The organism is Streptosporangium saharense (assembly GCF_014203715.1).
In the GTDB taxonomy this organism is placed as follows: domain Bacteria; phylum Actinomycetota; class Actinomycetes; order Streptosporangiales; family Streptosporangiaceae; genus Streptosporangium; species Streptosporangium saharense.
Genome location: NZ_JACHJP010000002.1, coordinates 56,560 through 509,122 on the forward strand (window position 1 = coordinate 56,560; position 452,563 = coordinate 509,122).

A 452,563-nucleotide genomic window follows, 5' to 3' on the forward strand; every position below is an offset into this window, starting at 1 on the left:
ATGTCGTCGGGCAGGATCACGCTGCGGCGAGGGTCGATGAGGGTGCGATCGGCGAACGTCCCCAGAGCCGTGTCGTCCAGGGCCACGTAGCGGACGTTGCCCTCCTTGTCGCGCACCACGCCGTCGACGCCGGGGACCAGCGGGTACATGCCGCCGCTGGAGTAGTGCGAGCCGTTCGCCCTGGACCTGGTCAGATGGTGCAGGCCGGCCGCGAGGACCTCAACGACCAGCTCGCCGCCGTGGCGTGACACGGGGTCGGGGTGGTCGCGGTAGACCGGCGGGCAATCGGATGCCTGGATGACAGCGGCATGCATGGCGCACTCCTCAGAGATGGTTTGTTTTACCAACTACTTCCATAATGGTTGGTAATGCAAACCATGTCAACGTGTTCGTCGATCGTCTGGCGCAGAGCCCGGGTCGCGCGGCACTCCCGGAGAGCGTCGGCCTCTTCTCACTCCGACATGGTTGGCATTGCCAACCATGTCGGACTAGCATGACGGCATGACCAGCGCCGACGACGTCATGGACGCCCTCGTCCGGACCACCTTCGAGGTGGCGGGCGTGCTGACCCGTATCGGCGGCGAGCACGATCTGTCGCTCACCCAACTCCGGGTGCTCGGCATCCTCCGCGACCGCCGCGCTCGCGTCACCGAACTGGCCGCCTACCTCGGCCTGGACAAGTCCACGATGTCCGGCCTCATCGACCGCGCCCAGCGCCGGGGGCTGCTGACGCGTGGCAAGAACCCCGAAGACGGACGGGTCGTCGAGGTGTACATGACCCCGGCCGGACTCGAACTCGCCAAACGAGTGGAGGATGACATCCGGCGTGCCCTGACGCCCGCGACCGGCCGCCTGGACCCGGAGCAGTTCGGCCCGATTGTCAACCTGCTCAACATCGTCTCGACCCGTTCGTCGCGTACGGACACCTGACCAGGGCCGTCGAGGTTCCCGGGCGGTGTGCCTCAGGTCACCGGGCTCCTGTGGCAGGAAGGCCTGACAGGACTTCACCGCGCCGGGCTCGTTCCGCCCGCCGCGCGGCGACGGCCTCGGCGGGTGAGCCGGGACCGAACCCGTGAGCCGCTGACGGCACCACCGGAGCCGCACCACAGGATGCTGAGTACCTGGGTTCGTGTCAGCAGCCGCGAAGTAACCGTTCAAGGGAATGTCGGATTCTCCTGCCATACTCCCCGTGATCATGAAGGGGAAGTCTCGGAGGAAGCCGATGCGCAAGATCATGCCTGCGGACTACGCGTGGGAGAACGACTGGCAGGAGGAGATCTACACCGTCACCTTCGTCCGTGGCCTGGACGAACGCGAGACGCTCCGGCGGTTCGGCGTGGTCGACGACGACATCCATCCGGCGGACGGCGAGGAGGCCATGGAGCGCGTCGAGGAGACCGACGGTTGCTGCGACATGGTGCTGGTGACCCGGGCCGGTGACTGGACTATCGCTTTCGAATACAGCGGCTGGGAAGGGACCCGGCCCGAGACCCTGCGCGAACTGACCCGCGACGGCGGTGAGGCCGTCTCCGTCATGCGCCACGACTACGCGGCCTCGCATGACTTCGAACACGCCGTGGACGGCCGGATTCGGACGGCCTTTCGCCCGCAGACGCCCCAGGAGCGCTGGGGCACCCACCCCGACGCGCTGAATGAGGACATGCGCGAGCTGGGGCTGGAGCCCGAACCGGACGAGGAGTACGTGTCCGGTTCCGTTCCCGCGGCCCTCGCCCTGGCCAGCCGTGTCTCCGGAGTTCTGTTCACCCCCGCACTGCTGGACGGGCCGCTGCTGGGCGGGATCATCACCGACGCGGTTCCCGACGATCCCCGAGAAGGTGACCCGCTGCCCCTGTGAGCCTTCGACCGGGATTCCACTCCCGGGCCATCTTCTCCATGGACGAGGCCCTGAACGGTCGGGGTATGGCTGTCACGGCAGAAAAAACGTGGAATTCGTGGCCGACGGATGTCGAGAACGCTCCGGCGGCTCCGTCCCAGGGGCGGATCACGACAACATCCCCGGAGGGACGGCCATGCGAGCGAACGAGATCACCGAGATTCTGGACCGGCCGATCAGCCGGGAGCTGTTGGCGCGCGACGTGACCCGGCTGGCCTATGTGGCCAGGGACGGCACGCCCAGGAACGTCCCGATCGCGTTCACCTGGAACGGTTCGGAGATCGTCGTGTGCACCACGAAGAACGCCCCGAAGCTTCCGGCCCTGCGCGAGAACCCGATGGTCGCCCTGACGATCGACACCGAGGTGCACCCGCCCAAGATCCTGCTGATCCGTGGCCGGGCCGAACTGGACGCCGTCGACGGCATCCCGGACGAGTACCTCCAGATCAACGGCTCGTACGAGATGACGCCCGAACAGCGGGTCGAGTGGGAGGCTGAGGTCCGCTCGCTCTACGACGGCATGGTCAGGATCGTGGTGACCCCGACGTGGGCGAAGCTGATCGACTTCGAGACGACCCTGCCGAGCGCGGTCGAGGAACTGGTCCGGCGGCGGGCCGAGCGCGTCTGAACACGAGTCCCGACAACACCGAGGAGAACATGATGGCCAAATATCTGCTGCTCAAGCACTACCGGGGCGCTCCCGCGTCGGTCAACGACGTGCCGATGGACCGGTGGACGCCGGAGGAGGTCACGGCCCACATGCGGTACATGTGGGACTTCATCGCCCGGCTGGAGAACACGGGCGAGTTCGTCGACAGCCAGGGGCTCTCCCCTGAGGGCACGTTCGTCCGCTACGACGGTGAGGGGCGGCCACCGGTCACCGACGGCCCGTTCGCGGAGACCAAGGACCTGATCGCCGGCTGGGTGGTGATCGACGTCGACAGTTACGAGCGGGCGCTTGAGCTGGCGGGCGAGCTGTCGGCGGCTCCGGGCGCGGACGGGAAGCCGATCCACGAGTGGCTTGAGGTGCGCCCGTTCCTGGCCGAGCACTCGGCCGTCACGGACTGACGCGCGTGGACGAGTCCCTGCTGCGGACCCTCACCCCCACGGTGATCGGCGTCCTCGTCCGTCGCGGAGCAGACTTCGCCTCGGCCGAGGACGCCGTACAGGACGCCCTGGTCGAGGCCGTGCGCGTGTGGCAGGACGGTCTGCCTCATGACCCCAAGGGCTGGCTGGTCACCGTGGCCTGGCGCAAGTTCCTCGACGCCGCCCGCGCCGACACCTCCCGGCGGCACCGTGAGGCACGTGTCGAGGCCGAGCCCGAGCCAGGCCCCGGCGAGACGGTGGACGACACGCTCCGGCTGTACTTCCTGTGCGCCCACCCGTCCCTCACCCCGGCCTCGGCCGTCGCGCTCACGCTGCGCGCGGTCGGCGGCCTGACCACCCGCCAGATCGCGCAGGCCTACCTCGTGCCGGAGGCGACCATGGCCCAGCGCATCAGCAGGGCCAAACGGACGGTCTCGTCGGTCAGGTTCGACCAGCCCGGAGACGTGGCCACCGTACTGCGCGTGCTCTATCTCGTGTTCAACGAAGGGCACGGCGGGGACGTCGACCTGGTGGCGGAGGCGATCCGCCTCACCCGCCAGCTCTTCGCCCTGACCGACGAGCCCGAGATCGCGGGGCTGCTCGCGCTCATGCTGCTGCACCACGCGCGCCGCGCGTCCCGCACCGGCCCCGGAGGCCGTCTGGTGCCGCTCGCCGAGCAGGACCGGTCACGCTGGGACACCCGCCTGATCGCCGAGGGAGTGACGATCCTGCAGACGGCGCTGGCCCGCGACCGGCTGGGCGAGTATCAGGCGCAGGCCGCGATCGCCGCCCTGCACGCGGACGCCCCCAGCACCGCCGAGACCGACTGGGTGCAGATCGTGGAGTGGTACGACGAGCTGCTGCTCCTCACCGGCAGTCCGGTGGTCCGGCTCAACCGCGCGGTGGCGGTCGGCGAGGCCGACGGACCGCAGGCGGGCCTGGCGGCACTGGCCGAGGTGAGCCCCGACCTGCCCCGTTACGCCGCGGTCCGCGCCTACCTGCTCGAACGCGCCGGTGACCTCGAACAGGCCGCCGCACTGTACGGCGAAGCCGCCCGCGCGGCGACCAGCCTGCCGGAGCGCGACCACCTCACCCGCGAGGCCGCCCGAGTACGGCAACGACTCCAGCCGTGAGTACGGCCTGGCGAGCCTGATCGTCCGTTGCCGTCAAAGGTCATGACGAGGCCCCGGTGAGCTGGGTGTGCAGGCGCCTGCACTCGCGAACGAGGCGGATCGTCCGGTGGCTGCGCGCGAACTCGGCGACGACCGGGATCTCCTCGCGGGCACCCGTCCAGCGGGCCACGTTGGTGGCGAAGGCGACGAGTTCCGCGTGGATCACGGTGATGCGCTTCCCCTCACCCGGCAGCATCCCGGGCAGCAGAGTGCGCAGGATGCCCCACACCTCGTGCTGGCCACCGGCGTCGGCCAGCTCGGTCAGGGCCGCGATGGCGGGGCGGGTCTCCAGCCAGGTGCGGCGCAGCACCAGCGCGAGCTGACGGCCGATCGCCTCGGCGGGCAACTCGCCCCTGGCGGCCAGGCTCAGGAGCAGCGGAATCGCGCCGGGCGCGCCGTCGGCCAGGAGGAAGGCGAGGATCACCGCCGTGGACTCGCCCATCGGGCCCTGGGCGATCTCCAGGCCGGTGATCTCCGTGGGCGTCACCCGCGTGTCCCAGCGGCTGCGCAGCAGGAAGGGCAGGAGGTTGACGGCCACGACCTCGCGGTGCGAGGGCATCATGGCGGCCCACGCCCGGAGGGTGCTGCCGGACCCGTCGATCACCCAGTCGAACGGCTCACGCAGCAGCACCTCGTCGATCAGCCGATAGCCGGTCGGAGCCGTCACCCGCAGCACCGGCTGCAATCTGACCTCGGTGAAGTGCTCCGGTTCGCCGTCGCCGAAGTCGACCATGGACGCGCCCACCATGTGGCGCCACACGTGGCCGCACTCGGGGTCGGCCAAGCCGTCACCGGCGAGCCAGCGGGCGGCCGAACGCGCCGCCGCCGAGTCGATCTTGGCGGCCCGGTCGGCGGCGGTCCGATGGCCGCCCCGGGGCAACCGCAGCAGCGCCTGCGCCAGGTCGGCGGGGGGCGGCTCGATCCCGGCGACGGCGCAGGTCTCCAGCCGCTCGACCAGCACGTCGGGATCGAGGTGGCCGCTCGTCCAGGTCGGCGTGGCCAGCAGCACGGGCGGCAGGGTGTCCTTCCTGAGGGCTTCGAGGAGTTCCACGTAGCGGTGCAGCAGGAAGTCGTGGGGCGGAGAGACGCGGTTCGGGTAGGGCAGCTGGTTGCGCCGCCGCCACTCGTCGTGTTCGGGCAGCTCCTCGGGCATGAAGGAACGCAGCCGGGCTGGGACGAAGACGACGGTCACCTCCACGAACGGCTCGTCCGGGCCTGGCGGGGGCACCCGCTCTCCCGCCCGCATCGCCGCGATCCGGGCGGGGTCCACGCCGAGCTCGGCCATGCGCTCGTACGCGGGTTCGAGGATGAAGGACGGCATGGCCTCGGCGGAGTCGTCGTACAGGGCATCGGGCCTCGTCCGCTCGTTGTCGGTGGGGGAGTCGTACAGGTGGATCCGGCCCCCGGCGAAGGGAACCCGCTCGTCGCCCTCGCGGGCGGTCGCCCCGTCCGGGCCGTCGTCGCTGTTCCAGGTGATGAAGAAGGCACGCAGCGGGGTGTCGTCGTCGAGGTAGCGGCCAGGCCGGTGGAAGCCGCCAAACATGACCCGCCGAAGCCTCGGCTCCGGATCGGGCTCCTCGCCACGGGTGAGGACACGCACCCGGACGGAGTGGTTCGCGTCGTCCCAGAACTTCTCCGGCCCGATCGGCGGCAGTTCCGGCACGCTCCCGGGAGTGACGAACTCGGCGGACAGCGCGGACTGCCAATCACCGGGGTCGAGGCGCGCTTCCCTGGACCGCCAGTGACCCACGTCCTGCTCGACATGGGGCTTGAGCGTGCGGCGCAGCTCTGCCGGGTCACCCGTGGCCCCGGTGACGAAGGCCGCGAGCCAGCGTTCATTGCCGATCCAGCCCTCGTAGTAGTTGAAGGAGATCGACGGCTCGGGAAACCGCCGCGCCTCCTGCGGCTCGGGCAGCGGCGGGAACTCCTTCCGCTCCAGCGGTTCCCCGGCCGGGACCTCCCCGCCGAACCGCTTGGCCAGCTTCGCGCCCAGGTCGGCGGGGAGGTGGTGGACGCCGTCGAGGATCGCCCCGGTGTGGTCGGCGAACAGGTCGGCGTGCTTCAGGGTCAGCTCGACCGCGCGGTTGTGCACGCCGAATGATTTGTGCGCGTACGCCGTGGTCAGCGCGGTCACGAAGTCGGCGGCCGCCTCGGGTGTCGCCCGGATCGCCTGGTCGAGCCAGCGCAGGCCCGTGGCGGCGAGCTTGGCCTCGTCCCGGAAGGTGAGCGCGTCGACCGCCTCGACCAGGTCGGCGTGGTCGAGCGGCATCGCCCCATGCACCTGCTCGGCGGCCAGTTCGGCGACCGTTCCGGGAGCCGTCGGCAACAACCGCAGGTAGTCGCGCAGGCGGGAGGCGGACTCCACCGGCGTGGGGTCGAGGAGCGTGTGCAGCCGGACGAAGAACCGCAGGTCCTGGGCGTCGCCGCCGCGCAGGAAACGGCTCACGCAACCGTCGAGCGCCTGCTCCCTGGGCAACCCGCGTGCGGCGGCCAGCCAGCGGGTTGGCCGGGGCTCCAGCCGTTCGTCACGGAGCGCGCGGCCCGCGCCGTCGGCGTCGAAGACACGGGGCAGCAGCGCGGCGGTCAGCGGGTCGCCGGTCACGCTCGGCGCGGTCAGCCAGGCGGCCACCAGTGGGTCGTGGTCGGGTGGCACCGTACCCGACTCACGCAGCAGCGCCACGGCCAGCGGCGCGATGCGGTCGGCGGGACGACGTATCCGCTGGACCAGCCGGACCGCGACGTCACGACGCCACTCCCGGGGGCGGGTGGCCGCCACCCGGCACACCTGGGCGACGTCAAGGGTCTCGGCCCAGCGGCGGTTGACGTCACGGCTGGTCATCCACGTCACCGCCGCCGCCGGGCCGGTGATGACGCCGACACCGGTCAGCAGCAGCGCACCGGCCAGCCTGTCGAGCAGGTCGCCGACCTCCCAGAAGACCGTCTCCTCGAAGTCGTCGGGGTGATCGGCGCGCACCTGCTCGGTGAGGGCACGACGCAGCTCCTTGACGAGGCCGGGTAACCGCCCGCCCAGTTCGGCGCGCTCCTCCTCGGTGAGCGTGACCAGCCGGTCGGCCAGGTGGGTGACCCGGTTACGGATGACCAGATCGCGGATCTCCGCCCAGAGGGTCATCGGGAGACCTCCACTGCGGCACGGGCGACGATCCGGGCGGCCAGCACGTGTTTGCACGGCCCACGGGAGCCGCGATGGTCCCACCACCACTCGCAGGTGCAGGACCCGTCGGTCAGCGAGACCCGGCGCGCGCCACCCGAGGTCAGGACGGTGGCCAGCTCACCTTCGAGATGTACGGCTCCCGCCTCGGCGAGCTTGCGCGCCTTGGCCAGCCGTGGGTTGAGCAGGATCACGTTGTCCTTGTCGTAGGGCAGCTCACGGTGGAAGTGGGCGGCCTCCGACAGGTCGTAGCCGACCCGCCCGGCGACGCCGAGCTGCGTCAGCGCGGCCCGCACCCGGTCGGCGGGCATGCCCGCGCGGTCGGCCAGCAGGCCGATCTCGATCTCGGGCTCGAAGTTGAGCAGCATGCCCACCACGTCGGCGTCGTTCTCGACCTCGTCGGTGGCCAGGTCGTCGAGCACCGCTCCCTCACCGGAGAAGCCGCGCCAGCGCTCGGGGGAGAGGGTGAGCGTGTAGCGCATACCGGGGAGTTCCAGCTCCCAGGCGCTGGAGGCGGCGTCGGCCGGGCCGTACATCCGGAGGGACTTCGCGAAGCGCAGCAGCGGCAGGAGGGTGCCGAGCCGGTTGGGGGCGGCCAGCCGTACCGAGCCGGGAACCTGGCGGTCGAAGACCTTCAGGTCCCTGCCCGCCTGCGCCACCCACACCATTCCCTTCCTGGGCAGTCCGCGCAGGAACCGCACCGCCGCCATACCGGCCAGCTCACCGCGCTGGTCCATGCCGGAGGCGATGACCTGCACCTCGGCGAAGCCGCGCAACCAGCGCTCGGGCAGCGGCACCTTCTTCTCCACGACCGCGCCGTCCATCGTGGTCACGACCAGCTCGTCGAGCCCGACCCCCAGGTGCAGTGGGTCACGCGTGCCGATGCGCGCCAGCGCCTCCCGGAGCGGCGCGTTCACGTCGACGTTGGTGGTGCCCCGGTCGAACACCTCGCCGTCGAGCGCGCCGTTCAGCAGGTCAAGCCGGGCGTACACCCCGCCACAGGCCGAGAACGACTCGAACCGCAACCGGTCCCCGTTGCACGTCACCACCGGGTCGCGCACCCAGCCGGGCCGCGCCTGCGGCTGGTGGTAGCGGGCCAGCGCCACGTCGGCGACGCCGAGCAGGGCCGCGGCGGCGGGGGCGGCCTGGGTCACCACGCCGCTGAAGAACCGGGGCGCCACGGCTGGACCGGACAGGGCCCGGCCGCCGGAGGTCGCCAGTCCGAGGCGACCGTCGACGAGGGAGGAGGGCGCGGCGTACGTGTACGCCTGCGTCGCTGAAGTCATGGCCGGGACACTAGATCACCCCACCGACAACCCAGCGCCGACAGAACGCGCACGCCACCGGAACTCGTCCGATGACCGTTATGGAGACTTCCTGACATCCGGCTGTGCCGCTCGCCGTACGACGACCACTTCACGCGGAACTTCCGGCACGGGCGGCGAGCCCCCTGATCAGCGTGGGGTGAGGACGCAGAACTCGTTGCCCTCCGGGTCGGCGAGGACCGTCCACGGGGCGTCGCCCTGGCCGAGGTCGATATCGGTGGCGCCGAGGGTTCGCAGCCGGTCCGCCTCCGCCGCCTGGTCGTCACCGGCGTACGGCCGGAGGTCGAGATGGACGCGGTTCTTCACGGTCTTCACACCGGGGGTGCGGAGGAACTCGAGATACGGGCCGACCCCCTTGGCGGAGCGCAGCACCGCGTGGTCGTCGGTGACCTCGTGCGAGGTCCAGTCCATCGCCTCGCCCCAGAACCGCGCCATGACCCGCGGATTCACGCAGTCGACCACCACCGCGGCGATCGGCCCGGTGTCCCGGTAGACGGGCCGAGGCTCCAGCACGCAGAACTCGTTACCTTCCGGGTCGGCGAGAACCGTCCAGGGAACGTCGCCCTGGCCCACGTCGACGGGCGTCGCGCCAAGCTCCTGGAGCCGCGCGACCAGGTCCGCCTGGTGGGCCGCGGAGGTGGTGGCGAGGTCGATGTGCACGCGGTTCTTCACAGTCTTGGGCTCCGGAACGGCGACGACGTCGATGTAGAGGACGGTGGGGTCGGGATAGGTGAGGCCCACGGGCACGACATTGGTCACGCCGGGCCCCTCGCTTTCCACACTCCAACCGAGTGCCTCCGCCCAGAACCCACCGACCACGGAGTCATCCCGGGCGTCCATCGCAATCTGCACAAGCCGTATCGCCATGCCGCCGATCCTACGTTCGCGCGGACGAGGGACCGCCGGTCTCGCTTTTCCTTGGTTACGGCCCCGCGGAAACAAACAGGCCGCGGAAACGGACAAACCATTTCCCGGGATGCGGATATTTCGCCATTTTTGCCAATAAAGTGCTTATATTTCTCATTGTTCACTTAACAATAAGCAAGGGTGATCTAAGGATATAAACTGGCGCTGTTCCTGGTCTGAGGGTCTTCGCCGTGTACGGCGGGCCCGAAAGCCCCGGTCGCCTGCACGACGCGCGCGTACATCCGAGCTCACGGACGGCGAGAGGCAGGTGGGAATGGCCACGGGTGTCGAGCCGTACCGGATCACCACGGGTGGGGCGGCGCGATGGTATCGCCGGGATCCGCTGGGGTTCGTCGAGTGGGCGGCCCGCGAGCGGGGTCCGGTGTTCCGGCTCCCCGACGACGGGTCGCTGTGCGTGGCCGACCCGGTGGAGGCCCAGCGGGTGCTGCACGACGCCGAGGGCAACTACGATGAGGTGTCCGACTTCTTCCATGTTCGCGGTGGCCTGCTGGGGCCGAGGGCGACGCAGGTCGCGATCGGTAGGGCGGCGCGTACGACGTTGCGCGCCCACCTGGCCGCACGTCGCGAGCGGCTGCCCGCCATCGTTGCGAAGCTGGGAGAGGTCAGTGAGTGGCCTTCGGCCGGGCGCGCCGCCGCCTACCGCTTCCTCGCCGAGGCGCTGCTGCGCCCGGACACCCCGCCGGCGCTGCGGGAGCTGATGACGCTGGTGGTACGGCGCGGCGTCCTGATCCGTTCCGGTGGCCCGCTGGCCCGCACGGGGCAACGGGCGCTGTGGGCGCGCGTGGTCCGGGCGGTCGCCGGTGAGGTGCGCGCCCGGCGAGCCGACCCACGGCCCGGCCAACCCGGCGACCTGCTGGACGCCGTCCTCGGCGCAACCCCGCCCGATACGCCCGCCGCGCAGGTCGCCCAGGTGTACCTGCTGCTGTTCCGTACCTCGGTGGCGCCGGTCGGCCACGTCGTCGCCTGGGCGCTGCTCGCCGCCACGGCCGACGGCGTCGATCTCACGACGGTGCCCGCGGAGTCGGCCGTACGGGAGTCGCTGCGGCTGTGGCCGGTGGCGTGGCTGATGGGCCGTCCGGTGCTGCGCGCCCATCAGATCGGTGACGTACGGCTGGAGCCGGGGGAGAGCGTGTCGGTCTGCGCCTACCTGCTGCACCGTGAGGAGCGGCACTGGCCGCGAGCCACCCGGTTCCGGCCAGATCGGTGGGACAGCCCCGGCCCCCGCGGCCCCTACCTGCCCTTCGGCGGCGGTCCGTTTGCCTGCGCCGGTGCCTCCGTCGCCCAGAGCCTGGCCACCGACCTGCTCGCCGCCGTGACCGACGGCGCCCGGCTGGAGGTGGACGGTGGCCAGGGACGCCCACATGTCGCGGGCATCATCACCCCTCCCGCCTTCCGGCTGCGCCGTACCCCCACGAGCCAGAAGAGGAGGTGAACTCCATGAGGAAGCTGATGCGCCGGGTTACCGGCCGCCGGGTCAACCGGCAGGCGTGGCGAATCTGGTAGGTTCTTCCGCCGGTCGCGCCGGTCGCGCCGGTCGCGCCGGTCGCGCCGGGCCCGACGGCCCGGCGCGGCCCCCGACGGTATGGCAGACGGCTGAACAGGCCGGGCCGCGCGTCGCCGCCGTGTGGACCCCTGAGACGATGCGGCCATGGTGAGGCGGTCGCGTTGAGTCCATCGTCAGAGGCGGGTTCGCTCCCCGCCGACAGTCACGTGCACAGTGAATGGTCGTGGGACGCGCTGGCCGGGTCCATGGAGGAGACCTGCGCGCGGGCCGTCGAGATCGGGCTGCCGTCGCTGGCCTTCACCGAGCACGCCGACTTCGCGGCCTGGGTCCTCCGGGAGGGCGACGAGATTCCCGACGGGTGGCAACACCTGCTGGACGGCCGGGTGCTGACCCCGCCCGAACTGGATCTCGACGGCTACCAGGAGTGCCTGCGGCGCTGCCGCGACCGGTTTCCCGAGCTGCGGATCCTGTCGGGCGTCGAGCTGAGCGAGCCGCACCGGCACGACCGCCGGGCCGGTGAGCTGCTGGTTTCGGGGGAGTTCGACCGGGTGCTCGCCTCCGTGCACTCCCTGCCGACCGAGAGCGGGGGCGTCGACACCTCCGCCCTCTACCGGGACCGACCGGCCGCGGCGGTGGTGCGCGGCTACCTGGCCGAGGCGTTGCTCATGATCGAGCGGTTCGACGACTTCGAGATCCTCGCCCACATCGACTATCCGGTCCGGTACTGGCCCGCCGACGCCGAACCCTACGATCCCACGGCGTTCGAGGACGACTACCGCGTGGTCCTGCGGGCTCTCGCGGGCGCCGGGAAGGCGTTGGAGATCAACACCAGGGTGCCCCTGCATCCGCTGGTCGTGCGCTGGTGGCGTCAGGAAGGCGGCCAGGCCATCACCTTCGCCAGCGACGCGCACGACCCCGTTTCGCTGGCCCACGGTTTCTCCGAGGCGAGGGAGATGGCCGAAGCCTACGGATTCCGGTCGGGAAAGCATCCGGCCGACCTGTGGAGACGACGCTGATCACCCGGGTACACGGTCGTACCGCGTCACCACCACCTGCGAATCACAGGTACGTGACTCGACCAGCCGCAGGCCGAGCCGCTCGTCGCGCGGGACGAACAGCGGACGGCCACCGCCCAGCACGACCGGGTGCACCGCGATGTGGTACTCGTCGACCAGACCGAGGCCGGTGAGCGCGGCGGCCAGGCCGGAGCCGCCGGTGAGCAGCAGGTCCCTGCCGTCCTGCCGCTTGAGCTCGGTGACCTGCTCGGCGAGGTCGTCGCCGATGACCCGGGTGGCCCAGTCGGTCTCCTTCAGCGTCCTCGAGAAGACGATCTTCGGCGTGTTCCGCCAGCGGGGGGCGAACTTCAGGACGTGCGGGTGGTCCGACATCGACTCGGCGTTCGGCCAGAAGGCCACCATGCCCTCCCATACGCCGCGGCCGTACAGGAAGGTGTCAGAACGGTCGCTCAGCTCCTCGGAGTACGCCGACAGCTCCTCGCCCATCAAGGGCCAGTCGAACTCACCGTTCGGACCGTCGATATGGCCGTCGATCGAGGTGTGCACCCAGAAGATGATCCTGCGCATTTCCGGTTCCTGTCCTTCTCGCTTTCACACGGATCGTTCATGGGCCAGCATGCCGGACGGTGGAGTCCGCCTCTGCTGACGGACGACCCGAACCTGACAACTTCGGACGCCTCCCATGGCGACTTTGGTTGCTTACGCGAGGTTCCTGAGCAGGCTACGATCGCCGGTCGCGGTTACGGCCAAGCAGGACCGAAGGGAGACCGATGACGGACAAGGTCGTCAGGGAGAAGGTGCTGTGTTACGTCGTCCGTGACGGGCGACTGCTGGTCTTCCGGCACACCGACCACGGCGACGAGGAGGTCGGAATCCAGGTCCCCGCGGGAAGCGTCAAACCGGGGGAGAGGCCGGAGGAGGCCGCCCTTCGCGAGGCCCGCGAGGAGACGGGGTTCACCCGGTTCGGGATCGTCAGGAAGCTGGGCGAGGTCACCTACGACATCAGCCCCTACCGGTTCGAGATCCAGCACCGCCACGTCTTCCACCTGGAGCTCACCGAGCCCACCCCGGAGCGATGGGCCAGCCAGGAGCTCCATGACGGCGAACAGGAACCCACCAATTTCGAGTGTTTCTGGATCCCGCTGGAAACCGCCCACGTCCTCCAGTCCGGCCAGGGCGCCCTGCTCGGGGCGCTCTTCGACTGACCGCACGACCACCGCCCGGTTCGTGTGGGGGAGATCGGCGTTCGCGCCGGGTGGGTCAAACCGCGGAAGAGCCGCTTGCCCCGGTCCGTCACGCCGTACACCCACCGGCCAATTGCCGTGGACCGACCTGACCCGCGTTGCCGGTATTGTGCACTTTTGTGCCTTTTACCCTTATTCATCCTGTCGTTGCGGTGCCGCTGCGCCGTTTCCTGCCGCCGACGGCGCTGGCTGCGGGGGCGATGATTCCTGACTTTCCCTACTTCGTTCCCTACGGGCTCGGTGGTGTGATCGCTCCGGTGGGCGTGCCCTGGTGGCAACTGCTCGACGCCGGATACACCCACCGGGTACAGGCGAGTTCGCTGGCCGTCGATGTGGTGTTCGCGCTGGTGCTCGCGGGGGTGATCACGGTGTGCGCCGCTCCGGCCCGCGCCCTGCTGCCCCAGGCGCTGGCCCGCAGGATGGGGCGTCGTGGCCGGGCACGGGCGGCACACTGGGCGTGGTGGCCGGTGGCCGCCGCCGTCGGGGTCGCCACCCACCTGGCGTGGGATCGCCTGGTGGACGAGTGGCTGGTCGCCGCCGGTGACCTGACGCTGATGGAGGAGGAGGGGGTGTACCTGGTGGGATCGCTGATCACGCTGGCGGCACTTGGCTCGGCCTGCTGGTGGCTGTGGCGCAGGCCGCTGAGCGAGCCGGTGCCCCAACCGGCCCTGGGCGTACGGCTGGGCCTGCTGGCGGCGATGGGCGTGGTGGCGGTCACGCTGATCGCGACGCTGGGCGCCGGGCTGGTGGTGCGCTCGCTGGTGACACTGACGATCGACGCGGCCGTGCTGGTCCTGCTGGCCTACGCCGTCTGGTTCCATCACAGGCGGCGTGAAATACGTTGAACAGGCCATATGTGGGCAATCATGATGAGCCCCATGGACCTCCTCTCCGTTCTGCCCACCTTCGTCCTCGCCGTCGTGCTGATCTCCGCCTCCCCGGGCCCGGCGATGGCGTTGATCCTGCGCCGCGCGGCCCTGCGTGGTTTCTCCGGCGCGGTGCCCACGGTTCTGGGCCTGGAGGCTGGCCTGTACGTGTGGGCGCTGCTCGCCGCGACCGGGATCACCGCCCTGGTCGCCGCCTCGGAGATGGCCTTCCTGGTCCTGCGCGTGGTGGGCGCGGGCTTCCTGCTCTACCTCGGCTTCAAGGCGTGGCGTACGGCATGGCGCGGCGTGGTGATCGAGGATGCTGAGAAGCCCGAGCCGGGCTCCTCGTCCTGGTGGAGGGCGTTCGGTGAGGGGGCGGTGGTGATGCTGGCCAATCCGAAGATCGCCGCCTTCATGATCGCGTTCTATCCCCAGTTCGTCCCCGCCGACCGGCCCCTGTTCGCCACGACCGCGCTGCTCGCCGCGGTCCAGGTGGCCATCGAGATCATCCTGTATCTGGCGCTGGCGGCCGTGGTCGGACGGGCCGGTGCGTGGTTCCGCCGCCCGGCGATCCGCCGCCGCCTGGAAGCGATCAGCGGCACGGTCCTCATCACCCTGGGCCTGAGAATGGCCGTCGAGAGCCGCTGACACCCGTCTGCGCCTCCTCGGCGAGCTGAGGATATGCCGTACGGCAGATGCCCCGACGCGGCTCTTCGGGTGAGATTTCTTCCGTGAGAACCTTCAGGAGGGTGCTGGCCGCTCTCGCACTGGGCACGACGATGGTCGCCGCACCCCAGACTTCGGGTCAGACCCTGAGATGGGCCGAGTGCGGGGACGGCATGCAGTGCGCCGACCTCACCGTCCCTATCGACTGGAAGCGGCCAGACGGCCAGAAGACCCGGGTGAACCTCGCCAGGATGCCCGCGCGTGATCCCTCACGGAGCCTGGGCCCGCTCGTGGTCAACACGGGTGGCGGCGGGGCGACCATCCAGGACGTGCGGTCCATGCCCGCGGTGGTGTCGGAGCTGACCACCTGGTTCGACGTGATCCTGGTCAATGCGAGGAGCGCGGTCAGCCGGAGCGACAACGCGATCGTGGAGTGCGCGAGGCGACCTCCCGACCTCACCGGCCTGATCCTGCGTCCCGGCGAGAAGAGTTGGCGCGCGCACGCGCGGGCGAACGCCGCCTACGACGCCTCCTGCCGTACGGCCATGGGCACCGCCTACGCGGGCCTGACCTCCTGGCAGGTGGCCCACGACCTGGAGGCGGTGCGCTCCGCGCTCGGTGAGCGGAGGCTGCGCTACCTCGGCAACTCCTACGGCACCGTGCACGGCCAGGCCTACCTGGAGCTGTTCCCCGACAGGGTCGGCCGGATGGTGCTGGACGGGGTCGCCGACCACACCTGGACGTCGCTGGAACGCTGGCTGCTGGACAACGCGCTCACCGAGGAGCGGCAGTTCAGCCGCTTCCGCGACTGGTGCGCGGCCGGGTGCGCGCTGGGCGGCGACGACGCGATCGAGGTGTTCGACGATCTCCTCGCCCGCGCCAGGCGGACGCCTCTGCCCGCCGGGAACCGTACGGTGAACGAGCGGGAGTTCCTCGTCGCCGTGCGAGAGGGGCTCACCCCGCCCGCCTGGCCGAGACTGGCCTCGGCGCTGCGCGAGGCGGCCGACGGCGACGCCACGGCCCTGGCGCGGTTGCTGCCCCCGGCCGCCGAGGGCCCCGGATACCCCCACCGGGCACTGATGTGCCACGACTTCATGCCGCAGGTGCCCGACTACCTCGACTTCCTGGCCGTCGAGTCGCGTCTGCGCGCTGCCGCGCCACGGATCGGCTGGATCCAGGGCCGCTACCAGGTCGCCCGCTGCCTGGGCGTGAGGGCGGACCCCTCCTACCCGCCGCATCCGCCGCGGGTGCGGAACGTGCCGCCCGTGCTGGTCTCCATCGGCGACACCGACGACAACACGCCCAACCTCGCCGCCGAGCACATGGCCGCGCAACTGCCCGGGGCACGCGTGGTCAGGCACGGTGACGGGCACGCCGCCTACCTCATGCAGGGAGCCTCCGGGCTCGACACCACCTGCCTGCGCCGGTACGTCCACGACTATCTGACCACCGGGACGCTCCCGCCTTCCGAGGCACGCTGCCCCGGCGACCTGATAGCCAGGATCCCCCGATCATGACCGGATCATGGCGGGCGCTGCCGGTGATCGTCCGGGATGCCGCACTGGCGGCGACGACGGCGCTGGTAACGCTGGGAGTGCCGCTGCTGACCAGCGTGCTCGCCGACTCCGATAGCGGGTTCACGCCGGTGTGGGGCCTGCTGGTCTGCGCGGTGTGCGCGCCGCTGGCCGTACGCCGCCGCCTGCCGCTGACGGCGGCCCTGGCCTCGGGTGCCGTCGTCCTGCTCGCGATCATGCTCGGTCAGCCGCCGGTCGGCGCCTGGGTCACGGTGGCCGCCTTCGGTTCGGCCGCCTACCACCGTGACCGGGGACGCCCGATGACCGCGGTGACCGTGACCTGCTGGCTGGTCGCGCTCGACCTCATGCTCGACGGGACGCCGCCGTATCTGTCCCGGCTGGCCATGTCGGTGTCCGCGGGGCTCGCCCCGGTCGCGCTCGGCCATGCCCTGCGCCTGCGTCACGACAGGGCCCGGCACCTCGCCCTTGTCGAGCGGGCTGAGGAACGCGCCCGGATCGCCCGCGATGTGCACGACGTGGTGGGCCACCACCTCAGCGCGATCCGATTACAGGCCGTGGGGGCGCGGCGAGGCACCGCCGAGGACGCCGACCGCGCGCTGGAGACGATCGCCGAGATCTCCGCGACCGCGCTCGGGGAGACCCGGCGGCTGCTCGGCCTGCTCCGCGACGAGGACGGCGGCACCGATCTCGGCGCGCTGGCCGCCCGCCTGTCGCGGCAGGGGCTGCGGGTGCGGCTGGACGGCGATCTTCTGCTGAGGGGTGTTTCCCCGCAGGTCAGAAATGGGGTCTATCGGATCGTGCAGGAGTCGCTGACCAACGTGATGCGGCACTCCGGGGTCTCGCACGCCACGGTGCGGGTTGGCAGGAGCTCCGGGGCCGTATCGGTCGTCGTGGAGGACGACGGCCGGGCGCTTCCCGCCGATCCTGACGTGGCGTGGGGGAGTGGCGTGCGCGGGATGCGCGAGCGAGCCGTACTGCTCGGTGGCACGCTCAGCGCCGGGCCGTACGATCCGCACGGTTGGCGGGTGGCCGCGAGCCTGCCGCTGGACGGAACCCGTGAGGCAGCGACCGTGGGACGTCGTGACGTGGAAGGAGCGCGCCGGTGAGCATCCGGGTGATCGTTGCCGATGACCAGGTGTCGACCAGGGAGGGCCTGCGGATGCTCCTGTCGTCCGAGCCAGGTCTGGAGGTCGTGGCGATGGCGTCGGACGGATTCGAGGTGGTCGAGATGGCCAGGCGGCACCGGCCCGACGTGGTGCTCACCGACATCTGCATGCCGCGTATGGACGGCTTGGCCGCGATCCGTGGTCTGCTCGCCCTCGATTCCGCACCGGCCGTGGTGGCGTTGACCACGTTCGACCTGGACGACTACCTGTTCGGTGCCCTGCAGGCGGGGGCCGTGGGGTTTCTCCTGAAGGAGAGCGATCCCGGGCTGATTCTCGACGCGGTACGGGTCGCCCACGAGGGGCAGGGATTGGTGGATCCGCAGGTGACCCCGCGTCTGCTGCATCGCTTCGCGGCCACCTCGCCGCGTCCGGTGACGGAGGAGCTTGCCACCCTGACGCCGCGTGAGACCGACGTGCTGCGTCATCTGGCCGGTGGGGACAGCAACGCCGAGATCGCCCGGAGGCTGGTCATCTCACCCGGCACGGTCAAGATCCATATCGAGCGGATCCTGGCCAAGCTCGGGTTGCGGACGCGGGTGCAGGCCGCCGTCTACGCCCACCGGCACGGGGTGGTCACCTGGGAGGATCCCCGGTGAGCTGGGAGCGGGTGACGGCCTTGGTGAGGGAGGTGACGTGTTCGGCGAGGGCGGTGATCAGGGCGGGTGGGGTTCTGACGGTGAAGGGCCAGGGGAGGCCGGTGAGGACGCGGGCCATGGCCGGTAGGTCCTCCACTCCGCTGACCAGGAGCACCCCGCCCTCGGGGCACGGATACAGGTCGCCGAAGGTGGTGGGCAGGCGGTCGCGGGCGGTCTCCAGGTCGGTGTCGAGCCACACCTCAGTGCGGTGGGTCCAGGCGCCGAGGGTCAACGTGCGCAGGACGTGATCGACGGGGTCGAACCCCTCGGGAGGGGTGAACCGGCCGGGTAGTTCCGCGGCGCCGCCGACCCGGTCCAGGCGGTAGACGCGGACGGTGTCGCGCAGGTGGTCGTGGCCGACCAGATACCAGCGGCGCGCGTGCACGACGAGTCCGTAGGGGTCTACCTCGCGTGCGCCACGGGTGTGCTCGATCCGTACGGTGTGACGCGCGTGGACGGCCGCCGCCAGCGTCAGCACCAGTTGCGGTTCCGGCGTCAGCGGGCCCGTCGTCGCGGAGGTCGCGGCGACCAGTACGGCGACGCGCCTGCGGAGCGGCGGGGACATGACGCGGTTGAGCTTGACCAGCACCCGGTCGGACGGGCCCGGCTCGCCGACCGGTTCGTGCCCGCCGGTTGCCAGTGCCGTGGCGACGGCGACCGCCTCGTCGTCGGTGAGCATCAGGGGCGGCAGGCGCACGCCGTGCGCGAGCCGGTAGCCGCCGTAGCGCCCACGGACCGACTCGACGGGAATGTCCATGTCGCGCAGGGCCGTGACGTACCGGCGGACGGCGCGGGTGTCGGTCTCCAGGCGCCGGGCCAGTTCGTCGGCGGAGACCAGGCCGCGGTCCTGGAGGATCTCCAGCAGCGCCAGGACACGGGTCGCCGGACGGGACATGGTCCCGATTCTAATAAGGGCAGAAAACGTCCACAATCCGGCCTAGCGTTGCGGTCAGTAGGAGATCGACCGAAAGGAGTCGGCCAGGTGTCGACCATCGTTCTTGTCGGCGGTATGTTCCTTGGCGCGTGGGCCTGGGAGCGGGTCACGCCGTCACTGACCGCTCACGGCCACCGGGTTCATCCACTGACACTCACCGGACTCGGTGACCGCGCGCATCTGGGCTCACCCGCCACGACGCTCACCACGCACGCCCGCGACATCACGGCGGCGATCGAGTACGGCGGGCTGAACGAGGTGGTGCTCGTGGCGCACTCCTACGCCGGAGCCCCGGCCACGGTCGCCGCCAACGCGATTCCCGAGCGGATCGCCCAGGTCGTCTACGTCGCCGCGTCCCTGCCGGAGCCGGGCAGGAGCCTGTTCGACATCACCCCCGCGTTTATCGTCGAGGCCATCATGGCGACCGTGCGGGACGGGCTGATCCCGGTGATGAGTGATGAGATCATCGACGCCAACCTCGGCGAGCACGGGCTCACCCCCGAGGACCGCGCGTGGTTGCGCGCCCGTGGCGTCGGCCACCCGATCGGCACCTACCAGGATCCGGCGCCGGACGACCTCGACGCGGTGCGGAAACTACCGCGCACCTACATCACCTGCACGGGAGACCCCGGAGACCAGCCCGACCTGCCCGGACACGACATGGTCGCCCTGGACTCCGGACACTGGCCGATGATCACCAGGCCGGTCGAGCTTGCCCGGGTGCTGGACGAGGCGGACCGGTCGTGACGCGTCCTTTCTGACCGCCCAGCCAGGACCCGGTTCACCCGTCCCCTGCCCGGGGCCGGGCGCGGCGGCATGGGGTCCTCGTAGGCGTGGACGGTCTGGTCAGGGTCGGAGTGGGCGACGACGGCGCCGGTACGGTTTCGACCTGCGGGAACACGGCTGGGGAACCACCGCGATGGGCCGATGAGCGGAATGCGTTTGCCCACTGCTGCGGCGTCGCCGTACCGTGCGGATGTGGATCTTTTCTCACAGACCTGGACGGCGTTGCGTACGGCGGTCGCCGGGCTGGCGGATGAGGACTTCGCGCGGCCGTCGGGTTGTGCGGGATGGCTTGTGCGGGATCTGGTGTGTCACCTGGTCATCGACGCCCAGGATGTCCTGATCACCCTCGTGACGCCCGCCGAGTCGGAGCCGACCCGTGACGCGGTGACCTACTGGAACGTCGCCACGGAGCCGCCGACCGGTGACGATCCGCTCGACGCGCTCATTGTCCGCCTGGCCGCCGCCTACGAGGAGCCGCGGCTGCTGACGTTCCACCTCGACGACGTCGGTTCGGCGGCCGGTCGCGCCGCCGTACTGGCCGATCCCGATCTGCGGGTCGAGACCCAGGGGCAGGTTCTCACCGCGGGGGACTACCTGTCCGCATACGTCCTGGAGTGGACGTTGCACCACCTCGACCTGGTCGCGCACCTCCCGCACGTGGCGGGGCCACCCGCGGAGGGGCTCGCCAGAACCCGCGAGATGCTGGAGAAGATCGCCGGGACCGCGTTCCCCACGTCCTTCTCCGATGCGGACGCGCTGCTGGTCGGCACCGGGCGCCGCGCTCCGACCAGCGCGGAACGGGCCGAGCTGGGGGAGTTGGCGGCGAGAATCCCGTTCGTCCTCGGCTGACCTGGCCGTCAGACCGGTCGGCTTCAGGTCCGGGTTCGCCTGCCGTACCCCGGGGAGTTGGGGAGGCGCACAGCGGCGTCAACGCAACCGCCGCAGGACCGCGACCGGTCACGGCTCACCGCCCTGAGTGCGGCGCGAGCAACGCCCGCTTCAAACCAGCCGGGCGGTGAGCCCCGGGTTCCGCAGGCTCAGGGTGAGTCCGCGGAACCCGGGGCGGGTGTCACACGCCGCTGATCGCCTTGTCGGAGCTCAGTGCCTCGGCCCTGGTCCGCAGGAACGTGCGCAGCGTCTGCGCCTCGGTCTCGACCTTGGCGGCGTCGGCCCCGGCGTTCAGCTTGTAGGAGGCGACGAGGTCGTCGAGCAGGCCGGTGGCGGCGCCGTTCTTGAGCAGTTTGGTGTAGAGGGCGCGGTACTGCTCCTCGTAGACCTTCTTGAACGTGGCGTTCTTGAGGAACTTCTCCTTCAGCGGGTGACCCATGCGCGGCATACCGCCGCCACCGGGAGGCCCCTGCCCCATGTCGCCGGGTGGGGGAAAGCCCTGCGGCATCTGGGGTGCCTGACCCTGCTGCCCGGGTTGTGCCTGCGGGTTCTGCTGGGGAGGTCCCTGACCGAAGCTCATCCTGATCGTGTCGTGGATGCCGCTCTTGGCGTCGCCGTTGAAGGCGAGGTTGAGGTCCCAGGTGATGACCGTGAACTTCTTGGTGCCCAGGTCGTACCACAGGTAGTAGTTGCGCCCGGGTCCCGCCATGTCGTCGAAGTTGACCATGAAGTTCTGCAGGACCGCGTAGCGGGCGAACGACTCCACGTCCAGCCGGTCGCCGAGGCCCGCGGCGAACTCGGCGTCCGAGGCCTTGCTCACCCAACTGATCAGGTCGATGACCGGCTGCATGTCCCTTCCACCGACCTTGTTGATCTGCTTGAAGTCGGTGGTGTACCCGGTCTGGTCCTCGCCCTTGTACTCGAAGGAGCTCGTGGCCAGCGACTTGTACAGTACGCCGTCGCCGAGCTCCTCCGCGTAGCCCTCGTCGAGGTACTGCACCAGCAGGCGCGGTTTCGAGGGGCGGCCGTTGACCGAGAAGGAGCTGTAGGCCGCGCGCTGGGTCGGCTCACCCGAGGCGCCGACCACCGAGATGCCCAGCGCCTCGTTCAGCATCGTCGTCGAGCCCATCGCGGCAGGCCGTACCGCCACCTGGCTGTGGCCCTGGTAGCGGCGGCCCTCGACGAACTCGTCGAAGCTGATCAGCCACGGCAGGTTCTCCGGCTCCTCACCCTTGAGGGACGCGCCGAACAGGCCTCCCGGAGGGCCACCGAACATGCCACCTCCAGGCGGTCCGCCGTCGCCCCGGGGCTGCCCGTTGCCGGGCGGTTTGAACCCGTCAGGGAACCCGCCGGGGAAGCCCCCGGGCCGTCGGCCGCCACCGGGGAAGTTCCGCTGCTTGGTCTGGCCCTTCCAGGTCAGCCCCATCAGGGTGGAGTTGCCCTTGAGCCGGATGCCCACGCTGGGAATCGTGGTGCCGTCGACGACCAGGTCGGCCTCGACGTACTTCTTCTCGTCGTCCTTGAAGTACTCGCCCAGCATGTCCGCGTAGGCGGCGTCGGTGAAGGTGAGCTTCACCTCGTGCGCCACGGAGGTGTCGAACAGGTCCTTGGTGCCGGTCAGGTTCGTGATGACGGTCTTGGCTTCTGCGGCCTGGACGGTCGTGACGTACGGACGGATCGTCCCGCTGCCGAACACGCCCCAGCAGGCGACCAGGAACGCCACGCACAGCACGACCAGTTTCCAGTTGTGCCGGAGGCTGACCGGGATGCGGTGCCTGAGCTGTGTCATACCGGGCCTACAGATCCGTCTGGTCGTACCCGGTCAGGACCGTGACCGACTGGCCGTGGTTGCGCTCGCGCAGCCCGGCGATGAGGTCCGCGGGCTCACTGCCCTTCTTGATCTTGACGGTGTACATCAGCTCGGTGAGAGCGCCGCCGCGGATCGACTCCATGCTGACCAGCTCGAACTCGTCGGTGTGCCGGACCAGCACGTCCTGGATCACGGCGGTGAGGTCCTCGTCCGCGGGCACCTGCACCTTGACCACCTGGCGGCGCACGTTCAGCTGGAACCAGTTGAACCTGCTCATGACCATGATGATCAGTGAGATCGCGACCCCGGCCACGATGGCCAGCAGGTAGAAGCGGGTGCCGACGGCCATGCCGACGCCCATCACCAGGAAGATGAACCCGACGTCGCGCGTCTCCTTGATGGCGTTGCGGAACCGTACCACCGAAAGGGCGCCGACCAGCGCGAACGCGCGGGCGATGTTCGATCCGACGACCAGCATGATCAACGAGATCAGCATGCCGAGGATGACCAGCGTCTGGACGTAGGACTGGCTGTAGGACACGTTGCGGTGCGTGGCCCGGTACACCCAGCCGATCATCGCGCTGAGCACGAACGACAGCGCCATCGCGATCGCGATGTCGGCCACGCTGAACGTGCCGGAAAGATCCTGGAAGGGGAGATCCATGGGGGGTCAGGCCTCCGAGAGGACGGTCGACCGGTGGTGGTCGAGGTCGTGGTCGGGAACGTGGAAAACCGAGCGCGGGGCCAGCCCGTAGGCCTCCACGCTCTGGCAGTACTTGGAGACGCGCGCCACCTGCAGGTTCCGCTTGGCGGTCAGGTCGGTCAGCCAGTACGGCACGCGCTCGTTGGCCTTGACCTCCACGATCGACATGCTCGCCGGGACGATGAGGCGGTTCTCCGCGTCGGCGCCGAGGTGGAAGTCGCGGTCACGGCCGCGGATGCGCTGGTCGAAGGTGACGCGCAGGCCCACGTCGGCGTCGCGGCCCACGTAGGCGTGGCGCTGGTAGCCGGTCATCGCGGTGGTCCTCAGGTCGAGGCGCAGGACCAGGTCGAGCACCTCTTCGAGGAAGGCCCGCTGGGAGGGGTCGTGCTCGACCATCCGCCGCCCGTCGCACAGCAGCAGCGCGTCCCGGTACGGCAGGCGCACCCGGCGTTTCTGGGTGACCCGGTTGACCCGCTGCTTGATCTCGACGAAGACCGGGGTGTCGTCGTTCACGGTCGAGCGGTCGCCGTAGTGGCGGATCCGCAGCTTCCTGCGGAACTTCAGCCCCTCGATCTTCTCCCAGTAGAACCGGAGCTGCCGGGTGTCGTAGTAGGAGCTCCAGATGCCGTAGCCCTTTTCGCCGCTGTGGCGGTCGCGGTCGAGCCGCTGTTCGATCTCCTGCCTGAGCTCGGCGGCGACGGCCGTGCTCACGAGGTATTTGATCTCGTACCGGTTGAAGGCGTGAAACCTGCTCGGTGCCCGCAGCCGGTGGCCTTCCTCACCGTTCACCTCCGCCTCAGAAAGCGGCTGGTCACTGTCGTGAGCTGCGGAGACGGTCTTCTTGCGGAACCTTTGCAGCATGTTCCTCCTTTCGTCAGCACACATCTGACAGTACGAAGCTGGGAATAATGTGTGAACTGCGGCTGACGTGAAGGTGAACAGATGGCGCGCTCAGCCGTCCCGGGGCTGGTGGAACGGCAGGAGCACGCGGAAGACGGTTCCGCTGCCGGGGGCGCTCGTCACCTCGATCCGGCCGCCGTGCGCCCCCACGAGTGCCGCCGCGATGGCCAGTCCGAGCCCGGTCCCGCCGCTGCCGCGGGAGCGGCCGGCGTCAGCGCGGTAGAACCGGTCGAACACGTGCGGCAGGTGCCTAGGATCGATGCCCTGCCCCTCGTCACGCACCTCGACCAGCGCGGCCCTGGTGTGCGGGACGGGTCCGGAACCGGCGTGCACGGTTCCCGGGACGGGAAGCCCGGCGACCGCCCGTGAGCCGACCCGGACGTGCACCTCCGCGCCCTGGTTCGTGTGCGTCACGGCGTTGCCGACCAGGTTGGCGATGACCTGGTGCAGCCGGTGTTCGTCGCCCAGCACGAACACCGGTTCCTCGGAGACGACCAGCCGGATCGACCGTCCACGGTCGCGGGCCCTGGCGGCGTGGACCACGTCCCCGGCCAGCACGTGCAGGTCCACGATGCTGGGTTCGAGCGCGGGTTCCCGGTCCAGGCGGGCCAGCAGCAGCATGTCCTCGACGAGGACGCTCATGCGTTCGGCCTCGCCCTCGATCCTGCGCAGCAGCCGCTCGGCCACCGGGTCCCTGTCGCCCTGGCCGTGGTGGTAGAGCTCGGCGAAGCCCCGGATGGAGGTGAGCGGGGTGCGCAGTTCGTGGGAGGCGTCGGCCACGAAGTGACGCAGCCGCCGCTCCGAGCGCTCGTACTCGCGCAGCGCGGTCGCCAGGCGCTCCAGCATGGTGTTGAGCGCGAGGCCGAGCCGTCCCGTCTCGGTGCCCGGATCGACGTCGCCCACCCTGCGGTCGATGTCCCCGCCCGAGATGGCCTGCGCCGTACGCTCCATCCGGGTCAGCGGGCGCAGGCCGAGCCGTACCACCGCGAGGGCCAGGGCACCGAGCAGCAGCAACACCAGGACGCCGACGGCCGCCTCGATTCCCAGGAGCTGGCGGACGGTCGCCCGGTTGGGTTCGAGCGACATCGAGACCGCCATCCTGGTGCCGCTGGGCAGGACCCTCAGCAGCACGCGCCACTGCCCCGACCCCGTCCTGGCGGGCACGGTGACGGGTCCCGGCGGGATCGTGGAGATCGTCTCGACGGGGATGGCCGGTCCGTCGGAGATGTCGGCCGGCAGGCTGAGCAGCAGGGACCCGGAGGGGTCGTAAAGGGCGATCCTGAACTGCGTCGGAAGCTGCACGGCCCCCTCCGCCGGTGGGGGAGGGGGGAGCGGGTGCCTGCTGAAGGTGGTCACCACCTCGGTCAGCTGGGTGTCCATCCTGGACTGCAGCGAGTGTTCCAGGAGCAGCACGCTCGCGGTGGCGAAGGCCCCGAGGCCGAGCGCGCACAGGCCGAGCAGCGCGGCCAGCAGCCGGTGCCGCAGGGACCGGACCGCTCTCACGAGGGTCTCTGCAGCCGGTAGCCGACGCCGCGCAGCGTGTGGATCAGCGGTGTTCCCTCGGCGTCGATCTTCCTGCGCAGGTAGCTGATGTACGACTCGACGATCCTGCTCTCGCCCTCGAAGCCGAAGTCCCACACGCGGTCGAGGATCTGCGCCTTGCTGACCACCCGATCCGCGTTGATCATCAGGTAGCGCAGCAGGCTGAACTCGGTCGGCGACAGGTGGATGGGCCGTCCCGCCCGCCGTACGGTATGGGCCTGCTCGTCGAGTTCCAGGTCGGCGTAGCGCAGCACGCCGTCGTCGGCCTGCTCCCCGGGCGGGCGCATCCTGCGCATGATCGCCCGCAGCCGCAGCACCACCTCCTCCAGGCTGAAGGGCTTGGTCACGTAGTCGTCGCCGCCCGCGGTCAGCCCCGCGATCCGGTCGGACACCGCGTCCCTGGCGGTCAGGAAGAGCACCATGGGGCTGTCGCCGGTCTCACGCAACCTCCGCGCGACCGTGAATCCATCCAGACCGGGCATCATCACGTCCAGCACGATGATGTCCGGCCGCTCCCTGGCCACCGCCTCCAGTGCGCGCCGCCCGTCAGGAGCGGTCCGTACGGCGAAGCCGTTCAGCTCAAGGGCCTCGGACAGCAGTTCGCGGATGTTGGGCTCGTCATCGACGACCAACACCTTCGCGGCGACTCGGGGGTCCACGACATCGTTGTACGCGTCCACGATGAGAAAACCGTGAGCGGGGGTGTCAGGTGCCGATGAGGACCGCGTCGATGAGGCCGCCGCACAGGTTTCCCTGCCGGGCGGCGGTGCCGATCGCGCGTACCACGGTCATCAGGTCCCGGTCCGAGCTCCGGCCGATTCCCAGCAGCCCGGCGTAGAGCCGGATCGCGCCGGAGGCGGACACGATCCGCAGCCAGCCCTGGTCGACGACGATCGGGGCGTCGGCCGCGACGATCAACGGTCCCCTGCCGGGTTCCGCGCTGTCGCAGGTGATCGTCGCCCGCAGCAGGCGCGGGCGCTCTCCCGGGGTGATGACCGCCCGCCAGCCCCGGACCGGGGTGAGGTCGTCGATGTCGTGGAGGCTCAGCAGCGGCAGGCCGTGACGCAGGAACGCCGCCAGGTAGGCGTTGGCCGGGGCCTCGGCCTTCTCCACGTCGGGGAACATCGGCTCCATCAGCAGCCCGGCGGCCACCGGTCCCTCGTCGTCGGCGGACACAGTGGGGATCAGGCGCATGCGTTCCATCATCGCGGCGAGGTCGAAGACCACCTCGCTGTCGGTGACGGTCGAGGGGGCGCAGGCGGCGTGGGCGAAGAGGACGTTGAAGATCGTGCCGTCGCCCGGGGTGGGATGCCGTACGACCAGGACGCTGACCGGCTCGGCGTCGGCGTCGGCCTGCCCCTCGCAGGTCACGCACTGGGTGACCCCGGGGTCGGGGCCGGTCCGCAACGCGTTGACCTTCTCCGCCGTCAGGACCAACGCGACCTCGTCACTGATCCGGATGTCCCGCATGCTTGAACGGTACGATGCCAGGCGATCACCTGCCACCCCCCGTCAGCCGAAGGCGGTGCGGGCCCAGGTGGCGAAGCCGGTCATGGTCAGGCCGAACGCGTGCGCGTGCTCCGGGCGGGCCGCCTGGCCGATCACGTTGATCCGTTCCTGCGTGTTGACCATCATGGGCGGAAGCCCCCGCGCGACGGCCTGCTCACCGGACAGGACAGGAGCCTCCACCGTACGGCCGAGCACGCCGGACAGGACCTCGGCGATCTCGGTCATCGTCAGGAGGTCACCGGCCAGTTCGATGTCGGCGCCGGTGAACCTCACCGGGTCGGCGAAGGCGGCGGCTGCCGTCGCGCCGATGTCCCGCACCGCCACCAGCGACAGCTTCGTGTCCCTCGCGAACGCCGTGACGAACCCGTGCTCCGGCCAGTCGCCGAACATGTGGGACCAGCCGAGCAGGTTCTCCATGAAGGTGGCGGGCTTGAGGACCGTCCAGTGGGGGAATCCCGCGGTGCGCACGAGGTCGTCGAGGCGGGCCTTGCTCGCCCAGTAGTGACGGCTCCACTCGTCGGGCGTCCAGCCGGGCACGGCCTGGTCGGGGTCTCCGGCGCCGGAGACCGAGGTGTGCACGAACTGCGTCACCCCGGCGGCCTTCGCGGCCTCGACGAGGTTGCGGCCACGGGTCACCTCGCCGTCGGTCATGAGGGCTGTGAGGTCCGGGGTCTGCACCGAGAACACCCCCCGGACCCCGGCCGTCGCGGGCTCCAGGGACGCGGGGTCGTCGAGGTCGCCGCGGACCGGTTCGGCGCCGAGTGCCCGGACGGCCCTTGCGGCCTCCGACTCCGGGTCGCGGACGAGGATCCGTACGGGCGTCCCGGCGGCGAGGAGGGCCCGCGCCACGGCGCCGCCCTGCTTGCCGGTCGCGCCGGTGACGAGTATGGGTTCGGGCACGTCAGGCCTCCACGGATAAGTGGGGTGGCACCCCATTTTGGTCTCTCAAGGTACGATATGGGGGACCACCCCACTTGGCAAGCGGGAGATACGGTGTTGGAACGGCCGAAACGCGCGGACGCGCGGCGCAACCACGACCGGATCCTGGCCGCGGCCCAGGTCGCCGTCGCCAGAGACGGCGCCGACGCCTCGCTTGAGGAGATCGCCCGGCAGGCCGGGGTCGGCTCCGCGACGCTGCACCGGCACTTCCCCTCCCGCCTGGCGCTGCTGGAAGCGGTGTTCCTCGACCGCGTCGAGACACTGTGCTCCCAGGCCCGCGAGCTGGCCGCGGACCCCGACCCCGGGGCCGCGCTCGTCACCTGGCTCAGGGCCATCGGCGCCTACGCCGCCAACGTGCGCGGCCTCGCCGCGTCACTGCTGCGGAGCGCCTGCGAGCTCGACCACGCGGAGCGGAGCGTGACCTGCCACGGGAAGGTCAGCGACGCCGGTGAGGAACTGCTGTCCCGTGCCCGGCAGGCGGGCGCCGTACGGCCTGACGTGTCGGTCGGTGACCTGCTCACCCTGGTCAACGCCCTCTCGCTGGCGACCGAACGGCATCCCGACCCGTGCGCCGAGACCGACCGCCTGCTCCTGCTCGCCCTTGAGGGGATCGGCCCCTGAGACTTGGCCGGTCCCACGAACCGCCACGCCGTCCACGGTGGAAGCCGACGAACGCCGTCCCCTCCGCCGTGCCTATGCTCGTCCGGGACGAGGCCGATGACCAGAGGGGATGCCGGTGTCGAAACTGGACGGGATCAACGCGTGGCTGCGGCACCGGCTGCCGGACCTGCTCGCCGAGAGCGGGGTTCCCGGGGCGGCGGTGGCGGTGTCCGCGGGGGACGAGGCGATCGACGTCGCGGCCGGGACGCTGAACACGGTCACCGGCGTCGAGGCCACGGCCGACTCCCTCTTCCAGATCGGCTCGATCACCAAGGTGCTGACCGCGACGCTGGCCATGCGGCTGGTCGACGAGGGCAGGCTGGATCTCGACGCTCCGGTGCGGACCTACCTTCCCGAGTTCCGGGTCGCCGACGAGCGGGCGGCGGAGCGGATCACCGTACGGCAGTTGCTGTGTCATGTCTCGGGGTTCGAGGGGGACATCTTCACCGACACCGGCAAGGGTGACGACTGCGTCGAGAAGTACGTGGACGTCCTGCGTGAGGTGCCTCAGCTGTTCGAGCCGGGGGAGATGTTCTCCTACAACAACGCCGGATACTGCGTGCTGGGGCGGATCGTCGAGGTGCTTCGGGGGGAGCCGTTCGACGTCTGCATGAGGACGCGCCTGTTCACACCGCTCGGGATGACCCACGCCGCCAACGACCCCTACGAGGCGATCGTCCACCGTACGGCGGTCGGGCACATCGAGCGGACGCCGGGCGGCCCGCTCGAACCGAGCCCCGTGTGGGCGATGACGCGCTCGAACGCCCCCGCGGGGTCGATGCTCGCGATGCGCGCCCGCGACCTGCTGGCCTTCGCCCGGATGCACCTGGCCGACGGTCTCGGCCCGGACGGCGCCCGCGTGCTGAGCCGGGAGAGCGTCAGGGCCATGCGGCGGCCCCAGGTCACCCAGCCCGACATCGCCCAGGGCGTGGCCTGGGGTCTGGGGTGGGAGCTCTTCGACCTGTCCGGTGACACGGTCTTCGGCCACGACGGCAACACCATCGGTCAGTCGGCGTTCCTGCGCGTGGTGCCGGGCCGTGACGTGGCGGTGGCGGTCCTCACCAACGGCGGCCTCTCGCGCCGGGTGTACGCCGAGGTGGCGGGCCGGGTGCTCAACGACCTCGCGGGCGTCGAGCTGCCCGCGCGGCCGGTGCCCGACCCGGCCGCGACCCCCCGGGACGCCTCCCGCTACGTCGGCACCTACGTGTCGAGCACCTCGGAGACCACGGTGAGCCAGGACGCGCGGGGACGGCTGTGGCTGGAACGCGTCCCCGTCGGCGTCTTCGCCGACCTGGACGAGGCACCGTACCGGACGGAACTGGTCGCCTGGCGCGGAGACTCGCTGATCCCGGTCGAGCCCGAGCGCGGTGTCCACGCCCCGCTCGCCTTCCTCGGCGACGACGGGCGGGGGCACACCCTCTACCTGCACACCGGCCGGGCCGACCGGCGCCGGTCACCGTGACATCGGTCGCGGGTTCCTCCACAGCAGCGCGACCGCCAGGAGAGCCGCCAGCCAGGGAGCCATCCCGGCCCAGCCCAGCACCGGTGGCAGCCCGGTGTCGCCGGAGGTGTCCCTGGTGAGCAGCCCCACCAGCCCGACACTCACCCCCAGCACGGACATCACGGTCACCGCGGGACGGGCCCACCGCCTGCCCGTCCTGACGGCCCAGGTCGTCCAGAGCCAGGCGGCGACGCCGAGCGCGCCGACGACCGACAGCAGCACCAGGTAGGTGGTGACGGCCGCGTCGATCCGCTCTTGGGTGTAGGCGGGATAACCGGCCCGCACGTGGTCGGCCAGCAACTGGGTGGTGTACGGCACGGCCGCCGCGACGAGGGTGAGTCCGAGGCCCACGTACATCGCCGCGACGGCCCGTCGCTCGTTCGGTTTCACAGGGCCTCTCCAAGGAAGGTGAGGATCTCCGCTCGCGCGGCCTCGGCCTGCGGCGCCATCCCCGGCACGCTGAGGAACGCGTGCCCGGCGCCCGGGTATTCGGCGAGCCGTACGGACGTCCCGGCAGCGCGCAGCCGTTCGGCGTAGCGACGGCCGTGGTCGGCGATCGGGTCGTGGGTCGGCACGATCACGAGCGCCGGGGCCAGCCCGCCCAGGTCGTCGGCCTGCAGCGGAGACAGCGCGCGCGGGTCGCTCCCGGGTGGTACGGCGAGCCGCTGGAACAGCCGCAGTTGCGGCAGGGCGAGGGCCGGGGTGTGGGCGTGCTCGGTGATCGAGGTGTGGTCGAACATCGTCCCGGTCACGTCCACGGCGGGGTTGACCAGCACCTGAGCCCGCAGCCGCAGGCCGGTCTCCCTGGCCCTGATCGCCGCCAGCGCGCTGACCAGCCCGCCGCAGCTCTCGCCGAACACGGCCACCCGCGCCGGATCGACGCCCCAGCGCGCGGCGTGCCGTACCACGTGGTCGAGCACGTCCCAGCCGTCCTCGACGGCCGCGGACAGCGGGGTCTTCTGGCTGAGGAGGCGGTGTTCGACCGAGACGACGAGCGCGGGCAGGTGGGCGGCGAGGCGGCTGTTGACCCAGTCGCTCTGCGCCGCCGTACCGACGAAGCCGCCGCCGTGCACATGGAGCACGAGCGGCAGGTCGCCTCCTGCCGAGGGGCGGTGGACCCGGACCGGGAGCTCGCGGCCGGGCAGCGCCACCTTCTCCCAGCCGATCTCGGCGCCGGGGTCCGGCTCTCCGGTGATGGGCCGCAGCGCCTCCGAGGCCCGGAAGCGGTTCTCCGCCTCCTGGTAGGCGGCCAGCTCCTCGGCCGTCATCGTCTCCCAGTCCGGCTCCGGCGGACGTCCCGTGAGGATGGACTCGCTCATGACTTCTCCTTGGTTTCGCTACTTCAGGTTTCGATACCTAAGGTAGCGCAAAACGGTATCGTGTGCGCATGACTTCCAGACCGCCCGGCCGTCCGCGTACCGGCCTCAACGACGTGGTCTTCGCCGCCACGCTCAGCACCGTCCACGAGCTGGGCTACGCGCGCGCCACCGTCGATCGCATCGCCGCCGCGGCCGGGATCGCCAAGACGACGATCTACCGCCGCTGGCCGTCGAAGGGCGCGCTGATCGTGGACTGCCTGCTCGACGCCTTCGGGCCGGTGCCGCTGGAGGGCGCGGGGCGGGCCGAGCTGATGTCGTCGGCCATCCACTGGATCGTGGCGAAGATCGGTGAACCCGGGGTCGGCGACGCCTTCGCCGGTGTGTTCAGCGACGCCGTCAGCGACCCGGCCCTGCGCGAGATCCTGTCCACCCGGCTGCAGGACCCCTACCGGATCGCGCTCCAGGAGGCGCTCGGCGAGCCGGAGGCGCGGGTCCTGTTCTTCATCGACGTCGTCGTCGGAACCCTGCTCCACCGGATGGGCATGACCGGCGAGCCGATGGCCGCCGCCGACGTCACCGCCCTGACCGGGATGGTCCTGTCGCACTTCGCCGACGACACGGCCTGACCGTTTTCACTGTGCTAAGTTGGCCGTATGACCAACTTGGCCGATCGACCAAACTCGGCGCGAGGCGACCGGCGCCGCGAACAGCTGGTGGAGACCGGCATCGCGCTCCTGGACGAGCAGGGCTGGCCCGGCGTCACCACGCGCGCCGTGGCCGAGCGCGCGGGAACCAATCCCGGCCTGATCCACTACCACTTCGGTGGCCTGCCCGGCCTGCACGCGGCGATCTTCCGGCGGGCCACCGACCTCGTCGTCAACCCGCTCGTCGAGGAGTTTCTCGGCGCCGACGACGAGCGGGCCGCGCTCGCCGCGCTCGCGGACCTGCTGCCCCGTACGGCGGGCGAGGGGCCGACCCGGCTGGCCGCGGAGCTGATCGTCGGAGCGACCCGCGACCCGGCCCTGGGCGCGGTGCTGCGCGACGAACTGCGCCAGGCCCGCGAGCGGATCGCCGACCGCCTGGGCCGGTCGCACCCCGACTGGCCGCCCGCCCGGTCGATCGGGATCACCACCCTGGTCGTCGCCGCGATCGACGGACTGATGCTGCACTACATGATCGACGGCGAGCTTCCCGTTGCCGAGGTGCTGGCCGTGGCCGAGCAACTACTGCCGGGGGAGGACGGATGAGGGTCCTCATCAGCGGGGCCGGGATCGCCGGGCTCACGCTGGCGTACTGGCTGCGGCACCGTGGCATCGAGTCCGTCGTGGTGGAACGCGCGCCACACGGTCGCCTTGGCGGGTACGGGGTCGACTTCTTCGGCACCGGATACGACGTGGCCACCCGCATGGGCATCCTCGACCGGCTGACCCCGCACCGGCTGCCGGTCGACGCCGTCGAGTTCGTGGACGCCTCAGGGAGTTCCCAGGCCAGTCTGACGCCGGAGCTGCTGGAGCGGGTCATCCGGGGACCGCACCTGCCGCTGATGCACACCACGCTGGAAGGCGCCCTGCTCGACGCCGTCGCCACCGAGGTGGAGATCCGCTTCGGGGAGAGCATCGCCGAGGTCCGCGACACCGGCACGGCCGTCGAGGTCGGCTTCACGGGCGGAGGCAGGGAGCGGTTCGACCTGCTGGTGGGGGCCGACGGCATCCACTCGCGGACCCGGGAGCTCGTCTTCGGCCACGAGAGGCGGTTCGTCCGTCACCTCGGCTGCCGCCTGGCCTCCTACCCGGTGACCGACCGCTACGGCTGGGGCCGGGTGCGCGCCCACTACACCGAGCCGGGACGCCAGGTCGTCGTCTATCCCGGTGGGGAACCCGGCCGCCTGGTCACCCTGCTGCTGTTCCGCTCGCCGTACGGCGAGAGTGTCCCGCGTGAGCGGCGCCCGGACCTGCTGCGGGCGCGCTTCGACGGCGCGGGCTGGATCACGCCGTCGTTGCTGGACGACGCCCCCGAGGGGAAGTCCATCTTCATGGACGCGATGGCCCAGGTCGTGATGCCCACCTGGCATCGGGGCCGGGTCGCCCTGGTCGGCGACGCGTGCGGCTGCATGACCATGCTCTCGGCCCAGGGCGTGTCCATGGCGATGGCCGGGGCGTACGTGCTGGCCGAGGCGCTGGCCTCCGAGCCCGGCCACGAGAGCGCCTTCGCCCGCTACCAGGAACGGATGCGACCCCAGGTACGGCGTCGCCAGCGCAACGCGCTGCTGTTCGCCCGGATGCTGCTGCCCGTCACCCGAGCCGGGCTGACGACCCAGAGCCTGACCAACCGGCTCATCACCCGTCGCCCGTTCGCGCCCGTCCTGCGCCGGCAGTTCGGCGCGGACAGCTTTCTGCCCCCGGCCACCGCCGGACCCGAAAGAGGTTGAACCATGGAGATCGTCAACAGGCCCGCCCCGCCGACCGGGCTGCGCCGCAGGCTGTGGCGGCTGCCCATCCTGCTGTACCGGGCGGGCCTGGGGCCGCTGATGGGCCACCGCGTCATGCTGCTCACCCACACCGGACGGGTCTCGGGCCGTCGCCGCCAGGCCGTCATCGAGGTCGTCCATCACGACGAGCACGGCTACGTCGCGGCATCGGGGTTCGGCGTCAAGGCCGACTGGTACCGCAACGTCATGGCCACTCCCGAGGTGACGATCCAGGTCGGCGGCCGTGTCCTTCGGGTGACGGCCACCCCCGTCGAGACCGAGGCGGGTGCCGAGATCATGGCGAGGTACGCGCCCCGCCATCCCGCCGCGGCCCGTCGGCTCTGCAAGATCATGGGCTTCGTCGTCGACGGCGGCCAGGATGACTACCGCGAGGTGGGCAGACACATCCCCTTCGTCCGCTTCACCGGCGCCCGGTCGTGAGCCGGTCCTTCTCAGAGTGCCGGGTCCAGGGAGCCGAGGTAGGTGTCCAGGGCGGCGGCGCCCGTGAGCATGGCGCGACCCCGGGCGGACAGGCGGTCCTGCCACTCGCGCAGCGTCGACTCCAGCGGGGCGACGCCTCCCGCGGAGCGGACCTGGGCGATCAGCGGGGCGATCCGCTCCAGCGGGTAGCCGCCCCGCCTGAGCTGGTGGGCAAGCCGTACGTCCCGCACGTCGGCGGCGTCGTAGACCCGGTAGCCCGTCCGCGGGTCGCGACGTGGCTGGACCAGCCCGGCGTCCTCCCATTTGCGCAGGGTCGCGGGGCGGACGCCAAGCCTTCCGGCCAGAGGACCGATGAACGTGTGGCCGCGCTCCTGCGGCACGGGCGCCAGGTCGCCGAGCGCGACCTCGACGGCCTGGAGGGTGCGGCGGTCGTCGAGAAGCTGGGCGTGGCTCTCGTCGATGAGCCGTAGCGCGTCCTCGACGGCACCCCGGTTGACCGCCTGCATGATCGACGTCGCCGTCTGGTGACCGTACCCGCGCACGAGTGCGAGGAAGGCGCGCAGGGCCCACGCGTGCAGCGGCGTGTAGACGCGGTAGCCGTGGACGGTCCGTTCCGCGACGGGCAGGATGCCGTCGTCCTCGTAGTTCCTGATCGCCTGGGTGGACAGCCCGTGCTCACGCGCCAGATCCACAGGTCTCATAGGTTTGAAAGTCCATCGCGTCAGACATGGGAATTTCCGTGAAAAGTTTACACCGAATGTTCAACGATACCGTTGAATCCATGAACATCAAGGACATGGCCCGGCCGCTCGACGGCGTGGGCGTCTCGGCGTTCCTCGGCTCACTTCCCGCCAGGCCCCTGCTGCTCGCCCTGGGCGAGGCCAGGCACTTCGTGGGGGAGCTGGGCGAGCTGCGCAACGAGATCTTCCGGCACCTGGTCGAGCACGAGGGCTACCGGTCGTTCGCCATCGAGAGCGACTGCCTCATGGGCCTGGTGGTGGACGAGTACGTCACGACGGGCGCGGGCACGCTCGACGACGTCATGGAACGCGGCTTCAGCCACAATTTCGGCGCGTCTCCCGCCAACCGTGAGCTGGTGCGCTGGATGCGCGCCCACAACGAGAAGCACGAGGACAAGCTCCGGTTCTTCGGGTTCGACGGCCCGCTGGAGTACTGGGCGGCGAGTCCCCGCCAGGCCCTCACCGCCCTGCACGCCCTGCTCGACGGCCCGCTTCCCTGCACCCTGGAGACCCTCGACGCGCTGCTCGGCCTGGACGAACGGTGGTCGAACGAGGCCGCGGCCATGGATCCGTCCCGGTCGATCGGCCGTTCCGAGGAGGCCAGGCGGCTGCGGCTGCTCACCGACGACCTGGTGACGCTGCTCGACACCCAACTGCCGGGGCTGGGCGCGGAGGACAGGACGCGGGCCGCGTTGTACGGTCGCACCGCCGTCGGCCTGCTGCGCTACCACCACGGGATGGCCGACACCTCCCCTGACCGGTGGGCCCGCCTGTCGGCCCTGCGGGACGCGATGATGGCCGCCAACCTGCGTGCCATCGCCGAGTACGGCCCGGCCCTGGTCTTCGGGCACAACCTCCACCTGCAGCGGAACCGGAGCCTCATGGCGTTCGGCCCGGACGGCGACCAGACGCTGGAGTGGTGGAGCGCGGGGGCTCTCGTCGCGACGCGGCTGGGCGACCGGTACGCCTTCCTGGCCTCGGCCCTCGGCACGGTCGGCGACGACGTCCCGCCCCCGGACACCGTAGAGGGCGCCCTGTCCACGCTGCCGTGGAAGAACTCCCTCATCGACGCCCGCCACCTGGCCGAGGCCGTCCCGGCCCCCACCCCGCGTGTCTCCGGCGACTTCCGCTACTTCCCCCTGGACCCGGCCCGGCTCACCACGATCGACGGCGTCGCCTTCCTCGGGGAGGCCACCGACCTGGGCTGACTCAGGGGAGAAGCACCTGGTCGAGGACGTGGTCGCCGACGGCCGCCATGCCGGGGTTGTCGGCGGAGTGGACGGCCAGGGCGGTGCCCACGGCGAGGGCCCAGCCCCGGGCGCGTCCCCAGGTCACCTCGTCGGCGTCCACCCGTGACCGGAAGACCTCGCGCGCGTCCTCGTCGAACACCAACCACGCGGCGGCGAGATCGGTGGCGGGATCGCCGCCGGTGAGATCGCCGAAGTCCAGGACGGCCGCCAGGTCCTCCCCGTCGAGCAGGAGGTTTCCCGGGTGCGGATCGCCGTGGAGCCAGAGCGCGGGCCCCCGCCAGTCCGGGAGGGCGACCAGTTCCTCCCAGAGGGGGAGAAGCTCGGCCGATCGGGAAACGGACGGCAGGCGTCGCCGTACCGCCTCGTCGCGGGCGGCGAGCGGGACGCCCCGGACGGGGTTGCGCGGCGCGTCAGGCGGTGCGGGCCGGTGGAGGTCCGTCATGAAGTCGGCAAGCGGGACGGCGATTCCGGAACGGTCGGACGGCGGCACCTCGGCGGCCGTGCGACCTTCGAACCAGGGCGCGATCGTCCACGGCCACGGGTAACCCTCGCCGGGCACGCCGGTCCTGACGGGCACGGGCAGCGCGACCCCGACGTAACCGGCCAGGACCGGCAGCCAGCGTTGCTCGTTGACGATGAGATCCACGGCCACCCGACGGCGCGGCAGCCGTACGGACAGATCCGTCCCCAGGCGGTAGATGACGTTGTCCCACCCGTTGGCGACGAGGGTGAGCGGCCCCGCCAACTCCGGATGCTGCCGACGAACCAGCCGGTCAACCAGGTCGCCGTCGATGCCGACCTCCATCGCGGGGGTGTTCATGGCGCGACGATACGGGAAAACCGGTTGATCCTTCCTTCGGTGTTCGCCTAGGTTGCCCGGGACCCGTCGTAGTGAGGACAGAGGACAAAGACCGCGTGACGCCGCCTGCTCTTCAGATCTGACACGTTCTTCCGCTCACCCGTAGCCGACGTTCCCGTCGGTTCCGCCGGGCTGCCCTCGCGCGCCCGGTCGTACGGCGTCTGAGGTCGCGCGTAATCGGCCTCGTGTCAGATCCAGAGAGATCATGTCTTCACAACCTCATATCGTGCTGCCCTGGGTCGTTCGCCGGACCAGGTTGCCGCTGCTGTCGCTGCGGTGCGTGGGCTGCCCCTCGGAGTCGGCAACCACCGGCGAGGGCAGGTTCCGCGTCAACGCCAACGGCAAGCTGCTGGACGTGTGGCTGCTGGTCCGCTGCGTGTCCTGCGACCGGACGAGCAAGCTCACCGTGCACGAGCGGGCGCCGGTCAGGTCCTTCGATCCGGCCGAGCTCCACGGCTACGGCGTCAACGATCCGGGGCTGGTGGCGTCCAGGCTGCTGGATCCGTTGTTCGCCCGGCGTAACCGGTTCGCCCTGGACTGGACGGGGGCCTGGCGGCTGGACACCCCGTCGCCATGGCTCGACGAGCCGTGGCCGGTCCGGGTGGAGGTCGTCTTCGAGGACCCGGTGCCGGTGCGTCCGGAACGGCTCATCGCACGGGGGCTCGGCCTCAGCAGGAACGAGGTGCTGCGCCGGGTCAAGTGCGACGTTCCGCTGCGCCGTACGACGAACACCGGGTTCACCTTCACCGTGATGGCCACGGACCCCGGCTCTCAGCCCCGTTGATGGTGGGCGAGAAGTTGGGTGAGCAGGTGGGTCAGGGTCTGTCTGTCCTCGGACGTGAGCGGTGCGAGCAGGTCCTCCTGGACCCTGTCGAGGGTCTGCTCAAGGCGGCGCAGGTGCCGTTCGCCCGCCGTGGTGATGGTCACCAGGTTGCGCCTTCTGTCGTCCGGGTCCGGGGTCCGTTCGACGAGACCCTGCCCCGCCAGCTCGTTGATCGTTGCCACGATGTCGCTGCGGTCCATGTTGCACCGGCGGCCGAGTTCGGCCTGGCTGGCCACGCCGAACTGCTCCAGCGCGACCAGGACGCGGTAGTGGTATCCGCGCGCGCCCATCTCGCCGAAGCCGTCGGACGCCAGCCGGTGGGCGTGCACCGCGAGCTGGGTGATCAGCCAGCTCGGCTTCGCGGTGAGGCGTGCGGGTGTCTTCTCCACGACAGCACCATACATCGTTGGCGTTGCCAATGAATCTGTATATAGTTGGCGCAACCAATGTTGGAGTCACCAACGAAAGGAACGCCATGTCCACGGACACCCTGGTCGCCGACCGCATCGAGATCGCCGACCTGTTCACCCGCCTCGCGCGTCTGCTCGACGAGGGGAGCTGGGAGGACGCGGGCACCGTCTACACCGACGATGTGGCGGTGCACTCGCCACGCGGGGGCGAACTCCGCGGCCTCGACGAGGTCGTCGGCTTCATGCGGCGGGGAGAGGTCGAGGGGCAGCGCAGCCAGCACACGACCACCGACCTGCTGGTGAACGTCGACGGTGACCAGGCGACCGCCTCGGCGAACTCGCTCGTGTACTACTACCGCGACGGCCAGGCCCCCCACTTCACCGGCGGCCTGCGAATGACCTCCACCGTGGTGCGGACGTCGGCGGGCTGGCGGTTCCGCGAGGTGCGGATCACGCCCGCCTGGACACGCGAGAACTGACGTCGTCGAACGAATCCCTCCGGAGCGAAGACCATGATCAAGCCATTCCGCATCGACATTCCCCAGGCTGACCTCGACGACCTGGCCGACCGGCTTCGCCGTACTCGATGGCCCAACGAGGTCGCCGACGCCGGGTGGGACTACGGCTTCCCGCTGGCGCGGCTCAGGGAACTGGCCGAACACTGGCGCACCGGCTACGACTGGCGCGAGCACGAGGCCGAGCTCAACGAGCTTCCGCACTTCACCACCGAGATCGACGGGCAGAACATCCACTTCGTCCATGTCCGCTGCGCGAAGCCGGACGCGCTCGCGCTGGTCCTCACCCACGGCTGGCCCGGCTCGTTCCTGGAGTTCCTCGACGTGATCGAGCCGCTGTCGCGTGACTTCCACCTGGTGATCCCGTCCATCCCGGGGTACGGCTTCTCCGGGCCGACCCACGAACGCGGCTGGGACATCGTCCGGATCGCCCGGGCCTGGGCCGAGCTGATGCGCCGCCTCGGATACGAGCGCTACGGCGCGCAGGGGGGTGACTTCGGCTCGGGCATCTCGATGGCGCTCGGTTCGGTGGCTCCCGAGCACATCGTCGGGGTGCACGTCAACTACCTGCCGACCCGGCCGGTCCCGGACGAGGGCATCGAACTGACCGAGGTGGAGGAGGCCCGGCTGGACAAGGTCCGGCACCTGATGGCGAACCGCCCGCCGTACCAGGCCCTGCAGGCTCTCACCCCGCAGACCATCGGCTACGCGCTGACGGATTCGCCGGTCGGTCAGCTCGTCTGGATCGCCGAGCGCTTCGCGCAGTGGACGGACCCCCGCTCGCGGATCAGCGACGACCGGCTGCTCACCAACGTCTCGCTCTACTGGCTGACCGCCACCGCGGCCTCCTCGGCGCGGTTGCACCACGACGCTCCACGGCGGGTCGAGCCGTGCCCGGTGCCGGTCGGGGTCGCGGTGTTCGCGCACGACATCACCCAGTCGGTACGGCCACTGGCCGAGCGGCTGTACGACATCGGGCACTGGTCGGAGTTCGAGCGGGGCGGTCACTTCGCCGCGATGGAGGTGCCGGACCTGCTCGCGGAGGACATCCGGACCTTCTTCCTCAAACACGACAATTCGGTCGCTGATCACTGATCGGCGTTATCGGCACGGGCCGGGTGAAGAGGAGGCGTCTCAGACCGGGCTCAGGTGGAACGCCTGGGCGAGGGCCTGTCCGGTGAAGGAGTCGCGGTCGACGGCCAGGTCGGCCGGGGTGCCCTGGAAGACCACCCGGCCGCCCGCGTCACCGGCGCCGGGGCCGATGTCGATCACATGGTCGGCGTGCGCGACGACCCGCAGGTCGTGCTCGACAACGACGAGTGTGGCGCCGTCGTCGACCAGCTCGTCGAAGAGGGTGAGCAGCCGGTCCACGTCGGTGCCGTGCAGTCCGGTCGTCGGCTCGTCCAGGATGATGCGCTGGTCACGTCCCCCGCCGACCTCCCCGAGGTGCTTGGCGAGCAGCAACCGCTGTTTCTCCCCGCCGGACATGGTGTCCATGGGCTGTCCTACGGTGAGGTAGCCAAGGCCGACGCGCTCCATCCACCCGAGGCGGGCGACGATGTCGGCGTGGTCGGCGAACAGCTCGACGAGCGTGGCCGGGGGAGAGTCCAGGACGTCGGCGATGGTCGCCCCGTTGACACGCGTGGCCAGGGCCTGGGGGTTGAACCGCGATCCCTCGCAGACGTCGCAGGGGGTGAAGACGTCGTCGAGGAAGGCCAGCTCGGTGGTGATGAACCCTCGGCCCCGGCACACCGGGCACGCGCCCTTGGAGTTGAAGCTGTACCACGCGGGGGCGAGCCCGGACTCGGCGGCGAAGATCCTGCGGACCTGTTCCGCGAGGCCGAGCTGGCTCAGCGGCGTGGAGCGTCCGCCGCCCTGCAGCGGGTCCTGGCCGACCACGACGAAGTCCCGGTGCTGTTCGGGCAGTTCACAGGTGACCAGGGAACTCTTGCCCGATCCGGCCACGCCGGTGACGACGGTGAGCCGCCGCAGGGGAACGGCGACGTCGAAGCCCCGGAGGTTGTGGGCACGCGCGTTCCGGATCATGACGTGGCCGTGGTCGGGGCGGATCGTGGCGCGCGGCGCCAGCGGCTCGCGCAGGGCCCGCGCGGTCGGCGTGTCGGTGCGCAGCAGCTCGGCGGACGTCCCCTCGAACAGGATCTGGCCGCCCTGGCGTCCGGCGGCCGGTCCCAGGTCGATGATGTGGTCGGCGAGCGCGATGACCTGCGGGTGGTGCTCGACCACCAGCACCGTGTTCGCGGCGTCGCGCAGCCGCAGGAGCAGCTCGGTCAGCCGCCTGACGTCGTGCGGGTGCAGGCCGCTGCTCGGCTCGTCGAAGACGTAGGTCACCGAGCTGAGCGGGCTGCCGAGATAACGGATGATCTTCACCCGCTGCGCCTCCCCGCCCGACAGCGTCGAGGAGACCCGGTCCAGGGTGAGGTAGCCGAGCCCGACGGAACGCAGCGCCTCAAGCCGTCTGCGGGCCTCCGACAGGGCGGGGGCGACCCGGGGATCACGCAGGTCGGCGAGCAGGTCATGGAGCCGGTCGACCGAAAGCGCCATCCAGTCGGCGATGGAGCGTCCGCCGATCAGGCTCGCCAGGGCGGCCTGGCTCAGCCGCGCTCCCTTGCACAGGGGGCACGTCTGGGTGGTGATCACCCGGTGCATCGCCTCCTCGGTCTCCCTGGACTTCGACCGGGGCGGGTTGCGGATGTAGACGTCGCGCAGGCGGGTCACGACGCCGTCGAACTTCGCCGTCTTGGGGAAGCGCGGATCGGGGTCGGGCAGCTTCATCTGGTCGGCGAACAGGAAGTCCCGCATCTCCTGCTCCGTGTAGTCGCGCAGCGGCTTGGACCTGTCGAACAGGCCGCTGTAGGCGAAGCGCTTCCACCGGTAGGTGCCGGGCCGGAAGGCGGGGAACCGTACCGGACCCTCGTCGATGGTTCTGTCCAGGTCGAGCAGGGCGTCGAGATCGACGTCCTGGACCACGCCGAGCCCCTCGCAGTCCGGGCACATCCCGCTCGGGTCGTTGAAGGAGTAGGCGGGGGAGTATCCGGCGGACGGCTCGCCGACGCGCGAGAAGACCAGCCGCAGCAGCGGGGCGATGTCGGTCGCCGTCGCCACCGTGGAGCGCGCGTTCCCGGTGAAGCGGCGCTGGTCGATCAGGACGGTGAACGTCAGGCCGTCGATCCGCTGCACGTCGGGCTGGGCGGTGTGCGGCAGCCGGTTGCGGACGAACGACGGATAGGAGTCGTTGACCAGCCGCTGCGCCTCGGCCGCGACCGTGTCCAGGGCCAGCGACGACTTGCCGGAACCGGACACGCCGGTGAAGACCGTCAGCGCCTCCTTGGGGATCTCCACGCACACGTCACGCAGGTTGTGCGTCGCGGCCTTCTCGACGACGATCCACCGGCCACGCCCACCGTTTCGCATGTCTTCTCCCACACCCCGCCCATGCCCCGGCCGGACGCCCGTCACCCCCTCGGGCATCCCATGGTCGGTCATTTCCCTGGTAGTCGTGCCACGTCGGACACCGGACCGAGATGGTGAAGCTTGTCGGGATTGACCACCGAGTGAATCGCCAGGACCCGGCCTTCGGCGATGTCGAGCCCCAGCACACCGGCCACCCGTCCTTCGGCGTCGTGCATCACGACCCCCGGCCCGCCGTTGATCCAGGCGGGGCGGAGGGAGAGGCCGAACATCCGGAGCCTGCGGAGTCCGGTGACGAGCATCCGCGCGACGCGCCGTGGCTCGGTGGCCGGTCTTCCGATCGAACGCGCCCTGCCGCCGCCGTCCCCGTGGAGCACCACGTCGGGCGCGAGCATGTCGAGCAGCGCGTCCATGTCGCCGCCCTCCGCGGCCTCGAAGAACCTGCGGGCGAGCTCCTCGCCCCGCGCCCGCCGCGCCGCAGGGGCCTCGCCTCTCCGGGTTCGCCCTCCCTCGGCGACACGCCGCCTGGCGCGCGTGAGGATCTGACGGCAGTTCGCCTCGGACTTGCCGGTGATCCTCGCCACGTCCGCGTGGCCGTACCCGAACACCTCGCGCAGCATGAACACCGCCCGCTCGACGGGGGAGAGGGACTCAAGCAGCACGAGGAAGGCCATCGACAGCGCGTCGGCCAGCTCGGCGTGCTCGGCGGGTCCCGGCCTCTCCGCCGACACGACGACCGGCTCGGGCAGCCAGTCTCCCACGTACGTCTCCCGCCGCACCCGGGCCGAACGCAGGTGGTCGATGCCCAGGCGCGTCACCGCCGTCGCCATGTACGCCTTCGGATCGGCGATCACGGTTCCCGCCAGCCGTGCCCTGGTCAGGCCGAGGAAGGCGTCCTGCACGATGTCCTCGGCGTCGCCCACGGACCCGGTCATCCCGTAGGCGATGGAGAACAGCAGCGGCCGGTAACCGTCCGCGCCCGTCTCGTCCTGCTTCCCGGACACGGCGCCCCTCCCGTTTCATGCCGGTTCGTGTACGGCGCGCGGCGGCGCCCCCTGTCACACTCTCAGACGGCTTACCTCCTTCGGTTGTGACATGGTGTGACCTGTCTCACCGGGATCCCCGGCGTTCTCGCGCGGGGATCCCGTGGACGGCTCATCCGGGGTCGCGTCAGGGCTCGACGAGACCGACCGCGAAGGAGTAGTCGTCCAGCGTGAACTGGCTGATGCCGCTTATGCGCAGGGCCTGCACCCGGACGGTGTAGGTCCCGGGGCCGAGGGGGAGGGAGAAACGCTCAAGGGCGTGCGCCTCCTCAAGGCCGCCGGGGGTGTCGAACCTGTAGTCCGTGCTCGTGACCGGCTGCAGGTCGATGGTCGTCCCGGCGGAGTTGACCGCGATGATCTTTACGGAGCACCACGCGCTGGGGTCGCCGACGCAGATGGACTCGGCGGTGAACCGGGCGTTGAGGAACCGCGTCGTCCCCGCGGGCACGGTGACGTTGACGGCGGCCGTGGGGACGTTCCCCCAGGCCCCGACCGTCGAGACGGTCCAGGGGCTGCTCTCCCCGGTGAAGAACTGGGTGCTGGTCTGGGTGCCGTTCTGGGAGCTGGGTACGGCGTTGGCGGCCGTGACCGTCAACGCGAGAACGCCGGACAGCGCCGCCGCGACGAACGCGGTCCTGGTGAATCTGGCCAACGGGGGTCCTCTCTGCTCGCTGCTTTCTGCCCGTGCCGAGCCGTACGGCCCGCGACAGGTCGTTGCGGGAACCACGCTGACGAGGACGAAGCGGCTGGTGAAGCCCCGGCCGAATTATCCGTACAAGTCCGGACAAGGGGCTCAGGGGATGAAGGCGCGGATCCGCTCGGCGATCACCTTCGGCGCGTTCAGGTCGGGGGCGTTGTGGTCGAGCCCGGGCAGGATCACTTGCTGGGCGCCGGGGATCACCTCCGCCAGCAGCGGCAGCACACCGGTGAGGTAGCCGGGCGTCCTCTCGCCTCCCAGCAGCAGCGTCGGGGAGGCGATGCCCGCGTATCTGGAGCCGTCTGAGTCGAGCCGGGCGATCTCCCCGATCTCGGCGGGAGTCGTCGCCATCATCGCTCGCGCGTCGCGTCCCTCGGCCCCGCTCAGCAGCATGAACGCCAGCGCGTGGAACACCGGCATCGGCGCGTTCCCCACGGGAGCGAGGCGGGTGTGCTTGAGGAAGGTCGCCATCGCCGCGACCTTCCTGCCCCCGCGCAGCAGGTGGGTGAAGGACGGCAGCCAGTGGGCGTCGAACGACCCTCCGATGCTCACGCCCGGCTCGTAGACCATCAGTGCGGCCACCTTCCTCCGCAGCCCGAGATGGAGGGCGGCCAGGCCGCCGTAGCTGTGCCCGAAGACCAGGCTCGAGCCGGTGTGCTCCATGACGGCGATCACGTCGTCCACCTCGGACTCGATGCCGTAGCCCGGTCCCTGCGGCCCGCTCCGGCCGCGTCCCCGCCGCTCGACGACATGCACCGGGTAGGTGTCCGAAAGCTCCCGGGCCAGGGCTCCGTAGTGGCGGGCGCGCCGGTTGTTGCCGGGGACCACCACCAGCCCGGGGCCGTTCCCCTGACTGAGGAACTCGATCGCCGTCCCGTCCTTCGAGGTCACCATGTCATCCGCCCCGTCCCGCGCGCGTTGCCGCCCGTGAACCGGGGCGACTAGGATACGAAGTGTACGGTACAGTCTCGTTCGGTTGGATAGACATGGTCAGAGGCATTGCGCGCGAACAGGCGATCCTGACGGCGACGATCGAGTTGCTCGGGGAGATCGGCTACCAGGCGCTGACGATGGACGCGGTGGCCCAGCGGGCGCGCGCCAGCAAGCAGACCATCTACCGCCGCTGGCGGGGCAAGCCGGAGCTCGTCAAGGCCGCGCTCGACGCCCGCGACGCCGAGCACGTCACCGCGATCCCCTCGACCGGCACCCTGCGGGGCGACCTGCTGGCCGCGCTGGACACGCTGTGCGCCCAGGCCGACGACCGATACCTGACCATGATGACCGGGCTGATCCACGCCATGCGGACCGACGCCGACCTGGCCGAAATCCTGCGCTCGCACGTGGCGGACGAGGACCAGGGGCCGTTCCCGACGATCGTGGAACGTGCCGTCGCCCGGGGCGAGGTGCCCGTGCGCACATCGACCACACTGGCCCACCAGGTGGCCGAGGGTCAGGTCATCCGCCGGATGGTCCTGGGCCAGCCGCTCGACCACGACTTCCTGACCGGCCTGGTGGACGACCTGCTCGTGCCCCTGCTGACCCGGTCCTTCCCCGAGGACGAGCCGTAAGCCGGAGCTTCACCAAGATCACTTATGGTGTTCACCCCGCGTTCCCGCCCAGGTTGGCCGGTATGAAGATCATGTCTGGGTTTTGGTCAGACCGTAATGATCGACGAGGGGAATGACGGATCATGCGAACGCGTTCGGTGGCGGCCAGGGCCGCCGTTGTGGTGTCGGCGGCGAGTGCCCTGCTCACCCTGGCACAACCGGCCCAGGCCGCCACCAATCCGTACACGCCGGAAGGGGTGTGCGGCTCCGGCTACCGGGTCGTCGACTCACGGCCGTTGGAGCACCGGACACTGTCCAACACCGGTGGCCGGGTCTACCTCCTCTACAACAGCTCGAACGGCTACAACTGCGCGGTCACGATCAAGGGGGTCGCGGTCGGGAAGCAGACGGGCACCGAGGTGACACTGCTGGTGCGGACCAGTGGCGACAACTCCACCCGGTACTCCAACGGGGGCGACTTCAAGTACTACGCGGGGCCGGTGCGGGCGCGCGCCGCCGGTAAGTGCGTCGAGGTCTTCGGCCACACCTTCTCGACCACCTCAAGCAACAGCTACTACGCGATCATCCCGTGGGGACACTGCGGCTAGCGATCTCGCGGCGGCGGGGCGCATGCCGCCTCGCCGCCTGTCACTCCCGTTGCTCCCGTTACTCCCGGGCCGGACGGAGCACCTGGCGTACGGCGCCACGCAGCCACCGGTGGGCTCCGTCAGCATTGTGACGTGGGTGCCATGCCATGCCGATCGTCACCGGGGGCAGCGGCAGCGGGATCTCCAGCAGCCGCAGTCCCAGCGCGTGCGCCGCGTCACTGAGGGGTGAGGGGGGCTCGCCCGGCAGGGCGGTCGGCACCAGGCAGACCACGTCTCCGGCCGCGGCCAGCACCATCGTCGCCAGATGACCGGGCAGGACGGCGCTGACTCGTCTGCTGAGCCCTCGCTCGGCCAGGGCCACGTCCAGCGGGCCGGTGAAGCGTCCCCGGCGGCTGACCGCCACGTGCTCGGCCGCGGCCAGCCTGGCGGGCGTCAGGGTTCCCTCGGTGAGCGGGTGCCCAGCTCTGACGCCGATCGCCATCCGCAGCGTGACCAGTTCCTCGACCCGTGTCTCCGGATCGACGTGGTCGATGGCCCCGATCTCCAGGTCGATCCGGCCCTCGCGCAACGCGGGGCCCGCCTCCCACTCCTCGGCCAGCACGCGCAGCGAGACACCCGGCGCCCTCCGTCTGGCCAAGCCAAGCAGACCCGGGGCCAGTGCCGTACCGACCAGATCCGAGGCCTGGACGGTGAAGGTGCGCCGCAGCACCGCCGGGTCGATCCCGCCGCTCGGGGTGAGCAACGCCTCCAGCCGACGCACCACCGCGGCTGCCTCGTCCCGCAGCGCCTCGGCGCGGGGGGTGGGCACCATCGCCTGCCCCGCCCGCACCAGCAGCGGATCCTGGAGCACCCGGCGCAACCTGGCGAGGGTACGGCTCATCGCCGCGGGGGAGGTGTGCAGCCGCGCGGCGGCACGGGTGACGCTCTGCTCGGTCAGCAGGGCGTCGAGGGCGACGGCGAGGTTGGCGTCGAGGGTCGGGAATGGGCTGCTCACCAGCGTAATTCCGTTTCGGGCAATGATTGGATGCTGAAGTTCCCATTGTGGCAATGCGGCGTGGGTCCGCACCATCGGGAGGCCGTACCGATTCGACACAGACCGCGAGGTTCTCATGATTGTCATCACCGCCCCCACCGGGAACATCGGCAGGCGGCTGCTGTCGCTGCTCGTCGAACAGGGGGAGGAACTGCGCGTCGTGGTCCGCGACCCCGCCCGGCTCCCCGAGGCCGTGCGTGAACGGGTCGAGGTGATCACCGGCTCGCACGGCGACGCCGCGACCGTCGAGCGCGCCTTCACCGGGGCCGACGCCGTTTTCTGGCTGGTGCCACCGGACGCCTCGACCACGCCGGAGGAGACGTTCAGCGGCTTCACCCGCCCGGCCGCGCGGGCGTTCGCCGCTCACAGTGTCGGCCATGTCGTCGGCGTCTCCGCGCTCGGCCGCGGCACCCCGCAGGCCGCCCAGGCCGGGCTGGTCACCGCCTCCCTGGCCATGGACGACCTGATCGCCGGTTCCGGTGTCGCCTACCGTGCTCTGACCTGCCCGTCCTTCTTCGAGAACCTGCTGGAGGAGGCCGACTCGATCCGCGAGAACGGCGTCTTCACCGACACCGTCGCCGCGGACCGTCCGGCCCCGCTGGTGGCCGTCGCCGACATCGCCGCGGCGGCGGCCAAGCTGCTGCTGGACCGCTCCTGGACCGGCGTCGGCGGTGTTCCGGTGCTCGGCCCGCAGGACCTGTCGCCCAACGACCTGGCCCGCATCATGAGCGAGGAGCTGGGCCGTCCGGTCCGCTACCGGCGTCAGTCGCTCGACGAGCTGCGGTCCACCCTGCTGGGGTACGGCCTCAACGCGGCGTTCGTCGAGGGCGTCGTGGACATGAAGCGTGCCAAGGACCAGGGCCTGGACGCGGGCGTCGACCGTTCGCCGCAGCCGGGAGCCACCGGATTCGCGCGGTGGTACGCCGAAACCCTCAGGCCCGCCGTCCTCGCCACACCGGAGGCTGCCGATGCCCGCTGACGGAACCAGGGTCACCGCGTTCATGCTGGTCAAGACGACGCCCGAGTGGCTCGCGATGACCGTGGCCGAACGCGTCCTGGCCTTCACCACCCAGGTCGTCCCGGTCATCGAGGCCCGCGCCCACGGCGTCCGCTCCCGCTTCTACGACACGGAGTTCTACTCGGCGCGGGTCACCGACGTCTGGGTCTGGGAGGCGGATGACCACGACGCCTACCGGCTGCTGATCGACGCGCTGCGCGAAACCCCCTTCTGGGACCGCTACTTCCACGTCGTGGACCTGCTCGTGGGGATCGAGAACGGCTACGCCCGCACCTACGACCTGGAGCCAGTGGCCACCCTCACCACCTGACGGCGGTCCACCTGTACATGCGCTTGAGTATATATATGCTGTCGTGTATGTTCGGGGTGTGGTCAACAGCGTGCAACTGCGAATGACGGCGATCTCGGAGCCGAACCGGTTCCGGATCGTCGAGTTGCTCAGGGACGGCCCGCGCTCTGTGGGTGACATCGTCGAGGCGCTGAGCCTGGGCCAACCGCAGGTGTCCCGGCATCTGCGACTGCTGTCCGAGGCGGGCGTGGTCGAGGTCACCAAGCGGGCACAGCAGCGGATCTACCGGCTGCACCCGGACGCGATGCGTGAGCTGAGCGACTGGGCGCAGGGGTTCGCCGTCCTGTGGTCGGAGCGGATGGATCGCCTCGGCGCCTTTCTCGACGACACGGCCGATCAATGAGGAGCGTGAACATGTCCCCGGACACCGAGGACGGGATCGTGGTCGACAGGTCGACCAACACCCTCCACATCAGCCGCACCTACACCGCCCAGGTCGAGCGTGTGTGGTGGGCCTGGACGGACGCCGAGGCGATCACCCGCTGGTGGGGGCCGCGGGGGTGGGCCGCGACCGTGCACGAGATGGACGTGCGGCCGGGAGGACGCTGGCGCTTCGAGATCGCACCGGCGGACGGCTCGGCCGCGCCGGTGCGCAGCATCGCCACCTACACCACCGTCGTCGATCGTCGCGAGCTCGCCTACGACGACGTGTTCGCCGACGCGGCGTGGCGGCCCGACGGCACGGACACCTTCCCGACCTCGGTCACCTTCACCTCCACCGGCACCGGCTGCGTCGTCTCCGTCGCCGCGAGCTTCCCCGACGGCCAGGCACTGCGACGGGCCGTCGAACTCCAGATGGCCGACGGCTACGCCGAAGCCCTCGACCGGCTCGGCGGCCTGCTGGACGGGCCATCAACCAACGAAGGAGAAACGAGCGTGTCCGAGCTTTCCACCGTCACCTCCGCGGACGGCACCACGATCGCGTACAGGAAGACCGGGTCCGGCCCGGCCATCATCGTGATCAGCAACGTCGCCGAGGACCACACCGGCGTCGCGGGCGTGGCCGAGGCGTTGTCCAGGGACTTCACCGTGATCAGCTTCGACCGGCGCGGCCGCGGGGCCAGCAGCGATCCGCAGCCCTACGATCCGGCGCGCGAGATCGAGGACATCGCGGCGCTCATCGAGGTCGCGGGCGGCTCCGCGGCCCTGACCAGCGGTTCCGGCGGGTGTGGGCTGACCCTGGACGCGGCGAGCGCGCTGGGTGACAGGGTCACGGGACTCTACCTGTACGAGCCGCCGTTCATCGTCGACGGCTCCAGGTCCCCGGCGCCCGCCGACTACGTCGAACACCAGAAGGCCCTGGTCGCGGCGGGGAAGCGTAGCGAAGCCGTCGAATACTTCATGACCGAGATGATCGGTGTCCCGGCCGAGTACATCCCGGCGATGAAGCAGGACCCCTCCTGGGAGGCCATGGTCAAGTACGCCCACACCTACGCCTACGACGGCCAGATCATGCGTGGGCTCCAGGACGGCAGGCCACTGCCCACCGACCGCTGGTCGATCAAGGCGCCGATCGCGGTGGCCGTCGGTGAGAACGGCGAGGCCTTCATCCGCGTCGGCGCCCAGGCGCTGGCCGCGATCCTGCCGAACGTGACCGTGCTGACGCTCGCCGACCAGGATCACTCCGCCTTCTGGATGGCCCCCGAGCCGGTCGCGGACCAGGCCCGCACGTTCCTGCTCGGCTGACGGTTTTCGGGACGGTACGGCGTGCGGTGCGTCGACCGGGCAGACGGCCCCTGTCATGCCGTCTGCCCGCGCCCCCGCTACTCCACGGCCGGCGGCCTGTCGACGACGCCGACCTTCAACTGCGCGCTCGACGACACCACGCTCCCCACCGGCGCACCGGCCAGCTCCGCGTCCACGACCACCCCCCGGCGGCCGAGATAGTCGTAGGTCTTCCGGTCGAAGACGTACTCCTCCCTGACCCCGTTGGGTGAGACCATCGCCGCGGCTATGCCCTCGCGTCCCGCGGCGTCCTGCGCCTCCTTCACCGTCACCACCCCGGGAATCGTGGCCGCCGCGCGGAAGAGCGCGGCCCGCTGCGCGGCGGGCAGATAGGACTCGTCGAGCAACCCACCGACCCGGTTCCACGCCTCGTAGTCCTGCAGCCCGTCGTTGGGCACCCGCGTGTAGAGGTGCCTGCGCATGCCTTCGGTGTCGGTCGGCAGCTTGCTGACATAGGCGTAGTCGTTGCGCAGGAATTCGGCGCGGTCATCGAAGTCGGCCGCACGTTCCGGACGGCCGGGCCTGCCCACCAGCGCCTGCTCCGCTCGTGCGGCCGACGGGAGCGGGTGCCCCGGATACGGCAACGGCGCCAGAAGCTCCTCCCGCAGGACCCCCTTGACCGCGCTGCCTTCGACCGGCAGCCAGATCGTGCGCCTGGAGCGCGACAGCCAGATCTCCCCGTCCTCTTCGGAGGTGTCCATGCTCTGTGACTCATAGACGAGGAACTGGCCGGGCCTGGGACGCAGCTCCGGACGGCTGCCGGCATGCTCGGCCGCCCGCGACAGCACCTCCACGGCCGCGACCGTGCGGATCAGCGGCGGGGGCGGCGCCGGGGCGGGCCGGCTCTGGACGAGGAAGACCGCCGCTCCCACCGCGGCGGCGAGACCTCCCGCCAGGGCGGCGCGCAGTCCGAGGCGGCGGAGGTCGGGGCGGGCCGGCGCCGACATGCCGGCCATCAGGCGTTCCGCCTCGGCCCGCAGGTCCTCCTGCGCGGGGACCTCGGAACGGAAGTCGTTGAGCTGGACCAGCTCATCCATGGCGAACCTCCTCGTTGACGAGTGCTGTGGGGTCGGCCCCGCCCAGTTCCTCGCGGATTTTGGCGCGGGCCCGGTTGACGCGCGAGCGAACCGTTCCGACGCGGATGCCGAGCGCCTCGGCGGTTTCGGTGTAGGTGAGGCCGCCCCAGGTCACCAGGAGCAGCACGTCGCGATGTCCGGCAGGCAGCGCGACAAGTGCGGCGGCCAGGTTTCGCTGTACGGCCTGCGCGCTCAGCCGTTCGTCGCTGCGCGAGGTGAAGGGTTCGGTGACCGGGTCCACACCGGTGCGAGCCAGCAGGTTCAACTGTCTGGCCTCGGTGCGCTTGTGGCGGCCGACGAGGTTGGTGGCGATGCCGTACAACCAGGGCAGGGCGCTGTGTCTGGCCAGGTCGTAGCGGCCGCGCTGGCGGAAGGCGGTGAGAAAGGTCTCCGCCACCACGTCCTCGGCGTCGTCGAGCCCGAGGCGACGGATGACGAATCTCTTGATCTCAGGCGCGTGTCTGCGGAAGATCTCCGCGAACACCTCGGGCTCCTGCCGGGACCGCGCGATGACGGCGGAATCGGCGGGGCTCGTTTCTGACATGCTCTGGCCTCTCGGCTCACGGATGGAACGCCCCTACTTGCCCGCCCGCGGCCGATCGGTTCCCGCCACCGGGTCCGGGACTGGGAAGCCGTCCGTGGTCAGTCTTGGCCGGGGCCCGGTACGACCAGGCGGCCCTCGTAGGCCGCGATCACGGCCTGTACCCGGTCCCGCAGGCCGAGTTTGGTGAGGATGTTGCTGACGTGGGTCTTCACGGTGTGCTCGCTGAGGACCATCGAGGCGGCGATCTCGGCGTTGGACTGACCCAGGGCGATCATCCGCAGGGTCTCCCGCTCCCGGGCGGTCAGCACGCCGAGCTCTCTGGCCGGGGGCTTCGCGGCCGGGACCCGGGAGGTGAACTCGGCGATCAGCTTGCGGGTGACCGAGGGGGCCAGCAGCGACTCACCGGCCGCCACCACCCGTACGGCGTGCACGAGGTCGTCCCGCCGTACGTCCTTGAGCAGGAACCCGCTCGCACCCGCCCGCAGCGCCTCGAACACGTAGTCGTCGAGGTCGAACGTGGTCAGCATGAGCACCCGGCACGCCGTCTCGGCCGAGACGATCCCGGCCGCCTCGATGCCGTCCATCCTGGGCATCCGGATGTCGAGCAGCAGCACGTCCGGCTGGTGCGCGCGGGCCGCCTCGACGGCCTCGATCCCGTCCCCGGCCTCGGCGACGACCTCGATGTCGGGCTGGGCTTCGAGGATCATGCCGAATCCGGCCCGGACGAGTTCCTGGTCGTCGGCGATGACGACGCGCAGCCCGCTCATGCCGCCGCCCCGAGGGGCAGCCGGACGAGGACCTCGAAGCCGGGTCCGTCGGAGCGCGGTCCCGCGGAGGCGGTGCCGTGGCAGGCGGCGGCGCGCTCGCGGATGCCGATCAGGCCGTTGCCGCCGTGGGGAAGCGCGTGCGGGGCCCTCCCGCCGTCGTCGGTGATGCGGATCATGAGTTCGTCGTCCTGCCAGTCGAATCGGATGTCGGCGCGGGTGGCGCCGGAGTGCTTGACGATGTTGGTGAGTGCCTCCTGGGTCACCCGGTAGGCTGCGACGTCGACGTCGCCGGGGAGCGGGACGGGGGTGCCGGTGACGGTGTAGTTCACGGCCAGCCCGGGACCCGCGACCTGGTCGGCCAGACCGGGCAGGTCGGCGAGCGTGGGCTGCGGCGCGCGCAGGCCCTCGCCCTCCTTGAGCACTCCGAGCAGCCTACGGAGCTGCGTCATCGCGTCGCGCCCCGAGGCGGCGATCGCGTCGAACGTGGCCTCGGCACGGTCGGGATCGCTGCGCACCACGACCGGCCCGGCCTCGGCCTGGACGACCATGAGACTGACCGCGTGGGCCAGGATGTCGTGCATGTCCCTGGCGATGCGCGCCCGCTCGCGTTCCGCGGCCCGCTCCGCCTCGATCTGCCGTTCGCGCTGGAGCTGGGCGGCCCGCTCCTCCAGCGCGGCGGCGTGGCTGCGGGAGACGGCCGCGGCCCGGCCGACGGCGTAGGCGGCGACGAACAGCACGACGCCGCGCACAGCCGTGTCGGACGATCCGGTGAACGCGAGCCCGCCCACGGTGGCCACGGCCAGCGCGAGGACACGTGTCCACCGGGAGGCGTAGGCGGCGGCGGAGTACATCGCCACCAGCGCGCCGTACCAGATGGGCTGTGAGGCGACCCGGTCGGACAGGTCGTAGAGGGCGATGGCGCCGAGGGTGGCCATGAGCGCGACCACCGGTGCGCGCCGCCGCCACAGCAGGGGTACGGCCGCCGCGACCACGACGGCGTATCCCCACCAACTCCATGATCTCGTGCTGGACAGGAGTGGCCAGAGCTGGGCCGTCAGGACGAGCGCGACGAGCGCCAGGTCCAGCCAACGTGCCGGGATGGCACGCAGCCGATCAAAAAGGGGCATGAACCGGCATTCTCCACCCATTACACGGAGACCGGTACGGCGGGCTCGACCACGCGGTGCCGGCCGTCGGCCAGCCGGGAGGCGCGGGACACCCGGGCCAGCGTCAGGAAGGAGATCAGCAGGAAGGCGGCGCCCAGCGGCATGAGGTCCTTCTCCACGAACGGCACCAGGACGTCGGCGATCACCAGGACGGGCGTCCACGCCTTGACGCGACGCTGGATCGCGAGATGGAGGACGAGGCCGATCTGGGCGACGAAGAACAGCAGCGGCCCGAAGTCGTAGATCACCTGCTGCACTCCGGGAACTGCCTGGACCTCGTCGAACAACACGCCCATCGCGGCGTGGTCGGCTGACTGGAACCCCACGATGATGTCGATGGCGAACTGGGCGATCAGCGTGGCGATACCGATATATCCGGCGGAGGCCAGCCCGGTGGCCAGGCGTCCGCGACCGGCCAGCCTCCGCATCTCATGAAATGTCATGGCGAAGAACACCAAGGCACTAATGAAGGCCAGGTGCCCGGTGGTCCAGGCGAGCCCGGGGCCACGGCTGCCGTCCAGGCCGTCCAGGATGCGGATCACGCCGTAGGTGAAGGTGAGGACCGGGGCGGCGACGAAGGCGATACGGAAGTTCATCTCGTTGACTCCTTGGTGGTGATGACCTCCCCAATCCTGCTTTTTCACGACCGCGCGGACATCGCCGACGCGAGCGAACTCCCACCTCCCTCTTGAGAGGGAGCCGTCAAGCAACATCCGGCACCGCACGGAGCGGATCGAGGCGGTCAGGCCGTTTCCGCGCTGAGGGTCCGTGCCACGGGACGGCGAGCCGCCAGGCGGGCGGGCAGGGCGGTGAGCGCCGCCGTCACCAGGAGAGTCGCGAGGAGGACGCCGAGCAGCCAGAGGGAGGGAGGTCCCACCGAGTTCCTGGCGGCGAAGAGCGAGAGCAGGCCGACGCCCAGCGGGACGCCGATGACGGCGCCGGGCAGCGCGGGCAGGAGCTGGGCGGCGGACAACCCCATGGTGATCTGTCCCGGGGTGGCGCCGAGGGTGCGCGCGATGGCCATGTTCGCCCGGGCCTCCATGGCGGTGGTCCAGGTGAACGTGAGGGTGTTCACGACGGCGACCGCGATCAGCAGGACGGTGACCGCCACCATCAGCCGACGGTCGTGAACGCCCCGCAGGTTGGGCAGGACGGAGGAGCCGTCCAGGCCATAGCCCCTCTCCGGCTGGGCGTGGAGAGTGAGCAGGGCGACGATCGCGATCACCGTGGTGGCGGTCGAGCACGCCTGCAGTACGGCACGGCCCGGCCTGCGGGCGGTCAGCCGCAGCCCGAGCAGGAGCGGCGTGGGCAGCGGCGCGGACAGCGCGGTGAGCCAGGGGCGGTGCCGGGGCTGACGCGCGGTGGCGGTCAGCGCCGTGACGGTCGCCGTACGCATGGCCCGCAGCGTGGGGCTCAGGGTGGACAGCACCGCCACCGCCACGGCGAGGACGGTCGCCGCGACAACGGTGGCGCCGCCCAGTCCGGTGGCACCGATCCGGCTGGCGGTCGGGCTGGCCACGGCGGGTACGGCCAGGCGGGCGATCACCAGTCCCAGCGCGTCACCGGCCAGCGCCAGCGCCAGGTATTCGGTGAGCAGGACGGTGACGATCAGACCCGGGGTGGCGCCGACGGCCTTGAGCAGCCCGGCCCGGCGTGTCTGCTCGACGGCGCGTCCCGCGGCCAGCGCCGCCACCCCGGTGATGGCCAGGAAGCTGAGCAGCCAGCTGCCGACGACCAGGATCGGCTGGCTGTTCCTGAGGATGACCATGTCCTGCCTGGCCGTGAACCGCCAGGTGTGGAAGTTCACCCTGAGGGCGGCGATGCGGTGGGTGGTTGGGAAGGTCTCGATCCTGGCGGGGTCGTGAAGCTTGAGATCCAGTGCCAGGGTCACCGGGAGGTTGTGGGACGACGCCAGGGCCCGGGCGTCTGACGGGGTCATCCACGCCAGGCCGCTGTAGTCGCTGGGGCCACCGTACGGGCCGATCTGCGCCGCCCAGGGGTAGATGGGGGTGGCCGCGGTCACGGCGATCCCGACGACGGGATATGACCGGCCGGCGATGGTGACGTGGTCGCCGACGCCGACGTTCAGTGCGGTGGCGAAGCCGCGTTCGAGGACCGTGCCGCCTGGGCGCACCCACCGCCCCGAGGTCACCAGCGGCCGGTTGACCGCGCCGGGCGTCTCGGCGAAGCCCTGCACCACCACGGGGGACGACGCGGAGCCGCGCGTGGTGAGGTCGGCGTATACGACGCGGTAGGGGCCGTGGTGGGCGACCACTTCGGGATCGTCCGCCAGCGACGCCAGGGCCGCGGTCACGTCGGGGCCCGTCTCGCCGGAGAGCGCCACCACGTCCGGCCCGGCGGTGGCCGCGCGGGTCTGCTCGTACAGCGCGTCGCTCGCGCCGCGCAGGGACAGGCCCAGCGCCATCGTGGCCGTGGCCACGGTGACCGCGAGCAGGAGCATCGCGGCCTGGATCCTGTGCCGCCGCACGTCGGCCAGCACCAGGCGCACGACGAGCACGAGGGAGCCCATGACGTTCACTCCTCCAGCCCGATCAGCCCACCGAGCCCGCGGGTGGGGGAGCCGGTCAGCCAGGTGTCGTCGACGAACATTCCGTCGCGCATCGAGACCAGCCGATCCGCCGTGGCCGCGACCCGCTCGTCATGCGTGACGATCACGAGGGTCTGTCCCGCGGAACGCAGGTCCTCGAAGATTCTCAGCACGTCGAGGGTCGCGGCGGTGTCGAGGTTGCCGGTCGGCTCGTCGGCCAGGACGACCAGCGGGTCGTTGGCCAGCGCGCGTGCGACGGCGACCCGCTGACGCTGCCCGCCCGACAGTTGCGACGGCAGATGCCGGGCGCGCCCTGAGAGCCCGACCTGTTCCAGCAGCAGGCTCGCGCGCCTCCTGGCCTGGCGGCGCGAGCACCCGGCCAGCAGCGCGGGCAGCTCCACATTCTCGGCCGCCGACAGCTCCTCCACCAGGTGGAAGGCCTGGAAGACGAACCCCACCGACCTGCGCCGCATGCGCGCCAGAGCTCGCTCGCTCAGCGTGTCGATGCGCCGCCCGGCCATCCACACCTCTCCGCCGGTAGGCCGCTCCAGGCCACCCAGCAGATGCAGCAGGGTGGATTTCCCGCAGCCGCTGGGCCCCATCACCGCCAGCGTCTGCCCCTGCGGCACTTCCAGGCCGACCTCGTCCACCGCGCGGACCCGGCTCTGCCCCTGACCGTGCGTCTTCACCAGACCTCGGGCCCGGACCACCGCACCTGACACGTTCATCCACCCTCGACTTCGTCGGCCTTCTCGTCGTCGGCCCTGGACCAGGCCCGCTCACAGGCGTCCAGCCAGCGCAGGTCCGCCCGCAGCCGCAGCACGACCCCTTCCAGCAGCGGCCCGGCGCCCGACCCCTCCGGCTCGGCCAGCATCGCCTGTTGCACCTCACGCAGGCGGCGCAGCAACTCACGGCGCTGCGCCGCCACCAGCTCGACCGGGTCGGCCAGCCGGGCCGCCGCGGCGGCGGCGAGCTTGAGGTGGAACTCCGCCAGGTCGGGTTTGGGCCAGCCCACCTCGGCCAGCCAGGCGGCCACCCGCTGCTGCCCGGCCGGTGTCAGCGCGTAGACCTTGCGCTCCGGCCGTTCGGGAAGTCCGTCCGCCCGCTCGCAGACGACGAGACCCGCTTTCTCCAACCGGGTCAGGGTCACATAGATCTGACCGGGATTCATCGACTCACCCAGCGGGCCGAGGCTCTGCCGCAGCCGGGCACGCAGGTGGTACCCGTGTGATGGTTCCTTGGCGAGCATCGCCAGCACCGCGTCCTGCACGTCACCCCCTAACGGTTAGCCAATAGATAGCGGTTAGCCGTGAGAAGTGTCAAAACGCTACACCGGCCCGTACGGCGCGTCAGCAGGTGGAGGTGGCTTCGACGCGCTCCTCGGCGGGGCTCGCCGTCGGCGACTGCTCTCTTCCGGTACGGCTGAGCTCGGGCAGGAGGGACGCGACGCCGAGTACGGCCAGCCCGGCGCCCAGCCAGAGGGGAGCCCGTAGACCGAAGGCGTCGATGGCCAGTCCGCCGACCGAGGAGCCGATGATCACCCCGAGGGTGATGAAGGAGGCGTGGACGGTGTTGACCAGCGGCCCCGGGTTGCCGGCGCGCTGGACGCGTACGGCCATCGCCGGGTTCATGGTCACTCCGACCAGCCCGACGCCCAGCATGGCGATCACCGCGGGAACGCCGAGGTGGGCGAACAGCGCGAAACCGGCCAGGAAGACGGTGTTGAGGATCAGCCCGGCCAGCAGGACGCCGATGGTGTGTCTGTCGGCCAGGCGTCCGACGACGTGGTTCCCGATCACGGTGGCCGCGCCGTACGCGACGAGTAGGAGGGGAACGGCCCCCGAGGAGAATCCGGTGACCCGGGTGAGGATTGGGCTGAGGTAGCTGAAGGCGGCGAAGGTGGCGCCGATGATGAGGGTGCTGGTCAGCAACGCCAGCCACAGCCTGCCGTTCCTGAAGACCGTCATCTCCCGCCGGAAGTCGTCGCCGCCGTCCGCGCGCCCGAGCCGGGGAACGCCCGCCATCGTGGCGAGCGCGGCGATGACGGTCAGGGCGCCGACGGCCCAGAAGGCGGCGCGCCAGCCGAACTGCCCACCGATCAGCGTGGACAGCGGCAGTCCGAGCAGGGTGCCGAGCATCAGTCCGTTCAGGACGACGGCGAGGGCGCGGCCGCGTATCTCCGGGCGGCTCAGCTGGACCGCCACCGAGATGGCGACTCCGAAGAACGCCTGGGAGGCGACCCCGGTGATGACGCGCGCCACCACCATGATCGAGTAGGAGGGCGCGACCGCCGCGAGCACGTTGCCCACCAGGAAGATCGCGAACAGCAGCATGAGCGCGGGTTTGGGGCGTATCCGCATCAGGGCGATGGTCATCAGCGGCCCGCCCGCCGACATGGCCACGGCGAAGGCGGTGATCAGATAGCCGATCTGGGAGATGGTCACGCCGAGTCCGCCCGCCATCTCGGGCATGAGACCACCGACCGCGAACTCGCTGGTGACCATGGCGAAGATGCCAATGGCCAGGACGTAGACGGCTCTGGGCAAGGGAGTTCCTTTTTACATCAATCGGTGCAGAATTTGGGCATGAAAAAGCAGGGGTCAGGTCAGGGCGTCCATGGCGGTGGCCGCGATGGCCGCGATGGTGGCGTCGTCGGCACCGCCCTGGGCGGCCACCCGTATCCCGGCGATCACGGCGTTGACGAACCTGGCGAGTTCGGCGGGGTCGCGGGTGGAGCCGATGTCGCCATCGCGCTGCCCATCCCTGATGGTGACGCTCAGGCTGACGACCCGGCGCTCGGTGTCGCGGGCGAGCATCAGGGCGATCTCCGGATCGCGGCCGGCGAGCTCCATCGTGGTGTTGACGGTCAGGCAGCCGAGACCGTGACCGTCGCGCCTGTTCACCGCCTCCGACCGGAGGATCTTGGCGAACAGCGCGCGGATCCGCTCGATCGCGGGCAGATCGTGATCGTCGAGGATGCGGAGCTGGTCGGCGGTTGTGGTGTCCATGTAGCGGGTCAGCGCGCGCTTGAACAGCTCGCGCTTGTTGGTGAAGGCGTTGTACACGCTGCTGCGGTCCAGGCCGAGCGCCTCGCACAGGTCTCTGGTCGAGGTTGACTCATACCCGTTCGCCCAGAAGGTGCGCATCGCGGTGTCCAGGACCCGGTCCTCGTCGAACGATCTCGGCCTCGCCATACGAGCACGCTACCCGTTTTACACCATCCGGTGCAATACGGACTGGCTCGGATGGGATCCGGGGGCGAACCGCACGGTGACGGACAGGCCGCCTTCGGGGCGTGCGATGGCGGTGAGGGTGGCGCGGTGAGCTTGGGTGACGGCGTCGACGATGGCGAGGCCGAGGCCGTAGCCGCCATGGCCGTGACGGTCTGGCGCCAGTCTCTGGAAGGGCTGGAAGAGACGCTGGATCTGGTCGCCGGGAATCACCGGCCCGCCGTTGGTGACCGTGACGCCGGAGTCCTGGGTGGTGATCTCCACGTGCCCGCCCGGGTGGTTGTGGCGGATGGCATTGTCGACGAGGTTGGCGACGAGGCTTTCGATCAGCCTCGGGTCCCCGGCCGTCACCGCGGGCGTCAGGTGTTCGGCGAGATCGATGCCTTTCTCCGCGGCTTGGCGGCGGCGGGAGGCGAGCACGCCTTCGGCGATCTGGGCGAGGTCGAGGGTGTCCCAGCGGGTGACACCGCGCTCGCCGGTGGCCAGGGCGAGCAGCGCCTGGACGAGCCGCTCCTGGTGTTCACCGAGGGCGAGGGCCTCCTGGCAGGCCGCGCGCAGGGTGTCGACGTCGGCGTCGGGATCGGCGAGGGCGACCTCAAGGAGAGTGCGCAGACCGGCGAGAGGGGTGCGCAGCTCGTGGGAGGCGTTGGCGACGAAGTGGCGTTGGGCGTCGAAGGAGCCTTGAAGGCGGGCGAACAGGTCGTCGAGGGTGTGGCCGAGTTCGGTCAACTCGTCCATGGGCTCGCCGAGGTCAAGGCGCCGGTGGAGGTTTCCCGCGGAGATGATCCTGGCGGTGGCGGTGATGTCGCGCAGCGGGCGTAGGAACCTGCCGGAGACGAACCAGCCGAGGGCCAGGGCGACGGGAACCAGCAGGATCAGGGCGACGGCGGATCCCGTGAGGAGCTGGGGCAGGCTGATCCCGGACCCGGTCTCGGCGGTCGCGCCCGACGAGGGGCGACCCACGGGGGTGGCCGCGTTGATACCGGCGAGCGGGACGGCGACGAACAGGAGCACGAGGACCCCGGCGGCGTAGATGCCCGCCGCGTAGGCGAGCGCGAGCCGCGTCTGCAGGGACCTCCCGGTGAGCCGCCGACGGGTCATGACGGTCCGATGCGGTAGCCGCCTTCGCGGACGGTCTCGATCACGGGCGGGTCCCCGAGCTTGGCCCGCAGCCGGTGCATGGTGTGCTTGACGGCGCTGCTGAAGGGGTCGGCCGCCTCGTCCCAGACGCGTTCGAGCAGTTCCTCGGCGGAGATGACCAGGCCGGGTACGGCGAGCAGGCATTCGAGCAGGGCGAACTCCCTGGGACTCAGCTCAAGGCGCCGTCCGGCCCGGAACGCGGTACGGCGGGCCGGATCGAGGGTGATGTCCCCACATGTCAGGGTCGGTGGCAGCGGCGGGGTGGCGCGGCGGGCCAGGGCACGGACGCGGGCGACCAGTTCGGCGAACGCGAACGGCTTGGGCAGGTAGTCGTCGGCGCCGAGGCTCAGCCCGTCGACACGGTCCTCGATCGTGCCGGAGGCGGTGAGCATCAGGACGCGGGTCGCACAGCGGCCGTGGGCGAGCCGTCGGCAGATCTCGTCCCCGTGCACCCCGGGCAGGTCACGGTCGAGGATCACCACGTCGTAGCGGGTGACGGCCAGACGATCGAGGGCGGCGGTTCCATCCAGGACGACGTCGACGGCCATACCCTCGCGGCGCAGCCCGGTTCCGATGGAGCGGGCGAGGACCTCGAAGTCCTCGACGACGAGGACCCTCACCGCCCCTCACCACCGCTCGTCGTGCGGGCGGGGCGGTCGAACCGGCCGCCGGGTCGAGAAGCCATGGGTCAACGATGCCAGACCCCCGGTCGCAGCAGAGTCGCAGCCGGGTCGCAGCCGCCGCGACCCGGCTGGAACCTGGTGCCGCGTACAACCGTCGGCATGAGTTCATTCACGCCTCACCGATCCGGCCCGCGGGACGGCTTCTCCCGGACGCTGCGCGCGGAGTGGACCACGTTCCGCTCCGCGCGGGGCTGGGTGCTCGCCGTGGCGGCCTCCGTGCTGGTCACCGTGTCGCTCGGGCTGCTGATCGCCGGGGGCGTCCACAGCGCCTGCGTGACCGGGAAGGGCGAGGGCCCCTGCCCCGCGCCCCTGGTGGGACCCGACGGCACAGCGGTATCGGACAAGTACTACTTCGTGCACCAGACGCTCAAGGGGAACGGCGGCATCACCGCCCGGGTGTCGGACATGACCGGGCAGATCCGGCTGCCGGACGCCGTACCCGGGGTGCGCAACATCAAGGAGGGAGTGGTGCCGTGGGCGAAGGCCGGTCTCCTGGTCAGGCAGAGCCTCGAACAGGGCACACCGTATGCCGCCGTCATGCTCACCGGAGATCACGGCGTGCGGATGCAGTACAACTACGTCCACGACGTGCCCGGCGGTCCTCACAACGGCCCGCAGTGGCTCCGGCTGACCAGGTCGGGCGACACCGTCACCGGCTACGAGTCGGACGACGGCAAAAAGTGGACCGTGGTCGGTACGGCCAGGCTGGCCGGGCTGCCGGAGACGGTGGAGATCGGGATGTTCGCCACCTCGCCGGGCGCCCTGTGGGACATGGCGCAGGCCTTCGCCCAGGCCACCGCCACCTTCGACCAGATCGAGCCGCAGGGCGCGAACGGCCCGTGGCGCCGCGACGACGTCGGCGCCGTCATGGAGTCCGACGGCAGAACCCCCCATCACCCGGGCGGCGTCGTCGAGTCCGGCGACAAGCTCATCGTGACCGGGAGCGGTGACATCGGGCCCGCCACGGTGGAGGGCGGCCTGCGCGCCGACCTCATGCTGATCGGCGGGGCCGTGGGGCTGATCCCGATGCTCGTGGCGGCGGTCACGTTCCTCACGACGGGACACCGGCGCGGGCTGGTCGGCCCGTCGGCCGAGCCGCGTCCGGCGCGGGTGCTGGCGGCCAAGGCCGCGGTGGTCGGCGCGGTCGCGTTCGTGGCGGGGCTGGTGACCTCGGGGGTCGTGGTCCCCGCCGGGCTGGCGATGTTGCGTGCCAACCAGAACCCGATCCAGCCGATCACCCCGGGCACCGAACTGCGGGTGATCGTCGGCTACGCGGCGCTGACCTCGGCCGCCGCCGTACTGGCTCTGGGCCTGGCAGCGCTGGTCAGGCGGGCCGTCGTCGCCGTCGGGCTGGCCGTCGCGCTGGTCGTCGTGCCCTACCTGCTGGCGACCGCGGGGCTGGCGCCGTGGCTGCTGATGATCACTCCCGCCGCCGGGTTCGCGATCACGCAGAGCGTCCCCACGTTCGCGCACGTGGACGTGGGGCCGTCACTGCTGGGGGGCTACTACCCGCTCCCGCCGTGGGCGGGTCTGGCGGTGACCTGTGGGTATGCCGCCCTCGCCCTCGGGGCGGCGACTGCCATGTATCGCAGGGGAGCGCCACGTTAGGTTCTGCTCGGCGCCGAAGGTCGCCGCTCCGCCGTACCCACTGACCGGCTTTCCTGGTCTGCCCCGGGCTGGAGCGGGGCCGTTGGCCGGTTAGCTGAGCAGGCCTCGTCGGTAACCCTCGCCGACGGCGGCGGCGCGGTCGCGGACGCCGAGTTTGTCGTAGATGTGCAGCAGGTGTGTCTTGATGCTGGCCTCGCTGATGAAGAGCTTGGCGGCTGCCTGGCGGTTGGAGGCGCCGTCGGCGACGAGGGCGAGGACCTGGAGTTCGCGGTCGGTGAGAGCGGCCCTGACCGGTCGGCGGACCTGGCCCATCAGGCGGCCGGCGACGGAGGGGGACAGGACCGGCTCACCGGCGGCCGCGGCGCGTACGGCGCGCAGGAGTTCGTCGGTGGGGGCGTCCTTGAGGAGGTAGCCGGTCGCACCGGCCTCGATGGCGGGCAGCACGTCGGAGTCGCCGTCGAAGGTGGTCAGGACGAGGGTCTTGATGCCGGGGTGGGAGTGGCGCAGGGCTCTGATGGCGGTGACGCCGTCCATTTCTGGCATGCGCAGGTCCATGAGGACGATGTCGACCTCGAGTACGGCGGCGCGCTCGATGCCTTCGCGACCGTTCGCGGCTTCGCCGACGACGTGGATGTCGGGTTCGGCCTCGAAGGCGGCACGCAGGCCGTCACGGACGATGGGGTGGTCATCGACGATGAGGAGGCGGATCACCGGGGGTTTCCTTGGAGCGCGGGGACGGTGGCGCTGACGGCGGTGCCCTCGCCGGGCGTGCTCTCGATCTCAAGGGAGCCGCCGACGCCACGTAGGCGTTGTCTCATGCTGCTGAGGCCGAACCCTCTGCCGCCGGGGTCGAGGATGCCGGTGCCGTCGTCGCGGATGTCGAGCAGGACGACGGGGCCGGTGTAGGAGAGGGTCAGACCGGCGCGGGTGGCGCCCGCGTGCTTGGCGACGTTGGTGAGGGCCTCCTGGGCGACGCGGAAGAGGGTGACCTCGATGGCGGGGCTGAGCGGGACGCGGTCGCCGGTGACCTCGACGTGCAGGTCGACGCCGGTGGAGCGGGCCCAGCCGCGCGCCAGGGTGGTCATCGCCTCGGGCAGGTGGGCGTCGTCGAGCTGGTGGGGCTGGAGGGCGGCGACGGAACGGCGGGCCTCGGTGAGGCTGTCGCGGGCCAGGTCGAGGGCGAGCGCGACGTGGGTGTCGGAGTCCTCAACGTCCTCGACGCGCTGGGCGGCGCGTAGCTGGGTGATGATGCCGGTCAGGCCCTGGGCGAGGGTGTCGTGGATCTCGCGGGCCATGCGCTGGCGTTCGTCGAGGATGCCCGCCTCGTGGGCCTGGGTGAGGAGCTGGGCGTGCAGGTCGGCGTTCTCCTCCAGGGCGGTCTGCAGGTCGCTGACCGCCTTCTGGTATCTGCGCTGGCGGTCCTCGATCTTGATTCCGGCGATGGAGCCGCCGCCGATGGCGACGGTCTGCACGGCGATGATCGCCAGGTGGAAGGCGATGAGCTGGAGGGTGGCCCGCGACCAGTCGAGTGTCGAGCCGTACAGGACGAAGGAGGTGGCGGCGACGGCGGCGAAGGTCCACCTGGAGGGGGCGAAGTGGGTGGCCAGGAAGAAGCCGGAGATGCAGTAGATGACGAAGATGGGGTCGTGGAAGGCCAGTAGCGCCGCGGTGGCCAGGACGCCGAGGAAGTGCGCGGTGACCGCCGCCCGTCGCCCGCGCACGGCGGTGGGCAGGAGGATGCGGGCGCCGAGGATCCAGGTCAGGGCCAGGGCGGTGAGCGCGAGAGTGCGGGGGATCCCGCCCGGGGGTTGCTCGGGGGAGGTCAGGCTGATGACCAGGGAGGTGGCGAGGGTGAGGAAGGGGACGATCTCGACGACGCGCTCGAAACGCCGTTCCCAGACGGAAGGGGGAAAGGGGTCGTTCATCGTGGACTTTCCCCTTCATTTCACCTGGTAGCCGACGAGGACGAGCTTAGGCGCATCGGAGTCAGGATGGCGTAGCCGTACATCAGCAGCCCGATCGCGATCATGAAGATGATGGTCGGCCACTGCCAGACCGGCGGGAGGTAGAGGGCCAGGAACCAGACGCGCTCCTCGACGCCCAGGACCTTCATGACCAGGGGGGCCAGGCCCTGCGGGAACAGGGGGAGCCAGGCGATGAGGTAGCTGATCGTGACGCCGATGCGGTGGTGGGTGGGGAGATCGGCGGTGGTGGGCTCGCCGGGTTCGGGGGCCGGGCCGTACTTCATGAGGTTGAGCAGTTCGACCCCGTGGCTCTCCAGCCTGCGGTAGGCGATCCTGCCCAGGCCCCAGGCGCTGAGGACACCGGTCAGCACGCCGGTGACGACGCCTGCCCAGGGGTTGAGGAGGATGGCGCCTGCCGCGGGCAGGGCGGTGGCGGGGACCGCGAGGAGCACCAGCCAGGCGAGGCTGGTTTCGGCGGTCTCGTCGGCGCCGGTGCTGAGCGGGTTGCCGCCCCGCCTGTGCGGGTCGGTGCCGGGGACGAGAGAGGTGACGGCGAGCAGGACGACGACCCCGGCGCCGCCGCCGAGCAGGGCGGGCAGCAGGCCGAGAACCCACGGCCAGGCCCAGGTCAGGCCGCTGGCGAGGGTACCCGCCAGAGAGAGGGCGAGCGCGGCGGGGCCGACGACGACCAGCCAGGCGAGCTGACGGCCGCGGACGTCGGCGCGTTCGGCGCCGGGGGTCATGAGGGTGAGCCACAGGGCGGTGCCGTCGGAGCCGTACAGGTTGGCCGAGGTGGCGGCTCCCATCACGATCGCGATGAGGCCCGTGAACGGAACCATGATCCAAGCGCCGATGGTCACGAGCAGGAGGGGCATGACGACGGCGAAGGACAGGGCGGTGGCCAGGAGCTGGACGCGGACCAGGTCACGCCCCCAGACGCGCAGTTCCTTCGCGGCCGCGATCCGGGCTCCACCCGCTGCGGGAAGCGGGCGCGGGGTACCCCGGCGGGGCGGCACTCCGCCCCGCGCGGCCGAGACGACACGGCGCGCGAGCAGACCGGACCACGCGGCCAGGAGGAGGGCGATCACGGCGGCGTTGGCCGCGAGGATGGCCAGGGCGAGGAACCAGGGGGCTTCGATGGCGGCCACGCCCCATCCCGACGGCAGGACGCGGACGAACAGCGGCGACCACGAGGCACCGCCCAGCGCCGCCACCGGGGCCCAGCCGTTGCCGCACAGGGCGATGACGGTTCCGGTCACCACGCCGACCGCCGCCGCGGTGGCGCGGGACCTGACGAACAGCCCGATCAGGGCCACGACCACCCGGGAGATCATCACCATTGTGACGAGCGTGAGGACCGCCGCCGCCAGGCCGACGAGCACACCTGCCGGGCCGAAGCGCCAGCCGTACACCGGCAGCGACAGCAGGGCGACGAGGTTGACCGCCGGTGCGGGACCGGCGAAGGCTCCGGCGAGCAGCGCCGCCGCGATCCGGCCTGGCGTGGCCGGGAGCATGGAGAAGTACTCGGGGCGCAGGGCCTCGCTGCCGCCTCCGACGAAGATGGGGCCGAAGATCCAGCCGGACAGCCAGACCGCCAGCGTGACCGGCAGGTGGACGGGCCACAGGACGGCGACGGCGATCGTCGCGAGGGCCAGGACCAGTCCGAGCGAGACGCCGGTGTAGAGGTTGGAGGCGTTGTCACCGCGCAGGGAGTTGCGCATGACCGCGAGGCGCATGCGGATCATGTTCCGTGCCAGTACGGCCTGGCCGGGGGTCAGGAGGTGAGCCATGCCAGCCCCTCCATCCCACCGGTGCGGGCGCCGACGAGGTCGACAAAGGCGTCCTCCAGGGTTCCGGAGCCGCGCACGTCGGCCAGCGGCCCGGCGGCCACGACGCGGCCGTCGGAGATGACGCCCACGTGGTCGCAGAGCCGCTCGACGAGGGCCATGACATGGCTGGAGACGATCACGGAGCCGCCGCTGTCCACGAACCCGCGCAGGATGGTCCTGATCATGGCCGAGGAGACGGGGTCGACGGCCTCGAAGGGCTCGTCCAGGACGAGCAGGCGGGGCGCGTGCAGGAGAGCGACGGCCAGGCCGATCTTCTTGCGCATGCCGGTGGAGTACTCGATGACCAGGGTCCGCTCGGCGGAGTCGAGTTCGAGGACCCGGAGGAGTTCGTCGGTGCGCTCGGCGACGACGGCGGGCGGCAGGCCGCGCAACTGGCCGAGGTAGGTGAGGACCTCGCGGCCGGTGAGCCGTTCCGGCATGGCGTTGCCGTCGGGCAGGACGCCGATCAGCGCCTTGGCCTGGACGGGGTCGCGCCAGACGTCGACGCCGAAGATCTCGGCGCTGCCGGCGTCGGGGCGGAGCAGACCCACGGCCATGGCCAGGGTGGTGGTCTTGCCTGCGCCGTTGGGGCCGACCAGGCCGTAGAAGGAGCCGGCGGGGACCGTGAGGTGGATGTCGTCGACGGCCACGTGGTCGCCGAAGGCTTTGCGGAGTCCGATGACGCGGAGGGCGGGCTCCCGGTTTTTCGACATGCCCCGAGCCTCCCTCGGGAGCGGGAGGTGGCGGATCGTCCGGGCGGGGAACGGGACGGTGGATTCGGGCATCAACCGATCGGTTGACGCGGGCGGGCAACCGCCGGCGCGGTGCCGTGGGCTTGTGCCCCGGGCGGTGAGCACATGCAGGCGTACGGCCTGGCCGCCGTTCGGACAGGCGCAGGAGCCGGGACAGCAGGTGGGCGGTGCTCTTGGCCACCGAGCAGGGCGGTGATCTTCGGCGCGGCGCTCATGTCGGCCGCCGTGCGACCCCGGCTGCGATGTACCGGACAACGTGCCGGAGTCGCGCACCGCCCCGGCGGACGGTTCTCCTGGTCGCCGCGCCACCATGATCGCTCATGTACGTGATAACGGACCTTTATCACGTACACGCCTTGCCATCGTGGAGCCGTTCGGGCTCAGATCACCGGCTCGTGTCGGTGTGGATGATGTTGGTGTGGATGATTTCGCGTGGAATGAGACGTAGGGCGGTCGCGGCTGCGATCAGGCACATGCCGATGGCGATGGCGATGGCTGCGAGGGTGCCCCTGTCGGGGTCTGTCGCGACGACCGCTCCGAGTAGTGCGACCCCGATTACGCCGCCTGTCTGCCGGGCCGTGTTCAGGGCACTCGATCCCATGTTCTGGTGCCGGTCGGGGGCGAACGTCATGACGGCGAGCGTCTGGGAGGGTGCGGAGAGCCCCATACCGATGGAGAAGACGCAGAAGCCGGCTGCGATGAGTGGATACGGTGCGAAGGCGACGGTGAGAGGCGCGAGTCCGATGGCCGAGAGGGTCATTCCGGTGGCCAAGCCGGTACGCGGGCCGAACGCGGTGATGAAACGGGCACCGAGAAAGGTCGAGGCGAGGGTGGCGGCCACGGTCAAGGGGAGGAAGGCCAACCCGGTCTGCAAGGCCGAGTAGCCACGTAGCTGCTGGAAGTTGAACGTGTAGACGATCAGCATCCCGTAGAGCGTGAAGTTGTACGTCGCACCGCCGAGCAGGCCGGCGAGCACGGGACGCGCGGCGATGATGGCGGGGGGCAGGAGGACCTGTCGTCCATCTCGCGCCCAGGAATACTGCGCTGTGACGAACACGACGAGGGCCGCGGTGCCGCCCGCGAGAGCCGTGAGCACGGCGGGGTTGAGCCAGCCTGCGACACTCGACTCGACCAGCGCCCACACCATGGCGGCGAGACCGGCGATCGCGAGGGCCTGCCCGCGGATGTCGAACGGCACGCGTTGCAGCGGAACCTCCGCCACATGTCGGGCGACAAGCCAGCCGGTGGCGGCGGCGACCGGGACGTTGAGCAGGAAGATGCTCCGCCAGCCGAGAGTATCGACCAGCAGTCCACCGATGAACGGGCCGATCACGAAGCCGATACCGCCTACGCTCACCCAGACCGAGACCGCTCTGGTGCGTTCGGCCGGCACGGTGAAGATGCGGGTGATCAGGGTCAGCGGTGCCGGGGCGAGGAGCGCTGCTCCCAGACCTTGGCAGGCGCGGCCAAGAACGAGCAGGCCCGTGGTGGGGGCGACAGTGCAGGCGATCGAGGCAACGGCGAACAACCCCAGTCCGGTCAGGTAGCCGCGTCGGGCACCGATCCGATCTCCGAGCCGGCCTGCGGACAGCAGCAGGGCGGCGAACATGAGCGTGTAGGCGTCGATGACCCACAGTCCGCCGGCCAGGCTTGCGTGCAGGTCGGCACGTATCACGGGGATCGCGACGTTGATGACGTTCGCTTCCATGATGATCAGAGCGGTGCCGAGACACAGGCCGGTGAGGCCCAGCGTCCGGCTGGTGGCAGAAGCAGGTGGTGGTGGCCGATTTTGGGCAGCGTCAGGTGACACGGTCACTCCGATGGAGGTATGGGAGAACACGCCTTCGTCGGGAGACGACGGCTGTGGCAGGTTCCCGGTGCCTGTGGTGTCGCTACCCGCCGGGGCTATGGCCGAGCGAGTAGCGACTGAGGCCCCGAGTGCCTACGGCGGGCATGGGAGGAGAAGGTCCTGGTCGATAGGTGGTGGTGCTTGGGTTCAGTTCGCGCGCGGAGCGCTCGCCCGCAGAAGTGAGAGCACCCCTCTGATCGCGCGGTCGAAGGGCTCTACAGCCTGTGCCGCGCGGGCCAGGGCGTAGCCGCCCTGGATGACGGCGGCGATGGTGGAAGCGGTCTCGTCGATGTCCAGGTCGCCGGCGAATTCACCGGCCGCCACACCTTCGGCGATCGTGCGCCGGAGGTGTTCGTGCTGCACCTCGAAAGCCTCCCGGATCGGTGCGCGCAAGGTGTCGTCGGCCATGACCTCCGGATCGGCGGTGAGCCGTCCCACGCTGCACCCGCGCAACACATCGCGTTCGCGCCCTAGATATCCCGTGATGCGTTCGAGCGCAGTCCCTTCCGCGGCGAACGCTTCGGCGATCTGTTGTTGCATCAGTTCCGCACTGCGCTTCTCGGCCGCCAACACCAGATCCGGCTTGCCATCGAAGTGGTGGTACATGCTGCCCTGGCCGACGCCGGAGCGCGCCAGGATCGCGGTCGGACTGGTGCCGACGTATCCACGCTCCCACAGCAGTTGCCGCGTGCCCTCGATCAAGCGCTCCCGAGCGTTCGGTTTCATGGTGCCTCCCAGCAATGCGGTGCGGTGCCTGTCGCGGCCCGTATTACAGGGCCGGATGCCGCAGGTGCCAGTCCGTCTCACGCTGGTAGGCGTGGCCGAGCTGAATCAGTAGTTGTTCCTCGAACGGCCGGCCGACGAACTGGAACCCCAGCGGCATGTCATCCTCGCCGAAACCGCCCGGCAGGGTGATGGTCGGGGCGCCGGCCATGTTGAACGGAGTGACGAAGCGAAGGAAGTCCGTCAGGGCTTCGGGGTCGGAATACACCGCCTCCTTCTGCGCAAGCGTGAGGCTCGTGGTCGGCTGCACCGGAGCCAGCAGGACATCCACGTCGCACAGAGTACGCGCCAGTCCGCCGGTGAACGCGAGCCGCTGATGGTGCGCGTGCATCAGCTCGACCGCGGAGACGGTGTGACCGTGCGTGATGAGCCCGGCGATCGAGCCGGGTGTGTCGGCCGGGCCGTATTCCGAGGCGCGCGAGGGATAGGTCGCCTGGTGGGCGATCGCGGCCTCCACACCGGCGTACCGGGACCACATGGCATTGATGGTGCTGGTATCAGGAAGGGTGACCTCGACGATCGTCGCGCCGAGGCGGCGCAGTACGGCGATGACGTCATCGAGCATGCCGATGGTCGCCTGGTCGACACGGGTCTCGTTGTAGGCGCGGTCCACTCCGATGCGTACCGGCCCGATCGGGGCGCCGAGGCCGGCCAGGTAGTCGGGCACCGGTATGGCGGCCGCGGTCGGGTCATGCGGGTCCGCTCCGGCGATCGCTCCCAGGATCGCTGCCGCGTCCTGCGCCGAGCGTGCCATCGGGCCGACGTGGTCGAGGCTCGCGGCGAGCGCGAAGACGCCGTGCCTGCTTACCCGTCCCCATGTGGGTTTGATGCCGGTGATGCCGTTGGCCGCGGAGGGGTACCGGATCGACCCGCCGGTGTCGGTGCCCAGGGAACCGAAGGCGAGGCCGGCCGCCACCGCGACGCCGGAACCGCTTGAGGAGGCGCCGGACCAGTACTCCGGGTTCCACGGGTTGCGGGGTGGTGTGACGGACGGGTGGTGCTCGGCGAATGCGCTTTCGGTGAGCTGCAGCTTACCGATCAGAACGGCCCCGGCCTGCGAAAGACGCTGGACCACTGTCGCATCGTAGGTGGGCACGTGGCGGGAGCGGATCGTGGTGCCGGCCGCGGTGACGATGCCGGCGGTGAAGCAGAGGTCTTTCACAGCGATCGGCACGCCGTGCAGAGGGCCTCGGTACCGGCCTGCTGCCAGCTCGGCCTCGGCGTTCCTGGCCTGAGCAAGGGCGACGTCCGCCGTCACCGTGGCGTAGCTGCGCAGCACCGGATCGACCTGGTCGATCCGTGCCAGCAGTGTCTCGGTCAACTCCACTGGCGTGAGTTCGCGTGCGCGTAGCTTCGCGGCGACTTCCAGCAGGCTTGCATAGTGCACACGGGTCTCGTGTGCGGCGCAGGTAAAGGTCATGAGAGACACCATACATACTAGTATGTATGGTGTCGAGCGCCGGTAGCGCTGGACAGGGAAAGGCCGGAATCAAGGCAGCGTCTCCGGCCGGGAGCGTCGGAGGGCTGCCGGGGATGGCGCGGAAGGTCATGATCCGCTGCCGGCTGCCGTCACCCGTTTGAGGGTGGCGGAACCGTTTACGGCCGGAGAAGCAGGTGCGGACAGGTCGGGGTCGCGGCAGACCATGGGGTGGGCCTTGTCCCATGCCTCGCTCGTGAGGAGGTCGTTGGTGGGGTCGCCCCATTTGGGGAGGCCGGGCACGAACACCTCGTGGCGGCGCAGGCAGTCCCGCAGCCGCTCGACCGCGACCCCGGCGTCGGCTGCATCGTCGTCACCGGCTCCGAGCGGGCCTTCGCCGCCCGGGGCCGAGATCAAGGAGATGAGGCGGAAAGTGCGTGTGCACCGGTTCTCACCGAATCGGAAACCGATCGGCGCACGGCGGTCCACAGGCGACGGCCCTACAGCGGCCCCGCGGAAGGTATGTACGGCAAGGGCGTGGAGCGGGCGGCGGCGTCGGCCGGTGACGGAGCCGGGCAGAAGCGGTCCCGCCCGGGCAGTGCCCCGGTGGCGAGGAAGGAGTTCATCACCTCGTCGGCGCAGCTGCCCAGCCCGACGGCGCCGTGACCGCCCTGGTCGACCGTGATCATGACGGCCTGCCGCCCGAGCGCGGCGCGCAGGCCGAGCGCGCTCGCCAGGGACGTGGAGGGATCGCGGGTGTTCTGCAGGATCAGCACGTTGCGCGGCCCATGACCGGTGACCGTCACCGGCGGCTCCACGGGCCGGCTGGGCCAGGCCGCACACGGCCAGAGGTTCGAGGGCATGCCCGCCGTCGCCGGCCACGCCCGCCGGTCGGCCGCGACCTGCCGGGCGTACAACGCCACGCCGCGCGGCCAGGCCGCGTCATCGCAGAGCACCGCGTAGAGCGCGGCGACGCGGTTGTCCGCCGGCGTCTGCGCCGTCCCGCCACCGGCGGCCCCAGTGGCGGAGATCAGCCGATTCAGCCGAGCCAGGACGGCGGGGTCCGCGGTGTTCGCGGTGGGTCCTGAGACGGCGGCCGCGATCTCCTGCCAGAGCTCGGCCATGAGCGGGAAGAAGCCGTCGAAGTAAAGCCCCACTCGGGTGCTCTCGCGCAGGGCGTTGCCGTCGAACCCGGAGCCACCCGGGATCGGCAGGGGCTGCCGGTCGAGGGCCGCGATCAGCCGGTCGTAGGTGCGCCGCACCTCCTCCGGTGTCACGCCGAGGTGGTAGACGGCGTCCCGCTCGGCTGCGAAGGTGAGCAGGTCGGGCAGGCGCGTCGCGACCGCCTGGTTCCAGCCCCGCAACATGTCCCGCCACACCAGGCCCGGGTCGACGGCGCTGTCCAGCACGATCCGGTCACCGCGTCCCGGGAACAGCGACAGGTAGACGGCTCCCAGGTAGGTGCCGTAGGAGAGGCCGAAGTAGGACAGTTTCGGCTCGCCGAGCGCGGCCCGGATGCGGTCCATGTCCCGGGCCGTGTTGGCCGTGGTGACGAACGGAAGCAGATCGCCGGAGTGCTCGGCGCAGGCGGCCGCGGTGTCCCGCGCGAAGGCGATGTTACGTTCGATGCCGCCGTCCGGCGCCGGGTAGGGCAGCCGCAGTGTGAACAACCTCATGGGATCGAGGCCGCAGGTGACCGGGGTGCTGTGGCCGACCCCTCGCGGATCGAAGCCGATCAGGTCGTAGCGGTCCAGGACCTCCGACGACAGAACGACGGCCAGCCGGCTGGGCAGGTCCAGGCCGCTGTCGCCCGGGCCGCCCGGGTTGGACAGTAGGATCCCGCGGCGCGATCCGGGGCGCGCCGTGCCGATCCGGGAGATCGCGATCTCGATGCTCCGCCCGCGCGGGGCGCGGTAGTCCAGCGGTACCCGCAACGTCGCGCACCGCTGGCGCGGGTCACGCGGGGGACCGTCGGGCGCCACCGGCGGGCATTCGCCCCAGACCGGAGCCGTCTGCCCGGCTTGGGCCACCGCCGGCTCCGGGGTGCCGATCCGGGCCCCGGCCGACGTGGGCGCGCCCGCCGTCACGGTGGCCGCTGTCGCCGTGGCGATGAACAATGTCAGGATTGATCGCGGACTCAATCGCACTGATACCCCTTTGCGAGAGGAACAGATGTTTCTCGATCGTCATGAAAGGGGCGCCGCCGGGTACGCGAGCCTCTTCGTTTGATCGCGCGGAGAAACAGGGGCCGCGGTTCACGGTGGGGAGTCGGGCAGGCGGGCGCCGCCGGTGACGCCCTCCGTCCGGCGATGCAGGCCGACGGGCCTGATCGGCCGCTACGCCGGCGTCGTGCGCCCGGCGACGTGACCCCGCGGCCGGGTCGTGGTCATGACGAGGCCGGTGCTGCCGCGCCGGACGTCAGTGCCGCCTGTACGATGCGGATCGCCTCGCCCGCGTCGATGCCGACGCTGGCGATCACGGCGGCGTAGTCGGCGGCGGCCCGGCGGGCCCGCTCCCGGCCCTCCTCACCGGCGGCCGACACGAACGAGCCCGCGCGCCCGCGCGTCTCGATCAGCCCCGCCTCCTCCAGCTCCCGGTAGGCCCGGCCGACCGTGTTGACGGCCAGGCCGAGGTCGGCCGCGAGGTGGCGGATGGTCGGCAGCCGGGCGCCCACGGCCAGCGTGCGCTCCTGGATCTGCCGGGCGAGCTGGGCCCGCAGCTGTTCGAACGGCGGTACCGGCGAGGCCGCGTCGATGACGATCATCGCAGGCTCATGACCCGCCGGGCCACCGTCGCGCACGACGGCGTCTTGACACGGAGCGCGACGTACGCGCCCACGCCCAGGATCAGGTAGGCGACCGCGGCGGCGCTCAACCAGCCGGGCACGGCGCCGAACAGCACCACCATGGGCAGCGACCACTGCACGCTCGGCGTGGTGAGCTCGCGGGCGTCCTCGACGCGCATAATGACGTCGGCGGTCAGCGACTCCTCGTCCTCCGCCACGACCGGGTGCCTGAGCAGGTGGCGCAGTTGCAGGGCGGTGATGGCCATCACGCCGAGCAGGCCGATCAGCAGGACGACGGCCCGCTGCCGCACGGTGGGGTCGGGAATGGCCAGGGCGCTGCCGGCCAGTACCATCGCTCCGGCGAACGTGGCGGCCGCGAAGGCGGCGTACGGCCTGCCGAGCACGGCCCGCCAGCCGGGCTGGATCAGGTGGGCGGCCCTGCGGGACAGCGTCGCGCCCGCCCGCTGGTCGACGCGTCGCACCCACCGGTCGAGCAGCCACTGGGCCAGCAGCAGCCCGGCCACCAGCGCGGCCAAGGCCAGCAGCGGCAGCGGGTGATGCGGCGGGAGGCCGCCGAAAGCGGCGGCGAGGCTGCTCACGATGATCAGCGCGGCCAGGAGGACCTGAGCGGCGAGGCGGGCGTATGCCCGGACCGTCAGCCGGCTGGCCAGCAGCGGGGTCGGGCGGGCGTCGGCCAGGTCGTGCAGGGCCAGCCACTCGCCCGCTACGCGCAGATCGGCCGCACGCGCCGTCGGGCCGGCGTCCGGTGACGGTTCACTGGTCATAGCACCTCCTTTGTCGCAAGCTTTGTATCAACATGGTGCGTCATAACTTGCGACAAAGTCAACGCCCCGATCATTGCGAGATCCCTGCTGGCCGGGCGTCCGCCGACATCGGAACGGTGGACGGCGGCAGCTCCACCCATGCCGTCAGATCCCCCCGTCTGGGACTGATAGCACGGACCCAGGCGGGGGCCTGGAAATCCCAGGGTTCGCGACGAACTGAGGGCGGCTTTGGTCCGTGGTGGGCGCATCCGGTCCTTGGGTTCGGAAACAAGGGACGACGTACGGCTCGGCAGGCAGACCGTCGACGAGCAGCGGCGGACGCCGCGCTTGCGTTCGAGCGCGCTCGAACTCCTGGCGTCGCCGGCATGACATCTCAACCAGGGACCCAGTGGCATGGATCATCGTGCCAAGCACGCGGCGTCCTGCGCGTCCCGTCAGGCCCGCTGTCGAACTTCCACGACCTCGCCGCCAACGACGCCACCACCGACCTGCTGATCAACGTCATCACGGCTGTCGGCCAGTTCCAGCGCGACATCGGGGTCTGACCGGTATTCCTGCGAGATTGTCGGTTCCTACGAGCCCATGACCGTGTTCGAGGGGGAAGCCGCGGCTGATCGAGTCGCCGCCTGGTTCATCGAGCGGTGGGGTTCGGCCTCGGCAGCCACGGTCAACGCGCGGCTCAACGCGCTGTCCTCGGCCGTCGGCTGATGGCGGGATCAGGACTGGATCGCCGAGGACCCGTTGCGCCGGTTCAAGCATCGGCCGGTCGAGGCCGACCGTCCCCGTTCCCTGGATCGTGGCGAGGTCGCCGAGTTGCTCGGCCGGGAGGGAATCGCGCTCCGCGAGCGAACGTTGTGGCGGCTGCTGTACGAGTCAGCGGCGCGGTCTTCGGAAGTTCTGGGCCTGGATGTCGATGAGCTGATTTGCGCAACCGGTGGGCCCGGGTACGGCGTAAGGGTGGGGCGGTCGACGTCATCGTCTGGCGCACCGGCACCGCCCGGCTGCTACCCCGTCTGCTGGACGGGCGCCGGACGGGGCCGGTGTTCCTCACCGCCCGGCGGGCCCGGGTGGAGCTGCCGCCGGCCGATGTCGACGCGGGCAGCGGGAAGGCGCGGTTGTCCTACCGGCGGGCGGCCGAGCTGTTCGAGGCCGCCACCGGCGGCTGGACACTGCACCAACTCCGGCACTCGGCGCTGACCCACGCGGCCGAGGACGGCGCCAACACCTCCACCCTGCTGGCCTACTCCGGGCACACCTCGGTCGCCTCACTGGCCCGCTACGCCCGAGTTTCCGGCCAAGCACTCGCACGCTGGCAATCGGGACGTGATCCCGCCGCCCGCAGGCGCTGAGGAACGGCGCAGAAAACGATGGGGGCCAGAGAGTGTTCGTCCCCCTCGTATCCTCCTCGGATAATGATCGACCTGCCGGCCGGTGAGCGCGGGCTCAGGGGCATTTCATCAGCTTCAGGGACTTGGACCAGGCCGGAAGTACGTCGGTGATCTGCGGGCGGGTGATGGACCAGACTTCACGCCCTCGTCCTGGCACGAGTTCCTGGCCGCCCAGGAAGACGTAGGAGGTCTTGTCGAAGATGAAGGATTCGCGGCTCCGGTTGTCCACCCGGGTCACGGCGATGCCCGTTTTGCCGGTGGCGTCCTTGAGCTCCTCCACCTCGATGCCCGGCAGGGTCGCGGCGATCTTGAAGATGGCCGCCTGCAGCTTGGGCGGCATCGGGCTGCTGAGGATGCTGGTGCCGGCGCGCCAGATGTCCTTCTTGAAGAACGTCTCCTTACCGTATTCGGCCAGTTTGTGCCGGAGTTGCTCCTGATCGGTCGGCCACCCACGCAGATCGGCGTAGGCGGGGCCGCCTTGGCCGGGGCACAGGGTCTGGAGTTGCTTGTACTCGCCGCGGCCGCGATGGGGGCTGGACTTCTCCGGCTTGGCCCAGCTGAGTCTTGGGCGGGAGCCGTCGACGGACTCCCAGAACTCGCCCGTGATGCGGCGCGTACCGGGGTCGGGAATCCCCTTCTCGGGGCGTGACTCCGCGATCTGCTCGTAGTGGAGGTACTGGTCGTCGCGGGGTTCCGGCCACGGGGTGGCGATCGCGGCCTCGGCCGCCAGTCTCAGCACCTCGGCGGCACTCGCGGGCGCGGCGGGCTTGAACGTCTGGACGGCGATCGCTCCCGCGGTCATCGCCGCGACCAGGCCACCCGCCAGCATCACACGCCGCAGGCCGACCTTTCGGGCCCGGGGTCGGCGCTCCGTGCGGGCCTCGGCCAGGAGGGCGGCACGGGCGGGCGCCAGGCGGTCCGCCGTGGGGTGCGCCTTGCCGGCGAACAGGTCGCGCAGTTCGGTCAGATCGGTCAGGTCGTTCATGAGGTCTGCTCCATCGTGGGGTCGGTGCTGCCAAGGGCGCCGCGGACGATGGCCCGCGCGCGGTTGAGGCGGGAACGGACTGTGCCGATCGGGATGGACAGGGCGCCTGCGACCTCCTCATAGGTGAGGTCGGCCCAGGCCACGAGCAGGAGAACGTCGCGGTCGCGTGCCTTCAGTGAGGCGAGCGCCTGGGCGAGAGGGCGGCGTACGGCATGCGCGCTCGCCCGCTCAAGAGCCTGTTGCGCGGCGTCGTCGGCGTCGGGAAGCACGCCCACTTTCGAGTACGCCTTGTAGCGGTGTGTCTCGGCGCGCCGATGCCGGCGGATGAAGTTGGTCGCGAAGCCGTACAACCAGGGCAGGGCCTCCGGACGGGCGGTGTCGTAGTCGCGGCGCTGCCTGAACGCGGCGAGGAACGTCTCGGAGACGACGTCGTCGGCCGTGTCGTCGCCGAGTCGGCGGGCCACATAACGGTGGATGTGTCCTGCATGCCTGTCGAACAGCAGGGCGAAATCCTCGGGATCTCGCCACGACCGTTCGATCAGATCGGCGTCAGACAGGCTCGTACTGAGCGGCATGGGGGTGGGCCTTTTCAAGGAAGTAGTGTCGCCCGTCTTTCACACAAGTCGGGAAACGAGTTCACGGAGAGGCTGCCGACCGCCCGGCAGGCTCGGGTGAAGGCCAAGAGCGCCCGCGCCAAGATCCGCCGCCGGGCGCGGGAGGATTTCGTGCGGGAGATCGTCTACTGGGTGCCGACCGTCGCCGGCCGGTGATCGGGAGGTGTGTCGCTGCCGCCGAGACGCCGTTTTGACTGGGGGTGGGGCCTACTGGTGGAGCCCCGGTACCTCAACCGCCGATGCCCCGGTCAGGATGGGCATCGGCGGACTCACCCAGTGGTCGCAAACCCCCGGGCAGGTCGGGCAGGGCAAAAGAGTAGCGGCCCAGCATGTTCACGTGGGCGTGGATGAGGGGCGACAGGCGGGCAACGTCTTCATCGCGCACGGTGAAGCCCTGGACGCGTAGCTTGGTCAGGGCGGCGTCCATGTAGCGGGTGTTGAACAGCACCACAGCATTGAGGACAGGGCCGAGCGCGCCACACAGTAAGAAGCCCTCGGCAAGCTCCCCTCACAGATGCGGGCAGAAAGGCCGTTCCTCTGTCCATGAGCTGTCGCTGCCGAGCCGGTACCGGTCGAAGAAGCCTGCGTGGTGGTGTACCAGGCCAGGCCCGGATGACGCATCTCCAGTTGGCGCAGGGCAAGAGTGCCGAGCCCGCAAAACCGTCACTCCGCAGAAAAAATGATCTTGTTGAGGCGGCCGGCACCGCACGGCTCACAGACCTCGTACTGGACGCGTCCGAGCCGATGTTCACCGCGGGCGGTGATCCAGAACTCATACGACAAGGTCTGCGAGTCCGAACCCCACGGGGTGCTGGGCGTGGCGATGGCATGTGTGACCGCGTCCGATCTGGCATGGCTTACCGCCTCATACAGACTCCAGCCAAGGCCGACGTCGAGGTCAGCGACGGTGATCTTCGACCGGCCCGACACCTTGACGGTCTCCTGGGCCAGAAGATCAGCCAGGCCCTGGCCCTGAAGCCGGTTCATCGCGGCGTCGATGTAGAGGGTGTTCCACCACACCACGGCGTTGAGCGCCATCCCCAAAGCGCCGAGCTGGTCTTCCATGCCCTCGCGGTAGCCATGGCAAAGCTCGCCCAAGCGCCCGAAGAAGATACGGCGAGCCAGAGCATGACGGCTTTCGCCGATGTTCAGCTGCGCACCGATCATCCGCCGGTAGGCCTGCGAATCGATGAACTGCAGCAGGTGCAAGGTCTTAAAAATCCGGCCGTAGTGGGCGAACGCCTCTCCCAGACCGGTCATCCGGTCGCCGGTGGTCATCATCCGCAGCAGGTCATAGGCGCGGACCTTGCTGGTTTGCAGGGAGCCGGCCACGCGCAGCATGTCCTCCCAGTGAGCGCTGATCCGCTCGGCCTGGATGCGCTGGCGTGAGACCGGTTCCAACGGCCCGTAGTCGGCGCCCAGGTCAAAGCGCCACAGCCGGGCATCGGAGATGTCGGCGATGCGGGGAGAGAACTGATAACCGCAGATCGCGAACAACCCGAACACCAGGTCACTGTAGGAGGCGATGTTGGTAATCACGATCTCGGGGCGGGCAGGGCCGTCAAGGTTGAACACCGCATCCAAGATGCCCAGCGAGTCACGCAGCGTGCCGGGCATGACGATGCCCCCCAGGCCCATCACCCGGTCGGAGACGACGTTCAGCCAGGTGGCGCCGCGGCCGGAGCCGAAGTACTTGCGATTGGGCCGGGTATGGATCGAGCGCAGCGGCACCGCGAAACGCATCCCGTCGGCCGAGGCCACATGCCCACCACCCCAGTCTCCGGCGATGCCGATCTTGCCTTGGGTCTCCACCAGCAGGGCCGAGGCCGCGCGCATGCCGCCCAGGTGGAAGTAGGCGTAGTCGGCGCCGGTCAGCTGGCCCCGGGTCAGCGCTTTTTCCCCGGGCTTGACCACCGGCTCCAGCCCGATGTTGGTGGACTTGCTCACCAGCAGCGCCGTCAAGGTCAGATCCAAATCCTTCTGCCGGATCACCTGGCCGGAGACGTGCTCGAAGGCGTCGAACATGCCGGTGCGGGCGTGCACCTCCAGCAACAGCTCCGGGTAGTCGATCCGTGGCAACATCGCCGCGACCGCATCCCGGACAGCGGCCAAGCCCTCGGGCTCAGGCTCGGGCCCGAGTTTCTCCTGCCGGATCTTGCCGCCGACGATATCCACCGACGCGTTGCCCGCCAAGCCGTCGGCCACGTGCCGGTAGGTCTCCTCCAGCAGCAACTCCATCTCGGCCAGGTGCTCGGCGGCGTTGCCCGACAGCTCCAAGGCGGCCAGCACCCGCGGCCGGTTGACCTGCCAGGCCGCGCCCGACAGCAGCCGGGCACGCGGGTCGCCCCACACATCGGCCCCGCGGGCGAACACATCACGGCGCTTGAGCGCGACATGCAGCGCCTCCAGCACGCAAAACGTCCAGGCGTGCTTGTCGATCAGCCTGCCGGGCGCCAGATGCGGGTTGCCCAGCACCAGACGCCGCCAGCCTCCATCGGCCAGCAACGCCACATCGATGTGCTCGGCGGCCGGCTTGCGCCGGGCCTGTACCCCGGGCAGCCGGCGCAGCGTCTCCACGATCGGCGCTCCAGCCGTGGTCGCCCCCCACGGCACCACCTCGGCCAGCAACGCCACAAACCCTCGCACCGTGGCGTAGCGCTCCAGCAGCTGGGCCCGCCATCCGGCATCAGCGTCGGGATCGCCGCCCTCGGGCAGCATCTCGTTCAGTTCGGCTAAGGCCTTGACCAGTTGCTGGCGGGGAACGACCCGCTCGATCAACTCCCACGCCTGAGCCACGCTCAACGCCCCTGCCCGGCCCTGCCCCACTTCTGTGGCCTCATCGTCCAGGGCGTCCGGGGCGGTGAGGCCGGCCGGCGGGGTGTCCATGAGCACGCTGAGCGCACTGGCCACCGTCGCCGCAGCCTTACGCAGCCGGGGCAGCCGCACCAGGCGGGCCTTGTCCTCGGCACGCTCGGCGCGGGCCAGCAGCTTGGTGGCCATCAGCACCTCAAACAGCGTCAGCGCGTCATCCATCGAGGAGTTCTCCAGATGCCGCACCGTGGCCAGCACCGTGGCGGTACGGCGCGGCTCAGTCAGCCGCCGCAACGTCGAGGCATGCGCGCTCATCCCATAGCGGGCCATTGACCGGCGGCACCCGCCACAGATCCACCGCACCGGCCTGCAGGGCGCGCACGTCCCGGGCCCGCTCCAGCGCGCCCTTTTGGCCACGGCCCGACACCTCCCGCGGGCCGGTACGCCGGGTCTCCATCGTCGACACCGACGCCCCATCGGCAACCGGCAGCAGCCCCAGCAGCTGACGCCGCAGATCAGGAGCGACCGAGGCGTCCACCACCAGCGCGGACCTCGGTGACCAGCCGGGCCAGCGTGGTGATCCCCGGCAGCAGCACCCGCTTGCGCCGCAGCCACGTCACCGCCCGGTCGAACAACACCCGCGGTCCTTCGTCCGACAGCCACACCCGCCCGGCCACGTACCCCCGCAGCGCCAGGTCCCCGGCCTCGAAATCCCGCACCCCTAGCAGCTCCCGGATCTCCCGGGCGTGCTCGTGCCGGGTCGGCAACCGCTCGGGATAGGCCGCCAGGAAGGACGGATCGTCGATCTCCATCTGATCGGCGACGAACGCCGCCACCGCCGAGGGCGCCTGCGACGGCTCGGGCAGGAACGTGCCCAGCATCCGTACCGTTCCCCATTGGACCGCCCAGCTCAGCCGGTTGTGCGGGCGCCGCTTGAGCCTCGCCCGCTCCAGCGCCGAAGCATCCAGCCGGAAAACGACTCCAGTTCCTGCGGTGACGGTTCCCCGGCGAACTGCCCGTATCGCGCGACCTGCTCATCCGACAGGTACTCGATGGCCATGAGCCCCGACCGTATCGACCCAGAACCACCAAGATCAATTCTTAGCGTTCAATCTCGCAGGAATACCGGCCGGACCCCACATCCAGAACGAACTCACCGCCGAAGCCGAACTCTCCGACGTCCGCGCCGCCTACACCGAACAGGGCGCCTCGATCGCCGCCCTTGCCCGCACCCACGGCGTCAGCCGCGTCGCCATCCGCACCGCACTCGCGGACCTGCTGCCCGACCGGACCGTCCCCGCCCCCCCGATCCTCCTGACCGAGACCCACCCACGGCCTTCGCCGTCAGCTCGAAACGGCCGACGACAGCCGCTCCCGCTGTAACTCACCCACGCCGCCCACCCTGCGCTTCACGCTCACCCCGCGCGTCGCCATCAACGCCGCGACCCGCGCGGGACCGCTGTTCTTCGTCGCCAGCGGGGTGTCCAGATGATGAGACATGCTTCTACTTTCTGCTTGAGAGGTCGAGATACCGCCCATCACCCTGTGTAAGTAGTTTGCAACAATAAGCAATCTGGGGTTGTCGAGGGTGTCAGTGTCGCTCCGGGGAGACGCGACCGGCCGTCTCCGCCCGGCGGTAACGGCCGGGTGGCTGGCCGTACTCCCTCTTGAAGGCGTTGGCGAAGGCGAACTCGGAGGTGTAGCCCACCCGCGCGCCGATCTCGCCGAGGGGGGCGTCCGACTCGCGCAGCAGCCGGGCCGCGGTGCTCAGCCGCCACCATGTCAGGTAGGTCAGCGGCGGCCGGCCGACCAGCGTGGCGAACCGGTGGGCGAAGGCCGCCCTGGAGAGCCTGGCGTGGTCGGCGAGGCTCTGGACCGTCCACGGTCTGCCCGGCTCGTCGTGGATGGCCCGCAGGGCGGCACTCACGGCGGGATCGCTGAGCGCCGCCGACCACCCCCTGCCCGACTCGGCGGGGCCGGTGAACCAGGCGCGCAGCAGGTAGACGAGCATCGTGTCGAGCAGGGCGAGCACCACCGTGTCCGCGCCGACGCCCGGATGGTCCACCTCGGCGGCCAGTAGATCGATGGTGGCCCGCAGCCGGGGGTGGTGGCCCAGCCGCGCGGGCAGATGGATCAACTCCGGCAGGTCACGCAGGAGCGGGTGGGCCCGGCCGGGGTCCAGCCGGTAGCCGCCGCACAGCGTCACCGTCTTCTGGCCGCTGTTGCCGATGAAGTCCTTCACGAAGAGACCGGCGTCCACGGTGGGATCGCAACGGGGTTCGCTGAGCGCGCGCGTGGGGGAATCGGCCAGGCCGTAGCCGTGGCCGTGCGGGAAGAACACCACGTCACCGACGTTGAGAGCCACCGGCTCGCCCTGCCCGGGGATCAGCCAGCAGGTGCCCTGCACGATGATCTGGAACCCGGCGCTGCCTTCGACCTCGGGGAAGCGCTCCCCCCAGGGGGCGTGCCAGGAGACCGTCGCCGAGCTCGGACGGCCGGTGCGGACGCTGGCGAGCACGTCACTGAGAATGTCCACCGCCAAGACTATGACGTATAAAAGCGATATTTCAAAGTATTCACCGTCTTGCGGTGGTCTTCTAGCTTTGTCCGCATGATGAAAGCAGCGCTCTTCCACGGGTACGGCGGGACCGAGGTCATCCAGGTCGGGCGGGTCCCCGTGCCGGTCGCCGGGCCCGGCGAAGTGCTCGTCCAGATAGCCGCCACCTCGTTCAACCCCTCCGACACCGCCCTGCGCGCCGGGGCGCTGCGCGAGGTGCTTCCGCTGACCTTCCCGTACATCCCCGGCTGGGACGTCTCGGGCATCGTCGTGGCGGTCGGTGCCGGGGTGACCCGGTGGAGCATCGGGGACCGGGTCATGGGGCGGGCCGACTCGGGCGGGGCGGCGGCCGAGTTCGCCGCCGTGTCCGCTTCGCTGCTGGTCGAGGCACCGGCCTCGGTGGTCCGCGTCGGATCGGGGCCCGAACCCGCCGAGGGTGCCCTGGCCCTGGCCGCGGCCGTCCCGGTCGCCGGACTCACCGCCTGGCAGGCCGTGCACGAGCACACGAACGTGAGCGCCGGGCAACGCGTCCTCGTCAACGGCGCGGGCGGCGGTGTCGGCGGCTTCGCCGTACAACTCGCCAAGCTTGCCGGAGCCACCGTGATCGCCACCGCCTCGTCCCGCAGCGCCGCCATCGTGGCCGAACTGGGCGCCGACGAGGTGATCGACTACACCGACTCGCCCCTGCCCTCCGGCATGGACGTCGTGATCAACCTCGCCCCGGTCAGCTCGGAGACGGCCGCCGGGCTGGCCACCCTGCTGCGGCCGGGCGGCACCGCCGTGTCCGTCGCCACCCCCATCCCCGGCCACCCGTCCTTCACCGCCCGCAATGTCCCCGCCCAGCTCGCCGAACTCGGCGCGCTCGTCGCGAAAGGCGAGCTGCGGCTCGACGTGACCGAAGCCGTCGCGCTGGAGGAACTGGCCCGGGTGCACCGGCGCAGCGAAGCGGGCCGGACCCGCGGGAAGATCATCGTCCTTCCGGCCGCGCGGGGGTGGCCGGGGTACGGCGGGTGAGGAGGCCCACGAGGGGTGGAACGGCGATCAGGAGCGCGAGGGCGGCGTATCCGTGGGGGAGTGAGACCACGGCGGCGACCGTGGCGACGAGCAGGGGGCCTCCGGCGTCGCCGAGTTCGCGGCCGAGTTCGGCGGCGCCCATGGTCTGGCCCATCCGTTCGGCGGGAGTGCGAGCGGCGAGGGCCGCGAAGCCGAGCGGGGTGATGAGCCCGGTTCCGATGCCGATCAGTACGGCGGCGGCCAGGATGCCGACCAGGCCGGGCAGCGTCGCGCCCGCCAGGCCGACGGCGGTGACGAGCAGTCCGGCCGTGATGCCGGTGCGGGTCGTCAGACGTCCCTCGTCCAGTGCCCGTCCGGCGCGGGGCTGCACGATCGCCGCGCAGGCGGCCAGGACGGAGACCGCGGCGCCGGTGGCGACGGTGCCCAGGTCGGCGGCACGGCCGGAAACGGGCAGGAACCCGACCCCCACGGACAGCGCGGCGGTCGCGGCGGCCAGCGCCGCGGTCGGCGCGAGGAAGGCCGGGTCGGCCAGGCGCCGCGCCAGGTCAAGGACCGTCTGACGCCTCCTGGGCAGTGGCGGTACGGCGGGCACGGCCAGCGCGGCCCACACCGCGACCACCACGCCCAGCACCGTGAGAACCGCGAACAGCAGCCGCAGACCGCCCGCCCACACCAGCAGCCCACCGAGCAACGGGCCGAGGGTGTAACCGATCGACTTGCAGAAGCCGTACCCGCCGAACGCGCGACCCAGCTTCGTCGCCGGGTTGAGGCGGGCGACCAGGGCCGAGGCCGACGGGGAGAACGCGGAGGCCGCCGCGCCCTGCCCCAGGCGGGCGGCCCACAACCAGCCGGGACTGTCGGCGACGACGTAGACGGCGGAGGCGAGCGCGAACGCCACCAGGCCGCCGAGCAGGACAGGACGGGCGCCGATCCGGTCGGCGAGCCCGCCGAACAGCGGCTTGAGCAGCACCTCGGCACCGTCGTAGAGGGCGAGCAGGCCGCCGAGGACGAGCAGGGAGGTGACGGCGTCGTCGGAGAAACCGCCGAGGTTGGCGGCGATCCCGTGCGCGCCGAACGCGGTGGTGAACCCGGCCGCGTACAACGGCCACATCTGCCTGGCCGGAGCGGTCACCGCGCCTTCTCCAGACCTGGACCTGGATCCGGCATCTCGTACGGCGCGACAAAGACCGGCGCGGGGGTGACCCGGTGTCGGTTGGTCACCGTGTCTCCTTCGAACCCGGACCCGGCATCTCGTGCAGTGCGGTGAAGACCCGTTCGGCGTAGTTCTCGCACGCCACCGCGCACTCCCGCAGCCGCTGTCCCGCCTGGGCGGCCTCGGGGGCGCCGAAGACGTCCCGTGCCGTCAGGTCGCGGTGCCAGCGCCGCAGCCGTTCCAGCGACTGCTCCTCTTCCTCCAGTTCGGCCAGGGTGAACTTGCCGATCCTGATCTCCTTGGCCAGTTCCCGCTCGAACTTGCCGCAGTCTGCGAGGAACTCCGTCCAGTCAGCGGAGCGCGCCGCGGTGAACATCTCCCGCAGCCGTTCGGCGTCGGCGCCGTCCCGGCCGGTCGCGACGAGCGTGACGAACAGGCCGCCCGCCTGCCCGGTCAGCTCGCCCGCCCGCGCGACGCCGTCGGCGAACACGGGGACGTCGGGTACGGCCCACACGCCCTGTCCGAGCGACAGGGCACCGACCTTGCGCAGCTCCCGCCACACCGCCACCCGGTACCGGGACGGCTCCGCAGGAACCTTGACCACGAACACGAGCCACCGGCCCGCCGACCGAGAATCAGACACATCACAAAATGTATCACCTGTTACATCGCGCACCACAGGGCTGGCGAAGGTACCCTGCGGCCTGGACGAGGGACCGTACCCGGCGATCATCCGTGACCACCGGAAGGCGATCAGTTCGTACGGCCGGACAAACGTGGGGCTGAATGTTCGATGGACGTGACAAACACCGTTGGGGGGATCGCGTCCCACTATCTTCGAGTGGATGTGGAGAGTACTGCCGGGGGCGCGCGCGGAGCCGTGGACGACGGCCGTGTGCTGACGATCCGCGACCTGTCGGTCGAGATCCGGCGCGGTGAGAGGGTCATCCGCCCCGTCTCCGGCGTCAGCCTGTCACTGGACCGGGGCGAGACCCTGGGGATCGTCGGCGAGACCGGATCCGGCAAGTCCATGACCGGCCTCGCGATCATGGGCATGCTCCCCGCCGGGGGCCGGGTGACCGGTGGGTCGATCGACCTGGACGGCGAGGAGCTCGTCGGGCTTCCCCCGGCGCGCTACCGGGCCATCCGTGGCGACGACGTCGCGATGGTCTTCCAGGACTCGATGACCGCCCTGAACCCGACGCGTCGGATCGGTGAGCAGATCGCCGAGCCGGTGCGCCTGCACCGGGGCGCGTCGAAGCGGGAGGCGCGTGGGCGGGCGGAGGAGATGCTGGCCCTGGTCGGGCTGCCCCGCCCCGCGGAACGGCTCGACGACTACCCGCACCAGCTCTCCGGCGGCATGCGGCAGCGCGTGATGATCGCGATGGCACTGGCGTGCGAGCCACGGATCGTCATCGCCGACGAGCCGACCACCGCCCTCGACGTCACGATCCAGGCGGAGATCCTCGACCTCCTCGACGACCTCAGGTCCCGCCTGGGCATGTCGATGATCCTCATCACCCATGACATGGGGGTGATCGCCAGGCATGCCGACCGTGTCGGGGTGATGTACGGCGGGCGCGTCGCGGAGACCGGGCCGACCCCGGTGATCTTCCGCAGGACCCGGCACCGCTACACGCACGCGCTGCTGTCCTCGATCCCCTCGCTCACCCACGACCGGGACGAGGAGCTCTTCAGCATCCCGGGCACACCGCCCGACCTGACCGTGCTCCAGGAGGGCTGCCCCTTCGCGCCGCGCTGCGAGGCCGCGACGGACCGGTGCCGCCAGGAGCGGCCCGAGCTCTCGGCGGAGGAGGACGGCCACACCTACGACTGCTGGCACCCGGCCTCCGGCCCGGCGACCGGGGAGCGGGCACGCTTCACCACCGCACGGCTACCCCTTCCCGGACCGGAGGAGCCGCCACGGCTGCGGGTCGTCGATCTGCGGCGCGAACACCCGGCCGGGGGCAGGCGCCGTACGGTGAAGGCGGTCTCCGGGGTGAGCTTCGAGGTGGCGGCGGGGGAGACGTTCGGGCTGGTCGGCGAGTCGGGGTGCGGCAAGTCGTCCCTGGGCAGGATGCTCGTGGCCCTCGACCGGCCGACCTCCGGTGAGGTGATCTTCGACGGCGAACCGGTCAGCGGGATGAGCGCCCGCGCGCTCGGGCCACGCCGTACCCAGCTGCAGATGATGTTCCAGGACTCCAACGCCTCGCTCGACCCTCGGATGCGCATCGGCACGATCCTGCGGGAGCCGATGGCGATCCAGGGGGTCGGCGGGCGCGCGCAGCGGACCGCCCGTGCCCGTGAGCTGCTGCGGGACGTCGGCCTGCCGGAGGCGGTCCTTGAGCGTTACCCCTACGAGCTGTCCGGGGGGCAGCGCCAGCGGGTCGGGCTGGCCCGCGCGCTCGCCCTCGACCCGAAGGTGCTGGTGGCCGACGAGCCGGTCAGCGCGCTCGACGTCTCCATCCGCTCCCAGGTCCTCAACCTGATGCGCCGCGTCCAGCTCGAACGCGGGCTCAGCAGCGTCGTGATCTCCCACGACCTGGCGGTCGTGCGCTACCTGGCCGACAGGGTCGGGGTCATGTATCTCGGCAAGCTCGTCGAGATCGGCACGACGGAGGAGGTGTACGGCGCCGCGGCGCACCCCTACACGGCGGGGTTGCTCGCCGCGATCCCCGAGGCCGACCCGGACGCGCGCCCGCCACGGGAGGCCGCGGCGAGGGTGCGCGGTGAGCCGCCGAGTCCCGTCGATCCGCCGAGCGGCTGCCACTTCCGCACCCGGTGCGCGCTGGCGACCGAGGTGTGCGCCGGGACGGAACCCCCGCTGAGAGCGGTCACCGGCACCCACCGGGTCGCCTGTCACCATCCGCTGCGGCCGGTCGCCGAGCGGGAAGGCGCGTGGTCATGACCTGGTACGTGCTCAGGCGGCTGGTGGTCTCCTTCCTCGTCCTGCTCGGGATCTCCGCCGTCGTGTTCTTCCTGCTGCACCTCGTCTCGGACAGCCCCGGGCGGGTCGTCCTCGGCCAGCGCGCCTCGCCGGAGGCGGTCGCGGCCTTCAACCGGGACAACGGGTTCGACCGGCCGGTCGTGGTGCAGTACGTCAGCTATCTCGGCCAGCTCGCGCAGGGGGACCTGGGCAGGTCCTACAAGCTGAACGAGAACGTCGGGACGCTGCTGTGGCAGAACGCGGGCCGCAGCGCGATGCTCTCGCTGGCCGGTCTGGTCCTGGCGCTGGTGATCGCCGTACCGCTCGGCATCCTGCAGGCGGTCAGGCGCAACAGCCTCGTGGACCGGGCGGCGACGGCGCTGTCCTACGTGCTCTACGCCACGCCGTCGTTCCTGCTGGGGCTGGTGCTGATCGCCGTGTTCAGTCAGGCCCTGCCGGTCTTCCCGGCCGAGGCGTCCCAGTCGCACTCCCCGTGGGTGGTCTTCACCGATCCACGGTCCATGGCGCTTCCCGTGATCACGCTCGCCGTGACCAGCGTCGCGATCTTCTCCCAGTACCAACGCTCCGCGGCCCTCGACCAGCTCGGCCAGGACTACATCAGGGTCGCGCGGGCCAAGGGGCTTCCCGAGCGGCTGATCCTGACGCGGCACCTGCTGCGCAACGCCTGCCTGCCGCTGATCACGCTGGTCGGCACGCTCGTGCCCACGCTCCTGGCGGGCAACCTGATCGTGGAGTCGCTGTTCAACTATCCGGGCCTCGGCCTGCTGTTCCTCAACAGCCTGCAACGCGAGGACTATCCGGTGCTCCTCGCCTACACCCTCGTCGGCGGCGTCCTGACCGTGGCCGGAAACTTCGTCGCCGACCTCGTGGTCGCGGCCGCCGACCGCCGAATCGAGTTGCGGAAATGACCTCACAACGCACGGGCACCGTGGCACGGGCGCTGCGGCGCAGCCCGCTCGGCCTGGCCGGAGGGGTGCTCCTGGTGCTCCTGGCCGGGTTCTGCTTCCTCGGCCCGCTGATCTACCCCACCAACCAGACCGACGTCGACCTGGTCAACGCGGCCCTGCCGCCAGGCCCCGGATATCCGCTCGGGACGGACACCAACGGCTTCGACGTGCTGGGTCGGCTGATGGCGGGCGGCCAGGTCTCCCTGCAGATCGGCCTCCTCGCCGCGATCTTCGCGACCACGATCGGCACCCTGTACGGCGCCGTCGCCGGGCTGGCCGGGGGAGTCGTCGACGGGTTCCTGATGCGGCTTGTCGACGTCATGCTGTCGGTGCCGTTCCTGTTCTTCGTCCTGATCCTGTCGGCCCGCTTCCACGCCAACGCCCTGTCGCTGAGCCTCGTCATCGGCGGGTTCTCCTGGCTGGTCTCCGCCCGTCTGGTCCGCGGCGAGGTGCTCACCCTGCGGGTGCGGGAGTTCGTGCTGGCCGCGAAGGTGATGGGAGCCTCCAGGACGAGGCTCATCCTCACCCACCTGATCCCGAACGCGCTCGGCGTGATCATCGTCAACATCACCTTCCAGGTCGCCGACGCGGTCCTCGTCGTCGCGGCCCTGGGGTTCCTCGGCTTCGGCCTGACCTACCCGACAGCCGACTGGGGAAGTCAGCTCGCCAGCGGCGTCACCTACATCTCCGCTGACTACTGGTGGCTGATCTATCCCGTCGGCGGCTGCATCGTCCTGACGGTCCTGGCGCTCAACCTGCTCGCGGACGCCCTCAGGGACGCCATCGGGCGACGGGCCGACTGAGGGACGGTGAACGGAGATGGAACCGTGTCTGTACGGCGCGACGGACCTGGGGCCGAGGAATTGTCGGGCCCACCGAACACGGGTGAGGAGCGGTGGGGCATCTTCGACCCACACCGCGAAGGGCCTGGTCACGGCCCTCCCCCCACATGTAGGGAGCTACCGATGACGCACGTCTCCACCAAGCGGCGAGGCCGCCTGTCCGTGGCGCTCGCCGCCGCGGTCACGCTGCTCGCCACAGCGTGCACCGGCGGCGGCGGGGGTGCCGCGAAGGACGTCACCGCCGACTACAGTGCCCAGCCGAAGCAGTCGGGCAGCCCCAAGGACGGCGGCACGGCCACGGTCGCGCTGACGCCGGGGCTCAGCCCGAACTACATCTACCCCTACCCTCCGGCCTCGGCCAACGGCACCGTCATCGCCAGGGGGCTGATGTGGCGCTCCCTCTACCGCCCGAGCGGGGAGGGCAACCAGGTCGCCGACGCCGAACTGAGCCTGGCCGAGCCGCCCACCTACAGCTCCGACCGCAAGACCGTGACCATCAAGATGAAGGACTACAAATGGTCCAACGGCACCCCGGTCACGGCTGACGACGTCGTCTTCTCCCTCGCCCTGCTCAGGGCCGCGCTCGCCGAGAGCCCGGCCAACTGGAGCTTCTACACCCCGGGCCAGTTCCCCGACGGCGTCACCGCGAAGGCCACGGCGAAGGACACCCTCACCCTCGGCCTGGAGACCGCCTACAACCCGTCGTACCTGCTGTCCATGCTGACCCTGCTGTACGTGATGCCCGCCACGGAGTGGAACATCGCCAAGACCGGGGGACCGCACCTGGACTACACGAAGCCGAAGAACGCGACGGCGATCTACAAGTACCTCACGAAGGAGTCCGAGTCCCAGTCCACGTTCGCCAGCAACCCCCTCTGGCAGATCGTCAACGGGCCGTACCGCCTCAGGAGCTTCGACCCGACGACCGGTTCGTTCTCCCTGGCGCCCAACGAGTCCTACAGCGGTCCCGGTGAGTCACGGCTCGACCAGATCGACTTCAAGGCCTTCACCTCGGCCGCCGCCGTACTCAACCAGTTCAAGGCGGGCAACCTGACCGTCGGCACGCTGGACTCCAGCTTCATCACCCAGATCGACGCGCTGAAGGCGAAGGGCTACAACGTCTACGGCGCCCCCGCGCCCGCCAGGTTCGACTCGCTGACCATCAACTTCAAGAACACGGCCGGGAACTTCGACAAGATCATCTCCCAGGCGTACGTCAGGCAGGCCCTGCAGCGGCTGATCGACCAGCGGGGATACATCGCGGGCCGGGGCATCTACAACGGCGCCGGGTCGGTGAACTACAGCACCGCGGGCGAGGGCTCCCCCTACCCGCCGGCCTTCGGCGACACCCCGCCCTACCCGTACGACCCCGCCGCCGCGCAGAAGCTGCTCACCGACAACGGCTGGAAGGTCGTCCCCAACGGCGCGACCACCTGCGAGCGTCCCGGCGACGGGCCCGGCGAGTGCGGCGCGGGCATCTCCCGGGGACAGACAATCAGCTTCACCCTGGCCTCGGCGAACACCCCGGCCTACGTCGGCGCCCGCGACATCGCCTTCGCCTCCGCGGCCAAGAAACTCGGCATCGAGGTCAAGATCGTGACCAAGGCGCTCAACTACATGTACGCCAACTACGGCAACACCTTCGCGCCCGCCACCAAGAACGAGTGGGCGATGCAGGACTACGGACCCCTGTACCTCGCGGCCGGATACCCCAGCGGCAACACGGTCTTCAACACCGAGGGCAGCTTCAACCTGGGCAGCTACGGCGACGCCGAGGCGGACAAGCTGATCAACGCCTCCACGTTCGGGGCGGACGAGAAGGCCCTGTCGGCCGAGGTGACCCGGCTGGCAGAGGACCTGCCCGTGCTCTTCATGCCGACCCCGCACACCCTGGTCGTGTGGAAGGACACCCTGTCCGGCCCGCAGTCGTCGTTCAAGGCGCTGCTCAGCTTCCTGTACACCCCGGAACTCTGGTACTTCCACGACTGAGGAGGACGCATGATCCCCGGCGTGGGCGCACTCGGCGGGACCGACCCCGAGACCGTCGAACCCGGCGACGTCGAGACGCTGCTCGGCCTGGTCGGCGACGCCCGGGTGGTGGCCCTCGGCGAGGGAGCGCACAACATCACCGAGTTCCACAGTCTCAGGGACCTGCTGCTGCGCGTCCTCGTCCGGGAGCTGGGGTTCACGGCGCTGGTGATGGAGTCGGGGTTCCCCGAGGGGCTCGCCGTCGACGCGTGGGTCAACGGGGGACCCGGCCTGGTCGAGGAGGTCGCCCGCGACGGCATCACCTACCGGTTCGGCGAGTGCGAGGCCGTACGGCGGCAGCTGCGCTGGATGCGCGACCTCAACGCGGAGCACCCCGGGAGGGTCCGCTTCCACGGCATGGACCTTCCCGGCTCCTCCACCTCACCCGGCCCGGCGGTGCGAGCCTGTCTCGACCGGATACCGGCGCTGCCCGGGGACGCGGAGCTGCTGCGCCTGAGTGACCTGGGTGGCCGTACGGCGGCGGCGGTCCGTTACGCGGCCATGTCCGCCGCCGAACAGGCCCGGCTGGTCGAGAGGCTCCGCGCGCTGGCGAAGCGGGCCTTTCTGACCGACGACGGGGTCGCGTGCCGGTGCGCGGCCTCGATCCTGGCCTTCGTCGAGGAACTCGACCCACCCGGGGCCGGGCCGTACCCGAGGGAGAGCTTCATGGCGGAGACCGTGGAGTGGATCCTCGGGCGGGAGGGGCGGGTTGTGGTGAGCGCCCACAACGCGCACGTGCGGCGTTCCCCGTTCCTGGGCAGGCCGACGCTGGGCGGCCTGCTCGACGCCACGCTCGGCCCCGGCCTCGTCGTGATCGGGACGACGTACGGCACCGGCCCCGAGGTCAGGTTCACCCAGCGCTCCCCGCGCCCGTTCGACTGCGAGGTCTCCCTGCGCGAGCGGCCTACCCCGCCGCCGAACTCCGTCGAGTCACGCCTCGAACGCCTCGGCCCGCCGGTGACCGTCGTCGATCTGCGCCGCGTGCCCGACGGGTTCCTCGACGGCGTCGAGGGCACGCTCGCCAGCGGCGGTCTCGACCCCGTCGACGACTTCCCCTCGGCCTACGACGCGCTCGTCCACGTCCGCGAGGTCACCCGGGTCCCCGGCGCGTTCGAGCGGCTGCGCGCGGAGTTCGAGCACCCAGAAGATCCGGAGTCACCGTGACCCTTCGCTACCCGCCCGCCCGCACCGTCGAGGTCTTCGAGGACGTCGCGGGCGTCCGCGTGCCCGACCCCTACCGCTGGCTGGAACAGGAGACCGACGAGGTACGGCACTGGCAGCGACGCCAGGCCGAGCTCGCCACCGCCACCGTCTACGAGGGGCGGGACCGGCGGGCCGTACAGGACCTGATCAGGGCCTATGACAGCGGCTCCCGCCCGGCCCTGCCCAGGCACGCGGCGGGCCGCTGGTTCCGCGCGGTGACCCCGCCCGGCGGCGGGGCGCCCGCGGTGGTGGTCGCCGACCGGCCGCTCGGCGCCGGACGCACGGTGATCGACCTGGCGGGGTACGGCGAGGCGTTCCTGTCCTGGCTGGCGCCGTCACCGGACGGCCGGATCCTGGCCCTGGGCGTCTGCACCGACGGCAGCGAGCACAACACCATCCACCTCGTGGAGGTCGACTCGGGGCGGACGCTCGACGGCGCGCCGGAGCAGATCCTGCACAGCGCGTGGGCCGGGGGCGTCTCGTGGCTGCCCGACAGCGGCGGCTTCTACTTCTTCGCCCTCACCGGCTCGCCACGGGAGTTCCGGCAGGCGGTGTTCCTGCACCGGCTCGGCGGGGCCACGACCGTCGAGCCGATCCCGGTGGGGGAGGGGTCCCGGGAGTACACCCTCGTCCAGACCTCACCGGACGGCCGCTGGGCCGTCGCCGCCCACCGGGTGGGCAGCCCGGTCCCCGTCGCGGTCCGCGACCTGTCGGATCCCGGGGCGCGGTGGCGTCCCTTCGTCACCGGGTGCGCGGGGACGGTCGCCGGGCACGTCGTCGGTGACTCCTATGTCGCCGTGACCGACGTCGGCGCCCCCAGGGGCCGGGTGGTCGCGATCCCGCTCGACACAGCCGACCCCGGCGACCCCGGGACGTGGCGGGAGATCGTCCCGGAGGGGGAGACCGTGCTGCGCTCCCTGACGCCGGTCGGCGAGCACCTGTATCTCAGCGAGTTCGACCGGACGTTCGCCAGGGTCAGGATCATCGACCGTTCTGGCACGGTCGTCGGCGAGGTCCCCCTTCCCGGCCGTGGCGCGCTCTCCGCCCCCTTCTTCGCGCTGACCGCCCTGGCCGTCGGCGCCCCAACCGACGATTTCGTCTTCGCCTTCTCCACCCCGACCAGTTCCTGGGGCCTGTACCGGCACCGCCCCGGCGAGCAGGAGCCGGAGACCCTGATCGCCCCGACCGTCGTCCTCGACGCCAGCCTTGAGGAGGGGTGGGCCGTCGCGCCGGACGGCGTCAGGGTCCCCTACCACGTGGTGTGCCCCTCCGGGAGCGACCCGGCACGCCCCGCACCGACCTTGATCTCCGCGTACGGCGCGGCCAACGTGCCCCTGCTGCCGCAGTACCAGCCCGACCTGGCCGCCTTCGTCGCCGCGGGCGGCGTCCTCGTCCAGGCCTACCTGCGCGGGGGCGGCGAGTTCGGCCGGGACTGGTACCTGGCCGCGCACCGGGAGAACAAGCGCGTCCGCGACTCCGACCTCGTCGCGGTCGCCGAGCACCTCGTCGCCGAAGGCCTCACGGCCCCCGACCGGCTCGCGCTGACCGGCGGGTCGGACGGCGGCCTCATGTGCGGGGTCGCGGTCACCACGCGGCCCGACCTGTGGCGCGCCGTACTGCCCAGGGAGCCGCTGCTCGACCTCGTCGGCGGTACCCGGGACCCCTACCTCGACTTCGTCATCCGCAAGGCGTGGGCCGATCCCGACGACCCCGAGCAGGTGCGCCGCCTCCTGGGGCTCTCGCCGTACGAGCTGGTGAAGCCGGGTGTCTTCCCCGCCGTCTACGTCCAGGCGGGGGCGGCCGACCCGCGGTGCGGGCCCTGGCACGCGCGCAAGTTCGTCGCGCGGCTGCAGGCCGCCCAGCGGGGGAGCGAGCCGATCCTGCTGCACGTCTTCGACAACGCGGGCCACGGCGCGGCGACCCCCCATGACGTCGCGGTCGCGCAGGACGCCGAGTGGCTGGCGTTCCTGATCGGGACGCTCAGCCTTCCGGGGCCGACCTGATCGACATCAGCCGCAGCTGGAGCATGGCCGAAAGGCGCGCGTCCGGGTCCTTGAGGTCGATCCTGCCGACCTCGGCCGCGCGCCGCAGCCGGTAGCGGAACGTGTTGGGGTGCACGTACATCGCGGCCGAGGCCACCGCGACGTCGCCGAAGGCGTCGAGCCAGGCGCGCAGCGTCTCCACCAGGCTGCTCTGGTTCTCCCTGTCGTAGGCGACGATGCGCGCGACGGCCCCGCTGGGGATGTCCCCGCGCGGGACGAGATCGGCCATTTCGAGCAGCAGCGCCTCGGCGTGGACCTCGTCCAGGAGGGCGACCTGCCGCCCGGCGAGCCCGGAGCGCAGGACCCGCAGCGCCCGTTCCGCCCCCGAACGGGACCGGGCGAGCGCCGAGCTGTCCGTGGCGAGCTGGCCGACCCCGACCAGCGGACGCAGCCGGGAGCCGACCCTGGCCAGGAACTCGGAGGCGATCCACACCGCCCGCTCCTCGGCGTCCTGCCGGTCCTGCGGCACGGGAAGGATGCCGTAGGCGACGTCGCCGATCAGCGCCGCGGCGGCGCGCGGATGCACGGCGGACAGGTGCATGGCGAAGGCGTCGGCCAGCCGTTTGCGCTCGGTGGCGAGCTGCGCGGGCAGCGGGTGCTCGCTGGCCGAACCGACGACGGTGAGCGCGAGGACGACCGCGGCCTCGTCCTTCAGGCCGAGACGGCGGACCGCCTCCAGTGATCCGGGGCCGCTCTCCAGGGCGGTGCTCAGCAGCTCGGCCCGCAGCCGCCGTTCCATGTCCGTGTCGGCCCGCTGCCACACCATGTGCATAGCGACGAGCTTGGACGCCTCGTAGAGCGCCTGGCTGCGCTCCTCGTTCAGCGGCTCGGGGACGACCACCCAGATCGTGCCGAGGATCTCGTCCCCGGCGCGCACCGCGATCGCCGCGCGGGGCAGCTCCGGCGGCCGGGACGCGTCGCCCGTCTCCGGCAGGGGCGCGACGAAGACGGGCCTGTCGCTGCGGTAGATCGCCTGGAACACCCCGCGCTCCTCCAGGATGCGGGTGTAGTGCTCGGGGACCTGGCGGCCGAGGATCGTCTGGATGCGCGAGGGGTCCGTGTCCTCCTGCCTGCTGGAGAAGGCCAGCAGCCGCGAGTTGCGGTCCTCGATCGTGACGGGCGCGTCGAGCAGCGCGGCGATGGCGTTGGCGACCGCGAACAGGTCGCCGGAGCGGATCCGGCCCAGGGTGTGGGCGTCGGCGCCGTACAGGCCGCTCTCCGCGGTCAGCGCCTTGAGCATCCCCGTCAGGTGCGTCCAGGAGGCGCCGCGGGCGAAGGACAGGACCGCGACGCCCGACTCGCGGGCCGCCGCGACGAGCCGTTCGTCGGGCACGACGGGGGCGCGGACCACCAGCCCGGCGGCGCTGTGCCGCCCGAGCTGGGTCACGACCCGCGCGATGTCGGCGGGGTCGGCCAGGCCGACGCCCATGACCAGCGCGTTCTCCGGCAGCGCGGGTTCGTCGAGCGGGTCGTGGATGACGACTCCGCCGACGTCACGGGTGAGCCTGACGTCGCCACAGACCACGTCGAGCAGGGTTGTACCGAGTTCCTCCAGGACGCGCCCGAGGCTGGCTCGCGGGAGGCCGGTCACGGGGACAAGCACACAGCCGAAGCTAGCCTGACCTGGGCATGTCGTCGTTCGTACCGCATGATGAAATGATGCCATCCCGTTCGTCGGACGGGACAACCTCACCCCGTCGTGAGGGGCACCCACTCCTTCGCGACCGTGACGGCCTCCAGGACCTCGGGGATCGGGGTGACGCCGAGGCCGGGTCCGGTGGGCACGGCGAGGTGCCCGTCTTCGAGGCGGAACGGCTCGGTGAGGTCGGTCCGGTAGTAGCGCTCGGACGCCGAGGTGTCGCCGGGCAGGACGAAGCCGGGCAGCGCGGCCAGGGCGACGTTGGCGGCCCGGCCAACGCCCGTTTCGAGCATGCCGCCGCACCAGACGGGGACGTTGTGCGCGGCGCAGACGTCGTGGATCCGCCTGGCCTCCAGATAGCCGCCGACCCGGCCGGGTTTGATGTTCACCACCCGGCAGGCCCCCAGCGTGATCGCGTCGGCGGCGGCGCGGGCGGAGACGATCGACTCGTCGAGGCAGATCGGGGTGGTGATCCGCCTGGCGAGCTCCGCGTGCCCGAGAAGGTCGTCCTCGGCCAGCGGCTGCTCGATCAGCAGGAGGTCGAACGGATCGAGCTTGGCCAGGTGCCCGGTGTCGCCGCGCCGGTAGGCGGTGTTGGCGTCCACCTGGAGCGCGATGTCGCCGAACCGCTCCCGCACGGCACGGACCGGCTCGACGTCCCAGCCGGGCTCGATCTTCAGCTTGATCCGCAGGTAGCCCGCCTCAAGGTAGGCGGCGACCACGTCGAGCAGCTCGGGGATCGAGTCCACGATGCCGACGGAGACCCCGCACGGCACCCTCTCGCGGACGGCGCCGAGAGCGTGGCCGAAGGAGACGCCGCGGGCGCGGAGGTCGGCGTCAAGGACCGCCATCTCCAGGGCCGCCTTGGCCGTACGGTGCCCCTTGAACGGCGCCAGGGCCGGGGCGACCCGCTGCGGGGTCAGGTCCGCCACCCCGGAAAGCGCCGGGACCAGGAAGGAGCGCAGCACGTCGGCCGCGGCGCGGGTGTACTCCGAGGAGTACAGCGGGGCCGTCCCCGCGCCGCACTCGCCCCACCCCTCAGCCTCGTCGGTGACGACCCTCAGCAGCAGCGCCTCCCGCACGTCCTCGGTGCCGAACGACGTCCTGAAGGGTGAGACGAGCGGCACCTCGACGGTACGGATCTCGACGCCGGTGATCTTCACTTCGACTCCTGTCTGTCCACGATGTACCAGCCCGCGCGGTCGAAGCCGCGCACCACGGCGCCCTCGGTGAGCAGCTCGCACAGGACGTCCCGCAGCGCGCCACGCCACCTGGCGGCGCGGGCCGGGTCGCTCTCCCGCATGCCCTCGATGTCGGCGGGGACGCCGACCAGCACGGTCCGCGCGTCGCTCCGGCCCGCGACGGGACAGTCGTCGGGGGAGACGCCCAGCCCCACGACCGCCCCGTCGGCAAGGGCCGCGCGCGCGTCGGCGGCCCTGGGACGGCCGACGCAGGCCGCCTCGACGTCGGGTGACCCCAGCCGCCACCGGACCATGATCCGGTCGGTGTCGTCGCTGCGGTTGATGTCGTCGTCCATCGGGCCGTAGAAGTTCGGCAGATACTCGTCCGCGTCCGCGGCCAGCTTGGTGATGTTGAAGTAGGCGTTACGCCTGATCAGCGGGTCGTAGGTCCAGCAGACCTCGTTGACGCCGCGCGGCAACGCCCAGGCGCGCTGGTGCAGCTTCATCGCGAACCCGACGTTGCGCCCCTGCACCCGTGCGGAGACCCCGGCGATGTGACTGTGCAGGGCCTCCCGCGCGGGAGGGGAGAAGAAGCCGAAACAGGCGCCGACCATCTCGTCCCCGTCGAAGGCACCGCTCACGTAGCTGCCCGCCTTCGCCATCGCGACCAGCAGGTCGGCCGTCACCGGGGGGTTGTTCTCGCCCGTACGCCAGATGTGCTCGTACAGGCGACGGACCCCTTCGAGGTCACCGACGCTGTCGAGCAGGCGGATGTCGATGCCCGCGGTGCGCTCGGCGGCCTCGGCCGCGGCACACGCCGCGTCGACCAGCCGGGAGTCGCGACGGTCACGGATGAGATCGGTCACGTACGTCATGGTTTCAGCAGGTCCCGCCCCGTAGCTGGTCCAAGCGCACGGGACGAAAGGGGGTGTTTCGTCCACCCGGACAACCCTCCCGCCAAACCCCCTTCCACCGGGCCCGCCGGGTCCGCTTCTGTCGGGGCTGCTTTCGTAGGGTCCGTTTCTGTCCGGGCTGCTGAGTTCGCTTTCGCCGAGCCTGCTGGGTGCACCCGGTTCGCCGGAAAGGCCGGGCTCGCTGTCGTCAGCAGTTCGGCGGTCAGTGCGGTGAGCAGCCGGGTCCGTCCCGGCAACTCCGCCGTGATCACGTGTTCGTCGTCGGCGTGCGCGCCACCGCCGACCGCCCCCAGCCCGTCGAGGGTCGGGACGCCGACCCCCGCGGTGAGGTTCCCGTCCGAGGCGCCACCGACGGCGACCGAGGTGAGCGGCCCGACCCCCAGGGCCTCCGCGATCCCGCAGGCCCGCTCGAACAGGTCCCTCGACGCCGTGGCCGCGAGCGGTGGCCGGTTCGGACCGCCCACGACCTCCACCTGCGCCCCGGTCAGGTACGGCCGCAGCCCCCGCATGGCCGTGTGGACACGACGCTGCTCGGCGGCGTGCCGTACCCGGACGTCGACGGCGAGCCGTGCCGCGGCGGGAACGGTGTTCACCGTGGTGCCCGCCTCCAGGCGGGCGGGTGTGACGGTCGTGCCCAGCGCGGGATCACCCAGCGCCGCGACGGCCATGACCTGGTGGGCCAGCTCGACCGCGGCGTTCACCCCGCGCTCCGGCTCCAGCCCGGCGTGCGCGGCCCGTCCCCGCACCAGGACCTCGTACCGTGACACGCCCTTGCGCTCGGTCTTCAGGGCTCCACCGGGACCCGCGGCCTCCAGGACGAGGGTGGCCGCGCACCGCCGTGCCTCGTCCTCGACGAGTTCCCGTGAGGTGGGGGAGCCGGGCTCCTCGTCGCCGGTGATCAGGAGGGTCACGCCGTCTAGGGTGTCCAGCGCCGCCAGGGCGTGGAAGGCCATCACCAGCCCCGCCTTCATGTCGAAGCACCCGGGCCCGCGCAGCACCCCGTCACGGACCTCGAACGGATGCGTCTCCAGCGAGCCGAGCGGCCACACCGTGTCGTGGTGGCCGAGCAGCAGCACCCGGGGCTCACGGCCGAAGCGCCAGCGGAGATGGGTGCGTCCGTCGACGACGAGCCGCTCGGCCTCGGCCCCCAGGTAGCGGGCACCCAGCTCGGCGACCGCCTCCGCGCTGCGGGCCACCGCCGCCAGGTCGTCGGACGGGGACTCACAGCGCACGAGCCGCTCGATGTCGGCGATCATCGCGGCCTCCCGCGCCCTCTCGTGGAGCACGGACGGCGCGGCACGGCGTTCTGTCACGATGGCACCCCTCCCGTTGACGTACGGCCCAAGCATCGTGAGCCGTTCCATGAACGGAGTCGTCGCGACGGCCAACATTGCCGCCCATGATCGGTCCACGACGACGAACCGGGTGCCCTCATACGGTCTCTGGCCGGATGTCGCGCAGGCTGACCAGGAGTTGGGTGGCCAGTGCCCGGGGGAGCAGGTGGGTCTCGTCCAGGCCGACGGCGATCTGGTGGCGGGTCTCGACGATCCTGCCGTCGTCGTCGTGGCCGTAGAGGTTGGCCAGCACCCCGATGGGAGTGTGGTCGCCGACCGTGCAGACGAACGGCCTTCCACGCCGCAGATGCGGACAGGCGCCCAACGCCTCGGTCACGTGCTCCCGGCAGGTCGGCGGCCCCACGGTCGGCCAGGGAGCCGTTTTGCCGACCGGCGCCGACGACAGGACCCACCACAGCCGCCCCGTCACGGGATCGGTCGCCGACTGGCCGCACACCCGGCACAGTCCCTTGAGCATGCAACGACGCTGCCGCAGGGTGTGGACCATGGCCCACAGGACCTTCCCCTCCCGCCTGCTACCGCACCGCGCCCACAGCGCCCCGAACATCCACTCACCCGGCAGAGCGTCCCGATAGGCCAACCGCCCACCCTCGAAGGTGAGCGGCAACTCCACGCTCTCCTCGGCATACGGCGTGATGTACGGCTTACGCGGACTGGTCATGCGTTGACGGTAGGAGTGAGCGTCGTCGGCGATCGACGAGTGTGCAGAAAGTTGCAGCACCTCTAGTCGCCGAGCGCCTCCAAGGACGCCAGGATCAGGGATCGCGCCGCGTCACCGTGGACCGCCATTGAGGTCAGCAGTTGGAATGCCTGGGCGTACAGGGCGATTTCCCCCGGCGCGGTGATCCGCAGCCATCCTGACACGAACTCGGCGCTCACCTGTTTCTCGTCGAACATGAAGAACATCTCGGTCGGCCTGAGCCGCGTACGGTCCGCGTTCAGGGGGACGACGCCGAGGCTGATCGACGGCAACGACATCACCTCAAGCAGGTGACGAAGCTGATCGGCCAGAACCCGCGCGCCGCCGATCCGGTAGCGGAGAGCGGACTCCTCCACCACGATCGCGAAGCGACGGTCACCGTGTACGACCTTCTGCTTGGCGACTCGAACGGCCACGGTCTCCTCGACGTCGTCGGTCAACCCGCGCCGGTTCTTGGTGGCGGTCAGCAGGGCGCGTATGTAGCCCTCGTGCTGCACCGGCCCGGGAATCAAGCATGAGGAGTAGATGCGGAACCACCTGGTGGCCTCCCACAGCGGGACCACGGACTTGTTGGCCTGCCGTAGTCCGGTTCGTTCAAGTCGTCGCCATTCGGTCCACATGGTGTCCGCGGCGACCAGAGAGGCGATCAGGTCCGACGCCCGGTCGTCCGCGCCGCACAGAGCACACCAGGTACGGATGTCCTCAACGGAGGGGGCGGTGACCGCGTGCTCAAGCTTGGACACCTTTGTCGGGTGCCAGTTCGCGGCGGCGGCAAGCGTCCGCCCGTTCAGCCCGGAGGTGACGCGAATCTCTCGGAGCCGATCTGCGAGCGCTTGCCGCGCCGCCTGCGCGGAAGAGGTGACGGCCATGGCGGTGGAACGGGTTAGATCCTGTACTCCTCGTGGTCGATCCCGCGTTCCCAACCGCTGTCGAATCCCGTGACGCAGAGTTTCACGACCGCTGGATCCGTGGTGAGCTCCTTGCCCTCGGGCGACACCTCACCTTCTCCGGTGAAGTGGTTGAACAGCACGGTCTCGCCGTCGATGATCCAACAGTCGTTACCGGGAAGGGCCAGGTCGGACGCGCGGCGCCGAGGCAGCCACCGGATCCGCTCACCCGCCTCGATGTTCGACGCGGTGGTTTCGTACTCGAACCGGATGTACTCGCTGACCGGCTCGGAGACGATCCGCAGCCGCCGTACCTCCACGCCTCGTGCGGTGACCTCGCGGATGAGATCCAGCCATGGACGGGTTTTGCGCTGCTGGAAGTCCTCCGACCGGCCTTCACGCCAGGCGACGAACCACGGGTCGGAGCGCATGTAACCGTCGCGCATCTCCAGGTGGTAAGCGGTGTGCCTGGCTCCTCTGACGAGATCAACCGGACTGGGGACCGCTGTCGTCACGCCTCACTCCCGGGAAGAGATCAATCATGTCGTCGGGGAAAGCAATCAGTGTCTCATTCGCGGGGATGCGGTCGCGTCCGGCGGCGGCGAGCAGTTCGGCTTCCAGCTCGGGGTCCTCCACCCGGTATCCCTGCATGTAGACGAGACGCTTCTCCTCGTCCACCCACAGCGTGGGGGACTCCCCGTCCGGTGAGGCGTCCCACTTTCCGACGTACCTGATGCCCATGAAGACCTCCTTGACGGAAGTGTGCACAAGAACGCAGTGCACGGACCTGGTCACACAGATGTGAGCTTGGAGGGGGAGGACAAGATCGTCAAGCGGTTCACACGAATGGGTCAGCCGTTGCTCGAAGGGAGAGGTTGTCTGACGCAGGCGACCGGGTGGCCGGTGCCTCGGTCGGTCAGCTCGGGGGGATGCTCGGCGCAGGTGTCCAGGGCGTACGGGCAGCGGGAGCGGAACGCGCAGCCGCTCGGTGGCCGCAGCGGGCTCGGTGGGTCGCCGCGCAGGATGATCCGTTCGCCCCGGTGGTGCGGGTCGGGCACCGGGGCCGCCGCCAGCAGGGCGCGGGTGTAGGGGTGCGCGGGCCGTTCGAAGATCTCCGAGGTCGTGCCGGTCTCCACGACCTTTCCGAGATACATGACCGCGACGCGGTGCGAGATGTGCCGTACGACGGCCAGGTCGTGCGCGATGAAGACGTAGGCCAGCCCGAACTCGCGTTGCAGCTGCCGCAGCAGGTTGATGACCTGGGCCTGGATCGACACGTCCAGCGCGGAGACCGGTTCGTCGCACACCAGGACGTCGGGGCGGAGCGCGAGCGCGCGGGCGATGCCGATGCGCTGGCGCTGCCCCCCGGAGAACTGGTGCGGGTAGCGGTCGATGTGCTCGGGGTTGAGACCCACGGTCCGCAGCAGCTCCCGTACCCGGCCTCGCCGGTCGTCGGGCGCCGCGTCACGGTGCACCGCGAACGGCTCGGCGATGATCTGGCCGACCGTCATCCGGGGGTCCAGTGACGAGTAGGGGTCCTGGAAGACGATCTGCACCTGGCGCCGCAGGTCACGCAGCCGCCGCCCGTCGAGCGCCGCGATGTCGACGCCCCGGTAGCGGATGTGGCCGCCGGTCGGCCGCTCAAGCCGGATGAGCAGCTTCGCGAGCGTCGACTTGCCGCACCCGGACTCGCCGACGATCCCCAGCGTCTCCCCGGCCCTGAGCTGGAACGACACGCCGTCGACGGCCTTGACCACCCCGGCCTGCCGCTTGACGAGGTGGCCTCGCCGTACCGGATAGTGCTTGGTCAGTTCTTCGACCCTCAGCAGTTCCTCGCCGGTCACGACGCCTCCTTCCTGGGCCTGCCGATGACGAACCCGAAGTTGTGGGGGTGCACCAGGTGTGCTCGGGGCACCGAGAGCAGGATGCCGTCGCCGGGGGAGCGGTACTCCTCGATGACCGTCAGCTCGACCGGGGACAGCAGCCTGCCCAGCGGTTCGCCCTCGGTGGTCGGGGTCAGCAGCCGCTCTGCGGTGATCTCGGGGACCAGCATGCCGCCGTGGCCTGGCCGAAGGTCCCAGGCGACCTCGACCTCGGTGACCGGGCGGGGCTCGACGGGCTCGTCGATCATGCCCAGGTGCCCCATCACGCGGCGTACGCCCTCGACGTTGCGGGCCAGCCACTCCTCCTCGTGCCGCGCCCCGAAGCCGAGCCCGCCGACCTCGATCCCAATGGCCGGGACACCCGCCGCGCTCGCCGCGTCGAACACCGAGTTCGGATAGGCGCTCGCCGCGTCCTCCCCCTGGATGTACGGCATGCCGAAGGCGACGGCCAGTTCACGGCACCCGGCCGACAGCGGTCCGGTCGCGTCGTAGAGCACGACTCCCCAGGTCGAGCCCCACGGCCCCGGATGGAAGTCGAGCAGGTGGGTGGAGCGCCGTACGACCTGCTCGACGAGCACGTGACCTGTGCGGCCGGTGATCGACGCGGTGTCCCGCAGGATCGCCTTGTTCATGTTGACGAAGCCGACCTGCTGGATGTCCACCGAGTAGCGGCTCGCGGTCCGCAGCGCGTAGGGGTTGGCGGCGGGCACGACGACCAGGGTGCCGCGCAACCTCGCGGGGTCGACGCCCTCCAGCACGGCGCGCAGCACGCCGTGGGAGAACCACTCGTTCCCGTGGACCCCGGACAGCAGCGTCAGCGTCGGCCCGTCCTCGACGCCGGTGACGACGTGGGCGTGGAGGACGACCTCGGAGCCGTCGAGGTCGGTCAGCACCGGCCAGCGGAGCAGTTCACGACGGCCCGGGGTGCCGCGGAGGGGGGAGGGCATCAGCGCGGTGTCCTTTCTACGGTCAGGTGCAGGCAGGCGGCCAGGTGTCCGTCGGAGACCTGGCGCAGGCCGGGCTCGCTCTCGTCGCACTCGGCGGTACGGCGCGCGCAGCGGGGCGCGAACGCGCAGCCGGACGGCAGCGCGGTCATCGTCGGAGGCGAGCCGGGGATGGCCCACAGCTCCTCGTCGGCCGGCCGGTCAAGGCGCGGGACCGACTCCAGCAGGCCACGGGTGTACGGCATGGCGGGACTGTCGAAGACGTCGGCGGCGGTGCCGGTCTCCACCAGGCGGCCCGCGTACATCACCGCGATCCGGTCCGCGACCTCGGCCACGATGCCCAGGTCATGGGTGATGAGCAGGATCGCCGCCCCGGTCCTTTCCCGTACGGCCCGCAGCGCGGCGAGCACCTGGGCCTGCACGGTCACGTCGAGAGCGGTGGTCGGCTCGTCGGCGATGATGAGGTCCGGGTCGTTGGCGATGGCCATGGCGATCACCACCCGCTGGCGCATCCCGCCGGAGAACTGGTGCGGGTAGTCGCGCAGCCGGTTGCGGGCGTCGGGCACGCCGACGACGTCCAGGAGTTCGGCGGCCCGATCGCGGGCGGCGGCCCAGGAGCCTCCCTGGTGGACCCGGACGGCCTCGGCCACCTGGTCGCCGATCGTGTGCACCGGGCTGAGCGAGGACATCGGGTCCTGGAACACCATCGCGACGCGCCGCCCGCGCAGGCGCCGGTAGCGCGGCTCGGCCAGCCCGACGAGTTCCTGCCCGTCCAGGCGGACGGAGCCGCTGACCGTCGCGGCGGGCGGCAGCAGCCCCATGATCGCGGCGGCGGTGACCGACTTGCCGGACCCGGACTCCCCGACCAGCCCGACGACCTCGCCCCGCCGCAGGTCAAGGTCCAGGTGGCGTACGGCGGGCACGTCGTCGCCGGGGGCGGCGAAGACCACCCGCAGGTCCCGGACGGACAGCAGCACGTCGCCGGGGATCACGCCGGTGCGTTCGACCGGCTTGGCCAGGTAGCGGCGCCTGCGCGGTCCCCTCGTCTGGGCCGGGTCGAGCGCGTCCCGCAGGCCGTCCCCGATGAAGTTGATCGACAGGGCGATGAGCAGGATGACCACGCCGGGGGAGTAGAACAGCCAGGGCCGGGTGCCCACCGCGGACTGGGCGTTGGCGACGAGCAGGCCGAGCGAGGTGTCCGGGGGCTGGACGCCGAAGCCGATGAACGACAGCGCGGTCTCGGCGAGGATCGCGCTGGCGACCAGGATCGTCACCGACACGATGATCGGCCCCGCGATGTTGGGCAGGATGTGCGAGACCATGATCCGGGTGTTGGAGGCGCCGAGCGCGCGGGCCGCGGCGACGAACTCGCGTTCCCGCAGGCCGAGCACGACGCCCCGCACGACCCTGGCGACCGTGGTCCACATCAGGGCGGCGAGCACCGCGGCGATGAGGAACCAGCCGCTCTTGCCGGCGAAGTTGTGCCCGAGCACGGCGGCGACCGCGATCGTCGGGACGGTGAGGAAGAGGTCCACGACCCGCATCAGCAGCGCGTCGGTCTTGCCCCGGTGGAATCCGGCGACGACGCCGGTCACCGTACCGATGAGGGCGGCGCCCAGGGCCACGCTCAGCGCGATGAGCAGCGACTGCTGGGTGCCGCGCATCACCTGGGCCAGCAGGTCGTGGCCGAGGGAGTCGGTGCCGAGCGGGTGGGCGGCCGACGGAGGGCGGGAGTTGTCCGGGGTGATCTCGTCGTACCCGTAGTGCCACAGCAGCGGCCCGACGAAGGCGAACAGCGCCACGAGCGTGAGGACGGCGAGCGCGGCGACGGCGAGCCTGTGCCGCAGGAACCGGGTGGCGACGGTGCGCCACTGGCCCGGCTCGGCGCCGGTCACGGGGGCCGGTGAGGAGTCAGCGGACATGACGGATCCTCGGGTCGAGGGCGGCGTACAGGATGTCGGCCACCAGGTTGAACACCATCACCGCCAGCGCCGCGACGAGCAGCCAGGCCATCACGGCGTTGACGTCCCGCGCGTTGATGGACGACAGCAGGTAGTCGCCCATGCCCCGCCACTGGAAGACCGTCTCGGTGATCACCGCCCCGGCGAAGACCGCGGTGAAGTCCAGCGCGATGACCGTGATCAGCGGGGTGAGGGCGGTGCGCAGCGCGTACTTGCGCAGCACCGTGCGCCGGGGCAGCCCCTTGGCGGTGGCCAGCCTGACGTAGTCGCTGTTGAGGACCTCCAGCATGGACGAGCGCTGGAAGCGGCTCCACACCGCGAAGTGGATCAGCACCAGGGTGACGGTCGGCAGGATCATGTGCCCGGCGACGTCGGCGAGCTGCGCCAGGAACGTCGGCGGGGGCGGCACCGACCTGTCGCCGATCATGTAGAAGGTCTCCGTGCCGGTCGCCCGGTTGAACTGGATGCCGCCCTGCTTGAGCAGGATCGCCAGCCAGAACGACGGCATCGCCAGGAACAGGAAACCGGCGGAGGTGAACAGGTAGTCCAGCCAGGAGTACTGGCGGACCGCGCTGACGACCCCGACCAGGATCGCCAGCACGGCCGCGACCAGCATCGCGACGAGCACGAAGCGCATGGTCACACCCAGGCGCGTGCCGATCTCCACGGCGATGGAGGCGTTACGGTTGACCGAGGGGCCGAAGTCGCCCCGCACGACCCCGGTCAGCCAGTCCCCGTACCGTTCGAGCACGGGCTGGTCGAGGCCGAGCCGTACCTCCTCCGCGGTGATCGTCTCCGGTGGAACCGGCGGTTGACGCTCCCGCAGCTCGGTCAGCGGGTCACCCGACCCGGCGACCGTGAGGAAGATGAGGAACGTCGACACGAGCAGCACCGGGACGGCGACCAGCAGCCGCCTCAGGGCGAAGCCCAGGATCTCCATGGGGAATCCTCCGTGCCCGTCGTCCGTCAGTCCTCGCCGCCGGCGATCCTGCGGATGCGGCCCCAGTGCCAGAACGGGACCCGGAAGTCGATCTGGTCGGCCCATCCGAAGAACGCGTCGCTGCGCAGCAGGTAGATGCAGTACCAGAAGAGCGGGACCACGCTGACGTCGCGCGCCCACACCTCCTGCAGGTGCCGGTAGTGGGCGATCCGCTCCCGCCGGTCGACGGTCGCCCTGGCGGCGGCGTAGCAGGCGTCGGCCTCCGGGTTCGACAGCCTCAGGTGGTTGCGCTGCCCACCGGTGGCCAGTCTGCTGGCGGTGATGTCCGGGTCGGGCATCATGTTGCCGCCGCTGATGGTCAGGTCGAAGTCGCCCTCCCCGGAGACCTGGCGGCTCCACGTCTCGGAGTCGAGGCCGCTGTGCTCGACGTGGATGCCGACCGCGGCGAGGTCCTCCGCGACGCTGGCCGCCAGACCTCCGTGGCCGTCGAAGGTGGCCATGTAGTAGAGCCGCAGCGACATCCGCAGGCCGTCCGCGTCGCGCGGGTATCCCGCCTCGTCGAGCAGCTTCTCCGCCTGGGCGGCGTCGTGACCGACCGCGGTCACGTCCTCGGCGACGGCGAAGCTGCTGCCGGGGAAGAAGTTCGCCCACGGCTCCGACCAGCCGGGCTCGGCGAAGCGGCGCAGCCGTTCCCGATCGACCGCGTGGGCCAGCGCCAGCCGCAGCCGGTGGTCTGACCACCGTTCCTGGCGGTAGTTGAAGCCGAGCAGCGCGACGCCGGGGCCGCGCTCCCGGTAGACCTCGGCGTGCTTCGCGCCCTCGGCCAGCGGCAGCCGCTTCATCGTCAGCACGTCCTGCGGCGCGTAGTGCGCCCGGCCGTCGGCGATCATCCGGACGCACTCGTCGAGGTCGGGCTCGACGAGCAGGGTGACCCGGTCAACACCCGCGGGCGGCCCCCAGTAGCCGTCCCACCTCTCCAGGACGATGCGTTCGCCGGGGACGTGCTCGGCGAAGCGGAACGGCCCTGAGCCGACGGGCCGCTGGTTGCAGGGGTTGTCGGCCCAGTCGGTGCCCTCGTACAGGTGCTTGGGCAGCACGTGGGTCGCGGCGAAGTTGCCAAGCTGGGTGAGGAACGCGGCGTTCGGCTCCTCCAGGACGTACTCGACAAGGTGCTCGTCGAGCACCGTGATGTCCGCGATGCCGTGCAGGAACGAGGCGGCGTGGTAGCCGTTGGCCAGCGCGGTCAGGTGGGTGTAGGCGACGTCGTGCGCGGTGACCGGACGGCCGTCGTGCCAGCGGGCGTGCCGGTTGAGCTGGAACCGCCAGCGCCGCCCGCCGTCCAGGCACTCCCAGTGCTCGGCCAGGTCCGGGTAGGACGCCGCGCCGCCGACCTCGGTGACGATCAGGCGGCTGTAGATGTTGTTGGCGACGAAGTAGCCCGCGCCTCCGACAACGTTGCGGTACGACTCGTTGATCTCGGTCGCGTCCACGGGTACGACGACGATGTACTCGTCCAAGTCCCTTTTCCTCTCCTTCTTGTTCTTCGTGAGAACGCCTGGATCTCAGGCGGGAAACGGGTGGTCAGGGGGTGGGGCGGATGCGGCCCCAGTGCCAGAACGGGACCCGGAAGCCGATCTGGTCGGGCCAGCCGAAGAAGTCGTCGCTGCGCAGGTAGTAGGCCGCATACCAGAACAGCGGCACCCAGTCCACGTTGCGCGCCCAGACCCGCTGCAGCTCCCGGTAGTGCTCGCCACGCCGTACCTGATCGACGGTCGCGCGGGCGGCGGCGTAGCAGGCGTCGGCCTCGGGGTCGGACAGGCGGGTGTGGTTGCGGCCGCCACCGGTCTCGAACCGGCTTGCGGTGATCTCCGGGTCCGGGATCATGTTGCCGCCGCTGATCGACAGGTCGAAGTCCGCCTCCCCGGCCACCTCGCGTGACCAGGTGGGGGAGTCGAGTCCGGCGACCTCGACCTCAACGCCGACCGCGCGCAGGTTCTCGGCGAGCGCGGCGGCGATGCCCGCGTGCCCGGTGAAGGTCTTCATGTAGACCAGCCGCAGTGGCGTATCGGTGAGACCGCTCTCGCGCAGCAGCCGGGCGGCGAGCTCCGGGTCGAAGCCGGGCGCGGTCGCGTCGTCGGCGTGGGCCCAGCCGACGCTGCGCGGCAGATAGTGCGCGTACGGCTCCGACCAGCCGGGGTCGGCGAGCGGCTCAAGCGCGCGCCGGTCAACCGCGTGCGCGATCCCGGCCCGGGCCCGCCGGTCGTTCCAGCGCTTCCTGGTGTGGTTGAAGCCGAGCACCGCGATGCCGGGACCCCGCTTGCGCCACAGCGAGGCGGCCGTCGCGCCCTCGGCCAGGTGCAGCCTGGGGAAGGTGAGCACGTCCTGGACCAGGTAGTGCGCCCGGCCGTCGGCAACCTTGCGTACCGCCTCGTCGAGGTCGGGCTCGATGTCGAGCACCACCCGGTCGATCCTGGGCGGCGGCCCCCAGTAGTCCTTCCAGGCTTCGAGGACGACGCGTTCGCCGGGGACGTGCTCGGCGAAACGGAACGGTCCAGAGCCGACCGGCCGCTGGTTGTAGGGGTTGATCGCCCAGTCGGTGCCCTCGTAGAGGTGTTTGGGCAGCACGTGGGCGAAGACCAGGTTCCCGAGCTGGGCGAGGAACCCGGCGTTCGGCCTGCGCAGCACGTACCGCAGCGTGTGGTCGTCGATCACCTCGATGTCCTGGACGTCGTGCAGGAACGAGGCGGCGTGGTAGCCGTTGGCCAGCGCGGTCAGGTGGGTGTAGGCCACGTCGTGCGCGGTGACGGGCTGTCCGTCGTGCCAGCGGGCGTGCCGGTTGAGCTGGAAGCGCAGGGTTCTGGCGTCCGGCGCCATCTCCCAGTGTTCGGCCAGGTCGGGGTAGGCGGCGGGGGAGCCGGTGTCGTAGACGACCAGGCGGCTGTAGACGTTGTTGGCGACGAAGTAGCCCGCGGATCCGACGAAGTTGCGGTAGACCTCGTTGAACTCGACGGCCGGGGCCGGGACCTCGACGACGAAGTCCACGCTCCGCTGACGGTCAGCCGCCATTCTTGACACCCCACTCCTGGGCGTTGTAGCTGGTGCCGAAGCGGGTGGGGTTGACCCGGACATTGCCCAGGTCGTTGCGGTAGGCCAGCAGGGTCGGCGTCTGGTACAGCGGCAGCGTCACGGCCTTGTCGCTGATGCGCTCGTCCACCTTGTTCAGCAGCTCCACGACCTGCTTGGGGTCGAGCGTCTCGGCGGCGTCGGAGAGCCAGCCGTCGAGTTCGGAGTCCTTGTATCCGGTGTGGGTGCCCTTGGAGCCGAACACGGACTGGGCAGTGGCGGTGGGGATGACGTCGAGGTTGGTGCCGAAGACGATCAGGTCGAAGTCGCCGGTGTTGACCGTGGTGCCGAGGCTGTCGGTCTCCTGGAGTTGGAGGGTGATGCCGAGCTGCTTGAGCTGGTTCTGCACGAGCACCGAGGTGTCCAGCCGCATCTGGTTGCCCTTGCTGTAGCGCATCCGCAGCGTGGGCACCGGCTTGCCCTTGGGGTCGGTGAGCCCGTCGTTCCCGATCGTGTATCCGGCGTCGGTGAGGATCTTCTTCGCGGCGTCGACCTGGCCGCCGCCCAGGCCCTTGCCGGTGACGTTGTCCGTGTAGGCGTCGACGCCCTCAAGCTTCTGGCCCGGCATGAAGTTGCGGTTGCCCAGCGGCTTGGTGTCGGCGGAGAACTGCCCGATGGTCTTGTCGATGACCGCCTGCCGGTCCACGGCCGTGAAGATCGCTCGGCGCAGCGCCTGGTCGGACAGGGCCGGGTGCGCGGTGTTGACGTCCAGGTGTTCGTAGAGCAGGCCGGAGGCCATCATCGTGGTGACGTTGCCGATGCCCCTGAGCTGCTCGACGAGGTCGAGGGTCGGGCGCGGCACCACGACCTGGATCTCGTTGTTGGCCATGGCCGTCACGGCCTGCCGCTCGTCGGTGAGAATCCTGAAGATGAGCTGGTCCAGCCGTGGGCCCTCGCCGTACCACGTGGGGTTCTTCTTCATGGTCACCGACTGGTTCGGCACGTGCTGCTCGATGAGGTACGGCCCGCCCGACCAGGTGGGCACGGTGGTGGTGAAGTAGTCGTTGAACGAGGCGGCCAGGTCGCCGTGCTTGGCGGCGACGTGGGCCGGGAGCAGGTAGGGGAACATCAGCCGCCACGGCTGGTAGGTCTTCTTGAACGTGACGGTGACGGTCCTGCCGTCGCCACCGGTGACCGAGGCCACCTGGTCGTATCCCGCGGTGGTCGCGGGCTGACAGGTCGGGCACTGCTTGGGGTCCTGGACCTGCCAGGTGTACTTGAAGTCGTCGGCGGTGATCGGCGTGCCGTCCGACCAGGTCGCCTCGGGGCGGATCGTGTACTCGACGGTCTGCGGCGACTCCTTGACGACCTTGGCGTCCAGCAGCAGCGCGTCGTTCTTGGCCATCGTGAAGTCCGGCATGGAGATCATCGCGTGCGGCAGGACGGGGTTGAGGATCTGCCGGTAGCCGAAGACGTCGCCGGTCGCGTGCAGGATGTTCCAGTTCTTGACGTCCACGTCGACCGAGTAGGTGACCGTTCCGCCGTCGCGCACCTCGGACTTGTTGGCGTCGAGCTGCCCGGCCTGCATGCCCGTCGCCACGGTCTGGCCGTCGCCGGTTCCCTCGGTGGTGCCGCATCCGGCGAGCACGGCGACCGCCGCCAGGGCCGCGCCGTACCTGATCCGTGCACCTTTGATCCGCGTCATCGCGCTCTCCCTCGTGCGCCGCGCCGGCAGAGATCGCCGGCCTGTGCCGGGTACTGGCCACCGTGGGGGGTGGGGCCAACCCGGAGTAAGCTCGGACCGTACGGAACGTACACACAGCACGTCAATGCACTTATGTACACGTACATATACGCAAACGGTCCGATCCGAAACGGAGGGAGCGTGGAGCCCGACCAGCTTCGCCGGCTCATCGCGACCCGGACGCCGCTGCACAACGCGAACGTGCTGGCACGTACCGTGCTCGAACTGATCGCCTCCGGGGAGATCCCTCCGGGGACGCGGCTGCCCACGATCCGTGACCTGGCAGGCGAGCTGAGGATGAGCCCGTCGGCCGTCGCGCAGGCCTGGCGCATCCTCGCCGACCGCCGCGTCGTCGAGACGCACCGCAGGGGCGGCACGATCGTCACCGGGCCGCCGTCGATCCCGCGCGCCTCACGGCTCGAACGCATGCTGCGGGCGGGCGCCGGGATGCCCGTCGATCTGGGCAACCTCAACTACGACCCGGTGCTGCTGCCCGACTCGGAGCCCGCGCTGCTCGCGGCGGCGCGGATGCCCAAGCTGCACCTGCTCGAACCGGAGCTGATCACCCCCGAACTGCGCGACGCGGTCGAGCCGATCTGGCCCTTTCCCGCCGAGGACTTCCTCGTCGTGCACGGCGGAATGGACGGCGTCGATCTCGCACTCGGCACGGCGGTGAAGGCGGGGGACCGCGTCATGGTCGAGGAGCCGTCATTTCCCCGGCTCTTCGACATCGTCGAATCCGTCGGGGCGACCCCGGTCTCCATTCCCTACGGCGAGGAAGGGCCCGATCTCGACGTTCTCGAAAAGGCGCTCGCCGACAAGCCGAGCGCCTTTCTCTACCAGCCGTTCGGACACGTCCCGTTGGGCCGTTCGGTAACTCCCGCGTGGCTGGAGAGGGCGGCCTCGCTGCTTTCGGGATCGTCGGTGACCGTCATCGAGGTCGTCATCATTCCCTTTCTCGCCGAGGACGGCATTCCGTCGCTCGGGCCCCGTCTGGGCAGCCAACTCGTCCAGATCCAGAACTTCATCTTCTCCCACGGCTCCGACTGCCGGGTCGCGATCGTCGGCGGCACACACCATCATGTCGAGCGCATGTGGTTCAAGATCACATATTCGAGCAGATGGGTGAGCCGAATTCTGCAGAACGCCCTCGCGTTCCATCTCACCGACGCCGTCTCCTCGGCGTCCGTCGCCGTCTCCGCCGCCACCTACCGGCGAAGGCACACCGATTTCGTCGAGGCGTTGAAAGAGCGTGGATTCGAGATAGGAAGCGACTCGGGAATCAGCGTCTGGGTTCCCGTTCCCGACGAGCACTCGGTCTCGACGCGGCTGGCCAGGAAAGGCGTCTCCATTCTTCCTGGATTCCTGTTCAGGAAACAGCCCGCGGCCCCGGACCACATCCACGTGAACGGTGGCACGGCGGCCACGGCGACCGAGTACTTCGCGGACGCGATAGCCGACGCCGCCGACTTCGCCCTCGGCTCCCGCTCCCGTTCCCACCGGGCCCCGTAGCGGCTGTACGAAGTCCACGACGCCGCCGATGAGGTTTGCGCGCCGCGCCCGTCTGTAGGTGTGAGACCGAACCACGGAAGGCTGGCACGATGCGGAAACTGATCTTCGGCATGAACGTAACCCTGGACGGCTACATCGCCGCGACCGGCGACGACATCGGCTGGGGCGGAGGGGACGGACCTGACTCCTCGCCGAGCGCCGAGCTGTTCCAGTGGTGGTACGACCAGATGCGGGCGAGCGAACTGTCGCTGTACGGGCGCAAGCTGTGGGAGGCGATGAGCTCCCACTGGCCGACCGGCGACCAGCAGCCCGGCGCCACCCCGGCGGAGATCGAGTTCGCGCGCCTCTGGCGGGACATGCCGAAGGTGGTGTTCTCCTCGACGATCGACAAGGTCGACTGGAACACCCGCCTGGTCACCGGCGACGCGGTCACCGAGATCGCCCGGCTCAGGGCCGAGGACGGCGGTCCGATGGACATCGGCGGTGCGACGCTCGCCGGGGCGGCCATGCGGGCCGGGCTGATCGACGAGTACGCGCTGGTCACCGTGCCGGTCCTGGTGGGCGGCGGCACGCCGTTCTTCACCGCGCTGGAGAGCTGGGTGAACCTGAAGCTGGTCGAGACGCGAACATTCCCCGGCGGCGTGGTACTGACCCGATACGAGACGAGGCGTTGAGGGCGGCGGCGTCGTCGGTCGTGACGGTGTTCTTCGGGCACGGGGACTTGTCCGGTCACAGCGTCGCGGGCAGGTCCAGCCATGGTTTGTCGGCGGCGTCGAATCCGGTGAGCTCGGCGATCTTCCCCTCGACGACGCGCAGGACCGCGATGGTGAACAGCCGGTACTCCGGGTCGCCGGGGGCGCGGAGGTACAGCGCGGCGGCAGGCATGCGGTTGACCGTGGTGGCGGTGCAGCGCCAGTCGTCGTAGCCGCGCTGGAAGAGCCCGTTGGAGACCCAGCCGTCCACCGCGTCCCTGGCCGTGAAGGTCACGGTGCCCGGGTCGGGCAGCATCGTGAAGCGCAGATCGTCGCGCAGCAGGGCCGTCAGCCCGTCGAGGTCGTTGCGCTCATGGGCGTCGATGTACGACCTCACCGCGTCGCGCTCGTCATCCGACAGCTCGTGCGTGGCAGGCCGCCGCCAGTCGAGACGGCGGTCGGGTAGCCGCTCGCGCATCGTCACGCGCGCCCGCTGCAGCGCGCTGGTCACCGATGCCACGGTCAGATCGAGGGCGTCGGCGGCCTTCGGCGCCGGCCAGCCGAGGACGTCGCGCAGGATGAACGCCGCCCGCTGCCGCGGCGGCAGGTGCTGGGCGGCGACGATGAACGCCAGCTCGATCGTCTCCCGGGCCACCACCGCTTCCTGCGGATCCTCCGGGAGCATCCGGTCCGGGTAGGGCTGCAGGTGGTGCACTTCCGAGTCCGCTCCCGGCAGCTCGGCGGGCACGGGTGTGCGGTCGTTGCGCCTGTCCAGGAAGTCGAGACAGGCGTTCGTCGCGATCCGGTACAGCCAGGTCCGCAGCGTGGCGTGGCCCCTGAACGACTCCCGCCTTCTCCACACCCGCAGGAACGTCTCCTGCGTCAGGTCCTGGGCGTCCTCGTAGTTCGCGAGCATCCGGTAGCAGTGCACCTGCAGCCCACGCCGGTAGGGCTCGGTGATGAGCGCGAACTGCGCCGCGTCGTTCGAGCGGGCCGCCGCGATGAACGCGGCCTCGTCGTCGGTCATGGTCGTCAATCCTTCCGCAGGTGGCGAGGGGCTACCAGAACTGACGACGTGGCGGAGTGTTTCTGAGCGGTGCCCTGTCGGCCATAGGACAGGTTGCGGAGATCAGGAAGGTAGTACTAATCTCCATCCTTACTATGAACGACGTACAGAACTACGAACGCGACGAGGACGGGACCCTCTACGATCCCCGTGTCAGGGAGGCGATGGGCCGCTTCGCAGACGGGGACGACCAGCTGCTCGCCTTCGAGGCCGCCGGTGCCGTCCGTACCGCCTACCACGCCGTCGAACGCCTCCGCGCCCAGGGCTCCGAGGGCAGGGGCGTCAGCGCGGGCGCCCTCGATCTGCTCGTACGGCTCGGCGCCGCCGGACGGGGCATCAGCATCGGCGACCTCGCCAGGGCGGCCGGGGTCAGCTCCCGCAACGTCACCGGCCTGGTCGACACGCTGGAGCGCGACGGCCTGGTCCGCCGCGTCCCCGACCCGGACGACAGGCGCTCGGTCCTGGCCGAGATCACCCCCGAGGGACAGGCGTGGATCGAGGCGTTCCGCAAACCCTCACAACTGGCGATGCGGTCCATGTTCCAGGGGTTCACCCCCGGCGACCTGGTCGCCTTCCGTGACCTGTGCCTGCGGCTCGCCGCCAACCAGAACCGCCTCGCCACCCACCTCCGACAGAACGGACCCCGGTCATGACCACCCTCGACCAGACCCGCGGCGCCGTACGCGGCTATCACGAGGCGCGCTTCCGTGGCGACGTGGCCACCGCCGCGACGCACCTGGGGGAGCCCTTCCACTTCCGGAGCCCGTTCATCAGCTCCGAAGACCGCACGGGACACCTGGCCACACTGCCCGGGTTCGTCTCGATCGTGACCGGTGTGGACCTGATCAGCGAGCTGTACGGCGAGGCCGAGGCGACCCTCGTGTACGACGTGCACACCGCCACCCCGGTGGGCACGCAGCGCACCGCCGAGCACTTCCGCCTGGAGAACGGCAAGATCGTCTCGATCGCGCTGCTGTTCGACGCCTCCCCGTGGCAGGCGATGAGGTCCCACATCGAGCCCTGACCCTTGCCTCTCAGGTCCCTTCACCCAGGCGGCCGTCCTCGCCTACGAACTCGGCCTGGTCTTCCCCACGGGGGTTCACCGTCCCACGCTCACGTCGACCGGCTGGGGCGCGGGGGTTCGAGGCCATGTCCAGGCGGAGCGCAGGATGAAGGCCAGGAGCAGCACCTCGGTTCCGATGGAGAGGCCGTAGAAGGGGGCCCAGTCCCAGGATTCCCCTACCGCGTTGATCGCCGAGTAGGGGATGTAGAGCGATGCCACGACGAGGTTCGTGGCGCGGTTCACCCGGGCGGGCAGCGTCATGGAGAGCATCACCATCAGGGCCGGGATCGCCACGGACGCGAGCATCATGGTCAACAACGTCGGGCTGATGTCGAACTCGAAGACGACGCCGGCCAGGATGTTGTTGACGGTGCCGGGCTTGTAGAGGTGGAAGTAGTCGACGTAGATGTAGAGGAACATGAAGCTGGTCCATGCGGCGGCGAGCTTGACCTGCACGGGGACCGGCGGGTTGTCGAGCGGGTTCCGGGGTTTCGTTCGGACGGTCATCGGTTCTTCTTTCGGGAGGAGCGGTCCCCGCGCCGGAGCGGCGGCGGGTTCGGGCGTGCACACGCGGGTTGGGTCGTCAGACGGTGACGACGACCTTCCCTCGGGTGTGGCCGGTCGCGACGTGGCGGAGGGCGTCCGCTGCTTCGTCGAGGGCGTACGTGCGGTCGATGACGGGCGTGACCTGCCTGGTCGTGAGCAGGTCGGCCAGGGTGAGCAGGTCCTGGCGCTTCCCGAGCGACGTGAAGGGCTTCAGTCGCTGACGGGTGAATCCGGACAGCACGCGCGCCTTGACGATCCGGCCGAGGGGGCCGAGCCAGCGGCCACCGCGTCCGCTGTTGGGGATGAGGGTGCCGGTGGGCGTCAGCGCTCGGCGGACAGCCGCCAGGGGCTGGGCTTCCACGTTGTCGAGGATGACGTCGTAGCGCTTGCCGGTGCGGGTGAAGTCGGTCTCGGTGTAGTCGACGACGTGGTCGGCGCCGAGTGACCGGACCAGGTCGACGTTGCGGGTGCCGCACACCCCCGTCACCTCGGCGCCGAATGCCTTGGCGATCTGTACGGCGAAGGAGCCCACGCCGCCCGACGCGCCCGTGATCAGCACCGTCTGGCCCGGTTGAACGTTCGCGATGTCGCGCAACGCCTGCAATGCCGTCATGCCCGACGTGGGCACCGCTGCCGCGTCCACGTCCGACAGGTTGTCAGGCACGGGCACGAGGTGGTCCGCCGGGACGCGGGCGTACTTCGCGAGCGTTCCCGTGGCGCTCCAGCCGAACACCCTGTCGCCGGGTCGCAGAGCGGTGACGTCCTTCCCGACCGCTGCCACCACGCCGGCGAGGTCCCTGCCGGGGATGCCGTGGCGCGGCCGGCGGAGCCCGAAGACCAGGCGCACCACGTACGGCTCACCGGTCATGATGAAGTAGTCGCCGGGATGTACCGAGGTCGCGCCCACCTGGACGAGCACGTCGCCTCGCCCGGGCAGTGGTAGCCCGACCTCGGCCATCACGAGCGCGGAGGGCGGGCCGTAACGGTGCTGGACGGCGGCCCGCATCGTCGCCGCCCCGGCCGGACTCGCCCCCGGCACCGGGCCGGCTCCGGCATGCTGTTCGGTTCCCACGGAAGCCTCCTCCTTCGAGCCGCGACGCTCGCCGGCTCGTACACCGTACGTCGTACGCCGTACGAATACGTACGCTGTACTATGGTCGTACGCTGTACGACTGTCAAGCCGTACGAGAAAGCGAGGAGACCCGTTGTCCGCGAGGGAACAACGCCAGGCCGCGTCCGACGCGGGGCTGAGCAAACAGCGGGTGGTGGAGGAGGCGGTCCGGCTCGCCGACCGCGAAGGGGTCGACGGGCTGAGCATGCGCCGACTGGCCAGCACGCTCGGCGCAGGCGCGATGTCGCTGTACCACTACGTGGCGAGCAAGGAGGAACTGCTGGACGCCATGATCGACGTCGTGTTCGAGGAGATCGAGCTCCCGCCCGAAGGGACCGACTGGCAGTCGGCGATGCGACGGCGGGCGATATCCGCCCGACAGGTTCTCGCACGCCACCCGTGGGCGAGCGGCCTGATGGAGTCGCGGACATCGCCCGGGCCCGCGAACCTCCGCCACCACGAAGCGGTCACCGCCTGCCTGCGGAAGGCCGGCTTCTCGGCCTTGATGGCGACGCACGCCAACTGGTTGCTCGACAGCTATGTCTACGGTTTCGCCCTGCAGGCGGCCAACCTGCCGTTCGACACCGCCGAGGAACTCGCGGACGTGATCGAGGACGCCTACTTACCGCGGCTTCCTCCTGACGAGTTCCCCTACCTCAACGAGTCCGCCGCGGCGCTCGTCGCCGCCGGCTTCGACCCGGCGAAGGAGTTCGTCTTCGGCCTCGACCTCGTCCTGGCCGCTCTTGAGCCCCTGAGAGCACCTCACGTGAACCCCCACCCGTGATGCCGTCATGTGATCGTGTGGATCTGTAGTGGTACCGCCGGTCCGCTGGTCCGGTTGTGCCGGGACGGCGCGACGGCTGAGCGCGAGCCGTACCCGAGCGGAACCGACGTCATGAGGTACGCAGCGGCCGAGAGGTTCGCCCGGGATCTGCGGATCAGCCGGCCCGCCGAGGCCGTACGGCGGGTCGGCTAACGTCGGTTCCCGTGAAGCGCCACATCGTCATGGCCGTGCGGGCCGGGACATACCAGTTGCTCGGCGCCGCGCTGCTCACCCCGGTCGCCGTGGTGCTCGGCATGCTGATCCTGACCGATCTGACACCGGGGCGCCTGGTGGTGCTGTGGGCCGCGTGCCTGCCCGCCGCGGCGCTGCTCGCCATGACACCGCTGATGCGGCGCCTCGAAGTGGCCGCGCTGTCGGAACTGCTCGGCGTCGACGTGCCCAAGCGAGCCGACCGCGTCTACCTGACGGTCCTGACCGGCCTGCACCTGTACGGCGGCGCCACGCTCAGCGCGGGCATGCTGGCGCTGGCTCCCACTCTGGCGCCGTTGGCCGGGGCGCGGCAGGAACCCGGTGACCTGCTCGAAGCGCTGCCGCTGGCCCTCGCCGTACTGGCCGCGATGGTCGCCGCGGGATTCGGCCAGCGTTGGGCGGCACGCCGCCTGCTGCGCGCCGAGCCGTCACGGGTGATCGACGAGCTCGGCCGCCGCCAGACCCTCGCCCTGGAACTGCACGACTCCGTCGGCCACGCCCTCAGCGTCGTCCTGGTGCAGGCCATGGCGGCCGAGGCGGCGCTGCGGCGGACCGAGCCCACCCTCGTCACGCGGTCGCTCGGCCATCTGACGGCCACCGCCCGCCACGCCCAGCAGGACCTCGACGTGCTGCTGGGCGTGCTCGACGACGGCACGGCCACCGAGGGCCCCACCCTGGAGGCGCTCGGCACCCTCACCCGCGGCCTCGACGTGCGAACGAGCGTCGGCCACCTCGGCGGGGTCTCCGCCCCGGCCTCGCGCGCGGCCTTCGCCATCGCCAGGGAGGCGCTCACCAACGCCCTGCGGCACGGTGGCGGCCCGGTCACCCTCGCCGTCGCCGTCGGCGCCGACCTGGTCCTGACCGTGGAGAACACGACCACGGGCGGCGCCGGTGAGCCGGGACGCGGCCTGACCGGCATGCGCATGCGAGCCCGCCTGGCCGGTGGGACGTGCACCTGGGAGGAGGAGGGCGAGATATGGCGCGTTCAGGCGAGACTGCCGCTGTGATCCGGGTCGTCCTGGCCGACGACGAGGAGCTGATCCGTTCGGGATGGGCGACCATGCTCTCCCTCCACAACGACATCGAGGTGGTGGCCGAGGCGGCAGACGGCCACGAAGCCATCGAGGCCGGTGCGGGCGCGGACGTCGTGCTGATGGACGTCCGCATGCCCCGCATGGACGGCCTGGCCGCGACCAGGGAGCTCGTCCGCCGCTCCCCGGCGACCCGGGTCGTCGTGGTCCCCACCTTCGAGAACGACCAGCTCGTCTGGGGCGCGCTGCGCGCCGGAGCCGCGGGCTACGTGCTCAAACGCGCGCCCGCCCTCGAACTGGCCGAGGCCGTCCGGCTGGTGCACTCGCGCGACGCGGTGCTCTTCCCCAACGCGCTGCGCCGCATCGCCTCCCCGCACGTCGGTACGGCGAGGCAACGCCTTCCGGTCGAGCTGACCCCTCGTGAGCTGGACGTCCTGCGGCACATCTCGCTCGGGGAGAGCAACGTGGAGATCGCGGCGGCACTGCACGTGACGAGGGAGACGGTCAAGACGCACGTCGGCAACGTCCTGGACAAGCTCGGCGCCCGCGACCGCACCCAGGCGGCCGTCCTCGCCTACGAACTCGGCCTGGTCTTCGCGGGCACCGACGGTCACCCAGGCAGGACCGCGCTCCGCCGCCGTGAGTAGGCGAACACCGCGGCGCCCAGCAGCGGCCCCCAGACAGGGCAGGGGAACAGCACGACGAACAGGACACCGTCCAGGGCCGAGCCGCTCTGCACGGCCCCGGCCAGCACACCCGGGGCCGCGACGCACAGGACGGCGGCCGCGAACAGGCCGGGACCGACGGCCAGCGTCACCGGGACGGGCCGCCCACCCGCCCAGGGCACCCACCGGGGGAAGACCTCTCCCCACCGGCTGATCAGGCCCAGCGTCAGAACGACGGACAGGACCGAACTCATGCCGATCGTGAACCCCTGCAACCGGGTGGCCATGTCACCGGTCGCCGTGGCGAGGAACTCGATCTGACCGGTCCGCGGGTCGTAGCCGCCGAGCGGCCACGGCGTCACCCAGGACAACCGTGTCAGCGCGTACGGCACGCCGCAGCAGGCGGCCAGAATCGTGACGGTCCTTCCCCACCGGGGGTTCGCCGTCCCACGCCCACGGGCGAACGACCCGTAGGCCAGCCACGCCCACACGACCGTGATGATCGCCATCACCCACGACCAGGCGATCCGCTCGCCGTACACGCCGAATCCGGCGGCGATGTTGGCCAGATAGCGCGAGAGCGCGTCGGTCGTGGTCAGCCCGAGCACCAGCCCGGCCAGAAGCAGGAGCGCCGCCGCGTACGCGACGGGCCGACGCCGTACGCATCCCACCGCCACCAGCGCGCCCACTCCCAGGAAGACAATCGGGATCAGGAAGTAGCCGATGGACGACAGCACGGACGCGTCCGACATGATCAGGAGGAAGAAGAGGCTCTGCGCCGCGGCGCCCACCCCGAGGGGTTTCGGCCAGGACCGGGCACCCAGCGCCAGCATCACCCCCAGCACGCCGGAGGCCAGCAGCAGGCCCACGCCCGGTTCGCGTTCGATCCAGTGGTTGAAACCCACCGTGACCTCGCTGGCCGCGCCGTACGGGTAGCTGCCGGGGACGAACCACCACAGGGCAGCCACCGCCAACGTGGCCAAGGAGACTGCCGATGCCGACAACCGGCGCATTGTTCATTCCTCCCGATCCAGAACTCAACGGCCCCGAGTCTGGCCGCCGCCGGGAGGAGGGACCTCCCCCACGTGGGGGAGCAGTGCGTCGCGCTGCGCGGGGCTCAGGCGGTCCGGCCTCGGGGCGACGGCGAACACGCCACGCCCGGTCTGTTCCACGGTGAGCGGATCGGAGAGGGCCGGGCGACGGCCGATCGCGTCCAGGGCGTCGGCCGTCCGCGGGACGGGCCAGTCCAGCGCCGCGGCGAGTTCGTCCACGGTGAGCGGCCGGGCGGCGTACACCAGCGCGGCCAGCGCCGTCAGCGCGTCGCGGGCGACGGCGTCGGTGAGGCCGCTGTCGTTCATCTGCTCGCTGATCCAGGTGAAGAACCGGGCCGTCCGCCCCAGCCGGACGCCCGCGGGCGTGTCAGCGCCGAAGATCTCGATCCCGTGCCGCGCGGCCGCCGCGACCTCGGCGTGTGCCCCGGTGTCGGCTTTGAACGCCCTGAGCCAGACGTCGTCGCCGACGACGTACCGCTCGCGGCGGCCGAAGTTCCGTGCGCGCCTGACCAGCTCGATCGCCTCAAGGTAGCCGATGGCCTTGGAGACCGACGCCGGGCTGACCTGTAGCCGGTGCACGAGGTCGGCGGAGGTCAGGCCCTCCACGTCCGAGGTGAGCAGGCAGGCAAACACGCGGGCGGGCATCCGGGGAAGGCCGGTTCCGGCGAGGAGCGTCGCGAACCGATCGACGAAACCGCGCACGGACTCGGCCTCCCGCGCACCGGCCGACGACGCCGCGGTCCGGACCGGTCCGCGGCGGCGGGCGCGCCGCCCGGTGGCCCGCTGGGCGTGGTCGGCCAGGTAGCCGTCGGCCGCGCCGTTGCGCGCCACCTCGCGGCTGATCGTGGACGTGGGCCTGCCCAGCCGCCTGGCTATCTCGGCGTACCCCAGCCCTTCGGCCAGCCAGACCGCGATCCGCCTGCGGTCCTCGTGGGTCAGCCTGCTTTCGGGCATCGGCTCGTCCCTGTCGGTTCGGTTTCACGGGTGCGTTCACCAACATTACATTGCAACGACCGGCTGGCATGAATTGCATTTACCGACAATTCTGTTGCAACGCTCGACGGAGAATCCCAGTAGAAAAGGCTGTTTTCGTTGACGAAGTTTGAAATGCAACGTAGCTTTTTCCCACCCGGAAAGATCCGGGCGGAATGGGGGGCCTCATGGCAGGAGTGTTGGACGTGACCCGGATACGGGCTCGCGTCTCCGAACTGCTCGCGGAGTACCGGATCCCGAGCGCCGTGATCGGCGTTCTCGACGACGGGGGGATCACCGACTTCGCCGTCGGCGTCAGGGACGTCTCCACGCGGGAGCCCGCGACGACCGACACCGTCTACCAGTGCGGCTCCGTGTCGAAGATGTGGACCGCCCTCGCCTTCATGCGGTTCGTCGACGAGGGGAGGGTCTCCCTGGACGAGCCGGTGCGGACCTACCTCCCCGGCTTCCGGGTCGCCGACCCCGGCGTCAGCGCCAGGGTCACCCCCCGTCACCTCCTCAACCACACCGCCGGCATCGAGGAGAGCTACGGCGATCCGGGAGAGGGCGACGACGTGTACGAGCGCATGGTGGAGAACGTCGCCGATGCGCGCCAGGTCCACCCCCTGGGTCACACCCACGGCTACAGCCCGGCCCTGGGCTACGCGATCCTCGCCCGCGTCATGGAGGTGATCGACAGCAGACGGTGGGACGACATCATGAAGGAGCGCCTGTTCGACCCCCTGGGACTGACCTCGACGAGCAGCAGGCGCGAGCACGTGGACCGGAACCGGGCCGCGACCGGATATCTGGTCCGATCTCTCGAAGAGGGACCCGTCCCCTCACCGCTGGGCCACCTGCCGCGCTCCTTCGGCCCCGGAGGCAACGTCAGCACGACGGCCAGGGAACTGCTCACCCTGGCGCACGTCCTCCTCAACGAGGGAACGGCGCCGAACGGGACCAGAATCCTCTCGTCCGGTGCCGTCCGCGAGATGACGGAGTCGCGGGTCCCCGTGCCTGATCCGTATACCTTCGGGCCGGAATGGGCACTCGGCCTCATCGTGTGCGACTGGCACGGCCAGACCGTCTACGCCCACGACGGCAGCGCGGTCAGCCAGAGCGCCCGCCTGCGGATCCTCCCGGAATCGAACATCGCCATCTCGATGCTGACGAACGCCGGGCCGCGTGACAGCTTCTACCGGAAGGTGTTCAACGAGATCCTGGCCGACCTCGGCGCGGTCACCATCCCCGGCCTGCCGGAGCCCGACCCGGATCTGGCTCTCGACCTGTCCAGATACGAAGGCTCCTACGAGCGTCCCGGCACCCGCTACGAGGTGGCCGCCGAACACGGAAGGCTCCACCTCAGATTCACCCTGAATCCCATGGAGGCACGTCTTCTCGACAGACCGGAGCAGCTCGACTACGAGCTTCTCCCGATCAGCGAGACACATTTCCTGATGCCCTCCGAAGATCCGATGGAGGACCCGCAGACCGTCGCCATCTACGACTTCGAGAACGGCGCCGCGCGGTATCTCCACATCAACTGCCGAGTGAACCCGCGAACCGACGAGAAAGGTGCCACGGTGCACGTCACAGCCGTTTCCACGATTTCCGACAGCGAAGGCTTCTGGGACTCCCTGAAGAAGGCGTACGGCCTGCTTCCCCCGGGGGCCAGGTGGACGCTGGCGGTGGCGAGCACCGACGGGAGCAGGGCGGTGAACGTCATCGTCCCCGACTCGATCGACGGCGTCAGGAGCTTCTTCGAGGGTCACACCGGCCCCTTCGCCACGACGGAGTACTTCGAGGCCGACGCTTCCAACGCGGTCGGCCTCCCGTCGGCGTGACCGGCGCCCCACATCGTATGAGCGCTGTTATATTAGCGCTGTGACATCTGTGGACCCCACCGCGTCGCCAGGACGCTGGCACGCGCTGCACGCCCTGCTGACCCACCTGGACGGTCAGATCGAATCCCTCTACACCGACAGGGACATCGAGGGAGTCCGGCCCCGCTTCGCCTATCCGCTGATCCGGCTCGCGCACACCGGCCCGCTGACGATCCGCGAGCTGGCGGACTCCCTGGGCCACTCGCACTCGGCGATGAGCCAGACGATCTCGGCGATGCGCCGCGAGGGCCTGGTCAACTCCGAGCCCGGCGCGGACGCCCGCACCCGGCGCATCACCCTGACCGACCGCGCCCGCGACCTCATCCCCTTCCTCGAAGCCGAGTGGCGCGCGACCGAGGCCGCCGTCGCCGAACTCGACGACGAGGTTCCCCACCCGCTCAGCGCGGTCGTCACCGCACTGGAGGACGCCCTTGAGCGGCGGTCGATGAAGGAGCGCATCCTCTCCCACCTCGACGCGGGGAAAGGGCGGTGAGCTGGCGCGAAAGGCTGGTGGACATCCGGCCCCTGCGGAGCGGCGGGCCCTTCCGCGACCTGTGGATCGGCTCCTCCCTGGCCTCGATCGGCCAGCAGATCGCCATCGTCGCCGTCCTGCTCCAGGTCTGGGACCTGACCCACAGCCCGCTCTGGACCGGGGCCATCGGCCTCGCCACGGGCGTGCCGATGCTCGTCCTCGGCCTGGTCGGCGGGTCGCTGGCCGACGCCGTCGACCGCAGGAGCCTCGTCCGCGCGACCACCCTCGGCCAGGCGCTGACGGCCGCGGGGCTTGTGGCGCAGGCCGCCGCGGGGAACCGGTCGGTCGTGCTGCTGCTCGCCCTGGTCGCCGTCCAGTCCGGCTGCGCGGCGCTCGGCGCCCCGGCCCGCCGTACCTTCCCGGTGCGGCTGCTGCCCGCCGACCAGGTCGCCGCGGGACTCGCCCTGCAGAACATCGCCTTCCAGGCGTCGATGCTCCTCGGACCCGCCCTCGCCGGGGTCGTGCTGGCGCGGTGGCACTATCCCGCCGCGTACACGATCGAGCTCCTGGCCGGGCTCGCATCGCTGGCCGCCGTGGTCAGGCTGCCCCCGATGCCCGCCTCACGCGCCGACGGCAAGCCCCGGCGCGGCCCGGTCAGGGGAGGCTGGCGGATCAGCCTCCGGCGGCCCACCCTGTGGGGCTCCTTCGCCGTGGACCTCGCCGCGACCGTCCTGGCCATGCCGGTCGCCCTCTTCCCCCTGGTCAACGAGCTCCGCTTCGCGGGCGACCCCCGCACGCTGGGGCTCTTCCTGTCGGCGATCGCGCTCGGCGGGCTCGGCGCCGGCCTGTTCTCCGGGACCGTCACCCGCCTGCGCAGAAGCGGCCTCGTCCAGCTCGTCGCGGCCACGGTCTGGGGTCTGGCCCTCGCCGGGTTCGGCATGGCCGGGCCCATCTGGCTCGCCCTGCTCTGCCTGGCCGTCGCCAGTGCGGCCGACACCGTCTCCGTGGTCACCCGGGGCACGCTGGTCCAGCTCGAAACCCCCGACCACTACCGGGGGAGGGTCTCCTCGGTCGAGCACGTCATCGGCATCGCCGGTCCCGAGCTTGGCAATTTCAGGGGAGGGGTGCTCGCCTCCGTCATGCCCGCTCCCGTTGCCCTGCTGGTGGGCGGGCTGATGGCCTCGATCGCCGTCGTCTCCGTCGGCCTCGTCAACCGTCCCCTGCGCGACTACCGCGTCCCGACCCGGCGCGAAGTCGTTGATTTGAACACTTGAATTGCTTCCAATACGTCTGTATAGACTATTGGACGTGCGACCAATATCCGAAGAAGACCTGACGACACGGGCCCGCATCCGTGACGCCGCGCTCGGGCTGTTCGCCGAGCACGGCGTCAAGGCGACCACGATCCGGGGCATCGCCGCGGTGAGCGGGGTCTCGCCCGGCCTGGTGCAGCACCATTTCGGCACCAAGGAGGAGCTGCGGCAGGCGTGCGACGACTACGTCCTCGGCTACCTGCGTGAGCAGATCGACGTGGGCGTCACCGGCGGAAACCTGGAGAAGCCCGAGTTCATCGAGAACGTCCACCGCACCGCGCCCCCGCTGATGAAGTATCTCGGCCGCGCGCTCGTCGACGGCTCACCCGGCGCCGCCGCCATGTTCGACGAGCTCGTGACCATGACGGAGGAGCACCTGTCCCACGAGGGGCACTCCGAGGCCGACCACCGTGCCCGCGCGGCGGTGCTGACGGCGATGAAGCTCGGCATCGCGGTACTGCACGAACACGTCTCCCGCGCACTCGGCGCCGACGTCTACTCGACGCCCGGCACCGTACGCGTCGGCAAGGCCCAGCTCGACCTGATCCGGCCGGAGTTCCTCGGCCGTGAGCTGTTCGAGCAGGCGAGGACCGGTCTGGACAGGTTAGAGGAGCGACAGTGAACGCGGCGGTGCGGATCGAGGCCCTGGTCAAGAGTTTCGGGCGGACCAGGGCCCTGGACGGGCTCGACCTCACCGTGAGGACGGGGGAGGTGCACGGCTTCCTCGGGCCGAACGGCTCAGGAAAGACCACCACGATCCGGATCCTGCTCGGCCAGATGCGCGCCGACGCGGGCCGCGCCGAACTCCTCGGCGGCGATCCCTGGCGGGACGCGACCGAGCTGCACCGGCGGCTCGCCTACGTGCCCGGCGACGTCACCCTGTGGCCGTCCCTGACCGGTGGCGAGGTCATCGACCTGCTGGGCAGGGTGCGCGGCGGCCTCGACCCCCGACGCCGCGACGAACTGCTCGAACGCTTCGAACTCGACCCGCGCAAGAAGTGCCGCGCCTACTCCAAGGGCAACCGGCAGAAGGTGGCGCTGGTCGCCGCGTTCGCCTCCGACGTCGAACTGCTGGTGCTCGACGAGCCAACCTCGGGCCTCGACCCGCTGATGGAGGCGGTCTTCAACGAGTGCGTCCTGCGGGAGAAGGGCGACGGCCGTACGGTGCTGCTGTCCAGCCACATCCTGTCCGAGGTCGAGGCGCTGTGCGACCGGGTGAGCATCATCCGCGCGGGCCGTACCGTCGAGTCGGGAAGCCTCACCGGCCTGCGGCACTTCACCCGCACCTCGGTGACGGCCCAGCTCACCGGGCCCACACCCGCCCTGGCCGCGCTGCCCGGCGTGTACGACCTCACCGTTGACGGCACCCGTCTGCGCTGCCAGGTGGACGGCGACGCGCTCACCGCGGTGCTCGGTGAACTGTCCAAGGTGGGCGTGCGCGCGCTGACCACGCATCCGCCGACGCTTGAGGAGCTGTTCCTGCGCCACTACGAGGGAGCGGCGAGATGACCGGAACCTGGACGTTGATCCGGCTCATCCTGCGCAGGGACCGCGTGCTGCTGCCGGTGTGGATCGCGATCAGCGCGCTGCTGCCCCTGAGCGTCGCCTCCGCGACCGCCGCCCTCTACACCGACCAGGCCGCCCGCGACGCCTTCGCCGCGGCCTCGATGAGCAACCCCGCCCAACTGGCCATGCGCGGCCCCGTCTACGAGGCGAGCCTCGGCGGCCTGACCGCCTGGACGCTCGGCTCCTCCGGGGCGTTGATCGGCGCCCTGGTCAGCGTCCTGCTGGTGATCAGGCACACCAGGGCCGAGGAGGAGACCGGCAGGCGCGAACTGCTGGCCTCGGGCGTCGTCGGCCGCCACGCCCCGCTGGCCGCCGCGCTCACGGTCGTGCTGGCCGCCAACCTGCTGCTCGGCCTGCTGTCGGTCCCCGGCCTGGTCGGCCAGGGCCTGCCCGTCGGCTCCTCGGTGCTGTTCGGCCTGTCCACCGCCTCGGCGGGCTGGGCGTTCGCGGCGGTCGCCGCTCTCACCGCACAGCTGACCGCAGCGTCGGGTACGGCACGCGGCCTCGCGGTCGCCGTGGGAGGCCTGCTGTTCGCGGTGCGTTCGGTGGCCGACTCCGAGGGCGTCGCCTGGCTCGCGTGGCTGTCGCCGTTCGGCTGGGCCAGGCTGACCAGGCCCTACGCGGGCGACCGGTGGTGGGTGCTGGCGGTGGTCGTGGTGGCCGTCGCCGTGCTGACGGCCGTCGCGTTCGCGCTGTCCACCCGGCGTGACGTGGCCGGTGGCCTGCTACCCGCCCGGCGTGGACCCGCCACGGGCACGATCCGGGGCGCGTACGGCCTGGCCTGGCGGCTGCACCGGAGCGCGCTCGTGGGCTCCGGGATCGGGTTCTGCCTGCTGGGCGCGTTGGTCGGCGTGGCGGCGCACGGGATGGACGCCCAGGTGGACACGCCGCAGTTCCGGGAGCTCGTGGCGACGATCGGGGGTCCTGGGGCGAGCATCTCCGAGGTGTTCTTCACGTTCGTGATGTACGTGCTCAGCCAGCTCGTCACCGCGGTCGCGCTGGTCAGCGCGCTGCGCGCCCGGAGCGAGGAGGCCGCGGGCAGGGCCGAGCTGCTGCTGGCCGCCCCGGTCGGCAGGGTGCGCTGGGCGCTGAGCCACCTGGTGTTCGCCCTGGCGGGCCCGGCGCTGCTGCTGGCCGTGATGGGGGCGGCGGCGGGGCTCGCCTACGACGGCGGCGCGCTCCGTGTCGCCGGGGCCACGCTGGCCTACCTTCCCGCGGTCTGGACCATGGTCGGGTTCGCGACGCTGCTCGTCGGCGTGCTTCCCCGGCAGGCGGCGGCGGTGAGCTGGAGCGTGTTCGGCCTGATCATGCTCGTTGACCTGCTGGCGGAGTTCAAACTGGTCGACGGTAGCGTCCGGGACCTCTCACCGTTCGTGCACGTGCCGGCGACCCTGCTTGAGGGCGCCTCCGCCGCGGTCGTGCCGCTGCTCGGGCTGACCGCGGTCGCGGGGGTCCTGGCCGCCGGGGGAGTGGCGCTCCTGCGCCGACGCGACCTGGTTCCCTCCGGCTGACCAGTACTTTTACTGATATCGGGATAATGGAGTGTGGAGTTCTTCTGTTACCACCGTGACCGGCCCGGTTCGACGGCGTTGCGCCACGAGCTACTTGAGGAGCACTGGTCCTACATGGACCGGTACGCCACGGAGATGATCGCCCGTGGCCCGACCTTCGACGGCGACACCCCGACCGGCAGCGTGCACATCCTCGACCTGCCCGATCCCGCCGCCGCCCGTGCGTTCGTCTTCGACGAGCCCGGCTACCAGGCCGGGGCCTACCGGGACATCCTGCTGCGCCGGTGGCGCGACCTGCTGGGGCGCACCATGTGGGACTTCCCCGGCGGCCGGACCGGCGGCGACCGTTACCTGGTGCTCGGCCTCGGCTCGGGGGAACCCGCCGACCTCACGGTCCCCACCGGCCGGGACGAGCTGGTCGCCTACGGCCCGCTGCTGTCCGATGACGGTGACACCTGGCTCGGTACGGCGGCGCTGCTCCGAGCCCCGGACACCGAAACGGCCCGCGCCGTACTGACCCAGGACAGCTACGCCACCATCGAAGTACACAACTGGCAGTTCGGCGGCCGCCCCACCTGACCGGCCTGGGCCTCGGGGATCAAAGGTGTGCGGTCGCCGTGAAGCTCAGCAGCAGTTCGCTGATCGTCTCGGGTGCTTCCAGCATGGGGAGGTGCCCGACGCCGGGGAGCAGTTCGACCCGCGCGTTCGGCACCGCGTCGTACCGGTGCGCCGACGACGGCTCCCAGCGGGGGTCGGCGGCACCGAAGATCGCCAGCACGGGAACCTTGAGGTCGGTGAGCCGCTCGGGCACACTCCGTTCGGCGATGTACGCGGTGTTCCGGCGCAGCATCGTCCTCATCACGCGATAGGTGATGCTCCGTACGTCGGCGACCACATCGTCCGGGATGTTCACCGGGCGAGCTGCCGTCGCGCTGACCCCCTTGCGGATCATCGCGTCCGAACGCCTCGACCACAGGAGCGGGCCCAACGGCGGGGCCAACAGGGCCCGAAGGATGAGCGGCTGCCGAAGGAGCGCGTCCGGACTCGGTCCGCTACTGATCAGTGCGAGCGAGTCCACGAGATCCGGACGTCGTTCGGCAAGCGCGGTGGCGACGTAGCCGCCGCTGGAGTGCCCGGCCACGGCGACATGACGAAGGCCGAGGTCGTCCAGCAGCGCCGCCACCCGGTCCGCCTGCGCGGGCACGTCGTACGGCGGGGCGGGCGGGGACTGGCCGCAACCCGGGAGATCGACCCGGATGACGTGATGGTGGCCGGCCAGTGCCGGGACCACCGGGCTCCAGAAGCCGCCGGAGGCCCCCGACCCGTGGATGAGCAGCAACGGCGGTGCCTGCCGTGGACCGTCATGGACCACGTGCATCCCCTGCGAGCGCTCAATGTCGTACTCACTCATGCGGAGAGTCTGCACGGACGGTCGACCGCCGGTCTTGGACAAATGTTCCCGTGGGGTCGCGACGCCCCGCGAGCAGTCCCGGGAGGTCGCGCATGTCGTCGAAGACCGTTGTGTTCGGTCCTTCGAGCCACCGCGCGGGGGTGAGTCCGCCGGTGTATCCAAGGGCGCGCATACCGGCCGCGCGGGCCGCCTGGACGCCGTATTTGCTGTCCTCGACGACGACGCAGGCCGAAGGGTGGACACCCATCCGCCTGGCGGCGTGCAGGAACAGATCGGGGGCAGGTTTGCCGTGGGCGACCTCACTGGCGCTGAAGATACGGCCTTCGAAGTACCGGTGGATCCCGGTGCGGCCCAGGGTGCGGCGCATCGTGTCGTGACTGCCACCGGAGGCGACGCAGCTGGGAAGCGTGAGGGCGTCGAGGACATCGAGGATGCCGTCGACCGGGGTGAGTTCGGCATCGACGGCCACGCGGTGGAGATGATCGAATCTCTCCAGCCAGAGCGCGGCCCGGCCCGGACCCAGGCGGGCGGCGATCCGCTCTCCGTTGGAGACGATCGAGCGGCCGATGAACCCCTCGATCACCTCGGCCTCGGTCAGCGGCCACCCCAGCTCGGCGCCCACGGCGACATGGAGGCGTACGGCCATGCGTTCGCTGTCGATGAGCACGCCGTCGCAGTCGAAGATGACGAGTTCGATCGGATCGATCACCCGGACAGCGTAGGGAGGAGCGGCCGCCCGTGTCAGCCGCGTCCCTGGGCGGAGGGAGCCATGGAGATGTTCCAGAAGTCGGCGTAGCGGCCGCCGTGGTCGAGCAGTTCGTCGTGGCCGCCCTCCTCCACGATCCGGCCGCCGTCCAGGAAGACGACCCGGTCGGCGCGTTGGACGGTGCGCATGCGGTGGGCCACCATCACGACAGTCCGGCCGGCCATCAGGCGTTCGATGCCCTCGTGGACGGCCACCTCGTTGACCGGGTCCAGTGCCGAGGTCACCTCGTCCAGCAGCACGATGGGCGCGTCCTTCAGCAGCGCCCGCGCGATCGAGACCCGCTGGCGCTCACCACCGGACAGCAGCGTGCCTCCCTCGCCGACGTTGGTCGCCCAGCCGCCGGGCAGGCGCTCGATCACCTCGTCCAGCCGGGCCGCGGTCGCCGCGGCCCGTACCTCGACCTCGTCGGCGTCGGGACGACCCAGCCGTACGTTGTCCTCGATCGTGCCGTCGAAGAGATAGACGTCCTGGAACACGATGGCGATCCGCGCCGTCAACTCCTCGGTGCTGATCGCGCGCACGTCCACGCCTCCCACGCGCACCGCGCCGGAGTCCACGTCGTAGAAGCGCGCCAGCAGTTGCAGCAGCGTGCTCTTGCCCGTGCCGGACGGCCCGACGACCGCCAGCCGCTGCCCCTCGGGGACGGTGAGCGACACCTTGTCGAGCACCGTGCGCTCGCCGTACCGGAAAGTGACGGCGTCGAACTCCAGGCCGTGGTGCGCCGGTTGGATCGGCTCAGGGGGTTCGGGCAGCGGCTCGGTGCGCAGCACCGTCTCCAGCCTGGCCAGCTCGGAACGCGCGCCACGGAGTTTGCCGCCGATGTCCGACAGCGACAGCAGCGGGTCGGCGCAGCGGGCGGCCAGCACCAGGATCGCCAGGATCTCCGCCGCGCCGATGCTCCCGCCGAGCGCGAGGTAGGCGCCCAGGGTCAGCAACACGGTGAACATCGCCTGCACCACGAGCGTCAGACCGATCATGCCTGGCAAAACCGACAATACGGTACGGCGGGACGCGCGTTGGGCCTCCCGCAGCGAGTCGTCGAGCAGCCGGAAGCGTTCGCCGGTCCGGCCACCGGCCCGCAGCACCGGCTGTGCCTGGAGGTATTCGATGACGCGCCCGGTGGCCTCGGTGTCACGTTCGTGGCGCTCCGCGTCGGCGACGGCCGTCGCGCGTGCCGTCCAGCCCTGGATCACCGCCACGAGGGGTACGGCGAGCGACGCGGCCAGCCCTATCCGCCAGTTGAAGGCGGCCATCACGGCCACGATGGTCAGGGGCGTGACCAGGGCGGAGATGAACGGCGCCAGCAGATGGGCGGCCACGCCCATGGCTTGCAGGAGGCCACGGCTGGCCAGGATGGACACCTCGCCGATGCGACCGGCGTTGTACCAGCCAAGGGGGAGGCGTGCCAGGTGCTCGCCGAGCCGGTGGTACATGCCGCGCAACATGGTGGTTCCGACCCGCATGCCGGACAGGTCGCTGATGTAGCGCAGCACGGCGTAGAGGGCGACCACGGCCCCGAACGCGGCCAGCCAGGGCACGGCGTCCGCGGGTGTGCCGCCGAGCAGCGCCCGCAGCACCGGGACCAGCAGCGCGTAGGACAGACCTTCGACCACCGCGGTGATCGTCATCAGGATCACGGTGCGGCGCATCGCCCGGGCATACTCGTCTCCGAGCACACGCAGCAGCATTCGGATCATCGGGGTTCGTCTCCTCGCGGTGCGCCACCGTGGGTCTCGGCGGATTGATGGGATCGCCAGAACGCGGCGAACCTTCCGTCTCGTGTCAGCAGGTCGGCGGGCACGCCGCGTTCGACGATCGCTCCGTCCTCCAGCACCACGACGGTGTCGGCGTCGGCGACCGTCTCCAGCCGGTGGGCGATGACCAGGATCGTACGATCACCCTGCAGCGCCGCCAACGCCCGCCGTACCGCCTGCTCGGTCTGTGGGTCGGCGAAGGAGGTCGCCTCGTCCAGCACCAGGACGGGCGCGTCGGCCAGCAGCGCGCGGGCGATCGAGATCCGCTGCGCCTCGCCTCCGGACAGCTTGGCCTCTTCACCGAGCACCGTGTCGTATCCGCGCGGCAACCGGAGGACACGATCGTGAATACCGGCCAGCCGGGCGACGCGGACCACGTCGTGGCGACCGGCCCGCGGCACCGCCAGCGCGATGTTGTCGGCGACCGAGGCGCGCAGCAGACGGACGTCCTGGAAGACGAAGGACACCTGCCGATACAGCTCCCGGTTGTCGATCTCGCGCAGGTCGACGCCGCCCAGGAGAACCGAGCCGTGGGTGGGGTCGAAGAAGCGCGGCAGGAGTTGCGCCAGCGTGGACTTGCCGCTTCCCGACGGGCCGACGACGGCGGTGACCGTCCCCGGCTCCAGCACCAGGTCGATGCCGCGCAGTACCTCGTGGCCGGTGTCGTAGGCGAAACGGACCCCGCGCAGTTCCACCCGGTGCCCCCGTGGCGGACGCGGGTGGGTGGGCTCGGGCAGGGGCCGGACCGCGAGCACGTCCTTGATCCGGTTGACGGCGCGGCCCGCGCTCTGTAGATCGTCGAAGCCGTGCCCGAGCGCCGCCACCGGAGCGGTCAGCCCCAGCCCGAGCAGCGGGAACGGCAGCAGGTCCGCCGGGGCCAGGCCGCCGGAGATGATCAGCGCCGTGCCGCCGACCAGCACGACGAGCAGCACGAACGGCGGCGACAGCGCCAGCTGCATCCCGGCGGCGATCACGGACATGCCACGCACCCAGCGGGAGAAGACGCTGACGAAGTCGTCGGCGGCCGTCAGGAACGTGCGGTGGGCACGCTCGCCTCCGCCGAACGCCTTGACCACCGAGATGCCCTGCACGAACTCGACGACGGAACTGGCGATCCGTCCCATGGCCGCGTCGTAGGCCTCCTGCTCGCGCGTCCTGGCGGGCAGCATCAGCAGCGGGACCAGCGCCATCGCCAGCACCACCGGGATCAGTGTGATCAGTGTGAGCCGCCAGTCGACGGTGAACAGGTAGATCAGCGACACCAGCGGAACCACGAACGCGGCGACGAGTTCACCGGGCGCGTGGGCGATGAACGGGTGCACGGCGCTCACGTCCTCGCCCACCACCTTGGCCAGCTCGCCGGTGCGGCGCCGGGAGAACCAGCCGATCGGGACGCGTCCCAGCGACGCGGCCAGCTGTCGGCGGAACGTCAGTTGCACCCGGCCGTCGAGGACATGCCCGATTCCCGACGACGCGGCGGTGAACAGCAGCCGGACGAGCAGGCCTGCCGCGCCCGCGATCACCACGGTCCAGACGTGATCGTGGTCGACGGGGCCGGGCGCCAGCAGGGCACGGCCCAGTTCGACGACCGCCAGCAGCGGGGCCAGGCCCGCGAGCGCGCCGACGACCTGCAGGAGCACCACGGCCGTAAAACCCCGCAGATGAGGGCGTAGCAGCCGTGTCATGGAACGCTCGGCCAGCCGGGTGAGGTCGGTGGTCGTCGTTCTCCGGTCCTCGTCGATCGGAATGGTCATGAGCCCACTGTCGCCGCCGGTGCGCGCCGGTGGATTGGACAAATGTTCCCCTCGCTCGGCCCCCTAGCATGGGAGTATGCGGTCCAATGTGCGCAAACGTGACGATCGCGTCGCGTGGGACGTCGCGTCCTCGGTACGGCGCAGCCGGGTGCCCGGTGTCACCATGGCCGGATTCCGCGACGAGGGCATGGCTCCGGAGGGTCACCGGATGATCCCGCATCCGGCCGTGACGCTGGTTCTGGACCTGGGGGCCGGTCCGCCCGTCGTCGAGGACGCCACGGGACGGCGGCACCGGGGAAGTCTTGTCGCCGGGCTCGGGCTCGGCGGCGCGGTGTGGGTGCAGGGCCAGACCGTCGAGTGTGTTCAGGTGCGGCTGTCTCCCGTGGTCGCCCGCGCGATTCTGGGTGTCGGCCCGGCCGAGCTGGACGGCCATGTGGTGACGCTGGACGACCTGTGGGGCAGCCAGGCGTCACGGATCAGCGAGCGGCTGAGCGAGGTCTCCTCCTGGCAGGACCGCTTCGCGTTGGTCGAGGCGCTGTTCGCCCGTCGGAGTGAGGCGGGGTCGCCGGTCGAGCCTGAGGTGGCCTGGGCCTGGCGCCGCATCGTGGACAGCCGCGGCCTGGTCCAGGTGGAGCGGCTGGCGGCCGAGCTCGGATGGAGCCGCAAGCGCCTGTGGTCGCGCTTCCACACGCAGATCGGCCTGCCGCCCAAGCGCGCCGCGAAGCTGGTCCGCTTCGACCATGCCGTCCACCGCCTGGCCTCGGGGCAGAACGCGGCCGGGGTCGCGGCGGACGGCGGCTATGCCGACCAGTCCCACCTGCATCGGGACATCATGGAGTTCGCCGGGGTGACCCCCGTGACCGTGGCCCACGAGCCGTTTCTCGCGGTCGACGACGTCGCCTGGCCCGGCGCCGCCGATCGGGCGCACGTGGCGTAACCGCCCCGCGCGAGGGCACGGCGGTGCGGCCGTCACACAACCATGACACGACGCGAACGAACCGGTGACGCGGCCGGCCGACAGTGGACGAGGTCCGGCCGTCCGCATCAGGGCGATGCCGTACGGCCCCGGCCCCACGGCGTCGCCCTCGTCAGGCAGGCGAGACGGACCCGCTGGGCCGGAACGTTATGACGAAGCGATCGTGACAAATCATGGCAAGGAGAAAGTGTGACTGATGACGGGAAGTGGGACCGGCGTTCGCTGTTGCGGGGCGCCGCCGTCCTGACCGGTGCCGCCGCGACCGCGCCGCTGCTGGGCGGAACGGCCACGGCGCTGGCCGACAGCGGTGACGCCGACGCGCTGTTCAAGGCGGGGAAGTTCGAGCGGGCGGGACGCGCCTACGAGGAGATCCTGAGGAAGGACCCCGGGAACCTGCGCGCGGCCCGCCAGCGTGGCTATGTCGGACTGCTGTCCAACCGGTTCCCCGAGGCCGAGAAATACCTCAGGCTGGCCGTCAGCCTGGCGCCCGACGACAAGGAGGCCAACGAACTCCTGGGCGACTGCTACCTCCGGCAGGACAAACTCGCCCTCTCCGTTCCGTGCTGGCGGGCGGCCGGCGCGGAGGACTACGCCAAGTGGTTCGCGGCGGTCAGCGGCGAGCCGTACCAGATCCATGGAGACGTCGGCCGGGTGCGGTTCCAGCAGATGGACCCGAGGCCGCTGGTTGAGGCCTCGGTCAACGGGGGACCGGCGAAGCGGTTCACGTTCTACACCGGCGCCCCGAACCTGAGCCTGACCGCGTCGGTGGCCAAGGAGGCCGGGCTGGTCCCCGTCGTCAGTCAGAAGGCCGACTTCGAGGGCACCCCCATCTGGGTGCACTACGGGGTGCTGGACTCCTTCAGGCTGGGCGGTATCGAACTGCGCAACGTCCCCGTCGGCTGGTCGTCGACGGAGTCGGGCGAGGACGTCGACACCGACGGGGACGGCATGATCGGCACGTGGGTCTTCTACCACCTGCTGACCACCTTCGACTACGCGGGCCGGCAACTGATCCTGCGCCGCCGTACCCCGGAAGCGGTCAGAAAGGCACGGGCGGGCGTCAAGCCCCTGCCGATGTGGCTGTCCCGTGACCACGACGTTCACAGCCTGGGCAGCATCGCCGGTTCCGGCCCACGGGTGGTGGGCGTGAACTTCGGCGGGGTCGGTGAGATCGCCGCGGGGATGCCGGGGGAGGTGGCCAAGCGCCTGGGGATCCGCGTCGACCACGACCGCCCGATCGAGACGGCCGCCCACAGCCACCCGACCGTCACCTATCCCTGCTACCCGAGGGAGATCCGTCTCGGGGACGCCGTCGCCAGGCAGGTCTACTGCGAAGCGGACGTGAACATGCCGGTCAACGTGCCCTGGCCCTTCGGTCCTGGGTTCGACGGGACGGCCCATTTCGCCCACTGCTTCTTCAAGCCCTACAACATCACCCTCGACTTCACCGACATGAACCTCTACATCGCCCGCGGCAAGGCCGCCTGATCAGTCGTGGGTAGAAGGGCGAGAGCGGCCTGGAGGGCGTGGGCGCCGACGTCGGTCGTGCTCTGGTGGGTGGCGACGAGGGTGGCGCCCTCGGCGAGCATGAGCAACTGGCGTCCGAGGATCTCAGGGCGGGCGGCTCCCGCGCGTTCGGCGATGCCGGTCAGCAGCCGGAGGTAGTGGTCGAGGTGGCGGGCGGTGATGGCGCGGACTGCCTCGACGTGGTGCTGGGTGGCCGCGTTCAGCATCGCGCAACCACGGAAGACCGGGTCGTCGTACCACTCCTGCAGGGCGCCGAACAGCGCGGTGAGCTGGTCGTGGGGGTCGTCGCCCGCGTCGGCGACGACGTCGGCCAGCCAGCGCGTCACGTGGTCGCTGCGCTCGACGAGCATGGCCTCGACCAGTTTGTCCTTGGTGCCGAAGTGCCGGTAGAGCGTCTCCTTGGACACGCCGACACGGGTGCACAGCTCGGCGACACCGACACCGTCGAGGCCACGCTCATACAGTACGGCGGTCGCCGCCCGCAGGATGGTGGCGCGGGTGCGCTCAGGGTCGATCGTCGAGCCTCTGGGAACCGGCATACCCCGATGGTACCGATCGGTTCGATCAATTGCTAACCTCATGGATCGTACCGATCGGTTCGATCCATGGAGTCCGCAATGCCCTTCGCACCCGGCCATCCGACATGGCAGGCGGCGCGGCTGGCCCTGGGTACGGCCTCGGCCCTCGGGCTGGCGCGCTTCGCCTACGGGCTGCTGCTGCCCGCCATGCGCGCCGACCTGCACTGGTCCCTGGGGGAGGCGGGCGCCATGAACACCGCCAACGGGCTGGGCTATCTCCTCGGCGCGCTGGTGACCGCCGCCGTCGTCCGCCGTTTCGGCACCGCCACCACCTTCCGCTGGGGCATGGTCCTGGTCGCGGTCGCGCTGGCCGCCACGGCGGTCAGCGAAAGCTATCCGGCACTGCTGGCCGCGCGGACCGTGGCCGGGGCCGCCGGGGCGGCCGTCTTCGTCACCGGTGGCGTGATCGCCTCACGGCTCGCGGCCCGCGCCGCCTCGGGGGCGCCCGTCACCGTGTACTTCGCGGGCGCCGGGCTCGGCATCGCCGTCAGCGGCGTCACCATCCCGCTCGTGGCCGACCACTGGCGCCTGGCCTGGGCCGGTCTGGGCCTCGCCGCCGCCGTGGCGGCGCTGGTCAGTTGGACCGCCGCGAACGTTTCGGGAAAGGAGCCGCCCACGGAGACCGGGCGGGCGCGTGTACGGCCGCTGTTGGGTGTCGCCGTGGCCTACCTGCTCTTCGCCACCGGTTACATCACCTACATCACCTTCCTGTCCGCCTATCTCGCCGAGCACCACGCCTCGACGGGACAGGTGGTGCTCACCTGGGCGGCCCTCGGCCTGGCCGTCGTCGCGGCGCCCGCGCTGTGGAGCCGCCCGACCGCCACCTGGCCGGGCACCCGGGCCCTGGCCGTACTGCTCGGCGCCCTGGCCTGCGGTGCGGCGCTTCCCCTGGTCGCGCCCGCGCCACCGGTCATCCTCGTCTCGGCGGTCGTCTACGGGGCGACGTTCATGGGGGTCCCCGCCGCCGTCACCACGCTCATCAGGTCCGCCACCCCACCGGACGGATGGACCGCGACGCTGTCGGCCTTCACCATCGTGTTCGCCGCGGGCCAGACCGTCGGGCCGTGGCTCGCCGGGCTGGTCGCCGACCACACCTCGACCGGCGCCACCGTCGCCTGGACCGCGACCCTGTGCGCCGCGGCCGCCCTGATCGCCATGGCGAGTGGACAGGGTCCGCGCTCGGCAGCGGCCAACCGGCATCGCCGCCAGCCGGGGTGACTCACGGTGTATGACGGCGCAGCAGGGTCATGCCAAGGGTGACCTGGGCGGGTTCCAGCGCGGTCTTGCCGTCCTCGATGTCCCACAACGCGTTCTGCAGGATGCGGCCGAGCGTCCACCCGGTCGCCCGCCGCCGGTCCAGGCCGAGCACCTCGGTGAGGAGGTCGAAGCGGCGAAGGACCGCGCGGGTCACGTCGCCGGTCGCCACCACCGCCTCCTCCCACCGGCTGTCCAGCGCGGGCCACAGGTCGAAGCCGGGGTCACCGGCCAGCGGTTCGGGGTCGATGGCCAGCCATGGTTCCCGTCGCCCGGCCAGGACGTTGTCGTAGTGCAGGTCCCAGTGCAGCAGGCGGTCACCGGATTCGCCGATCAGTTCGGCCACGGCGGACGCGCAGGTGCGTACCAGCCGTCGCTCGGCCGGGTCACGCAACGCCGGCACGGCGCGTGGAACCTCGTCCAGCATGGCGGCGGCGATGTCGGCCAGATGCCGCACACCGGGTGGGGCGGGTACCGCGACCAGGCGCGCCATCAGTTCGGCGAGGATCCGCATGGCGGTGTCGTCGTCGGCCACCGACGACAGCGGCCGGGCCGCGTCCAGTCGTTCCAGCAACATGGTGCCGGTGTCCGGGTCGTGGTCGAGCAGACGCACCACACCGTTGCCGTCCCACGCCCGCAGGCCAAGCGCGGCGCTGGCGTTGTCCTCGCTCGCCTGCTGGAATTTCAGCACCGCGGGCTCACCGTCCGCGCGGATCACCGGCAGCACGAGCGAGGCCTGGCCGTGCTCCGCGGGGCCGTCCGGCCGCAGAGCCCAGTGGTCCAGGAAGTCCGCGGCCAGCCGGGGCAGTTCGGCGATCCAGGCACGGCGGGACGCGTTGCCCTTGCCGTACGCCGCGGCGAACGCGTCGGGGACGTGGACGGGGATCGGCGTGCTCATGCCGGGTATCTCCTTCATGAACCAGAACTCGGCGGTGAACGGGGTTCCGAGGCGGTCGTGCCTTGCTGTCCGCGGGTGGCCCGTACGGCCGGAAGATGATCTCCGAAGCGGCCCGCGCAGAGCCTACCGGCTCGGTCGTGTGCCGCCGGGGTCAGGGAGGCGTCGTGGCGTCCTTCTTCCACCCTGGTCAGCCTCTATCCAATATGTTAACCGTGGTTCCCGTTTCTTTCAGAGGGGTACGTACGTGGCCGAGTCCGACGAGTTGGAATCCCTCATCTCGCAGGGGCGCAAACATGGGGTGCGCAAGCGGGTCATCCTGCTGCAGGCGGCCCGGCTCTTCGTGGAGCGTGGTTACGCCGACACCGGGATCGACGACATCGGGGCCGCGGTGGGCATCTCCGGACCCGCGGTCTACCGGCACTTCCCCGGCAAACAGGCCATCCTCCTCGCCCTGATCGAGTTGTCGCTGGAACGCCTTCGGGAGGGGACGCGAGCCGCGCTGGCCGACCGGGACCGGGACCCGCGGGAGGCGCTGGTCGCCCTGGTGGACTGGTTCTCCCGGTCGTCCGTCGAGAACCGGAGTCTGACTCTGATCATGCAGGCCGAGCTGCTGTGGCTGCCGGAGCGGGATCGGCGGCGGCTCAACCGCCAGATGCGGCAGATACGTGAGGAGTGGGTCGGGCTGCTGATCGAGGTACGGCCGGAGCTGTCGGACCTCGCGGCGCGGATCGCCGTCACCTCCGTCATGGGGATGGTGACGGCGGTGCTCGCCGCCCGGCTGAGCGATGACATCCGGGCGCTGGGCGTGCACCTGCGGGCCCAGATGCTCGCCGTCCTGCATGTGCCGACTGGATTGTGACGGCTCCGGATCAAGCAAAAAGTTAACGTGTATATACTTTTTGCCATGGGGGGGACGCTGCGGGAACTCCGTGAGCGCTCGTCCTCGTACGGGATGTCGTAGCGCCAGAACGAGGGACAGAACATGATGGAACGCATAGTCGAGGCCAACGGGATCCGTCTGTGGTGCGAGACGTTCGGTGACTCGGCCGACCCCGCGCTGCTGCTCGTGATGGGGCTCGGCGCCCGAGGCGCCACCTGGCCCGACGAGCTCTGCCGCCTTCTCCAGGAGGGAGGCCGGTACGTCATCCGCTACGACAACCGAGACACCGGGCTGTCCGGCCGTGTGGACTACGAGGCCAACCCGTACACCATGGTCGACCTCGCCCAGGACGCGGTCGGCCTGCTCGACGGTCTGGGCATCGCCACGGCGGACGTGGTCGGCGCGTCGATGGGCGGCATGATCGCCCAGGAGATCGCGCTCGAACACGCCGACCGGCTGCGCAGCCTGACGGTCATCATGTCGAGCGCCGAGCCCCTCGACCCCGCGACCAACACCTTCCGGGGCACCGTACGCGATCCACGGCTGGCCGCCTGGGACGCCGAACAGATCGCCAATCCGCCCAGCACCCGGGAGGAGCACGTCGAGTCGCATCTCAAACTGGCACGCATCCTCGCCGGACGGTTGACGGCGTTCGACGAGGCGGCCACGCGCGCGACCATCGAGCGGGAGATCGAGAACGCCACCGATGCGGGCCACGCCTCGAAGAACCACATCCTCGCGGCCTTCGCCTCCCGTGACCGTTCCGGGCTTGTCGGCTCGATCACCGCTCCGACCCTGGTGATTCACGGCTCGGACGATCCTATGGCGCCCTTCGCCCACGGGAAGGCCCTGGCGGCGGCGATCCCCGGCAGCGAGTTCCTGCCCATCGAGGGAATGGGACACGGGTTCCCGCCATCGGTGATTCCTCGGATCTCCGCCGCGATCCTCCGGCACACCGGGCGATAGCCAACAACCGTCAATCGCGGGGAGCCGCGTGCATCCTCGACGTTCTACGCCCGCACTGTTCGGTGCCGCGTTCCACAGTTCGTGTTCAACGGAGAGAAACGCCCGGCTCGCGGGACGGGGTAAGGCTTTGGGCGAAGCCGGGCACGGCTGATCGGACCGACCCGCCTTTTCCTCCAGCGCCCCGTTCGGGGTCTTCAGCGGCGCCTTCAGCTCCCGTTTCGGCGGCGGAGGCGGTGAGTTCACCACCCCCGCACAGAGCCCGACCGCTCTGGAGGCCACGAGGCTCACCAAGCGGTATCGGGGCACATGGGCGTTGCGTGACTGCACGCTGTCCGTCCCCGCCGGCCGGGTCATCGCACTCGTTGGACCAAATGGCGCGGGCAAATCCACGTTCCCGCATCTGCTCGCCGTCCACCGGATGCTGTCTGGTCCGGCTGAGCTCGCCGACGGGATGGCGGCCCGGATGCCGGTGATCAGCGACAGCGGCGATGGCGGTGTGCGCGTTGGTGTTCTTCGGACTCCTCAGGGCGCCATCCTCCTACGCGACACCGGAGCGAGCCGTGCAGGCTACGGCCACGGACGATCCCGAACCGCATGACTCCCTGCACGTGACGAGCTACTGGATCAACGGAAACGGCGTGAACTACTCCGCTCAGGACAGAGAGCTCGCGCTCGCCGGCCCCTGCGGGACGGATGTGGCGACCAAGAAGTACGACGAGTGCTCATTCAGTCACGGCTATCGACAGGTCGCCGAATTCCACCCCGCGGACAGGTTCTGGCAGTTCCAGTGGACCGAAGCGGGAATCCTGCTCATCCCCGCTCTCGCACTGGGCGGTGTCGCCATCCGGCGCACCCTTCAGCCTCGCATCTGAAACACCCCAGCACGAACGACGCCTCGGACTTGTAGATCTCGGTCATGGCACCGCACCGACGAGCGCCCGCGAAACGGGTGCCCACACGTCCTGTTCCAGTTCGGCCATTGGGACCACCTCCTTGGCGAGAGCGAAGGCCCTGTCGCCTACCGCACTCGGCTGAATACCTTGTTTGGGGTTTTCAGCATGGTCGCCGGGGGCCGAGTTGCCGGGTGAGCATCCAGTGAAAACCCGGTTGGTCCCTGGGGGTGAAGACTCTGGCCCACTCCGCCGACCGGGGCGAATCGTCGAGCAGGTTGACCCTGTCCCTTTTCTTTTTGAACTTGATCGGAGCGGTTCTCGTGTCCGGGGATGGATAAACGCCCGCGGGGCCGTCGATCACATAGGCGCATGACGACGTGGCGGCGTCCGGGAGGACCTCACCGCCCGTGCCGAGGACGAGGATCGTGATCACGATGCCGACGGCGGTGGTCAGTCCGGCGCCGCTCCACCACAGGCGGACGCGGCGGGACCGCTTCCCCACGTGTCGTACGGCGGGCCCGGTCCGCCTGTTTCGCCGCTCCGGTCTCCTGCCGCGCGTCCTGATGGACTCTCCTCGGTCAGGAGGTCCGGTTCGCGGTCGAGATCCTTCTCGGCGCCGAGCGCCTCCGTTGACGGGAGGGCCGGACGCGAGCCGGGGTCCTAGCCTGCCAAGCCGTAGTTGATCCGGTCCCCGGTGGGTCGCGGTGCGGCCCACCGGGGTCATGTCCAGACCACCGGACCACAGTTCGGAGGCGGCGGTACGGCCTCACCCGGGACAGGTCGCGGGACTCACCTGGCGCAGGCGCTCCCCGATCAGGGCGGCCAGGCGGTCCAGGCCCTGGCCGACCGTCTCCGGGGTGACCTGGCTGAGGGAGAGCCTGAGCTGCCGTTCGCCGCCGCCGTCCGGGCAGAAGTGCGACATCGGCGTCCAGATGACGCCGTGGTGGCTCGCCGAGTGTTCGAGCAGTTCGTCGTCAACCTGGAAGGGGACGGTCACCACGAGGAAGAAGCCGCCCGGCGGGGTGTTCCAGGTGACGCCGTGGCCAGGGGGGAAGCGCTCGGCCAGCCCGTCGAGGACGAGCCGCAGGTTCCTGCGGTAGAGAGCGGCCTGTCTGAGGTTGGCCGCGCGCAGGCTGCAGCCGTGCTTGAGCAGGGCACCGCCGATGACGGCCTGGGCGATCGGCGAGGTGTTCACCGTCGTCATGCTCTTGATCATCGCCAGCCGGTCGGCCAGGAGCGACCCGTCGGAGATCCGCTGGTCGGCCACGACGTAGCCGATCCTGGCGCCGGGCAGGGCGGTCTTGGCGAAGGATCCCAGGTAGACGACCCTCCGCTCGGTGTCCATGGCCTTGAGGGTGGGCAGTGGTTCGCCTCCGCCGAAGAAGCCGTAGGGGTTGTCCTCAAGCAGGAGGAAGTCCTCCTCCGAGGCCAGGTCCAGCACCTCCTGACGCAGCCGAGGGGGCAGGCTGGCCCCGGTGGGGTTGGCGGAGTCCGGCACCAGATAGAGGGCGCGGGGCCGCAGCCCACGTGACCTGGCCCGGCCGATCTGGGCGCGCAGGTCGGCCAGGTCCAGCCCCTCATCCCCGCCGCGCACCGGCCAGACCGGCAGCCCGGTCAGCAGCGCGGCGCCGGTCAGGCCGACGTAGGTGGGGGAGACGGCAAGCAGCACGTCCTGCGGTGACGTGGCGAGGGCCCGCAGCACCAGGAACATCGCCTCCTGGCAGCCGACGGTCACCACGATCGACTCGGCGGGGACGTGGATGTCCTCGTCGATCCGCAGGTGCTCGCGGACCAGGTCGTGGATGATCCCCTTTGTCCTGCCGTACTGGAGCAGCAGGCGCCGGGCCTCCTGCTCGGTCAGGCCACGCGCGGTGCGCAGGTGGTCGTGGAAGACCCCAAGGTATTCGTGGACGTCGGCGACGTCGAAGAAGTCCTCGGCCGGTCGCCCGGCGGCGAAGGAGATCGCCGCCGGGTAGCGCATCGAGATCTCGTTGAGCAGGTTCATCGCGCTCATGGCCGGGTCGGTCAGCGAGCCGTGCAGGTCGTCCAGGCTCAGGTCGTGTCGGGTCGGTGTCTGTACGGTCATGGGGTCTTTCCCGGGAAGTAGGGCATGGAGGCGACCCGCAGACGCGTCGCGGACCGTAGGTCGGGGCAGCCCGCGAGGCCGAGGGCGTTGCGCAGCTCGGTCTCCAGGAGGGAGAGCACCCGGGCGCAGCCGCTCTCGCCCCCGGCCGCCAGGCCCCAGATCACCGGGCGGCCGAGCAGGACGCCGGAGGCGCCGAGCGCGAGCGCGGCCAGGATGTCGGAGCCGCTGCGGATGCCGCTGTCGAGGAGCACCTGGAACCGCGCGTCGGGCAGCCCCGCGACCGCCTCGGCCACGGCGGGCAGCGCCATGGCGGCGGGGACGGCCTGGTCGAGCTGGCGGCCGCCGTGGTTGGAGACGACCACGGCCCGCGCGCCCTCGGCCGCCGCGCGCACGGCGTCCTGGGGGTCGAGCACCCCCTTGAGCACCAGCGGCAGCCGGGTCCGCTCGCGCAGCCAGGCGACGTCGTGCCAGGTGACGGCGGGAGAGAAGAGCTCGGCCGTGTGCGAGGCGATGGCGGAGGCGTCCTTGGTTCGCCGGTGGGCGCGGCCGGAGGAGCCCTCGTCCAGCAGCGCGGCCCGGACCGTGGGCGGCAGGGTCATGCCGTTGGCCGCGTCGCGCAGCCGCCGTCCCATGAAGGGCACGTCGACCGTGACGACCAGCGCCTCGACGCCCGCCTCCTCCGCCCGCCGTACCAGATCGAGGAGTCTGCCGCGGTCGCGCAGCCAGTAGAGCTGGAACCACAGGACCGCGCCGGTCGCGGCGAGTTCGTCGAGGCCGACGCTGCTCAGCGTGCCCACGGTGAAGGGCACGCCCGCCGTGGCGGCGGCCCGTGCGGTGGCCAGTTCCCCGTCCGGGTGGAAGAGCCGGTGGTAGGCCACCGGTGCGATCGCCACCGGCAGGTTCGCGCCGCTCTCGACGAGCGTCGTCTTGGTGTCGCAGGCCGAGACGTCGGCCAGGACGCGGGGGACCAGGGCGACGCGGTCGAGCGCCGCCCTGTTGCCCGCGACCGTCCATTCGCGTTCCGCGCCCCCGTCGAGCCAGTCCCAGACAGGGGTGTCCAGTACGGCCCTGGCCTCGGCGGCGAAGTCCGTCACGGACAGCCCGGTCATCCCGTGCTCTCCCTGGCGCTGTTGTTCTGCAGTTCGACGGCCTCGTACAGGGCGCGCACGTTGTTGCTGCCGAAGGTCCTGGCCTTGGCCCGCTCGATCACCTCGTAGAAGAAGGTGCCGCGCGGGTGCTCCGAGCGGGTGAAGATCTGGTAGAGCTGGCCGTCGTGGTCCTGGTCGGCCAGCAGGTGCAGGTCCTGGAGCTGCCGCACGGAGTGGCGCATCGGGGTGAGCCGGTCGAGCAGCCGGTCGAAGTAGACCTCGGGGGCGCGCAGGAAGGGCACGCCACGCTCGGCCATCGTGCCGACGGTGACGACGATGTCGCGTGAGTCGAAGGCGACGTGCTGCACCCCGGCGCCGCCGTGGTCGGCGAGGAAGGTGACGATCTGGCCGCCCGAGTTCACCGAGAGCGGCTCGATCAGGGTGAAGGTGACGGTCCGGTCGGCGTTCTGCACGACCGTGGAGTCCATGCCGAGCGCGCCGATCTCGATCCGCTCGGAGAAGATGGTGGAGAAGCCGAAGACCTCGTTGTAGCGGCGGACGGTCTTGTCCAGCTCGCCCAGCGGCAGGCAGATCGCGAAGTGGTCGATGGTCCGCAGCCCGACCCCGCCGCCTCTGACGGGAAGCGGGTCGGGCAGGCCGGGGATGCGTCCCTCGGGGACGCCGGGGGCGCGTTCGAGGAGGGTGTGCCCGATGTCGCCGAAGGCGGAGACCGTGGCGGCGACGCATCCCGCGTGCTCGACGGGCCGGGACAGGCCGTCGGCGCCGCGTTCGACCAGCTCGGTGTAGGTGGCGCCCGCGTCGGCGACCCGCAGCACGATGTCGGCGACGCCGTCCCCGTGCCGCCTCAGGTAGCCCGTCCCCGGATGCGCGGGCGACAGCGGCTGGGTGAGCAGGACGCGGATGCCGTCCTGGCCGAGCAGCGCGGAGAGCTGCTCCTCGTATCCGGCGCGGGGGCTCGGCGGGATCAGCAGGTCGAAGCCGTAGCCCGTGGTGAGCCGGTCGATCTGCGAGGCGATGTCCTCGACGTAGAGTTCGATGTGGTCCAGGGTGACGTCAACAGGCATGGTGCTCTCGTTCTTGAGGGTGGAAAGCGCGGTGACCACCGCGTCGTTGGCCACCTGGTCGCCGACGGCAAGCCGGATGGCCCGCCCCGGGTAGAGCCGGGCGGCCACGCCGTACCGTTCGAGGGCGGCCCGCGCGAGGTCGAGCCGGGCGGGGTCGCCCGTGGTGATCCACAGGAAGTTGGTACGGCTCGGCGTGACGGACCAGCCGAGGGCGGTCAGTCTCTGGCGCAGCCGGTCGCGCTGGTGGGAGATCAGCCGGATGCGCTGCCGTACCTCGTCGTCGGCGGCTATGGCGGCCCGGACGGCGGCGAGCTGGAGTTGGCCCGGGGTGTAGGGGACCTGGTGCGGGGTGACGCGCTCGACGATCCCGGCGTCGGCCATCGCGTAGCCGATCCGCAGCGCGGCCAGGCCGTGTGACTTGGAGAAGGTGCGCAGGACCACGAGGTTGGGCCAGTCGGCCAGGCGCGTGGCCACCTCGGGGGCGCCCAGGTCGGGGGCGAAGTCCACGTACGCCTCGTCGAGCAGGATGACCACGGACGACGGGACCAGGGCGAAGAAGGCGGTCAGTTCGTCCCAGGTGTAGACGGTCCCGGTGGGGTTGTGCGGGTTGCACAGGACGATCAGCCTGGTCCGCTCGTCGATCCGTTCGGCCATGGCGGTCAGGTCGTGTCTGGCGTCCTCGCCGAGCGGCACGGCGACCGCCTCGGCCTGGGCCATCGCGCAGAGCATCGGGTAGACGTCGAAGCAGGGGTCGCTGTGGATGACCCTGTCGCCGGGGCTCAGCAGGCCGCGGAACAGGTCGTGCGCGACGCCCGCGGAGCCGGTGCCGACGAGCACCTCGCCCGGCTGGACGCCCTGCCAGTCGGCGATCGTCCGGGTCAGCGAGGCGGGCCGGAACTCGGGGTAGCGGTTGAGGCCGTCGATCGCCCGCATCAGCGCGGCACGGACGGAGGGCAACGGGCCGAAGGGGTTCTCGTTCTGCGCCAGGAGGTGTCTCATCGTCATCACACCACGTCGAGGACGTAGAGCCAGGAGTGCGGGGTGGCGAACGGTTCGACCCTGGCGATGCGCAGGCCGGCGTCGGTGAAGATCCGGTCGTAGGTGGCCTTGGTGTGCAGGGGGACGCCCATCATGGCGTGGGCCAGCTCGAACCCGACCGAGAAGATCGGCTGCATGCTCTCGTGGTCGATCCGGTCGCGGAGCATGGTGTCGCCCAGGACGAACCTGCGGGCGTTGGGGAAGGCCTCCCGCATCCTCGGCATGATGTCGGCGCGGGTTCCCGGGTTGGCGAGCAGGTCGTGCAGGAGGAAGAAGCTCATCACCGTGTCCACCTCGCCGGTGATCTCCAGTTGCCGCTGCCTGTCGAGGACGTCGAGCACGTCGGCCTGGACGGCCTGGACCCGGTCCTGCAGACCGGCCGAGGCGATGTCGCGCCTGGCCATGAGCGTCGCGGGCTCGCTGATGTCGATGCCCATGCCCCGGGTGCCGGGCCGCTGGGACACGACCCGGCTGACCCTGGCGCTGTTGCCGCTGCCGAGGTCGGCGATGGTGCCGAAGTCGACGTCGTCGAGCACCTCGTCCAGCAGCGCGGCGAACATGGCCTGGTCGCACTGGGCGGAGCCGAGCGCGACCATCGCCTCGTCGCGGTGGATGTCGCTCGGGTCGTAGTGGCGTAAGCCGTCCGTGAGCTGCCCTGCGTTGCCGAACACCTCGTTGTAGCCGCCGACCGCCCAGGTGAAGTAGCCGCGCGAGCGGGCGATCTCCCTTCCGGCCTCGGTGGGGATGTAGACGTCGTCGTCGGCCTTGAGGTAGCCGCAGCAGGTCGCGGCGCGCAGCAGGGCCAGGGCGCGTCCGTTGTCCGCGTAGTCCTCGGTGTAGAGCCGGTCGCCCCTGCCGATCCGCTCCATCAGGCCGAGCCGGTCCAGGGCGAAGATCACGTTGGCGGCGATGTAGCCGTTGTAGGCGTCGGCCGGGGCGATCGGGGTCGAAGCCTGGCCGTGCCACTGCTCGGGAATGTCGTACTTGTTCATGATTTTTCGTCCAATCTCAGGAGTTCGGAAACAAACGGAGGTGGGAGTCGAGCACCGGGCCGATGACCGACAGCGCGTCGGCGCCGGTCATCTCGCCGTGGGTGACGGGAACGGGGTGGATGTCGAGGCGGCCGGTCACGTGGGGCCGCCAGGCCGCCGGGTCGGGAGCGTCGCCGGGACGGTCCTTCGCGGCGAGGAAGAAGAGCACGTCGCCGTCATAGGCCCGCTTGGGCCTGTCGGCGGCGAGCGCCAGGTTGGCCAGGAAGACCCCGACGACGCGGGCGACGGCCTCGCCGCTCAGCCCGGACAGCGGTCCCTGACCGTGCCCGACGAGCGCGGCGTGCTCCTCGGGGGTGCTGGGCCAGGCGGGGATCTCACCGACGGGCTGCCCGAGGGAGGTGAGGATCGCGGCGAGCAGGGCGGGATCCCTGTCGGAGGGGTGTTCGTCGAGCTCCGGGTAGCCGTCCAGGATCGCGAGCAGCTCGACCCGCTCGCCCGTGGCCTGGAGTTCGGCGGCGACCGCGTGCGCGACCACCCCGCCGAAGGACCAGCCGAGCAGCGCGTAGGGGCCCTCCGGCTGGACCTGCCTGATCTGCTCGACGTAGGTCAGGGCCAGCTTCTCCACGCTGGCCGGGTGCAGGGACAGATCGCCCAGGCCGGGCGCCTGGAGCCCGTAGATCGGCCGGTCGGCGTCGAGGTGTCCGAGCAGGCCGGTGTAGACCCAGCTGATGCCCGCCGCCGGGTGCACGCAGAACAGCGGGTCGCGTGTCCCGCGCGCCCTGATCGGCAGCAGCACCGGGAAGCTCTCCCGGTTCGGGGAACCGCCGAGCGCGGCCAGCTCGGCCACGGTCGGCGCCTGGAACAGGTCCCGGACCCCGACGTCGAGCCCGGCCCGAAGCCGGATCTCCGCAACCAGCCTGGCCGCGAGCAGCGAGTGACCGCCCAGGTCGAAGAAGTTGTCGTCGATGCCCACCCGCTCCAGGCCGAGGACGTCGGCGAACAGTTCGCAGAGCGCCTCCTCCCGGGGGTCGCGCGGCCCTCTGCCGTCCTCGGCCGCGGCGTATCCGGGGGCGGGCAGCGCCCGCTGGTCGAGCTTGCCGTTCGGGGTCAGCGGCAGCGCGGCCACGACAACCAGCGCGGCGGGCACCATGTGCTCGGGCAGCGTCCCTGCCAGTACGGCCCGCAGCACGGCCACGTCGATCTCCGTACCGGCCCTGGGGACGAGATAGCCGACGAGCCGGTCGTCACGGACGACGACCGCGCTGTGGGCCACGTCCGGCTGGGCGCCGAGGACCGCGTTGACCTCGCCGAGTTCGATGCGGAAGCCCCGGATCTTGACCTGGTCGTCGATCCTGCCGAGATACTCCAGCTCCCCGTCCCGGTTCCAGCGGGCCAGGTCGCCGGTGCGGTACATCCGGGTGCCGGGCGGGCCGTAGGGGTCGGCGACGAACCTTTCGGCGGTCAGCGCGGGCCGGTCGTGGTAGCCACGGGCCAGGCCCTCCCCGGCGACGAACAGCTCACCCGCGACCCCCACGGGGACGGGCCGCAGCGCGGAGTCCAGGACGTGGACGCGCAGGCTGGGGATCGCGGTCCCGATGAGCGAGCGGCTCTGCCCCTCGGCGGTCGCAGCGTCCAGGGCCCGGTAGGTGACGTGGACCGTGGTCTCGGTGATGCCGTACATGTTGACCAGCACCGGGGCGTCGTCGGGGTGCCTGCCGTACCAGTCGGCGAGCCTGCCCAGGTCGAGCGCCTCACCGCCGAAGACGACGCCGCGCAGCGCCAGCTCCGTGCCCGGCTCTTCGGCCTGCATGAGCTGGTAGAAGGCAGCGGGGGTCTGGTTGAGCACGGTGACGCGCTCCCTGGCCAGCAGGGCGAGGAACTCCCTCGGGGAGCGGCTGACCTCGTACGGCACGACGACAAGGCGCCCGCCGTACAGCAGGGGACCCCACAGCTCCCAGACGGAGAAGTCGAAGGCGCAGGAGTGGAACAGCGTCCACACGTCGTCGGGGCCGAAGGAGAAGTGGCGCTCGGTCGCGGCCATGAGCTGCACCACGTTGCCGTGCGGGACCACCACGCCCTTGGGCCTGCCGGTCGAGCCCGAGGTGTAGATGACGTAGGCGGGGTTCTCCCGCACGGGACCGGTCACGGGGCTGGTCGCCGCGTGGCCGCCGAGGTCCACCTCGTCCAGCAGGACGTACGGTAGCGCGCTCGGCGGCAGTCCGGCCACGGTCGAGGCCGTGCTCACCAGCAGGACCGGGGCCGCGTCGTCGAGGGTGTAGGCGATGCGGTCGGCCGGGTAGCCGGGGTCGATCGGCACGTAGGCGCCACCCGCCTTGACGACCGCGACGATCGCCACCACCAGCTCCAGCGAGCGCGGCAGCGCCAGGGCGACCAGCCGCTCGGGGCCGACCCCGCGTTCGACCAGCAGGTTCGCCAGCCGGTTGGCGCGCTCGTCCAGCTCGGCGTAGGTCAGCTCCTCCTCGCCGAAGGTCAGCGCCACCCGCTCGGGACCGTCGGCCGCCCGCGCCTCGAAGAGGTCCTTCAGCGTGCCCGGGACCGGGGTGAACTCCTGATAGTCCAGCAGGCGCTCCCGCTCGGCGGGCGTCAGCAGGTCCACCTGGCCGACCCGCAGGCCGGGGTCCGCGGCTACCGCTTCGAGCACCCGGACGAACCGGCCCGCGATCTCCTCGGCCGTGATCCGGTCGAACAGCTCGGTGGCGTACTCCAGTACCCCGCTCAGCCCGTCGCGCGTCTCGCACAGCCCGAAGGACAGGTCGAACTTGGCGACGTCGGTCTCCAGCTCCATGACCTTCGCCCGCAGTCCGGGCAGCTCGGGGGCCTCTCCCGTGGTGTCGTGCAGCGTCAGCATCACCTGGAAGAGCGGGTGCCTGGCCATCGAACGGGCCGGGTTGAGCACCTCGACCAGCCGCTCGAACGGCACGTCCTGGTGACCGTAGGCGTCCAGGTCCAGCGTCCGCACCCGGCCGACCAGCTCGGTGAAGGTCGGGTTCCCCGAGATGTCGGTCCGCAGCACCAGCGTGTTGACGAAGAACCCCACCAGGTCGTCCAGCGCCTCGTCGGTGCGCCCGGCGATCACGGTGCCGACGGGCAGGTCGGTGCCCGCGCCGAGCCCGCCGAGCAGTACGGCCAGCGCCGCCTGGACCACCATGAACAGGCTGGCGTTCTCCCGCCTGGCCAGCGCCACGAGGGCCGCGTGCGTCCCGGCGTCGAGCCGCAGCTCGACCGAGTCGCCCCGGTTCGTCGCGACCACCGGCCTTGGCCTGTCGTACGGCAGCGCCAGCTCCTCGGGCGCTCCCTCCAGCGCGGTCCGCCAGTGGGAGAGCTGCTCGTCGTGGACGGTGTCGAGGAGTTCCCGCTGCCAGAGGGCGTAGTCGGCGTACTGCACCGGCAGCGGCGCCCAGCCGGGTGCCTTCCCCTCCAACCGCGCCGCGTAGGCGGTGGCCAGGTCGCGCAGCAGCGCCCCGATGGACCAGCCGTCCCCGGCGATGTGGTGCATGACCAGCGCGAGCACGTGCTCCCCACGGCCCAGGACGAGGAGCGAGGCCCGGATCGGCAGCTCGACCGACAGGTCGAAGACGTGTCCCTGGGCCTGGCCGAGGCACTCGCGCAGGTGCCGTTCGTCCCTGACCTCCCGCACGTGCAGCTCGGGCCGCACCCCGCCCAGCACCTCCTGGTACGGCACGCCGCCCACGACCGGGAACACCGTGCGCAGCACCTCGTGCCGCTCCACCACGTCGCAGAGCGCCTCCCGCAGGGCGGCCAGGTCGAGCGGGCCGGAGAGCCGCAGCGCCAGCGGCGAGTTGTAGAGGCCGCCGACGCCCCTCATCTGCTCGATGAACCACAGCCGCGACTGGGCGGGGGAGAGCGGCACCCGCTCGGGACGGACGACCGGCAGCAGCAGCGGCCGGACCTCGTCGTGCCCCGCCCGCTCCAGGTGACGGCCGAGCCCGGCCACGTCGGGGTGCTGGAAGAGCGCCCTGACGGACACCTCGACACCCAGGGCCGTACGGATCCGGCTGACCAGCCTGGTGGCGAGCAGCGAGTGCCCGCCCAGGTCGAAGAAGCCGTCGTCGATGCCCACCTTCTCGACACCGAGGACCTCGGCGAACAGGCCGCAGAGGATCTCCTCCCGTGGGGTGCGCGGCCCCCGGCCCCCGGCCGTCCCGAAATCGGGGTCCGGCAGCGCGCGACGGTCCACCTTGCCGTTGGCCGTGACCGGCAGCGCGTCCAGCACCATGACCGCGGCGGGCACCATGTAGTCCGGCAGCCTGCTCGCGGCGTAGGCGCGCACCTGCTCGGGACTGCCCTCCCCGGTGACGTAGGCGACCAGCCGGTTCTCCCTGGCCACCACCAGCGCGCGCCGTACCGACGCGTGGGCGGCCAGGACCGCCTCGACCTCGGCCAGCTCGACCCGGAAGCCACGGATCTTCACCTGGTCGTCGACGCGGCCCACGAACTCCAGCTCGCCGGAGGCGTTCCAGCGGACCAGGTCCCCGGTGCGGTACATCCGCTCGCCGGGCGGGCCGTACGGGCAGGCGACGAACCGTTCGGCGGTCAGGCCGGGCTTGCCGACGTACCCCCGGGACAGACCGGTGCCCGCGATGTACAGCTCGCCCGCGACCCCGGCCGGGACCGGCCGCAGCCCGGCGTCCAGCACGTACACCCTCGTGTTACGCATCGGACGGCCGAGGGGAACCGTCGCGGGGACCCCGGTCGCTGCGGTCATCGTGTGACAGGTCTTGATGGCCGTCGTCTCCGTCGGGGCATACACCGAAATAACGGTTATTTCGGGACATGTGGCCATGAGGTCGCGAACGGCGGCCGGTGACACCACGTCCCCACCCGTCCACACCTGCCGGACCTCGCGGAAGCTCTCCGGCGACTCCGCGGCCAGCACGCTGAGCAGCCCCGAGGGTGCCTGGACCAGCGTCACCCGGTGCTCGGCGACGGTCCTGGCCAGGGTGTGCGCGTCCAGCGCGCCCGGCGGCGCCAGCACGATCCGGCCCCCGGTCACCAGCGGAACCCAGACCTCCGTGGTCGAGGCGTCGAACGCGGCCGGGGAGTGCAGCAGCGTCCGCTCGTGGGCGCCGGTCAGGAACTGCGGGTTGGCCAGCAGATCGACGACGTTGCGGTGGGTGACCCCGACCCCCTTGGGCAGTCCGGTCGAACCCGAGGTGTGCATCACGTAGAGCAACTGGTCGGGGTGGATCCGCCGTCCGGGATTGTCCGGTACGGCAAGCGAACCGGTGATCTCCAGGACGGTCCTCAGCGGGTCCCCCGCGATCGGGTGCCCGACGTGCTCGGTGTCGACCAGGATGAAGCGGGCGTCCGTCGCGTCCAGCACGTGCCGCAGCCGGGGCAGCGGATAGCGGGGGTCGAGCGGCGCGTAGGTGCCCCCGGCCTTCGCCACGGCCAGGATCGCGGCGACCAGCTCGACACTCCGCTCCATCAGCACCGCGACCGGCTCCTCGGGGACCAGCCCCCGGTCGAGCAGGGTGTGCGCGATGTGGTTGGCGCGGGCGTTGAGTTCGGCGTAGGTGACCCGGTTCTCGCCAAGGGCCACGGCGACCGCGTCCGGGTGGGCGGCGGCCCCGGCCTCGAACAGCTCGTGGACGCAGCGCCCGAAGTCGGTCTCGGCGGCGGTGTCGTTCCGCGTGACCAGCAGCAGCTCGCGCTCCTCGTCGGAGAGCACGTCGATGGCGCCGATCGCGCGGTCAGGATCGTCGGCGACCGCCTCCAGCACCCGGACCAGCCGCTCGGCCAGGGCCGCCGCGGTGTCGTGGTCGAAGAGGTCGAGGGCGTAGCCGACCGCCCCGGCCAGGCCGTCCTGGGTCTCGGTGAAGGTGACGTTGAGGTCGAACTGGGCGTGCGCCTCACCGACCGGCTCCATGGTCCCGCGCAGCCCGGCGAAGTCCAGCTCGGCACGGGTCTGGTTGTCGAAGGTGACGACCGTCTGGAAGAGCGGGTGCCTGGCGGGCGTGCGGGGCGGGTTGAGGTGCTCGACGAGCCGCTCGAACGGCACGTCCTGGTGCGTGTAGGCGTCCAGGTTGGCCGCCCGCACCCGGCCCAGAAGCTCACCAAAACTCGGATTCCCCGACAGGTCGGTGCGCAGCACCAGCGTGTTGACGAAGAACCCCACCAGGTCGTCGAGTACCTCGTCGGTGCGGCCCGCCGTGGGGGTGCCGAGCGGGATGTCGGTCCCGGCGCCCAGGCGGCTGTAGAGGGTGGCGACGGCGGCCTGCAGCAGCATGAACAGGCTCACCTGCCGCTCCGCCGCGACCCTCACCAGCCGTCCGTGCAACTCGGCATCCACCCTGAACTCGGCGAGATCGCCCCGGTGACTGGGCGCGACGGGCCTCGGCCTGTCGTACGGCAGCGCCAACTCCTCGGGCATGCCGTCCAGCGCGCTCCGCCAGTGGGCGAGCTGTTCGTCCTGGACCGTGTCGAGCAGGTCGCGCTGCCAGAGGGCGTAGTCGGCGTACTGCACCGGCAGCGGCGCCCAGCCAGGAGCCTGTCCGGCCAACCGGGCCTGATAGGCGAGGGCCAGGTCGTCGAAGAGCGGCCTCAGCGACCAGCCGTCCCCGGCGATGTGGTGCAGCAGCAGAACCAACACGTGCTCGTCCCCGTCGCGGGGCAGCAGCCACGCCCGCAGCGGCGGCTCCGCCGACAGGTCGAAGGCCCGGCCCACGACCTCCCCAAGCTCACCCGCCAGGTGCAGCTCCGGCCTGACGTCCTCAATCACCTTCTGGTACGGCACGCCGTCAACCGAGGGGAACACGGTCCGCAGCGCCTCGTGCCTGGCCACCACGTCGGCCAGCGCCTTTTCCAACGCCCCGGCGTCGATGGGGCCGCGTAGCCGTACGGCGAAGGGGGTGTTGTAGAGGGCACTTGGCCCTTCGAGCTGTTCGATGAACCACAGGCGTTGCTGGGCGAAGGACAGCGGCACATAGTCGGGCCGGGACAGGGCTGTGAGTGCGGGCCGTACGGCACCGGCCTGTTCGGTGGACAGGTAGCGCTCAAGGCGGGCCACGTCGGGGTTCTGGAAGAGCGCCCTGATGGGCAGCTCTGTTTTCAACACGGTGCGGATGCGGCTGACCAGCTTCGTCGCCAGCAGCGAATGCCCACCGAGGTCGAAGAAGCCGTCGTCAACCCCGACCCGCTCGACGCCGAGGACCTCGGCGAACAGGCCGCAGAGGATCTCCTCGCGCGGGGTACGCGGCTCACGCCCTTCGGTGACCTCGAACTCGGGGGCGGGCAGCGCGCGACGGTCCATCTTGCCGTTGGCCGTGACCGGCAGGGCCTCCAGGACCACGACCGTCGGCACCATGTAGGCGGGCAGTCTTTCGGCCACGTGCTCACGCACTTCCTCCGCGGAGGCCTCCCCGACGACGTAGGCGACCAGCCGCCTGTCGCCGGGGCGGTCCTCGCGGACGACCACCAGGGCCTGCCGGACCGAGGGATGATCGTTGGTCACGGCCTCGATCTCGGCGAGTTCGATCCGGAAGCCCCGGATCTTCACCTGGTCGTCGCTGCGGCCCATGAACTCCAGCTCTCCCGAGGCGGTCCAGCGGACCAGGTCCCCGGTGCGGTACATCCGCCCGCCGTACGGACAGGCCACGAAGCGTTCCGCGGTCAGCCCCGGCCTGCCGACATAACCCCGCGCCAGACCGGCTCCGGCGATGTACAGCTCGCCCGCGACGCCCACCGGGACCGGCTGCAGCGCCTCGTCCAGGACGTAGACCCGCATGTTGTCCAGCGGACGCCCGATGAGCACCGAAGGTGAGGACATCCGGTGGCAGGTGGCGAAGGTCGTGGTCTCGGTGGGGCCGTAGCCGTCCACCACGAACACCCCGGGGCAGTGCTCAAGCACCCGTCGCACCGCGCCCGGTGAGACCACGTCGCCACCGGTCCACACCTCCCGCACGCTCGCGAAGCACTCCGGGGCCTCCTGCGCGACCAGGGTGAACAGCCCGGCCGTCAGCCACAGCGCATCAACCTCACCGTCGGCCAGCAACCGCGCGAAGTCAGCCGTAGCGAGCTGTCCCGGAGGAGCCACGACCACCCGGCCGCCCGACAGCAGCGGCACCCACAGCTCGAACGTCGAGGCGTCGAACGCGGTCGGCGAGTGCAGCAGCACGCTCCCGGCGGTGATCCCGTCGAAGCAGCGGCTGCGGGCCAGGTCGATCACGTTCCGGTGGGTGACCGTGATGCCCTTCGGCACCCCGGTGGACCCCGAGGTGAACATGATGTAGGCGGCGTTGTCCGGCCTTGTGGTGTCCGGCACAGGTGGTGCGGATCCAAAGGCGGATGGGGTGATGGTCGTGATCTGCAGGTCGTGAGTGGTGTCGGTGAGCAGGAGGGTCGCTCCGGCGTCGGTGAGAATCCGCTGAAGCCGTTCGGTGGGTTGTTGCGGGTCGAGAGGCAGGTAGGCGGCTCCGGCCTTGAGGGTGGCGAGGATCGCGATGACCAAAGTGGGGGAGCGGTCCATGAGGATCGCGACCCTCCGGGCCCCGGTGAGCCGGTGCGCGAGGTGGTCGGCGTGGGCGTCGAGCTCGGCATAGGTGAGCTGACTGTCACCGGAGACGACGGCCACGGCGTCCGGGGTTTTACAAGCTTGCTCGGCGAACAACCGGTGCAGGGTGCCCACGGTCTGCGGGGCGGCGGTGTCGTTCCACCCGGTCACCAACAGGTCGCGTTCCTCGTCGGAGAGCACGTCGATGGCCGTGATCGCACGATCGGGGTCGTCGGCGACCGCTCGCAGCACCCGGACCAGCCGCTCCGTGAGGGTGATCGCGGTCCCAGGGTCGAACAGGTCGGTGGCGTACTCCAGCAACCCGTTCAGTCCGCCAGGGGTCTCGGTGAAGGCGAAGGACAGGTCGAACTTCGCGACATCCAGGTCGAAGGGGTACTCCCGGCACTCCAGCCCGGCGAACTCCTGCGGCAGCGGCGTCTGGCTGTCCAGGGTCACGGCCGTCTGGAAGAGCGGATGCCTGGCGGGGACGCGCTCGGGATTCAGGTGCTCGACGAGCCGCTCGAACGGCACGTCCTGGTGGGTGTAGGCATCCAGGTTCGCGGTCCGCACCCGGTCAAGCACCTGTCCGAAGCTCGGGTTCCCGGACAGATCGGTCCGCAGCACCAGCGTGTTGACGAAGAACCCGACCAGGTCGTTGAGCGCCTCGTCGGTGCGTCCCGCCGTGGGGGTGCCGAGCGGGATGTCCGTCCCGGCCCCCAGGCGGTTGTAGAGGGTCGCCACGGCGGCCTGTAGCAGCATGAACAGGCTGACCTGCCGCTCGGCCGCGACCCTCACGAGCCGCCCGTGCAGCTCCGCGTCCAGCCCGAAGTCCGCGACCCCGCCCCGGTGGCTGGGCGCGGCGGGCCTCGGCCTGTCGTACGGCAGCGCCAGCTCCTCGGGCATGTCCTCCAGCGCGGCCTGCCAGTGGGTGAGCTGCTCGTCCTGGAGGCCGCCGAGCAGGTCCCGCTGCCAGAGGGCGTAGTCGGCGTACTGCACCGGCAGCGGCGCCCAGTCAGGTTCCCCTCCTGCCAGCCGGGCCCGGTAGGCGAAGGCCAGGTCGTCGAAGAGCGGCCTCAGCGACCAGCCGTCCCCGGCGATGTGGTGCAGCAGCAGAACCAGCACGTGCTCGTCCTCGCCACGGGACAGCAGCCACGCCCGCACCGGAAGCTCGGCCGAGATGTCGAAGACCCCGAGCGCCAGCTCCTCAACGACCTCCCGCGCCTGCTCGTCACTGTCACAGACCCGCACGTTCAGCCTCAGCCGGGTCTCACCCAGCACTTTCTGGTACGGCACGCCGTCAACCGAGGGGAAGACGGTCCGCAGCGCCTCGTGCCTGTCCAGCAGGTCACCGAGGGCGTCCTCCAACGCCAGGGTGTCGATGGGACCGCGTAGCCGTACGGCGAAAGGCGTGTTGTAGAGGGCACTCGGCCCTTCGAGCTGTTCGATGAACCACAGCCGTTGCTGGGCGAAGGACAGCGGCACATGGTCGGGCCGGGACAGGGCTGTGAGTGCGGGCCGTACGGCACCGGCCTGTTCGGTGGACAGGTAGCGCTCAAGCCTGGCCACGTCGGGGTTCTGGAAGAGCGCCCTGATGGGGAGCTCTGTTTTCAACACGGTGCGGATGCGGCTGACCAGCTTCGTCGCCAGCAGCGAGTGGCCGCCCAGCTCGAAGAAGCCGTCCTCGACGCCGACCTTCTCGACCCCGAGGACCTCGGCGAACAGGCCGCAGAGGATCTCCTCGCGAGGAGTACGCGGCTCACGCCCATCCGTGCTTCCAAGCTCGGGGGCGGGCAGCGCGCGACGGTCTATCTTGCCGTTGGCCGTGACCGGCAGCGCGTCGAGGACCACGACCACCGGCACCATGTAGGCGGGCAGCCGCCCGGCCACGTGTTCGCGCACTCCCTGGGGGGTGACGTCGCCGGTGACGTAGGCGACCAGGCGCTTGTCGCCGGGACGGTCCTCGCGGACGATCACCAGGGTCTGCCGGACCGAGGGGTGGTCTGCGACGACGACCTCGATCTCGCCGGGCTCGATGCGGAAGCCACGGATCTTCACCTGGTCGTCGGTACGGCCGACGAACTCGATCTCCCCGGAGGTGGTCCAGCGGACCAGGTCCCCGGTGCGGTACATCCGCCCGCCGTACGGGCAGGCGACGAAGCGTTCCGCGGTCAGGCCGGGTTGACCGACGTACCCCCGCGCCAGCCCGGAACCCGCGAGGTAGAGCTCGCCCGCCACCCTGGCCGGGACAGGCCGCAGGGCCGTGTCCAGGATGTAGGCCCGCATGTTGTCCATCGGGCCGCCGATCGGCGGGACCGTCTGGTAGGTGAACGGGCGCCGCACCGGCTGGCAGGTGGCGAAGGTCGTGGTCTCGGTCGGGCCGTACACGTGGACGAACGTCAGGTCTGGGCAGCGTTCGACGGCCCGGCGCATCGCGGTCACCGATCCGGCCTCGCCGCCGCTCCACACCTCGCGCACCCCCGACAGGGGCCGCGACCCGTGCTCGGCCAGCAGGTTGAACAGCGCCGTGGTGAAGAAGGCCGCCGTGGGGCGCCGCTCGACCAGCAGCGCGGCCATGGCGTCCAGGTCGAGTTCGCCCGGGGGCGCCACGACCACCTGTCCGCCCGACAGCAGCGGCGCCCACAGCTCGTAGGTCGAGGCGTCGAAGGCCAGCGGCGAGTGGAGCAGCACCCTGCGGTGCTCCTGCCCGGCGAACCGGCTGTCGACGGCCAGCGCCACCACGTTCCCGTGGGTGACGGCGACGCCCTTCGGCACCCCGGTGGACCCCGAGGTGAACATGACGTAAGCCAGTTGATCCCGATAAATGGGCATATTTTGCCCAGTAAGACCTGTGTCCGGTTCGTTGAGCAGGGTCGCGACGTCGAGCACCGTCATGTCGTCCGGGAACGTCACCCGCCGGGCGGTCTCGTCACCCAGGACCAGACTCGCCCCGCTCTGCCGGAGGATCACCTCGATCCGCGAGGCCGGGTAGCGCGGGTCCAGCGGCACGTACACGCCACCCGCTTTGAGCACCCCCAGGATGGCGGTCACCGCCTCGAAGGAACGCTCCAGGAAGAGCACCACCGGCGTCTCCCTGGTCACCCCCTCGGCCGTCAGGCGACGTGCCAGCCGTTCGGCACGGGCGTCCAGCTCCGCGTAGGTCAGCGTCCGGTCGTCCTGGCTGAGCACGACCGCGTCCGGGGTGCGCGCCACCTGCGCGGCAAACAGCTCGGGCAGGCTCCCCCCGGGCACCGGCGCGGCGGTCTCGTTCCACTCGTCGAGGATCTCGGCCCGCTCCTCCTCGGAGAGCACGTCGATGGCGCCGATCGGCAGGTCCGGGTCATGGGCGACGGCCAGCAGCACCCGCAGCAGCCGTTCGGTCAGCGTGGTCGCGGTGTGGTGGTCGAACAGGTCGGTGGCGTACTCCAGCAGCCCGTTCAGTCCGTCGGGGGTCTCGGTGAAGGCGAAGGACAGGTCGAACTTCGCGACGTCCAGGTCGAACGGGTACTCCCGGCACTCCAGCCCGGCGAACTCCTGCGGCAACGGCGTCTGGCTGTCCAAGGTGACGGCCGTCTGGAAGAGCGGATGCCTGGCCGGGACGCGCTCCGGGTTCAGGTGCTCGACGAGCCGCTCGAACGGCACGTCCTGGTTGGAGTAGGCGTCCAGGTTGGCCGTCCGCACCCGGCCCAGAAGCTCACCGAAGGTCGGATTCCCCGACAGGTCGGTCCGCAGGACGAGCGTGTTGACGAAGAACCCCACCAGGTCGTTGAGCGCCTCGTCCGTGCGGCCCGCGACCGGCGTCCCCAGCGGGATGTCCGTCCCGACCCCCAGGCGGCCGTAGAGGGTCGCCACCGCGGCCTGCAGCAGCATGAACAGGCTCACCTGCCGCTCGGCCGCGACCCTCACGAGCCGCCCGTGCAGCTCCGAGTCCAGCCCGAACCCCGCCACCCCACCCCGGTGGCTGAGCACGGCGGGCCTCGGCCTGTCGTACGGCAGCGCCAGCTCCTCGGGCATGTCCTCAAGCGCGCCCTGCCAGGAGGCGAGCTGCTCGTCCTGGACGCCGTCGAGCAGGTCCCGCTGCCACAGCACGTAGTCGGCGTACTGCACCGGCAGTGGTTCCTGGACGGGAGCCCGCCCGGCGAGCCGTGCCTCGTAGGCCGTCTCCAGGTCGTCGAAGAGCGGGCCGACCGACCAGCCGTCGCTGACGATGTGGTGCAGCAGCAGGACCAGGACGTGGTCCTCCTCGCCACGGGACAGCAGCCACGCCCGCAGCGGAAGCTCGGCCGAGATGTCGAAGACGTGTCCGACCGCCTCCTCGACCGCCCGCCGTAACTCCGCCTCGTCCGCGCAGGTCCGCGCCTCAAGCGCCGGGCGGACGCCCGCCTCCCCGATCTCCTGGTACGGCCCGGCGTCGGAGGAGACGAAGACCGTGCGGAGCACCTCGTGCCTGTCCACCAGGTCACCCAGGGCTTCCGCCAACGCCCCGGCGTCGATCCGGCCGCCGAGCCGCAGCACGAGAGGGGTGTTGTAGAGGGCGCTCGGCCCTTCGAGCTGTTCGATGAACCACAGGCGCTGCTGCGCGTAGGAAAGCGGAATCATGGTCTTCCTCCGACGGAGAAAACGGGCTGCTCAGCGCCTGGGCCGCAACGCGGGCCTGGCCGGGCCGGACTTGGGGAGTTCGTCGACGACACCGGCGACGGTTGGGGCGTTGAACAGGGAGCGGATCGGCAACTCGGCGCCGAGGACGCTACGGATGCGGCTGACCAGCTTGGTGGCGAGCAGGGAGTGCCCGCCCAGGTCGAAGAAGCCGTCGTCGATGCCCACCCGCTCCAGGCCGAGGACCTCGGCGAACAGGCCGCACAGGATCTCCTCCCGTGGGGTGCGCGGGCCACGGCCACCGGCCGTTCCGAAGTCGGGGGCGGGCAGCGCGCGCCGGTCGACCTTGCCGTTGGCCGTGACCGGCAGGGCGTCGAGGGTCACGACCGTCGGCACCATGTAGGCGGGCAGCCGTTCGGCCATGTGTTCGCGGACCTGCTCCGGGGTGGCCTCCCCGACGACGTAGGCGACCAGTCGTTTGTCACCGGGTTTGTCCTCGCGGGCCACCACGACCGCCTGCCGGACCGAGGGGTGCTCACCGACCACGGCCTCGATCTCGGCGAGCTCCACCCGGAAGCCACGGATCTTCACCTGGTCGTCGCTGCGGCCGACGAACTCGATCTCTCCCGAGGCGCTCCACCGGACCACGTCCCCGGTGCGGTACATCCGCCCGCCGTACGGACAGGCCACGAACCGCTCGGCCGTCAGGGCCGCTCTGCCGACGTAGCCCCGGGCCAGGCCGGTGCCCGCGATGTACAGCTCGCCCGCCACTCCGGCCGGGACGGGCCGCAGCCCCTCGTCCAGCACGTAGACGCGGGTGTTGTCCATCGGACGCCCGATGGAGAGGCGTCCCGACCCGGTCTCAAGCTGGGTCACGCAGAGCGTCGTCTCCGTCGGGCCGTACAGGATGCGGATCGTGACGCCGGGGTTGGCCGCGCGCACCCGCCGCACCGCGTTCGGCGAGACCACGTCACCCCCGGTCAGCACCTCCCGCACCCCCGCGAAGGCGTCGGGATCCTCCTCCGCGATCACCCGGAACAGACCGGCCGTGACGTGGACGTGGGTGAGGTCATGCTGTCTGACCAGCGAACGAATCCCGGCCGCGTCCATGTTGCCGGGTGGCGCGACGACCACCTGACCACCGGAGAGCAGCGGCACCCACAGCTCGTAGGTCGAGGCGTCGAAGGCGTGCGGCGCGTGGAACAGGATCCGCTGCCTGTACGGCTGCCGCCAGCACCTGTCCGTCACCAGGTCGATCACGTTCTGGTGGGTGATCGTGATGCCCTTCGGCACCCCCGTGGACCCCGAGGTGAACATGACATAGGCGGCGTTGTCGGGCCTGGTCGTGTCCGGCACGGGCTCTGTGGCCTCAGAAACGGCGGTCGGGGTGATGGTCGTGATCTGCAGGTCGTGGACGGTGTCGGTGAGCAGGAGGGTGGCTCCGGCGTCGGTGAGGATCTGCTGGAGGCGTTCTTTGGGTTGCTGGGGGTCGAGAGGCAGGTAGGCGGCTCCGGCCTTGAGGATGGCGAGGATCGCGATGACCAAGGTGGGGGAGCGGTCCATGAGGATCGCGACCCTCCGGGCACCGGTGAGCCGGTGCGCGAGGTGGTTGGCCTGGGCGTCGAGCTCGGCATAGGTGAGCTGACTGTCGCCGGAGACCACGGCCACGGCGTCAGGGGTCTTAAGGGCCTGTTCGGTGAACAGCTTGTGCAGGGTGCCGACGACCTGGGGGACTGCGGTGTCGTTCCACCCGGTCACCAGCAGGTCGCGTTCCTCGTCGGAGAGCACGTCGATGGCCGTGATCGCACGATCGGGGTCGTCGGCGATCGTCCGCAGCACCCGGACCAGCCGTTCGGCCAGCGTTGTCACGGTCCCGTGGTCGAACAGGTCGGTGGCGTACTCGATCATGCCGGTCAGGCCGTCGGCGGTCTCGGCGAAGTTGAAGGCCAGGTCGAACTTCGCGACGTCCAGGTCGAAGGGGTACTCCCGGCACTCCAGCCCGGCGAACTCCTCGGGCAGCGGGATCTGCCCGTTCATCGCGATGAGGGTCTGGAAGAGCGGATGCCTGGCCGGGACGCGCTCCGGGTTCAGATGCTCGACCAATCGCTCGAACGGCACATCCTGGTGCGTGTAGGCGTCCAGGTTGGCCGCCCGCACCCGGCCAAGAAGCTCGGTGAAGGTCGGATTCCCCGACAGGTCGGTCCGCAGCACGAGCGTGTTGACGAAGAACCCCACCAGGTCGTTGAGCGCCTCGTCCGTGCGTCCCGCGGTGGGGGTGCCGAGCGGGATGTCGGTCCCTGCTCCCAGGCGGCTGTAGAGCGTGGACACTGCGGCCTGCAGCAGCATGAACAGGCTGACGTGGTGCCCGGCGGCCACCCTGGTCAGCCTGGCGTGCAGTTCGGCGTCCACCTGGAACGGCGCGTTCCCACCCCGATGGCTCGCCCGGTCCGGTCTTGGCCTGTCGTACGGCAGCGCCAGCTCCTCGGGCAGTCCGTCCAGCGCGGCCTGCCAGTGGGCGAGTTGCTCGTCCTGGAGGCCGCCGAGCAGGTCACGCTGCCAGAGGGCGTAGTCGGCGTACTGCACCGGCAGCGGCGCCCAGTCAGGCATGTCTCCTGCCAGCCGGGCCCGGTAGGCGAAGGCCAGGTCGTCGAAGAAGGGCCTCAGCGACCAGCCGTCCCCGGCGATGTGGTGCAGCAGCAGGACCAGCACGTGTTCGTCAGCGCCGTGGGACAGCAGCCAGGCCCGCACCGGGATGTCCACGGCGATGTCGAAGACGTGCTCGACGGAGATGCGCTCAACCGTCGCACGGGCCTCGGCGTCGTCCGCGCAGACACGCGTCTCCAGCACAGGTCGGGCGTCCTCCACGACCCGCAGCCGTGGCAGCCCCCCGACCGAGGGGAACGTCGTCCGCAGCGCCTCATGCCTGTTGACCACATCGGTCAGGGCCTTTTCCAGTGCCCCGGCGTCTACGGGACCGCGCAGCCGTACGGCGAAAGGAGTGTTGTAGAGGGCGCTCGGTCCCTCCAACTGTTCGATGAACCACAGGCGTTGCTGGGCGAAGGACAGCGGGACGTGCTCGGGCCTTTCGAGGGTTGTGAGCGCGGGCCGTACGGCACCGGCCTGTTCGGTGGACAGGTAGCGCTCAAGGCGGGCCACGTCGGGGTTCTGGAAGAGCGCCCTGATGGGCAGCTCTGTTTTCAACACGGCGCGGATGCGGCTGACCAGCTTTGTCGCCAGGAGCGAATGCCCACCGAGGTCGAAGAAGCCGTCGTCAACGCCGACCTTCTCGACACCGAGGACCTCGGCGAACAGCCCGCACAGGATCTCCTCGCGGGGGGTACGCGGCTCACGTCCTTCGGTGACCTCGAACTCGGGGGCGGGCAGCGCGCGACGGTCGATCTTCCCGTTGGCCGTGACCGGCAGGGCCTCCAGGGCCACGACCACCGGCACCATGTAGGCGGGCAGCCGCTCGGCCACGTGCTCACGCACCTCCTCCGGAGAGGTGTCCCCGACGACGTAGGCGACCAGCCGTTTGTCACCGGGCTGGTCCTCCCGCACCACCACGACGGCCTGCCGGACCGTGGCGAGCTCGCCGACCACGGTCTCGACCTCGCCCGGCTCGATCCGGAAGCCCCGGATCTTCACCTGGTCGTCGGCACGGCCCACGAACTCCAGCTCTCCGGAGGTGGTCCAGCGGACCAGGTCCCCGGTGCGGTACATCCGCCCGCCGTACGGACAGGCCACGAACCGCTCGGCGGTCAGCCCCGGCCTGCCGACATACCCCCGGGCCAGACCGGAACCCGCGAGGTACAGCTCACCCGCGACGCCTGCCGGGACGGGCTGCAAGGCCGTGTCCAGGACGTAGACCCGCATGTTGTCCAGCGGACGCCCGATGAGCACCGACGCCGAGGACATCCGGTGGCAGGTCGCGAAGGTCGTGGTCTCGGTGGGGCCGTAGCCGTCCACCACGACCACCCCGGGACAGCTCTCCAGCACCCGTCGCACCGCACCCGGTGCGACCACGTCACCGCCGGTCCACACCTCCTTCACGGCCGCGAAGCACTCCGGTGCTTCCTGCGCGACCAACGTGAACAGCCCGGCCGTCAACCACAGCGCGTCAACCTCACCGTCGGCCAGCAACCGCGCGAAGTCAGCCGTAGCGAGCTGCCCCGGAGGGGCCACGACCACCCGGCCGCCCGACAGCAGCGGCACCCACAGTTCGAACGTCGAGGCGTCGAAGGCCAGCGGCGAGTGGACCAGCACACTCCCTGAAGTGATGCCGTCGAAGCAGCGGCTGTGGGCCAGGTCGACCACGTTCCGATGGGTGACGGCGACGCCCTTCGGCACCCCCGTCGAGCCCGAGGTGAACATCAGGTAGGCGCGGTTGTCGGGCAGCACGCGGACGACGGGCCGCGCAGGAACCCGCTCGGCCTCGTGCACCCGGAGGGTCCGCAGCTCCCGGGTCAGCGGGTGCTCCCGGTGCGCCTCGTCGACCAGCAGCAGCGTGGTGCCGCTGTCGGCCAGCACGCGGTTGAGCCGCTCCAGGGGATACCGGTCGTCGAGCGGCACGTACAGGCCGCCGCCCCTGAGGATCGCGAGCAGCGCGGTCACCTGGTCGGCGGAGCGGTCCATCAGCAGCGCGACCGGGGTCTCCAAACCCATGCCCGCGAAGGCCAGCCGGTCGGCCAGTCGTTCGGCCCGCAGGTCGAGTTCCCGGTAGGTCAGCTCCTGGCCGTCGCAGGTCAGGGCGACGGCGTCCGGGGTGCGTGCCACCTGGGCGGCGAACAGTTCGGGCAGGCTCGCCTCGGGAACCGGGTTCGCGGTGTCGTTCCACCGGTCGAGGATCTCGGTCCGCTCCTCGGGCGTCAGCACGTCGGCGTGGCCGACCGGCGAGGCCGGGTCGTCCAGCAGGTGGCCGAGCAGCCGCCCGAACCTGCCGAGCAGGGCCGTGGCCGCCTCGTCGGTGAAGGCCGAGGGCTGGTGGTCGAGCTGCAGGCCGAGCCGTTCGCCGGGGGTGACCGCGAGCAGCAGCGGGTAGTGGGCGCTGTCGGCGTCCTCGACCAGCGTGACGTCCAGGACGCCCTCGATGCCCAGGGGGCCGCTGTCCGGGTAGTTGCCGTGGACGACGACCGTGTCGAACAGGCCGCCGAGCCCGGCGCAGCGCTGGATCTCGGCCAGTCCCAGGTGCTGGTGGTCCAGCAGTTCCGCCTGTTCGGCCTGGACCCGGGTGAGCAGCGCCGCCCAGCTCTCCCCGGGGCGGATCCTGGTCCTGACGGGGACGGTGTCGATCAGCAGGCCGACCATCCGCTCGACGCCGGGGATCTCGTGCGGGCGCCCCGAGACCGTCATGCCGAAGGCCACGTCACCCCGGCCGGTCAGCCGGGTCAGCAGCACTCCCCAGACCGCCTGGACCACGGTGTTGACGGTCACGCCGTGCCGTCTGGCGAGCCGTACGAGCCGGTCGGTGGTCTCCGCGGGCAGTTCCGTCCGCAGGCGCCGGGGCAGCTCGGGGACGCCCTGTCCTGGCGCGACCAGCGTGGGCTCCTCGAACCCGGCCAGCGCCTCGGTCCACGCCCGCCGCGCCGCCTCCCGGTCCTGCCGGTCCACCCAGACCAGATAGTCCCGGTACGGCACCCGGTCCGGCAGCGCGGAGTCGTCGCCGTGGCTCGCGTACAGGGCCCACAGTTCCTCGGCGAAGATCGGCATGGACCAGCCGTCGAGCAGGATGTGGTGGGCGGAGACGACGAGCCGGTGGTGGCCGGGTGTATCGCGCAGCAGCAGCCAGCGCACCAGCGGCGGGCGGGACAGGTCGAAGCGGCGGGCGCGCTCCTCCTCGACGATCCGCGCGGCGTGCGCCTCGAAGTCGTCAACGCCGGACAGGTCGATCTCGGTGAAGGGCGCCCGCACGCCGTCCACGACGACCTGGAACGTCGAGCCGTCCTCGCCCCGGTGGAAGGCGGCACGAAGGTTGGGGTGGCGTTCCAGCAGGGCCGTCGCGGCGGCGCGCAGGCCGGGCACGTCGAGGGTGCCGGTCAGGTCGAAGCTGCAGGCGGCGGTGTAGACGTCGGCGGCCCCCAGGTCGTACTCGGAGTGGAAGGCCATGCCGCGCTGTGTCGCGGTGGCGGGCCACACGTCGGCGACGTCGGCGGGCCGGTGCGCCGCGACCAGGGCGTCGAGTCCGGCCTGGTCGATCGTGACGAGGGGGAAGTCGGAGGGGGTGTGGGCGTTCGCGGTGCCGCGCCGTACGTGGGCGGCGATGCCGCGCAGCGCGGCGAACCAGGCCTCGGCCAGCTCGGCGGTCTCCCGCTCGGTGAGCAGTTCGCCCGCCCACGTCCACTCGGCCAGCAGCGTCGGCCCGTGCGGGGTGTCGAGGGTGAGGGCGTCGAGGCCGAGGGCGTGCGGCAGGGACATGCCGTCCTCGCCACCCTCCCCGACCAGGTCGGCCCCGGCCAGCCACTCCTCGCCGGTGACGTCGTCCATCGGGAAGCGGCCCAGGTAGTTGAACTCGATCCTCGGTTCCGGGTGCTCGCCGAGGACGGCTCCGGTCTCGGGGTTGAGATATCTGAGCAGGCCGTAGCCGATGCCGTGGTCGGGGATGGCGCGCAGTTGCTCCTTGACCCGTTTGAGCGCGACGCCGACTCCCGTGCCTCCCCGGGTCACCTCGGGCCAGGGCACCGCGCCCGGGTCGAGCCGTACCGGGAAGACCGAGGTGAACCAGCCGACCGTCCGCGACAGGTCCACCCCTTCGACGATCTCCTCCCTGCCGTGCCCCTCGACGGCCACGAGCACGGGCGTCCCAGAGCCGGGGGTACGGCGGGCGCGCCAGTGTCCGAGGGCGAGGGAGAAGGCGGTCAGCAGCACGTCGTTGACCTGCGCGTGGAAGGCGGCGGGGGCCCGGGTGAGCAGCGGTTCCGTGAGGTCGGGCGGCAGCGCGAGCCGTAGCGAGCCGACGGTCGCGTAGGTGTCGCGGGCCGGGTCGAAGGCGCGCTCACCGAGCGGTGTCTCCGGCGTCTCCAGGATCTCGGCCCAGAAGGGCAGTTCGGCGATCCGCGTGGCATCCTTGGCGGCCTCGCCCAGCCGTCGTGCCCAGTGCCTGAAGGAGGTCGGCACCGGTTCCAGGGCCGTTTCCGGTTCGCGCAGCGCCGCGAGCAGGTCGGCCTGGAGGGTCCGCCAGGACACCCCGTCGATGACCAGGTGGTGGACGACGAGCAGCAGCCGCGTGCCGTACCTCACGGCCTGGACCATGACCCCGGCCTCGGGCCGTAATCGTGCCGGTGCCTCGCGCGCCGCCGTCGCGTAACCCGACTCGTCGGTCACGACCCGGAGCACGTCCTCGGCGCGCACCGCGCCCTCCGGCTGGACGTGGAGGCTCCACGGCCGCACGGCCAACGAGGAGGTCCGCGTCCGCAGCACGTCATGCCGGTCCAGTACGGCCCGCAGCGTGGCGGCCAGGTGTTCGTCGGTGGTTCCCTCGGGGAGGGACAGGCTCATCGACTGGTGGTATCCGTCCAGTGGGCCTTCCTGGGCGGCCAGCCAGGCGATGACGGGGGTCGGCGGCACCTCGCCGAGGTTCGCGCCCGCCTCCTCCTTCACGACGGGCCGCTCGACCGTCCCGGCGAGCCGCGCCAGGGCCGCCACGCTGCCCGCGGTGAAGACGTCACGCGGACTGATCCGCAGCCCGGCCCTGCGGGCCTCCGAGACGAGCTGGATCGCGGTGATGGAGTCGCCGCCGAGTTCGAAGAAGGACTCCTCGACCCCCACGTTCTCCAGGCCGAGGACCCTCCGGTAGAGCTCACAGAGGGTGCCTTCGAGGCCGTCAACGGGTGTGGCCGCGTCGGAACGGCCGAAGACCGGGGCGGGCAGGGCCCTCCTGTCGATCTTCCCGGCCGTGTTGAGCGGGAAGGAGTCGAGCACGACGATCGCGGCGGGCACCATGTAGTGCGGCAGCCTGCCCGCGCAGTGTTCGCGCAGCTCGGCGGGGTCGGCCGTGCCGACGACGTAGCCGACGAGGCGTCTGCGGCCAGGCTCGTCCTGCCGGGCCAGCACCACGGCCTGCCGTACGGCGGAGTGCTCGGTCAGGACCGCCTCGACCTCGCCGGGCTCGATGCGGAAGCCACGGATCTTCACCTGGTCGTCGGCGCGGCCGAGGAAGTCGAGTTGCCCGTCCGCGCGCAGCCGTACCCTGTCGCCGGTGCGGTACATCCGCTCGCCGGGCTCCCCGAAGGGACAGGCCACGAAGCGTTCCGCCGTCAGGCCCGGCCTGCCCACGTAACCTCGGGCCAGTCCCGGTCCCGAGACGTACAGCTCGCCCTCGGTCACCGGGCGCAGGGTGGCGTCCAGGACGTGGATTCCGGTGTCCACGCAGGGCAGGCCGATCGGTGGTTCCTCGTCGCCGGTCAGGGGGCCGCTCATGGTGGCGGTGACCGTGGTCTCGGTGGGGCCGTAGCCGTTGAAGACGGCGCGCCCGGCACTCCAGCGTGCGACCAGTTCCCGGGGTACGGCCTCGCCGCCGACGACGATCGCGCGCAGGGTGGGCAGCGGCACGTCGGGCAGGGTGGCCAGCATCGCCGGGGACAGGTCGGCGTGCGTGACGCCGTACTCGTCGATCAGGGCGGCGAGCTCCTCGCCGACCATCTGGCTCTGCTCGCGCGGCAGCACGAGGGCGGCGCCGTTGGCGAGGGTGTTGACGATGTCCGAGACGGAGACGTCGAAGCTGAGGGAGGCGCCCTGCAGCACGCGGCTGGTGGCGTCGATGCCGGTCAGGCCCGCGTGGGTGGCGACCAGGGCGGCGAGCCCGGCGTGGGTGACGGCAACGCCCTTGGGGGTGCCGGTCGAGCCCGAGGTGTAGATGACGTAGGCGGTGTTGGCCGGGGAGACGGGCCGCAGCGGCGCCGTCTCCTCCGGACCCGTCGGGAGGTCCGCCAGCAGGAGGGGAAGGCCGCAGTCGGGCAGGCCGGGGGCCGTCTCCGCCGAGGTGAGCACCAGCTTCGCCCCGGAGTCGGCGGCCATGCGCGCGATCCGGTCGGCGGGCAGGGAGGGATCGACCGGCAGCCAGGCCGCCCCGGCCTTGGCGATCGCGTAGAGGGCCGTGATGGCCGTGACGGACCTCGGCAGCGCCAGGGCGACGACGTCCTCCGTGCCGACTCCCCGCCCGGCCAGCAGCCGGGCCAGCCGACCGGCTCTGCGGTCCAGTTCGGCGTAGGTGAGACGGGTTTCCCCCGCCACCAGGGCGACGGCGTCCGGCGTCCTGGTCACCTGCGCCCCGATCAGCTCCGGCAGCGTCACCGGGGATACACCACCAACCGCGGACATGCGGTTCCCTCCTTCGGCTTTCCCGCGTGCGTCAGCTGTTGTCGTCCATGGCGGCGATGAGGCTCTTCGGGCGCATGTCGGTCCACGACTCCTCGATGTGGTCGAGGCACTCCTGCCGGGCGGCGTCCCCGAAGACGACCTCCCATCCGGCCGGGACCGGGCTGAAGGTCGGCCAGAGCGAGTGCTGTCCCTCGTCGTTGACGAGCACGTAGTAGCGGGAGTCCGGGTCCTCGAACGGGTTGGCCATGACGGTGTTTCCTTTCTCGGGCTTTTCAGGGTTTTCAGGCGAGGACGAAGAGGAGGTTGGAGCGGGTGGGGCGCCGCGCGGGCGGGGCCTCCAGGCGGGCGAAGAGGTCGCGGGCCAGTTCGGGCAGGTGCTCGGCGAGGTAGAAGTGGCCGCCGGGGAAGGTCAGGGTGGAGAACGCGCGGGCGGTCGCCCTGGACCAGGCCGCGACCGACTCCGCCCCGACGCCCCGGTCCTGCGTGCCGTAGTAGGCGTGGACGGGACAGTCCAGCGGGGTCGTTGCCGGTTCGGTGTAGCGGTCGAGCAGGCGGTAGTCCGCCCGGATCGCCGGCATGATCAGCTCACGCAGTTCCAGGTTGTCGAAGACGCACATGTCGGTTCCGCCGAGCTGTCCGACCCGTGCGATCAGGGCCTCGTCGTCGGCGTTTCCGAGTCCGAGCCGGGGCGCCAGCCAGGGCGCCGCGCAGCTTGAGGCGAACAGGGTCCTCAGCGTGATCCCGTGCCAGGCCGCGAGCCGTACCGCCACCTCGTAGGCGACCAGCGAGCCCAGGCTGTGGCCGAAGAAGGCCAGCGGCGCGTCGTCGAAGCGCGCGCAGGCGTTGGCGATGGCTCCGGCCAGCTCGTTCATGTCCTCGGCGAAGGGGTCGCAGAGCCGTTCCTCCCGCCCGGGGTAGCGGACCGCGAGGAGCTCGACGCCTTCGGGCAGCACCGATTTCCAGGTACGGAAATATCCGGCGGAGCCCCCGGAGTGCGGGAAGCAGACCAGCCTGACGTTCGGCCTGGGGCACGGCTTTATCGCGTGGAACTGACGCTCGGAGGTCGCGACCGGGTTCGTCGGTGGCATGTCGCGTCCTTTCGTCGCTGGAAGGTGGCTTTTCATGGGCGGATCTCAGGGGTCCGCGAGAGGCTTTTCCGCGCGGTCGGCGGCGGAATGTTCGTCCGGGGAAAGGGGTTCATCCGTGTCAGCCGTCAAAGGGGCGACTTCGGTGACCTGCCGTAATGGCCGGCCGGAGGAAGAAGAACCATCACAAAGGCCGGGGAGTCAGGAAAAATGGTGAGCAGGGCTCAAAAACTGGCTCGTGCACGTGGCCGGAACAGGCCGCGCGGGCTCACTGTCAGCTCACTGCCAGCCGGTTCCGCTGTGGACGACCACGAGGGCGGAGCTGGTCGGGGCGGGGAGGTCCGCGGTGCCGACGGCCAGGGCGGCGAGGGCCGTGAGGGCCGAGGCGGCCAGGAGGATGACGACGCGGGAGGGGAGGGTGCGCAGGGTGTCGACCATGACGAGAGTCCTTGTCGGATCAGAGCCTCACGGCTCCGGCGGGGCGGTCGGCGCCTCGTCAGGTCGCCTTCCAGGTTTGCTCATCCCGGGGTGTGAGACTTATCTTCATCACCGTTTCCCCTGCTCGGAAGGGGGTTGAGCTGGCCTGTCTATGCCGTGGCCGGAACCGTTCACCAGTTCATCCGGAGAGTTCTCCGGGGCTTTCCCGCTCAAGGAGCAGCTCGTAGAAGGGCCCGATCAGGGGCGCCTGTGCCGTGACCTGCTCCCACTCCCGCAGTTCGGCGTGGGCGGCCAGCGTGCGGCGCACCACGGCGGCGGCCCGCTCCTCGGCCTGTTCGAGCCCGTCGGCGCCGAGCACGACCCCGAGCACGGGGTACGGCCTGGCGTGCGGATGGACCGCGACATGCTCGATCCGCTCGTCGGGGACGGCCGTGGCCAGGATCCGGCCCGCGACGTCGGCGGGCAGGCCGCTTCCGGCCGACGACCTGACCTGCACATGCACGAGGTACATCGGCGTCCGCTTTCTCGTCGTCGCGAATTGCCACTGACTGCCAGTGGGGAGGTATGTCATAAAAAATTAAAGTTTTTGGCGAATTGAACCTTGCTATCCCGGTTGGGGCTCTGCCACGATTCCGATCAACGGCGATGCGTGATCCAAAAGGAAATGCAGGTGCTCACTTCCCTGGGGTTGACTAAGGTCGCTGAGTCTGTCTACCGTGCGATGTTGGCCCGGCCCAACGATGGCGTCAGCGAACTCGCCGGACGACTCTCGTGCGAAGCGGACGACGTGCGGGCCGCGCTGGACGAGCTGAGTGAACTCGCTCTGATCCGCCCCTCCCAGCAGCAGGACGGTCATCTGCACGCGGTCTCTCCCGACATCGGGATGGAGATCCTGCTCAGCAGGCAGCAGGCCGGTCTGATCGCCCAGCAACAGCGCCTTGAGGAGTCCCGCGCCGCCGCCGCCCGCCTCATCGCCGACCACGCCAGCCTCAGGTCCGAGGCCGGGGGAACCGGGGTCGAGCAGATCGTCGGCATCGACAACATCCGCGACCGGATCGCGGTGCTCTGCCGTACGGTCTGCAGAGAGATCATGACCTTCGCGCCGGACGGCGCGCAGACGGCGGAGAACCTGGAGAGCGCCCGCCCGCAGGACGCCGCGGTGCTGGCCCGGGGAGTACGGCTGCGCATCGTCTATCTCGACAGCCTGCGCAACAACCAGCCGACCGTCGACTACGCGGATTGGATCGTTCAACGCGGCGCCGAGGTGCGGACCGTGGCGACGCTGCCCAACCGAATGATCATCATGGACCACAGCACCGTCGTCATCGCGGTCTCCAGCGACAACACCGCCGCCGGGGCGGTCGTCCTGACGGGGGAGGGCACCGTGACCGCCCTGTGCGCGCTGTTCGAGAGCGTGTGGGCGAGCGCCAGACCCCTGTCCGACGCCGTCCCGATCAACGCGCACGGCCTGTCGCCGCAGGAGCAGAGCGCCCTGGCCCTGCTCGCGGAGGGACACACCGACGAGGCCATCGCCAAGCGGCTTGGCGTCTCGCCCAGGACCTCCCGGCGACTGGCCGCCACGCTCATCGAAAGGCTCGGAGCCCGCAGCCGGTTCGAGGCCGGCGTGCGGGCGGTGCGCCAGGGCTGGCTTGAGCATTAGGCCCCCGACTCCTGTGGTCGCGGCCACCGGGCGGTGCGGATGACCCGCTTGCTCAGGGCGTAGACCCCGGCGGCCAGGAAGACGCCGCTGACGGCCAGCACCGCGGGGACAGGCCCGGCGTACTCCAGCAGGAGCCCGGCGACGAACGGGCCTAGGGCCGCGCCGACCGTGAGCATGGTGATGGTCGCGGTGATGGTCCGGCCGCGCAGGGCGTCGTCCACCTGGCGGAAGATCAGGATGTCGACCAGCACCATGGTCGCCGGCAGCGGCAGCACCGCCAGCGCCAGCACCACGCCGTACCACCAGAAGCCAAGCGGCACGGCCAGCGCCGCGGTGAGCGCGCCGCCCCAGACGTAGAGCCCGATCAGCAGCGCGCCGGGGCTCAGGTGCCTGTGCAGTAGACCGACCAGCCCGGCCCCGGCCAGCCCGCCGACCGACACGATCGTGAAGGCGAACCCGACCTCGGCCTCGGAGCCGCCGTTCGCCCTGATCAGGACGACCACCAGCAGGTCGAGCGCGGAGCCGCCGAGGTTGAGCACGCTCAGCGCGATGATCGAGGCGCGCAGCACCGGGACGCGCAGCAGCAGCGCCAGCCCGCCCAGCATGCCCCCGCCCGGCTGCGCCCGCCGCTCCCGGCTCGCCTCTTTGTCCCTGGGTACGGCCAGCGCGCACAGCGCCGAGACGACGTAACCGGCCACGATGCCGACGACGGGCAGGGTGCGGGAGGCCGCGTAGAGCATGCCGCCGAGCGCCGGGCCGAGGATCGAGGCGCTGTGCGACCTGACCTCCTCCTGCGTCAGCGCGCTGGTCAACTGGGCGGGCGGGACGACGCTGCGGGTGGCGAGCATGCGGGCCCCGCTGGACAGCGGCTGGGTGAGGCCGGTGACCGCCGCGAGGGCGAGCAGATGGACGACGCCGGGCGTGCCGAAGGTCAGGGCGAGCAGGAGCGTGGCGAAGGCCAGCGCCCGCACCAGCTCGGAGACGATGAGCAGGGTCCTGCGGTCGTAGCGGTCGAGGATCGCCCCGGCGGGGACGCCCGCCGCGAAGGCGGTCACCCCGGTGACGAGGCCGTACAGACCGGCGACCATCGCCGAGCTGGTCACCGCGAGCACCAGCACGGGGATGGCGACCAGGGCCATGTTCACCGACATCGCCGCGCCCGCGCCGCCGACCCACAGGGCCTGGAAGCGCCGGTTACGACGTAACGGCAGATCGGCGGAGTCCGCCTGAGCCTGGGGCGTTTCTGTCACCGTCATCGTCTTCGCCTTCGTTCTCGGTGTCATGATCGTTCACATCGTCACATACATTCATGCTAACGTGAATGTTGACGGATGCGCTACTGTTACGCAACCAGTGAAGTTGACCGGTGATGGAGCCCGAGATGATGGAAGCCAGCCTGTCCGAGAGCGTGGTCGTCGACGTCCGCAGGATCACCGACCTGGAGACCCTCCGCATGCTCGCGGACCCTCTGCGCCTGTCGATCCTCGCCGCCTTCCCCAGCGGGGAGCAGGCCGACCCCCTCACGGTCAAGGAGCTGGCCGAACGGCTCGGCGAGAACCAGACGAAGCTGTACCGGCACATCAAACAGCTCGAAGAGGCCAACCTCATCTACGTCGCGCAGACCAGGGTGGTCTCCGGGATCATCGAGAAGCGCTACCGGCCGACGTACCGGAAACTCACCATCGAGAACGACGTGTTCAACCTGGCCCAGGACTCAGAGGACTTCAGCGACACCACCCTGGCGCTGCTCGAATCGGCCCGCGACCGGCTACGCGCCGACCTGCGCGCGGGCCGCGTCCCCCTCGACCCCCCCGCCTACGGCCCCGACCTCAGCCTCCAGATCAGCAGCGTCCGGGTGAACATGACGCCGGAGCGATATGTGCGGGTGCGCACCGCGATAACCGAGCTGATAGAGCAGGAGGCCCACAGCGACGAGGGCCCCGGCGTCCTCCCCGTCGTGATGCACGCCCTCCTCTACCCCACCCTGGAGGAACAGCCGAAGGCCCCGTGAGCGTGGAGCTCACCATGCCCAGCGGTGGGGGAGCGGTCGGCGTCCTCGTCCTGTCCGGCTCCAGCGGGCGGATCGAGACGGAACGGTCACGTCTACTGGCCCGGCAGGGCGCCGTCGCACTGCCGATCCGCTGGTTCGGCGGCCCCGGCCAGCCAGAGGGGATCTGCGAGATCCCGCTGGAGACCTTCGGCGACGCGGTGGACCTCCTCCTGGACACCGGGGTACGGCACATCGGCATCCTCGGGGTCTCCAAGGGCGCCGAGGCCGCGCTGCTCTTCGCCGGACTCGACCCCCGCGTCGACGCGGTGGTCGCGCTCTCGCCCACCTCGCTCGTCTGGGCGAACGTCGGACTCGGTGTCGATGGGCGCACCCACCCGTACCGGTCCTCGTGGACCTGGCGGGGTGAACCGGTGCCGTTCGTGCCCTACGACGACACCTGGGTCCCGGCCGAGCCGGAGGGGTCTCCGGTGGCCTACCGGCGGCTCTACGAGCGCAGCCGTACGAGATTCGCCGCGGAGGCGGAGGCCGCGACGATCCCCGTCGAGCGGATCGACGGCGACCTCCTGCTCGTGGCGGGCGCGGACGACCGGATGTGGCCGTCACTCACCTTCGCCGAGGAACTGGCCGCCCGCCGCATGGCGGCAGGACGTCCGGTCCGTGTCGTCAGCCACCCGGAAGCGGGCCACCGCCCCCGCCTGCCCGAAGAGTCGCCCGCCCCGGTCTCGCCCCACCGTCTGTACGGAGGCTCCCCGGCCGCGGACGCCGCCCTGGGAGCGGCGGCATGGCCGTACATCCTCAGGACGCTTCGGCTAACGCCGTGACCCGCGGTTCCGGGGCGAGGTGGACGCCGGTGACGTCGGTGGCCAGGTGCTTGCCGCGGGCCTGATCGACGAGGTGCGCATGGACGTCGTACCCGTCGTGTTCGGGTCCGGCAAGCGCTACTTCGGGTCGGTGCACGCGCAGCACCTGTTGGAGGATCCTGACGTGGCGATTCAGGGCGACCGGGTGCTTCACCTGCGCTGCCGGGTGCGCCGCTGACCGATCTGAGCGGGTACGCGAAGAAGTCCACCGTGAACGGTGACACGAGGTCGGGCCTCCGGGTCCCTGGTCGGGCAGCCGATCAGTAGAACCGGGTGAACTCAATCGCGCGTACCCGGCTGTGCGATTCTTACCGACAGCCCCGGCTCCGCCCGTGTCCGGCACAGGCGATCCGTAGCGCGGACCGGGCCGACGTCCGTGCGTTCGGCTTCGGAAACCGACACCTGCTCACCGGTCGGGAACGGTGGGGAATCCCGGGCACGAGACGCGGGGGAGCTGTGGGATCGTGGAGGCTTTGACACCACGTCCTGCCCGCCGTACTCAGGGATTTGTCATGAAATTTCGGATTATGGGGGCATTGTCGATACATGACGGCGCCGAGGATCGTACCCCCACCGCGCCGAAGCACCGTGACCTGCTGGCGATGTTCGTGCTCAACGCCCGCCGCCCGCTCACCGTCGAGCGGCTGCGACAGCTGCTGTGGCCGCTGGAGGAGGGCGACCGGTCGGACTCGCTGATCCGCGGCTACGTCGGCCGACTCAGGCAGCTGATCGGCAAGGACGTCATCACCACCGTGTCCGGCACGTACACGCTGGCCGTCAACGACGACCAGCTCGACGTCGGTCGCTTCCGCCGACTCGTGCATGAGGGGCTGTCCGGGCGTGACGGAGGGAAGCTGCGGGAGGCGCTGGACCTGTGGCGCGGGCCGGTCCTGGCGGACGTGGACCCTGACGCGAGGCGCTGGGCCGAGACCGGGCGGCTGCGCGAGGAGCTCGAAGAGCTTCGATTACTCGCCCTTGAGCGCCGGATCGAGCTCGACCTGGACGCGGGCCGACACCGCGAGCTGCTGTCCGAGGTGCGGGGGCTGGTCGAGCGGCACCCGCTCTGGCAGCGTTTCCGCGGCCAGCTCATGCTGGCGCTCTATCGCAGCGGGCGGCGCGTGGAGGCGCTGGCCGCGTACACGGCGCTGCGCGCCGAACTCGACGGGCACGCCGTCGAGCCCGATCCCGAGCTGCAGCTGCTCCATCACCGCATGCTGCACGACGATGTCATGCTGCACGTCTCCGCGGGCCCACCGGTGCTGTTGCCTCGGGACGTCACCCACTTCACCGGCCGCGCCGACCTGCTCGATCAGGTGTTGTCCGGCCTGGTCGTCGTGCACGGCCAGGGCGGGGTGGGCAAGTCGGCGCTCGCCGTACACGCCGCCTGGCGGCACAGGGAAAGCTTCCCCGACGGGATCCTGTACGCGGACCTGCGCGAGTCCACCCGGCCCGGCGCGATCCTGGAGGACTTCCTGCGCTGGCTCGGCTGCCCGGCCCAGGGGATACCGGCGTCGGAGGGCCAGCGGCAGCGGCTGCTGCGCACCTACACCGCCAACCGCCGCATGCTCGTCGTGCTGGACGACGTCACCGACGAGTCCCAGGTACGGCCGCTGCTCACCTCGTGCCCCACCGTGATCACCAGCCGGTCGGCGCTTGGCGGCCTGACCGGTGCCGTACGGCTGCCGCTGGGCGTCCTGGACGACGACGAGGCCCGTGACCTGCTCGTCAAACTCATCGGCGAGGAACGGGCCGACGACGGCGGGGTGCGGGAGCTGATGCGGTTCTGCGGCGGACTGCCCATCGCGTTGCGCATCGCCGGATCCCGCCTGGCCACCAGACCGGGCTGGACGCCCGGTTACCTCGCGAGCCTGCTTGAGGACGAGCGCGGACGGCTGGACCGCCTCCACTCGGGCGACCAGACGGTCCGCAGCGTGTACGCGGTCGGCTACGAGGGCCTGCCCGCGTCGGCGCGCCGCATGGTGCGGCTGCTGGGCGCGCTCTCGGCCCCCGACGTCGCCGACTGGGCCGCCCAGGTCTTCGGCGACCAGGCCGACGCGCTCGTGGACGCCGGTCTGCTGGAGGCGCACACCGTGGATGTGGCGGGCCAGGTCCGCTACCGCATGCACGACCTGACCCGGCTCTACGCCCGCGAGCGGCTGGTGGAGGAGGAGGGCGTGCATGCCGTACGGGATGCGCTCGCGCGGCTCCAGGTCGTCGTGACCGCCCGGGTGCAGGCGTCCCGGTTCCCGCTGGTCTCCGGTGAGCCGACCATGCGCGGCTTCGTGACCAGGGACATCAAGGAGTCGGTCGAGTGGCTCGTCGCCGAGCGCGCGTTCCTCGCCGCCCTCGTCGGCGACCTGTACGGCGCCGGCCTCGACGAGGGCGCGTGGCGGCTCGCGCACCTGCTGGGCCCGTTCCTGGAACGGCGGCGCTTCCTGGACGACTGGCGGCCGGTCGCCGAGACCGGCCTCGCGGCGGCGCGGCGCACGGGTGACGCCCGCGCCGAGGCCCTGCTCCTGCGCGACCAGGGCGACCTGTGCCGGGCCGAGGGCCGGTGGGCGGAGGCGCTGGAGCTGCTCACCCGGGCGCTCGGTATGTCCAGCGGCAGGGAAGCCGCGCAGGTCCGGCGCAGGATCGGCCAGGTTCACCTGGAACAGGGCCGTCTGGACGAGGCGGAACGCCAGCTCGCCTCCTCCCTGCACGCCTTCGGCGGCGGGAGGACCGGCGCCGAGGCGCAGCAGGCGCTTGGCGCGGTGCTGCGGCGGGCCGGTCGCCCCGACGAGGCGGCCGACAGGCTCGCCGCCGCCGCGGGCTTCTTCGACGCTCTGGGCGACAGGCACCGGCACGCCGACACCCTGCTGGAGCTGGCCGCGGCACGGCTGGCGCAGCGGCGGGTGCCCGACGCCAGGGACTGCGCGCAGCGGGCCAGGTCCATCGCCGTACGGCTCGGCGACCGGCTGCTGGACGCGCACGCGCTGCTGGAGCTGGCCCGGGTCAACCGGGCCGAGGGCGACCGCGACACGGCGCGCAAGCTGGCCGAGGACGCGTTCAAGATCTTCGACGGCATCGCCGACGAACCCGGCAGGGCGACCGCGCTGAAACTCCTCACCACCCTGCTCTGACGGCTCAACATCGCCTCAACACGGCCTCAACATCACCCGCGTTAGCTTCCTCTCGTCAGTCCAACGGACACATGAGAGAGGAAGCTCACGATGACGTTCATCACCTTCCGCACCTCGATCGCCGCCCTGGCTGTCGCCGGGGCCGCGACGACCGGGCTCGTCGCCGCTCCTGCCGGTGCGACCGCTTCGGGGGCGACCTCGGCGTCCGCGATGGCGTCTGCCTCCGGCTCCTGCGGCGCGGGTGGCGCGTACATCAACTTCGCCGCGCACTACCACAACAGCAGCCGGTACCACGTCTTCACCAAGTTCGCCTGGACGATCGCCGGGGGCGGCGTGGGCAACAAGAACAACGTCGAGTTCCGGGTGAAGCACGACAACCGCCTTGGCCACGACCCGATCTACTGGACCTGGAGGTCCCCGGACAACATCCGCAAGGGGTACTCCGAGGTCAACTCCGGCACGCGCAACGGCGGGAACCCGGTCCCGAGGAGCGGCATCAGGGTGCCGAAGAACAAGGCGGCGTACGTGGAGTTCAAGGCCGTCTTCGACAAGAGGGGCACCGACCCGCGCTGCACGGGTCACACGCGCAACGTCTGATTCCGGTAGCTGAGGCGGGGCCGTGTCCTCCGGGGCGCGGCCCCGTCCGGTCGAGGGAGGTTCTCATGAGTCGTCGTCGCGTGGCGCTCGCCGGACTCATGGTCGCGGCGGTTCTCACCGGTGGCTGTGCCGCCGTAGAGCCAACTCGTCCGTCCGCCCAGCCGCCGCCCACCCCGATGATCGTCGCGGTCTCGTCCGACGGTGTGGTGGTGGCGGACCCCGGCAGCGGATCGTACCGGGGCTACTCCTCGCGCGGGGAACCGCGCTGGACGGACCGGGAGGCGTACCGCCAGGGCGCGGAGGTCGTCTGCGCGGCGCGCTGCCCCGACGCCGTGCTGTCCGCGCCCGCGGGTGACGTGCCGACCTGGCGGCGGCCGATGGGTCACGCCGCGCTGGGGGGTGCCGAGGGGAAGCGGGTGCTCAGCGTACGGGGGCCTTCGGACGCCGTGCTGGCCGAAGGCGGCTGGCTCACCCTGCTCAGGGAGGGCGTGAAACGAACGCGGATCCCGATCCCCGGTGCGGCGGGGCTCCTCTGGGTTGAGGACCCGGCGCGGTCGGCCGCCCTCATCGCGTACGACGACCCGGACGTCGCGGGGGCCGACATCCGCTGGTTCCGGCGCGACCGGCACGGCTGGCGGCCGACCGGACGCACGGTGCCCGCGGCGGGCGTGTGGGGGGCCTGCCTGGCGGACGGCGGCGATCTGACCGTGCTCACCGGTCCCGGCGCGCGGATGCTGGTGAACGGCCGCACGGTGCCGCTCCGGACCGACCTGAAGGTCGCCGCGGAGTGCGCGGCGGGCCGGGACGGCGCGGTCGTGCTGGACCGCTGGGTGGACGAGCGGGGCGTACGGCACACGGCCGTCCGGGGCGTCGGTGTGGACGGGCGTCAGACCTGGGCCAGGGAACTCGCCACCGAGGTGACGGTCGCCGCGGAGCCGGACGGTCGCCGGTTCGTGTTGGTCCACGACGGGACGGCGGAGATCGTCGACGCGCGGGGCCGTACGACATCACGGTTCGGCGGGGTGGTGGCCGCCGCGTTCGCGAGGAAGGGAGAGCTCATCACATTGGACGCGGGAGCACGGCCTGGACGCCTCGAACTTGGTTGAGTGGATCAGTACCGTATGGGGCATGGTTGCCCCTCTCGCTCCTGAGGATCCTCCGCGTCTGGGTGAGTTCGAGCTGCTGGGCCGACTCGGGGATGGCGGTCAGGGAATCGTCTACCTGGCCCGCGATCCCGTTGGGCAGCGGGTGGCGGTGAAGGTGCTGCTCAGGACCGACGCCGAGGCCCGCGCCCGGCTGGCCCGCGAGCTGGCGGCGGTGGAGAGCGTGGCGCCCTTCTGCACCGCTCGCGTGCTCACGGCCGTGCCGGACGGGCCGCGGCCGTACGTGGTGAGCGAGTTCGTGGACGGGCCGACGCTGGCGGAACGGGTGCACGAGCGCGGCCCCCTGCACGGCGGCGAGCTGGACCGGCTGGCCGTCGGCACCACGACGGCCCTGGCCGCCATCCACGCGGCCGGTGTCGTGCACCGCGACTTCAAACCGAACAACGTGCTGCTCGGCCCGGATGGTCCCCGGGTTGTCGACTTCGGCATCGCCCGCGCGGACGGCGTCACCACCATGACCAGCGGACTCATCGGCACCCCCGCCTACCTCGCGCCCGAACAGCTTGGCGGCGCCCCCGCCTCACCCGCCTCGGACGTCTTCGCCTGGGCGAGCACCATGGTCTTCGCCGCCACCGGCGTCTCCCCGTTCGCCGGCGCGGGCCTCGCGGAGGTGCTGAACCGCATCGTCACCCACGAACCGGACCTGTCGGCGGTCCCGCCGCCGCTGCGCGACCTGGTCGCCGCCGCCCTGGAGAAGGACCCCTCGCACCGGCCGACGGCGGGCGAGCTGCTGTCCCGCCTGATCGACCCGGTCTCCGGTGGCCGTGACCGCTCGATCGCGGAACTCACCAGCCTGGGCAGCCGCCTCGCCGCCGAACCGGACACCACGGCCCCGCCCTCCTCACGGGCCCCAGGGCCCGTCGGGTGGACCGCCGGGCGGGGCCGCCGTACCGCGCTCGTCGTGGCTGCGCTGGTCGCGGTCGCGGTTGGGGCGCTCACCTGGTTACGGCCGTTCGGCGGGACGGGGTCCCAGGCGTCCTCAGGCACCGGTGAGCCAGGCTCCCCATCGTCGTCCCCGTCGTCCTCACCGTCGGGTTCGGGGGAGGTCTCGCCCAGCGGGGTCCCGGACGGGGGGCCGCAGGTGTCCGACAGGTTCGGGCGCACGGTCAGCACCGGATTCGGTACGACGGACGAGAGACGCCACTGGTCGGTCGGCGTTCCGGCGAGCGGCTACTCGGTGGACGGCGAGAAGGGCCGGATCACGATGCTCCCCGGAGCCAGCTCCGCCGCGTATCTGGACGGGGTGAAGGAGACCGGGACCGACCTCGGCTTCACCTTCGCCAGCGACAAGCCCCCCACCAATGGCGGGATCTACGTGTCCGCCGTGGGGCGCAGGGTCCCGACGGTGGGGAGTTACCGGGCGCACGTGAGCCTGCGGCCCACCGGCAAGGTCCTGTTCCAGCTCATCCGCACCGAGGCGGGCCGCGGTGAGATCGACCTCGCACAGCCACTGGGGGTCACCGAGCTGACAGCGGCCGTGGGGGTCGCGATGCGGGTACGCGTCCAGGTCACCGGCACGTCGCCGACCACGATCCGCGGCAAGGTCTGGGCCGTCGGCGCGGCCGAGCCGGACTGGCTGCTCTCCGTCACGGACACGACCCCCGGGCTCCAGGTCCCGGGTGGGGCCGGTATCGCGACCTTCTTGTCTCGTAAGACCACCGAAGCCCCCGTCACGGTGACCGTGGACGACTTCGCCCTGACCGCGACACCGGGATGACCTCCTGGAACGCGACCAGGCGTCGACGGGCTTGGCGAGACCGACGCGGGATCGCCTCAGACCCAAGCAACGATGAACAAGCCTGAATTCTGAACATCGCCAAGGCACAGTACGGGCACCCTGGGCTTCGACCGTCTCGCGAACTCATTCGGTGCGGTTCGGGCCCGACACGCTGTGGCTGCGACTCCACACCGACGACCTGGACGCGGCGGCGGGCAGGCTCGCCGCCATCGGTATCCACCCGTGCGACGAGGTGGAACCCCTGGAGAACCTCGATTCCAGAAGCCACCGAATCGAGAACCCGGCCGGTTTCGTGCATCTGCTCGTGGCCCTCGGCGATCGCCCCGGTCGAACGGCGTGCAACCGCGACCCGCTCGTGACGTCGGGTTCGGCGAGGCGGCGTTCCAGAACCGGATCGTCCGGAGGGGACGGGTGACAGGATGGCCGCCATGCCCTACGACCCCGCCCCCGCCCCTGCCCGTGAGGAGTTCCTCGGTCTTCTGGACCACCTCGACGCCACAGACCGCCACACCCGGCCTTCCGGCCACGTGCTCACCGGTCTCAACGACCTCGATTCACTCACCCTCGGCCTGGAGCCCGGCACCCTGACCGTCGTGGCCTCCCGTCCCGGCGTGGGAAGCACGACGCTGCTGCTCGCCTTCTGCCGGGGCATGGCCCTCGTCCGCGACACCTCCACCCTGCTGGTCAGCTACGAGGCCTCCCGCCGCGATCTGCTCACCCGCATCGTCTCGACCGAGGCTCGCGTCGTCTACTACGCGCTGCGCTCCGGTCACCTGACCGACGACGACCGGGCCAAGCTCGCCCGCGTGGTGCCCCGCCTCGCCGAGGCCCCCCTGCACCTGGCCGCCCCGGCCGACTGGACCCTGAGCGAGCTGGGCGAGCACATCACCCGCGCCTGCGCCACCGGTGAGTCCGCGGTCCGCGTGGTCGCCGTCGACGGCCTGCGCCACATCCGCCCCGACGTGCGCGGCGACACTCAGGAACGCGAGACCACCGAGATCGTCCAGACCCTCAAGGCACTCGCCGTACGGCTGGACATCCCCATCGTCGTCACCACCGACCTCGACCTCCCGCCCGGCGCGGATCCCCGGCAGCCGCCGAACCTGTACACCGACCTGTGCGGCGCCGTCGCCCGCGCCGCCGACCTCGTCATCCTGGTGCACCGCGAGGACGCGGACGGGCGTGACTCCCCCCGCGCGGGGGAGGCCGACCTGATCGTGGCCAAACACCGAAGCGGTCCCGTGGCCACGGTGACCGTGGCCTTCCAGGGCCACTACAGCCGCTTCGTGGACATGAGAACCGACTGACCCTGGATCAGGGTTCCGTGCGCCGGTCGATGCCGAGGGTGGCGATGAGGTCCTCGTGGAGCTCGAACCAGACACGGTGGCAGGAATCGACGTCGGTGCGGTCGACCCAGGAACCCTCCCCGGCCCTGGCGCGTGCCAGGGCCGTACCGAATCGTCTGTCGTATCCCCGGAACCGGGTGAGGACGTTCCCGAGCCGGTCCACGAGCGGTGTCAGCGCACGGCCGATGCTGGCGAGCTCGGACAGGACTCCGTCGTCCCAGGTGGGATCGGAGTGGTCGTTGACGGCGAGCCGGTCGTCGGCGGTCGGCCGGAGCTGCCAGTCGGTGCACGCCTGCAGCAGGAGGGCGTTCAGCCCGAGGAACACGCGGTGGACGTCACGGACCTCGTCGGCCCCGCCGACGTGCGCGAGCTCTGCCGCGAGCTGACGCTCGTTCTCGGCCTTGCCCGCCTCGGTCAGCGACCAGCCGCCGGTGTCGGCGAAGGTGCTGTACGCGACCCAGCCACGTGCCTCGGCGTCGTGCAGCGCCTTCTCCGTCTCGGCCACGCCGAGCCCGTACCGGCGAGCGAGGACGGGGGTGTCCGCATATCCGGTGACGCGTACGGCGTGCAGGACCAGGAGGTCGGACGCGGAGTCCCGTGTCACGAGTCGGCCTCCTGCCGGGTCGTCAGGCGGGTGTAGTGCTGCTGGCACGCCTGCGGGGAGTTGAACCCCATCGCGTGCGCCATCTGCGCCCAGGTCAGTCCCGCGCTCCGGGCGGTGAACAGCAGGGCGGATTCGAGCCCCTCCACCTCGGCGCGTGCGGCGTGCAGGAGGGCGAGTGCGCTCAGGATGTCCTCCGGGTCCAGGTCGGCGTAGCGCCAGACGGCGAACTGCACGAGGTCCACCGCTGACGGCGGGGCCGGCGGGGGCCGCCATGGGCGGGCGTCGAGCGCGTCCGCGCCCAGGTTCAGCAGGCGCTCCCGCGCGTCCTGCTCACGCCGGGCCTGGAGCTGGTCGGCGTCCGAGGTGTGCTTGCGAGACATGCGACCCATGCTGCACAATCAACAAAATGTTGTCAACAAACCATTGAAAGGAGGCCGATGATCGTACCCCTGGCGGAGGCCACGGCCGACACCTGCGGGGGCAAGGCCGGTGCGCTCGGCACGCTGCTGCGCGCGGGCCTGCCGGTCCCCGACGGCTTCGTCCTCCCGTTCGCCGCCTACCTGGACGCCACCGTGCTCATCGAACTGGGCGGCGTGCTCGACGAGCTCGGCGATCCGCCCGTTGCGGTGAGGTCGTCGGCGTCGAACGAGGACACCGCCCAGGCGTCGGCGGCCGGGCAGTACGACAGCTTCCTCGCCGTACGCGGGATCGACGCGGTGGCCGACGCCGTACGCGCCTGCTGGGCCTCACTGCTGTCGCCGCGCGCCGTCGGCCACCGCGCCGATCCCGTGATGGCCGTCATCGTCCAGCGCCACCTGGACGCCGAGGTCTCCGGAGTCATGTTCACCCCCGCGAGCCCGGACAACACGACCGAGATCGAGGCCTCCTGGGGCCTCGGCCCCAGCGTCGTCGGCGGGACGGTCACCCCCGACGCCTACCGCGTCTCCAAGGACGGATCGACAACGCACACCATCGCCGACAAACAAACCCGTCTCGACCGGTACGGCACGCGGCTCGTCGTCCGTGACGTGCCCGAGCACGCCCGGCGCCAACCCGCGATCGACGACGCGACCGCCACGCGGCTCGCCGAACTGGGCAGGGAGATCGCCGCCCTGCTCGGCGGCCCGCAGGACATCGAGTGGGCGATCACCGACGGCCGCGTCTGGGTGCTGCAGGCGCGACCCGTCACCGCCGCGCTCCCACGGCCCTCCGCTCTCTCGACCACCCCACCGGCCGCGCTCACCGGAACACCGGGCAGTCACGGAACCGCTACCGGCACCGCGAGGGTCGTCCGCGGTCCCGCCGACTTCGCCCGCGTGCGCCCCGGCGACATCCTGGTCTGCCCCTTCACCGACCCCGCCTGGACGCCGCTGCTGCGCGTCGTCTCCGGCGTCGTCACCGAGACCGGAGGCGTGCTCTCCCACGCGGCGATCGTCGCCAGGGAGCACGCCATCCCCGCCGTCCTCGGCGTTCCTGACGCGACGAGCAGGCTTCGCGACGACACCGTCATCACCGTCGACGGCACCGCGGGCACCGTTATGACGCCCTCACGATCGGAAGGAGACGGGAGCCGCATTCCCGGACACCGATGACAACACGAGTCCTCTATCTGACGCGCCACGGCGAGGCCGACGCGTTCGGGAACCTCACCGACGCCGGACACCGGCAGGCGAGCCTGCTGGGTGAACGGCTCGCGGGCGTGCCCATCGACACCGTGTGGCACTCTCCGCTGCCCCGCGCCGAGGCGAGCGCGCGCGAGACCGCCCGGCACCTGCCGAACGTGCCCGTGCTCAAGGCCGCAGAACTCGTCGACCACGTGCCCTACGTCCCCGGCGCCGCGGAAACGCCCCCGTCCTGGGTCGGCTTCTTCGACGGCTACGACGCCGCCGAGGCGGCATCGGGCCAGAGGCTCGCCGAGGCCCTGGTCGCCCGGTTCGCGAGGACTCCAGAGCCGGGCCAACCCGACCTACACGAGGTCCTGGTGACGCACGCCTACCCGATCGCGTGGCTGGTACGGCACGCGATGGACGCGCCGCCATCCCGGTGGCTCGGACTGAACAGCGCCAACACCGCGCTGACGGTCATCGACTACCGCGGGAATCTGCCTCCCACAATCGTGATGTTCAACGACATGAGCCACCTCCCACCCGCCCTCCGATGGACCGGCTTCCCCAAACACGCCAGACCGTGAGAGACGTCAAGGCCGGGCAGGCTCCTGGACCTTCCGCACATGGGTGGTTCCGGCGTCGAGGCGGGTGCCGTCGGCGCCGGTCGGCGCGAGTTCCGGCACGGGGTGGCCGTGCCGGTCGACAAGGGTCGAGTGGGCCTCACCGGGGGAGAAGGCGTGGCGCTCTCCCCACTGGCGCAGGGTGAGGATGACCGGGAAGAGGTCGCGACCGGCGTCGGTGAGCACGTACTCCTGCCGACGGCCCGACGACGCGGTGCGCTGGGCGAGAAGTCCGTGGCTGGTGAGCCTGCGGAGCCGGTCGGTGAGGATGTTGCGGGCGATTCCGGTGCGTCGCTGGAACTCGGTGAACGACCGCGCCCCGTCCATCGCGTCGCGGATGACGAGAAGGCTCCACCTGTCGCCGACGAGGTCGAGCGTGCGGGCAACGGGACAGTGAGGGTCGGTCCAGTCGAGCTCCGGATCGCGCATGGCGAGCACCTCCCGATGAGTTGCAGATTGAAACCATTATGCCCTACGGTCAAATTGGTTGCGATCTGCTACTGATTGGGGTTGGGGTGCGATGAACGGGTGGCGGCGGTTGCTGCTCGCGATGGTGTGCGGGGTCGCTGTGGCGAGCGTCTACGCCGCGCAACCGGTTCTGGAACCGATGGGACACGACCTCGGCGTGTCGGCGGAACTCACCGGGTGGATCGTCGCGACCGGTCAGATCGGCTATCTGGCGGGGCTGGTGCTGCTGGTGCCACTCGGCGACGTGGTCGACAGGCGTCGGCTCATCGCCGTGCACCTGGCGCTCACCGCGGTGGGCATGGTCCTGACGGCCTCGGCGTCAGTCGCGTGGGTGGCGTTCGCGGGGCTCGCGGCGGCCGGGGTGTTCGCGGTCGTGGTGCAGACCACGGTGGCCTACGCCGCGTCGGTCTCACCACCCGCCGAACGCGGAAGGAACATCGGTGTCGTGACCTCGGGTGTCGTGGTCGGCATCCTGGGCGCGCGGGTCGTCACCGGCACGCTCACCGAGATGTGGGGCTGGCGGAGCGTCTACGCCGTGCTCGCGGTGCTGTCACTCGGGCTCGCGGCCCTCGTCCTCGTCGCGCTGCCACCGGAGGAGCGTCCCACCCGGCCTGCGGGATACGGGCGGGCCGTCGGCTCACTCGGCGGACTGTTCGGGCAGCGCGGCTTCCTGACACGCGGGCTCGTCGCGTTCTTCCTGTTCGCGTCGTTCGGAACCCTGTGGAGCGGGCTGGCCCTGCCGCTGACGGCCGCGCCGTGGCGGCTGGGCGAGAGCCAGATCGGGCTGTTCGGCATCGCCGGACTCGCCGGCGCCCTCGGCGCGGCACGCGCGGGACGGTGGGCGGACGCGGGCCGGACGGCCCCGGTCACCGCTCTCGCGCTCGTCCTGCTCATCGCCTCGTGGGCGGCGATCGCACAGCTACCGTGGTCGCTGTGGCTGCTCGCCGCCGGAATCGTGGCCCTCGACTTCGCGGTCCAGGCCGTGCACGTGAGCAACCAGCACCTGCTCACCGCCGCGTATCCGGGTCGGACCAGCGGCGTCATCGGCGGCTACATGGTCTTCTACTCGTTCGGCTCCGCCCTCGGCGCGGCCACGACCACCGCCGTCTTCACCGCCCACGGCTGGGTGGGTTCCAGCCTTCTCGGGGCCGGATTCGCGGCCTGCGCGCTGGCCGTCTGGGCGGGCCTCCAACCGGGGAAACCGCGACGCGATGAGGCCCCTCGACCGAGATTCGATCAAGGGGCCTCATCCACGGGTGGTCGAGTGTGGATCAGCAGATGGAGTGGACGGCGTCGACCCCACCCAGGCCACGGTCGGGCACTGAGACCTCGCCACCGTTGGGCGGCACGGTGACGATGTGCTCCCACCGGTTCTCTCCGGCGAGCCAGTTGGCCAGGTTGACCCGGTAGGCGGTGTTGTTGACGGCGGCGCGGGTCTTGTCGCTGTATCCCTGGGCGCCGATGTTGTTGAACCAGCACCCCTCGGGAAGGGTGAGGAAGCGCCTGCCCGCGCCGTCGAACAGGCAGACACTGTCGTTGGAGCAGTTCAGGTTGGAAGCCGCGTTCACGGCCGCCTGGGCGGGCACGGCGCCCGCCGTGAAGGCGGCGGCCAGAACCACGGCACCGGTCAGCGCCAACCGCGCGACACCGGCGGACACACTGGTCATTCTCACGATCTCTCCCGGCAGGTCGAAGGTGGAGTGAACCCGTGATGCCGGACATAGCCTCCCGGTCATCACTTTGGGTGATCGAGCGACTTCATGGTGTCAGCGCCGCCGATCCCGCGCCACTCTTTTTCCAGGTCGCCCTAGCCTGGCCTTCGTCTGGCGCACTTCGAGTGAGACCCCGCTCATCCGCGCATTCGCCAGGGCGGCCACAGACATCCAGCGACCGGCGGGGAGCGACGCGGACGGCGTCTCCGTACCAGGAGAGCCGACGCGGCGAGCGCATACCGTGATCCATCCCGGTTCCCACCGGCTGATCAGACGCGAGACCGTCACCGCGAGGAGTTTGCCCGGGTCACAAATGGCGTAGAAGGCGGTGATCCTCGCCGTCGACGGTCCCGATCGGGAAGACCCCTGTGGGAAACCGTGCCGTGGACCTTTGAGCAGGTCGTGGATGTCAACGCCGCGCTGGAGGACGACCTCTACTCTCGGAACTTCCGGAACATGACCGCTTACCGGGCGTTCGAGCCGAAGTTGTTCTGACACCGGGTACGGCACGCCGTCGACAGTGCCTGGAACGATCCATATGCGAGCCCTCGGCGAGGCGGCCTACCATCCCGGGGTCTGGGGCGCCGCCGCGAGACCACGGCAGCGGACGCGGCGGCCCCATCGCCCATCCGGAGACCAGAGGAGCGACGTGACGATTTTAGTGACGGGGGCGACCGGCAACATCGGTCGGCATGTGGTGCGGGGGCTGGTCGGCGCGGGCCAGCGGGTGCGCGCCATGGTCCGCGATCCACGAGCGGCCAGGACACGCCTGCCCGAGGGCGTCGAGCTGGTCCAGGGGGATTTCACCCGTCCCGAAACCTGGCCGGACGCGCTGCGGTCGGTCGAGCGGGTCTACCTGTTCCCGTACGCCCATGACCTCGGATTCGTGGAGAAGGCCGCGGCGGCGGGTGTGCGCAGGTTCGTGACGCACTCGGCCGCCGCGGCGGGGTTCGCCCCGTCCGACGACCCGAGCGCGCTTGGCCGTCATCTGGAGGAGGAACGGCGGGCCCATCGTGGGCTTGAGCTGGAAGTCGAGGCCACCGGCAGGGAGTGGACACACATCCGCCCGGGGCTGCTCGCCGTACGCGCCCTCGGTTGGGCGGACCGGATCCGCACGGAGCGGACGGTGCGCGAGCCGTACGCCACCTCGGGGTATCCGCTGGTTCACGAGGCGGACGTGGCCGAGGTCGCGGTGGCCGCGCTGTTGACCGACGAGCATCTCGGGGCGGCGTACACGATCACGGGTCCGGTCAAGGTCACCCAGGCCGAGCAGGCGGCGGCGATCGGTGCCGCCATCGGTGAGCGGGTGCGGTTCGAGGAGCTGACCCCGGCGCGGGCCCGCGCGCTGTGGCTCGGGGAGGGCTGCCCACCGAAGATGGCCGACTGGCTGATCGAGCTGCTGGCCGACGCCGTAGATGGCACCGGGGTGCTGGCGCCGACCGGGACGTATGAGGAGATCACCGGCCGACCGCCCCGAACCTTCGCCAGATGGGCCGGCGACCACGCGGCGGACTTCCTCGGGGAGGCGGCGTGACGATCCTGGTGACCGGGGCGACCGGCGTGGTGGGCAGGCGGGTCGTCGCGGAACTGCTGGGGGCGGGCCGTGCCGTACGGGCGCTGACCCGTCGTCCCGCGACCGCCGCGCTGCCCGGTGAGGTCGAGTTGCACGAGGGGGATCTGGAGCGTCCCGAGTCGCTGCGGGAGGCGCTGACCGGCGCGGAGCGGCTCTACCTGTTCCCCGTGCCGCGGACGGCCGCCGAGGTCGTCGCGCTGGCGGTGGAGTCAGGAGTGCGGCGGATCGTGGACCTGTCGGGTGCCGGGGCCGACGACGCGGCGTTCGGCGACGGCTACCGCGTGGTCGAGCGTGCCGTCGAGGCGTCCGGCCTGGACTGGACCCACGTCCGTCCCGGGGAGTTCGCGGGCAACTGGCTGGACTGGGCGCCCTCGATCCGCGCCGACCGGATCGTGCGACGGCCGTACGGCGGGGCGGTGACCCAGCCGACGCACGAGGCAGACGTCGCCGCCGTGGCCGTGGCCGCCCTTCTCGGGGAGGGGCACGCGGGCCGTACCCACACCTTCGCCGGACCGCAGGCGCTCACCGTCGCCGAGCAGGCCGAGACGATCGGGCGGGCGCTGGGGGAGCGGGTGCGGTTCGAGGAGCAGGATCCGGTGACGGCGCGGGAGCAGTGGATACGGGACGGCTATCCGGCCGACATCGTGGACTGGCTGTTCGGCATGTGGGCCAGGTCGGCGCACGACCCCGCCCCGGTCAACGAGGAGTGGGCGACGCTCGTCCCCCGCCTCACCGGCCGCCCGGCCAGGACCTTCGCCGAGTGGGCCTCCGACCACGCGGCGGCCTTCAGATAGTTCCGGGGGCAGGTGCCCCGTTGTAATGGTTGTAGTGCACTAAGCCATGACATCACCCTGGATGGGTGAACGCCTACCTGCGATGCCCCTCGTGCGCCTGGACGTCCCCGGTGACGGCCTCTGTCTCCGCCCACCACAGTTCGGAAGGGGCGGTGCGGTACCTGCGGTGCGTGTGCGGGCAGTGGCTGGTGACGTTGGGAGGTGCGTTGAGCGCCACGGCCGGTAGGTCCGACATGATCACCCCAGAAAAGCACTGAATCCCACAGAACGGACATCCGCGCGGGGTTACGTTAACACAGCCGTTACGTTAGATAGCGACCTGATTACTCTCGGTAGCATGACGGGTGGTGACTCTCCTACCTCAGAAAGGACACCACCCCCATGCGTTTCTCCAGCCACCTGTTCACCATCACCCTCGCCGCTGTCTCGGCGGCCGGAGCCCTGGCCGTCGCGGCTCCCGCCCAGGCCGACGCCACCCCCACCTACACCTGTGACCAGGCCCAGCCCGGCCGCATCGTGCTGGGCCACGGCAACTGCGCCGCCTCCAACGGAGCGAGCGCGCAGGGCGAGTTCCAGGGCGAGTCGCTGGTGGTCACCCGCCAGGCGCCGCAACTGAAGTTCCACTGCCGGGACGGGGGCCGCGCGCAACTGCCGGACGGTGTCGTCGCACTCGGCTGCCAGCGGGTTCCGTAGGCGGTTCAAACACCTTCCGCCCCGCGTACGGCCAGGCGCGCGGGACCAGCCGAACCCAGAACGAAGCCCCAGGCTCACGGCCACGATCGCGAGCCTGGGGCTTTTGTGTTGTTCCGCATTCATGTGTCAGGTTCTGCGGGAGATGACCATGATGTATTCGCAGGGGGCGTTCGTTCGGTTGGCGAAGCCGTGGTCCGCGTCGGCCTGGAGGAAAAGGGAGTCGCCCGCATTCAGGGTCTCGCTGATTCCGCCGATCGCGACGGTGAGGGTGCCTTGGAGCACCACGAGTTGTTTCTCCGTACCCGGCGGATACGCGGGCAGCAGTCCGGTGGAGACCTGGGCGGGGAGGTAGTGGACGATCATCTCGGCTCCTCCCGCGCCCGGGGCCGCCGACACCATGTGCCGCTCGAAGCCGGTTTCCGGGTCGCGGAAGACAGGGCGGTCGTTCTTGCGCATGACGATGGCCACACCGGACGCGGCAGCGGCCGGAGCGCCGATCAGGTCCGAGAGTGACGCGTCGAGCGCGTGGGCGATCCTGGACGCGACGCCGATCGTCGGGCTCTTCTCGCCGCGTTCGACCTTGGACAGCATCGCCCGGCTGACCGAGGACTGTGTGGAGAGCTGTTCCAGTGTCAGGCCGGCCTCCTCGCGGCGTCGCCGCACGTTACCGCCGAACGCCCCGGCCAGGTCGTCACCGTGCTGCGGCTCGTCCGCGTTCCCGTCTTGCTCGACCACCGTGCTCCTCGATTGATGGGGACTTCGCTGCCCATAGTGTAGGGTTTCTCCTAAAGAAGAAATGATCTCCTATGGGAGACATGTAATGGAGGTTCCATGCGTCTGGTCTCGGGTGGCCGGCACCATGCCACGTTCGAATTCGGCGATCTGCGGGTGGTCTCGCTGCGAGACGGATACATCGACATGCCGCCGACCCGGCTCCGCGACGAGGACGGGTGCGCGCTCGGCGAGCTGCCGGCCGTTGTCCCCCTGGTCGGCGACAACCTGCGGCTGTCGGTCAACGCCTTCTTCGTCACCGACGGCACGCGGTCGGTCCTCATCGACACCGGGGCGTCCAACGCCTGGCACGACCCCACCATGGGACTGATCTACGACGCGCTCGACGAAGCGGGAATCGACCGCGCGCACATCACCGACGTGGCCATCACCCACAACCACGAGGACCACGTGAGCGGCCTGATCGCGCCGGACGGTTCAGAGGCGTTCGCCAAACTCGAGCGCGTGTGGATCGGCGCGGGCGACACCTCGGTGTTCACCGGGCGGCTTGAGCCGGTCCGCGACCGGGTCGTCCCCGTGTCGGAGAAGGTCGCGATCAACGACTGGACCACCGCGATCCCGACACCGGGCCACACACCCGGTCACACCGTCTACGAGGTCAGGAGCGGCACCGGCCGCCTTCTCGTCTGGGGCGACACCGTTCACGTTCCCACGCTCCAGTTCGATCAGCCGAAAGTGTCCTGGGAGTTCGACGGCGACCAGCCCCAGGCCCGCGCCGCACGAGCGGCCCTCCTCGAACGCCTGGTCCAACCGCATCACTTCGTGGCCGGCGCCCACCTCGACTCACCCGGCATCGCCCGCGTGACCCCCTCCGGCGAGGGTTACGCGCTGGAATACCTCGCACCACCGATCGGCTGATCGATCCTGTCGGTTGCGGACTGCAGCACGAGCCGACCGTTGACCTCGCCGTTCTCCAGTCTGCGGTGTGCCTGGGCGGCCAGTGACAGGGGGAGCCGGTCGGCGATTCGGGGGCGCCATGGAGTGGCGCGGAGCAGGAAGACGACGCCGTCGGCCGCGTCGGCGAGGTCGGTGACGGAGGCGTTGCTGATGGCGAACCCGGTGACGGAGGCGTCACGGGTGTAGAGCGGGCCGAGCGGCAGCGTCGGGGTGGCGTGCAGCCCGGCCATCACCACCAGGCGTCCGCCGTTGGCGAGGAGGCCGACCCCGGTGGCCAGGTCCCCGTGCCCCGAGGTGTCCACCCACACGTGGTAGCCGTCGGGCGTCGCCGTACGCAAACCGGCGGGTAGGTCCGGGTCGCGGTAGTCGAGGACTTCGGCGGCGCCCAGCGCGCGGACGGAGGAGAAGTCCTCGGGACGCGCGGTGGCGATCACGCGTGCGCCCGCCGCCACGGCCAGGGCGACGGCCGCGGACCCGACGTTGCCCGCACCGCCGCCGACGTGGACGTTCTCCCCGGCCCGCAGCCGTCCGTGCCGGAACAGGGCGAGCCAGGCGGTCGCGGCCGGGTGGGCGGCGGCCACCAGGTCGGCCGGGTCGAGGTCCGGTGGGGCCGGATAGAGCCGGTCCGCGGCGACCACGGCGTACTCGGCGAAGGAACCCTGCCGCCCCGCGTGCCCAAGACTGTTGCACCACACCGGCTGTCCCTGGACGAATCCGGCCACACCGGGCCCCACGGCGGCGACCTCGCCGACCAGGTCCCGGCCGATCACGAACGGCGACGGCATCGGTGTGGGGTAGGCGCCCGACCGCACGAAGACGTCCACCGGATCGGCGGCGACCAGCCGTACCCGCACCAGGACGTCGGTCGGACCGATGACCGGCACCGGTATCCGGCCGTACCGGATGGCCTCGGCGGGGCCGGGGGCCGTGACATAGGCGGCGTGCATGTGCGTGGGCAGGGACATCGGTGCGCTCCGTCGTGCTCGTGATCCTCGGGGATACATGAAACGGGAAACGCTCGGCCGTACCGGAGGTGGTCCGGTACGGCCTGGCCCAGAGCCACGGGTCAGGAGCGGAGGAACTCCAGCAGGTCGGCGTTGAACTTCTCCTTGGAGCCGGGCACCAGCGCGATGCCGTGTGAGCCGCCCTTGTAGACCTTGTAGGTGGAGTTCTGAATGATCTTCGAGGACTTGTCGGCGGACGCCGCGATCGGCACGATCTGGTCGTCGTCGCCGTGGATGATCAGGGTGGGAATGTCGAACTTCTTCAGGTCCTCGGTGAAGTCGGTGGCGGAGAAGGCGTCCACGCAGGCCACCCCGGCCTCGATGTTCTCGGCCATGGCCATCAGCCAGAAGGCGTCCTTGTTGCCCTGCGTCACCTTGTTGCCTGGCCGGTTGGCGCCGAAGAAGCCCTCCGCCGAGTCCTTCCAGAACTGCGAGCGTTCGGTGAGGATGCCGGTCTTCAGCTTGTCGAACACCTCCTGGGGAGTGCCCTCGGGGTTTTTGTCCGTCTTGAGCATGAGCGGCGGGACCGCCGACAGCAGGACGGCCTTGCCGATGCGGGAGGTGCCGTGCCTGCCGATGTAGCGGGCCAGTTCTCCGCCTCCCATGGAGTGCGCGACCAGCGTGACGTCGTGCAGGTCGAGATCGTTGATGAGGTCGTTGAGATCGTCGGCGAAGGTGTCGAAGTCGTAGCCGCCGTGGGGGTGGTCGGAGCGGCCGTGTCCACGGCGGTCGTGCGCGATCGCCCGGAAGCCGTTGTCCTTGACCAGCTTCAACTGGTCCTGCCAGGCGTCGGCGTTCAGCGGCCAGCCGTGGATGAAGATGACCGGCGGCCCGCTGCCCCAGTCGTAGAAGAAGAGCCGTGTTCCGTCGCGCGTGGTGACGTAAGGCATGCCGTACCCTCCCGAAAAGGTTCGTCTTGAAGGCGCAGGGAGGCGATACCGCTGGGCACGGCGAGGTAAGGCCAAGGTGAGGTCTGCGGATTTTTGCCCATTTATCCGTACGGCCTGCCCCGCCTCAAGCGGCGGGGCGGGCGGCACGGAGAGTTCTCAGGCGGGGAAGGACTCCACGTCGCGGTCGTAGTGCCGGTGCCGGACGATGGCGTCGATGAACCGCCGGACGAAGTCGCCTCCCGCCGAGGCGTCGACGACTCCCTGGTCGCCGGGCAGCGCGGCGGCCCGCAGCAGGACCTCGCCGTCCGGCAGCACCCCGATGGCCTTGCCGTGCCTGAAGGCCTCGCGGACGAACTGTACGGCGTAGCCGTTACCGGCCAGTTCCTCCCCGCCGCCGCACAGCACCGCGTCGTAGAGCACCGACGAGGCCGCGCTGACCTGCTTGTCGACCGAAAGCGGCCCGGCCATGCCCTCGTGCGGGGCGACCACGTCGCAGATCGCCTTGCCGTTCTCCAGCTCCTGGATCACGGGGTAGAGCGCGTCGGCGTCGATGTCGTCGCTCACCAGGACCGCGATCTTGCGGGTGGCCAGGGACGAGGGCTGGTCGGCCTGGCTGAGCGCGGGGGAGGACCTGCCGTGGTTGACGCCCTTGGCCGTGGGCGCGGGCAGCCCCAGCCCGGCGGCCACGTGCGCGGCCAGTCCGGTGTCGACGTTGGTCAGCCGCTCGACCACCTGTTCCTTGATGTAGCGGCGCTCGACGTGCCCGAGTTCGAACAGGAACGCCTTGACGATGTGGTCCTTCTCCCAGGGCGACATGCTGTTCCAGAACAGCGTGGCCTGGCTGTAGTGGTCGCCGAAGCTGGGGCTGCGCTTGCGGATCTTCTCGCCCTCGACCCGTTCCGCGTAGTGCTTGAAGACGCCGGTCATGTCGCCGCTGAGCACCCCGGTCGCCGGGCAGCCGCCGCTGATGGAGTTCTTGGAGTAGCTCGTCCTGCTGGTGTGGATCATGTGCTGGTGGAAGCCGTCGCGGTTGTCGTTGTGCACCGGCGCGATCGCCCTGTTCACCGGGATCTGCTGGAAGTTCGGGCCGCCGAGGCGGAGGAGCTGGGTGTCGAGATAGGAGAAGTTGCGGCCCTGCAGTAGCGGGTCGTTGGTGAAGTCGATGCCCGGCACCACGTTGGCGGTGCAGAAGGCGACCTGCTCGGTCTCGGCGAAGAAGTTCTGCGGGTTGCGGTTGAGGGTCAGCTTGCCGACCGCCCGCAACGGCACCTCCTCCTCCGGAATGATCTTCGTGGCGTCGAGAAGGTCGAAGTCGAATTTGTGCTCGTCCTCCTCCGGCACCAACTGGAGACCGAGCTCCCACTCGGGGTAGTCGCCGTTCTCGATGGCGTCCCACAGGTCGCGGCGGTTGAAGTCGGGGTCGTTGCCCTGGATGCGCAGCACCTCGTCCCACACCAGCGAGTGGGTGCCGAGCTTGGGCCGCCAGTGGAACTTGCAGAAGGTGCCCCGCCCCTCGGCGTTGACCAGCCGGAAGGTGTGCACGCCGAACCCCTGCATCATCCGGTAGCTGCGCGGGATCGCCCGGTCCGACATCAGCCACATGATCATGTGCATGGTCTCCGGCTGCAGCTGCACGAAGTCCCACAGGGTGTCGTGCGCCGACTGGGCCTGCGGGATCTCGTTGTGCGGCTCGGGTTTGACCGCGTGCACGAAGTCGGGGAACTTGATCGCGTCCTGGATGAAGAACACCGGCATGTTGTTGCCGACCAGGTCGTAGTTGCCCTGCCGGGTGAAGAACTTGGTGGCGAACCCGCGCACGTACCGCACCGTGTCGGCCGACCCGCGCGAGCCCGCCACGGTCGAGAAGCGCACGAAGACCGGGGTGACCAGGGACGGGTCACACAGGAAGTCCGCGCAGGTGTACTCGGCCAGGGACTCGTAGACCTGGAAGACGCCGTAGGCGCCCGAGCCACGCGCGTGCACCACCCGCTCCGGGATGCGCTCGTGGTCGAAGCGCATCACCTTCTCCCTGAAGAGGAAGTCCTCCAGGATCGTCGGGCCGCGTTCGCCGATCGACAGGGAGTTGTCGGTGTCGTCGACACGGACGCCCTGGTCGGTGGTGTAGCGGGTGTCGGTCGAGTCCACCCGGTACTGGTCGAGTTGCTTCTGTTTCTGGTCGCCGTTGTCTGCCACAGGGTCCCCCGAGATCGAAATGGGGGGACATTCGCGCTTATACCCGCATCGCTCCCGGTCACCCCGTCGAACGGCCTGCCCGCCGCTGGCTATCCTGTGCTCCCAACCACCACCACGAGCCCACCGGAAGGCGACGACCGTGACAGCCTCCCAGCGCCGGAGCACCTGGCCGGCGACGACGGTGGCGGCGCACGTGGTCCTGGCTCTCCTGACGTTGATCATCCTGGCGGGTGTCTGGTACCTCGGCGCGGCGGATCCGTGGCAGATCCTGGCCATGGTGGGTGCCACCGCCCTGCTCCACGTGGGGGCGGTGACGGCCCGTCGACGCCCCTGGGTGGGATACACGATCGGCGCGCTGGCGATGCTCGTCCTGGTGGCGATGCCCTTCCCGGGGTGGTCACCGATCATGCTGCCCTCGGCCGTGTGCTTCCCTCTCACGTTGTGGCGGCTGACCGGCCTGGTCCCGGTCAGGTCCTCGGTGGTCGCGCTGGCCGTCGCCCTGCTGGGGATCGTCCTCAACGAGCTGGTCGGGTGGGCCCGGCTGTCCCCTGACGTCGCCGGGTGGAACCGCCTGGTCGAGGGCGGGCTGCTGATGCTCGTGGTCGGCGGGGTGTGGCTCGCGGCCCTGCTGGTACGGCGCAGGTACGAGGCCCGCCGACGGGCCGAGAGCGAACGGCTGGCCGCGGCGGTCGCGGACGAGCGGGCCAGCATCCGCCGCGACCTGCACGACGTGATCGCCCACACGGTCACCGTCATGGTCGCGCGGATCGAGGCCGCGGCGGTGACGACGGCGGATCCGGCGACCCGCCGCGAGCTCGGCGACATCGCCGAGGCGGGCCGGGACGCCCACCAGGGTCTGCGGGCGATGCTGGCCACCATGGCATCGCGCGCGGAGTCCCGGCCCGGGGAGGTCCCGATCTCGCTCGACGCCCTTCCCGATCTCGTGGCCTCGGCGGCGAGCCCGCTCCACACGGTGACGTTCGCCGAGGAGGGTGAGCGACGGCCACTGAGCCTGAGTGCCGAGGTCGCGGCGGTCAGGACCGTGCAGGAGGGCATCACCAACGCGCTGCGCCACCTCGAACCGCCGGTCGAGGTGGCCGTCCGCCTGCGCTGGACCCCGGCCGAGGTGGTGGTCGAGATACGCGACGACGGCGGCAGCGCGCGTCGCGACCCCGGCGGCCAGGGGACCGGCCTGATAGGGATCGAGGAACGCGTGTGTACCGCGGGTGGCACGCTGTCGATCGACGACGGGAACGACGGATGGGTGCTGCGGGCGCGGCTCCCCACGAAGGAGGGGGCGTGACCGGGATCCACGTCATGCTCGTCGACGACCAGGAGCTGCTGCGGGCCTCGCTCCGCACGGTGCTGTCGGCCGACGAACGCATCGAGGTCACCCACGACGTCGCGAACGGCAGCGACGCGGTCGAGGTCGTCCGGCGGTACCGCCTCGACGTGGTGCTGATGGACATCCGCATGCCGCGCATGGACGGGGTAGCCGCCACCGCGGAGATCGTCAGGATCTCACCGGCGACCCGGGTGCTCATGCTGACGACGTTCGACGACGACGAACTGGTCGTGGCCGCCATCCGGGCGGGCGCGAGCGGCTACCTGACCAAGGACGTACGGCCCGCCGCCCTGGCCCAGGCCGTGTGCGACGTCGCCTCGGGGACGGCGGCGCTCGCCCCGGGGGTGGCCGCGACGGTCCTCGATCTCGTACGGCAGGCGCCCATGCGGAGGACGACGGCCCTGGACGGCCTCACCCCCCGCGAGGTCGAGATCTTCGGCCTGCTCGCCCGGGGCAGGTCCAACAACGAGATCTGCGCGGACCTGGTGCTGAGCGAGAACACGGTGAAGTCGCACGTCCGGGCCATCCTGCAGAAGCTGAACCTGCGCGACCGGGTGCACGTGGTGATCCACGCCTACGAGAACGGCCTCGTGGGCCGCAACGATCTGCCCGGCTGAGATTCCATCCCTCCGGGTGGCGCCGTCCCACCCCTTGGGGTGATGCCAGCCGGTGGCGCCCGTCCTAGGTTCGACGTCGTGCGCTTCCTACGTCTGCGTTCTTCCCGCGTGACCTTCTCGTTCGTCCTCACCGGTGTGCTCGTCGCCCTGTTACTCGGCTGGACGGCACCGGCCCACGCCTCCGGCGAACGGCTGGTCGACGACTACCGCTCCGTCTACGGCACGCCGGGGGTCGCGGCGGCCGTGATCGACGGCTCCTCGGTCGAGACGATCGTCCGGGGCAGGGACGGGGACGGTAACGCGGTGACGGCGCGGACCCGGTTCAGGATCGCGTCGATGAGCAAGTCGATGACGGCCACGGCGATCATGCTGCTGGTCGACCGCGGCCGCCTCTCCCTGGACGATCCGGTCGTCAAGGTCCTGCCCGAGTTCAGGATGGCCGATCCGCGCTTCACCGGGATCACCGTGCGCCAGATCCTCAGTCACACCTCGGGGCTGTCGATCAGCACGAACAACGAGTACGTGTTCCCGCCTCCGCGTGGCGCGCGGGAGATCGTGGCCAGGCTGGCCGACAAGACCCTGGCCACCGCTCCGGGCACCCACGCGGAGTACCACAACACCAACTACTCGATCGCGGCGCGGATCGTCGAGGTGGTGTCGGGGAAGTCCTTCGACGCCTTCCTCCGCACCGAGCTGTTCACGCCGCTGGGCATGGCCGACACCGCTTCGACGCTGGGATGTTCCGACCACGCCGAGGGCCTGACGCCCGGGTACGAGGTCATTCTCGGGGTCGCCTTCGCGGCACCGGAGATGCCGGGGTTCTGCGTCGGCAACGGCGGGGTGATCTCGACCCTGGACGACATGGTGCGGTGGCTGCGGTTCAACCAGGGCACCCTCGGCGCGGGCCTGCTGAGTGCCGCCTCCCTGGCCGAGTTGCACACCGTCCAGCCGAAGGCCGGCGACCACGCCCTCGGCTGGCAGGCCCGTCCCGTCACGGAGGGAGCCCCGCCGTCGGTGATCGGCCACGGCGGGACGCTGGCGACGTGGACCGGGGACATGGTCTTCTCGCCGAAGACCGGGGTGGCCGCCCTCGTCCTGACCAACAGCGGCGGTGATCCCGGCCTGCTCTCGACCAACCTTCTGGCCGAACGGATCGGGGCACCGGCGACGCCGATGAGCAACCCGCTCACCGCCGTGAACGCGATCCTGCTCGGGCTCACGGTGGCGATGGCCGCGCTGCTGGTCACCGCGATCGTCCGGGCGCGCCGCTGGGCCGCGCGGCGCCGTGCGGCACGTCGGCCGAGGCTGGTTCTGCGGCTCCTGCCGCTCGCCCTGGTGACGGTGCTGAGCGTGCTGCTGCCGACGCCGATCTGGGGGGAGTTCAGCTTCCACTACTGGATCGTCACCGCCTGGCTGATGCCGATGCTGGCGATCTTCTGCCTCACCTGCGCCGTGCTCGGGGCGGTCGCGTTCGGCCGTCGCCTCTGGTGGCTGCGCCGTACGGGCCAGGCGGCCTCCGCCCCGGCGCAGCCGGCCATGGCGAACGGCTGACCCGGCCGGAGCCACGCGTCTCGGCGGGCGTTCGTTCGAGGGTTGTTCGACGAACGCCCGCCGAGGCGGGATCAGCCGGTGGGCGTGCCGAACCAGCGGGAGAGGTGGTCGTCCAGGTCCCGCTGGTCGTCACCGATCCAGGCGACATGGCCGTCGGGGCGGAGCAGGACGCACGGGGCGTCCAGCGCCGCGGTGGGATCCGCGAGGTGGTCCACCCGGTCCGACCAGCCGCCGACGGTCAGGCGTTCGGTGCGGTCCAGCAGCAGGCCACGACCGTGGTACAGCAGGTCGTAGAGGCGGCCCTGTTTCACGTCGATGTCGCGCAGGCGGCGGCCGAGCAGGTCGGGACCCTCGCCGAGGTCGTAGCGGATGCCGATCGCGGCGATCTTCTCGATCAGATGGCGGTTCACCTCGTCGAAGTCCATCAGCTCGGTGAGCAGCCTGCGCACGGCCCTCGGGCCCGGCTCGGGGGACAGCAGCTCCATCTGGGCGCGGGTGTTGTCCAGCACGTCCGCGGCGACCGGGTGCCGTTCGGCCTGGTAGGTGTCCAGCAGCGCCTCCGGCGCCCAGCCACGGATCTGCGCGGCCAGCTTCCAGCCGAGGTTGAACGCGTCCTGGACGCCCAGGTTGAGGCCCTGCCCCCCGGTCGGCGGATGGATGTGCGCCGCGTCACCGGCCAGCAGCACTCGCCCGACCCGGTAGCGTTCGGCCAGCCGGGTGGCGTCCCCGAAGCGGGACAGCCAGCGCGGGGAGTGCACGCCGAAGTCCGTTCCGGCGACGGCGCGCAACGCCTGCTTGAAATCCTCAAGGGTGGGCGGCTCCGTACGGTCGCTGACCCCCTGGGCGGGGACGACGACGCTGTGGATCCCCTGGCCGAAGGGCCGGAGCCAGAACGGCTGGTGGGATTCGTGGACCTCGCGCACCCTGGCGGCGATCTCCTCCTGCGGCAGGCCCACCTCCATCTCGCCCATCAGCGTCTCGGTCCGAGAGGGCTCGCCGGGGAAGCCGACGCCGAGCAGTTTGCGCACCGTGCTGCGCCCGCCGTCACAGCCGACGAGATAGCGCGAACGCAGCCGCTCCCCGTTGGCCAGCTCGACGGTCACGCCCTCGTCGTCCTGCTCGAAACCGGCAACCGCGCGACCGCGCTGGACCTGAGCGCCCAGTTCGGTCGCGCGTTCTTCGAGCAGACGCTCGATGACCGGCTGCGGGATGCCCAGCAGGTAGGCGTGCGCCGAATCCAGGCCCTTGGGCACAGGCTTGTTGATGGCGGCGAAGAAACCACCGGCCGGACGCTGCCTTCCGTGCTGGAGGACGCGCTCCAGCAGGCCGCGCATCGCCATCAGCTCAAGGCTGCGCATGTGCAGACCGACGATGCGGACGAACGACTTGGGCCCGGTCTCCTTCTCGACGACGAGCACCCGCACGTCGTGCAGCCGCAGCTCGGCGGCCAGCGTCGCGCCGGTCGGCCCGCACCCGGCGATGATCACATCGAAGGTGGACTCGGCGGGGAACCGCGAAGAGTTCATAGGTGTTGCCTTTCGGGAGTGCCTTGTTGGCGAGGCGCTCCCGGCGACACCTACGTCAATCGCCCGGCCGTGACGGAAAGGGGGAGCACCCACATTGATACAGCGTTCATGGGTCTCACCTCCTGGCGCGGTGTCACGGTCAACCGCAAGCTACAAGTCCGGGCATCATCCCGTCCAATCATTTTCCAACCATGTGTTCTCGCACTAAATGCTGATATTTCGTGTCTTCGCGGGCACTCGCGAGAAAGGGCGCGGACGGTCAGGGTGAGACCACGCACCCGTCCCCGTGGTGGCTGCCGGGGTCGATCGCGCCCTCCGCGAGGCGCCGGTAGTCGGGACAGCGGGTGAAGTCGTCCGCCGTGCACCGCATGAGGTGCTCGATGAGCGCCTTGGAGGCCGAGATCTCGCGGAGTCTGCGCTCCAGCTCCGCGTGGTGCCGCCGGAGGAGCTCCCGGCGCTCGGCCCCGCCGGAGACGGTCAGGACGTCGCGGATCTGGTCGAGGCTCATCCCCGCCGCCTTGGCGCGGATGATCGTCATGACACGGATGGCATGGTCACGGGTGTAGCGGCGGCGGCCGTTGACCCGCTCCGCGGGGGTCAGCAGCCCCATGGACTCCCAGTGGCGCAGAACGTGCGGGGCGAGGTCGAACCGCTCCGCGAGCTCCCCGATGCGCATGGAATCGCTTGACTTCATGTTGACATGAACTTGCAGACTTGCCTCCACGTCAAGCGACCACTCACCGGAGGCAAGCATGTTCGACGTCGTCATCGTCGGTGGAGGACCGGCCGGGATGTCCGCCGCCCTGACCCTCGGCCGGGTCCACAGGACGACCCTGCTGGTCGACGCGGGGGAGGGCCGCAACGCGACCGCCGACGCCGTGCACAACTTCCTGACCCGGGACGGCACGCCGCCCGCGAAGCTGCGCGCGCTCGCCCAGGAGGAACGGGCCGCCTACGAGACCGTGCGGACGCGGACGGCGACGGTCACCGCCGTCCGCGCGCTGGCCGACGGCTTCGAGCTGGACCTGTCCGACGGCGGTACGGCGGGCACCCGGCGCCTGCTCCTGGCCACCGGGCTGGCCGACGACCTCACCGGACCGCGCGGGGTGGAGGCGCTGTGGGGCCGCTCCGCCTTCCACTGCCCCTACTGCCATGGCTACGAGTGCACCGGCAGGCGCGTCGCCGTCCTCGGCGCCGGTCCGGCCAGGGTACGGCTGGCGCTGCAACTGAGCCGGTTCGCCGCCGACGTCGTGCTCTGCGCCGACGGTGAACCGCTCGACCCGTCGGCGCGGGACACGCTGGAGTCGTACGGCCTCGCCGTACGGTGTGAGGCCGTCACCCGCCTGGAGGGAACGGACGGTCGGCTTGAGCAGGTCGTGTTCGAGGGCGGCCCCGCCCTGGCCAGGGACGCGGTGTTCGTCGTCAACGTGCCACGGCAGCGCTCCGACCTGGCAGCCCGGCTCGGCTGTGCGACCTTCGACGACGGGTGTGTCGAGGTGGACGAGTTCGGCCGGACCGGCGTGCCCGGCGTCTACGCGGCCGGTGACATGGCACGGCGGGCCACCGTACCGATCCCCCTGGCGGCGGTCGTCGCCGCGGCGGCCTCGGGCACCCTCGCCGCAGGAGTCGTCGACCAGGACCTGCTCTGCGCCGACTTCGGCCTGCCCAACCCGTTCGCACGGGCGAGGGGCTGATCGCGGTGTCCACGGCTCTCACACGGAGCGCCACGGCCGGTCTGCTGCTGGTGGCCGACAGAGCCGCTCAGTCCTGACCGGTTCTACGCCTGCGGTAGGCCCGCTGGCGGCACGAGGGGGAGCAGTACGCCTTGGGACGTCCCGAGGCGGGTTGCTCGACCGGCGTGCCACACATGACACACACCCCTGTTTCGTCACTAGTTTTGTAACGCTGGATCAGCAGCTCGATGCCGTCCAGCAGCCGGGCGAGGCCGAACTCGAAGGGGTCCTCCGGCTGGTCGAAGCCCCCTTCCTCCCACAGGCGGGCGATCGTGGGGTAGTCGTTCAGCCGCTCGAACAGCGTGTCGCGGCTTCCCCACCACTCCTCCTCACTGAGGCCGCTGCGCCGCTCCGTCTCGGCCGTCTCGGCCAGCAGCAGCGCCTCGGAGTCGACGAACCTGCCGACGAGACCGGCGACCGCGATCACCTCGGAGGGGGACAGGCCGGTCCCGGCGACCGCGGCCAGCATCTGCTCGTAACACGCGATGACGTTGGGGCCGGGCACGTGGCGCCCGCCCCGCACCTCCGCCAGCCAGGGATGACGGCGGCGCAGCGCCCAGCCCTCCCTGGCGCACGCCTCAAGCCGCGCCCGCCAGCCGTCCCGTTCCGCCGCGTCCCCCGCGCCGACGCTCTCGCCCGCCACCGCGTCGCACATGAGGTCGATGAGCTGCTCGCGGCCGGACACGTGCCGGTAGAGCGACATGGTGGTGAAACCGAGCCGCTCGGCCACCTTGCGCATCGACAGCCCGGCCAGGCCCTCGGCGTCGGCCAGCTCGACGCCCGCGCGCACGATCCTGCCCAGGCTCAGCCCCTGTCTCGCCTCCGCGCCGTCCCGCTGCCACAACAGCTCGACCGTGTAGTCCGGATCATCCGCCTTGCGCTTTCCTCCCATGTTTATGGTATACACCATGTGTACGCCATAAACATGACCCGAGGTGACATGCCCATGACCGAACTTTTCGTGGCCCCCAACGGAGACTCCCTCAACGGAGACGCCCTCGCCGGGGACGACTCCGCCCCGGGGACGCGGGAGCGCCCCTTCGCCACCCTCGGCCACGCCGTACGGGCTGCCGGTTCCCTCACCGGAGAGGTCGTCGTGCGGCTCGGGGCGGGCACGCACGTGCTGACCGAACCGCTCGAACTCACCACCGCCCCCGGCGCCCACATCACCTTCCAGGCCGCGGACCAGGAGAAAGTCGTCGTCAGCGGCGGCCGTACCGTCACCGGCTGGCAGGAGCAGGACGGCGTGTGGCTGGCCGACGTCGGCGACCTGGACACCCGCCAGCTCTACGTGGACGGCCGACGGGCCGAGCGGGCGGGAGTCGAGACCCTCCCCGGCGAGGTCACCATGACCGAGACCGGCTACACCACCGGCAGCGCGGCGCCGCTGGCCTGGCAGAGCCCCGGCGACGTGGAGTTCGTCCACCGGGGCGTCTACCCGTGGACCGAGGCCCGCCTCGGTGTCGCCTCCGTCACGGCCGACGGCGACGGCACCGTGATCACCATGGCGCAGCCCGCGTTCGGACGCGCCCTGGAGCTGTACAACTCCACCTGGGAGGGCCAGACCTCACGGGGGCCGGGGCTGCCGACCCGGGTGGAGAACGACGCCTCCTTCCTCACCGAACCCGGCACGTTCGTCCTGGACCGCTCACGTCCCGGCCACCACGTGCTGCGTTACCTGCCCCGGCCCGGCGAGCACCCGGAACGCACCGGGGTGGTCGCGCCGGTCCTGGAGACCCTGCTGCGCGTCACCGGCCCGGGCGGCGTGACGTTCCTCGGGGTGACGTTCGCCGAGGCCACCTGGCTGCGGCCGAGCGGTCCCGAGGGCTTCCTTCACTACCACGGCAGCGGTTTCTACGTCGGCGGCCCGATCACCACGGTCCCGATCGACGACGCGGGCTCCTCGGTCACGGTGCCCGAGGAGTCCGCCACGGTCCCGGCCTGCGTGGTGGTCGAGAACGCCTCCGGCGTGCGGTTCGAGGGATGCCGCTTCACCCGGCTCGGCGCCACCGGGCTCGGCGTGTCCGGATCCGAGGACGTCACGGTGCGCGGATGCGACTTCGACACGCTCTCCGCAGGGGGGATCGTGGTCGGCGGCAGCCGTTCCGTCCTCGTCGAGGACAACCGGATCCACCACGTCGGCCTGGAGTTCTCCGGCACCCCCGGCGTCGCGCTGAGCGACACGACCGGCTGCACGGTCGCGCACAACCACGTCGCCGACGTGCCCCACTGCGGCATCGTCGTCGGACCCGGCACGGGCACCCGCGTCCTGAACAACCTCACGACCGGCACGATGCGGACGCTGGCCGACGGGGGAGGCGTCTACCTGGCCGGTCCGCAGGGCGACTCGCACGACTCGGGGGCGGTCGTGCGGGGCAACGTCATCGAGGACACGCGCACGCCGTACAACTTCGGCCTCTACACCGACTACGGCGCGGCATGGGTGACGGTCGAGGAGAACCTGGTCGTCAGGGCCGACAGCACGGCCATCCTGCACGTGTCGCCGCCGCTGGACAACGTCGTCTATCGCGGCAACGTCTGGGACGCCGACCCGATCGGCGCCGACGCGCCCCCCGCCGGGGTCACCTACGAGGCCAACGTCACCTTCACCGACGGGCGGGAGCCGGACAGCGCCGCCGCCATCCGGGCCGGGGCCGGTCTCCTGCGTGAACCCCGGCCCTAGGCAGCGGGGCAGACCTGCTGGAAGGGCTGCCCCGGGACGTACTGACGCCACTCCTCCCGGGTGAGGGAGCGCCCCACGACGGCGCAGAGCGTCGCGACCGGGTCGGCGGGGATCTCCGTCCTCCATCGGCGGATCGTCCCCGCCGACCCGGCGCCCGTCAGCGTGGTGCCGTCGGGGGCGAAGGCCACCGCTGCCACGGCACCGGCGCGATCTGCGAGCGGGGCACCGATCGGTTTACGTACGGCGACGTCCCACAGCTGGACGGTTCCGTTCTCGTCGGCTGTGACCAGGGTGGCGCCGTCGGGGCTGAACTCCACCACGTTGACGGCACCGGTGTGACCGGTCAGGGGAACGCCGATCGGACCGTGCGTGGCCGTGTCCCAGAGCCTGACCTCCCCGTCCGACCCACTGGCCAGCGTGGTGCCATCGGGACTGAACGCCACGGCGGCCACGGCACTGTTGTGGTTGGTCAGCGGAGCACCGATCTGGCGGTGGGCGGTGAGGTCCCACAGCCGGACGTCGCCGTCCCCGCTCGCGCTGACCAGCCGCGCGCCATCCTGACTGAACGCGATCCCTGCGATGCTCCCGGTATGGCCGGTCAGCGGAGTGCCGATCTGACGGTGTGTGGTGAGATCCCAGATCCGGATGACGCCGTTCCAGTTGCCGGTGACAAGCCGCGTGCCGTCCGGACTGAAGGCCACTGCCTCAACGCCACTGATGTGACCGGTCAACGGGATGCCGATCTGGCGACGGGTGGCGACGTCCCACACACGGGCGGTCTTGTCACGGCCGCCGCTGGCCAGCCGTGTACCGTCCCGGCTGAAGGCCACCGCGTCCACACCCCCGGCATGGCCGGTCAGCGGGGCACCGGCCTGGCGCCCGTCGGTGCCGAGGAGCCGGATGCTCCCGTCCGCCCGCGCGGCGGCAAGTCGTGTGCCATCCGGGTTGAACGCCACAGCGTTGGCGCTGCCGGATCCGGGCAGCCGGAGGCCGGTTGGACGGCGGAAGGTCGTGTCCCACAGCCGGACGGCGCCGCCCAGGCTCGCGACGGCAAGCCGCGTGCCGTCGAGGCTGAAGGCCATGCTGCTGACCAGGTCGATGTTCCCGGAGACCACGGCACCGATGGGACGACGGGTCGCGGTGTCCCACAGCTGGACGCGGTTGTCCCAGCGACTGACGGTGGCCAGCATGCCGCCGTCCGGGCTGAAGGCCAGCGCGGACGCCTGGCCGGACGGCAGGCTTCCCTTCGGACGGTGGGTGACGCTGTCCCACAACCGCACGCTTTCGCCGTCGTCGGAGACCGCCAGCGTGGTGCCGTCCGGGCTGAAGGTCACCCGTGCGGAGAGGAAGTCCGTGCCCTTGACCGGCATGGTGGTCATGCGGCGAGTGGCCAGATCCCACAGGCGGAGACCTCCCTTCTGGAAGGCTGCGACCAGGGGGACTCCCTGCGGGGTGAAGGCCATCGTGGTGTGGTTGGCGAAGCTGTCGACGTGGTCGGTCTGGATGACGCGCATGGTGACGCTCAGATGGCGGGTCGCGACATCCCACAGCCGGATGACGCCGTTGCTACCGACCGCGCCGAGGGCGGTGCCGTCCGTGCTGAACTTCAGGAGGGTGACCGAGGCGCGACCGGTGGGCAGGGTGGTGATCGGGCGGCGGGTCGTCACGTCCCACAGCCGGACGCCGGGCTCACGGCCCCCGGTGGCCAGCACGGCACCGTCCGGACTGAACGCCAGCGCGACATCATGACGGCCGGAAGCCGAGGGGGCCCCCAGAACCGCGGTGCGACGATGAGTCGCCACGTCCCACAGCTGCACACCCAGGTCACTCACGGCGGCCAGGACCCTGCCGTCCGGGCTGAAGGCCACGGTGCCGATGTAGTTGACATGGTTGTCCAGCACACCGCGCAGGCCCGTGGACAGGGTCGTGAGCATCGTGTGCCGTCCCTCGGCCGTCGGGGCGAAGCGCCAGGAGGCCGCCGCGAGCAGTCCCGCGAAGGCCGGATCGGCCGTGGTGAACTCCTCGCTGCGGAGCGCCAGCAGGTGCGCCAGCGCCTCCCTGCTCCGCGCGTCGGCCCGGCCAGCGGCGTTGACCGCGAGCACGGCGGCGCTCACGGCGACGAGCGTCAGCACGGTCAGCGCGGCCACCGCGAGGCGCGCCAATCTCACACGTCGTACGGCGGCGCGCCCCGCCTGGGCGGCGGCGTCCACGGAGGCCCGCAGGAAGGTGTTCTCCAGCTCGGTGAGTTCCCCGGGGCGGGCCAGCAGGGGCCGGGCCGCCTCCAGGCGGACCCCCCGGTAGAGAGCGCCGGGGTCGTGCCCGAGATCCCGCCAGCCGGTGGCGGCCTCGGTCAGCCGCCGCTGCACGCGCAGCAGGTCACGCTCCTGGTCGATCCACCTCCCCAGGCGTGGCCAGGAGACGATGAGGGTCTCGTGCGCGAGTTCCACGACGCCCTCGTGCAGGGTCACCAGGCGGGCGGCGGTCAGCCGTTCCAGCACCTGCGCGGCGTCGGAGTCCGTGTCGGGGATGAGCTCGGCGTAGGAGGCGGGGCGGCGGGTGTCGATCGCCTGCTCACCCGGGTTGACCAGCCGCAGCATGATGCGCCGCGCCTGCCTGGCCTGGGAGGCGGACAGCCGCGTGTACAGCTGCTCGGCGGTGGCCGCGATCGCCCCGTCCACGCCACCGGCCCGCTCGTAGCCGGACAGGGTGAGGGTGTTGCCACGGCGGCGGTGCCAGGTCTCCCGCAGGGCGTGCGAGAGCAGCGGCAGCGCACTCGCCTGCCCCGCGGTGTCGGCGACCAGGCGGGCCAGCAGCGCGCTCTCGACCGCGCATCCCGCCCGGACGGCGGGCTGGCTGATGGCCCGGCGCAGCTCCTCGACGCTCATCGCGCCCACCAGGAGCTGGGCGTCGCCGATCGCCTCGGCCAGGTGGGGGTGCTCGGCGCAGCGGGCGTAGAAGTCGGCGCGCACCCCGAGGACGACACGGGTGCGGCTGTTGGCCGTACGCGCGGCGACCGCCAGCGCCTCGACGAACCGGGCCCGTTCCTCCGCGTCGCGGCACAGGGTGAAGACCTCCTCGAACTGGTCCACGACCACCAGCAGCTCGTCGTGCGGGGACCGCCCGGCCAGCGCCTGCAACGCGCCTAGGTGCAGGGCGCGCGGGCTTCTGTCCAGCTCTCCTCGTACGGCGGAGGCCGGTCCCGTGCCCAGGGCGGCCAGTTGCGCGGCGCACTCGTCCAGCGGATGCGGTCCCGGGGTGAACAGCGCCGTGGGCCAGGGGGTCGCGGGCAGCAGCCCGGCCCGCAGCAGTGACGACTTTCCCGATCCCGAGGAGCCGAACACCACGAGAAAACGCCGTTCCCTCACGAGGGAGAGCAGATTCTCAACGAGCCTTTCCCTGCCGAAAAACCACTCCGCGTCCTCCCGCTGGAATGCGACCAGCCCGACATACGGATTCCGCACGCCGCCGTTATCCACCTGCGGGGGCTCTCCGGCCGTTTTCTCCACCGCGGATTCGGCGGCCAGAATCCGCCATCGCGCCTCCCATTCCGAGGCGTCACCGCCACAGGCCCGCACGTAGGCGAGCGTGACGGCCAGGCTCGGCAGTTTCCGCCCCGAGGCCGCGTCCGCCAGGGTCGCCGAGGAGTAGTGGGCGTGCCTGGCCAGCTCACGATAGGGCGGCCCTCCCGCTTTGGCCCTGAGTAATCGCAGGTCAGCGGCGAAACGTGTCAGCGCGCTGCCATCGTTTTCCAGTGGACGCTCAGCTCGCGGCATCTTCACCTTCCGCCTGTCAGGAATGCCGACGCCCATTGTCCAGAGTCTGTTGTCCGGTGTCCACGCTCCGACACTGGACAACCAACGGCCGTTAGAAACAGGCCGTGGAGCGAAAAACACCTCGCTCACGGAACGGCGACGGCGAAAAGGAGAAACATGAACGTGAAACGAAAGGTCGCGCTTTCCCTGGCGGCCCTCGCGGTGGGCGGGTTGACGATCGTTCCCGCCTCGGCCGCCTCCGCGCGGACCGACACGGGGGTGACCTCCGCGCCGGTGCCCACCTGTGTGTGGACGAAATCCCTGGGGGCGAGAAAGGTGCGGGTCACGAACACGTGCCCCCGGGCCGTGCGGGTCAAGGTGATCGTCGCCAGGCGTGGCGACAAGGCCTGCTGGTCCTACCGTCCGGGGACCTCGAAGGAGTGGAGCTGGGGTCGGCCCGGCAGGTTCGACGGTCTTCGTTACTGCTGAACCGGCTGTGGAATCGGTGCTCGAATGTCTAGCGGTGCTAGAGTTCGAGGATGCCGGTACGGGAACGCAAGGAGCGTGAGCGGGCACGCCGCCACCAACTGATCGTCGCGACGGCCAGGGGGATCGCCGAGGAGCGGGGGTGGGACGCGGTGACCACGCGCCGCCTGGCCGAGCGCATCGAGTACAGCCAGCCCGTGCTCTACAGCCACTTCCGCGGCAAACGCGAGATCGTCGGGGCGGTGGCCCTTGAGGGGTTCGCCGAGCTGACGGCGGCGATCCGGAGCGCGGTCGCGGGCGGCCCACGGGGGCGGGCCGCGGTGGCCGCGCTCGCGGAGGCCTATGTCGCCTTCGCCGAGCGTAACCCGGCGCTCTACGACGCCATGTTCCTGCTCGACGCCGGGCTTCCCTTCACCGACCCGGCGACCCCGGCGCCGTTGCGTGAGGCGTTCGGGGCGCTGCTCGACACGCTCGCCGACGTGGCCGGGGACGCCGACCCCGGCCTGTTCGTCGAGGTCTTCTGGTCGGCCCTGCACGGTCTGGTCGCGCTCACCCGCTCGGGCCGCCTGACCGAGGAGGGGACGGCGCGGCGGCTCGACCTCCTGGTGGACAGGTTCACCGGACGCTGAGGCCGTCCAGGTTCTCGAACAGCGCGGCCGCCCTGTCCGCGGTCGCCATGGCCCCGCGTCCGGTGGCGAGCAGTCCCAGGGCCACGATGCCGACGCCGAGTCCGGTCACCAGCCACCACACGCCGTGCTCGGCGGCGGCGAAGGCCGTACCACCACGGGTGAGGGCCGGGCCCGTGATCATCCCGGCGAGCGCGACACCCAGCGTGGTGCCGCTCTGCCTGCCGACGGAGGCCAGCGAGGCGGCGACCCCGGCCATCGAGCGGGGCATCCCGGACACCGCCGTGTTGGTGATCGGCGGGTTGACGGTCCCCATGAAGATACCGAACAGCAGGAACGTCGCGAGTACGGCCGGCAGCGGGGTGGCGGGTCCGAGTCCGAGTGAGGCGAGACCGCCGAGCGCCAGCGCGCTCCCGGCGACGACCAGGGGCAGCCGGGGGCCACGGGTGCCGACGAGCCGTCCGGTGATGGGGGAGAGCACCACGGTCAGCGCCCCGACCGGCAGCAGGCACAGTCCGGCCGTCAGCGCGGACATGCCGCGTACCTCCTGCAGGTACAGGGTCGTCACGAACAGGAACATCCCGAACCCGCACAGGGCGAGGAAGGCCGTCGCAATCGCCGAACCGAACGGCACGCTGCGGAAGAGGCGCGGTTCGAGCAGCGGGTCGGCACGGCGTGGCTCGTAGCCGACGAGGCCGAGAACGCCGAGCGTGGCGACGGCGAACAGGCCGAGGATGACCGGCGAGGTCCAGCCGAACCGCCCGGACTCGATCACCGCGTAGACGACGCAGCCGAGCACCAGGACCACCAGGGCCTGGCCCACCGGGTCGAAGCGGCGTGGCCGGGGAGCGCGGGACTCGGGCACGAGGAGCGCGGCGCACCCGATCGCGGCGGCCACGACCGGCACGTTGACCCAGAAGACGGCGTGCCAGCCGAAGGCGTCGACCAGGAGACCGCCGAGGACCGGGCCGAGCGCCAGCGCCAGGCCGGTCGTCGCGCCGAACGCGCCGATGGCCCTGGCCCGTTCCGCGGGTTCGGGGAAGGCTGTGGCGACGATCGCCATCGCCACCGGGTTGAGCATCGTGCCGCCGACGGCCTGTACCGTCCGCGCCGCGACCAGCCAGCCGACGCTCGGCGCCAGGCCGCACAGCAGCGAGCCGATCCCGAAGGTGGCCAGGCCGATCTGGAAGACCCTCCTGCGGCCGATCCGGTCGGCGGTCGAACCCGCCAGCACCAGGAAACCGGCGAGGACCAGGGTGTAGGCGTCGACCGTCCACTGCAGGCCGGAGACCGAGGCGTTCAGGTCGCGGCGGATCGCGGGCAGCGCGACGTTGACGATGGAGATGTCCATGACCACGACGGCCGCGCTGACACAGCAGATCGCGAGCACCAGAAGCCGACGGCGCCGGGCGGGGTCGAGTTGAGTCATGAACGCGACGCTAGGATTTAGAGCGTGCTCGAAGTCAATCACAGCGCCGATGAGGGGCTGAGCATCGCCGAGGCCGCCCGCCGTACCGGGGTCAGCGTGCACACGCTGCGCTACTACGAGCGCGCCGGGCTGGTCGTCACCACCGTGGACCGCACCGCGGGCGGGTGGCGCAGATACCACCGGATCGACCTCGACTGGATCCTCATCTGCACCAGGTTGCGGGCGACCGGCATGCCGATCAGGACCATCAGGCGCTACGCCGAGCTCGTGGCGGAGGGGGCGGGCAACGAGCAGGAGCGGCTCGCCCTCCTGGAGGCGCACCGCGTCGAGGTGGCCGACAAGCTCGCCGAGGTCCAGGAGAGCCTCAAGCTCATCACCCACAAGATCGACGTCTACCGGGGGCGGCTCGCCGCGGGAGAGGCCGACCGCCTGTGGGCCCCCACCTGAGCGTACGGCGACGCCGATCGGCGGATGATCAGCAGGGGCCGCCCAGCCGTAACCGGATGAGCGGCCAGCCCGCCACGCCGTACGCTGCCCCGGCTCGGACCGGGGACCTGAGCGGTCCGCCGCCCGCCTGCGTCGCCATCGCGGAGTTCGACCCGAACCGCGACGAGGCCATCCTCTACACGCCTTTCACGGCTCGGAGGGGTCCTGCGCCGCGTCCTGGCCGAAAGACCATGACGAGTTAAACGGTTCTCCCCGTGAGGACTGTGTGGCTCGGGGAGACGGAGAAGCCTCCCCCAGGGAAGCGCACGCAAAGTATCCGACTGGCTACTTTATGTGACAACACGGAGGTCCGTGTCGCCAGCCCCTCAGGAGAAACTCCCATGCCCACCACCAGCCAGATCGTGTGCGCGGTGGCCGTGCTCATCGCGGCCGCACTGATCTGCGCGCCCGCCGCACACGCCGACCCCCCGCAGACCAACCGGGAACTCATCAGCAGGATGGACGGCAGCCGCCTGGCCATCCTCGGCGACAGCCTCGCCGACGGCGCGGAGGCGATCGCCCTGCGCCACCCCCGCTGGAGATACCGGACGGTCAAGTGGACCTACACCGTCACCGAGGACGGCTACTACGTGATCAAGAACGAGGCGGCCAACAAGTGCCTGCAGCCGGTGACCGGCCTTCCCAAGGCGGCCGACAAGGTGGTCGTCCGCACCTGCAACGGCTCACCCCTGCAGGACTGGTCCCGCCGCCCCGAGCAGGGCCACTCCGACCACCGCACCGGCTGGGCGGCCTACCGTCCCCGGCTCAACACCACCCTCGCGCTGACCCTGGACACCTACCAGGGCCCCGGTAGCTGGGACACCCTCCACCTCGCCCGCGACCAGAACTCCACCGACCGGCTGTGGCGGTTCCTGCGCGAGGACGAGAGCTGGTGATCCCCGGCGGGCGGGGACCCTTGACTGTGCCGGTCAGATGGATTACACCTCAGGGGTTCTGTTGATCACCCCCCAGGAGGACTTCCGGATGTCCGACAGCACGTTGTTACGATTCGCGGCACGCGCCGCCCTGGCCACCGCGACGGCGGGCTCGCTGGTCGCGCTCGGCTCCCTGCCCGCCTCCGCGGCCACGGACCCGGCTCTCAGGCCGCCCAAGGCGACGAAGGGGCCGTGCCACTACACCGCGACCCCCGACGACCCCGCCGTACGGCGCGTGCCGCTGCCGCCGGACCCGTGGCGCACCCCGACCAGGACTGTCGTCGCGACCCTGGAGACCAACCACGGCCGCATCGGCCTGACCCTCAACGCCGCCAAGGCGCCCTGCACGGTGCAGAGCTTCGTCCACCTGGCCAAGCACGGCTTCTACGACTTCACCGGCTGCCACCGGCTGACCGCCTACGACAGGCTCAAGGTGCTGCAGTGCGGCGACCCCGGCTTCACCGGCGAGGGCGGGCCCGGCTACAAGTACAAGGACGAGCTGCCCACCGACCTGCCGCCGTGGCCGGGCGACACCACCGGCACCCGCAAGGCCTACGCCCGGGGGGTGCTGGCCATGGCCAACGCCGGACCGGACACCAACGGCAGCCAGTTCTTCCTCGTCTACGGCGACTCCGGCCTGCCGCCCAACTACACGGTCTTCGGCACGGTCAACGCCGCAGGGCTGGCCGCGCTCGACCGCATCGCCGCCGGTGGCATCCAGCCGACCCCGGACGGCCCGACCCCGCCGGTCGACGGCAAGCCCGTCCTCCCGGCGAAGATCCGCCACGCCAAGGTCTGGCACTAGCCTCCGCTCTCCGCGCGGTCCGCGGGTGCCCCTCCATGCGGGCGTCACCGGCGGACCCCGGCGCGGGACTCCCGGACGAACGGGACGCGGGAAATGGTCGAACCCGACGAAGCCCCCCGGTCCCCGTCCTCAGCAGGATGGGTGGATGGCTGACCTCACCCACCTGCGGAGCCTGCTCGACAGTCAGGCCGCCTCCCTCCAGGTCCCCGGCGCCGCCGTCGGCGTGATCGTCGACGGTGAGGAGCACGTCCTCACCACCGGCGTCACCAGCGTCGAGGCCCCGGCCGCCGTGACGGGCGACACGCTGTTCCAGATCGGATCGACCACCAAGACGGTCACCGCGACGGCCGCCATGCACCTCGTCGAGCGCGGCCTGCTCGACCTGGACGGCCCCGTACGGCGCTACCTGCCCGATCTGCGGCTCGCCGACGAGCGGGCGGCCGAGGAGCTGACCGTCAGGCACCTGCTCACCCACACCGGCGGCTTCCTCGGCGACATCGACGACGGCGACAGTTGGGGCGCCGACGCCCTGGCCGCCTCCGTCGCCACCTACGACCGGCTGCCCCAGCTCTTCGCGCCGGGAGAACTCGCCTCCTACAGCAACGCCGGATTCAGGCTGCTCGGCAGGCTCATCGAGGTCGTGTGCGGCGAGCCGTACGAGACGGCGGTGGGCAGGATCGTGCTCGGCCCGCTGGGGATGGAATCGAGCTTCTTCTTCCCCTGGGAGGTCGCGCCAAGGGCGCACGCCGTCGGGCATGTCGTCCGGCAGGACGGCCCGCACGCCGCGCACTCCTGGGGGTTGTTCCGCGACGCCATGCCCGAGGGCGGGCTCGCCTCCTCGGTCCGCGACCAGCTCCGCTACGCCGCCTTCCACCTGGGCACCGCCACCGTGGACGACGAGCCGGTCGGGGCCGCGACCAGGGAGCTGATGCGGCGCGAGCACGTCCACCTCGGGGCGCCGTGGAGCGGCATCGGCCTGCCGTGGCTGCTTGAGGAGCGGGCGGGCCTGCGGCTGGTCACGCACGGCGGCAACATCGGCAACCTGCAACTGTCGACGTTCGTGATGGTCCCCGAGCGCGGCTTCGCCGTCACCACGCTCACCAACTCGGCCCCCGGCAAGGCGCTGGGCGCGCTGGTGACCGACTGGTGCCTGGAGCACCTGCTCGGCGTGGCGCCCCAGCCCGTACGGCTGCCGCTGCGCGAGCCCGGGCCGGAGTACGCGGGCGACTACGACGCCGGGCAGTGGACCCTCGCGGTGGACGAGAAACTGACGGCGCGGTTCGTGCTGCGACCCCACCTGGTGGCCGCGGGGGTCGAGGGCATGCCCGACATGCCGCTCGCGCTGGTGGAGGGCACCGACGACCTGACGCTCGCCACCGACCCCCGGCAGGCCATCGGCCGGTTCCTGCGTGACGAGACCGGACAGATCACGTTCCTGCACCTGGGCGGCAGAGCCGCCAGACGCGTGCGCTGAGCCGTACCCCGAAAGACCGGGGCACGGCTCAGCACCGGCGAGATCGGCGCGATCAGGGCTCGTAGGCGAGGTTCGGGCGCAGCCAGCGCTCGGTCTCCTCCAGGCTCATCCCCGTACGGCGCGCGTAGTCCTCGATCTGGTCTCGGCCGAGCCGCCCGACGGTGAAGTAGCGGGCGGAGGGGTGGGCGAAGATCAAACCGCTGACGCTCGCCGCCGGGGTCGTCGCGTAGGACTCGGTGAGGACCATGCCGTGCGACTCCGCGCCGAGCAGGTCGAACAGCGTCCGCTTGCGGGTGTGGTCGGGGCAGGCCGGGTATCCCAGCGCGGGCCGGATGCCCCGGTAGCGCTCGGCGTGCAGGTCCGCGAGGTCGGGCTGGGCGTCCGGCTCGAACCAGGAACGGCGGGCCTGCAGGTGGATCAGCTCGGCGAACGCCTCGGCGAGACGGTCGGCGAGCGCCTTGACCAGGATGGCCTGGTAGTCGTCGTGCCGTGCCTCGTAGCGGGCGGCCAGTTCCTCGGCGCCGTGCACGGCGACCGCGAACCCGCCGAGGTGGTCACCCGCGGGCGCCACGTAGTCGGAGAGGCAGCGGTTGGGCCGCCCCTCCGGCTTGAGCGTCTGCTGACGCAGCATCGGGATCCTGATGCCGCTCTCCAGCACCAGGTCGTCGCCCTCGGAGTGCGTGGGCCAGAAGCCGTAGACGCCCTCGGGCCGCAGCGAGCCGTCGGCGATGATCTGGTCGAACAATCGCTGACCGTCGTCGTACAGGTCACGGGCGGCGGGCTGCTCAAGGATCGCGGGGAAGTTGCCCTTGAGCTCCCAGGCCAGGAAGAAGAAGCGCCAGTCGATCATCTCGCGCAGCTCGGTCAGGCTCGGCGTGACGACCTTCAGGCCGGTGAACTCGGGGACGGGGATCGCGTCGAACGCCGGGCGTTCCGCGTTCGCGCGGGCCTGCTCAAGGGTGAGCATCGGTTGGCGGCGCCGGTTCTCGTGCGCCTCGCGCAGCGCCTGCTGCTCCTCGCGGTTGGCGGCGTCGAGCGCGTCGGCCCGGTCGGCGTCCAGCAGGTCGGAGACGACCCCGACGACCCGGGAGGCGTCCAGGACGTGCACGACCGTGTTGCCGTAGGCGGGGGCGATCCGCACGGCCGTGTGCTGCCGTGAGGTGGTCGCGCCGCCGATGAGCAGCGGAAGCTTCAGGCCGCGCCGCTCCATCTCGGCGGCGACCGAGACCATCTCGTCCAGCGACGGGGTGATCAGCCCGGACAGGCCGACGGCGTCGGCGCCCTCCGCGACGGCCGTGTCGAGGATCTTCGCGGCGGGGACCATGACCCCCAGGTCCACGACCTCGTAGTTGTTGCAGCCCAGGACCACCCCGACGATGTTCTTGCCGATGTCGTGGACGTCGCCCTTGACCGTGGCCAGCACGACCTTGCCCTGCCCCTGGCGGGTCTCCACCTCCCCGGCGAGCCTGGCCCGCTCCTTCTCGGCCTCCATGAACGGCTCAAGGTAGGCCACCGAGCGCTTCATCACCCGGGCGCTCTTGACGACCTGCGGCAGGAACATCTTGCCCGAGCCGAACAGGTCACCGACGATCTTCATGCCGTCCATGAGCGGGCCCTCGATGACCTCAAGGGGACTCGCGACGATCTTGCGGGCCTCCTCGGTGTCCTCCTCGACGAAGTCGGTGATGCCGTGCACCAGCGCGTGCGCCAGCCGCTCGGCGACGGGCTGCTCCCGCCACGACAGGTCCACCTTGCGCTCGGTGCCGCTGCCCGAGACCGTCCGCGCGAACTCGATGAGCCGGTCGGTGGCGTCCTCGCGGCGGTCGAACAGGACGTCCTCGACGTGTTCGAGCAGGTCGGCGGGGATGTCGGCGTAGACCGCGAGCTGCCCGGCGTTGACGATCCCCATGTCCAGCCCGGCCCGTACGGCGTGCAGCAGGAACACCGAGTGCATCGCCTCACGCACCACGTCGTTGCCGCGGAAGGCGAACGACAGGTTGGAGATGCCGCCGGAGGTGAGCGCGCCGGGGCAGCGCTCCTTGATCCGCGGCAGCGCCTCGATGAACTCCTTGGCGTAGCCGTTGTGCTCGCTCATGCCGGTGGCCACGGCCAGCACGTTGGGGTCGAAGATGATGTCCTCGGGGGCGAAGCCGATCCGCTGCGTCAGCAGGTCGTAGGCGCGTCCGCAGATCTCGACCTTGCGGTCGGCCGTCTCGGCCTGGCCCGTCTCGTCGAAGGCCATGACGACGACGCCTGCGCCGAAGGCCTTGACCTTGCTGGCCTGCTCAAGGAAGGGCTCCTCGCCCTCCTTGAGGCTGATGGAGTTGACCACGCCGTTGCCCTGCACGCACTTGAGCCCGGCCTCCAGCACGCTCCACCGCGAGCTGTCGATCATCACCGGGATCCTGGCGATCTCCGGCTCGGTCGCGATGAGGTTGAGGAAGGAGGTCATGGCCTGCTCGCTGTCGAGCAGGTCGGCGTCCATGTTGACGTCCAGCAGGTTGGCGCCGCCCCGGACCTGCTCGGCAGCCACGTCGGCGGCGGCGTGGAAGTTCCCGGCCTCGATGAGGCGGCGGAAACGCGCGGAGCCGGTGACGTTGGTGCGCTCGCCGATCATGACGAAGCCGGTGTCCGGGCCGATCTCGAAGGTCTCCAGGCCGGAGAAGCGGCTGCGCCTCGGGGGGTTGGCGACCTTCCTCGGCGCCTGGCCGGTGACGGTCTTCGCGATCTGCTCGATGTGCGCGGGGGAGGTGCCGCAGCAGCCGCCCACGATGTTGACCAGTCCCTCGGCCGCGAACTCGCCGATCAGGTGCGCGGTCTCGTGCGGGGTCTGGTCGTAGCCGCCGAAGGCGTTGGGCAGACCGGCGTTGGGGTGCGAGGCCGTGTAGGTGCCCGAGAGCCGGGCCAGCTCCTCCACGTGCGGGCGCATCTCCGCGGCGCCGAGCGCGCAGTTCACGCCGACGACCAGCGGCTTGGCGTGCTTGACCGAGTTCCAGAACGCCTCGACCGTCTGGCCGGACAGGGTGCGCCCCGACAGGTCCACGATCGTCACCGAGATCCACAGCGGCAGGTCGGGGGCGACCTCCTGGGCCGCGGTGATCGCCGCCTTGGCGTTGAGCGTGTCGAAGATCGTCTCAACGAGGAGCAGGTCCACGCCGCCGTCGGCCAGGGCCGTGATCTGCTCGGCGTAGGCCGCCTTGACCTGGTCGAACGTGACGGCCCTGTAGGAGGGGTCATCCACCTTCGGCGACAGCGACAGCGTGACGTTCAGCGGCCCGATCGACCCGGCGACGAACCTGCCGCCCGCCTCGTCGGCGGCCTGCCGCGCCAGGCGCGCGCCCTGCAGGTTCATCTCCCGCACGTGCTCCTGCAGGCCGTAGTCGGCCTGGGCGATGCTCGTGGCGGTGAAGGTGTTGGTCGTGGTGATGTCGGCCCCGGCGGCGAGGTACTGCCGGTGCACGTCGAGGATGAGGTCGGGCCGGGTGATGTTCAGCAGGTCGGGGTCACCGGCGACGTCCATGGAGTGGTCGGCGAACCGGTCGCCCTGGTAGTCCTGCGGGGTGAGCTGCGCGCCCTGGAGCATCGTGCCCCACGCGCCGTCGAGCACCGCGATCCGCTGGTCGAGGATCTCCCGTAGCCGCCGCGTCCGCTCCTGACGCGTCTCGGCCGGCGCTGTCGTGTCCACTTCGAGGCCTCCCTTCGATGGGAGGCGCCCTTGTTCGAGTGGTGCAGGCCGAGCGTGGCGGGCAGGAGCCCGTTGCAGCGCCTCTCGACCTGAGAGCCAATCTTACTCACGCCGCCAAACGTTTTGTGATCCCATGGGCCACAGGACAAACCCCCGGAAAGCGACCGCCGTACATCTCGTCGCAGGTTGCCCGCGCCCGACCCGTCGGCGACGTGGCGGGAAGGGAACAATCTTGAGCCCCCATTCAGGGTCCGGCCCCGGAGAGATCACCCCCGACGGCTGCGCCGTGGAGTTCTACGACCTCCTGCCGCCGATGGGCGAGGCGGAGATCGCGCACGCCGCCCTGCCCGCCGGGGCGTCGATCCTGGAACTCGGCTGCGGAACCGGCAGGATCCTGCGACCCCTGGCCGGGCTCGGCCACCCGGTCCTGGGGGTCGACGAGTCCCCGGCGATGCTGGAGCGCCTCGCGGGGCTGCCCGCCGTACAGGACCGGATCGAGTCTTTGCGCCTCGGCCGTGTCTTCGACGCGGTCCTGCTGGCCAGCACCCTGATCAACACGGATCCGGTACGGCGCCGCGCCTTCCTGGAGACCTGCCGCGAGCACGTCGCCCCGCACGGCACGGTCGTTCTGCAGCGGGCCGCGCCGGACTGGTTCGGCATGGTCGAACCGGCGACGTACGAGCACGACGGCATCCGGCGGGTGGTCAGGAAGGTCCACCGGGACGGGCCGCGCGTGGACGTCGTGATCGACTATCACGTCGGCGAGCGGACCTGGACCCACGCCTTCAGCCGTCACCCCGTTGACGAGGAGGAGCTCACCGCGGATCTGGCGTCCGTACGGCTGCGCCTCGGCCGCTGGCTCACCGCCGACCGCACCTGGTTCACCGCGACCGCCTGATCAGGGGCAAACCCGCGTACAGGCGTTCGCGCAGCGCCTCGGCCCTGACGCCGATCTCGGCGAAGTCGTCGGGCCCCGGCTCGCCGTCCACCAGGACCTCCGGGGCCAGGAGCGCCGACAGCGGCGCGCCGGGGTCGGGGTCCTCGACGCCGCCGAGCTCCAGGTCCGCGAGGTCCAGGTAGCCGGGGGCGAGCGTCCTGCCCCGCAGGGTGCCGGTGACCAGGTCGGGGTGGAACCCGTTCCACAGGATCGTCACCGTTGTGCGCAGGTCGCCGTGGATCGTCACGAGCTTGTCGGTCCAGTTGCCCACGAGGGTCTCGACCTCGACGTCGCCCAGCACGATCAGCTTGACGTCGCCTTCGAGGAGGAGGTTGGCGGCGCGCAGGCTTCCCAGGACGACCAGCGCCGAGGAACCGTCGTCGATGTTGACGATGTTGCCCTCGACGGTCAGGTCACCGTCGATCACGTAGCCCGTCGCCTGGTCCGGCGTGTCCGCGCACCACGGGGAGGCGTCGTGGTCGTCGAGGGACAGCTCCCCGGTGACCGGGACGTTCCCGGGACACAGGATGTACTCCTCCTCGTAGAGGTCGCGGTAGGTCTCTCGGGGAAGGCCACGCCGCTCGAAGAGCTCGACCGCGGCGGCCCAGGACAGGTAACTGCTCGACATGGACCGTGACCCTAGCGGCGATCACCGACATCCCGGCGCAGCGGAGGTCGCCGCCCCCAGGTGGCCCAGCGCCAGAGCCACTCGACGGGCCCCTGAGGGTGGCGGCGCAGCCACAGGCCGGAGAACACCCGCTGGGCCACGAGCACGGGGACGGCGATCGACAGGACGGTCACGGAGGACCAGCCACTGGGCGGGCCGCCAATCATGTGGCCGATCCCCAGGACGAGGACCGTCGCGGTCAGGTAGTTGGTCAGCGCCATCCTGCCCAGCGGCACGAAGACGGCCCGCAGCGCCGGGCCGAGCGGCGTCCTGAGCAGGACCAGCAGCCCGCACACGTAAGCCCCCGCGAGCAGCAGCCCGGCCAGCGCGAACCCCGGCCCCTCCGCCGTGCTCTGCCACCACAGGACGGGCACCGCCGCCACGGCGAGCAGCGCTCCCAGTACGGCGGGCCACCCGGCCGTGTGCTCGATCCGGGCGACCACCCCGTACCGGGTCAGGGCCGACCCCAGCAGGAACAGCCCGGGAACCAGCGTGAAGGGACCGCCGGACAGGACCAGCGACGCCACCACGAACACGGCGGCCAGCACGGCGACGGCGGAGCGCGGCAGCCACGTCGAGGGCAGCAGCACCACCAGGCCGACGACGGCGTAGACGGCCAGGATGTCGCCCTCCCACAGCAGCAAATGGTGTGCCAGGCCGATCACGAGCAACGCGAGGAGCCTGCGCAGCAGGACCACCCGGGGCCGGGCGGTACGGCGCGCGGCGGAGTCGAACAGCAGGGAGAACCCGACGCCGAACAGCAGCGAGAAGATCGGGAAGAAGCGCTGGTCGACGAACAGGCCCATCCAGGCCGCGCCGTTGTCCGGGGTCACGGCGGCGGCGCCGCTGGCGGCTATCGGCTGGACGTTGGCCAGCAGGATGCCGCACAGCGCGAACCCGCGCACCACGTCGAGCGCGGTGACCCGTTCTCCCCGCGCCTGGCCGTACTCCATGGGGGTGGTTGACATGGTTCCCAAGCCTGTGGGCCGTCCCCGGCGGGGGGATCGACCGGAAGGGGGAGATCATCGGCGTGGGGCACTACTTTCGGTCGAGGAGGCGGTTGTTCGCTGGGAAAAACACCGAAATAACGGCATTTTTTCGTGCCGCTTTGGCGGGGTGGTCGTGGCGACCTGAAAAGGGTGGTGACAAGGTACACGAAAACCCAATAATGGGCCATTGTGGTGATTTTTCGCCGCATGGATTCCATAGCCGTACAGGCAACATATCCGCAGGCAGGGCCGTATCATAAAAGGGGGAAAATTCCGAATAAAAGCGATTGTTCACCCACCTGACCATACCGCCAGGAAATTCAGCCGGAACCGAATCTGGCGGCAAGCAAAAACGATATCTACGCTTCTTCATATGAGCAGAGCTTCATATGTTGCCGCCGACGAGAGCTGCGCGGTGCGGATGGTCGATCCCGACCGGGTCGTCACGGTCGCCGGGGCGATGCCGGGGACGGAGTCGATCGAGGAACTCGCCGGGGTCTTCGGGCTGCTGTCCGACCCGGGGCGGCTGCGGGTGATCATCGCGCTGCTCGAAGGCGGGGAGATGTGCGTGTGCGACATCGCCGCGGCGTGCGGCCACAGCGAGTCGGCGGTCTCCCACACGCTGCGTCTGCTGCGCGCCCACCACGTCGTGCGGGTGCGCAGGTCGGGGCGGATGGCCTACCACCGGCTCGACGACTCCCACGTCCGGATGCTGCTCGACCTCGGCCTGTCCCACGTCAGCCACACCCCTGACACGGAGGCCCCGTGACCGCACCCCACGAGGAACACAAACACGGTCACGGTCATGGGCACAGTCATGGGCATGGCCACGCCGTCTCGGCCGACGCGGACCGGCGTTACCTGACGGCCGCGCTGGTCGTGCTGGTGGTCTTCATGGCGGGCGAGGTCGTCGCGGGGGTGGCCGCGCGGTCGCTGGCGCTGATCTCGGACGCGGGTCACATGCTGACCGACGCCGCCTCGATCGTGTTCGCGCTGGTGGCGATGCGCCTGTCGGCCCGCCCGCCCCGGGGCGGCTTCACCTACGGCCTCAAGCGGACCGAGATCCTCTCCGCGCAGCTCAACGGGATGAACCTGCTGGTGCTCGGCGGGCTGTTCTGTTACGAGGCGCTCCACCGTCTCGTCACGCCGCCGGAGGTCGAGGGCGGCCTGGTGCTGGTGACCGCGCTGGCCGGGATCGTCGTCAACGCCGTGGCCACCTGGCTGCTCGGCAGGGCCGACAGGTCAAGCCTCAACGTCGAGGGCGCCTTCCAGCACATCGTCACCGACCTGTACGCCTTCGCCGCGACCGCCGTCTCCGGCCTGGTCGTCCTGCTGACCGGCTTCACCAGGGCCGACGCCGTCGCCACGCTCGTCGTCGCGGCGCTGATGTTCAGGGCGGGCTACGGCCTGGTCCGCGACACGGGACGGATCTTCCTGCAGGCCGCCCCCGAGGGCATGGTCCCGGCGGAGATCGGCGCCAGGCTGGCCGGTCAGCCCGGCGTCGCCGAGGTCCACGACCTGCACGTGTGGGAGCTGGCCTCGGGCTACTCGTCCCTGTCGGCGCACGTGTTCGTCGGCGGCCCCAACGACTGCCATGCCGTACGGCACCGCCTGCAGGGGTTGCTCGCCAACGCCTACGGGATCACGCACACCACCCTGCAGGTCGATCTCGTCCCGGAGGGGCGCGCGGGTGGGGACGGGTGTCTCGACGCCGGGCACTGCGCCGATCCGCACGGTCCCCACTACCTGTCGCCGCGCCGGTGAGGGGCTCCGTGGCGGTCGTGGCGCTGGTGTGCCTGCTGTCGGCGTGCTCGGGCGGCCAGGGCGGGGACACGCTGGAGCGGGTGCGCGCCACGGGTGTGCTGCGGGTGGCCATCACCGAGGCCAACCCGCCGTGGAACTTCCTCGACGACAGGGGCCGTCCCGCGGGCTACGACGTGGACGTGGCCGGGGAGGTGGCCAGGAGGATCGGCGTCGGCCACGTGGAGTTCGTCGGCGCCGACTTCGCCAACCTCGTTGGGGGAGTTGTCGCGGGCCGCTTCGACCTCGTCGTCGCCGGGCAGACGGCCACCGAGGAACGCGGCAGGCAGGTCGCCTTCTCCCGCCCCTACGCCGTCAACCGCATCGCGGTCTTCGTCCGCAGGGGCGAGACCTCCATCGGTGGTCCCAAGGATCTGGCGGGCAGGAGGATCGCCGTCTCCGAGGGCACCGTGCAGGCCGACTTCGCCCGTACGCGGGTCCCCGGCGCCGAGGTCAGGACCTACCGCAACGCGATCCTCGGCCTGACGGACCTGGCGCACGGGCGGGCCGACGCCGCGCTGGTCTCCTGGTTCCAGGGCGTCCACCTGGCCACACGGAACGGCCTGCCCGTCATCGCCGTCGGCCCGCCGCTGCGTGTGTGCACCCTGTCGATGTCCTTCGACAGGCGCTCCCCGGCCTTCCGCCGGGCCGTGGACAGGGCCGTCGGCGACATGGTCGGCGACGGCACGCTCACGGTCATCTCCCGCCGCTGGCTCGGCGGCCTCGACATGGCGGCCGAACTCCGCAAGTTCCCGGCCGCCCGGACCGGTTGAACCCCCTCTCGGAAGGAGCCCGTCCGATGAACCCGCTCGTCCCGCCCATGCCCGGCCTGCTCACCGGCGTGGCCGTCACGCTCCTGCTCGGGGTGACGTCGTTCGTGCTCGGCCTCGTGCTGGGCGGCCTCGTCACGCTGGCCAGGCTCTGCCGGAACCGGCCGCTGCGGGTGGCCGCGATCGCCTACGTCTCGGTGTTCCGCGGCACGCCCCCGCTGGTCCAGCTCATGCTGGTGTACTTCGGGCTTCCGCAGCTCGGGGTGCGGATCCCGCCGATCCCGTCGGCGATCCTGACCTTCACCCTCTACGCGGGCGCCTACCTGAGCGAGAACCTGCGCGGCGGCGTCCTGGCCGTCGAGCGCGGCCAGTGGGACGCGGCGGGTTCGATGGGGATGTCCCACGGTCTGGCCCTGCGCCGGGTCGTCCTGCCGCAGGCGCTGCGGGTGGCCACCCCCGCCATCGGCAGCCGGTTCATCTCGCTGATGAAGGACACCTCCCTCGCCTCGGTGATCACGGTGGTCGAGCTGACCCGGGTGGCGGAGACCTCGGGCAGTTCCTCCTTCCGCTACGTCGAGGCGTTCACGGTCGCGGGCGCCGTCTACTGGCTGATCAACACCGTCCTCTCCGCCGGTCAGGAAACGCTGGAACGACGGCTGGGAAGGGCCTACGCGTGAACGGGAACGTCGCCATCGACGTGCGGGGGCTGCACAAGAGCTTCGGCGAGACCGAGGTGCTCAGGAGCGTTGACCTGACCGTCTACAGCGGCGAGGTCGTGGTGATCATGGGGCCGTCCGGGTCGGGCAAGACCACGCTCATCCGCTGCATGAACCTCCTGGACGAGCCGGACGCGGGCAGCGTCACGGTGCACGGCAGGACCCTGAGCTATCCGGCGCGGGGGAGCGGCAGGTCCAGGAGACGCCTGATCCGTGACATCCGGGTCAGGACGGCCATGGTGTTCCAGCACCTCAACCTCTTCCCGCACATGACCGTCCTGCAGAACGTCATCGAGGGGCCGATCTCGGTACGGCGCCTGCCCCGCCCCTACGCCGTGGAGATGGGCGAGCGGCTGCTGGCCCACGTCGGTCTCGGCGACAAGCGCGACGAGTATCCGGCGCGGCTGTCCGGGGGGCAGCGTCAGCGGGTCGCCATCGCCAGGGCGCTGGCCATGGAGCCGGAGGTCATCCTCCTCGACGAGCCGACCTCGGCCCTGGACCCGGAGCTGGGCGCCGAGGTGCTGCAGACCATGCGGAGCCTGGCGGCCTGCGGGATGACCATGGTGGTCATCACCCACGAGATCCCCTTCGCCAGGGAGGTCGCCGACCGGGTGGCCTTCATGGACGCCGGTTACATCCTTGAGGAGCAGCGGCCGAGTGTCTTCTTCGGCGCTCCGGCGACCGCCCGCGCGAGATCGTTCCTCCACCTCATGACCGAGGACGACGACCCCCGCCCCGGCCTTGAGCAAACAGGGTGACAGGAAACCACCCCCGACCACGACGACCGGTGATTCGAAAGGTTCGGTGAGGCACGGCATGAGCGAAGGATGCAGGGAACCCGGAGACCACGAGCACCCCCCGCCGCGGTTGCTGACCCCCCACGACGTGCGCAGCAAGGTCTTTCCCACGGTCCGGCTGCGGGAGGGCTACGACCTGGCCGAGGTGGACACCTTCCTGGGCGAGGTCGAGTTCACCCTGCGCCGGGTCCTGCAGGACAAGCAGCGCCTGTCGGTCCAGTTGGCGGCCTGCCGGGGCGCCCCCGAGGAGGACGGCGGGGCGCGGGTGCTGGCGCGGGCGCAGCGGGCCGCAGAGGTGATGGTCGCCCAGGCCGAGCAGGAGGCCATGACGATCATGGCCGAGGCGCGCACCCTGGCCGCGGCCGTCGAGCGTGAGGCCTTCGAGCGGGCCACGGCCCTGGAGCGCGAGGTGCGGGAGCGCCACCGCCAGATCACGCACTCCCTCGACACGGCCTGTACGGCGCAGCAGCGCGCGATCGACGACCTTCGCGAGCTGGTCAGCCAGCACGGCGACCTCCTGACGGAGGTGCTGGACGGTCATGTGGAGCACCTGCGGGACCTGCTGCGCGGGTTGCGGGAGCAGCGCGCGCCCGAGCCACGTCCGCAGGCGCTTCCCGACCCGGCGAGAGGTGGCCGATGACGCAGTACGCGGGGCAGCCGCCCGGGGGTGGGGCGTGGGCGGCGGTGGTGCTGATCTCGGTCTCGACGCTGGCCGGGGCGTGGCTGGCCAGGCGCGCCTCGGGGCGGTTGACGGTCTGGCTGGCGGTCGCCTCGGCGGTGATGCTGATCGTCGCGCTCACCGACATGCTTCCCGACGCCTGGCGGGACGCGGCCGAGACCGGGGTGCCGCTGTGGGTGGTCGGGATCGCGGTGGCGTTCGGCTTCCTGGTCGTCACCTACTTCACCCGCAGGGGGTGTGCCTGCCCGTCGGAGTCGGGTGGGCGTCCCGGGGGCGCGCACGCCCCAGGGCGGCATCGCAGGCTGAAGGACGCGGTCAACGCGGCGTTGTTCGGCGGGATGGGGACCGCGGCCGCGCTCACCGTGCACCGGGCGATCGAGGGGGCGACGCTGGCGCTGACCGCCTCGGCCGTCATGGTCGTGGCCCTGATGGTGCACTCGGCCAGTGAGGGGCTGGCGCTGGCGGCGCTGCTGGACCTGGCCGGGCAGCGGCTGGCTCCCTGGCTGGTGGTCTCCTGCGCCAGCCCGGTGGCCGGTGTCCTGGTCGCCACGGTCCGTCCCCTGCCCGCCCAGGCGGTTCCGGTGCTGCTCGGGACGGTGACCGGGGTGCTGCTGCGCACCGCGATGGTGGGCCTGCGGCTGGCCACGGGAGGGAAGGGGGAGGGTGGGCTGTCACGGCGGCAGCTCGCCTTCGCCGCGCTCGTGGCGATCACGGTCGGTGTCTTCCTCGCGATGTCCCACTGACGTCCGGCTGTCGAAGTCCGGGGCCGGAGTGACCGGCCCCGGATTTTTCGGGCATGAGGCCGGGGGCGGCTGCCCGTTTCCGTCACCCCACCCTTGACATGCATTGCATGCAATGCATACTTGTGACATTCCGTCATGCGAGCGGGGGAGGGGTCACGGCGGCGACGCCGTACCCCCCGGACGGTCCCGTCCCGCTCGCAGCGCCCTTCGTGAGGTGACCATGCGCCAACGCCACGACCTGCTCATCGCGGGCACGTACCTGATATCAATGGATCCCGACATAGCGGACATTCCCCAGGCTGACGTCCTCATCCGTTCCGGTGAGATCGTCGAGGTGGGTCCGCACCTGCCCGGCCGGGAGGCCGGAGGCGCGCAGGTCATCGACGCGGCGGGTACGGTGACCCTTCCCGGGTTCGTCGACACCCACTGGCACCTGTGGAACTCGCTGCTGCGCGGCACGGTCAGCGACCGTCCAGGGCGGGACTATTTCGCCGTCAAGCGTGCGCTCGCCCCCCACTTCGAGCTGGGGGACTTCTACTGGGCTGCCCGTTTCGGGCTGGCCGAGGCGGTCTCCGGCGGCATCACCACGGTGCACAACTTCGACCACAACGTCCGTGGCCCCCAGGACGCCGACGCCAACATCCAGGCGCACCTGGACTCCGGGCTGCGTGGCCGCTTCTCCTACGGCCCCCCGGACTCGGCCCCCTCCACCAGCCCCAACGACCTGGACGACCTGGCCAAACTGCGGGCCCGCTGGCCGGAGGACCACCTTGACGGACGGCTCGACTTCGGCGTCGCCGTACGCGGGCCGTACCGGACGCCGCCGGAGGTCTATGAGCGCGAGTGGCACGTCGCGCGGTCGCTGGGGATGCCGATCACCATGCACTGCGACCGGTGCCTGCGGGAGGAGGGCTGCCGCTCCTGCGGGCTGACCCGGCTTGAGGAGCTTGGCCTGCTGGGGCCGGACGTGCAGGTCATCCACGCCGTGCACGCCAGCGGGCAGGACATCGAGGCGCTGGCCCGCACCGGGACACGGGTTTCGCTGAGCCCCATGACGGAGATGCGCACGATGGGGTTCCCGCTGCTCACCGAGCTTCTGGAGGCCGGGGTGCAGGTGTCGCTGTCGCTGGACACGCTCGCCATGCCGACCAGCGCCGACATCCTCGGGCACCTGCGCGCGATCATCTCGGTCGAGGTCGCCCGCACCGGCTCCGGCACGGTCACCCCGCGCAGGCTGCTGCAACTGGCGACCATCGACGGCGCCAGGGACCTCGGCCTCGCAGACCGCGTCGGCTCCGTCACCCCCGGCAAACGCGCCGACCTGGTGATCCTGCGCTCGACCGACGTCAACCTGGTCCCCTCCGGCGACCCCGCCGAAGCGCTCGTCTACACGGGCCAGATCGACAACATCGACACCGTCGTCGCCGACGGGCGGGTGCTCAAACGGCACGGACGCCTGGTGTTCGACGACGACGACAACCCCGTGACCATGGCCGCGACCTGCCGTGACGCGCTGCTGCGCAGGGCGGCGGCGGCCGGTGACTGGCAGCTCTGACCGGCCTGTTCCGACCGGCCCGCGAGGGCCCATCCCCCCACCACGCACGACCATTCGAAGGAGGCCGCGATGAGCGCAGCCCCGATCCCCGAGATCTCCTCCCCGCCGGGACGCGCGCCGTCCCCCAGAGCCGCCGTCGCGATGTTCGGCCTGCTGCTGCTCGCCTACGCCGTCAACGCCATGGACCGCATGGTCTTCCCGGTGCTGCTCGTCGAGGTGCGCGGCGAGTACGGCTTCAGCCTTGAGGCGGCCGGGTTGCAGGCCACCGTCTTCGCCCTGGGCATGGGCCTGGCGGGCCTGCCCGCCGGATGGTTCCAGCGCACGCTGGGCCGCAGACGCACGATCGTGCTGGGCACCCTGGCCTTCTCGCTGGCCACCGCGCTGACCACGGTCTCGGTCGGGTTCACCGACATGCTGCTGTGGCGGGTGCTGTCCGGCGCCGGTGAGGCGCTCCAGCTCGCGGCGATCATCACCGTGGCCTCCAACGCCTTCCCGGCCCGCAGGGGAATGGCGATCGGCAGTGTCAACACCGCCTTCGCCGTCGGATCGATCATCGGTCCGGCGCTGGGCAGCGTCCTGCTTGAGGGGTACGGCACCTGGCGGGCGCCGATGCTGGCCTACGGCGCCATCGGCGTCGCCCTGGCCCTGGCCATCATGGTGCTGGTCTCGCCGCGCTTCACCGAGATGGACCCGGGGACGGCCTCGGCCGTGCACTCGGGAGGCGCGGCCTCGCTGCTGGCCCGCAACCCGCTCACGCTCGCCGTCATCACCGCGCTCTTCGGCCTGACCGACTTCGCCTTCATCGGCCTGTACGCCAGCTACCTGCGGGAACAGCTGCACTTCAGCGCCGGTGAGGCCGGGTTCGTCGTGGGACTTTCCGGCCTGGCGGCCTTCGCCTCCCCGCTGGGCGGCCTGCTGGTCGACCGGCTGAGCCCCCGCGTCCTGATCGTGGCGCTCAACCTCGGCGTCGCACTGTGCGGGGCAGCCCTGTTCCTGGGCCCCGGCACGATGACCTGGCAGGCGGTCTTCTCCTTCCTGTTCGGGCTCTTCGCCAGCAGCGGCGTGTACGTCGCCGCGGCCGGATACCTCGTCAAGTCCGTCAACGGCGAGAACGTCAGCCGCGCCGCGGGAATGTTCGTCACCTGCGTCTACGTCGCCGCCGGGGTCGCCGGGCTGCTGTTCAGCAGCCTGGTCACGGCCACCGGCTGGACCACGGCGGCCATGGTGCAGATCGTCGGCTTCTCCGTCCTGGGTGCGGCGCTGGCCCTCGTCCTGCGCCCCCACCTGTTCAGCACGACCACCACCCGGCACCACTGAGGATCACCCACCCATGACCACACCCGTGCTCTGGCAGCTCGCCCAGACGACCGTCCCCGTCGAGGGAAGGGCCGAGGAGTTCCCCGTCCGCCGCGTCTACTGCGTCGGGCGCAACTACCTCGACCACATCCGGGAGATGCGGGAGGGCGACGAACGCGACGACCCGTTCTTCTTCCAGAAGCCCACCGACGCCGTCGTCGGTGACGGCTCGGCCGTCCCCTACCCGCCGCAGACCGCCGACCTGCAGTTCGAGGGCGAACTCGTCGTCGCCGTCGGCTCATCCGCCTCGGCCGTCAGCCCGCGGGAGGCGCTGGGGCACGTCTTCGGCTACGCCGCCGGGATCGACCTGACCCGGCGCGACCGCCAGCGCGACTGCCGCGACATGGCGCGCCCCTGGGAGGCGGGCAAGTCCTTCGACAACTCGGCGCCCTGCGGCGTCATCCTGCCCGCCGAGCGGGTCCCCTCGATCCTGACCGGGCAGCTGGCGCTGAGCGTCAACGGCCACGAGCACCAGCGCACGAGCCTGGAGCTGATGATCTGGAACGTTCCGGAGATCATCAGCCACCTGTCGCACTCCTACCGGCTGATGCCCGGCGACCTGATCTACACCGGCACCCCCGCGGGCGTCGCCGCCGTACGGCCAGGGGACCGCATCCGCGTCGAGATCACCGGCCTGCCCGCCCTGACCGTCACCATCAGCGAAGGAGACCCCCGTGCGTCCCAGTGAACGACTCGCCTACGACCCCATCGAGGGCCGCGACCGGCTCGTCCTGCCCGGCGGCGGGCGGATGGTGGTGTGGGTCATCGTCAACGTGGAGACCTGGTCCGACACCGACCCCATGCCCCGCACCGTCCTGACCCCGCCCGCGGGCGGCATCCCGGCCCCCGACGTGCCCAACTGGGCCTGGCACGAGTACGGCAACCGCGTCGGCTTCTGGCGCCTGATGCACGCCCTGGACCGGCAGGGGGTGCGGGCCGCGCTGGCGATCAACGGGCAGGCCGTCGAGCACTACCCGCAGATCACCCGGGCCGCGCTGGAACGCGACTGGGAGTTCGTCGGCCACGGCCTCACCCAGCGCAACATGCAGAAGGTCGAGGACGAACGGGCCGACATCCGGGCCACCACCCACGCCATCGAGGCCGCGACCGGCCGGCGGCCCCGCGGCTGGCTGGGCCCCGGACTGACCGAGACCTGGGAGACGCCCGACATCCTGGTCGAGGAGGGCTACGAGTACGTGTGTGACTGGGTCCTCGACGACCAGCCGGTCGAGTTGGCCACCAGGACCTCGCCCATCGTGAACGTCCCCTACACCCAGGAGTGCAACGACGTCGCGATGATGCTGATCCAGCACCACCCGGCCAGGGAGTATCTCCAGCGGGCGACCGACCAGTTCGACCAGATCTACCAGGACGCCGCGGACTCGGCCCGCGTCATGGCCCTGGTCGTCCACCCCTACATCATGGGCGCCCCGCACCGCCTGAAGTACTTCGAGCGGGCCCTGCAGCACATCCGCACCCACCGCGACGTGGAGTTCTGGACCGGCGAGCAGATCCTCGACTGGTACACCAAGTCCCGACCCGCCTGACCCCACCGGTGATGGCCGCGGCCGACAGGTCGCGGCCATCACGGAGCGATGATTGCATGCAGCGTATACTGGAGAGATGGCCACCCCTTCGGACTCCCCTCCCGGCAGTGCCCACGCGGTCTACGCGACGCTGCGCCACCGCTTCTCCAACGGCGAGTACGCCCCGGGACAGCGGTTGACCGAGGCGGCCCTGGCCGCGGACCTGGGGGTCAGCAGGACACCGGTGCGTGAGGCGATCGGCAGGCTGCTGACCGACGGGCTGGTCGTCCCGGCCGCCAGGGGCGTCGCCGTCGCGGCGCTGACCCCGGCCGAGGCCGAGCACCTGTTCACGCTGCGCGCCGACCTGGAGGCGCTGGCCGCGGAACTGGCCGCGTCCCGGCAGGCGCTCGGCATGCTCGCCCCGGCCGAGATCACCGCGCTCGACCTGGCCGTGGACCGGGTCGAGGAGGCGGTCAACGCGCACGACCCCCGGGCCTCCGCCCAGGCCAACCTGGCCCTGCACCGCGCCATCGGCGCCGCGGCGGGCAACCCCTTCCTTGAGGACGCCCTGCACCGGGTGTGGGACCGGATCGCGGTCACCACCGTGGCGAACCTGGACGACCCCCACTGGGCGGGCGCGATCACCGAGCAGCACCGCGCCATCGTCGCCGGGATCCGCGCAGGTGACCCCGAGGTCGCGCGCAAGGCGGCCAAAACACACATCGAGGCCGCGGGCCGCGCCTACCGCCCGGCTCCCTGACCCCGGAAAACCGGTTGCGTTCCGCCGGCGCGCGGGTGACATCATGAGGCCGTCCAGCGCACCGACCGGGGAGAAAGCAATGCGGCGAGTCTTCGAAACATCTCAGCCCCTTTTCCGGACGAGAGCTTTCGAGGACTTCTCCACCCATGCCCACCGTGAACATCGGTCTTCTCGCCCACGTGGACGCCGGTAAGACCAGCCTGACCGAACGTCTCCTCTTCGACACCGGCGCCATCGGGCGTCTGGGCAGCGTCGACGCGGGAAGCACCCAGACCGACACCGGCGACATCGAACGCAGCCGAGGCATCACCATCCGTTCCGCGGTCGCCCCGTTCCAGACCGGTGACCTGCAGGTCAACCTGATCGACACGCCGGGACACGCGGACTTCGTCGCCGAGGTCGAGCGCGCGCTCGGCGTGCTCGACGGCGCCGTGCTGCTGCTGTCGGCCGTCGAGGGCGTGCAGGCGCACACCCGGGTCCTGATGCGGATCCTGCGCGGCCTGCGGCTGCCCACCCTGATCTTCGTCAACAAGATCGACCGCTCCGGCGCCCGCCCGCCGGAGGTGCTCGACCGGATGCGCCGCACGCTGTGGCCGTACCTGCTGCCCATGGGCTCGGTCGAGGACGCCGGAACGGCGGACGCGCGCGTGACACCCCTGCCGCCGCACGACGCGCGGGCCGCCGAGATCCTCGCCGAGCACGACGACGCGCTCCTCGAAGACCTCGTCGTGGGCAGGACGCCGGGGGCGGCGCGGCTTGAGGCGGCGGTGGCCACGCAGACCGCCGCGGCCGTACTGCACCCGGTGTTCTACGGCTCCGCCCTGGGCGGCCAGGGAGTCGGCGACCTCATCGAGGGAATCCGCCGCTACCTCCCGGTCCCACCCACCGGCGACGGCCAGGTCCGGGGGACGGTCTTCGCGATCGAACCGGGCCCCGCCGGGGAGCGGGTCGCCTACCTGCGGCTGCGCTCCGGTGAGCTGCGCGCCCGCGAGCGCGTCACCTACCGCCGCCACGAACCCGGTGGCGGTACGGCGCAGCGCACCGAGCAGATCACCGCCCTGCGGGTCGTCACCCCGGGCCCGGCCACCGGCAAGCCCCTCATGGCGGGCGACATCGCCAGGGTGCGCGGTCTGTCCGGTGTCCGCGTCGGCGACCGGATCGGCCCGCTGCCGCCCGAGTCCGCCGCCTGTTTCCCGCCGCCGAGCCTGGAGACGCTCGTGCGTCCGACGCCGCGGCGGGACGCGGCCCGGCTGCGCGCCGCGCTCGTGCGCCTGGCCGACGAGGACCCGCTGATCCAGGCGCGCGTCACCCAGGACGGGGCGACCTCGCTGCTGCTGTACGGGGAGGTGCAGAAGGAGGTCATCGCGGCGCGGCTGGAGCGCGAGTTCGGCGTCGTAGCCGTCTTCGAACCTTCGACCCCGGTCTACACGGAGCGGCCCGCCGGGACGGGGGCGGCCTTCGAGCTGATGAACCACCGGCGTGGGGTGCCCGACTTCTGGGCGACGGTCGGCCTGCGGGTCGAGCCGGGCACGCCCGGCTCCGGCGTGTCCTTCCTGCGCGAGGTCGAACTGGGCGCCCTTCCCGCCGCCTTCGACCGGGCGATCGAGGAGAGCGTCCACGAGACCCTGGGCCAGGGCCTGTACGGCTGGCCGGTGACCGACTGCGCCGTCACCCTGACCCACAGTGGCTTCGGCGGCCCGGTCAGCACGGCGGCCGACTTCCGCGGCCTGACCCCGCTGGTCCTCATGGACGCGCTGCGGCTGGCCGGGACCCACGTGTACGAGCCGTGTCACTCCTTCGAACTGGAGATCCCCGCCGAGACGCTCGGCCCCGTCGGCGCGCGACTGGCCGCGCTCGGCGCGCGCCTGCACGGCTCGGCCTCCCGGGGTACGGCCTGGCTGGTGGAGGGGGAGATCCCGGCCGGGGCCGTCCACGCGTTCCAGCGGGAACTGCCCGGCCTCTCACACGGCGAGGGAGCGTGGTGGTCGACCCCCTCGGGGGACCGCCCGGTGGGCGGGGTGCCGCCCACGCGTGAACGCACCGACGGCAACCCCCTCGACCGGGAGGCCTACCTGCGCCACCTCGCCGCCAGGTGAACCGGGCACACCCCCGCCCGCGGGCGGGGGTAGTCTCTGACTCGCCGAGACCGGCTGGCCGTGTGGTTGTGAAGGTGGGACACATGCGGATCGGAGAGCTGTCGGAGCGCACCGGCACCCCCCGCAGGCTGCTGCGCTACTACGAGGAGCAGGGGCTGCTCCTGCCCGAGCGCCACCCCAACGGCTACCGGGTCTACGACGAGCGCCTCGTGGACCGGGTCATGCAGATCAGGGGCCTGCTCGACGCCGGGCTGCCGACCCGGATCATCCGGCAGATCCTGCCCTGCCTGGACAAGCCCAGGGTCATCCACTGCGCGGACACGACCCCGGACATGATCGCTACCCTGGAGCACGAGCGCGACCGGATGACCGAGCGCATCCAGTCGCTGGTCCGCAACCGGGACGCCATCGCCGACTACCTCGACGCGGTACGCCTCACCCAGGACGAGGCCACCACGCGAGGGTGAGCCGGTCGTCAGACGCGCCGCACGAGGAGGTCGGGGTCGGCCTCGACGCTGACGTCCGCGCGGACGGGCAGGCATTACGCTGCGGCGCCGAGGAGCCCGTGCGCGGTCGCGAACCCGAACTTCACAGGCCTTCCTGTAGGCCCGGAACTCCTACAGCTCCGGCCAGCCGCCACTCGGTTGATCAGTGAGTACGGCGACGGGGTGCCAGGGCATCGGTGACCTTGGCGATCGCTTCGGCTCCGGGTTTGACGTAGCGCATGGCGGTGCGGGGGTTCTTGTGGCGAGTCTTGCCCATGATGAGCTGTAGCGGGACTTCGGCTTCGCCGAGGTGGGTGGCGGCGGAGTGGCGCAGCTGGTGCAGGTCGAGGCCGGCGTGCTTGTCCAGCAGGACGCGGGCGCGGTCGTAGCCGAGGCGGGCGCGGCCGGTGTGCGGGCAGATGTCGGCGGCCGCCGGGCGGCGGGCGGGGACGGGGCGCCGTTCGGACAGGAAGAGCGGGCCATGGGTGCGCGTGCTGCCGTCCGGGAGTCGGAGCAGACGGGGCAGCAGGTGAGCGGTACCGCTGTCCCAGTACACCCATTCGATGGCGCCGCCCTTGGACCGGACGGGTGCGCGGCGGTGCTCCAGGTCGAGGTCCTCGACGTTCAACGCAAGGATCTCCGCGGCTCTGGCCGCCGTTTCATAGAGCATGCGCCAGAGCGCCCGCTCCCGGAGCGGGATGTCACGGCGCGAAAGCAGCCGGTGGATGGTCGTCTTGGCCACCGCGCGGGTCTCGTCAGCGCTTTCCTTGCGGCGTTCGGCGTCGGCCGGGACTGACGGGGCTGCCCAGTGCTTCTTGGTCTGGCACCAGATCAGCCATGAGGTGACGGCGGCGCGGTTGCGGTTCCAGGTCGCCGGCGCGCATCGGCCCCACTGCTCGGCGAGCGCGGCGCCGATCTCGGTGTCGGCGACTTCGGCGAGCGGCCGGTCACGGCCGATGAGGGCGATGACGCGGTCGATGGCCGAGGCGTAGGCGCGGTGGGTGTTGGGGTTGGCCGTGCGCGAGGTGGCGAGGAAGGCGTCGGCGGCCGCGGCGAGGGTGACGTGCCCGCCGCGAAGGGCGGCGATCTTCGGCGCGGCGCTCATGCCGCCCGCCAGGCGAAGCCTTCGGTGATGTACTGGATAACGTGCCGGAGTCGCGCACCGCCCCGGCGAGACGTTCTCCAGGTCGTCGCGCCGCCGTGGTCGCTCATGTACGTGATAATAGATCATTATCACGTACATGAGCGGTCGTCGGCAGCACCGAGGAACTGGGTATGAAGGTCGTGTCGGGTGGCGCGGCAGGCTGGCGGGGCTCGCTGTCAACTGATCGCTGCCAAGACGCGGCACCCCTCGGCCGCACCATGGGTGCGACTTGGGTACCTTGGTCGGTCGCCTCGGGCGTCTGGGCCCGAAGCGCCGTCGAATCAGCGAAGCTGAAGTGAACGGTTTCGGCGCCGGTAGGCGCCGGGGGCCGCTCCGTGCGTTCGTTTGAAGGCGTTGGAGAACGCGAACTCCGAGGTGTAGCCGACCCTTTGGGCAACGGTTCCGAGGGGGGCATCCGAGTTGCGTAGCATCTGCGCCGCTACGCCCATTCGCGACCACGTGAGGTAGGTGAGTGGCGGCTGGCCGACGAGGGCTGTGAACCGGCGGGCGAATGCGGCGCGCGACAGTCCCGCTTCCGCGCCGAGGCCTTCGACGGTCCATTGCCGCTCTGGGTTGTGGTGGATCCTGCACAACACCGTGCTGATCGCCGGGTCGTTCAATGCCGGGCCCCAGCCGGGCCCTGTGCCGTGATCCTGGTACCAGGCACGCAGGATGTACAGCAGTAGCGTTTCGAGGAGAGCGGAAAGGACGCCGTCCGATCCGATGCTCGGGTGCCGGATTTCCTCGCTGATCTGGCCGATGGCGGTGCGCAGCGGAGGGTGTTGCCCGAGGTGGGCAGGCAGGTGGATGATCTCGGGGAGGTCGTTCACCACGGGATGGCACTGCCTCTGATCAATCGGATAGGTGCCGCTGAGCAGCACGGTCGAGGGCGGGGTGCCGTCCGTCCGGCCGGGGCCGGTGGTTCGCCGGAGCTGGAACTCGTCGTCCGGCGGGCACTCGACCTCGACGGGCGGGGTGCCAGGGTCGTCGGCCATCGCGTGCCCGCGCCCGTGCGGCAGCAACACGACATCCCCCACGCCGAGGGCGATCGCGTCGCCGGCCGTGGGCATCAGGTGGCAGGAGCCCTGTAGGACGACGTGAAACCCGGCACCAGGGCTCGGCGGGTAGAGCTGTCCCCACGGCAGGTGGCATTCGATGCGGCGATAACGCGGCCGTCCGGTGCGCATGGCTGCGAGTACCTGACTGAGCACATCCATGCCGTCAGCGTAACGTCAGTCTCTCCCATGCCGCGAAGGAGAGACGCTGACGCATAACCAGGAGGGTTTCAAGCATGGTTCATCTCGCGCCATCGCCGTACCGTCGTTGCCTGTGACGACGGACGGTGTCCGTCCTATGGAGAGAGATGAGAGCGATCACGCATGATCAAGGTGGGAATCATCATCGCGAGCACCCGTCCAGGGCGAGTCGGCGACACCGTGGCCCGCTGGGTACACGATGCCGCGGTCACGCATGGCGGCGCGGAGTTCGAACTGGTGGACCTCAAGGACGTCGGCCTGCCCCATCTGGACGAGCCGGTGCCGGCGCTGATGCAGCAGTACAGTCAGCCGCACACGCAACGATGGGCCGCGACGGTGGCGTCGTTCGACGCGTATGTGTTCGTCACGCCCGAGTACAACCGCACGTTCCCGGGCGCGCTGAAGAGCGCGATCGACTTCGTGTACGCGGAGTGGAACAACAAGGCGGCCGGATTCGTCAGCTACGGCATCAATGGAGGAGTCCTCGCCGTCGAGCACCTGCGTAATGTGATGGGCGCCCTCGGGATCGCCGCCGTGAGTGACCAGGTCGCTCTCTCGCTCCACCACGACTTCGTTGACTTCACCGCCTTCAAGCCCCAAGCCCATCAGGAAGATGCGGTCACCGACATGCTGGACGCGGTCATCGCCTGGGGCGGCGCGTTGAAGCCGTTGCGCAACGATTGATCACCACCAGCGGGGCCACGCCAACGTCCTCCCGAAGCCACCGGCCGGACCCTCAAGAGCCGCGGCCACGGACAATCTCGGGGCTGACACGTACGTTCGATCAGTTCCCATGACCCTCAGCGGCCACTACCAGGCCGGGCGTGAGGCGGCGTGGTTGCTTGCGCATATGCCTGCCTCTACGGAGATCGACTGGGGGCTGGCACACGACGATAGGGAGCAGCGCAGTGACCAAACTGGGCGAATTGCACGAATTCTGCTGGATGGACCTCAAAACATACGACATCGCCGGCACTGCCACCTTCTTCTCCGCAGTACTGAACTGGCGGTTCGAGGTGGATGAGGATGACTGGCGCCGCACGACTAAGATCACAGTTGATGGGCACCAGATCGGAACGGTCAGTGATCTGGCCAACCCGATCTACCCGCCCGGAACTCCGGCGCACATCGCGTACTACATCAGGGTTGATGACGTCGACCATCGCGTGGAAGTTGCGACGTTGAACGGTGCGCAGCTCGTCCTCGCCCCCTTCGATGCCGGCGGTCAAGGCCGGGTGGCGACGCTGATCGACCCGGCCGGCGCGGTGTTCTCCCTGTGGCAGGCCGACCGGTTCAGCGGCTGGCGGGTCCCTCCGAACACGGCATACGCGCCGCAGCGGATGGTTCTGACAGGTGATCGCCCTCGCCAAGCTGAGGACTTCTATCGTCGGGTGCTCGGCACCGGTTTCAGGTGCTGCGATTTTCTCACCGCGGCGAGCGTATCCGGTGGTGGCGCTCCCCAGTGGGAGCTCGCGATCGGCGCCACGGACCTGCAGAAGGTCGCCGCACGGGTGCTCGATCGTGGAGGCATGTACGCCTGGTCCGAGCACGCGGAGCGACCAAGTCTGTGCCTGAGCAGCCCGCACGGGCTGACCTTGCAGATCCTTCGTCTCGACGACTGAGCGGCATTGCCGCACCGTCGAGACCGTCGCCCTCGACAACTTCAGCGCAGGCATCGCCTTTCCGGTCTCGGCTGTTCGCGCATCTCGCGCGCCAAGAGGCGCGCGAACCAGCCGATCTGGACGAAAGCCCCGATCCGCCGAACCGGCTCACGCCGCAGTGAGGTCGAGCCGGGTCTCCATATCCAGGCGGAACCGGCCGTAGGGATTCACGTGAGCCCAGAACAGTGGGCTAAGCGCGCGCCGATCTTCCTCTGTAAGTTTGCCGGCCCACTGCGGATCTCGCAGAACGGCTTGAAGGAGCCGGGTGTTGATGTACACCAATGAGGATTGCAGCAGGTGCAAGGTGAGCATGGACACCTCGGCGTGCTCGCGGTCGGCCCCGGTCAGCACGCCTTCGCGCCCGTAGAAGATCTTGTCGTTGGCGCTGTTCCAGTTCTCCACGACCTGCAGGCCGCTGTTGATCTCCCGGCGCAGGTGCTCGTCGCTGAGATAGTCGCAGGCGAAGATAGTGCGAATTACCCGGCCAAGTTCCTCTAGGGCCAGGTAGACTGGGTGCTTGGGGCCGTTGCCCTTCATGAAACGGCGCAGCACCTGCTCGGTTTCGGCCGTCCGTAGCCGCAGCGCCGTCGCGTACTTGATCATCTGGTCGTAGTTGCGGGCGATGAGGTCCCAGTCGATCGGCCGCTTCTTGAGGATCTTGTCCACCTTCGGCCAGGCGGTCTGGAGAGCGTCGGGACTGTACAGCTCGATCGCGCCAATGTTCTTCATCCGGGGCAGCAGCTTGAAGCCCAGCAATTCGGTGAAGGCGGACCCGATGGTGGTGGCGCCGTGGGTGTCGGTGTAGTTCGCCTCGACCTCGGCGTCGGTGCAGTGCCGCAGCAGGCCCTCGATCATCGCCGCGACCTCGGAGGAGGAACACGACTTGAGCTGGGAGTAGATGCACAGGCGGCCCTTGTCGACGTGCCAGTAGATCATGACGCCCAAACCGCCGTACCGGGCATGGAACTCGGTCATCAGATTGGAGTCCCAGGAGGCGAACCGCTTGGAATCTGAGGCGGTGCTGGTCGCCTCGCCCCACCACGCAGGATCGCGGACCTCCAGGGTCGCGTTGACCACCGCGACGATCGCCGCCCGCAAGTTCTGGCGGGTGACGTAGGTCGCGCGCACGTGCCGCAGCGCGGCCTCGTCCTGGCCGTGGTCGCCGGTCGCGGCCATCTGCCGGATCCCCATGTTGGTGCCCAATGCGAACAGCACCAGCAGCAGGCGGCGGTTCAGCGTCTGCTTGTCCAGCACCTCGCGGGTGGCCACCGAGGTGAAGGCGTCGGTGAAGTCGGTGAGGAAGGCGGTGTCCTTGAGAATGTCGAGCAGGTCGATAGTGCCCCACCGGCGCTGAACCTCGGCCTTGAGCTTGCCGAGGTTCCTCGGCTCGGGCAGCTTGTCGAGCTTCGGGACGCTCACCCACGGCTTGCCGGCCCGGGTTGATCCGCACTCCGCCGGTGCTGCCGGAGATCAGGCCGGTGTTCAGCTTGTCCAAAGCGGTCCGCATCCGCGTCTTCAGACCGGTGATGAACTCCGCGGCATCCAGCGGTTTGACCAGCGCCGCGTAGTGCACGTCCCGGTTGTCCTCGAAGTCGCCGGGCAGGTCCTCATCGGGATCACGCCAGCGGCCGGCGCCCTCGACATAGATCTCTCGGCGGCGCAGCGCGTCCTTCAGCGCGATCAGCACGCACAGCTCGTACGGGATCCGCTCCACCCGGCCACCGTCGTCAACGACGCCGTCCAGCCACGCCTTGGGCACCACGCCGTCGATCGGCACCGTCTCGGCCGCGGCGTAGTGCCGCTGGTCGGAATCGACGCCCGCGTAGCGGGCCAGCAGCTCGATCGCGTCCATCACCGGCCGGTAGGCGGTGTTGTGGCACTTGAACTCCAACGCGGCCAGCAGCGGCGCCAGCATCCGCCGGTAGTAGTACGAATAGGAACCCCGTAGCTGGTAGCGGATCCGCTCGGCGACCACGCGCTCGGTCGCCATCAGCTCCTTGGCCAGCGCCCGCAGCGTCTTCTCCCCACCCGGCACCGCGGGGAAGACCACCTGCCGGACCGTCTCATCGGGCTTGCTCAGCGCGGCGTTCACCATCTTGGTGAAGATGCCGCGCTTGCCGGGCACCGCGGCCAGCTGCCCGATCAACTCCTTCTCCACCCGCCGCTCGGCGCGCGCGTTGATCCGGTGAATCAATCCGATCAACAGCTCCACTAGCCCGTCCACCAGCTCGGCCTGCCGCGTCCAGCACAACGCCGCCAGCAGCGTGTAGCGCACCGGCGGCGGGCAGGCCGCGAAGTCGGAGGGATACATCCGCATCGCCCGGCCCCGCCACGCCGCCACGATCTGATCGGAGATCTCGGCGAACACCGCCTCGCCCAAGCCCAGGGAGCGAGCTGTGGCCAGCTTGCCGATCTCCACGAGCAGGGTGTCCAGCCCCAGCGGCCCAGGGTCGGCCTTCAATTCGGCCAGCACGTGTGGCCGCCCCAGCAACTCCTCCAGCCGAGGGCACACGGCCGGCCCGAGCCGCGTCATCACCTGCTCGGCGAAGGCTTCCTCGAAACGGCGGCACCCGGAATTGACGACCCGTTCTACCTGGCCCCTACTCGGCGGTTCGATGTTGGTACTCCGGCACCGCTCACGCACTGCCTCGGCCAGGCGATCACGTTTCGTCTCGATCGGGCACACCTTGTCGGCCAGCCACTGCGCCAGCCGCTCCTCATCGTCTTCAGACGCCGGACGGGTGCCGAATCGCTTGCGGATCCGCGCCCGGTGACGCTCGATCGTCCGGCTCCGCCAGGAGTACTTCGCCAGCAACTCCGGCTCGACCTCCACCAGCGACGCCACGTACTGCACCGCAGCCGCCGGTATCTCCTCGGGATAGCCGGGAAACCGCCCCTCGATCTCATAGAACTTCAAGATCAAGGCGAAACCGAGTCTGCCCGCCCCCACCTTCTCCCCGACCAGGTCCCAATCACCCTCGACCAGCGTCCACGCACTGATCAGCTCATCCTCTTCCCAGTCGGCACGCACCTCGGAGCTCCTCCCCAGGCCGGCGCTATCAGCGGCCCGATCACCATTGAGGAGATCGAGAGGGTTACCGGAAGGTATGCACCACCTGAGATAACTACGTAGCGGAACTGATAGATAGCTCTTCGCATATCCCTACATTGGCCCTCAAGGCTGGCCGGGGTGGCGGCTCGCCGTAGCCATAGGAGGTCCAGGCCCTGTACGGCGGCGGCGCCGTACGACCACGGGAGCAGAACCGTCAGTCGGGTTCGCCGTTGGCCACCGAGGGGCGCTTGGGCGGCGGGTAGGGCAGCAGTGCGGCGTCGAACTCCTGCCAGGTCTTGAGCAGCTCGGCGTACAGGTCGGGCAGCTCCCGGCTCAGGTCGGCATTCTCCCTGCCGTCGGCGGTGACGTCGAACAACCGGCCACGCGGCCCGCCCCCGCCGAAGTAGTCCTGCCAGAGCGGCTTGGCGTCGCGGTCGTAGAGGAACTTGTAGTGGCCGCGCCGCAGCGCTCCCTGCCCCCGGGTGCGCCACAGCAGGTCGCGTTCCGGGGCGTCGGCGGCATCGAGCAACCAGGGCAGCAGACTCAGGCCGTCCAGCGGGTGGGTGGGGGCCGGGGTGGCGCCCGCGGCGTCCAGCAGGGTCGCGGTCCAGTCCATCGTGATGGTCGGCACGTCACTGACCTGCCCGCCGGACAGCGCCGCGGGCCAGCGGACGATGAACGGCACCCGGATGCCGCCCTCCTCAAGGTCGCCCTTCTCCCCGACGAACGGCCACAGGAACGCGAAGCGCTCACCGCCGTTGTCGGAGGCGAACACCACGATCGTGTCCTCGGCCTGCCCGCTGTCGTCCAGGGCGTCCAGCACCTGGCCGATCCCGGCGTCCAGCGCCTCGACCATGATCCGGTAGGTGTCCAGGGAGCCGCCCTCGAAGTGGAACAGCCCGGTGAGCTGCTCGCGGCGGGTGGCGGCGGTGACCTTCTCGCTGACGGCCTCGTCGGTGGGCCCCTCCCAGGGCCAGTGCGGCGCGGTGTAGTTGACCTGCAGGTAGAAGGGGGTGTCCGGGGTGCGGGAACGGATGTACTCGGCGGCCTTGGCGCTGACGATCTCGGTGTAGTAGCCGGTCTCCTCGACCGGTGTCTCCCCTTCGTACAGGTCGGGCTCGCCCCGGGTGTCGATGTGGGAGAAGTAGTCCATGGCGCCGTCGAGGTTGCCGAAGAAGACGTCGAAGCCGATCTTCAGGGGGCTGAACCACGGCAGCCACCCGCAGTGCCACTTGCCGAACATCGCCGTGTCGTAGCCCTGCCCCTTGAGCAGCGAGGGCAGCGTCGGGTGCTCGCCGGGGATGCCGGAGCGGGAATCGCGGGTGACCAGCGGCTCCTGCAGGCCGCCTTCGAGCCGCCCGGGGTAGCGGCCGGTGTACAGGGCGATCCTGGTGGGCGAGCAGGTGGGGGAGGCGGCATATCCGTGGGTCAGCCGCAGCCCGTCGGCGGCCAGGCGGTCCAGCACCGGGGTGCTGTTGTGCAGGGAGCCGTAGCAGCCCAGGTCGCCCCAGCCGAGGTCGTCGGCGAGGATGAAGACGATGTTGGGGCGGCGCCCTGGCCGTCCCTGGCCGGTGGAGGCGAAGGGCCGTTCGTGGGCCGACCAGTCGCTCCTGCGGTCGGGAAGGTGGCTCATCGGTTCAGGATCCTTTCCTGGGTCGTGGCGGGGGCTGCGGGTTCCGGGCGGCGGACGAGGTCGAGGACCCGGTGGCGCAGCCGCCCGAAGCGGGGGTCCTCCTTGGTGGCGGTCTGGCTGCGCGGCGCGGGGAGCGGGATGTCGACGACGGCGCTGACCGTCGAGGGCGGCGGCGAGAGCACGACGACCCGGTCCGACAGGTAGACCGCCTCGTCGATGTCGTGGGTGACGGTGACGATGGTCATGCCGTACTGCTCGCGCAACGGCAGGACCAGGTCCTCCAGGTCCATCCTGGTCTGGGCGTCGACCGAGGCGAACGGCTCGTCCATCAGCAGCAGCCTGGGCTGGTAGGCCAGGGCGCGGGCGATGGACACCCGCTGCTGCATACCGCCGGAAAGCTCTCTCGGCCGCAGCTTCTCCTTGCCTTCCAGGCCGACCGAGGCCAGTGCCTGGCGGGCGCGGTCGGCGGCCTCGGCCCTGGGCACGCGGGCCGAGCGCAGCGGCAGCGTGACGTTGCCCAGCACCGACAGCCACGGCAGCAGGGAGCGGCTGTAGTCCTGGAAGACCAGCGCCGCCCCCTGCGGCGGCCCCTCGACGGGCACCCCGGACAGCAGCACGCGGCCGGAGGTGGGGGCCAGCAGACCGGCCAGGATCCGCAGCAGGGTCGTCTTGCCCGCCCCCGAGGGGCCGACGATGGAGACGACCTCCCCGGCGTGCACGTCGAAGGTGACGTCGCGGACGGCCTCGTGGGCGCCCGCGGGGGTGTGGTAGGTCTTGGCCAGCGTCTCGGCCCGCAGCAGGGGCCACTGGCCGGTGGGGGCGGATACGGCGGTCATGGTCGGGCTCCTGTGGAGGTCGCGGGCAGCAGTCCCGCGCGGCGCAGCACGGCGCGCTCGGCGAGGGTGAACAGGGCGTTGAGCAGGCATCCCAGTACGGCCAGCAGCAGCATCCCGGCCCACATCTGCTCGTAGGCGAAGGACTGCTGGGCCAGGAGCGTCTGGGCCCCGATGCCCTGGGAGGCGCCGACCATCTCGCTGACGACCATCACCAGCACCGCCGTGGACAGGCAGGTGCGCATCGCGGCCAGGATGTAGGGGGCGGCGGCGGGCAGCTGCACCACCAGCAGCCGTCGCAGGCCGCCGATGCGGTAGACGGCGCTCAGGTCCCCCAGCGCCGGGTCTGCCGAGCGCAGTCCCTCGGTGGTGTTGATCAGCAGGGTGAAGAACACGCTGAAGGCGATGACGCCGATCTGCATCTGCGGGCCGATGCCCAGCAGCATGAGGAACAGCGGCAGCAACGCCACCGGCGGCAGGGTCAGCGCGAAGGACACCAGCGGGTTGAGCGCGGCCCGTACCCGGGGCGCGCGGCCCAGCACGATCCCGCCCGCCAGGCCGCTTGCCACCCCCAGCACGTATCCGGCGAACAGGTCGATCAGGCTGGGCGCGACGTCCCGGGTGAAGCCGGGCCCGGTCCAGGAGGTGACGAACGCCTGCCAGATGTCGGGCAGCGCGGGGAAGAACGGGTTGCGCGCCGCCGAGGCCGCCACCTGGTAGCCGAGCACGAGGGCGACGGGCAGTACGGCCTGCCAGGCGAAGGCGCCCAGCCGCCGCGGCACCGCCCCCAGGGATACCGGGACGCTCATCACGCACCCGCCAGGCGTGCGCCGACCAGGCGTTCTACCCACCCGAACAGCGCCGCGATCCCCAGCCCGGCCAGTCCGGCCAGGAGCGTGACGGCGTAGACGCCGACCAGGTCGTCGCCGCTCTGGGCCAGCACGAGCAGCGCGCCGATCCCGCTGGCCCCGCCGACCAGTTCGGTGACCAGGCACACCCCGAAGGCCGTGGCCGCGGCCAGGCGCAGCCCGGTGGCGACCAGCGGCGCGGCCGAGGCCAGCCGGATCAGCACCAGCCGCCGCGGCGCGTCGAGGCGGTAGGCGCGGGCGGTCTCCAGCAGCAACGGCTCGGTGGTGCGCACGCCGTACAGGGTCTGCATCAGCAGTGGCCAGGCGGCGCCCTGCGCGATGAGCACCACCTTGAACTCCAGGCCGCCGCCGATGAGCAGCAGCGCCAGCGGCAGCACCACGATCGGCGGCACGGGACGCAGCGCCTCGATCGGGACGCGGAAGAACCGGTAGGCGCGCTCGCTGGTGCCGATCAGGATGCCCGCGGGCACGGCCAGCAGCACCGAGGCTGCCAGCCCCGCCGCCCAGGCCAGCGTGGTGTCGGCCGCCGCCGCCCAGAACGCGGGCTCGGTCAGAAGGGTGCCGAGCCGTACGGCGGTGCCACTCAGCGGCGGCACGACGGAGGCGGGCAGCACGCCGGTGCGGGCGGCCACCTCCCACAGCAGGGCGAAGGCCGTGACCCCGGCCACCGGCAGGAGCCTGGCCGAGCGCGCGGCCCGCGCCGGGGCGGGCCGCGCGATCGTCTGGGTCGCCATCTGGGTCGCCACCGTCAGCCGACGAACCCGGCGAGGTCGGGCTTGGCCTTGATCCAGGCGAACTCCACCATCAGGGTGGTCAGGGAGTCCAGGTCGGCGGCCTGGACCTGCGGCTTGAACGGGCTGAGTGGCAGCTTGGCCGCCTGCTCGGCCGTCAGGCCCGCCAGCGGGCCGCCCGCGGCCTTGACCTCGTCCAGGTGGTCGTTGGCGTAGTCGATGGTCTTGGCGACCGCCTCCTTGAACCGCTTGATCGTCTCGGCCTTGGCGGTCGCGGTGGCCTGACTGGTGAAGTACACGGCGCCGGGGGAGCCGACCGGCAGGATGTCGCGGTAGGAGTCGCCGAGGTTGGTCAGGTCGCCGTATTCGGCCAGCGCCTTGGTCTGGAAGGGTTCCAGGATCACGCCCGCGTCGACCTGGCCGTCGTGCACGGCCTTGCCGATCTGGGCGAACGGCAGCGGCACGAGCTGGATGCCTGAGGGGTCGCCCCCGGCGTGCTTGATCGAGGCGGGCACGGTCAGGGAGAACAGCGAGCGCGGCGCGTTGGTGCCGATCTTCTTGCCCGCCAGGTCCTTGAACGAGGTGATGCCGCTGTCCTTCTTGACCAGCACCCCGCCGTTGGTTCCGTACTCGCCGACGGTGCTGGTGTTGGAGACCAGCTTCAGCGGCTGGCCCTGCGCGACGGCCAGCAGGGGAGGGGCGTAGGCGGTGTAGCCGATGTCGTACTGCCCGGCGACGACCCCGGTGACGACGTTCGGTCCGCTGTCGACGTTGGTGATCTTCAGCTCGATCCCGGCGTCGGCCAGGAAGCCCTTGGCCTCGGCGACCTTGAGGAGGCCGAGTTCGAGGGAGGGGACCACCCCCACGACGAGCTGTGTGGTGCCCGCGGCGCCGGAGGCGTCGGCGGCCGGGGCGCCGGTCGCGGCGGAGGAGCCCGCGGAGGCCGAGCAGGCCGACAGGGCGAGGGTGACGACGAGCGCGGCGACGGCGAACACCGGCCGCAGAGGGGCGCTTTTCATACTTCTCCTACTGACTTAGTAGGGAAACAGTAACGCACCGCCCCAACCGCCCACCACCGGGAGAGATGTCGCTTTCGTCACGGTCAACGGGGCGCCATGACGAACCGGCCCGGGAGGGACGTGTCCTCCCGGGCCGGGTGTTCAGGCCTGCGTGAGGCTGAAGCGTTGTCTGTCGGCGTCGATCTCGAGGATCCTGACCGAGACGCGGGTGCCGACGGGCCAGGACTGTTCGAACGCCAGGCCGGTGAAGCCGTCCGTCTCGACGAACGACCCGAACGGCACCTGCTTGACCACGACGCCCTCGACGACGTCACCGGCCCGGTGACGGGCCAGGAAGTCCTGCCAGCTCATGGATGTCACCTCCCTTCCGCTACGAGAACCGCTGTGCGCGCGTCTCGTGACGGGGGGCGGGCCACGGGCCCGCGAGGTGGTCACTCAGCGGCCGGGCGCCCGTCCTGTGTACGGCTCGCGGCCGACCCGGCAGTCATGGCGCGATCATAGCCCCTGGGTCTCGGCGGGGAACAGCCGCTCCAGCCACCCCTGCCAGGCCCCCTCAAGCTCCCCGGCATCGCCCGATTCGCCTGGGGAGGAGTAGACGTGGTGGGCCAGGAACACCGCGTTGCCCCTGCGGGGCCCCGAATGGACGAAGCGGTACAGGCCCTGGTCGGTGCGCACGCCCAGGCAGGAGAACGGGTCGGCGTAGTCGAGCACGCCCTCGACCGGCGCGAACCCCTCGGGCGCGATGCTCGCCCGCTCGCCGACGGCGGCCGTGGCGGGCAGTCCGAGCGCGCCGGTGAGCACGGCCCAGGCCCGCTCGGGCTCTGCGGCCCCGACCCGCAGCGCCGAGACCGGTGTTCCGGTGCGGCCGGGAAAATGCGTCAGGTAGGCGGCCAGGGTGTGCAGGTACATGTCCCAGCCGGACTTCATGGCCTCGTACTCGCTCTCCCAGTCACCCTCCAGGAAGCCCTCGTGCACCATCCTGAGCACGGTGCTGCCCCGGTCTCGGCCCTCGACGAGCCACTCGAACGCCATGAACGCCCCGTCCTGGCCCTGCCCGGTGCGGTAGGCGAAGCGGCCGGGCGGCTCCCAGGAGGTGACGGTCGCCTCCTCGGTGGCGCCGCCGACGGTCAGTCTCGTCGAGCCGCCCCGCCGGGGTTCGACCTCGCTGCGTCCCATGAACCAGGAGTCGATCCCGGGGCCGGTGGCGATGGCCTGCCAGACCTCCTCGGGGGTCGCCGCGAGCTCGATCTCCTTGCGCACCTCGAACTCGTGGCCCATCTCAGGTTTCCTTCCCGCCGGGCGCCGCCGAGGCCCGGGAGTCGAGGCTGGGGTGGACGGCGACGATGAGACGGTGGTCACGGCCGCCGGGGGCGCTCTCGTCGTGGTATTTGCCGACGAGCGCGCCGACGGCGGCGGCCAGCTCCTCGGTGAAGGCGGCACGCTGGGCCGCCGAGGCGAACCGGACGTGACCGTCGATGGTCAGGGTCGCCAGGCGCCTGCGGGCCTGGGCCGCGCCGCCGATCAGCTCGCCGACCTCACGGACCAGGCGGGCGGCCACGGCCAGCAGCCAGCGGGCCGACAACGCGTCGGGGGAGCGGTCGGGGTCGGGCTGGACCGCGGCCAGCGCCAGGGGGGAGATGACGTAGGAGGCCGCGGTCGCCCGCATCACCCGCTCGGTCATGTTGCCCTTGCGGCGCTCCTCGACCAGCTCGATCAGCCCGTGCCGTTCCAGGGCCCGCAGATGATAGTTGACCTTCTGCCGGGGCAGACCGAGCCGGGCGGCCAGCATCGTGGCCGAGGCGGGCTCGGACAGCTCCGCGAGCAGGCGCGCCCGCACCGGGTCAAGGGACGCCTCGGCCGCGGCCGCATCCTCGATCACCGCCACTTCCAGCATGCCCCAACCCTCTCACCGACAATATTTACCGTCAAAGCGTCGGGCATCCCTGCCAGCCGCCCTCGTCGACCCCGCCGGGCACATCGGCGGCCGGGTCGTAGGGGGTGCGGGTGAAGACGAAGGTGTTGAGGTCCAGGTGACTGACCGACCCGTCGGCCCGGCGCACCACGCTGAGCCGCTCCCCGGCGTAGTAGCCGTCCAGGCCGAGCCAGGTCCCGTCGTCCTGGGCGACGAACCGCGAGGCGCGCCCCGCCGTACCGATCGGCGCCAGCGACAGGCCCCGCTCCGGCAGCAGCCGCAGCGCGTAAGCGCTCGGCCCCCAGTACCACGGCCCGGTCAGCTCCAGCAGGCCCGCCTCCGCCGCCACCGGCCGCCACTCGGCGGGCAGGCGCGGCTCGTGCTGGTCCACGATGGTGAGAATCTCGGTCAGGAGCGTACGGCTGACGCCCGAGGTCGTGTTGGTCAGGAACAGCACCCCGGTCGCGTCCGCCGGGTCGGCCCACACCGTGGCCAGGAAACCCGGCATGGAACCGGTGTGCCCGGCCAGGCGGCGCCCGCCCGCCCGGGCCAGCTGCAGACCGAGGCCGAACCCGCCGGTCCAGAAGTCGCCGTCGTCGACGGTCGCGGGCTCACGCATCTCGGCGACGGTCGCCGGAGCCAGGACGCCCCCGGTGTCACCGGCGACGAACGCCGCCCACCGGGCCAGATCGTCCACGGTCGACCAGAACTGCCCCGCGGGGGCCAGGGCGACGGCGTCGTGCTCGGGCTCGGGCAGCAGCACGTCGGCCCACGGGTGGACGGCGTAGCCATTGGCGTGCGGGGCGCTCGGCCGGGTCGTGGTACGGCCCATGCCCAGCGGCTCCAGCACCTCGGCGCGCACCGCCTGCGCCCAGCTCACCCCGCGCTGCCTGGCGACCAGCTCACCCAGCAGGGCGAAACCGAGGTTGGAGTAGTGGAAGCGGCGCCCGGGCCGGTGGCGGGGCGTCTCGGGGCCGAGCTTGGCGAGGAGCTCCTCGACGGGCATGCCCGGGGTGCGCTCCCACCACTGTCCCGGAGGCTCCGCGGTCAGCCCCGCGGTGTGGGAGAGCAGCTGGGCGACGGTCACCTCCCCGACGGGGGTGCCGGGGACGTGCTTGCCGATCGGGTCGAGCAGGTCGAGACGGCCCTCGTCACGCAGCCGCATGACCACGACGGCCACCATGCTCTTGGTGATCGAGCCGATCCGGTACTGGGTGTCGCGGGTCGGGGCCGCCTCACCGACCAGGCCGCGCGAGCCGAACCACGCCAGGTCCCCGTCGCGCACCACGGCCACCGCCAGGGAAGGCAGCCGCGACTCGGCCTGCTCGACCGCGATCCTGCGCAGCAGCGCGCGAGCCGTACTCTCCAGAACCGGCGACATCAGACTGATCCCTCCCCGACACGACGTGTGTGCTCAGGCTAGTGCCGCGGGCCCTCCGTCAGCACCCGCGTATACGGCACCCCCGAAGGCCCCCTCCCCATCCCTTGATCACAATAAGTCATGATATGACTACTTTTAGTGTGATGGCTGAGAGGGATGCCGTCCCGGCCCCCGGGCTGGAACGGCACCGAGGGGGCAGCGATGGACACGTTGGAGTGGTTTCCCGCCATGCCGCTTGAGGAGTGGGAGGGCACCAAGGAGACCGTGCACCGATTCACCCAGATCGTCGGCAAGGTACGGCTCGCCGAAAGCACCCGCCGCAACCACTGGTGGAACGTGCCCTTCCACCTGACCGGACGGGGCATCACCACCCGCCCCTCCGGAGGCTTCGGCGGCGCGCCGATCTTCACGATCGACTTCGACTTCGTCGGCCACACCCTGGCCGTCAACCGGCTGGACGGACGCGGCGTCACCTTCAGCCTCATCGGCCACTCGGTCGCCTCCTTCTACCGCACCCTGTTCGAGGTGCTGGAGGACCTCGACATCAGCGCGCGGATCGAGGCCGAACCGTTCGGCCTCACCGACAGCACACCCTTCGCCCAGGACGCCAAGCACGCCGACTACGACCCGGCGCTGGTCAACCGCTACTGGCGCATCCTGAGCCAGGTCAACCTGGTCCTCGACCGCTTCGCGGCGGGCTTCTGCGGCAAGGTCAGCCCGGTCCACCACTTCTGGCACACCTTCGACATCGCCGTGACCCGCTTCTCAGGGCGCCCGGCACCCGCCCAGCCCCAGGCCGACCCCGTCACCAGGGAGGCCTACTCCCGCGAGGTGATCAGCAGCGGCTTCTGGTTCGGCGACGAGGCCATGCCCTGGCCCGCCTTCTACTCCTACACCGCCCCCGAACCCGAAGGCCTGGCCGAGGAACCGCTACGGCCCGACCAGGCCGCCTGGCTGCCGCAACGGGGCAGCCACCTGGCGGTCCTGCGCTACGACGACGCCCGCGCCCACGACGACCCGGTGGCCACCGTGCTCGACTTCCTCGACAGCGCCTACCAGGCGGGCGCCCGCCGCGCGCACTGGGAACAGGCACTGCTCGTCAGCCCACCCGGCGTCACCGACGCGCAGCTGGAGGACAAGTGAGACGGCCCGCCGCCTGGATCGCCGCCTGCGGCCTGGCCTGCACCGTCGCCGCGTCCCCCAGCCCGGCGGTCCCCAGCGCGCCCCCCACGACCCAGAGCCCCACCCCGGGGGCCGTCCCGCAGGGCTTCAAACGGATCGGCGGACCCGCCAACGGCCTCACCGTCGCCATCCCACAGGACTGGGTCGCCCTCGACCTGTCCAAGGGCGACCTCGACAAGAGCCTGAAAGACATCGGCCTGTCCGGCGACGCCCTGGAACAGGCCAAACGGAGCCTGCGCCCACTGGCGGCCAACAAGGCCGTCTGGGCCTCCGACCGCACCTCCGCCGCGACCTCCCCCAACCGCTTCGCCACCAACCTCAACGCCTTCTGCCAGGAAAGCCCGGACATCCCCGCCGAGCAGGTCATCGCCGACGTCAGAAAACAACTCGGACAGCTCGGCGCCACGATCTCCCAGACGGGCGAGGTCACGATCGACAGCGGCACGGCCGTGCGGGTCGTCTACCGGCTGCCCTCCCGCGGCATCGACATCCGGGGCACCCAGTACTACACCCACGCCTCGGGCAGAACCTGCATCCTGACCCTCAGCACCGACAAGGACGGCCTGCAACCCCTCTTCGACCAGATCGGCAGAACCCTCAGACCACAGTGACGGTCCCGCGAATCGCTGACCAACCGGGTTCGCTCCTGTGCTGGGGGCCACGTTCGGCAGGGAGGTCACCGGTGGCGCGCGAGGACGGTTCCACGACCCTCGGTACAACCCCGTCGGAGTCTTCGAACGCACTCCTTGAACCAAACCCTCGACGTGTCTGGCAGGACAATCGCCCTGTCGGTCGAGAGACGCAGGCGGCCGCTCCTGGAGGTCGTCGAGCGGATCGAATCGTCCACGAACCGCCACACGAACGCGGACAGGCCGAGCACGCTCTTCGATCACGCACATCTGAAGCTGCAGGCGAAAAGGTCGGCAAGGCAAAATGCCCACACCCCAAGGGAACGAGGAAACCCTCATGAACAAGCGTGGACTCATCAGGGCGGTGGCCGACGACACACATTGGACTCACGCAGAGGCGGCCGACGCCGTCAAAGCCGTCCTGACCGCCGTCGAAAACGCCGTTGGCAGAGGCGACAAGGTCTCCATCACGGGCTTCGGCTCATTCGAGAGGGTTCACAGGCCCTCTCGAACGGCGAGGAACCCTTCTACCGGCGCAGAGGTCAGAGTCGAGGAGAGCTGGGTCCCCAAGTTTCGTCCCGGCTCACGGTTCAAGGAAGTCGTCGATGTCGGCGGCCGGACGGCCGCCGAGACGATCTCGTGAGCGCACGCCTGATGGAAGGGGTCGTGCGGTTCATTCCACCGGGCGCTTGGTCTCACCGGGCACGAACTCGTGTGTGTACCCGGAAGCCGCGTCGAGGGGAATGCCGAGCCGCATGAAGTGGGCGTTGAGCGCGACTCCGACCATGTCCTGCGGTCCCATGACGAGGTACTCGCAGGCGTAGGTGAGGCGGGCGTCGGTAAGCGGCAGGAGGCGTATGCCTATGGGAACGAGGTCGAGGTAGGCGTGGCCCTTGCTTCGCTTCTTGGGGGTGCGTTCCCGAACAGGGCGCTCATCCGTGACGGGTGGAACGGCGGGGATGCCGAGAGCCTCGAAGTAGGCATTGAGGGCGATTTCAATGACATGCTGAGGGCCGCCGCCGGTCTTCTCGCAGGCGTAGGTGAGGCGAGCGTTGAGTTGCTGGTCTATGCGTACGGCGAAGCGGATGCGGTCGGTGGGCTTCTTGGTCCGTTTCCTCGGCGGGGTGGGCGGCTGACCGTCTCCGCTCGCTCTGGTCGGCGTTTCGGCTTGCCGTCGGCTGGCGGAGGATGCGGCGTGTCCCGGCTCGGCGAAGGGCGATGGCGAGGCGCTGCCGGGCGCCTGGCGCTCCTGGTCGTCCCTGGTCATGGGAATGACGATCTCCGTTGTGTTGAGGCCATGCCGTCCGAGCAATCCCACGTCTCCGGTTTTCCCGCAAACTACGGTGTTCACGACTGCTGCGCAAGAGTGCTTGCGTGATGGGCGTCCAAGGGGCGAGAAAACGTCCATGTGGTCCGTCGATGTTCGCCGACCATCCAGTCTCGAAGGAACCGGGAGTATGCCATCTGGTTCGTGAATCGAGCCGTGTCGGCCGTCGATCGTGGAGGATCGCGGCGCTCCTGCATTCGGTGACGGCGCTGGGCCGATGAGCTGTCAGAATTAGGCGCTATTCCGCAAGCGCTACCGCTAGTAGAACAGTGCGACGGAGGTCCCTCTTGAGTGAGAGTGCCCTGTGTGTCGGCCCACGCTGTGGCGACGGCCCGCGGCAAGCCGTAACCGGACAACTGATCTGCCGGAACTGCTCCAGCAGATTACGGCGTGATCTTGGCGCGGCGGCGACGCTCATGCGGTGGCTGGGTGAACATGTGCTCCCGGGCGTAACCGGTGGCGAAAAGGTGTCCGGGGGCCGGGCGGACGCCCCGGTTCCGGTGCGGCTGGACATCCTGTGCATGATCAACGAAGGGGCGATCCCGTTTCGAGGGGACGACGAGGACCAGGTAGGGCCGCCGTCCATCCCCTCCACCCTCAAAAGCTGGGCATGGTTGGTGTGCGAGCAGCGAGGTCTGATATGTCCCACTACGGCCGACGTTCCCGCATTGGCGGCCTTTCTCACCCGGCACAGCGCGTGGGCTGCCGGACAGGAGTGGATCCCCGACATGATCGAGGAGGTGGGAGCACTGCGACGAGCCGCTCACGGGCTGGCGCCGTGGACCGTCCACGTGCAGCAATTGATCGGGCCCTGCCCCTCATGCGAGCTTCGAGCGCTGATCCGTACGGCGGGAGAGGATTGGATCGAGTGCGACACCGACCTCGGCGGCTGTGGCGATCTGTGGTCTGCAGCGGAGTACGAGGCCCATACGAAAGAGATTCTCAGCGGCCAGGGGATGTCATCATGACCGTTGATGGATCCGCCGCCGGGCGAGCCGCCGATCAAGCGCTAGAGCGTCGTCGCCGTGACCAAAGCCGCCGGCCCGAGAGGGAAAAAGTTGCGGGTCCACGAGATTCGGCCGATTGTCGATACGGTCCGCAACAGCTAGATTCAGCTCTCGCACGGGTGTTGAGTGTCATCACACCCGTTTCGAGCCCCCGGTGTCGCACAGCGCCCGGGGGCTCGTCATGAGGTCAAAGAGCGGCGCGACCGAAAGAGCTTCCAGCCCAAGGGGCCCGCCGGGCCAGGCGTCTGCCCGAAGACCGCCCCAGGCCGGGCTCAACCTCTCAAGCTGGCCCGCCCCAAGGGCGGAGAGCCTGAACTTTCATGCCTCTTGACGTGTTTGCCCCACAAAAGCGTGCCAAAGGGGGTAAATGGCTCTTCATCACGTTAACGAAAAGATCATGCTATTTTCGCGTTGGAGTCCTCACCGGCATGGACAATCCCGTAATGCAGCGCATCAGCCCGCCACGCCGCCAACTTCACCTCGCCCAGATCCTTCGTGATCTCCGCAGGCAACGAGGATGGACGCTGGACGACGCTGCCCTCGGCCTGAGGTCCACGCGGCGTCCATGGAGCCGGGCCAAGCTCAGCAGGATCGAAACGGCTGAGGCCCTGCCCGCGTACGGGGACGTCGCCGATCTGCTCGACGCCTACGAAGCCGACGAGCAGATTCGCCAGATGTGCTCACAACTCGTCAGGCAGGCTCGTTCCACCCCGTGGTGGCAGCCTTTCGGCGACGTCCTGGGGGAGTATGTCGCGTTGGAGACCGAGGCGGTGAAACTGCGCTCCTGGCAGCCCTTCCTCATTCCCGGTTTGTTCCAGACCCCGGAGTACGCCAGGGCGGTCTTCACTGCAGGTCTGTCAGGGCAGGCCGAGCCGAAGATCGAACACAGGGTAAGAGCCAGGATCGCCAGGCAGAGGTTGCTGGACTGCGACAATCCGATCCGGTTCGACGTCGTGGTTGGCGAGCAGGCCCTGCGCCGCCCCGTGTGCGGTCGGCAGGCCATGGCGGAGCAACTGGCCAGGCTGATGTTCATGCTGACGTGGCCCCATGTGACCGTCCGCGTTCTGGAGGACCGTGTGGGCACACACCCAGGGTTCTCAGGGCCCTTCGTGCTGTTGTCACTGCCCGGAGACGAAAGGCACGTGTTCTTCGAGACGCCTCCCAACGAGATCATCACCAATGAGGTCGGCATGGTTCATGACTATGAGCGCCGATTCGACGGCCTCGCGGCGAAGGCGTTGACTCCCGAGAAGTCCGTCGATTTCATCCACCGCACCGCCCGGGAACTGGGATGCTGAACGAGGAATGGCACAAGAGCAGCTGGTCGGAAACAGCAGACGGCTGCGTCAAGGTCCGGCGCAACGGCAACCGCGTCGAGGTCGGCGACACCAAGCCTGAAGGAGCCGGCGTCGTGCTGTCCTTCACGCCCTACGAGTGGTGGACCTTCCGCAACGCGGTGCTCGCCGGCGAGTTCGACTTACCGGAGTGGCGAGAGTGACCGCCGCTCCTGGCAAAGGACGCGGCGGCCTACATCGTCTAGCGCCGATGTAGGGCCCGGCCGTCACGTCGCCCTTGCCGATATGCGTCGGCCGGAGACAGAGGGACGGGCCCACGCGACAGCGGAGGAAAAGCGAGTGCCCCGGCCAAGCTCAGAAGGGCGATGTAGGCGGGGGTCAGAACTGGATGCTCGTGAACATCAGGCGTGATGACGCTGATGACCAGACATGCTCCCGCGCCCACCAGAGCAACCAGTGACGCCACTCCTTGAATTGCCCGTCTCATGTAAACCTTCTTTTTATTGGCGGCGTCTTCCATTTCGAAGGTGACACTATGACACCCATGGGATTCCCGTGCTACCGTCCCCACAGGCGACGATAGCCGATCGTTACGATCTTGTAGATCGGGATGGGTTACCATCCGTAGCTGGCGGGTCCGCAGGGGTCATAGCACATGGCGCGTTAGCGTCATGGCCAAAACAAGCCACTCGAATCCGTAGACATCGGGCGTGGAAGACGGTTTCCATGGTCCCCCTGCTTTGCTAGCTAACTGTCAGTTCCCCGCACAGTCAGCCGCGATGGGAACTTGTTCTTCGTGAAAGGACTATCCATGAGTACCACTCGTCGGCTTTTCGCTGCCTGGACCGGCCGCGGTCTCCGCGCTGTCACGACCGCCTTAGGGACGGTCGTCGCCGTACTCGCCGTAATCACTGTGATTCCGAGTGAAGCGTCCGCCGAGGAACCCGTCGTGATCTCCCAGCAAACCCTCGGACAGACCGTGCCGGACATTCCATTCCCGCATGAGGAGTCGGCGCCGCTACCCGCCTCCGATTCGGCACAGCAGCCCGAGCCTGAAACCGCCCCAGGCCCCGCCGAGCCGTCTCCGTCGCCCACCCCGCTCATGGCAAATCAGATGCATGGCAGCGGCTGGTAATCCGGTCTCCAAGCTTCATTCCCTTCCATGACTTCCTGGAGATCCCATGCCGCCAGCCACGCGCGACTGGAACTGGAGAGTTCGCGCCTTCACCGTGATCCTGGGGTGGACGGTCGCGGTCGGCACCGTCGTGATCATGCTAACCACTCCTGCGGTCGTAAGCCCGCACGCCCTCCTGCTGCTCCTGGCCTGGACGCTCACCGTTCCTCTGGCGAGGACAGTCTGGAGCGCCCACCAGCGCGCCTTGCGCGCCCGCGCGGCGACTGCTCTGCGCGCGTACGAACTGGGGTTTCTCCATGAGCAGGACATGGCCGTACCTGCGCCGCTTCGTTGAGAAACCGCTGAATTCAGAAGCCGTACAAGGAGTGACAGGTGTACCAGGTGCTCGGGCTTGGCGAGGAGGAAAGCAACCTCTATCAGTTCGTCCTGGCCAACAGCCCCGTTCGACGCGAACACATTCTCGAGACGTTCGGTGACGCCGCCGACCGGCTCCTGCTCCAACTGATCGACAAGAGGCTCACCTCGGGGGAGGACCTCGTCATCGCGTGCAACCCCGAAAGCGTGTTGAGCGGGAACGTGCTTCGCGCTCACAAGCAGTACACGACCGCTAAGGGGGCACTGAACGACCTGATCGTGCAGTATCACGCCAACCTCAACAACCGGGTTTCGATGGACAACCCCGTCGAGGTGCTCACCGAACCCCAGGCGGTCAAGGCGGCTTTCGCCACGATCCGCGACACCGCCGTTCACGAGCTGAGGGCCATGTACACCCACCCGTTCCAATTCGTCACAGAACTGGTGGACGAGGTGGTTCCCCACGAGACCCAGTGCAAGATCCTCGTCGAGGCTCGCGTGTTCGCCGACCCCGAAGCGCGGAGAGACCTTCAGAAGTCGCACAACAGCGGCTGTGAGATCCGCGTCACGGACGAGGACCTGCCGACGAAGTTGCTGGCCAAGGACGGCGAGCTGGCGATCATGCCCCGCGACGGAGAGACAGGGGCCGTACTGATGATCCGCCCCGGTCTGATGCTCACCGTCGTCCTGGCGGCTTTCGACATGCGGTGGGATGCCGCCATCCCGGCGGGCACGTACTGGGTGCGAACCCAGGAGAAAGTCGGCAGGCGGAAGCGGCGGGCGAGCAATGACGTCTTCGACCAGGAAGGTGTCGCCATTCTCCGCATGCTCGTGGAGGGGGCGACAGACTCGATGATCGTCAATACGCTGGGCATCTCACAACGGACGCTGACGCGCAGGGTCGCGGAGTTCCTCACTCTTTCCGGCGCGAAGAACCGCTTTCAGCTCGGCTGGATCGCCGCCAACAGTGACTGGATGCCGAAGCTGAAAGCCTCCTGAGGTCCCTACTTGGCCCGCATCAGCCGCAACTGTGCGGCGTGAAGGTCCAGGAGCGTGTTCAGCTGGCCGAACAGGACCGCTCTCATCTCCGCCCGGTCCTGTTCGGTCGCTCCGGGGAGACGGCTGATCTCGGCCAGTTGACGCAACAGTTTTTGCTTGGTCTCATCGGGGATGTCGTCAAGGTCCAGATCCGCGGTCGTCAGCTCGACTTCGGCCCGTTTGTTGATCTCTCTACTCAGGAGCTCCGCAGCGCTTTGCCTGCCGACCTCCTTGAGCTGTGCGGGGGTGGCTCCGACGACGAGCGCCATGAGGACGAGCTCCCAGTCGTCGGCGATCTTCCGGCCGTGTTCGATGTTGCGCCATGTGCCGTCCGAGAAGCCGACGCCGTCGTCGCTGACCTCGGCCAGGCGCTCCAAGGCGGTGGCGAGGCTCATCTTGCGTGCGAGCGCGCTTGGACGTTCTCGCAGGGTGCGGATCAAAACCGCCTCAAGCGGCAACGACGAGCCGCTTCCTCTCGTAGCCACGACACCACCCTCCTTCGTGTTCTCCGGGAACCTGTGGTTTTCACGCCTGTAGTGCCAACCGTACCAGCGTGTACGCGGATTACCAGTAGCTACGAGTGATACTCGAACATCAAGCATCTTCTAATGTTTCGCGAATTACGCGAAAGTTATTGACTTTCGCGTACAACCGGATAGCGTCTGACTGTGCAGGTAGATCCTCAGCCAACCAGACCGACGACGCGGAAGGAGGACCTGATGAGCACCTCTGGCGACGGCATGGAGGCTCTCATCGACGGCATCCTCGACGCCGTCGTCCCCGCCGGTGAAACCGTCTGGACCGTTCGGGAGGCCGCTCGCGCCCTTCGCGTCAGCGACTCCACCATCCTCGGGCTGATCCACTCAGGCCAGCTCGGCACCATCGCCGTCCATAACAAGAGCTTCCGCATCCCTCGACAGGCCCTCGTCGAGCACCTGACCCGCCGATACGCACCCGCCCAACTCGTTGCGGCTCAACAGGAGCTCGCCGAGCTGAACAGGCTGATCAAGTCTCGGCGAGCTCAACTCCGTCAGATCACCGACCGCATCGCCCAGGCCGACGGCGTCCGGTGACCACGCGAACTCAAAGCGGGGCCGCCAAGTCCATGCAGGAGCCGCGAGCATGACGCCGTCCGGCTTCACCGAGCCTCCCACCGACGACGAGATCGCCGAATACCTGGAGAGCATCCGAAGCGCCCGCAACACCGACGATTGGCGTCGTGCCCCCGGCCGGAGCCGCCCGACATGGCGAGGCGGTACTCCACTCGACGCCCTCACCGAATGGCAGTACCAGCAGGAGCGCCACGCATGAAACCGGGCCAGAGCCAGCTCGTCCACCACGCCGTACAGGACGGTGAACGATGACCGGCCTTCGCACCCCCACCGGCCGGGAACTCGGAGCCTGGCCTTCCGGCTCGCCCGAGTGGCACGCCGCACGGAGAAACCGGCTCGGTGGTTCTTCCGTCGCCGCCGTGCTCGGACTGTCGAAGTGGCAGTCACCTTACGGCCTATGGTGCGAGATGGCCGAACTCGTCGGGACTGAGCCGCAGACAGCCGCCCAGGCTCGTGGCCACTACCTCGAAGCGGGGGTCGCCGCCTGGTTCGCCGACCGGCACCCAGAGTGGGGCGTGCACAAGGCCGGAACCTACGTCCACAAGGAGCGGGGGTGGCAACTCGCCAACCCCGACCGGCTGATCTGCGAAGCTCCGCCGCCCACCGCCGCGGAGGACGTCGATGTCAGAGCCGTGGCGTCCGCTCTTCTGGAGATCAAAACCGACGCCGACGGCCGTGACTGGGGGAGGCCTGGAACAGATGAGATCCCTCTCTACTACATGACGCAGGTCCAGTGGTACATGGACGTGCTCGGACTCCCGGTCACCTATGTCGCCGTGCTCACCGGCAGGCTGGAGTTCCGCGAGTACGTCGTCGACTACGATCCGGCGGCCGCCGCCGAGATGCGGCTGAGGGGGGAGGCGTTCATCGCCTCTCTGCTTCTGGAAGAGGCGCCGCCGCTGGACACCCGCAAGGCGACCTACGAGACGTTGCGCCGCCGACACCCCATGATCGACCGCGAACGGAAACACCTGGTCGACACCAGCCTCGGCGTCGAGGTCATCGACGCGCTCCAGGAACTGGAGACAGCCCAGGATCGTGTCACGAGCGCCAAGTCCAAGCTGCTGGCCGCGATGGGCACCGCCTATCGCGCCTACTTCAATGGCGAACTGCTGGCCACCCGCACGGCCAAGGGCGTCAACGGTGTGCCGTACCTGAAATTCGAGCCGAACCTTCCTGACGTCACCGACCTCGTTGGAGCTTACCTGTGACCGTCGAAACGATGCCCGCCGTCCGCAACAGCGGCCTGGTCGAACGCCAGGATTACGCCAAGGCGCTCGCCGTGTCGAACCTGCTGCCCCGGCAGTATCAGAACAACCCCGGCAACGTGCTGTACGCGATCGAGTTCGGCCAGTCGATCGGCGTCTCCACCATGGCCGCGATCCTCGGCGTCCACATCATCGAGGGCCGTGCGTGCGCCTCCGCCGGACTGATCTCCGGACTGGTGCGTGACGCAGGCCACCGGCTGCGGGTATGGGTGGAACGCGACGACAACGGCAAGGCGACCAAGGCGGTCGCCACGATCATGCGAAAGGACGACCCGGACTTCGAGTTCCGCTCCGAATGGACCCTGGCCCGTGCCCAGGCGGCGAAGCTCACGGGCAAGGCGGTCTGGCAGAACTATCCCGAGGCCATGCTGAAGGCCCGCGCGACCACGGAGGTCGCCCGCGAGGCATGTGAAGAGGCGCTGCGTGGCATCGGGTACACCCCCGAGGAGCTCGGCGCCGAGGTCAACGAGGACGGCTCCGTCGTCATCACCGAGGCCAGGCAGTCTCAGGGACGGTCGCTCGGCGAGGCCTTGGGCGTCACCGCCGAGCAGGTCTCCACCGACGAACCGCGTTTGTCGGCGGCCGACGCCGATCCGGAGGGGGCGACGATAACCCAGCGCAACGCGATCGGCGCGGCGATGGTGGCCCAGGGCCACACCAGGGAGAGCGCCCCCGTCTACCTCAGCGAGGTGGTCGGCCGTCCGGTCAAAGGCACCCACGAACTGACCGGCGCCGAAGCGACGCAGGTCATGCACGCGCTCGACCAGGACGAACGGGCCCGTGCCGACCGATCCGGGCAACGGCTCGCTCAGTCCTCGACGAACGAGGACATCCAGGACGCCGACCTGGTCGAGGAGGCGGAGAGCGCCGAACCCATTGTCATGATCAGCAAGGCGCAGCTGTCGGAGATGCACGCGCTCCTCAGGGAGTGCGGCGTCACCAACGTCACCGGCAAGGGCTCCACCGCCGTGAACGACGAACGGCGGTTCGCTTTCCTGTCCGACTTCCTCAAGCGGCCGATCACCAGCAGCAGCCAACTCGCCCATGACGAGGCCGGCGCGGTGATAGCCGCTCTTAGGGAACTGCGTGTCGAGATGGAGGTCGAGCGCAACGCCCGGCTCACCCGCGTCGGCTCGCTGTTCGACGAGCTCGGTGTCGTCGCCGTGGACGACCGGCTCCGCGACACCTCAACGGTGCTCCGTCGCACCGTCACCACGCCGGACACACTGACCGACGCCGACATCGCCCTCCTCCTGGAGAGGCTGGAAGCCACCAACGGCGAGATCGACCTGTGGAGCGCGATCCTTGACGCCTCCACCGCGGACCAGCAGTAGCCGTCATCTCCGGGATCGGCGTCACGCCGGTCCTCTCACCGAAAGCAGGCTTCCTTGACCACGACTGAACGCGTCCACGGCAGGGCCAGCACCTACAACACCGGCTGCCGCTGCGAGCCCTGCACCACGGCCGTCCGCGAGCGACTACGTGCCACCAGAGTCCGGCTCCGTCAGCGTGCCGTCGACCATCCCGAGCTGGTTCCCCACGGCACGTCCGGCGCTTACCACAACTGGGGCTGCCGCTGCGTCGTCTGCAAGTCCGCGCAGAGCGCCCGGCAGTACAGGGCCAGACGCGACACACCGGCCACCGACTGATTTCCCGAAAGGAATCCCCTCATGATCAGACAAGTGTTCGTCGCCGACACGACCCTCTCGGCTGATCAGGTCTATCACCAGGCCAGCCTGGAGGAGATAACCCTCATCATCGGGATGGATCGCATTCCTACTCCGGGCCACGACCTGACGGCCCTCACCGAGGCAGCCGCCATCGCGGACAAGCTGGAACGCGTCGTCCACGCCTACCGTCGTGACCTCGAGGTTCGCATCGGCCAGCTCAAGAGGGCCGTCGAGCAGCGCGCCACCGCGGCCGCCCTGTGCGTGTGCGGCGCCCCGACGGCCCAGGGTGTCGTCCATCAGACCGGCGCCCCCTGCCACGCCGACGAATCCCACGTTCACGGACCCGCCATCCTGGACCCGGCCGGGATCGGTGAACTGGACGACCGCCTCGGCCGGGTCGTGGAGCGCGTCTTCAACGCTCCGGCGGACGAGGCCGTCGCCTAACAACCCGAAAGTGCGTTCGTCGTTCCTCGTGATCGCGGTGATCACCGGAGTCGTACGGCTTCTCCTCCGCCCCGGCCCCCAAGCCTCGCGCCGAGGCCGGCGAGCGCCCCGCCCCAAGGAGAAGCCCGTGCTCGGCCCGCCGTGGCCGCCGACCCGTACCTGGTTCGCACTCGGCGGGCTCGGGCTGAACCTCGCCGTCTCCGGCCAGGTGACACGCGGAAAGGCTCGACGTCGGCCGAGGCCCGGAGGAGAAGGAAGGAGAAACAGCATGATCAAGGACTTGCTCGCCTACGTCGGCGGGTTCGCCGTCGCATGCTGGTCGCTGTTCATAATCGGGATGTGGCTCGACCATCGACGGTCTCAGCGCAGGAAACGGCACGCGGACCTGGCAGCCGCCCACACCCAGGTGCGTGCCACCGAAGCCGCTCCTGACCGGCTCGACGACCGAGTCTGGGATCTCTACGTCCAGGAACACGGCCTGAGCAGCATCAAGCCCCCGAAGGAGTGGCGTCGGTGACACCACTCCTGACCATCACCGCTTACGGCGTGCCCGGCCCGCAGGGCAGCAAGAAAGCCCGCGCCATCTACAAGGGACGCGGGGCGAACCGGCAGTTCACCGGCAAGGTCTCGGTGCAGGAGTCGTCCAGGAAGGTGGGGCCCTGGCGGGAGGCCGTCAAGAAGGCCGCTGAACTGGCGGCCGGTCCCGGCTGGGTGACCCTGGACGCGCCGCTCCTGGTGGAGTTCTGCTTCACCTTCGACCGGGGCCGCACAGTGAAACGACGGCACCACACCGTCTATCCCGACTTGTCCAAGCTGATCAGATCCACGGAGGACGCGCTGACCGGCGCCGGAATCTGGGCCGACGACGCCCGGGTCGTCGCCTACCACAAGCCGCGCAAGCTGTATGTCGGCGCTGCCGACCCTGACGCTCTGCCCGAGTCAGGCGTGGTCATCCGCATCTGGACGGTTCAGGACCGGATCGATGAGGTCGAAGCGTGATCCCGTCCCTCTTCGGGCCCGTTCCCGACTTCCACGCCGACGCCGCCTGCGGCGGTCAGGGCAAGCTCATGGACTCCAAGACAGACCAGGACATCGTCAGGGCCAAGGCTCTGTGCGCCCGCTGTGTCGTCCTCAAGGACTGCCGGGCTTGGGCCCACGAGCTCAACGGTTTCAAGGATCCTGACATGGTGCTTGGCGGGCTCACTCGAGAGGAACGTCGCACTGGCGTTCTCGAAGGCGAACGACGCTGCAACACCTGCCACGAGGTGAAGCCGCTGGCCGAGTTCGGACGCCGCAAAACCGGCCGAGGCGGGCGGCAGTCCATGTGCCTGATCTGCCAGCGAGAAAACGCGAAAGCCGCATATCAGCGGAGGGCGCGACAACGGCAGGAGGCCCACCAGACCGGGAAAGAACAGCGAGCCTCATGAACGGAACGTTCGTCCCTGACCTTGAAGGGGTCCCCGTCCTTGTCAACGGCCGCGTCGTCGGCATTCAGACGACCCTGTGCGATGCCGTTATGCCGCAAGCACAACCGCTTATGGAAAGAACAGACGAGGGAACCTGCTTCCCATGAACACGTCTCTTTGCGACCTGTGCGGGGAGTCGGCCTCGCGGACTGTCGACGGGCAGGAAACCGGCTCGTTGGGGGCACCGCATCCCCCGGAAGGGAGCAGTCATGACCGGCCTCGACCAGCTCACGTCCGAACGTGAACACGGCGCCTACACCACCTATGTAATGGCCAAATGCCGCTGCGACCCTTGCAAGGCCGCTTCGGCCGCGTACGCGCGTGAACGTTACCGGCTCCAGGCGTACGGGCGCTGGCAACCGTGGACAGACGCTGAACCGGTGCGCGCGCACCTGCTCCACCTGCGCCGCTACATCTCCTACGACTCGGTAGCGGAGCTGGCGAAGGTACGCCGCAGAGCCGTCGACGTCATCCTGTACGGCGAGCCGGGGAAAGCACCGTCCGCGCGCGTCCGGTCCGAGACCGGTGCCCGGCTGCTCGCCGTCACCGCCGACCTCGACGAACTGCTCGACGACATGCGTATCAACGCGACGGGCAGCCGACGTCGCCTCCAGGCGCTCATGACGCGCGGCTGGTCGACGCCTCTGGTCGCCGAGCCGACCGGCGTTCCTCGCTGGCAGCTCGACAGGGTCCTCATCGCCGCCACGGTCGTTCAGGCGTGGCAGGCCCGCGTGATTCGCACTGTCACAGCGCGGCTGTTCGACCAGGATCCGCCGCGGACGACCCGCGAGCAGCGCCGTACCGTGTCGATCGTCCGCAACCGGGCGATCCGCGAGGGGTGGGCGCCACTGGCCGCATGGGACGACATCGACGACCTGGACGCCGTGCCGGATATTGGCGCCAAGGTCACCCGAGACCAGGCCCTCGCCGAGGACGCCGACTTCCTGACGCGCACAGGGCTCGACCGCGACCAGGTGGCCGAACGACTCGGCGTCACTCCTGCGTATCTGGACAAGGCTCGATCCCGCGTGAGGGCGAGGGCTGGCTGATGGACATCCATGAGGCGCGTGGGACGCCGTGACGACGGTGGGCACGAGAAGACCCGACGCTGCATGATCGGGTACAGCTTGAACCGCTCGATTCCCTCATCGTGCGACAAAACACCTGTGGACAACCGATGAAGAGGGATGACAGTGGCTCGTGAGCACGGCCGTATCCGGTACCAGACGTGGAGCGACGACGACTTCCGGGCGTTGCGTGGGGACGAGCAACGCGTTTTCATGCTCGCCCTCACCCAGCCCGGCCTGTCCTACTGCGGGGTGGTGCCTTTCACACTGAAGCGCTGGGCCGGGCTCGCGGCCGATTCGACGGTTCCGAAGCTGCGCCGGGCGGTGGGACGACTGCAGGACGCGCGCTATGTCGTCGTGGACGAGGACACCGAGGAGATGCTGATCCGGTCGTTCCTGCGCCACGACGGCATCCTGGACAGCCCGAACATCGCTCGCGCGACGGTGAAGGACTTCGCGAACGTCGGGTCGAAACTTCTCAAGGCGGTACTCGTCGTCGAGGTGTATCGGCTACTCAACGAGGAGCCGCGCGTCGGTCACGAGAAGACATGGGAGGAGGTTCTGGCGCCCTGGCTCGCCGAGTCGATGCCGAGAACCTTTCCTGAAGGGTTCCCCCAAGGGTTCCCCGCAGCCTTCACCCGAACCCTGTACCAAACCTCCGGGGAAGCGTTCGTCCTCGCGTGCGCGCGCGACGCGCACATCGCGTCGCGCACGGCTCCTGGTCCTTCTCCAGCTCCTAAAAGCTTCTCCCCGGCTCGGGCCGCTGCCGCCGTCGCGCACACCTGCGAGATCCACCGGCTCCCCGAACCCTGCCGAGGCTGCGCCGCCGACCGGAAGGCGTCGACGTGATCACCTGACTCCTCAGCCCCATCCGACACACAAGCGTTGACGCCAGCGGAAAGACACACGATCCATGACCGACAACCGACTCAACCGCGCCACCCGAGCGGCCGTCGCCGTACTCGCTTACCGCATTCGCGAGCGCGAGCAGCTACCGGAGCAGGAGCGCGTCGACCCCGACCTGTTCGCCCTCCGTTTCCTCACCGACATGCTCGGCCGGGGCTGGCGCCTCACAAATGCCCGCAAACCCGTTCCGTGGACGGGCAACAGGCAACCTCTCGACCCCGAGACAGCCCGTCGCGGAGCCGAACTCGTCCGCCAGCGGCTCGGGCTCACCCACCCGGAACGCCGGGAGCAGTCGTGATCCAGGACGGGGAACGTCATGGTGACCGTGGAGCCATCACGACGGGCGGCCGGACAACGGCCTCGTCCCGGTTCCTGTCGTCGATGGGGTTGACCTTGACTAGGTATTCGCGAAATACGCGTACAAAGCCGCAAGGGACGCACGCCAGGCGGCTCCAGGATTGACGGTGAGGCGCGAACGCAGCCCATCCGGCCCATGGATGCCCCCGCCACTTCGCGCACTCAGAGACGACCACAGCGCCTCGCCCCCGATCGGGGACCGCCCAAGCCGTCTCCGCGCGACCGTCGTCCCTCCTGACGCGCCTCCGAATTGGCGGTTCTCGCCGCGTACTCCATGATCGGAGACATGCGGAGCTGGATCGACCTCGGTACGGCGGGGGAGCGGGCGGCGGTGTCGCGTTCGACGGTAAACCGTTGGATCGCGGCGGGCCGGTTGCGGTGCGTGGAAGTCGGCGGGCACCGGTTCGTGAACGTGCGGGAGTTGCTCGAGGTCGAGCGAGAGCGGAGAGCGTCCCGCGGCCGGAAGGGGCCAAGGGTGCCCCTAAAGCTGCATGGGTGAATGAGGCCGACCCTCACCGAGAGCCGATCAGCTCATTTGGCGCTTTTGGAACTGACCAAGCGATACAGCCGACGACGCGACGCCTCGTCGGCGCGTCCGAAGAGCGCCTCGGCCACAGCCGCCTGCGGCAGGTTCAACTCTCTGCGAGCGTGGATGGCTGCCTCTCGTTGACGATCTTTGACCGCCTGGAGTTCCGCGCGAAGTTGGCGAAGTTCGTCAAGGGCGGTCTGCTGTTCAACGGTCAGGTCGTCAGTCACGTTCTCACTCTAGAGACAAATAAGTCACTAAGGAAGTCTCGTCCGCGATCAATGCCGTCCCAGAAGGTCGGCCACCCCTCAAGGGCTAGTTATGTGTTCGTAATTTAAAAGCAATGAATTAGTGATCAAAACCTCTTGTGTGTCTCTTGGGCTAGGAACAAAAATGTTCCACGTGATGACACTCACTCGGATTCGCGGGATCGGCCTCACGCCGTTCCCTTGCGAGTCCAGCCGTGCCGCCTACGCCGTAGGCGCATCCGATGGTGCGACTTCGCAGACGCGGCAGCAACACGCAAGCGAAAGCGCTTGCGTTATCCAGCGAACCCACGCACACGGGAGGAAGCACCGTCATGGATGACAGCAACCTGATCTACGTTCCTTCGACCCCTGATCACCTCACGCCCAACGAGCACATCATGGGCAGCGAAACGGACCGTGACGAGATCATCGGCCACCTGACCGCCGCGCGGGCACTGCACACCCTCAACCAGGATCACCCGGCGGTTACCTTCTCTCTCCTGTCCTGGGTGCTGCTCATGGGAGACGAGACCGTTAAGGCGGTCGTCCGCACCGGCATGGACCTCATGAAGGAGCGGTACCGCCTTCTGGGGCTCAATAGGTTCCTGCCGACTGATCGGGTGTGGGTCGGCACCCGATCCACGACTCAGGGGGCCTTTGGTGGCTTCCACTACCCCAACCAGGGATACCGGCACGTTCAGATGGCAGCGCTCATCACCCGTTTCGGGTGCCTGAACGAGCGTGACGCCGAAAACCTGGCGCAAGCCGGGTTGGACCTGCTCAGGGCGTATGCCCATGACTGCCTGCACTTCGGTTCCTTCCGGGAGTACGCGCGCACTTCCGAGGGGGAGGTCTACCGTTCGTGCTACGGCGTCAATCGGCGACGTGAGGACGGCGTGTCCTACTCCGTGAGGGACGCGCAGGGAGCGCAGTCAACGCGCAATCTCGGCGTGATCATGGAGGGGGCGACCGACATGGAAGCGGCGACCATCGCGCGTGAAACCGCCGCGCGGTTGGGCATCACCGAACCGCGCGACGGAATCGACCGGCTCGCCTACCGCGACGTCACCGGCAGTATCACGGATGACGACCTGATCGCGCTTCCCACTTACCGGAAGGACGGCGTTACCGCCGACCACTACCGCGCCGCTCTCAGGCGGTACGCACAGAGTGTCAACCTTCCTTACCGGCGATTCCTCGCCGAGATCGGAGGAAGCGGCGCGAGTGAGCTGCACTCGCTGATCGTTACCGCCATGATCAGCGGACGACTCGCCGGACTGACGGAGTGGCTGGACCGGCGACACGGCGAGGGCGCTTTCCCCGCACTGTTCCGTTCGCCCGCTTACGTCGGCCTTGAGCCGGGAGTCAACGGCTAGCGGTGACATGCTGAGCACCCGGCAAGCGAAAGAGCTTGCCGGGTGCTCTTCCGCGTGACGGCTGGGGCAGGCACGGCGCGGGGGATCGACGGCTAGGCATCACACCCCCTCCCCCCTCCCCAGCCGGAGGGGGGAGGGGGCGGTGCCGTTTGCTCGATGAGGTGACGGTGGGTTTCCTGGAGGCCTGGGGGGAGGGAGTCGAGAGACACCCATTCGGCCTCGAGAACTTCAGTGGAGTCGATGCTTAAGGTCCCGCCAACGAGCTCGGCCTCGTAGAAGACTTCGACCCGGAGCTTGTAGCCACTCTTGAGGTGGAGCAGCCGGGTGGCGCGAACCTCGAGTCCGGTCTCTTCGCGAACCTCGCGAACGACGGTGTCCTCAAAAGTCTCAGACTTGTTGGCATAGCCGGTTGGGAGCCCCCACTGGCGACCTTCAGGCCATAGGCGGTGTTTCAGCAAGAGGACGCGTCCGTCGGCGTCACGTACGACGCCGGTGACGCCGACCATGAACTTTGCGTGCCAGATCCAGAGGGCCCGCCACTGGAGGGGGCCCTTGATGAGTCGCCAAAGTACGGCGACGAGTCTTTTCACGTCGAAGTTCCGTTCGGGTCGGGTTGTGCGCGAGAGTCCATCTTCCCAATCGCCGCAGCTTGACTCACAGTGTAGATCACTCCTCGTGACCGGCGTGGAGGGCGGCATCACCGTCCCGGTTAGAGGGGTGAGAAGCGAATCCCTTGTCAAGGACATCAAGGAGGGCGCGTCGGCTCTATGCCTCAACCTCTGAGTGGGTCCTGTCCGATGATGCACGGACACACGGGGTGTCGAGGATCGTCTGAATCTGTCTCTGTGCTTCCCGATACTGGATCGCCTTCTGCAAGGAAGCTGCTCGCAAGGCTCCTGGTAAGAATGCGCCAGCGTTTCCATGTTCCATGCGTTCCATGGACTTCGGCGGCAGTTCCGATTGTGACAGCTTGACAAGCGTGCGTAGGATGGGCGCCATCGTGGGACAAGTATCTCAACGTGCCAAATTCTGGTGAAACTCTCTCGTATTGACAAGCGTGCGTAGGATGGGCGCCATCGTGGGACAAGTATCTCAACGTGCCAAATTCTGGTGAAACTCTCTCGTAGCCTCGTGAACCCTCCTGTCGCACGGTGTCTTTCTTCCACGCCTGAGCCCCGATGTTCCCAAGGGAGAGCGCACGACGCACCCGATTCGGCTCCGCCCCCCGCCCACGTCGCCGAATTGACGGAGCCGAGAGTAACGCTGCCCCGAGACCGGAGCGGCGTGACACGGGTTCGCAGGATTCTCCTGGTCGGCATAACAGGTCTTCGCGTGATACCTGTAACCCTCATCGATGGCATAAGGGGTGCTGTTGAATGACTGTCCCCCTCGCGAAAAGAGTTGAAATCGCCGAACGGCGCGCCAAAATCGTGCAGATGCGACTGGCCGGTCTGAGCTACGAGGTCATAGCGGAGCGGCTGAACATCAAGGGTGGTGCTCGCTCCGCGTCCAAGGACATGACACGGGCGCTGGCCGCCGCCAGCAAGGCCCAGCAGGAGTCGGCGGAGCAGCTGCTCGACATCGAGATCAAGCGACTGGACCGGCTCATGGCCTCGCTGTGGCCGAAAGCCCTCGAGGGCGACGTCAAGGCCGTCGAGGCGTGCGAGAAGCTGATCACCCGCAGGACCTACCTGCTCGGCCTGGACCAGATGAACCGCAACGGCGCCCAGGACGGCGACATGATGTCGTTGCTCGGCGCGCTGTTCGACTCGCTGCGCACCAGGCACACCCCCGGCGAGGTCGTCGAGGCCCACGTCGTGAGCGAGCTGGAGCCCGGTGACGACGACCTGGACGACGAGGACGACGGGTGAGCCTGGGCCTGGTGCGGCTGTCGCCCAAGCAGGAGAGGTCGATCGCGGAGTCCACCGCGCGCATCAACGTCTGGACCGGCGCGGTGAGGTCGGGGAAGACCATCGCGTCACTGCTCAGATGGCTGATGTACGTCTCGCAGGCCCCGCGCGGCGGCAGCCTGGTGATCGTTGGTAAGACAAGTGACACGATCAGCAGGAACGTCTTCGAGCCGTTGACGGACCCGGCGCTCACCGGCCCGGTGGCTCGTAAGATCTTCTACAACCGTGGGGCTCCGACTGCGAACATCCTGGGTCGCAGAGTTGAGATCATCTCGGCGAACGACGCGCGCGCCGAGTCCCGTCTGCGGGGCATGACGTGCGCCGGCGCGTACGTGGACGAGGTCACCCTGATCCCGGAGGCGTTCTGGGACCAGTTACTCGCCCGATGTTCCGTTCCCGGCAGCAGGATCTTCTGCACGACGAACCCTGACGCCCCCAACCACTGGCTCCGCAAGCGTTTCCTCCTGCGAAGTCACGCGCTGGACCTGCGCTGGTGGCAGTTCCAGCTCGACGACAACCACAGTCTCGACCCGGTCTACGTCGCCAACCTCAAGGCGGAGTACAGCGGCCTCTGGTATCGCAGGTACGTCCTCGGCGAGTGGTGCATGGCCGAGGGCGCGATCTACGACATGTGGGATCCGGACCGGCACATCGTCGACGACGTCCCGCTGATGGAGCGCTGGCTGTCCGTGGGGATCGACTACGGCACCGTCAACCCCTTCGCGGCGCTGCTGATCGGCGTGTCCACCCCGGACTCCGGCGGCCAGCGGCGCATCCACATCGCCTCCGAGCTGCGCTGGGACTCCCGCGCGGAGCGGCGGCAGCTGACCGACGCCGAGTACTCCGCCCGCCTCCAGGAGTGGCTGGACACCATCCCGGACTCCTACGGGCCCGGCACCCACGGGGTGAAGCCCGAGTGGCTGATCGTGGACCCGTCCGCCGCCAGTTTCATCACCCAGCTGCACCGCGACGGGCTGCTGCCGATGATGGGCGACAACTCCGTCCTGGACGGCATCCGCACGGTGAGCAACCTCATCGCGGCCGACCAGCTGAGGGTTCACCGCTCCTGTCACGGTTTCCTCGGCGAGATCGGCTCCTACAGCTGGGACGAGAGAAAGGCCGAACGCGGCGACGACGCGCCGGTGAAGACCGACGACCACTCCCTCGACGCCGCCAGGTACGGCCTGCACACCACACAGGCCGCGTGGGCGCAGCTGCTGGAGCCGATCCCGAACCACAAGTAGACGTCCGCCCCAGGAGTTCGCAGCCCTGGGCGGGCCCGCTCCGCAACGGACCTTCCCGTCCGTGCGTCGAGCCACCCCGGTGTGGTCCCGGTCCCGTTGTTGAGGGGCAGCGCGGACCGGGACCACACCGTCAACGTCTCCACCGACCCAGAGGAGAGGGCCCTGTGGCCGACTTCAAGTTCAACATCGCGCTCGGCCGCGTCGCCGAGCTCTACAACCGGGTGAAGGTGCAGGACCCTTCCGGATCCGCGCTGGTGCTGGTCGCCCTGTCGGCGACCGGCATCGAGTCCGACGCCGTCCTCAAGGACAAGGACACCCTGGCCGACGTGCTCTCCGGCGCGACGGACGAGGTGACCAACACCGGCTACACCCGCAAGGTCCTGGCCGCGGCCGACCTCAACGTGCTCAGCCCGGACGACGCCAACGACAGGCTGGACCTCGACATCCCCGACCAGACCTACACCAGCGTGGCGGCCGGGACGAACTGGTCGAAGGTCCTGGTGTGCTACAAACCCTCCGGGGCCGCCACCGACGCGCAGATCGTCCCGCTGACCGCGCACGACTTCCCGATCACTCCGGACGGCAGCAACATCGTCGTCCAGGTCGACGCCAACGGCTTCTACAGGGCGGCCTGACATGGCCAAGTGCGGATACTCCCTGTTCAGCCCGCCCGTGGCGCTGACGAGCAACATCACCAAGACCGCGCTGGCGGTGATCGCCCCCGCCTCGTTCGGGCTCGAGGCCAAGAAGCTGCGAATCGGCCTGAACGGCGTCTCCGCCTCCGGGGTCCCCGGTCTCATCGAACTGGTCGCGATCAGCGCGGTCGGGGTCGGCACCGCCGTCACTCCGCAGCAGGTGTACGGGCGGACGATCGCGCATGGCCTGACCGCGATCCACACCGCGACGACCGAGCCGACCTCCCTCAACGTGGTGGACTCCTGGCCGCTCACTCCCAACGGGGGCCTGGTCATCTACGACTACCCGCTGGGCGACAGCCCTGACGTGGCCAACAGCCAGGGATTCGCCATCCGGGCGAACTTCCCCGCGGCCGTGTCGATCTACGCCGGGCTCTGGGTGGAACGGATCTAGGTCAGGAGGCGGCGTGCAGACCGTCGAGGACTTCGAGGACGCTTCGCTGGCCGTATCGATCTCGGGCACCTGGGCGCGCTCCAGCGCCGAGGCTGGCTCGGGCGGCTGGTCCTACAGGAGCGGTACGGTCCCGGACACCGGTGGCGCCTCTGACGCGGTGGTACAGGTGCCGGCGTGGGCGAAGTCGCTGACGTTCCTGTACCGCGTCAGTTCGGAGTCGGGATACGACTTCCTCAAGATTCTCGTCGGTTCGACAGAGGTGCTGAGCCAGACCGGAGAGGTCTCGTGGAACACGTCGGGCAAGCTGGACGTGACGGGGGCCTCCACGGTCACCTTCCGCTACACCAAGGACTCCTCGCAGCACGCCGGTCTCGACGCGGCGTTCATCGACGACGTGACCTTCAGTGACGCCGCTGTCACGGAGATGACGAACAACTTCGACGGCGGAACGCACGGCGCGACGATCGTCGAGGGTGAATCCGGCGGCGTCAGCGGAGACGCCTTCCACAACGTGGTGGGCACGCCGCGGTACAGCAGCGCCCGCTTTCACGGAACGAGCGGTCTTTCCGTGGTCAACCCCGCTCCGGGGACGGATACCCATATCGACTGGGGTGAGGTCTCTCAGCCCGGTGACGTGTTCTGTTCACGCCTGTATATCCACCGAGTGGGGGAGTTGTCAGGTTACGCCGGATTGTTCGCGCTCCTTGGGCCTTCGGGCATCGTCTCCAAGGCGTGGCTCTGGACGAACGGGGAGATCGACGTCTACACCGGCAGTTCAACGACGAAGGTGCTGACGATCGGGCGAGCATTGCCCATCGGCCAGTGGAGCCGCGTGGAGTTCCGCTACACCATCAACTCCCTCGGCAGCGGGACGGCCGAGGCGTGGACGTACCTCGACCCCGACTCGACGATTCACGACGACTACGTGATCTCCTCGACCGTCACATGGCCGGGTGGCAAACCCGACACGACCGAGTTCCATCTCGGAGGGGCGGGCTCGGGCTACTGGCATCTGGACGATCTGGGGATCGGACCGGCCAAGCTCGGCCCTGTCTCGTCCGCCGCGCAACTCCGGCCAGAGGTTCCCGCGGCCACCCCAGCAGCGGTTCATCGAACCGCGACCTGGTGAGAGGAGGACGTCATGCCGATCACGGTCCATTCCTCCTCTCCGTCGCTGGTGTCGGGCAACGCCGTCAGCGTGACCACCGGTTCGTTTTCACCACCGGCGGGGGCGCTGCTGGTGGCGTGCCAGATGACGAAGTACGACTCGACGATGACGCTGTCCAACACGGGTTCGGCGCTGTCGTGGACCCAGCGGGTCACCCAGATCAACACCAACGGCATCGCCGCGATCTACACCGCACCGGCGATCTCCCAGTTCATGACGGTCACCGGGACACTCGACTTCTTCGGGGGCGGCACGACCGCTGCCATGGCGCTGAAGATCTACGTGCTGGCCGGTGCGGACATGACGCAGCCGATCGGCACGACGGGCAGCACAAACAGTTCCGGCGTGCAGAACTGGACGTTCTCCGCCTACACCTCGACGGCCGCCGACTCGCTCGGTATCTGCGCGGCCAGTGACGACTACCAGACCTCGACGCCTGCCAGCACGGACGTCGCCGAGTCGTTCAACGTCAGCGCGTCCTCCGGCAGCAACTGGCTGTCGGGCATGTCGATCCGCAAAGCGGCCACCACACCGGTTCCGGGAACCTCCGTGACATTCGACATTCAGTCGGGCGAGGCGTCCGCCAGTACCCGATGGGCGGTGGCCGCCGTCGAGATCCGTGCTGCCGCCACCTCCTCACCGCAACGTCCGCTGATTCCCGCCTGTGCGGTTCACCGCGCCAGCGCGTGGTGATGGAGGTGAGTGATGGCCCGCTCCGGGCGTAGCGTCCCAAACCGTTCCGTCATCAGGCGCTCGACGGGCGGCTCTTCCCTGGCGACGGTCGTGGAGGCCGACGAGACGCTGCCGTTCCTGGCGGCCAGATCGAAGGTCACCGAGCAGGCCATCGAGATCGACACGGCGTTCCCGATGGCCCGGACCAAGGTCCGCATCCTGGCCCAGGTCGCCGAGAGCGACACCGCGCACCCGGCCCGGCAGGCCAAGAACACCGTTCTCCAGCAGGTCTCTGAGATCGGCATTGTCCGGCCTGCCGTCCGGCGGAAGGTACGGCTCGCCGGACAGGTGATCGAGACCGGCATGGCATTCTCCTTCCGCAGCAAACCGATCCTCGCTCAGACCGCCGAGGCCGACACCGCCCAGCCGTTCCGCAGCGTCAAGATCCGTACGCTGCGACAGATCGCCGAGACCGACAGCGCGCGCCCGTTCGGGTACGCCGAGGCGGTGACGCTCGGCCAGGCCGCCGAGGCCGACACCGTCCGGCCGGTCGGCCGGACGAAGGCCCGCACGCTGGCCCAAGTGGCCGAGACCGACACGGCGCGGGCGGTGCTCCGCCGTACCCCACCGCTACGTGTGCGTCTGCCGCGGCGGTCCTGGTCCGCTCGTCTCATCGGAAGGGGGCAGGTGATGGAGCAGATGAGCTCGTTGTCGCTGGAGTATTTGGGCTTCTACGTGGACAACGCGATCGGCTCGGAGCAGGTGGAGATCGCCTTCACCGTTCCGGGCGTCGAGCCGCTGGAAGGCCAGTGGAACCCGGCCTCGTGGGGGGCCGTCAACCGGGGCGGCGCGGTCGCTCGCATCCGTGTCGGGCCCGGCGCGGTGGTCCTGCCGGACGGCACCTATCAGGGATGGATCCGCGTCACCCGTCCCGACGAGCGGCCGGTGCTCGCCTCCGGACTCGTCACCGTCACCTGACGCGGCGACGGTCTCGACGCTTCCTGCACGGCCCATCGGCCGTCGGAGCCCGTGAGGCCCGCCTCGCCCCGGCAGCCGCACCGCTCACCCACGCCCAGACCTATCCAAGGAGCCCCGTGAGCCAGACACCGGCCGTGGGCGAAGTCGTCCACTACGTCTCACACGGCGCGCCGGAGGATGCGGACGCCTTGCCGTGCCGCGCCGCGATCGTCACCGAGGTCGCCCCGGACGGGAACACGGTGGGTCTCGCCGTGCTCGACCCGTTCGGCATGTCCTTCCGCGACCTCGCCGAAGGCGGGTGCGAACACCACGAGACGTACGGCGTGAACCCGCCGCCGCGCCGCGGCGGCACCTGGCACCGGCCGGAGCAGGCGTGAGCATCCCGAAGCCAAATAACCGCATACATGTCGCAAGCCTTGGCGCTTGCGTAGAGAGAGGAGGCGACGATGCCGCTTCCCGGCCGTGACATGGAATGGCCGCCTCCGTACATCCGGCCGGAGAACAGGCTCTACTCCCAGTGGGGCGCCTGGTACTCCGGTGACCCGGACCGTCTCTCACAGGTCTACGGCGCCGGGGTGACCCCCGGTCTGGGCCTGGACTTGAAGGGCTGGGACCGGCCCCTGCAGTACGCCGGCGGCGTCGTCGGCCGGGTGGCCCGGTGGTTCTGGGGCAGCCCGATCCCCGCGGGCCAGTCCCGTTCGACGAAGCTGCACGTGCCGATCGCCGCCGACATCTCGGCCACGAGCGCCGACCTGCTCTTCAGCGAGCCTCCCACGCTGCGCGTCCCCGGGCGGAAGGGACAGGCGCGGCTGGACAGGATCCTCTCCGAGGGCGGTGTGTACGGCACGCTGCTGGAGTCCGCCGAGCTCGGCTCCGCCTACGGCGGGGTCTACCTGCGCGTCGGCTGGAACAGCGAGATCTCCGACCATCCCATCCTGGACCTGGTCCCTGCCGACGCGGCGGTGCCGGAGTTCGCCAACAACAGGCTGCGGGCGGTCACCTTCTGGAAGGTCCTCCACAAGGAGGAGAAGTTCGTCTGGCGGCACCTGGAGCGCCACGAGACGGGCCGCGTCTACCACGGCCTGTACCGCGGAGACCGGGAACGGCTCGGCATGCAGACGCCCCTGGAGGACCACCCGGCGACGGCCGGGTTCGCCCAGGTCGTGGACGCCGAGGGCGGTCTCGACACCGGCTACGACAGAGGCCTGCTCACCTACTACGTGCCGAACATGAAGCCGCACAGAACTCTGCGCGGCACGTCTCTCGGCCGCTCGGACTACGCAGGCGTCGAGCCGCTGATGGACGCGCTCGACGAGACGTACACGAGCTGGATGCGGGACCTGCGGCTCGGCAAGGGAAGGATCATCGTCCCGGAGGTGTATCTCGCCAACACCGGCCGGGGCCGCGGGTCGACCTGGGACCCGGACCGCGAGGTGTACTCCGGGCTCGGGATGATGCCGCCCGCGAACGGCGGCCCGAGCATGATCACCGTCTCCCAGTTCGCCATCCGCGTCGCCGAGCACAAGGAGACCGCCAAGTCGCTGCTCGCGCAGATCCTGCGCGGCGCGGGCTACAGCGTGCAGAGCTTCGGCGAGGCGGCCGACGGGCAGGCGGCGACCGCGACGGAGATCCACTCCCGCGAGCGCAGATCCTTCGTGACACGCGGCAAGAAGCTCAACTACTGGACGCCCGCGCTCGCGTGGCTGGCCGAGGCGCTTCTCGCGATCGACCACGCGGTGTTCGGGACCAAGGTCGTCGCGGAGAAGGCCACCGTCGAGTGGCCGGACGGCGTCATGCCCGACCCCGAGGCTCTCGGCCGGACGCTCGACATGCTCAACCGCGCCCAGTCCGCATCGGTGGAGACACGGGTCCGGATGCTGCACCCCGACTGGGACGACACCCAGGTCAAGGCCGAGATACGGCGTCTGCGCGACGAGCTCGGGCTGAACCTGCCCGATCCCACGGAGTTGTCCGAGACCTACATCCCCGGCGATGGCGAAGACGACTGACGGACCGACCCCGGACGAGGCCGTTCAGCGGGCGCTGGAACGGGCTCGGCTGGTGGCGGAGACGTACGCCGAGTCGGAGAGACTGCTGGCGGAGAAGGTCGCTAAGCACGCGACCGGCGGCGACGAGACCGAGCGGGACGGTGCCCGCTGGCAGGAACAGCGGCTCGCCGAGATCGGCCGGCTCCGCAAGGAGGCCCAGCAGATCATCGGGCGTCTCGACCGGGTGGCGAAGAAGGCCGCCGAACGGGCCGTGGTGGAGTCCTGGGCCGACGGGATGGACGCCGCGGTCACCTCGGCGGTGCTCCAGGTCCACGACGACAAGGTCCGCAAGCGGCTGGAGAAAGTCCTCGGCGACGCGCGCAAGCTGGGCGCCAAGAGCCTGATCAACTCCGGTCAAGGCGTCAACGAGCTCGCCCGGCAGACCGTGGAGAAGCTGTCGGCGGTGCATCTGTCGGCGCTGCGCGTCGTGGAGGACGTCTACCGCAAGACCATCGCGGACACCGCCGGTCAGGTTCTCACCGGGGCCCGCACCCGCAAGGAGGCCGCCCGCGACGCACTGAGGCGGCTGCGCTCAGAGGTGCCATTCCGTGACAAGAACGGCCGCGCCTGGAAGATGTCCGCCTACGTGGACATGGCCATGCGGACCGCGACGGCCCGCGCCGCGGTGGACGGCCATCTGGCCACGATGCGGGACGCCGGGCTCGACCTGGTCATCGTGTCGGCCACGCCGTACAACTGCCCCAAGTGCGATCCGTGGGAAGGGAAGATCCTCACCCAGAACGGCGGCGCCGGTCCCCGCCTGATGGAACACGCCATAAAAGACGGCTTGCAGGTCGAGGTGGACGTCGCGGCCTCCGTCGCCGACGCCCGGCTCGCCGGCCTCTTCCACCCGAACTGCAAGCACTCCCTGTCGGTCTACCTGCCGGGAGTGACGAAGCCGCCGACGAAACCGGCCGCGACGCCCGAGGGCGGGAAGCCGAAGAGGCAGTCGGCCAAACGCGACGGGACGAAGCGGGAACCGGCGGCCGACGCCGATGCCGAGCCGCGGCGGGAGGAGCCGACTCCCGAGAGGGACCCGGCGGAGGGAACTGCGTTCGATCGCGGACTCCCACCGGAGCGGACGGACGCAAGCGACCCTGCCGACAAGGCGGAACCGGACAAGGAGCCGCAGTTCGGGCAGCTTTTGGGAGACGCCAAGACTCACAGGCTGCGCAGACGCGGGGACCCCCCTCCCCGTGTCGGAGTGATGATCGAAGCCGATGACGACTTCCGCTACATCGAAGATCTGGACGAACGCACCACGGGCCTACTCCAGTACCAATACGGTGGCCGGAAGATTCTCGAACGAGTGGTGCAAAACCTTCGGGAGGGGAAGGAACCTTTCCACGGCTTCGACTTCGAACGACATACCGTCGAGGGTGTCCCTGACGAAGCCGTGGACAAATGGATGACCCTTCACTCGAAGCCGCTCAGACCTCGGCACGGCGAATATACAGTGGATGAGCTGCGGAAGGATCTACATGCCGCCGCCTTCAGGCTGAATCAGTGGCTGGCGGATCCGAAGCCTCTGCCCTTGGCCTACAAGGGGTTGCGCATGAAGGGCGACCTCAAAAAATATGAGCCGGGATACAGAGAGCGGCTGAATGTGTCGTCCTTCACGCCTGATTTTGACAGATCATTGATGTATGCAGAAGACACCAGCAACGATCTGTTCAGGCCCGTCGATGGGGAACAGGTTCTTTTCAAGATAGGCGACGCGGCCGGGGTAGAGTTGTCTCCGGTCGGCTCCATGAGCCACACCGAGGAGTTCATCCTCGACGGAGAGGCCGAAGTGGTTAAGGTTGAGGAAGCAGACGGCCTCCTAGTGGTGGAGTGGCGATGGATCGGGACGAGATGAACCAGCCGCAGATGCGGTATCGCAATGAGGACGGGCTTCTGATTGCCGATCCGCCCAGCTTGGAGGAGATGTCTCCAGAGGAACGAGCGCGGTTCGAAGCTCGTCGCGATCGCATCAAGGCGCTGCTGGACAGCTGGGACGAGGCCAAGGGCTCATCGCAGGCCTAGACCTGACCGCCGTCACACCAGCTGAAGACATGTGAAAGGCCCGCTCCAGGCGGGCCTTTCACATGTCTGTGACCGCTCACGCCGTCGTCGGCGCCTTGTCGAAGACGGTCCACGTGCGAGCCGGTGAACGGACGCACGATCAGCCGGACAGCCCGTAGGCCGGGCGCGGCTAACCCGCAAGCGGGAGCGCTTGTGACATTTCAGGCTGCCCGTAGGCCGGGCAGTGTGCGCGGCCCGCAGGACGGGCGGCACCTCACTGAACCAAGGAGAAAACCGTGCCCGATTCCACCGCGGCCGCCCCCGACCAGATCCTCACTCCCCATGTGGGCGGCCGGCCCGCTCTTCCCGTCATGGGAGGCTCGAGCGGGGACCAGCCGCAGGGCGGCCCAAACGACCCGCTGTTCCTTTCGCCTGAGTCCGCGCCGGAACAGGTCGCGGAGCCGGAGGACAAGGCCAAGCCGGACGCTCGGAAGATCGACGATCTGCCGCGATGGGCCCAGGCCGAGCTGAGGCGCGCCCGGATGGAGGCCATCCAGGCGCGCAAGGCCGCCGGGAACCAGGCCCAGCAGGGCCCCTCCTCGGAGGAGCTCGTCGCCCAGGCGCAGAAGGACATGGCCCGGCGGATCGGTACGGCCCTCGGTGTGATCGCCGAGGAGGAGACGGCTCTCGACCCGCAGCAAATGGTCGAACGGCTCACCCGTGAGCGGGACGCCGCGGCGAAGGATCGCGACGCGGAGAAGGACCGGCACCGCAGGGCACTGATCGAGCTCGCCGTGCACCGCGCCGGCACCAAACTCGGCGCCGACCCCGACGCGTTGCTCGACTCCCGCTCGTTCCTGCGCAACGTCCGCGACCTCGACCCGGACGGCGAGGCCTTCACCGCCACGCTCACCGAGGCCGTCCAGAAGGCCGTCGAGGACAACCCCAAGTTCAAGGCGGCCGGAGCGTCCGGGCCACCCGCCAAGAGCGGCGGCGAGTTTACCGGCGGGCCCGGAGGACGCGCCTCGGACCCCGAGCAGATGACCACCGACGACTTCCGCGCCTGGCGACGCCGCGCCAAGTCGTCTTCCGACTCCAGCGAGGAGTAGCACCGCATGTCCAACACCTTTCTGACGCCGAAAGTGATCGCGCGGGCGGCGCTGGCCACCCTGTACGAGACCTGCGTCATGGCACAGCTCGTGCACCGTGACTACGACGAGGACTTCGCCTCCAAGGTCGGCGACACGGTGAACGTGAGGAAGCCGGCCGTCTTCGAGGCGAAGGAGTTCTCCCGCGCGAACGGCATCGAGATTCAGAACGCGCAGGAGACCGACATCCAGGTCACCCTGAACCACTTCGCCGACGTGAGCTTCGCGGTCACCACCGAGGATCTCACCCTGCGGATCGAGGACTTCGGCGTCCAGCTGCTCACCCCTGCCATGGAAGCGATCAGCCAGAAGATCGACCGTGACATTCTCGCGCTGCGCGCCAACGTCGTGCAGGAGGTCGGCGTCGTCGGCCAGTTCCCCTCCAACCCGCCTGGCCCGAACGTCTTCGCCCACAACAATCCCCGCTCGGCGATCGACGCCCGGCGCGTGCTCAACCAGCGCAACGTTCCGGCCGCCGACCGCCACCTGGTGATCGGCCCCGAGACCGAGGCCAAGTGGCTCGGCGACGAGCTCTTCCACCGGGCCGACGCCAGGGGGGACACCGACGGTCTGCGCGAGGCCTCGCTGGGCCGCCGGGTGTTCGGCTTCGACCCCTACCAGACGCAGAACATCAAGGTCCCCGCTCAGGTGAGCGGAGAGTCCACCACCGAGGTGGGCATCGCCTTTCACCGGACGGCGTTCGCCCTGGTCACACGCCCGCTGGTGCTCCCGCAGGGCGCGGCGAACGCGGCCGTCGCCTCCTACAAGGGCTTCGGCCTGCGCGTCGTCATGGACTACGACATCGACCTCAAGCAGGACGTGGTCAGCATCGACTGCCTGTACGGCACCAAGACCATCGACCCCGACCGCGCGGTGCTCATCAAGGGCGCCGACGTCGCGTAGCCCGCGCCTCGTATCCATCCGGCCCGCCCTGTGGCGGGCTTTCGCATCTGAGGAGAAACGCGATGTCGTACAAGGCTCGCCTCACCGAGCGAACCCTGACCCTGAAGACGCCCGCGGCCGGCACCCACGTCCTGTGGCGTGCCCCTGTCGCGTGCAAGGTCAAGGCCGTCCGCGCCTACCGCCTCGCCGGCACGGGCGCGGTGGTCAACGCGCAGAAGAACGGCGGCAACCTGCTCGCCCAGGACCTGTCGGTCGACGCCGCCGCCACCTGGAAGAGCGCCACCCCGGCCGTCGCGGCGGCCAAGCTCGCCGCGGGTGACACCCTGTCGGCCGTCATCGTGTCGGTCGCCGGCTCACCGACCGACCTGACCGTGCAGATCGACATCGAGCTGGACGCCGACGTCTGATGTATGTCTACCGCAACTCCAGCACCGGCCAGGTGGTCGAGCTCGCCGAACGATCGGTACGGCTCGACCACCTGAACGTATGGCTGCTCATCGCCGAACCGGAGCCCGAGCAGGCTCCGGAGGGCGAGCCCGCTTCGGAGGCCGGGCCGCGGCATGCGCCTCGCCGGCCGTCCGAGAACGGCGGCAAGGCCGTCTGGGTCTCGTACGCGCTCACTCGCGGCATGACCGAGGCCGACGCGAAGTCTCTGTCCAAGGCGGCGCTCATCGAGGAGTTCGGCCGCGACGACGAGGAGGAATCCTGATGGCTCGTACCGAGGCGACGATCATCCCCCTGCCCCGTTCGGGGCTGGCGCTGAGCACCGCTCCGGCCAACCCGGCGACGGTGGACGGCCTGATGTTCACCTGGTCGGACAAGCGGGTGATTCGCGTCAAGAACACCGACTCCGCCCCGAAGACGGTCACACTCGTCATCCCTGGTCAGATCGACGGCCAGGAGATCCCCGACCGGAACTACGTCATTCCCGCCACCACCGGCGACGTGCTGATCCCGCCGCTTCCGGCGGTCTACCGGCAGCCGAACGGCAAGGTGTGGATCGACTTCTCCGCGACCACCGGCGTCTCGGTCGGCGTCTACGAACTGCCGGCGTGAGCCATGCTGGTCTACGCGACCGCGCAGGACTACGCGGACTACACCGGCAAGCCGGCGCCTGACGGGATCGATCAGGCCCTCGAGAGGGCCTCCGAGCGGATCGACGAGTTGCTGATGGGCGCCGTCTACGCCGTCGACCCCGCGGAGATGCCGACCGACCCGAAGGTCCGGCAGGCCGTACGGCGTGCGACGTGCGCGCAAACCGCCTGGTCCATCGCGGTGGGCGACCCGTACGGCGTGGCCACCGCGTTCAAGTCCGTCTCGATCGGTTCGGTGAAGCTGGACCGCGCCGGCGCTTCGGGGGAGGGCGCGTTCAGGTACGCCCAGGACGCCGCGTCGATCCTGCGAGCGGCCGGGCTGCTGCCCGGCATAGTCATCGACGGCGCCCGCTGGTAGGGAAGGAACGGTGACCTGGTGACGGTTCTGCCTGACTGGCTGCTGCGGCACACCGCGGTCGTCGAGCCGTTCGAAGGCGACTCAGCCTACGGCCCGGTCTACGGCGCTCCGGTGACGGTGCGCTGCCTGGCCGACGACGAGCGGCGAAGGGTCCGTGACAGCAAGGGCGACGAGGTCGTCTCGGAGATCACCCTCTACATGGAGCCGGGCGTCCGCTGTCCGGCCGGATCGCAGGTCACCGTCAACGGGCGGACCACCACGGTGATCGCCTTCCGCATTCGCGACGCCGGCGGCCTGCCCACCCCTGATCACGTGGAGGTGGTGTGCCGATGAGCCGCGAGGGATTCAAGGCGAAGCTCTCATCCACCAAGCTGACCGCCAAAGCTCACCAAGCCGCGGCCCGTGGACTGCGGATGGGGGTCGAGCACGTCCTCCAGGTGTCACGCACACAGGTCCCGCTCGAGGAGGCGACGCTGGAACGGTCGGGAGCGGCGAGCGTGGACGACAAGCAGTTACGCGCCACCATCTCCTACGAGACGCCGTACGCGGTCGTCCAGCACGAGAACCTGACCTACAAGCACGCCCCGGGCCGCAAGGCCAAGTACCTGGAGGACCCGGCGCGCGACGAGGCCCAAATCGTGCAGAGGCTCATCGCCGCACAGATCCGGCGGGCGCTGTGACGACGTTCACCCGTGATCTGCTGTCGGGTCTGGCGATGCTGCTGGCCGAGGCCGGAGTGGGGGAGTGGAACCCGACCGGCGTCTACGACGGCACACGCACCGCACTCACCATCGGCGGTCTGCCCGCCTCCCCGGACACCGCGATCGCGCTGGCGATCTACGGGGTGGGCCGTGCGGGCGACGACGCCGCCCAGACCGACGCCAGCGTGCAGGTCCAGTTCCGCGTCCGCGGCAAGGCGGACCCGCGCGTCGTGGACGACCTGGCCGACCTGGTGTTCGACGCCCTGCACGGCCTGTCCGACCGAGTGCTGCCCACGGGCGTCCTGGTCCTGCTGTCCCAGCGGCGAATCGTCGCGCCCCTGGACCGCGACTCCAACGGACGCTGGGAACGCGCCGACTGCTACGAGCTGCTGGTCGACCGGCCCTCCCCGTACCGCATCGGATAACTCCAATCTCTCGATTTCCACGAGCACTTCAGCTCGTGGTTCTCTCATGCCCGAAGGAGCAATGCACATGGCGCTTCGCAGCCTGCTCGCCAAGGACTGGATCCTGGAGGTCAACACCTCCAGCGGTGCCAGCCCCACCTGGACCACCGTCAAGGGGCTGACCAAGCTCGAGTTCGGCCTGGACAGCGAGACCGAGGACGACAGCGACTTCGATTCGGACGGCTGGGCGAGTGAGGTCGTCACCCAGCGCAAGTGGAAGCTGGAGATCGAGGGGCGCCGCAAGCGCGACTCGGCCTCGGTCTCCTTTGTGCCCGACCCCGGCCAGGAGTTCCTGCGGCAGGCTGGACTCGTGGTCGGCGTCACCGCCAACGTCGAAGTCCGCTGGTACCGCAAGGACGGTTCTCCGGACGCCTTCGTCGGCACGGCCGCGGTCCAGTACAAGGGCGGCGGCGGCGAGGTCACCGACCTGGAGCCGTTCGAGGTGGAGCTGACCGGCCAGGGCAAGCCGACCGCGATCGAAAACCCCACGGCGGCCTGACGCGATGGCCACGTTCGCTGACCTCAACGACTTCTTCCGCGATGGACTGGACCTTCCCATCGGCGGCAAGGTGTACCGCGTCCCCCCGGCCGACGCCGCGACCGGCCTGTTCTGCCAGAAGCTGATGACCGTCGGCATCAACGCCGCCAACGGCAAGCAGATAGACGAGGCCGAGCTCACCGACGACGGAGAGAAGGATCTGTACCGCAGGGTTCTCGGCACCGCCTTCGACGAGATGATCGAGGACGGCGTGTCCTGGGCCAAGATCAAGCACTGCGGGATCACCGCGTTCCTCTGGATCGCGGGCGACGAGGACAGCGCCGCCAAGTACTGGCAGGCCGACCCGGAAGCGGAAGCCCCGAAGGAGACGGCTCGGACGGCGGGCCGGTCGACCCGCTAACGGGGCTACGTGAGTGGTACGACCCAGGCGACGGCCTTTCCGTGGACGGATCGACCGTCGCCTGGGCCGACCTGTTGGAACGATGGTCTCTGGTCGAGGCCGACCTCCACGCCGAATACGGCGTCGACCTCGACGAACCCGGCCTGCTCACCTCCCGCTCTTGGCGGTGGCTGCGCATTCGAATTCTCGGGCTTCTGTCCGCCGACTCGCGGACGGCCCGCTCCCTCACCCCTGATCACGACGATCCCCGGAGGTGAGCCGTGGCATTGAACGTCGGCGAGCTGTACGCGACGCTCGAACTCCGCGACCGAATGACAGGCCCGCTCGGCAGGGCGACGGCTGGAATCAAGGCCCAGGCGACGGGCATACACGCCGCCATGATCGCTGTCGGCATGGCGGCCGCCCGGATGGGCGGCGCCGTCGGCCGGGGGGCCAGGTCGTCGGCTTCGGCACTCACAACGGCGGGGGCGTCGATCGCCTCGACCGGAGCGAAGTCAGCGGGGCTGCTGGCCGGGCTGGGCGTCGCCGGTGTGGCGGTCGGCGGAGGTCTGGCGCTGGCGTTCGCCGGCGCGGTCGCCGGGATCGCCAAGCTCGGTATTTCGGCGGCGATGGCCGCTCCGCAGGTCAAGGCGGCGTTCGCCGACCTGGGGATGTCGGTCAAGGCCGATCTCGCGCAGGCGGCGTCGGTGTTCGAGGGGCCGCTGGTGCAGGCCGCGGGCTCCCTGAAAAGCACGTTCTCCTCTCAGATCGCGCCAGCTCTGGGCAACATGTTCTCCACGCTCGCTCCACTGATCGGGCAGTTCACCACCGGCCTGAGCTCGTTTCTGAAGCCTGTCCTGCCCGCCGTGCAGGGGCTCGTGGCAGCGGTCGCTCCCATGCTCAGTCAGCTGGCCGGGTCCCTCGGCACGTTCGGCGGCCAGATCGCCGGATTCATGGCACCGATCACCCAGGCCATGTCGCAGAATTCGGGGCTGCTGGCGACGCTCGTGACCGGGATCGGCGGTGTCCTCCAAGCGCTCGGGCCGTTGCTGGGCGCGTTCGTACAGCTCGCCGGTCAAGTGGCCGGGCCACTGATGGCGGGCCTGAGGCTCGTCGCGCAGACCCTGTCGGCACAGCTGGGACCGGTGCTGGTACAGCTCGGCCCGCTGATCGGCAGCCTGATCGGCCAGTTCGCACAGATCCTGGTCGCGATCATTCCGTTGCTGCCGCCATTCCTGCAGCTGGCCGCCACACTGGCAGGCGCGCTGATGCCGGTGCTCACCCAGATCGTGCAGGCTCTGGCGTCGGCGTTGCAGCCGATCCTGGTGGCGTTGCAGCCGGTCCTCGCGGTTCTCGCGTCGGCGTTCGGCCAGGTGATCACCGCTCTGCTGCCGATCCTGCCGCCGATCTCACAGCTGATCACCGCCCTGCTTCCGATCATCGTGACCCTGCTCAAGGCGCTCACGCCGATCCTGACCCTGCTGGCGACCGCCTTCGCGAAGGTGGTCGGGGCGGTGGCTCCCTTCCTGCCGCCGCTGGTTCAGCTCGGCACGGCGGCGCTGCCGCTGATCCTCAGCGTCGTCCAGGCCGTCGTCAAGCTGTTCCAGGGCGACTTCAAGGGCGCATTCAAAATCATTGAGAATGCGGTCGGGGCCTTCAAGAAGACCATCACCGACGCCTTCACCAAACTCCAGACTCTCGGAACGGATCTGGTCAACGGCATCAAAGACGGCTTCACGAAGGCCTGGAACGCCTTCGTGAACACCATCAGGAACCTCGCCAAGGGTGTCGTGGACACCGTGAAGGGGATCTTCGGGATCTCCAGCCCGTCACGGGTGTTCGCGGGGATCGGCTCCGACGTCGGCAAGGGTCTCGTCGTCGGTCTGACCGGCCAGGAGTCCACGATCAAGGAGACGGCGGGCAAACTCAGCAACGCCGTGATCAGCGCCTTCAAGGCAGGGGAGATCAGCGAGGGCGTCAAGGACACTCTCGTCGACGCGGTGAGCTCGGGCAACGCCAAGCTTCTGAAGCTGGCCCGGGAGCGCGAGACCATCGCCAAGGCCATCGCCGACGCCATGCAGTACGTCGGCCAGGTCTCCGACCAGGCCCGTCAGTTCGCGTCCCTGTCGAACATCAACTTCGGCACCGACGCCCAGGGTAAGCAGAATCCGGCCACCGCGGGCGGCATCCAAGCCGGGTTGCAGGCCAAACTGACGCAGGTCCGCGCCTTCGCCAATGTGATCAAGAAACTCGCCAAGAGGGGCCTGAACAAGGCGCTCCTCCAGCAGGTCATCGAGGCCGGCCCCGAAGCCGGAACCGAACTGGGACAGGCGCTCCTGGCCGCCGACTCAAGCACCTTCAAGAGCATCAACAGCACGCAGGCCGCGATCGACAAGGCGGCGAAACAGGCGGGCAAGAACGCCGCCGACGCGATGTTCGACGCGGGCAAGAACGCGGGAAAGGGCTTCCTCACCGGCCTGATCAGCCAGAAGAAGCAAATCGAAGCGGCCATGCAGAACATCGCCGACGTCCTGGTCACCCGGATCAAGAAGACGTTGAAGATAAAGTCGCCGTCGCGGGTGTTCGCCGCGATCGGCGGCCACACCATGGCGGGCCTGCGGCTCGGCATGGTCGGATCCTCGGCGGCGGTCATGACCTCGGCACAGCGGATCGCCGGCCAGCTCACCCGCACCTTCGACCCGCGGCTTCGGGTCGGCTCGACCGGACGGCCGGTCCAACCGGGCCGGGCCGGCGGACCGGTCACGGTGCACGTCACCAACCACTATCCCCAGGCCGAGCCCACCAGTCGCACGGTCAACCGAGGACTTCAGTACGCGGCCATGGTCGGCCTGGTCTGACGGCCACGGGTCTGTTCGTCCGTACACCCCACCCGGCGGCCTCAGACGCTGCGGAGCCGCCCGCGCCACCGCGTTCTCACAAGTCACAGGAGATGTACGGATGCCGACCTACAGCCTCGACGGCGTCGCGCTGGATCATCCGGCGGGTTGCTGGCGCCTCAAGCCAGGCACCCGGCGCCGCCCGCTGCCCGGGGTGCGCTCGGTCGAGGTCGTCATGCCCGGCCGCGCCGGGGAACTGCCAGTCCTCGGCCTGGATCACGAGACCACGTCGTTGCCGCTGGAGTTCTCCGTCACCTCCCGCACCCCGGGAGGAGGCGACGGCGGCTACGAGCAGATGGAAGCCAACCTGGAGGCGCTCAGCGCGCTGCTCGGGGTGCGCCACCGGCTCATGACACTGCGATACGAAGCCGGGACGATCGTGCGGGTCGCCGACGCGACCATCACCTCCGTCTCCGAGCCCGAGATCAACACCGGGGCCGCGCGCGCCCGGCTGACCGCCGTGGCCCGGATTCCGGGTGTGTACTGGCGTGACGAGTTCGCCACCACCTGGACGGGCTCGGCGAACGCGGCGAACCAGGCGGTGGCCACGCTGGCCGGGGCGACCGGCCCCATCACCGACGCACTCATCCGCGTCACCGGCCCGGCGGTCAACCCGGCCGTGGTCGACGTCGCGACCGGGGCCACCGTGACTCGCCCGTCCGGCCTGCTGTCCACCGAGCGACTGATCATCGACTGCGCGACCATGCGCGCGGCGAAGGCCACCGTCGACACCTGGGATCCGACACCCGGCCCGAACGTGACGGATGTGACGGGCACCGTCCAGACCACCGGTCCCGGCTCGGCGTTTCGCTGGCTGCATCTCACCCCGGCCGTGGGGGCGGGAGACCCGTTCTCCCGAGTGGTGCTCATCACCGCGACCGCGACGTCGACCACCGGAGCATCGAAGATCGAAATTCGGGCTCGGCGCTCCTACCTGTGAACTTGCGTCCCCGACGCTGATCCGGCCGGTGTGGATTCAATGGGATGGCCCCTTCGCGGCTCCACCCATGCGACCGCAGGTCATCCGGAATCGGACATGAATCACTGAGGCAGCGACCCGCGCAGAGATCGGCCGAATCCGGTCGCGACAGGAAACGTGATGGACGGGGGACATGTGCAAGTGATCACTCCGGGTGGACCGCAACGGTACGCGTTGCGCTTGGCGGCCTACGCCCCGAACGGGGCGCGGCTGGGACTGCTGCCCGCCCATCTCGGCTGGGAGGCGGCCCTGCCTCTCAACGACGTCTCCAGCCTCCGGCTGGCCTACAGTTCCCTGGCGCCGGGGGCTTCCCGGCTCGCGCAGCCGTGCGAGATCGCCGTGGAGTACAGCGTCGACGGCGGCCCCTGGACCGAGCCGGAGAACGGCCGCTTCCTGAGGATCAAGCGCGGCGGCGACAGCACCGACCGGATGGGGGCGTTGTCGTTCGACTGCCCCGGCTGGGCCTGGATGCTACGGAAGGTCGTCCTGTATCCGGATCTCGGCATGGTGGACGGCAAGCGGCCGTTCACCACGACGACGCCGGGTGCGATCCTGGCCACGCTGGTCAACGAGGGCCACGGGCGCGACACACTGCTCGGCCTGAACATCGACTTCGACGACGAGACCGACTCGGCCGACCACGCCTGGGCGACGACCATGACGCTCGGTCTGGAACCCGGCGTGGACCTGCTCGCCCTGCTCATCAACCTGGCCGAGCAGGGCGTCATCGACTGGTGCATGCAGGGCCGCACGCTGCGGGTGTTCAACGCCGACACCGCGCTGGCCGTCAACCGAGCGACCGGACCCGGCCCGGTGGAACTGCGGCTCGGCCGAGACATCGACTCCGCGCCGGACGACGCCACGCTCGAGGACGCCGCCTCGGCGATCCTCGTCGTGGGGGAGGAGGGGCTGCGGGTCGAGGTGACCAACCCGTCCGCGACCATGCCGTGGGGCCGATGGGAGTCCTACCAGGCCCAGGGCGGCGTCACCGACGAGGGCACCGCGCGGCTGCTGGGCGACAACGCGCTGCAGCGCGCAGGCGGCGAACGGGTGCAGCTGACCCGCTCCATCACGCCGTACGAGGCCCGGTGGCTGCCGCTGGAGCACTACGCGCCCGGCGACTACATCCGGGCGCCCGGCGACCAGGGCGTCCTGCAGAGCTTGCGGGTACGGCAGGTCACGCTGTCGTGTGACTCCTCCGGGGTGGTCGGCGGCAACCTCACCCTGAACGACCGCTTCCTCGAGCGCGACATCCGCCTGGCCCGGCAGGCGGCGGGCATCCTCACCGGCGGCGTCTCCTCCGGCGGGTCCGGCGCCGACCCGGCGCCGGAAGACAGCGACCGGGAACCGGCCGCGCCGACCGGGCTGCTCATCTCCCCTGCCGCGTACCTGGACGAGGAGGGCTACGCGCACGGCCAGATCACCGTGTCGTGGAACCCGGTGAGCACGGACGTCAACGGCACCGCCCTGTCGGTGGACGGCTATGAGCTGGTGGGGATCTCCCCGCCGGGCACGGGAGCGGTCCGGGTGCTGGCCACCACCTCCTCGGCGGCCGTCACCTACAGCCCGCTGGAGCCCAGATCGCGCTGGCAGTTCGGGGTGCGGGCGGTCAACGGCAGCACGCGCGGCCAGATCACCGCGTCGGCGGAGATCGTCATCCCGGACGATCAGACACCGCCCCCGGACCCCTCGGCGCCGGTCGTCGACTCCCGGCTCGGCGTGGTACGCGTCACCTGGGACGGCCTGACCGGCTCAGGCACCGGCATGCCGAAGGACTTCGCGCGGGTACTGGTCATGATGCGTGACCCGCTCGACTCCGACGACATGGGACGGGCGGTGGAGTGGCTGGACCGGGCGGGCACCGCCGTGGTTCCCGGCTTGCCATACAACACCGACCGGGAGTTCTGGCTCGTCGCCCTCGATCGCAGCGGCAACGTCAGCGGCGAGTCGGCGCACGTGGTGGCCGCGACGCACCCGCTGGTCGACACCGACCTGATCGGCCAGGTGATCGACGGCGCGACCGCGATCATCGACGGCACGATCCCCGCGAACGCGAAGATCACCGCCGGGACCATCACCGGAGGGCTGATCCAGGCGCTGGCGATCGAGGCCGGACATATCAGCGCGAACGCCGTGACGGCTGACAAGATCGAGGCCGGGGCGATCCAGACGGGGCACCTGGCGGCGGCGGCCATCACCGCCGACAAGATCACCGCCGGGGCGATCACCGCGGGCAAACTCAGCGCGGACGCCATCGACGGCCGGATCATCACCGGGTCCGTGATGCGCTCTGCCGCCACGGGCCGCCGCTTCATCCTGGACTCCTCCACCCTGGACCTGCGTTTCTACCCGGGCGGCTCGAGCAACTACTCGCGCATCTACTCCGACGACAGCCTGTACTCCGGCGAGACGGCGCTCTACCTGACCTCGGGCAGCTCCTGGTCGGGCAGCTCGCAGGCCGAACTGCAGGTCGCCTCCCAGTCAGTACGGCTACGCATCCGGGGCGCTTCCGGCAGTTACGACAACGGCGGAAACCTCGACATCACCAACACCTACGCCCGCTATGGCTACAACGACGGTTCCTCCAGTACACAGTGCTACATCCACCTGGACGGCACCGGCTACTACTACATCCGAGGCCGCTTCCGCGACACCATGGCGGCCGACCCGTACGACGCACTCCACGTGGGCTCCTACACCATCGGCGGGGCGGCGACGCCGAACTGGCTGCACATACCGTACGGACCGACGATGGCCACCAACATGGGGCCGGTGTGCACCGTCCGTGACGGCGGCGCGGGCAACAGCTACGGCAACAACTTCACACCGAAGGCCTGGGCCGTCACCTACTCCAGCGTGTCGGGCTTCCAGGTCAACCTCGCCAACTCCACGAGCTTCGCCCTGTACTGGTGGTCGCACCGGCACGCGGGCTCGTCCTAACCACGAGCAGGAGTTTCCGTGCCGCAGATATGGACGATCTGGGACGTCGAGCTGTCGTATGGCCACACCGACTTCCCGGCGACCGGGGACGCCACACAGGTGCCGGCCAGCGGCGGCGAACCGGTGTGGGGGGTGTACGAGGTCGGGGAGAACACCACCGAGTACGGCATCTCCGCCGTACCGCATTCGCTGCTGGAGTGGCGCTCGGCCGAGTACGGCATCGACCACGAGGACATCGACACCCTGATCGACGTCGCCTTGCACGAGCGGTTCATTCCCCACCCGCAGGACGCGCTGTCGTGGGAGGACAAGGCGGCCTTGCCGGTGCTGCAGGCCACCGCAGACCTGCCCACGTGCTGGACGCCGGGAGTGTCGCCCCAGACGCGGCAGCAGGCGCACCTGGAGCGCATCCGCCTGGTCAAGGAGCATATGGTGCGGCTGGAGGCCGCTTCGCACGCCGACCGGCAGGGAGCACTCGCCTTCGTCGGGTCGGCCCGCGTCGCGCCTTCCGACCCGCTGGGGCCGATGCGCGAGGGGATCCGACTGGATCCGGCGCGGGTGGAGGCCAAGCGGCTGGCGGTGGCGTGGAAGCGCGATCAGGGCGCCCCACCGGGGACCAAGCCTCCGGCCACGTTCATGGGGGTGCGCTGATGACCGGGATCGCCTGGGTGGACGTGTTCGTGATCATCGGCATCGTCGGCACGGGAGTCGCGCTCCTGTGGAAGGCGGTGGCCGGCTTGATGGTCAAGGTGCGTCGCCTGAGTCACTTCTTAGACGACTGGAACGGCGAGGCGGCCAGGCCGGGCGTGCCGTACCGGCCGGGGTTCCCCGAGCGGGTGGCGGTGATAGAGCAGGAGCTGCGGCCCAACCACGGCAGCAGTCTGCGCGACGCGGTGGATCGGCTGGAGAGAGGCGTTCGCCGCGTCGAGGACGGCCTGACCACGCACCTGGAGCAGCATCGGCTCTCGGCCGGTCCGATCGTGAACGTCACCACCACGCAGGCCACCGACTCCTACGCCGGTGATGGGCATCAGCAGGGTGCGGCCGCTTCGGAATGAACGTCTTTCCCGTCGTGGACGGCGTGCTGGTCGTGCCCGCCGCCCTCCCCTTCCATGTGCCGACGTCGGTGTACGGCATGACCGTCGCCGAGTGGCTGAACCTCGACCGTGTTCCCGAGGAGGTGAGCGGTGCCCGAACTGTCTGAACACGAGCTGGTAACCGCCGAGATGGACCGTCACGCGTGGGGGCCGACCGAACCCGACGAGGAGCAGGTGCTCCGGCGGCTGGGCTACGTCCTCAACCCGCAGACCGGTGTCTACGAGGGCGATCCCCACGACGAGAACGAGGAGGGACCGCGATGACAGTCGACAGGATGCTGGCTGCCGCGCGCGCCTTCCTCGGCGTCCAGGGGCGTCCCAACGCGATCACTCGCGCCTACGCCCGCCGCAACGGCGACGTCTTCCTGACCGCGCCGTGGTGTGACATGGCGATCACCGAGTGGGCCCGCCGGTCCGGGAACGCCGCCGCGGTACTGCCCAGCGGGGACCGCGCCTACACCGTGTGGCACGCGCAGGACGGCCGACGACTCGGCCGCTGGTATCCCGGCGGGGACGAGAACATCCGCAAGCACGCGAAACCCGGTGCGCTGCTGTTCATGGCGTGGGAGGGGACCGACCGGATCGGCGACATCGACCACGTCGGCATCGTCGAACGGAACCTGGGCGACGGCCGGGTCCAGTCCATCGAAGGCAACACCGGCGACGCGGTCAGGCGACGCGTTCGTTCCTCAAGCGTCATCGCCGGTTTCTGGAACCCACCGTACGGGACCGTGACCAGGCCTCCCAGCCCCGAGCCGAACCCCGAGCAGGACTGGATGGAGGAGATCGTGAAGAAACTGCCGCTTCTCTACCTCGACGAGAAGAATCCGCTCACCGGCTGGCACGTCAAGACGCTGAGCGGACTGCTGTTCGCTCGCGGCTACCCGATTCCGGATGTCGCCGACGCCACCGTGTTCACCCGGCACCACGACGAGCGGCTGCGTTCCTTCCAGAAGGCCGCCGGGCTCACCTCCGAGGGCGGCAAGACCGGCCCGAGGACATGGGCGGCGCTGCTCAAGGTCACCTGACCCGGCTCGAGCCTCCAAACCTGGGATTGTCCGGACTTTCGTGTGTTAGGAGAGATCATGTTCCACTCGTGGATCCTGTCGCTGTGGCGGACCGTCGTCCCGACCCTGGTCGGCGGCGCCCTCGGCTGGCTGGCATTGCGCGGCGTCACCGTCGAGGGCGTGTCGGCCGAGGAGATCAGCGCCGGCGCGGTCGCGCTCGGCACGAGCCTGTACTACGGCGTGTTCCGTGCGCTGGAACAGCGCTGGCCCGCTCTGGGCGTGCTGCTCGGTTCCACCAAGGCCCCGACGTACGAACAGCACCACATCGACCGTTCACCCTGATCGACGCGCACCACGAGGCGGCCTCGCCGCCGACCCCGCAACCGGTGAAGCCCCGCTCGCCCTTCCTTCACGGAAGGGCGAGCGGGGCTTCCCGCTTTCAGAGGACGGTGGCGCCCATCCGCAACCTGTCGCGGAAGATCACGTGATGTGATCCCGTGGATCGATCACGGTCGCGCGCCACTGCTCTACCCTGGGCGGGAACACGTGAAAAGGAGGGTTTTTCCGTGAAGCCCGGGTCGGACGGCCCCTCTGCTGTGAACCTCGACGCTGTCCTCGAACGCATCACCTACGCCAACGAGGAGACCGGCTACACCATCGCCAGGGTCGCCACCGAACGCTCCGGCGCCGACCTGCTGACCGTGGTCGGGCCACTGCTGGGCGCCCAGCCGGGGGAGTCGCTGCGCCTGACCGGCCGCTGGAGCACCCACCCCCGCTACGGCAGGCAGTTCGAGGTGTGGTCCTACACCACCGTGCTGCCCGCCACCGTGCAGGGCATCCAGCGCTACCTCGGCTCAGGACTGATCAAGGGCATCGGCCCGAAGATGGCAGAGCGGATCGTCGCCCACTTCGGCACCGACACCCTCGACATCATCGAGACCACCCCAGAACGGCTGGTCGAGGTCCCGGGCCTGGGCCCCAAACGCACCAAGATGATCGCCGCCGCCTGGGAGGAGCAGAAGGTCATCAAGGAAGTGATGATCTTCCTGCAGGGCGTCGGGGTGACCACCTCCATCGCCGTGCGGATCTTCAAGCAGTACGGCGACGCCTCCATCACCGTCGTCAGAAGCGAGCCGTACCGGCTGGCCGACGACGTGTGGGGGATCGGCTTCAAGACCGCCGACACCATCGCCCAAGCCGTCGGCATCCCGCACGACAGCCCAGAACGGGTCAAGGCCGGGCTGCGCTACACCCTGTCGCAGGCCGCCGACGACGGCCACTGCTACCTGCCCGCCCCCAACCTCGTCGCCGACGCCGTCAAGATCCTCCAGGTCCCCGCCGAACTGGCCCTGCAGTGCCTGGAGGAACTCGTCGCCGAGGAGGGCGTGGTCCGCGAGGAGATCCCCGCGGGGGAGAACACCGTCCCGGCCGTCTACCTGGTGCCCTTCCACCGCGCCGAGTTGTCGCTGGCGGGCGCGCTGCGCGGCCTGCTGAACTCCGGCCACGACCGGCTCGCGGCCTTCGCGGACGTCGACTGGGACACCGCCCTGGCGTGGCTGCGCAAACAGACCGGCGCCGACCTGGCCGAGGAGCAGACGCAGGCCGTACGGCTGGCGCTGAGCGAGAAGGTCGCGGTGCTGACCGGCGGCCCCGGCTGCGGCAAGAGCTTCACCGTGCGCTCCATCGTCACCCTGGCCCGAGCCAAGAAGGCCAAGGTCATCCTGGCCGCCCCCACCGGCAGGGCCGCCAAACGCCTGTCGGAGCTGACCGGCCACGAGGCCACCACCGTGCACCGGCTGCTGCAACTGCGCCCCGGCGGGGACGCCACCTTCGACCGCGACAACCCCCTGGACGCCGACCTGGTCGTGGTCGACGAGTCCTCGATGCTGGACCTGCTGCTGGCCAACAAACTCGTCAAGGCCGTCGCCCCCGGCACCCACCTGCTGTTCGTCGGCGACGTCGACCAGCTGCCCTCCGTCGGCGCGGGCGAGGTACTGCGCGACCTGCTGGCCGCCGAGGAGCAGATCCCCCGCGTACGGCTGACGCACATCTTCCGCCAGGCCCAGGAGTCGGGCGTGGTCACCAACGCCCACCGCGTCAACACCGGCCTGCACCCCGTCCTGGAAGGCATGAAGGACTTCTTCCTGTTCCCCTGCGACGAACCCGAGGAGATCGCGGCACTGACCGTGGACGTGGTCGCCAGCCGCATCCCCAGAAAGTTCGGCCTCAACCCGCGCCGCGACGTGCAGGTGCTGGCGCCGATGCACCGGGGCGCCGCCGGGGCGGGCAACCTCAACACCATCCTGCAGGAGGCCCTGACCCCCTCCCGGGAGGGCATGCCCGAACGCCGCTACGGCGGACGCGTCTTCCGCGTCGGCGACAAGGTCACCCAGCTACGCAACAACTACGACAAGGGCGCCGCCGGAGTGTTCAACGGCACCGTCGGCACCGTGGTCGACATCCGGCCCGACGACCACAAACTGACCGTGCTGACCGACGAGGACGAGAACGTCGAGTACGCCTTCGACGAACTCGACGAGCTCGCGCACGCCTACGCCGTCTCCATCCACCGCTCCCAGGGCAGCGAGTACCCCGCGGTCGTCATCCCGCTGGCCACCAGCGCGTGGATGATGCTGCAGCGCAACCTGCTCTACACCGCGATCACCCGCGCCAAGAGACTCGTCGTCATCGTCGGCTCCCGCCGCGCCCTGGCCCAGGCGGTGCGCACCCGCGGCGCGGGCCGCCGCCACACCAGCCTCACCCACCGCCTGCGCACCCCCTGACCGCCCCCCTGACAGCCCTGGGTGTACGGCGGGCCCGACTTGGATGACAGGCATCGGTTCATGCGCGTGCGTGTCCGGTTACCGCGCGCGGACGCTCCGGCGCCGCGGGGGGCGGGCATCATGGGGCGACCCGATCTGAGGAGAAGCCCCCTTATGTCCTACGGATTCGACCCCGAGCTCGCTCCGTTCACCGTCGACCTGCTGCCCGAACACGACCTTCGTGACACGGTGACCTCCCGGCAGGTCCTCAAGGAGTTCTTCAGCTCGATGCCCGGCGGGTTCCCCGACACCGTCGTGGTCGAGGACCGGCACATCCCCGGCCCCAACGGGGACGTGCGGGTGCGCCTGTACGCGCCGCGTGAGCGCTCGGCCGAACCCGCCCCGGCGATGGTCTTCATCCACGGCGGCGGCTTCATCGTCGGCCAGATCGAGATGGGTGACGCGCTGCTGGCGTCCCTGGCCGAGACGATGGGCGTCGTGTCGGTCTCCGTCGACTACCGGCTCGCCCCGCAGGACCCCTACCCGGCCGGGGTGGAGGACTGCTACGCCGCACTGGTGTGGACCGCCGAGAACGCCGGGGAGCTGGGCATCGACCCCATGCGGATCGCCGTGGGCGGAGAGAGCGCGGGCGGCGGCCTGTCGGCGGCGGTCGCGCTGCTGGCCAGGGACCGCGGCGGCCCCGCGCTGTGCCTGCAGTACCTCGGCATCCCCGAGCTCGACGACCGCCTGGAGACCCCCTCGATGCGCGCCTTCGTCGACACCCCCGGCTGGAGCCGCGACAAGGCCGAGATCAGCTGGGACTACTACCTTGGCGAGGCCCACCGGCCCGGCGGCGACGACGTCCCGATCTACGCCGCCCCGGCCAGGGCCGAGGACCTGTCGGGCCTGCCGCCCGCCTACGTGGTGGTGTGCGAGTTCGACCCGCTGCGCGACGAGGGCCTGGCGTACGCCGCCAAGCTCGTGCAGGCCGGGGTCCCGGTCGGCCTGCACATGTATCCGGGAACCTTCCACGGCTGCTCCTGGGTCCCCGACGCGCAGGTCTCCCGCAGGATGCAGGACGACCTGATGTACGCGCTGCGCCGCGCCTTCCACCCGGTCCACCCGGTCAAGGTCACCGACCCGGCGAACAGTCACTGAACAATCACTGAACAGTCGCCGACCCGCGCCCGTCCGCCCCGGTTCCCCCAGGCGGGCGGGCGTACGGCGTCGCGGGCCGGGGGCCCGTCCGTCACCGAAAGTAACCTAAATGTGATTTAAGTCTCACGAACCGTGCACAGTACCCCAGCGTCACCTATTAGAGTTTTTAAACGCACTTTGCGGTTGGGGGAGAAAGCTGTGCTGAAGATGGAACGCCGTGACCTGAGGAAACCGCTGGCCGCCCTGGGGCTGGCCGCCGCCATGCTGGCCACCTCCTGCTCCGGCGGCACACCCTCGGCGAAACCCGCCGCCGACACCCCCGGTGAGACGACGAGCCCCACCCCCGCCGCCCCCACCATCAGGATCAGCCCCGCCGAGGGCGGCGCCGCCGTACGACCCGACAGGAAAGTCGTCGTCGCCGTCGCGGGCGGAGCCCTGGAGGAGGTCACCGTGCAAAGCGGCGACCACAAACTGGAGGGCGACTTCGACGCCCAGCGCACCAAATGGGTCTCCAGCGTGCCGATGATGCCCTCCAGCACCTACGACGTCTCCGCCCGCACCGTGGACGGCACCACCGCCACCAGCACCTTCACCACGCTCAAACCGAAGGTGGAACTGGCCGTCGCCGACGTCACCCCGTCCATCAAGGGAGAGAAGGTCGGTGTGGGGGCGCCGATCATCGTCACCTTCAACCAGCAGGTCACCAACAAGGCCGCCGTCGAGAAGGCCCTTGAAGTCAAGGCGGAGAAACCCGTCACCGGCGCCTGGCGGTGGATCAACGACACCACCGTGATCTACCGCACCGCCAAGTACTGGCCCGCCCACCAGAAGGTCACCTTCACCGCCCACATCAAGGGCGTCCGCGGCGGCAAGGACATGTACGGCGTCAAGGACCTCACCAAGGTCATCCGCATCGGCGCCGCCCAGATCTCCACCGTCGACGCCCGCAAGCACAAAATGATCGTCCGCCGCGACGGCAAGGTCGTGCAGACCATGCTGATCAGCGCGGGCAAGGGCGACACCCGCGAATACACCACCACCAGCGGCGTCCACCTGGCCATGGGCAAGGCCAACCCCGAACGGATGATCTCCCCGGGCCGCAAGAAGGGCGACCCCGGCTACTACGACCTGATGATCAACCACGCGGTGCGCTTCTCCAACAGCGGCGAATACGTCCACGCCCTCAACAACGTCTGGGCCCAGGGCCGCCAGAACGTCAGCCACGGCTGCGTCAACGCCCGCCCCGACCAGGCCAAGTGGTTCTACGAGCAGGTCCAGCGCGGCGACGTCATCACCATCACCGGCACCACCAGGGAACTGGAGTGGAACAACGGCTGGGGCTTCTGGCAGATGCCCTTCAAGGAGTGGAAGAAGGGCAGCGCCCTCAAGGCCTGACCCGAACCTCGGCGAGCGCCTCAAGATGCCGGGCCACGGTCAGCAGGTCGCGGGCGCGTTCCGCCGGGCCGCCGTCCCGATACCCGGCCTGAAGGGCGGTGAGCCGCTTGACGCAGCCGGCCAGCCGCTGACGCTGCGCGGGCGTCAGACGACCACCCGAGTCCAGGCACGCCAGCACGCACTCCCACAGCACCGTCGAGAGCCCGTCCCCACCGGAGACCAGGACCGCGGGCCGCCGCCGGTACCAGAAGCCCACGGCGTGCAGCGCCGCCTCCCACCGCGCCCCGTACCAGTGCGACGGCCGGTACGGGTTGACCTCCCCGGGACGGGGACTTCGCTCACCCCGCCGCTTGGCCCGGCGGCGGCCCTGCGCGTAGACCCGCTTCTCCTCCTGCCAGGCCGTACGGCTGGCCTCCAGGACCGCCAGGGCGCGCAGCAGGGCGGCCTCGTCGGTGCGGAACGGCCCGGCCTTGGCCCGCAGGAAACTCAGCGTCGCCTCGAACCCGATCGGCCGGTAGAGCCGCACGCAGGAACGAAGCGCCGACACCCGCCACGCGTGCGGCAACGCCGGGTCGCGCACCCTGCGGGCGAAACCCCCGAAACTCATCCGGCCATCTTCCGGACACGTTCGGCTCGACAGCGACCGGTGAGCCCGGGCCCTGCGGGGGAGCGGGCGATCCGACAGGAGCGCCGGGCACGGGCCTTGACGGGCGGTCGCGTTCCGACGGCGCCACAGAAGCCCTGAAGCCCCCTCACAGCAGGCTGATCTGCGCCGGGGCGGGAAGCGCCAGCGGGAGGGGCTGCTCGGGACGGGTCGGGCTCAGACCGTAGCGGGCGGCCACCTGCAGCACCTGCCCGACCACCCCCCGCGCGTACGCCGGATCGGCCTCGGCCCCCTCGGCGTACAGCTCGCCGTAACGGGCCTCCAGCGCCGGATGGTGCTCACGCACCCACGCCATGTACCACTCCCGCGCCCCCGGCGGCAGCCGCAGCACCCTCGGGGTGAGACTGACCGCCCCCGCCGCCGCCACGCGCCGCACCGTCGCGGCGATCTGGTCGGGGGAGTCGGTCAGCAACGGCAGGATCGGCGCCATCTCCACCCCGGTCGCCACCCCCCGCCCGTTCAGCTCCTCCACCAGCTCCAGCCGCTTCTGCGCGTCCGGCACCCCCGGCTCCACCCCCCGCCGCACCCGGTCGTCGACGAACGCGATCGAGACCACCACCCCCGCCCCCGGCGCACCCGCCAGCAGGTCGGCGTCGCGCAGGATCAGCGTGCCCTTGGTGTGCACGGTGAACGGCGCCCCCGCCTCACGCAGCGCCGCCACCACCCCCGGCATCAGCCGGTAGACCTCCTCGACCCCCTGGTAGCAGTCACCCGCCTCCCCGACCGTGACGTGCTCACCGTCCCACCGGGACGCCAGATCCGCCCGCAGCCGCCGTACGACATTGGTGCGCACCACGATCCGGGAGTCGAAGTCATCACCGGAGTCAAGCCCGAGACGGCGATGACCGTGCCGCGCCGAACAGTAACGGCACCCCCCGGCGCACCCCCGGTAGGGGCTGACCGTCCACCCCTGCCCGGTGTGCTCAAGCGCCGTACGGGCCTGCACCTCGTAACAGGTCAGATCGCCGTGCACCCGGGTCACCGCGGAACGCGCGATCCGCGGGCCGCCCCCGGCGGGCTCGGGCAGCAGGGCGGGAGCCTCCCATCGCATGCCGATCAGTGGAACACGCTTTCGACACCCCCCGCAAGGGGAACCGCCGCACCGGGTTTCCGGCCCCCACACCCGCTAGAAATGGTACGGTCATGCCGGTTTCGGGGGGGATGTAAGCAGAATTCGGGAAGGTGACCATGGCGTGGCTGCTCCTGGCGGGAGCCATCATCTCCGAGATCGTGGCGACCACCGCCCTCAAGTTCAGCGACGGCTTCGCCCACAAAGGATGGGCGGTCCTCGTCGTCGCCGGATACGCCACCGCGTTCGTCCTGCTGGGCCAGGCCCTCAAACGCCAGCTCGAGATCGGCACCGCCTACGCCATCTGGTCCGGCGCGGGCACCGCAGCCATCGCCGTCATCGGCATGCTCTTCCTCGGCGAGACCCTCACCCTGATCAAAGCCGGCGGCATCGCGCTCATCATCGGGGGAGTGGTCCTGGTCAACCTGGCCGGCAGCACCCACTGACATCTCCGGAGAAAGGCCCGCCCGATGACCACCATCCTGCACCTGGCCCTGGCCGCCGACTGGGACGCCGCCCAGACCGTGGGGGAGTACCGCGTCTCCACACTGGGCCGCACCCTTGAGCAGGAGGGCTTCATCCACGCCTGCGCCGACCGCGCCCAGCTCGACGGCGTCGTGGACCGCTTCTACCGCGGCGTCACCGCACCCCTGCTCGTCCTGACCATCGACCCCACCGGCCTGGACGTCCGCCTGGAGATCCCCGGCGACTCAGCCGAGGCCTTCCCCCACATCTACGGGCCGCTGCCCGTCACCGCCGTCCTCTCCGCCACCCCCCTCTGACTAGCGGCACAGGGCGCGCTCCAGCCGCCGCGCCGCCACCCACAACCCCGCCGCCGTCATCGCCAGCAGATAACCCGCGTGCCCCAGCAACCCCCACCCGGGCAGCCCCGCCGCCAACCCCCGCACCAGCTCCACCGAATGGAACAACGGCGTCGCCTCCACCACGACCCGCAACACCGGGGGATAGTCCCCGACCGGCGAGAACGTCCCGGAGAACAGGAACAACGCGAACTGGCCCGTCGTCACCAGATCGAAGTCCTGCCAGCCCCGCATCAACGTGCTGACCGCCATCCCGACCGCGCCGAACGCCAACCCCACCAGCAACGCCGCGGGAAAGACCGCCAACGCCCACCCCACCCGCGTCAACCCCATCGCCACCATCACCACGAGAAACGCCCCGGTGTAGACCGCGCTGCGCGTCATCGCCCACGCCAGCTCACCCAGCGCCACCTCCAACGGCCGCACCGGCGTCGCCAGAATCGCCTCGAACGTCTTGGCGTACTTCATCTTGAAGAAGAAGTTGAACGTCGTCTCCGACAACGCCCCCGACATCGCCGAGACCGCCAGCATCGCCGGAGCCACGAACACCGCGTACTCCACCACCCGCCCATCGGCCAGCCGCAACTCACCGACCAGCGCCCCCACCCCGACCCCGATCGACAACAGATACAGCACCGGCTCGAAGAACCCCGACGCCAACACCAGCCAGTACGCCGGACCCGAACGCAGCGCCCCCACGTTGCGCCCGACCACCGCCCCCACCCGGGCCGGAGAGACCCGCGCGGCCAGCACCGCAGAAACCATGACCGCCTCAGTCCCTCAACCGTCTACCGAACGCCGAAACCGCCCACACCCCACCGGCACCCGCGAAAACCAGCAGAACCCCCGCGTGCACCCACACCGGCCACGGCGGAGCCACCCCCAACGTCGCCGCCCGGCACAACTCCACCCCATGCCACAACGGCGACACATACGCCAGCGGACGCACCACCTGCGGCAACTGGTCGACCGGGAAGAACACCCCACCGAACAACGCCGAAGGAATCATCACAAACCGAAACAACAACGCGAAATAACTGTCATGGTCGATGCTCGCCGAGAACCCCATCACCGGCGCCGCCACCGCCACCGCCAGCAACGCCGCGACCACCGGCGTCACCACCGCCCACGGCGACCGCAACGCCCCGAACACCCCCGCCACCACCAGGAACACCACCACCGCGCTCTCCACCCGCAACAGCGCGTACAGCAGACCACCCACCACCATGTCGCGCACCCCCACCGGAGTGGCCCGCATCGCGTGGAACCCCCGCACCCACTTGAAGTCACCCAGCACCGAGTACGTCGAGTCACCGACCGCCATCTGGAACGCCGTCGAAGCCAGCACCCCCGGCACGATCCACGCCAGGTAACCCACCCCGCCGACCTCACCCACGTACCGGCCGACCCCCACCCCGAAACTCACCAGGAACAGCACCGGCAACACGAACGACGAGAACGCCGACGCCCGCCACAACCGCCGGTACAGACACAGATGCCGCTCAAGCACCGCGACCGCGGGAGAAACCATCTCAGTCCACCAACGTCCGGCCGGTCAGCTTCAGGAACACATCCTCAAGCGAGGAACGCCGCACCAGCACGCTCGACGGCACCAACCCCCGCCGGTGCACCTCCGCCACCGCCGCGTCCCCGTCACCGGTGTACAGCAACACCCGGTCAGGCAACGGATCCACCCGCCCGATCCCCTCCAGCCCACCCGCCGGATCCACCCCGTCAGGGAAACGCAACTCCACCACCTCCGGCGTGCAGTACGTCCCGATCAACGACCGCGGCGACCCCTCGGCGACGATCCGCCCCCCGTCCATCACCACCAGCCGGTCACACAACTGCTCGGCCTCATCCATGTAGTGCGTCGTCAGCACCAACGTCGTGCCCCGCTGCCGCAACCGGAACAACCGCTCCCACAGCAGATGCCGCGCCTGCGGATCCAACCCCGTCGTCGGCTCGTCCAGCAACACCAGATCGGGATCGTTGACCATCGCCCGCGCGATCGTCAGCCGCCGCTTCATCCCACCCGACAACGGCTCCACCCTGCTGGCGGCCCGATCCCGCAACTGCACGAAATCCAGCAACTCCTCAGCCCGGGCACGCGCCCGCGCCCGCGACATCCCGAAATACCGCGCATACGTCGTCAGGTTCTCCCGCACACTCAGATCAGGATCGAGATTGTCCAGCTGCGGGCACACCCCCAGCCGCCCCCGGATCCGCGCCCCGTCCCGCGCCGGATCCATCCCCAGAATCCGCAGCTCACCCGAGGTCGGCATCGACACACAGCCGATCATCCGCATCGTCGAGGACTTACCCGCCCCGTTCGGCCCCAGGAAACCGAACGCCTCACCCGGCGCCACCTCCAGGTCGATCCCATCGACCGCGGTGAAGTCACCGAACCGTTTGACAAGACCGCGCGCGCGGATCAGAGGCTGTTCAGACACGCCCCGGAACGTAACAGAGACCGCCGACACTTCCGCAAGGCATTAACCCCACCGCCCACGTCACCCAGAAACCCGAAAGCCACACATTTCAGTACGGGCCTAACCAATCCCAGCACGCCCCGATAAGATCACCCCATGACGAACACGGTATCCGTCATCCTCCTCGCGGTCCTCGCCACCGCGGTGGTCATCGGCCTCATCGTGCTCGCCGTACGGCTCACGCAACGCCCCCGCAACAGCCTCATCGGCGGCGGACTCGGCCCCGCCCTCATCGAACAGGTCCTGGAACTCAAAGCCGTCGGCGAGTTCGACCAGGCCGTCATCCTGGTCCGCGGCGAGACCGGCCTGAGCCACCGCGCCGCCTCACGCGTGGTCAGGAAACTCCACGCCCCCGCCCCCTGACAGCCCCTCGGACGGCTCCGCCAGCCTGCCGATCACCCCGTAGGCCGGATTCGCCCCCGCCGCCCTGCGCACCTCACGGGCCGTCGACGCCACATACGCCTGCCCCGTCACGATCGACGAGTGCCCCAGCAACTCCATCAACTCGTGCGCCGAAGCCCCCCGCTCCGCCAACCGCGTGGCGAACTCGTGCCGCAACGCGTGCACCAACGTTCCCCGCTGCACCCGGTCATGCACCCCCGCGTACCGGTAACACTGCCGCACCAAATACTGCAGCCCACCCCGCCGCAACGGCTCATTACGCGTGTCCACCAGGAAAGACGCCGACGGCGGCAACCCGGCGAGCCCGAACCGCTCCAACCGGCTGCGCACATACCGCTCGGCGAGCACCTCGACCGGCTCCTCGATCGGCAACGACCGCGTCCTGCCGCCCTTACCCACCACCTGAACCCGCCGCTCACCCGCAGGGCCGCCGAACGACCCCATCGTCAGCCCGAGCAGTTCCGCCGAACGCATCCCCGTGACCAGCGCCAACGCCAGCACCACCAGGTCACGCTCCACCCACGGATCACGCGCCTTGCGCGCCCCCGCCGCCACCCGCTCCAGCAACGTCACCGACGCCGAACCATCACCCAGCAACGGCTTGGGAGCCTTCGCCGGCTGCTTCGGCCGCGGCACCGCCGCCATCGGATTACCCTCCAGCACCCCCTCCGCCACACAGAACGTCAGAAACCGGTTCCACGCACTCCACGCCCGATTCACACTCGCCGCGGAACGCGACCCCGCGAAATCGGCGAACGCCGCCCTGACCAGCCGCGCCGTCAGCATCTCCACCCGCAGCTCCGCCACCGGAACCTCCGCCCGCCGCGCGGCCAGCTCCGCCACGATCCGCAGATCACTGTCATACCCCGCGACCGTACTGGGGGAGAGCTTCTTCACCCGCAACGACAGCAGAAACTCCCCGGCGACCTCCCACAGACTCATCCCCGCATTATGGAACGAACCCGGGGGAGGGGAGTGACCCCTCACCGGCCGGACCACCGCTCGGCGAACGCCAGCACACGATCGTTCACCAGCTCAGGCACCTCCAGGGGAACCGCGTGCCCCACCCCGGCCACCACCTCCGCGTGCCGTACCGGAAGCAACCGCCGCGCCCGCCCGACAACCCTGGCCGGACGCACCATCCTGCTGCGCCCCCCGACGAGCAACTGCACCGGCACCCCCACCCGCGCCAACTCCTCGTCACCGAACCGCCGCGCCGGACTGCGATCCGGCCGAAACCCCCGCGCCCCGGCCAGGACCGGCGCCATGATCTCCGGCCGCTCCACCAACGCCCACTCCGCCAGCAACCGATACAGCACCGGCCGCCAGGACAGGGGAGCCCGCATCGCGAACAACGCCGCCAGCAACCCCACCATGAACCGCAGCGGCACCCGCTCCAACCCACCCGGATCCACCAACGTCACCGACGCCAGCCGCCGCCCGCCGTACACCGCCTGGTTCAGCGCCAGCCACCCACCGTAGGACAACCCCACCAGATGCACCCGCCCCAACCCCAGCCCCGCCAGAACCTCCTCCAACCACGCCGCCGCGTCCCCGGACCCCGCCACCACCCGCCGCTGCACCCCACCGCCCGGATCGTCGATCGTCTCCACCGCGTACACCGGACGGACACCCCCGAGCCCGGCCGCCTGCCGATACCACGTGGAGGCATTCGCACCGTGCCCGTGCAACAACACCACCGGCTCTTCACCCTCAAGACCGCACCGGTAGACGCGCGTCGTCCCGAAGGCCGTCTCCACGTCCAGCACCTCGTGCGGCGGCCACAACGTCATCGCCACCGCGTACGCGGCCCGGAACTCCCGCTCGGCCCGCTCGTCACGAAACCGCCCCACCCCGGCCCGGGTCCCACCGTCCACACACCCTCCCAAATTGATACACACGTATACGATACGGTTGTACCAACTTGACGAGGCCACGTCCACAAGCGTCCACGAGGAAAGAACCCGATGAACCGGACGGACAACCGCGAAACCCGCCGCCACGACATCACCGAAGCGGTCCTGCGCGTCATGGCCAGATCAGGACTGCACGCCGTCACCATGCGCGCCGTCGCCACCGAAGCCGGCGTCTCCCTGCGCCTGGTCCAGCACTACTTCGACACCAAACAACACCTCATGCACGTCACCCTGCGCCAACTCGCAGACCAGATGGCCCAACGCCTGCAGACCAGGCTCACCGGCACCGAACGGCCCCGCGACGTCCTGCAAGCCGTCCTCGCCGAGGCCGTCCCCACCGACGAACGCAGCCGCACCTTCCACCTGGCCTACACCTCATACGCCGTCCTGGCCGTCACCGACGAGACCCTCGCCGCCCACCCGTTCCTGAGCACGCCCGACGCCATGGAGGACTTCGTCACCCGGCAACTGACCCAGGCCCGCGACGAGGGAGACCTGGCGCCCGGCCTCGACCCGCGCACCGAGGCCGTCACCCTGCTGGCGACCGCCGCCGGCCTGGGCATCGCCGTACTGGCCGGGCAACGCACCCCGCAACAAGCCACAACGATCCTGTACGGCCAGCTCGCACGGCTGTTTTCCAGCGCGGAGGAGGGCGCTCAGAAGTGATGCATAAGTAAAATTATGCATCAAAAACCACGAAACGACCGGGAAGGGGGCAGGTCAGGAGGTTCCCGACGGTCAGCCGGAGTCAATCGCTTGCCGCCGCCCGTTCTTACGAACCTGGATTTCCGGTACGGCGAGCACGAGGCGATCCGGAGCACATCGGAACGATCGCCGCAAGAACATGATCCACACGGACATCCGCCAGAAGATCATCCGGCGGAAGGTCGGAGAAACCGGCTCGTGACACTTGTTCAACCCCGGGCGGCATGCCGCCCTTCGAGCGGCCGCGTTCTCACAAGAATCCGGTGACCGAACCCGGCGCCCCCAGACTGCCCCGACCCCCTTTGTCCGGAAAAAGCCTGATACCGAACAGAAACCTCATTCTGTTTGGTATAGGAATATTGACCGTTGGACTCCCAAACACCACCTTTGTGAGCCGACTCGGACACGTCACCCCCGTACGACCGAATTCACGGAAGCCATCGGGAATGCCGCTTTCCCCATCGCGCGGCGGATGGACGATCGGCGCTGTTTCAGCTTCACAGAGAAAGCCAAACAGAAAGCCGGCAGCCGAAGCTTTCACCATGGGTCCGCCGGTTTCGTGGCGCCCCCCGCCAGGTGAGGGTCGCGGGGTGTTTTTTGGCGGGTTCCCGGAAAGGTCGTCTGTTTACCTCATGGGGTGGGTGTGGGGGGTGCGACGCGCCGTGGGGCGGTGAACTCCTGGAATTGTCGGTGCCGGGTCCTACGATGAGCCGACTCAGGAGGGGTGCTTGCCGATGCTGGATTCGCTCATTGTGCCGTTGCTGGTGACCACGGATCTGCCGCCGGACGCCGATCTGGCCGAGTTCGGGCGGCTGCTCGCCGACGCGGTGCGGGAGCCGGGCCGGGACGAGGTGTCGTATGCGGGTTTCCTGCACGGTGGGGTGTTCTGGCTGGATCCGCCGCGGGTGTCGGCGGAGCGGGGTGAGGGGCCCGTGGTGGAGGAGCTGCGGTTCGCGGCGCTGCTGGGTTATCTGTCGGTGAGTGGTGCGTGTGGCCGGGTCAAGGATGTGGTGGCTGATGCGGGGCGGGCGGTGACGGAGGCGGTTGTCGCTCGTTACGGTGATCTGGGCAGTGCTCCGGCGGTGATGGCGATCCGGGCGGAGGATGTCCGGGAGCGCACTCCCCCGTCGGCGGTGCCGGTGCGTACGGCGGGTGCCGTTCCTGAGTTGGTCGCTGCGGCTCGTCCCTACATGTGACATGTGCCGCCCGTGGGCGGGTGTGATCGTCTACGTTGGGCGGGTGGGCGCGATCGGTGGTCTGCGGTGTGTCGCCGTCCGGTGGTCTTCCCTCTCCCCCAGCGTGTGTGGGGCGCGTCCACGGTGGTGTCCGGTGGCGGTTCGTGTGCCAGGCGGGGTTGATCTGGGGCGGGTGTGGCCGGGCTGATCGTCGAGGAAGGGTGTCCGGGGAAGTCATGCGGCCAGCGGATCTGAATCGTCTCAGTGTGCGGGAGTCGGCTGATCGTTATGTGGAGTTGGTGCGGGCCAAGACGTTGACGGGGGCGTTGTCTCCGGCGACGGCGGAGGTGTACGCGCGTGATGTGGCGACGTTCGTGGGGTTGGCGGGTGAGGAGACGGTTCTCGACGATCTGACGGGTGAGGATGTCGACGCGATTCTGCTGGCGTTCGCGCGTAAGCCGGATGGGCGGCGTTCTGATCCTGGTTCGGGTGGTGGGGTGCAGTCGGCGTCGTCGCAGGCGAGGTTTCGCCGGTCGGTTTCGGCGTTGTTCAAGCATGCGATGTTGGCGGGGTGGGTGCAGGTTAATCCGATGACGTTGGTGACGGTTTCGGCCAAGGAGCGTGGCGGGTTGCGGCCGCAGCGGCGGGCGTTGACGCGGGAGCAGGCGCAGGGGTTGGTCGGGGCGGCGCGGGAGTTGGGTGATGGGCGTGCGGAGGAGGCGGGGCGGGCGCGGCGGCGTGATCAGCGGACGGAGTTGCGGGATGCGTTGATCGTGTTGTTGTTGTCGACGATGGGTCCGCGGGTTTCTGAGTTGGTGCGGGCGGATGTGGAGGATTTCTACACCAACGACGGGGTGCGTTACTGGCGGATCTTCGGTAAGGGCGGTAAGACGCGTGATGTGCCGTTGCCTGCTGATGTGGCTCGGGTGTTGGAGGCGTATCTGTCGTGGCGGGGTGAGGTGGCGCGGGGGGTTCAGGATCAGGACAAGGCGTTGTTGTTGTCGTGGCGGGGCAGGCGGTTGGCGCGGGGGGATGTTCAGGCGGTGATCGACCGGGTGCAGCGGCGGGTTGATCCTGATCGGCGGCGTTCGGTGACGCCGCATGGGTTGCGGCATACGACGGCGACGCATCTGTTGGCTGACGCGGTGGACATGGATGCGGTGCGGCGGGTGCTTGGGCACAGTGATCTGGCGACGCTGGGGCGTTACCGGGATGAGTTGCCGGGTGAGCTTGAGGTGGCGATGCGGACGCATCCGTTGTTGCGGGAGCGTGGCGCGTCGGGTACCGGCACCTAGACAGCCGGGGGTTAGGCGGCGCGTTCGGCGGTGCAGACTTCGGCGAGGACGTCCATGGAGATGCCGAGGACCTGGGCGAGGGCGGCGATGGTGAAGAAGGCCGGGGTGGGGACTCTCCCGGTTTCGATCTTGCGGAGTGTCTCGGCGGACAGTCCGGCGGCGGTGGCGACCTCCGCCATGCTGCGGGTGCCGCGGGCCTGGCGGAGCAGGGCGCCGAGGCGGTGGCCGCGTTCGTGGTCGAGTTCGGTCAGTGGGGGTCGCACCATGTGCGGAAGCTTAGCAAACGTGATAACAATACCGGTATAACTATTGGACCGGGAGGTTACGCGTGGTCGAGATCAAAACACCGACGGAACTGGAGGCGATGCGCGAAGCCGGACGCGTCGTCGCCAACACCCTCCAGGCGATACGCACCCAGGCCGCCGCCGGCGTCAGCCTGCTCGAACTGAACGAGACCGCCGCCTCGATCATCTCCGCGGCAGGCGCCAAACCCGCCTTCCTCCACTACAAACCCCACTTCGCCCCCACCCCCTTCCCCGCCGTCATCTGCGCCTCCGTCAACGACGTCATCGTGCACGGCATCCCCGACCGCTACCGGCTCCGCCCCGGCGACCTGCTGAGCGTCGACTGCGGCGCCTACCTCGACGGCTGGGCCGCCGACGCCGCGATCAGCCTCGTCATCGGCCCGGCCAACCCCGAAGACCTGCGACTGATCGCCGACGCCGAGACCGCCCTCACCGACGCCACCGCCGCGTGCGTACCCGGCGGACGCCTCGGCGACATCGGCCACGCCGTCGCCCGCGTCGGCCGCACCGCTGGATACGGCATCCCCACCGACTTCGGCGGCCACGGCGTCGGCCGCGCCATGCACGAAGACCCCCACGTCGCCAACCACGGCCGCCCAGGCAGAGGAATGACCCTACGGCCCGGCCTCGTGCTCGCCATCGAACCCATGTTCATCGCCGGAGGCCACGACACCTACCTCACCGCCTCCGACGGATGGGCCCTGACCAGCGTGGACGGCAGCCGCGCCGTACACGTCGAACACACCGTCGCCATCACCGAGGACGGCCCGCGCGTGCTCACCCTGCCGTGAGACCCTCCTCAGGCTCCTGCTCCCCCAACCGGACCATCACCCGGGTGAGCAACCGCTCCGGCGCCGTCCGCCCGGGATCCGACAGATACACCTCCCGAATCGGCCCGTCCGGCGTGTGACCACGCTCCGCGCACCAGGACAACAGGGCGTGCGCCGTCAGATCGATCTGGTTGTACGGCCCGACATGCACCGCCCCCGCGAACACCCCACCCGGCAGAATGTACGGCCTCGTCCCCCTCGGCGCCGGACCGCCGAACTCCGCCGCCACCACCACCGGGATCGGCTCCCCCATCTCCACCGGGAACAACCCCGTCAGCCGCAACCCGCCCTCCAGCCCGCCCTGCCGTACGGCACGCACCAGCGACGCCACACACGCCCCCGTCGCCCGCGCGATGTCCTGCGGCGAGAGAGCCTCCTCCCGCACCAACACCACCTGACTGGGCCCCTGACGCTCCAACGTCACCTCAACCGGAGGCACCCCCGACGCCAGCAACCGCTCCAACGTCGCCAACGTACGGCTACGCCGCGCCAACTCCGCCTCAAGGTCGTCACGGACCCGCCCCAGCACCCGCTCGGCCGCCGCCCCCGACAACACCTCACCGATCGCACCCAACGGCACATCCAGCGAACGCAGCAACCCGATCGACAACGCCTGCCTGGCCTGCGCCGCCCGGTAGTAGCGGTAACCACTGACAGGGTCGATCCACGCCGGAACCAGCAACCCGAGCTCGGCGTAGTGCCGCAACTGCTTGACACTGAGCCGACACAACCGCGCGAACTGCCCGATGGGCAGCAGGTCGTCGTTCACATCCACCCCTCCAGCATGCCGCCCCCACACCCCCCGGACGGCCCCACCACGACAACCCGGGGAGGGGACCGGCCCCCACCACCCCTAGGGTGAAGGCCACCCCCTACCCCGTTCCCCGAGGAGAGGTCCCCCGCCGTGCCCAGCGCGCTCCGCCTGTTCCGTTACGTCGCCATCGCCGAAGCATGCTCATGGGCCGGACTCCTGATCGGCATGTACTTCAAGTACATCGCCGCCACCGGCGACCTCGGCGTCAAGATCTTCGGCCCCATCCACGGCGCACTGTTCGTCCTCTACGTCGCCGGAGTGCTCGCCGCCGCCCGCACCGCCCGCTGGAACCTGCCCACCATCGCGCTCGGCCTGGCATGCGCGATCCCGCCCTTCACCTCCCTGTGGTTCGAACGCCGCATGCTCGCCCGCCACCGTGCGACAACCACCCAGCCTCAGGAGAGCGCCACCAACTCGCGGTAGTCCTCACCCCACAGGTCCTCCCGCGCCTCCGGCAACAACAGCACCCGATCCGGCCGCAACGCCTCAACGGCACCCTCGTCATGGGTGACCATCACGATCGCCCCCGGATAGGAGCCGACCGCCGCCAGCACCTCACCCCGCGAAGCGGGATCAAGGTTGTTGGTCGGCTCATCCAGCAACAGCACGTTCGCCCCCGAATGGACCAGCCCCGCCAACGCCAGCCGGGTCCGCTCCCCACCCGACAGCACACCCGCGGGCTTGTCCACCTCGTCGCCCCGGAACAGGAACGCCCCCAGCACCCCCCGCACCTCACCGTCCGTCAGATGCGGCGCCACCGACGCCAGGTTCTGCCGCACCGTACGGTCCCCGAGCAACGTGTCGTGCTCCTGCGCGAAATACCCCAGCCGCAACCCCTGCCCACGCACCACCCGGCCCCCGTCCGGCACCTCACGACCGGCCAGGACACGCAGCAACGTGGTCTTGCCCGCACCGTTGAGACCCAGCACCACCAACCGGGCACCCCGGTCAACAGCCAGATCGACCCCCTCCAACACCCGGCGCCCGCCATACGACTTCGACAGGCCAACCGCGCCCAACGGCACCCGGCCACACGGCTCAGGCTCCGGCAACCGGATCCTCGCCACCCTCTCCGCCCGCCGTACCGGCTCAAGACCCGACAGCATCCGATCAGCCCGCCGCGCCATGCTCCTGGCCACCACCGACGTCGCCGAACGCGCCTTCATCCGCTCCGCCTGCGCGTGCAACGACGCCGCCTTACGCTCGGCGTTCGCCCGCTCCCGCACCCGCCGCCGCTCATCGGCCGCACGCTGCGACAGATACGCCGCCCACCCCGTGTTGTGCACCTCAAGCACCCCACGGCCCGCGTCCACGTGCAGCACCCGGTTGACCACCCCGGACAGCAGCCCGGCGTCATGACTGACCACCAGCAGCCCGCCCCGGTACCCCAGCAGGAAGGACCGCAGCCACGCCAGCGCGTCGGCGTCCAGATGGTTGGTCGGCTCGTCCAGCAGCAGCGTGCCCCCGCCGTACCCCGCGAACAGAATCCGCGCCAGCTCGACCCTGCGCCGCTGACCACCCGACAACGCGCCGACCGGCTCCCCCAGCACCCGCTCAGGCAACCCCAGACCCGCCGCGACCCGCGCCGCCTCCGCCTCCGCCGCGTACCCGCCGCCCGCCTGGAACTCCGCCTCCGCCCGCGCGTAACGAGCCATCGCCCGCTCCAACGCGGAGCCGTCCGCCCCGGCCATCGCCTCCTCCGCGGCCCGCAGCCGACGCGACGCGGCATCCAGGCCACGGGCCGACAGAATCCGGTCGGTGACCGAGACCGACTGATCGACGGCCCGGGAGTCCTGCGCGAGGAAACCCACCGGCCCCGTACGGACGACCGTCCCCCCGGCGGGCTCCGACAGACCCGCGAGAACAGCCATCAACGTGGTCTTGCCCGCACCGTTCCGGCCAACCAGGCCGATCCGGTCACCAGGAGAGATCGTGAAGGAGACATCGGACAGCAGCAGCCGGGCACCCGCCCGCACACCGACACCACAGACAGTAATCATGGAAAAACGCTCCGGAAAAGCGAAAGGACACACTTCTGACGTGGAAGCGGGTCCTCAGCTAGGAAATCCGGGGCGTAGCCATGCCCCCAACCATAACCGCCACCCCCGGGGGCCTCACAACCCGAATACGGCCCGCACCGCCGCCCGGCACCGCGCCGGATCCTCCAGCAACTCCGAACACCCCCCGAACTGGTCCACCGAACCCGTCAAAGGAAACCCCCTGACCACCGGATCGGCCACCCCGGCCACCAGCTCCTCGACGATCCCGTCCACGAACCCCCACCCGCCGCCACCCGGCACCGGACGCGTCCGGTCGTGCAGCGCCGCGACCCGCTCCCCCGCCAACCCCAGAAGCCGCTCACGGGACCGCCAATCAGACGCCCCGACCGCCAGCGACAACATCTCCCCCAGCTCCGCCGTACCGGACAACCTCGCGAAAGCACCCCCGACCCACTTGGCATAAGGCGGATAACGGCGCCGCGTCAGCAACACCAACCGCATCAACTCACCCACCAGCTCCGCCGTGAACACCGCCGAACCGAGATCATCACCCGTCTCCCCACACCGCCGGGGAAACGACGCGAGCCGCGCCACCCGCCGCCACTGACACGCCACCACATAACGCCCCAGATCCATGGGATACCAGCGCAACACCGAACGAACCCGCTCCAGCACCCCCAGGCCGTCGTGGAAGACCTCACCGCGGGTGACCTCCGCCAGCCGCTGCCAGGGAACCGACAACCAGTCCAGCACCCCCGCCCCGGCCAGCGGGTCGAACCCCAACCTGCCCGACAACCACGCCGAGGCCCCTGCCACTTGGATCCCGCCCCCGACCACGACCGGATAACCACCGAAAACCCCCGGCAGCGCCCCGGTCAGTGACGCGGTGACCTCATCCACCGCCTCTTCGGCCACGAACACCACAACTCGCGGCCCCCAGCCACGGGCGGCCGAACGCTCGGTGTCGAAGGCCAGCACCTCTGACCCGGGGCCGATCAACGCCGCGCTGTGTGTCACCCCGGCGATGGCGGGCCGTACCGCCTGAACATAGAAGTCACGTGAAAGCTGCAAACCAGGGACAAAACTGGACATCACCTCGTTCACTCTGCCTGTCGAACCCTTCCCACGCACCGGGTTTTCCCTCGCCGACCTCGGGGCTGTGCTTTTTGGGGAAGTTGATCTTGAGGCATCCAAGCGGGCAGCTTTACAATGTAGATTCTTAGGGTTCGATAAGGTCGCCGGGTGAGTGTGCCCGTGGTGCCCGAGCCGTCCAGGCCCGTCGTCGAACCCGCCCGCGACCCCTACCTGGTGTACCTCGACTCCCTGACCAGCCCCGAGTCCCGGCGCGCCATGCGCGGCTGCCTCGACCGGCTGGCCGCCCTCGTCTCCGGCGGGCAGGCCACCGGTGGTGAGGGTCAGCCCTGGCACCTGCTGCGTTATGAGCACACCGTGCGCCTGCGCACCCTGATGACCGAACGCGGCTGGTCGCCCGCCTACGTCAACAAGCACCTCGTCGCGCTGCGCCGGGTGCTGCGCGAGGCCTGGCGGCTGGGCCAGATGACCGCCGAGGAGTACCAGCGCGCCGCCGACCTGCCCACCGTCGAGCACACCCGCCTGCCCGCGGGCAGACACGTCCCCGCCGAGGTCGTCGGCGCCGCCCTGGCCGCCTGCGACGAGGACCCCTCCCCCGCCGGGATACGCGACGCCGCCCTGCTGGCCGTGCTGTACTCCACCGGCTGCAGGCGCGCCGAGATCGCCGGGATGACCCTGGACGACTACGACCCCGGAGCGCGTTCCCTGCGGGTGCGCGGCAAGCGCGACAAGGAACGGCTGGTCTACCTCACCCCCGAGGCCGTCGGCAGGCTGGAGCGGTGGCTGGCCGTGCGGAGACATCCCGCGGGAGCGCTGTTCTGCCCCATCGGCCGGTACGGCTCGCTCAGGACCACCAAGACCGGGCCCGCCCCCATGACGGGGCAGGCCGTCGCCGACGTCCTGGCCAGGCGGCTGGCCCAGGCCGGGGCCTCCCCCCGGACCCCGCACGACTTCCGGCGCACCTTCATCGGGGAGCTGCTCGACGCGGGCGTCGACCTGGCGACCGCCCAGGCCCTGGTGGGGCACTCCTCCCCCGCGACCACCGCCCGCTACGACCGGCGTCCGGAACGGCGCCGCCGCGAGGCCGTGGACAGGCTCACCCTTCCCCCGGCCAAACCCCTGTGACCGGACAGCACCGCGTGGTGGTCAACGCCCCGCGGCCCGTCGGGGTCGGTGTGCACGGTGGCCGCCCGCAGCCGGGGCAGCTCGTGGATGAGCCGGTGCTCGGTCTCCACCGCCACCGCGTGCGCCCGCACCAGTGACAGCTCGTGGCCGACGACGATGTCGACCTCCGCGCGCAGCGCGTGCCCGACCCAGCGCAGCCGGATCGAGCCGACCCGCCTGACGCCCTCGACCGTGCCGACGATCCGCTCGGCCTGTTCGATCAGGGCGGGATCGACCGCGTCCATCAGCCGGTGGTAGATCTCCCTGGCGGCGTCGCGCAGCACGAAGCAGATCGCCGCCGTGATCAGCAGCCCGACGACCGGGTCGGCGAGCCGCCAGCCGAGCGCGGCGCCGCCCGCGCTGAGGAGGACGGCCAGGGAGGTGAAGCCGTCGGTGCGGGCGTGCAGGCCGTCGGCCACCAGCGCGGCCGAGCCGATCTGGCGGCCGACCCTGATCCGGTAGCGGGCGACCCACTCGTTGCCGAGGAAACCGACCACGCCCGCGACGGCCACCCAGCCGAGCGCCTGGACGTTCTCCGGGGCCAGTAGCCGCCGCACGGCCTCGTACCCGGCCAGCGCCGCCGAGAGCGCGATGACCACCACGATGACGATCCCGGCCAGGTCCTCGGCCCGGCCGTAGCCGTAGGTGAAGCGGCGGGTGGCCGCGCGCCGTCCCAGGGAGAAGGCGATGGCCAGCGGGACGGCGGTCAGCGCGTCGGCGACGTTGTGCAGGGTGTCGCCCAGCAGCGCCACCGATCCCGAGAGGGCGACGATGACGGCCTGGGCGGCGGCGGTCACCATCAGCACCGCGAACGAGACGCCCAGCACCCGCATCCCCTGGCTGCTGGACTCCAGCGCGGTGTCGGTCCTGTCGGCGCTGTCATGGCTGTGCGTGGCCCGGACCAGCAGCGTCCGAAGCCTGCCATGACCGTGCCCGTGGCCATGACCGTGTTCGTGGGGGGTGTTCCGATCGCTCACGACGGCTCCAGCTTCTGCGAGTCGGGGGTGCCGGTTGGACGGCGCGGCCGCCCAACCCCCATTATGTGCGTATGAGCGCACGCATGCACCTCTCAGGTGCGCACGACTCGCAGGAGCGTGACCAGGGCGAACGTCTGGCGGTCGCCGCCGGCATCCTGTCCCTGCTGGCCGACCGCACCCGCCTGGCCCTGCTGCGGCGGCTGTCAGAAGGGGAGGCGGACGTGACGACGCTCACCGCCGCCTGTGACCTTCCCCGCCCCGCGGTCAGCCAGCACCTGGCCCGGCTGCGCCTGGCCGACCTGGTCACCACCCGCAAGGAGGGCCGCCGCGTCGTCTACCGCCTGCGCCACGGTCACCTGCGGCGCCTGGTGGAGGAGGCCCTCAACGCCGCCGACCACCAGCTCGGCCATCTCCCGCCGCACGACTAGTCACGACGGGCACGGCGCACCGCCAGCCCGCCCAGGGCCAGCGACGCCAGCGTCAGGATCCCCGCCTCGGTCCACTGGAAACGCCAGAACCGGGACGGCGGATGGTAGTACACCGCGTACCGGTACCCCTCGCCGAACAGGCACGCCTGCCACGCCCTGGCGTTCCTGTCGCTCTGCCCCACGTCCACCCCGCGCGGGCAGCCGCCGACGGAGGGCTCCGTGACCTCCCGGCCCGACGGCTCCACCCACGCCGCGCTCACCAGCCTGGCGTCGGGGTCCTCCAGCACCACGGTGCCCGACAGCTCGACACGCGCGGGCTCGGCGTAGTGGACGCTCAGCCGGAACAGGGTGAACATCGTCACCGTCACCCCGGCCACGACCAGCGCCATCGCGGGCAGCGTGCGCCGCGTCAGGGACCCGGCCGCGACGCCGAGCGCGAACGCGTACAGCCACCACACCGCGGGCTGCACCCCGACCATGTTGAACACCCCGATGTTGCCGAAGGTGGAGTCGGCCCCCACCCTGAACACCGGCCGCCACAGGCTCACCATGAGCGACAGCAGCAGCCCCCCGGCCACGGCCGTCGCGCCGAGGACCGACAGCTTGACCGCCAGCCACCGCCGTACCGAAACCGACTGGGTCCAGGCCAGGCGGTGGGTGCCGCGCTCGTACTCGCGGCCGAGCAGCGGCACGCCCCAGAACGCCCCGACCAGCGCGGGCGCCACCAGCGGCATCCAGCCGAACAGTGAGTAGACGGCGTCATAGCGCCGGTCGAGCGCCGCCGCCAGGTCCCCGCACGTCGCGTCGGTCCCCGGGCAGCCGGGCGGGGCGTGCTCGGCGACGTACCGGCCCGCCTCGACCGCCGAACCCAGCAGCAGGAGTCCGAGCAGCGCCAGGAGGCCCGCCGTCACGAGGATCTGCGCCCGGTGCTGGCGCCATGTCACCCAGATCACGCGCCCACCCCCGCCGGTCTCGGCAGCGCCGCCGCCTCGGGGCTGCGCAGGTAGCCCATCACGAGTTCCTCAAGGCCGGGCCGCCGTGCCCGCCAGCGCGGGTCCTGCGGGGGCGTGCCCCTGACCAGCATGCTGACCTGTCTTCCCGTACGGCTCTCGCCCACCACCCGCGCCCCCGCCGCCGAGGCCTCCACCGGCCCGGTGAGCACGAGGTGGTCGTCGAGCAGTTCCTCGATGTCGCCGCTGACCTGCAACCGGCCCCCGTTCAGCACGACCAGCCAGTCGCACGTCTCCTCCAGGTCGGAGACGACGTGCGAGGACAGCAGCACGGTCAGCTCCCGATCGGCCGTCTCCGCCATGATCGAACGCATCACGTCGTGACGGGCGAGCGGGTCGAGGTTGGCCAGCGGCTCGTCGAGCACGAGCAGGTCGGGGCGGCGGGCCAGCGCCAGCGTGACCGCCACCTGCGCCCGCTGCCCGCCCGACAGGGTGCCCACCTTCCTTCGCGGGGGGATGCCCAGCCCGGTGAGCCGGTCGGCGACGGCGTCGTCCCAGCGGGTGTTCGTGCGGCGGCCGAAGGTGAGCGTCTCAGCGACGGTGAAGGTGTCGTACAGCGGCTTGTCCTGCGCGACGAACGCCACCTCACCGGCCACCCGGACGTTTCCCTCGGTGGGTCGCAGCAGGCCGACGGCCGTGTGCATGAGCGTGGTCTTGCCCGCGCCGTTCGGCCCGACGAGCGCCGCCACCCGTCCCGCGGGCACCGACAGCGAGCATTCACGCAGCACCCATGTACGGCGTCGGCGCACCCCCAGCCCGGTCGCCTCCAGTGCGGCTCTCATGCCACGCCCTTCCTGGCGGCGTCGGCCAGGGCGACGGTGAACAGGGTCCGCAGGTCCTCCTGGTCGAGTCCGGCGGCGAGGGCCTCGTCCACCCACGCCTGCAGGGCGCGCCGCAGCCGGGTGTGGTCGGCGAGCGTCGCGCCCGTGACGCCGTGCCGGACGAACGTCCCCATCCCGGGCCGCCCTTCAACCAGGCCTTCACGTTCCAGTTCCCGGTAGGCCTTGAGCACGGTGTTGGGGTTGATGGCCAGGCTCTCGACCACCTCCCTGGCGGTCGGCAGTTGGTCGCCGGGACGCAGCGTGCCGAGCCGGAGCGCCTGTCTTACCTGGTGGACGAGCTGCAGGTACGTCGAGACCCCCGAGCCCCGGTCCAGACTGAACTCGATCACTACAACACCCTTTCACTAATCGATTAGTGAAAGGGTGTTGTAGTGGATCACCGTTGTCAACCCGGCGTCACCTCTCCCGCGGTGCCGTCCAGATCCGGCTGCGCAGATCCAGGCCGCGGATCACCTGGACCCGCCAGGCGTCCAGACGCAGGACGTGCAGCCGGGGATCGGCGGGCGAGCTCCAGAAGGAGCCCAGGTCGTACCCGGCCCCACGGGGGCTTGTGGCACGGTAGAGATCCCAGACGTGCTGCCTGACCTGCGGCTCCTCCGCCCAGGAGGCCACGGCGTCGATCGCGACCGAGTCGTTGCCCGGCCTCCAGTAGGAGAAGGAGGTGTGCGGGTTACCGGCCAGGTGGGCCGCCTTGACGGGAGTCCGGTAGGTGGCCAGCCAGCCGAGCGGCCTGCCGTCCACGTTCTCCCAGACGGGGATGAGGACGCGGGTCCTGGGGCGGTTCCTGGAATCGACGGTGACCATGGTGGCGTACACCACGGCGCCGATCACCGCGTCGAACTCGCTCTCGATCCGCTCGAAGGACGTGATGTTGACGCTCATCGGGTGTTCTCCTTGCGCAGGCCGAAGGCGCTGACGAGGGCGGCCAGGACCGCCGCGGCGATGGGCACGGCCAGGGCGGTGCGGTAGCCGCCGAGCGGGTCGGCCGTACCGGTCGTGGTGGCGACGATGACGGCGGTGCTGGCCGCCAGCCCCAGCGCGGCCCCGAACTGGAAGGAGGTGTACAGCAGCCCACCGGCCAGCCCCTGCTCACTCTCGTCGATGCCGTCGGTGGCGATGATCGTCAGCGGCCCGTAGGCGAGGGCGAACGCCACTCCGAGAAGGATCATGGTGGGGAACATCGCGAGGTAGACGGTGTCCAGGCCGATCGGCAGGAACAGCACATAGGACAGTACGGCCAGCAGCAACCCGGCCAGGATGACCCTGGAGTTGCCGAAGCGGTTGACCAGCCGGGGCGTGAGCGTCGGCGCCAGGACCGCGTCGGCGCCGATGGCCAGCATGGCCAGACTGGTCTGCAGCGACCCCCAGCCACGCAGCTCCTGCAGGTAGAGAACCGCGATGAACTGGAAACCGAAGAAGGCACCGGAGAACAGCAGGCCCGCCAGGTTCGCCCGCACCAGCGGCCCGGACCGCAGGATGCCCAGCCGCAGCAACGGAGCCGCCGAACGGCGCTCGACCACCACGAACAGCGCGGCCAGCGCGAACCCCGCGACGACGGTCACGGCGGTCTGGCCCGCGCTCACGTGGGCGGCCCGCTCGACGCCGAGCACCAGCAGCACGATGGCTCCGGTGATGGCGGCCGCCCCGAGCACGTCCACCCGGCGGTCACGGGAACGCTCCTGCGGCGCGGCAGGGATCAGCGGCACCGCCGCCACCAGGATGACCAGCGCCAGCACGGCGGGCATGAAGAGCACCAGCCGCCAGTTCACCGAGGCCAGCAGACCACCGAGCACCAACCCCAGGGAGAAGCCCCCCGCCGCGGTGCCCGAGTAGACCAGCAACGCCTGGTTGCGCCGCGGCCCCTCCTCGAAACCGGTGGTGATGATCGACAACCCGGCCGGGGTCATGACCGCGGCGGCGACACCCGCGACGAACCGGGCCGCGATGAGCATCCACCCCTCTGCGGCCATTCCCCCCAGCGCCGAGACGACGAGGAAGACCGCGAGCCAGACCAGGAACATGCGGCGGCGGCCGAACAGGTCGGCGGCCCTGCCCCCGGCCAGCATGAACCCGCCGTACCCCAGGACGTAGGCGCTGATCACCCACTGCAGCTCACCGGTGGACAGGCCGAGGTCGGCCCGGATGGCGGGCAACGCCACGTTGAGCATCGCGACGTTGATGCCCTCCAGGAAGATCGCCCCGCACAGGACGAACAGCATCCCCCAGGCGCGTGGCGTCAGGCGCAACGACGACGACGGTGACGGGAACTGGACGGTGGACACAGGAAACTCCCCCATGGTTCTTTTTGGTAACGAAGGAATCCTGCGTCACCATGGGGAACCATGGAAGACGGCACTTCAAAGGAACCGAGTTACTGCACGGGTACCGACGACGACCAGGCCAGACAGTGGGACGTCCGGGAGGACTGCGAGGTACGGCACATCCTCGACCGGGTCGCCGACAAGTGGTCGCTGCTGGTGATCGCCCTCCTCGACCGGCGCACGATGCGCTTCTCCGAACTGCGCCGCACCATCGACGGCGTCAGCCAGCGGATGCTCACCGTCACCCTGCGCCAGCTGGAACGGGACGGACTCGTCAAGCGGACGGTCTACCCCACGGTGCCCCCCAGGGTCGACTACGAGCTGACCTCGCTCGGCATCTCACTGCACGAGGTCATCAACTCACTGGTGATCTGGACCGAGGCACACCAGCAGGAGATCTCCACCGCCCGCTCCGAATACGACCGGCGAGCCACCGAGGAGACCCAGCTCCAGCCCACGGCCCGGTGACAGCCGGTACGGCACGCGCGCCGGGGAGCGCCACGACGGCCGCGCAGCCGTACCCCCGGATCTCAGGCATCGGCGCATGAGCGGCCGCCCGCCCGCGTGGCCGTACGGTCCCGGTCTGACACGCCCGGGCACGGGTACGGAATAACCACCGCCCGGCGTCCGTTAGAGTGATCGTGCCGATGTGGTTTGTGTCCCCCGGGCCGCAAATTACCGCCTTCACGGAATACCGTTCGGCTGGAGCCGTGTTGTGCCTCTCGCCGAGGAGGCGACCGCCACATCGGCTCAAAACGTTCCGCCCCGTGGGAGTCCGCTCCCCGGGGCGTTCGTTTTGAGGTTTCCTCCCGCACCAGGCCCACGGCTTTGGAGGGAGGCTACAAACATGAAGGCGCCGCCTGTGCGGGTACACACACAAGCAGGCCACCGGGACACCGCCTAGTGTGGTGATCATCCCATCTCACAAGGAGAGCCCGTGCTCTATCGCCTGACCAAGATCGTCAGCGCCCCCTTCCTGAACCTGCTGTGGCCCACCACGGTCACCGGGGCCGAACACGTGCCGGACACGGGACCGGCACTCCTGGCCTCCAACCACCTGTCCGTCGTGGACTCGACCTTCCTGCCGCTCGTGCTGCCCCGCCAGGTGCGCTTCGTCGCCAAGGCCGAGTACTTCACCGGCAACCCCGTCACCGCCACCTGGATGCGCGCCACAGGACAGGTCCCCATCGACCGGCAGAGCCCCACCGCCGCCCAGGACATGCTCGACGCCGCCGCCAAGGTCCTCAAGGACGGCGAACTGTTCGGCATCTACCCCGAAGGCACCCGATCCCCCGACGGCCGCCTCTACCGCGGCAAGATCGGCGTCGCCTGGCTCGCCCTCGCCACCGGCGCCCCGGTCATCCCCGTGGCGATGGAGGGCACCGAGAAAGTCCTGCCCATCGGCACCAGCGTGCCCAGGTTCGGCAAGGTCGGCATCCGGATCGGCGCCCCCATGACCTTCACCGGATCACACACCGACGCCCGCGACCGCCGCCGGGTCACCGACGAGATCATGGACGCGATCCACGCCCTGTCCGGGCAGGAACGCGCCCCCGGATACGCCCCGAGCCGCAGTAAGGACAACTGACTATTCGCCGTCACAATTCAGGGCGTTCACGCTAGGCTGCGACCTTCAGGCACGGGAAACTGGGGGGTAGTCAGGTGCCGAAGGGCAGGACCATCGCGATCACGTCAGCAGCCGTCGTGCTCGCCGCGGGAGCGGCGGGAGGCGGCGCCTGGTGGTTCCTGCACACCAGAGGCACCCCCCAGGAGAGCGCACAGCGCTTCGCGACCGCCTGGCAGAACGGCGACCTGCCCACCATGCGCGCCGAGACCGGCAACCCCGCCCTCGACAAGAACCTCACCCAGGTCTACGAGGACATGCGCAAGAACCTCGCCGTCGAGTCCGCCTCCATCCGCGTCGGCGCGATCCGCGAAACCGGCGACGGCACCGGCGAAGCCGACTACACCGCCGACCTGCGCCTACGCGACATCGGCCAGTGGAGCTACACCGGCACCCTCCCCCTGGCGGTCATCGACCGCACCTGGCGGGTCAAATGGTCCCCGGCCGCCTTCCACCCCCGCCTCACCGACGGCGCCACCTTCGCCCTGAAGACCAAATGGCCACAGCGCGCGCAGATCACCGCCGCGGGCGGCGAACGCATCGACACCGGCGACGCGGGCGGCTCGGTCCAGCAACTCGTCGGCTACCTCGACAAGGCGACCGCCAAAGACGTCAAAACCCTCGGCGCGCCGTACAAGGCGGGCGACCCCATCGGCAGGGGCGGACTCCAGCAGACCTTCCAGCGCGACCTCGCCGGCACACCCGCCACCGAGATCCAGATCGTCAACCCCGACAAGACCACCAAAACCCTCGGCACGATCAAAGACACCGAGGGCAAGGAAGTCACCACCACCCTCGACCTGCGAGTCCAGCGCGCCGCCGCCGACGCCGTACGCGACCTCAAACAGACCGCCTCCCTGGTGGCGATCAAACCCTCCTCCGGCGAGATCCTCGCCGTCGTCAACAACCAGGGCGGCTTCAACCGCGCCCTCGACGGCAACTACCCGCCCGGCTCCACCTTCAAGGCCGTCACCGCCGTCGGCCTGCTCGAAGAGGGCATGACGCCCGGCCAGAAGGTCACCTGCCCCAAGGACGTCGTCGTCGGCGGCCTGCCCATCCGCAACTCCCACCACGCTGGATACGGCACCGTCACCCTGTCCGACTCCTTCGCCTACTCCTGCAACACCACCTTCGCCCCCCTCACCAAGGAACGACTCGACGCCGACAAACTCCTCCGGGTCGCGGAACTGTTCGGCTTCAACCAACCACTCACCATCGGCGTCCCCGCCACCAAGGCGAGCTTCCCCAAGGCGCAGAGCGACGCCGAACTCGCCGCCGAATCCTTCGGGCAGGGCCGCATCACCGCCAGCCCCCTGGTGATGGCCTCCACCGCCGCGGCCCTCGCCGACGGCACCTGGCGGCCCCCCACCCTCGTCCCCGGCCTCAAACAGAAAGCCGAACCCCGGGAACTGCCCTCCGGCGTCCTGCCCGCCATGCACCAGATGATGTCCGCCGTGGTCACCAAGGGAACCGCCAAGGACGCAGGCCTGCCCTCAGGCACCCGGGGCAAGACCGGAACCGCCGAGTTCGGCCCCCAGGACAACCTCAAGACCCACGCCTGGTTCATGGGATTCCGCGGCGACCTGGCCTTCGCGGTCATCGTCGAAGAGGGCACAGGCGGAGGAGCGGTCGCCGCACCCGTCGCAGCCACCTTCCTGAAAGCACTGGACTAACCGGAGACTCAGAGCGGAAGAGCCGCCGCCGCCTCGTGACGCAACACCAGCACGAGCAGCATGGCGATCAGGATCGCGATCAACATCCAGCTGACCACGATGACGACCGTCGTCCCGCGCGGACCCCTGACCGAACCGCCCTCCCCGCGCACCCGGCGCTTGCGGCGGCCCTCCCTACGCTGGACACGCTCGTTGAACGACTCCAACCGAGCTGCCAAGCGCGGGTCCTCATCCGTGAGGTGACGCTCGATCTGCAGCAGCATCCGCTCCTCGTCCTGCGACCAGGCCATGCCGTACCTCCCCGGGACGCAAGGCGTGTGCCGGTTTCCTGCCCAATCATAAAGATCGTTATCCATTTACATGGCGGCGATTTACCGCTTCTTTCCGCGCCCGCCACCCGGCCCCTCCACACGCCCGTGACGTGGGCGAACGCCCCTCTCAGAGGCCCCGTGGCGCGTACATGATCACGGCCACTCCGACCAGGCAGATACCGGCCCCCACGAAGTCCCACAACCCCGGACGGAAACCGTCCACGATCATCCCCCAGGCGAGCGAACCCGCCACGAACACCCCACCGTAGGCGGCCAGAATGCGCCCGAAGTCCGGATCCGGCTGGAAGGTCGCGGCGAAACCGTAGACGCCGAGGGCGACGACCCCCGCGGCGATCCACCACAGGCCCCGGTTCTCCCGCCAGCCCTGCCAGATCAGCCAGGCACCGCCGATCTCGGCGAGGGCGGCCAGGGCGAACAGCAGCAGGGAGCGAACGACCGTCATCCCCGCACCGTACCGGCATCGCTGATGGGTTTGGTTCCTGTGTACAGGGGGTTCACCGACCGGGCGCCTTTACAATGTAGATCAGGTGGTGGCGCCCCAGGTGAGGGACAGGCCGGTGGCGGCGCGTTCGGTACGGATCTCCATCATGCTGCCCAGGATCGTGGCGTGGTCGGCCACCACGGGCGTGCCGTCGAGCGTGTAGGTGATCCGGGTGCTGACTAGCACCGGGCTCCCCCGCTCCTCGTGCAGGTGCCGGGCGACGGCCGGGTCGAGCAGGCCGGGCCGTACCACCTCCGACGCGCTGGCGACCGTCACCCCCGCGTCGGCGAGGGCCGTGTAGAGGGAGACCGCGGCGAAGTCGCGGTCACGGATCCGCTCGGCCACCGGCCGCCGCACCCAGGACACCTGGTGCACGGCGGGACGGCCCGCGAACTCCCTGACCCGCTCCAACCGCAGGGCCGTGTCGCCGGGCGGCAGCCGCAACTCGGCGGCGATCCTGGCGGGAACGCGGCGCACCGCCCGCCCGGCCACCACGGTGCGCACGTCGTGACCCTGTTTGCGCAGGTCGTCGACCAGGCTGCGCAGCGAGTCGAGCTGGTAGGCCAGGTGAGGCGGGGCGACGAAGGTGCCCCTGCCGTGACGCTGCACGATCAGCCTCTCGTCGCTGAGCTCCCGCAACGCCTGGCGCAGCGTCATGAGCGTCACCCCGTAGCGGGCACTCAGCTCCCGCTGCGGCGGCAGGGCCTTACCGGGGGCGTAGTGTCCCGACCGGATCTTCGCGGCGAGGTCGGCGGCGATGGCGCGATATCTCGCCTCGTGCCCGGCGTCGGGACTCATCGTGGTCGGTCACACTCCTGGTCGAGGGTCGAGGGTCGAGGGCCTGCCTCAGGGTCGTGAGGAAGACCCTCAGGTCGTCCGGCCCGGCCCCGTCGAGCACCCGCCGCATGACGGCGGCGCCGACCACCACGCCGTCGGCGTGCCGGTGGGCCTCGCGTGCCTGGTCCGGGGTGGAAATGCCAAATCCTAGCAAGACCGGCCGGTCGGTGAGGCGCCTGATCCGCCCGGTGAGCTCCGCCGCGGAGGCGGCCAGAGCGGTCCGCTCGCCGGTGGTGCCCATCAGCGAGACCGCGTAGACGAATCCGCGGCTGCGGCGCGCGATCTCCGCCAGGCGTGGGCGCGGGGTCGCGGGGGAGGCCAGCAGGACCGGTTCGATCCCGGCCTCGGCGGCCACGTCCGTCAGCTCGTCCGCCTCGTGCACCGGCAGGTCGGGGACGATCAGGCCGCCGGCACCGGCTTCGCGCAGCGCGGCGCAGAACGTCTCCGGCCCGTCGTGCAGCACCAGGTTGTAGTAGGTGCTGACGACCAGCGGCACCCCCAGATCCGGCAGGCCGGACAGGTCGGCGAGGATGCGGCGGGTGCTCGCCCCCCGGGCCAGGGCCGTGTCACCGGCCCGCTGGATGGTGACGCCGTCCAGCGTGGGGTCGGAGAAGGGCAGGCCGACCTCGATCGCGTCCGCCCCGGCGTCGGCGAACGCCCGCAGGTAGTCCGTCCAGCCGGACGTGATCCCCCCGGTGACGTACGGCATGAGCAGGCCGTTGCCGGTGTCCCGGCGGGCACGCAGGTGGCGTTCGACCGCGCCTGCGGCCAGGGTGGAGTTCGTCACAGCAGCTCCTTGAGGGTTGAGACGTCCTTGTCGCCCCGGCCGGACAGCGTCATCAGCACCGTCGAGCCCGAGGGCAGCTCACCGTCGCCCGCCGCGCGGATCACCCAGGCGAGGGCGTGCGCCGACTCCAGCGCCGGGACGATGCCCTCGGTGCGCGCCAGCCGTACCGCCGCCTCGACCGCCTCCTCGTCGGTGACCGTGACGTAGCGGGCCCGGCCCAGGTCGCGCAGGTGGGCGTGCTCGGGGCCGACCCCCGGGTAGTCGAGCCCGGCGGAGATGGAGTGCGCCTCGACGATCTGGCCGTCGTCGTCCTGCAGGAACAGCGAGCGGCAGCCGTGCAGGACGCCGAGCCTGCCCCGGGACGCCCCGGCGCCGCCCTCCGCCTCGACGCCGACCAGGCGCGCCGGGGTGTCGGCGAACCCGGCGAACGTCCCGGCCGCGTTGGAGCCGCCGCCGACGCACGCGACCACGTGGTCAGGCACGCCGGTCCGCAGCTCGGCGGCGCACTGCGCGCGGGCCTCCTCGCCGATGACCCGCTGGAACTCCCTGACCATCCACGGGTACGGATCCGGCCCGACGACCGAGCCGACGCAGTAGTGGGCCTCGCCGGTCGCGCCGACCCAGTGCCGCATGGCCTCGCTGGTCGCGTCCTTGAGGGTACGGCTGCCCGCGGTCACCGGGACCACCTCGGCGCCCAGCATGCGCATCCTGAAGACGTTCAGCGCCTGCCGCTCGATGTCGCGCTCCCCCATGAACACCGTGGCCCCAAGCCCGAGCAGCGCGGCGGCGGTCGCGGTCGCCACCCCGTGCTGGCCCGCCCCCGTCTCGGCGATCAGACGGCGCCGCCCCATCCTGACGGCCAGCAGGGCCTGCCCCAGCACGTTGTTGATCTTGTGGGATCCGGTGTGGGTGAGGTCCTCCCGTTTGAGGAGGAGCCGCACCCCCAGCGCCTCCGACAACCGGTCGGCCGGGGTGAGCGGGGTCGGCCGCCCGGCGTGTACGGCCAGCAGCCGCGCCAGGGCACCACGGAACCCCGGGTCCGTCCAGGCCTCCCGGAAGGCCGCCTCCACCTCGTGACACGCCTCGACCAGGGACTCCGGCGCGTACCGCCCGCCGTACTCACCGAACCGGCCCCGCGCCAGGGGCTCCCCCATCGTCCCGTCCGGCGGAACCGGTTCCCGCCACAGCGTCACGTCTCGCATGTCCCACTCCCATCGTTCTATAACTCAGCAGAGAGTTCTATAACAGTGAGTGTGACACGGGTGGCGTGGAAAGCGCCACCGCCGACCCCTCAGGGCTGGAGGGCGGGCTGCTCGAACCAGTCGCGGACCACGGGGTAGGTCCGCTGCGCGATCAGCCGCTGTCCCGCCGCGTTCGGGTGGAAGAAGTCCCACTTGCTGACGTGGTTCAGGGTGAACGGGCAGTCGAACAGGGCGTTGCCGTCGAACCGGCAGGCCGGGCCGTACGCCGTGCAGATTCTGGACAGGGCCGTGTTGTAGGCGGCGACCCGGGCACGCACCCGGTCGCGGCGGGCCCGGTCGGCCGGGGCCTCGGAGGACGCCCTGGCCAGCATGGTGGGACAGATCCTGCCGATCGCCCAGAAACCACGCGCGATCAGGTTGTCCCTGCCCACCCGCCACAGCCGCTTCAGGTCGGGGACACTCGCCAGGAACACCCTGCCGCCGGGACGGGACCGCCTGAAGGTGGCCAGCGCCCCGGCCACCCGCCGCTCGTAGACCGAGACCGGCGTCATCAGCCGCTCCTGCGAGGCGCACGCGTCCTGCGCGCCGACCAGCACCGTCACGTAGTCGGCCCGCCGCTCGACCGCCTGCTCCACCTGGGCCGCCAGGCCCGCGCTGGTCGTCCCGGGCACCGCGAGGTTCACGTTGCTGCCCAGGACCGGTCCGGCGTCCAGGTCGAGCAGCCGCATGTAGTGGCTCTGGACACCCACGTCGTCACCGGTCGACCAGGACCGGGAGCGGCAGGAGACGTACCAGCCGCAGGCGTTGAACCCGGCGCTGATCGAGTCGCCGAGCGCCGCCACCACCGCGGGACGCCACGGCACCCGCCCCTCCGAGGAGACGGCCGAGGCGACGGCCGGGGAGGCGATCAACGAGGTTGTGAACGCGGCCACCACCGTGAGTACGGTCACCGTCCTGCCGGGCATGACACCTCCGCCTGAGAGATCACCAGTGCTTCGGATGTATCACCGCAGGCCACCGGGCCGCCCGGTGCTTTCGGGTTTCTTGACGCGGACGTGGGGCGAGGGACCGGGCACGGGGCTCGGCGAAGCCGCCGAATAGAGTGTTCCGGGTGAGTGTCGCGCTCGGACTGACCCGTCCCCTCGTGGTGAGAACCACCCCCGTCGACGATCCCGTCGACCTGATCTCCCGGCTTCCCGAGGCCGCGCCGTACGCCTGGATCAGGCGCGGCGAGGGGCTGGTCGCCTGGGGAGAGGCCGCGCGGGCCGTGGTTCCCCCGGGTCCTGGACGGTTCGGCTGGGCCCGCGACTGGCTGGCGGCCACCCTCGGCGCGGCCCACGTGGACGACGGCGTCGGAGTCCCGGGCTCCGGGCCGGTCGCCTTCGGCTCCTTCACCTTCGACGAGAACTCCCCCGGCTCCGTCCTCGTCGTCCCCAGGATCGTCCTGGCCCGCCGCGACGGCCGCGCCTGGCTGACCACCGTCGGCGGGGAGCCGCTCGACCTGGTCACGGCGCCGCGCGAGCCGGGCAGGATCCGCTACGGCGACGGCAGCCTGAGCGCCCCCGAGTGGGAGCACGCCGTGGCCGGGGCCGTGGAGCGGATCAGGGCGGGCCGCCTGGAGAAGGCCGTGCTCGCCCGCGACCTGACCGCCACCGCCGACCAGGCGATCGACGTACGCGTGCTGCTGGCCCGCCTGAGCGGCCGCTACCCGGACTGCTACACCTTCTCCTGCGACGGCCTGGTCGGCGCGACCCCCGAACTGCTGGTCAGGCGCACCGGAGAGACCGTCGAGTCACTGGTGCTCGCGGGCACGACCCCGCGCGGCGCCGACGAGGCCGACGACAGACGACGCGGCGCCGCACTGCGCGCCTCGGGCAAGGACCGCCACGAGCACACCTGCGCCGTCGAGTCCGTCCGGACCGCGCTGGCCCCGCTCTGCTCCGAGCTGGAGGTGCCCGGCGAGCCCGAGCTACTGGTGCTGCCGAACGTCCAGCACCTGGCGAGCCCGGTCACCGGACGCCTGGCGGCGGGCGCCTCGGTGCTGGACGTCGTCGCCGCCATGCACCCGACGGCCGCCGTCGGCGGCACCCCGACCCCCGTCGCGCTCGACGTCATCCGCGAGCTTGAGGGCATGGACCGCGGCGGCTACGCGGGCCCGGTCGGCTGGATCGACGCCCGCGGCGACGGCGAGTGGGGCATCGCGCTGCGGTGCGCCAGGATCGACGGCTCCCGCGCCCGCCTGTTCGCCGGCTGCGGCATCATGGGCGACTCCGTCCCGGCCGCCGAACTCGCCGAGGCCCAGGCCAAGTTCCGGGTGATGCAGTACGCCCTGGAGGGCTGAACGCGGTCACGCCCGCAGGTGGACCGCCTCACCCGGCTCGACCTTCGCCTCCCCCGAGGTCAGGGTGGCGACCCAGTCGGGGAAGGCCGCCAGGTCACGCTCACGCACCGCGACCAGGAACGACACCTCCGCGCCGTAACCGACCTCCCTGACCTCGTACGGCGAGGCACGCAGGTCGTTCTCCAGCCGCCCGGCACGGACGTGGCCGACGGTCACCGTCACCATCCGCGCCGGGACCATCTCGGCCAGCGGCGCCAGGTCCAGGGTCTTGCCGACCGCCGAACCGTACGCCCTGACCAGACCGCCCGCTCCCAGCTTCACCCCGCCGAAGTAACGGGTAACCACCGCGACCACGTCGCCCATCCCCCGGCGCAGCAGGGTCTCCAGCATCGGGGTGCCCGCCGTGCCGCCCGGCTCACCGTCGTCGTCGGCCCTGCGCGCGCCCCGCTCTCCCCCGACCACGTAGGCCGAGCAGTTGTGGGTGGCGTCGGCGTACAGCCCCTTACGAGTCGCGACGAACGCGCGGGCCTCCTCCTCGGATCCGGCGGGCGCGAGGGCGCAGATGAACCGCGACCGCCTGATCTCGATCTCGTGCTCGGTGAGGTTCTCCGGGGTGAGGTACGGCTCGGCCATCCCTCCAGGCTACTCGCCTTTACAAAGTAGATCCCTAGCGGCCCGGGTGCGGCGTCTCGAAAGCGCTCTCGTCGTCACCGTCGATATCGTCTGATCCGATGACCCCTGCCTTTTCCGTGGAACCCGGGAACTGGGAAAACCCGCCCCCGGCCTTTCCGGAGAAAGTTCCGCCGAAGGGAATTCGGATGCGGCTTCCAGCTGTTTCATTCGCGGCGTTATCCGGCGCGTTCCAGGATTATGTATTTCTCACTATATGGTGCACAATCATGGGCGCGTAGCCGTACCGGACGGTGATTTCCCGGGCGCCTGCGCGTCCGTCGAGACGTCCGGGGGATGACATGCGCGGCCGGTTGGTTCTCGCCCTGATCGCCCTGGCGCTCGCGGTCACCGCGTTCGGTGTCTACGGCGTGGTGATCGCCACGGGCGGCGACGCCTCCCCGGAGCCCACCTCGCCTCCTCAGCGGCCCAGACCCGCGGGAACCTTCCAGTTCGAACCGTCGGAGACGTCCTCCTCTCCAGAGGCACCACCCGTCGTGTCCCAGCCAACGGTCCGGGTGGAGGGACCCCAGGAGGTCGCGGCGAGATACCTCACCGCCTGGCAGGCCGGGGACCTGACCACGATGGCCGGACTCGTCTCCGCTCCCCCTGCCGACTTCGCCGAGCGGCACCGCCGCTTCGACAGCGAGCTGCGAATCGCCGCACCCCCTGCCCTGACCCAGGGCGCCCTGCGCCAGCGCAGCCCCCTTGAGGCCGAGGTGCCCTTCCAGGGGACCCGGCAGGTCGAGGGGCTCGGGCCATGGCCGTTCACCTCCATGCTGCGCCTGGTACGGCACGCGGGCCTCTGGCGCGTCCGGTGGACCCCGCAGACGATGCACCCCTCCCTCGGCGAGGGAAAGAGCCTGCGGCTCACCGAGACCACGACCAGGCGACCGACCACGCTCACCCGCGAGGGACGGCCGTTCCCTTCGGACAGCAGGGCGGGCGACTACTTCACCGGCCTGGACGGCACCGTGACCGAGCTGAAGCTGCGGGAGGTCCCCTCCGGGCGGGTGCTGCTGTCCTCCCCCTCCAGGAAGGGCGAGTCGACCCGCACCACGATCTCCCTGGACGTGCAGCGCGCCGCCGCCCACGCCCTGGACGGGCTGGGGACGCCCGCCGCGCTCGTGGCGATCGACCTGCGCACCCGCCAGGTCAGGGCGGTCGCCGACACCCTGGGCGGCAGGCGCGCCTTCAACGGCCTCTACCCGCCCGGCTCGACGTTCAAGGTGGTGACCGCCGCCGCGCTGCTGCGCAGCGGGCTGAACCCCCAGTCGCCGGTCCCCTGCCCCGGCTCCTACACCATCCCCAACGCCAGGGGCTTCACCAACGCCGAGCAGGGCGACCACGGCGTCATCCCCCTCAGCACGGCCTTCGCGCTGTCCTGCAACACCACCTTCGTCCAGCAGACCTACGAACGGCTGCGCGACGGCGGCCTGCGGACCGAGGCCGCCGACCGGTTCGGCTTCAGGGAGAAGCCCGGCCTGAGCTCCTGCCGGATCAGGGCGCACACCGACATGAACGAACTCGGCTCCGACGCCATCGGGCAGAACTCGGTGCAGGCGAGCCCGCTCTGCATGGCCGAGGTCGCCGCGGCCGCCGCCACCGGCGTGTGGCGACCGGCCGTCATGACCGAGCGGCCCCCGGCCGACTCACCGCCCGAGGTACCGATCGGGGAGGACGTGGCCGCGGGGCTGCGGGACATGATGGGCGCCGTGGTCACCCAGGGAACCGCGGCGAGGGCGGGCCTGCCCCCGGGCACCCGGGGCAAGACCGGTACCGCCGAGGTCGCCGGAGGCGGCTCCCACGCCTGGTTCATCGGCTACCGCGACTCCCTGGCCTTCGCGGTGTTCGTCCAGAACGGCGGCAGCGGCGGCGCGGTCGCCGCCCCGGTCGCGGCCCGCTTCCTGAACGGCCTCCGGTAGCGCCCGTTTGCGGGGCGGGGGGCGTCGGTGCTGTCATCGTTGGCGTGACGGACGTCCATCGCACGGTCGACGCGGTCTGGAAACTGGAGTCGGCGAAGATCGTCGCCGGTCTCACCAGGCTGGTGCACGACGTCGGCCTCGCCGAGGAGCTGGCCCAGGACGCGCTCGTCTCCGCGCTCGAACAGTGGCCGGAGTCGGGTGTCCCCGACAATCCCGGCGCCTGGCTGACGGCCGTCGCCAAACGCCGTGCCGTCGACCACATCCGGCGCGCCCGGCGCCTCGAACTCGGGGCCGAGCAGCACGCAGAGCCCGAGCGGGAGCCCGAGCAGGACGACGTCCTGCGGCTGATGTTCGTCTCCTGTCATCCGATCCTGCCGACCGAGGCCCGGGTCGCGCTGACCCTGCGGCTCATCGGCGGCCTGACGTCCGCGGAGATCGCGCGGGCCTTCCTGACCGGTGAGCAGCGGATCGCCCGCCGCGTCGCCGACGCCAAACGCGCCCTCGCCGAGGCGCGGGTCCCGTTCGAACTGCCGGAAGGGCCGGAGCTCGCCGGGCGGCTGGCCTCGGTGCTGGAGGTCATCTACCTGATCTTCAACGAGGGATACTCGGCGACCTCGGGGGACGACCTGACGCGTCCCGCGCTCTGCCTGGAGGCGTTGCGTCTGGGCAGGCTGCTGGCCGAGCTGGCGCCGCACGAGGCCGAGGTGCACGGCCTGGTCGCGCTGATGGAGATCCAGGCCTCCCGGGAGGCCGCGCGCACCGGCCCCTCAGGCGAGCCCGTCCAGCTGCACGAGCAGAACCGGGGGCGCTGGGACCGGCTGCTCATCCACCGTGGCTTCGCCGCGATGCTGCGGGCCAGACAGGCGGGCGGCACGCCGGGCCCGTACGTACTGCAGGCGGCGATCGCCGTGTGTCACGCGCAGGCGGCCAGCGCCGAGGAGACCGACTGGGCGCGGATCGCGAGCCTGTACGAGGCGCTGTCCCTGCTGCTGCCCACCCCGGTCGTGCGGCTCAACCGCGCCGTCGCGGTGGGGATGGCGTACGGCCCGCAGGCCGGGCTGGACCTGGTTGAGGCGCTCACCGGGGACCCCGCGCTGCGTGACTACCACCTGCTGCCCGGGGTCCGGGGCGACCTGCTGGCCAAGCTGGGGCGGCACGAAGAGGCGCGGCTGGAGTTCGAACGGGCCGCCGACCTCACCGCCAACGCCGCCGAACGCGACTTCCTGCGGCGCCGGGCCCGGGAGATCACGCTGCCCGAGGTGGCCGGGCCCACGCTCGGCGGGGCCGTACGGGACTTTCTGGCGCGTGAGGACCTGGACGCCGGGACGCTGCGCTCCTACGGGCAGACGCTGCGGCGGCTGTGCCTGGCGCTGGGTGAGCGCGTCCCGCTCGCCTCGACGACCCCCGAGCAGGTGGCGCGGGTGTTCGAGACGGCGTGGGGCGGCGCCGCGGCCAGGACCTGGAACCGGCACCGCTCGGCCGTACGCTCCTTCTGCGCCTGGGCCTCGCTCGACGACCTGTCCGCCCGTCTCGACCGGCGCGCCGAGAGCGGTCCACCCGTCGAGACGATCGACGGGGTACGGCTCGCGGAGCTCTGGGAGCGCGCCGACCTGTCGCTGCGGGAGCTGACCCTGTGGCGGCTGCTGCACGAGTCGGCGGCCGGGGTGCGGGCCGTACTGTCGCTGAACGTGGAGGATCTGGACCTGGAGGACCGCCGGGCCCGCGCCGGGGACGTCTGGGTCGGGTGGCGTTCGGGGACGGCGCGGCTGCTGCCCCGCCTGGTCGCGGGAAGAACCCGCGGTCCCCTGTTCCTGGCCGACCGCAGGCCGGGGCCGTCCAGGATGCCAGCCCCCGGCGACCTGTGCCCGGAGACGGGACGCGGACGGCTGTCCTACGAGCGGGCCGAGTATCTCTTCAAGCGGGCGACCGGCCACACCCTGCGCCAGCTCAGGCCCAGGTGACCCCCTACGGGAGCGCGTTCTCGTGCAGGTGCACGATCAGCCACCCGTCATCCCCGGAGCGACGCAGCACGGCGGTGGTGCGCACGATCTCCGGGGCGCTCCCCGCGAGGTCCACCCGCAGCAGGTAGCGGGCCAGCGCCGTGTCGCCCCAGACGTCGACCACCTCGTCGTGGACGCCGATCCCCGTCTCGGCGGGGCCGTCCTGCGGGCGGGCGTCGCGGACCTTCTCCAACTGCTCCCTGCTGGTGATCAGCACCTGCTCCGCCGAGTCCCAGATGGTCGCCTCGGGATGCAGCAGCCGGTCGATCCCCGGCCGGTCACCGCGCAGGTAGGCCTCGTACATCGCGGTGATGACCGCCCAGACGGCCTCGTGTGCCACCGGCCCTCTTCCTTTACTAAGTAGATTCACTGGTTCGCCACGGCCGGTCCACCAAGACCGCCGAGGTTGCCGAGCATCCGCTGCAGCAGCGCGACCAGTTGCTCGACTTCCTCCTCGGAGAAGCCCGCAAGGAGCCCGTGGGCGATGTGCCCGAAGACCGGGACCAGCCGGGGAACCAGTTCCCGCCCCTCCCCGGTCAGCTCGACGACGACGGACCTGCGGTCACCGGGACGGGGACGGCGCAGGATGAGGCCCTTGGCCTCCAGACGGTCGAGCAGCCTGGTCATGCCCGCGGTGTCGGTGCCGAGCTGCGCGGCGAGCTGGTTCGGGCTGCTCTCGTGCCGCGCGGCGTGCAGCAGGACCGCCGCCTGCTGGGCGGTGACGTCGAAGGACGCCAGCCGGGCCTCGGTCGCCGCGCGCAGATCACGGCCGACCTGGCTGACCAGGGAGCCCCCGCCGAGCACGAGCCGCAGGTGCCGGGGATCCATGCGGTCATGCTAGCTGCCCGGCCGTTCACTGTCATGACAGCCAAATTCCCTTCACTCCCCGTCGTCGAGCAGTCCCGCGTCGTGGACGAGCAGCGCGATCTGGACCCGGTTGTTGAGGCCGAGCTTGGCCAGGACGCCGGAGACGTGCGTCTTGACCGTGGGGACGCTCAGGTGCAGCAGCGCCCCGATCTCGGCGTTCGACCTGCCTCCGGCCAGGGCGAGGGCGACCTCGCGCTCACGGTCGTTCAGCGCCGCGAGGCGTTCCAGGGCGCGGGCCCGGCGCCGGTCGTGGCCGGTGTCGGCGACGTGGGCGATGAGGCGCCTGGTCACCGCGGGTGACAGGACGGGCAGGCCCCTGGCCACCTGGCGTACCGCGGCCACGATCTCCTCGGGCGGGGTGTCCTTGAGCAGGAAGCCCGCGGCCCCGGCGCGCAGCGCCCGCAGCACGTGCTCGTCGGCGTCGAAGGTGGTCAGGACGACGACCTCGGGGGCGCCCGCCCTGCCCCGCAGGGCCTCGGTGGCGCTCAGGCCGTCCATGACGGGCATCCGGATGTCCATCAGGACGACGTCGGGGGTGTGCCTGGCGACCAGGGGAAGCACCTCGGCGCCGTCCCCCGCCTCGGCGACCACCCGGATGTCGGGGGCGCCGCGCAGCATCATCGACAGGCCCGCGCGGACGAGCGGGTCGTCGTCGGCGATGAGCACGCCGACCGTCCAGGGTTGCGACGCGGTCATGGCGGCCAGGGTAGCCTCCCGTGCCCCGGTCCCGGGTGGTCAGGCGGACTATCCTGGGGTTTCACCACGGCCCCGGAGTCCCGCGCGCCGCCTTCCCGCCCGCCGTACGACATCGGGAGCTTGTCTTCGCTCCAGGAAGGACTATATTTACCATAAAATAAGTAGGAATTAGGGGTAATAGACGATGCCGCTGCCAGACTTCCTCACGATCGGCGCCCCGAAATCCGGGACGACGGCCCTGCACGCCGCGTTGTCCCGCCACCCCGGGCTCTACCTCTCCCCCGTCAAGGAGCCGAAGTTCTTCCTCAGCGACGGCCCGCCGCCCACCAGGGGTGGCCCCGGCGACGCCCAGACCTACCGTGAACACGTCTGGCGGCGCGAGGACTACGAGGCGCTGTTCACCGAGGCGCCGACGGGAGTGCCCAGGGGCGAGTCGACGCCGTTCTACCTCTACGACCGGGCCGCCCAGCTACGGATCAGGGAGGTCATCCCCGGCGCCAAACTGATCGCGGCGCTGCGTGACCCGGTCGAGCGGGCGCACTCCAACTGGACGCACCTGTGGTCGGCGGGGCTTGAGCCGATCGGCGACGTGGTGGAGGCCTGCGCCGAGGAGGAGAGCAGGATCGCGGCGGGCTGGGCGCCGTTCTGGCACTACCTCTCTCTCGGCCGGTACGGCGAGCAGCTTGAGCACCTGTTCACGCTGTTCCCCCGCGAGCAGGTGCTGGTCTTCCGCTACCGCGACCTGGTGGACAGGCCCGTGGCCACCCTCGACCGGATCTGCCGGTTCCTCGGGGTCGAGCCGGGTGTGGTCACCGAGGTCCCCAGGGAGAACGTGACCGCCCACCCCGAGCCGACCCGCACCCACCGGGCGCTGTCGCGGCTGCTGCGGACCGGGGCGGCCGTCGGCCGTTTCCTGCCGCCAGGGATCAGCGGCGCCCTCACCGATCCGCTGGAGCGGCGCCTGCAGCAGCGCGCCCGGGCCCGCCAGCCCCTGACCTGGGAGCAGCGGGAGCGATTGATCGGCCACTTCGCCGAGGACGTGGCGCTGCTGCAGCGGGTGACCGGGGAGGACTTCAGCGACTGGCTGCTGCCCCGCGAGCGCTCCGGCGGCTTGGTCGGCACCCGTCCCGACGGTCAGCGCCAGGCCAGGAACGGGCGTCCGCAGGCGTGAACGCCGGGTCCCCGCGGGAATCGCAGAACCCGCGGGGACCCGGCGCCCGGCACGGTTCAGCGCAGCTCGGTGCGCAGCTCGTGGGCGCCGTCCGCGCGGGTGTACTCGTAGTAGAGCCGCCGTCCACCCTCCGGCAGGTCCACGATCTCCACGTAGCGCAGGCCGCCGCCCGCGTGCGGGGAGAACGCGGCCGCCTCGGTGCCCAGCGGGGTCAGCTCCGCCGGGTCGGTGCCGGTCGCCACCCCCGTGCGCTCCTCGTAGTTCTCCTGCGCCGAAGCCCGGCCGTCGTAGAGGGCCACGACCTGGTCGCCGACGAAGCGGACGCTGGCGACGCGGGTGCCCCGGGCGTCCCACAGCCCCGGCCTGCCGCTGAGCGCCGTGCCCTGCCAGGTCCACTCGATGCCGTCCGCGCTGGTGGCGTAGTCGCTCACCATGCGGTCGGCCTCCTCGGGGTCGGTCAGCGGGTGGCAGGAGGCCCACAGGTGCCACAGGCCGCCGCGCCGTACGATGACGGGATCCTTGACGCCGGTCTTGGGGTCGCCGGGCAGCACGACCTGGCGCCTGGCGGGGTCGAACCCCGAGGGGTCGTCGGCCTCAAGCACCTCGACCCGCCAGTGCTTGGTGCCGTGGGTGGCGCAGCTGAGGTAGAGCCGCCAGCGGCCCTGCGGGGTGCGCACCAGCGTGGGGCGCTCCAGCGACTCGGTGTCCATCTCCTGCTGGGTGATCGTCACCAGGGGCTCGAAACGCTCGCCGTCGCCGGAGCGGGCGACGACGACCGCGTAGCCGCGTCCCTCCCCGACCGGCCTGCGCAGCCGGTAGGCCAGGTAGATCAGCCCGTCGGCCGCGACCGCGCTCGGGGCGCCCGCCCAGTGGCCTGGCGCGTCCTGGGCCGGTTCGACGGCCACGACGGAACGGGCGGGGTCGGGAAGGAGATCGTCGAATGTCAGCACGTCGTCGACGGTAGGCAGGGCTTCGGCAGCGCTCACGGGGAATCACCAATCATGGTCACGAACTTTGGCCGTCCTTTGACGGCCACGAGGCCAGACCGCCACGGCCCGGCGGGCCCGGACCCGTGTCGAAGGGTAGGCGAAGAGCCGCCATGTGCTCGTCCGTCAGGGCCTACGCAGCGACGTCGCGGGAAACGGGATGGCGGGGAACGGGTTGTCCGGCGGCAGGACGAGCCTGCGCACCGCCTCCGGACGCGCGGTCGCGTCCAGGTGGAGCAGCGCGGCGCCGATCCCCGCCGCGCCGATCATGTAGCCGGTGTCCGCGGTGACCTCCCAGGGCCGCAGCCTGCGGTAGGCCTGGTACCAGCGCGATCCACGGCCGTCGTGCCCCGCGGCCCTGCCGATGAGGTTGTCGCCGAGCTCGCAGGCGAACTCCAGGTGGGCGGGGCGGCCCGTCGCCGCCCAGAGGCCGACGAACAGCTCGACCAGGCCCGCGGTGCCGCAGCACTGGCAGGCCACGTTCCAGTAGCCCTCGGTCTGGCGGCCGGGGACGCCGCTGCGGACGATGCCCCTGGCCAGCCGCTCGACCCAGTCGAGGTCCCCGGCGTCGCCCGCGACCCGGTACAGCTCGTAGAACATCCGCGCCACCCCGGCCGAGCCCGAGCAGAAGCCGAGGTAGTGCAGGTCGCGCCCCTGCGGGATGTGGTGCGGGACCAGCGCGCACCGCTCGGAGACGGCGCTGACGGCCCGGACGAAGTCGGCTCCCCTGCGGGCGGCGCCGAGGAAGCGGGCCTCCCCGGTCAGGCCGTAGAGGCGGGCCAGCAGGAAGGCGGTGCCCGCGGTGCCGGACAGGAAGCCCGGGGTGACGGCGTCGAGCGGCAGGTCGCCGCAGGCTCCGTGCCCGAACCGGTGGCCGGGTACGGCGAGCGCGGCGATGCGGGTGCCCGCCTCGACGGCGACCTCCTGGTAGGCGGGCACGCCCAGGATGCCGGAGGCGTGCAGCAGGGCCAGAATGATGCCGCCGTCCCCGCGCTGGGCCGGGTCGCCCGTCCAGCCGAGGCCCCCGTCGATGGAGCGGGCGCTGCGCACGACGTGGTCGGCGACCGCGACCGCCTCGGCCTCGAAGGACTCCTCCCCCACGGCCCATCCGGCCTCCGCCAGGGCGAACATCACTCCGGCCAGGCCGTGGTGCAGGGACAGGTCGGCCTGCTCGCGCCAGGTGGCCGCCAGGTAGCGGGCTCCGGCCGTGGCGTCTTCGAGGTAGTCGTCGTCGCCGGTCGCGGCGGCCAGTTCGAGGAAGAACAGGACGATGCCCGCGGCCCCCGAGTACAGCGAGAGCGGCTGACCGGGCAGGGCCGCCTTGCCGCGCGGGTCGGGGTTGGCCTTCCAGTGGCGTCCCCGCTCGTCGTCCACCGCCGCGGAGCGGATCCACCGCGCGGCCTCGATCGCCGCGCGCAAGGGGCTCTCAGTCCCAGGTTCCGGGCTCATGGCGGCTCCTTCGTGCGGGGGACCACCAGTTTACCCCCTTTTCCTACAGGATCAATAGGTAATACCGGAACATGCGAGGTGGATGACGTTTTGCCGGGGTGTCGAAGGCAGGCTACTACGCCCGTTCGCACGCCGGAGGCGATATGCGGCAACCGGGTGGTTCCGCGGATCCACCCCCAACTCTGAACCTCTCTTGACGAGCCGTTTCGCCTCCCGAGGGCATGATGAAAATGGACATTGGGTAGAAAATCGTCTATATGATCTCGGATCTCGGACAGGACGATGCGCGGCCGGGCCCCTGAGTGGGCGACGGTCCTGCGGCTGCTGGAGACCGCGGGCGCCCCGGGCCACGTGATCCTCGTCGAAGGCGAGCCGGGGGCGGGAAAGAGCCTCCTGCTCGCCGAGGCGCGCACCGCCGCGTCCCGCGCGGGGACGGCCGTCGCCGCCGGCAGGGCCGACGTGCTGGGCAGGCTGACCCCGCTCGGGCCGCTACTGTCGGCCCTCGACGAGTCGCCCTCGGCCGCCGCCGTCACCAGGAACGCCATGCCCGACGGGCCGAGCCTGCTGATGTGGCTGGCCGGGCAGGTGCGGGCCGCCCTCGAACGGCGCGCCGAGCGGGGGCCGCTGCTGGTGACCCTCGACGACCTGCAGTGGGCCGACCCCGCCACACTCATGGCATTGCGCGCCCTGCCCGCCCAGCTGACCGGCCTGCCCCTGACCTGGCTGCTGGCCCGCCGCCCCACCGAGGGCACCGACGACGCCCGCCTGTTCGACCTGCTGCGCCACGAGGGGGCCACGACGGTCACGCTGCGCCCCCTGTGCGGGCGGGCGGTGGCCCAGGTGGCCGCCGACACGCTCGGAGCGCCCCCCGACGAGGAGCTGACGGCGCTGGCGGCGCAGGCGGGGGGAAACCCGTTCCTGCTCGTCGAGCTGCTCACCGGGCTGTGCGAGGAGGACGCGGTCAAGGTCGAGGGTGGCCTGGCCAGGCTGACCGGCACCACGCCGCCCATACTGCCCCGCCGCGTCCACACCGCGGTACGGCGGCGCCTCGACGAGGTCAGCACCAGGACCAGGCACCTGCTTGAGGCCGCGGCCGTACTCGGCCGTTCCTTCTCCCCCGCCTACGCCGCCGAGATGCTCGGCGAGACCCCCGCCGCCCTGCTGCCCGCCCTTGAGGAGGCACTGGCCGCGGGCGTGCTCGTCGCCACCCCCGACGAGCTGGCCTTCCGCCACGAGCTGCTGTGGCGCTCGGTCGTCGAGACGGTCCCCGCCCCCGTACGGCGCGCGCTGCACGGCCAGATCGAACGGTCCCTGCCCTCCACCGCCACCAACGGCCACCGGACGGACCGGGTCAACGGCGGCACCACCGCGGAGACGCTGATGCTGCCCGCCCTGCTGGCCTGGGACGAGGGCCGCCTCACCCACGGCCTCGACCTGGCCCGCGAGGCCGTCGAACGACCGGGCACCGGGCACCACCCCGGGCCGCGGGCCGTACTGGCCACGATGCTCATCGACCTGTGGCTGCTCGACGAGGCCGAGGCCGTCACGGCGGACGCGGAGGCGCAGGCCGCCCGCCACCCCGAGTGGGCCGTGGAGATCCCGCTGCTGCGCGCCCGCCTCGACCTCGCGGCAGGACGGTCCGGTAGCGCGATCGCGCGGGCGGAGACCGGCCTGACCGCCGCAGAGGCGCTACGCGTGCCCGCCCTGACCTCCTCCGCGCTGTCGGTGCTCGGCACCGCGTCCCTGCGGGCCGGCGACCTGCCCAGGGCGATCAGGTGCCTGGAGAGCGAGCTTGCGCGGGGAACACGGGACGCCCCGCCGTACACGCGGCTGCGCTCTGAACTGGCCGCGGGACGCATAAGCGAGGCCCTGGACGGGGCCGTGAGCGGCATGAGCTCCCTCGGCCGGGTCTACGACGCGCTGCCCCGGCACACCGGGGCGCTGACCAGCGAACCCGCCGCGGCCGCCTGGCTGGTGCGGGTGGCCATGGCCGTCGACGACACGCGCAGGGCCGACGCCGTGGTCGGCGCCGCCGACGACATCGCCAGCCGCAACCCCGGCCTGCCCAACCCCGCCGTCTCCGCCGTGCACGCCAGGGGCCTGCGCGAACGCGACCGCCACGCCCTCAGCCGGGCCGCCGACGAACACACCGACCCCTGGGCGGGAGCCTCGGCCGCCGAGGACCTCGGGGTGCTGCTCGGCGCCGACCACGGCTGCCGCGAGCTGGCCGTACGGGCCTTCGACGACGCGCTCTCCCGCTACGACGAGGTGGGGGCGCTGCGCGACGCGGCACGGGTACGCGGCAGGCTGCGCGCCCTCGGGGAACGCCGCCGCCACTGGGTCACCACCGACCACCCCGTCTCCGGCTGGGACAGCCTGACCGGCACCGAACTCGCCGTCTGCGGCCTGGTCGCCGAGGGACTGACCAACCGCCAGGCCGCCGAACAGATGTTCATCAGCGAACACACGGTCGCCTTCCACCTGCGGCAGATCTTCCGCAAGCTGGACATTCACTCACGTGTTGAACTGACGAGGCTGGCCATTGGTCGGGACGGGCTCTAGTTGTGCCTCTTTTGCGACGCCTGCTGTGCTTATTTGCGGCGCCTGGCGGCGCCGCGGGCTTGGGCGCCCCAAGTCGGTGACTTCCCTCGTCGTTCCTCCGCTGCCCTGCCTTTTTGCGCCGCCTGGCGGCGTCGCGGGCTTGGGCGCCTGCGGGTCGGTGCTTTCCCTCGTCGCTCATCCGCTGGCGCTCCTTCGCTCCTCAGTCCAAGCACCGACGGCGCCCAAGCCGACACTCCTCACGCACGGCACCGGTACCCCAAACTCTTCAGCACCGGTTAGGCCACCTCGGCTGTTTCGGTGGCCTCGATGACGGTGACCACCAGTTCTCCCTCGGTCACACCGATTCGGATGACCGCTCCCTCGTGGGCGTCGCCGAGGAGGAGGGCTCGGCCGATGCGGGTCTCGACCTCCTTGGCGATGAAGCGCCGCAGGGGGCGGGCGCCGTACACCGGGTCGTAGCCCCGCTCGGCGATGTATCGCGTGGCCTCGTCGGAGACCTCAAGGCGGATGCCCCGCTCGCCGAGCCGTTTGCGCAGGTCGCCGAACATCAGGCCCACGATGCGTTCGATCTCCTCCTCAGTGAGCGGCTTGAAGATCACGATGTCGTCGACGCGGTTGAGGAACTCGGGGCGGAAGTGCGAGCGAAGCTCCGCCATGACCAGTTCCTGAGTCTCCTGCTTGATCTCCCCGCTGGAGGTGACGCCCTCAAGCAGGTAGACCGAGCCGATGTTGGAGGTCATGATCAGCACGGTGTTGCGGAAGTCGACGGTCCTGCCCTGGGCGTCGGTGAGCCGCCCGTCGTCGAGGACCTGCAGCAGCGTGTTGAACACGTCGGCGTGCGCCTTCTCGATCTCGTCGAAGAGCACCACCGAGTACGGCTTGCGCCGTACGGCCTCGGTGAGCTGGCCACCCTCCTCGTAGCCCACGTAGCCGGGCGGGGCCCCGACGAGGCGGCTGACGGTGTGCCGCTCCTGGTACTCGCTCATGTCGATGCGGATCAGGTTGTCCTCGGTGTCGAACAACGCCGCGGCCAGCGCCTTGGCCAGCTCGGTCTTGCCGACGCCGGTCGGCCCGAGGAAGATGAACGACCCGATCGGGCGGCGCGGGTCCTTGATCCCCGAGCGGGCCCTGATGATGGCGTCGGCGACCGTCTGCACGGCCTCGTCCTGGCCGATCACCCGCTCGTGCAGGACGTCGTCCAGGGTCAGGAGCTTCTCGCGCTCCCCCTCCTGCAGGCGGCTCACCGGGATGCCCGTCCACCGGGAGACGATCAGCGCGATCTCCTCCTCGGTGACCACCTCGCGCAGCAGCCTGGTCACCCCCTGCTTGGCGTGCAGGCGCTCCTCCTCGGACTTCAGCCGCCGCTCCAGGTCGGGCAGCTTGCCGTGGCGCAGTTCGGCGGCGCGGTTGAGGTCGTAGTCGCGCTCGGCCCGGTCGGCTTCGGCGCGTACGGTCTCCAGCTCCTCGCGCAGGCTCTGGACGCCGCGCAGCGTGCGCCGCTCGGACTCCCACTGGGCGCGCATGGCGTCGGCCTCGGCCCGCAGGTCGGACAGCTCCCTGCGCAGCTCCTCAAGGCGGTTCAGGCTCTGCTGGTCCTTCTCCTTGCCCAGCGCGGCCTCCTCGATCTCCAGGCGCATCACCTTGCGGGTGAGCTCGTCGAGTTCGGCGGGCATGGAGTCGATCTCGGTCCTGAGCATCGCGCAGGCCTCGTCCACCAGGTCGATGGCCTTGTCCGGCAGGAAGCGGTCGGAGATGTAGCGGTGGCTCAGCACCACGGAGGCCACCAGCGCGGCGTCCTGGATCGTCACGCCGTGGAAGACCTCAAGCCGCTCGCGCAGGCCGCGCAGGATCGAGATGGCGTCCTCGACGGAGGGCTCGTCCACCATGACGGGCTGGAAGCGGCGTTCGAGGGCGGCGTCCTTCTCGATGTGCTTGCGGTACTCCTCAAGCGTCGTCGCGCCGATCATGTGCAGCTCGCCACGGGCCAGCATGGGCTTGAGCATGTTGCCGGCGTCCATGGCGCCCTCGGCGGCGCCCGCGCCGACGACCGTGTGCAGCTCGTCCACGAACAGCAGGATCCGGCCCTCGGCGGCCACGACCTCGGTGAGCACGGCCTTGAGGCGTTCCTCGAACTCTCCCCGGTACTTCGCCCCGGCGACCAGGGCGCCCATGTCGAGGCTGAACACGATCTTGTCCTTCAGGCCCTCGGGCACGTCGCCGTTGCTGATCCGCTGGGCGAGTCCCTCGACGATGGCGGTCTTGCCGACTCCGGGGTCGCCGACCAGCACCGGGTTGTTCTTGCTCTTGCGGGACAGGATCTGGATGACGCGGCGGATCTCGGCGTCGCGGCCGACGACCGGGTCGAGTCTGCCCGCGGCGGCGTCGGCGACCAGGTCCCGCCCGTACTTGCTCAGCGCCTCGTAGGAGACCTCGGGCATCGCCGAGGTGACGCGCTGGTTGCCGCGGATCGCGGTGAGCGCCTGCAGGAAGGCGTCCCTGGTCAGCCCCTGCTGGCGCAGCAGCCGTCCTGCGGGGGTCGCCTCGCCCTCCTCGATCAGGGAGACGAGCAGGTGTTCGACCGAGACGTACTCGTCTTTGAGCCGGTCGGCCTCCCGTTTGGCCGTCTCCAGCAGCCGGGACAGGCGCTGGGTCACCCGGACCTGGCCTGGTTCGACGCCGGGTCCGCTGACCCTGGGCATCCGTTCGAGTGCGGCCTCCAGGTCGGCGCTGAGCCGTTCGGTGTCGACGGCCGAGCGGGTGAGCAGCCGGGGGATCAGCCCGTCCGGCTGTTCGAGCAGCGCCATCAGCAGGTGCTCACCGTCGATGTCGGTGTGCCCGTGGCGAAGGGCCTTGGTCTGCGCGTCGTGCAGCGCCTCCTGCGACTTCTGCGTCAGCTGGTTGACGTCCACTTCGGTCCTCCTGGGATGCGGGGGCGCCCACGCGTGACGCTCTCCAGCTCGGCGATGCGGTCCAGAAGGTCGACCACCAGGCCGAGGGCCGCGTAGTTGAGGGCGAACCCGGCGCGCAGCCGCTGGACCCTGGCCATGGCCGGGAGTTGGGAGACGGTGAACCACAGCTCTCCCGCCGCGTCCCGCTGCGCGTCGAGCACGCCGAGGACGACCAGGCGCCGCACCAGCTCGGGGTGCGTGCCCGTCGCGCGGGCGAACGACTCGATGTCCAGGCGCCGTGGCCTGGTCAGGGCGTAGGGCATCACCGCCTCCTCGGGTCGAACGCCGAGACCGTCGCGAGCTGTTCGAACAGGCGTTTCTCCTCGTCGGTCGGGTGGGGTGGCACCATGATCTGGATCTCGGCGAACAGGTCGCCCGCCCCTGCCCGCGCGCTGGGCATGCCCCGGCCGCGCAGCCGCAGCCGCCGTCCGCTCGACGTGCCCGGCGGCACCTTGACCTTGGTCTCGCCGCCCGGTGTCTCGACGGCGACGGTCGCGCCGAGCGCCCCCTCCCAGGGCGTGATCGGCAGCCGGATGTGGATGTCGCGTCCCTCGACCCGGTAGCGGGGGTGCGGCGCGATCCTGACGACCAGGTAGAGGTCGCCGGACGGTGCCCCGTCTCCGCCCCTGCCTCCCTGGCCCGCCAGGCGGATCCGCTGGCCGTCGGTCACGCCCGCGGGGATCCTGACCTCGATCCTGCGACCCCCCACGGTGAGGGTCCTACGACCTCCCCGGTAGGCGTCCTCGACGCTCAGCTCGATCTCGGCCTCCTGGTCGGCGCCGGGGATGGGACCCCAGCCGGGTCCCGTACGGCCCGCGCCGCCCGTCCTGCCGGAGAAGAGCCCTTCGAGCAGGTCGTCGATGTCGATGCCCTCCCCGAAGCCGCCCCCGAACCCCGAGCTGCCCCGGGCGCCACGGCCCCGTCCGGCCTTGGCGCGGGCCCAGGTCTCGGGGTCCACGTCCTCGGGCACCTGACGGAAGTCGGGGCCGAAGGCGTCGTAGCGGCGCCGGGTCTTGGGGTCGGACAGGACGCTGTAGGCCTCCGAGATGTCCTTGAAGCGGTCCTCGGCCTCCGGGTCCTTGTTGACGTCGGGGTGGTTGGCCCGCGCGAGCTTGCGGTAGGCGCGCTGGATGTCCTCCTGGCTCGCGTTGCGCTGCAGGCCGAGGATCTCGTAGAAGTCCCGGGCTGATGGCATCATTCCGCCTTGGAAACGACGACCAGCGCGGGCCGTAGTTGTCGTTCACCGTCCCCGTAGGCGGGCTGCACCACGTGCAGGACGGTTCCGTCGGGCGTGTCCTCCTGGCTGAGCACGCCGACCGCCTCGTGCCTGGCCGGGTCGAACTTCGTCCCGGTGTCGTCGCGGCGCGGGTAGCCCAGGCGGGCCAGCACGTCGAGGGCCTGCTCGTGGATCGCCCGCAGCCCCTCCGCGATGGAGGAGGGGTCGGTCCCGGCGTGTTCGAGGGCGCGTTCCAGGTTGTCCAGCACCGGCAGCCACTCGGTCGCCGCCCTGGCCCGTTCCTCCTCCCGCACCCTGGCCGCGTCACGGCTGACCCGTTTGCGCAGGTTGTCGAGGTCGGCCAGGGCGCGCCGCCACCGGTCCTGGAGCTCGGTCACCTGGTCCTGCAGCTCGGTGACCCGCTCCTGGAGCTCCGCGGTGTCCGGCTCGGCGTCCGGCCGGGCCGTACCGGCCTCGTCGTCGCGGGGAGCCTCACTCATCGGTCGTGAACTCCGCGTCGATGACGTCGTCGTCCCTGCCGCCGCCCTGGCCACCCGGACCACCCTGGCCACCCGGACCGCCCGGGGCGCCGGAACCACCGGCCGAGGCCGTACCCAGACTCTGGTAGACCTGCTGCAGTTCACCGGTCAGCGAGCGCAGCCGGTCGAGCGGCGTCTCCTGCTGCCTGACCGTCTCCCTGGCGTCGGAGACGAGCATCTCGGCCCGTGCCTTCTCGTGGACCGGGACCCCCTCGCCCAGCTCGGAGAGGCGCCGCTCCACCTGGTAGGCGACGCTGTCCAGCTCGTTGCGCGCGTCCACGACCTCCCGCAGCCGCAGGTCCTCCTCCCGGTGCCGCTCGGCGTCGGCGACCATCCGCTCGACCTCGCCCTTGTCGAGGGTCGAGCTCTCGCTGATGGTGATGCGCTGCTCGGCGCCGGTGTCCTTGTCCTTGGCCGAGACGTTCAGGATGCCGTTGGCGTCGACGTCGAAGGTGACGTCCACCTGGGGCACGCCACGCGGCGCGGGCCTGATGTTCTCCAGCCTGAAGCGGCCGAGCACCCGGTTGTCCCCGGCGCGTTCGCGCTCGCCCTGCAGCACCACGACGTCCACGGCGTTCTGGTTGTCCTCCGCGGTGCTGAACACCTCGGAACGGCGGGCGGGGATCGTCGTGTTGCGGTCGATGACCTTCGTCATGATGCCGCCGAGGGTCTCGATGCCCAGCGACAGGGGCGTCACGTCGAGCAGGACGACGTCCTTCAGCTCGCCCTTGATGACGGCCGCCTGGACCGCCGCGCCGAGCGCGACGACCTCGTCGGGGTTGACCGTCATGTTCGGTTCCTTGCCGCCGGTCATCCTGCGCACCAGGTTCTGTACGGCGGGCATCCTGGTGGATCCGCCGACCAGGATCACCTCGTCGATGTCCCCGGTGCTCAGCCGCGCGTCGGCCATGGCCTGCTCGACCGGTCCCTTGCAGCGTTCCAGCAGGTCGGAGGTGATGTCCTCGAACGTCGCCCGCCGGAGCGTGGTGTTGAGGTGCTTGGGGCCGGAGGCGTCTGCCGTGATGAAGGGCAGGTTGATCTGCGTCTGGGAGACCGAGGACAGCTCGACCTTGGCCTTCTCCGCGGCCTCGAAGAGCCGCTGCAGCGCCTGCGGGTCGGTGCGCAGGTCGACGCCGGTGTCCCGCTGGAACTCGTCGGCCAGGTAGTCCACGATGCGCCGGTCGAAGTCGTCACCGCCGAGATGGGTGTCGCCCGCGGTCGAGCGGACCTCGACGACGCCGTCCCCGATGGTCAGGATGCTGACGTCGAACGTTCCGCCGCCCAGGTCGAAGACGAGAACCGTCTCGTTCTCCTTGCGGTCGAGCCCGTAGGCCAGGGCCGCGGCGGTCGGCTCGTTGATGATCCGCAGCACCTCAAGGCCGGCGATCTTCCCCGCGTCCTTGGTCGCCTGCCGCTGGGAGTCGTTGAAGTAGGCGGGCACCGTGATGACCGCCTCGGTGACCTTCTCCCCGAGGAACTTGGAGGCGTCGTCGACGAGCTTGCGCAGCACCAGGGCGGAGATCTCCTCGGGAGCGTACATCTTGCCGCGCACGTCGAAGCGGACCGCGTCGTCCGGCCCCGGCACCACGTCGAAGGAGACGGCGTGCATCTCGGAGCTGACCTCGTCGTAGCGGCGGCCGATGAAGCGCTTGGCCGAGTAGATCGTCCCCTTCGGGTTGAGGATCGCCTGGCGGCGGGCCAACTGCCCGACCAGGCGCTCGCCGTCCTCGGTGAAGGCGACGACCGACGGGGTCGTGCGCGACCCCTCGGCGTTGGGGATCACCGTGGGCTTGTCGCCCTCCATGGTGGCGATCACCGAGTTGGTCGTCCCCAGGTCGATCCCGACTGCTTTAGCCATGCTGATCTCCTTCTGGGCCTCCCGCGACGGCCGTACTGCGCGCGTGGAGCCGCATCCTCAGATCTGACGGGGGGTCCACCGGAACAGGCGCTAGGTGTGCTGAGGTATGCCGGTCTCGAGCAGCCTGCGGGCCTCGGCGGCCTGGGGCGTCGTCACCCGCAGCTCGTACCGGTTGGCGACGATGGCGCTGGAGGACAGGAAGTCCCTCTTGCCGCCGGTGAAGGCGTGGGCGATGAGCCCGAAGATGGCTCCGGCGACCACACCCCAGATCACGCTCCACAGCACCAGGATCCAGGGGAACCTGCCGGGGGTGAAGATCGCGAAGAACAGGCCGATCAGCAGTCCGATCCAGGCACCTGTCGCCGCGCCCATCCCGGCGGCGCGCAGGTAGGTCAGCCGCCCGAGCACCTTCTCGACCATCCGCAGGTCCATCCCCACGATCATCGCGTGCTGGACGGGAAAGCGCTGGTCGGAGAGGTAGTCGACGGCCCGCTGGGCCTCCTCGTAACGGCCGTATGTGGCTACCGGCTCGTAGCCGGTCAAGGTCTGGTCGGATAGCATGCCGCCCCCCTTCACGGTGAGTCCGTACCAACTCAGCGTGACCGTCGGCGGCCCTGCGCACATCCCCAGGTCTGGTAGCGGATCAGCCCGCGCCGACCGGCCTGCCCTCCTGCTCCTCCTGGGCGGACTCCTCGGCGGCCATCCTGGCGGCCCTGCGCCTGAGGAACAGCGTGGTCGCGATCCCGAACAGCAGCGCGATGACCAGTGCGACCCAGGAGAAGCCCCGCAGCCACCGCTCGGCGGCGATGCCCAGGTAGTAGATCACCGCGGTGGTGCCGCCCGCCCAGACGATCCCGCCGAGCACGTTGGCGACCAGGAACCTCCAGTACGGCATCCGCAGCGCCCCGGCCAGCGGCCCCGCGAGGATGCGCAGCAGCGCGACGAACCTGCCGAGGAAGACGGTCCACATGCCGTAGCGGTGGAAGTAACGCTCGGCCCTGCCGATGTGCTCGGACCCGAAGTGCTTGGGGAACCTGCGGCCGAGCCGGTCGAACATGGGTTTGCCGCCCCTGCGGCCCACGGCGTAGCCGATCGAGTCGCCGACGATCGCGCCGACGCTGGCGCAGACGCCGACCCACAGCGGGTCGACCACGCCCTTGGCCGCCAGCAGCGCGGAGCTGACCAGGACGATCTCGCCGGGCAGCGGGATGCCCAGGCTCTCGATCCCGATCACCAGACCGACCAGGACACAGATCCACACCGCGGGGATCGCCTGGAGCCACTCGTCGACATGCATGCCCGTTACCCTATTGCGTCGTCCGGCCGGATCCTCCCCGTCACAGGGCGCCGCGGATCGCGGTGTGGGCCGCGTCGCGCATCACGGCGTGCAGCACCGCGTTCGGCTCCCGGTCGGTGTGGACCTCGACGATGCGCACCCCCTCCCCGCGCAACGCCTTCGGCAGTTGCTCGGCCTCCCCCACGAAGGTGTACGGCGTGCCGGTCGAGGCCGCGACGTGGGCCAGGTCGACCCCGTGCGAGGTGCCGAAGACCCGTTCGAACGGGTCGCGCAGCGCCGCCTGGGGCAGCAGCGAGAAGATCCCGCCCCCGTCGTTGTTCACCACGACCAGGCACAGGTCGGGGCGGGGCTCGCGGGGGCCGAGGATCAGCCCGTTCTGGTCGTGCAGGAACGTCAGGTCGCCCATCAGCGCGTAGGAGGGGCCGTTGTGCGCCAGCGCGGCCCCCATCGCGGAGGACACCACGCCGTCGATGCCCGCCGCGCCCCGGTTGGACAGGATCCGCAGCCCCCGCCTGGGGCGCATCGCCTGGTCGAGGTCGCGGATCGGCATGGACGAGCCGGAGAACAGCAGCGCCCCGTTGGGAAGTTGCTCGGCCAGGTCCCTGGCCAGGCGCGGTTCGCTGAGCCCGCCCGCGTCGAGCACCTCGTCGATCGCCACCCTGGCCGCGGCGTCCGCGCGCCGCCACGAGCGCAGCCACTCGTCGTCGCCCGCCGCGACCGGGATCTCGACAGCCTGCGCCACCTGGGTCGCGGACCGGGTCGGGTCGGGCCAGCGGGTCAGGTCGGGGGCGACGACGATGTGCTCCTCGGCGTATCTCAGCCAGTTCAGCAGCGGCCTGGACAGACCGGGACGCCCCAGGGTGACCACCACGTCCGGGCGGTGCCGGTCGGCGAACTCGGGGGCGCCCAGCAGGAAGTGGTAGGTCGAGACCGCGTGGTCGCCGTAGCGGGCGCCGCCGGTCGGCTCCGACAGGACCGGCCACCCGGCCATGCCCGCCGCCGCCACGTATCTGCGCATGTTGGCGGCGCCGTCCCCGACGACGAGCACGCCCCTGCGGGTCGGCGGCAGGTGCAGCGCGGAGGCGGGGGGCGCGACCCTGGTACGCACCCACGGCCCGTTGGCGTCGCCGTCGAGGGGCTCGCACCAGGAGGCGTCGCCGTCCGGGACGAGCGGCTCACGGAAGGCGAGGTTGAGGTGGACCGGGCCGGGGTCGGCCGGGCCGAGCGAGCGCTGGTAGGCGCGGCAGACCAGGGACCGCCAGTAGGCGACCTGCCCTGGCCGGTCCTCGGGGACGCCGACCTCGCTGAACCAGCGGACCGCGGTGCCGTACATCTTGATCTGGTCGATGGTCTGGCTGGCGCCGGTGTCACGCAGCTCGGGCGGCCGGTCGGCGGTGAGCAGCAGCAGCGGTATCCCCGACTCGTGCGCCTCGACGACCGCGGGGTGGAAGTTGGCCGCCGCGGTGCCCGAGGTGCACATCAGCGCGACCGGCCGCCCGGTGCGCCTGGCCAGGCCGAGCGCCAGGAACGCGGCGGAGCGCTCGTCGATGCGCACGTGCAGCCGTACGCGGCTGTCGGCGTGCGCGGCCAGCGCGAGCGGGGCCGAGCGGGAGCCCGGGGCGAGCACCACCTCGGTGAGGCCGCAGCGTACGAGTTCGTCGACCAGCACGGTCGCGAGCGCGGTGGCGGGGTTCACCGCACTGCCTCCTCTGGTCGTCGTCGTGCCCAAAAATCGTGAAAAGCCGGAAAAAGTCGCGCCCGAAAACCCGGGCACGACAGGTGACGGACCGGCGCCGTCCCCACCGCGCCGAGGTGGCGCGCTGCCGGGACGGGCCGGATTCGCCTCATCGTCGGAGTCGTCGCCCTCAGGGCCTGCGCGGGAACTTGCCGAAGTCGGGGACGCGCTTCTCCTTGAAGGCGTCGCGGCCCTCCTGCGCCTCCTCGCTCATGTAGTAGAGCAGGGTCGCGTCACCGGCGAACTGCTGCATACCCGCGGCGCCGTCGGTGACCGCGTTCAGCGCGCCCTTCAGCATGCGCAGGGCCAGCGGCGACTTCTCCAGCATCTCCCTGGCCCAGGTGACCGTCTCCTCCTCAAGGCGCTCAAGGGGGACGACCGTGTTGACCAGGCCCCAGTTGAGGGCGGTCGCGGCGTCGTACTGACGGCACAGGTACCAGATCTCACGGGCCCGCTTCAGGCCGACGGTCTCGGCGAGCAGCCAGGACCCGTAGCCCCCGTCGAAGGAGCCGACCTTGGGCCCGGTCTGGCCGAAGACCGCGTTCTCCGCCGCGATGGACAGGTCGCAGCAGACGTGCAGCACGTGTCCGCCGCCGATGGCGTAACCGGCGATCATCGCGATGACCGGCTTGGGGCAGCGGCGGATCTGCACCTGCAGGTCCAGCACGTTCAGCCTGCCCACGTGCGGGGTCGACTTGTCGACGTAGCCGTCGTCACCGCGGATCTTCTGGTCGCCGCCCGAGCAGAAGGCCCGGTCGCCCGCGCCGGTGAGAATGATCACACCGATCTCCGCGTCCTCCTGGGCGATGTTGAAGGCGTCCCTGAGCTCGAAGAGCGTCGTGGGGCGGAAGGCGTTGTGCCGCTCGGGCCGGTTGATCGTGATCTTCGCGATGCCCTCGGCGGTCTCGTAGACGATGTCCTCGTAGTCACCCGAGCGCTTCCAGTCGGCGGCGCGCACCTGGACGCTCTCCGGCAAGGGCCTGACCTCGCCCGCCACCCGCTCGTCCGTGCCAGGCTCCGCCCGCTCCGTGCTCACGATGACCGCGTCCCTTCCGCCTCGCCGGGGTGCTGCCCGGCTCCCGTCGTTTTCCCGGCACTAACCTTACGACTGTGATGAACGGTCCTGTGCACGTGGAGTCGCCCTCCGGGCCGCGGGAGCTGCACGCGCTCGTTCTCCCCCCCGGACCCGAGCTGTTCGAGGCCGTCGGCGCCGCGCTCGACGGCGGCCCCGCCGTGCTCCCCCTGTCCCCCGCCCTGCCCCCCGCCGCCCTGCGCACCACCCTGGAGACGCTGCGCCCCACCCACGTCAACGGTGTACGGCACGAGCCCGGCGTTGGGGTTCCCGAAGAGGTGGCCGTCGTCATCGCCACCAGCGGCACCACCGGCCCCCCGAAGGGGGTTCAACTGTCCGCCACCGCCCTGCGCGCCTCGGCCGCGGCCTCGCTGCGCCGTCTCGGCGCGGGCCCCGGCGAGCGCTGGCTCTGCTGCCTGCCGCCCTCCCACGTCTCGGGTCTCCAGGTCCTCGTCAGGTCGCTGGTCACCGGGACGGAGCCGATCGTGCACGAGGGCTTCTCCCCCGAGGCCGTGCTCGCCAGCGGCGCCCGGCACGTCTCGCTGGTGCCGACGCAACTGCGCCGGTTGCTCGGCGCCGACCTGTCGGTCTTCGACACGATCCTGCTGGGCGGCGCGGCGCCGCCCCCGGGGCTGGTCGCGGCGGCCGAGGCCGCCGGTGCGCGGGTGGTGACCAGCTACGGCATGAGCGAGACCTGCGGCGGGTGCGTCTACGACGGCGCCCCCCTTTACAATGTAGATCTGAAGATCGGTGACGACGGGCGGATCCGCGTCGCCGGGCCCGTGCTGTTCTCCGGCTACCGGCTGCGCCCCGACCTGACCGCCGCCGCCCTGGACGGCGACTGGTTCGTCACCTCCGACCTCGGCGTCCTGGACGGCCGGGGGCTGCGCGTGCTGGGCCGCAGCGACGACGTCATCAACACCGGGGGCGAGAAGGTGGTGGCCGCCGTGGCCGCCGCCGCCGTGGCGGAGCACCCTGCGATCACCGACGCCGTCGTGGTCGGCCGCCCCGACCCCGAGTGGGGCGAGCGGGTCGTGGCCGTCGTCGTCTCCCCCGCCCCGCCGTCCCTGGCCGAGCTGCGGTCCTTCGTCAAGGAGCGGCTTCCCGCGTGCGCGGCCCCCGCCGAGCTGATTGTGCTGTCCGAAATACCACTTTTGCCCAATGGCAAGCCGAATCTCGCCGCCCTCCGTTATGGTCGTGATCGGGAACCGTGAGGGAACCCGGCACGTCAAACAGACAGCCGAGGCAGAAAGGACGAGCCGATGCGCATCACCCGCAAGACGTGGGTCTCCGCAGGAGTCGTCGGTCTGGTCCTCGCGGGGGGCATCTCCGTGACGGCCGCCGCCTCCGCGGGCCGGGCGGAGAAGGTCCCGGTGGTCGAGGAGGCCGCCCCGGTGCCCGCCGTACAGCCGGACACGCCGTCGGCCGTCCAGCAGCCGCAGGACGACGTCGCGCCGCCCTCGGAGCAGCCGTCCACGCCGGACAGGTCCGTGGTCTCCAGGGACGTCAACCCCGACCCGGGGTCCGTCACGACCTACTGGACCGAGCAGCGTCTGCAGAAGGCGGACCCCTTCCCCATGCCCGAGGCCAACGATCCGGCGGGGCCCTCGGAGAACCGGATCAAGGGAATCGACTAGCTCCTGACCACGCCTGACAAGGGGCGGAACGCCTCAGAGCGACCACCCATCTTATTTTCCCCGTCAAGTCGGGAACATAAAGTTCTTGACTGGGGTTATTGGTACTGGTGCGCTGAGCGGCCCCGAGGCCGCCCCACCCGACAACCTGTAAGCAGACGACTCCGTGATGGAGGAGGTGTCCTCATGCCCCAAACCGCCGTGGCGACCTCATCGGAGGCCCCGACGCCCCTTGAGCAACTCCTTGACCGAGGGCGAGTCCAGGGTCACCTTTCACTCGCGGAGCTGCGTCATGCCTTCGCGGAGTCCGGGATCAGTCCCACGGAGGGCCGGTCGATCCTGCGGGAGCTGACCGAGTCGGGCGTCATCCTGGCGGCCGAGGACGAGCCCGCGCTCACCAGCGCGTCCAGGAAGGCCACCGGCCGCCGCGCCACCACCCGCAAGGCGAAGGCCGCGCCCGCCAAGAAGGCCAAGGAGCCCAAGGAGGCCGCGGCGCCGGTCCAGGCCGAGGCCGAGCCGGAGATCGACGAGGAGTGGTCCCCCGCCGAGGAGGCGGAGATCGAGGCCGAGCAGACCATGGACCTGGACGACCAGTCCTCGGTCATGGGCGACTCGGTCCACACCTACCTCAAGTCGATCGGCAGGCGCACCCTGCTCACCGCCGCCCAGGAGGTCGAGCTGGCCAAGCGGATCGAGGCCGGACTGTACGCCGAGTCCAAGCTGGAGGCCGAGCCCGGTCTGCCCGCCGCCATGCGCGACGACCTGGAGTGGATCGCCGAGGACGGCCGCCGCGCCAAGGACCACATGCTGGAGGCCAACCTCCGCCTGGTCGTCTCGGTCGCCAAGAAGTACACCGACCGGGGCATGGCGCTGCTGGACGTGGTCCAGGAGGGCAACCTGGGCCTGATCCGCGCGGTGGAGAAGTTCGACTACACCAAGGGCTACAAGTTCTCCACCTACGCCATGTGGTGGATCCGCCAGGCCATCCAGCGGGGCTTCGCCGACTCGGCGCGCACCATCCGCCTGCCGGTGCACGTGCTGGAGATGCTCTCCAAGCTGTCGCGCGTCGAGCGTGACATGCACCAGCGTCTCGGCCGGGAACCCACCCCCGAGGAGTTGGCGGTCGAGCTGGACAAGACTCCCGACCAGATCGAGGAGCTGCTGCGCACCAGCCGCCAGCCGATAAGCCTCAACGCGACCATCGGCGACGACGGTGAGACCACCATCGGTGACCTCATCGAGGACGTCGACTCGCCCGAGGCGTCGGAGGTGGTCGACCGCCAGCTGCTCGGCGAGCAGCTACGCGGCGTGCTGGGCAACCTCTCCCCGAGGGAGGCCAAGATCATGGCCCTGCGCTTCGGCCTCGTGGACGGCAAGCCCCACACCCTCGACGAGATCGGCAAGCATCTCGGGCTGACGCGTGAGCGCATCCGCCAGCTCGAGAAGGAGTCCCTGTCCAAGCTGCGGCACCCGAGCAACACCCGCCCGCTGCTCGACTGGGCCAGCTAGACACACCGAAAGGGGCGCCGTGGATTTTGTCCACGGCGCCCCTTTCGCGTGCGGGGGAAGGGCTCAGGCCAGTGCCCTGGCCAGCACGACCCCGCCGACGATCAGCGCCAGGGCCGCGACCCGTCCCACCCCCACGGGGTCGCCGTGCAGCACGATCCCGAGGGTGATCGCGCCGACGGCGCCGATGCCGGTGAAGACGGCGTAGGCGGTGCCGACGGGCAGTCCCTGCTGCATGGCCTTCGACAGCAGCCACACCGCCAGCGCCCCGAGCAGGAAGCAGACCAGCGTGGGCAGCGGCCGGGTGAAGCCCTCGGTCGGCTTGATGCTCTGCGACCAGGCGATCTCCACCAGCCCGGCCGCGACGAGCAGGATCCAGCTCATCGCAGAGCCACCTTTCCCGCCTCCTCCCGCGCCGCGGCGTAGGACTGCTCGTGTACAGCCCGCCGGTCGGCCAGGGCCGGGTCCACCAGGGAGTTGACCATCTCGGCATGGACGAACGTGACGTCCTCGACGGCGAAGTGCCCGAGGAAGAAGTCACGCAGGTAGCGCTCCTGGTGGTCGACGGGCTCCCTGGGGGTGCCGGGGCCGTAGGCGCCACCCCGCGCGCTGGTGACCACAAACCTCCTGCCCGTCAGCTTCATCTTGGGGAAGGTCACCTGGTCGATCCAGGCCTTCAGCGACGAGGGGATGGAGAAGTTGTACATCGGCGTGCCGATCAGCACGACGTCCGCGGCGACCAGCTCGTCGAGCAGCGGTTCGAGCACCGCCCAGGCCTCGGCCTGCTCCGGGGTGCTCACCACCTCGTGGTAGCGGCCGATGTCGGTGATCTGACCGGCCAGGACGCGGTCGCACAGTTCGGTCCAGGCCTGCCCGATGTGCGGGACGGGGTTGGCGGCCAGGTCCCGGTAGGTGTACTCGCCCTCGGGGTTGGCCTCGCGCCACGCGGCGGCGTAGATCCCCGACAGGGTGCGCGAGAAGGACTCACGACGGGCGCTGGCGTCCAGGTGCAGCAGGTGGCTCACGGCTCTCCAATCCTCGATTTTTAAAGCGGACATCCCGTCCGCTTAATCACCATAGCGATAAGCGGACGAAGTGTCCACTTGACCGAGGACCGCGCAGATCTGCGGGGAAAAACCGCCATAAATCCCAATGGCTGACCACCTCGATAAGCCGTGGCCCCGCTCAGGGAGCCGGAGTCACCGAGCAGGGCCCCTCACGGGCGCCAGCACAGGGCGGGGTCGGGATGGTCGGAGAAGCCGAGTTCCCGGTAGAGCGGCTCGCCCGCCGGGGAGGCGTACAGGTCAACCCTGACGACGTCGCGCTCCCTGAACCAGTCGAGCAGGTCCCGCATGATCGCCCGGCTGTGCCCCCGGCGCCGGTACGCCGGGTCCGTCACCACGCCGATCACGTGCCCGATCCTGCCGTTGCGCGAGTGCGGGCCGGGAAACCACTGGTCGACGGTGCCGATGCCGCAGGCGGCCAGGCCCTCCTCGCCGTCCACGACCAGGACCCGGGTATCGTCGGCCGTCAGCCGCTCCCCCAGGACCTCGGTGAAGGCCCCGCGCCAGCGCCCGTCCTGTGGGGAGGGATCGAAGAAGTCGCCGCCGAGGGTCTCGAAGAGCGACGCCCGCAGACGGACGAGTTCCACCACGTCGTCCGGTACGGCCCGCCGTACGCCGGTGTGCTGTGTCATGCGGGCCAGCCTGATGTAATGGTCTTATGCATCTCAACCCTTACGGTACGGACGCCGTGAACCTGGCGGCGGACCTGGCCAACCGGCCTCCGGCCACCGCGGAGGAGCTCGCGGAACGCTGTGTCGCCGCCGGACTCGTGCTCGAACGGCCCGTCGTGCCGGAGGACCTGAGCAGGACCCTGGCCGTGATCGTGGCCTGGGAGCGGGTCGTGGACGCCGTCGGCGAGCGTGAGCGCGCCGAGCTGGTCAACCGCATGCTGGCCGACGCCACCGCCCACCCCCGGCTGACCGACCACGCGGGCGACGGCTGGCACCTGCACTACCGAGACGACCGGCAGTCACTCGGCGCCATGCTCGCCGCGCTCATCTCCGTGGGCACCGCGCTGCACCTGGCGGGGAGGGGCATGCACCGACTACGACGATGCGCCGTGACCGAATGTGTCATGATTTTTGCTGACACCTCCCGCACGGGGCGGCGGCGTTACTGCTCCCAGCTATGCGCCAACCGCGACGCGGTCCGCAGACACCGCGCCGTCAACCGGCCGCCAAGAGAGCCCTCGGCTCAGCCCCTGCCCGGCTGAGCGGGCGGGCAGCACCCGTCACCGCACGCCGTACCCCCAGCGTCTGACTCAGCCTCCGCACCGAGAGGTACGGCACAGCAGACGTCCCCGCGCCACGCCTGAAGCCCCTCCCTGACCGCGACGGCGGCGATGACCAGCGCGGCGGCCGGGTCGGCCCAGGACCAGCCGAACAGGCCGTTGAGCGCCAGCCCGGCCAGCAGCACCGCCGACAGGTAGGTGCACAGCAGGGTCTGCCTGGAGTCGGCGACCGCCGAGGCCGAGCCCAGCTCACGCCCGGCCCGCCGCTGCGCCAGGGACAGCAGCGGCATGATCACCAGGGAGAGCGCGGCCAGCACGAGGCCCGTCGTCGAGTGCTTGGCCTCCCCGGCCCCCAGCAGGGCGCGTACGGCGTCGGCCGTGACGTAGGCGGCGAGCGCGAAGAAGGAGAGCGCGATGACGCGCAGCGCGGCCCGCTCCCTGCGCTCGTGGTCGGCGGCGGAGAACTGCCAGGCGACGGCCGCGGCCGAGGCGACCTCGACGACGGAGTCGAGACCAAAGCCGACCAGTGCCGCGGAGGAGGCGATTGTTCCCGCGGTGACCGCGACCACCGCCTCGACCACGTTGTAGGTGATCGTCGCGGCCACCAGCAGCCGGATCCGCCGCCTGAGCACCGCACGGCGCGCGGCGGGGGCGGGGACGGGCAGGACCGCGCTCACCGGCAGCAGCCCTTCTCCTCGTCCTCGGCGCAGGTGCGCTCCCCGGCCACCGCGACCACCGAGGCGCGCAGGTGGTCCAGCGCGTGGCCGAGCCGTTCGTCGGCCAGTTCGTAGCGGGTGCGGCGGCCGACCGGCACCGCGACCACCAGGCCGCAGTCACGCAGGCACGCCAGGTGGTTGCTCAGCCGGGTGCGGGAGACGCCGAGCCGTTCGGCCAGCTCGGCGGGGTGGGCGGGGGCCTGACGCAGCGCGATCAGGACACGGCAGCGGATCGGGTCGGCCAGAGCGCGGCCGAAGCGCGCGAGGACCTCGACCTCGGAGGCGATCGTCAGCACACCTCAAGGTACATCGAACCCTGAATTCAGGAAACCCTGAACAGTCAGGACGTGAAAAAGGCGGCCCCTGAAGGGACCGCCCTGGACACAGCGGAAGGATCAGCGGACGACGACGGTCACCGGCCGAGGGACGCGGGCGATGCCGGTCAGCCGGTTCTCCTCACGCAGGGTGCGCAGCCGGTTGACCTCCGAGGTCCACTCGGCCCCCTTGGGGGTCGCCCTGCCCTTGCGGCGGCGGATCCTGTCGTCGTAGGCCCTGGGGCCGAAGGTCGCCCGCTGGCCCGCCTCGGCCGCGCGCAGCGCGTCGGTCAGCGCCGCGTCGAAGACCAGCCCGGCGGCCCTGAGCTCCTCGGGGGACGCCCCGGCGGCCTGGACCCGGCGCAGCTCGGCCTCGGCCACACGCGCCTTCTCAAGGAACTCGGGGAAGCTCTTCCCGACCTCCTGGTCGGCGTGGTGACGGACCTCCGCCTCCCGGCTCACGCCCGGTCGGAAAAACGCCATCGTCTGCCCTCTCTCCCGTCGCCGGGACCTCCCCCGGCGGATCACGGCTGTAGCCTACGCCGTCGCCGTCCGTACCACCCACTCAGGGACCGACCGGTACGGAACCGTACGGCGCGGCGTCCTTTACACAGTAAGGTCACCGGTGGCAGGATGCGGCCCATGCCCGCCAAGCGACCGCCCGTCCCGCTCTCCAGGGAGCGCATCATCGAGGCCGCCCTGCACATCGCCGACAGCCAGGGGCTGCGGCGGCTGACGATGCGGCGCCTCGGCGACGCGCTCCAGGTCGAGGCCATGGCCATCTACCACCACCTGCCCCGAGGCAAGGACGCCCTCATGGACGCCCTCGCCGAGCACGTCACGGCCGTCCACGCCGAACCCGCCGACTCCTGGCAGGAGAGCGCGAGGGCGTGGTGCAGGGCGAGCAGGGCCGCGCTCAGGGAGCACCCCGGGGTGCTGGCGCTCGCGCTCACCAAGCCCCCGAAGGGCCGGGCGGCGATCGCCCTCATGGAGCAGACCGAGCAGCTCTCCGACGCCGGTCTGCCCGACCCGGCGCAGGCGGTGCGGGCGCTGCGGGCCTACGTCTTCGGCTCGGTCGCGGTCGAGGTGCAGCGCTCAGGATGGGCCGACTCCCCGGCCGACGGCGCCGAGCCGTGGCGCCCCCCGTCGGCGGGCGGGGGCTCGGCGGCGGCCGACGCCGACTTCGAGCACGGGCTGGACGCCCTCCTGGCCGGGCTCAACCCCAGGCGAACAGAGGCTGAACGGTAAAGAAACGCGAGGCCGATCCTTTTTTACCTACCGGATGGCGCGTTTCGCTTGGCCAGATGTCCACTATGAGGCATCCTGTGCTATAGGTCACACCCCCGGAAGGACCCCGAAGGACCACTCTCCAGAGTTCGTAAACAGTCCTAACGGGCTATGTCCCGGGATGAGATCCAGATCGCAGACTTGGTCTGACCAACGTGCGGACCTCACCCCGTCCGAGGCGCGCACGACCCACATGTCCACACAGATGCTCGTCACCCGTCGCACGGCGGGAAACGGATTCCCGTCGGGGACAGGGTTGTCCACCCGCCGACCCGATGTCGATCCGGCGAGCCGACGATAGAGATCCGGAGGCACGCCGATGTGCCCGCACCAGCCGTCCTGTCCGCCCGCCGAGGCGCTGGACCGCGAAGCCGCCCGTACGATGGTCGCCCACCCCGAGCAGGGCTGGAGTCTGCTCTGCAACGGCGTGGTGCTCTTCGACGACACCGGCGAGATCCTGCCCGACGGCGCGGTCATCGAGCCGCACCGGCCCCTGGCCGGCGTCGCCTGATCGTCTGACGATCACCCCGCGTCACTCCGGGGCGGCGCGCATCCTCGCGTCGAGCCAGTGCGCGACCACCTCACCCACCCTCACGGGGTCCTTCTTGAGATCGTGCCCCTCACCGGGCAGCACCACCAGGCGTGAGGTGTCCGCCGCCTCGGGGACCCCGAACGGGTCACGGTCACCGCTGACCGCCAGCACATCGACCCCCGCGGCGCGCAGTTCCTGCGCGCGTGACCTCTCCGGCCTGCCGGGAGGGTGCAGGGGGAAGGCCAGCGCGACCACCGCCGTCGCCCCCACCAGCGAGGCCGTACGGCAGGCGACCCTGGCCCCGTTGCTCCGCCCGCCCTGCACCAGCGGCAGGCCGGGCCTGAGCCCGCGAAGTCCGGCGACCAGTTCGAGCCAGGCCTCGTCCTGTTTGACCGCCGAGCCGGGCGCCCTGGCCCCTCGCATCCTGAACGGCTGGAGCACCCGGGCCACCACCCCGCCGATCGGCGTCACCGCGTCCCGTACGGCCAGCAGGTCGGGCACGTCCACTCCCCCGGCCGAGCCGTGGGTGATCACCAGCAGGAAACGCGGATCGGCCGCCTCGTCGATCTCCGCCACGGCCGGGCCGTGGACGGTCGCGATCTCCACGGACGAGCCCGTACTCCGGATGGACACCGATCTAGTCCTAACGGCTGATGTCTGAGGTCGCGACGGGGGCGGACAATCAGAGGGTGCAGGATCATCACGATATCCGACAGGACGTACGGGCGACCATCGAGGCCCGCCGTGACCTCGGCCCCGAGTACGAGGCCGCGCTCGTCGAGTCCTTCGTCGACCGTCTCGACGCGACGATCGCCGCCAGGGTGCGGGCGGAGCTGCAGGCGGCGGGGCACCATCCCCAGCACTACCCGCAGCACCCCCAGTACCACCACCCCGGCCCTCCTCCCCCGCAGCAGCGCAGGGGCAACGGCGCCGTCCCGATCGCGCTCGGCTCGATGGGCCTGGCCATCCCGCTGACCGCCGTCGCCAGCGAGGGCGGGACCGCGGGCATTCTCATCGCCTGGTTCGGCATCGTGGCGATCAACGTCGCCCACGCCCTCGGCGGGCTGCGCCGCCGCGACTGAAGCCCGGAACGCGGCTCAGACCTCCCGCTCTCGCCGCAGCCTGACCCCCTCGGCCAGTTCCTCGTCGGCGCTGTCCAGGCCGTAGCGCCACACCCGCTCCGCGTCCTCGTCACGCCCTCTCAGCGGCAGCGTGCGGGCCAGCAGCTCGATGGCCAGCGCCCCGGTCTCCGCGTCGCCGCCCTCCTCGACGGCCCCGGTGAGCTCGGCGCAGGCCAGTTCGAGGTGGGCGATGCCGAGCAGCACCCGAAGTCTCGCCACCTCCGCGACGTCCGGCACCGACAGCGCCTCGACGAGCACCCCCGCCGCCTCCGCCGCCTCCCCCTCCTCGATGAGGATCTCGGCCAGTCGCTGGGCCGCCAGGGAGGAGATCTCCGGCTCCCCGGTCGCCAGCGCGGCCCTCAGGGCCTCCTCCGCCTCCTGGGGGCCCGTGGCCAGCCTGGCCAGGCCCATGTGGGCCAGCGGGACGCAGGCGGCGTTCCCGGTGCCCAGCGCCGCCTGCCAGGCCGCCCGCGCCTGGTCGGGCTGGTCCTCCTGCTCGAAGCTCCTGGCGAGCAGGCAGGCCGCCTGCCCGGCGAACTCGGGGTGACCGGTGGCCAGCGCGGCGCGGGCCGCCGACCTGGCGCCCGCCGCGTCGCCCCGCTCCTGCAGCACCACCGCCAGCCCGACCGCCGCCTGCGCGCGGTCGGGCCCCTCGGGATCCGCGGCCAGCTCCGTGAGGATCGCCGCGGCGCCGTCCAGGTCACCGTCCTCTGCCAGCCGCCGCGCGGTCTCCAACGGGCGGGTGTCCACCTCAGGCATACAGGGTCCCTCCGGGTAAGGAATCGCCCCGGGCCCGGCGGCCCGGGGCCCTGTTCACGAGGTGGATCTTAACGGTGCGAATCAGTCTCCGTAGGTCAGTCCTCGTATGCCTCAAGAGGAGGGCAGGCGCACACGAGGTTGCGGTCGCCGTACGCCTGGTCGATCCTGCGGACCGGCGACCAGTACTTGGCCTCGCGCACCGAGGGCAGCGGGTAGGCCGCCTCGGCCCTGGAGTAGGGGTGCGCCCAGTCGTCGGCCAGCAGGCAGGCGGCCGTGTGCGGGGCGTTGCGCAGCGGGTTGTCGGTCTTGTCGTAGGCGCCGGAGGCGACCTTCTCGATCTCGCCCCTGATCGCGATCAGCGCCTCGCAGAAGCGGTCGAGCTCGGCCAGGTCCTCGCTCTCGGTCGGCTCGATCATCAGCGTGCCCGCGACGGGGAAGGACATGGTGGGCGCGTGGAAGCCGTAGTCGACCAGGCGCTTGGCCACGTCGTCCACGGTCACGCCGGTCTCCTTGGTGATCTGGCGCAGGTCCACGATGCACTCGTGGGCCACCAGGCCGCCCCGGCCCGTGTAGAGGACCGGGTAGTGCGGGGCGAGCCTGCGGGCCAGGTAGTTGGCCGACAGGATGGCCTGCTCGGTGGCCGCGGTGAGCCCCTCGGCGCCCATCATCCTGATGTAGGCCCAGGAGATCGGCAGAATGCCCGCGGAGCCGTACGGCGCGGCGGAGACGGGACCGACCGGCGAGTCGTCGTGCAGCGGGTGACCGGGCAGGTAGGCGGCGAGGTGGGCGCGGACCGCGACGGGGCCGACACCGGGGCCGCCGCCGCCGTGCGGGATGCAGAAGGTCTTGTGCAGGTTCAGGTGGGAGACGTCGGCCCCAAACTCGCCCGGCTTGGCCAGGCCGACCAGGGCGTTGAGGTTGGCGCCGTCCACGTAGACCTGGCCGCCCGCCTCGTGCACCCGCTCGCAGATCTGGGTGATGGTCTCCTCGTAGACGCCGTGCGTCGAGGGGTAGGTCACCATGATCGCGGCGAGCCGGTCGCGATGCTTGTCGATCTTGGCGTCGAGGTCGGCGAGGTCCACGTTGCCGTTGTCGTCGCAGGCGACCACGACGACGCGCATCCCGGCCATGACGGCGCTGGCGGCGTTGGTGCCGTGCGCGGAGGAGGGGATCAGGCAGACGTCACGGCCCGCGTCCCCGTTGGCCCTGTGGTAGGCGCGGATCGCCAGCAGCCCCGCGAACTCGCCCTGGGAGCCCGCGTTCGGCTGGATGGAGACGGCGTCGTAGCCGGTGACCTCGGCCAGCCAGCTCTCCAGCTCCCGCACCAGCTCCGTGTAGCCCTCGGTCTGCTCGGCGGGGGCGAAGGGGTGCAGCCCGGCGAACTCGGGCCAGGTGATCGGCTCCATCTCGGTGGTCGCATTGAGCTTCATGGTGCAGGAGCCGAGCGGGATCATCGACCGGTCGAGCGCGACGTCCTTGTCCTGGAGCCTGCGCAGGTAGCGCAGCATGGCCGTCTCCGACCTGTGGCTGTGGAAGACCGGGTGGGTCAGGTAGTCGCCGGTGCGTGCCAGCACCTCGGGCAGCGCGTCGTGCGCCGCGGCGTCCAGGTCGGTAAGCACGGCGCCGCTGACCTCGAAGGCGGCCAGGACCTGCTCAAGGTGGAGCAGCTCGGTCCGCTCGTCGCAGGTGACGCCCACGTGGTCGGCGTCGACCAGACGCAGGTTGACGCCGTTGTCACGGGCGGCGCCGACGACCTGGGCGGCGCGGCCGGGCACGCGGGCGAGCACGGTGTCGAAGAAGACGTCGTGGACGACCTCGACGCCGCCGTGGCGCAGGCCGGCGGCGAGCACGACGGCGTGCCTGTGGACGCGCCTGGCGATCCTGCGCAGGCCCTCGGGGCCGTGGTAGACGGCGTACATGCCCGCGATCACCGCGAGTAGCACCTGCGCGGTGCAGATGTTGCTGGTCGCCTTCTCCCTGCGGATGTGCTGCTCGCGGGTCTGCAGCGCGAGGCGGTAGGCGGGGCGCCCGTCGGCGTCCTGGGAGACGCCGACCAGGCGGCCGGGCATCTGCCGCTGCAGGCCGTCACGGACCGACATGTAGGCGGCGTGCGGGCCGCCGAAGCCCAGCGGGACGCCGAAGCGCTGCGAGGAGCCGATCGCGATGTCGGCGCCGAGCTCGCCGGGGGCGGCCAGCAGGGTCAGGGCCAGCAGGTCGGCGGCGGCGACCACCTGGGCGCCCTTGGCGTGGGCTGCCTCGGCGACGGCGCGGAAGTCCCTGACCTCGCCACCGGCGCCGGGGTACTGCACGAGCACGCCGAAACAGTCGGGAAGGTCCCCGGTGAGGTCGCTCTCGACCAGCTCGATGCCGAGCGGCTCCGCCCTGGTGCGCAGCACGGCCTTGGTCTGCGGCAGCGCGTCGGCGTCGACCACGAACACGTTCGAGGAGACGCGGACCGCCCTGCGGGCCAGGGTCATCGCCTCGGCGGCCGCGGTGGCCTCGTCCAGCAGGGAGGCGCCCGCCACGTCGAGGCCGGTCAGGTCGGAGACGACCGTCTGGAAGTTGAGCAGGGCCTCAAGACGGCCCTGGGAGATCTCGGGCTGGTAGGGCGTGTAGGCCGTGTACCAGCCGGGGTTCTCAAGCAGGTTGCGGCGGATGACCGCCGGGGTGATCGTGTCGTGGTAGCCAAGACCGATCATCGAGGTGAGCACCGCGTTGCGTCCCGCGAGGGCGCGCAGTTCGGCGATGGCCTCGGTCTCGCTCGCCGCGGGCGGGAGGCTGAGCCTGTCCTTCGCCCTGATGGCCTCGGGGACGGCCACCGCGACCAGGTCGGCGGTCGAGGCGAATCCGACCGCCTCAAGCATGCGGGTCTGGTCGGCGTCCGCGGGCCCGATGTGGCGGGTGGCGAACGGCGGGGGGCTCAGCTCGCTGAGCGGTGACAGGTCGGTCATGGGAAGCCTCCCGAGACGTTGGAGACCGGCGCTGGGCGCGGGCGTATGCCGGATCTCCCCCTCTGTCATCGCGACCTGAGAGTTTCACCTTCCCGTTCGCGGAAGGCTTTCCCCGTCGGTGAGCCGCGCCTGGAGGACGCGTCTGCTTTCCAGAGTCGCCTCGTCCATGCGGTACCGGGTGCCTGAGAGATTCCGGGGAGGTTGCTCCTTCGGCGCCCCGATCGTGCCGGGGTCTCTCCCGCGCAGAGTCAGCAGCGAGAACAACCTTACCCGGTGCGGCGAGCCCGGCGACGGCGGGCCAGCTCATCCGCGTGGTGATCGCCTAAAGGGCTCTGGCCGGACTCCGCGCGCTCTCCGGGAAGGTCGGCCAGGGAGCCCTCCACCTCCTGCCAGACGCGGCCGAGCGCTATGCCGAAGACGCCCTGCCCTCCCTGGAGCAGGTCGATGACCTCGTCGGGTGAGGTGCACTCGTACACGCTCACGCCGTCGCTCATGAGGGTGATCTGGGCCAGGTCGTTGACTCCGCGATCACGCAGGTGCTGTACGGCGATGCGGATCTGCTGGAGGGACACACCCGTGTCGAGCAGCCGTTTGACGACCTTGAGCACCAGGATGTCGCGGAAGCCGTACAGGCGCTGGGAGCCGGAGCCGTGGGCGGCCCTGACCGTGGGCTCGACCAGACCGGTCCGTGCCCAGTAGTCCAGCTGCCGATAGGTGATGTCGGCGGCGGCGCAGGCGGTGGGACCGCGGTAACCGATGTCGGCGGGCAGTTTCACCGGTTGCCCGTCGAACAGCAGACCCTCTTCACCCGCGCGCTGACGTGCCTCCCCGCGCCGTTCCGGGTCATCCTGGTCGGCGTTTCTACCCTCGCCGCTGCTGACCGCCACGCGGACCTCCGGCTTTCTCTCATCCCGCGGCCTGATCTGGGGGTTTGCGCACAGCCACGGGTTTCACTTGCACCGTAGGACTGGGGCCAAGATCAGTCAACGACCCTCCCCGGCGCGTCGTGAAGCGTAAATGCACCGAAATACCTACCCCGCGCGACCGAAGTCCTCGGGCGTGATCGTGTCAAGGAACTCCCTGAACTTCTCCACCTCGTCTTCCTGGTCGTCGGGAATGATCACCCCTGCCTCCCTGACGATGTCCTCGCTGGCGAAGATGCGGGCCCCCGTACGCAACGCCAGGGCTATGGAGTCCGAGGGGCGCGCGCTCACCTCGACCCCGTTGGAGAACACGAGATCGGCGAAGAAGATCCCATCACGGAGTGCGACGATGTTCACGGTGCTCAGCCTGACGCCGAGCGCGTCGAGCACGTCGCGGAAGAGGTCATGGGTGAGTGGCCGGGGTGGCGGTTCTTCAGCCTGGGCCATCGCGATCGCCGTCGCCTCGGTCATGCCGATCCAGATCGGCAGGTACCGCTCCCCATGTGCCTCCTTCAGCAGGACAATAGGCTGGTTTGAGGGCATCTCAACCCGAACGCCCACGACCTCCATCTGCAACACGGGCTGCTCCGTCTTCGCTGGATTACGACCGGTTTGTTCAACGTAACACTCGTGAGGGGACGAGTGCCTGGTCAGGTTCTCACCGGCCCAAGCCCCCACGCACGGCGGAACGCAGGAGCGAGGCGTGCAATTCCAGCAGAAGCCCGGAAATCTCCTTGGCGGCCTCGTCGGCCCGGTCGATGGCCCCCGGTCCCCGACGGCGCATCAGCGGCGCGATGGCCTGTTCGACAAGGCTCGCCTCGCGCTCGGCGGCGGCCTTGACGACCCGCAGATGACGCGCCCTGAGCCCGAAGGCGGCCAGCGCCCCGACGCTGCGGGCCACGGCCAGCGCATCGGCGTCGTAGTAGCGGGCGACGGCGGCGAGCAGGCCGAAGTCCTCAAGCTCGGTGAGGGTCTCCTCGTCGAGCTCGGCGGCGGCGAGCAGCTCGGCGCGGGTGAGACGGACCTCGGGCGGCGCCTCGTCGGGAAGGGCGCGCGGAGGGTTGACCGGCCGGTCCTCGCGGTCCGCGGCCTCAAGCCGGTCCTTGATCACACGCAGCGGCAGGTAACGGTCGCGCTGCTCGCCGAGGATGTAACGCAGCCGCTCGACGTCGGCGTAACTGAACTTCCGGTAGCCGGAGGGACTGCGCTCCGGCTCGATCAACCCCTCGCCCTCCAGGAAACGAATCTTGGAGATGCTGACGTCGGGGAACTCGCCCTGCAACAGGGCGAGCACCTCCCCGATGCTCATGTGCGAACGAGCCGCCTGGGAGCTCATCATCCTCCAGCGGCGCCACGGGTGAGGAAGACCAACCGGAACTTGCCGATCTGCACCTCGTCACCGCCGTAGAGGGGGACCTCCTCGATCCGCTCGCGGTTGACGTAGGTGCCGTTGAGGCTGCCGACGTCACGGACGGTGAACACCCCGCCGCCACGCCGGTAGAACTCGACGTGACGCCGTGAGACGGTGATGTCGTCGAGGAAGATGTCGCTCTCCGGATGGCGGCCGACCGTCGTCAGGTCGCTGTCCAGCAGGAAGCGGCTGCCCGCGTTGGGGCCGCGCATGGCGACGAGCAGTGCGCTGCCAGGAGGCAACTGCTCTACGGCCTGCCGCTCGGCGAGAAGCGTCTCTCCCGTCTCCGCCTCGTAGGCCTCGATCCCGGAAAGGGAGATCGTCGACGTACTGTCTCCCGGGGAGTCGGACCTGGTCAGCGGCGACCCGCATCGTGAACAGAAACGGGCATCCTCAGGGTTGGCATGACCGCACTGCGTGCAGTAGACGCTCGGCATCGATCGGCTCGGCCTCCTACCGCGAGGACGCGGCAACGGTTCTCGGTGACGCGCGCCTCGCTTCATCGCTTCTCAAGTATTTGCTCAGACTGCGAATGCCGCAACATACACCGAAGAGCGAGAAAGATCAAGTCCGACGCTCGACCACGGGGCTGGGTCGAGGACAAAGCTACCGCCGGGCGGCCCCCCGGTCCATGCCGCCGCGCTGGGTTTTCCCACTCTCCCGCGCCTCTGGGGCACCGGGGGTCTCAGGTCACCGCCGCCTCCTCCACGACCCTGGCCCAGTGCTCCAGCAGGCTCTGCGCCGAGTCGACGTCCCCTGCCTCCGCCCACAGGTGGGTCACCGCCTCGGCCGGGTCGGGCAGCACCAGCGCCCAGCTGCCGTCCTGCGCCACGACGCGCACCCCGTCGGTGGTGTCTATCCGGTACAGCTCGGCGGCCTCGATGACCGAGCGCATCACCACGCCCTTGGCCGCCCACGGTGTCGGGACCGTACGGCGCAGCAGCCTGGCCTCGGGGATCCTGGCGTCGATCTGGCTGAGCGACAGGCGGGTCCTGGCGACCAGGCCGAGCAGCCGGAGGAACACCGCCAGGCCGTCGACAGTCGGGCCGAACTCGGGCACCACGAAGCCGCCCCGCCCGTCGGCGGCGAAGACCATGCCCTCCGTCCTGGCGGCGGTGGTCAGCGCGTCCAGCGCGGTGGAGGTCCACTCGACCTGCACCCCGTGGAAGCGGCAGACCTGCTCGGCCACCCGGGTCGTGGTGACCGGCAGGGCGACCCTGCCGCCGCGCCGCTCGGCGGCGACCAGGTCGAGCACGACCAGCAGGGCTCTCTCCTCGCTGATCAGCTGGCCCGTCTCGTCCACGAGGGCGATCCGCTCCCCCACCGGGTCGAAGCGCACGCCGAAGGCCGCCCTGGCCGAGCCCACGAGCTCCGACAGGCGTTGCAGGGCCCGGCGGCGCTCGGCGAGGGTCTCGGTCGGCGAGGCGTCGTCCAGGCGGTTGTTGACGGTGAGCACCTCGACGCCGACCCGGCCGAGGAGGCTGGGCAGCACCAGCGAGGAGGTGCCTCCGGCGCAGTCGACGACGACCTTCATGTCGGCGTCGCGCACCCCGGTGATGTCCACGCAGCGCAGCAGCTCGTGGGTGTAGTCCTCAACCGCCCTGGCCGGGAAGCTCAGCTCGGCGATCTCCCCGGGGAAGGCGCGGCGGAACTCCTGGCGGGAGAAGACCCGCTCCAGCTTGCGCTGGGCGCCCTGGGAGAGGTCGGCGCCGTGCTCGTCCATGAACACGATGTCCACGCTCTGCGGGTCGCCGGGGGTGGTGCGCAGCGCGATCCCGCCGACGGCGTTCTCCCTGGCGGTGTGGAAGCGCGAGACGGGCAGCGGGGCCGCCTCCAGGTCGAGCACGTTGATGGCGCTGGCGGTCAGCGCACTGATCACGGCCCGTTTCAGCGCCCTGGCCGCACGGGAGGAGTCGCGGGAGGTGATGACCGAGGCGCCCTTGCGCAGCGTGGTCGCGTACGCGCTGGCGAGCCGTACGCACAGTTCTGGGGTGATCTCCACGTTGACCAGGCCGGAGACGCCGCGCGGGCCGAACAGGCTGCGCTGGCCCCTAGGCTCCCAGATGACGCTGGTGTTGACGACGGCCCCGGCCTCGATGGTCTTGAAGGGGTAGACCTTGACGCCGGAGGAGACGTACGCCTCGGCCTCGATGATGCACTCGTCGCCGACGACGGCGCCCTCCTCGATCCTGACGCCGGTCATCAGGTCGCTGTTCTTGCCGACGACGCAGCCGCGCAGGTGGGCGCTCGGCCCGACGTAGACGTTGTCGTGGACGACGGCGCGGTGCAGGAAGGCGCCCTGCCTGACCACCACGTTGCTGCCGAGCACGGTGAACTCGCGCAGCTCGGCGCCCGCCTCGACCTTGGCGTAGTCGCCGACGTACAGGGGGCCCTTGAGCACGGCGTCGGCGTCGACGGAGGCGCCCTCGGCCACCCAGACGCCCGGGGAGACCTCGAAGGCGTCGATGTCCACCCGCACCCGCCCGGAGAGCACGTCGGCCTGCGCCCTGAGGTAGCTCTCGTGGGTGCCGACGTCCTCCCAGTAGCCGTCGGCGACGTAGCCGTACAGCGGGGCGCCGCGGGCCAGCAGGCGGGGGAAGACGTCCGCGGACCAGTCGACGGACTCACCGGCGGCGATCTCGTCGAGGACCTCGGGCTCCATCACGTAGACGCCGGTGTTGACCGTGTCGGAGAAGACCTGGCCCCAGGTCGGTTTCTCCAGGAAGCGCTCGACTCTGCCCCGCTCGTCGACGATGACGATGCCGAACTCCAGCGGGTTGGGGACGCGCTTGAGGCCGATCGTCACCAGCGCGCCGTTCTCCCGGTGGAAGCGGATCATGTCGGTGAGGTCGATGTCGGTCAGCGCGTCGCCGGAGATGACCAGGAAGGGCTCGTCCCTGAGCTTGTCGGCGGCGTTCTTGACGCTGCCGGCCGTGCCGAGGGGGGTGTCCTCGGTGGCGTAGTACAGGCTCATGCCGAGCTCGTCGCCGTCACCGAAGTAGTTGCGGACCAGCGCCGCCAGGAACTGCACGGTCACCACGGTCTCGGTGAACCCGTGCCGCCTCAGCAGGCGCAGCACGTGCTCCATGATCGGCCGGTTGATCACGGGTAGCAGTGGCTTGGGCTGGTTGGCGGTCATCGGCCGCAGCCGAGTCCCCTCTCCGCCCGCCATCACGACGGCCTTCACACATCACCTCTTAATGCGTCCGGCTCCGCGTATGAGCTGACGCACCTGTACCCAGTACAGCACCCCGGACCACCAGTACAGGCCCGTGCCCCAGATCGCGAGCGACCAGCCGACGACGCGGGCGGGCCCGGCGTACCAGGCGTCGTGGTGGGCGAGGAACAGCAGCGGGAAGGCGTACAGGAGGTTGGCCGTCGCGGCCTTGCCCATGAAGTGCACCGGCAGGGCCGGGCCGTACCCCAGGCGGCGCAGGATGGGCGGGATGCCCAGCAGCATGACGTCGCGCAGCGGGATCGCCAGGGCCAGCCACCAGGGGATGATCTCACGCATGGCCAGGCCGAAGAGGGTGGCCAGGATGTAGAGGCGGTCGGCCAGCGGGTCGAGGAGGCGGCCGAGCCTGCTGGTCTGGTTCCACGCGCGGGCGATCTTGCCGTCGAGCCAGTCGGAGAAGCCCGCCAGCATCAGCAGCGCCACGGCCCAGCTGTCGGCCTTCGGCCCGAGGACCAGCCACAGGAAGACCGGGACTCCGACAAGCCTGGCCAGGCTCAGCGCGTTGGGCACCGTCACGATGCGGTCTTCGGCGCCCGATGCTTCCGGATTCACCCGAATGTCTCCCTCCCCGTACCTGAAGCCGACCCTACTGCGTCGGCCCGGGCATTCCGCAGGTGGCGGGCCCACGGGTTGTCCCGGCAGGTCACGGGGCCGCGGGGGATCACGGGGAGGTGTGCCGCAGGTGCGGGACGGGCGACCGGCCCGTCCCGCACCCGGGATGACTCAGCGGGTGGCTCCCACGGCGACCGGGGAGCGGTCACGCCGCCACAGGCTGTCCAGGGCGAGCGCCCCGCCGCCGCTGAACCCGATGGCCAGGCAGACGGCGAACAGGACGAGGACGTACTCGAACCCTCCCTGCTGGGAGAAGAAGCCCTTGCCCGTGTGGACGAAGAAGTAGGCCCCGACCATGTCGAGGGCGAGGACGACGCCCGCCACGGGCAGCGCGGCGCCGAGGATGAGGGCGAGGCCGCCGAGGAGCTCGCTGCCCACGACCAGGGGCGCCGCCACCGAGGGCAGCGGGATGTTGAGGTGGGCGAAGCCGTCGGCGACCCCGCTGAGCCCGGTGCTGAGGAGCTTCTGCAGGCCGTGCGCGATGAACACGATGCCGATGACGACCCGGGCGAGCAAAAGGGTGTAAGGCCCGATTCTCTCCAGCATGACTTTTCTCCTGATTGCGATGTGGTTCTCTGGTGAACCGGCACCCACAGGTCGACGTTTTGGTTGAACGTTGAACCATTTGGGCATAGTACGGCAATGTACAAACGCCAAAAATGGGGCCGGAACTGTGCTTTCAGAGCACGAGCACTTCGATCGTCATCGAACGGTCGACCAAGGACGGCGGGTGACGGACCCAGCCACGGATGTTCCTTGACCCACATAACATCCAACTATTCGCAACTGTCGTTGTCAATGACCTTCGTCGCGTAACGGCCCCCGCTGCACGGTCCGGGCGCGCTCAGGAGTGGCGGACGGCGGCGCGCGGGGACCAGGCCCAGACGAGTACGGCCACGCCCAGGCCGAGCAGGGCGAGCCCGGCGGGGACGTGCGTGGCGGGTGTCCCCGGGGTGAGGTGCTGGCTTAGGCCCGCGAGGAACAGGCAGGCGCTCACCGGCGCGGCCCACCGCGTGCCCCTGCCAGGCCGCCAGACCAGCGTGGCCGCGACCGCCTGCAGCAGCGCGAGCAGGTTCACCACCACCCCCGCCGTGACGTGCGCCCCCAACCCCGCCTGACCCTGTACGGCCTGGCCCGCGAAGGACGCCGTGACGGCCAGGGCGACCACCTGCGCGGTGACCAGGACGCGCAGGCCGTACAGCGGGCCCGGGGAGACGGGGCGGCCGGGCGTCGGGACCGGCCGGACGGCGGGCTCCTGCATGGGGGTCCTTCCCGTGGTGGCCGTCCGGGGACGCAGCCGGGGACACGTTCGAGGACACATCGTGTCTCCGCGCGCCCCCGCCGGTCGTCAGCCCGGGGGGTGATCCGCCGATCCGCCCCCGGATGGATTCGCCGGGGAGCCGGGGGTTTCGCCACACCCCAGGAAGAAAGCGGCAAACAGGAGTCCACTTCCCATTTGTCCTCCTCCCTGAGCAGGGGATCACCCCATGATCCTCATTCTTCTGACCGAAGGAAAATCCACCGGATTACGGGGTACTTCAGCTTGGTTCAGCCTCTACCCTTCACATCATGACCAAAGACACCACGCTCTTCCTGGGACAGTGGCTACGCTCCCCGGGAACCGTTGGGGCGGTGGCGCCGAGCTCGCGACGGCTGGCCGAGACGGTGACCACCCCGGTTCCCCAGCGGGGCGATCCCGTGATCGTCGAGCTTGGTCCGGGGACGGGGGCGTTCACCGCGGAGATCCAGCGGCGGCTGAACGGCAGGGGGCATCACCTGGCCGTCGAGATCAACCCGACGCTCGCGGCCTTCCTGTCCGAGCGGCACCCGAAGGTGGACGTGGTCGTCGGTGACGCCGCGCGGCTACCCGAGATGCTGCGCGAGCGCGGCCTAGAGAAGGCCGACGCCATCGTCAGCGGCCTGCCCTGGGCGGCCTTCTCCGCCGAGCTCCAGACGCGCCTGCTGGACGCCGTGGTGGCCACCATGAGCCCGCACACGGCCTTCACCACCTTCGCCTACAGCTTCGCCAAGCGCATGCGGCCCGCGCAGCGCTTCCGGCGCCGCCTGCACGAGACCTTCGAGGAGGTCGTCGTCGGCAGGACCGTCTGGGGCAACCTTCCCCCGGCCTTCGTCTACCACGTGCGCAGGCCCAGGGCCTCCGGCGCCTGAGCGGGCCGCTCAGCGCCCCGCGGCCTGGACCAGCGCCTCGAACAGCCGGTTGTCGCCGCCGCGCTCCGGGTGCCACTGGACGCCGACGCAGAAGGGGTGTCCCTGCAGCTCGACGCCCTCGACGATCTGGTCGTCGGCCCAGGCGACGGCGAGCAGCCCGGTCCCCAGCCGCTTGACGGCCTGGTGGTGCGGCGCGGTCACCTCGGCGTGGTCGCCGATCGCCTTGCCCAGGTTGCTTGAGACGCTGACCTGGATCGTGTGCGCGTGCCCCGGGGCGGAGTGGCGGTCGTGGCCGACCTCGTCGGGAAGCCACGGGATCAGCGAGCCGCCCTGGGAGACGTTGAGGACGTGCATGCCCCTGGAGACGGCGAGCAGCGGCAGCCTCTCCCGTACGGCGGCGCGGGCCAGGGCCAGTTCGAACCGGTCGCGGTGGGGCTGGGCCGCGCCCGCCCGGCTCTCGGGGGCCGCGCCGTACAGGGAGGGGTCGAGCGCGCCGCCACCGGCGAGGACCAGGCCGGACAGGCGGCGCGCGTAGTCGCCGGTCACGGCGGCGCTCATCGGCGGGACCAGCACGGCGATCCCGCCCGCCTTCTCGATCTCGCGCGCGTAGGCGGGGGGCGACAGGACGGCCTCGCGGACCCAGTCGCCCCAGCGGGCGGCCTCAAGGTAAGCGGTGACACCGATCAGGGGTCGGGGCATGAGGAACTCCAAGGGGGCCTTGCGACGGCGGCGTCCCCGTTCCGGGCGGCACCCGTCCCGTCTTCAGCAACTCCCCTATCATGGCGCACCCTATTTCGGTTATGTCACGCTTCCGAAGGTCTCAGTGTCGTCTCACCGTGCCGTCGCCGGGGCGGGGGGTGGTGCGCTCCCCCACCGCGAACACGGCAAACACCCCACAACGGATAAATGACAAACTTCGGATAAATGCTATTTTTTGGTTATCCGTGATGCGTCTATAGCATGATCATCGGAAATAGTCTCGCAATTACAGATAGTTGGAATTCCCGCCATATTGCCGAGAACCCGTTGTGACGCTCACATGGTGATGGAAGACTCAAATTCGAGCGCTCTGGTGCGCCGGGGCCGCAGGACGCTCATCACCCGGAACCGTCAGGAGGTAGATCTGCGTGATCGGACATTCGATCCGGTCAATTAGGGTGGGTTCCGTCCATGTCCTTGAATCCGCGTCTCGTGAAGGAAAGCTTCGCCGTCATCGAACCCGTCGCGGACAAGGCCGCCGCATACTTCTACGGCCGCCTGTTCGCACAGAACCCGCACCTGCGGGCCATGTTCCCCCCGGCGATGGACACCCAGCGCGACCGCCTGTTTGGCGCGCTGACCAGGATCGTGTGGAGCCTCGACAGCCTCGACGGCCTGTCCTCGTTCCTCGGCAGGCTCGGCCGCGACCACCGGAGATACGGCGTGCTCCCCGAGCACTACACCGCGATTGGCGACGCGCTGCTGGCCACGGTCCGGCGCTTCGCCGCCGAGGTGTGGAGCCCCGAGGTGGAGGCCGCCTGGCGGACCGCCTACACCGCCGCCGCCGACATCATGATCGCCTCCGCCGAGGAGGACGCCCGCTCCTCCCCCGCCTGGTGGACCGCCGAGGTGGTCGGCCACGAACTGCGCACCCCGGACATCGCGGTAGTAACCCTGCGGCCCGACGAGCGGCTGCCGTACCTCCCGGGCCAGTACGTCAACGTGCAGACCGCGCGCTGGCCGCGCGTGTGGCGCCCCTTCTCCATCGCCAACGCGCCCAGGCGGGACAACACCGTCCGCCTGCACGTCAGGGCGGTCCCCGGCGGCTGGGTCTCGACCGCGCTCGTCGAGCACACCCGGGTCGGGGACACACTGACGCTCGGCGCGCCGGTCGGCGCGATGACCCCTCCCGCGCCGGGACGTGACGTCCTGTGCGTCGCGGGGGGCACCGGCCTGGCGCCGCTGAAGGCCATCGTGGAACACGTGCTCGCCTCGGACTCCCGACCGCCCAGGGTCCGCCTGCTGTACGGCGCCCGCACCTCGCGTGAGCTCTACGACCTGCCCGACCTGATGAGGATGCGCTCGCGGGTGCCCCGGTTCGAGGTGGTGCCCGTGGTCTCCCGCGAGCCCTCCTACGGCGGCGAACGGGGGCGGCTGCCCGAGGTCGTCGAGCGTCTGCGCCCGTGGGCCGGGCACGAGGTCTACGTCTGCGGGCCGGACGACATGGTCGAGGAGACGATCCTGCGGCTCCAGCGCGCTGGCGTGCCACCGGCGGACATCCACCGGGACCGTCCCCACACCCGGTCCGCCTGACCCACCTGACCCTTCTGATTCGTTGAGCGCGGGACGTGGCGGCCCACCGCGTGACACCATGAGGCCGCCTCCGAAAGGAACGACGTTGACCAGGCCCGCCACACTCGTCACCTTCGTGTTCCCCTCAGCCCTGGGGCGCTGGGCGGGCGACATGGTCGAGCTTCGCGTCTTCGCGGTCGCCGACCACGACGGTGGCCGTCCCACGCTGGGAGCCGCCCTCGACACGCTCTGCCGTACGCACCCGTCGCTCGAACGGAGGATCCGCGACGACCACGGGCGTGTGCGCCGTCACATCAGCATGTTCGTCTGCGGCGAGAACGCCAGAGGACTCGGTGGCCTCGCCTGCGCCCTTCCCCCGGCCGCCGAGGTCCACCTGCTGCCGGTCCTGTCCCAGGTGCCCTGAGAGGGCCCGCGCGATGCCCGCGGTGTCCTGATACTCCCGCCAGAGCGCCACCCGGCCGTCGCGCGCCCCGAGGACCCCCACGAAGGGAAGGCTCGCGCGGCACCCGGTGATGGCCGAGGTCCCGGTGATCTCGTACTCGACAACGATCACGTCGGGGTCGACGGTCTCGTGGACGGCCAGGCACCGGACCCCGTCGAGCCGCGCGGGCAGGGCCGCCCTGCCGGTGGTGACGAAGGCCAGCACCTCCTCGCGTCCCACGACGCGGGCCGGGCCGCCGGGCCGCGCGAAGGGCATCTCCAGCACGACGTCCTCCGTCAGGAGGTCCGCCTCGTTGCTCACCGCCGTCTGCCAGGGGGCGTTGCACGCGGGATGGGACGCCGATCTGCGGCGCCGTACGCTCGCTGTCGTCTTCGAGGGGTTGCGTCCTCGGTGAGGTGGTTAGGGAGACCTTTGTCATCCGTGTGACCACGTAAAGCGCGGGGGTGATCACCCAGCGTGTTAGCTTCTGAACTGCTTGATCCACTTCCGGTGGGAGGGTCCTCTCCGCGCCGCCGAGTCCTTGGAAGCACGTATGCGCAGATCACTCCTGGCGGTGGCCGCGTCCGCCGCCCTCGTCGCGGCCCTGGCCCCACCGGCCGTCGCCGTCGACACCATCACCACCTTCACGCTCGCCGGCGGCGCCCTGTCGATCACCGCTCCCGCCAACGCCAACCTGGGCAGCGCGGGCACGGGTGCGGCGAACGTCTCCGGTCAGCTCGGCTCGGTCACGGTCACCGACGCGCGGGGCGCGCTGGTCGCCGCGTGGACCGCGAGCGTCATCTCGACCTCCTTCACCACCGGGGGCGGCGGCGCCGCCGAGACGATCGCCGCCTCGGACGTCTCCTACGCGCCGGGGCTGGCCACCAGTACCACCGGGCTCGGGGTGTTCACCCCGGGTCTCGGCGGCACGCTCGGGGTCTCGCGCACCGCCTACTCGCTGGCCGCGGGCACGGGCAACAACTCCGCGACCTGGAACCCGACGATCACCGTCTCCCTGCCCGCCGCGGCCGTCGCGGGCACCTACACCGGCACCATCACCCACTCCGTGGCCTGAGCGGACACCGCGACAACCGTGTTCCGCCGTCTCATCGCCCCGGCCCTGCTGGCCGGGGCGCTCGCTCCGGCCAGCGGCCTGCTGCAGGTCCCCGCGACGGCCCAGCCGCCCTCGGCCCCGGGCAGCATCGGCGTCAGGCTCGTCGACGCCCCGAGCGGCAGCCGGGCCGACCCGAGGGCCAGGCGCTATGTCGTCGACCACCTCAGACCGGGCACCGTCATCCACCGCAGGATCGAGGTGTCCAACACCACCGGCGCCGCCATGCCGGTCAGCCTCTACCCGGCCGCCGCGGACGTCGGGCGTGGCGCGTTCACCTTCGCCGCCGGCCGTACCGGAAACGAGCTGACCGGCTGGACCTCCGTCGTCCCGCGCGCCCTGAGCCTGGCCCCGCACTCCAGGGCGATGGCCACCGTGACCGTGGACGTGCCCGCCGACGCCGCGGCCGGAGAGCGCTACGCCGTGGTCTGGGCGGAGACGGCCGGGCAGACGCCGGGCACGATCAGGGAGGTCAGCCGGGTCGGCGTGCGGATGTACCTGTCGATCGGCAGGGGAGGCGGCCCGCCGACGGACTTCACCGTCGACACGCTGACCGCCCAGCGCGTCGCGGGCGGCGCCCCCACGATCCTGGCCCAGGTCCACAACACCGGGGGCCGTGCCCTCGACCTGAGCGGTGACCTGCGCCTGGCCGACGGTCCCGGCGGCATGAGCGCGGGGCCGTTCGACGCCAGGCTCGGCACGACGCTCGGTCCCGGCCAGACGGAGACCGTCGCCGTCCCCCTCAGCCACCAACTGCCCGACGGTCCGTGGCGGGCCGTCGTGCGGCTCAGGAGCGGTCTGGTACGGCGCACCGCCCAGGCGACGATCACCTTCCCGCACGACGTCGGCACGGCGAAGGCGGTTCCGGTCGGGCACACCTCCAGGGAGACGGTCCTCGCCTCGGCGCTGGCGCTGTCCCTGGTCGGGCTGACCGTCGTGCTGCTCAGACGTGGCAGGCGTACGGCGGGCACCGCGTAAGGGATTCACGAAATGGCAGGTCAGGCGGCACCCCCGCCGCCCGGCCGCCCGAAATGTCGTGGTTACCATGAGGGGGTCGGCGAGGGAGGCCACGATGGACTACGACGTGTTCGACCTGGGGAACGTACGGCTGCAGAACGGCACGACACTGCCCGACGCGAAACTGGCCTACAAGACGTACGGCGAACTCGACGCCGACAGGGGCAACGCGATCGTCTACCCCACGTGGTACTCCGGCCAGCACTACGACAACGAGTGGCTCATCGGCGAGGGCATGGCCCTGGACCCGTCGCGATATTTCATCATCATTCCGAACATGTTCGGAAACGGTCTGTCGTCGTCGCCGAGCAACACCCCGGCGCCGCACGACAGGGCGCGCTTCCCCGACGTGACGATGTACGACAACGTCGAGGCGCAGTACCGCCTGGTCACCGAGGTCTTCGGCATCGAGCGCCTGGAGCTGGTCACCGGCTGGTCGATGGCCGCGGGCCAGACCTACCAGTGGGCGGTCAGCCACCCCGAGATGGTGCGGCGGATCCTGCCCTTCTGCGGCTCGGCCAGGACCAGCCTGCACAACATCGTCTTCCTGGAAGGCGTCAAGGCCGCGCTCACCGCCGACGCCGCGTGGAAGCACGGCTGGTACACCAAGGAGCCGTGGACCGGCCTGCGGGCGCTGGCGCGCGTCTACGCGGGCTGGGGCTTCTCCCAGCAGTTCTACCGGGAGAGGATCTACGAGCGTGACCCGCTCGACTACGGCTCCCTTGAGGACTTCCTCGTGAGCTTCTGGGAGGGGCTGTTCATCAAGCGTGACGCGAACAACCTGCTCACCATGCTGTGGACCTGGCAGAACGCCGACATCGGCAGAACGCCGGGGGTCGGCGGCACCGAGGAGGCGCTCGCCTCGATCAGGATGCCCGCGATCATCATGCCCGGCCAGCAGGACCTCTACTTCCCGCCCGAGGACAACGAGTGGGAGGTCGCCCACATGCCCTCCGCCGAGCTGCGGGTGATCCCGGGGGCGTGGGGGCACTTCGCGGGTGGCGGCCTCAACCCGGTGGACACCGCCTTCATCGACGACGCGCTCAAGGAGCTGCTCGCCCGGGACGCCTGAGCCGCCCGCCCGCCGTACGAGGACGCACGTGGGGCCGAGCGGCGGTAGCGTGTGGCGCGCCGCCTCCGCCGTCTGAGGACCGGACGGCGGGCTCATCGGTTCCGCGTCACAGGTGATGGTGTGAGATTTCGTGTGCTTGGCCCGCTGACCGTGCTCTCCGAGGGCCGGGAGGTGCCGGTCGGCGGCAACAAGCTGCGTGTCGTGCTGGCCGGTCTGCTGCTGCGTCCCGGCGAGACGGTCCCGGTCTCCCGGCTGGTCTCCTGGCTGTGGGAGGAGGAGACGGACGACCCCGCCAGGGCGCGGGCGACCGTGCACAGCTACGTCAACCGGCTGCGGCGGCAACTCGGGGCGAGCGAGGTCATCCGTACGCTCCCCGACGGTTACCGGGCCGAGGTGGACGCCGGGTCGCTCGACCTGCTGCGGCTGCGCGCCCTGGCGGAGACGGGACGGCGGGCCGCCGCCACGGGCGACCTGGAGGCCGCCTCGCGGGCGCTGTCGGAGGCGGCGGAGCTGTGGCGGGGCCCTGCGCTGTCCAACGTGGACTCGGCCGTGCTCCACGACCAGGAGGTCGGGCCGCTCACCGAGGAGTGGCTGCGCCTGCAGGAGGAGCGCCTGGAGATCGGGCTGCGCACCGGACGGCACGCCGAGCTGGTCACCACGCTGCGCGAGCTGACCCGCGCCCACCCGTTGCGGGAGCCGTTCTGGGAGCTGCTGATGCTCGCGCTGCACCGTGGCGGGCGGCACGCGGAGGCGATCCAGGCCTACCACTCGCTGCGTGAGCTGCTGGCCGAGGAGCTCGGCGTCGATCCCGCCCCCTCGCTGCGTGCCGCCTACCAGGCGATCCTGACCGGCGAACCGCTCACCCCGCCGCCGAGGGCGCCCGTCGTCGCGCCGCGCGAGGAGGTTCCCGTCCCCCGGCAGCTACGGCCGGACACGCCGGGCTTCGCCGGTCGCAGGACCGAGCTGGCCGCGCTCGACCTGGTGCTCGGGGAGGACACACCCGCCTCCGGGCCGAGGATCGTCTCGCTGCAGGGCACCGCGGGGTCGGGCAAGACGGCCCTGGCCGTCCACTGGGCGCACCGGATCGCCGACCGCTTCCCCGACGGGCAGCTCTATCTCGACCTGCACGGCTACGGTGCCGAGCCGCCCGTCGATCCGGCCAAGGCGCTGGAGACGCTGCTGCGGGCCCTCGGCACCCCGGCGGGCAGGATCCCCACCGGTGTCGAGGAGCGCTCCGCCCTGTTCAGGACGCTGCTGAGCGGCAGGCGGACGCTCCTGATGCTCGACAACGCGGGCAGCAGCGACCAGGTCCGCCCGCTGATCCCCGGTTCCGGCGGCGTGGTCGTGGTCACCAGCCGCAACCAGCTACGCGGCCTCGTCGTCGAGTACGGCGCGCGGCGCGTCGTCCTCGACCAGATGTCCGGGCAGGAGGCGACGGAGCTGCTGGCCGGGGTGCTCGGCCACGACCGGGTCGCCGCCGCCCCCGAGGCGGTCACGGAGGCCGTCGAGCGCTGCGCCCGCCTTCCGCTGGCGCTGCGCATCTTCGCCGAGCGGGCGGCGCGCTTCCCCGCCGTACCGCTCGGCAGGCTCGTGGCGGACCTGCGGGACGAGGCGACCCGGCTCTCGGCGCTGAACGCCGGGGACGGCGGCCACACCGACCTGCGCACGGTCTTCTCCTGGACGTACGGCGCGCTCGACGGGGACGCGGCACGGCTGTTCCGGCTGCTCGGCCTGCATCCCGGGCCGGAGGTGAGCGCCGGGGCGGCGGCCGCGCTGCTGGGCGAGAACCTCGCGGAGGTCACCCGGCTGCTCGACCGGCTCACCGCCGACCACCTGCTCAGGTCCCGCTTCCCGGGGAGGTACGACTTCCACGACCTGCTGCGCGAGTACGCGGCGGAACGGGCCAGGGAGGGTGAGGACGGGCGGGAGCGGGCGGCGGCGCTCGGCCGGGTGCTCGACTGGTACCTGCACGCGGCCCACGCCGCCGCCGAACACCTGCCGCCCGCCGTACAGGCTCCCGAGCGTGGGCCCGTGCCGGTTGAGCTGAGCCTGCCGAGGTTCGGCGGCCCCGAGGAGGCGGTCGGCTGGTACGAGGAGGAACTGCCCAACCTGATGGCGGCGGCGCGGCACGCGGCCTCACTGGAACGGCACGACGCCGCCTGGCGGATTCCCCGGCTGCTGGGCTCCTTCCTCGACCTGCACGTGCCGGGAGAGGCGTGGGCCTCCGTCTACCGCGTCGCGGCCGAGGCGAGCAGGCGGGCGGGCGAGCCGTACGAGGAGGGATGCGCGCTCAACCACCTGGCGTGGGTCAGCGCGCTGCTGGGCAGGCCGAAGGAGGCCGTGGCGCACTACGAGGAGGCGCTGGCGCTCGCCCGGCGGATCGGGGACCCGGGGCTTGAGGGGGACGTGCTGGTCAACCTGGGGGCCACCTGCTTCAGGCTCGGCAGGTTCGCCGACTCTGCGGAGTGCTACGGCCGGGCGCTGGAGATCGCCAGACGGAGTGGCGACCGGCGTCTTGAGGCGGAGGCGCTCAACGACCTGGCCCGCAACGACAACGAGCTGGGCCGCCACCACGAGGCGCTGGCCGGGGCGGCCGCGGCGCTGGAGACCTACGGCGAGCTTGGCGACCGTTACCGCGAGGGTGAGGCGCTGCGCGTGCTGGGCACCGCCAACGCCGGGCTGGGCCGTCACGACGAGGCGACAGCCCTGCTGTCGCGGGCGCTGGGAGTGATGCGGGAGTTCGACGACCGCCTTGACGAGGCCGAGATCCTGGAGCTGCTCGGCGAGGTCATGCGCGACTCCGGCGACCACGAGGCGGCCCGGGCGCGCTGGCGGGAGGCCGCGGAGATCTTCGCCGAGCTCGACGACGACCGGGCGGCCGCCGTACGGCTGCGCCTGGCCGCGACCAGAAGCCGGGGAGGGGCGCACACCCCCGTCCACCCCTCCCCGGCTCGTATCAGGTGATGCGGACGCCGTCACGGGTGATGCGGACTCCGTCGTCCCCCTGCTCGACAGCGCTGACGGCGTACATGATCTTCTCCATTCGTCCTCGTCTTTCTGTTCGTGGTGAGGCGAGAACGAATCTAGGAACCCCCTCTGGCAGATCCCTCACAAAATCCTCATAGCCCCCGGACCGGCCGAGGGACCGTCGCTTGCTGATCTTCTCCCCGCTTTTCCCTGTAGATCGCAAACAGTGCCCAACCAGCGAGTCTTCCACCCAGAAACGATCATGCGCTCACACAGGATGAGGAGGACCCATTCAGAAAAAGGAATCGATCATGCTCCAAAAGATGCGACGGCTCGGAAAAAGCCGGGTTTTCGGCCGCCCTTCGCTGCTGACGGGAGGTGCCGGGCTCCTCGCCGTCGTGGTGGGTGGCGTCGTCGCGCTTCCCGCCGTCCTTGCGGCGACACTGCCCTTCGGCCTGGGCCCCTGTGTGCCCGGCGACTGTCCCTCGCCCTTCCCGCCCGTCAACAACGGGCCGTTCGCGGGGCGCGACAACGCCGTCAACACCTTCGTCGGCGGTGACTACCTGGTCCGCGGCTTCGCGGCCGAGTCCGAGGGCCGGGTGGTCGTGCTCGGTGACTTCGACCAGAACAAGAACGCCGAGGCCTCTCCCGCCTACAACGTGGGCATCGTGGGGGTCGGCTCGCGCGTGCCGCCCTCCGACGGGCAGGACTTCCTGACCACGGGCGGGTCGGTCACGATCGCCCCGGGCCAGAGCCTCCTTGCCGAGGGCGGGGTCGTACGGCACGCGGGTCCCCTGACGGGCACGGTCACCGGGACCCTCGTCCAGGACCCCAACGCGGCGACCCCCTATCTCGACTTCGTTCCCGCGCTGCAGGCGGCCAGCCGGTGCTACGCCGACTCGACGGGCACCCCGCCCAGCACGCCGACGGGGACCGCGGTCAACGAGGGCACCCAGACCGTGTTCACCGGTGACGGCACCTCCGCGCTGCAGGTCTTCAACGTCGACTTCGACCTGGTCGGCCCCGGGGGCACCGCGCAGGGCATCGTGTTCAACGGCATTCCCGCCAACGCGACAGTCCTGGTCAACATGCTGGGCGCCAGCCGTACGATCAACACCTTCAGCGGCGACCTCGCCGACGCGGACCCGTGGAACGCGCTGCGTGAGCGGTCGCTGTGGAACTTCCCGGACGCGACGACGGTGAACCTGGCGGGCAGCGGCAACTTCCAGGGCAGCGTCCTGGTGGCCAACCCGGCAAGCACCACGACGCTGAGCCTGCCGAGCCTCAACGGGCGGCTGTTCGTCAACGGCTCTCTCACGCATACCGGGACCGGCGGCTACGAGATCCACGCCTACCCGTTCAACGGGGACCTGCCGGACTGCGGCGGCCCGACGCCGACACCTACCCCGACTCCTACGCCCACCCCGACGCCGACACCCACTCCTACGCCTACTCCCACCCCGACCCCGACCCCGACCCCGACCCCGACTCCCACGCCCACCCCGACTCCGACTCCGACTCCGACGCCGACCCCGACTCCCACTCCGACGCCGCGGCCGACCAAGTCCTCGGTCGAGGGTGGCAAGGGTGGCCAGGCCGGGAAGGTGTGGACCCACAACCGGCACCACTTCGACGGCGGCCGCCACTGGTTCGGCTGCCACCGGCCGGTGTGCCGTGACTGGGGACCCAGGAAGATTCGTGAGAAGCGTCCGCTCCTGCGCATGATGACCTCCCGCACCGTGTCGTAGGCCACGAGGATCCACGGGCCCCGGCTGACGGTCTCCCGTCGGCCGGGGCCCACGGCGTCACACCGCCATGAACAACCATCGAAGAAGCCCGTCAACCCCATACCGTTGCGGGAAGATCATCCGGGACCATCCGCTCCCGGCAACGGACAGGCGTGAACCATGCGTACCGTCGCCCGCTGTCTCCTGGTCGTGCTCACCGCCCTCGTGTCCATGGGACCGGCGCACGCGGACACCACCACCTTCTCCGGCGTTTCCGGGAAGCACCAGCCAACCCTGCGCTTCGGCACCTTCAGGCAGGAGGTCCGCGAGGTGAAGAGGCGCCTGCGGGAGCTGAAGTTCACCCCCGGTCCTCCCGGCCCCGAGTACGACTCGGCCCTGCGCATGGCCGTGTGGGCCTTCCAGAAGGCCAACGGGCTGCCCGCCCTCGACCGGGTGGACGCGGCGACCTGGCGGGCGCTGGCCAGACCGGCGCGGATCCGGCCGCTGGTGCCGTGGGGACACTCCTCACGGGTCGAGATCGACCTGACCCGGCAGCTGCTCACGGTGTGGCGGGCGGGCCAGGCCGTACTGGTCAGTCATGTCTCGACCGGGGCGCGGAAGTCCTACTGCGACCGGGGGCACTGCGGGTTCGCCGACACGCCGCCCGGCGACTTCAGGGTCGGCGAGAAGGTGCGCGGCTGGTCGTCAGGCCCCCTGGGGGCGATGTACTACCCGGTCTACTTCAACGGCGGCATCGCCGTGCACGGCTCGACGCTCGTGCCACGCCACGCCGCCTCCCACGGGTGTGTGCGCGTGCCGTTGCACAACGCCATGCCGCTGTTCCGCATGCTCCACCCGGGGGAGGCGGTCCACGTCCGCCGCCCGGTGCTCACTCGGGCCGCACGAGCCTGACGACCACGCTCTTGGAGGTCGGGGTGTTGGAGGTCTCGGCGACGGAGTCGAGCGGCACGAGCACGTTGGTCTCGGGGAAGTAGGCCGCGCAGCACCCCCGCGCGGTCGGGTAGGCGATGACGCGGAACCGCTCGGCCCTGCGCTCGCCGTCCGGCCACTCGCTGACCAGGTCGACCGTCTCGCCGTCCGCCAGGCCGCGTTCGGCCAGGTCGTCCGGGTTGACGAAGACGACCCTGCGCCCGTTGCTCACCCCCCGGTAGCGGTCGTCCATGCCGTAGATGGTGGTGTTGTACTGGTCGTGGCTGCGGACCGTCTGCAGCAGCAGCCGCCCCTCGGGGACCCGCAGCACCTCAAGCGGGTTGACGGTGAAGGTGGCCAGGCCGGTGGCGGTCGGGAAGCGCCGCTCGTCACGGGGCGCGTTGGGCAGCGCGAACCCGCCGGGGGCGCGGACCCTGGCGTTGAAGTCGTCGAAACCGGGCACGACCCGCGCGATGCGGTCCCTGATCGCGTCGTAGTCGGTCTCGAACTCCTTCCAGGGCACGTACGGGTCGTCCCCGAAGAGCTCGCGGGCCAGGCCGCAGACGATCTCCACCTCGGGCAGCAGGTCGGGCGAGGCGGGCCTGAGCCTGCCCCGGGAGGCGTGCACCATGCCCATGGAGTCCTCGACCGTGACGAACCGGTCTCGGTCGCGTTCGGTACGGCCAAGCGTCGGCAGGATCAGCGCGCGCTCGCCGCAGACGGCGTGGGAGCGGTTCAGCTTGGTGGAGACCTGCACGGTCAGCCTGGCGCGGCGCAGCGCGGCCTCGGTCACCTCGGTGTCCGGGGTCGCGGCCACGAAGTTGCCGCCCATCGCGAAGAACACCTTCGCCTGGCCCGCGCGCAGCGCCCTGATCGCCTCGACGGTGTCCAGGCCGTGGTGGCGGGGCGGCTCGAAGCCGAACTCCCCGCCGAGCGCGTCGAGGAAGGCCGCGGAGGGCTTCTCGTAGATGCCCATGGTCCGGTCGCCCTGGACGTTGGAGTGGCCCCTGACCGGGCAGACCCCCGCCCCGGGGCGGCCGACGTTGCCGCGCAGCAGCAGGAAGTTGACGACCTCCCTGATGGTGGCGACGGAGTTCCTGTGCTGGGTGAGGCCCATCGCCCAGCAGACGATCACCGACTTGGCGGCGAGCACGTCACGGGCGGTCTCCTCGACGGCGCCGCGGTCGAGGCCGGTCGCCTCCTCGACCTCCGCCCAGTCGAGGGCGCGGGTGTCGGCCGCCCACTCCTCGTAGCCGTGGGTGTGCTCCTGGACGAAGGCGTGGTCGACGACCGTGCCGGGGGCGGCGTCCTCCGCTTCGAGCAGCAGCCTGGACAGCGCCTTGAACAGCGCCAGGTCGCCGTTGAGGCGGATCTGCAGGAACCGGTCGGCCAGCGGCGTGCCGCGCCCGGCCAGGCCCGAGGGGCGCTGCGGGTTCTTGAAGCGCAGCAGTCCCGCCTCGGGCAGCGGGTTGACCGCGACGATCCTGGCCCCGTTCCGCTTGGCGCGTTCCAGCGCCGACAGCATGCGCGGGTGGTTGGTTCCGGGGTTCTGGCCGACCACGAAGACGAGGTCGGCGCGGTGCAGGTCCTCAAGCGAGACCGTGCCCTTGCCGATGCCCAGGGTCTGGGTGAGGGCGGAGCCGCTCGACTCGTGGCACATGTTGGAGCAGTCGGGGAGGTTGTTGGTGCCGAAGCGACGCACGAGGAGCTGGTAGACGAAGGCCGCCTCGTTCGAGGTGCGCCCCGAGGTGTAGAAGACCGCCTCGTCGGGGTCGTCGAGTGCGCGCAGCTCCTCGGCGACGACGCCGAGGGCCCGCTCCCAGGTGATCGGCTCGTAGTGGTCGGCGCCCTCGGGCTTGTACATCGGCTCGGTGAGCCGTCCCTGCTGGCCCAGCCAGTAGTCGGTGTGCCCGGCCAGGTCGCCGATCCGGTGGGCGGCGAAGAAGTCGCGGGTGACCCTGCGGGTCGTGGCCTCCTCGGCGACCGCCTTGGCGCCGTTCTCGCAGAACTCCGCCGGGCTGCGGTGATCGCCCTCCGGCCAGGCGCAGCCGGGGCAGTCGAAGCCGTCCTTCTGATTGACCCTGGCCAGTGTCAGGAGCGTACGGCCCGCGCCCATCTGCGCGTAGGACGTCAGCAGCGACCGGGTCACGCCGGGGATGCCCGCCGCCCACTCCTTGGGCGGGCCGACCTCCAGGCCTTCCTCGGTGACGTCCTTCTTCGGAGCCTTCCTGACCATCGGACCTTCTTTCCTCACACGCCGACCATCTGCGGATGTTACCTCGCCGCCGTGGACGGCCCTCATCCTCGCCAGTCTTACACATTTCCCATAAATCCCCATAAATGGGACAAATCGGGCGTCGTTTGGGACCCACTTCCGCACCGGGCTCCGACTGGGAAGACTGGGGGCATCTGCCCCGGCGATCACGGAAGGACACCATGTCAGCGGGAGAACCGATCGGCCAGAACGGCCGGATCCCCCTCTTCGAGCACCCGCTCGGGGTCGGGGGGTAGCCGCGAATGCCAACGTCACACCTCACCCACCCGACCCAGCCGCCCCGCACCGGTTACCGGATCGAGCGGTTCACCCTGGACAACGGGCTGCGGGTCGTGCTCGCCCCGGAACCCGACTGCCCCGTGACCGGGGTCGCCGTCGTGTACGGCGTGGGCATCCGGGCCGAGCCGCAGGGCCGTACCGGCTTCGCCCACCTCTTCGAGCACCTCATGTTCCAGGGGTCGGCGAACCTGGAGAAGTTCGCGCACTTCCGGCACGTCCAGGGCGCCGGGGGCACCTTCAACGGCTCGACACACCTGGACTACACGAGATACATCCAGACGGTCCCCGCCAACGCGCTCGAACGGGTGCTGTTCCTTGAGGCCGACCGCATGCGCGCGCCGCGCATCACCCCGGAGACCCTGCGCAACCAGGTGGACGTGGTCAAGGAGGAGATCCGGGTCAACGTCCTCAACCGCCCCTTCGGCGGTTTCCCGTGGCTGAGGCTCCCCCCGGTGATGTTCGACACCTTCCCCAACGCGCACGACGGCTACGGCTCCTTCACCGATCTTGACGCGGCCGGGGTGGAGGACGCCGAGGAGTTCTTCGACCGGTACTACGCCTGCGGGAACGCCGTGCTGTGCGTCGCGGGCGGCTTCTCCGTCGAACAGGCGAGGAAGCTCGTCGAGCGGCAGTTCGGCGACGTCCCGGCGCGTCCGGCCCCGTCGGCGCCCGTCCTGGCCGAACCCGACCTCGTCGAGGCCCGGCACCACTCCTACGTGGACGCGGCGGCGCCGACCCCCGCGGTCGCGGCGGCGTGGCGGGTGCCCGACCCGGTCGCGGACCTGACGGGCTACCTGCCGTACGTGGTGCTGTCCGAGGTGCTCACCGACGGCGCCTCCTCGCGCCTGGTCTCGCGGCTCGTGCTTGAGGAGCGCCTGGCGACCGGGGTCAGCGGCTACGTCGGGTTCATGGGCGATCCCTTCGACGTCCTCGACCCCACGGCGCTGCTGCTGCAGGCCAACCTGCCCGCCGGAGGGTCCGCCGAGCGCGTGCTCGGCGTCATCGGGGAGGAGACTGAACGGCTGGCCGCCGAGGGTCCCTCCGCCGAGGAGCTGTCGCGCGTCCAGGCGCGGATGACTGCTCTGCTGCTGCGCGAGGGGGACACGATGATCGACAGGGCGACGCGGCTGGCCGTACTGGAACTGCAGCGTGGCGAACCGGCGCTGCTCAACGAGCTGCCCGCGCTGCTGGCCTCGGTGACCGCCGAGCAGGTCGGCGCGGCCGCCGCCACCCTGCGGCCGCACCGGCGCGCCTCCGTCGAGGTCGTCGCGGGGAGGGACCGATGAGCGCCTCCGCCGTACGGCCGCTGCCCGATCTTGAGCCCGCCGCTCCCCTCGTCCTGCCGCGGCAGGCGGAGGCTGTGCTGCCCTCGGGGCTGACCGTGATCGCGATCGCCCGCCGGACGACTCCCCTGGTCGAGGCGCGGCTGTGGGTGCCGATGGCGGAGGTGGACATCGCCGAGGGCGCCCTGCTGGCGCAGACGCTGTTCTCCGGCACCGGGACCCGCTCGGCGACCGGGATCGCCGAGGAGACGCAGGCCGTCGGCGGCAGCCTCAACTGCGGGGCGAGCCCCGACCGGTGGCTGATCAACGGGGACTGCCTGGCCTCCGGTCTCGACCGGCTGCTTGAGGTGCTCGCGGACGCGCTCTGCGACGCCCGCTACCCCGACCGGGAGTTCTCCGTCGAGCGGGACAGGCTCGCCGACCGGTTCCGGGTCTCGCTGAGCCAGCCGCCGACGCTGGCCAGGACCGCGCTGCTGCGCCGGGTCTACGGCGACCATCCGTACGCGGTCGAGACACCCGACCCGGAGCGGGTGGGCGCGGTCGAGGCCGAGCGGGTGCGTGACCTGCACGAACGGCGGATGCGTCCCGACGGCGCCGCCCTGGTGCTGGTCGGCGACCTGGACCCGGAGGAGGCCATCGAGCTGGCCGGGCGCAGGCTCGGACGGTGGACGGGCAGCGGGCGGAAGGTCACGATGCCGCCCGCCCCGTCGCCGACGCCGGGTCCGCTGCTGCTGGTCGACCGGCCGGGCACGCTCCAGTCGTCGCTGCGGTTCGCGCTGCCCGCCCCCGGCCGTGACCACCCGGACAGCGCCGCCATGCAGCTGGCCAACCTGGTCTTCGGCGGTTACTTCTCCTCCCGGTGGACGGAGAACCTCCGCGAGGACAAGGGTTACTCCTACGGCCCCGGCTCGGTTGTCGACCACTCGCTCGGCGGTTCGGCCGTGATGATCGCCGCCGACGTCGCCACCGAGGTGACGGCCCCCGCGCTGGTGGAGACCCTCTACGAGCTGGGCAGGATCGCCACGCTGCCCCCGGAGCCCGAGGAGGTCGAGCAGGCGCGGCGCTACGCCATCGGCGGCATCATGGTCGCCACGGCCACCCAGGCGGGCCTCGCCAGGTTCGCCGGGACGCTCGCGGGCTTCGGCCTGCGGCTCGACCACCTGGCGCTGCGTGTCGAACGGCTCGCGGCGGCCACGGTCGAGGACGTGCACCGGGTCGCCTCGACCTATCTGGGGCCGGGACGGGCCACGGCGGTGCTGCTCGGTGACGCGGAGCGCGTCGAACGCGGTGTCGCCTCGGTGATGCCCGTCGAGATCGGGTGACGCCCCTACGGCCCCACCTCGGAGTGGGGCCGTAGGCTCACCGCGTCGATCTCCCACCGGGCCGCGTACCAGCGGACGACCTGGGGCAGCAGGAGCACGAGCATCAGGGCCGCGGCCACCGCCGTGGTGACACGCAGGCCGAACACCGTGGCCAGCACTCCCCCGGCGAAGGAGCCCGCCAGACCGCCGACCTGGAGGAAGGTGCCCGCCAGCGCCATCACCTTGGCCACCTCCCCGTCCCTGACGGCGCTCTGCAGGGTCCCGAAGACCGTGGCGACCATGACGGTGCCGCCGAGGCTGCTCGCGAGCTCGAACAGGACGACCGCGGCGGCCCCGGAGAGGCCGGGGGCGGAGAACGGCAGCGCGAGCAGGGAGCACACGGAGACGAGGGTGCCGAGCGCCAGCGTCCGCCCCGGGCCGTGGCGGCCGATGACCCTGCCGACCAGGAGCCCCCCGCCGATCCCGCCGACCGCGCCCAGGCTGAGGAGCAGGCCGATCGACGTCGGCCCCAGGTGGAGCTCCCGCACCAGGAACAGCGCGAGGATCGGCTGCATGATCCCCTGGGCGAAGGTCAGGGCGACCAGCGCCTGCACGCCGGAGCGCTGACCGAGGACGCGGGCCAGCCGTACCACCTCGCCGAAGGTGCCGCGTGTCCTCTCCTGTGTGGCCCGCGCGGGGGCGGGCGGTGTCCTGACCCGGGTGAGCAGCGCCGCGGAGAGCAGGAAGGACAACGCGTCGGCCAGGATGACCAGGGGCGCGGCGAGGACCGCCATCAGCGCTCCGCCGACCGCGGGACCGCCGACGTCGGCGACGCTGCGGGTCGCGTTCGTCTTTCCGTTGGCGTCGACCAGGTGCTCCCCGGGGACGATCTGCACCAGGACCGGGCTGGACAGCGCAGACTGGAAGCCGCGGACCAGCGAGGAGAGGGCGACCAGGGCGAGCAACGGCGGGTAGGTCAGCAGTCCGAGCCACCACAGCAGCGGGATCGTCCCCATGATCACCGCCTGGACGACGTTGAGGCCCACGAGCAGCGGCACCCGCCGGTGCAGCGTGTCCGACCAGGCGGCGGCGGGGATCCCGACGAGCATCGCGGGCGCGAGCTCCAGCACCACCAGCCAGGTCATCTGTCCCGGCGTGGCCCCGATGGTCAGCACGGCGATCAGCGGGACCGTGACCATGCTGACGGCGGTGCCGAACTGCGAGACGCCGATCGCCGACCAGTAGGCCCTGAAGCCACGGTCAGGGAAGCCCTCGGCCACGTTCTCCTCCAGTCGCGTGGTGATCACCGTCAAGATCGCTCACACGGTAGCCGAAGCAAATGCGGATTTTTCCGCTTTCGGGGAGGTTCGCGGGGTCAGTCGTCCAGGCCCCTGGCGCTGAGGGCCTCGCCCAGGGTGTCGGCGTGCCGCAGGGCACTGACCACGAGCGGTACGGCGAAGGCCCGCACGCTCCACTCGGTCCCCCTGGCGCGCTGCGCCTCCCTGACCCTGGCGGCCAGCCCCGCGACGACCGGCACACTGCGCAGGGTCAGCGAGAGCAGCAGCGACAGGCGGAAGGGATCGACGCCCACGAACCTGACCGGGGCCAGCAGCCGTTCCAGGACGTCCATCATGACCGCGGTGCGCGTGGTGAGCGTGACCAGCCCGGCCAGCGCGACGGCGAGCAGGACGCGGAGCACGGACGACAGCGCCCCCGCCCAGCCGTCCAACAGGTACTGCATGGCGAACAGCACCACGGCGAACCACCGGACCGGCCTGATCTGCGCCCAGGCCGCCACGGCGCCGACCCCGGACAGCGCGTACAGCAGCGCCACGACGAGCGCGGCCCCCGCCAGCGCCAGGGGCGGGCGCAGCAGCACGAGCGCCGTGCACGACAGGGCCAGGCCGAGGAGTTTGGCCCCGGCGGGCATGCGGTGCAGGAACGAGCCGCCGGGGACGTAGGCTCCGGTGAGCCCGTTCACGCCGTTCACGCCATGAGCTTCCTGTAGTGGCCGACTGCCGCCTCCGGCTCGTCGTCGGCGACGATCCGCCCCTCGTCCAGCACCAGCACCCGGTCGAAGCCGGACAGCAGCGGAAGATCGTGGGTGACCACCACGACCTGCTGCGGCAGCTCACGCAGCAACTCGGCGACCTGCCGGGAGTGACGCAGGTCGAGCAGCGTCGTCGGCTCGTCCATGACCAGGACCTCGGGGTCGAGCACCATGACCGAACACAGGGCGAGCAACTGCTTCTGACCCCCGGACAGGTGGTGCGCGGGATGGTCGGCGTGCCCGGCCAGGCCGTACCTCGTCAGGACCTCCCGCACCCGCCGGTCGGTCTCCTGCCGCGTCAGCCCCCTGCGCCTGAGGGAGAAGGCGACGTCCTCGGCGACCGTCGGCATGACGATCTGCGCGTCCGGGTCACTGAACAGGAACCCGACGCGGCGCCTGATCCTGGCCGCCTCGCGCCGGGTGTCGAGCCCGAGGACGGTGACGCGTCCCGAGGACGGCAGGGCCAGGCCGTTGGCCAGGCGGGCGAGGGTGCTCTTGCCCGAGCCGTTGGCCCCGACCACGCCGATCCTGCGCTCGGTCAGCGAGACCGTGACGCCGCGCAGCACCTCCCGCTCCCCGAACCGCACGCCGACGTCGTCCATCTCGATCATCTACACCACCTCGAACAACGCGGCGACCCCCAGGCCGCCGCCGACCGCGGCCGTGGCCAGCCCCAGTGTCCCCGCGGGGGCGCCCCGCCGTACGAGCCTGCTGAAAAGTCTGGTGACCACCACCGCACCGGTCGCGCCCCACGGGTGGCCGAGGGCGAGCGCGCCGCCGTCTGCGCAGACCCGCTCCGCGTCCGCGCCGAGGGGATCGAGGCCGAGCGCGTCGGTCACCGCGAGCACCTGCGCCGCGAACGCCTCGACGATCTCCACCGCCGCGACCCGCGCGAGGTCGGCCCCGCCGCGTTCGAGCACCCGCAGCACCGCGGGCACCGGCCCGAGCCCGGGAAGCGCGGGATCGCAGCCGACCACGGCACCGGCCAGCAGCCGCAGTCCCGGCAGCCCGAGTTCGGCGCGCAGCGACTCCGGCACCAGGGCGACGGCCGCCGCCCCGTCGCTGACCGGGGAGGAGTTGCCCGCCGTCACCGTGCCACCGGGCACGAACGCGGCGGGCAGCCGGGCCAGCGACCGGGCGCGCAGCGGGCGCGGCCACTGGTCGTCGTCCCTGCCGCCGACCGTGACGATCTCCTGGGCGAACCGGCCCGCCTCCCGCGCGGCCAGCGCCTTGGCGTGGCTCAGCAGGGCGTAGGCATCCTGGCGTTCGCGGCTCACACCACGCGCGGCGGCCAGCGCCTCGGCCGCGGGCCCCATCTCGGGATCGGGCCACCCCTCGGGGACGAACGGCGCCCGCTCGTACGGCACGCCCGTCCCGCGACGGGTTCGCAGCGGGGCGGTCGAGGCACTCTCCACGCCCCCGGCGACGACGAGGTCCATCTCCCCCGCGGCTACCGCGTTCCCCGCGAGCAGGATCGCGGCCAGGCCGCTGCCGCACTGCCTGTCCACGGTGACGCCGGGGACGCCGTGGCCCAGCCCCGCAGCCAGCGCGCAGATCCGCGCGACGTTGCCGCCGGGGCCGGTGCAGTTGCCGAGCACGACATCCTCGACGGGCAGGCCGAGGGGGGCGACGTCCCGGGCGACGGCCTCGACGACGGGGACGGCCAGCGCCTCGACCGTCAGATCCTTGAAGGCGTGGAAGGCGGTGCCGACGGGACCACGGCGGGCAGCGACGACGACAGGCCGCGAGGAGGGATCCCGGCTCATGTCAGGCTCGTCCTGGCTCTGGTCCGCCTCGCTCCGACCTTGGCCCAGCTCATCCAGGCTCCGATCAGCTCGTCCTGGCTCATCTCAGAGTCGTCCAGGCTCAGGTCCGGCTCGTCCTGGTTCGTGTCAGGCCCGTTCAAGACCAGGTCCAGCTTGTCCCGGATCTGGTCAGGCTCGCCCTGGTTCATGTTGGACTTGTCCTGGACCAGGCCAGGCTCATCCTGGATCAGCCCGGGTTCGTTCAGGGTCAGGTTCGTCTCGTTCGGGTTCATGTCAGGTGAGCCGCCTGATGTCCGGGTCGCCCCCGGCCAGACGGGCGGCGAGCAGGCCGCGTGCGGGTTTGCCCACGGGAGTGCGCGGCAGGCTGCGGACGGTGTACCAGCGCCTCGGCCGCTGCGCGGCATCAAGACCGCCACGCGCGATCTCCTCAAGCGCCGCCCGCGAGGGGCGCCGGAGGCCGTCCGCCTCGATGATCGCGGTGGCCACGGAGCCGAGTTCCGGGTGCGGCGAGCCGACGACCACCACGTCACCGACGCCAGGCGCCTTTCTGAGGACCTCTTCGACGTCCTCGGGCACCACGGTCGCGCCGCCGGTCTGTATCGCACCGTCACCCCGGCCGCGCAGCCGCAGCACCTCCCCCGTCCGGTACGGCTCCGCCACGTCGCCGACCGTCGCCCAGCCGTCGCCATCGATCTGCAACGGCCCCGTCCCACCCGCCAGATAGCCCTCGGCCAGCCAGGGCGAGCGCGCCCACACCTCGCCGAACGGCTGCCCCGGCGCGGCCCTGACCTGGATCTCCACCTCGGGGAAGGGTCGCAGCCCCCGCCCGTCGGTGTCGGCCGCGACGAACGACAGCTCGGTCGCGCCGTAGTAGGCCAGCACGTCGACCCCGGCCCTCGCCGCCCGTTCGCGGGCGTCCGCGCCCAGCGCCGCCCCGCCGACGACCGCCGTGCGCAGCCTTCCCCGCCGCCCTTCCAGGAGGTCGAGTACGGCGGGCAGCCGGTGCGGCACCACGTGGATCGCGGTCGCCTCGTCCAGGTGGGCGGCCAGTTCCACGGTCGACCAGCGCCCGGGGACGACCGCCGTGGCGCCGACGGCCAGGGCGTGCACGGCCGCGAAGCCGTACAGGGAGGAGGTCAAGGGGCCGGGGACCAGCACGACGTCACCGGGGCCGATCCCGGCGAGCGTGCTCAGGTGCGGGAACGACCCCGTCCACGACGCGCGGGTACGCACCACGGCGCGTGGCCTGCCGGTGCTGCCCGAACTGAAGCAGGCCCACGCCCGGTCAGACGGCGAGGCCGCCGGAACCGGGACGGAGACGGGCTCGGCCGCCACGATCCGCTCATGTCGTCCCGGGCCCCGGGCCGGTGGGGTTCGGATACCGTCCGGAGCCACCACCGTGATCCGCTCCCGGACCAGCGGGATCTCGATGTCGACGTCAGGCGGGACCGCCTCCACGATCCGCCCACGCCGTACCGGATCCCGGGCCGGTGGGGTTCGGATACCGTCCGGAGCCACCACCGTGATCCGCTCCCGGACCAGCGGGATCTCGACGCGAACGTCAACCGGGACCGCCTCCATGATCCGCTCGCGCCGTACCGGATCCCAGGTGGGGTCGCAGATCAGCGGGGTCGCACCGGCCAGGTCGGCGGCGAGCACGGCGACGAGCAGGTCGGCCGGGTCGGCCAGGCTGAGCGCCGCCAGCGCGCCGTGGCCGACCCCCCGGCCCCGCAGCGTCTCGGCGGCGGCCTCCATCCTGCTCGCGAGCCCGGCGTAGCTCAGGTCGCCTCCGGGAGCGCGCACCGCGATCCGGCGCGGGTGCTCCGAGGCGTGTCGCGCCACCTGCAGGGCCACCGGCATGGGCGGGTCAACGCCTCCCCGCGGCCCTGAGCCGCTCGCGCCGCACGGCGGGGACGGCGTCGGGGTAGGCCCGCTGCGTCCCCCTGACCACCAGGGAGGCGAGCACCACCTTGATCAGGTCGCCGGGTACGAAGGCGAGGCTGAGCAGCGCGGCGTGTCCCAGGGAGACACCGGTGGCAGCGGCCTGTACGGGGATGCCGACGAGGTAGACCACCCCGACGCCGCCGACGAGGCAGGCGACCAGCAGGCGGACGATGCCCGGGGTGCGTCCGCCGCGTTCGACGATCCAGCCGGTCAGCATCGCGCCCGGCAGCCAGCCGATCAGGAACCCCGCAGAGGGCGCGACGAAGACGCCGAGTCCGCCCCGGCCACCGGCCAGCAGCGGAAGTCCCGCCGCGACGAGCGCCAGGAGGACCGCGACGGCGAGTCCGGCCCGCCAGGTGCCCAGGATCGCCCCGGCGAGCATGACGCCGAACGTCTGCAGGGTGATGGGCACCGCGTTGCCGAAGACGTTCAGCGCGCCGGGCAGCCCGAGCACGGCGATCAGCGCGGCGAACACGCTGACCCTGGCCAGATCTCCGGTGGAGAAGCCCCGGCCCGGCGAGGAGCCCGCCGTCCCTTCCTCCTGTGACACCGTCTTCCCTTCATCTGTCATGAGATCGATCCCACACCAGGAGGTGCCGGGCGGCGCATGGAGGAACCCCACAACATTCCATGCGGCCGTCTGGGAGAACGGATACCGGCCCCCATCCGCGCACCACCCATACTCGTACGAAGGAGGGTATACGGTAACTTTAGGTGCCCAACCAGCACCTTTCAGTGATCCTCAGGGGTCCGTACGGCCGAGCGGACCGAGGGCGGCCAACGCGGCGTCGACGGCGGCGGCCTTGACCACGTCCCTGGGAAGGTCGGCGTGCTCGACCACGCAGTCGGACATGCCGCCGAACGCCACGGTGGCGCGGATCCGCGCGGCGTCGGAGGGGGCCGGGCCGAGCAGGAGCGTGGTCAGCTCCTTACGCCAGAGCCACATCCGGTCGACCAGGTCCAGCTCGACGAGCACGGTCGGCGCGTGCAGGACCATCGCGATCTCCTCGCGGTAGTGCCAGATGAGATCGAAGTAGTCCTCAAGCAGCCGCCGCCCCTCCCCTGGCTCGCGTCCGGCGACAAACGCCTCAAGCTCGGCCACGACGGGCTGCAGGATGCTCCTGACCAGCTCCTCCCGCGAGGAGAAGTGGTAGTAGAGAGCCGGTTTCGTGATGCCGAGCCGGTCGGAGATCTGCTTGAGGCTGGTGTTCTGCACGCCCTGTTCGAGGAAGAGCTCACGTGCCGTCGCCTGGATGCGGATCTTGGTATCCGAGGGTCTCGCCATGAACCAAGGGTATCGCTTACCTATCGTTCAGTAAGACTTGCGCCTCACCGGCAACCGTGCTTACCTATCGTTCAGTAAGGAACTTACCTCCCGTTAAGTAAGGAGACGGCGCATGCGGATCCTCATCTCCGGCGCCAGCGTCGCCGGTCCCGTCCTGGCCTACTGGCTCACCAGGTACGGCTTCGCCGTCACCGTCGTCGAACGCGCCCCGGCCCTGCGCAAGGCGGGCGGCCACGCGGTCGACCTGTTCCGCCCGGCCATGGACATCGTCGACAGGATGGGGCTGGCCGAGGCCGTACAGTCCAGGAAGACCGGCACCGAGTGGCTCTCCTTCCTCGTCGAGGGCGACGACCGCCCGCGCACGGTCGAGGTCGGCAGGCTGATGCGCGTCATGTCCGACCGGCATGTCGAGATCATGCGCGACGACCTGGGCGAGATCCTCTACGAGGCCACCCGGCACGATGCCGAGTACGTCTTCGGTGACTCCATCGCCTCCCTGACCGAGGACGCGGACGGCGTCGAGGTCACCTTCGAACGCGGACGGCCCCGCAGGTTCGACCTGGTGATCGGCGCCGACGGACTGCACTCCAACGTCCGGCGCCTGGTCTTCGGCCCCGAGTCGCGCTACTCGACCTGGATCGGGGCCTACCTGGCGGTCATGTCGATCCCCAACTACCTGGGCCTGCGCGACCGCATGACGGGCCTCACCGGCGTGAACAGAATGGTCGGCGTGTACGGCGGCGCCCACCTGGACGACGCCCGCGCCATCTTCATGTTCCGTCCCGAGGCCGAACTCGACTACCACCACCGGGACGTCGCCCGGCAGAAGGAACTGCTGCGCGAGCAGTTCGCCGGGATGGGATGGGAGGTCCCCCGCCTGCTGGGCGAGGAGCTCGACCGCGCCACGGCGTTCTACTTCGACTCGGTCACCCAGCTACGCATGGACACCTGGTCACGGGGCCGGGTGAGCCTGGCCGGGGACGCGGGCTACTGCCCCGGCCCCGCGGTCGGCGGCAGCACCAGCCTGGCCGTCGTCGGCGCCTACGTCCTCGCGGGCGAGCTTGCCGAGGCCGGGGGCGACCACACCCGCGCCTTCCCCGCCTACGAGCAGGAGATCGGCGACTACGTACGGCGCAGCCGCGCCTTCGCCGTAGGAGCCGCCAAGCGGCTGATCCCCGCCACCCCCGGAGCCCTGCGGACCATGAAGCAGAGCGTGTGGCTGGTCAACCACATCCCCACCCCCGTCGCGCGCGCCCTGACCAGCCTGGGCGCCAGGGGACTACGCCTGCACGACGAGATCACCACAAAGGACTACCAGAGCCACCTGACCCCGAGAACCAGCGTCCCCCGCTGACCCCTCCCGGCCGCCTCCGGACCGCAGCATCCGGGTCCGGCGGGACGCGGCAGGGACCCCGGCGACCCGGAGCGGCTCCTTCCCGGCTCCTGTCCGCCAGACCGCGCGGGCCCTCGATCTCCCAGGCCGTCGTTCACCCGCCGGTTCATGACCCGGACCGGGCGAAGCAGTCCCCACCTCAGCTCACAGGGCGAGGAGCACCTGCGGAACGGCTCTCACCCCGTCGGATCGCATGAACCGGAAGCACCCGATCTTCCTGAACCATCTTCCATCCACCCGCTCACCCAGCCCGAACGTGTCCGTTTTCTCCCGGTCGGACGGAGCAACTCCCCATTGGACCATGCATGGGGCCCGCCTTCCGTCCGCCAGACCACATGAGCCAGGAGCACCCGACACCCCCGGAAGGTCCAAGCCTCCACGCCGGACCTCGGAGACCAGACCGCTCACCAGAGGCCGGAAAGCCCTCCCCTCGGCCGTCAATCCAGGCACCGGCCACGCCAGGCGGACCGGATCACCGAGGCCGGAAGCGCCCGGGTCAGGCGGACCAGTTCGGGTCTCGGCCGAGGAGACCGAGGAGGCGGTGCTGGAGAGGGGCGTCGTCGGGGACCCTGACCTCGGGGCCGAAGACGACGACCCCCCGGCCGAAGGCACCGGGAATCCGCATCTCGTCGGGGAGGTGCTGGAGACCGGGCCACATCGCCTCGACCTCGGCCGGGTCGATCGTGTCATCCTGCCCGGTGGCCCGGGCCAGGTCCCAGCCGTGCATCACCATGTCGATGCTGACGACCTGGTCGATGTGCCGCTCGACGGTCAGGCGCCCCGCCGGGGCGTCCACCTCCCTCTTGGCCGTGGCCGGGTCGTCGAGCAGTGCCTCCACGTCGGCGCGGGCCGCCACGAAAGCGGCGAGCGGGTCCTCCGCGACGGACGGCGCCGGGCTCAGCGACCGGCCCAGGGGTCTGAGCATCACGGCGTGCATGTCGACGATGTGGCCGACGACGTCTCGCGCGGTCCACTCCGCGCAGGGGGACGGGTCGGACCAGCGGCCTGGCTCCACAGCGGCGACCTTGGCCGCGAAGATGTCGGCACGGTTTCGGTAGCGGGTGGCGATGTCACTCATGAGGGGGTCCCGTTCGCGTCGGCGTCGCCGAGGACGCTATCGCGGGCCTCCGACAGTATTCCGGAGCCGCCGCCCTACCAAGACGGGCGCGAAGGACTGGGCAGGTCAGGCGAGGTCCAGCCGGACGATCGCGCCTCCGTCCGGGGCGTTGGCGAAGCTGAGGTGTGCCCCAAGGACCCGGGCCTGCCCCGCGGCGATGGTCAGTCCGAGGCCGATGCCGTCCCCGCGGGCGGCCGAGCCGGTGCCGAACCGCTGCGGGCCGTGCTCGCGGAGCGTGACGAGCATCGGCTCGGGGAAGCCGGGGCCGTGGTCCCTGACCGTCACGCTGAACCCGGTCACGTCGACCCGCACGGGCGGGGCTCCGTGTCTGGCCGCGTTGCTGACGAGGTTGGCGAGGATCCGCTCGACCCGCCGGGGATCGGTCTCCACCTCGGCCTCACCGGAGACGAGCACCTCGACGTCCGGCACCCCCGAGGCCGCGACCGCCCTCCTGGCCAGCGTCCCCGAGGAACGGACCTCCCTGGCCGGTGTCTCGGCCGAGGCGTCGAGCCGGGCCACCTCCAGGACGTCCTCGACCAGGCGGCGCAGCGTCGCGGCGCTGTCCCTGACCAGCTCGGCGGGCCGTCCCTCGGGTAACAGCCCGGCCGCCGTGACCAGGCCCGCGACGGGGGTGCGCAGCTCGTGGGCGATGTCGGCGGTGACCCGCCGTTCGGCCTCAAGCCTGGCCCGCAACGCGTCGGCCATCTGGTCGAGCGCCGCCCCGACGGCCGCGATCTCGTCCCGGCCCCGCGCCTCGACCCGGGCGGACAGGTCGCCCTCCGCGATGTGCGCGGCCGTCCTCGCCACCGCGCGGATCCTGCTGCTGAGGCCGGTCGCGACCACCAGCCCCACCCCGGAGGCGAACAGCGCCGCCGCCAGGCCGGAACCGAGGAGGATCCGGTCGAGCCGGGCCAGCTCGGCGTTCTCCGCCTGGTAGGAGCGGTGCAGCGAGAGCGTCTGCCCGTCGGTCCTGGTCGCCGCCCAGAGGGTGGCGCCGTCCTGCAGGTAGGTGGCCCGGGTCCCCTCGCCGAGGGCCGCGGCCAGCGGCGCGGGGACGGCCCCGCTCGTCAGGGGGGTGTCCTGCCCCTCCTGGTAGCGGACCAGGGTGCTCGTCAGCTCGGCGTCCAGGCCACGCCGCGCGGAGTCGAGCGTGACGACGGCCGTGCGCGTGTGGACCAGGAGGCCCAGGACGGCGGCGACGAGCACCGACATCCCCACGATGAGCAGGCTGAGCTTCGCGCGCAGACCCATGCGTCATCTCCGCAGCTTGTAGCCGAAACCGCGCACGGTCTCGATGTGGTCATTGCCGATCTTGGCCCTGAGCCGCTGCACGTGGACGTCGACGACCCTGGTGTCCCCGTCCCAGGCGTAGTCCCAGACCCGGTGGAGCAGGGTGTCCCTCGACAGCACGACCCCCGGCTCGGCGGCGAACTCCAGCAGGAGCTTCAGCTCGGTCGGCGTCAGCGCCACCCGTTCGCCGCACAGCCGTACCTCCATGGACTCGACGTCGATCGCGAGGTCGCCGAAGGTGAGCGTCGCGTTCGCCTGGCCGGGCATGGCGGCGCGGCGGAGCACGGCGCGGATCCTGGCGTGGAGCACGGCGGCGTCGAACGGCTTGGTGACGTAGTCGTCGGCCCCGGCCTCCAGGGCGTTGATCACGTCGATCGCGTCGGACCTGGCGGAGATCATGATGATCGGGGTCTCCCCCTCCTCCCTGATCCGTCTGGCCAGGCTGACCCCGTCCAGGTGCGGAAGCATGACGTCCAGCAGCGCGACGTCCGGTCGCCGGGCGCGGAACTCGGTCAGGCCGCCCAGCCCGTCGGAGGCGGTCCGCACACGCATGCCGTACAGCTCCAGGGCCATGCCCGTGGCCTCGCGGATCACCGGGTCGTCCTCGACCAGGAGCACGTCGGTCATCGCTCAGGACTCCGGCACCGTGAGTCTCCCACCGGTCAGCTCCTTGACCCTGTCGGGAGGAAGGCCGTCGGCCTTCACGGTGAACCGGCCGTAGTATCCGGCCCGTTCATGCCAGGTCAGCTCGCTGAGCGTGATCGTCCCCCGGTAGGGCCTCTCCTGGCAGTCGGGCAGGCACCACATGCTGATCAGCTCGCCCGTTCCCACGGCGCTCTCTCCTCCCCAGGACTCCCAGCGGATCCCGGTGACGCTGTTGAACTCGTCCAACGCGAGCCTGCTTGGCCGCCGGAGTGGATCACCCGGGTAGGCGACCACGTAGACGGGTCCCCGGGGTGGCTTGGACGGCGGCGCCGACCCCTCCACCCGCACCCCGCCGTCCGCCCCGCACCCCGCCACCGTCAGGACGGCCGCGCACAGGAGGGCTGCTCGCTTCACACCGGTCATCATCGTGTGGAGGGTATGCGACCCGCTGACCCCTCCGCCCAGGAACCCGCAGTTCAGGGGGTTGAGAAGGGCAGGGGAAGCGTCCCCCTCAGGGTGTCGTCGGAACTCGTCGGACGAGGGAAGTCACCGTCGATGTCGAACTTCGTGAAGTAGCGCTTTCCCCCGACCTTCCTGGCCTTGCTGAGGGTGATCGTCGCCTCGTACGGCTTGGCCTGGCAGCCGGGCAGGCACCACGTCCCGCTCAGCCTGCCGTCCCCGACCGCCCTGTCGGGGCCCCAGCTCCGCCAGGTGATCTCCTTGAGACTGCTGAACTCGGAGGCGACCAGGTTCGCCGGACGACGGTCGGGCCGCCCCTCCTCCGCGCCGTACAGGTTGATCACGTAGACCCGGCCCACCTGCGGGACGTCGTGGGAGACCGGCTCCGTGTCCGAGGGGGACAGCCCGTGGGCCATCGCCTCCCTGGCCCCGCCACCTCCGCAGGCCGTCGCGCAGGCCACCGTCACGAGCCCGAGCAGCGTGACCGCCACGGCCTTCATGATCTTTCGCATTGTCTCCCCCTTGGTCCTCGTGCGCGCCGGGACCTGACGAGGAGCGTGTCAGCACGCCCCTGCCCGGCACACCGTGACGCTAGGAGGGAAACTTCTCGGTCTTCCCGCGGCTTTGTAACAGCCTCCACCAGGCTTTGTAACAACCCGCCACAGAGAACCAGGTGATGGGCAGAGGCGAATGGGCAGAGGCGAACGGGACGGGCATTCAGGAGGGAACGAGCAGCATGGTGGACGACACCCCGATCGTCGTGGTCGGTCTGATGGGGGCCGGGAAGACCAGCGTGTCGCGGCTGCTTGGCAAGCGCCTCGACAGGCCCGTGCGCGACAGCGACGAGTATCTCCGGGAGCGCTACGGCGCCACGGCCGCGGAGATCGCCGAACGCGAGGGGACCGAGGTCCTGCACGCCAGGGAGGTCGAGCACCTGCGGGCCGGCCTCGCCGAGCGGCCCGCCCCGATCATCGCCGCCGCCTCCAGCGTGCTCGACGACCCCGGGGCCCGGGCCGACCTGAAGCCCGCCCTGGTCGTCTGGCTGGACGCCACCCCCGAGTTCGTCGCCGAGAAGATCGCCGCCAAGCCGTACCGGCCGCGTTTCGGCATGGAGCCGCTGGCCCTGGCGACCGAGCTGCACGAGCGCAGGGCCGCCTCCTTCGAGGAGGTCGCCGACCTGCGCTTCGAGCGCCCCGCGGTCTCGAAGCACGAGGTGGCGCGGGCCGTACTGGACCACCTGTCCCGCCGAGAGCCCTGAGAGGCCCTCGGCGGGGTCGCGGTCAGCGGGTGGGAACCAGCTCGGCGGCCCTGTGGGGGCGGGGTCCCACCGGGATGACGAGGTGCGTCGGGAGCGGCGCGGTGTCGTCGATGGAGGCGGTGAACTCCTTGCCGTCGTCACGGCAGACGAACTGCATGACGTGCCTGCCCGCGGCTGCGGCCCGGATCAGGCCGCCCGTGGTGGCCCACACGCCGGACTGGTAGAAGTTCTCCAGCCCCGGCAGCCCCGGCCCGTGCTTCTTGACCAGCTCCTCCAGGGTCTCGCCGCTCTCCACGAACGGCTGCCAGCCCAGGACGGTCCCGTCGTAGTTGCCGGTGTAGCGGACCTGGGTGAGCGGGGTGGACACGTCGCGTACGGCGACCTCGTCTGAGATGCCGGGAAAGCGCTTCTCCAGGAACCTCATGAGGGCCAGCCGCGCCCGGCGCTTGGCCGCCGAGTACTCGCGGCCGCGCCGTACGGGCATGGTGTGGATCTCCTCCCCCCTGTGCTTGCGGCTGGACTGCTCCGGCCCCTCGGCCAGGGCCCGCCAGGGGGCGATGTCGCAGAAGTAGGTCGCGTAGACCACGGTGCTGCCCTCGGGCGAGAGCTCCGGGTAGTGCGAGCTGCGGAACTGCACGTTGATGCTCGGGTGGCGGATGCCGGTCAGGTCCTCGGCCTCCTCCTCGGTGAGCAGGTAGGTCGTGCAGGGGTCGCCCTCGGGGAAGGGGCGCCGCAGGCCGAGGAACAGGCAGAAGTAGCCGGGGAAGACCATGCCCGGCTCCTTGATGGTCGTGGTGTACAGCTTCCGGTAGGCGTCGTTGAGGTAGCGGCCCTTGAGGAACTTCGTCATCGTGGTGTGGCCGTCACAGGCGGAGACCACGATGTCGGCGCGGTGCTCGCTGCCGTCGCTGAGCCGTACACCGACCGCCTTGTCGTCCTCGACCAGCACCTCCTCGACCTTGGCGTTGTAGGTCACCTGGCCGCCGAGCCGCAGGTAGCGCTGCTCGATCGACGTGGACAGGCCGAGCGAGCCGCCCTCGGGGACGCCCGCCGACAGGTTGGCGTGCGAGGCGAGCTGGAAGTAGAACGGCAGCACCGGGAAGGCGGCGTGCTTCTCGTAGAGGATGAAGTTGAACGCCTCCCGCAGCAGCGGGTCCTTGAACCTCGCCGAGTACTCCGTCATCAGCACGGCCATCGACTTGCGGATGACGTTGAAGTAGGGGACGAACGAGGCCATCATCCGCAGCCGTTCCATCCGGCCCATCAGGCCGACCGGCTTGAGGAAGGGGTAGACGGCCAGGCACTTCTTGAAGGCCCGCAGCCCCGCGCAGAAGTCCTTGATCAGCTTGGCGTCGGCGGGCGAGATGTCGAGCAGGTGCGCTTGGAGCCGGTCGGGGTCGGAGTAGAAGTAGACCGCCCTGCCGTCGCGTCCCCGCACGATGTTGAACACGTCGAAGTGCCGCATCTGCTTGCCCTGGAGCGCGCCGAGTTCGAGCCAGATCTGGTGCATCTGGTTGCCCGGCCCGTTGCCGAGCAGCCAGCTGATGCAGCAGTCGAGCGTGAAGTCACCCCGCTCCCACGCCGTGCAGCAGCCGCCGGGGATCTCGTGCATCTCGAAGATCTGGGTGCGGTACCCGTTCATCTGCGCGTAGCAGCCGGTGGACAGCCCACCGAGGCCCGCGCCGATGATGATCATTGTTTCCCTGTTCGGTCCGGGCCGTGACACGTCCCTGTTCTCCTTGGTGATCACTGTCGCCACCTATCGGACGAGCCGCTTGTCGAGCTGTGGCATGTGCCCGAACTTTCCTGGATGCCAGGCCTCGTCGTTATCGCTCTCCCAGGCATTGAACTTCAGTCCCAGCTCCTCACACAGGTACTGCACGACGAAACGCCCGGTGGAGGCCGCGCGGATCAGGCCGCCCATGCCGACCCACTGACCCGCCATCGAGAAGCCGCTCAGCCCCGGCAGCCGCATCCGGTCCTTGTTGACCAGCTTGGTGGCCAGGTCGTCGGCGTCGGAGAAGGCCTTCCAGGCGAGGATGCTGCCGTTGAAGTTGCCGGTGTAGCGCTTGGTCGTCGCGGGCGAGGCCACGTCGACCAGGTCGATGCGCTCACCGAGCCCCGGATAGCGCCGGTCGAGGAAGTCCCGGACGAAGTCGGCGACCTGCCGCTTGCGCGCCCAGTACTCCTTGCGGTTCTCCGTGCGCAGCGACCTCCAGTAACCGAAGTCGCTGAAGTAGGTGCAGTGGATGACCGACTTGCCCTGCGGCGCGAACCCGTCGGAGTAGCGCGAGCGCAGCTGCACGACCAGGCTGTTCTGCAGCGCGCCCGGCAGTTTCGCCCCCTCCTCCCCGGTGAGCAGGTAGGTGGTGCTGTGCGCGTCGCCGGGGTCGAAGTCGCCGTCGATGCCGACGAAGGCCGAGACCACGGCGGGGAACAGGATGCCGGGGCGGTTCAGCATCTCGTCGTAGAGCCTGTCGATCCTCGGGCTGGTGTACTTGCCCTCAAGCAGGCCGTACACCGTGGTGTGGCCGTCGCAGGCCGAGACGACGTGGTCGGCGTAGTAGCGTCTGCCGCCCCGCAGCTCGACCCCGACCGCGCGGCCGTCCTCGACCAGAATTCTGTCCGCCCGCGCCCGGTAGGTGATGGTGCCGCCCAGCGAGGTGTAACGCTCCTCGATGGAGCGGGCCAGCCCCAGCGACCCTCCCTGCGGGAAACCGGCGTTGCCGTTGTGGGCGCTGGCCATGTTGAACAGGTACGGCAGGACCGGGAAGTTCTCCGGGTCCTGGAAGAAGATGTTGCGGAAGGCCTTGCGAAGCAGCGGGTCCTGGAACCTGTCGGCGAAGGTGTGCATCTGCGTCGCCGCGGTGCGCCAGAACAGCCGGAAGGCGGGCAGGACCGTCCGCAGCGTGCCGAGTTTCTCCCGCGCCGTCTGCAGCGGCGGCGGCTTCAGGAACGGGTACAGGTCGATGTTCACGAAGCGCCGCAGGTCACGGCAGAACGACCGGATCAGGGCCGCGTCCGCGGGAGAGACCTCCAGCAGGTGCCGCTCCAGGCGGTCGGGGTCGTTGTAGAACGTCACCGACCTGCCGGACTCGTCGGTGACCTTGTTGAACATGTCGAAGTTGGTGATCGTCTTGCCGTCGAGCGCGCCGAGCTCCCGCCACACCTGGTTGGCGTTGTTGCCCGGGGCGGTGCCGATCAGCCATTCGATGCAGTAGTCGAAGACGTAACCGTCACGCGCCCAGGCGGTGCAGCAGCCCCCCGGCAGGACGTGCCTTTCGAGGACGCGGGTCTCCATGCCGCTCATCTGCGCGTAGCAGCCGGTGGCCATGCCCGCGACGCCCGCGCCGACGACGAGGACCCTGGGCTTGCTCCCCGGGGGGCGTTCGCGGACGCTCCAGTCCTGTTCGGTCTCAGCCGACATGGGTGGCGCCTCCCAGGATCTCGCGGACCAGGTCCGCGTTGCGTGCGATGTGGCCCTGGTCGAGCATCTCGGCGTGCGTGCCCGAGCCCCTGAAGACCTCGGTGCGGGCCGCCGAACTGCCGTGCCAGGTGCCGCGCTCGGCGGCGGCGTAGAAGGAGACCTTCTCCTCGTCGGAGATCACGCTGACCGCGGCGGAGACGACCCCGAGGTTCGGCGTGCGGCTGGAGAAGTCGATGTACTCCCTGGCCTGGCCGAGCGTCTCCTCGGCCACGATCTCCGAGCCGGTGTGCCTGAGCAGGTGCTCACTCAGCTCGCGCTCGAAGATCGCGAAGTGCTCCTCCCCCAGCTCGAAGGACTCGGAGATGCGGTAGGAGTCCATGATGACCACGTTCGGCACCTGGCGTCCCCGGTCCTGGAGCTCCTTGGCCACCTCGAAGGCGAGGTTGCCGCCGAGCGAGTAGCCGAACAGGTCGCAGGGCCCCTCGGGCTGCAGGGACTCGATCAGGTCGGCGTAGCGGGTGACCTTGTCCTCGCCCGCCACGTAGTTGAACGCGACGAAGCGGTACTCGGGCAGGTGTACGGCGAGCTGCCGGTAGACCAGGCCGTGGCCGCCCGCGGGCGGGAAGCAGAAGACCGTCCTGTCCTGGTCGGGGTTGAACCAGAGGTACGGCTGCGCGCCGTCCAGCCTGCCGGTGATGATGTGCTCGACCGTCCTGGCCATGCCGTGCAGGGTCGTGACCTTGAACAGGTGGCTGACCGGGATGGCGATGTTGAACTCGCCCTGGAGCCGGTAGATCAGCTCGATCAGCTTGATCGAGCTGCCGCCGACCTCGAAGAAGTCGTGCTGCAGCCCGACCTGCTCAAGGCCGAGGAGAGCCTTCCAGTGCTCGGCCATGCGCATCTCGTACAGCGTCACCGGCGCCTCGTAGGCCTGCTCCCCGGTGTCGGCCTCGGGCGCGGGCAGCGCGGCGACGTCGACCTTGCCGTTGGGCGTCAGCGGCAGCTCGGGCAGCTCGACGAAGTACGACGGGACCATGAACGTCGGCAGGTATCCGGCCAGGTGCCTGCGCAGCTCACGCCAGTCGAGGACCTCGCCCTCGACGGGCACGCAGTAGGCGCACAGCGCGCTCTCGCCCCGCGCGTCCGCGACGACCGTGACCACCGCCTGCGCCAGCGTGGGCCAGGCGGCGAGCCGCGTCTCGATCTCGCCGATCTCGATGCGGTGACCGCGCACCTTGATCTGCGCGTCCACGCGGCCGAGGAGCCGTACGTCGCCGTGGGCGTCCCAGCTCGCGAGGTCGCCGGTGCGGTAGAGCCGTAACGGCTCGGCGCCCGTCTCGCGGCCGAGGGTCACGGTGACGAAGCGCTGCGCGGTCTGCTCGGGGTCGCCGAGGTAGCCGGTCGCGACGCCGTCGCCGCCGACCCACAGCTCGCCGGGGACGCCGGGCGGCACCGGCTCGCCGTGCTCGTCGAGGACGTAGAGCGCGCTGTTGGGGAAGGGCCGTCCGATCGGCACCATCTGGCTGGGGTCGAGGTCGTCGGCGGGACCCTCGAAGTAGGCGCTGTCGATGGTGGCCTCGCTGAGGCCGTAGGAGTTGACCAGGCGGGTCCGTGAGCCGCACAGGGCGCGCAGCCGCTGATACTCCTCGACCTTCCAGGCGTCGGAGCCGACGACCAGCAGGCGCATGAAGTCGAGGCGCTCGCCCTCCCGCTCGCAGTAGGCCGTCAGGCCCCGGACGATCGCGGGCACGAACTCGCCGCAGTCGACCCGCTCCTCCAGCATCGTCCGGTACAGCCGCGCGGTGTCGAACAGCAGCTCGCGGCGGACGAGGACCAGGGTGCCGCCGGAGCACAGCGCGCGGACCAGGTCGCCGGTGAAGACGTCGAAGGAGAAGCTCGCCATCTGCAGGTGCACCCGGACGTCCTCGTCGAGGCGGTAGGCCTCGCGCCAGGCGGCCTGGACGGACGCCAGGTTGCGGTGGGTGACCTGTACGGCCTTGGGCCTGCCCGTCGAGCCCGAGGTGTAGATGACGTAGGCGAGGTCGTCGAGCCCCACCCGGGGCTCCTCGTCGTCGCCGTCCCGCTCTTCAGGGACGTCCCGGTGAAGTTCCTCCAGGGTGAGCGTCAGCCCGGCCGCCCCCGCCAGGCTCTCCCTGCCTGACTCGTCCACGACGGCGAGCATGGCGCCCGCGTTGCGCACCATGTAGGCCAGGCGCTCCGCCGGGTAGTCGGGGTCGAGCGGCAGGTAGGCGCCACCCGCCCGCAGGACCGCCAGCAGGGTGACGATCAGGTCGGGGGACTTGTCCAGGCACAGCGCGACCACCGCGCCGTCCCGCACGCCCAGGGCGCGCAGCCTGCCCGCCAGCGCCCGGGATCGCTCCTCAAGCTCGCCGTAGGTCAGGCGGGCGGTCTCGCCCGTCTCGGAGGGGGCCACCACCGCGACCGCGGCGGGGTCCGCCGCCGCGACCCTGCTGACCAGCTCGTGCACGGGCGTGTCGTACAGCGTCCTGCGCCGGGAGCCGCTCCAGGTGTGCAGGACGCGCTCGCGCTCGTCGGCGGCGAGCAGTTCCAGCCGGGTGGCGGGCTTGGCCGAGGGCGCGCGGGTCAGCGCGTCGAGCAGGTTGACGTAGTGCGCGGCCAGGCGCCGCGCCGTCTCGGGCAGGAACAGGTCGGTGTTGTACTTGAACACGCAGTGGAAGCGCTGCTCTGCCTCGTCCTCGTAGGCCGACAGCGTCAGGTCGAACTGGCCCTCCTCCTCGGGCAGCTCGATGTACTCCAGGCGGTAGCCGTACTTCTCGGTGGCGACCTTGTGGGCGAGCAGGATGAACATCGCCTGGAACACCGCGGAGCGGCTGGGGTCGTGCTGCAGGCCGAGCTTGTCCACCAGCAGCACGAACGGGTACTCCTGGTTGTCCAGGCCGTTGAGCACCGTGGTGTGGACCTGGGTCAGCAGCTCGGAGACCGTCGGCTCACCCGCGAGGCTGACGTGCAGCGGCAGCGGGTTGACGAAGTAGCCGTACAGGGAGGCGAACTCCTCCTGGGTGCGGCCCGTCACCGGGCTGCCGACGATGATGTCGTCCTGTCCCGAGTAGCGGTGCAGCAGCAGGTAGTAGGCGCTCAGCAGCACCATGAACACGGTCACGTTGTGCTCGCGGGCCAGCGCGTGGACGCGGGCGCTGAGGTCGGTGTCGAGCACGAAGAACTCGGAGGCGCCGTTGTTGGTCTGTACGGCCGGGCGGGGCTTGTCCACGGGCAGGCTGAGCAGCGGCACCTCGGCGGGCAGGTGGCCCCGCCAGTAGTCGAGCATCCGCCGGGCGTCGGGACCGGCCAGGAAGCGGTTCTGCCAGTTGAGGAAGTCGAGGTAGGTGGCCGTCAGCGGCGGCAGCTCGACGTGCTCGCCCCGGCGCAGCCCCTCGTAGATGGCCAGCAGTTCCTCGATGAAGGTGAAGGTCGAGATGGCGTCGGAGATGATGTGGTGGACGGCCTTCATGATCACCCACCGGTCCTCGCCCCGCTTGAACAGGCGGAAGCGGACCAGCGGGTCCCTTTCGAGGTCGTACGGCCTGCGGTACTCACGGATGATCATCTGGTAGATGTCGTCCCACTCCTCGTCCTGCACGTCGAACAGGGCGAGGTCCTCCCTGGCCTCGGGGGAGATCCGCTGCAGTGCCTGTCCCTCCTGCAGGACGAAGTTGCCGCGCAGGATGGGGTGGCGCCTGATCAGCGCACGGACGGCGTCGAACATCAGCTCGGGGTCGAGCTCGACCCGCACCTCGACCGCGCCGCCGATGTTGTAGGCGAAGCCGTCGGGGTTGAGCTGCTTGAGGAACCACAGCGCCTTCTGGTTCTGGGTCAGGGGGTACTGACTCTCGTCGAGATACACCTCGACCGCCGCGTCGGCGCCGTCCTCGTCGGCGTCCGCGGCGACCAGGGCGGCCAGCCCGTCGTGCAGCTGGGTGACCAGGTCACCGACGGAGGTGCCGCTGAGCAGGGCGACCACCGGCAGCGCGACCTTCAGGTCGGCCTGGACCCTGGCCCGCACCTCCATCGCGAGCAGGGAGTCGAGCCCCAGGGTGTTGAGGCTGACCTCCGGCTCGACCTGCTCGGCCCGCACCCGCAGCACGCCCGCGACCAGCGCGGTGAAGCGCTCGGTCACCAGGATCCTGCGCTTGTCCTCGTCGGCCTCGCGGAAGGTGTCGAGGAAGCCGCCGCTCTCGGCGGGTGAGGAGGTGTCGGCGGTGGCGGCCAGCTCGGTCACCAGCAGCGGCGGCGCGTCGTACCACGCCATGAAGACCGGCCAGTCGACGACGGTCGCGACCAGTAGCTGCGCCCTGTCCTGGCCGATGACGCGCTCAAGCACCGCCATGCCCGCGTCGGGCGGCAGCGAGCTCATCCCCCGGCTGTTGCGGTAGTGGTCGATCAGGCCGAGCTCCTCGATCATGCCGGTGGCCCAGGGGCCCCAGTCGAGGCTCAGCGCGGGCAGGCCGTTGGCGCGCCTGTGGTGGGCCAGCGCGTCCAGGAAGGCGTTGCCCGCCGCGTAGTTGGTCTGGCCCGCGGTCGTCAGCAGCGAGGCGATCGAGGCGAACAGCACGAAGTGCTCGATCGGTTCGTCCCGCAGATGGCGGTGGAGCAGGTAGGCCCCGGCGACCTTGGGGCCGTAGACGGCGTCGAAGACCTCGCGGTCCATCTCGGGGACGAGCGTGTCGCGGACGTGGCCCGCCAGGTGGAACACACCGCGGATGGGCGGGGAGTCGTTGCGCCGGTAGTCGTCGAGCCAGGCCGTCAGGGCCGCCTCGTCGGTGACGTCGAGCGGCGCCAGGATCACCTGGGCGCCGAGCGCCTCAAGCTCCTTGACGAAGCGCACGTTACGGCCCGCCGTGGTGTTCGGATCCGTTTCGCGCCATCGGTCGCGTTCCGGCAGCCGGGTGCGGCCGACGAGGATCAGCCTGCGGGCGCCCCGCGCGACGAGCGTGCGGCACAGCAGCCTGCCGAGCGCGCCGAACGCGCCGGTCACCAGGTAGCCGCCGTCGGCGCGCAGCCGCAGCGGGAGCGGGCTGGTCAGCCCCTCGGCCTGGGCGAGCCTGCTGGTGTGGCGCTCGCCGCCGCGCAGCGCGATCTCGTCCTCGTCGTCGGTCAGCAGCTCGCGCAGCAGCGCCTCGGCCTCACCCGCGAGGTCCCCTCCGGTGGGGTCGAGGTCCACGAGCTTGCCGCGCCAGGAGGTCAGCTCCTGGTGGCGCAGCACGCGGGTGACGCCCCACGCGGGGGCGCCGAGCGGCTCGGCCACCTCCCCTGCGGTGACGGCCTGCGCGCCCCGGGTGACGACGTGCAGCCTGCTGTCGTCCTGTCCGGCGGGGAGCGTCTGGGCCAGCGCGACCAGCGAGTAGGCGCCGAGGCCGCTGTGCCCGGCGAGCGCGTCACGCTCGGTCTCCTCGATCGACGGCAGGTCGAGGTTCCACAGGTGCACGACGGTGCCGAACGACGTGCCGCCCTCCGCCAGCTCGGCGAACAGACGGGTGAGGTCCTCGGCCGAACCGGGCACGACCGCGGACTCTCCGTAGGCGTCCGCGGCGCGGACCAGGTGACCGCGGATGCCCCGGGCGCGCAGCAGGGCGGCCAGCTCGTCGCCGATCCCCTTCGCGTCGGCCAGGATCAGCCAGTCACGCGGCTCCTCCCGCGCGGCCTCCGGGGCGTCCCGCTCCGCGCCGTCCTCCTCGGTGCTCTCGCCGTACGGCCTGCGGATCCAGGTCACCTCGGCCAGCCAGCCGTCGATGGTGTTCCTGCCGACCGCCGTCGAGGCCTTCTCGATGTCGGCGGCGCGGAAGCCGCTGATCCGGCCGAGGGAGGCGCCGTCGGCGTCGTGGACGGCGATGTCGCCGACCAGTTCCTCGCCGCCGCGCCGTACGACGGTCGCGTGCACCCACAGCGGCCGGTCGCCGACCGGGCGGACCCGCACCTCCTCGATGGACAGCGGCAGGCGGATGCCCGTCCCCTCGGTGTGGGTGAGGATCAGCGGCGTCAGCAGGGTCTGGAAGCAGGCGTCGAGCAGCGCCGGGTGGAAGTGGGCGTTGGCGGCGTCGCCGCCGAGGGCCTCGGGGGGACGGATGCGGGCGAGCGCCTCGTCGCCGCCGACCCACACCTCCTCGATCCCCTGGAAGGCGGGGCCATAGTGGTAGCCCATGTCCGCCAGCGCCGTGTAGCAGCCCTCACCGTCGAGGTGGCGTTCGCTGCGCGCCTTGACCGCCTCGACGTCGAGCGCCGGGTTGAGCCTGCGGTGCTGGCCCGCGCGCACGACGCCGCCCGCGTGCACGACCCTGTCGCCGGTGCCGTCGGGCACCGTGGCCACGGTGAAGGCGGCCCCCTCGGAGGAGAAGGCGAGCTGCACCGTCCTGACCTCGCCCTCGGGCAGGAACAGCGCCTTGCGCAGCTCGACGTCGGCCAGGGTCGCCTCCGTCCCGCCGGTCATCGCCAGCACCGCCTGGGTCGCCATCTCCAGATAGCCCGCCGCGGGGAACAGCGCGTTGCCCTGGATGCGGTGGTCGTCGAGGTACGGCAGCGCCTCGGTGTCGAGCTTGACCTCCCAGGTGGGCTCGGTCATGGCCAGGCGGCGGCCGAGCAGCGGGTGGTCGAGCTGGCCGAGCCGTACCTGCCTGACCGGCTCGGGCTCGGTCCAGTAGCGGTCGCGCCGCCACGGGTAGCGCGGCAGCGTCACCGTCTCGCCGGAGGGGTGGAGCCTGTCCCAGGCGATCTCGACGCCCAGGTTGTGCAGGGCGGCCAGCGACATGGTGAGGCGCGCGTTCTCGTCCTCCTGGCGGCGGATGGAGGGCAGCGTCCTGCCTTCGACGTCTTTGGCCTCCAGGCACTCCTTGATCGAGTGGCCGAGCACGGGGTGCGGCCCGATCTCCAGGAACAGGCCGTAGCCGTCGTCGGCGATGCGGTCGATCGCGGCGCGGAAGCGGACCCTGTCGCGGACGTTGTGCCACCAGTACTCGGCGTCCAGCTCGGGACCGGCGGCCAGGCCCTCCTTGCCCGTCAGGTAGAGCGGCACCCGGGCGGGGCTTCCTTCGAGCCCGGCCAGCGAGGACAGCAGCTCGTCCTTGATCAGGTCCATCCGCGCGCTGTGGTAGGGCACCCGCACGGTGAGGAACTTGGCGAAGATCTGCTCGGCCTGGAGCTCGGCCTGCAGCGCGGTGAGCGCCTCCTCGTCGCCCGCCAGCGTGACCGCGGTCGGGCTGTTGACGGCGGCGACCGAGATCAGGTCGCCGTAGGGGGTGACGCGGCGCTGGGCCTCGTCCTCGGGCAGGCTCACGGCGAGCATGGTGCCGGTGCCGACCAGCTTCTGCTGCAGGCGGCTGCGGTGCAGCACGACCCTGACCGCCTCGCGCAGGTCGTAGACGCCCGCCTCGTGGAAGGCCGCGACCTCGCCGGTGCTGTGCCCGACGATGGCGTCGGGGTGCACGCCGTAGGAGCGCCACAGCGCCGCCAGGCCGATCTGCACGGCGAAGTTGGCGGGCTGCGCCAGCCAGGTCTCCGCCATGTTGGAGTCGGCCTCGGCGGCGCCCATCTCCTCGATCAGCGACCAGCCCGCCTGCTCGCGGATCTCGCGGTCGCAGTCCTCGATCACCTCGCGGTAGACCGGCTCGTTCTCGAAGAGCTGACGGCCCATGGCCCACCACTGGGGTCCCATGCCGGTGAAGACCCACACCAGCTCGGGTCTCGGCCCCTCGCGCCGCTGGTCCTGCAGCACGTACGGCCCCTGCTCACCGCGCAGGTAGTCGGCCAGGCGCTCGTCGAGCGACTCGGGTGAGGAGTAGACGACCGAAAGCCGCGTCTCCAGGTGCTGGCGGCGGCGGGCGAGCGTGTAGCCGAGGTCGTCGGCGGAGACACCGGCCGCGAGCTCCTGCCTGACGCCCCTGACCAGCTCGGGCAGCGCCTGCGGGTCGCGCGCGGTCAGCGGCAGGATGGTGTGCCTCGCGCCGCGCGGCCGTACGGTCTCGGGCTCCCGCTCCGGGCGCGGCGGGGCCTCCTCAAGCAGGACGTGCGCGTTCGTGCCGCCGAAGCCGAAGGAGTTCACGCCCGCGCGCGCCGGTCCCTCGTGCTCGGGCCAGTCGGTCGGCTCAAGCGGGATCTCGTACGGCATGGCGTCGAGGTCGATGGCCGGGTTGACCTGCTTGAGGTTGATGTGCGGGGGGATCTTCCTGTGCTTGATGGCCAGGGCGGTCTTGATCAGACCGGCGATCCCGGCGGCCGACTCGGTGTGCCCGATGTTCGTCTTGACCGAGCCGACGTAGCACCTGTCGCCGGGCCTGCGGCCGACGGACAGCGCGCGGCCGAGCGCGCCCGCCTCGATCGGGTCGCCGACCGGCGTCGAGGTGCCGTGCGCCTCCATGTACTGCAGGCTGCCGGGCTCGACGCCCGCCTCGGCGCAGACACGCTCGATCAGCCTGACCTGGGCGTCGGGGTTGGGCACCGTGATGCCGTTGGTGCGGCCGTCCTGGTTGACGCCGCTGCCCACGATCACCGCGTGGATGGGGTCGCCGTCGCGCAGGGCGTCATCAAGGCGCTTGAGGGCGACCACGGCGACGCCCTCGGCGCGCACGTAGCCGTTGGCCGAGGCGTCGAAGGTGCGCGAGCGCCCCTCGGCGGACAGGAAGCCGCCCTTGGTCTCGGCGACGGTGTACTGCGGCGTCATGTGCAGCAGGGTGCCTCCGGCGAGCGCGAGGCTGGTCTCGCCCCGGCTCAGACTCTGGCAGGCCAGGTGCACGGCGACCAGGGAGGAGCTGCAGGCCGTGTCGAGGGAGACGCTGGGGCCGCGGAAGTCGAAGCAGTAGGAGATGCGGTTGGAGACCATCGTCATCATGGTCCCGGTCGCGGTGTGGGCCGCGAGGGTCTCGAAGCTCAGGTCGGCGAACTGCAGGATCTTGTAGTCGAGGGTGAAGGCCCCGACGAACACGCCGACGTCGGTCCCGGCCAGCTCGCCGGGTTTCTGGCCGCCGTCCTCAAGCGCCTCCCAGGCCACCTCAAGCAGCTTGCGCTGCTGCGGGTCCATGTGGTCGGCCTCGCGGGGGCTGATGCCGAAGAAGGCGGGATCGAACTCGTCGAAGCCGTCGATGTAGCCGCCCCTGCCGCCGACGAGCCTTCCCGGCTTCGCCTTGTCCCGGCTGCCGAGTGTCGTGACGTCGTAGCGGTCCGGTGGGGTCGGTGTTATGCAGTCCTTGCCGTCGATCAGGTTCTGCCAGAACGTCCGGTGGTCGGAGGCACCCCCGGGGAATCGGCACCCGATACCGACAATCGCGATCTTGTCACGGAAAGTAGTGCTGCTGAGGTCCGTCACGTTTGGTTCCTTGTGTGATGGCGCTGCGCGCGAGCATGAGGGGAACGACGAACAACGGTGGACGCGCCTGTACGGCACGCGCTCCCGGCCGGGTCAGGCGGCCGGGCCACCGGCCTCCGGCGAGGGCGCTGCGGGGCGCCGACGCCAGGGGTGGAAGAAGGTGGCAAGGACTGCGTCCGTCCTGGGGAAGGACGCGGGGTCCGTCAGCCCGATGGCGACCGGTGTGCGGCCGGGACGCCACGTGAAGCTGCCGAACATGAGATCCCAGACCGACAGGTCGGAGCCGTAGTGGCCGGCCTCCGACAGGTCGGTGCTGTGATGGAGACGGTGCTGCTCTGGACTGGCGAAGACGTAGTTGAGCGGGCCGAGGCGGATGTCGGCGTTGGTGTGGACGAAGTAGCCCTGCGCGACGACGAAGAGGCCGACCACGAAGACCGACTCCTGGGAGAAGCCGACCAGCGCGAGCGAAAGCTGCACGATCCCCTGCTCGAACAGGACGTCGAAGACGTGGTTGACGCCGTTGTTGGCGACGTTGACCTTCTGGGGGACGTGGTGGACGCCGTGCAGGCGCCACAGCAGGGGGCGGGTGTGCGCGAGCCGGTGGACCACGTAGCTGGCCAGCGAGCCCAGGAGCAGGGCCGTGGGGATCTCCGCCCACAGGGGGATCACGGGGACCCGGACGGCCAGGACGCCGACGAGGGATGTCACCAGGAGCTGGGCCACGCTGCTGGTGGCGATCGTCAGCACGAGGTAGAGGCCGTACCAGCCCCATTCGCGGCGGCTGGGGTGCCAGCTCCGCTCGTAGGGGATCACCCGTTCGAGCACCGCGAGGTACACGATCGTTCCGGCCAGGAAGAGGGCGCCGACCTGGCCGAGGTCCAGGTGGTCGCGGAGCGCCACCACGGCCGTCGCGACGACGGCGACGAGAAGGACGGGGTAGGCGCAGTGGCGCGTGAGCTGGCGCGACGAAAACGTGAAAACATTTAATATTTGCCGCCGTTGCGACACTTGTTCGGACAGAATACCCATGCCACGCATCCACCTATAAAGACTCGAACGGCCGTGAACCGGCCAGGGGAACGGCGGATACGGAAATCACGGCGGCGACCTCCGGCGGAACGGGAGAGCTCCCCCGAAGCTCGTCATCGTTACCCCCTCCCCTCCCGGAGACCGCTCTCGCGCGTGGAAACCCTCTAACAAGAGTCCGGACAACGTCACAGTACTCCAAAATGGCTTTGACCTGGGCAGATTTGGGCCGACGACAATTTCCCCATGTTCGGACAATGCGGTAATTCACCCCCCATCGTTCGACATTCAGACGTAACCACAGGCACTCACCGGAATCAATATGACGCGGACCAGATTTTTTGCATGCCACCCTCAACCCATAGAAGCAGTGACAGAAACCCGGGATTGTGGGCACAGTGAATAATGTATTCCTTCAGCCCAAAAGCATATTTACGGACAACCCTTACCGGGTTTACATGAGCAAGTAATGGACATAAGGTGCACGCACCACAAACTGTGTAAATCACCGGTTAATTTAATATTTCGCGCCAACCTTTGATACATATTCGTGTCGGCGGATATCCTGACTCGGACCTCCGAAAAGGTTTCGGCCGCGACACCCTCCGTTCCCCCTCCCGCCCACAGCGCGCCACCCCCGCACGGTGAGAGCGCGGTGAGAGCAGGGGTGAGCAGGACTGACACCGGTGAGGCCAAAGTGAATCTGACCGGGGGGCAACGCTCGAATGACCGTTCGTGGGGCACAGCGAGAAGATGAGCAGCGGACGGCCGGGTCCCGGCGCGACGACAGACGCGCGGGGCGCCCGGGGCGCCCCGCGCGCCAGACCGTCCCTCCCGGATGTGACGGGCGGGATCCTGCTGGCCGCCATGGTCACGGCGCAGGTCGTGTCCGGTCTCGACTCCCGGCCCGCCCGGCTGACCGGCCTGATCGTGCTGCTGCTCACGGTCTGCGCCCTGGCCTTCGCCGTCGGGACGTACGGTCCGTTCCGGGCTTCGGCGGCCCTCTGCGTCGCGGTCGCGGCGGGGTACGCCGCCGAGTGGGTCGGCGTCAGGACGGGGCTGCCTTTCGGCGACTACGGCTACACCGACGTTCTCCGGCCACAGCTCGGCGGGGTCCCCGTAATCGTGGCGCTCGCCTGGGGCGGCATGGGACTGGCCGCGCACGCGACGGCCCTGGCCGCCACGGTGGTCCTGAGGGGCGGCCGGGTGACGCGGATCGTGCTCGGCGCCTGCGCGCTCACCGCCTGGGACCTGTTCCTCGACCCGCAGATGACGCGGCTCGGCCTGTGGACCTGGCATGTCCCCGGCCCCTACCGCGGGGTCCCGCTGAGCAACTTCGTCGGCTGGCTGCTGGTCTCGCTGCTGGTCATGGTCCTGATCGACGCGATCACCGCGGGAGGCGCCCCGGCGAGCACCGGACTGGTGTCCCTCTACACCGCGATGACCCTGATGGAGACGGTCGGCTTCGCGGTGGTCTTCACCCCGCCCGATCCCCTGGTGGCCGTCGTGGGAGGGGGCTGCATGGGGTGCTTCGCCGTGGCCGCCTGGGCGGGCATCGGAAGAAGGAGACGCGCGTGGCGGACGTGATCGTGGTGGGAGGCGGCGTCGGCGGGATGGTCTCCGCCCTGCTGCTGGCCGGGCGGGGGCACCGGGTGCGCCTGTACGAGCGGCTCGACCGCCTCGGCGGCAAGCTGGCCGAGCACCGGCGCGACGGCTTCACCTTCTCCCTCGGCCCGTCGCTGCTGACCATGCCGCGTCTGTTCGCCGAGCTCGGCCTCGACCTCGTCGAGCCCAGGGAACTGTGCCGCTACCGCTTCGCCGACGGCTCGGTGCTGACGGCCCGCCGTGATCCCGGCGCCATGGCCGCGGAGGTCGAACGGCTCGCCCCTGGGGAGGGCCGGAACTGGCTGGCCTTCCACCGCTGGGGACAGACCTGCCTTGAGGCGTCACACCGCGCGTTCTTCGCGGGCCCGATCACCCGGCCGCCCGCGGAGGCACGGCTGTCCGACCTGTTCGCGGTCGCGCCTGGCCGTACGCTCGACGGGCTGGCCAGGCGTTTCTTCACCGATCCGCGCCTGCGGCAGTACGCGGGGCGGTACGCGACCTACGCGGGGTCGAGCCCCTACCGGGCTCCGGCGGCGCTGGGGTGCGTCCCCGCCCTTGAGCACGGGCAGGGCGGCTGGTACGTGCGGGGCGGCCTGCCCCGCCTGGCGGACGCCCTGCGGGCACGGCTTGAGGAGGCCGGGGTCGAGGTGACGCTGCGCACCGGGGTCACCAACGTGCTCGCCGACTCAGAACGTGTCCTGGGGGTACGGCTCGCCTCGGGAGAACGTGAGCGGGCCGACGTGGTGGTCGCCAACGTCGACGCGGCGGCGCTGTACGGGCGGCTCCTTCCTGACCGGCGGCGGCTGCGGCGGATCGCCAGGCTCGGCAGGTCGTCCTCGGCGTTCCTGCTGCTGGCCGGTGTCGAGGGCAGGACCGAGGGGCTGGCGCACCACTCGGTGGTCTTCTCTGCCGACTACCGGCGGGAGTTCGCCGACATCTTCGAGCGGCGCAGGCCGCCGGAGGACCCGACCGTCTACGTCGGCTGCTCGGCGGTCGACGACCCGTCGCAGGCACCGGACGGCGCGGAGAACTGGGTGATGCTGGTCAACGTCCCCGCCCGCGACCCGCTGCGGTGGCCGACGTCGCCGTCCGCCTACCGGGACCTGGTTCTGGAACGGCTGGCCGCGCGTGGTCACGACCTGTCGGGGAGGCTGCGCTTCGTCGACCTGTTCACCCCCGCCGACCTGCGGGACCGTTACGGCGCGTGGGGCGGGGCGATCTACGGTGGCGCCTACGACGGCCCGCTGGCCCCCTTCAGGCGGCCGGGCAACAGGGGGCCCAGGCGTGGCCTCTACCTGGTCGGCGGTTCCGCGCATCCCGGTGGCGGGCTGCCGCTGGTGGCGCTGGGGGGTCGCATCGTGGCCTCGCTCGTGGCGGAGGACTTCCCCCTGGAGAAGGACCGATGAGGGCGCTGACCGTGCTCCAGGCGGCGGCCGCGGTCACCGTCGCGGTACGGCTCGCCCGCGGCCGTGACCGCCTGCCTCCGCTGGCCCCGGCGACGACGGACGTACCGGTCTCCGTGGTCGTCCCGGCCCGCGACGAGGAGGAGCGCATCGGTCCCTGCCTGAAGGCGCTCCTGGCCGATCCCTCGGTGGCCGAGGTCGTCGTCGTGGACGACGAGTCACGGGACGGCACCGCCGCCCTGGCGGCCGGGCTCGGCGCCAGGGTCGTCACGGGCACGCCGCCGCCCCCCGGCTGGGTCGGCAAGCAGTGGGCGCTGCGGCAGGGGGTCACGGCCGCGGTCAACGACGTCGTGGTGACCCTCGACGCGGACACCAGGCCCGCCCCCGGCCTGGTCGGGGCGCTCACCGCCGCCCTGGAGCGCCACGACCTGGTCAGCGCGGGTCCGCGCTTCGTCTGCGACGGGGTCGCCGAACAGGCACTGCACGCCTCCTTCCTGGCGACGCTGGTCTACCGGTTCGGCCCGATCGGGCCGTCCACGCCACCGCCTGCCCACCGGGTCGTGGCCAACGGCCAGTGCATGGCCTTCCGCCGTACGGCGATGCTGGAGGCGGACGGGTTCGGCAGGGTGCGCGGGCACATGACCGACGACGTGGCGCTGGCCAGGCTCCTCGCGGCGGACGGCTGGGCTGTCGCCTTCCTGGACGCGGGCGGGCTGCTTGAGGTGGACATGCACGAGTCCGCCGCCGGGGTGTGGCGTGAGTGGGGCAGGTCGCTGCCGCTGCGCGACGTCACCGGGCCCGGCTGGCAGGCCGCCGACCTGGCGGTCGTCTGGCTGACGACCGCCCTGCCCGTCCTGCGGCTGCTCTCCGGCAGGCCGACCCGTCTCGACCTGGGACTGCTGGCCGCGCGGACGCTGCTGGCCCGCGCGTTGCGTGGCAGCTACACCGCGCCGGGACCCGGCGTGCCGCTCTCTCCGCTGCTGGATCCGCTGACGGCCGTACGGCTGACGCAGGCGACGCTGCGCCCCGTGCGCTCGTGGCGGGGCCGCCGCTACCCCAAGGTGGAGGCGTGCGGTCTCACGTACCGTCCGCCGCCCGGCGCGCCTGGGAGGACCGGGCGGCCTGCCCGAAGCGAAGGCCGATGAGACACATCAGCGCCCCGGTCGCGGCCACCTGCCAGAGCGGGGTGAAGAACACCTGGAAGAGCGGCAGGCAGAAGACCCCGACCCTGGCGCCGACCGCGAAGGAACGCGCGGGCAGCGCGGTCAGGACCAGGGCCACGACGCCCAGCAGGAAGGCCGGCGGGCAGAGCACGGCGACGCCGCCGACGAAGGTGAGGACGGACCTGCCGCCCCTGAACCCGGCGAACACCGGCCAGGCGTGCCCGGCCATCGCGGCGGCCACCGCCAGATACACCGGCACGACGCTGCCGCCGGTGACCACGCCGTTCCCCGTGGTGTGCGCGCCGCTCACCGCCAGGGCCAGCCCTCCGGCGAGCACGCCCTTGAGGGTGTCGCCCGCGAAGACGGGCACGGCGGCCCGCCAGCCGAGACACCGCATGACGTTCCAGAAGCCGGGATTGCGGTCCCCCGTCTCGCGGGGGTCGAAGCCGTGGTTGCGCCCGACCAGTACGGCGACCGGCACGGATCCCAGGAGGTAGCCGCCGATGAGAGCCACCAGCGCGCAGAGCGGTTCGGGAGTCATCGCCTCATTCCATCTCGTCAGATATGCGGATCTGGGGGCTGTCGGTCACATGGCCTTCGACCGGCCGTCACTCAGGGGCACCGACGGGCTGGTGTTCTGGCGGCTGCTCGGCACCGGCCGTGGCGCGTCGATGAGCCTGGGCGCGGACCTGCGCCGCTGGGCGCTGTTCGCGGTCTGGCGGCACGAGGCCGCCCTCGACGCCTTCCTCGCGACCTCCCCGATCGCGGCGCGCTGGCGTGGGCGGGCCGTGGAGGCATGGCAGGTACGGCTGAGCCCGCTGGCCTCGCGTGGCAGGTGGGGTGGCGTCGAGCCGTTCGGCTCCGGCACACCGGAGAGGGCTGGGCAGGACACGGCGGGCGGCGGGCCGGTGGCCGTGCTCACCCGGGCGTCGATCCGGCCGTCCCGGCTTGTGGCGTTCTACCGGTCCGTGCCCCGCGTCGACCGTCTCCTGCTGGGCCAGGACGGCTGCCTGGCCTGCGTCGGCGTCGGCGAGTGGCCGCTGGCCAGGCAGGCGACGTTCTCGCTGTGGCGCGACACGGGCGCGGTGCGGGACTTCGCCTACCGGGGACGGGCGCACCGGGAGGTGATCGAGCGGACCAGGGCACGGCGGTGGTACTCCGAGGAGTTGTTCGCCCGGTTCACGCCGTACGCCAGTGAGGGGACCTGGAACGGCGCCGACCCTCTCGCCTGAGCTCATCGGACGGGCTCGGCGGCGGGCCGGTCCTCGGGGAGGCCGGTGACGCCGCCGTCCGCCAGGGCGTGGGCGACCACGCAGGCCCGGGCGATCGTCGCGGCCCCGGACGCGCCGTGCGCGACGACGACGGTGCCGCGCAGGCCGAGCAGCGCCGCCCCGCCGTGGGTCTCCGGGTCGTAGCGGCGGGCGACCTCGCGCAGCGCCTCCGGGGTGGCGATTCCCCCCTCCGCGACCAGGGTGAGCGTCGCGCGCACCGTCCCCTCGACGTTCTTGAGCACGACGTTGCCGGTGAACCCGTCGGTGACGATCACGTCCACGGTCCCGGCCAGCACGTCGTGTCCCTCGACGTTGCCGTGGAAGCGCAGGGGCAGGCCGGCCAGCAGTTCCCCCGCCCCACGGGTCACCCGGTTCCCCTTTCCCGGTTCCGAGCCGATCGACAGCAGGCCGACGGACGGGTCAGGCACACCGAGGACCAGCCGGGCGTAGGAGGTGCCGAGCACCGCGAACTGGGCGACCATCTCCGGCACCGGGTCGGCGGTCGCCCCGGCGTCGATCAGCACGGTCGCGCCACCGGTCACCGAGGGCAGGGCGACGGCCAGGGCGGGCCTGAGCACGCCCGGCGCCCTGCCGATGCCGCGGACCGCGCACGCCACGACGGCCCCGGTCGAGCCCGAGGACACGAACGCCGAGGCGTCGCCCCGCCCGACCAGTTCACAGCCGATCCGCAGGCTTGAGGCGGCCTCGGTGGCGGCCGCGCCCGGCTCGTCCATCGGGACCACCTCCTGCGCGTGCACCACGTCGATCTCCCCGAGGGCGTCGTGGCGCGCCAGGTGCCGGCGGACCTCCCCGGCTCTGCCGACGAGCACGACGGGGACGCCGTGCTCGCGGCTGGCCATGACCGCGCCGCCGACCGTCTCGGCCGGGCCGTGGTCTCCGCCCATGGCGTCGACGGCCACCGGATCAGACATCTTGCCCTCCCTGGGGAACCCGGCGTTCGGCCCTGTCCGCGACGCAGGCCGCGTACAGGTGCCGGGTGAAGACGGCCAGCCTGCGGCCCAGCGGCACGACCGCCCTGGCTCCGAGGACGTCGTGGCGGGCCGCCTCGATACGGCTGAGGATCTCGCCGTACAGCTCGTGGGCGGCGCGGACGCACGGCCGTGAGGAGGGGGTGAGCAGGTCGATCCCCTCGGCGGCGCGTCCGTAGTGCTCGCGCGCCCGCTCGGTCTCGAAGGCCAGCAGCTCGCGCAGGGCGCGGGTCGAGGTAGGCCGCCCCAGGTCGGCGACCCGTACCCCGAACCTCTCCAGGTCCTCAAGCGGCAGGTAGACCCGGCCACGGCGCAGGTCCTCGGACACGTCACGCAGGAAGTTCGTCAGCTGGAAGGCGAACCCGAGCTGCCTGGCGGGTTCGCGGGCCCGTTCCGCCATGCCGGGCAGCGCCTCCAGGACCGGCAGCATCATGGTGCCGACGACCGCGGCCGACCCCTCCATGTAGCCGAGCAGGTCGTCGTAGGTGGCGTAGCGGCTGACGGTCAGGTCGGCGCGCATCGAGGTGAGGAACGCCTCGACGTCGCCGTGGTCGATGCCGAACGAGCGCACGGTCTGCGCGAACGCGGGAAGCACCGGATCGTCCTGGGGCGCGCCCGCGAGAGCGTGGGCCGTGCGTACGGCGAAGCCGTCCAGCGCGGCGGCCCGGTCCCCGGTCATCGTGAAGGAGTCCACGATCTCGTCGGCGCGGCGCGCGAAGCCGTACAGGGCGTGCACGTGGGGGCGTTTCCAGGCCGGCAGCAGCCGGGTCGCCAGGTAGTAGGAGCGGCCGTGGCGGGCGTTGAGCCTGCGGCAGAGTTCGTAGCTGGTGGTCAGCGTCACCGGAGGCGCCAGGGTCATCGGGGTGTCCTCAGGATGCGTTCGGCGGCCAGCCTGCCGGAGATCAGCACCGGTGGCACGCCGACGCCGGGGGCGGTGTGCATCCCGGCGAAGTGCAGGCCGGGGACACGTCCGGCCGCGCCCGCGGGTCTGAACCAGGCCGTCTGGGTGAGGCGGTGGTCCAGGGCGAAGGGGGTGCCCGCCGAGTGGCCGAGCCCGGCCCAGGCGGGCGGGTCGTAGGTCAGCCGGCAGTCCTGTGACAGGTCGCCGTAGCCGAGGTCGGCCAGTCTGCCGAGCAGCCGTTCGCGCAGGTACGGGGTCAGGCGGGTCCAGTCGCCGTCGCCGCGCAGGTTCGCGGTCGGCTCCAGCACGGTGAGCGTCGCGTGGCCCTCGGGGGCGGCGGAGGAGTCGGACTCGGGGTAGGTGACCAGCAGGCTGGGGTCGGGCTGCGGCCTGCCCGCGCGCAGGGCGGAGAAGCCGGAGTCCCAGTCGCGGCCGAAGTGCAGCGTGTGGTGGGCCTGGTCCGCCAGCCTCCGGTCGAGGCCGAAGTGCATGACCAGGCACGAGGGCGAGAACCGGGGGCGGCGCAGGCGCCAGTCCCCCGCCTCTGGCGGCAGCAGCCCCTGATGGGCGGCGGGCAGGTCGCAGGCGACCACGACGTGCCGGGCGGGCAGGCGCTCGCCGGTGTCGAGCCGTACCGCGCGGACCCCGTCGTGGCCGGTCTCGACCTTGACGGCCCGCGTGCCGTACCTGATGCTCGCCCCGGCCTTGCGCGCCACGTCGGCCAGTGCCCGCGGGATGGCGTGCATGCCGCCGTCTGCGGGGAAGAAGACGCCGCCGACGGTGTCCATGTGCGCGATCACGGCGTAGATGCCGAGAGCCTGGCGGGGGGACAGTCCCACGTACAGGGACTGGAAGGTGTGCGCCCTGACCAGCCTGGGGTCGGTGAGATGAGCCTTGACGAGCCGGTCGAGGCGTCGCAGACCTCCCAGGGAGGCCAGCCTCGCCAGGGCGAGGGGGCGCAGCAGGCTCCGCAGCCGTGTCACGTCACGGTCGATGAAGTCGCGCCACTCGACGGCGAAGAGCTCGCCGAGCCTCGTCCGGAAGCGGAGGTACCTGTCGGCCTCGGCCGCTCCGCACAGCTCGCGTACCCGTTCGGCCATGGCCTCCCGTCCGGCGACCATGTCCAGGTGGGAGCCGTCGTGGAAGCGCAGCCGGTAGTAGGGGTCAAGGCGCCGCAGCGGCAGCAGGCTCTCCATGTCGTGCCCTGCCGCGGCGAAGACGTCGGCCAGCACCCGCGGCATGGTCAGCACGGAGGGGCCCGTGTCGAAGCGGTAGCCGTCCAGGCTCACGGAGCCGCAGCAGCCTCCCGGCACGTCCCTGGCCTCGACGAGCGTGACGTCCCTGCCCGCCGCGGCCAGCCTGACCGTCGCCGCGAGACCGCCGAGCCCGGCGCCGACGACCACGACCGGGCTCACGCCCGCCTCCGCGTCGCCAGGTCGGCCAGCTCGCCGAGCCCGCGCACGACCTCCGCGGACAGGCCCGCCTCGTCCAGGGCCGTCCTGGCCAGGGAGACCAGGTCCGTGATGCGTTCCTCGGCGGTCTCCAGGGCTCCCGTGGTGACGATCAGCTGTCTGGCCGCCGCGACGTCCGCCTCGTCGTGGACGTGGTCGAGCAGCGCGGCGCCGTACCCGCCCGCCCGCTCTCTCGCCGTCGCGGTGAGCCAGGTGTGCTTGCCCTGGCGCAGGTCGGCGCCGACGGGTTTGCCGGTGACCTCGGGGTCGCCGAAGACGCCGAGCACGTCGTCGCGCAGTTGGAAGGCCTCCCCGAGCGGCAGGGCGTAGGCGCTGAGCGAAGCGCGCAGCCTCGGGTCGCCGCCCGCGACGGCGTGGCCGAGGTGCAGGGGATGCTCGATGGTGTACTTGGCCGACTTGTATGTCGCGACCCGCGCGGCCTCGGCCGGGCCGCTCGCTCCCCTGGCCGCGTAGGCGAGGTCGAGATACTGGCCGCCGACGACCTCGGTCCTCATCCGGGTGAAGACCTCGAACGCGTCGGTGAGGTGGGGTCCGGCGCGCAGCAGCGCCGCGTCGGCCCAGGTGTAGGCGAGCATGCCGAACAGGGTCGCGGCCGACTCCCCGAAGCGCCGCCCGTCTCCCCGCCAGTCCCGCCCGCCGTGATGCTCGGCGAGCGCGAGGTGTACGGCGGGCCTGCCCCGCCGGGTCTCCGCCTCGTCCATCACGTCGTCGAGGATCAGCGCGCACGCGTGCACGAGCTCGACCGCGCAGCCCGCGGCGAGCACGGCCTCGTCTCCGGGGTCCCCGGGTTCGCCGCCCGCCGCCCGGTGCCCCCAGTGGACGAAGGCCGGCCTGAGGCGTTTGCCGCCCTGGCGGACGAAACCGAGCAGGGTGTCCCGCAACAGGTCGAGGTCCTCGCCGAGGAAGGCCAGTTTCGCTGTCTCCCGCTCCAGGAACTCGTCCAGGTAGCGGCTCATCCGCTCGCGGAGATGATCGGTTTCGCGGGTGACGGTGACCATGGGCGTCGCTCCTCTGCCTTGTTGGGGGTAACTTCGCAGTCGCGGCTGCGTTCGGATGCGCCTGCCGGAGAGCGAGCCGGAACGGGCCATGATCGTCACATTCCCTGACGATCCATCCCCCGGGCTCCGTGTTAATAAATCACTCCATCACGCAAGAAGTCGCAAAAAAGGCCATAAAACACCCTGGCGTGCTCAACCGTGTTCCGGCACGTCCACGGGACCCGCGGCCGGGGCGGACTCCAGGAACTGGACGGAGTCGAGGAAGAGGTCGTCGCCGCCCACGGTCTCGACGTCGGTGCCGTCACACTCGACGCAGACGGTGTGCGGGGTGAACGCCGCGGCCGTCTGGCCGCACCTGCGGCAGATGAGCTGCGCGGGGACGACGAACAGCTCCACCCTGGCCCCCTCGGCCAGCGAGCCTTCGGCGACCCTGGCGAAGGCGCGGTTGAGGTCCCGCTCGGTCACCCTGAGCATGACGCCCGCGTGCACCCTGGCCCGCCGTACCCTCCGGCCCCCGGCGCGCTCCTCAAGGGCGGTGAGGATCTCCTCCGCGACGCCGTACTCGTCCCTCATGCCCGGCGCCCGAGGCCGGGCAGGAGCCGGTAGACGACCCAACCGGCTGTCATGACCAGTGCCGCCACGAGCACGCGGCCTGGCAGGTCCCCTCCCGGGGTGAAGCTCCTCACGCGATGGCCTCCTCGTCCCCCGCCTGCGCGGGATCGTCCGGATGGTCGGGCAGGACGACGGGTGAGGAAAGCACCACGTCGCGGTGTCCCGGCTCGCCGACCAGGGCGGGCCAGGTGTGCTCGTTACGGCAGGCGCGGGCGAACGGCCCGGCCCACTCGGGGGGATCGGCGAGCGAGACGAAGCCCCCGCAGCCGGTCTCGACGATCAGGTGCGCCGAGAGCAGCGAGCGCCCCAGCGCGTACTCCGCCGGGACCTCCCGCCCGACCAGGAGCGCGGTGTTGCGCACCAGGACACGCAACCGGATGAGCCCGTACGGCCCGGCGAGACGCTCGGCGCTCGCGGTGAGCGTCGCGTTCAGCGGCAGGTGCTCGCAGATCACCCGTCCCTCGGAGGCGCCGTGGGGTCCGCGGATCCGCTCGGTGAAACGGTCACCGGGGACGTTCACCTCCGCCGTCCGCTCCCCGGCGAGCAGTACGGCCAGCGGGAAGGACTCCCCCACCTCGCGCTCGGTCGTCTCGTCGCAGGACAGGAAGGTGCCCTCCCCGGCTCCGGTCCCGGCGCGCTCGACGCCGCACCTCCTGAGGTGCAGGAAGCGCAGGCACAGGTGGACCGAGGCGTCCTGCGCCCGTTCGAGCAGGCACTCGGTCAGGCTCCAGGAGGTTCCCTCCTCCTCGGGGCGGCCCGGCGGGACCAGCGTTCCCGGCCGCTCACCGGGGGCGGCGCACGAGCGGTCCCGGTACAGCACGGCGTCGGCGACCCTGCGGGCGATCCGCGCGGGCACGCCGGAGGGGCTCGCGCCGTCATGTCCCGTCCGTGCCGTCATGCCGCCTCCCGCCTGCCCTCAGTCCGTGTCCGGTGGGCTCACTCCGAGCGCGCGCTGGGTGAGCTCCCACAGCACGTGGTAGACCGTCGCCTGGGCCTCCTGGACGCGGTGCGCCGACGACGACGGGATGACGAAGAGATAGTCGAGCAGGCCGAGACCGGCCATCCTGCCGCCCTGGTCCCCGGTCAGGCCGATGGTGAGCATGCCCAGGTGCGCGGCCTCCTCCAGGGCCCGCAGGACGTTGAAGGAGCCGCCGCTCGTCGACAGGCCGAGGGCGATGTCGCCGCGCCGCCCGAGCGTGGCGAGCTGGCGCGCGAAGACGACGTCGAAGCCCACGTCGTTCGACAGGGCGGTGAGCACCGCGACGTCGCTGGTCAGGCAGAGCGCGGGCAGCGAGAGGCCGTGGGAGGGGTGCAGGAAGGCGGTCGCGACCTGCTGGGCGTCGGTGCTGCCGCCGCCGTTGCCGAAGGCGAACAGCCTGCCTCCCGCGGCGAACCTGATGGCCATCTCCTGGGCGCACTCGGCCAGTTCGTCGCCCGCGACCTCGGCGACCTGCCAGCGCAGCCGTACGATCTCGGCGGCCTTCTCCTCGGCCGACCTGCGGGCCTCCGCCAGCGCCGCGCCGGGGTCGGGCCGCGCGGGAGCGGCGATCCGCCGCCCGGGGACGGGGAAGGGGTAGAGGCCGGGCACCGTCCCGGCCGTGGGCTCCTCGATCGTGCTCATCGCATCCCCTCGCCCACGGGGCCCGCCTTCTCGAAGAACACGTGGACCAGCTCCCACAGCAGGTGGCAGAGGGTCACGTGGACCTCCTTGACCACGGCGGGGTCGTCGGAGGCGGCGATCAGGAGGTGGTCGGCCACGCCGTGCCTCGCCACGGTCCCGCCGTCGCCCCCGGTGAGCGCGACGGTCAGCAGACCGAGTTCCTCGGCCGTCTCCAGGCCCCGAAGCACGTTCTCGCAGCGGCCGTCATGGGAGATCCCCAGCGCCATGTCGGCCGGGTCGGCCCAGCGGCGCAACTGGTGGGCGAAGACCTCGGCGAGTCCCTCGCGGCCGCTCACCCCGGTGACGGTCGCGCAGTCGTTGCTCAGCGCGAGGGCGGGCAGCGTCCGCCTGCCGACGATGACCGGGTGCATGAACTCGGCGGTGAGGTGGGCCGCGTCCGTGCCGCAGGCGCCGTTGCCGAAGACGATCAGCTTCCCGCCGCGGCGGAACCGCAGCGCCATCTCGCGGCAGGCCAGGGCGATGCGCTCGGAGTCCGCGGCGAGGGCACGACCCGCGCGGTCGCGTCTGAGGAAGGCCGCGCCGACAGCCGGATGCATGGTAGATGTCACTGGCATGGGTGAACACTCCGTTGTCTGCGGTAGCCGCCAGGCTACGTTGCGTGTTCGCAGCGCCGACACCTCCGGCGCTGCAAACCGGAGTAAAGGTCTGATCATGGGCATGACCCCACCGGTCCCCAGATTCCGGAGCCGCGGGCCATGGATATACCCTATAAATCGGTAGGTAATATTGACAATGCGAAGCCGGTCTGGTCGGGTGATGACGTGGCGGGCGAGAAGTCGGTGGTGCGGTGGGAGCGGACCCGCACCGCCTGTGAGACAACCACACACCGTAAACGGGCACGTCCGAGGCGCGCGCACCGGGAGCACGAGCACCTGACGGCCCTCGGTCACGCGGCGGAGGCGGTCATGGAGTCGGCGCCCGAGGTCGCCGCGTGCTGGCTGCGGGCCGTACTAAACACCTTTCCTCCGGAGCAGCGCGGTGGCCGGGAGCACACCTGGCTGACCGGCCTGCTCGACCGCGCGCTCACCCTCTCCGGGAACCCGCCCTGACCGACCCGCTCTTGGTGATCTCCGGGGTTCCGGATATCTTCCTGGCATCGGGGCCGGCCCCGGAGACCCCTGAACCACCGAGGACGGTAGACGCATGACCTCGTTGCTGGCCATCAGCGACCTGCACATCGGATACCAGGAGAACCGCAGGATCGTCGAGGAGTTACGGCCGAGTTCCGCCTCCGACTGGCTGCTGGTCGCCGGGGACGTCTCCGAGGCGGTCGCCGACGTCGAGTGGGCGCTGCGCCTGCTCTCGGAGCGGTTCGCGAAGGTCGTGTGGGTGCCGGGCAACCACGAGCTGTGGACCCACCCCAGCGACCCCGTCCAGTTGCGCGGCGAGGAACGCTACCGGCACCTGGTGACGGTCTGCCAGGACCTGGGAGTGGTGACGCCGGAGGACCCCTATCCGACGTGGGAGGGGCCGGGCGGGCCGGTGACCGTCGCCCCGCTGTTCGTGCTCTACGACTACACCTTCCGGGTGCCGGGCGCGGCGACCGAGGAGGAGGCGCTCGCCCTGGCCTACGAGAAGGGCGTGGTGTGCACCGACGAGATGTTCCTGCACCCCGACCCGCTCCCCTCCCGCGCCGCCTGGTGCCGGGCCAGGGTCGCAGAGACCGAGCGCAGGCTCGCCGAGCGCCCCGGCGGCCTGCCGACGGTGCTGGTCAACCACTATCCGCTGGTCCGGGAGCCGACCAGGATCCTGCGGCACCCGGAGTTCGCGATCTGGTGCGGCACCGAGCTGACCGCCGACTGGCACCTGCGTTTCGACGCGGCGGCGGTCGTCTACGGCCACCTGCACATCCCCAGGACGACCTGGCACGACGGCGTGCGCTTCGAGGAGGTCTCGCTGGGCTACCCCCGCGAGTGGCGGCCCCGGCCCACCCCGCCCGGCAGGCCGCGCCTGATCCTGCCCGCGCCCGGGACGGCCTCGTGATCGACAGGATCCTGCCGTCCTGGGTGGCCAGCGCCGAGGCCTTCGACGACCCGCCTGAGGCCACGCTGTTCCCCGAGGAGGAGGCCGTCGTGGCCCGCGCGGTCGGCAAGCGGCGGCGCGAGTTCACCACCGCCCGCCACTGCGCCAGACAGGCGCTGGGCAGCCTCGGCCTGCCGCCCGTGCCGATCCTGCCCGGTGAGCGCGGGGCGCCCACGTGGCCGGGCGGGGTGGCGGGCGCCATCACCCACTGCGCGGGCTACCGCGCGGCGGCCGTCTCTCTTGAGGCCCTGACCGTCGGCATCGACGCCGAACCCCACGAGCCGCTTCCCCAGGGGGTGCTCGGGGCCGTCTCTCTTGAGGCGGAGCGCAAGGAACTCCAACAGCTCGACGGGGACGTGCACTGGGACCGGCTGCTGTTCAGCGCCAAGGAGAGCGTCTACAAGGCGTGGTATCCCCTGGCCCTGCGCTGGCTCGACTTCGAGGAGGCCCACGTCACCTTCGACCCCTCGGGCACCTTCACCGCCCGCCTCCTCGTCGAGGGGCCGCTGGTCGAGGGCAGACCGCTGACGGGGTTCGACGGCCGCTGGCTGGTGACCGACGGCCTGCTGATGACGGCCATCGCACGGCCTCGTACGGCGTAGCCGCGTATCCGGATTTTTCGCCCTTACCGCCGATTTTTCATGCCCTCGTCACTCATAAGCTCAAAAATCAAACTATCGTTTTCAATACGATCGTACTAGTTTCGATAGCTGTGAAGGTGGAGCTCCTCCGGGGACTACCCGGGGACGCGGAGCCGTACCGGAAGAAGGTCGCCACGGTGACGCGCCCGGGACAGGCCGCGCGGTGAGGGACGTCGAGATCTCCACGCGCACGCTCGTGCACGGGATGGTCCGCCATGACGCGACCGTGGACGCCGGGGAGCTGTACGCGGTCGCCGCCGAGCTGGGGATGAGCGACCAGCAGGTCCGGCTGTGCGTGGGGCGGCTCGTCAGGGAGGGGAGCTTCTCCCAGGAGGGCCGGGGCCGCGGGGCCGTGCTCAGGGTCACCGCGGACGCCTGGCCGTCCTTCGCCCCCGCCGTGGAGTTCGTCAGGCACGCCTTCAGGCAGGACCGCGGCCTGGCCCCCTGGGACGGCACCTGGCATCTGGTGGCCTTCGCCGTACCCGAGTCCGCCAGGGCCGCGCGCGACGGTCTGCGGGAGACGATCCTGCGGCTCGGCGGGGCGCCGGTGCAGGGCGGCCTCTACGTCTCGGCCAACGCCTGGGAGGACCTCGTCGAGGCCAGGGCCAGGGAGCTGGGCGTCGCCGACGGCGTCACCTACGCGCTGAGCCGGGACCTGCGCGTCGGCGGCGAGCGGGACCCACGCGCGCTGGCCGCGGCGCTGTGGCCGCTCGACGACGTCGCCGCGCGCCACCGCCGACTGGCCGCCGTCGCCAAGCCCCGTCTCGTACGGCTCGGCGCCCCGGAAGAGCTGTCCAGGACCGAGCTGCTCACCGTCGCGATCGAGCTCGCCTCGGAGTTCACCAGGGCCATGGACCCCGACCCGCTGCTTCCCCCGGAGCTGCTTCCCAGCCCGTGGCCCGGCGCCCAGGCCCGTGACCTGCTCGCCCGCTGCTGGTCACACCTGCTGCGCAGGGACGGCCCGGCCGGGCCCGCGGTGCTGTTCCGTCTCTACGCCGACGTGGTCCGCGAGGTCGCCCCGCCCGTCTGAGCCGTTCACGGCTGGAAGCGGTAGCCCATGCCGGGCTCGGTGAGCAGGTGGACGGGGCGGGCCGGGTCCGGCTCCAGCTTCCTACGGATCTGAGCCATGTACTGGCGCAGGTAGTGGGTCTCCCTGATGTAGGCGGCCCCCCAGACCTCGGTCAGCAGCTGGCGCTGGCTGATGAGCTTGCCCGGGTTGCGCAGCAGGATCTCCAGCAGGTGCCACTCGGTCGGCGTCAGCCGTACGCCACCCGAGATCGTCTTGGCCGCGAGGTCGACCACGTGCGTGCCGAGCTGGACGTTGGCCAGCTCGGCCTCGTGGGCGGTTGTCCTTCTGGTGACCGCCCTGATGCGGGCCAGCAGTTCGTCGATGTTGAACGGCTTGGTGACGTAGTCGTCCGCCCCGGCGTCCAGGGCCTCGACCTTGTCCTGGTTGCCCGCCCGCCCGGACAGCACGATGATCGGCACCGTGGTCCAGCCGCGCAGCCCGTGGATGACGTCGATCCCGTCGATGTCCGGCAGCCCGAGGTCCAGGACGACGAGGTCGGGGTGCCAGTCTGCGGCCTCGCGCAGGGCCGCCCCGCCGCCGTCGGCGACCGCGACCTCGAAGTGCCTGGCCAGGAGGTTGATGCGCAGCGCGCGCAGAATCTGCGGCTCGTCGTCGACGACCAGGACGCGGGTCATGCCCGTTCCCCGGAGGCGATGGGCAGCGTCAGGATCATGGTGAGGCCTCCCCCTGGTGTCTCCTCCGGCGTGAGCGTGCCGCCCATCGCCTCGGCCAGCCCCCTGGAGAGCGCGAGTCCGAGACCGACGCCGGTGTGGTTGTCGCGGTCGCCGAGGCGCTGGAAGGGCATGAAGATCCGGTCGTGCGCCTGGCTCGGCACACCCGGTCCCCGGTCGATGACGCGGACCTCGACGCTGTCGCCGTAGGAGCTGGCGGTGACGAGGACCCTGCGGTCTGCGGGGGTGTAGCGGACGGCGTTGGACATCACGTTGACCAGGATCCGCTCGACGAGGGCCGGGTCGGCGACGACCTCCGGCAGGTCGGGCGGGATGTCGCCCTCGACGCGGTCGCTGAGCGGCCCGAGGTCGTCGATGGAGCGCGGGACGATCTCCCCGACCGCGACCGGTTCGAGGGCCAGGCCGAGCACCCCCGCCTGCAGGCGGCTCATGTCGAGCAGGTTGGCGACCAGCCGGTCGAGCTTGGCCAGCGACTCCTCCGCGGTGGCCAGCAGCTCCCGCCGGTCCGTCTCGCTCCAGTCGATCTCGGTGTTGAGCAGGCTGTCCACCGCGATCCTGGCCGAGGCGAGCGGGGTGCGCAGGTCGTGGCTGACGGCGGCGAGCAGCGCGGTGCGCATCCTGTCGGCCTCGGCCAGCGGCCCCGCCAGGTCCGCCTCGCGCCGTAGCCGTTCCTGGCGCAGGGCGACCGCGGCCTCTGCGGCGAAGGCTTCGAGGACCCTGCGGTCGGCCGCGTCGAGCAGCCTTCCCCGGGCGGCGAGCACCAGGTCGCGGTCGATCACCACGTCGGTGTCCGCGGCGCCGGGGGTGGCGCAGGGCGGGCCGCCCGAGGTGGCCGCGATCCGCCACGCCCCGGGCTCGGAGCGGTCGTCGGGGGCGGGTTCGCCGGTGCGTTCGAGCAGCGTGACGGAGGCGAGCCCGAAGGTCTCGCGCAGCCGCGCCAGCAGGGACGCCAGCGCCGCCTCCCCCCTGAGCACGTGTCCGGCCAGGGTGGAGAGCACCTCGGCGTCCGCGCTCGCCCTGGCCGCCTCCCTGGTCCGTCTCGCGGCCAGGTCGACGACCGCGCTCACCATGACGGCGACCAGCACGTAGGCGCTGAGCGCGAAGAGGTTCTCCGGGTCGGCGATGGTGAAGCGGTCGACGGGCGGGGTGAAGTAGTAGTTGAGCAGCATGAACCCGGCGACGGCCGCGGTGACCGCGGGCCACATGCCCCCGGCGAGGGCGACGCAGACCACCATGAGCAGGAACACCAGGATCGCGCTCGACAGCTTCAGGTCGTCCCTGAGCGGGGCGAGCAGCGCGGTGATCGCCGGGATGCCCAGCAGCGCCATGGCCCAGCCCGCGATTCTGCGCCGCCGGGTGAGCGCCGCCCTCGGCCGGTCGCGTCCCGCTCCCCTGCCCACCTCGCCGTGGGTGATCATGTGGACGTCGATGGAGCCGGACAGCGCGGTGGTCGTGACCCCGACCCCCCGGGAGAACAGCTGGGCGAAGCGTCCCCTGCGGGAGGCGCCGAGCACGAGCTGGGTGGCGTTGACCCCGCCCGCGAAGTCGAGCAGCGCGCGGGGGACGCTGTCGCCGACCACCTGGTGGTAGGTGCCGCCCAGGCTCTCGACGAGGGCGCGCTGACGGGCCAGGTGCGCCGGGTCGGTGCCGTCGAGCCCGTCGGAGCGGGTGACGTGGACGGCCAGCAGGTCTGCGCCCTTGGTCCTGGCCGCGATCCTGGCGGCCCGCCGTACCAGCGTGTCGCCCTCCGGGCCGCCGGTCAGCGCGACCACGACGCGCTCGCGCGCCTCCCAGGTCCCGGCGATGCCGTGTTCGGCGCGGTAGCGGTCGAGCTGGTCGTCCACCTTGCCCGCGACCCACAGCAGCGCCAGCTCCCGCAGCGCGGTGAGGTTGCCGACCCTGAAGTAGTTCGACAGCGCCGCGTCCACCTTCTCCGGCAGGTAGACGTTGCCGTGCGCCATCCTGCGGCGCAGCGCGTCCGGCGCCATGTCCACCAGTTGCACGGCGTCGGCCTGCCGTACCACCTCGTCGGGGACCGTCTCGCGCTGCGGGACGCCGGTGATCTCCTGGACGACGTCGTTGAGCGACTCCAGGTGCTGGACGTTGACTGTGGAGATGACGTCGATCCCGGCCTCCAGGATCTCCTCGACGTCCTGCCAGCGCTTGGCGTTGCGTGAGCCGGGCACGTTGGTGTGGGCCAGCTCGTCGATGAGCGCCAGTTTCGGCTTGCGGGCGATGACGGCGTCCACGTCGAGCTCTGTGAAGCTCGCCCCCCGGTGGACCAGGGTCCTGCGGGGGACGACCTCCAGGCCTTCGAGGAGCGCGGCGGTGCGGGGCCGGTCGTGGGTCTCGACGAGCCCGACGACCACGTCCGTGCCACGGGCCAGGCGCCGGTGCCCCTCGTCGAGCATCGCGTAGGTCTTGCCGACGCCGGGGGCGGCGCCCAGGTAGATCCGCAGTTGCCCGCGTGCCCCGCTCATCGCCCACTCACCTCCTCTCCTCCGATCATCCCCTGTCGAGGGCGAGGTTGAGTTCCAGGACGTCGACCACCGGTTCACCCATGAACCCCAGGGCGCGGCCCGTCGTGTGCTCCCCGATCAGCTCCCTGACCCGCGCCACGCCGAGGCCGCGTTCCCTGGCGACACGGGGGGCCTGCAGTTCGGCGTAGGCGACGGAGATGTGCGGGTCGAGGCCGGAGCCGCTCGCGGTGACGGCGTCGGCGGGCACGACCGCGACCGCCGTGCCACGGACCGGAACCGTACGCCCGGCGGACAGGTCCTCGCCCGGCCTGGCGCACTCGACGGCGACGCCCCGGTAGGTGGCCAGGAACGGCCTGGCGGGGCAGGCCTGGTTGGCGCTGACCACCCGCTCGGGGGTGCCGGTCACCGGAAAGACCTTCAGCACCGCGCCCACCCCGTCCACCGTGCAGTACGGCCTGCCGCCACCGACGCCCTCAAGCTGTCCCACGGCCTTCGAGCGGGCGCAGACCCGGGTCAGCAGGGACTGCCTGCCGGTGTCGGGACGGGCGCCGGAACGGGGCAGGACGTCCAGAACATCCTCCGGGCCCAGGTTGCTCGCGCCGCTGGCCAGCGGGTCGTAGCCGTCACCCGCCGCCGAGGGACGGCTCTGGAAGTACTTGCCGGCCGGGGCCCCGTCCCTGCCGGTGAAGCTCTGGCCGATCAGCTCGCTGCCGACCTCGTGGCCGTCCCTGAACAGGGGGGAGCCGTTGGCCTGGTGGTTGAGGAGGACCTGGGCGATGCCGGTGACGGCCAGGGGGTAGACGACCCCCAGCACCAGGGTCAGGACGAGCAGCGCGCGCAGCGCCGCGAGATGCCGGCGAACCCAGCCGGGCAGGCGTTCCATTTAAGACATCCCCGGAAGGAACTGAAGGAGCAGGTCGATGAGTTTGATGCCGAGGAACGGCGCGACGACGCCGCCCAGGCCGTAGACGTACAGGTTGCGGCTGAGCAGCCTGGAGGCGCTGGCAGGCCGGTAGCGCACCCCGCGCAGGGCCAGCGGGATGAGCGCGACGATGACGATCGCGTTGAACACCACCGCCGACAGGATCGCCGACTGCGGGCTGGCCAGCCGCATCACGTTGAGGGCGTCCAGGCCGGGATAGACGGCGGCGAACATCGCCGGGATGATCGCGAAGTACTTGGCGACGTCGTTGGCGATGGAGAAGGTCGTCAGCGCGCCCCGGGTGATGAGCAGTTGTTTGCCGATCTCCACGATCTCGATGAGCTTGGTGGGGTTGGAGTCGAGATCGACCATGTTCCCGGCCTCCTTGGCGGCCGAGGTGCCGGTGTTCATGGCCACCCCGACGTCGGCCTGGGCCAGGGCGGGGGCGTCGTTGGTGCCGTCGCCGGTCATCGCGACCAGCCGTCCGCCCTGCTGCTCCTTCCTGATCAGCGCGAGCTTGTCCTCGGGGGTGGCCTCGGCCAGGAAGTCGTCGACCCCGGCCTCGTCGGCGATGGCCCTGGCGGTCAGCGGGTTGTCCCCGGTGATCATGACGGTGCGGATGCCCATCCTGCGCATCTCGTCGAACCGTTCGCGCATGCCCTGCTTGACGACGTCCTTGAGGTGGATCACGCCGAGCACCCTGGCGGTGCCGTCGGTGACCTCGCCGACGACGAGCGGGGTGCCGCCCGTGGCGGAGACGGCGTCCACGATCGCGCCGACCTCGCCGGTCGGGTGGCCGCCGTGGTCGCGCACCCACTTCATCACCGCGGTCGCCGCGCCCTTGCGGACCTGGCGGCCGTCCACCCCGACCCCGGACATGCGGGTCTGGGCGGTGAAGGGCACCCACTCGGCGTGGGCCAGTTCCCCGGGGGCGCGTTCCCGCAGGCCGTGGGCCTGTTTGGCGAACACGACGATGGAGCGGCCCTCCGGGGTCTCGTCGGCGAGGCTGGAGAGCTGGGCCGCCTCCGCCAGTTCCTCCGGCGTGACGCCGGGCGCGGGGAGGAACTCGGCGGCCTGCCGGTTGCCGAGCGTGATGGTGCCGGTCTTGTCCAGCAGCAGCGTGGACACGTCCCCGGCGGCCTCGACCGCGCGGCCGCTCATGGCGAGCACGTTGCGCTGCACCAGCCGGTCCATGCCCGCGATGCCGATCGCCGACAGCAGCGCGCCGATGGTGGTCGGGATGAGGCAGACCAGCAGGGCGGCGAGCACGATCCCGCTGACGCCGTCGGCGGTCAGCGCGGGTGAGTCGGGGACGCCGGGGTTGACGGCCCTGGAGTAGATGGCCAGCGGCTGCATGGTGACGGTCGCGGTCAGGAAGATGATCGTCAGGGCGGCCAGCAGGATGTTGAGCGCGATCTCGTTGGGCGTCTTCTGCCGGTCGGCGCCCTCGACGAGGCCGATCATCCGGTCGATGAAGCTTTCTCCTGGCCGCTGGGTGATCTGGACGACGATCCGGTCGGACAGCACCTTCGTGCCGCCGGTGACGGCCGAGCGGTCACCGCCGGACTCGCGGATGACGGGCGCGGACTCGCCGGTTATGGCCGACTCGTCCACGCTGGCGATGCCCTCGACCACGTCGCCGTCGCCGGGGATCGTCTCCCCCGCCTCGACGAGCACGAGGTCGCCCTGCCGCAGTTCGGACGCGCCGACCCGGTCGTGGGAGACCTCCGTCGCGCCGGGCCGCCAGTCCTTGAGCCTGCGGGCGACGGTGTCGCGCTTGGCGGCGCGCAGCGTCGCGGCCTGGGCCTTGCCGCGTCCCTCGGCGACGGCCTCGGCGAGGTTGGCGAAGAGCACGGTCAGCCAGAGCCAGACCACGACGGCCCAGGCGAAGAAGGAGGGATCGACGAGCGCGAGGACGGTGGTGAAGACCGCGCCGACCTCGACGACGAACATGACCGGGTTGCGCCACAGCGTGACGGGGTTGAGCTTGGTGAACGCGCCGGGCAGGGAGGTGACCAGTTGCTTGGGGTCGAGCAGGCCGCCGCCGACCCGGCCGGTGGGAGCGTGGAGTGTTGGGGTGGACACCTCTACCGGATTCCTTCCGCGAGCGGGCCGAGTGCGAGGGCGGGCAGGAAGGTCAGCGCGACCAGGATGACCGTGACGCCGACGACCATGCCGACGAACTGCGGCCGGTGGGTCGGCAGCGTGCCCGCCGAGACCGGGACCGGGTCCTGCCGGGCCAGGGAGCCCGCCAGGGCGAGCACGAACACGATCGGCAGGAAGCGGCCGAAGGCCATGCACAGCCCGAGGGCGACGTCGTACCACGGGGTGCCCGCGGACAGGCCGCCGAAGGCGGAGCCGTTGTTGTTGGAAGCGCTGGTGAAGGCGTAGAGCACCTCGGACAGGCCGTGCGGGCCACCGTTGAGCATGCTCGCGCGCTGTTCCGGCGAGCCCATCGCCAGCGCCGTGCCCACCAGCACGAGGACCGGGGTGACCAGGAAGTACAGCGAGGCGAGTTTGATCTCGCGGGCGCCGATCCGCTTGCCGAGGTACTCGGGGGTGCGCCCGACCATCAGCCCGGCGACGAACACCGTGATCACCGCCAGCACCAGCATGCCGTACAGGCCGGAGCCGACGCCGCCCGGCGCGACCTCGCCCAGCATCATGTTGAACATCGTGACCATGCCGCCGAGCGCGGTGTAGGAGTCGTGGAAGGAGTTGACGGCGCCGGTCGAGGTCAGCGTGGTGGCCGCGGCGAAGGTCGCGGAGTTCGCGACGCCGAAGCGCGCCTCCTTGCCCTCCATGGCGGCGCCGGCCGCCTGCGGGACGGTGCCGCCGTGGGCCAGTTCGAGGCCGGTCAGCACCGCGACGCTGACGACGGCGATCGTCGCCATGATCGCGACGATCGCGTACCCCTGCCGCCTGTCGCCGACCATCCGGCCGAAGGTGCGCGGCAGCGCGAACGGGATCAGCAGGATCGCGAGGATCTCCACCCAGTTCGTCCAGCCGGTGGCGTTCTCGAACGGGTGGGCGGAGTTGGCGTTGTAGAAGCCGCCGCCGTTGGTGCCGAGTTCCTTGATGATCTCCTGGCTGGCCACCGGGCCCCCGGTGATCGCCTGGGTGCCACCGGTCAGGGTGGTCACCTCGTGCGGGGCGGCGAGGTTCTGCACGAGGCCGCCCGCGACCAGGACGAGTGCCCCGGCGAAGGCGATCGGCAGCAGGATGCGGATCGAGCCGCGCACCAGGTCGACCCAGAAGTTGCCCAGTTCCTCCTTCCCACGGTGGGCGAGGCCGCGCACCAGGGCGATCGCGACGGCCATGCCGACCGCGGCGGAGACGAAGTTCTGCACCGCGAGCCCGGCCATCTGCACCAGGTGTCCCATGGTGGACTCGCCGGAGTAGGCCTGCCAGTTGGTGTTGGTGACGAAGCTGACCGCGGTGTTCCAGGCGACGTGGCCGGGGACCGGGGGCATGCCCAGGCTCAGCAGCAGCCGGTCCTGCAGGCGTTGCATGCCGTACAGCAGGAGCACGGAGACGGCGGAGAAGGCGAGCACGGCGCGGGCGTAGGCGCTCCAGCGCTGCCCGGCCTCGGGGCGCACCCCGGCCAGGCGGTAGATCAGCCGTTCGACGGCGAGGTGCCGTTGGCCGGTGTAGACGCGGTACATGTGGTCACCGAGGGGGCGGTGGACCACCGCGAGGGTGACGATCAGGGAGGCGATGAACACGATCCCCGACAGGGCCGGTGACATCAGAAGCGCTCCGGGAACAGCAGGGCGGCGACCATGAGGGCCGCCAGCACGACGGCCACGGCCAGGCCGATGGCGTTGACGGCGCTCACAGCCGTTCCACCGCCTTGACGGCGAGCCCGAGGACCGCGAAGACCACGATCGTCAGGGCGACGAAGATGACGTCGGCCATCCTCAACTCCTTGTCGGCGTACGTTCCCGGCCGCCGAGCGGCGGCCATACGACAAGGAAATCGCGTGATTTATCGGTTTTTGCGCGCCTTGATGGGTTCCATACGCCTTCGCACTGTTTATTGACGCGTTCCCTACGCGTCGGGGGCCTCCGGCTCGGCCAGGCCGACGCGGTAGGCGTAGGTGACGGCGTGGACCCGGTCGCGCAGATGGGCCTTGGCGAACAGGTTGTTGATGTGCGTCTTGACGGTGGCCTCGCCGACGAACAGCACCGCGGCGATCTCGGCGTTCGACAGCCCCCTGGCGATGAGCCGCAGCACCTCCGCCTCGCGCGGGGTCAGCCCGTCGGGCAGCGGCCCCTGTCTCTGGACGTCAGGCCGGGTACGGCCAGGCGGCCGCCTGTCCTCGACGACGGCGCTGAGCAGGCGGAGCTGCACGCCGGGGTCGAGCTGGGCGTCGCCGTTGACGACCGCCGCGACGGCCCTGGCGATCTCCTCGGCGTCGGCGCTCTTGGTGAGGAAGCCGCGCGCCCCGGCGCGCAGCGCGGCGAAGACCGACTCGTCGTCCGAGTAGGTGGTCAGCACCACGACCTGGGTCGCGGGGAAGGCCGCGCGGATCTCACGGGTCGCCTCGACCCCGTCCATCCTCGGCATCCGCAGGTCCATCAGCACGACGTCGGGACGCAGCTCGGCGACCAGCCGCAGCGCCTCCCGCCCGTCGGGGGCCGAGCCGACCACCTCGATGTCCGGCAGCAGGCCGAGCAGCAGCACCAGCCCCTCGCGGACCACGGCCTGGTCGTCCACGACCAGCACCCTGGCGTTCACGCGGGCACTCGCAGCCGGACCAGGAAGATCTCGTCCCGCTCCCCCGACTCCAGCGTGCCGCCGAGAAGCTCGGCCCGTTCCCGCATGCCCACGATCCCGTATCCTCCCCCGGGCGTCCCCGGCCTGTCCGCGACGGGGTTGGTGACCTCAAGCTCGCAGAAGCCGCCGTGGAAGCCGAGCCGTACGGTCGCGGGAGAGCCGGGGGCGTGGCGGCGCACGTTGGTGACGGCCTCCTGCGCGGTGCGGATCACGGCCAGCTCGGTCTCCGGCGGCAGGCGCCGTTCCTGGCTCGGCAGCAGCAGGACGCACTCCTGCCCTGTGGCGGCGTGGAACTCCTCGGCCAGTCTCCGCAGCGCCTCCGGCAGCGGCGGCTGGTTCTCCCGCAGCGCGGAGACGGCCCTGCGGGCCTCGTCGAGACCGTTCCTGGCCAGGTCACCGGCGCGCTCGACGCGTTCGAGGGCCTCGGCGGCCCGGTCGGCGCGCAGCAGCATCCTGGCCCCTTCGAGGTGCACGACCTGCGCCGACAGGCTGTGGGCGAGGATGTCGTGGATCTCCCTGGCGATGCGGGCGCGCTCGGCGAGCACCGCCTCGCGCTCCTGGGCGCTCCTGGCGGCCCTGCGCTCCCTGATCGTGTAGGCGATCATGAAGACCATACAGACGCTGAAGGCCAGGCTGAGGTCCCGGTCCAGGGCACCGGCCACGGCTCCGGACACGAGCAGCCCGCCCAGCGCGAGCAGCCCGATCGGCAGCGAGTGGGCGAAGGGATACCTGACGGCGGCGGTCCCCACCCCGAAGAGCAGGACCGCGACGGCGGGTCCGTCGGCGGCCACCGCGTCCAGGCAGACCGTGAGCAGCACCGCGAGGCCGAGGGCCACGACCTTGACGGGCACCCCGAGGAGCGGCAGGCGCGGTGAGGGCGCGGCCGCCGAGGGCAGGATCGCCACGGCCAGGAGCCCGGCGACCGCGACGGCGAGGACCGTGACCACGAGCCCCTCCCCCGTCAGGCCGAACCCGGGCCCCGACCTCGCCTGCGCCAGCAGGAACAGCGCGATCACCCCGGTCCGCAGGACGACGGGGGCGAGCGCGCTCTCCCGGTGTTGCCTCGTCACGCCATGGACGTTACCGATCCCGCGCGACCTGCGGCGCGGCGGGCACCCATTCGGCTCCGGCAAACGTGCGTCCCCTCCGGGCGACCAGGACGGCCTGGGCCGCGACGGTCAGGCCCGCGAAGACGAGGGCGGCGGCCGGCCGGTAGGTGAGGCCGAGCGCGCCACCCGCGGCGAACAGGGCGAGGCGGGCGGCGAAGGAGACCAGCCAGGCCAGCAGGGTCCACCCGGTGCCCCTGGACCAGGCGACCCCGTCCGCGTCCCGCCACACCCGCACGGTCCAGGCGCGCAGGGCGCCGAAGGCGAGGGCCATGGCCACCTCGACGGCGACCACGGCGACCCCGAGGACGGAGAACCCCGTGTCGAACAGGCCCCCGCCGTACACGCCGGCCACCGTGAGGACGAGGCCGAAGACCAGGAGGCCGCGGCTCCGCGCGGGCCGGGTCCGCATCTGGCGGTAGACGACGAGGGCGAGGACGAGGAGGGAGAGGGCGGCGATCTGCAGCGGTTCCATGGCCTCGACGGTAGGGACGGCGGCCCCGGCCCGGATCGGAGCACGGGTGGAGACCGGAGATCTCCACCCGAGGGTGGAGACGCGGGTCGTGTGGCCCTGATGTCAGGAGAGGCCGACTTTCAGGACAGTTGTCGGCGTCTGAACCGTTGCGGACACTCTGATGGTCGCCGCACGCCAGACGGGGGGAGCCGATCCGGCGGGGCGTCCACCGGGGGTCCGTGACGCGGAAAACCGTTTGACGGGGGTTTTAGCCTTTACGGGCCCTTCAGGCGAAAGTCGAAGACAGTGAGGAGCGTGCCGCCTGCTGATGCCCCCTGATACCGGTACCACCCGTTCCCGCCGCCTAAGAACCGCCTCCCTGTGGCGGCTGCGGTCCTACCTTCGTCCCTACACGACCCGGCTGGTCCTCATCTGGCTGGCCGCCCTGACCGGGGTCGGGATCGGCATCGCCGTCCCGCTGATCGGCAGGGAGATCATCGACGGCCCCGTCGCCCACGGCGACTCCGGCGCGCTGCTTCCGCTGGCCCTGCTCGCGCTGGCCCTCGGCACGAGCGAGGCGCTGCTGGTCCTGCTGCGCCGGTGGTTGCTCGGCGAGGCCGTACTCGGCGTGGAGACCAGCATCCGCGACGACCTCTACGCCCACCTCCAGCGGCTGCCGATGGGCTTCCACGGCGCCTGGCAGTCCGGGCAGTTGCTGTCCCGCGCGACGACCGACCTGTCGGCGATCCGGCGCTTCCTCGGCTTCGGCATGCTCTTCCTGGTCCTGATCAGCGTCCAGATCGTGACGGTCACCGGCCTGCTGCTGAACATGTACTGGCCGCTCGGCCTGCTGGTCGCCGCCTCGGCGCTGCCGATCGCCCTCATCTCGCTGCGGTTCGAACGCCGCTACGTGGACGCCTCCCGCAGGGTCCAGGACCAGCAGGGCGACCTGGCCACCGTGATCGAGGAGTCCGCCGCGGGCATCCGCACGATCAAGGCGTTCGGGCGCGGGCCGTACGTCGGCGGCGTCTTCGGACGGGAGGCGCTGAAGGTCTACCGCACCGCGATGGAGAAGGTGGGGCTCTCCTCCCGTTTCTTCACCTTCCTTGAGGTGATCCCCAACGTCACCCTCGCCGTGGTGCTGCTGACCGGCGCGCTCGCGGTCGGCTCGGGAGCGCTGACCCTGGGCACGCTGGTGGCCTTCACCACGCTGATGCTGCAACTGGTGTGGCCCATCTCCGCGCTCGGTTTCATCCTGGTGATGGGCCAGGAGGCGATGACCGCGGCCGACCGGGTGCTGGAGGTCCTGGACACCGAGCCCGCCATCGTCGGCGGCACCGACGCGGTCGGACGGCCCCGGGGGCACCTGCGCTTCGAGGGGGTCGGCTTCACCTTCCCCGGTACGGACAGGCCGGTGCTGCGCGACGTCTGGCTCGACGTCCGCCCCGGGGAGACGGTCGCCGTCGTCGGCGCGACCGGCTCTGGCAAGACCACGCTGACCTCCCTGGTGCCGCGCCTGCACGACGTCACCGAGGGCCGGGTCACCCTCGACGGCCACGACGTGCGGGACCTGTCGCTGGCCGCGCTGCGCACCATGGTCGCCACGGCCTTCGAGGAGCCGACGCTGTTCTCGATGAGCGTCAGGGAGAACCTCACGCTGGGACGGCACGACGCCACCGAGGAGGAGATCGCCGCGGCGATCGGGATCGCCCAGGCCGGGTTCGT

General features: G+C 70.6%; 432 protein-coding genes, 2 pseudogenes and 2 riboswitches (2 of these 436 running past the window's edge). Of the genes and pseudogenes, 212 read left to right on the forward strand and 222 right to left on the reverse strand.

Annotated features, from left to right (window positions below; translation table 11 throughout):
• Positions 1-314, reverse strand: partial view of a quinone oxidoreductase family protein gene (locus FHS44_RS09290; protein ID WP_184713568.1) — the start only. The gene continues 613 nt to the left of window position 1, outside the view; the window shows 314 of its 927 coding nt (coding positions 1-314); its start codon is at positions 312-314; its stop codon lies off the left edge, out of view.
• 187 nt (positions 315-501) lie between these two features.
• On the opposite strand from FHS44_RS09290, the gene FHS44_RS09295 reads away from it, so the two are divergent.
• The 5 genes from FHS44_RS09295 to FHS44_RS09315 all read left to right on the forward strand — a co-directional run bounded on the left by FHS44_RS09295 (position 502) and on the right by FHS44_RS09315 (position 4,113).
• Positions 502-930 (forward strand): MarR family winged helix-turn-helix transcriptional regulator, encoded by a 429-nt coding sequence (locus FHS44_RS09295; RefSeq protein ID WP_184713569.1) that lies wholly within the window; start codon positions 502-504, stop codon positions 928-930.
• Between the two features lie 292 nt (positions 931-1,222).
• Complete coding sequence (locus FHS44_RS09300) at positions 1,223-1,855, forward strand: DUF6461 domain-containing protein (protein ID WP_184713570.1); 633 nt, start codon at positions 1,223-1,225, stop codon at positions 1,853-1,855.
• A gap of 175 nt (positions 1,856-2,030) precedes the next feature.
• Positions 2,031-2,522 (forward strand): pyridoxamine 5'-phosphate oxidase family protein, encoded by a 492-nt coding sequence (locus tag FHS44_RS09305; RefSeq protein ID WP_184713571.1) that lies wholly within the window; start codon positions 2,031-2,033, stop codon positions 2,520-2,522.
• 32 nt (positions 2,523-2,554) lie between these two features.
• Positions 2,555-2,962 carry a YciI family protein gene (locus FHS44_RS09310; protein WP_184715131.1) on the forward strand — a complete coding sequence of 136 codons (408 nt, stop codon included), beginning with the start codon at positions 2,555-2,557 and terminating at the stop codon, positions 2,960-2,962.
• A gap of 5 nt (positions 2,963-2,967) precedes the next feature.
• Positions 2,968-4,113 (forward strand): RNA polymerase sigma factor, encoded by a 1,146-nt coding sequence (locus tag FHS44_RS09315; protein ID WP_184713572.1) that lies wholly within the window; start codon positions 2,968-2,970, stop codon positions 4,111-4,113.
• Between the two features lie 40 nt (positions 4,114-4,153).
• Here the strand turns inward: FHS44_RS09315 and FHS44_RS09320 are convergent, their stop codons facing one another.
• The 3 genes from FHS44_RS09320 to FHS44_RS09330 all read right to left on the reverse strand — a co-directional run bounded on the left by FHS44_RS09320 (position 4,154) and on the right by FHS44_RS09330 (position 9,513).
• Positions 4,154-7,282 (reverse strand): DUF7824 domain-containing protein, encoded by a 3,129-nt coding sequence (locus FHS44_RS09320; protein WP_184713573.1) that lies wholly within the window; start codon positions 7,280-7,282, stop codon positions 4,154-4,156.
• Positions 7,279-8,607: an SWIM zinc finger family protein gene (locus FHS44_RS09325; RefSeq protein WP_184713574.1), complete on the reverse strand. Its 1,329-nt coding sequence runs from the start codon at positions 8,605-8,607 to the stop codon at positions 7,279-7,281. The genes FHS44_RS09320 and FHS44_RS09325 overlap by 4 nt, the downstream gene beginning before the upstream one ends.
• A gap of 168 nt (positions 8,608-8,775) precedes the next feature.
• The gene (locus tag FHS44_RS09330) at positions 8,776-9,513 is read right to left on the reverse strand and encodes a VOC family protein (RefSeq protein WP_184713575.1); all 738 of its coding nucleotides are present in this window, start codon (positions 9,511-9,513) and stop codon (positions 8,776-8,778) included.
• Between the two features lie 313 nt (positions 9,514-9,826).
• Here FHS44_RS09330 and FHS44_RS09335 point away from each other — a divergent pair, with 313 nt between their 5' ends.
• A complete protein-coding gene (locus FHS44_RS09335; protein ID WP_184713576.1) occupies positions 9,827-11,005 on the forward strand; it encodes a cytochrome P450 in 1,179 nt (392 codons plus the stop codon).
• A 278-nt stretch (positions 11,006-11,283) separates the two neighbouring features.
• A complete protein-coding gene (locus FHS44_RS09340) occupies positions 11,284-12,093 on the forward strand; it encodes a PHP domain-containing protein (RefSeq protein ID WP_184715133.1) in 810 nt (269 codons plus the stop codon).
• Here FHS44_RS09340 and FHS44_RS09345 read toward each other — a convergent pair whose 3' ends face one another.
• Positions 12,094-12,660: a dihydrofolate reductase family protein gene (locus FHS44_RS09345; RefSeq protein WP_184713577.1), complete on the reverse strand. Its 567-nt coding sequence runs from the start codon at positions 12,658-12,660 to the stop codon at positions 12,094-12,096.
• A 203-nt stretch (positions 12,661-12,863) separates the two neighbouring features.
• Here FHS44_RS09345 and FHS44_RS09350 point away from each other — a divergent pair, with 203 nt between their 5' ends.
• The 6 genes from FHS44_RS09350 (at position 12,864) to FHS44_RS09375 (ending at position 18,166) form a co-directional block, all read left to right on the forward strand.
• On the forward strand, positions 12,864-13,298 hold the full coding sequence (locus tag FHS44_RS09350) for an NUDIX hydrolase (protein ID WP_184713578.1): 435 nt from the start codon (positions 12,864-12,866) through the stop codon (positions 13,296-13,298).
• 158 nt (positions 13,299-13,456) lie between these two features.
• Positions 13,457-14,182, forward strand: coding sequence for a DUF4184 family protein (locus FHS44_RS09355; RefSeq protein WP_312863580.1), 726 nt, complete (start codon positions 13,457-13,459; stop codon positions 14,180-14,182).
• 33 nt (positions 14,183-14,215) lie between these two features.
• Positions 14,216-14,851 (forward strand): LysE family translocator, encoded by a 636-nt coding sequence (locus tag FHS44_RS09360; protein ID WP_184713580.1) that lies wholly within the window; start codon positions 14,216-14,218, stop codon positions 14,849-14,851.
• An 83-nt stretch (positions 14,852-14,934) separates the two neighbouring features.
• Positions 14,935-16,386 (forward strand): alpha/beta fold hydrolase, encoded by a 1,452-nt coding sequence (locus FHS44_RS09365; RefSeq protein WP_184713581.1) that lies wholly within the window; start codon positions 14,935-14,937, stop codon positions 16,384-16,386.
• Positions 16,383-17,510, forward strand: coding sequence for a sensor histidine kinase (locus FHS44_RS09370; protein ID WP_184713582.1), 1,128 nt, complete (start codon positions 16,383-16,385; stop codon positions 17,508-17,510). Before FHS44_RS09365 ends, FHS44_RS09370 begins: the two co-directional genes overlap by 4 nt.
• A complete protein-coding gene (locus FHS44_RS09375) occupies positions 17,507-18,166 on the forward strand; it encodes a response regulator (RefSeq protein ID WP_184713583.1) in 660 nt (219 codons plus the stop codon). The genes FHS44_RS09370 and FHS44_RS09375 overlap by 4 nt, the downstream gene beginning before the upstream one ends.
• On the opposite strand, the gene FHS44_RS09380 is transcribed toward FHS44_RS09375, so the two are convergent.
• Positions 18,144-19,100: a helix-turn-helix transcriptional regulator gene (locus tag FHS44_RS09380; RefSeq protein WP_184713584.1), complete on the reverse strand. Its 957-nt coding sequence runs from the start codon at positions 19,098-19,100 to the stop codon at positions 18,144-18,146. The two genes, FHS44_RS09375 and FHS44_RS09380, sit on opposite strands and share 23 nt — an antisense overlap.
• Positions 19,101-19,187: 87 nt before the next feature.
• Between FHS44_RS09380 and FHS44_RS09385 the strand changes: the two genes are divergently transcribed.
• Positions 19,188-19,886, forward strand: coding sequence for an alpha/beta fold hydrolase (locus tag FHS44_RS09385; protein WP_184713585.1), 699 nt, complete (start codon positions 19,188-19,190; stop codon positions 19,884-19,886).
• Positions 19,887-20,117: 231 nt separating this feature from the next.
• Positions 20,118-20,774: a maleylpyruvate isomerase N-terminal domain-containing protein gene (locus tag FHS44_RS09390; protein WP_184713586.1), complete on the forward strand. Its 657-nt coding sequence runs from the start codon at positions 20,118-20,120 to the stop codon at positions 20,772-20,774.
• A gap of 220 nt (positions 20,775-20,994) precedes the next feature.
• Here FHS44_RS09390 and FHS44_RS09395 read toward each other — a convergent pair whose 3' ends face one another.
• The 7 genes from FHS44_RS09395 to FHS44_RS09425 form a co-directional block, all read right to left on the reverse strand.
• Positions 20,995-22,602, reverse strand: a complete 1,608-nt coding sequence (locus FHS44_RS09395) for a CotH kinase family protein (protein ID WP_184713587.1) — start codon at positions 22,600-22,602, stop codon at positions 20,995-20,997.
• 7 nt (positions 22,603-22,609) lie between these two features.
• Positions 22,610-23,287, reverse strand: a complete 678-nt coding sequence (locus tag FHS44_RS09400; RefSeq protein ID WP_184713588.1) for a DUF4956 domain-containing protein — start codon at positions 23,285-23,287, stop codon at positions 22,610-22,612.
• Between the two features lie 6 nt (positions 23,288-23,293).
• Positions 23,294-24,187, reverse strand: a complete 894-nt coding sequence (locus tag FHS44_RS09405) for a polyphosphate polymerase domain-containing protein (RefSeq protein WP_184713589.1) — start codon at positions 24,185-24,187, stop codon at positions 23,294-23,296.
• 90 nt (positions 24,188-24,277) lie between these two features.
• A complete protein-coding gene (locus tag FHS44_RS40820) occupies positions 24,278-25,729 on the reverse strand; it encodes a sensor histidine kinase (protein WP_184713590.1) in 1,452 nt (483 codons plus the stop codon).
• The gene (locus FHS44_RS09415; protein WP_184713591.1) at positions 25,726-26,427 is read right to left on the reverse strand and encodes a response regulator transcription factor; all 702 of its coding nucleotides are present in this window, start codon (positions 26,425-26,427) and stop codon (positions 25,726-25,728) included. Before FHS44_RS09415 ends, FHS44_RS40820 begins: the two co-directional genes overlap by 4 nt.
• A 46-nt stretch (positions 26,428-26,473) precedes the next feature.
• Complete coding sequence (locus FHS44_RS09420) at positions 26,474-27,238, reverse strand: hypothetical protein (RefSeq protein WP_184713592.1); 765 nt, start codon at positions 27,236-27,238, stop codon at positions 26,474-26,476.
• 42 nt (positions 27,239-27,280) lie between these two features.
• Positions 27,281-28,177: an NmrA/HSCARG family protein gene (locus FHS44_RS09425; protein WP_312863581.1), complete on the reverse strand. Its 897-nt coding sequence runs from the start codon at positions 28,175-28,177 to the stop codon at positions 27,281-27,283.
• 93 nt (positions 28,178-28,270) lie between these two features.
• Here FHS44_RS09425 and FHS44_RS09430 point away from each other — a divergent pair, with 93 nt between their 5' ends.
• The gene (locus FHS44_RS09430; protein WP_312863582.1) at positions 28,271-28,837 is read left to right on the forward strand and encodes a TetR/AcrR family transcriptional regulator; all 567 of its coding nucleotides are present in this window, start codon (positions 28,271-28,273) and stop codon (positions 28,835-28,837) included.
• A 115-nt stretch (positions 28,838-28,952) separates the two neighbouring features.
• Positions 28,953-30,338 carry a serine hydrolase domain-containing protein gene (locus tag FHS44_RS09435; protein ID WP_184713595.1) on the forward strand — a complete coding sequence of 462 codons (1,386 nt, stop codon included), beginning with the start codon at positions 28,953-28,955 and terminating at the stop codon, positions 30,336-30,338.
• On the opposite strand, the gene FHS44_RS09440 is transcribed toward FHS44_RS09435, so the two are convergent.
• Together FHS44_RS09440 and FHS44_RS09445 are read right to left on the reverse strand one after the other, a co-directional pair.
• Positions 30,330-30,767, reverse strand: coding sequence for a hypothetical protein (locus tag FHS44_RS09440; protein WP_221460622.1), 438 nt, complete (start codon positions 30,765-30,767; stop codon positions 30,330-30,332). The two genes, FHS44_RS09435 and FHS44_RS09440, sit on opposite strands and share 9 nt — an antisense overlap.
• The gene (locus FHS44_RS09445; RefSeq protein ID WP_184713596.1) at positions 30,764-31,696 is read right to left on the reverse strand and encodes an alpha/beta hydrolase; all 933 of its coding nucleotides are present in this window, start codon (positions 31,694-31,696) and stop codon (positions 30,764-30,766) included. The genes FHS44_RS09440 and FHS44_RS09445 overlap by 4 nt, the downstream gene beginning before the upstream one ends.
• A 68-nt stretch (positions 31,697-31,764) precedes the next feature.
• Here FHS44_RS09445 and FHS44_RS09450 point away from each other — a divergent pair, with 68 nt between their 5' ends.
• From FHS44_RS09450 to FHS44_RS09465, 4 genes are read left to right on the forward strand one after another with little or no spacing between them, the layout of a single operon-like run.
• Positions 31,765-32,322 carry a TetR/AcrR family transcriptional regulator gene (locus FHS44_RS09450; protein ID WP_184713597.1) on the forward strand — a complete coding sequence of 186 codons (558 nt, stop codon included), beginning with the start codon at positions 31,765-31,767 and terminating at the stop codon, positions 32,320-32,322.
• A gap of 27 nt (positions 32,323-32,349) precedes the next feature.
• Positions 32,350-32,943 (forward strand): TetR/AcrR family transcriptional regulator, encoded by a 594-nt coding sequence (locus FHS44_RS09455; RefSeq protein WP_184713598.1) that lies wholly within the window; start codon positions 32,350-32,352, stop codon positions 32,941-32,943.
• Positions 32,940-34,124: an FAD-dependent monooxygenase gene (locus FHS44_RS09460; RefSeq protein WP_184713599.1), complete on the forward strand. Its 1,185-nt coding sequence runs from the start codon at positions 32,940-32,942 to the stop codon at positions 34,122-34,124. Before FHS44_RS09455 ends, FHS44_RS09460 begins: the two co-directional genes overlap by 4 nt.
• Before the next feature lie 3 nt (positions 34,125-34,127).
• The gene (locus FHS44_RS09465; protein ID WP_184713600.1) at positions 34,128-34,604 is read left to right on the forward strand and encodes a nitroreductase family deazaflavin-dependent oxidoreductase; all 477 of its coding nucleotides are present in this window, start codon (positions 34,128-34,130) and stop codon (positions 34,602-34,604) included.
• Between the two features lie 11 nt (positions 34,605-34,615).
• On the opposite strand, the gene FHS44_RS09470 is transcribed toward FHS44_RS09465, so the two are convergent.
• Positions 34,616-35,305 (reverse strand): TioE family transcriptional regulator, encoded by a 690-nt coding sequence (locus tag FHS44_RS09470; protein ID WP_184713601.1) that lies wholly within the window; start codon positions 35,303-35,305, stop codon positions 34,616-34,618.
• A gap of 80 nt (positions 35,306-35,385) precedes the next feature.
• On the opposite strand from FHS44_RS09470, the gene FHS44_RS09475 reads away from it, so the two are divergent.
• On the forward strand, positions 35,386-36,552 hold the full coding sequence (locus FHS44_RS09475; RefSeq protein ID WP_246435385.1) for an erythromycin esterase family protein: 1,167 nt from the start codon (positions 35,386-35,388) through the stop codon (positions 36,550-36,552).
• Position 36,553: 1 nt separating this feature from the next.
• Here FHS44_RS09475 and FHS44_RS09480 read toward each other — a convergent pair whose 3' ends face one another.
• Positions 36,554-37,414 (reverse strand): aminoglycoside phosphotransferase family protein, encoded by an 861-nt coding sequence (locus tag FHS44_RS09480; protein WP_184713603.1) that lies wholly within the window; start codon positions 37,412-37,414, stop codon positions 36,554-36,556.
• Between the two features lie 265 nt (positions 37,415-37,679).
• On the opposite strand from FHS44_RS09480, the gene FHS44_RS09485 reads away from it, so the two are divergent.
• Entirely contained in the window at positions 37,680-38,237 is a 558-nt protein-coding gene (locus FHS44_RS09485) for a DUF1062 domain-containing protein (protein ID WP_312863583.1), read from the forward strand.
• Here the strand turns inward: FHS44_RS09485 and FHS44_RS09490 are convergent.
• Complete coding sequence (locus FHS44_RS09490) at positions 38,225-38,665, reverse strand: MarR family winged helix-turn-helix transcriptional regulator (RefSeq protein ID WP_184713605.1); 441 nt, start codon at positions 38,663-38,665, stop codon at positions 38,225-38,227. The two genes, FHS44_RS09485 and FHS44_RS09490, sit on opposite strands and share 13 nt — an antisense overlap.
• A gap of 86 nt (positions 38,666-38,751) precedes the next feature.
• Between FHS44_RS09490 and FHS44_RS09495 the strand changes: the two genes are divergently transcribed.
• Positions 38,752-39,165, forward strand: a complete 414-nt coding sequence (locus tag FHS44_RS09495) for a nuclear transport factor 2 family protein (protein ID WP_184713606.1) — start codon at positions 38,752-38,754, stop codon at positions 39,163-39,165.
• 33 nt (positions 39,166-39,198) lie between these two features.
• Complete coding sequence (locus tag FHS44_RS09500; RefSeq protein WP_184713607.1) at positions 39,199-40,296, forward strand: epoxide hydrolase family protein; 1,098 nt, start codon at positions 39,199-39,201, stop codon at positions 40,294-40,296.
• Between the two features lie 39 nt (positions 40,297-40,335).
• Here the strand turns inward: FHS44_RS09500 and FHS44_RS09505 are convergent, their stop codons facing one another.
• The 4 genes from FHS44_RS09505 to FHS44_RS09520 form a co-directional block, all read right to left on the reverse strand.
• The gene (locus FHS44_RS09505) at positions 40,336-42,633 is read right to left on the reverse strand and encodes an excinuclease ABC subunit UvrA (RefSeq protein ID WP_184713608.1); all 2,298 of its coding nucleotides are present in this window, start codon (positions 42,631-42,633) and stop codon (positions 40,336-40,338) included.
• 68 nt (positions 42,634-42,701) lie between these two features.
• Positions 42,702-43,634 carry an RNA polymerase sigma factor SigJ gene (sigJ, locus tag FHS44_RS09510; protein WP_184713609.1) on the reverse strand — a complete coding sequence of 311 codons (933 nt, stop codon included), beginning with the start codon at positions 43,632-43,634 and terminating at the stop codon, positions 42,702-42,704.
• A gap of 166 nt (positions 43,635-43,800) precedes the next feature.
• Positions 43,801-44,325 carry a hypothetical protein gene (locus tag FHS44_RS09515; protein WP_184713610.1) on the reverse strand — a complete coding sequence of 175 codons (525 nt, stop codon included), beginning with the start codon at positions 44,323-44,325 and terminating at the stop codon, positions 43,801-43,803.
• A gap of 141 nt (positions 44,326-44,466) precedes the next feature.
• Entirely contained in the window at positions 44,467-45,264 is a 798-nt protein-coding gene (locus FHS44_RS09520) for an alpha/beta fold hydrolase (RefSeq protein ID WP_184713611.1), read from the reverse strand.
• A 92-nt stretch (positions 45,265-45,356) separates the two neighbouring features.
• Between FHS44_RS09520 and FHS44_RS09525 the strand changes: the two genes are divergently transcribed.
• Together FHS44_RS09525 and FHS44_RS09530 are read left to right on the forward strand one after the other, a co-directional pair.
• Entirely contained in the window at positions 45,357-45,938 is a 582-nt protein-coding gene (locus FHS44_RS09525; RefSeq protein WP_184713612.1) for a TetR/AcrR family transcriptional regulator, read from the forward strand.
• 122 nt (positions 45,939-46,060) lie between these two features.
• Positions 46,061-46,525: a hypothetical protein gene (locus FHS44_RS09530; RefSeq protein ID WP_184713613.1), complete on the forward strand. Its 465-nt coding sequence runs from the start codon at positions 46,061-46,063 to the stop codon at positions 46,523-46,525.
• A gap of 58 nt (positions 46,526-46,583) precedes the next feature.
• Here FHS44_RS09530 and FHS44_RS09535 read toward each other — a convergent pair whose 3' ends face one another.
• A complete protein-coding gene (locus FHS44_RS09535; protein ID WP_312863584.1) occupies positions 46,584-47,519 on the reverse strand; it encodes a LysR family transcriptional regulator in 936 nt (311 codons plus the stop codon).
• Positions 47,520-47,634: 115 nt separating this feature from the next.
• Here FHS44_RS09535 and FHS44_RS09540 point away from each other — a divergent pair, with 115 nt between their 5' ends.
• The 4 genes from FHS44_RS09540 to FHS44_RS09555 all read left to right on the forward strand — a co-directional run bounded on the left by FHS44_RS09540 (position 47,635) and on the right by FHS44_RS09555 (position 50,611).
• Entirely contained in the window at positions 47,635-48,537 is a 903-nt protein-coding gene (locus tag FHS44_RS09540) for an NAD(P)H-binding protein (RefSeq protein ID WP_184713615.1), read from the forward strand.
• Complete coding sequence (locus FHS44_RS09545) at positions 48,527-48,886, forward strand: darcynin family protein (protein WP_184713616.1); 360 nt, start codon at positions 48,527-48,529, stop codon at positions 48,884-48,886. Before FHS44_RS09540 ends, FHS44_RS09545 begins: the two co-directional genes overlap by 11 nt.
• Before the next feature lie 70 nt (positions 48,887-48,956).
• The gene (locus FHS44_RS09550) at positions 48,957-49,268 is read left to right on the forward strand and encodes an ArsR/SmtB family transcription factor (protein WP_221460624.1); all 312 of its coding nucleotides are present in this window, start codon (positions 48,957-48,959) and stop codon (positions 49,266-49,268) included.
• Positions 49,269-49,279: 11 nt separating this feature from the next.
• Positions 49,280-50,611, forward strand: coding sequence for an alpha/beta fold hydrolase (locus FHS44_RS09555; RefSeq protein ID WP_221460625.1), 1,332 nt, complete (start codon positions 49,280-49,282; stop codon positions 50,609-50,611).
• A gap of 77 nt (positions 50,612-50,688) precedes the next feature.
• Here the strand turns inward: FHS44_RS09555 and FHS44_RS09560 are convergent, their stop codons facing one another.
• The 12 genes from FHS44_RS09560 to FHS44_RS09615 all read right to left on the reverse strand — a co-directional run bounded on the left by FHS44_RS09560 (position 50,689) and on the right by FHS44_RS09615 (position 61,741).
• The gene (locus FHS44_RS09560; protein WP_246435386.1) at positions 50,689-51,687 is read right to left on the reverse strand and encodes a CU044_5270 family protein; all 999 of its coding nucleotides are present in this window, start codon (positions 51,685-51,687) and stop codon (positions 50,689-50,691) included.
• Complete coding sequence (locus tag FHS44_RS09565; protein WP_184713617.1) at positions 51,680-52,270, reverse strand: RNA polymerase sigma factor; 591 nt, start codon at positions 52,268-52,270, stop codon at positions 51,680-51,682. Before FHS44_RS09565 ends, FHS44_RS09560 begins: the two co-directional genes overlap by 8 nt.
• Positions 52,271-52,368: 98 nt before the next feature.
• Positions 52,369-53,037 (reverse strand): response regulator, encoded by a 669-nt coding sequence (locus FHS44_RS09570; protein ID WP_184713618.1) that lies wholly within the window; start codon positions 53,035-53,037, stop codon positions 52,369-52,371.
• Positions 53,034-54,164 (reverse strand): sensor histidine kinase, encoded by a 1,131-nt coding sequence (locus FHS44_RS09575; protein ID WP_246435387.1) that lies wholly within the window; start codon positions 54,162-54,164, stop codon positions 53,034-53,036. Before FHS44_RS09575 ends, FHS44_RS09570 begins: the two co-directional genes overlap by 4 nt.
• A 20-nt stretch (positions 54,165-54,184) precedes the next feature.
• A complete protein-coding gene (locus FHS44_RS09580) occupies positions 54,185-54,799 on the reverse strand; it encodes a hypothetical protein (RefSeq protein ID WP_184713620.1) in 615 nt (204 codons plus the stop codon).
• Between the two features lie 146 nt (positions 54,800-54,945).
• A complete protein-coding gene (locus FHS44_RS09585; protein ID WP_184713621.1) occupies positions 54,946-56,733 on the reverse strand; it encodes an FtsX-like permease family protein in 1,788 nt (595 codons plus the stop codon).
• A 5-nt stretch (positions 56,734-56,738) separates the two neighbouring features.
• Positions 56,739-57,479, reverse strand: a complete 741-nt coding sequence (locus FHS44_RS09590) for an ABC transporter ATP-binding protein (protein WP_184713622.1) — start codon at positions 57,477-57,479, stop codon at positions 56,739-56,741.
• Positions 57,476-58,021 carry a PadR family transcriptional regulator gene (locus tag FHS44_RS09595; protein WP_184713623.1) on the reverse strand — a complete coding sequence of 182 codons (546 nt, stop codon included), beginning with the start codon at positions 58,019-58,021 and terminating at the stop codon, positions 57,476-57,478. Before FHS44_RS09595 ends, FHS44_RS09590 begins: the two co-directional genes overlap by 4 nt.
• Positions 58,022-58,100: 79 nt before the next feature.
• The gene (locus FHS44_RS09600) at positions 58,101-59,297 is read right to left on the reverse strand and encodes an MFS transporter (protein WP_184713624.1); all 1,197 of its coding nucleotides are present in this window, start codon (positions 59,295-59,297) and stop codon (positions 58,101-58,103) included.
• Positions 59,298-59,351: 54 nt separating this feature from the next.
• Positions 59,352-59,945, reverse strand: coding sequence for a TetR/AcrR family transcriptional regulator (locus tag FHS44_RS09605; RefSeq protein WP_184713625.1), 594 nt, complete (start codon positions 59,943-59,945; stop codon positions 59,352-59,354).
• A gap of 18 nt (positions 59,946-59,963) precedes the next feature.
• A complete protein-coding gene (locus FHS44_RS09610) occupies positions 59,964-61,082 on the reverse strand; it encodes a sensor histidine kinase (protein WP_184713626.1) in 1,119 nt (372 codons plus the stop codon).
• Positions 61,079-61,741 carry a response regulator transcription factor gene (locus tag FHS44_RS09615; RefSeq protein WP_184713627.1) on the reverse strand — a complete coding sequence of 221 codons (663 nt, stop codon included), beginning with the start codon at positions 61,739-61,741 and terminating at the stop codon, positions 61,079-61,081. Before FHS44_RS09615 ends, FHS44_RS09610 begins: the two co-directional genes overlap by 4 nt.
• A gap of 162 nt (positions 61,742-61,903) precedes the next feature.
• Between FHS44_RS09615 and FHS44_RS09620 the strand changes: the two genes are divergently transcribed.
• Positions 61,904-63,412: a DUF1349 domain-containing protein gene (locus FHS44_RS09620; protein WP_184713628.1), complete on the forward strand. Its 1,509-nt coding sequence runs from the start codon at positions 61,904-61,906 to the stop codon at positions 63,410-63,412.
• A gap of 90 nt (positions 63,413-63,502) precedes the next feature.
• On the opposite strand, the gene FHS44_RS09625 is transcribed toward FHS44_RS09620, so the two are convergent.
• From FHS44_RS09625 to FHS44_RS09675, 11 genes are all read right to left on the reverse strand, one after another.
• Positions 63,503-64,123, reverse strand: a complete 621-nt coding sequence (locus FHS44_RS09625; RefSeq protein WP_184713629.1) for a response regulator — start codon at positions 64,121-64,123, stop codon at positions 63,503-63,505.
• A complete protein-coding gene (locus FHS44_RS09630; RefSeq protein WP_184713630.1) occupies positions 64,120-65,337 on the reverse strand; it encodes a sensor histidine kinase in 1,218 nt (405 codons plus the stop codon). The genes FHS44_RS09625 and FHS44_RS09630 overlap by 4 nt, the downstream gene beginning before the upstream one ends.
• Before the next feature lie 20 nt (positions 65,338-65,357).
• Entirely contained in the window at positions 65,358-67,166 is a 1,809-nt protein-coding gene (locus FHS44_RS09635; protein WP_184713631.1) for a hypothetical protein, read from the reverse strand.
• Positions 67,151-67,918, reverse strand: coding sequence for an ABC transporter ATP-binding protein (locus FHS44_RS09640; protein WP_184713632.1), 768 nt, complete (start codon positions 67,916-67,918; stop codon positions 67,151-67,153). The genes FHS44_RS09635 and FHS44_RS09640 overlap by 16 nt, the downstream gene beginning before the upstream one ends.
• A gap of 424 nt (positions 67,919-68,342) precedes the next feature.
• The gene (locus FHS44_RS09645) at positions 68,343-69,767 is read right to left on the reverse strand and encodes an MFS transporter (RefSeq protein ID WP_184713633.1); all 1,425 of its coding nucleotides are present in this window, start codon (positions 69,765-69,767) and stop codon (positions 68,343-68,345) included.
• A 186-nt stretch (positions 69,768-69,953) separates the two neighbouring features.
• Positions 69,954-70,532, reverse strand: coding sequence for a TetR/AcrR family transcriptional regulator (locus FHS44_RS09650; RefSeq protein ID WP_184713634.1), 579 nt, complete (start codon positions 70,530-70,532; stop codon positions 69,954-69,956).
• Between the two features lie 43 nt (positions 70,533-70,575).
• On the reverse strand, positions 70,576-72,009 hold the full coding sequence (locus FHS44_RS09655) for an amidase (protein ID WP_184713635.1): 1,434 nt from the start codon (positions 72,007-72,009) through the stop codon (positions 70,576-70,578).
• 126 nt (positions 72,010-72,135) lie between these two features.
• Positions 72,136-72,495 (reverse strand): hypothetical protein, encoded by a 360-nt coding sequence (locus FHS44_RS09660; protein WP_184713636.1) that lies wholly within the window; start codon positions 72,493-72,495, stop codon positions 72,136-72,138.
• An 11-nt stretch (positions 72,496-72,506) separates the two neighbouring features.
• Entirely contained in the window at positions 72,507-74,147 is a 1,641-nt protein-coding gene (locus tag FHS44_RS09665; protein WP_221460626.1) for an alpha/beta hydrolase, read from the reverse strand.
• A 245-nt stretch (positions 74,148-74,392) separates the two neighbouring features.
• Positions 74,393-74,770, reverse strand: a complete 378-nt coding sequence (locus tag FHS44_RS09670) for a GntR family transcriptional regulator (protein WP_184713637.1) — start codon at positions 74,768-74,770, stop codon at positions 74,393-74,395.
• Positions 74,767-75,576 carry a hypothetical protein gene (locus tag FHS44_RS09675; RefSeq protein ID WP_184713638.1) on the reverse strand — a complete coding sequence of 270 codons (810 nt, stop codon included), beginning with the start codon at positions 75,574-75,576 and terminating at the stop codon, positions 74,767-74,769. The genes FHS44_RS09670 and FHS44_RS09675 overlap by 4 nt, the downstream gene beginning before the upstream one ends.
• A 365-nt stretch (positions 75,577-75,941) precedes the next feature.
• Between FHS44_RS09675 and FHS44_RS09680 the strand changes: the two genes are divergently transcribed.
• The 3 genes from FHS44_RS09680 (at position 75,942) to FHS44_RS40100 (ending at position 76,925) form a co-directional block, all read left to right on the forward strand.
• Positions 75,942-76,121: a hypothetical protein gene (locus FHS44_RS09680; RefSeq protein WP_184713639.1), complete on the forward strand. Its 180-nt coding sequence runs from the start codon at positions 75,942-75,944 to the stop codon at positions 76,119-76,121.
• A gap of 37 nt (positions 76,122-76,158) precedes the next feature.
• On the forward strand, positions 76,159-76,284 hold the full coding sequence (locus tag FHS44_RS41685; RefSeq protein ID WP_281401356.1) for a hypothetical protein: 126 nt from the start codon (positions 76,159-76,161) through the stop codon (positions 76,282-76,284).
• A gap of 215 nt (positions 76,285-76,499) precedes the next feature.
• The gene (locus tag FHS44_RS40100) at positions 76,500-76,925 is read left to right on the forward strand and encodes a tyrosine-type recombinase/integrase (protein WP_221460627.1); all 426 of its coding nucleotides are present in this window, start codon (positions 76,500-76,502) and stop codon (positions 76,923-76,925) included.
• A gap of 94 nt (positions 76,926-77,019) precedes the next feature.
• Here FHS44_RS40100 and FHS44_RS09690 read toward each other — a convergent pair whose 3' ends face one another.
• Positions 77,020-77,949, reverse strand: a complete 930-nt coding sequence (locus tag FHS44_RS09690) for a CU044_5270 family protein (protein ID WP_184713640.1) — start codon at positions 77,947-77,949, stop codon at positions 77,020-77,022.
• Positions 77,946-78,413 carry an RNA polymerase sigma factor gene (locus FHS44_RS09695; RefSeq protein WP_312863585.1) on the reverse strand — a complete coding sequence of 156 codons (468 nt, stop codon included), beginning with the start codon at positions 78,411-78,413 and terminating at the stop codon, positions 77,946-77,948. Before FHS44_RS09695 ends, FHS44_RS09690 begins: the two co-directional genes overlap by 4 nt.
• Positions 78,414-78,434: 21 nt before the next feature.
• Between FHS44_RS09695 and FHS44_RS40105 the strand changes: the two genes are divergently transcribed.
• Entirely contained in the window at positions 78,435-78,719 is a 285-nt protein-coding gene (locus tag FHS44_RS40105; RefSeq protein ID WP_221460903.1) for a hypothetical protein, read from the forward strand.
• Positions 78,720-78,792: 73 nt separating this feature from the next.
• On the opposite strand, the pseudogene FHS44_RS09705 reads toward FHS44_RS40105, so the two are convergent.
• The 7 genes and pseudogenes from FHS44_RS09705 to FHS44_RS09730 form a co-directional block, all read right to left on the reverse strand.
• Positions 78,793-79,041, reverse strand: a pseudogene (locus FHS44_RS09705) (Tn3 family transposase); the annotation flags it as partial.
• Positions 79,042-79,226: 185 nt separating this feature from the next.
• Complete coding sequence (locus FHS44_RS09710) at positions 79,227-81,689, reverse strand: Tn3 family transposase (protein ID WP_184713643.1); 2,463 nt, start codon at positions 81,687-81,689, stop codon at positions 79,227-79,229.
• The gene (locus tag FHS44_RS09715) at positions 81,652-81,915 is read right to left on the reverse strand and encodes a hypothetical protein (RefSeq protein WP_184713644.1); all 264 of its coding nucleotides are present in this window, start codon (positions 81,913-81,915) and stop codon (positions 81,652-81,654) included. The genes FHS44_RS09710 and FHS44_RS09715 overlap by 38 nt, the downstream gene beginning before the upstream one ends.
• Positions 81,890-82,342, reverse strand: coding sequence for a DUF4158 domain-containing protein (locus FHS44_RS09720; RefSeq protein WP_221460721.1), 453 nt, complete (start codon positions 82,340-82,342; stop codon positions 81,890-81,892). The genes FHS44_RS09715 and FHS44_RS09720 overlap by 26 nt, the downstream gene beginning before the upstream one ends.
• Positions 82,285-82,434, reverse strand: coding sequence for a hypothetical protein (locus tag FHS44_RS40110; RefSeq protein ID WP_221460628.1), 150 nt, complete (start codon positions 82,432-82,434; stop codon positions 82,285-82,287). Before FHS44_RS40110 ends, FHS44_RS09720 begins: the two co-directional genes overlap by 58 nt.
• Before the next feature lie 284 nt (positions 82,435-82,718).
• Positions 82,719-82,874, reverse strand: coding sequence for a hypothetical protein (locus FHS44_RS09725; RefSeq protein WP_184713645.1), 156 nt, complete (start codon positions 82,872-82,874; stop codon positions 82,719-82,721).
• A 91-nt stretch (positions 82,875-82,965) separates the two neighbouring features.
• On the reverse strand, positions 82,966-83,910 hold the full coding sequence (locus FHS44_RS09730; protein ID WP_184713646.1) for an AraC family transcriptional regulator: 945 nt from the start codon (positions 83,908-83,910) through the stop codon (positions 82,966-82,968).
• 75 nt (positions 83,911-83,985) lie between these two features.
• On the opposite strand from FHS44_RS09730, the gene FHS44_RS09735 reads away from it, so the two are divergent.
• Positions 83,986-84,945 (forward strand): NADP-dependent oxidoreductase, encoded by a 960-nt coding sequence (locus FHS44_RS09735; RefSeq protein ID WP_221460630.1) that lies wholly within the window; start codon positions 83,986-83,988, stop codon positions 84,943-84,945.
• Here the strand turns inward: FHS44_RS09735 and FHS44_RS09740 are convergent.
• Complete coding sequence (locus FHS44_RS09740) at positions 84,899-86,077, reverse strand: MFS transporter (RefSeq protein ID WP_221460631.1); 1,179 nt, start codon at positions 86,075-86,077, stop codon at positions 84,899-84,901. The two genes, FHS44_RS09735 and FHS44_RS09740, sit on opposite strands and share 47 nt — an antisense overlap.
• A gap of 85 nt (positions 86,078-86,162) precedes the next feature.
• Positions 86,163-86,741 carry a Chromate resistance protein ChrB gene (locus FHS44_RS09745; protein WP_184713647.1) on the reverse strand — a complete coding sequence of 193 codons (579 nt, stop codon included), beginning with the start codon at positions 86,739-86,741 and terminating at the stop codon, positions 86,163-86,165.
• A gap of 237 nt (positions 86,742-86,978) precedes the next feature.
• Between FHS44_RS09745 and FHS44_RS09750 the strand changes: the two genes are divergently transcribed.
• From FHS44_RS09750 to FHS44_RS42285, 6 genes are all read left to right on the forward strand, one after another.
• On the forward strand, positions 86,979-89,006 hold the full coding sequence (locus FHS44_RS09750) for a dipeptide ABC transporter ATP-binding protein (RefSeq protein ID WP_221460632.1): 2,028 nt from the start codon (positions 86,979-86,981) through the stop codon (positions 89,004-89,006).
• On the forward strand, positions 89,003-89,953 hold the full coding sequence (locus FHS44_RS09755) for an ABC transporter permease (RefSeq protein ID WP_184713649.1): 951 nt from the start codon (positions 89,003-89,005) through the stop codon (positions 89,951-89,953). The genes FHS44_RS09750 and FHS44_RS09755 overlap by 4 nt, the downstream gene beginning before the upstream one ends.
• On the forward strand, positions 89,950-90,795 hold the full coding sequence (locus tag FHS44_RS09760) for an ABC transporter permease (RefSeq protein WP_184713650.1): 846 nt from the start codon (positions 89,950-89,952) through the stop codon (positions 90,793-90,795). Before FHS44_RS09755 ends, FHS44_RS09760 begins: the two co-directional genes overlap by 4 nt.
• 162 nt (positions 90,796-90,957) lie before the next feature.
• Positions 90,958-92,823, forward strand: a complete 1,866-nt coding sequence (locus FHS44_RS09765) for an ABC transporter substrate-binding protein (protein ID WP_184713651.1) — start codon at positions 90,958-90,960, stop codon at positions 92,821-92,823.
• A 9-nt stretch (positions 92,824-92,832) separates the two neighbouring features.
• A complete protein-coding gene (locus FHS44_RS09770; RefSeq protein ID WP_184713652.1) occupies positions 92,833-94,026 on the forward strand; it encodes an erythromycin esterase family protein in 1,194 nt (397 codons plus the stop codon).
• A complete protein-coding gene (locus FHS44_RS42285; protein ID WP_184713653.1) occupies positions 94,023-96,068 on the forward strand; it encodes a prolyl oligopeptidase family serine peptidase in 2,046 nt (681 codons plus the stop codon). The genes FHS44_RS09770 and FHS44_RS42285 overlap by 4 nt, the downstream gene beginning before the upstream one ends.
• Here the strand turns inward: FHS44_RS42285 and FHS44_RS09780 are convergent.
• The 15 genes from FHS44_RS09780 to FHS44_RS09850 form a co-directional block, all read right to left on the reverse strand.
• The gene (locus FHS44_RS09780) at positions 96,046-97,710 is read right to left on the reverse strand and encodes a helix-turn-helix domain-containing protein (protein ID WP_312863586.1); all 1,665 of its coding nucleotides are present in this window, start codon (positions 97,708-97,710) and stop codon (positions 96,046-96,048) included. The two genes, FHS44_RS42285 and FHS44_RS09780, sit on opposite strands and share 23 nt — an antisense overlap.
• Before the next feature lie 86 nt (positions 97,711-97,796).
• Entirely contained in the window at positions 97,797-98,909 is a 1,113-nt protein-coding gene (gene menC / locus FHS44_RS09785; protein WP_184713655.1) for an o-succinylbenzoate synthase, read from the reverse strand.
• Positions 98,906-99,793: a GNAT family N-acetyltransferase gene (locus tag FHS44_RS09790; RefSeq protein WP_312863587.1), complete on the reverse strand. Its 888-nt coding sequence runs from the start codon at positions 99,791-99,793 to the stop codon at positions 98,906-98,908. The genes menC and FHS44_RS09790 overlap by 4 nt, the downstream gene beginning before the upstream one ends.
• Before the next feature lie 5 nt (positions 99,794-99,798).
• Complete coding sequence (locus tag FHS44_RS09795) at positions 99,799-101,154, reverse strand: M20 family metallopeptidase (protein ID WP_312863588.1); 1,356 nt, start codon at positions 101,152-101,154, stop codon at positions 99,799-99,801.
• A 118-nt stretch (positions 101,155-101,272) separates the two neighbouring features.
• Positions 101,273-101,857 carry a hypothetical protein gene (locus tag FHS44_RS09800; protein WP_184713657.1) on the reverse strand — a complete coding sequence of 195 codons (585 nt, stop codon included), beginning with the start codon at positions 101,855-101,857 and terminating at the stop codon, positions 101,273-101,275.
• A 62-nt stretch (positions 101,858-101,919) separates the two neighbouring features.
• Entirely contained in the window at positions 101,920-102,765 is an 846-nt protein-coding gene (locus FHS44_RS09805) for a helix-turn-helix domain-containing protein (protein ID WP_184713658.1), read from the reverse strand.
• A 14-nt stretch (positions 102,766-102,779) separates the two neighbouring features.
• Positions 102,780-103,298: a DUF6879 family protein gene (locus FHS44_RS09810; RefSeq protein WP_184713659.1), complete on the reverse strand. Its 519-nt coding sequence runs from the start codon at positions 103,296-103,298 to the stop codon at positions 102,780-102,782.
• Positions 103,270-103,524 carry a hypothetical protein gene (locus tag FHS44_RS09815; RefSeq protein ID WP_184713660.1) on the reverse strand — a complete coding sequence of 85 codons (255 nt, stop codon included), beginning with the start codon at positions 103,522-103,524 and terminating at the stop codon, positions 103,270-103,272. Before FHS44_RS09815 ends, FHS44_RS09810 begins: the two co-directional genes overlap by 29 nt.
• A 110-nt stretch (positions 103,525-103,634) precedes the next feature.
• Positions 103,635-104,627, reverse strand: coding sequence for an ABC transporter ATP-binding protein (locus FHS44_RS09820; protein WP_184713661.1), 993 nt, complete (start codon positions 104,625-104,627; stop codon positions 103,635-103,637).
• Positions 104,624-105,613: a succinylglutamate desuccinylase/aspartoacylase family protein gene (locus tag FHS44_RS09825; protein WP_184713662.1), complete on the reverse strand. Its 990-nt coding sequence runs from the start codon at positions 105,611-105,613 to the stop codon at positions 104,624-104,626. The genes FHS44_RS09820 and FHS44_RS09825 overlap by 4 nt, the downstream gene beginning before the upstream one ends.
• Entirely contained in the window at positions 105,613-107,532 is a 1,920-nt protein-coding gene (locus FHS44_RS42290; protein ID WP_184713663.1) for a dipeptide/oligopeptide/nickel ABC transporter permease/ATP-binding protein, read from the reverse strand. Before FHS44_RS42290 ends, FHS44_RS09825 begins: the two co-directional genes overlap by 1 nt.
• Positions 107,522-108,511, reverse strand: a complete 990-nt coding sequence (locus tag FHS44_RS09835; protein WP_221460633.1) for an ABC transporter permease — start codon at positions 108,509-108,511, stop codon at positions 107,522-107,524. The genes FHS44_RS42290 and FHS44_RS09835 overlap by 11 nt, the downstream gene beginning before the upstream one ends.
• A 26-nt stretch (positions 108,512-108,537) precedes the next feature.
• A complete protein-coding gene (locus tag FHS44_RS09840) occupies positions 108,538-110,028 on the reverse strand; it encodes an ABC transporter substrate-binding protein (RefSeq protein ID WP_184713664.1) in 1,491 nt (496 codons plus the stop codon).
• A 64-nt stretch (positions 110,029-110,092) separates the two neighbouring features.
• Positions 110,093-111,577: an ABC transporter substrate-binding protein gene (locus FHS44_RS09845; RefSeq protein ID WP_184713665.1), complete on the reverse strand. Its 1,485-nt coding sequence runs from the start codon at positions 111,575-111,577 to the stop codon at positions 110,093-110,095.
• The gene (locus FHS44_RS09850) at positions 111,567-113,279 is read right to left on the reverse strand and encodes an ABC transporter family substrate-binding protein (RefSeq protein ID WP_184713666.1); all 1,713 of its coding nucleotides are present in this window, start codon (positions 113,277-113,279) and stop codon (positions 111,567-111,569) included. The genes FHS44_RS09845 and FHS44_RS09850 overlap by 11 nt, the downstream gene beginning before the upstream one ends.
• Positions 113,280-113,459: 180 nt before the next feature.
• Here FHS44_RS09850 and FHS44_RS09855 point away from each other — a divergent pair, with 180 nt between their 5' ends.
• Positions 113,460-114,830 carry an aminotransferase class I/II-fold pyridoxal phosphate-dependent enzyme gene (locus FHS44_RS09855; RefSeq protein ID WP_184713667.1) on the forward strand — a complete coding sequence of 457 codons (1,371 nt, stop codon included), beginning with the start codon at positions 113,460-113,462 and terminating at the stop codon, positions 114,828-114,830.
• A gap of 89 nt (positions 114,831-114,919) precedes the next feature.
• Positions 114,920-115,504 (forward strand): dihydrofolate reductase family protein, encoded by a 585-nt coding sequence (locus tag FHS44_RS09860; protein ID WP_184713668.1) that lies wholly within the window; start codon positions 114,920-114,922, stop codon positions 115,502-115,504.
• Positions 115,505-115,559: 55 nt separating this feature from the next.
• Here FHS44_RS09860 and FHS44_RS09865 read toward each other — a convergent pair whose 3' ends face one another.
• A complete protein-coding gene (locus FHS44_RS09865) occupies positions 115,560-116,549 on the reverse strand; it encodes an RNA polymerase subunit sigma-70 (protein ID WP_184713669.1) in 990 nt (329 codons plus the stop codon).
• Positions 116,550-116,683: 134 nt separating this feature from the next.
• On the opposite strand from FHS44_RS09865, the gene FHS44_RS09870 reads away from it, so the two are divergent.
• Both FHS44_RS09870 and FHS44_RS09875 read left to right on the forward strand, forming a co-directional pair.
• Positions 116,684-117,241 (forward strand): MarR family winged helix-turn-helix transcriptional regulator, encoded by a 558-nt coding sequence (locus FHS44_RS09870; protein ID WP_184713670.1) that lies wholly within the window; start codon positions 116,684-116,686, stop codon positions 117,239-117,241.
• Positions 117,238-117,612 carry a hypothetical protein gene (locus FHS44_RS09875; protein ID WP_184713671.1) on the forward strand — a complete coding sequence of 125 codons (375 nt, stop codon included), beginning with the start codon at positions 117,238-117,240 and terminating at the stop codon, positions 117,610-117,612. The genes FHS44_RS09870 and FHS44_RS09875 overlap by 4 nt, the downstream gene beginning before the upstream one ends.
• A gap of 75 nt (positions 117,613-117,687) precedes the next feature.
• On the opposite strand, the gene FHS44_RS09880 is transcribed toward FHS44_RS09875, so the two are convergent.
• Positions 117,688-118,158 (reverse strand): DUF6326 family protein, encoded by a 471-nt coding sequence (locus FHS44_RS09880; RefSeq protein ID WP_184713672.1) that lies wholly within the window; start codon positions 118,156-118,158, stop codon positions 117,688-117,690.
• A gap of 76 nt (positions 118,159-118,234) precedes the next feature.
• Positions 118,235-119,269 carry an NAD(P)-dependent alcohol dehydrogenase gene (locus FHS44_RS09885; RefSeq protein WP_312863589.1) on the reverse strand — a complete coding sequence of 345 codons (1,035 nt, stop codon included), beginning with the start codon at positions 119,267-119,269 and terminating at the stop codon, positions 118,235-118,237.
• A 133-nt stretch (positions 119,270-119,402) separates the two neighbouring features.
• Here FHS44_RS09885 and FHS44_RS09890 point away from each other — a divergent pair, with 133 nt between their 5' ends.
• From FHS44_RS09890 to FHS44_RS09900, 3 genes are all read left to right on the forward strand, one after another.
• Entirely contained in the window at positions 119,403-120,092 is a 690-nt protein-coding gene (locus FHS44_RS09890) for a TetR/AcrR family transcriptional regulator (protein WP_184713673.1), read from the forward strand.
• 203 nt (positions 120,093-120,295) lie between these two features.
• A complete protein-coding gene (locus FHS44_RS42295) occupies positions 120,296-121,348 on the forward strand; it encodes a sensor histidine kinase (protein WP_184713674.1) in 1,053 nt (350 codons plus the stop codon).
• A complete protein-coding gene (locus FHS44_RS09900; RefSeq protein ID WP_312863590.1) occupies positions 121,345-122,019 on the forward strand; it encodes a response regulator transcription factor in 675 nt (224 codons plus the stop codon). The genes FHS44_RS42295 and FHS44_RS09900 overlap by 4 nt, the downstream gene beginning before the upstream one ends.
• Here FHS44_RS09900 and FHS44_RS09905 read toward each other — a convergent pair.
• Together FHS44_RS09905 and FHS44_RS09910 are read right to left on the reverse strand one after the other, a co-directional pair.
• Entirely contained in the window at positions 121,983-123,011 is a 1,029-nt protein-coding gene (locus tag FHS44_RS09905; RefSeq protein ID WP_184713676.1) for a hypothetical protein, read from the reverse strand. The genes FHS44_RS09900 and FHS44_RS09905 overlap by 37 nt on opposite strands.
• A gap of 63 nt (positions 123,012-123,074) precedes the next feature.
• Positions 123,075-124,043 (reverse strand): helix-turn-helix domain-containing protein, encoded by a 969-nt coding sequence (locus FHS44_RS09910; protein WP_184713677.1) that lies wholly within the window; start codon positions 124,041-124,043, stop codon positions 123,075-123,077.
• Positions 124,044-124,267: 224 nt separating this feature from the next.
• Between FHS44_RS09910 and FHS44_RS09915 the strand changes: the two genes are divergently transcribed.
• From FHS44_RS09915 to FHS44_RS09945, 7 genes are read left to right on the forward strand one after another with little or no spacing between them, the layout of a single operon-like run.
• Positions 124,268-125,905: a serine hydrolase gene (locus tag FHS44_RS09915; protein ID WP_312863591.1), complete on the forward strand. Its 1,638-nt coding sequence runs from the start codon at positions 124,268-124,270 to the stop codon at positions 125,903-125,905.
• 40 nt (positions 125,906-125,945) lie between these two features.
• Positions 125,946-126,437 (forward strand): MarR family winged helix-turn-helix transcriptional regulator, encoded by a 492-nt coding sequence (locus tag FHS44_RS09920; RefSeq protein ID WP_184713679.1) that lies wholly within the window; start codon positions 125,946-125,948, stop codon positions 126,435-126,437.
• Positions 126,434-127,690: an MFS transporter gene (locus tag FHS44_RS09925; protein ID WP_184713680.1), complete on the forward strand. Its 1,257-nt coding sequence runs from the start codon at positions 126,434-126,436 to the stop codon at positions 127,688-127,690. The genes FHS44_RS09920 and FHS44_RS09925 overlap by 4 nt, the downstream gene beginning before the upstream one ends.
• 34 nt (positions 127,691-127,724) lie before the next feature.
• Entirely contained in the window at positions 127,725-128,351 is a 627-nt protein-coding gene (locus FHS44_RS09930) for a TetR/AcrR family transcriptional regulator (protein ID WP_184713681.1), read from the forward strand.
• Positions 128,348-129,238: an ABC transporter ATP-binding protein gene (locus FHS44_RS09935; protein WP_184713682.1), complete on the forward strand. Its 891-nt coding sequence runs from the start codon at positions 128,348-128,350 to the stop codon at positions 129,236-129,238. Before FHS44_RS09930 ends, FHS44_RS09935 begins: the two co-directional genes overlap by 4 nt.
• Entirely contained in the window at positions 129,235-130,806 is a 1,572-nt protein-coding gene (locus tag FHS44_RS09940; protein WP_184713683.1) for an ABC transporter permease, read from the forward strand. The genes FHS44_RS09935 and FHS44_RS09940 overlap by 4 nt, the downstream gene beginning before the upstream one ends.
• A gap of 33 nt (positions 130,807-130,839) precedes the next feature.
• A complete protein-coding gene (locus FHS44_RS09945) occupies positions 130,840-131,385 on the forward strand; it encodes a YciI family protein (protein WP_184713684.1) in 546 nt (181 codons plus the stop codon).
• Between the two features lie 19 nt (positions 131,386-131,404).
• On the opposite strand, the gene FHS44_RS09950 is transcribed toward FHS44_RS09945, so the two are convergent.
• Genes FHS44_RS09950 through FHS44_RS09965 form a run of 4 tightly spaced genes read right to left on the reverse strand, consistent with a single transcriptional unit; the run spans position 131,405 to position 136,491 of the window.
• Entirely contained in the window at positions 131,405-132,217 is an 813-nt protein-coding gene (locus FHS44_RS09950; RefSeq protein WP_184713685.1) for an alpha/beta fold hydrolase, read from the reverse strand.
• The gene (locus FHS44_RS09955) at positions 132,210-132,926 is read right to left on the reverse strand and encodes an HAD family hydrolase (RefSeq protein ID WP_184713686.1); all 717 of its coding nucleotides are present in this window, start codon (positions 132,924-132,926) and stop codon (positions 132,210-132,212) included. The genes FHS44_RS09950 and FHS44_RS09955 overlap by 8 nt, the downstream gene beginning before the upstream one ends.
• Before the next feature lie 32 nt (positions 132,927-132,958).
• A complete protein-coding gene (locus FHS44_RS09960; RefSeq protein ID WP_184713687.1) occupies positions 132,959-134,680 on the reverse strand; it encodes an ABC transporter ATP-binding protein in 1,722 nt (573 codons plus the stop codon).
• Entirely contained in the window at positions 134,677-136,491 is a 1,815-nt protein-coding gene (locus FHS44_RS09965) for an ABC transporter ATP-binding protein (protein WP_246435390.1), read from the reverse strand. Before FHS44_RS09965 ends, FHS44_RS09960 begins: the two co-directional genes overlap by 4 nt.
• 76 nt (positions 136,492-136,567) lie before the next feature.
• Between FHS44_RS09965 and FHS44_RS09970 the strand changes: the two genes are divergently transcribed.
• Both FHS44_RS09970 and FHS44_RS09975 read left to right on the forward strand, forming a co-directional pair.
• Positions 136,568-137,428 carry an AraC family transcriptional regulator gene (locus FHS44_RS09970; protein ID WP_246435391.1) on the forward strand — a complete coding sequence of 287 codons (861 nt, stop codon included), beginning with the start codon at positions 136,568-136,570 and terminating at the stop codon, positions 137,426-137,428.
• Between the two features lie 228 nt (positions 137,429-137,656).
• Positions 137,657-138,955, forward strand: coding sequence for a tetratricopeptide repeat protein (locus FHS44_RS09975; protein WP_184713688.1), 1,299 nt, complete (start codon positions 137,657-137,659; stop codon positions 138,953-138,955).
• Here FHS44_RS09975 and FHS44_RS09980 read toward each other — a convergent pair.
• Entirely contained in the window at positions 138,928-139,533 is a 606-nt protein-coding gene (locus FHS44_RS09980) for a TetR/AcrR family transcriptional regulator (RefSeq protein ID WP_184713689.1), read from the reverse strand. The two genes, FHS44_RS09975 and FHS44_RS09980, sit on opposite strands and share 28 nt — an antisense overlap.
• Positions 139,534-139,611: 78 nt before the next feature.
• Here FHS44_RS09980 and FHS44_RS09985 point away from each other — a divergent pair, with 78 nt between their 5' ends.
• Entirely contained in the window at positions 139,612-140,790 is a 1,179-nt protein-coding gene (locus FHS44_RS09985; protein ID WP_184713690.1) for a YbfB/YjiJ family MFS transporter, read from the forward strand.
• A gap of 1 nt (position 140,791) precedes the next feature.
• Here the strand turns inward: FHS44_RS09985 and FHS44_RS09990 are convergent, their stop codons facing one another.
• Complete coding sequence (locus FHS44_RS09990; protein WP_184713691.1) at positions 140,792-141,724, reverse strand: aminoglycoside phosphotransferase family protein; 933 nt, start codon at positions 141,722-141,724, stop codon at positions 140,792-140,794.
• Between the two features lie 244 nt (positions 141,725-141,968).
• Here FHS44_RS09990 and FHS44_RS09995 point away from each other — a divergent pair, with 244 nt between their 5' ends.
• The 4 genes from FHS44_RS09995 to FHS44_RS10010 all read left to right on the forward strand — a co-directional run bounded on the left by FHS44_RS09995 (position 141,969) and on the right by FHS44_RS10010 (position 144,442).
• Entirely contained in the window at positions 141,969-142,583 is a 615-nt protein-coding gene (locus FHS44_RS09995; protein ID WP_184713692.1) for a TetR/AcrR family transcriptional regulator, read from the forward strand.
• A gap of 123 nt (positions 142,584-142,706) precedes the next feature.
• Positions 142,707-143,570: an alpha/beta fold hydrolase gene (locus FHS44_RS10000; RefSeq protein ID WP_184713693.1), complete on the forward strand. Its 864-nt coding sequence runs from the start codon at positions 142,707-142,709 to the stop codon at positions 143,568-143,570.
• A gap of 313 nt (positions 143,571-143,883) precedes the next feature.
• The gene (locus FHS44_RS10005) at positions 143,884-144,168 is read left to right on the forward strand and encodes an ATP-binding cassette domain-containing protein (RefSeq protein ID WP_246435393.1); all 285 of its coding nucleotides are present in this window, start codon (positions 143,884-143,886) and stop codon (positions 144,166-144,168) included.
• Complete coding sequence (locus FHS44_RS10010; RefSeq protein WP_184713694.1) at positions 144,131-144,442, forward strand: hypothetical protein; 312 nt, start codon at positions 144,131-144,133, stop codon at positions 144,440-144,442. The genes FHS44_RS10005 and FHS44_RS10010 overlap by 38 nt, the downstream gene beginning before the upstream one ends.
• Before the next feature lie 787 nt (positions 144,443-145,229).
• On the opposite strand, the gene FHS44_RS10015 is transcribed toward FHS44_RS10010, so the two are convergent.
• The 10 genes from FHS44_RS10015 to FHS44_RS10060 all read right to left on the reverse strand — a co-directional run bounded on the left by FHS44_RS10015 (position 145,230) and on the right by FHS44_RS10060 (position 175,224).
• The gene (locus FHS44_RS10015) at positions 145,230-146,549 is read right to left on the reverse strand and encodes an aminotransferase-like domain-containing protein (RefSeq protein ID WP_184713695.1); all 1,320 of its coding nucleotides are present in this window, start codon (positions 146,547-146,549) and stop codon (positions 145,230-145,232) included.
• The gene (locus tag FHS44_RS10020; RefSeq protein ID WP_184713696.1) at positions 146,546-147,658 is read right to left on the reverse strand and encodes an alpha-hydroxy acid oxidase; all 1,113 of its coding nucleotides are present in this window, start codon (positions 147,656-147,658) and stop codon (positions 146,546-146,548) included. The genes FHS44_RS10015 and FHS44_RS10020 overlap by 4 nt, the downstream gene beginning before the upstream one ends.
• Positions 147,655-149,721 carry a 4-hydroxyphenylpyruvate dioxygenase gene (hppD, locus tag FHS44_RS10025; RefSeq protein ID WP_184713697.1) on the reverse strand — a complete coding sequence of 689 codons (2,067 nt, stop codon included), beginning with the start codon at positions 149,719-149,721 and terminating at the stop codon, positions 147,655-147,657. The genes FHS44_RS10020 and hppD overlap by 4 nt, the downstream gene beginning before the upstream one ends.
• 5 nt (positions 149,722-149,726) lie before the next feature.
• A complete protein-coding gene (locus FHS44_RS10030) occupies positions 149,727-150,752 on the reverse strand; it encodes a class I SAM-dependent methyltransferase (protein WP_184713698.1) in 1,026 nt (341 codons plus the stop codon).
• 16 nt (positions 150,753-150,768) lie between these two features.
• Positions 150,769-163,881: a non-ribosomal peptide synthetase gene (locus FHS44_RS10035; RefSeq protein WP_184713699.1), complete on the reverse strand. Its 13,113-nt coding sequence runs from the start codon at positions 163,879-163,881 to the stop codon at positions 150,769-150,771.
• Positions 163,882-163,911: 30 nt separating this feature from the next.
• Entirely contained in the window at positions 163,912-173,190 is a 9,279-nt protein-coding gene (locus tag FHS44_RS10040; RefSeq protein ID WP_184713700.1) for a non-ribosomal peptide synthetase, read from the reverse strand.
• A gap of 31 nt (positions 173,191-173,221) precedes the next feature.
• A complete protein-coding gene (locus tag FHS44_RS10045) occupies positions 173,222-173,437 on the reverse strand; it encodes an MbtH family protein (RefSeq protein ID WP_184713701.1) in 216 nt (71 codons plus the stop codon).
• Between the two features lie 34 nt (positions 173,438-173,471).
• Entirely contained in the window at positions 173,472-174,278 is an 807-nt protein-coding gene (locus FHS44_RS10050) for a thioesterase II family protein (RefSeq protein ID WP_184713702.1), read from the reverse strand.
• Between the two features lie 276 nt (positions 174,279-174,554).
• Positions 174,555-174,713 carry a hypothetical protein gene (locus tag FHS44_RS10055; protein ID WP_184713703.1) on the reverse strand — a complete coding sequence of 53 codons (159 nt, stop codon included), beginning with the start codon at positions 174,711-174,713 and terminating at the stop codon, positions 174,555-174,557.
• 178 nt (positions 174,714-174,891) lie between these two features.
• Positions 174,892-175,224: a hypothetical protein gene (locus tag FHS44_RS10060; protein WP_184713704.1), complete on the reverse strand. Its 333-nt coding sequence runs from the start codon at positions 175,222-175,224 to the stop codon at positions 174,892-174,894.
• A 210-nt stretch (positions 175,225-175,434) separates the two neighbouring features.
• Here FHS44_RS10060 and FHS44_RS10065 point away from each other — a divergent pair, with 210 nt between their 5' ends.
• Positions 175,435-176,373 carry a helix-turn-helix transcriptional regulator gene (locus FHS44_RS10065; RefSeq protein ID WP_246435394.1) on the forward strand — a complete coding sequence of 313 codons (939 nt, stop codon included), beginning with the start codon at positions 175,435-175,437 and terminating at the stop codon, positions 176,371-176,373.
• On the opposite strand, the gene FHS44_RS10070 is transcribed toward FHS44_RS10065, so the two are convergent.
• Positions 176,370-177,629 carry an MFS transporter gene (locus tag FHS44_RS10070; RefSeq protein WP_184713706.1) on the reverse strand — a complete coding sequence of 420 codons (1,260 nt, stop codon included), beginning with the start codon at positions 177,627-177,629 and terminating at the stop codon, positions 176,370-176,372. The two genes, FHS44_RS10065 and FHS44_RS10070, sit on opposite strands and share 4 nt — an antisense overlap.
• A gap of 125 nt (positions 177,630-177,754) precedes the next feature.
• Here FHS44_RS10070 and FHS44_RS10075 point away from each other — a divergent pair, with 125 nt between their 5' ends.
• From FHS44_RS10075 to FHS44_RS10115, 9 genes are all read left to right on the forward strand, one after another.
• Positions 177,755-178,384, forward strand: a complete 630-nt coding sequence (locus FHS44_RS10075; RefSeq protein WP_184713707.1) for a winged helix-turn-helix domain-containing protein — start codon at positions 177,755-177,757, stop codon at positions 178,382-178,384.
• A complete protein-coding gene (locus FHS44_RS10080) occupies positions 178,381-179,205 on the forward strand; it encodes an acyl-CoA thioester hydrolase/BAAT C-terminal domain-containing protein (RefSeq protein ID WP_221460635.1) in 825 nt (274 codons plus the stop codon). Before FHS44_RS10075 ends, FHS44_RS10080 begins: the two co-directional genes overlap by 4 nt.
• A 19-nt stretch (positions 179,206-179,224) precedes the next feature.
• Positions 179,225-179,422 (forward strand): dihydrofolate reductase family protein, encoded by a 198-nt coding sequence (locus tag FHS44_RS10085; RefSeq protein WP_221460636.1) that lies wholly within the window; start codon positions 179,225-179,227, stop codon positions 179,420-179,422.
• Between the two features lie 334 nt (positions 179,423-179,756).
• Positions 179,757-182,366: an AfsR/SARP family transcriptional regulator gene (locus tag FHS44_RS10090; protein ID WP_184713708.1), complete on the forward strand. Its 2,610-nt coding sequence runs from the start codon at positions 179,757-179,759 to the stop codon at positions 182,364-182,366.
• 90 nt (positions 182,367-182,456) lie between these two features.
• On the forward strand, positions 182,457-182,963 hold the full coding sequence (locus tag FHS44_RS10095; RefSeq protein WP_184713709.1) for a hypothetical protein: 507 nt from the start codon (positions 182,457-182,459) through the stop codon (positions 182,961-182,963).
• 65 nt (positions 182,964-183,028) lie between these two features.
• Entirely contained in the window at positions 183,029-184,069 is a 1,041-nt protein-coding gene (locus tag FHS44_RS10100; protein WP_184713710.1) for a hypothetical protein, read from the forward strand.
• Positions 184,070-184,091: 22 nt separating this feature from the next.
• The gene (locus tag FHS44_RS10105; RefSeq protein ID WP_184713711.1) at positions 184,092-185,843 is read left to right on the forward strand and encodes a serine/threonine-protein kinase; all 1,752 of its coding nucleotides are present in this window, start codon (positions 184,092-184,094) and stop codon (positions 185,841-185,843) included.
• A gap of 151 nt (positions 185,844-185,994) precedes the next feature.
• Positions 185,995-186,279: a hypothetical protein gene (locus tag FHS44_RS10110; protein WP_184713712.1), complete on the forward strand. Its 285-nt coding sequence runs from the start codon at positions 185,995-185,997 to the stop codon at positions 186,277-186,279.
• Between the two features lie 13 nt (positions 186,280-186,292).
• On the forward strand, positions 186,293-187,171 hold the full coding sequence (locus FHS44_RS10115) for a DnaB-like helicase C-terminal domain-containing protein (RefSeq protein WP_184713713.1): 879 nt from the start codon (positions 186,293-186,295) through the stop codon (positions 187,169-187,171).
• A gap of 7 nt (positions 187,172-187,178) precedes the next feature.
• On the opposite strand, the gene FHS44_RS10120 is transcribed toward FHS44_RS10115, so the two are convergent.
• Both FHS44_RS10120 and FHS44_RS10125 read right to left on the reverse strand, forming a co-directional pair.
• Entirely contained in the window at positions 187,179-187,814 is a 636-nt protein-coding gene (locus tag FHS44_RS10120) for a transcriptional regulator (RefSeq protein ID WP_184713714.1), read from the reverse strand.
• Complete coding sequence (locus FHS44_RS10125; RefSeq protein WP_184713715.1) at positions 187,811-188,194, reverse strand: DNA-binding protein; 384 nt, start codon at positions 188,192-188,194, stop codon at positions 187,811-187,813. The genes FHS44_RS10120 and FHS44_RS10125 overlap by 4 nt, the downstream gene beginning before the upstream one ends.
• A 57-nt stretch (positions 188,195-188,251) precedes the next feature.
• On the opposite strand from FHS44_RS10125, the gene FHS44_RS10130 reads away from it, so the two are divergent.
• Positions 188,252-189,406: a PEP/pyruvate-binding domain-containing protein gene (locus FHS44_RS10130; protein ID WP_184713716.1), complete on the forward strand. Its 1,155-nt coding sequence runs from the start codon at positions 188,252-188,254 to the stop codon at positions 189,404-189,406.
• Positions 189,403-190,005: a histidine phosphatase family protein gene (locus FHS44_RS10135; protein ID WP_184713717.1), complete on the forward strand. Its 603-nt coding sequence runs from the start codon at positions 189,403-189,405 to the stop codon at positions 190,003-190,005. Before FHS44_RS10130 ends, FHS44_RS10135 begins: the two co-directional genes overlap by 4 nt.
• 6 nt (positions 190,006-190,011) lie before the next feature.
• Here the strand turns inward: FHS44_RS10135 and FHS44_RS10140 are convergent, their stop codons facing one another.
• A complete protein-coding gene (locus FHS44_RS10140; protein WP_184713718.1) occupies positions 190,012-190,470 on the reverse strand; it encodes a winged helix-turn-helix transcriptional regulator in 459 nt (152 codons plus the stop codon).
• A 91-nt stretch (positions 190,471-190,561) separates the two neighbouring features.
• Here FHS44_RS10140 and FHS44_RS10145 point away from each other — a divergent pair, with 91 nt between their 5' ends.
• A complete protein-coding gene (locus tag FHS44_RS10145; protein ID WP_184713719.1) occupies positions 190,562-191,863 on the forward strand; it encodes an MFS transporter in 1,302 nt (433 codons plus the stop codon).
• Here the strand turns inward: FHS44_RS10145 and FHS44_RS10150 are convergent.
• Positions 191,781-192,182: a hypothetical protein gene (locus FHS44_RS10150; protein ID WP_184713720.1), complete on the reverse strand. Its 402-nt coding sequence runs from the start codon at positions 192,180-192,182 to the stop codon at positions 191,781-191,783. The genes FHS44_RS10145 and FHS44_RS10150 overlap by 83 nt on opposite strands.
• 688 nt (positions 192,183-192,870) lie before the next feature.
• On the opposite strand from FHS44_RS10150, the gene FHS44_RS10155 reads away from it, so the two are divergent.
• A complete protein-coding gene (locus FHS44_RS10155) occupies positions 192,871-193,755 on the forward strand; it encodes an NAD(P)H-binding protein (protein WP_312863592.1) in 885 nt (294 codons plus the stop codon).
• On the forward strand, positions 193,752-194,588 hold the full coding sequence (locus FHS44_RS10160; RefSeq protein ID WP_184713721.1) for an NAD(P)H-binding protein: 837 nt from the start codon (positions 193,752-193,754) through the stop codon (positions 194,586-194,588). The genes FHS44_RS10155 and FHS44_RS10160 overlap by 4 nt, the downstream gene beginning before the upstream one ends.
• Positions 194,589-194,661: 73 nt before the next feature.
• Here the strand turns inward: FHS44_RS10160 and FHS44_RS10165 are convergent, their stop codons facing one another.
• Entirely contained in the window at positions 194,662-194,823 is a 162-nt protein-coding gene (locus FHS44_RS10165; protein WP_184713722.1) for a hypothetical protein, read from the reverse strand.
• A gap of 146 nt (positions 194,824-194,969) precedes the next feature.
• Between FHS44_RS10165 and FHS44_RS10170 the strand changes: the two genes are divergently transcribed.
• Positions 194,970-195,281, forward strand: a complete 312-nt coding sequence (locus FHS44_RS10170; protein ID WP_184713723.1) for a hypothetical protein — start codon at positions 194,970-194,972, stop codon at positions 195,279-195,281.
• Positions 195,282-195,407: 126 nt separating this feature from the next.
• Here FHS44_RS10170 and FHS44_RS10175 read toward each other — a convergent pair whose 3' ends face one another.
• Positions 195,408-196,016, reverse strand: a complete 609-nt coding sequence (locus FHS44_RS10175) for a helix-turn-helix domain-containing protein (RefSeq protein WP_184713724.1) — start codon at positions 196,014-196,016, stop codon at positions 195,408-195,410.
• A 96-nt stretch (positions 196,017-196,112) separates the two neighbouring features.
• On the opposite strand from FHS44_RS10175, the gene FHS44_RS10180 reads away from it, so the two are divergent.
• Positions 196,113-196,931, forward strand: a complete 819-nt coding sequence (locus FHS44_RS10180; RefSeq protein WP_184713725.1) for an MBL fold metallo-hydrolase — start codon at positions 196,113-196,115, stop codon at positions 196,929-196,931.
• On the opposite strand, the gene FHS44_RS10185 is transcribed toward FHS44_RS10180, so the two are convergent.
• From FHS44_RS10185 to FHS44_RS10195, 3 genes are all read right to left on the reverse strand, one after another.
• Positions 196,895-197,935 (reverse strand): NADPH:quinone reductase, encoded by a 1,041-nt coding sequence (locus tag FHS44_RS10185; RefSeq protein WP_246435395.1) that lies wholly within the window; start codon positions 197,933-197,935, stop codon positions 196,895-196,897. The two genes, FHS44_RS10180 and FHS44_RS10185, sit on opposite strands and share 37 nt — an antisense overlap.
• Before the next feature lie 101 nt (positions 197,936-198,036).
• Positions 198,037-198,864, reverse strand: a complete 828-nt coding sequence (locus FHS44_RS10190) for an alpha/beta fold hydrolase (protein WP_184713726.1) — start codon at positions 198,862-198,864, stop codon at positions 198,037-198,039.
• Positions 198,865-199,020: 156 nt separating this feature from the next.
• Positions 199,021-201,057: a catalase gene (locus FHS44_RS10195; RefSeq protein ID WP_312863593.1), complete on the reverse strand. Its 2,037-nt coding sequence runs from the start codon at positions 201,055-201,057 to the stop codon at positions 199,021-199,023.
• Positions 201,058-201,196: 139 nt separating this feature from the next.
• Here FHS44_RS10195 and FHS44_RS10200 point away from each other — a divergent pair, with 139 nt between their 5' ends.
• The 3 genes from FHS44_RS10200 (at position 201,197) to FHS44_RS10210 (ending at position 204,570) form a co-directional block, all read left to right on the forward strand.
• Positions 201,197-202,360, forward strand: a complete 1,164-nt coding sequence (locus FHS44_RS10200) for a sensor histidine kinase (protein WP_184713728.1) — start codon at positions 201,197-201,199, stop codon at positions 202,358-202,360.
• Complete coding sequence (locus FHS44_RS10205) at positions 202,357-203,019, forward strand: response regulator (protein WP_312863594.1); 663 nt, start codon at positions 202,357-202,359, stop codon at positions 203,017-203,019. The genes FHS44_RS10200 and FHS44_RS10205 overlap by 4 nt, the downstream gene beginning before the upstream one ends.
• A 108-nt stretch (positions 203,020-203,127) precedes the next feature.
• Positions 203,128-204,570: a serine hydrolase domain-containing protein gene (locus FHS44_RS10210; protein ID WP_312863595.1), complete on the forward strand. Its 1,443-nt coding sequence runs from the start codon at positions 203,128-203,130 to the stop codon at positions 204,568-204,570.
• 71 nt (positions 204,571-204,641) lie between these two features.
• Here the strand turns inward: FHS44_RS10210 and rox are convergent, their stop codons facing one another.
• The gene (gene rox / locus FHS44_RS10215) at positions 204,642-206,096 is read right to left on the reverse strand and encodes a rifampin monooxygenase (protein ID WP_184713730.1); all 1,455 of its coding nucleotides are present in this window, start codon (positions 206,094-206,096) and stop codon (positions 204,642-204,644) included.
• A gap of 259 nt (positions 206,097-206,355) precedes the next feature.
• Positions 206,356-206,790 carry a helix-turn-helix domain-containing protein gene (locus FHS44_RS10220; RefSeq protein WP_246435396.1) on the reverse strand — a complete coding sequence of 145 codons (435 nt, stop codon included), beginning with the start codon at positions 206,788-206,790 and terminating at the stop codon, positions 206,356-206,358.
• Between the two features lie 58 nt (positions 206,791-206,848).
• On the opposite strand from FHS44_RS10220, the gene FHS44_RS10225 reads away from it, so the two are divergent.
• Complete coding sequence (locus FHS44_RS10225; RefSeq protein WP_184713731.1) at positions 206,849-207,790, forward strand: NAD(P)/FAD-dependent oxidoreductase; 942 nt, start codon at positions 206,849-206,851, stop codon at positions 207,788-207,790.
• A 67-nt stretch (positions 207,791-207,857) separates the two neighbouring features.
• Here FHS44_RS10225 and FHS44_RS10230 read toward each other — a convergent pair whose 3' ends face one another.
• Positions 207,858-208,721: a TetR/AcrR family transcriptional regulator gene (locus FHS44_RS10230; RefSeq protein ID WP_184713732.1), complete on the reverse strand. Its 864-nt coding sequence runs from the start codon at positions 208,719-208,721 to the stop codon at positions 207,858-207,860.
• Between the two features lie 54 nt (positions 208,722-208,775).
• Here FHS44_RS10230 and FHS44_RS10235 point away from each other — a divergent pair, with 54 nt between their 5' ends.
• The gene (locus FHS44_RS10235) at positions 208,776-210,512 is read left to right on the forward strand and encodes a right-handed parallel beta-helix repeat-containing protein (protein ID WP_184713733.1); all 1,737 of its coding nucleotides are present in this window, start codon (positions 208,776-208,778) and stop codon (positions 210,510-210,512) included.
• Here FHS44_RS10235 and FHS44_RS10240 read toward each other — a convergent pair.
• A complete protein-coding gene (locus FHS44_RS10240) occupies positions 210,509-214,285 on the reverse strand; it encodes a WD40 repeat domain-containing protein (protein WP_184713734.1) in 3,777 nt (1,258 codons plus the stop codon). The genes FHS44_RS10235 and FHS44_RS10240 overlap by 4 nt on opposite strands.
• Positions 214,286-214,441: 156 nt before the next feature.
• On the opposite strand from FHS44_RS10240, the gene FHS44_RS10245 reads away from it, so the two are divergent.
• Positions 214,442-214,753: an alpha-amylase inhibitor gene (locus tag FHS44_RS10245; RefSeq protein WP_184713735.1), complete on the forward strand. Its 312-nt coding sequence runs from the start codon at positions 214,442-214,444 to the stop codon at positions 214,751-214,753.
• 50 nt (positions 214,754-214,803) lie between these two features.
• Positions 214,804-215,379 (forward strand): TetR/AcrR family transcriptional regulator, encoded by a 576-nt coding sequence (locus FHS44_RS10250; protein ID WP_184713736.1) that lies wholly within the window; start codon positions 214,804-214,806, stop codon positions 215,377-215,379.
• On the opposite strand, the gene FHS44_RS10255 is transcribed toward FHS44_RS10250, so the two are convergent.
• Positions 215,366-216,805 (reverse strand): MFS transporter, encoded by a 1,440-nt coding sequence (locus FHS44_RS10255; protein ID WP_184713737.1) that lies wholly within the window; start codon positions 216,803-216,805, stop codon positions 215,366-215,368. The genes FHS44_RS10250 and FHS44_RS10255 overlap by 14 nt on opposite strands.
• 24 nt (positions 216,806-216,829) lie before the next feature.
• Between FHS44_RS10255 and FHS44_RS10260 the strand changes: the two genes are divergently transcribed.
• From FHS44_RS10260 to FHS44_RS10275, 4 genes are all read left to right on the forward strand, one after another.
• Entirely contained in the window at positions 216,830-217,252 is a 423-nt protein-coding gene (locus tag FHS44_RS10260) for a MerR family transcriptional regulator (RefSeq protein ID WP_184713738.1), read from the forward strand.
• Between the two features lie 380 nt (positions 217,253-217,632).
• Positions 217,633-218,187, forward strand: a complete 555-nt coding sequence (locus tag FHS44_RS10265; RefSeq protein WP_184713739.1) for an RICIN domain-containing protein — start codon at positions 217,633-217,635, stop codon at positions 218,185-218,187.
• A gap of 88 nt (positions 218,188-218,275) precedes the next feature.
• The gene (locus tag FHS44_RS10270) at positions 218,276-219,031 is read left to right on the forward strand and encodes a peptidylprolyl isomerase (RefSeq protein WP_184713740.1); all 756 of its coding nucleotides are present in this window, start codon (positions 218,276-218,278) and stop codon (positions 219,029-219,031) included.
• Positions 219,032-219,176: 145 nt separating this feature from the next.
• Positions 219,177-220,505 (forward strand): serine hydrolase domain-containing protein, encoded by a 1,329-nt coding sequence (locus FHS44_RS10275; protein ID WP_184713741.1) that lies wholly within the window; start codon positions 219,177-219,179, stop codon positions 220,503-220,505.
• Positions 220,506-220,557: 52 nt separating this feature from the next.
• Here FHS44_RS10275 and metH read toward each other — a convergent pair whose 3' ends face one another.
• A complete protein-coding gene (gene metH, locus FHS44_RS10280) occupies positions 220,558-224,190 on the reverse strand; it encodes a methionine synthase (RefSeq protein ID WP_184713742.1) in 3,633 nt (1,210 codons plus the stop codon).
• A gap of 15 nt (positions 224,191-224,205) precedes the next feature.
• Positions 224,206-224,282, reverse strand: a riboswitch (S-adenosyl-L-homocysteine riboswitch).
• Between the two features lie 140 nt (positions 224,283-224,422).
• Here metH and FHS44_RS10285 point away from each other — a divergent pair.
• Positions 224,423-225,088 carry a class I SAM-dependent methyltransferase gene (locus tag FHS44_RS10285; protein WP_221460640.1) on the forward strand — a complete coding sequence of 222 codons (666 nt, stop codon included), beginning with the start codon at positions 224,423-224,425 and terminating at the stop codon, positions 225,086-225,088.
• Here the strand turns inward: FHS44_RS10285 and FHS44_RS10290 are convergent.
• Together FHS44_RS10290 and FHS44_RS10295 are read right to left on the reverse strand one after the other, a co-directional pair.
• On the reverse strand, positions 225,072-225,755 hold the full coding sequence (locus FHS44_RS10290; protein ID WP_184713744.1) for a hypothetical protein: 684 nt from the start codon (positions 225,753-225,755) through the stop codon (positions 225,072-225,074). The two genes, FHS44_RS10285 and FHS44_RS10290, sit on opposite strands and share 17 nt — an antisense overlap.
• A gap of 11 nt (positions 225,756-225,766) precedes the next feature.
• Positions 225,767-226,762 (reverse strand): DUF418 domain-containing protein, encoded by a 996-nt coding sequence (locus tag FHS44_RS10295; RefSeq protein WP_221460641.1) that lies wholly within the window; start codon positions 226,760-226,762, stop codon positions 225,767-225,769.
• A 394-nt stretch (positions 226,763-227,156) separates the two neighbouring features.
• Here FHS44_RS10295 and FHS44_RS10300 point away from each other — a divergent pair, with 394 nt between their 5' ends.
• The 14 genes from FHS44_RS10300 to FHS44_RS10365 all read left to right on the forward strand — a co-directional run bounded on the left by FHS44_RS10300 (position 227,157) and on the right by FHS44_RS10365 (position 240,048).
• Entirely contained in the window at positions 227,157-227,552 is a 396-nt protein-coding gene (locus FHS44_RS10300; protein WP_246435397.1) for an ArsR/SmtB family transcription factor, read from the forward strand.
• Positions 227,549-228,547: a cation diffusion facilitator family transporter gene (locus FHS44_RS10305; RefSeq protein WP_184713745.1), complete on the forward strand. Its 999-nt coding sequence runs from the start codon at positions 227,549-227,551 to the stop codon at positions 228,545-228,547. The genes FHS44_RS10300 and FHS44_RS10305 overlap by 4 nt, the downstream gene beginning before the upstream one ends.
• A gap of 8 nt (positions 228,548-228,555) precedes the next feature.
• Positions 228,556-229,356, forward strand: coding sequence for a transporter substrate-binding domain-containing protein (locus FHS44_RS10310; protein WP_221460642.1), 801 nt, complete (start codon positions 228,556-228,558; stop codon positions 229,354-229,356).
• A gap of 26 nt (positions 229,357-229,382) precedes the next feature.
• A complete protein-coding gene (locus FHS44_RS10315) occupies positions 229,383-230,030 on the forward strand; it encodes an amino acid ABC transporter permease (protein ID WP_184713747.1) in 648 nt (215 codons plus the stop codon).
• Positions 230,027-230,827, forward strand: coding sequence for an amino acid ABC transporter ATP-binding protein (locus FHS44_RS10320; protein WP_184713748.1), 801 nt, complete (start codon positions 230,027-230,029; stop codon positions 230,825-230,827). Before FHS44_RS10315 ends, FHS44_RS10320 begins: the two co-directional genes overlap by 4 nt.
• A 58-nt stretch (positions 230,828-230,885) precedes the next feature.
• On the forward strand, positions 230,886-231,506 hold the full coding sequence (locus FHS44_RS10325) for a DivIVA domain-containing protein (protein ID WP_184713749.1): 621 nt from the start codon (positions 230,886-230,888) through the stop codon (positions 231,504-231,506).
• A complete protein-coding gene (locus tag FHS44_RS10330) occupies positions 231,503-232,288 on the forward strand; it encodes a ZIP family metal transporter (protein ID WP_184713750.1) in 786 nt (261 codons plus the stop codon). Before FHS44_RS10325 ends, FHS44_RS10330 begins: the two co-directional genes overlap by 4 nt.
• A 220-nt stretch (positions 232,289-232,508) precedes the next feature.
• The gene (locus FHS44_RS10335) at positions 232,509-233,843 is read left to right on the forward strand and encodes an amidohydrolase family protein (RefSeq protein ID WP_184713751.1); all 1,335 of its coding nucleotides are present in this window, start codon (positions 232,509-232,511) and stop codon (positions 233,841-233,843) included.
• Positions 233,844-233,912: 69 nt separating this feature from the next.
• On the forward strand, positions 233,913-235,160 hold the full coding sequence (locus tag FHS44_RS10340) for an MFS transporter (protein WP_184713752.1): 1,248 nt from the start codon (positions 233,913-233,915) through the stop codon (positions 235,158-235,160).
• A gap of 13 nt (positions 235,161-235,173) precedes the next feature.
• Positions 235,174-235,887: a fumarylacetoacetate hydrolase family protein gene (locus FHS44_RS10345; protein WP_184713753.1), complete on the forward strand. Its 714-nt coding sequence runs from the start codon at positions 235,174-235,176 to the stop codon at positions 235,885-235,887.
• Complete coding sequence (locus FHS44_RS10350) at positions 235,874-236,746, forward strand: polysaccharide deacetylase family protein (RefSeq protein WP_184713754.1); 873 nt, start codon at positions 235,874-235,876, stop codon at positions 236,744-236,746. Before FHS44_RS10345 ends, FHS44_RS10350 begins: the two co-directional genes overlap by 14 nt.
• 76 nt (positions 236,747-236,822) lie before the next feature.
• Positions 236,823-237,485: a GntR family transcriptional regulator gene (locus tag FHS44_RS10355; protein WP_184713755.1), complete on the forward strand. Its 663-nt coding sequence runs from the start codon at positions 236,823-236,825 to the stop codon at positions 237,483-237,485.
• Between the two features lie 146 nt (positions 237,486-237,631).
• Entirely contained in the window at positions 237,632-239,581 is a 1,950-nt protein-coding gene (locus FHS44_RS10360; protein ID WP_184713756.1) for an elongation factor G, read from the forward strand.
• 83 nt (positions 239,582-239,664) lie between these two features.
• A complete protein-coding gene (locus FHS44_RS10365; RefSeq protein ID WP_184713757.1) occupies positions 239,665-240,048 on the forward strand; it encodes a MerR family transcriptional regulator in 384 nt (127 codons plus the stop codon).
• A gap of 181 nt (positions 240,049-240,229) precedes the next feature.
• On the opposite strand, the gene FHS44_RS10370 is transcribed toward FHS44_RS10365, so the two are convergent.
• Together FHS44_RS10370 and FHS44_RS10375 are read right to left on the reverse strand one after the other, a co-directional pair.
• Positions 240,230-241,171 (reverse strand): tyrosine-type recombinase/integrase, encoded by a 942-nt coding sequence (locus FHS44_RS10370; protein WP_184713758.1) that lies wholly within the window; start codon positions 241,169-241,171, stop codon positions 240,230-240,232.
• Between the two features lie 320 nt (positions 241,172-241,491).
• Positions 241,492-242,427, reverse strand: a complete 936-nt coding sequence (locus FHS44_RS10375; RefSeq protein WP_184713759.1) for an AraC family transcriptional regulator — start codon at positions 242,425-242,427, stop codon at positions 241,492-241,494.
• 162 nt (positions 242,428-242,589) lie between these two features.
• Between FHS44_RS10375 and FHS44_RS10380 the strand changes: the two genes are divergently transcribed.
• Positions 242,590-243,150, forward strand: coding sequence for an NADPH-dependent FMN reductase (locus tag FHS44_RS10380; protein WP_184713760.1), 561 nt, complete (start codon positions 242,590-242,592; stop codon positions 243,148-243,150).
• 224 nt (positions 243,151-243,374) lie between these two features.
• Complete coding sequence (locus FHS44_RS10385; RefSeq protein ID WP_221460643.1) at positions 243,375-244,088, forward strand: VOC family protein; 714 nt, start codon at positions 243,375-243,377, stop codon at positions 244,086-244,088.
• A 147-nt stretch (positions 244,089-244,235) separates the two neighbouring features.
• Here FHS44_RS10385 and FHS44_RS40840 read toward each other — a convergent pair whose 3' ends face one another.
• From FHS44_RS40840 to FHS44_RS10435, 11 genes and pseudogenes are all read right to left on the reverse strand, one after another.
• On the reverse strand, positions 244,236-245,546 hold the full coding sequence (locus FHS44_RS40840) for a Tn3 family transposase (protein WP_312863596.1): 1,311 nt from the start codon (positions 245,544-245,546) through the stop codon (positions 244,236-244,238).
• A gap of 1,216 nt (positions 245,547-246,762) precedes the next feature.
• A pseudogene (locus FHS44_RS40845) lies at positions 246,763-247,158 on the reverse strand (DUF4158 domain-containing protein); the annotation flags it as partial.
• Positions 247,159-247,393: 235 nt separating this feature from the next.
• Positions 247,394-248,812 carry a sulfatase-like hydrolase/transferase gene (locus FHS44_RS10395; protein WP_184713761.1) on the reverse strand — a complete coding sequence of 473 codons (1,419 nt, stop codon included), beginning with the start codon at positions 248,810-248,812 and terminating at the stop codon, positions 247,394-247,396.
• On the reverse strand, positions 248,809-249,648 hold the full coding sequence (locus FHS44_RS10400) for an ABC transporter ATP-binding protein (RefSeq protein ID WP_184713762.1): 840 nt from the start codon (positions 249,646-249,648) through the stop codon (positions 248,809-248,811). The genes FHS44_RS10395 and FHS44_RS10400 overlap by 4 nt, the downstream gene beginning before the upstream one ends.
• Positions 249,645-250,454, reverse strand: coding sequence for an ABC transporter permease (locus FHS44_RS10405; RefSeq protein ID WP_184713763.1), 810 nt, complete (start codon positions 250,452-250,454; stop codon positions 249,645-249,647). Before FHS44_RS10405 ends, FHS44_RS10400 begins: the two co-directional genes overlap by 4 nt.
• On the reverse strand, positions 250,454-251,248 hold the full coding sequence (locus tag FHS44_RS10410; protein ID WP_184713764.1) for an ABC transporter permease: 795 nt from the start codon (positions 251,246-251,248) through the stop codon (positions 250,454-250,456). The genes FHS44_RS10405 and FHS44_RS10410 overlap by 1 nt, the downstream gene beginning before the upstream one ends.
• Before the next feature lie 14 nt (positions 251,249-251,262).
• Entirely contained in the window at positions 251,263-252,264 is a 1,002-nt protein-coding gene (locus FHS44_RS10415) for an ABC transporter substrate-binding protein (RefSeq protein ID WP_184713765.1), read from the reverse strand.
• A gap of 141 nt (positions 252,265-252,405) precedes the next feature.
• The gene (locus FHS44_RS10420; protein WP_184713766.1) at positions 252,406-252,615 is read right to left on the reverse strand and encodes a hypothetical protein; all 210 of its coding nucleotides are present in this window, start codon (positions 252,613-252,615) and stop codon (positions 252,406-252,408) included.
• Between the two features lie 144 nt (positions 252,616-252,759).
• Entirely contained in the window at positions 252,760-253,542 is a 783-nt protein-coding gene (locus FHS44_RS10425; RefSeq protein WP_184713767.1) for an SRPBCC family protein, read from the reverse strand.
• A 1-nt stretch (position 253,543) separates the two neighbouring features.
• Entirely contained in the window at positions 253,544-254,158 is a 615-nt protein-coding gene (locus FHS44_RS10430; protein WP_184713768.1) for an ArsR/SmtB family transcription factor, read from the reverse strand.
• Positions 254,159-254,189: 31 nt separating this feature from the next.
• Positions 254,190-255,557: a serine hydrolase domain-containing protein gene (locus FHS44_RS10435; protein ID WP_184713769.1), complete on the reverse strand. Its 1,368-nt coding sequence runs from the start codon at positions 255,555-255,557 to the stop codon at positions 254,190-254,192.
• Positions 255,558-255,767: 210 nt separating this feature from the next.
• On the opposite strand from FHS44_RS10435, the gene FHS44_RS10440 reads away from it, so the two are divergent.
• From FHS44_RS10440 to FHS44_RS10450, 3 genes are all read left to right on the forward strand, one after another.
• A complete protein-coding gene (locus tag FHS44_RS10440; protein ID WP_184715179.1) occupies positions 255,768-256,700 on the forward strand; it encodes a DUF5996 family protein in 933 nt (310 codons plus the stop codon).
• Positions 256,697-257,350, forward strand: a complete 654-nt coding sequence (locus tag FHS44_RS10445) for a hypothetical protein (RefSeq protein ID WP_184713770.1) — start codon at positions 256,697-256,699, stop codon at positions 257,348-257,350. Before FHS44_RS10440 ends, FHS44_RS10445 begins: the two co-directional genes overlap by 4 nt.
• A gap of 355 nt (positions 257,351-257,705) precedes the next feature.
• Complete coding sequence (locus FHS44_RS10450; protein ID WP_184713771.1) at positions 257,706-258,011, forward strand: HU family DNA-binding protein; 306 nt, start codon at positions 257,706-257,708, stop codon at positions 258,009-258,011.
• Between the two features lie 30 nt (positions 258,012-258,041).
• Here the strand turns inward: FHS44_RS10450 and FHS44_RS10455 are convergent, their stop codons facing one another.
• A complete protein-coding gene (locus FHS44_RS10455) occupies positions 258,042-258,635 on the reverse strand; it encodes a hypothetical protein (protein WP_184713772.1) in 594 nt (197 codons plus the stop codon).
• A 560-nt stretch (positions 258,636-259,195) separates the two neighbouring features.
• On the opposite strand from FHS44_RS10455, the gene FHS44_RS10460 reads away from it, so the two are divergent.
• The 5 genes from FHS44_RS10460 (at position 259,196) to FHS44_RS10480 (ending at position 263,485) form a co-directional block, all read left to right on the forward strand.
• On the forward strand, positions 259,196-259,663 hold the full coding sequence (locus tag FHS44_RS10460) for a hypothetical protein (RefSeq protein WP_184713773.1): 468 nt from the start codon (positions 259,196-259,198) through the stop codon (positions 259,661-259,663).
• 482 nt (positions 259,664-260,145) lie between these two features.
• Positions 260,146-261,000, forward strand: a complete 855-nt coding sequence (locus FHS44_RS10465; RefSeq protein ID WP_184713774.1) for a helix-turn-helix domain-containing protein — start codon at positions 260,146-260,148, stop codon at positions 260,998-261,000.
• Positions 260,994-261,200, forward strand: a complete 207-nt coding sequence (locus tag FHS44_RS10470) for a DUF397 domain-containing protein (RefSeq protein WP_184713775.1) — start codon at positions 260,994-260,996, stop codon at positions 261,198-261,200. Before FHS44_RS10465 ends, FHS44_RS10470 begins: the two co-directional genes overlap by 7 nt.
• A 978-nt stretch (positions 261,201-262,178) precedes the next feature.
• Complete coding sequence (locus FHS44_RS10475; RefSeq protein WP_184713776.1) at positions 262,179-262,466, forward strand: hypothetical protein; 288 nt, start codon at positions 262,179-262,181, stop codon at positions 262,464-262,466.
• 38 nt (positions 262,467-262,504) lie between these two features.
• Positions 262,505-263,485: a helix-turn-helix domain-containing protein gene (locus FHS44_RS10480; protein ID WP_184713777.1), complete on the forward strand. Its 981-nt coding sequence runs from the start codon at positions 262,505-262,507 to the stop codon at positions 263,483-263,485.
• Positions 263,486-263,490: 5 nt separating this feature from the next.
• Here FHS44_RS10480 and FHS44_RS10485 read toward each other — a convergent pair whose 3' ends face one another.
• Positions 263,491-264,009, reverse strand: coding sequence for a hypothetical protein (locus FHS44_RS10485; RefSeq protein WP_184713778.1), 519 nt, complete (start codon positions 264,007-264,009; stop codon positions 263,491-263,493).
• A 234-nt stretch (positions 264,010-264,243) separates the two neighbouring features.
• Here FHS44_RS10485 and FHS44_RS10490 point away from each other — a divergent pair, with 234 nt between their 5' ends.
• The 13 genes from FHS44_RS10490 (at position 264,244) to FHS44_RS42720 (ending at position 272,313) form a co-directional block, all read left to right on the forward strand.
• On the forward strand, positions 264,244-264,597 hold the full coding sequence (locus FHS44_RS10490; RefSeq protein ID WP_184713779.1) for a helix-turn-helix domain-containing protein: 354 nt from the start codon (positions 264,244-264,246) through the stop codon (positions 264,595-264,597).
• Positions 264,598-264,646: 49 nt separating this feature from the next.
• On the forward strand, positions 264,647-264,835 hold the full coding sequence (locus FHS44_RS10495) for a hypothetical protein (protein WP_184713780.1): 189 nt from the start codon (positions 264,647-264,649) through the stop codon (positions 264,833-264,835).
• A gap of 49 nt (positions 264,836-264,884) precedes the next feature.
• Positions 264,885-265,847 carry a YqaJ viral recombinase family nuclease gene (locus FHS44_RS10500; RefSeq protein ID WP_184713781.1) on the forward strand — a complete coding sequence of 321 codons (963 nt, stop codon included), beginning with the start codon at positions 264,885-264,887 and terminating at the stop codon, positions 265,845-265,847.
• Positions 265,844-267,238: a recombinase family protein gene (locus FHS44_RS10505; protein ID WP_184713782.1), complete on the forward strand. Its 1,395-nt coding sequence runs from the start codon at positions 265,844-265,846 to the stop codon at positions 267,236-267,238. Before FHS44_RS10500 ends, FHS44_RS10505 begins: the two co-directional genes overlap by 4 nt.
• Before the next feature lie 54 nt (positions 267,239-267,292).
• On the forward strand, positions 267,293-267,553 hold the full coding sequence (locus tag FHS44_RS10510; RefSeq protein WP_184713783.1) for a hypothetical protein: 261 nt from the start codon (positions 267,293-267,295) through the stop codon (positions 267,551-267,553).
• A gap of 21 nt (positions 267,554-267,574) precedes the next feature.
• Positions 267,575-268,018, forward strand: coding sequence for a hypothetical protein (locus FHS44_RS10515; protein ID WP_184713784.1), 444 nt, complete (start codon positions 267,575-267,577; stop codon positions 268,016-268,018).
• A gap of 268 nt (positions 268,019-268,286) precedes the next feature.
• Positions 268,287-268,535, forward strand: coding sequence for a hypothetical protein (locus tag FHS44_RS10520; protein WP_184713785.1), 249 nt, complete (start codon positions 268,287-268,289; stop codon positions 268,533-268,535).
• On the forward strand, positions 268,532-269,017 hold the full coding sequence (locus tag FHS44_RS10525) for a RusA family crossover junction endodeoxyribonuclease (RefSeq protein ID WP_221460644.1): 486 nt from the start codon (positions 268,532-268,534) through the stop codon (positions 269,015-269,017). The genes FHS44_RS10520 and FHS44_RS10525 overlap by 4 nt, the downstream gene beginning before the upstream one ends.
• Positions 269,014-269,445 carry a WhiB family transcriptional regulator gene (locus tag FHS44_RS10530; RefSeq protein WP_184713786.1) on the forward strand — a complete coding sequence of 144 codons (432 nt, stop codon included), beginning with the start codon at positions 269,014-269,016 and terminating at the stop codon, positions 269,443-269,445. Before FHS44_RS10525 ends, FHS44_RS10530 begins: the two co-directional genes overlap by 4 nt.
• Before the next feature lie 248 nt (positions 269,446-269,693).
• On the forward strand, positions 269,694-270,533 hold the full coding sequence (locus FHS44_RS10535; RefSeq protein ID WP_184713787.1) for a hypothetical protein: 840 nt from the start codon (positions 269,694-269,696) through the stop codon (positions 270,531-270,533).
• A gap of 138 nt (positions 270,534-270,671) precedes the next feature.
• Positions 270,672-271,400, forward strand: coding sequence for a hypothetical protein (locus FHS44_RS10540; protein WP_184713788.1), 729 nt, complete (start codon positions 270,672-270,674; stop codon positions 271,398-271,400).
• A 64-nt stretch (positions 271,401-271,464) separates the two neighbouring features.
• On the forward strand, positions 271,465-271,755 hold the full coding sequence (locus FHS44_RS10545) for a hypothetical protein (RefSeq protein ID WP_184713789.1): 291 nt from the start codon (positions 271,465-271,467) through the stop codon (positions 271,753-271,755).
• A 345-nt stretch (positions 271,756-272,100) separates the two neighbouring features.
• Positions 272,101-272,313 carry a helix-turn-helix domain-containing protein gene (locus FHS44_RS42720; protein ID WP_376771582.1) on the forward strand — a complete coding sequence of 71 codons (213 nt, stop codon included), beginning with the start codon at positions 272,101-272,103 and terminating at the stop codon, positions 272,311-272,313.
• 32 nt (positions 272,314-272,345) lie between these two features.
• On the opposite strand, the gene FHS44_RS10550 is transcribed toward FHS44_RS42720, so the two are convergent.
• Complete coding sequence (locus FHS44_RS10550) at positions 272,346-272,570, reverse strand: hypothetical protein (RefSeq protein WP_184713790.1); 225 nt, start codon at positions 272,568-272,570, stop codon at positions 272,346-272,348.
• A 350-nt stretch (positions 272,571-272,920) separates the two neighbouring features.
• Here FHS44_RS10550 and FHS44_RS10555 point away from each other — a divergent pair, with 350 nt between their 5' ends.
• The gene (locus FHS44_RS10555) at positions 272,921-273,964 is read left to right on the forward strand and encodes a hypothetical protein (RefSeq protein WP_184713791.1); all 1,044 of its coding nucleotides are present in this window, start codon (positions 272,921-272,923) and stop codon (positions 273,962-273,964) included.
• A gap of 92 nt (positions 273,965-274,056) precedes the next feature.
• Here FHS44_RS10555 and FHS44_RS10560 read toward each other — a convergent pair whose 3' ends face one another.
• A complete protein-coding gene (locus FHS44_RS10560) occupies positions 274,057-274,554 on the reverse strand; it encodes an NUDIX domain-containing protein (RefSeq protein WP_184713792.1) in 498 nt (165 codons plus the stop codon).
• A gap of 786 nt (positions 274,555-275,340) precedes the next feature.
• Here FHS44_RS10560 and FHS44_RS10565 point away from each other — a divergent pair.
• The 35 genes from FHS44_RS10565 to FHS44_RS10735 all read left to right on the forward strand — a co-directional run bounded on the left by FHS44_RS10565 (position 275,341) and on the right by FHS44_RS10735 (position 304,858).
• The gene (locus FHS44_RS10565; protein ID WP_184713793.1) at positions 275,341-275,835 is read left to right on the forward strand and encodes a hypothetical protein; all 495 of its coding nucleotides are present in this window, start codon (positions 275,341-275,343) and stop codon (positions 275,833-275,835) included.
• Positions 275,832-277,118 carry a PBSX family phage terminase large subunit gene (locus FHS44_RS10570; RefSeq protein WP_184713794.1) on the forward strand — a complete coding sequence of 429 codons (1,287 nt, stop codon included), beginning with the start codon at positions 275,832-275,834 and terminating at the stop codon, positions 277,116-277,118. Before FHS44_RS10565 ends, FHS44_RS10570 begins: the two co-directional genes overlap by 4 nt.
• A 164-nt stretch (positions 277,119-277,282) precedes the next feature.
• Positions 277,283-277,753: a hypothetical protein gene (locus FHS44_RS10575; RefSeq protein WP_184713795.1), complete on the forward strand. Its 471-nt coding sequence runs from the start codon at positions 277,283-277,285 to the stop codon at positions 277,751-277,753.
• A gap of 1 nt (position 277,754) precedes the next feature.
• Positions 277,755-278,207 carry a hypothetical protein gene (locus FHS44_RS10580; protein WP_184713796.1) on the forward strand — a complete coding sequence of 151 codons (453 nt, stop codon included), beginning with the start codon at positions 277,755-277,757 and terminating at the stop codon, positions 278,205-278,207.
• A gap of 13 nt (positions 278,208-278,220) precedes the next feature.
• Entirely contained in the window at positions 278,221-279,336 is a 1,116-nt protein-coding gene (locus tag FHS44_RS10585; RefSeq protein WP_184713797.1) for a hypothetical protein, read from the forward strand.
• A gap of 12 nt (positions 279,337-279,348) precedes the next feature.
• Complete coding sequence (locus tag FHS44_RS10590; RefSeq protein WP_184713798.1) at positions 279,349-280,068, forward strand: hypothetical protein; 720 nt, start codon at positions 279,349-279,351, stop codon at positions 280,066-280,068.
• 12 nt (positions 280,069-280,080) lie between these two features.
• Positions 280,081-281,025 carry a hypothetical protein gene (locus FHS44_RS10595; protein WP_184713799.1) on the forward strand — a complete coding sequence of 315 codons (945 nt, stop codon included), beginning with the start codon at positions 280,081-280,083 and terminating at the stop codon, positions 281,023-281,025.
• A gap of 116 nt (positions 281,026-281,141) precedes the next feature.
• A complete protein-coding gene (locus FHS44_RS10600) occupies positions 281,142-281,402 on the forward strand; it encodes a hypothetical protein (RefSeq protein WP_184713800.1) in 261 nt (86 codons plus the stop codon).
• A gap of 69 nt (positions 281,403-281,471) precedes the next feature.
• On the forward strand, positions 281,472-283,034 hold the full coding sequence (locus FHS44_RS10605; protein WP_184713801.1) for a phage portal protein: 1,563 nt from the start codon (positions 281,472-281,474) through the stop codon (positions 283,032-283,034).
• Complete coding sequence (locus FHS44_RS10610) at positions 283,018-284,931, forward strand: phage minor capsid protein (RefSeq protein ID WP_184713802.1); 1,914 nt, start codon at positions 283,018-283,020, stop codon at positions 284,929-284,931. Before FHS44_RS10605 ends, FHS44_RS10610 begins: the two co-directional genes overlap by 17 nt.
• Positions 284,913-285,098, forward strand: a complete 186-nt coding sequence (locus FHS44_RS10615; protein ID WP_184713803.1) for a hypothetical protein — start codon at positions 284,913-284,915, stop codon at positions 285,096-285,098. Before FHS44_RS10610 ends, FHS44_RS10615 begins: the two co-directional genes overlap by 19 nt.
• A gap of 275 nt (positions 285,099-285,373) precedes the next feature.
• Positions 285,374-286,186, forward strand: coding sequence for a hypothetical protein (locus tag FHS44_RS10620; RefSeq protein WP_184713804.1), 813 nt, complete (start codon positions 285,374-285,376; stop codon positions 286,184-286,186).
• A 6-nt stretch (positions 286,187-286,192) separates the two neighbouring features.
• Positions 286,193-287,128 (forward strand): major capsid protein, encoded by a 936-nt coding sequence (locus FHS44_RS10625; protein WP_184713805.1) that lies wholly within the window; start codon positions 286,193-286,195, stop codon positions 287,126-287,128.
• A gap of 62 nt (positions 287,129-287,190) precedes the next feature.
• Positions 287,191-287,535 carry a hypothetical protein gene (locus FHS44_RS10630; protein WP_184713806.1) on the forward strand — a complete coding sequence of 115 codons (345 nt, stop codon included), beginning with the start codon at positions 287,191-287,193 and terminating at the stop codon, positions 287,533-287,535.
• A complete protein-coding gene (locus tag FHS44_RS10635) occupies positions 287,535-287,837 on the forward strand; it encodes a hypothetical protein (RefSeq protein WP_184713807.1) in 303 nt (100 codons plus the stop codon). The genes FHS44_RS10630 and FHS44_RS10635 overlap by 1 nt, the downstream gene beginning before the upstream one ends.
• Positions 287,837-288,184 carry a hypothetical protein gene (locus FHS44_RS10640; RefSeq protein WP_184713808.1) on the forward strand — a complete coding sequence of 116 codons (348 nt, stop codon included), beginning with the start codon at positions 287,837-287,839 and terminating at the stop codon, positions 288,182-288,184. Before FHS44_RS10635 ends, FHS44_RS10640 begins: the two co-directional genes overlap by 1 nt.
• A 3-nt stretch (positions 288,185-288,187) precedes the next feature.
• Positions 288,188-288,580, forward strand: coding sequence for a hypothetical protein (locus FHS44_RS10645; protein ID WP_184713809.1), 393 nt, complete (start codon positions 288,188-288,190; stop codon positions 288,578-288,580).
• A gap of 18 nt (positions 288,581-288,598) precedes the next feature.
• Positions 288,599-288,913: a hypothetical protein gene (locus tag FHS44_RS10650; RefSeq protein ID WP_221460646.1), complete on the forward strand. Its 315-nt coding sequence runs from the start codon at positions 288,599-288,601 to the stop codon at positions 288,911-288,913.
• Entirely contained in the window at positions 288,910-289,260 is a 351-nt protein-coding gene (locus FHS44_RS10655) for a hypothetical protein (RefSeq protein WP_221460647.1), read from the forward strand. Before FHS44_RS10650 ends, FHS44_RS10655 begins: the two co-directional genes overlap by 4 nt.
• Positions 289,257-289,706: a minor capsid protein gene (locus FHS44_RS10660; protein ID WP_184713810.1), complete on the forward strand. Its 450-nt coding sequence runs from the start codon at positions 289,257-289,259 to the stop codon at positions 289,704-289,706. The genes FHS44_RS10655 and FHS44_RS10660 overlap by 4 nt, the downstream gene beginning before the upstream one ends.
• Before the next feature lie 67 nt (positions 289,707-289,773).
• Positions 289,774-290,244, forward strand: a complete 471-nt coding sequence (locus FHS44_RS10665) for a phage tail tube protein (protein WP_184713811.1) — start codon at positions 289,774-289,776, stop codon at positions 290,242-290,244.
• Between the two features lie 4 nt (positions 290,245-290,248).
• Entirely contained in the window at positions 290,249-290,644 is a 396-nt protein-coding gene (locus FHS44_RS10670) for a DUF7426 family protein (protein WP_184713812.1), read from the forward strand.
• A 41-nt stretch (positions 290,645-290,685) separates the two neighbouring features.
• Positions 290,686-290,901 (forward strand): hypothetical protein, encoded by a 216-nt coding sequence (locus FHS44_RS10675; RefSeq protein ID WP_184713813.1) that lies wholly within the window; start codon positions 290,686-290,688, stop codon positions 290,899-290,901.
• A gap of 3 nt (positions 290,902-290,904) precedes the next feature.
• On the forward strand, positions 290,905-293,481 hold the full coding sequence (locus tag FHS44_RS10680; RefSeq protein ID WP_184713814.1) for a phage tail protein: 2,577 nt from the start codon (positions 290,905-290,907) through the stop codon (positions 293,479-293,481).
• 100 nt (positions 293,482-293,581) lie between these two features.
• Complete coding sequence (locus FHS44_RS10685) at positions 293,582-294,460, forward strand: hypothetical protein (protein WP_184713815.1); 879 nt, start codon at positions 293,582-293,584, stop codon at positions 294,458-294,460.
• Positions 294,461-294,679: 219 nt separating this feature from the next.
• Positions 294,680-297,439 carry a phage tail protein gene (locus FHS44_RS10690; protein WP_184713816.1) on the forward strand — a complete coding sequence of 920 codons (2,760 nt, stop codon included), beginning with the start codon at positions 294,680-294,682 and terminating at the stop codon, positions 297,437-297,439.
• Between the two features lie 18 nt (positions 297,440-297,457).
• Entirely contained in the window at positions 297,458-298,090 is a 633-nt protein-coding gene (locus FHS44_RS10695; protein WP_184713817.1) for a hypothetical protein, read from the forward strand.
• Positions 298,090-298,497, forward strand: a complete 408-nt coding sequence (locus FHS44_RS10700) for a hypothetical protein (RefSeq protein WP_184713818.1) — start codon at positions 298,090-298,092, stop codon at positions 298,495-298,497. Before FHS44_RS10695 ends, FHS44_RS10700 begins: the two co-directional genes overlap by 1 nt.
• On the forward strand, positions 298,494-298,643 hold the full coding sequence (locus tag FHS44_RS10705) for a hypothetical protein (RefSeq protein WP_184713819.1): 150 nt from the start codon (positions 298,494-298,496) through the stop codon (positions 298,641-298,643). The genes FHS44_RS10700 and FHS44_RS10705 overlap by 4 nt, the downstream gene beginning before the upstream one ends.
• Positions 298,627-298,800 (forward strand): hypothetical protein, encoded by a 174-nt coding sequence (locus tag FHS44_RS10710; RefSeq protein ID WP_184713820.1) that lies wholly within the window; start codon positions 298,627-298,629, stop codon positions 298,798-298,800. Before FHS44_RS10705 ends, FHS44_RS10710 begins: the two co-directional genes overlap by 17 nt.
• The gene (locus FHS44_RS10715) at positions 298,797-299,564 is read left to right on the forward strand and encodes a CHAP domain-containing protein (RefSeq protein WP_184713821.1); all 768 of its coding nucleotides are present in this window, start codon (positions 298,797-298,799) and stop codon (positions 299,562-299,564) included. Before FHS44_RS10710 ends, FHS44_RS10715 begins: the two co-directional genes overlap by 4 nt.
• 57 nt (positions 299,565-299,621) lie before the next feature.
• Positions 299,622-299,885 carry a calponin homology domain-containing protein gene (locus FHS44_RS10720; RefSeq protein ID WP_184713822.1) on the forward strand — a complete coding sequence of 88 codons (264 nt, stop codon included), beginning with the start codon at positions 299,622-299,624 and terminating at the stop codon, positions 299,883-299,885.
• A gap of 224 nt (positions 299,886-300,109) precedes the next feature.
• The gene (gene recD2 / locus FHS44_RS10725; protein WP_184713823.1) at positions 300,110-302,326 is read left to right on the forward strand and encodes an SF1B family DNA helicase RecD2; all 2,217 of its coding nucleotides are present in this window, start codon (positions 300,110-300,112) and stop codon (positions 302,324-302,326) included.
• Positions 302,327-302,479: 153 nt separating this feature from the next.
• On the forward strand, positions 302,480-303,463 hold the full coding sequence (locus FHS44_RS10730) for an alpha/beta hydrolase (RefSeq protein ID WP_184713824.1): 984 nt from the start codon (positions 302,480-302,482) through the stop codon (positions 303,461-303,463).
• Positions 303,464-303,670: 207 nt separating this feature from the next.
• On the forward strand, positions 303,671-304,858 hold the full coding sequence (locus FHS44_RS10735; RefSeq protein ID WP_184715187.1) for a L,D-transpeptidase: 1,188 nt from the start codon (positions 303,671-303,673) through the stop codon (positions 304,856-304,858).
• Here FHS44_RS10735 and FHS44_RS10740 read toward each other — a convergent pair.
• Entirely contained in the window at positions 304,848-305,465 is a 618-nt protein-coding gene (locus FHS44_RS10740) for a hypothetical protein (protein ID WP_184713825.1), read from the reverse strand. The genes FHS44_RS10735 and FHS44_RS10740 overlap by 11 nt on opposite strands.
• 145 nt (positions 305,466-305,610) lie before the next feature.
• Complete coding sequence (locus tag FHS44_RS10745; RefSeq protein ID WP_184713826.1) at positions 305,611-306,573, reverse strand: radical SAM protein; 963 nt, start codon at positions 306,571-306,573, stop codon at positions 305,611-305,613.
• 137 nt (positions 306,574-306,710) lie between these two features.
• Here FHS44_RS10745 and FHS44_RS10750 point away from each other — a divergent pair, with 137 nt between their 5' ends.
• The gene (locus tag FHS44_RS10750; protein ID WP_184713827.1) at positions 306,711-307,037 is read left to right on the forward strand and encodes a DMT family transporter; all 327 of its coding nucleotides are present in this window, start codon (positions 306,711-306,713) and stop codon (positions 307,035-307,037) included.
• A 24-nt stretch (positions 307,038-307,061) separates the two neighbouring features.
• Positions 307,062-307,373 carry a DUF952 domain-containing protein gene (locus FHS44_RS10755; RefSeq protein WP_184713828.1) on the forward strand — a complete coding sequence of 104 codons (312 nt, stop codon included), beginning with the start codon at positions 307,062-307,064 and terminating at the stop codon, positions 307,371-307,373.
• Here the strand turns inward: FHS44_RS10755 and FHS44_RS10760 are convergent, their stop codons facing one another.
• From FHS44_RS10760 to FHS44_RS10770, 3 genes are read right to left on the reverse strand one after another with little or no spacing between them, the layout of a single operon-like run.
• A complete protein-coding gene (locus FHS44_RS10760; RefSeq protein ID WP_184713829.1) occupies positions 307,374-308,177 on the reverse strand; it encodes an ABC transporter permease in 804 nt (267 codons plus the stop codon).
• A 7-nt stretch (positions 308,178-308,184) separates the two neighbouring features.
• The gene (locus FHS44_RS10765; RefSeq protein WP_184713830.1) at positions 308,185-308,943 is read right to left on the reverse strand and encodes an ABC transporter permease; all 759 of its coding nucleotides are present in this window, start codon (positions 308,941-308,943) and stop codon (positions 308,185-308,187) included.
• Between the two features lies 1 nt (position 308,944).
• Positions 308,945-309,865 (reverse strand): ABC transporter ATP-binding protein, encoded by a 921-nt coding sequence (locus FHS44_RS10770; protein WP_184713831.1) that lies wholly within the window; start codon positions 309,863-309,865, stop codon positions 308,945-308,947.
• 135 nt (positions 309,866-310,000) lie between these two features.
• Between FHS44_RS10770 and FHS44_RS10775 the strand changes: the two genes are divergently transcribed.
• On the forward strand, positions 310,001-310,267 hold the full coding sequence (locus tag FHS44_RS10775; RefSeq protein ID WP_184713832.1) for a hypothetical protein: 267 nt from the start codon (positions 310,001-310,003) through the stop codon (positions 310,265-310,267).
• On the opposite strand, the gene FHS44_RS10780 is transcribed toward FHS44_RS10775, so the two are convergent.
• Complete coding sequence (locus FHS44_RS10780) at positions 310,229-311,248, reverse strand: tyrosine-type recombinase/integrase (protein WP_184713833.1); 1,020 nt, start codon at positions 311,246-311,248, stop codon at positions 310,229-310,231. The two genes, FHS44_RS10775 and FHS44_RS10780, sit on opposite strands and share 39 nt — an antisense overlap.
• Before the next feature lie 41 nt (positions 311,249-311,289).
• On the reverse strand, positions 311,290-312,183 hold the full coding sequence (locus FHS44_RS10785; protein WP_221460648.1) for an alpha/beta fold hydrolase: 894 nt from the start codon (positions 312,181-312,183) through the stop codon (positions 311,290-311,292).
• 90 nt (positions 312,184-312,273) lie between these two features.
• Between FHS44_RS10785 and FHS44_RS10790 the strand changes: the two genes are divergently transcribed.
• The 3 genes from FHS44_RS10790 to FHS44_RS10800 all read left to right on the forward strand — a co-directional run bounded on the left by FHS44_RS10790 (position 312,274) and on the right by FHS44_RS10800 (position 315,397).
• Complete coding sequence (locus tag FHS44_RS10790; protein ID WP_184713834.1) at positions 312,274-312,888, forward strand: TetR/AcrR family transcriptional regulator; 615 nt, start codon at positions 312,274-312,276, stop codon at positions 312,886-312,888.
• A gap of 773 nt (positions 312,889-313,661) precedes the next feature.
• A complete protein-coding gene (locus FHS44_RS10795) occupies positions 313,662-314,123 on the forward strand; it encodes a hypothetical protein (RefSeq protein ID WP_184715191.1) in 462 nt (153 codons plus the stop codon).
• 245 nt (positions 314,124-314,368) lie between these two features.
• Positions 314,369-315,397: a tyrosine-type recombinase/integrase gene (locus FHS44_RS10800; RefSeq protein WP_312863597.1), complete on the forward strand. Its 1,029-nt coding sequence runs from the start codon at positions 314,369-314,371 to the stop codon at positions 315,395-315,397.
• A gap of 11 nt (positions 315,398-315,408) precedes the next feature.
• On the opposite strand, the gene FHS44_RS10805 is transcribed toward FHS44_RS10800, so the two are convergent.
• The gene (locus FHS44_RS10805) at positions 315,409-315,663 is read right to left on the reverse strand and encodes a helix-turn-helix domain-containing protein (RefSeq protein WP_184713835.1); all 255 of its coding nucleotides are present in this window, start codon (positions 315,661-315,663) and stop codon (positions 315,409-315,411) included.
• A 62-nt stretch (positions 315,664-315,725) separates the two neighbouring features.
• Here FHS44_RS10805 and map point away from each other — a divergent pair, with 62 nt between their 5' ends.
• Positions 315,726-316,493 (forward strand): type I methionyl aminopeptidase, encoded by a 768-nt coding sequence (map, locus tag FHS44_RS10810; protein WP_184713836.1) that lies wholly within the window; start codon positions 315,726-315,728, stop codon positions 316,491-316,493.
• Here map and FHS44_RS10815 read toward each other — a convergent pair.
• Complete coding sequence (locus tag FHS44_RS10815) at positions 316,480-317,307, reverse strand: MerR family transcriptional regulator (protein ID WP_312863598.1); 828 nt, start codon at positions 317,305-317,307, stop codon at positions 316,480-316,482. The two genes, map and FHS44_RS10815, sit on opposite strands and share 14 nt — an antisense overlap.
• Positions 317,308-317,436: 129 nt before the next feature.
• Between FHS44_RS10815 and FHS44_RS10820 the strand changes: the two genes are divergently transcribed.
• The gene (locus tag FHS44_RS10820) at positions 317,437-317,769 is read left to right on the forward strand and encodes a DUF3817 domain-containing protein (RefSeq protein WP_184713837.1); all 333 of its coding nucleotides are present in this window, start codon (positions 317,437-317,439) and stop codon (positions 317,767-317,769) included.
• Here FHS44_RS10820 and FHS44_RS10825 read toward each other — a convergent pair.
• Entirely contained in the window at positions 317,742-319,346 is a 1,605-nt protein-coding gene (locus FHS44_RS10825; protein WP_184713838.1) for an ABC-F family ATP-binding cassette domain-containing protein, read from the reverse strand. The two genes, FHS44_RS10820 and FHS44_RS10825, sit on opposite strands and share 28 nt — an antisense overlap.
• 114 nt (positions 319,347-319,460) lie before the next feature.
• Positions 319,461-320,450, reverse strand: coding sequence for a DUF4037 domain-containing protein (locus tag FHS44_RS10830; protein ID WP_312863599.1), 990 nt, complete (start codon positions 320,448-320,450; stop codon positions 319,461-319,463).
• Positions 320,451-320,588: 138 nt separating this feature from the next.
• On the opposite strand from FHS44_RS10830, the gene FHS44_RS10835 reads away from it, so the two are divergent.
• Positions 320,589-321,563 carry a tyrosine-type recombinase/integrase gene (locus FHS44_RS10835; RefSeq protein ID WP_184713839.1) on the forward strand — a complete coding sequence of 325 codons (975 nt, stop codon included), beginning with the start codon at positions 320,589-320,591 and terminating at the stop codon, positions 321,561-321,563.
• On the opposite strand, the gene FHS44_RS10840 is transcribed toward FHS44_RS10835, so the two are convergent.
• Positions 321,488-322,579: a cation diffusion facilitator family transporter gene (locus tag FHS44_RS10840; RefSeq protein WP_184713840.1), complete on the reverse strand. Its 1,092-nt coding sequence runs from the start codon at positions 322,577-322,579 to the stop codon at positions 321,488-321,490. The genes FHS44_RS10835 and FHS44_RS10840 overlap by 76 nt on opposite strands.
• 71 nt (positions 322,580-322,650) lie before the next feature.
• Between FHS44_RS10840 and FHS44_RS10845 the strand changes: the two genes are divergently transcribed.
• Positions 322,651-323,007: an ArsR/SmtB family transcription factor gene (locus tag FHS44_RS10845; RefSeq protein WP_184713841.1), complete on the forward strand. Its 357-nt coding sequence runs from the start codon at positions 322,651-322,653 to the stop codon at positions 323,005-323,007.
• Here the strand turns inward: FHS44_RS10845 and FHS44_RS10850 are convergent.
• From FHS44_RS10850 to FHS44_RS10870, 5 genes are all read right to left on the reverse strand, one after another.
• Positions 323,004-323,960: an ABC transporter permease gene (locus tag FHS44_RS10850; protein ID WP_184713842.1), complete on the reverse strand. Its 957-nt coding sequence runs from the start codon at positions 323,958-323,960 to the stop codon at positions 323,004-323,006. The two genes, FHS44_RS10845 and FHS44_RS10850, sit on opposite strands and share 4 nt — an antisense overlap.
• Positions 323,957-324,799, reverse strand: a complete 843-nt coding sequence (locus FHS44_RS10855) for an ABC transporter ATP-binding protein (RefSeq protein ID WP_184713843.1) — start codon at positions 324,797-324,799, stop codon at positions 323,957-323,959. Before FHS44_RS10855 ends, FHS44_RS10850 begins: the two co-directional genes overlap by 4 nt.
• A complete protein-coding gene (locus FHS44_RS10860; protein ID WP_184713844.1) occupies positions 324,796-325,188 on the reverse strand; it encodes a GntR family transcriptional regulator in 393 nt (130 codons plus the stop codon). The genes FHS44_RS10855 and FHS44_RS10860 overlap by 4 nt, the downstream gene beginning before the upstream one ends.
• Positions 325,189-325,255: 67 nt before the next feature.
• The gene (locus FHS44_RS10865) at positions 325,256-325,741 is read right to left on the reverse strand and encodes a pyridoxamine 5'-phosphate oxidase family protein (protein WP_184713845.1); all 486 of its coding nucleotides are present in this window, start codon (positions 325,739-325,741) and stop codon (positions 325,256-325,258) included.
• The gene (locus tag FHS44_RS10870) at positions 325,738-327,141 is read right to left on the reverse strand and encodes an MFS transporter (RefSeq protein WP_312863600.1); all 1,404 of its coding nucleotides are present in this window, start codon (positions 327,139-327,141) and stop codon (positions 325,738-325,740) included. Before FHS44_RS10870 ends, FHS44_RS10865 begins: the two co-directional genes overlap by 4 nt.
• A gap of 60 nt (positions 327,142-327,201) precedes the next feature.
• Here FHS44_RS10870 and FHS44_RS10875 point away from each other — a divergent pair, with 60 nt between their 5' ends.
• The 3 genes from FHS44_RS10875 to FHS44_RS10885 all read left to right on the forward strand — a co-directional run bounded on the left by FHS44_RS10875 (position 327,202) and on the right by FHS44_RS10885 (position 330,477).
• Positions 327,202-327,648: a winged helix-turn-helix transcriptional regulator gene (locus FHS44_RS10875; RefSeq protein WP_184713846.1), complete on the forward strand. Its 447-nt coding sequence runs from the start codon at positions 327,202-327,204 to the stop codon at positions 327,646-327,648.
• A 469-nt stretch (positions 327,649-328,117) separates the two neighbouring features.
• Positions 328,118-328,768: a lysophospholipid acyltransferase family protein gene (locus FHS44_RS10880; RefSeq protein WP_184713847.1), complete on the forward strand. Its 651-nt coding sequence runs from the start codon at positions 328,118-328,120 to the stop codon at positions 328,766-328,768.
• 74 nt (positions 328,769-328,842) lie between these two features.
• Positions 328,843-330,477 carry a penicillin-binding transpeptidase domain-containing protein gene (locus tag FHS44_RS10885; protein WP_184713848.1) on the forward strand — a complete coding sequence of 545 codons (1,635 nt, stop codon included), beginning with the start codon at positions 328,843-328,845 and terminating at the stop codon, positions 330,475-330,477.
• An 8-nt stretch (positions 330,478-330,485) separates the two neighbouring features.
• On the opposite strand, the gene FHS44_RS10890 is transcribed toward FHS44_RS10885, so the two are convergent.
• The 6 genes from FHS44_RS10890 to FHS44_RS10915 all read right to left on the reverse strand — a co-directional run bounded on the left by FHS44_RS10890 (position 330,486) and on the right by FHS44_RS10915 (position 335,081).
• Entirely contained in the window at positions 330,486-330,767 is a 282-nt protein-coding gene (locus FHS44_RS10890; RefSeq protein WP_184713849.1) for a DUF3040 domain-containing protein, read from the reverse strand.
• Positions 330,768-330,915: 148 nt separating this feature from the next.
• Positions 330,916-331,251 carry a YnfA family protein gene (locus tag FHS44_RS10895; RefSeq protein ID WP_184713850.1) on the reverse strand — a complete coding sequence of 112 codons (336 nt, stop codon included), beginning with the start codon at positions 331,249-331,251 and terminating at the stop codon, positions 330,916-330,918.
• Between the two features lie 81 nt (positions 331,252-331,332).
• On the reverse strand, positions 331,333-332,088 hold the full coding sequence (locus tag FHS44_RS10900) for a GntR family transcriptional regulator (RefSeq protein ID WP_184713851.1): 756 nt from the start codon (positions 332,086-332,088) through the stop codon (positions 331,333-331,335).
• Positions 331,997-332,914, reverse strand: coding sequence for a tryptophan synthase subunit alpha (gene trpA, locus FHS44_RS10905; RefSeq protein ID WP_184713852.1), 918 nt, complete (start codon positions 332,912-332,914; stop codon positions 331,997-331,999). Before trpA ends, FHS44_RS10900 begins: the two co-directional genes overlap by 92 nt.
• Complete coding sequence (trpB, locus tag FHS44_RS10910) at positions 332,911-334,116, reverse strand: tryptophan synthase subunit beta (RefSeq protein WP_221460650.1); 1,206 nt, start codon at positions 334,114-334,116, stop codon at positions 332,911-332,913. Before trpB ends, trpA begins: the two co-directional genes overlap by 4 nt.
• Positions 334,117-334,205: 89 nt before the next feature.
• A complete protein-coding gene (locus FHS44_RS10915; RefSeq protein ID WP_184713853.1) occupies positions 334,206-335,081 on the reverse strand; it encodes an SGNH/GDSL hydrolase family protein in 876 nt (291 codons plus the stop codon).
• 146 nt (positions 335,082-335,227) lie between these two features.
• On the opposite strand from FHS44_RS10915, the gene FHS44_RS10920 reads away from it, so the two are divergent.
• Positions 335,228-336,457: an isochorismate synthase gene (locus FHS44_RS10920; protein WP_312863601.1), complete on the forward strand. Its 1,230-nt coding sequence runs from the start codon at positions 335,228-335,230 to the stop codon at positions 336,455-336,457.
• A gap of 6 nt (positions 336,458-336,463) precedes the next feature.
• On the opposite strand, the gene FHS44_RS10925 is transcribed toward FHS44_RS10920, so the two are convergent.
• Positions 336,464-337,090 (reverse strand): YigZ family protein, encoded by a 627-nt coding sequence (locus tag FHS44_RS10925; protein ID WP_184713855.1) that lies wholly within the window; start codon positions 337,088-337,090, stop codon positions 336,464-336,466.
• Positions 337,091-337,428: 338 nt separating this feature from the next.
• On the opposite strand from FHS44_RS10925, the gene FHS44_RS40125 reads away from it, so the two are divergent.
• Entirely contained in the window at positions 337,429-339,051 is a 1,623-nt protein-coding gene (locus tag FHS44_RS40125) for a penicillin-binding transpeptidase domain-containing protein (RefSeq protein ID WP_221460651.1), read from the forward strand.
• Between the two features lie 44 nt (positions 339,052-339,095).
• Positions 339,096-341,012 carry a sigma-70 family RNA polymerase sigma factor gene (locus tag FHS44_RS40130; protein WP_312863602.1) on the forward strand — a complete coding sequence of 639 codons (1,917 nt, stop codon included), beginning with the start codon at positions 339,096-339,098 and terminating at the stop codon, positions 341,010-341,012.
• Between the two features lie 4 nt (positions 341,013-341,016).
• Here FHS44_RS40130 and FHS44_RS10935 read toward each other — a convergent pair whose 3' ends face one another.
• The 3 genes from FHS44_RS10935 to FHS44_RS10945 are packed head-to-tail and all read right to left on the reverse strand — an operon-like array spanning position 341,017 to position 342,614.
• Positions 341,017-341,391, reverse strand: coding sequence for a YybH family protein (locus FHS44_RS10935; RefSeq protein WP_184713856.1), 375 nt, complete (start codon positions 341,389-341,391; stop codon positions 341,017-341,019).
• Positions 341,392-341,417: 26 nt separating this feature from the next.
• Entirely contained in the window at positions 341,418-341,879 is a 462-nt protein-coding gene (locus FHS44_RS10940; protein WP_184713857.1) for a MarR family winged helix-turn-helix transcriptional regulator, read from the reverse strand.
• A 51-nt stretch (positions 341,880-341,930) separates the two neighbouring features.
• Positions 341,931-342,614, reverse strand: a complete 684-nt coding sequence (locus tag FHS44_RS10945) for a response regulator (RefSeq protein ID WP_184713858.1) — start codon at positions 342,612-342,614, stop codon at positions 341,931-341,933.
• 184 nt (positions 342,615-342,798) lie between these two features.
• On the opposite strand from FHS44_RS10945, the gene FHS44_RS10950 reads away from it, so the two are divergent.
• On the forward strand, positions 342,799-343,785 hold the full coding sequence (locus tag FHS44_RS10950; RefSeq protein ID WP_184713859.1) for a sulfotransferase family protein: 987 nt from the start codon (positions 342,799-342,801) through the stop codon (positions 343,783-343,785).
• A gap of 56 nt (positions 343,786-343,841) precedes the next feature.
• Here FHS44_RS10950 and FHS44_RS10955 read toward each other — a convergent pair whose 3' ends face one another.
• A complete protein-coding gene (locus FHS44_RS10955) occupies positions 343,842-344,771 on the reverse strand; it encodes a glycoside hydrolase family protein (RefSeq protein WP_312863603.1) in 930 nt (309 codons plus the stop codon).
• A 126-nt stretch (positions 344,772-344,897) separates the two neighbouring features.
• Entirely contained in the window at positions 344,898-346,220 is a 1,323-nt protein-coding gene (locus tag FHS44_RS10960) for a lanthionine synthetase LanC family protein (RefSeq protein ID WP_184713860.1), read from the reverse strand.
• Positions 346,221-346,502: 282 nt separating this feature from the next.
• On the opposite strand from FHS44_RS10960, the gene FHS44_RS10965 reads away from it, so the two are divergent.
• Complete coding sequence (locus FHS44_RS10965) at positions 346,503-348,782, forward strand: helix-turn-helix transcriptional regulator (RefSeq protein WP_184713861.1); 2,280 nt, start codon at positions 346,503-346,505, stop codon at positions 348,780-348,782.
• A gap of 275 nt (positions 348,783-349,057) precedes the next feature.
• Here FHS44_RS10965 and clpB read toward each other — a convergent pair whose 3' ends face one another.
• The 9 genes from clpB to menB all read right to left on the reverse strand — a co-directional run bounded on the left by clpB (position 349,058) and on the right by menB (position 359,333).
• Complete coding sequence (gene clpB, locus FHS44_RS10970) at positions 349,058-351,691, reverse strand: ATP-dependent chaperone ClpB (RefSeq protein WP_184713862.1); 2,634 nt, start codon at positions 351,689-351,691, stop codon at positions 349,058-349,060.
• Entirely contained in the window at positions 351,673-351,993 is a 321-nt protein-coding gene (locus tag FHS44_RS10975) for a chaperone modulator CbpM (protein WP_184713863.1), read from the reverse strand. The genes clpB and FHS44_RS10975 overlap by 19 nt, the downstream gene beginning before the upstream one ends.
• On the reverse strand, positions 351,993-352,928 hold the full coding sequence (locus FHS44_RS10980) for a DnaJ C-terminal domain-containing protein (protein WP_184713864.1): 936 nt from the start codon (positions 352,926-352,928) through the stop codon (positions 351,993-351,995). Before FHS44_RS10980 ends, FHS44_RS10975 begins: the two co-directional genes overlap by 1 nt.
• On the reverse strand, positions 352,925-353,446 hold the full coding sequence (locus FHS44_RS10985; protein WP_184713865.1) for a nucleotide exchange factor GrpE: 522 nt from the start codon (positions 353,444-353,446) through the stop codon (positions 352,925-352,927). Before FHS44_RS10985 ends, FHS44_RS10980 begins: the two co-directional genes overlap by 4 nt.
• Positions 353,439-355,343, reverse strand: a complete 1,905-nt coding sequence (gene dnaK / locus FHS44_RS10990; RefSeq protein ID WP_184713866.1) for a molecular chaperone DnaK — start codon at positions 355,341-355,343, stop codon at positions 353,439-353,441. The genes FHS44_RS10985 and dnaK overlap by 8 nt, the downstream gene beginning before the upstream one ends.
• 90 nt (positions 355,344-355,433) lie before the next feature.
• On the reverse strand, positions 355,434-355,904 hold the full coding sequence (locus FHS44_RS10995; RefSeq protein WP_221460652.1) for a YflT domain-containing protein: 471 nt from the start codon (positions 355,902-355,904) through the stop codon (positions 355,434-355,436).
• An 82-nt stretch (positions 355,905-355,986) separates the two neighbouring features.
• A complete protein-coding gene (locus FHS44_RS11000; RefSeq protein ID WP_184713867.1) occupies positions 355,987-356,640 on the reverse strand; it encodes a DedA family protein in 654 nt (217 codons plus the stop codon).
• 40 nt (positions 356,641-356,680) lie between these two features.
• Positions 356,681-358,336: a 2-succinyl-5-enolpyruvyl-6-hydroxy-3-cyclohexene-1-carboxylic-acid synthase gene (gene menD, locus FHS44_RS11005; protein WP_184713868.1), complete on the reverse strand. Its 1,656-nt coding sequence runs from the start codon at positions 358,334-358,336 to the stop codon at positions 356,681-356,683.
• Positions 358,337-358,505: 169 nt separating this feature from the next.
• On the reverse strand, positions 358,506-359,333 hold the full coding sequence (gene menB, locus FHS44_RS11010; protein ID WP_184715209.1) for a 1,4-dihydroxy-2-naphthoyl-CoA synthase: 828 nt from the start codon (positions 359,331-359,333) through the stop codon (positions 358,506-358,508).
• A gap of 155 nt (positions 359,334-359,488) precedes the next feature.
• Here menB and FHS44_RS11015 point away from each other — a divergent pair, with 155 nt between their 5' ends.
• The 3 genes from FHS44_RS11015 (at position 359,489) to FHS44_RS11025 (ending at position 362,590) form a co-directional block, all read left to right on the forward strand.
• Complete coding sequence (locus FHS44_RS11015; protein ID WP_184715211.1) at positions 359,489-360,661, forward strand: AMP-binding protein; 1,173 nt, start codon at positions 359,489-359,491, stop codon at positions 360,659-360,661.
• Between the two features lie 48 nt (positions 360,662-360,709).
• Positions 360,710-361,084 carry a superantigen-like protein SSL4 gene (locus FHS44_RS11020; RefSeq protein WP_184713869.1) on the forward strand — a complete coding sequence of 125 codons (375 nt, stop codon included), beginning with the start codon at positions 360,710-360,712 and terminating at the stop codon, positions 361,082-361,084.
• Positions 361,085-361,267: 183 nt separating this feature from the next.
• Positions 361,268-362,590: an RNA polymerase sigma factor gene (locus FHS44_RS11025; RefSeq protein ID WP_184713870.1), complete on the forward strand. Its 1,323-nt coding sequence runs from the start codon at positions 361,268-361,270 to the stop codon at positions 362,588-362,590.
• 63 nt (positions 362,591-362,653) lie between these two features.
• Here FHS44_RS11025 and FHS44_RS11030 read toward each other — a convergent pair whose 3' ends face one another.
• The 3 genes from FHS44_RS11030 to FHS44_RS11040 form a co-directional block, all read right to left on the reverse strand.
• Entirely contained in the window at positions 362,654-362,971 is a 318-nt protein-coding gene (locus FHS44_RS11030; RefSeq protein ID WP_184713871.1) for a DMT family transporter, read from the reverse strand.
• On the reverse strand, positions 362,968-363,612 hold the full coding sequence (locus FHS44_RS11035) for an FMN-dependent NADH-azoreductase (RefSeq protein WP_184713872.1): 645 nt from the start codon (positions 363,610-363,612) through the stop codon (positions 362,968-362,970). The genes FHS44_RS11030 and FHS44_RS11035 overlap by 4 nt, the downstream gene beginning before the upstream one ends.
• Positions 363,613-363,803: 191 nt before the next feature.
• A complete protein-coding gene (locus FHS44_RS11040; protein ID WP_184713873.1) occupies positions 363,804-364,283 on the reverse strand; it encodes a GNAT family N-acetyltransferase in 480 nt (159 codons plus the stop codon).
• Between the two features lie 26 nt (positions 364,284-364,309).
• On the opposite strand from FHS44_RS11040, the gene FHS44_RS11045 reads away from it, so the two are divergent.
• Positions 364,310-364,864, forward strand: coding sequence for a CGNR zinc finger domain-containing protein (locus FHS44_RS11045; protein WP_184713874.1), 555 nt, complete (start codon positions 364,310-364,312; stop codon positions 364,862-364,864).
• Here the strand turns inward: FHS44_RS11045 and FHS44_RS11050 are convergent.
• From FHS44_RS11050 to FHS44_RS11060, 3 genes are all read right to left on the reverse strand, one after another.
• Positions 364,846-365,559 carry a cation efflux transmembrane domain-containing protein gene (locus tag FHS44_RS11050; protein WP_184713875.1) on the reverse strand — a complete coding sequence of 238 codons (714 nt, stop codon included), beginning with the start codon at positions 365,557-365,559 and terminating at the stop codon, positions 364,846-364,848. The two genes, FHS44_RS11045 and FHS44_RS11050, sit on opposite strands and share 19 nt — an antisense overlap.
• Positions 365,556-365,894 (reverse strand): ArsR/SmtB family transcription factor, encoded by a 339-nt coding sequence (locus tag FHS44_RS11055; RefSeq protein ID WP_184713876.1) that lies wholly within the window; start codon positions 365,892-365,894, stop codon positions 365,556-365,558. The genes FHS44_RS11050 and FHS44_RS11055 overlap by 4 nt, the downstream gene beginning before the upstream one ends.
• 99 nt (positions 365,895-365,993) lie before the next feature.
• Positions 365,994-366,374: a hypothetical protein gene (locus FHS44_RS11060; protein WP_312863604.1), complete on the reverse strand. Its 381-nt coding sequence runs from the start codon at positions 366,372-366,374 to the stop codon at positions 365,994-365,996.
• A gap of 180 nt (positions 366,375-366,554) precedes the next feature.
• On the opposite strand from FHS44_RS11060, the gene FHS44_RS11065 reads away from it, so the two are divergent.
• Both FHS44_RS11065 and FHS44_RS11070 read left to right on the forward strand, forming a co-directional pair.
• A complete protein-coding gene (locus FHS44_RS11065; RefSeq protein ID WP_184713878.1) occupies positions 366,555-367,160 on the forward strand; it encodes a TetR/AcrR family transcriptional regulator C-terminal domain-containing protein in 606 nt (201 codons plus the stop codon).
• A 358-nt stretch (positions 367,161-367,518) separates the two neighbouring features.
• A complete protein-coding gene (locus tag FHS44_RS11070) occupies positions 367,519-367,710 on the forward strand; it encodes a DUF5999 family protein (protein ID WP_184713879.1) in 192 nt (63 codons plus the stop codon).
• A 21-nt stretch (positions 367,711-367,731) separates the two neighbouring features.
• Here the strand turns inward: FHS44_RS11070 and FHS44_RS11075 are convergent, their stop codons facing one another.
• Positions 367,732-368,364: an alpha/beta hydrolase family protein gene (locus FHS44_RS11075; RefSeq protein ID WP_312863605.1), complete on the reverse strand. Its 633-nt coding sequence runs from the start codon at positions 368,362-368,364 to the stop codon at positions 367,732-367,734.
• Between the two features lie 56 nt (positions 368,365-368,420).
• Here FHS44_RS11075 and FHS44_RS11080 point away from each other — a divergent pair, with 56 nt between their 5' ends.
• Positions 368,421-368,813: a hypothetical protein gene (locus FHS44_RS11080; RefSeq protein WP_221460655.1), complete on the forward strand. Its 393-nt coding sequence runs from the start codon at positions 368,421-368,423 to the stop codon at positions 368,811-368,813.
• 15 nt (positions 368,814-368,828) lie between these two features.
• Here the strand turns inward: FHS44_RS11080 and FHS44_RS11085 are convergent, their stop codons facing one another.
• The 10 genes from FHS44_RS11085 to FHS44_RS11130 form a co-directional block, all read right to left on the reverse strand.
• A complete protein-coding gene (locus FHS44_RS11085; protein ID WP_184713881.1) occupies positions 368,829-369,611 on the reverse strand; it encodes a YfgM family protein in 783 nt (260 codons plus the stop codon).
• A gap of 95 nt (positions 369,612-369,706) precedes the next feature.
• Entirely contained in the window at positions 369,707-372,562 is a 2,856-nt protein-coding gene (gene gcvP / locus FHS44_RS11090; RefSeq protein WP_184713882.1) for an aminomethyl-transferring glycine dehydrogenase, read from the reverse strand.
• 159 nt (positions 372,563-372,721) lie between these two features.
• A riboswitch (glycine riboswitch) is annotated at positions 372,722-372,813 on the reverse strand.
• 15 nt (positions 372,814-372,828) lie between these two features.
• Positions 372,829-373,449, reverse strand: a complete 621-nt coding sequence (locus FHS44_RS11095) for a MerR family transcriptional regulator (protein ID WP_184713883.1) — start codon at positions 373,447-373,449, stop codon at positions 372,829-372,831.
• 144 nt (positions 373,450-373,593) lie between these two features.
• Entirely contained in the window at positions 373,594-374,064 is a 471-nt protein-coding gene (locus FHS44_RS11100) for a bifunctional nuclease family protein (RefSeq protein WP_184713884.1), read from the reverse strand.
• Positions 374,065-374,143: 79 nt separating this feature from the next.
• The gene (gene ftsR / locus FHS44_RS11105; RefSeq protein ID WP_246435398.1) at positions 374,144-374,794 is read right to left on the reverse strand and encodes a transcriptional regulator FtsR; all 651 of its coding nucleotides are present in this window, start codon (positions 374,792-374,794) and stop codon (positions 374,144-374,146) included.
• Positions 374,795-374,820: 26 nt separating this feature from the next.
• Entirely contained in the window at positions 374,821-375,333 is a 513-nt protein-coding gene (locus FHS44_RS11110) for a double zinc ribbon and FHA domain-containing protein (RefSeq protein WP_184713885.1), read from the reverse strand.
• 248 nt (positions 375,334-375,581) lie between these two features.
• On the reverse strand, positions 375,582-378,083 hold the full coding sequence (locus FHS44_RS11115; protein WP_184713886.1) for a mannose-1-phosphate guanyltransferase: 2,502 nt from the start codon (positions 378,081-378,083) through the stop codon (positions 375,582-375,584).
• Between the two features lie 3 nt (positions 378,084-378,086).
• Complete coding sequence (gene clsA / locus FHS44_RS11120) at positions 378,087-378,683, reverse strand: cardiolipin synthase ClsA (RefSeq protein WP_184713887.1); 597 nt, start codon at positions 378,681-378,683, stop codon at positions 378,087-378,089.
• Between the two features lie 171 nt (positions 378,684-378,854).
• On the reverse strand, positions 378,855-379,289 hold the full coding sequence (locus FHS44_RS11125; RefSeq protein WP_184713888.1) for a DoxX family protein: 435 nt from the start codon (positions 379,287-379,289) through the stop codon (positions 378,855-378,857).
• Between the two features lie 298 nt (positions 379,290-379,587).
• Positions 379,588-380,004 carry a hypothetical protein gene (locus FHS44_RS11130; protein ID WP_184713889.1) on the reverse strand — a complete coding sequence of 139 codons (417 nt, stop codon included), beginning with the start codon at positions 380,002-380,004 and terminating at the stop codon, positions 379,588-379,590.
• 308 nt (positions 380,005-380,312) lie between these two features.
• Between FHS44_RS11130 and FHS44_RS11135 the strand changes: the two genes are divergently transcribed.
• Entirely contained in the window at positions 380,313-380,912 is a 600-nt protein-coding gene (locus tag FHS44_RS11135) for a class I SAM-dependent methyltransferase (protein WP_184713890.1), read from the forward strand.
• A 9-nt stretch (positions 380,913-380,921) separates the two neighbouring features.
• Here FHS44_RS11135 and FHS44_RS11140 read toward each other — a convergent pair whose 3' ends face one another.
• Positions 380,922-381,611 (reverse strand): gamma-glutamyl-gamma-aminobutyrate hydrolase family protein, encoded by a 690-nt coding sequence (locus FHS44_RS11140; protein ID WP_184713891.1) that lies wholly within the window; start codon positions 381,609-381,611, stop codon positions 380,922-380,924.
• A 492-nt stretch (positions 381,612-382,103) separates the two neighbouring features.
• Here FHS44_RS11140 and FHS44_RS11145 point away from each other — a divergent pair, with 492 nt between their 5' ends.
• A complete protein-coding gene (locus FHS44_RS11145; RefSeq protein WP_312863606.1) occupies positions 382,104-383,204 on the forward strand; it encodes a globin domain-containing protein in 1,101 nt (366 codons plus the stop codon).
• A 124-nt stretch (positions 383,205-383,328) separates the two neighbouring features.
• Here FHS44_RS11145 and FHS44_RS11150 read toward each other — a convergent pair whose 3' ends face one another.
• Positions 383,329-383,946 (reverse strand): nuclear transport factor 2 family protein, encoded by a 618-nt coding sequence (locus FHS44_RS11150; protein ID WP_312863607.1) that lies wholly within the window; start codon positions 383,944-383,946, stop codon positions 383,329-383,331.
• A 232-nt stretch (positions 383,947-384,178) separates the two neighbouring features.
• Here FHS44_RS11150 and FHS44_RS11155 point away from each other — a divergent pair, with 232 nt between their 5' ends.
• From FHS44_RS11155 to FHS44_RS11180, 6 genes are all read left to right on the forward strand, one after another.
• Positions 384,179-384,700 carry a hypothetical protein gene (locus FHS44_RS11155; protein ID WP_184713893.1) on the forward strand — a complete coding sequence of 174 codons (522 nt, stop codon included), beginning with the start codon at positions 384,179-384,181 and terminating at the stop codon, positions 384,698-384,700.
• Positions 384,701-384,718: 18 nt separating this feature from the next.
• Positions 384,719-385,714: a COG1361 family protein gene (locus tag FHS44_RS11160; RefSeq protein WP_184713894.1), complete on the forward strand. Its 996-nt coding sequence runs from the start codon at positions 384,719-384,721 to the stop codon at positions 385,712-385,714.
• Between the two features lie 94 nt (positions 385,715-385,808).
• Positions 385,809-386,825 (forward strand): alpha/beta fold hydrolase, encoded by a 1,017-nt coding sequence (locus tag FHS44_RS11165; protein WP_184713895.1) that lies wholly within the window; start codon positions 385,809-385,811, stop codon positions 386,823-386,825.
• 120 nt (positions 386,826-386,945) lie between these two features.
• Positions 386,946-389,789 (forward strand): AfsR/SARP family transcriptional regulator, encoded by a 2,844-nt coding sequence (locus FHS44_RS11170; RefSeq protein ID WP_184713896.1) that lies wholly within the window; start codon positions 386,946-386,948, stop codon positions 389,787-389,789.
• 314 nt (positions 389,790-390,103) lie between these two features.
• Positions 390,104-391,540 (forward strand): choice-of-anchor A family protein, encoded by a 1,437-nt coding sequence (locus tag FHS44_RS11175; protein WP_221460656.1) that lies wholly within the window; start codon positions 390,104-390,106, stop codon positions 391,538-391,540.
• 159 nt (positions 391,541-391,699) lie between these two features.
• Entirely contained in the window at positions 391,700-392,431 is a 732-nt protein-coding gene (locus FHS44_RS11180) for a L,D-transpeptidase family protein (protein WP_184713897.1), read from the forward strand.
• Here FHS44_RS11180 and FHS44_RS11185 read toward each other — a convergent pair.
• Entirely contained in the window at positions 392,409-394,685 is a 2,277-nt protein-coding gene (locus FHS44_RS11185) for an FdhF/YdeP family oxidoreductase (protein WP_184713898.1), read from the reverse strand. The two genes, FHS44_RS11180 and FHS44_RS11185, sit on opposite strands and share 23 nt — an antisense overlap.
• A gap of 281 nt (positions 394,686-394,966) precedes the next feature.
• Between FHS44_RS11185 and FHS44_RS11190 the strand changes: the two genes are divergently transcribed.
• Positions 394,967-396,289, forward strand: a complete 1,323-nt coding sequence (locus FHS44_RS11190) for a M16 family metallopeptidase (protein ID WP_184713899.1) — start codon at positions 394,967-394,969, stop codon at positions 396,287-396,289.
• Entirely contained in the window at positions 396,286-397,608 is a 1,323-nt protein-coding gene (locus FHS44_RS11195; protein WP_184713900.1) for a M16 family metallopeptidase, read from the forward strand. The genes FHS44_RS11190 and FHS44_RS11195 overlap by 4 nt, the downstream gene beginning before the upstream one ends.
• A 5-nt stretch (positions 397,609-397,613) precedes the next feature.
• On the opposite strand, the gene FHS44_RS11200 is transcribed toward FHS44_RS11195, so the two are convergent.
• The 8 genes from FHS44_RS11200 to FHS44_RS11235 all read right to left on the reverse strand — a co-directional run bounded on the left by FHS44_RS11200 (position 397,614) and on the right by FHS44_RS11235 (position 404,632).
• Positions 397,614-398,894: an MFS transporter gene (locus FHS44_RS11200; protein ID WP_312863671.1), complete on the reverse strand. Its 1,281-nt coding sequence runs from the start codon at positions 398,892-398,894 to the stop codon at positions 397,614-397,616.
• Positions 398,895-398,962: 68 nt separating this feature from the next.
• Entirely contained in the window at positions 398,963-399,577 is a 615-nt protein-coding gene (locus FHS44_RS11205) for an energy-coupling factor transporter transmembrane component T family protein (protein ID WP_312863608.1), read from the reverse strand.
• Positions 399,574-400,248, reverse strand: a complete 675-nt coding sequence (locus FHS44_RS11210) for an energy-coupling factor ABC transporter ATP-binding protein (RefSeq protein ID WP_184713902.1) — start codon at positions 400,246-400,248, stop codon at positions 399,574-399,576. The genes FHS44_RS11205 and FHS44_RS11210 overlap by 4 nt, the downstream gene beginning before the upstream one ends.
• Entirely contained in the window at positions 400,249-401,403 is a 1,155-nt protein-coding gene (locus FHS44_RS11215; RefSeq protein WP_184713903.1) for a thiolase family protein, read from the reverse strand.
• A complete protein-coding gene (locus FHS44_RS11220; RefSeq protein WP_184713904.1) occupies positions 401,400-401,675 on the reverse strand; it encodes a hypothetical protein in 276 nt (91 codons plus the stop codon). The genes FHS44_RS11215 and FHS44_RS11220 overlap by 4 nt, the downstream gene beginning before the upstream one ends.
• Before the next feature lies 1 nt (position 401,676).
• Positions 401,677-403,263: an AMP-binding protein gene (locus FHS44_RS11225; RefSeq protein ID WP_184713905.1), complete on the reverse strand. Its 1,587-nt coding sequence runs from the start codon at positions 403,261-403,263 to the stop codon at positions 401,677-401,679.
• 7 nt (positions 403,264-403,270) lie between these two features.
• On the reverse strand, positions 403,271-403,897 hold the full coding sequence (locus tag FHS44_RS11230) for a biotin transporter BioY (protein ID WP_312863609.1): 627 nt from the start codon (positions 403,895-403,897) through the stop codon (positions 403,271-403,273).
• A 192-nt stretch (positions 403,898-404,089) separates the two neighbouring features.
• Entirely contained in the window at positions 404,090-404,632 is a 543-nt protein-coding gene (locus tag FHS44_RS11235; protein ID WP_184713907.1) for a TetR/AcrR family transcriptional regulator, read from the reverse strand.
• Between the two features lie 112 nt (positions 404,633-404,744).
• On the opposite strand from FHS44_RS11235, the gene FHS44_RS11240 reads away from it, so the two are divergent.
• Positions 404,745-405,986 carry an FAD-dependent monooxygenase gene (locus FHS44_RS11240; protein ID WP_184713908.1) on the forward strand — a complete coding sequence of 414 codons (1,242 nt, stop codon included), beginning with the start codon at positions 404,745-404,747 and terminating at the stop codon, positions 405,984-405,986.
• A gap of 535 nt (positions 405,987-406,521) precedes the next feature.
• Here FHS44_RS11240 and FHS44_RS11245 read toward each other — a convergent pair.
• The 5 genes from FHS44_RS11245 to FHS44_RS11265 form a co-directional block, all read right to left on the reverse strand.
• Entirely contained in the window at positions 406,522-407,103 is a 582-nt protein-coding gene (locus FHS44_RS11245) for a TIGR03086 family metal-binding protein (RefSeq protein ID WP_184713909.1), read from the reverse strand.
• A gap of 105 nt (positions 407,104-407,208) precedes the next feature.
• Complete coding sequence (locus FHS44_RS11250; protein WP_184713910.1) at positions 407,209-408,393, reverse strand: ATP-binding protein; 1,185 nt, start codon at positions 408,391-408,393, stop codon at positions 407,209-407,211.
• A gap of 3 nt (positions 408,394-408,396) precedes the next feature.
• Complete coding sequence (gene cseB, locus FHS44_RS11255) at positions 408,397-409,059, reverse strand: two-component system response regulator CseB (RefSeq protein WP_184713911.1); 663 nt, start codon at positions 409,057-409,059, stop codon at positions 408,397-408,399.
• 3 nt (positions 409,060-409,062) lie between these two features.
• A complete protein-coding gene (locus FHS44_RS11260) occupies positions 409,063-409,503 on the reverse strand; it encodes a hypothetical protein (RefSeq protein WP_184713912.1) in 441 nt (146 codons plus the stop codon).
• Positions 409,504-409,553: 50 nt separating this feature from the next.
• The gene (locus tag FHS44_RS11265) at positions 409,554-410,048 is read right to left on the reverse strand and encodes a hypothetical protein (protein WP_184713913.1); all 495 of its coding nucleotides are present in this window, start codon (positions 410,046-410,048) and stop codon (positions 409,554-409,556) included.
• Positions 410,049-410,272: 224 nt separating this feature from the next.
• Between FHS44_RS11265 and FHS44_RS11270 the strand changes: the two genes are divergently transcribed.
• Positions 410,273-410,794 (forward strand): shikimate kinase, encoded by a 522-nt coding sequence (locus FHS44_RS11270; RefSeq protein WP_184713914.1) that lies wholly within the window; start codon positions 410,273-410,275, stop codon positions 410,792-410,794.
• Positions 410,795-410,816: 22 nt separating this feature from the next.
• Here the strand turns inward: FHS44_RS11270 and FHS44_RS11275 are convergent, their stop codons facing one another.
• From FHS44_RS11275 to FHS44_RS11290, 4 genes are all read right to left on the reverse strand, one after another.
• The gene (locus tag FHS44_RS11275) at positions 410,817-412,520 is read right to left on the reverse strand and encodes a phytoene desaturase family protein (protein ID WP_312863610.1); all 1,704 of its coding nucleotides are present in this window, start codon (positions 412,518-412,520) and stop codon (positions 410,817-410,819) included.
• Between the two features lie 33 nt (positions 412,521-412,553).
• On the reverse strand, positions 412,554-414,221 hold the full coding sequence (locus tag FHS44_RS11280) for a phytoene desaturase family protein (protein ID WP_184713915.1): 1,668 nt from the start codon (positions 414,219-414,221) through the stop codon (positions 412,554-412,556).
• Entirely contained in the window at positions 414,211-423,552 is a 9,342-nt protein-coding gene (locus FHS44_RS11285) for a non-ribosomal peptide synthetase/type I polyketide synthase (RefSeq protein WP_312863611.1), read from the reverse strand. Before FHS44_RS11285 ends, FHS44_RS11280 begins: the two co-directional genes overlap by 11 nt.
• 93 nt (positions 423,553-423,645) lie before the next feature.
• The gene (locus tag FHS44_RS11290) at positions 423,646-424,560 is read right to left on the reverse strand and encodes a sterol desaturase family protein (RefSeq protein WP_221460657.1); all 915 of its coding nucleotides are present in this window, start codon (positions 424,558-424,560) and stop codon (positions 423,646-423,648) included.
• A 771-nt stretch (positions 424,561-425,331) separates the two neighbouring features.
• On the opposite strand from FHS44_RS11290, the gene FHS44_RS11295 reads away from it, so the two are divergent.
• The 3 genes from FHS44_RS11295 to FHS44_RS11305 are packed head-to-tail and all read left to right on the forward strand — an operon-like array spanning position 425,332 to position 428,731.
• On the forward strand, positions 425,332-426,165 hold the full coding sequence (locus FHS44_RS11295; RefSeq protein ID WP_221460658.1) for a carotenoid biosynthesis protein: 834 nt from the start codon (positions 425,332-425,334) through the stop codon (positions 426,163-426,165).
• Positions 426,153-427,589, forward strand: a complete 1,437-nt coding sequence (locus FHS44_RS11300) for a phytoene desaturase family protein (protein ID WP_312863612.1) — start codon at positions 426,153-426,155, stop codon at positions 427,587-427,589. Before FHS44_RS11295 ends, FHS44_RS11300 begins: the two co-directional genes overlap by 13 nt.
• Positions 427,586-428,731, forward strand: a complete 1,146-nt coding sequence (locus tag FHS44_RS11305) for a glycosyltransferase family 2 protein (RefSeq protein ID WP_184713918.1) — start codon at positions 427,586-427,588, stop codon at positions 428,729-428,731. The genes FHS44_RS11300 and FHS44_RS11305 overlap by 4 nt, the downstream gene beginning before the upstream one ends.
• On the opposite strand, the gene FHS44_RS11310 is transcribed toward FHS44_RS11305, so the two are convergent.
• Entirely contained in the window at positions 428,664-429,290 is a 627-nt protein-coding gene (locus tag FHS44_RS11310; RefSeq protein WP_184713919.1) for a glycerol-3-phosphate acyltransferase, read from the reverse strand. The genes FHS44_RS11305 and FHS44_RS11310 overlap by 68 nt on opposite strands.
• A gap of 49 nt (positions 429,291-429,339) precedes the next feature.
• Here FHS44_RS11310 and FHS44_RS11315 point away from each other — a divergent pair, with 49 nt between their 5' ends.
• Positions 429,340-429,981: a spheroidene monooxygenase gene (locus FHS44_RS11315; RefSeq protein ID WP_221460659.1), complete on the forward strand. Its 642-nt coding sequence runs from the start codon at positions 429,340-429,342 to the stop codon at positions 429,979-429,981.
• Positions 429,982-429,983: 2 nt separating this feature from the next.
• Here FHS44_RS11315 and plsX read toward each other — a convergent pair whose 3' ends face one another.
• The 8 genes from plsX to FHS44_RS11355 all read right to left on the reverse strand — a co-directional run bounded on the left by plsX (position 429,984) and on the right by FHS44_RS11355 (position 437,227).
• Complete coding sequence (gene plsX / locus FHS44_RS11320; RefSeq protein WP_184713920.1) at positions 429,984-430,952, reverse strand: phosphate acyltransferase PlsX; 969 nt, start codon at positions 430,950-430,952, stop codon at positions 429,984-429,986.
• Entirely contained in the window at positions 430,945-431,868 is a 924-nt protein-coding gene (locus FHS44_RS11325; RefSeq protein WP_184713921.1) for a phytoene/squalene synthase family protein, read from the reverse strand. The genes plsX and FHS44_RS11325 overlap by 8 nt, the downstream gene beginning before the upstream one ends.
• Positions 431,865-433,325, reverse strand: a complete 1,461-nt coding sequence (locus tag FHS44_RS11330) for a phytoene desaturase family protein (protein WP_184713922.1) — start codon at positions 433,323-433,325, stop codon at positions 431,865-431,867. The genes FHS44_RS11325 and FHS44_RS11330 overlap by 4 nt, the downstream gene beginning before the upstream one ends.
• The gene (locus FHS44_RS11335) at positions 433,322-434,380 is read right to left on the reverse strand and encodes a polyprenyl synthetase family protein (protein WP_184713923.1); all 1,059 of its coding nucleotides are present in this window, start codon (positions 434,378-434,380) and stop codon (positions 433,322-433,324) included. The genes FHS44_RS11330 and FHS44_RS11335 overlap by 4 nt, the downstream gene beginning before the upstream one ends.
• Positions 434,381-434,572: 192 nt before the next feature.
• Positions 434,573-434,953, reverse strand: coding sequence for a hydrogenase maturation nickel metallochaperone HypA (locus tag FHS44_RS11340; RefSeq protein WP_184713924.1), 381 nt, complete (start codon positions 434,951-434,953; stop codon positions 434,573-434,575).
• A gap of 109 nt (positions 434,954-435,062) precedes the next feature.
• A complete protein-coding gene (locus FHS44_RS11345; protein WP_184713925.1) occupies positions 435,063-435,890 on the reverse strand; it encodes a hypothetical protein in 828 nt (275 codons plus the stop codon).
• Between the two features lie 18 nt (positions 435,891-435,908).
• Entirely contained in the window at positions 435,909-436,613 is a 705-nt protein-coding gene (locus tag FHS44_RS11350) for a D-sedoheptulose-7-phosphate isomerase (protein WP_184713926.1), read from the reverse strand.
• Positions 436,610-437,227, reverse strand: a complete 618-nt coding sequence (locus FHS44_RS11355; RefSeq protein WP_184713927.1) for a D-sedoheptulose-7-phosphate isomerase — start codon at positions 437,225-437,227, stop codon at positions 436,610-436,612. Before FHS44_RS11355 ends, FHS44_RS11350 begins: the two co-directional genes overlap by 4 nt.
• 207 nt (positions 437,228-437,434) lie before the next feature.
• On the opposite strand from FHS44_RS11355, the gene FHS44_RS11360 reads away from it, so the two are divergent.
• From FHS44_RS11360 to FHS44_RS11375, 4 genes are all read left to right on the forward strand, one after another.
• Positions 437,435-437,722: a hypothetical protein gene (locus FHS44_RS11360; RefSeq protein ID WP_184713928.1), complete on the forward strand. Its 288-nt coding sequence runs from the start codon at positions 437,435-437,437 to the stop codon at positions 437,720-437,722.
• A 94-nt stretch (positions 437,723-437,816) separates the two neighbouring features.
• On the forward strand, positions 437,817-438,656 hold the full coding sequence (locus FHS44_RS11365; RefSeq protein WP_184713929.1) for a metallophosphoesterase family protein: 840 nt from the start codon (positions 437,817-437,819) through the stop codon (positions 438,654-438,656).
• The gene (locus tag FHS44_RS11370; RefSeq protein WP_184713930.1) at positions 438,653-439,297 is read left to right on the forward strand and encodes a 4'-phosphopantetheinyl transferase family protein; all 645 of its coding nucleotides are present in this window, start codon (positions 438,653-438,655) and stop codon (positions 439,295-439,297) included. The genes FHS44_RS11365 and FHS44_RS11370 overlap by 4 nt, the downstream gene beginning before the upstream one ends.
• A 202-nt stretch (positions 439,298-439,499) precedes the next feature.
• Positions 439,500-440,366 carry a PaaX family transcriptional regulator C-terminal domain-containing protein gene (locus tag FHS44_RS11375; RefSeq protein WP_312863613.1) on the forward strand — a complete coding sequence of 289 codons (867 nt, stop codon included), beginning with the start codon at positions 439,500-439,502 and terminating at the stop codon, positions 440,364-440,366.
• 5 nt (positions 440,367-440,371) lie between these two features.
• Here FHS44_RS11375 and FHS44_RS11380 read toward each other — a convergent pair whose 3' ends face one another.
• From FHS44_RS11380 to FHS44_RS11425, 10 genes are all read right to left on the reverse strand, one after another.
• Positions 440,372-441,040, reverse strand: a complete 669-nt coding sequence (locus FHS44_RS11380) for a response regulator (RefSeq protein ID WP_184713931.1) — start codon at positions 441,038-441,040, stop codon at positions 440,372-440,374.
• Positions 441,037-443,577, reverse strand: coding sequence for a DUF4118 domain-containing protein (locus FHS44_RS11385; protein WP_184713932.1), 2,541 nt, complete (start codon positions 443,575-443,577; stop codon positions 441,037-441,039). The genes FHS44_RS11380 and FHS44_RS11385 overlap by 4 nt, the downstream gene beginning before the upstream one ends.
• 25 nt (positions 443,578-443,602) lie before the next feature.
• Positions 443,603-444,460, reverse strand: a complete 858-nt coding sequence (locus FHS44_RS11390) for a potassium-transporting ATPase subunit C (protein WP_184713933.1) — start codon at positions 444,458-444,460, stop codon at positions 443,603-443,605.
• Positions 444,461-446,584 carry a potassium-transporting ATPase subunit KdpB gene (kdpB, locus tag FHS44_RS11395; protein WP_184713934.1) on the reverse strand — a complete coding sequence of 708 codons (2,124 nt, stop codon included), beginning with the start codon at positions 446,582-446,584 and terminating at the stop codon, positions 444,461-444,463.
• Positions 446,585-446,586: 2 nt separating this feature from the next.
• A complete protein-coding gene (gene kdpA, locus FHS44_RS11400; RefSeq protein WP_184713935.1) occupies positions 446,587-448,248 on the reverse strand; it encodes a potassium-transporting ATPase subunit KdpA in 1,662 nt (553 codons plus the stop codon).
• Positions 448,248-448,337, reverse strand: coding sequence for a K(+)-transporting ATPase subunit F (locus FHS44_RS11405; protein WP_184713936.1), 90 nt, complete (start codon positions 448,335-448,337; stop codon positions 448,248-448,250). The genes kdpA and FHS44_RS11405 overlap by 1 nt, the downstream gene beginning before the upstream one ends.
• Positions 448,334-448,465, reverse strand: a complete 132-nt coding sequence (locus FHS44_RS41695) for a hypothetical protein (protein ID WP_281401368.1) — start codon at positions 448,463-448,465, stop codon at positions 448,334-448,336. Before FHS44_RS41695 ends, FHS44_RS11405 begins: the two co-directional genes overlap by 4 nt.
• An 84-nt stretch (positions 448,466-448,549) precedes the next feature.
• Positions 448,550-449,239, reverse strand: a complete 690-nt coding sequence (locus FHS44_RS11415; protein WP_184713937.1) for a response regulator — start codon at positions 449,237-449,239, stop codon at positions 448,550-448,552.
• Entirely contained in the window at positions 449,236-450,348 is a 1,113-nt protein-coding gene (locus tag FHS44_RS42300; protein WP_184713938.1) for a sensor histidine kinase, read from the reverse strand. Before FHS44_RS42300 ends, FHS44_RS11415 begins: the two co-directional genes overlap by 4 nt.
• A 10-nt stretch (positions 450,349-450,358) precedes the next feature.
• Positions 450,359-450,859 (reverse strand): hypothetical protein, encoded by a 501-nt coding sequence (locus FHS44_RS11425; protein WP_184713939.1) that lies wholly within the window; start codon positions 450,857-450,859, stop codon positions 450,359-450,361.
• Between the two features lie 307 nt (positions 450,860-451,166).
• Here FHS44_RS11425 and FHS44_RS11430 point away from each other — a divergent pair, with 307 nt between their 5' ends.
• A protein-coding gene (locus tag FHS44_RS11430) for an ABC transporter ATP-binding protein (protein ID WP_184713940.1) crosses the window boundary here: on the forward strand, positions 451,167-452,563 show its 5' portion. 388 nt of this gene lie beyond the right edge of the window; the window shows 1,397 of its 1,785 coding nt (coding positions 1-1,397); the start codon lies at positions 451,167-451,169; its stop codon lies off the right edge, out of view.

Excerpts from the sequence above, each read along its gene's own strand:
- trpB (WP_221460650.1), bottom strand. The coding sequence starts at position 334,116 with ATGCGAGACGTGACGCTGTGGCGGGAACCGGTTCCGCCGGACGGGACG.
- FHS44_RS42720 (WP_376771582.1), top strand. The coding sequence starts at position 272,101 with ATGCGGAGCTGGATCGACCTCGGTACGGCGGGGGAGCGGGCGGCGGTG.
- FHS44_RS41685 (WP_281401356.1), top strand. The coding sequence starts at position 76,159 with ATGACCGTGTTCGAGGGGGAAGCCGCGGCTGATCGAGTCGCCGCCTGG.
- FHS44_RS10045 (WP_184713701.1), bottom strand. The coding sequence starts at position 173,437 with ATGGCCAACCCGTTCGAGGACCCGGACTCCCGCTACTACGTGCTCGTC.
- FHS44_RS10105 (WP_184713711.1), top strand. The coding sequence starts at position 184,092 with ATGGTTGCCCCTCTCGCTCCTGAGGATCCTCCGCGTCTGGGTGAGTTC.
- FHS44_RS10670 (WP_184713812.1), top strand. The coding sequence starts at position 290,249 with ATGGCCACGTTCGCTGACCTCAACGACTTCTTCCGCGATGGACTGGAC.
- FHS44_RS09525 (WP_184713612.1), top strand. The coding sequence starts at position 45,357 with ATGGTCAGAGGCATTGCGCGCGAACAGGCGATCCTGACGGCGACGATC.
- FHS44_RS10855 (WP_184713843.1), bottom strand. The coding sequence starts at position 324,799 with ATGAGAGCCGCACTGGAGGCGACCGGGCTGGGGGTGCGCCGACGCCGT.
- FHS44_RS10295 (WP_221460641.1), bottom strand. The coding sequence starts at position 226,762 with ATGTCAACCACCCCCATGGAGTACGGCCAGGCGCGGGGAGAACGGGTC.
- FHS44_RS09530 (WP_184713613.1), top strand. The coding sequence starts at position 46,061 with ATGCGAACGCGTTCGGTGGCGGCCAGGGCCGCCGTTGTGGTGTCGGCG.
- FHS44_RS10590 (WP_184713798.1), top strand. The coding sequence starts at position 279,349 with ATGCCGATCACGGTCCATTCCTCCTCTCCGTCGCTGGTGTCGGGCAAC.
- FHS44_RS09300 (WP_184713570.1), top strand. The coding sequence starts at position 1,223 with ATGCGCAAGATCATGCCTGCGGACTACGCGTGGGAGAACGACTGGCAG.
- FHS44_RS11195 (WP_184713900.1), top strand. The coding sequence starts at position 396,286 with ATGAGCGCCTCCGCCGTACGGCCGCTGCCCGATCTTGAGCCCGCCGCT.
- FHS44_RS09620 (WP_184713628.1), top strand. The coding sequence starts at position 61,904 with ATGAGTTCATTCACGCCTCACCGATCCGGCCCGCGGGACGGCTTCTCC.
- FHS44_RS10370 (WP_184713758.1), bottom strand. The coding sequence starts at position 241,171 with ATGAGCGCCGCGCCGAAGATCGCCGCCCTTCGCGGCGGGCACGTCACC.
- FHS44_RS10595 (WP_184713799.1), top strand. The coding sequence starts at position 280,081 with ATGGCCCGCTCCGGGCGTAGCGTCCCAAACCGTTCCGTCATCAGGCGC.
- FHS44_RS10315 (WP_184713747.1), top strand. The coding sequence starts at position 229,383 with ATGAACCCGCTCGTCCCGCCCATGCCCGGCCTGCTCACCGGCGTGGCC.
- FHS44_RS11215 (WP_184713903.1), bottom strand. The coding sequence starts at position 401,403 with ATGAGCCGGGATCCCTCCTCGCGGCCTGTCGTCGTCGCTGCCCGCCGT.
- FHS44_RS10755 (WP_184713828.1), top strand. The coding sequence starts at position 307,062 with ATGACCACCATCCTGCACCTGGCCCTGGCCGCCGACTGGGACGCCGCC.
- FHS44_RS10925 (WP_184713855.1), bottom strand. The coding sequence starts at position 337,090 with ATGGCCGAGCCGTACCTCACCCCGGAGAACCTCACCGAGCACGAGATC.
- FHS44_RS11155 (WP_184713893.1), top strand. The coding sequence starts at position 384,179 with ATGCGCAGATCACTCCTGGCGGTGGCCGCGTCCGCCGCCCTCGTCGCG.
- FHS44_RS10805 (WP_184713835.1), bottom strand. The coding sequence starts at position 315,663 with ATGGTGCGACCCCCACTGACCGAACTCGACCACGAACGCGGCCACCGC.
- FHS44_RS10430 (WP_184713768.1), bottom strand. The coding sequence starts at position 254,158 with ATGCTGGAAGTGGCGGTGATCGAGGATGCGGCCGCGGCCGAGGCGTCC.
- FHS44_RS10715 (WP_184713821.1), top strand. The coding sequence starts at position 298,797 with ATGACAGTCGACAGGATGCTGGCTGCCGCGCGCGCCTTCCTCGGCGTC.
- FHS44_RS11345 (WP_184713925.1), bottom strand. The coding sequence starts at position 435,890 with ATGACGGCACGGACGGGACATGACGGCGCGAGCCCCTCCGGCGTGCCC.
- FHS44_RS10775 (WP_184713832.1), top strand. The coding sequence starts at position 310,001 with ATGACGAACACGGTATCCGTCATCCTCCTCGCGGTCCTCGCCACCGCG.
- FHS44_RS09480 (WP_184713603.1), bottom strand. The coding sequence starts at position 37,414 with ATGAACACCCCCGCGATGGAGGTCGGCATCGACGGCGACCTGGTTGAC.
- FHS44_RS09585 (WP_184713621.1), bottom strand. The coding sequence starts at position 56,733 with ATGGGCTCCCTCGTGCTCGTCGTGCGCCTGGTGCTGGCCGACGTGCGG.
- FHS44_RS09690 (WP_184713640.1), bottom strand. The coding sequence starts at position 77,949 with ATGAACGACCTGACCGATCTGACCGAACTGCGCGACCTGTTCGCCGGC.
- FHS44_RS09875 (WP_184713671.1), top strand. The coding sequence starts at position 117,238 with ATGACCACCCTCGACCAGACCCGCGGCGCCGTACGCGGCTATCACGAG.
- FHS44_RS10240 (WP_184713734.1), bottom strand. The coding sequence starts at position 214,285 with ATGCCGCGAGCTGAGCGTCCACTGGAAAACGATGGCAGCGCGCTGACA.
- FHS44_RS10190 (WP_184713726.1), bottom strand. The coding sequence starts at position 198,864 with ATGCCTTACGTCACCACGCGCGACGGAACACGGCTCTTCTTCTACGAC.
- FHS44_RS10700 (WP_184713818.1), top strand. The coding sequence starts at position 298,090 with ATGACCGGGATCGCCTGGGTGGACGTGTTCGTGATCATCGGCATCGTC.
- FHS44_RS41695 (WP_281401368.1), bottom strand. The coding sequence starts at position 448,465 with ATGGCCGCCGCTCGGCGGCCGGGAACGTACGCCGACAAGGAGTTGAGG.
- FHS44_RS10545 (WP_184713789.1), top strand. The coding sequence starts at position 271,465 with ATGACCGACAACCGACTCAACCGCGCCACCCGAGCGGCCGTCGCCGTA.
- FHS44_RS11355 (WP_184713927.1), bottom strand. The coding sequence starts at position 437,227 with ATGCCAGTGACATCTACCATGCATCCGGCTGTCGGCGCGGCCTTCCTC.
- FHS44_RS10615 (WP_184713803.1), top strand. The coding sequence starts at position 284,913 with ATGGATCGGGACGAGATGAACCAGCCGCAGATGCGGTATCGCAATGAG.
- FHS44_RS09630 (WP_184713630.1), bottom strand. The coding sequence starts at position 65,337 with ATGAACGACCCCTTTCCCCCTTCCGTCTGGGAACGGCGTTTCGAGCGC.
- FHS44_RS10825 (WP_184713838.1), bottom strand. The coding sequence starts at position 319,346 with ATGATTACTGTCTGTGGTGTCGGTGTGCGGGCGGGTGCCCGGCTGCTG.
- FHS44_RS11365 (WP_184713929.1), top strand. The coding sequence starts at position 437,817 with ATGACCTCGTTGCTGGCCATCAGCGACCTGCACATCGGATACCAGGAG.
- FHS44_RS10740 (WP_184713825.1), bottom strand. The coding sequence starts at position 305,465 with ATGAGTTTCGGGGGTTTCGCCCGCAGGGTGCGCGACCCGGCGTTGCCG.
- FHS44_RS10435 (WP_184713769.1), bottom strand. The coding sequence starts at position 255,557 with ATGTCGCCGGTTCTGGAGAGTACGGCTCGCGCGCTGCTGCGCAGGATC.
- FHS44_RS10845 (WP_184713841.1), top strand. The coding sequence starts at position 322,651 with ATGAGCGCACGCATGCACCTCTCAGGTGCGCACGACTCGCAGGAGCGT.
- FHS44_RS09985 (WP_184713690.1), top strand. The coding sequence starts at position 139,612 with ATGCCCTTCGCACCCGGCCATCCGACATGGCAGGCGGCGCGGCTGGCC.
- FHS44_RS10185 (WP_246435395.1), bottom strand. The coding sequence starts at position 197,935 with ATGTCCCTGCCCACGCACATGCACGCCGCCTATGTCACGGCCCCCGGC.
- FHS44_RS10645 (WP_184713809.1), top strand. The coding sequence starts at position 288,188 with ATGCTGGTCTACGCGACCGCGCAGGACTACGCGGACTACACCGGCAAG.
- FHS44_RS09520 (WP_184713611.1), bottom strand. The coding sequence starts at position 45,264 with ATGGTGACCTCGAAGGACGGGACGGCGATCGAGTTCCTCAGTCAGGGG.
- FHS44_RS11310 (WP_184713919.1), bottom strand. The coding sequence starts at position 429,290 with ATGACTCCCGAACCGCTCTGCGCGCTGGTGGCTCTCATCGGCGGCTAC.
- FHS44_RS09960 (WP_184713687.1), bottom strand. The coding sequence starts at position 134,680 with ATGATCCGAATGCTGCTGCGTGTGCTCGGAGACGAGTATGCCCGGGCG.
- FHS44_RS09350 (WP_184713578.1), top strand. The coding sequence starts at position 12,864 with ATGACGGACAAGGTCGTCAGGGAGAAGGTGCTGTGTTACGTCGTCCGT.
- FHS44_RS09370 (WP_184713582.1), top strand. The coding sequence starts at position 16,383 with ATGACCGGATCATGGCGGGCGCTGCCGGTGATCGTCCGGGATGCCGCA.
- plsX (WP_184713920.1), bottom strand. The coding sequence starts at position 430,952 with ATGTCTGATCCGGTGGCCGTCGACGCCATGGGCGGAGACCACGGCCCG.
- FHS44_RS09825 (WP_184713662.1), bottom strand. The coding sequence starts at position 105,613 with ATGCCCTCCCCCCTCCGCGGCACCCCGGGCCGTCGTGAACTGCTCCGC.
- FHS44_RS09320 (WP_184713573.1), bottom strand. The coding sequence starts at position 7,282 with ATGACCCTCTGGGCGGAGATCCGCGATCTGGTCATCCGTAACCGGGTC.
- FHS44_RS09460 (WP_184713599.1), top strand. The coding sequence starts at position 32,940 with ATGAGGGTCCTCATCAGCGGGGCCGGGATCGCCGGGCTCACGCTGGCG.
- FHS44_RS10735 (WP_184715187.1), top strand. The coding sequence starts at position 303,671 with ATGGAACGCCGTGACCTGAGGAAACCGCTGGCCGCCCTGGGGCTGGCC.
- FHS44_RS10300 (WP_246435397.1), top strand. The coding sequence starts at position 227,157 with ATGAGCAGAGCTTCATATGTTGCCGCCGACGAGAGCTGCGCGGTGCGG.
- FHS44_RS10960 (WP_184713860.1), bottom strand. The coding sequence starts at position 346,220 with ATGAGCCCGGAACCTGGGACTGAGAGCCCCTTGCGCGCGGCGATCGAG.
- FHS44_RS10340 (WP_184713752.1), top strand. The coding sequence starts at position 233,913 with ATGAGCGCAGCCCCGATCCCCGAGATCTCCTCCCCGCCGGGACGCGCG.
- FHS44_RS10875 (WP_184713846.1), top strand. The coding sequence starts at position 327,202 with ATGGAAGACGGCACTTCAAAGGAACCGAGTTACTGCACGGGTACCGAC.
- FHS44_RS09560 (WP_246435386.1), bottom strand. The coding sequence starts at position 51,687 with ATGGATGAGCTGGTCCAGCTCAACGACTTCCGTTCCGAGGTCCCCGCG.
- FHS44_RS09310 (WP_184715131.1), top strand. The coding sequence starts at position 2,555 with ATGGCCAAATATCTGCTGCTCAAGCACTACCGGGGCGCTCCCGCGTCG.
- FHS44_RS09670 (WP_184713637.1), bottom strand. The coding sequence starts at position 74,770 with ATGATCGTCATCGACGCGGCCTCGCCGGTACCGCCGTTCGAACAGCTG.
- FHS44_RS11385 (WP_184713932.1), bottom strand. The coding sequence starts at position 443,577 with ATGAGCGGGGCACGCGGGCAACTGCGGATCTACCTGGGCGCCGCCCCC.
- FHS44_RS10225 (WP_184713731.1), top strand. The coding sequence starts at position 206,849 with ATGTTCGACGTCGTCATCGTCGGTGGAGGACCGGCCGGGATGTCCGCC.
- FHS44_RS11305 (WP_184713918.1), top strand. The coding sequence starts at position 427,586 with ATGAGGGCGCTGACCGTGCTCCAGGCGGCGGCCGCGGTCACCGTCGCG.
- FHS44_RS09455 (WP_184713598.1), top strand. The coding sequence starts at position 32,350 with ATGACCAACTTGGCCGATCGACCAAACTCGGCGCGAGGCGACCGGCGC.
- FHS44_RS11065 (WP_184713878.1), top strand. The coding sequence starts at position 366,555 with ATGCCCGCCAAGCGACCGCCCGTCCCGCTCTCCAGGGAGCGCATCATC.
- FHS44_RS10780 (WP_184713833.1), bottom strand. The coding sequence starts at position 311,248 with ATGAGTCTGTGGGAGGTCGCCGGGGAGTTTCTGCTGTCGTTGCGGGTG.
- FHS44_RS10605 (WP_184713801.1), top strand. The coding sequence starts at position 281,472 with ATGCCGCTTCCCGGCCGTGACATGGAATGGCCGCCTCCGTACATCCGG.
- FHS44_RS09765 (WP_184713651.1), top strand. The coding sequence starts at position 90,958 with ATGACGCACGTCTCCACCAAGCGGCGAGGCCGCCTGTCCGTGGCGCTC.
- FHS44_RS09860 (WP_184713668.1), top strand. The coding sequence starts at position 114,920 with ATGCGGAAACTGATCTTCGGCATGAACGTAACCCTGGACGGCTACATC.
- FHS44_RS09565 (WP_184713617.1), bottom strand. The coding sequence starts at position 52,270 with ATGTCAGAAACGAGCCCCGCCGATTCCGCCGTCATCGCGCGGTCCCGG.
- FHS44_RS10375 (WP_184713759.1), bottom strand. The coding sequence starts at position 242,427 with ATGGATGTGCTCAGTCAGGTACTCGCAGCCATGCGCACCGGACGGCCG.
- FHS44_RS10035 (WP_184713699.1), bottom strand. The coding sequence starts at position 163,881 with ATGATTCCGCTTTCCTACGCGCAGCAGCGCCTGTGGTTCATCGAACAG.
- FHS44_RS10095 (WP_184713709.1), top strand. The coding sequence starts at position 182,457 with ATGACGTTCATCACCTTCCGCACCTCGATCGCCGCCCTGGCTGTCGCC.
- FHS44_RS10640 (WP_184713808.1), top strand. The coding sequence starts at position 287,837 with ATGGCTCGTACCGAGGCGACGATCATCCCCCTGCCCCGTTCGGGGCTG.
- FHS44_RS42290 (WP_184713663.1), bottom strand. The coding sequence starts at position 107,532 with ATGTCCGCTGACTCCTCACCGGCCCCCGTGACCGGCGCCGAGCCGGGC.
- FHS44_RS09305 (WP_184713571.1), top strand. The coding sequence starts at position 2,031 with ATGCGAGCGAACGAGATCACCGAGATTCTGGACCGGCCGATCAGCCGG.
- FHS44_RS10565 (WP_184713793.1), top strand. The coding sequence starts at position 275,341 with ATGACTGTCCCCCTCGCGAAAAGAGTTGAAATCGCCGAACGGCGCGCC.
- FHS44_RS11190 (WP_184713899.1), top strand. The coding sequence starts at position 394,967 with ATGCCAACGTCACACCTCACCCACCCGACCCAGCCGCCCCGCACCGGT.
- FHS44_RS10400 (WP_184713762.1), bottom strand. The coding sequence starts at position 249,648 with ATGACCGCCGTATCCGCCCCCACCGGCCAGTGGCCCCTGCTGCGGGCC.
- FHS44_RS10270 (WP_184713740.1), top strand. The coding sequence starts at position 218,276 with ATGTCCGACAGCACGTTGTTACGATTCGCGGCACGCGCCGCCCTGGCC.
- FHS44_RS09710 (WP_184713643.1), bottom strand. The coding sequence starts at position 81,689 with ATGAGCGCGCATGCCTCGACGTTGCGGCGGCTGACTGAGCCGCGCCGT.
- FHS44_RS11130 (WP_184713889.1), bottom strand. The coding sequence starts at position 380,004 with ATGCAGGAGCCCGCCGTCCGGCCGGTCCCGACGCCCGGCCGCCCCGTC.
- FHS44_RS09635 (WP_184713631.1), bottom strand. The coding sequence starts at position 67,166 with ATGGCTCACCTCCTGACCCCCGGCCAGGCCGTACTGGCACGGAACATG.
- FHS44_RS10760 (WP_184713829.1), bottom strand. The coding sequence starts at position 308,177 with ATGGTTTCTGCGGTGCTGGCCGCGCGGGTCTCTCCGGCCCGGGTGGGG.
- FHS44_RS10050 (WP_184713702.1), bottom strand. The coding sequence starts at position 174,278 with ATGCCACCGACGAACCCGGTCGCGACCTCCGAGCGTCAGTTCCACGCG.
- FHS44_RS10475 (WP_184713776.1), top strand. The coding sequence starts at position 262,179 with ATGCCGCCAGCCACGCGCGACTGGAACTGGAGAGTTCGCGCCTTCACC.
- FHS44_RS10345 (WP_184713753.1), top strand. The coding sequence starts at position 235,174 with ATGACCACACCCGTGCTCTGGCAGCTCGCCCAGACGACCGTCCCCGTC.
- FHS44_RS11335 (WP_184713923.1), bottom strand. The coding sequence starts at position 434,380 with ATGGTCACCGTCACCCGCGAAACCGATCATCTCCGCGAGCGGATGAGC.
- FHS44_RS09475 (WP_246435385.1), top strand. The coding sequence starts at position 35,386 with ATGAACATCAAGGACATGGCCCGGCCGCTCGACGGCGTGGGCGTCTCG.
- FHS44_RS10230 (WP_184713732.1), bottom strand. The coding sequence starts at position 208,721 with ATGGGAGGAAAGCGCAAGGCGGATGATCCGGACTACACGGTCGAGCTG.
- FHS44_RS11235 (WP_184713907.1), bottom strand. The coding sequence starts at position 404,632 with ATGGCGAGACCCTCGGATACCAAGATCCGCATCCAGGCGACGGCACGT.
- FHS44_RS11015 (WP_184715211.1), top strand. The coding sequence starts at position 359,489 with ATGAACGGTCCTGTGCACGTGGAGTCGCCCTCCGGGCCGCGGGAGCTG.
- FHS44_RS10630 (WP_184713806.1), top strand. The coding sequence starts at position 287,191 with ATGTCGTACAAGGCTCGCCTCACCGAGCGAACCCTGACCCTGAAGACG.
- FHS44_RS09845 (WP_184713665.1), bottom strand. The coding sequence starts at position 111,577 with ATGGCGGCTGACCGTCAGCGGAGCGTGGACTTCGTCGTCGAGGTCCCG.
- FHS44_RS40125 (WP_221460651.1), top strand. The coding sequence starts at position 337,429 with ATGCGCGGCCGGTTGGTTCTCGCCCTGATCGCCCTGGCGCTCGCGGTC.
- hppD (WP_184713697.1), bottom strand. The coding sequence starts at position 149,721 with ATGAGACACCTCCTGGCGCAGAACGAGAACCCCTTCGGCCCGTTGCCC.
- FHS44_RS10380 (WP_184713760.1), top strand. The coding sequence starts at position 242,590 with ATGATCAAGGTGGGAATCATCATCGCGAGCACCCGTCCAGGGCGAGTC.
- FHS44_RS09590 (WP_184713622.1), bottom strand. The coding sequence starts at position 57,479 with ATGAACGTGTCAGGTGCGGTGGTCCGGGCCCGAGGTCTGGTGAAGACG.
- FHS44_RS09655 (WP_184713635.1), bottom strand. The coding sequence starts at position 72,009 with ATGACCTTTACCTGCGCCGCACACGAGACCCGTGTGCACTATGCAAGC.
- FHS44_RS09420 (WP_184713592.1), bottom strand. The coding sequence starts at position 27,238 with ATGCGGGACATCCGGATCAGTGACGAGGTCGCGTTGGTCCTGACGGCG.
- FHS44_RS11110 (WP_184713885.1), bottom strand. The coding sequence starts at position 375,333 with ATGCCGAGCGTCTACTGCACGCAGTGCGGTCATGCCAACCCTGAGGAT.
- FHS44_RS11250 (WP_184713910.1), bottom strand. The coding sequence starts at position 408,393 with ATGGGTCTGCGCGCGAAGCTCAGCCTGCTCATCGTGGGGATGTCGGTG.
- FHS44_RS10665 (WP_184713811.1), top strand. The coding sequence starts at position 289,774 with ATGGCGCTTCGCAGCCTGCTCGCCAAGGACTGGATCCTGGAGGTCAAC.
- FHS44_RS10030 (WP_184713698.1), bottom strand. The coding sequence starts at position 150,752 with ATGAACAAGTACGACATTCCCGAGCAGTGGCACGGCCAGGCTTCGACC.
- FHS44_RS10020 (WP_184713696.1), bottom strand. The coding sequence starts at position 147,658 with ATGACCGGGCTGTCCGTGACGGACTTCGCCGCCGAGGCCAGGGCCGTA.
- FHS44_RS11140 (WP_184713891.1), bottom strand. The coding sequence starts at position 381,611 with ATGCCCCGACCCCTGATCGGTGTCACCGCTTACCTTGAGGCCGCCCGC.
- FHS44_RS09870 (WP_184713670.1), top strand. The coding sequence starts at position 116,684 with ATGAACGACGTACAGAACTACGAACGCGACGAGGACGGGACCCTCTAC.
- FHS44_RS10745 (WP_184713826.1), bottom strand. The coding sequence starts at position 306,573 with ATGCGATGGGAGGCTCCCGCCCTGCTGCCCGAGCCCGCCGGGGGCGGC.
- FHS44_RS10410 (WP_184713764.1), bottom strand. The coding sequence starts at position 251,248 with ATGGCGACCCAGACGATCGCGCGGCCCGCCCCGGCGCGGGCCGCGCGC.
- FHS44_RS10540 (WP_184713788.1), top strand. The coding sequence starts at position 270,672 with ATGACAGTGGCTCGTGAGCACGGCCGTATCCGGTACCAGACGTGGAGC.
- FHS44_RS10720 (WP_184713822.1), top strand. The coding sequence starts at position 299,622 with ATGTTCCACTCGTGGATCCTGTCGCTGTGGCGGACCGTCGTCCCGACC.
- FHS44_RS11225 (WP_184713905.1), bottom strand. The coding sequence starts at position 403,263 with ATGCCGGTGGCCCTGCAGGTGGCGCGACACGCCTCGGAGCACCCGCGC.
- FHS44_RS11125 (WP_184713888.1), bottom strand. The coding sequence starts at position 379,289 with ATGCTGGAGAGAATCGGGCCTTACACCCTTTTGCTCGCCCGGGTCGTC.
- FHS44_RS09395 (WP_184713587.1), bottom strand. The coding sequence starts at position 22,602 with ATGACACAGCTCAGGCACCGCATCCCGGTCAGCCTCCGGCACAACTGG.
- FHS44_RS09965 (WP_246435390.1), bottom strand. The coding sequence starts at position 136,491 with ATGACCATTCCGATCGACGAGGACCGGAGAACGACGACCACCGACCTC.
- FHS44_RS10145 (WP_184713719.1), top strand. The coding sequence starts at position 190,562 with ATGAACGGGTGGCGGCGGTTGCTGCTCGCGATGGTGTGCGGGGTCGCT.
- FHS44_RS10790 (WP_184713834.1), top strand. The coding sequence starts at position 312,274 with ATGAACCGGACGGACAACCGCGAAACCCGCCGCCACGACATCACCGAA.
- FHS44_RS11045 (WP_184713874.1), top strand. The coding sequence starts at position 364,310 with ATGCATCTCAACCCTTACGGTACGGACGCCGTGAACCTGGCGGCGGAC.
- FHS44_RS10795 (WP_184715191.1), top strand. The coding sequence starts at position 313,662 with ATGCTGGATTCGCTCATTGTGCCGTTGCTGGTGACCACGGATCTGCCG.
- FHS44_RS10890 (WP_184713849.1), bottom strand. The coding sequence starts at position 330,767 with ATGGCCTGGTCGCAGGACGAGGAGCGGATGCTGCTGCAGATCGAGCGT.
- FHS44_RS11040 (WP_184713873.1), bottom strand. The coding sequence starts at position 364,283 with ATGACACAGCACACCGGCGTACGGCGGGCCGTACCGGACGACGTGGTG.
- FHS44_RS10455 (WP_184713772.1), bottom strand. The coding sequence starts at position 258,635 with ATGACCAGGGACGACCAGGAGCGCCAGGCGCCCGGCAGCGCCTCGCCA.
- FHS44_RS10360 (WP_184713756.1), top strand. The coding sequence starts at position 237,632 with ATGCCCACCGTGAACATCGGTCTTCTCGCCCACGTGGACGCCGGTAAG.
- FHS44_RS11245 (WP_184713909.1), bottom strand. The coding sequence starts at position 407,103 with ATGAGTGACATCGCCACCCGCTACCGAAACCGTGCCGACATCTTCGCG.
- FHS44_RS10070 (WP_184713706.1), bottom strand. The coding sequence starts at position 177,629 with ATGACGGTGACAGAAACGCCCCAGGCTCAGGCGGACTCCGCCGATCTG.
- FHS44_RS11240 (WP_184713908.1), top strand. The coding sequence starts at position 404,745 with ATGCGGATCCTCATCTCCGGCGCCAGCGTCGCCGGTCCCGTCCTGGCC.
- FHS44_RS11210 (WP_184713902.1), bottom strand. The coding sequence starts at position 400,248 with ATGATCGAGATGGACGACGTCGGCGTGCGGTTCGGGGAGCGGGAGGTG.
- FHS44_RS09760 (WP_184713650.1), top strand. The coding sequence starts at position 89,950 with ATGACCTCACAACGCACGGGCACCGTGGCACGGGCGCTGCGGCGCAGC.
- FHS44_RS09495 (WP_184713606.1), top strand. The coding sequence starts at position 38,752 with ATGTCCACGGACACCCTGGTCGCCGACCGCATCGAGATCGCCGACCTG.
- FHS44_RS10685 (WP_184713815.1), top strand. The coding sequence starts at position 293,582 with ATGCCGACCTACAGCCTCGACGGCGTCGCGCTGGATCATCCGGCGGGT.
- FHS44_RS09360 (WP_184713580.1), top strand. The coding sequence starts at position 14,216 with ATGGACCTCCTCTCCGTTCTGCCCACCTTCGTCCTCGCCGTCGTGCTG.
- FHS44_RS09500 (WP_184713607.1), top strand. The coding sequence starts at position 39,199 with ATGATCAAGCCATTCCGCATCGACATTCCCCAGGCTGACCTCGACGAC.
- dnaK (WP_184713866.1), bottom strand. The coding sequence starts at position 355,343 with ATGGCTAAAGCAGTCGGGATCGACCTGGGGACGACCAACTCGGTGATC.
- FHS44_RS10420 (WP_184713766.1), bottom strand. The coding sequence starts at position 252,615 with ATGAGCTGGCAGGACTTCCTGGCCCGTCACCGGGCCGGTGACGTCGTC.
- FHS44_RS09345 (WP_184713577.1), bottom strand. The coding sequence starts at position 12,660 with ATGCGCAGGATCATCTTCTGGGTGCACACCTCGATCGACGGCCATATC.
- FHS44_RS11165 (WP_184713895.1), top strand. The coding sequence starts at position 385,809 with ATGGACTACGACGTGTTCGACCTGGGGAACGTACGGCTGCAGAACGGC.
- FHS44_RS11325 (WP_184713921.1), bottom strand. The coding sequence starts at position 431,868 with ATGACCCTGGCGCCTCCGGTGACGCTGACCACCAGCTACGAACTCTGC.
- FHS44_RS10330 (WP_184713750.1), top strand. The coding sequence starts at position 231,503 with ATGACGCAGTACGCGGGGCAGCCGCCCGGGGGTGGGGCGTGGGCGGCG.
- FHS44_RS10290 (WP_184713744.1), bottom strand. The coding sequence starts at position 225,755 with ATGTCGAGCAGTTACCTGTCCTGGGCCGCCGCGGTCGAGCTCTTCGAG.
- FHS44_RS10365 (WP_184713757.1), top strand. The coding sequence starts at position 239,665 with ATGCGGATCGGAGAGCTGTCGGAGCGCACCGGCACCCCCCGCAGGCTG.
- FHS44_RS10235 (WP_184713733.1), top strand. The coding sequence starts at position 208,776 with ATGACCGAACTTTTCGTGGCCCCCAACGGAGACTCCCTCAACGGAGAC.
- FHS44_RS09680 (WP_184713639.1), top strand. The coding sequence starts at position 75,942 with ATGACATCTCAACCAGGGACCCAGTGGCATGGATCATCGTGCCAAGCA.
- FHS44_RS09330 (WP_184713575.1), bottom strand. The coding sequence starts at position 9,513 with ATGGCGATACGGCTTGTGCAGATTGCGATGGACGCCCGGGATGACTCC.
- FHS44_RS10895 (WP_184713850.1), bottom strand. The coding sequence starts at position 331,251 with ATGACGGTCGTTCGCTCCCTGCTGCTGTTCGCCCTGGCCGCCCTCGCC.
- FHS44_RS09325 (WP_184713574.1), bottom strand. The coding sequence starts at position 8,607 with ATGACTTCAGCGACGCAGGCGTACACGTACGCCGCGCCCTCCTCCCTC.
- FHS44_RS10135 (WP_184713717.1), top strand. The coding sequence starts at position 189,403 with ATGACAACACGAGTCCTCTATCTGACGCGCCACGGCGAGGCCGACGCG.
- FHS44_RS11340 (WP_184713924.1), bottom strand. The coding sequence starts at position 434,953 with ATGAGGGACGAGTACGGCGTCGCGGAGGAGATCCTCACCGCCCTTGAG.
- FHS44_RS11085 (WP_184713881.1), bottom strand. The coding sequence starts at position 369,611 with ATGCCTGAGGTGGACACCCGCCCGTTGGAGACCGCGCGGCGGCTGGCA.
- FHS44_RS09640 (WP_184713632.1), bottom strand. The coding sequence starts at position 67,918 with ATGTCGAAAAACCGGGAGCCCGCCCTCCGCGTCATCGGACTCCGCAAA.
- FHS44_RS10060 (WP_184713704.1), bottom strand. The coding sequence starts at position 175,224 with ATGTACCTCGTGCATGTGCAGGTCAGGTCGTCGGCCGGAAGCGGCCTG.
- FHS44_RS10635 (WP_184713807.1), top strand. The coding sequence starts at position 287,535 with ATGTATGTCTACCGCAACTCCAGCACCGGCCAGGTGGTCGAGCTCGCC.
- FHS44_RS10140 (WP_184713718.1), bottom strand. The coding sequence starts at position 190,470 with ATGCGCGATCCGGAGCTCGACTGGACCGACCCTCACTGTCCCGTTGCC.
- gcvP (WP_184713882.1), bottom strand. The coding sequence starts at position 372,562 with ATGACCGACCTGTCACCGCTCAGCGAGCTGAGCCCCCCGCCGTTCGCC.
- FHS44_RS11070 (WP_184713879.1), top strand. The coding sequence starts at position 367,519 with ATGTGCCCGCACCAGCCGTCCTGTCCGCCCGCCGAGGCGCTGGACCGC.
- FHS44_RS09850 (WP_184713666.1), bottom strand. The coding sequence starts at position 113,279 with ATGACGCGGATCAAAGGTGCACGGATCAGGTACGGCGCGGCCCTGGCG.
- FHS44_RS09470 (WP_184713601.1), bottom strand. The coding sequence starts at position 35,305 with ATGAGACCTGTGGATCTGGCGCGTGAGCACGGGCTGTCCACCCAGGCG.
- FHS44_RS10730 (WP_184713824.1), top strand. The coding sequence starts at position 302,480 with ATGTCCTACGGATTCGACCCCGAGCTCGCTCCGTTCACCGTCGACCTG.
- FHS44_RS11030 (WP_184713871.1), bottom strand. The coding sequence starts at position 362,971 with ATGAGCTGGATCCTGCTCGTCGCGGCCGGGCTGGTGGAGATCGCCTGG.
- FHS44_RS11380 (WP_184713931.1), bottom strand. The coding sequence starts at position 441,040 with ATGACCCGCGTCCTGGTCGTCGACGACGAGCCGCAGATTCTGCGCGCG.
- FHS44_RS10900 (WP_184713851.1), bottom strand. The coding sequence starts at position 332,088 with ATGAGTCCCGACGCCGGGCACGAGGCGAGATATCGCGCCATCGCCGCC.
- FHS44_RS10055 (WP_184713703.1), bottom strand. The coding sequence starts at position 174,713 with ATGGTCGACACCCTGCGCACCCTCCCCTCCCGCGTCGTCATCCTCCTG.
- cseB (WP_184713911.1), bottom strand. The coding sequence starts at position 409,059 with ATGACCGACGTGCTCCTGGTCGAGGACGACCCGGTGATCCGCGAGGCC.
- FHS44_RS09755 (WP_184713649.1), top strand. The coding sequence starts at position 89,003 with ATGACCTGGTACGTGCTCAGGCGGCTGGTGGTCTCCTTCCTCGTCCTG.
- FHS44_RS11220 (WP_184713904.1), bottom strand. The coding sequence starts at position 401,675 with ATGAACCCGAACGAGACGAACCTGACCCTGAACGAACCCGGGCTGATC.
- FHS44_RS09405 (WP_184713589.1), bottom strand. The coding sequence starts at position 24,187 with ATGCTGCAAAGGTTCCGCAAGAAGACCGTCTCCGCAGCTCACGACAGT.
- FHS44_RS10555 (WP_184713791.1), top strand. The coding sequence starts at position 272,921 with ATGGATGACAGCAACCTGATCTACGTTCCTTCGACCCCTGATCACCTC.
- FHS44_RS10425 (WP_184713767.1), bottom strand. The coding sequence starts at position 253,542 with ATGGGCCACGAGTTCGAGGTGCGCAAGGAGATCGAGCTCGCGGCGACC.
- FHS44_RS10165 (WP_184713722.1), bottom strand. The coding sequence starts at position 194,823 with ATGTCGGACCTACCGGCCGTGGCGCTCAACGCACCTCCCAACGTCACC.
- FHS44_RS11180 (WP_184713897.1), top strand. The coding sequence starts at position 391,700 with ATGCGTACCGTCGCCCGCTGTCTCCTGGTCGTGCTCACCGCCCTCGTG.
- FHS44_RS10125 (WP_184713715.1), bottom strand. The coding sequence starts at position 188,194 with ATGTCTCGCAAGCACACCTCGGACGCCGACCAGCTCCAGGCCCGGCGT.
- FHS44_RS10520 (WP_184713785.1), top strand. The coding sequence starts at position 268,287 with ATGATCAAGGACTTGCTCGCCTACGTCGGCGGGTTCGCCGTCGCATGC.
- FHS44_RS09555 (WP_221460625.1), top strand. The coding sequence starts at position 49,280 with ATGTCCCCGGACACCGAGGACGGGATCGTGGTCGACAGGTCGACCAAC.
- FHS44_RS11265 (WP_184713913.1), bottom strand. The coding sequence starts at position 410,048 with ATGCGAAAGATCATGAAGGCCGTGGCGGTCACGCTGCTCGGGCTCGTG.
- FHS44_RS09465 (WP_184713600.1), top strand. The coding sequence starts at position 34,128 with ATGGAGATCGTCAACAGGCCCGCCCCGCCGACCGGGCTGCGCCGCAGG.
- FHS44_RS09980 (WP_184713689.1), bottom strand. The coding sequence starts at position 139,533 with ATGCCGGTTCCCAGAGGCTCGACGATCGACCCTGAGCGCACCCGCGCC.
- FHS44_RS11315 (WP_221460659.1), top strand. The coding sequence starts at position 429,340 with ATGGCCTTCGACCGGCCGTCACTCAGGGGCACCGACGGGCTGGTGTTC.
- FHS44_RS10465 (WP_184713774.1), top strand. The coding sequence starts at position 260,146 with ATGCAGCGCATCAGCCCGCCACGCCGCCAACTTCACCTCGCCCAGATC.
- FHS44_RS10170 (WP_184713723.1), top strand. The coding sequence starts at position 194,970 with ATGCGTTTCTCCAGCCACCTGTTCACCATCACCCTCGCCGCTGTCTCG.
- FHS44_RS09335 (WP_184713576.1), top strand. The coding sequence starts at position 9,827 with ATGGCCACGGGTGTCGAGCCGTACCGGATCACCACGGGTGGGGCGGCG.
- FHS44_RS10945 (WP_184713858.1), bottom strand. The coding sequence starts at position 342,614 with ATGACCGCGTCGCAACCCTGGACGGTCGGCGTGCTCATCGCCGACGAC.
- FHS44_RS11185 (WP_184713898.1), bottom strand. The coding sequence starts at position 394,685 with ATGGTCAGGAAGGCTCCGAAGAAGGACGTCACCGAGGAAGGCCTGGAG.
- FHS44_RS11270 (WP_184713914.1), top strand. The coding sequence starts at position 410,273 with ATGGTGGACGACACCCCGATCGTCGTGGTCGGTCTGATGGGGGCCGGG.
- FHS44_RS09865 (WP_184713669.1), bottom strand. The coding sequence starts at position 116,549 with ATGACCGACGACGAGGCCGCGTTCATCGCGGCGGCCCGCTCGAACGAC.
- FHS44_RS09605 (WP_184713625.1), bottom strand. The coding sequence starts at position 59,945 with ATGGCGAGGCCGAGATCGTTCGACGAGGACCGGGTCCTGGACACCGCG.
- FHS44_RS10580 (WP_184713796.1), top strand. The coding sequence starts at position 277,755 with ATGGCCAAGTGCGGATACTCCCTGTTCAGCCCGCCCGTGGCGCTGACG.
- FHS44_RS10950 (WP_184713859.1), top strand. The coding sequence starts at position 342,799 with ATGCCGCTGCCAGACTTCCTCACGATCGGCGCCCCGAAATCCGGGACG.
- FHS44_RS11025 (WP_184713870.1), top strand. The coding sequence starts at position 361,268 with ATGCCCCAAACCGCCGTGGCGACCTCATCGGAGGCCCCGACGCCCCTT.
- FHS44_RS10275 (WP_184713741.1), top strand. The coding sequence starts at position 219,177 with ATGGCTGACCTCACCCACCTGCGGAGCCTGCTCGACAGTCAGGCCGCC.
- FHS44_RS09910 (WP_184713677.1), bottom strand. The coding sequence starts at position 124,043 with ATGCCCGAAAGCAGGCTGACCCACGAGGACCGCAGGCGGATCGCGGTC.
- rox (WP_184713730.1), bottom strand. The coding sequence starts at position 206,096 with ATGAACTCTTCGCGGTTCCCCGCCGAGTCCACCTTCGATGTGATCATC.
- FHS44_RS11280 (WP_184713915.1), bottom strand. The coding sequence starts at position 414,221 with ATGTCGGCTGAGACCGAACAGGACTGGAGCGTCCGCGAACGCCCCCCG.
- FHS44_RS10355 (WP_184713755.1), top strand. The coding sequence starts at position 236,823 with ATGGCCACCCCTTCGGACTCCCCTCCCGGCAGTGCCCACGCGGTCTAC.
- FHS44_RS10965 (WP_184713861.1), top strand. The coding sequence starts at position 346,503 with ATGCGCGGCCGGGCCCCTGAGTGGGCGACGGTCCTGCGGCTGCTGGAG.
- FHS44_RS10940 (WP_184713857.1), bottom strand. The coding sequence starts at position 341,879 with ATGGATCCCCGGCACCTGCGGCTCGTGCTCGGCGGGGGCTCCCTGGTC.
- ftsR (WP_246435398.1), bottom strand. The coding sequence starts at position 374,794 with ATGAGCATCGGGGAGGTGCTCGCCCTGTTGCAGGGCGAGTTCCCCGAC.
- FHS44_RS09940 (WP_184713683.1), top strand. The coding sequence starts at position 129,235 with ATGACCGGAACCTGGACGTTGATCCGGCTCATCCTGCGCAGGGACCGC.
- FHS44_RS09380 (WP_184713584.1), bottom strand. The coding sequence starts at position 19,100 with ATGTCCCGTCCGGCGACCCGTGTCCTGGCGCTGCTGGAGATCCTCCAG.
- FHS44_RS09815 (WP_184713660.1), bottom strand. The coding sequence starts at position 103,524 with ATGGGCATCAGGTACGTCGGAAAGTGGGACGCCTCACCGGACGGGGAG.
- FHS44_RS40105 (WP_221460903.1), top strand. The coding sequence starts at position 78,435 with ATGCCTGTCGAACAGCAGGGCGAAATCCTCGGGATCTCGCCACGACCG.
- FHS44_RS10450 (WP_184713771.1), top strand. The coding sequence starts at position 257,706 with ATGAACAAGCGTGGACTCATCAGGGCGGTGGCCGACGACACACATTGG.
- FHS44_RS09835 (WP_221460633.1), bottom strand. The coding sequence starts at position 108,511 with ATGGAGATCCTGGGCTTCGCCCTGAGGCGGCTGCTGGTCGCCGTCCCG.
- FHS44_RS09450 (WP_184713597.1), top strand. The coding sequence starts at position 31,765 with ATGACTTCCAGACCGCCCGGCCGTCCGCGTACCGGCCTCAACGACGTG.
- FHS44_RS09580 (WP_184713620.1), bottom strand. The coding sequence starts at position 54,799 with ATGAACTTCCGTATCGCCTTCGTCGCCGCCCCGGTCCTCACCTTCACC.
- FHS44_RS40110 (WP_221460628.1), bottom strand. The coding sequence starts at position 82,434 with ATGGCCATCGAGTACCTGTCGGATGAGCAGGTCGCGCGATACGGGCAG.
- FHS44_RS09570 (WP_184713618.1), bottom strand. The coding sequence starts at position 53,037 with ATGAGCGGGCTGCGCGTCGTCATCGCCGACGACCAGGAACTCGTCCGG.
- FHS44_RS10415 (WP_184713765.1), bottom strand. The coding sequence starts at position 252,264 with ATGAAAAGCGCCCCTCTGCGGCCGGTGTTCGCCGTCGCCGCGCTCGTC.
- FHS44_RS10705 (WP_184713819.1), top strand. The coding sequence starts at position 298,494 with ATGAACGTCTTTCCCGTCGTGGACGGCGTGCTGGTCGTGCCCGCCGCC.
- FHS44_RS11260 (WP_184713912.1), bottom strand. The coding sequence starts at position 409,503 with ATGATGACCGGTGTGAAGCGAGCAGCCCTCCTGTGCGCGGCCGTCCTG.
- kdpA (WP_184713935.1), bottom strand. The coding sequence starts at position 448,248 with ATGTCACCGGCCCTGTCGGGGATCGTGTTCATCGCCTCCCTGATCGTC.
- FHS44_RS11020 (WP_184713869.1), top strand. The coding sequence starts at position 360,710 with ATGCGCATCACCCGCAAGACGTGGGTCTCCGCAGGAGTCGTCGGTCTG.
- FHS44_RS10335 (WP_184713751.1), top strand. The coding sequence starts at position 232,509 with ATGCGCCAACGCCACGACCTGCTCATCGCGGGCACGTACCTGATATCA.
- FHS44_RS10065 (WP_246435394.1), top strand. The coding sequence starts at position 175,435 with ATGTTGGCCCGGCCCAACGATGGCGTCAGCGAACTCGCCGGACGACTC.
- FHS44_RS10405 (WP_184713763.1), bottom strand. The coding sequence starts at position 250,454 with ATGAGCGTCCCGGTATCCCTGGGGGCGGTGCCGCGGCGGCTGGGCGCC.
- FHS44_RS09990 (WP_184713691.1), bottom strand. The coding sequence starts at position 141,724 with ATGAGCACGCCGATCCCCGTCCACGTCCCCGACGCGTTCGCCGCGGCG.
- FHS44_RS09770 (WP_184713652.1), top strand. The coding sequence starts at position 92,833 with ATGATCCCCGGCGTGGGCGCACTCGGCGGGACCGACCCCGAGACCGTC.
- FHS44_RS09540 (WP_184713615.1), top strand. The coding sequence starts at position 47,635 with ATGATTGTCATCACCGCCCCCACCGGGAACATCGGCAGGCGGCTGCTG.
- FHS44_RS10255 (WP_184713737.1), bottom strand. The coding sequence starts at position 216,805 with ATGACTCAACTCGACCCCGCCCGGCGCCGTCGGCTTCTGGTGCTCGCG.
- FHS44_RS09445 (WP_184713596.1), bottom strand. The coding sequence starts at position 31,696 with ATGAGCGAGTCCATCCTCACGGGACGTCCGCCGGAGCCGGACTGGGAG.
- FHS44_RS11000 (WP_184713867.1), bottom strand. The coding sequence starts at position 356,640 with ATGCATGTCGACGAGTGGCTCCAGGCGATCCCCGCGGTGTGGATCTGT.
- FHS44_RS11390 (WP_184713933.1), bottom strand. The coding sequence starts at position 444,460 with ATGGAACGCCTGCCCGGCTGGGTTCGCCGGCATCTCGCGGCGCTGCGC.
- FHS44_RS10000 (WP_184713693.1), top strand. The coding sequence starts at position 142,707 with ATGATGGAACGCATAGTCGAGGCCAACGGGATCCGTCTGTGGTGCGAG.
- FHS44_RS09545 (WP_184713616.1), top strand. The coding sequence starts at position 48,527 with ATGCCCGCTGACGGAACCAGGGTCACCGCGTTCATGCTGGTCAAGACG.
- FHS44_RS10015 (WP_184713695.1), bottom strand. The coding sequence starts at position 146,549 with ATGACCGTACAGACACCGACCCGACACGACCTGAGCCTGGACGACCTG.
- FHS44_RS10245 (WP_184713735.1), top strand. The coding sequence starts at position 214,442 with ATGAACGTGAAACGAAAGGTCGCGCTTTCCCTGGCGGCCCTCGCGGTG.
- FHS44_RS11350 (WP_184713926.1), bottom strand. The coding sequence starts at position 436,613 with ATGAGCACGATCGAGGAGCCCACGGCCGGGACGGTGCCCGGCCTCTAC.
- FHS44_RS10395 (WP_184713761.1), bottom strand. The coding sequence starts at position 248,812 with ATGAGCCACCTTCCCGACCGCAGGAGCGACTGGTCGGCCCACGAACGG.
- FHS44_RS09735 (WP_221460630.1), top strand. The coding sequence starts at position 83,986 with ATGATGAAAGCAGCGCTCTTCCACGGGTACGGCGGGACCGAGGTCATC.
- FHS44_RS10985 (WP_184713865.1), bottom strand. The coding sequence starts at position 353,446 with ATGAGTGAGGCTCCCCGCGACGACGAGGCCGGTACGGCCCGGCCGGAC.
- FHS44_RS09800 (WP_184713657.1), bottom strand. The coding sequence starts at position 101,857 with ATGACCAGTCCGCGTAAGCCGTACATCACGCCGTATGCCGAGGAGAGC.
- FHS44_RS09505 (WP_184713608.1), bottom strand. The coding sequence starts at position 42,633 with ATGCGAAACGGTGGGCGTGGCCGGTGGATCGTCGTCGAGAAGGCCGCG.
- FHS44_RS10130 (WP_184713716.1), top strand. The coding sequence starts at position 188,252 with ATGATCGTACCCCTGGCGGAGGCCACGGCCGACACCTGCGGGGGCAAG.
- FHS44_RS10975 (WP_184713863.1), bottom strand. The coding sequence starts at position 351,993 with ATGCCCTACGCCCTGACCAGGCCACGGCGCCTGGACATCGAGTCGTTC.
- FHS44_RS10915 (WP_184713853.1), bottom strand. The coding sequence starts at position 335,081 with ATGCCCGGCAGGACGGTGACCGTACTCACGGTGGTGGCCGCGTTCACA.
- FHS44_RS09610 (WP_184713626.1), bottom strand. The coding sequence starts at position 61,082 with ATGACCCGTCGGCGGCTCACCGGGAGGTCCCTGCAGACGCGGCTCGCG.
- FHS44_RS09295 (WP_184713569.1), top strand. The coding sequence starts at position 502 with ATGACCAGCGCCGACGACGTCATGGACGCCCTCGTCCGGACCACCTTC.
- FHS44_RS10750 (WP_184713827.1), top strand. The coding sequence starts at position 306,711 with ATGGCGTGGCTGCTCCTGGCGGGAGCCATCATCTCCGAGATCGTGGCG.
- FHS44_RS10765 (WP_184713830.1), bottom strand. The coding sequence starts at position 308,943 with ATGGTTTCTCCCGCGGTCGCGGTGCTTGAGCGGCATCTGTGTCTGTAC.
- FHS44_RS10265 (WP_184713739.1), top strand. The coding sequence starts at position 217,633 with ATGCCCACCACCAGCCAGATCGTGTGCGCGGTGGCCGTGCTCATCGCG.
- FHS44_RS10500 (WP_184713781.1), top strand. The coding sequence starts at position 264,885 with ATGACCGGCCTTCGCACCCCCACCGGCCGGGAACTCGGAGCCTGGCCT.
- FHS44_RS11295 (WP_221460658.1), top strand. The coding sequence starts at position 425,332 with ATGAGCAGCGGACGGCCGGGTCCCGGCGCGACGACAGACGCGCGGGGC.
- FHS44_RS10115 (WP_184713713.1), top strand. The coding sequence starts at position 186,293 with ATGCCCTACGACCCCGCCCCCGCCCCTGCCCGTGAGGAGTTCCTCGGT.
- FHS44_RS10535 (WP_184713787.1), top strand. The coding sequence starts at position 269,694 with ATGACCGGCCTCGACCAGCTCACGTCCGAACGTGAACACGGCGCCTAC.
- FHS44_RS11135 (WP_184713890.1), top strand. The coding sequence starts at position 380,313 with ATGACCAAAGACACCACGCTCTTCCTGGGACAGTGGCTACGCTCCCCG.
- FHS44_RS10625 (WP_184713805.1), top strand. The coding sequence starts at position 286,193 with ATGTCCAACACCTTTCTGACGCCGAAAGTGATCGCGCGGGCGGCGCTG.
- FHS44_RS09970 (WP_246435391.1), top strand. The coding sequence starts at position 136,568 with ATGCGGTCCAATGTGCGCAAACGTGACGATCGCGTCGCGTGGGACGTC.
- FHS44_RS10495 (WP_184713780.1), top strand. The coding sequence starts at position 264,647 with ATGACGCCGTCCGGCTTCACCGAGCCTCCCACCGACGACGAGATCGCC.
- FHS44_RS09400 (WP_184713588.1), bottom strand. The coding sequence starts at position 23,287 with ATGGATCTCCCCTTCCAGGATCTTTCCGGCACGTTCAGCGTGGCCGAC.
- FHS44_RS10865 (WP_184713845.1), bottom strand. The coding sequence starts at position 325,741 with ATGAGCGTCAACATCACGTCCTTCGAGCGGATCGAGAGCGAGTTCGAC.
- FHS44_RS09575 (WP_246435387.1), bottom strand. The coding sequence starts at position 54,164 with ATGCCCCTTTTTGATCGGCTGCGTGCCATCCCGGCACGTTGGCTGGAC.
- FHS44_RS10090 (WP_184713708.1), top strand. The coding sequence starts at position 179,757 with ATGAAATTTCGGATTATGGGGGCATTGTCGATACATGACGGCGCCGAG.
- FHS44_RS10220 (WP_246435396.1), bottom strand. The coding sequence starts at position 206,790 with ATGAAGTCAAGCGATTCCATGCGCATCGGGGAGCTCGCGGAGCGGTTC.
- FHS44_RS09725 (WP_184713645.1), bottom strand. The coding sequence starts at position 82,874 with ATGTCTCATCATCTGGACACCCCGCTGGCGACGAAGAACAGCGGTCCC.
- FHS44_RS09880 (WP_184713672.1), bottom strand. The coding sequence starts at position 118,158 with ATGACCGTCCGAACGAAACCCCGGAACCCGCTCGACAACCCGCCGGTC.
- FHS44_RS10490 (WP_184713779.1), top strand. The coding sequence starts at position 264,244 with ATGAGCACCTCTGGCGACGGCATGGAGGCTCTCATCGACGGCATCCTC.
- FHS44_RS09805 (WP_184713658.1), bottom strand. The coding sequence starts at position 102,765 with ATGGCCGTCACCTCTTCCGCGCAGGCGGCGCGGCAAGCGCTCGCAGAT.
- FHS44_RS09675 (WP_184713638.1), bottom strand. The coding sequence starts at position 75,576 with ATGACCAGTGAACCGTCACCGGACGCCGGCCCGACGGCGCGTGCGGCC.
- FHS44_RS10075 (WP_184713707.1), top strand. The coding sequence starts at position 177,755 with ATGATGGAAGCCAGCCTGTCCGAGAGCGTGGTCGTCGACGTCCGCAGG.
- FHS44_RS10610 (WP_184713802.1), top strand. The coding sequence starts at position 283,018 with ATGGCGAAGACGACTGACGGACCGACCCCGGACGAGGCCGTTCAGCGG.
- FHS44_RS10180 (WP_184713725.1), top strand. The coding sequence starts at position 196,113 with ATGCGTCTGGTCTCGGGTGGCCGGCACCATGCCACGTTCGAATTCGGC.
- FHS44_RS10100 (WP_184713710.1), top strand. The coding sequence starts at position 183,029 with ATGAGTCGTCGTCGCGTGGCGCTCGCCGGACTCATGGTCGCGGCGGTT.
- FHS44_RS11175 (WP_221460656.1), top strand. The coding sequence starts at position 390,104 with ATGCTCCAAAAGATGCGACGGCTCGGAAAAAGCCGGGTTTTCGGCCGC.
- FHS44_RS10325 (WP_184713749.1), top strand. The coding sequence starts at position 230,886 with ATGAGCGAAGGATGCAGGGAACCCGGAGACCACGAGCACCCCCCGCCG.
- FHS44_RS10655 (WP_221460647.1), top strand. The coding sequence starts at position 288,910 with ATGAGCCGCGAGGGATTCAAGGCGAAGCTCTCATCCACCAAGCTGACC.
- FHS44_RS10470 (WP_184713775.1), top strand. The coding sequence starts at position 260,994 with ATGCTGAACGAGGAATGGCACAAGAGCAGCTGGTCGGAAACAGCAGAC.
- FHS44_RS09650 (WP_184713634.1), bottom strand. The coding sequence starts at position 70,532 with ATGAAACCGAACGCTCGGGAGCGCTTGATCGAGGGCACGCGGCAACTG.
- FHS44_RS10980 (WP_184713864.1), bottom strand. The coding sequence starts at position 352,928 with ATGATGCCATCAGCCCGGGACTTCTACGAGATCCTCGGCCTGCAGCGC.
- FHS44_RS10040 (WP_184713700.1), bottom strand. The coding sequence starts at position 173,190 with ATGTCCGCGGTTGGTGGTGTATCCCCGGTGACGCTGCCGGAGCTGATC.
- FHS44_RS10995 (WP_221460652.1), bottom strand. The coding sequence starts at position 355,904 with ATGCTATCCGACCAGACCTTGACCGGCTACGAGCCGGTAGCCACATAC.
- FHS44_RS11425 (WP_184713939.1), bottom strand. The coding sequence starts at position 450,859 with ATGGAACCGCTGCAGATCGCCGCCCTCTCCCTCCTCGTCCTCGCCCTC.
- FHS44_RS10515 (WP_184713784.1), top strand. The coding sequence starts at position 267,575 with ATGATCAGACAAGTGTTCGTCGCCGACACGACCCTCTCGGCTGATCAG.
- FHS44_RS10250 (WP_184713736.1), top strand. The coding sequence starts at position 214,804 with ATGCCGGTACGGGAACGCAAGGAGCGTGAGCGGGCACGCCGCCACCAA.
- FHS44_RS09950 (WP_184713685.1), bottom strand. The coding sequence starts at position 132,217 with ATGAGTGAGTACGACATTGAGCGCTCGCAGGGGATGCACGTGGTCCAT.